Origin of the sequence: Salmonella sp. SG203, assembly GCF_013350575.1 — a bacterium.
Taxonomy (GTDB): domain Bacteria; phylum Pseudomonadota; class Gammaproteobacteria; order Enterobacterales; family Enterobacteriaceae; genus Salmonella; species Salmonella enterica.
In genome coordinates, this window is sequence record NZ_SNMT01000003.1 from 1 (window position 1) to 397,555 (window position 397,555).

347 protein-coding genes, 8 tRNA genes, 12 pseudogenes and 1 other annotated feature are annotated in these 397,555 nt (G+C 51.4%); of the genes and pseudogenes, 201 read left to right on the forward strand and 166 right to left on the reverse strand.

The annotated features are described in order from the left end of the window. The 5 genes and pseudogenes from HV477_RS06095 to yibB form a co-directional block, all read left to right on the forward strand. Positions 1-346 (forward strand): annotated as a pseudogene (locus tag HV477_RS06095) (hypothetical protein); the annotation flags it as partial. Between the two features lies 1 nt (position 347). Next, positions 348-950, forward strand: a complete 603-nt coding sequence (locus HV477_RS06100) for a DUF2612 domain-containing protein (protein ID WP_175064932.1) — start codon at positions 348-350, stop codon at positions 948-950. Positions 951-1,518: 568 nt separating this feature from the next. After that, positions 1,519-2,391: pseudogene (locus tag HV477_RS28380) on the forward strand (phage tail protein); the annotation flags it as partial. Beyond that, positions 2,391-2,960, forward strand: a complete 570-nt coding sequence (locus tag HV477_RS06110) for a tail fiber assembly protein (protein WP_175064934.1) — start codon at positions 2,391-2,393, stop codon at positions 2,958-2,960. The pseudogene HV477_RS28380 and the gene HV477_RS06110, both read left to right, overlap by 1 nt. A 149-nt stretch (positions 2,961-3,109) precedes the next feature. Next, entirely contained in the window at positions 3,110-3,964 is an 855-nt protein-coding gene (yibB, locus tag HV477_RS06115) for a protein YibB (protein ID WP_175064935.1), read from the forward strand. A gap of 71 nt (positions 3,965-4,035) precedes the next feature. Here yibB and HV477_RS06120 read toward each other — a convergent pair whose 3' ends face one another. Together HV477_RS06120 and HV477_RS06125 are read right to left on the reverse strand one after the other, a co-directional pair. Beyond that, positions 4,036-5,580 carry a phosphoethanolamine transferase gene (locus tag HV477_RS06120; protein WP_309224788.1) on the reverse strand — a complete coding sequence of 515 codons (1,545 nt, stop codon included), beginning with the start codon at positions 5,578-5,580 and terminating at the stop codon, positions 4,036-4,038. Between the two features lie 136 nt (positions 5,581-5,716). Beyond that, positions 5,717-6,799 carry a site-specific integrase gene (locus HV477_RS06125; protein ID WP_175064937.1) on the reverse strand — a complete coding sequence of 361 codons (1,083 nt, stop codon included), beginning with the start codon at positions 6,797-6,799 and terminating at the stop codon, positions 5,717-5,719. A gap of 90 nt (positions 6,800-6,889) precedes the next feature. On the opposite strand from HV477_RS06125, the gene dusA reads away from it, so the two are divergent. Both dusA and pspG read left to right on the forward strand, forming a co-directional pair. Beyond that, positions 6,890-7,927, forward strand: a complete 1,038-nt coding sequence (dusA, locus tag HV477_RS06130) for a tRNA dihydrouridine(20/20a) synthase DusA (protein WP_175064938.1) — start codon at positions 6,890-6,892, stop codon at positions 7,925-7,927. Between the two features lie 167 nt (positions 7,928-8,094). Next, positions 8,095-8,337: an envelope stress response protein PspG gene (pspG, locus tag HV477_RS06135; protein WP_000891414.1), complete on the forward strand. Its 243-nt coding sequence runs from the start codon at positions 8,095-8,097 to the stop codon at positions 8,335-8,337. 174 nt (positions 8,338-8,511) lie between these two features. On the opposite strand, the gene HV477_RS06140 is transcribed toward pspG, so the two are convergent. Next, positions 8,512-9,495 (reverse strand): quinone oxidoreductase, encoded by a 984-nt coding sequence (locus tag HV477_RS06140; RefSeq protein WP_000235550.1) that lies wholly within the window; start codon positions 9,493-9,495, stop codon positions 8,512-8,514. 64 nt (positions 9,496-9,559) lie between these two features. On the opposite strand from HV477_RS06140, the gene dnaB reads away from it, so the two are divergent. From dnaB to HV477_RS06170, 6 genes are all read left to right on the forward strand, one after another. After that, a complete protein-coding gene (dnaB, locus tag HV477_RS06145) occupies positions 9,560-10,975 on the forward strand; it encodes a replicative DNA helicase (protein WP_000918353.1) in 1,416 nt (471 codons plus the stop codon). Positions 10,976-11,006: 31 nt separating this feature from the next. Beyond that, a complete protein-coding gene (alr, locus tag HV477_RS06150) occupies positions 11,007-12,086 on the forward strand; it encodes an alanine racemase (RefSeq protein ID WP_001147301.1) in 1,080 nt (359 codons plus the stop codon). 185 nt (positions 12,087-12,271) lie between these two features. Further along, positions 12,272-13,465: an aromatic amino acid transaminase gene (tyrB, locus tag HV477_RS06155; protein ID WP_076741858.1), complete on the forward strand. Its 1,194-nt coding sequence runs from the start codon at positions 12,272-12,274 to the stop codon at positions 13,463-13,465. A 186-nt stretch (positions 13,466-13,651) separates the two neighbouring features. Continuing rightward, positions 13,652-14,365, forward strand: a complete 714-nt coding sequence (gene aphA / locus HV477_RS06160) for an acid phosphatase AphA (protein WP_000724435.1) — start codon at positions 13,652-13,654, stop codon at positions 14,363-14,365. 128 nt (positions 14,366-14,493) lie between these two features. Further along, positions 14,494-14,910 (forward strand): secondary thiamine-phosphate synthase enzyme YjbQ, encoded by a 417-nt coding sequence (locus HV477_RS06165; protein ID WP_000270392.1) that lies wholly within the window; start codon positions 14,494-14,496, stop codon positions 14,908-14,910. Positions 14,911-14,912: 2 nt separating this feature from the next. Continuing rightward, on the forward strand, positions 14,913-15,269 hold the full coding sequence (locus HV477_RS06170) for an MmcQ/YjbR family DNA-binding protein (protein WP_000155665.1): 357 nt from the start codon (positions 14,913-14,915) through the stop codon (positions 15,267-15,269). Here HV477_RS06170 and HV477_RS06175 read toward each other — a convergent pair whose 3' ends face one another. The 3 genes from HV477_RS06175 to uvrA all read right to left on the reverse strand — a co-directional run bounded on the left by HV477_RS06175 (position 15,270) and on the right by uvrA (position 19,007). Continuing rightward, the gene (locus tag HV477_RS06175) at positions 15,270-15,608 is read right to left on the reverse strand and encodes a hypothetical protein (protein WP_000146587.1); all 339 of its coding nucleotides are present in this window, start codon (positions 15,606-15,608) and stop codon (positions 15,270-15,272) included. It abuts the gene before it with no gap. Further along, a complete protein-coding gene (locus HV477_RS06180; RefSeq protein ID WP_000432197.1) occupies positions 15,595-16,050 on the reverse strand; it encodes a hypothetical protein in 456 nt (151 codons plus the stop codon). The genes HV477_RS06175 and HV477_RS06180 overlap by 14 nt, the downstream gene beginning before the upstream one ends. 131 nt (positions 16,051-16,181) lie before the next feature. After that, a complete protein-coding gene (gene uvrA, locus HV477_RS06185; RefSeq protein ID WP_000357724.1) occupies positions 16,182-19,007 on the reverse strand; it encodes an excinuclease ABC subunit UvrA in 2,826 nt (941 codons plus the stop codon). A 247-nt stretch (positions 19,008-19,254) separates the two neighbouring features. Between uvrA and ssb1 the strand changes: the two genes are divergently transcribed. The 7 genes from ssb1 to siiF all read left to right on the forward strand — a co-directional run bounded on the left by ssb1 (position 19,255) and on the right by siiF (position 44,434). Then, the gene (gene ssb1 / locus HV477_RS06190) at positions 19,255-19,785 is read left to right on the forward strand and encodes a single-stranded DNA-binding protein SSB1 (protein ID WP_000168322.1); all 531 of its coding nucleotides are present in this window, start codon (positions 19,255-19,257) and stop codon (positions 19,783-19,785) included. Positions 19,786-21,034: 1,249 nt separating this feature from the next. Beyond that, positions 21,035-21,667, forward strand: a complete 633-nt coding sequence (gene siiA, locus HV477_RS06195) for an SPI-4 type I secretion system auxiliary protein SiiA (protein WP_000389232.1) — start codon at positions 21,035-21,037, stop codon at positions 21,665-21,667. Next, complete coding sequence (locus tag HV477_RS06200; RefSeq protein WP_001749446.1) at positions 21,664-23,052, forward strand: MotA/TolQ/ExbB proton channel family protein; 1,389 nt, start codon at positions 21,664-21,666, stop codon at positions 23,050-23,052. The genes siiA and HV477_RS06200 overlap by 4 nt, the downstream gene beginning before the upstream one ends. Further along, positions 23,042-24,361 (forward strand): SPI-4 type I secretion system protein SiiC, encoded by a 1,320-nt coding sequence (gene siiC, locus HV477_RS06205; protein WP_001670706.1) that lies wholly within the window; start codon positions 23,042-23,044, stop codon positions 24,359-24,361. Before HV477_RS06200 ends, siiC begins: the two co-directional genes overlap by 11 nt. Continuing rightward, a complete protein-coding gene (siiD, locus tag HV477_RS06210; protein WP_001081935.1) occupies positions 24,358-25,635 on the forward strand; it encodes an SPI-4 type I secretion system protein SiiD in 1,278 nt (425 codons plus the stop codon). Before siiC ends, siiD begins: the two co-directional genes overlap by 4 nt. A 16-nt stretch (positions 25,636-25,651) precedes the next feature. Further along, complete coding sequence (siiE, locus tag HV477_RS06215) at positions 25,652-42,328, forward strand: non-fimbrial adhesin SiiE (protein WP_114063879.1); 16,677 nt, start codon at positions 25,652-25,654, stop codon at positions 42,326-42,328. A gap of 39 nt (positions 42,329-42,367) precedes the next feature. Further along, positions 42,368-44,434 (forward strand): SPI-4 type I secretion system protein SiiF, encoded by a 2,067-nt coding sequence (siiF, locus tag HV477_RS06220; protein ID WP_000358566.1) that lies wholly within the window; start codon positions 42,368-42,370, stop codon positions 44,432-44,434. A 277-nt stretch (positions 44,435-44,711) separates the two neighbouring features. On the opposite strand, the gene HV477_RS06225 is transcribed toward siiF, so the two are convergent. Further along, on the reverse strand, positions 44,712-44,993 hold the full coding sequence (locus tag HV477_RS06225) for a YjcB family protein (protein WP_000719058.1): 282 nt from the start codon (positions 44,991-44,993) through the stop codon (positions 44,712-44,714). Between the two features lie 562 nt (positions 44,994-45,555). Between HV477_RS06225 and HV477_RS06230 the strand changes: the two genes are divergently transcribed. After that, the gene (locus tag HV477_RS06230) at positions 45,556-47,157 is read left to right on the forward strand and encodes an EAL domain-containing protein (RefSeq protein WP_023197779.1); all 1,602 of its coding nucleotides are present in this window, start codon (positions 45,556-45,558) and stop codon (positions 47,155-47,157) included. Here the strand turns inward: HV477_RS06230 and soxS are convergent. After that, entirely contained in the window at positions 47,145-47,468 is a 324-nt protein-coding gene (gene soxS / locus HV477_RS06235; protein ID WP_000019483.1) for a superoxide response transcriptional regulator SoxS, read from the reverse strand. The genes HV477_RS06230 and soxS overlap by 13 nt on opposite strands. An 86-nt stretch (positions 47,469-47,554) precedes the next feature. Between soxS and soxR the strand changes: the two genes are divergently transcribed. The 4 genes from soxR to HV477_RS06255 all read left to right on the forward strand — a co-directional run bounded on the left by soxR (position 47,555) and on the right by HV477_RS06255 (position 52,466). After that, positions 47,555-48,013: a redox-sensitive transcriptional activator SoxR gene (soxR, locus tag HV477_RS06240; RefSeq protein WP_000412686.1), complete on the forward strand. Its 459-nt coding sequence runs from the start codon at positions 47,555-47,557 to the stop codon at positions 48,011-48,013. Positions 48,014-48,305: 292 nt separating this feature from the next. Further along, a complete protein-coding gene (locus HV477_RS06245) occupies positions 48,306-48,974 on the forward strand; it encodes a glutathione S-transferase family protein (protein ID WP_000958575.1) in 669 nt (222 codons plus the stop codon). 346 nt (positions 48,975-49,320) lie between these two features. Next, positions 49,321-50,670 (forward strand): guanine/hypoxanthine transporter GhxP, encoded by a 1,350-nt coding sequence (gene ghxP, locus HV477_RS06250; RefSeq protein WP_000106907.1) that lies wholly within the window; start codon positions 49,321-49,323, stop codon positions 50,668-50,670. A gap of 149 nt (positions 50,671-50,819) precedes the next feature. Next, entirely contained in the window at positions 50,820-52,466 is a 1,647-nt protein-coding gene (locus HV477_RS06255; protein ID WP_001536604.1) for a Na+/H+ antiporter, read from the forward strand. Positions 52,467-52,560: 94 nt separating this feature from the next. Here the strand turns inward: HV477_RS06255 and HV477_RS06260 are convergent, their stop codons facing one another. Further along, a complete protein-coding gene (locus HV477_RS06260) occupies positions 52,561-53,448 on the reverse strand; it encodes a LysR family transcriptional regulator (RefSeq protein ID WP_000354962.1) in 888 nt (295 codons plus the stop codon). Between the two features lie 103 nt (positions 53,449-53,551). Between HV477_RS06260 and HV477_RS06265 the strand changes: the two genes are divergently transcribed. Both HV477_RS06265 and HV477_RS06270 read left to right on the forward strand, forming a co-directional pair. After that, a complete protein-coding gene (locus HV477_RS06265; protein ID WP_000257347.1) occupies positions 53,552-53,962 on the forward strand; it encodes a CidA/LrgA family protein in 411 nt (136 codons plus the stop codon). After that, positions 53,955-54,644: an LrgB family protein gene (locus HV477_RS06270; RefSeq protein WP_001067096.1), complete on the forward strand. Its 690-nt coding sequence runs from the start codon at positions 53,955-53,957 to the stop codon at positions 54,642-54,644. The genes HV477_RS06265 and HV477_RS06270 overlap by 8 nt, the downstream gene beginning before the upstream one ends. A 38-nt stretch (positions 54,645-54,682) precedes the next feature. Here the strand turns inward: HV477_RS06270 and actP are convergent, their stop codons facing one another. From actP to acs, 3 genes are all read right to left on the reverse strand, one after another. Continuing rightward, a complete protein-coding gene (gene actP / locus HV477_RS06275; RefSeq protein ID WP_000832536.1) occupies positions 54,683-56,332 on the reverse strand; it encodes a cation/acetate symporter ActP in 1,650 nt (549 codons plus the stop codon). After that, positions 56,329-56,643, reverse strand: a complete 315-nt coding sequence (locus HV477_RS06280) for a DUF485 domain-containing protein (protein WP_000999620.1) — start codon at positions 56,641-56,643, stop codon at positions 56,329-56,331. Before HV477_RS06280 ends, actP begins: the two co-directional genes overlap by 4 nt. A gap of 240 nt (positions 56,644-56,883) precedes the next feature. Then, positions 56,884-58,842: an acetate--CoA ligase gene (gene acs / locus HV477_RS06285; protein WP_079898752.1), complete on the reverse strand. Its 1,959-nt coding sequence runs from the start codon at positions 58,840-58,842 to the stop codon at positions 56,884-56,886. A gap of 431 nt (positions 58,843-59,273) precedes the next feature. Between acs and nrfA the strand changes: the two genes are divergently transcribed. From nrfA to gltP, 7 genes are all read left to right on the forward strand, one after another. Beyond that, the gene (nrfA, locus tag HV477_RS06290; RefSeq protein ID WP_023193496.1) at positions 59,274-60,710 is read left to right on the forward strand and encodes an ammonia-forming nitrite reductase cytochrome c552 subunit; all 1,437 of its coding nucleotides are present in this window, start codon (positions 59,274-59,276) and stop codon (positions 60,708-60,710) included. A 44-nt stretch (positions 60,711-60,754) separates the two neighbouring features. Further along, positions 60,755-61,321 (forward strand): cytochrome c nitrite reductase pentaheme subunit, encoded by a 567-nt coding sequence (gene nrfB, locus HV477_RS06295; protein ID WP_175064939.1) that lies wholly within the window; start codon positions 60,755-60,757, stop codon positions 61,319-61,321. Beyond that, positions 61,318-61,989 carry a cytochrome c nitrite reductase Fe-S protein gene (nrfC, locus tag HV477_RS06300; RefSeq protein ID WP_079898751.1) on the forward strand — a complete coding sequence of 224 codons (672 nt, stop codon included), beginning with the start codon at positions 61,318-61,320 and terminating at the stop codon, positions 61,987-61,989. Before nrfB ends, nrfC begins: the two co-directional genes overlap by 4 nt. Next, complete coding sequence (nrfD, locus tag HV477_RS06305; RefSeq protein ID WP_175064940.1) at positions 61,986-62,942, forward strand: cytochrome c nitrite reductase subunit NrfD; 957 nt, start codon at positions 61,986-61,988, stop codon at positions 62,940-62,942. Before nrfC ends, nrfD begins: the two co-directional genes overlap by 4 nt. Further along, positions 62,935-65,157, forward strand: a complete 2,223-nt coding sequence (nrfEF, locus tag HV477_RS06310) for a heme lyase NrfEFG subunit NrfEF (RefSeq protein ID WP_079898749.1) — start codon at positions 62,935-62,937, stop codon at positions 65,155-65,157. Before nrfD ends, nrfEF begins: the two co-directional genes overlap by 8 nt. Then, the gene (nrfG, locus tag HV477_RS06315; RefSeq protein ID WP_000083245.1) at positions 65,154-65,774 is read left to right on the forward strand and encodes a heme lyase NrfEFG subunit NrfG; all 621 of its coding nucleotides are present in this window, start codon (positions 65,154-65,156) and stop codon (positions 65,772-65,774) included. Before nrfEF ends, nrfG begins: the two co-directional genes overlap by 4 nt. A 344-nt stretch (positions 65,775-66,118) precedes the next feature. Further along, positions 66,119-67,429 (forward strand): glutamate/aspartate:proton symporter GltP, encoded by a 1,311-nt coding sequence (gene gltP / locus HV477_RS06320; RefSeq protein WP_000793278.1) that lies wholly within the window; start codon positions 66,119-66,121, stop codon positions 67,427-67,429. A 156-nt stretch (positions 67,430-67,585) separates the two neighbouring features. On the opposite strand, the gene yjcO is transcribed toward gltP, so the two are convergent. From yjcO to HV477_RS06350, 6 genes are all read right to left on the reverse strand, one after another. After that, positions 67,586-68,275, reverse strand: a complete 690-nt coding sequence (gene yjcO / locus HV477_RS06325; protein ID WP_000771454.1) for a Sel1 family TPR-like repeat protein YjcO — start codon at positions 68,273-68,275, stop codon at positions 67,586-67,588. A 176-nt stretch (positions 68,276-68,451) separates the two neighbouring features. Beyond that, positions 68,452-70,599, reverse strand: coding sequence for a formate dehydrogenase subunit alpha (gene fdhF, locus HV477_RS06330; protein ID WP_077906127.1), 2,148 nt, complete (start codon positions 70,597-70,599; stop codon positions 68,452-68,454). A gap of 354 nt (positions 70,600-70,953) precedes the next feature. After that, the gene (lpxO, locus tag HV477_RS06335) at positions 70,954-71,862 is read right to left on the reverse strand and encodes a lipid A hydroxylase LpxO (RefSeq protein ID WP_000457035.1); all 909 of its coding nucleotides are present in this window, start codon (positions 71,860-71,862) and stop codon (positions 70,954-70,956) included. 257 nt (positions 71,863-72,119) lie between these two features. Beyond that, entirely contained in the window at positions 72,120-72,554 is a 435-nt protein-coding gene (gene phnO / locus HV477_RS06340) for an aminoalkylphosphonate N-acetyltransferase (protein ID WP_205317971.1), read from the reverse strand. A 151-nt stretch (positions 72,555-72,705) separates the two neighbouring features. Further along, entirely contained in the window at positions 72,706-73,149 is a 444-nt protein-coding gene (gene yjdN, locus HV477_RS06345; RefSeq protein WP_001131304.1) for a VOC family metalloprotein YjdN, read from the reverse strand. 119 nt (positions 73,150-73,268) lie between these two features. Beyond that, on the reverse strand, positions 73,269-73,604 hold the full coding sequence (locus tag HV477_RS06350) for a zinc ribbon domain-containing protein YjdM (protein WP_000056482.1): 336 nt from the start codon (positions 73,602-73,604) through the stop codon (positions 73,269-73,271). A gap of 467 nt (positions 73,605-74,071) precedes the next feature. On the opposite strand from HV477_RS06350, the gene proP reads away from it, so the two are divergent. Together proP and pmrR are read left to right on the forward strand one after the other, a co-directional pair. Continuing rightward, positions 74,072-75,574, forward strand: a complete 1,503-nt coding sequence (gene proP / locus HV477_RS06355) for a glycine betaine/L-proline transporter ProP (RefSeq protein WP_000919710.1) — start codon at positions 74,072-74,074, stop codon at positions 75,572-75,574. 69 nt (positions 75,575-75,643) lie between these two features. Continuing rightward, the gene (gene pmrR / locus HV477_RS06360; RefSeq protein ID WP_000844399.1) at positions 75,644-75,733 is read left to right on the forward strand and encodes an LpxT activity modulator PmrR; all 90 of its coding nucleotides are present in this window, start codon (positions 75,644-75,646) and stop codon (positions 75,731-75,733) included. A gap of 7 nt (positions 75,734-75,740) precedes the next feature. Here the strand turns inward: pmrR and pmrB are convergent, their stop codons facing one another. The 7 genes from pmrB to melR form a co-directional block, all read right to left on the reverse strand. Then, positions 75,741-76,811: a two-component system sensor histidine kinase PmrB gene (gene pmrB, locus HV477_RS06365; RefSeq protein WP_001212189.1), complete on the reverse strand. Its 1,071-nt coding sequence runs from the start codon at positions 76,809-76,811 to the stop codon at positions 75,741-75,743. A gap of 9 nt (positions 76,812-76,820) precedes the next feature. After that, positions 76,821-77,489, reverse strand: coding sequence for a two-component system response regulator PmrA (gene pmrA, locus HV477_RS06370; protein WP_000697899.1), 669 nt, complete (start codon positions 77,487-77,489; stop codon positions 76,821-76,823). After that, the gene (gene eptA, locus HV477_RS06375) at positions 77,486-79,129 is read right to left on the reverse strand and encodes a phosphoethanolamine transferase EptA (RefSeq protein WP_000919290.1); all 1,644 of its coding nucleotides are present in this window, start codon (positions 79,127-79,129) and stop codon (positions 77,486-77,488) included. Before eptA ends, pmrA begins: the two co-directional genes overlap by 4 nt. Before the next feature lie 133 nt (positions 79,130-79,262). Then, positions 79,263-80,600, reverse strand: coding sequence for an arginine/agmatine antiporter (adiC, locus tag HV477_RS06380; protein ID WP_000093130.1), 1,338 nt, complete (start codon positions 80,598-80,600; stop codon positions 79,263-79,265). A 139-nt stretch (positions 80,601-80,739) separates the two neighbouring features. After that, on the reverse strand, positions 80,740-81,501 hold the full coding sequence (locus HV477_RS06385) for an AraC family transcriptional regulator (protein WP_001217074.1): 762 nt from the start codon (positions 81,499-81,501) through the stop codon (positions 80,740-80,742). Positions 81,502-81,798: 297 nt separating this feature from the next. Continuing rightward, the gene (gene adiA, locus HV477_RS06390; protein WP_001542850.1) at positions 81,799-84,066 is read right to left on the reverse strand and encodes an arginine decarboxylase; all 2,268 of its coding nucleotides are present in this window, start codon (positions 84,064-84,066) and stop codon (positions 81,799-81,801) included. Positions 84,067-84,298: 232 nt separating this feature from the next. Beyond that, on the reverse strand, positions 84,299-85,231 hold the full coding sequence (gene melR, locus HV477_RS06395; protein ID WP_079898747.1) for a transcriptional regulator MelR: 933 nt from the start codon (positions 85,229-85,231) through the stop codon (positions 84,299-84,301). 268 nt (positions 85,232-85,499) lie between these two features. Here melR and melA point away from each other — a divergent pair, with 268 nt between their 5' ends. Both melA and melB read left to right on the forward strand, forming a co-directional pair. Next, positions 85,500-86,855 (forward strand): alpha-galactosidase, encoded by a 1,356-nt coding sequence (gene melA, locus HV477_RS06400; RefSeq protein WP_020437593.1) that lies wholly within the window; start codon positions 85,500-85,502, stop codon positions 86,853-86,855. An 83-nt stretch (positions 86,856-86,938) separates the two neighbouring features. Further along, complete coding sequence (melB, locus tag HV477_RS06405; RefSeq protein WP_000028070.1) at positions 86,939-88,369, forward strand: melibiose:sodium transporter MelB; 1,431 nt, start codon at positions 86,939-86,941, stop codon at positions 88,367-88,369. A 97-nt stretch (positions 88,370-88,466) separates the two neighbouring features. On the opposite strand, the gene fumA is transcribed toward melB, so the two are convergent. From fumA to HV477_RS06430, 5 genes are all read right to left on the reverse strand, one after another. Continuing rightward, on the reverse strand, positions 88,467-90,113 hold the full coding sequence (fumA, locus tag HV477_RS06410; RefSeq protein ID WP_000037202.1) for a class I fumarate hydratase FumA: 1,647 nt from the start codon (positions 90,111-90,113) through the stop codon (positions 88,467-88,469). 95 nt (positions 90,114-90,208) lie between these two features. Further along, entirely contained in the window at positions 90,209-91,549 is a 1,341-nt protein-coding gene (gene dcuB / locus HV477_RS06415; RefSeq protein ID WP_000899149.1) for an anaerobic C4-dicarboxylate transporter DcuB, read from the reverse strand. A 146-nt stretch (positions 91,550-91,695) separates the two neighbouring features. Continuing rightward, positions 91,696-91,962: a hypothetical protein gene (locus HV477_RS06420; protein WP_001576548.1), complete on the reverse strand. Its 267-nt coding sequence runs from the start codon at positions 91,960-91,962 to the stop codon at positions 91,696-91,698. 316 nt (positions 91,963-92,278) lie between these two features. Continuing rightward, a complete protein-coding gene (dcuR, locus tag HV477_RS06425; RefSeq protein WP_000611307.1) occupies positions 92,279-92,998 on the reverse strand; it encodes a two-component system response regulator DcuR in 720 nt (239 codons plus the stop codon). Next, positions 92,995-94,626, reverse strand: coding sequence for a sensor histidine kinase (locus HV477_RS06430; protein WP_023137205.1), 1,632 nt, complete (start codon positions 94,624-94,626; stop codon positions 92,995-92,997). The genes dcuR and HV477_RS06430 overlap by 4 nt, the downstream gene beginning before the upstream one ends. Before the next feature lie 374 nt (positions 94,627-95,000). On the opposite strand from HV477_RS06430, the gene HV477_RS06435 reads away from it, so the two are divergent. The 4 genes from HV477_RS06435 to HV477_RS06450 all read left to right on the forward strand — a co-directional run bounded on the left by HV477_RS06435 (position 95,001) and on the right by HV477_RS06450 (position 99,505). Beyond that, complete coding sequence (locus tag HV477_RS06435) at positions 95,001-97,430, forward strand: DMSO/selenate family reductase complex A subunit (RefSeq protein WP_000403482.1); 2,430 nt, start codon at positions 95,001-95,003, stop codon at positions 97,428-97,430. A gap of 13 nt (positions 97,431-97,443) precedes the next feature. Further along, positions 97,444-98,070 carry a DMSO/selenate family reductase complex B subunit gene (locus HV477_RS06440; protein ID WP_000816143.1) on the forward strand — a complete coding sequence of 209 codons (627 nt, stop codon included), beginning with the start codon at positions 97,444-97,446 and terminating at the stop codon, positions 98,068-98,070. Further along, a complete protein-coding gene (locus HV477_RS06445; RefSeq protein WP_000544929.1) occupies positions 98,063-98,836 on the forward strand; it encodes a DmsC/YnfH family molybdoenzyme membrane anchor subunit in 774 nt (257 codons plus the stop codon). The genes HV477_RS06440 and HV477_RS06445 overlap by 8 nt, the downstream gene beginning before the upstream one ends. Before the next feature lie 75 nt (positions 98,837-98,911). Further along, on the forward strand, positions 98,912-99,505 hold the full coding sequence (locus HV477_RS06450; RefSeq protein WP_306292733.1) for a molecular chaperone: 594 nt from the start codon (positions 98,912-98,914) through the stop codon (positions 99,503-99,505). An 83-nt stretch (positions 99,506-99,588) separates the two neighbouring features. On the opposite strand, the gene HV477_RS06455 is transcribed toward HV477_RS06450, so the two are convergent. Then, positions 99,589-100,989, reverse strand: coding sequence for a DUF1996 domain-containing protein (locus HV477_RS06455; RefSeq protein ID WP_000773788.1), 1,401 nt, complete (start codon positions 100,987-100,989; stop codon positions 99,589-99,591). Between the two features lie 303 nt (positions 100,990-101,292). Here HV477_RS06455 and HV477_RS06460 point away from each other — a divergent pair, with 303 nt between their 5' ends. Then, on the forward strand, positions 101,293-102,198 hold the full coding sequence (locus HV477_RS06460) for an SdiA-regulated domain-containing protein (protein ID WP_001268195.1): 906 nt from the start codon (positions 101,293-101,295) through the stop codon (positions 102,196-102,198). A gap of 293 nt (positions 102,199-102,491) precedes the next feature. Here the strand turns inward: HV477_RS06460 and HV477_RS06465 are convergent, their stop codons facing one another. The 5 genes from HV477_RS06465 to HV477_RS06485 form a co-directional block, all read right to left on the reverse strand. Next, the gene (locus HV477_RS06465) at positions 102,492-102,761 is read right to left on the reverse strand and encodes a hypothetical protein (protein WP_079898745.1); all 270 of its coding nucleotides are present in this window, start codon (positions 102,759-102,761) and stop codon (positions 102,492-102,494) included. Between the two features lie 7 nt (positions 102,762-102,768). Continuing rightward, complete coding sequence (locus HV477_RS06470; protein WP_001595136.1) at positions 102,769-102,984, reverse strand: hypothetical protein; 216 nt, start codon at positions 102,982-102,984, stop codon at positions 102,769-102,771. Between the two features lie 22 nt (positions 102,985-103,006). Continuing rightward, positions 103,007-103,294, reverse strand: a complete 288-nt coding sequence (rtsB, locus tag HV477_RS06475; protein WP_001269916.1) for a transcriptional regulator RtsB — start codon at positions 103,292-103,294, stop codon at positions 103,007-103,009. Continuing rightward, a complete protein-coding gene (locus tag HV477_RS06480) occupies positions 103,291-104,166 on the reverse strand; it encodes an AraC family transcriptional regulator (protein ID WP_000921674.1) in 876 nt (291 codons plus the stop codon). Before HV477_RS06480 ends, rtsB begins: the two co-directional genes overlap by 4 nt. Before the next feature lie 265 nt (positions 104,167-104,431). Further along, positions 104,432-104,653, reverse strand: a complete 222-nt coding sequence (locus tag HV477_RS06485; RefSeq protein WP_079898744.1) for a hypothetical protein — start codon at positions 104,651-104,653, stop codon at positions 104,432-104,434. A 116-nt stretch (positions 104,654-104,769) separates the two neighbouring features. Here HV477_RS06485 and HV477_RS06490 point away from each other — a divergent pair. Continuing rightward, positions 104,770-105,651: pseudogene (locus HV477_RS06490) on the forward strand (IS3 family transposase). A 337-nt stretch (positions 105,652-105,988) separates the two neighbouring features. After that, positions 105,989-106,990 (forward strand): DUF1202 family protein, encoded by a 1,002-nt coding sequence (locus HV477_RS06495; RefSeq protein ID WP_175064941.1) that lies wholly within the window; start codon positions 105,989-105,991, stop codon positions 106,988-106,990. 88 nt (positions 106,991-107,078) lie between these two features. Here the strand turns inward: HV477_RS06495 and HV477_RS06500 are convergent. After that, positions 107,079-108,126: pseudogene (locus HV477_RS06500) on the reverse strand (IS256 family transposase). 142 nt (positions 108,127-108,268) lie between these two features. Beyond that, positions 108,269-109,021 (reverse strand): non-specific acid phosphatase, encoded by a 753-nt coding sequence (locus HV477_RS06505; RefSeq protein WP_020839679.1) that lies wholly within the window; start codon positions 109,019-109,021, stop codon positions 108,269-108,271. A 553-nt stretch (positions 109,022-109,574) separates the two neighbouring features. On the opposite strand from HV477_RS06505, the pseudogene HV477_RS06510 reads away from it, so the two are divergent. Continuing rightward, positions 109,575-109,652 (forward strand): annotated as a pseudogene (locus tag HV477_RS06510) (helix-turn-helix domain-containing protein); the annotation flags it as partial. A 79-nt stretch (positions 109,653-109,731) separates the two neighbouring features. Here HV477_RS06510 and HV477_RS06515 read toward each other — a convergent pair. The 6 genes from HV477_RS06515 to aspA form a co-directional block, all read right to left on the reverse strand. Beyond that, positions 109,732-109,807 (reverse strand) — tRNA-Phe (locus tag HV477_RS06515). Between the two features lie 116 nt (positions 109,808-109,923). Continuing rightward, positions 109,924-110,499: a transcriptional regulator gene (locus tag HV477_RS06520; protein ID WP_001188509.1), complete on the reverse strand. Its 576-nt coding sequence runs from the start codon at positions 110,497-110,499 to the stop codon at positions 109,924-109,926. A gap of 36 nt (positions 110,500-110,535) precedes the next feature. Further along, positions 110,536-112,239 (reverse strand): protein-disulfide reductase DsbD, encoded by a 1,704-nt coding sequence (locus HV477_RS06525; protein WP_000068888.1) that lies wholly within the window; start codon positions 112,237-112,239, stop codon positions 110,536-110,538. Beyond that, positions 112,215-112,562 (reverse strand): divalent cation tolerance protein CutA, encoded by a 348-nt coding sequence (gene cutA / locus HV477_RS06530; protein ID WP_000887832.1) that lies wholly within the window; start codon positions 112,560-112,562, stop codon positions 112,215-112,217. The genes HV477_RS06525 and cutA overlap by 25 nt, the downstream gene beginning before the upstream one ends. A gap of 120 nt (positions 112,563-112,682) precedes the next feature. Next, on the reverse strand, positions 112,683-113,984 hold the full coding sequence (gene dcuA, locus HV477_RS06535; RefSeq protein ID WP_000637595.1) for an anaerobic C4-dicarboxylate transporter DcuA: 1,302 nt from the start codon (positions 113,982-113,984) through the stop codon (positions 112,683-112,685). Between the two features lie 114 nt (positions 113,985-114,098). Then, positions 114,099-115,535, reverse strand: coding sequence for an aspartate ammonia-lyase (gene aspA / locus HV477_RS06540; protein WP_000069440.1), 1,437 nt, complete (start codon positions 115,533-115,535; stop codon positions 114,099-114,101). 340 nt (positions 115,536-115,875) lie between these two features. On the opposite strand from aspA, the gene HV477_RS06545 reads away from it, so the two are divergent. Next, positions 115,876-116,352, forward strand: coding sequence for an FxsA family protein (locus HV477_RS06545; RefSeq protein WP_001267291.1), 477 nt, complete (start codon positions 115,876-115,878; stop codon positions 116,350-116,352). 58 nt (positions 116,353-116,410) lie between these two features. Here the strand turns inward: HV477_RS06545 and yjeH are convergent, their stop codons facing one another. Beyond that, complete coding sequence (yjeH, locus tag HV477_RS06550; protein ID WP_001670701.1) at positions 116,411-117,652, reverse strand: L-methionine/branched-chain amino acid transporter; 1,242 nt, start codon at positions 117,650-117,652, stop codon at positions 116,411-116,413. A 275-nt stretch (positions 117,653-117,927) separates the two neighbouring features. Between yjeH and HV477_RS06555 the strand changes: the two genes are divergently transcribed. From HV477_RS06555 to HV477_RS06565, 3 genes are all read left to right on the forward strand, one after another. Then, positions 117,928-118,221 (forward strand): co-chaperone GroES, encoded by a 294-nt coding sequence (locus tag HV477_RS06555; RefSeq protein WP_000027827.1) that lies wholly within the window; start codon positions 117,928-117,930, stop codon positions 118,219-118,221. A gap of 43 nt (positions 118,222-118,264) precedes the next feature. Beyond that, on the forward strand, positions 118,265-119,911 hold the full coding sequence (gene groL / locus HV477_RS06560) for a chaperonin GroEL (RefSeq protein WP_000729126.1): 1,647 nt from the start codon (positions 118,265-118,267) through the stop codon (positions 119,909-119,911). Between the two features lie 243 nt (positions 119,912-120,154). Further along, positions 120,155-120,508 carry a DUF4156 domain-containing protein gene (locus tag HV477_RS06565; RefSeq protein WP_000558210.1) on the forward strand — a complete coding sequence of 118 codons (354 nt, stop codon included), beginning with the start codon at positions 120,155-120,157 and terminating at the stop codon, positions 120,506-120,508. A gap of 47 nt (positions 120,509-120,555) precedes the next feature. On the opposite strand, the gene HV477_RS06570 is transcribed toward HV477_RS06565, so the two are convergent. Further along, on the reverse strand, positions 120,556-121,413 hold the full coding sequence (locus HV477_RS06570) for a YjeJ family protein (protein WP_001229227.1): 858 nt from the start codon (positions 121,411-121,413) through the stop codon (positions 120,556-120,558). A gap of 281 nt (positions 121,414-121,694) precedes the next feature. Then, entirely contained in the window at positions 121,695-122,723 is a 1,029-nt protein-coding gene (gene epmB, locus HV477_RS06575) for an EF-P beta-lysylation protein EpmB (RefSeq protein ID WP_000940484.1), read from the reverse strand. Positions 122,724-122,763: 40 nt separating this feature from the next. On the opposite strand from epmB, the gene efp reads away from it, so the two are divergent. The 3 genes from efp to ecnB all read left to right on the forward strand — a co-directional run bounded on the left by efp (position 122,764) and on the right by ecnB (position 123,779). After that, a complete protein-coding gene (gene efp, locus HV477_RS06580; RefSeq protein WP_000257282.1) occupies positions 122,764-123,330 on the forward strand; it encodes an elongation factor P in 567 nt (188 codons plus the stop codon). 60 nt (positions 123,331-123,390) lie between these two features. Then, the gene (locus tag HV477_RS06585) at positions 123,391-123,525 is read left to right on the forward strand and encodes an entericidin A/B family lipoprotein (protein ID WP_001595192.1); all 135 of its coding nucleotides are present in this window, start codon (positions 123,391-123,393) and stop codon (positions 123,523-123,525) included. Between the two features lie 107 nt (positions 123,526-123,632). Continuing rightward, the gene (ecnB, locus tag HV477_RS06590) at positions 123,633-123,779 is read left to right on the forward strand and encodes a lipoprotein toxin entericidin B (protein WP_000239598.1); all 147 of its coding nucleotides are present in this window, start codon (positions 123,633-123,635) and stop codon (positions 123,777-123,779) included. Positions 123,780-123,809: 30 nt separating this feature from the next. On the opposite strand, the gene HV477_RS06595 is transcribed toward ecnB, so the two are convergent. Beyond that, positions 123,810-124,397 carry a LuxR C-terminal-related transcriptional regulator gene (locus HV477_RS06595; protein WP_000912959.1) on the reverse strand — a complete coding sequence of 196 codons (588 nt, stop codon included), beginning with the start codon at positions 124,395-124,397 and terminating at the stop codon, positions 123,810-123,812. Between the two features lie 256 nt (positions 124,398-124,653). Between HV477_RS06595 and sugE the strand changes: the two genes are divergently transcribed. After that, positions 124,654-124,971 carry a quaternary ammonium compound efflux SMR transporter SugE gene (gene sugE / locus HV477_RS06600; protein ID WP_000118469.1) on the forward strand — a complete coding sequence of 106 codons (318 nt, stop codon included), beginning with the start codon at positions 124,654-124,656 and terminating at the stop codon, positions 124,969-124,971. 16 nt (positions 124,972-124,987) lie between these two features. On the opposite strand, the gene HV477_RS06605 is transcribed toward sugE, so the two are convergent. The 5 genes from HV477_RS06605 to frdA all read right to left on the reverse strand — a co-directional run bounded on the left by HV477_RS06605 (position 124,988) and on the right by frdA (position 128,925). Continuing rightward, positions 124,988-125,521: a lipocalin family protein gene (locus tag HV477_RS06605; protein WP_001221670.1), complete on the reverse strand. Its 534-nt coding sequence runs from the start codon at positions 125,519-125,521 to the stop codon at positions 124,988-124,990. A 110-nt stretch (positions 125,522-125,631) separates the two neighbouring features. Next, positions 125,632-125,991 (reverse strand): fumarate reductase subunit FrdD, encoded by a 360-nt coding sequence (gene frdD, locus HV477_RS06610; protein WP_000609650.1) that lies wholly within the window; start codon positions 125,989-125,991, stop codon positions 125,632-125,634. Positions 125,992-126,001: 10 nt separating this feature from the next. Further along, positions 126,002-126,397: a fumarate reductase subunit FrdC gene (gene frdC / locus HV477_RS06615; protein WP_000208749.1), complete on the reverse strand. Its 396-nt coding sequence runs from the start codon at positions 126,395-126,397 to the stop codon at positions 126,002-126,004. A gap of 10 nt (positions 126,398-126,407) precedes the next feature. Beyond that, complete coding sequence (frdB, locus tag HV477_RS06620) at positions 126,408-127,142, reverse strand: fumarate reductase iron-sulfur protein (protein WP_000829509.1); 735 nt, start codon at positions 127,140-127,142, stop codon at positions 126,408-126,410. Next, entirely contained in the window at positions 127,135-128,925 is a 1,791-nt protein-coding gene (gene frdA, locus HV477_RS06625) for a fumarate reductase (quinol) flavoprotein subunit (protein WP_001192954.1), read from the reverse strand. Before frdA ends, frdB begins: the two co-directional genes overlap by 8 nt. Before the next feature lie 322 nt (positions 128,926-129,247). On the opposite strand from frdA, the gene epmA reads away from it, so the two are divergent. The 3 genes from epmA (at position 129,248) to HV477_RS06640 (ending at position 132,338) form a co-directional block, all read left to right on the forward strand. Next, positions 129,248-130,225 (forward strand): elongation factor P--(R)-beta-lysine ligase, encoded by a 978-nt coding sequence (gene epmA / locus HV477_RS06630; RefSeq protein WP_079898742.1) that lies wholly within the window; start codon positions 129,248-129,250, stop codon positions 130,223-130,225. A gap of 225 nt (positions 130,226-130,450) precedes the next feature. Further along, positions 130,451-131,953, forward strand: a complete 1,503-nt coding sequence (gene yjeM, locus HV477_RS06635; protein WP_000149872.1) for a glutamate/gamma-aminobutyrate family transporter YjeM — start codon at positions 130,451-130,453, stop codon at positions 131,951-131,953. Positions 131,954-132,017: 64 nt separating this feature from the next. Then, the gene (locus HV477_RS06640) at positions 132,018-132,338 is read left to right on the forward strand and encodes a hypothetical protein (RefSeq protein WP_001736544.1); all 321 of its coding nucleotides are present in this window, start codon (positions 132,018-132,020) and stop codon (positions 132,336-132,338) included. Between the two features lie 136 nt (positions 132,339-132,474). Here the strand turns inward: HV477_RS06640 and mscM are convergent, their stop codons facing one another. The 3 genes from mscM to rsgA all read right to left on the reverse strand — a co-directional run bounded on the left by mscM (position 132,475) and on the right by rsgA (position 137,932). Then, complete coding sequence (gene mscM / locus HV477_RS06645) at positions 132,475-135,801, reverse strand: miniconductance mechanosensitive channel MscM (protein ID WP_023236896.1); 3,327 nt, start codon at positions 135,799-135,801, stop codon at positions 132,475-132,477. Positions 135,802-135,819: 18 nt separating this feature from the next. Further along, positions 135,820-136,788, reverse strand: a complete 969-nt coding sequence (gene asd / locus HV477_RS06650) for an archaetidylserine decarboxylase (RefSeq protein ID WP_000934949.1) — start codon at positions 136,786-136,788, stop codon at positions 135,820-135,822. Positions 136,789-136,879: 91 nt separating this feature from the next. After that, complete coding sequence (gene rsgA / locus HV477_RS06655; protein WP_000041948.1) at positions 136,880-137,932, reverse strand: small ribosomal subunit biogenesis GTPase RsgA; 1,053 nt, start codon at positions 137,930-137,932, stop codon at positions 136,880-136,882. 106 nt (positions 137,933-138,038) lie between these two features. Here rsgA and orn point away from each other — a divergent pair, with 106 nt between their 5' ends. Beyond that, on the forward strand, positions 138,039-138,584 hold the full coding sequence (gene orn / locus HV477_RS06660) for an oligoribonuclease (protein ID WP_001271546.1): 546 nt from the start codon (positions 138,039-138,041) through the stop codon (positions 138,582-138,584). Positions 138,585-138,645: 61 nt separating this feature from the next. On the opposite strand, the gene HV477_RS06665 is transcribed toward orn, so the two are convergent. Next, on the reverse strand, positions 138,646-139,386 hold the full coding sequence (locus HV477_RS06665) for an arginine ABC transporter substrate-binding protein (protein ID WP_000727897.1): 741 nt from the start codon (positions 139,384-139,386) through the stop codon (positions 138,646-138,648). A 275-nt stretch (positions 139,387-139,661) separates the two neighbouring features. Here HV477_RS06665 and HV477_RS06670 point away from each other — a divergent pair. The 3 genes from HV477_RS06670 to HV477_RS06680 all read left to right on the forward strand — a co-directional run bounded on the left by HV477_RS06670 (position 139,662) and on the right by HV477_RS06680 (position 140,201). Next, a tRNA-Gly gene (locus HV477_RS06670) sits at positions 139,662-139,737 on the forward strand. 156 nt (positions 139,738-139,893) lie between these two features. Then, a tRNA-Gly gene (locus tag HV477_RS06675) sits at positions 139,894-139,969 on the forward strand. A gap of 156 nt (positions 139,970-140,125) precedes the next feature. Further along, positions 140,126-140,201, forward strand: a tRNA-Gly gene (locus HV477_RS06680). A gap of 269 nt (positions 140,202-140,470) precedes the next feature. On the opposite strand, the gene queG is transcribed toward HV477_RS06680, so the two are convergent. Then, positions 140,471-141,610, reverse strand: a complete 1,140-nt coding sequence (gene queG / locus HV477_RS06685; RefSeq protein ID WP_162785458.1) for a tRNA epoxyqueuosine(34) reductase QueG — start codon at positions 141,608-141,610, stop codon at positions 140,471-140,473. Here queG and nnr point away from each other — a divergent pair. The 22 genes from nnr (at position 141,609) to HV477_RS06795 (ending at position 164,480) form a co-directional block, all read left to right on the forward strand. Next, positions 141,609-143,156, forward strand: coding sequence for a bifunctional ADP-dependent NAD(P)H-hydrate dehydratase/NAD(P)H-hydrate epimerase (nnr, locus tag HV477_RS06690; protein ID WP_064043010.1), 1,548 nt, complete (start codon positions 141,609-141,611; stop codon positions 143,154-143,156). The two genes, queG and nnr, sit on opposite strands and share 2 nt — an antisense overlap. Then, a complete protein-coding gene (gene tsaE, locus HV477_RS06695) occupies positions 143,128-143,589 on the forward strand; it encodes a tRNA (adenosine(37)-N6)-threonylcarbamoyltransferase complex ATPase subunit type 1 TsaE (protein ID WP_000981990.1) in 462 nt (153 codons plus the stop codon). The genes nnr and tsaE overlap by 29 nt, the downstream gene beginning before the upstream one ends. Positions 143,590-143,605: 16 nt before the next feature. After that, a complete protein-coding gene (amiB, locus tag HV477_RS06700; protein WP_000640354.1) occupies positions 143,606-144,928 on the forward strand; it encodes an N-acetylmuramoyl-L-alanine amidase AmiB in 1,323 nt (440 codons plus the stop codon). 9 nt (positions 144,929-144,937) lie between these two features. Further along, positions 144,938-146,794, forward strand: a complete 1,857-nt coding sequence (mutL, locus tag HV477_RS06705) for a DNA mismatch repair endonuclease MutL (protein WP_079898741.1) — start codon at positions 144,938-144,940, stop codon at positions 146,792-146,794. Further along, positions 146,787-147,737, forward strand: coding sequence for a tRNA (adenosine(37)-N6)-dimethylallyltransferase MiaA (gene miaA, locus HV477_RS06710; protein WP_001000734.1), 951 nt, complete (start codon positions 146,787-146,789; stop codon positions 147,735-147,737). Before mutL ends, miaA begins: the two co-directional genes overlap by 8 nt. A gap of 82 nt (positions 147,738-147,819) precedes the next feature. Continuing rightward, a complete protein-coding gene (gene hfq, locus HV477_RS06715; RefSeq protein ID WP_001051875.1) occupies positions 147,820-148,128 on the forward strand; it encodes an RNA chaperone Hfq in 309 nt (102 codons plus the stop codon). A gap of 71 nt (positions 148,129-148,199) precedes the next feature. Further along, positions 148,200-149,480: a ribosome rescue GTPase HflX gene (gene hflX / locus HV477_RS06720; protein WP_000460338.1), complete on the forward strand. Its 1,281-nt coding sequence runs from the start codon at positions 148,200-148,202 to the stop codon at positions 149,478-149,480. Between the two features lie 214 nt (positions 149,481-149,694). Then, entirely contained in the window at positions 149,695-150,954 is a 1,260-nt protein-coding gene (gene hflK, locus HV477_RS06725; protein WP_000312505.1) for an FtsH protease activity modulator HflK, read from the forward strand. A gap of 2 nt (positions 150,955-150,956) precedes the next feature. Continuing rightward, the gene (hflC, locus tag HV477_RS06730; protein ID WP_001232417.1) at positions 150,957-151,961 is read left to right on the forward strand and encodes a protease modulator HflC; all 1,005 of its coding nucleotides are present in this window, start codon (positions 150,957-150,959) and stop codon (positions 151,959-151,961) included. Positions 151,962-152,039: 78 nt separating this feature from the next. Then, on the forward strand, positions 152,040-152,237 hold the full coding sequence (locus HV477_RS06735; RefSeq protein WP_001089290.1) for a DUF2065 family protein: 198 nt from the start codon (positions 152,040-152,042) through the stop codon (positions 152,235-152,237). A gap of 102 nt (positions 152,238-152,339) precedes the next feature. Then, the gene (gene purA, locus HV477_RS06740) at positions 152,340-153,638 is read left to right on the forward strand and encodes an adenylosuccinate synthase (RefSeq protein WP_000527976.1); all 1,299 of its coding nucleotides are present in this window, start codon (positions 152,340-152,342) and stop codon (positions 153,636-153,638) included. Between the two features lie 206 nt (positions 153,639-153,844). Next, a complete protein-coding gene (nsrR, locus tag HV477_RS06745; RefSeq protein WP_001177632.1) occupies positions 153,845-154,270 on the forward strand; it encodes a nitric oxide-sensing transcriptional repressor NsrR in 426 nt (141 codons plus the stop codon). 37 nt (positions 154,271-154,307) lie between these two features. Next, a complete protein-coding gene (gene rnr, locus HV477_RS06750; protein WP_000076361.1) occupies positions 154,308-156,746 on the forward strand; it encodes a ribonuclease R in 2,439 nt (812 codons plus the stop codon). A 90-nt stretch (positions 156,747-156,836) separates the two neighbouring features. Next, positions 156,837-157,568 (forward strand): 23S rRNA (guanosine(2251)-2'-O)-methyltransferase RlmB, encoded by a 732-nt coding sequence (rlmB, locus tag HV477_RS06755; RefSeq protein WP_001293274.1) that lies wholly within the window; start codon positions 156,837-156,839, stop codon positions 157,566-157,568. Between the two features lie 131 nt (positions 157,569-157,699). Next, positions 157,700-158,104: a YjfI family protein gene (locus HV477_RS06760; RefSeq protein WP_000312611.1), complete on the forward strand. Its 405-nt coding sequence runs from the start codon at positions 157,700-157,702 to the stop codon at positions 158,102-158,104. A gap of 14 nt (positions 158,105-158,118) precedes the next feature. Next, positions 158,119-158,817 carry a PspA/IM30 family protein gene (locus HV477_RS06765; RefSeq protein WP_000511981.1) on the forward strand — a complete coding sequence of 233 codons (699 nt, stop codon included), beginning with the start codon at positions 158,119-158,121 and terminating at the stop codon, positions 158,815-158,817. Continuing rightward, a complete protein-coding gene (locus HV477_RS06770; protein ID WP_000899675.1) occupies positions 158,817-159,887 on the forward strand; it encodes a potassium channel family protein in 1,071 nt (356 codons plus the stop codon). The genes HV477_RS06765 and HV477_RS06770 overlap by 1 nt, the downstream gene beginning before the upstream one ends. Next, positions 159,860-160,543 (forward strand): YjfK family protein, encoded by a 684-nt coding sequence (locus HV477_RS06775; RefSeq protein ID WP_000090290.1) that lies wholly within the window; start codon positions 159,860-159,862, stop codon positions 160,541-160,543. The genes HV477_RS06770 and HV477_RS06775 overlap by 28 nt, the downstream gene beginning before the upstream one ends. A 17-nt stretch (positions 160,544-160,560) precedes the next feature. Further along, the gene (locus HV477_RS06780) at positions 160,561-160,959 is read left to right on the forward strand and encodes a DUF350 domain-containing protein (RefSeq protein ID WP_000547737.1); all 399 of its coding nucleotides are present in this window, start codon (positions 160,561-160,563) and stop codon (positions 160,957-160,959) included. Between the two features lie 9 nt (positions 160,960-160,968). After that, on the forward strand, positions 160,969-161,607 hold the full coding sequence (locus HV477_RS06785; protein WP_001085605.1) for a DUF1190 domain-containing protein: 639 nt from the start codon (positions 160,969-160,971) through the stop codon (positions 161,605-161,607). A 2-nt stretch (positions 161,608-161,609) separates the two neighbouring features. Continuing rightward, on the forward strand, positions 161,610-162,773 hold the full coding sequence (locus tag HV477_RS06790; protein ID WP_021001066.1) for a glutathionylspermidine synthase family protein: 1,164 nt from the start codon (positions 161,610-161,612) through the stop codon (positions 162,771-162,773). An 84-nt stretch (positions 162,774-162,857) separates the two neighbouring features. Beyond that, positions 162,858-164,480 (forward strand): isovaleryl-CoA dehydrogenase, encoded by a 1,623-nt coding sequence (locus HV477_RS06795; protein WP_000118970.1) that lies wholly within the window; start codon positions 162,858-162,860, stop codon positions 164,478-164,480. Between the two features lie 77 nt (positions 164,481-164,557). On the opposite strand, the gene yjfN is transcribed toward HV477_RS06795, so the two are convergent. Both yjfN and bsmA read right to left on the reverse strand, forming a co-directional pair. Beyond that, a complete protein-coding gene (yjfN, locus tag HV477_RS06800) occupies positions 164,558-164,833 on the reverse strand; it encodes a DUF1471 family protease activator YjfN (protein ID WP_001518964.1) in 276 nt (91 codons plus the stop codon). Between the two features lie 130 nt (positions 164,834-164,963). Then, the gene (gene bsmA / locus HV477_RS06805; protein WP_000586835.1) at positions 164,964-165,293 is read right to left on the reverse strand and encodes a biofilm peroxide resistance protein BsmA; all 330 of its coding nucleotides are present in this window, start codon (positions 165,291-165,293) and stop codon (positions 164,964-164,966) included. A gap of 183 nt (positions 165,294-165,476) precedes the next feature. Between bsmA and yjfP the strand changes: the two genes are divergently transcribed. Beyond that, positions 165,477-166,226, forward strand: a complete 750-nt coding sequence (gene yjfP / locus HV477_RS06810; RefSeq protein WP_000560303.1) for an esterase — start codon at positions 165,477-165,479, stop codon at positions 166,224-166,226. Here yjfP and ulaR read toward each other — a convergent pair. Both ulaR and ulaG read right to left on the reverse strand, forming a co-directional pair. Further along, entirely contained in the window at positions 166,223-166,978 is a 756-nt protein-coding gene (gene ulaR / locus HV477_RS06815; protein WP_000133618.1) for an HTH-type transcriptional regulator UlaR, read from the reverse strand. The genes yjfP and ulaR overlap by 4 nt on opposite strands. A gap of 104 nt (positions 166,979-167,082) precedes the next feature. After that, complete coding sequence (gene ulaG, locus HV477_RS06820) at positions 167,083-168,147, reverse strand: L-ascorbate 6-phosphate lactonase (RefSeq protein WP_000049161.1); 1,065 nt, start codon at positions 168,145-168,147, stop codon at positions 167,083-167,085. Between the two features lie 362 nt (positions 168,148-168,509). Here ulaG and ulaA point away from each other — a divergent pair, with 362 nt between their 5' ends. The 6 genes from ulaA to HV477_RS06850 are packed head-to-tail and all read left to right on the forward strand — an operon-like array spanning position 168,510 to position 172,916. Then, complete coding sequence (gene ulaA / locus HV477_RS06825; RefSeq protein WP_061379926.1) at positions 168,510-169,907, forward strand: PTS ascorbate transporter subunit IIC; 1,398 nt, start codon at positions 168,510-168,512, stop codon at positions 169,905-169,907. A gap of 15 nt (positions 169,908-169,922) precedes the next feature. Further along, entirely contained in the window at positions 169,923-170,228 is a 306-nt protein-coding gene (gene ulaB, locus HV477_RS06830) for a PTS ascorbate transporter subunit IIB (RefSeq protein ID WP_000218358.1), read from the forward strand. 9 nt (positions 170,229-170,237) lie between these two features. Then, on the forward strand, positions 170,238-170,702 hold the full coding sequence (gene ulaC / locus HV477_RS06835) for a PTS ascorbate transporter subunit IIA (protein WP_000776531.1): 465 nt from the start codon (positions 170,238-170,240) through the stop codon (positions 170,700-170,702). A gap of 13 nt (positions 170,703-170,715) precedes the next feature. After that, the gene (ulaD, locus tag HV477_RS06840) at positions 170,716-171,366 is read left to right on the forward strand and encodes a 3-keto-L-gulonate-6-phosphate decarboxylase UlaD (protein WP_000056761.1); all 651 of its coding nucleotides are present in this window, start codon (positions 170,716-170,718) and stop codon (positions 171,364-171,366) included. 9 nt (positions 171,367-171,375) lie between these two features. After that, on the forward strand, positions 171,376-172,230 hold the full coding sequence (gene ulaE, locus HV477_RS06845; protein WP_000949530.1) for an L-ribulose-5-phosphate 3-epimerase UlaE: 855 nt from the start codon (positions 171,376-171,378) through the stop codon (positions 172,228-172,230). Continuing rightward, the gene (locus tag HV477_RS06850; protein WP_001170767.1) at positions 172,230-172,916 is read left to right on the forward strand and encodes an L-ribulose-5-phosphate 4-epimerase; all 687 of its coding nucleotides are present in this window, start codon (positions 172,230-172,232) and stop codon (positions 172,914-172,916) included. The genes ulaE and HV477_RS06850 overlap by 1 nt, the downstream gene beginning before the upstream one ends. A 128-nt stretch (positions 172,917-173,044) precedes the next feature. Here HV477_RS06850 and yjfY read toward each other — a convergent pair whose 3' ends face one another. Further along, complete coding sequence (gene yjfY, locus HV477_RS06855; RefSeq protein ID WP_001529484.1) at positions 173,045-173,320, reverse strand: DUF1471 family protein YjfY; 276 nt, start codon at positions 173,318-173,320, stop codon at positions 173,045-173,047. A gap of 193 nt (positions 173,321-173,513) precedes the next feature. On the opposite strand from yjfY, the gene HV477_RS06860 reads away from it, so the two are divergent. From HV477_RS06860 to HV477_RS06885, 6 genes are all read left to right on the forward strand, one after another. After that, positions 173,514-173,720: a hypothetical protein gene (locus HV477_RS06860; protein WP_001661855.1), complete on the forward strand. Its 207-nt coding sequence runs from the start codon at positions 173,514-173,516 to the stop codon at positions 173,718-173,720. 70 nt (positions 173,721-173,790) lie between these two features. After that, positions 173,791-174,186, forward strand: coding sequence for a 30S ribosomal protein S6 (gene rpsF, locus HV477_RS06865; RefSeq protein ID WP_001216673.1), 396 nt, complete (start codon positions 173,791-173,793; stop codon positions 174,184-174,186). A gap of 6 nt (positions 174,187-174,192) precedes the next feature. Then, a complete protein-coding gene (gene priB / locus HV477_RS06870) occupies positions 174,193-174,507 on the forward strand; it encodes a primosomal replication protein N (RefSeq protein ID WP_001519453.1) in 315 nt (104 codons plus the stop codon). Between the two features lie 4 nt (positions 174,508-174,511). Beyond that, positions 174,512-174,739 (forward strand): 30S ribosomal protein S18, encoded by a 228-nt coding sequence (rpsR, locus tag HV477_RS06875; protein WP_000135199.1) that lies wholly within the window; start codon positions 174,512-174,514, stop codon positions 174,737-174,739. 41 nt (positions 174,740-174,780) lie between these two features. After that, positions 174,781-175,230, forward strand: coding sequence for a 50S ribosomal protein L9 (gene rplI / locus HV477_RS06880; RefSeq protein WP_001196059.1), 450 nt, complete (start codon positions 174,781-174,783; stop codon positions 175,228-175,230). Between the two features lie 147 nt (positions 175,231-175,377). Then, positions 175,378-176,304 carry a DMT family transporter gene (locus HV477_RS06885; RefSeq protein ID WP_000381066.1) on the forward strand — a complete coding sequence of 309 codons (927 nt, stop codon included), beginning with the start codon at positions 175,378-175,380 and terminating at the stop codon, positions 176,302-176,304. Positions 176,305-176,353: 49 nt separating this feature from the next. Here the strand turns inward: HV477_RS06885 and HV477_RS06890 are convergent, their stop codons facing one another. Beyond that, positions 176,354-176,989: an OapA family protein gene (locus HV477_RS06890; protein ID WP_001119448.1), complete on the reverse strand. Its 636-nt coding sequence runs from the start codon at positions 176,987-176,989 to the stop codon at positions 176,354-176,356. Positions 176,990-177,208: 219 nt separating this feature from the next. Here HV477_RS06890 and fklB point away from each other — a divergent pair, with 219 nt between their 5' ends. Together fklB and cycA are read left to right on the forward strand one after the other, a co-directional pair. Next, positions 177,209-177,829, forward strand: coding sequence for an FKBP-type peptidyl-prolyl cis-trans isomerase (fklB, locus tag HV477_RS06895; RefSeq protein ID WP_000235161.1), 621 nt, complete (start codon positions 177,209-177,211; stop codon positions 177,827-177,829). A gap of 295 nt (positions 177,830-178,124) precedes the next feature. After that, on the forward strand, positions 178,125-179,534 hold the full coding sequence (gene cycA, locus HV477_RS06900; protein ID WP_000228322.1) for a D-serine/D-alanine/glycine transporter: 1,410 nt from the start codon (positions 178,125-178,127) through the stop codon (positions 179,532-179,534). Between the two features lie 111 nt (positions 179,535-179,645). On the opposite strand, the gene ytfE is transcribed toward cycA, so the two are convergent. From ytfE to HV477_RS06915, 3 genes are all read right to left on the reverse strand, one after another. Further along, entirely contained in the window at positions 179,646-180,308 is a 663-nt protein-coding gene (ytfE, locus tag HV477_RS06905; protein WP_000331471.1) for an iron-sulfur cluster repair protein YtfE, read from the reverse strand. Positions 180,309-180,410: 102 nt separating this feature from the next. After that, a complete protein-coding gene (locus tag HV477_RS06910) occupies positions 180,411-181,376 on the reverse strand; it encodes a DMT family transporter (RefSeq protein ID WP_000623290.1) in 966 nt (321 codons plus the stop codon). Positions 181,377-181,456: 80 nt separating this feature from the next. After that, positions 181,457-182,305 (reverse strand): SDR family oxidoreductase, encoded by an 849-nt coding sequence (locus HV477_RS06915; protein WP_000560616.1) that lies wholly within the window; start codon positions 182,303-182,305, stop codon positions 181,457-181,459. Positions 182,306-182,392: 87 nt separating this feature from the next. Here HV477_RS06915 and HV477_RS06920 point away from each other — a divergent pair, with 87 nt between their 5' ends. Then, complete coding sequence (locus HV477_RS06920; protein WP_001201297.1) at positions 182,393-182,779, forward strand: helix-turn-helix domain-containing protein; 387 nt, start codon at positions 182,393-182,395, stop codon at positions 182,777-182,779. A gap of 57 nt (positions 182,780-182,836) precedes the next feature. On the opposite strand, the gene HV477_RS06925 is transcribed toward HV477_RS06920, so the two are convergent. After that, on the reverse strand, positions 182,837-184,780 hold the full coding sequence (locus HV477_RS06925; protein ID WP_020839667.1) for a bifunctional 2',3'-cyclic-nucleotide 2'-phosphodiesterase/3'-nucleotidase: 1,944 nt from the start codon (positions 184,778-184,780) through the stop codon (positions 182,837-182,839). A 267-nt stretch (positions 184,781-185,047) separates the two neighbouring features. On the opposite strand from HV477_RS06925, the gene cysQ reads away from it, so the two are divergent. Then, positions 185,048-185,788 (forward strand): 3'(2'),5'-bisphosphate nucleotidase CysQ, encoded by a 741-nt coding sequence (cysQ, locus tag HV477_RS06930; RefSeq protein ID WP_000893398.1) that lies wholly within the window; start codon positions 185,048-185,050, stop codon positions 185,786-185,788. On the opposite strand, the gene HV477_RS06935 is transcribed toward cysQ, so the two are convergent. Continuing rightward, positions 185,778-186,335, reverse strand: a complete 558-nt coding sequence (locus HV477_RS06935; protein WP_000175301.1) for a YtfJ family protein — start codon at positions 186,333-186,335, stop codon at positions 185,778-185,780. The genes cysQ and HV477_RS06935 overlap by 11 nt on opposite strands. A gap of 326 nt (positions 186,336-186,661) precedes the next feature. Between HV477_RS06935 and HV477_RS06940 the strand changes: the two genes are divergently transcribed. Continuing rightward, the gene (locus HV477_RS06940; protein ID WP_000689229.1) at positions 186,662-186,868 is read left to right on the forward strand and encodes a DUF1107 domain-containing protein; all 207 of its coding nucleotides are present in this window, start codon (positions 186,662-186,664) and stop codon (positions 186,866-186,868) included. Positions 186,869-186,952: 84 nt separating this feature from the next. Here the strand turns inward: HV477_RS06940 and HV477_RS06945 are convergent, their stop codons facing one another. Beyond that, complete coding sequence (locus tag HV477_RS06945; protein WP_000934974.1) at positions 186,953-188,296, reverse strand: hemolysin family protein; 1,344 nt, start codon at positions 188,294-188,296, stop codon at positions 186,953-186,955. Between the two features lie 182 nt (positions 188,297-188,478). Continuing rightward, positions 188,479-189,117, reverse strand: coding sequence for a peptide-methionine (S)-S-oxide reductase MsrA (gene msrA / locus HV477_RS06950; RefSeq protein ID WP_000051467.1), 639 nt, complete (start codon positions 189,115-189,117; stop codon positions 188,479-188,481). A gap of 212 nt (positions 189,118-189,329) precedes the next feature. On the opposite strand from msrA, the gene tamA reads away from it, so the two are divergent. The 3 genes from tamA to HV477_RS06965 are packed head-to-tail and all read left to right on the forward strand — an operon-like array spanning position 189,330 to position 195,186. Beyond that, positions 189,330-191,063 (forward strand): autotransporter assembly complex protein TamA, encoded by a 1,734-nt coding sequence (gene tamA / locus HV477_RS06955; protein WP_001120230.1) that lies wholly within the window; start codon positions 189,330-189,332, stop codon positions 191,061-191,063. Next, positions 191,060-194,839: an autotransporter assembly complex protein TamB gene (gene tamB, locus HV477_RS06960; RefSeq protein ID WP_079898739.1), complete on the forward strand. Its 3,780-nt coding sequence runs from the start codon at positions 191,060-191,062 to the stop codon at positions 194,837-194,839. The genes tamA and tamB overlap by 4 nt, the downstream gene beginning before the upstream one ends. A gap of 2 nt (positions 194,840-194,841) precedes the next feature. Next, positions 194,842-195,186 (forward strand): gamma-glutamylcyclotransferase, encoded by a 345-nt coding sequence (locus HV477_RS06965; RefSeq protein WP_001219167.1) that lies wholly within the window; start codon positions 194,842-194,844, stop codon positions 195,184-195,186. 53 nt (positions 195,187-195,239) lie between these two features. Here HV477_RS06965 and HV477_RS06970 read toward each other — a convergent pair whose 3' ends face one another. The 4 genes from HV477_RS06970 to fbp all read right to left on the reverse strand — a co-directional run bounded on the left by HV477_RS06970 (position 195,240) and on the right by fbp (position 199,772). Next, the gene (locus HV477_RS06970; RefSeq protein ID WP_000203132.1) at positions 195,240-196,448 is read right to left on the reverse strand and encodes an MFS transporter; all 1,209 of its coding nucleotides are present in this window, start codon (positions 196,446-196,448) and stop codon (positions 195,240-195,242) included. After that, on the reverse strand, positions 196,445-197,608 hold the full coding sequence (locus HV477_RS06975; protein WP_000977207.1) for a metallo-dependent hydrolase: 1,164 nt from the start codon (positions 197,606-197,608) through the stop codon (positions 196,445-196,447). Before HV477_RS06975 ends, HV477_RS06970 begins: the two co-directional genes overlap by 4 nt. Before the next feature lie 409 nt (positions 197,609-198,017). Next, positions 198,018-198,548: an inorganic diphosphatase gene (ppa, locus tag HV477_RS06980; protein WP_000055079.1), complete on the reverse strand. Its 531-nt coding sequence runs from the start codon at positions 198,546-198,548 to the stop codon at positions 198,018-198,020. A gap of 225 nt (positions 198,549-198,773) precedes the next feature. Beyond that, complete coding sequence (gene fbp / locus HV477_RS06985) at positions 198,774-199,772, reverse strand: class 1 fructose-bisphosphatase (protein ID WP_000853764.1); 999 nt, start codon at positions 199,770-199,772, stop codon at positions 198,774-198,776. A 174-nt stretch (positions 199,773-199,946) separates the two neighbouring features. Between fbp and mpl the strand changes: the two genes are divergently transcribed. Both mpl and iolR read left to right on the forward strand, forming a co-directional pair. Then, complete coding sequence (gene mpl / locus HV477_RS06990; protein ID WP_001219837.1) at positions 199,947-201,326, forward strand: UDP-N-acetylmuramate:L-alanyl-gamma-D-glutamyl-meso-diaminopimelate ligase; 1,380 nt, start codon at positions 199,947-199,949, stop codon at positions 201,324-201,326. A gap of 492 nt (positions 201,327-201,818) precedes the next feature. Further along, positions 201,819-202,652 (forward strand): myo-inositol utilization transcriptional regulator IolR, encoded by an 834-nt coding sequence (gene iolR / locus HV477_RS06995; RefSeq protein WP_001523662.1) that lies wholly within the window; start codon positions 201,819-201,821, stop codon positions 202,650-202,652. A 50-nt stretch (positions 202,653-202,702) separates the two neighbouring features. Here iolR and iolT1 read toward each other — a convergent pair whose 3' ends face one another. Then, positions 202,703-204,136 carry a myo-inositol import MFS transporter IolT1 gene (gene iolT1 / locus HV477_RS07000; RefSeq protein ID WP_000107709.1) on the reverse strand — a complete coding sequence of 478 codons (1,434 nt, stop codon included), beginning with the start codon at positions 204,134-204,136 and terminating at the stop codon, positions 202,703-202,705. Positions 204,137-204,594: 458 nt separating this feature from the next. On the opposite strand from iolT1, the gene iolT2 reads away from it, so the two are divergent. After that, positions 204,595-206,031 carry a myo-inositol import MFS transporter IolT2 gene (iolT2, locus tag HV477_RS07005; protein WP_000083108.1) on the forward strand — a complete coding sequence of 479 codons (1,437 nt, stop codon included), beginning with the start codon at positions 204,595-204,597 and terminating at the stop codon, positions 206,029-206,031. Between the two features lie 352 nt (positions 206,032-206,383). Here iolT2 and iolB read toward each other — a convergent pair whose 3' ends face one another. The 3 genes and pseudogenes from iolB to HV477_RS07020 all read right to left on the reverse strand — a co-directional run bounded on the left by iolB (position 206,384) and on the right by HV477_RS07020 (position 209,041). Further along, positions 206,384-207,193 (reverse strand): 5-deoxy-glucuronate isomerase, encoded by an 810-nt coding sequence (gene iolB, locus HV477_RS07010; protein ID WP_000002010.1) that lies wholly within the window; start codon positions 207,191-207,193, stop codon positions 206,384-206,386. A gap of 24 nt (positions 207,194-207,217) precedes the next feature. Beyond that, positions 207,218-208,723, reverse strand: coding sequence for a malonate-semialdehyde dehydrogenase IolA (gene iolA, locus HV477_RS07015; RefSeq protein ID WP_000450729.1), 1,506 nt, complete (start codon positions 208,721-208,723; stop codon positions 207,218-207,220). 15 nt (positions 208,724-208,738) lie between these two features. After that, a pseudogene (locus tag HV477_RS07020) lies at positions 208,739-209,041 on the reverse strand (hypothetical protein). Between the two features lie 122 nt (positions 209,042-209,163). On the opposite strand from HV477_RS07020, the gene reiD reads away from it, so the two are divergent. From reiD to iolI1, 5 genes are all read left to right on the forward strand, one after another. Next, entirely contained in the window at positions 209,164-209,988 is an 825-nt protein-coding gene (gene reiD / locus HV477_RS07025) for a myo-inositol utilization transcriptional regulator ReiD (RefSeq protein WP_000332219.1), read from the forward strand. Positions 209,989-210,247: 259 nt separating this feature from the next. Next, positions 210,248-211,168 (forward strand): myo-inosose-2 dehydratase, encoded by a 921-nt coding sequence (gene iolE / locus HV477_RS07030; RefSeq protein ID WP_079898736.1) that lies wholly within the window; start codon positions 210,248-210,250, stop codon positions 211,166-211,168. A gap of 18 nt (positions 211,169-211,186) precedes the next feature. Further along, positions 211,187-212,197 carry an inositol 2-dehydrogenase IolG1 gene (gene iolG1, locus HV477_RS07035; protein WP_079898735.1) on the forward strand — a complete coding sequence of 337 codons (1,011 nt, stop codon included), beginning with the start codon at positions 211,187-211,189 and terminating at the stop codon, positions 212,195-212,197. 97 nt (positions 212,198-212,294) lie between these two features. Then, the gene (gene srfJ / locus HV477_RS07040) at positions 212,295-213,638 is read left to right on the forward strand and encodes a lysosomal glucosyl ceramidase-like type III secretion effector SrfJ (RefSeq protein ID WP_000678387.1); all 1,344 of its coding nucleotides are present in this window, start codon (positions 212,295-212,297) and stop codon (positions 213,636-213,638) included. After that, a complete protein-coding gene (gene iolI1 / locus HV477_RS07045) occupies positions 213,639-214,472 on the forward strand; it encodes a 2-keto-myo-inositol isomerase IolI1 (RefSeq protein WP_079898734.1) in 834 nt (277 codons plus the stop codon). Here the strand turns inward: iolI1 and HV477_RS07050 are convergent. Continuing rightward, positions 214,469-215,635 (reverse strand): MFS transporter, encoded by a 1,167-nt coding sequence (locus HV477_RS07050; RefSeq protein WP_001111174.1) that lies wholly within the window; start codon positions 215,633-215,635, stop codon positions 214,469-214,471. The two genes, iolI1 and HV477_RS07050, sit on opposite strands and share 4 nt — an antisense overlap. Positions 215,636-215,695: 60 nt before the next feature. Next, positions 215,696-217,633 carry a 5-dehydro-2-deoxygluconokinase gene (gene iolC / locus HV477_RS07055; protein WP_077905570.1) on the reverse strand — a complete coding sequence of 646 codons (1,938 nt, stop codon included), beginning with the start codon at positions 217,631-217,633 and terminating at the stop codon, positions 215,696-215,698. 416 nt (positions 217,634-218,049) lie between these two features. Between iolC and iolD the strand changes: the two genes are divergently transcribed. The 5 genes from iolD (at position 218,050) to iolH (ending at position 224,405) form a co-directional block, all read left to right on the forward strand. Next, positions 218,050-219,990, forward strand: coding sequence for a 3D-(3,5/4)-trihydroxycyclohexane-1,2-dione acylhydrolase (decyclizing) (iolD, locus tag HV477_RS07060; protein WP_000849477.1), 1,941 nt, complete (start codon positions 218,050-218,052; stop codon positions 219,988-219,990). Between the two features lie 180 nt (positions 219,991-220,170). Then, complete coding sequence (iolG2, locus tag HV477_RS07065) at positions 220,171-221,193, forward strand: D-chiro-inositol-2-dehydrogenase IolG2 (protein ID WP_000736098.1); 1,023 nt, start codon at positions 220,171-220,173, stop codon at positions 221,191-221,193. Between the two features lie 72 nt (positions 221,194-221,265). Continuing rightward, a complete protein-coding gene (locus tag HV477_RS07070; protein WP_000661783.1) occupies positions 221,266-222,492 on the forward strand; it encodes an MFS transporter in 1,227 nt (408 codons plus the stop codon). A 160-nt stretch (positions 222,493-222,652) separates the two neighbouring features. Beyond that, positions 222,653-223,468: a 2-keto-myo-inositol isomerase IolI2 gene (gene iolI2 / locus HV477_RS07075; RefSeq protein ID WP_001019386.1), complete on the forward strand. Its 816-nt coding sequence runs from the start codon at positions 222,653-222,655 to the stop codon at positions 223,466-223,468. 52 nt (positions 223,469-223,520) lie between these two features. Continuing rightward, positions 223,521-224,405 carry a sugar phosphate isomerase/epimerase IolH gene (iolH, locus tag HV477_RS07080; RefSeq protein ID WP_000683955.1) on the forward strand — a complete coding sequence of 295 codons (885 nt, stop codon included), beginning with the start codon at positions 223,521-223,523 and terminating at the stop codon, positions 224,403-224,405. A 55-nt stretch (positions 224,406-224,460) separates the two neighbouring features. Here the strand turns inward: iolH and yjgA are convergent, their stop codons facing one another. Further along, a complete protein-coding gene (yjgA, locus tag HV477_RS07085) occupies positions 224,461-225,012 on the reverse strand; it encodes a ribosome biogenesis factor YjgA (RefSeq protein WP_017441193.1) in 552 nt (183 codons plus the stop codon). Positions 225,013-225,107: 95 nt separating this feature from the next. Between yjgA and pmbA the strand changes: the two genes are divergently transcribed. From pmbA to HV477_RS07150, 13 genes are all read left to right on the forward strand, one after another. Then, positions 225,108-226,460 carry a metalloprotease PmbA gene (gene pmbA, locus HV477_RS07090; RefSeq protein WP_000852994.1) on the forward strand — a complete coding sequence of 451 codons (1,353 nt, stop codon included), beginning with the start codon at positions 225,108-225,110 and terminating at the stop codon, positions 226,458-226,460. A 98-nt stretch (positions 226,461-226,558) separates the two neighbouring features. After that, complete coding sequence (gene cybC, locus HV477_RS07095) at positions 226,559-226,945, forward strand: cytochrome b562 (RefSeq protein WP_001232231.1); 387 nt, start codon at positions 226,559-226,561, stop codon at positions 226,943-226,945. Positions 226,946-227,222: 277 nt separating this feature from the next. Further along, on the forward strand, positions 227,223-227,561 hold the full coding sequence (locus HV477_RS07100) for a glycine dehydrogenase (RefSeq protein WP_072156777.1): 339 nt from the start codon (positions 227,223-227,225) through the stop codon (positions 227,559-227,561). A gap of 10 nt (positions 227,562-227,571) precedes the next feature. Next, positions 227,572-227,934: an SFCGS family glycine-rich protein gene (locus HV477_RS07105; RefSeq protein ID WP_000435389.1), complete on the forward strand. Its 363-nt coding sequence runs from the start codon at positions 227,572-227,574 to the stop codon at positions 227,932-227,934. Further along, entirely contained in the window at positions 227,934-228,236 is a 303-nt protein-coding gene (locus tag HV477_RS07110) for a DUF4312 family protein (RefSeq protein ID WP_000975187.1), read from the forward strand. Before HV477_RS07105 ends, HV477_RS07110 begins: the two co-directional genes overlap by 1 nt. A gap of 22 nt (positions 228,237-228,258) precedes the next feature. Further along, positions 228,259-229,035, forward strand: coding sequence for a DUF4311 domain-containing protein (locus HV477_RS07115; protein ID WP_000478578.1), 777 nt, complete (start codon positions 228,259-228,261; stop codon positions 229,033-229,035). Positions 229,036-229,046: 11 nt separating this feature from the next. Then, the gene (locus HV477_RS07120; protein WP_000392128.1) at positions 229,047-229,691 is read left to right on the forward strand and encodes a DUF4310 family protein; all 645 of its coding nucleotides are present in this window, start codon (positions 229,047-229,049) and stop codon (positions 229,689-229,691) included. A gap of 58 nt (positions 229,692-229,749) precedes the next feature. Beyond that, positions 229,750-230,883: an amidohydrolase/deacetylase family metallohydrolase gene (locus HV477_RS07125; protein ID WP_023257225.1), complete on the forward strand. Its 1,134-nt coding sequence runs from the start codon at positions 229,750-229,752 to the stop codon at positions 230,881-230,883. Beyond that, positions 230,867-231,985: a DgaE family pyridoxal phosphate-dependent ammonia lyase gene (locus HV477_RS07130; RefSeq protein WP_001139177.1), complete on the forward strand. Its 1,119-nt coding sequence runs from the start codon at positions 230,867-230,869 to the stop codon at positions 231,983-231,985. The genes HV477_RS07125 and HV477_RS07130 overlap by 17 nt, the downstream gene beginning before the upstream one ends. After that, positions 231,982-232,722: a KDGP aldolase family protein gene (locus tag HV477_RS07135; protein WP_023193113.1), complete on the forward strand. Its 741-nt coding sequence runs from the start codon at positions 231,982-231,984 to the stop codon at positions 232,720-232,722. Before HV477_RS07130 ends, HV477_RS07135 begins: the two co-directional genes overlap by 4 nt. A gap of 16 nt (positions 232,723-232,738) precedes the next feature. After that, on the forward strand, positions 232,739-234,652 hold the full coding sequence (locus HV477_RS07140) for a BglG family transcription antiterminator (protein WP_139385751.1): 1,914 nt from the start codon (positions 232,739-232,741) through the stop codon (positions 234,650-234,652). Positions 234,653-234,729: 77 nt separating this feature from the next. Next, a complete protein-coding gene (locus HV477_RS07145) occupies positions 234,730-234,972 on the forward strand; it encodes a type II toxin-antitoxin system RelB/DinJ family antitoxin (RefSeq protein ID WP_000212724.1) in 243 nt (80 codons plus the stop codon). Continuing rightward, entirely contained in the window at positions 234,962-235,246 is a 285-nt protein-coding gene (locus tag HV477_RS07150) for a type II toxin-antitoxin system RelE/ParE family toxin (protein WP_000220581.1), read from the forward strand. Before HV477_RS07145 ends, HV477_RS07150 begins: the two co-directional genes overlap by 11 nt. Positions 235,247-235,249: 3 nt before the next feature. Here the strand turns inward: HV477_RS07150 and nrdG are convergent, their stop codons facing one another. The 5 genes from nrdG to treR form a co-directional block, all read right to left on the reverse strand. Then, on the reverse strand, positions 235,250-235,714 hold the full coding sequence (nrdG, locus tag HV477_RS07155) for an anaerobic ribonucleoside-triphosphate reductase-activating protein (protein WP_001009177.1): 465 nt from the start codon (positions 235,712-235,714) through the stop codon (positions 235,250-235,252). A gap of 216 nt (positions 235,715-235,930) precedes the next feature. After that, positions 235,931-238,069: an anaerobic ribonucleoside-triphosphate reductase gene (gene nrdD, locus HV477_RS07160; RefSeq protein ID WP_000187818.1), complete on the reverse strand. Its 2,139-nt coding sequence runs from the start codon at positions 238,067-238,069 to the stop codon at positions 235,931-235,933. Between the two features lie 408 nt (positions 238,070-238,477). Then, positions 238,478-240,130, reverse strand: coding sequence for an alpha,alpha-phosphotrehalase (gene treC / locus HV477_RS07165; protein WP_079898733.1), 1,653 nt, complete (start codon positions 240,128-240,130; stop codon positions 238,478-238,480). Positions 240,131-240,179: 49 nt separating this feature from the next. Continuing rightward, positions 240,180-241,598, reverse strand: a complete 1,419-nt coding sequence (gene treB / locus HV477_RS07170) for a PTS trehalose transporter subunit IIBC (RefSeq protein ID WP_023226982.1) — start codon at positions 241,596-241,598, stop codon at positions 240,180-240,182. A gap of 137 nt (positions 241,599-241,735) precedes the next feature. Then, positions 241,736-242,683 carry a trehalose operon repressor TreR gene (gene treR, locus HV477_RS07175; RefSeq protein WP_001181297.1) on the reverse strand — a complete coding sequence of 316 codons (948 nt, stop codon included), beginning with the start codon at positions 242,681-242,683 and terminating at the stop codon, positions 241,736-241,738. A 189-nt stretch (positions 242,684-242,872) separates the two neighbouring features. On the opposite strand from treR, the gene mgtL reads away from it, so the two are divergent. Together mgtL and mgtA are read left to right on the forward strand one after the other, a co-directional pair. Continuing rightward, positions 242,873-242,926, forward strand: coding sequence for a mgtA regulatory leader peptide MgtL (gene mgtL, locus HV477_RS28975; protein ID WP_099374030.1), 54 nt, complete (start codon positions 242,873-242,875; stop codon positions 242,924-242,926). A 140-nt stretch (positions 242,927-243,066) separates the two neighbouring features. After that, positions 243,067-245,775 carry a magnesium-translocating P-type ATPase gene (gene mgtA, locus HV477_RS07185; RefSeq protein WP_079898732.1) on the forward strand — a complete coding sequence of 903 codons (2,709 nt, stop codon included), beginning with the start codon at positions 243,067-243,069 and terminating at the stop codon, positions 245,773-245,775. Positions 245,776-245,890: 115 nt separating this feature from the next. Here the strand turns inward: mgtA and HV477_RS07190 are convergent, their stop codons facing one another. The 5 genes from HV477_RS07190 to pyrL all read right to left on the reverse strand — a co-directional run bounded on the left by HV477_RS07190 (position 245,891) and on the right by pyrL (position 248,421). Next, entirely contained in the window at positions 245,891-246,337 is a 447-nt protein-coding gene (locus HV477_RS07190; protein WP_079898731.1) for a transposase, read from the reverse strand. Between the two features lie 74 nt (positions 246,338-246,411). Continuing rightward, a complete protein-coding gene (gene ridA, locus HV477_RS07195; RefSeq protein ID WP_000047544.1) occupies positions 246,412-246,798 on the reverse strand; it encodes a 2-iminobutanoate/2-iminopropanoate deaminase in 387 nt (128 codons plus the stop codon). Between the two features lie 76 nt (positions 246,799-246,874). Next, complete coding sequence (gene pyrI / locus HV477_RS07200) at positions 246,875-247,336, reverse strand: aspartate carbamoyltransferase regulatory subunit (RefSeq protein WP_017465841.1); 462 nt, start codon at positions 247,334-247,336, stop codon at positions 246,875-246,877. Positions 247,337-247,348: 12 nt separating this feature from the next. Then, positions 247,349-248,284 (reverse strand): aspartate carbamoyltransferase, encoded by a 936-nt coding sequence (gene pyrB / locus HV477_RS07205; RefSeq protein ID WP_000013055.1) that lies wholly within the window; start codon positions 248,282-248,284, stop codon positions 247,349-247,351. A 35-nt stretch (positions 248,285-248,319) separates the two neighbouring features. Further along, positions 248,320-248,421 carry a pyr operon leader peptide gene (gene pyrL / locus HV477_RS07210; RefSeq protein WP_000249504.1) on the reverse strand — a complete coding sequence of 34 codons (102 nt, stop codon included), beginning with the start codon at positions 248,419-248,421 and terminating at the stop codon, positions 248,320-248,322. On the opposite strand from pyrL, the pseudogene HV477_RS07215 reads away from it, so the two are divergent. After that, positions 248,401-248,542, forward strand: a pseudogene (locus HV477_RS07215) (hypothetical protein). The gene pyrL and the pseudogene HV477_RS07215 overlap by 21 nt on opposite strands. Here the strand turns inward: HV477_RS07215 and HV477_RS07220 are convergent. From HV477_RS07220 to arcA (HV477_RS07240), 5 genes are all read right to left on the reverse strand, one after another. Next, on the reverse strand, positions 248,512-249,000 hold the full coding sequence (locus HV477_RS07220) for an arginine repressor (RefSeq protein ID WP_000666051.1): 489 nt from the start codon (positions 248,998-249,000) through the stop codon (positions 248,512-248,514). The pseudogene HV477_RS07215 and the gene HV477_RS07220 overlap by 31 nt on opposite strands. A gap of 186 nt (positions 249,001-249,186) precedes the next feature. Beyond that, positions 249,187-250,590 carry a YfcC family protein gene (locus HV477_RS07225; RefSeq protein ID WP_079898730.1) on the reverse strand — a complete coding sequence of 468 codons (1,404 nt, stop codon included), beginning with the start codon at positions 250,588-250,590 and terminating at the stop codon, positions 249,187-249,189. A 55-nt stretch (positions 250,591-250,645) separates the two neighbouring features. After that, positions 250,646-251,650 (reverse strand): ornithine carbamoyltransferase, encoded by a 1,005-nt coding sequence (gene argF, locus HV477_RS07230; protein WP_000237031.1) that lies wholly within the window; start codon positions 251,648-251,650, stop codon positions 250,646-250,648. A gap of 111 nt (positions 251,651-251,761) precedes the next feature. After that, complete coding sequence (gene arcC / locus HV477_RS07235; protein ID WP_079898729.1) at positions 251,762-252,694, reverse strand: carbamate kinase; 933 nt, start codon at positions 252,692-252,694, stop codon at positions 251,762-251,764. A gap of 10 nt (positions 252,695-252,704) precedes the next feature. Beyond that, positions 252,705-253,925 carry an arginine deiminase gene (gene arcA / locus HV477_RS07240; protein WP_000410842.1) on the reverse strand — a complete coding sequence of 407 codons (1,221 nt, stop codon included), beginning with the start codon at positions 253,923-253,925 and terminating at the stop codon, positions 252,705-252,707. A 675-nt stretch (positions 253,926-254,600) separates the two neighbouring features. Here arcA (HV477_RS07240) and HV477_RS07245 point away from each other — a divergent pair. Then, complete coding sequence (locus HV477_RS07245; RefSeq protein ID WP_000583455.1) at positions 254,601-255,053, forward strand: YhcH/YjgK/YiaL family protein; 453 nt, start codon at positions 254,601-254,603, stop codon at positions 255,051-255,053. 73 nt (positions 255,054-255,126) lie between these two features. Here HV477_RS07245 and argF (HV477_RS07250) read toward each other — a convergent pair whose 3' ends face one another. Beyond that, positions 255,127-256,131 (reverse strand): ornithine carbamoyltransferase, encoded by a 1,005-nt coding sequence (gene argF / locus HV477_RS07250; RefSeq protein ID WP_000103041.1) that lies wholly within the window; start codon positions 256,129-256,131, stop codon positions 255,127-255,129. After that, complete coding sequence (locus HV477_RS28980) at positions 256,101-256,280, reverse strand: hypothetical protein (RefSeq protein ID WP_371045364.1); 180 nt, start codon at positions 256,278-256,280, stop codon at positions 256,101-256,103. The genes argF (HV477_RS07250) and HV477_RS28980 overlap by 31 nt, the downstream gene beginning before the upstream one ends. Before the next feature lie 16 nt (positions 256,281-256,296). Between HV477_RS28980 and rraB the strand changes: the two genes are divergently transcribed. Both rraB and miaE read left to right on the forward strand, forming a co-directional pair. After that, positions 256,297-256,713, forward strand: a complete 417-nt coding sequence (gene rraB / locus HV477_RS07255) for a ribonuclease E inhibitor RraB (RefSeq protein WP_000002940.1) — start codon at positions 256,297-256,299, stop codon at positions 256,711-256,713. A gap of 11 nt (positions 256,714-256,724) precedes the next feature. Next, positions 256,725-257,536, forward strand: a pseudogene (gene miaE / locus HV477_RS07260) (tRNA isopentenyl-2-thiomethyl-A-37 hydroxylase MiaE). A 233-nt stretch (positions 257,537-257,769) separates the two neighbouring features. Here miaE and HV477_RS07265 read toward each other — a convergent pair. Both HV477_RS07265 and HV477_RS07270 read right to left on the reverse strand, forming a co-directional pair. Then, the gene (locus tag HV477_RS07265) at positions 257,770-258,258 is read right to left on the reverse strand and encodes a DUF3617 domain-containing protein (RefSeq protein ID WP_000826193.1); all 489 of its coding nucleotides are present in this window, start codon (positions 258,256-258,258) and stop codon (positions 257,770-257,772) included. A gap of 106 nt (positions 258,259-258,364) precedes the next feature. Continuing rightward, entirely contained in the window at positions 258,365-258,868 is a 504-nt protein-coding gene (locus HV477_RS07270; RefSeq protein WP_001519079.1) for a GNAT family N-acetyltransferase, read from the reverse strand. Between the two features lie 194 nt (positions 258,869-259,062). On the opposite strand from HV477_RS07270, the gene HV477_RS07275 reads away from it, so the two are divergent. Next, positions 259,063-260,250, forward strand: a complete 1,188-nt coding sequence (locus tag HV477_RS07275; RefSeq protein WP_001066968.1) for a YjgN family protein — start codon at positions 259,063-259,065, stop codon at positions 260,248-260,250. A 141-nt stretch (positions 260,251-260,391) separates the two neighbouring features. Here the strand turns inward: HV477_RS07275 and HV477_RS07280 are convergent, their stop codons facing one another. The 3 genes from HV477_RS07280 to pepA all read right to left on the reverse strand — a co-directional run bounded on the left by HV477_RS07280 (position 260,392) and on the right by pepA (position 265,338). Continuing rightward, complete coding sequence (locus HV477_RS07280) at positions 260,392-263,247, reverse strand: valine--tRNA ligase (protein ID WP_023226989.1); 2,856 nt, start codon at positions 263,245-263,247, stop codon at positions 260,392-260,394. Continuing rightward, positions 263,247-263,690, reverse strand: coding sequence for a DNA polymerase III subunit chi (holC, locus tag HV477_RS07285; RefSeq protein WP_001523689.1), 444 nt, complete (start codon positions 263,688-263,690; stop codon positions 263,247-263,249). Before holC ends, HV477_RS07280 begins: the two co-directional genes overlap by 1 nt. 136 nt (positions 263,691-263,826) lie before the next feature. Next, on the reverse strand, positions 263,827-265,338 hold the full coding sequence (gene pepA, locus HV477_RS07290) for a leucyl aminopeptidase (RefSeq protein WP_000397158.1): 1,512 nt from the start codon (positions 265,336-265,338) through the stop codon (positions 263,827-263,829). A 280-nt stretch (positions 265,339-265,618) separates the two neighbouring features. On the opposite strand from pepA, the gene HV477_RS28210 reads away from it, so the two are divergent. From HV477_RS28210 to lptG, 3 genes are all read left to right on the forward strand, one after another. Then, positions 265,619-265,669 carry a hypothetical protein gene (locus tag HV477_RS28210; RefSeq protein ID WP_212724070.1) on the forward strand — a complete coding sequence of 17 codons (51 nt, stop codon included), beginning with the start codon at positions 265,619-265,621 and terminating at the stop codon, positions 265,667-265,669. Positions 265,670-265,732: 63 nt separating this feature from the next. After that, positions 265,733-266,833 (forward strand): LPS export ABC transporter permease LptF, encoded by a 1,101-nt coding sequence (gene lptF, locus HV477_RS07295; protein WP_000584132.1) that lies wholly within the window; start codon positions 265,733-265,735, stop codon positions 266,831-266,833. Then, complete coding sequence (lptG, locus tag HV477_RS07300) at positions 266,833-267,915, forward strand: LPS export ABC transporter permease LptG (protein ID WP_001182242.1); 1,083 nt, start codon at positions 266,833-266,835, stop codon at positions 267,913-267,915. Before lptF ends, lptG begins: the two co-directional genes overlap by 1 nt. Before the next feature lie 217 nt (positions 267,916-268,132). Here the strand turns inward: lptG and HV477_RS07305 are convergent, their stop codons facing one another. The 4 genes from HV477_RS07305 to idnD all read right to left on the reverse strand — a co-directional run bounded on the left by HV477_RS07305 (position 268,133) and on the right by idnD (position 272,396). After that, positions 268,133-269,131, reverse strand: a complete 999-nt coding sequence (locus HV477_RS07305; protein ID WP_001244065.1) for a LacI family DNA-binding transcriptional regulator — start codon at positions 269,129-269,131, stop codon at positions 268,133-268,135. 63 nt (positions 269,132-269,194) lie between these two features. Further along, entirely contained in the window at positions 269,195-270,514 is a 1,320-nt protein-coding gene (idnT, locus tag HV477_RS07310) for a gnt-II system L-idonate transporter (protein WP_001128356.1), read from the reverse strand. 61 nt (positions 270,515-270,575) lie between these two features. Next, a complete protein-coding gene (gene idnO / locus HV477_RS07315; RefSeq protein ID WP_001627667.1) occupies positions 270,576-271,340 on the reverse strand; it encodes a gluconate 5-dehydrogenase in 765 nt (254 codons plus the stop codon). 24 nt (positions 271,341-271,364) lie between these two features. Beyond that, entirely contained in the window at positions 271,365-272,396 is a 1,032-nt protein-coding gene (gene idnD, locus HV477_RS07320; protein ID WP_023204850.1) for an L-idonate 5-dehydrogenase, read from the reverse strand. Between the two features lie 216 nt (positions 272,397-272,612). Between idnD and idnK the strand changes: the two genes are divergently transcribed. Continuing rightward, positions 272,613-273,143 (forward strand): gluconokinase, encoded by a 531-nt coding sequence (gene idnK / locus HV477_RS07325; protein ID WP_000896756.1) that lies wholly within the window; start codon positions 272,613-272,615, stop codon positions 273,141-273,143. A gap of 27 nt (positions 273,144-273,170) precedes the next feature. On the opposite strand, the gene HV477_RS07330 is transcribed toward idnK, so the two are convergent. Next, positions 273,171-274,190, reverse strand: coding sequence for an NAD(P)-dependent alcohol dehydrogenase (locus HV477_RS07330; protein ID WP_000152563.1), 1,020 nt, complete (start codon positions 274,188-274,190; stop codon positions 273,171-273,173). Between the two features lie 222 nt (positions 274,191-274,412). Between HV477_RS07330 and HV477_RS07335 the strand changes: the two genes are divergently transcribed. The 12 genes and pseudogenes from HV477_RS07335 (at position 274,413) to HV477_RS07390 (ending at position 288,905) form a co-directional block, all read left to right on the forward strand. Continuing rightward, positions 274,413-274,497 (forward strand) — tRNA-Leu (locus HV477_RS07335). A 450-nt stretch (positions 274,498-274,947) separates the two neighbouring features. After that, positions 274,948-275,925, forward strand: a pseudogene (locus HV477_RS07340) (IS630 family transposase). Positions 275,926-275,944: 19 nt separating this feature from the next. Further along, positions 275,945-276,253: pseudogene (locus tag HV477_RS07345) on the forward strand (DUF4942 domain-containing protein); the annotation flags it as partial. A 64-nt stretch (positions 276,254-276,317) separates the two neighbouring features. Further along, positions 276,318-276,566, forward strand: coding sequence for a CopG family ribbon-helix-helix protein (locus tag HV477_RS07350; RefSeq protein WP_023203347.1), 249 nt, complete (start codon positions 276,318-276,320; stop codon positions 276,564-276,566). A 112-nt stretch (positions 276,567-276,678) separates the two neighbouring features. Then, positions 276,679-276,918, forward strand: coding sequence for a type II toxin-antitoxin system CcdA family antitoxin (locus HV477_RS07355; RefSeq protein ID WP_000016244.1), 240 nt, complete (start codon positions 276,679-276,681; stop codon positions 276,916-276,918). A gap of 2 nt (positions 276,919-276,920) precedes the next feature. Then, positions 276,921-277,229, forward strand: coding sequence for a CcdB family protein (locus HV477_RS07360; RefSeq protein ID WP_079898727.1), 309 nt, complete (start codon positions 276,921-276,923; stop codon positions 277,227-277,229). Between the two features lie 402 nt (positions 277,230-277,631). Then, positions 277,632-278,893, forward strand: a pseudogene (locus tag HV477_RS07365) (tyrosine-type recombinase/integrase). A 265-nt stretch (positions 278,894-279,158) separates the two neighbouring features. After that, positions 279,159-280,808, forward strand: a complete 1,650-nt coding sequence (dptF, locus tag HV477_RS07370; protein WP_175064942.1) for a DNA phosphorothioation-dependent restriction protein DptF — start codon at positions 279,159-279,161, stop codon at positions 280,806-280,808. A 4-nt stretch (positions 280,809-280,812) separates the two neighbouring features. Next, positions 280,813-282,138 (forward strand): DNA phosphorothioation-dependent restriction protein DptG, encoded by a 1,326-nt coding sequence (gene dptG, locus HV477_RS07375; RefSeq protein ID WP_023212807.1) that lies wholly within the window; start codon positions 280,813-280,815, stop codon positions 282,136-282,138. Further along, entirely contained in the window at positions 282,119-287,200 is a 5,082-nt protein-coding gene (gene dptH / locus HV477_RS07380) for a DNA phosphorothioation-dependent restriction protein DptH (RefSeq protein WP_079898725.1), read from the forward strand. The genes dptG and dptH overlap by 20 nt, the downstream gene beginning before the upstream one ends. Positions 287,201-287,230: 30 nt before the next feature. Beyond that, a complete protein-coding gene (locus HV477_RS07385; RefSeq protein ID WP_153274493.1) occupies positions 287,231-287,746 on the forward strand; it encodes a hypothetical protein in 516 nt (171 codons plus the stop codon). Between the two features lies 1 nt (position 287,747). After that, positions 287,748-288,905, forward strand: coding sequence for a DGQHR domain-containing protein (locus HV477_RS07390; RefSeq protein ID WP_071786425.1), 1,158 nt, complete (start codon positions 287,748-287,750; stop codon positions 288,903-288,905). A 46-nt stretch (positions 288,906-288,951) separates the two neighbouring features. On the opposite strand, the gene dndE is transcribed toward HV477_RS07390, so the two are convergent. The 5 genes from dndE to HV477_RS07415 form a co-directional block, all read right to left on the reverse strand. Beyond that, the gene (gene dndE / locus HV477_RS07395) at positions 288,952-289,308 is read right to left on the reverse strand and encodes a DNA sulfur modification protein DndE (protein WP_023241006.1); all 357 of its coding nucleotides are present in this window, start codon (positions 289,306-289,308) and stop codon (positions 288,952-288,954) included. Beyond that, positions 289,308-291,317, reverse strand: coding sequence for a DNA sulfur modification protein DndD (gene dndD / locus HV477_RS07400; protein ID WP_079898753.1), 2,010 nt, complete (start codon positions 291,315-291,317; stop codon positions 289,308-289,310). Before dndD ends, dndE begins: the two co-directional genes overlap by 1 nt. Next, complete coding sequence (gene dndC / locus HV477_RS07405) at positions 291,307-292,941, reverse strand: DNA phosphorothioation system sulfurtransferase DndC (protein WP_079898724.1); 1,635 nt, start codon at positions 292,939-292,941, stop codon at positions 291,307-291,309. Before dndC ends, dndD begins: the two co-directional genes overlap by 11 nt. Then, entirely contained in the window at positions 292,938-294,023 is a 1,086-nt protein-coding gene (gene dndB / locus HV477_RS07410; protein ID WP_001520283.1) for a DNA sulfur modification protein DndB, read from the reverse strand. The genes dndC and dndB overlap by 4 nt, the downstream gene beginning before the upstream one ends. Positions 294,024-295,333: 1,310 nt before the next feature. Beyond that, on the reverse strand, positions 295,334-295,873 hold the full coding sequence (locus HV477_RS07415) for a hypothetical protein (protein ID WP_023226996.1): 540 nt from the start codon (positions 295,871-295,873) through the stop codon (positions 295,334-295,336). A gap of 37 nt (positions 295,874-295,910) precedes the next feature. On the opposite strand from HV477_RS07415, the pseudogene HV477_RS07420 reads away from it, so the two are divergent. After that, a pseudogene (locus HV477_RS07420) lies at positions 295,911-296,690 on the forward strand (phosphorothioated DNA-binding restriction endonuclease); the annotation flags it as partial. A gap of 479 nt (positions 296,691-297,169) precedes the next feature. Here the strand turns inward: HV477_RS07420 and HV477_RS07425 are convergent. From HV477_RS07425 to HV477_RS07435, 3 genes are all read right to left on the reverse strand, one after another. Then, positions 297,170-297,886, reverse strand: coding sequence for a YebC/PmpR family DNA-binding transcriptional regulator (locus tag HV477_RS07425; RefSeq protein ID WP_000532939.1), 717 nt, complete (start codon positions 297,884-297,886; stop codon positions 297,170-297,172). Positions 297,887-298,444: 558 nt separating this feature from the next. Next, entirely contained in the window at positions 298,445-300,076 is a 1,632-nt protein-coding gene (locus HV477_RS07430) for a class I SAM-dependent methyltransferase (RefSeq protein WP_000979778.1), read from the reverse strand. 4 nt (positions 300,077-300,080) lie between these two features. Further along, complete coding sequence (locus tag HV477_RS07435; protein WP_001054380.1) at positions 300,081-300,338, reverse strand: YjhX family toxin; 258 nt, start codon at positions 300,336-300,338, stop codon at positions 300,081-300,083. Between the two features lie 486 nt (positions 300,339-300,824). Here HV477_RS07435 and HV477_RS07440 point away from each other — a divergent pair, with 486 nt between their 5' ends. The 4 genes from HV477_RS07440 to HV477_RS07455 all read left to right on the forward strand — a co-directional run bounded on the left by HV477_RS07440 (position 300,825) and on the right by HV477_RS07455 (position 304,506). After that, on the forward strand, positions 300,825-301,433 hold the full coding sequence (locus HV477_RS07440) for a DUF1062 domain-containing protein (RefSeq protein ID WP_000864868.1): 609 nt from the start codon (positions 300,825-300,827) through the stop codon (positions 301,431-301,433). Positions 301,434-301,660: 227 nt separating this feature from the next. Further along, positions 301,661-302,656, forward strand: coding sequence for a hypothetical protein (locus HV477_RS07445; RefSeq protein ID WP_175064943.1), 996 nt, complete (start codon positions 301,661-301,663; stop codon positions 302,654-302,656). 272 nt (positions 302,657-302,928) lie between these two features. Beyond that, on the forward strand, positions 302,929-303,840 hold the full coding sequence (locus tag HV477_RS07450) for an STM4504/CBY_0614 family protein (RefSeq protein WP_000556790.1): 912 nt from the start codon (positions 302,929-302,931) through the stop codon (positions 303,838-303,840). 204 nt (positions 303,841-304,044) lie between these two features. Next, positions 304,045-304,506: a DUF302 domain-containing protein gene (locus tag HV477_RS07455; RefSeq protein WP_023231489.1), complete on the forward strand. Its 462-nt coding sequence runs from the start codon at positions 304,045-304,047 to the stop codon at positions 304,504-304,506. On the opposite strand, the gene HV477_RS07460 is transcribed toward HV477_RS07455, so the two are convergent. Further along, complete coding sequence (locus HV477_RS07460; RefSeq protein WP_175064944.1) at positions 304,503-305,177, reverse strand: dienelactone hydrolase family protein; 675 nt, start codon at positions 305,175-305,177, stop codon at positions 304,503-304,505. The two genes, HV477_RS07455 and HV477_RS07460, sit on opposite strands and share 4 nt — an antisense overlap. 357 nt (positions 305,178-305,534) lie before the next feature. Between HV477_RS07460 and uxuR the strand changes: the two genes are divergently transcribed. Further along, the gene (gene uxuR / locus HV477_RS07465) at positions 305,535-306,308 is read left to right on the forward strand and encodes a Uxu operon transcriptional regulator (protein WP_000841654.1); all 774 of its coding nucleotides are present in this window, start codon (positions 305,535-305,537) and stop codon (positions 306,306-306,308) included. Here uxuR and trpS read toward each other — a convergent pair whose 3' ends face one another. Continuing rightward, a complete protein-coding gene (gene trpS, locus HV477_RS07470) occupies positions 306,309-307,322 on the reverse strand; it encodes a tryptophan--tRNA ligase (protein ID WP_079898721.1) in 1,014 nt (337 codons plus the stop codon). A gap of 716 nt (positions 307,323-308,038) precedes the next feature. Between trpS and HV477_RS07475 the strand changes: the two genes are divergently transcribed. Next, the gene (locus HV477_RS07475; RefSeq protein ID WP_000907671.1) at positions 308,039-308,569 is read left to right on the forward strand and encodes an Hcp family type VI secretion system effector; all 531 of its coding nucleotides are present in this window, start codon (positions 308,039-308,041) and stop codon (positions 308,567-308,569) included. Between the two features lie 238 nt (positions 308,570-308,807). Then, entirely contained in the window at positions 308,808-309,542 is a 735-nt protein-coding gene (locus HV477_RS07480; protein ID WP_000683247.1) for an aspartate/glutamate racemase family protein, read from the forward strand. Here the strand turns inward: HV477_RS07480 and hypT are convergent. The 7 genes from hypT to mdtM all read right to left on the reverse strand — a co-directional run bounded on the left by hypT (position 309,532) and on the right by mdtM (position 317,763). Continuing rightward, complete coding sequence (gene hypT, locus HV477_RS07485; RefSeq protein ID WP_175064945.1) at positions 309,532-310,455, reverse strand: hypochlorite stress DNA-binding transcriptional regulator HypT; 924 nt, start codon at positions 310,453-310,455, stop codon at positions 309,532-309,534. The genes HV477_RS07480 and hypT overlap by 11 nt on opposite strands. 118 nt (positions 310,456-310,573) lie before the next feature. Continuing rightward, positions 310,574-311,746 carry a beta-aspartyl-peptidase gene (iadA, locus tag HV477_RS07490; protein ID WP_001113067.1) on the reverse strand — a complete coding sequence of 391 codons (1,173 nt, stop codon included), beginning with the start codon at positions 311,744-311,746 and terminating at the stop codon, positions 310,574-310,576. Positions 311,747-311,758: 12 nt separating this feature from the next. Next, the gene (locus HV477_RS07495) at positions 311,759-312,220 is read right to left on the reverse strand and encodes a YjiG family protein (RefSeq protein WP_000211979.1); all 462 of its coding nucleotides are present in this window, start codon (positions 312,218-312,220) and stop codon (positions 311,759-311,761) included. Then, positions 312,217-312,888, reverse strand: a complete 672-nt coding sequence (locus HV477_RS07500) for a nucleoside recognition domain-containing protein (protein WP_079898719.1) — start codon at positions 312,886-312,888, stop codon at positions 312,217-312,219. Before HV477_RS07500 ends, HV477_RS07495 begins: the two co-directional genes overlap by 4 nt. Positions 312,889-313,759: 871 nt before the next feature. After that, entirely contained in the window at positions 313,760-314,944 is a 1,185-nt protein-coding gene (locus HV477_RS07505; RefSeq protein WP_079898718.1) for an MFS transporter, read from the reverse strand. Positions 314,945-315,163: 219 nt separating this feature from the next. Then, a complete protein-coding gene (locus tag HV477_RS07510) occupies positions 315,164-316,435 on the reverse strand; it encodes a DUF445 domain-containing protein (RefSeq protein WP_001033033.1) in 1,272 nt (423 codons plus the stop codon). A gap of 86 nt (positions 316,436-316,521) precedes the next feature. Further along, entirely contained in the window at positions 316,522-317,763 is a 1,242-nt protein-coding gene (gene mdtM / locus HV477_RS07515) for a multidrug efflux MFS transporter MdtM (RefSeq protein ID WP_023181337.1), read from the reverse strand. Positions 317,764-318,241: 478 nt separating this feature from the next. Here mdtM and HV477_RS07520 point away from each other — a divergent pair, with 478 nt between their 5' ends. Together HV477_RS07520 and HV477_RS07525 are read left to right on the forward strand one after the other, a co-directional pair. After that, a complete protein-coding gene (locus HV477_RS07520; RefSeq protein WP_175064946.1) occupies positions 318,242-319,207 on the forward strand; it encodes an Rpn family recombination-promoting nuclease/putative transposase in 966 nt (321 codons plus the stop codon). A 180-nt stretch (positions 319,208-319,387) separates the two neighbouring features. Further along, positions 319,388-320,758, forward strand: a complete 1,371-nt coding sequence (locus tag HV477_RS07525; protein WP_023207045.1) for an NAD-dependent succinate-semialdehyde dehydrogenase — start codon at positions 319,388-319,390, stop codon at positions 320,756-320,758. Between the two features lie 95 nt (positions 320,759-320,853). On the opposite strand, the gene HV477_RS07530 is transcribed toward HV477_RS07525, so the two are convergent. Continuing rightward, on the reverse strand, positions 320,854-320,997 hold the full coding sequence (locus HV477_RS07530; protein WP_001541460.1) for a hypothetical protein: 144 nt from the start codon (positions 320,995-320,997) through the stop codon (positions 320,854-320,856). Between HV477_RS07530 and yjiS the strand changes: the two genes are divergently transcribed. Next, a complete protein-coding gene (gene yjiS, locus HV477_RS07535) occupies positions 320,964-321,128 on the forward strand; it encodes a DUF1127 domain-containing protein YjiS (protein WP_000397915.1) in 165 nt (54 codons plus the stop codon). The two genes, HV477_RS07530 and yjiS, sit on opposite strands and share 34 nt — an antisense overlap. A gap of 76 nt (positions 321,129-321,204) precedes the next feature. Here yjiS and HV477_RS07540 read toward each other — a convergent pair whose 3' ends face one another. The 6 genes from HV477_RS07540 to btsT all read right to left on the reverse strand — a co-directional run bounded on the left by HV477_RS07540 (position 321,205) and on the right by btsT (position 327,493). After that, positions 321,205-322,125 (reverse strand): DUF5655 domain-containing protein, encoded by a 921-nt coding sequence (locus tag HV477_RS07540; protein ID WP_079898717.1) that lies wholly within the window; start codon positions 322,123-322,125, stop codon positions 321,205-321,207. 410 nt (positions 322,126-322,535) lie between these two features. After that, a complete protein-coding gene (locus tag HV477_RS07545; RefSeq protein ID WP_000438685.1) occupies positions 322,536-323,177 on the reverse strand; it encodes a LysE family translocator in 642 nt (213 codons plus the stop codon). 47 nt (positions 323,178-323,224) lie between these two features. Continuing rightward, positions 323,225-324,040, reverse strand: a complete 816-nt coding sequence (locus HV477_RS07550) for an AraC family transcriptional regulator (protein WP_001128426.1) — start codon at positions 324,038-324,040, stop codon at positions 323,225-323,227. A gap of 37 nt (positions 324,041-324,077) precedes the next feature. Beyond that, on the reverse strand, positions 324,078-325,034 hold the full coding sequence (gene yjiA / locus HV477_RS07555) for a GTPase (RefSeq protein WP_000187838.1): 957 nt from the start codon (positions 325,032-325,034) through the stop codon (positions 324,078-324,080). A gap of 10 nt (positions 325,035-325,044) precedes the next feature. After that, positions 325,045-325,248 (reverse strand): YbdD/YjiX family protein, encoded by a 204-nt coding sequence (locus HV477_RS07560; RefSeq protein WP_000460616.1) that lies wholly within the window; start codon positions 325,246-325,248, stop codon positions 325,045-325,047. Positions 325,249-325,342: 94 nt separating this feature from the next. After that, on the reverse strand, positions 325,343-327,493 hold the full coding sequence (btsT, locus tag HV477_RS07565; RefSeq protein ID WP_000379929.1) for a pyruvate/proton symporter BtsT: 2,151 nt from the start codon (positions 327,491-327,493) through the stop codon (positions 325,343-325,345). A 366-nt stretch (positions 327,494-327,859) separates the two neighbouring features. Between btsT and tsr the strand changes: the two genes are divergently transcribed. Further along, a complete protein-coding gene (gene tsr / locus HV477_RS07570; protein WP_000919517.1) occupies positions 327,860-329,521 on the forward strand; it encodes a methyl-accepting chemotaxis protein in 1,662 nt (553 codons plus the stop codon). A gap of 168 nt (positions 329,522-329,689) precedes the next feature. Here the strand turns inward: tsr and opgB are convergent, their stop codons facing one another. From opgB to HV477_RS07600, 6 genes are all read right to left on the reverse strand, one after another. Continuing rightward, complete coding sequence (gene opgB / locus HV477_RS07575; RefSeq protein WP_079898716.1) at positions 329,690-331,981, reverse strand: phosphatidylglycerol--membrane-oligosaccharide glycerophosphotransferase; 2,292 nt, start codon at positions 331,979-331,981, stop codon at positions 329,690-329,692. Positions 331,982-332,263: 282 nt separating this feature from the next. Beyond that, positions 332,264-332,725: a DUF2501 domain-containing protein gene (locus HV477_RS07580; protein WP_001090314.1), complete on the reverse strand. Its 462-nt coding sequence runs from the start codon at positions 332,723-332,725 to the stop codon at positions 332,264-332,266. A gap of 57 nt (positions 332,726-332,782) precedes the next feature. Then, complete coding sequence (dnaC, locus tag HV477_RS07585; protein WP_000799924.1) at positions 332,783-333,520, reverse strand: DNA replication protein DnaC; 738 nt, start codon at positions 333,518-333,520, stop codon at positions 332,783-332,785. 2 nt (positions 333,521-333,522) lie between these two features. Continuing rightward, positions 333,523-334,062: a primosomal protein DnaT gene (gene dnaT, locus HV477_RS07590; protein ID WP_000098573.1), complete on the reverse strand. Its 540-nt coding sequence runs from the start codon at positions 334,060-334,062 to the stop codon at positions 333,523-333,525. Between the two features lie 92 nt (positions 334,063-334,154). After that, positions 334,155-334,628, reverse strand: a complete 474-nt coding sequence (locus HV477_RS07595) for a threonine/serine exporter (RefSeq protein WP_000511329.1) — start codon at positions 334,626-334,628, stop codon at positions 334,155-334,157. After that, positions 334,619-335,395 (reverse strand): threonine/serine exporter ThrE family protein, encoded by a 777-nt coding sequence (locus HV477_RS07600; RefSeq protein WP_001747536.1) that lies wholly within the window; start codon positions 335,393-335,395, stop codon positions 334,619-334,621. The genes HV477_RS07595 and HV477_RS07600 overlap by 10 nt, the downstream gene beginning before the upstream one ends. 712 nt (positions 335,396-336,107) lie before the next feature. On the opposite strand from HV477_RS07600, the gene HV477_RS07605 reads away from it, so the two are divergent. Together HV477_RS07605 and bglJ are read left to right on the forward strand one after the other, a co-directional pair. After that, positions 336,108-336,833, forward strand: coding sequence for a response regulator transcription factor (locus HV477_RS07605; RefSeq protein WP_079898715.1), 726 nt, complete (start codon positions 336,108-336,110; stop codon positions 336,831-336,833). Next, positions 336,794-337,468, forward strand: coding sequence for a DNA-binding transcriptional activator BglJ (bglJ, locus tag HV477_RS07610; protein ID WP_000431546.1), 675 nt, complete (start codon positions 336,794-336,796; stop codon positions 337,466-337,468). Before HV477_RS07605 ends, bglJ begins: the two co-directional genes overlap by 40 nt. A gap of 50 nt (positions 337,469-337,518) precedes the next feature. Here the strand turns inward: bglJ and HV477_RS07615 are convergent, their stop codons facing one another. The 3 genes from HV477_RS07615 to HV477_RS07625 all read right to left on the reverse strand — a co-directional run bounded on the left by HV477_RS07615 (position 337,519) and on the right by HV477_RS07625 (position 340,101). After that, complete coding sequence (locus tag HV477_RS07615) at positions 337,519-337,977, reverse strand: YbaK/EbsC family protein (RefSeq protein WP_000058276.1); 459 nt, start codon at positions 337,975-337,977, stop codon at positions 337,519-337,521. Between the two features lie 150 nt (positions 337,978-338,127). Next, entirely contained in the window at positions 338,128-338,916 is a 789-nt protein-coding gene (fhuF, locus tag HV477_RS07620) for a siderophore-iron reductase FhuF (RefSeq protein ID WP_079898714.1), read from the reverse strand. A 120-nt stretch (positions 338,917-339,036) separates the two neighbouring features. Next, the gene (locus HV477_RS07625; RefSeq protein ID WP_023203373.1) at positions 339,037-340,101 is read right to left on the reverse strand and encodes a GGDEF domain-containing protein; all 1,065 of its coding nucleotides are present in this window, start codon (positions 340,099-340,101) and stop codon (positions 339,037-339,039) included. Between the two features lie 250 nt (positions 340,102-340,351). On the opposite strand from HV477_RS07625, the gene HV477_RS07630 reads away from it, so the two are divergent. After that, positions 340,352-340,588, forward strand: a complete 237-nt coding sequence (locus HV477_RS07630; RefSeq protein WP_000941877.1) for a DUF1435 domain-containing protein — start codon at positions 340,352-340,354, stop codon at positions 340,586-340,588. Positions 340,589-340,619: 31 nt separating this feature from the next. Here the strand turns inward: HV477_RS07630 and HV477_RS07635 are convergent. From HV477_RS07635 to rsmC, 4 genes are all read right to left on the reverse strand, one after another. Continuing rightward, positions 340,620-340,706, reverse strand: a tRNA-Leu gene (locus HV477_RS07635). 31 nt (positions 340,707-340,737) lie between these two features. After that, positions 340,738-340,824 (reverse strand) — tRNA-Leu (locus tag HV477_RS07640). Between the two features lie 27 nt (positions 340,825-340,851). Further along, positions 340,852-340,938, reverse strand: a tRNA-Leu gene (locus HV477_RS07645). A gap of 190 nt (positions 340,939-341,128) precedes the next feature. Continuing rightward, positions 341,129-342,157: a 16S rRNA (guanine(1207)-N(2))-methyltransferase RsmC gene (rsmC, locus tag HV477_RS07650; protein WP_023207069.1), complete on the reverse strand. Its 1,029-nt coding sequence runs from the start codon at positions 342,155-342,157 to the stop codon at positions 341,129-341,131. A 102-nt stretch (positions 342,158-342,259) separates the two neighbouring features. Here rsmC and HV477_RS07655 point away from each other — a divergent pair, with 102 nt between their 5' ends. The 8 genes from HV477_RS07655 (at position 342,260) to HV477_RS07690 (ending at position 348,744) form a co-directional block, all read left to right on the forward strand. Next, a complete protein-coding gene (locus HV477_RS07655; RefSeq protein ID WP_000203996.1) occupies positions 342,260-342,697 on the forward strand; it encodes a DNA polymerase III subunit psi in 438 nt (145 codons plus the stop codon). Then, positions 342,642-343,088, forward strand: coding sequence for a ribosomal protein S18-alanine N-acetyltransferase (gene rimI / locus HV477_RS07660; RefSeq protein WP_001092435.1), 447 nt, complete (start codon positions 342,642-342,644; stop codon positions 343,086-343,088). The genes HV477_RS07655 and rimI overlap by 56 nt, the downstream gene beginning before the upstream one ends. Before the next feature lie 21 nt (positions 343,089-343,109). Beyond that, entirely contained in the window at positions 343,110-343,787 is a 678-nt protein-coding gene (gene yjjG / locus HV477_RS07665) for a pyrimidine 5'-nucleotidase (protein ID WP_000870686.1), read from the forward strand. 91 nt (positions 343,788-343,878) lie between these two features. Beyond that, entirely contained in the window at positions 343,879-345,468 is a 1,590-nt protein-coding gene (prfC, locus tag HV477_RS07670; RefSeq protein ID WP_000175965.1) for a peptide chain release factor 3, read from the forward strand. Between the two features lie 401 nt (positions 345,469-345,869). Continuing rightward, positions 345,870-346,487 (forward strand): molecular chaperone OsmY, encoded by a 618-nt coding sequence (gene osmY / locus HV477_RS07675; protein ID WP_000178963.1) that lies wholly within the window; start codon positions 345,870-345,872, stop codon positions 346,485-346,487. Between the two features lie 128 nt (positions 346,488-346,615). Then, on the forward strand, positions 346,616-346,777 hold the full coding sequence (locus HV477_RS07680; protein ID WP_000490276.1) for a DUF1328 domain-containing protein: 162 nt from the start codon (positions 346,616-346,618) through the stop codon (positions 346,775-346,777). 123 nt (positions 346,778-346,900) lie between these two features. After that, positions 346,901-347,974, forward strand: coding sequence for a patatin family protein (locus HV477_RS07685; protein WP_000531540.1), 1,074 nt, complete (start codon positions 346,901-346,903; stop codon positions 347,972-347,974). Next, on the forward strand, positions 347,971-348,744 hold the full coding sequence (locus HV477_RS07690) for a metal-dependent hydrolase (RefSeq protein ID WP_000119008.1): 774 nt from the start codon (positions 347,971-347,973) through the stop codon (positions 348,742-348,744). The genes HV477_RS07685 and HV477_RS07690 overlap by 4 nt, the downstream gene beginning before the upstream one ends. 32 nt (positions 348,745-348,776) lie before the next feature. Here the strand turns inward: HV477_RS07690 and HV477_RS07695 are convergent, their stop codons facing one another. Continuing rightward, positions 348,777-349,640 carry a YjjW family glycine radical enzyme activase gene (locus tag HV477_RS07695; protein ID WP_079898713.1) on the reverse strand — a complete coding sequence of 288 codons (864 nt, stop codon included), beginning with the start codon at positions 349,638-349,640 and terminating at the stop codon, positions 348,777-348,779. Continuing rightward, positions 349,612-351,162 (reverse strand): YjjI family glycine radical enzyme, encoded by a 1,551-nt coding sequence (locus HV477_RS07700; protein WP_001111687.1) that lies wholly within the window; start codon positions 351,160-351,162, stop codon positions 349,612-349,614. Before HV477_RS07700 ends, HV477_RS07695 begins: the two co-directional genes overlap by 29 nt. 259 nt (positions 351,163-351,421) lie before the next feature. On the opposite strand from HV477_RS07700, the gene deoC reads away from it, so the two are divergent. The 5 genes from deoC (at position 351,422) to HV477_RS07725 (ending at position 356,549) form a co-directional block, all read left to right on the forward strand. Beyond that, entirely contained in the window at positions 351,422-352,201 is a 780-nt protein-coding gene (gene deoC / locus HV477_RS07705; protein ID WP_001519713.1) for a deoxyribose-phosphate aldolase, read from the forward strand. Positions 352,202-352,324: 123 nt separating this feature from the next. Further along, complete coding sequence (gene deoA / locus HV477_RS07710) at positions 352,325-353,647, forward strand: thymidine phosphorylase (protein WP_000477838.1); 1,323 nt, start codon at positions 352,325-352,327, stop codon at positions 353,645-353,647. Between the two features lie 51 nt (positions 353,648-353,698). Then, the gene (gene deoB, locus HV477_RS07715; protein ID WP_000816454.1) at positions 353,699-354,922 is read left to right on the forward strand and encodes a phosphopentomutase; all 1,224 of its coding nucleotides are present in this window, start codon (positions 353,699-353,701) and stop codon (positions 354,920-354,922) included. Positions 354,923-355,131: 209 nt separating this feature from the next. Next, on the forward strand, positions 355,132-355,851 hold the full coding sequence (gene deoD / locus HV477_RS07720; RefSeq protein ID WP_000224864.1) for a purine-nucleoside phosphorylase: 720 nt from the start codon (positions 355,132-355,134) through the stop codon (positions 355,849-355,851). A 206-nt stretch (positions 355,852-356,057) separates the two neighbouring features. Beyond that, complete coding sequence (locus HV477_RS07725; protein ID WP_000073956.1) at positions 356,058-356,549, forward strand: transposase; 492 nt, start codon at positions 356,058-356,060, stop codon at positions 356,547-356,549. An 84-nt stretch (positions 356,550-356,633) separates the two neighbouring features. Here the strand turns inward: HV477_RS07725 and lplA are convergent, their stop codons facing one another. After that, entirely contained in the window at positions 356,634-357,650 is a 1,017-nt protein-coding gene (gene lplA / locus HV477_RS07730) for a lipoate--protein ligase LplA (RefSeq protein ID WP_079898712.1), read from the reverse strand. A gap of 33 nt (positions 357,651-357,683) precedes the next feature. Continuing rightward, on the reverse strand, positions 357,684-358,328 hold the full coding sequence (locus tag HV477_RS07735; protein ID WP_000090067.1) for a YtjB family periplasmic protein: 645 nt from the start codon (positions 358,326-358,328) through the stop codon (positions 357,684-357,686). Positions 358,329-358,444: 116 nt separating this feature from the next. Here HV477_RS07735 and serB point away from each other — a divergent pair, with 116 nt between their 5' ends. The 3 genes from serB to nadR all read left to right on the forward strand — a co-directional run bounded on the left by serB (position 358,445) and on the right by nadR (position 362,262). Beyond that, positions 358,445-359,413, forward strand: a complete 969-nt coding sequence (gene serB, locus HV477_RS07740; protein WP_001132983.1) for a phosphoserine phosphatase — start codon at positions 358,445-358,447, stop codon at positions 359,411-359,413. A gap of 83 nt (positions 359,414-359,496) precedes the next feature. Next, positions 359,497-360,879: a DNA repair protein RadA gene (gene radA / locus HV477_RS07745; protein WP_001029710.1), complete on the forward strand. Its 1,383-nt coding sequence runs from the start codon at positions 359,497-359,499 to the stop codon at positions 360,877-360,879. A 150-nt stretch (positions 360,880-361,029) separates the two neighbouring features. After that, complete coding sequence (gene nadR, locus HV477_RS07750; RefSeq protein ID WP_001519486.1) at positions 361,030-362,262, forward strand: multifunctional transcriptional regulator/nicotinamide-nucleotide adenylyltransferase/ribosylnicotinamide kinase NadR; 1,233 nt, start codon at positions 361,030-361,032, stop codon at positions 362,260-362,262. Positions 362,263-362,379: 117 nt separating this feature from the next. On the opposite strand, the gene ettA is transcribed toward nadR, so the two are convergent. After that, complete coding sequence (gene ettA, locus HV477_RS07755) at positions 362,380-364,047, reverse strand: energy-dependent translational throttle protein EttA (RefSeq protein ID WP_000046770.1); 1,668 nt, start codon at positions 364,045-364,047, stop codon at positions 362,380-362,382. 175 nt (positions 364,048-364,222) lie between these two features. On the opposite strand from ettA, the gene sltY reads away from it, so the two are divergent. Together sltY and trpR are read left to right on the forward strand one after the other, a co-directional pair. Then, positions 364,223-366,193, forward strand: a complete 1,971-nt coding sequence (sltY, locus tag HV477_RS07760) for a murein transglycosylase (RefSeq protein WP_217487766.1) — start codon at positions 364,223-364,225, stop codon at positions 366,191-366,193. Between the two features lie 57 nt (positions 366,194-366,250). Next, positions 366,251-366,577 carry a trp operon repressor gene (gene trpR, locus HV477_RS07765; protein WP_000192004.1) on the forward strand — a complete coding sequence of 109 codons (327 nt, stop codon included), beginning with the start codon at positions 366,251-366,253 and terminating at the stop codon, positions 366,575-366,577. Between the two features lie 101 nt (positions 366,578-366,678). Here trpR and yjjX read toward each other — a convergent pair whose 3' ends face one another. Further along, positions 366,679-367,194 (reverse strand): inosine/xanthosine triphosphatase, encoded by a 516-nt coding sequence (gene yjjX, locus HV477_RS07770; protein ID WP_000554305.1) that lies wholly within the window; start codon positions 367,192-367,194, stop codon positions 366,679-366,681. A gap of 48 nt (positions 367,195-367,242) precedes the next feature. On the opposite strand from yjjX, the gene gpmB reads away from it, so the two are divergent. After that, the gene (gpmB, locus tag HV477_RS07775; RefSeq protein ID WP_000942363.1) at positions 367,243-367,890 is read left to right on the forward strand and encodes a 2,3-diphosphoglycerate-dependent phosphoglycerate mutase GpmB; all 648 of its coding nucleotides are present in this window, start codon (positions 367,243-367,245) and stop codon (positions 367,888-367,890) included. Here the strand turns inward: gpmB and robA are convergent. After that, complete coding sequence (robA, locus tag HV477_RS07780; RefSeq protein ID WP_000371685.1) at positions 367,887-368,756, reverse strand: MDR efflux pump AcrAB transcriptional activator RobA; 870 nt, start codon at positions 368,754-368,756, stop codon at positions 367,887-367,889. The two genes, gpmB and robA, sit on opposite strands and share 4 nt — an antisense overlap. A 211-nt stretch (positions 368,757-368,967) precedes the next feature. Between robA and creA the strand changes: the two genes are divergently transcribed. From creA to creD, 4 genes are read left to right on the forward strand one after another with little or no spacing between them, the layout of a single operon-like run. Beyond that, entirely contained in the window at positions 368,968-369,441 is a 474-nt protein-coding gene (gene creA / locus HV477_RS07785; RefSeq protein ID WP_000875811.1) for a protein CreA, read from the forward strand. A 12-nt stretch (positions 369,442-369,453) separates the two neighbouring features. Beyond that, positions 369,454-370,143: a two-component system response regulator CreB gene (creB, locus tag HV477_RS07790; protein WP_001187046.1), complete on the forward strand. Its 690-nt coding sequence runs from the start codon at positions 369,454-369,456 to the stop codon at positions 370,141-370,143. Then, positions 370,143-371,567 carry a two-component system sensor histidine kinase CreC gene (creC, locus tag HV477_RS07795; RefSeq protein ID WP_079898710.1) on the forward strand — a complete coding sequence of 475 codons (1,425 nt, stop codon included), beginning with the start codon at positions 370,143-370,145 and terminating at the stop codon, positions 371,565-371,567. The genes creB and creC overlap by 1 nt, the downstream gene beginning before the upstream one ends. 57 nt (positions 371,568-371,624) lie before the next feature. Then, positions 371,625-372,974, forward strand: coding sequence for a cell envelope integrity protein CreD (gene creD / locus HV477_RS07800; protein WP_000920383.1), 1,350 nt, complete (start codon positions 371,625-371,627; stop codon positions 372,972-372,974). A 57-nt stretch (positions 372,975-373,031) separates the two neighbouring features. On the opposite strand, the gene sthE is transcribed toward creD, so the two are convergent. The 8 genes from sthE to arcA (HV477_RS07840) all read right to left on the reverse strand — a co-directional run bounded on the left by sthE (position 373,032) and on the right by arcA (HV477_RS07840) (position 381,307). Then, positions 373,032-374,117, reverse strand: coding sequence for a fimbrial major subunit SthE (gene sthE / locus HV477_RS07805; protein WP_079898709.1), 1,086 nt, complete (start codon positions 374,115-374,117; stop codon positions 373,032-373,034). A 40-nt stretch (positions 374,118-374,157) separates the two neighbouring features. Further along, the gene (locus tag HV477_RS07810; RefSeq protein WP_001056984.1) at positions 374,158-374,715 is read right to left on the reverse strand and encodes a fimbrial protein; all 558 of its coding nucleotides are present in this window, start codon (positions 374,713-374,715) and stop codon (positions 374,158-374,160) included. Between the two features lie 17 nt (positions 374,716-374,732). Next, a complete protein-coding gene (locus tag HV477_RS07815) occupies positions 374,733-377,270 on the reverse strand; it encodes a fimbrial outer membrane usher protein (RefSeq protein WP_001160707.1) in 2,538 nt (845 codons plus the stop codon). A 45-nt stretch (positions 377,271-377,315) separates the two neighbouring features. After that, positions 377,316-377,999 carry a fimbrial biogenesis chaperone SthA gene (gene sthA / locus HV477_RS07820; RefSeq protein ID WP_000680522.1) on the reverse strand — a complete coding sequence of 228 codons (684 nt, stop codon included), beginning with the start codon at positions 377,997-377,999 and terminating at the stop codon, positions 377,316-377,318. Between the two features lie 70 nt (positions 378,000-378,069). Beyond that, entirely contained in the window at positions 378,070-378,615 is a 546-nt protein-coding gene (locus tag HV477_RS07825; protein ID WP_001628055.1) for a fimbrial protein, read from the reverse strand. A gap of 338 nt (positions 378,616-378,953) precedes the next feature. Beyond that, entirely contained in the window at positions 378,954-379,625 is a 672-nt protein-coding gene (locus HV477_RS07830; protein WP_000811635.1) for a winged helix-turn-helix transcriptional regulator, read from the reverse strand. A 384-nt stretch (positions 379,626-380,009) separates the two neighbouring features. After that, positions 380,010-380,324, reverse strand: coding sequence for a hypothetical protein (locus tag HV477_RS07835; protein WP_175064947.1), 315 nt, complete (start codon positions 380,322-380,324; stop codon positions 380,010-380,012). 266 nt (positions 380,325-380,590) lie between these two features. Then, a complete protein-coding gene (gene arcA, locus HV477_RS07840; RefSeq protein ID WP_001194359.1) occupies positions 380,591-381,307 on the reverse strand; it encodes a two-component system response regulator ArcA in 717 nt (238 codons plus the stop codon). A gap of 95 nt (positions 381,308-381,402) precedes the next feature. Here arcA (HV477_RS07840) and yjjY point away from each other — a divergent pair, with 95 nt between their 5' ends. The 6 genes from yjjY (at position 381,403) to thrC (ending at position 387,673) form a co-directional block, all read left to right on the forward strand. After that, a complete protein-coding gene (yjjY, locus tag HV477_RS07845; protein ID WP_001541509.1) occupies positions 381,403-381,543 on the forward strand; it encodes a protein YjjY in 141 nt (46 codons plus the stop codon). A 399-nt stretch (positions 381,544-381,942) separates the two neighbouring features. Next, complete coding sequence (locus HV477_RS07850; protein WP_079898708.1) at positions 381,943-382,629, forward strand: tRNA/rRNA methyltransferase; 687 nt, start codon at positions 381,943-381,945, stop codon at positions 382,627-382,629. Between the two features lie 213 nt (positions 382,630-382,842). Next, positions 382,843-382,908 carry a thr operon leader peptide gene (gene thrL, locus HV477_RS07855; protein ID WP_001575544.1) on the forward strand — a complete coding sequence of 22 codons (66 nt, stop codon included), beginning with the start codon at positions 382,843-382,845 and terminating at the stop codon, positions 382,906-382,908. Beyond that, positions 382,844-382,964 (forward strand) — a sequence feature (Thr leader region). (Overlaps the previous gene by 65 nt.) A gap of 25 nt (positions 382,965-382,989) precedes the next feature. Continuing rightward, on the forward strand, positions 382,990-385,452 hold the full coding sequence (gene thrA / locus HV477_RS07860; RefSeq protein WP_079898707.1) for a bifunctional aspartate kinase/homoserine dehydrogenase I: 2,463 nt from the start codon (positions 382,990-382,992) through the stop codon (positions 385,450-385,452). A gap of 1 nt (position 385,453) precedes the next feature. After that, positions 385,454-386,383: a homoserine kinase gene (gene thrB, locus HV477_RS07865; RefSeq protein ID WP_000241685.1), complete on the forward strand. Its 930-nt coding sequence runs from the start codon at positions 385,454-385,456 to the stop codon at positions 386,381-386,383. 3 nt (positions 386,384-386,386) lie between these two features. After that, positions 386,387-387,673 carry a threonine synthase gene (thrC, locus tag HV477_RS07870; protein WP_079823029.1) on the forward strand — a complete coding sequence of 429 codons (1,287 nt, stop codon included), beginning with the start codon at positions 386,387-386,389 and terminating at the stop codon, positions 387,671-387,673. Between the two features lie 93 nt (positions 387,674-387,766). On the opposite strand, the gene yaaA is transcribed toward thrC, so the two are convergent. Both yaaA and HV477_RS07880 read right to left on the reverse strand, forming a co-directional pair. Then, entirely contained in the window at positions 387,767-388,540 is a 774-nt protein-coding gene (gene yaaA, locus HV477_RS07875) for a peroxide stress protein YaaA (RefSeq protein ID WP_000906175.1), read from the reverse strand. 78 nt (positions 388,541-388,618) lie between these two features. After that, entirely contained in the window at positions 388,619-390,049 is a 1,431-nt protein-coding gene (locus tag HV477_RS07880; RefSeq protein WP_079898706.1) for a sodium:alanine symporter family protein, read from the reverse strand. 268 nt (positions 390,050-390,317) lie between these two features. Here HV477_RS07880 and tal point away from each other — a divergent pair, with 268 nt between their 5' ends. Both tal and mog read left to right on the forward strand, forming a co-directional pair. Continuing rightward, on the forward strand, positions 390,318-391,271 hold the full coding sequence (tal, locus tag HV477_RS07885; RefSeq protein ID WP_000130175.1) for a transaldolase: 954 nt from the start codon (positions 390,318-390,320) through the stop codon (positions 391,269-391,271). A 110-nt stretch (positions 391,272-391,381) separates the two neighbouring features. Then, positions 391,382-391,972, forward strand: a complete 591-nt coding sequence (gene mog / locus HV477_RS07890) for a molybdopterin adenylyltransferase (protein WP_001094677.1) — start codon at positions 391,382-391,384, stop codon at positions 391,970-391,972. Positions 391,973-392,032: 60 nt separating this feature from the next. On the opposite strand, the gene satP is transcribed toward mog, so the two are convergent. The 3 genes from satP to HV477_RS07905 form a co-directional block, all read right to left on the reverse strand. Next, positions 392,033-392,599 (reverse strand): acetate uptake transporter, encoded by a 567-nt coding sequence (satP, locus tag HV477_RS07895; protein WP_000528525.1) that lies wholly within the window; start codon positions 392,597-392,599, stop codon positions 392,033-392,035. A 149-nt stretch (positions 392,600-392,748) separates the two neighbouring features. Continuing rightward, on the reverse strand, positions 392,749-393,462 hold the full coding sequence (gene msyB, locus HV477_RS07900) for an acidic protein MsyB (RefSeq protein WP_001103477.1): 714 nt from the start codon (positions 393,460-393,462) through the stop codon (positions 392,749-392,751). 35 nt (positions 393,463-393,497) lie between these two features. Next, a complete protein-coding gene (locus HV477_RS07905; RefSeq protein ID WP_001258084.1) occupies positions 393,498-393,902 on the reverse strand; it encodes a DUF2541 family protein in 405 nt (134 codons plus the stop codon). 348 nt (positions 393,903-394,250) lie between these two features. Here HV477_RS07905 and dnaK point away from each other — a divergent pair, with 348 nt between their 5' ends. Both dnaK and dnaJ read left to right on the forward strand, forming a co-directional pair. After that, entirely contained in the window at positions 394,251-396,167 is a 1,917-nt protein-coding gene (gene dnaK, locus HV477_RS07910) for a molecular chaperone DnaK (protein WP_000516126.1), read from the forward strand. Between the two features lie 85 nt (positions 396,168-396,252). Next, positions 396,253-397,392 (forward strand): molecular chaperone DnaJ, encoded by a 1,140-nt coding sequence (gene dnaJ, locus HV477_RS07915; RefSeq protein WP_001119009.1) that lies wholly within the window; start codon positions 396,253-396,255, stop codon positions 397,390-397,392. The last annotated feature ends 163 nt before the right edge of the window (positions 397,393-397,555 follow it).

Sequence of the window (397,555 nt, forward strand, 5' to 3'; positions counted from 1 at the left end):
TGAATACGTGATCACCTGGCAGACACTCAAACCTGTCAGTCTGCATGTCAGTGTGACGCTGAAAAAAAGTGACTATCTGCCCTCAGATATTACCCAACAGGTACAGCAATCCGTGTTGTCCGCGTTTAACGGTACAGATGGTGGTCTGCGGGCCAGGGTCGCTTCTGTTGTCTCCGCCGGGCGCTACTATGCCGGTGTTTACAAAACCGATCCGGAAAATATCGATATTCTGGGCCTTACTGTGAGTCGTGACGGTTCGTCATGGACAACGGCTGTCACTTTCGGGATAGATGAAATTCCGGTTCTGGATGTGTCGAATATCGGTGTGAAACTACAGGAGGCGTAACGTGCAGAATGTGGCAGCAACGGTGCTTGCACAGTATGCCGCCAGTCCCCGACTCAATGCCCTCATTAACAGCTTTAACGCAGCGCTTTCCCCCGACAGTTTTATCAAAGATTTTTATGACCTTATCTGGGACATCGATACCGCAGAAAAGTACGGTCTTGATGTCTGGGGAAAGATTGTGGGCGTCAGTCGTCGGCTGACGGTAAAGGACGATTTTAATTACCTGGGCTTCAGCGAGGCCCGGATGGATAACCCGGTAATGGATGACCCGCGTCCGTTTAATCAGGCACCGTTTTATAGCGGAAAATCGGTTACCCGGACCGTTGACCTGTCTGATGAAGTATACCGGCGGCTGATACTGATGAAAGCCATGTCGAATATTACTGACTGCTCTGTGCCGGATATTAACCGGATGCTGCGGTTTATGTTCGGAAAAAACCGCCGGGCTTATGTTCTGAATAATGGTGGACTGAGGATGAGTTATATTTTTGAGTTTGCTCTCTCGTCGGCAGAACTGGCGATTATCCAGTCGTCGGGCGCACTGCCGTCCCCGCCGGGTGTTTATGTCTCAGTGGTTTTAAAGGAGACCAGTAATGAAGCTTAACGATAAACCCCGTCAACTGGCAGTACCCTTTGCGAGTATCGGGGATAAAAATAATATCCCCGACAAGGCGACGCAGCAGACCAAAGAGAGCGGTAACGCGGCGTACGATTCGGGTTTTCCTCCGGTGACCATGACCCCGATTTCAGCGGGAGGTATACCGCCACACGGCAAGGATTTTAACGGTCTGATGCACGATATTACCGCAGCAATACGGTACGTCCAGGCTGGCGGTTTGTACACGTATAATGCCGGTTTCGCCGGGGCCATTGGTGGATATGCAAAAGATGCCATTCTCGCCGGAGTCGCAACAACAGCGGTCTGGCTGAATACTATTGACGATAACCTGACCGATCCGGAAGGCGCCGACAGCGCAGGCTGGGTAAACCTGCTGGCAGATCCCCTGAAGCTGTTTCTGTGGCAGAAAAACAATCTGTCAGACCTTCAGAATAAAGGAACGGCACGGGATAACCTTCAGGTCTACAGTCAGGACCAGACGGATCTTAAATACCTCGCCAAAGACCAGAACGGTGGCGATATTCCGGAAAAGCCGCTGTTTGTACAAAATATCGGAGCGCTCCCTGCATCAGGTACGGCTGTTGCAGCGAACAGACTGGCATCACATGGCGCGCTTCCGGCACTGACTGGTACGACAAGAGGCAGCGATAGCGGCCTGATAATGGGTGAGGTTTACGACAATGGTTATCCGACGCCATACGGAAATATTTTGCGTCTGACCGGACTCGGTGATGGGGAGATATTAATCGGATGGAGTGGGACTAATGGTGCTCCTGCGCCTGCATATATTCGCAGCCACAGAGATAACGCCGACGCTGAGTGGTCAGAATGGGCGATGTTCTACACTTCCCTGAATCCACCTCCGGATTCGCATCCAGTAGGGGCGGCGATTGCATGGCCGTCTGATGCTACCCCAGCCGGTTACGCCCTGATGCAGGGGCAGTCCTTCGATAAATCTGCTTACCCGTTACTGGCTATAGCGTATCCGTCCGGCATTATCCCTGACATGCGAGGCTGGACAATAAAGGGTAAGCCCATCAGTGGACGTGCTGTACTGTCGCAAGAAATGGACGGCAACAAATCGCACTCGCACACCGCGCGGGCGCAGGATACTGACTTAGGGACAAAATCTACCTCATCCTTTGATTACGGCACGAAATCGACCAATACCACGGGCAATCATACTCACCAGTTCGGCGGTTATATCAATTCATACTGGGGAGATTCCAATCACACCTCATTTCAGCCTGGAGGTGGTGCATGGACACAGGCCGCTGGTGACCATGCGCATACAGTTTATATCGGAGGACACGAGCACACCATGTATATCGGTCCACACGGTCACGTCGTTATTGTGGACGCAGACGGTAATGCGGAAACCACGGTTAAAAATATTGCATTTAACTACATAGTGAGGCTGGCATAATGACTTTTAAAATGAGCGAACAGGCGCAGACAATTAAAATTTTCAATCTGCTTTCTGATACTAACGAATTTATTGGCGCAGGTGATGCGTATATTCCGCCGCACACGGGATTACCGGCAAACTGTACGGATATCGCCCCTCCTGATATTCCCGCCAGTCATATTGCTGTATTTGACACTGAAACCCAGACGTGGAACCTGAAAGAAGACCATCGCGGAGAAACAGTGTACGATACGCAAACCGGAAAACCGATTTATATCTCCGAACCCGGCCCGTTGCCCGAAAATGTCACATCAGTTTCACCAGACGGTGAATACCAGAAATGGGATGGTAAGGCGTGGGTGAAGGATGAAGCTGCGGAAACAGCGGCCAGACTTCGTGAAACTGAAGGGACCAAAAGCCGTCTTTTGCAAATGGCATCGGGGAAAATCGCGCCGCTTCAGGATGCGGTTGATCTTGGACTCGCAACAGATGAAGAGAAAAGCCAGCTCGCCGAGTGGAAAAAATACAGGGTACTGGTAAATCGTGTTGATACCTCAAGCCCCATCTGGCCGGAAATACCATCATGATGAGTTTTGTGCGGGGTGGATGTCCGGTACACTGTTGTGCTCATATTCACACTTAAAATATTCTTATCATTATTATAAATAATTTATATAAATCATTTTGCATGTTAGTATTCCATATTCATTGAAATCTACAGGTTTTTTAAAGAGGTATGACCACTATAACAATTGTTACTGCTTATTTTGATATAGGCAGGAGTCACTGGACATCGCAAAATGGGTTTGCTCCACGCATTGAGCGAACTACTGATGACTATATGGACTGGTTTTCCAATCTTGCTCAACTTGAAAATGATATGGTTATTTTCACTTCACCTGACCTCAAATCCAGAATTGAGGAAATCCGGAGAGGAAAACCCACAACTATTGTTACATTAAATTTCAATAAAAAACTTCGTCATATCAGGAGCCGGATCGCTGCTATACAGTCAGATGTAGCGTTTAAGCTCAGAACTCCCGTAGAGCAGCGGGGTAATCCAGAGTATCTGTCGGCTGATTACGTTTTACTCTGTAATCTGAAAACGTACTTTGTAAATCAGGCTATCAGGCAGGGGTTGATCAAAGACGATATGGCAGCCTGGATTGATTTTGGATATTGTAGAGATTCTGATACCACGAATGGAATAAAAAAGTGGTCCTGGCCCTTCAATAAGGAAAAGATGCATCTTTTTACGATCAGAAGGGGGCTTAAACTTGAAACACTGGAATCAGTGTACAACTGTATGTCAGGTAACCAGGTGTATATCATCGGTGGCGTTCTGATCGGAACGCTGGAAAAGTGGCAAGAATTTTACCGACTGGTGTGGTGTTGCCAAAAGAAGGTGTTGAGAGAGAATATTGTGGATGATGATCAGGGTATATTTCTGATGTGCTATTATTACAGACCTGACATGATAAAGTTAAACTATCTGGGTAAAAACAAGTGGTTTGACTTATTCAAATGCAAGGGAAAGCGAACGATTCGCACCTTTTCTCACAGGATGAGAATATTATGTCTTCACAAATAAAAGTTTTAATTTATAAAAAAAGCCCTGCATGTATATTTCGCAGGGCTTTTAAAATCCGAGGGGTTTATTTTTTACTCTGTATCTTTAAATAAGACGGTTTTTTCATTTGCCGCCTTTACTCTGTCGTTATTCATTTCGCTATTAACAATATTTTTATCGAGCGTATAACCAATAAGACTTGAAAGAATATACTTATTCATAAGACCACTTAGCCATCCATCCTTGTTTCTGAATTGTTCAATGAACGAACAACCAAATTTGTCATTGGTAGATTTATAAAGAAAAGGTATGAACCATTGGTCCTTGCCTTTCATAAGCCCATGACCTTTATTGACTACTTCTCCGTGATCTGAGGTATACAGAAATATATAGTTGTTGCTGTGTTTTGCTACATCATTGAATAATGAGGAAACTATACGATCAGTTTTGTGGATTGTTAAATCATATTCTTCTGCACCCGGTAAGGCATCCTTATCTTCTGTATCGTAGTTCTGGTAAGGCTTATGGTTGCCAAGCAGGTGAACTATTATAAATTTTTTTGGGGCAGACGTATCTTGCAGCGCGTCAGGCAGCATTGGTACCAGATGTTCATCGTGTCCATTCGTCAGTCTGACAACGTCGCTTTTCTTTGCAATAAATCCATATTTTGAGCTGAATAATCCCTCAAGCTCCTGAGAGCCAATCCACCAGGTTTTATACCCGTTAGCTTTTGCCATTTCTATAATGGATTTATTCTTGAAAAGGTTTGTATCGCTTTCTGGCGTACTGAATGAGAATGTCATTGCAAGAGAATCCCTTGTTTCAGGAGCACTTGAATGAACGTTTCTGACAATGCATGATTTGGATTGTGTGAATATTTTTTGTAAGTCTGGACTTGTCAGCTTGGGATACCCGTAAATGCTATACCTTGAAAATAGCGAAGATTCTCCCATTACAATAACAATAGTATTATTACCATTGTCCTCTTTACCTGTTACAACTTCGTTGAAGTCTGGTATTATTGATGTGTTCGAGTAGCGGTCATTCAATATCATCGTGCTGGCAAAATATGCCACATCACCTATAACTGCGGGGAAATAGCTTTTAATAAGTTTGCCTATTGTTGAGCGCGATTCGTTCATGCTCATTTTAATATCGTTTACTTGTGGTCGCACATCATTTACGATCATGAGTGCGGTTAATAAATACAGAAAAATAGCCAGCCAGGGAATCCACTTGAGGCTCTCATGATTTTTATAAAGTTTAATTATTCCATAACTAATCGCTAAGGTTAATAGAATTGCTATTCCTAAAATTTTCACCCCATCACTTAAAAACATTCCTTTCGCTTCGATAAGGTTTGTTTCCACAACAGAACTGATAACATCAAAAGATATTTGTTCATTAAAAATGATGAAGTATGAAATTTCAGATGACAGTAAAAATATAAGAATGCAACCAATAATACGTGGTGTCAGATTTTTACACTTCAATAAATAAAAAGAAATTAATAAAAAAGATAAAGTAGAAAGAAATGGAATGGATGAGTCTCTCCCGAAAATCACTTTATTGATCGAGTATGCTATTATCATAAAGATAGCAATCAATATTACACTATTCTTCTTAACTAATTTCACGATGTTATCCATTATTAGATGTCATTTGTAATGCGATTAATCTATAGGGATGAGGACTTTAGTGTGGTTATCTTTTACGTATGTAGCCCGTAGATGTCAAGTAAAAGAATCTACCAGAAATGGGCTGAGGTTTACGTTATTTCGAGGTTAATTTATTGAATTTTTCATGCAGGGAGTTAGGGTAAAGCTCGGTGTATACCTGCCATAGCGTATTAAGGTTGCGATGCCCTGTTACCTGAGCAACTTCCTCGATACTGAACCCGGCCTCAAACAGCCGGCTTGCTCCTTCCCGGCGCATGTCATGGTAACGCAGGTCTTCGATACCAAGTTCCTTTCTGACGCGCTGAAATCCTGCGGTAACTGACCGTGGATTGTAAGGGAAAATTAACTCGCCGGTTTTTGGCTGGCGTTGCAGTATGTTCCAGGCTTCGCCCAGCAACGGAACTTTCATGTGATTACCCGCTTTTTTGCGCGGGTCTTTTCGGTCCCTGACCAGAACAGCTTTTTGCTGTTCGTCCACATCTTCCCATCGGATTTTGCAAACCTCGCCGATTCTCATACAACTGAGTATCGAAAAATTCAGTATATCCACAAAGGGGATTTTAGCGACCCTGTGAGCGCTTCTGGCTTCGAGAGCTTCAATCAGCTTATCGAGTTCGTCACTTACCGGGCGCCGACTTCTTCGCTTCGATTTTCCGATTAGCCCCATTTTCGTAAGAACGGGGCGTGCTTCATTCGCCGGATTATTCGTATAGTCGATACCATAAACAGGTCTGGCGGAAGCTAATACCGAAGCCAGATAACTTACATCGTGACTGACAGTGGACGGACCCGCGCCAGCACCATTTCTTTGTCGGCAGTGTTCAATAATATGGCTGGTGGAAAGGTCTTTAAGCGGAATTTCGGCGATGTCACAATCCAGAAGCATATTCAGTACGTAGCGTTTTGTCCTGCCTGCCTTTCCGCCAAGATTTGGATCGTTGATGTAGCGCTTTAACAGGTCGCCGACTGACATTTTCCCGGCATCGTTGTTATCCGGTACACCATGCTCTTCCAGTTCAGCAACCCGTTTTGCCCCCCATGTTTTTGCCTGCGAAAGTTTACCAAAGGTTCTCGTTTCGCGATGGATGTGTTTACCCCCTTCCTTCACCCCGGCGGTACAGCGGTACCGTACAGTACCATCCGACCGGGGGCGTTTAACTATGTTATAGTAAGCCATAATTCCGCTTTATCCTCTTTCCGGTACACCATTTTTATGGTGTACCATATGGTGTACCGATAAAGCAAAAATACGATATTAAGAGCTAAAATGCACGAAAATAAAGAATACGTAACCCCCAGTGTAATCAGCGAATTTGGCGGTGTAGCGCCAGAATACAGCGCTAACCGCTTCTCCATTGCGCCTATGCTCGACTGGACGGACAGACATTGCCGCTATTTCCTGCGTTTGCTGTCTCGCCAGACGCTGCTCTACACCGAAATGGTGACCACGGGCGCGATTATTCACGGTAAGGGTGACTATCTGGCTTATAGCGAAGAAGAGCATCCGGTCGCTCTACAGCTTGGTGGAAGCGATCCGGCTCAGCTTGCGCATTGTGCAAAGCTGGCGGAAGCGCGTGGCTACGATGAAATTAACCTCAACGTGGGGTGCCCTTCCGATCGCGTGCAAAATGGTATGTTTGGCGCCTGTTTGATGGGCAATGCGCAACTGGTCGCCGATTGTGTTAAAGCCATGCGTGATGTCGTCTCGATTCCGGTGACGGTAAAAACCCGCATTGGTATTGACGATCAGGACAGTTATGCGTTCCTGTGTGATTTCATTAATACGGTTTCCGGTCAGGGCGAATGCGAGATGTTTATTATCCATGCGCGCAAAGCCTGGCTTTCTGGCTTAAGCCCGAAAGAAAATCGTGAGATCCCGCCGCTGGATTACCCGCGCGTCTATCAGCTAAAGCGGGATTTTCCGCACCTGACCATGTCCATTAACGGCGGCATCAAATCGTTGGAAGAGGCGAAGGAACACCTGCGCCATATGGATGGCGTCATGGTTGGCCGCGAAGCTTATCAGAATCCGGGTATACTGGCCGCGGTGGATCGGGAGATCTTTGGCGCCGATACCACCGATGCCGACCCGGTTGCGGTGGTTCGCGCGATGTATCCCTATATTGAGCGTGAATTGAGCCAGGGAGCGTATCTGGGGCATATCACTCGCCATATGCTGGGGTTGTTCCAGGGTATCCCCGGCGCGCGACAGTGGCGTCGCTATCTGAGCGAAAACGCCCATAAAGCTGGCGCGGATGTTGCTGTACTGGAGCAGGCGCTAAAACTGGTGGCAGACAAGCGTTAAAAGTTCGCCAAAAATTAGTCAATCTCACTAAGCCCTGTGCAGTCTTGCAGGGCGTTTTTCTTATATATCAATAATATAAATATTGGCATGATTTTTGTAAGAGCTTACCTGACCAGACCCGGTAAGCGCCGTGCCGCCGGGCAATGCCATCTTTATGGGGAGCGACTATGCTGGAACTACTTTTTGTGCTTGGCTTTTTTCTGATGTTAATGGTGACGGGCGTCTCCTTGCTGGGCATTCTGGCCGCGCTGGTTGTAGCGACTGCCGTCATGTTCCTGGGTGGAATGTTCGCTCTGATGATCAAGCTGTTACCGTGGTTACTGCTGGCGGTGGCTGTGGTGTGGGTGATCAAAGCAGTAAAAACGCCAAAAATCCCACAGTATCAGCGCAATAACCGTCGGTTTTACTAAGGTATTGAGCGGTTCGTCACAACCTGGAACTTTGCCCTCACAAGCAAATAGGAATCGATTATTAAATCTGTCATGATTGCGCAGGTAACGAATTCATCGCGCTGTACCCTACATACAGCCGAACAAAAAAAGAAAGGGCTTCCCGGGTGGAAGCCCAATTTCTTTGCAGAGCTATTACGGAATCAGCAGGCTTGAGCCCTGTGTGGCCCGGCTTTCCAGTACCTCATGCGCGCGACGGGCATCTTTTAACGCATAGCGTTGATTTTCAGCCACATCAACTTTAATCACGCCGCTGGCGATCAATGAGAACAATTCATTGCTGGCTTCGGTCAGTTCTTCACGTGTCGTAATATACCCCTGTAGTGAAGGTCGCGTGGCATACAGGGAACCTTTCTGATTCAGAATACCTAAATTCACGCCAGTGACGGGGCCGGACGCATTGCCGAAACTGACCATCAGTCCCCGTCGTTGCAGGCAGTCCAGTGAGGCTTCCCAGGTATCTTTCCCCACGGAGTCATAGACCACGCGGACTTTTTTGCCGCCGGTGATCTCTTTTACCCGTTCGACAATGCTCTCCTCACGGTAATTAATTACCTGCCAGGCACCGGCGTCCAGCGCCCGCTGCGCTTTTTGCGCGCTACCGACGGTACCGATAAGCTTCGCGCCCAGCGCTTTCGCCCACTGGCAGGCGATCAGACCGACGCCGCCCGCAGCGGCATGAAACAGGAAGGGTTCGTCGGGTTTCACTTCATAGGTTTTGCGCAACAGGTAAAAAACGGTCAACCCCTTGAGAAAAGAGGCTGCCGCCTGTTCGAAGGAAATGGCGTCAGGTAAAATCGCGGCTTTATCTGCGGGGACGTTATGGACGGAACTGTAAGCGCCGAGCGTTGACTGCGCGTAGACGACGCGATCGCCCACGCGAATGTGCTCCACGCCGTTGCCGACTTTACTGACCACACCCGCAGCTTCGGTTCCCAGGCCCGCAGGCAACGACGGGGGCGGATAGAGTCCGCTACGGATATAGGTGTCGATGAAGTTGATACCAATGGCTTTGTTCTCAACCTGGATTTCGTGTTCCGCCGGTTCCGCTGGCGTAAACTCCACGGTCTGAAGCACTTCCGGACCACCATGCTTGTGAAATTCAATACGCGTTGCCATGCTTCCTCCAAAAGAAATGTGGTAATCTTTCGACCCAATCACTATCTCGGTAACTCCATTCACTATGGCAGGAAATAAACCCTTCAACAAACCACAGACTGATGCCCGCGACCGCGATCCGCAGGTTGCCGGGATAAAAGTGCCGCCGCACTCGATTGAAGCGGAACAGTCGGTGTTGGGCGGTTTAATGCTGGATAACGAGCGCTGGGACGATGTGGCCGAGCGCGTGGTGGCAGAAGATTTCTATACCCGCCCGCATCGCCATATCTTTACGGAGATGGGGCGCTTGCAGGAAAGCGGCAGTCCTATCGACCTGATTACGCTCGCGGAATCGCTGGAGCGGCAGGGCCAACTGGACAGCGTCGGCGGTTTCGCCTATCTGGCGGAGCTGTCTAAAAACACGCCAAGCGCGGCGAATATCAGTGCTTATGCGGACATTGTGCGCGAACGCGCCGTGGTCCGCGATATGATCGCGGTGGCGCATGAAATTGCGGACGCCGGTTACGATCCACAGGGGCGCAATAGCGACGAACTGCTGGATCTGGCGGAGTCGCGCGTCTTCCAGATCGCGGAAAACCGGGCCAACAAAGATGAAGGTCCGAAAAGCATCGACCAGATTCTCGACGCTACCGTGGCGCGTATTGAGCAGTTGTTCCAGCAACCGCACGATGGCGTTACAGGCGTGGATACCGGCTATCAGGATCTCAATAAAAAGACGGCAGGGTTACAGCGTTCGGATTTGATTATCGTCGCGGCGCGTCCCTCCATGGGTAAAACCACTTTTGCGATGAACCTCTGCGAAAATGCGGCGATGTTGCAGGATAAACCGGTACTGATCTTTAGTCTGGAGATGCCCGGCGAACAGATCATGATGCGTATGCTGGCCTCGCTGTCCCGCGTCGATCAGACACGTATTCGTACCGGTCAACTCGATGATGAAGACTGGGCGCGAATCTCCGGCACGATGGGCATTCTGCTGGAGAAACGCAATATGTATATTGACGATTCCTCAGGTCTTACGCCGACAGAAGTCCGTTCGCGCGCGCGGCGTATTTTCCGCGAACATGGCGGGTTAAGTCTGATTATGATCGACTACCTGCAATTGATGCGCGTGCCGTCGCTTTCTGATAACCGTACTCTGGAAATCGCCGAAATTTCCCGCTCGTTGAAAGCGCTGGCAAAGGAACTCCAGGTGCCGGTCGTGGCGCTATCGCAGCTTAACCGCTCCCTGGAACAACGCGCGGATAAACGTCCGGTGAACTCCGACCTGCGTGAATCCGGCTCTATTGAACAGGATGCCGACTTAATTATGTTTATCTACCGTGATGAGGTTTATCACGAGAACAGCGACTTAAAAGGCATTGCTGAAATTATTATTGGTAAGCAACGTAACGGTCCTATCGGTACGGTTCGTCTGACGTTCAATGGTCAGTGGTCGCGCTTCGATAACTATGCGGGACCGCAATACGATGATGAGTAACTCTCCGTCATTCTGTTAACAAGGAATTCAAATGCAAGCGGCAACAGTCGTCATTAACCGCCGCGCTCTGCGACACAACCTGCAACGTCTGCGTGAACTGGCGCCTGCCAGTAAGCTGGTTGCGGTGGTGAAAGCGAACGCTTATGGACACGGTCTTCTGGAGACCGCGCGAACGCTCCCTGATGCTGACGCTTTTGGCGTGGCGCGTCTTGAAGAGGCTCTACGTCTGCGAGCGGGCGGGATCACGCAGCCTATCCTGCTGCTGGAGGGTTTTTTCGACGCCGCCGATTTGCCGACCATTTCCGCGCAATGTCTGCATACCGCCGTACATAATCAGGAGCAGCTTGCCGCCCTGGAGGCGGTGGAGCTGGCGGAGCCGGTAACGGTCTGGATGAAGCTGGATACCGGTATGCATCGTCTCGGCGTGCGCCCCGAAGAGGCGGAGGCGTTCTACCAGCGTCTGACGCACTGTAAAAATGTACGCCAGCCGGTGAATATCGTCAGCCATTTTGCCCGTGCGGATGAGCCGGAATGCGGCGCTACCGAACATCAGCTCGACATTTTTAATGCCTTCTGTCGGGGTAAACCCGGGCAGCGCTCTATTGCCGCGTCTGGCGGTATTCTGCTGTGGCCGCAGTCTCACTTTGACTGGGCGCGTCCGGGCATAATTTTGTATGGCGTATCGCCGCTGGAGCACAAACCCTGGGGGCCGGATTTTGGTTTTCAGCCGGTGATGTCCTTAACCTCCAGTTTGATCGCGGTGCGTGACCACAAAGCGGGCGAACCGGTGGGCTACGGCGGGACATGGGTGAGTGAGCGCGACACGCGCCTGGGCGTGGTGGCGATGGGGTATGGCGATGGCTACCCACGAGCGGCGCCTTCCGGTACGCCAGTACTGGTCAATGGCCGTGAAGTCCCGATTGTCGGGCGGGTGGCGATGGATATGATTTGCGTGGATTTGGGGCCAAACGCGCAGGATAACGCGGGCGATCCGGTGGTCTTATGGGGTGAAGGTCTGCCGGTTGAACGTATCGCTGAAATGACAAAAGTAAGTGCTTACGAACTTATCACGCGCCTGACCTCAAGGGTGGCGATGAAGTATATTGATTAAATACGCGGCAGGCCGGGTGGCGCCTGCGCTTATCCGGCTTGTATCGCGCATTGGCTGTAGGCCGGATAAGACGTTCACGCCGCTATCCGGTAATATGCGCATCCACCACAACATCCTCTCGATCTTCTCGTCCTTCCGGTTTATTGTGTTATTTCCTGCCCTCTGTAAACCTGGAGAACCATCGCGTGTTTCAAAAAGTTGACGCCTATGCCGGCGATCCGATTCTTTCACTGATGGAGCGTTTTAAAGACGACTCCCGTCACGACAAAGTAAATCTGAGCATTGGCCTGTATTACAACGAAGACGGGATTATCCCACAGCTTAAAACGGTGGCCGAAGCCGAAGCCCGGCTTAACGCGCAGCCGCATGGCGCTTCGCTGTACCTGCCGATGGAAGGACTCAATACTTATCGCCATACTATCGCGCCTTTGCTCTTTGGCGCCGATCACCCGGTTCTTCAGCAACAGCGCGTGGCTACTATCCAGACATTAGGCGGTTCCGGCGCGCTGAAAGTGGGCGCGGATTTCCTTAAGCGTTATTTCCCCGACGCAGGCGTATGGGTGAGCGACCCCACCTGGGAAAACCATATTGCGATATTTGCCGGGGCAGGATTCGAAGTGAGTACTTACCCCTGGTATGACGACGCGACTAACGGCATCCGTTTTAACGATCTGCTGGCCACGCTGAATACGTTACCTGCGCGCAGTATCGTGCTGCTGCACCCCTGTTGTCACAACCCGACCGGGGCGGATTTAACGCCTTCGCAATGGGATGCGGTGATTGAAATAGTGAAAGCGCGCGATCTGATTCCGTTCCTTGATATTGCCTATCAGGGGTTTGGCGCAGGCATGGACGAGGATGCTTACGCTATTCGCGCCATTGCCAGCGCTGGGTTACCTGCGTTAGTCAGTAATTCTTTTTCGAAGATTTTCTCGCTGTACGGCGAGCGCGTCGGCGGCCTGTCGGTGGTGTGTGAAGATGCTGAAATTGCCGCGCGGGTTCTGGGACAGCTAAAAGCGACGGTGCGCCGAATTTACTCCAGTCCGCCGTGTTTCGGCGCTCAGGTGGTCGCTACGGTCCTGGGCGATGAGGCGTTAAAAGCGGGCTGGCTGGCGGAAGTCGACGCGATGCGTAACCGCATTATATCGATGCGCCAGACGCTGGTGAAGGAGCTGAAGGCGGAGATGCCTGACCGCAACTTTGATTACTTGTTACAGCAGCGCGGTATGTTCAGCTATACCGGGTTAAGCGCGGAGCAGGTCGAGCGGTTGCGCGATGAGTTTGGCGTTTACCTGATTGCCAGTGGCCGCATGTGTGTCGCCGGGCTTAATACTTCAAATGTACACCGCGTGGCGAAGGCATTTGCCGCTGTTATGTAATATTCAGGCCGGACGGCGATAACAGTGCCTTCCGGCCTGACAATAGCTGTTGTGATCATCCTCTTTTTTCGTAACAAAACCGCAGATAATCCTTCCTTTTGACCGTTACTGGCGTTATGGTCAGATAGTTTTTTGAGCAAAGACTCATCTTAATAATTATAATATTTTGAATTTTAAGGGAAAAGCATGAAAAAAATAACCCTGGCGCTGAGTGCCGTCTGTTTGTTGTTTACGCTAAACCATTCCGCGAATGCGTTAGTATCTTCCCCTTCGACGCTCAATCCGGGCACTAACGTTGCAAAACTCGCGGAACAAGCGCCTGTCCATTGGGTCTCTGTCGCCCAGATTGAAAACAGCCTCACCGGACGCCCGCCGATGGCGGTCGGCTTTGATATTGACGACACCGTGTTATTTTCCAGCCCCGGATTCTGGCGCGGAAAGAAAACCTACTCCCCGGACAGCGACGATTATCTGAAAAATCCGGCCTTTTGGGAAAAAATGAACAACGGCTGGGATGAGTTCAGTATTCCAAAAGAAGTGGCCCGACAGCTCATTGATATGCATGTTCGTCGTGGCGACAGTATTTACTTTGTCACTGGTCGTAGTCAGACGAAAACGGAAACCGTGTCGAAAACGCTGGCGGATAACTTCCATATTCCGGCGGCGAATATGAATCCGGTGATTTTCGCCGGCGATAAACCGGAACAAAATACGAAAGTACAGTGGCTGCAGGAGAAGAACATGCGTATCTTCTACGGCGATTCGGATAACGATATTACCGCGGCTCGTGATTGTGGTATCCGCGGTATTCGCATCCTGCGCGCGGCTAACTCCACCTACAAACCGCTGCCGCAGGCAGGAGCGTTTGGCGAGGAAGTCATTGTCAACTCGGAGTACTAAAAATCAGGAGAGCGTCAGGCTCTCCTTTTTTGCATGATTTTTGCACAAACTTGCCCCGCTGGCTTTTACCTTTTCCAGACTTGCTGCACACTATTCAGGAGACGTTTGTTTTTAGGAAGGAGCAGCCTATGTGGTATCAGCGCACCATTACACTGAGCGAGAAGCCGCGCGGGTTTCATCTGATAACAGATGAAATTATCGATAAATTGTCTGGCTTACCGCCTGTCGAAACGGGTTTGCTGCATCTGTTGTTGCTACATACCTCGGCCTCGCTGACGCTAAACGAAAACTGCGATCCCACCGTGCGCGCTGATATGGAGCGCCATTTCCTGAAAACCGTTCCCGATAATGCGGCGTATGAACATGATTACGAAGGCGCGGATGACATGCCTTCGCATATTAAGTCGTCAGTATTGGGCGTCTCGTTGCTGCTGCCTGTACGCCAGGGGCGTTTACAGTTAGGAACATGGCAAGGTATCTGGTTGGGAGAGCACCGTATTCACGGCGGTCCACGTAAAATTATCGCGACACTACAAGGGGAATGATAATGACCATTTCGGAATTACTGCAATACTGCATGGCAAAACCTGGCGCAGAGCAGAGCGTCCACAGCGACTGGAAAGCGACGCAAATTAAAGTGGAAGATGTACTTTTCGCGATGGTAAAAGAAGTTGAAGGACGCCCGGCAGCCTCTCTCAAAACCAGCCCGGAACTGGCAGAGTTGTTACGTCAGCAGCACAGCGATGTACGACCGAGTCGGCACCTTAATAAAGCGCACTGGAGCACGGTCTATCTGGACGGATCGCTGCCGGATTCACAACTCTATTATCTGGTCGATGCCTCTTATCAACAGGCGGTAAATGCGCTGCCGGAAGATAAACGCAAGCAGTTGCCGCAGTCCTGATTATAGCGCGCCGACCAACAACGCCAGGGCGATATCAATGAGGCGGATGACCGTAGACCGGATACGGCTGCCGAGGGCGATTTGCGCATTATTGGCGCGTAGCCTGGCGAGGTCCCGCTGTCCTTCCAGCAGAATAATCATATCGTCGTCGTCCAGCCAGCCGCGAGCATGTTCCTGAAGCGCGCGGGCGATAAACGCGGCGGACTCGCGGATAGCGTCGTCGCTGTCTTCTCTTGCCTGCTTATACGTCTGGATAAACTCGGCAATCGCCGAGGACGCTACAGGGTGTTCGGCCCGGGCGGTGGTCATCAGGTTATGTATTTCGTTAATAGACGCCATTTTCATCTCCTTGAGTGCAGTGGGCGCCCCAATGCAGACACTCACCCTGTATAGCTAATTTCCAGACCTGATTATTTTGCTGTTGGTATCTCTCTGCCTGGATGTGAGTAAGTGGTTGCTTACGTTGCATAACCCGCGCATAAAGACGCAAATAGTGATTTTTCAGCAGCGCCAGATTATCGAGTCGGTGTTTATCCCCACCTTGACGGGCGACCCGCTCAGCCTGAAAAAATGTCTGGCGGATATCGCGGTCATCCTTGAGCAGTGTCTCTTTTTGCCACGGTATTCGCGCCGCGTCCTGCAGGAAGCGGGTTGAGCGCGTTTGTAATAGCGTCAGTTGTTGAAAAGCTACGGCGCTAAAGCGGTCAGGCAGCGTACAGGCGGCTAAAAACAGGCACAGCAGTAGTGTGATTGCGTAGGGCAACTTCATGGTGTTTTCCATAACAGACCGTTTGCGCTATCACATGTCAGAGCGAGGCGGCACGCAAATCACAAATGCTCAACACGGATACAATGAGGTGGGATGAGGAAAAATGATGCCGCTTCCCGGCGAATCGGAAAGCGGCGTGAAGGTTATTTGAGCATAGGTTTAAGGAAGCGGGCAGTATGCGACGCCTCGCACTCCGCCACAGTTTCCGGCGTACCGGCGACGAGAATTTCGCCGCCGCCGCTGCCGCCTTCCGGGCCGAGGTCGACAATCCAGTCCGCCGTTTTAATGACGTCCAGGTTGTGTTCGATCACCACGATGGTGTTGCCCTGATCGCGCAACTGATGCAGAACGTCAAGCAACTGCTGAATATCGGCAAAGTGCAGGCCGGTGGTTGGCTCGTCGAGAATATACAGCGTCTGCCCGGTGCCGCGCTTCGACAGTTCGCGCGCCAGCTTCACGCGCTGGGCCTCGCCGCCGGAAAGCGTTGTCGCCGACTGACCAAGACGGATATAGGTCAGCCCCACGTCCATCAGCGTCTGCAGCTTACGCGCCAGCGCCGGAACCGCATCAAAGAACTCACGCGCTTCTTCAATGGTCATATCCAGTACTTCGTGGATGGTCTTGCCTTTGTACTTAATCTCCAGCGTTTCCCGGTTATAGCGCTTGCCTTTGCACTGGTCGCACGGCACGTAAATATCCGGCAGAAAGTGCATTTCGACTTTAATGACGCCATCGCCCTGGCACGCTTCGCAGCGACCGCCGCGCACGTTGAAGCTGAATCGCCCTGGCGTGTAGCCGCGCGAGCGAGACTCCGGCACGCCAGCAAAAAGCTCGCGAACCGGGGTAAAGACGCCCGTATAGGTCGCCGGGTTGGAACGCGGGGTGCGCCCGATTGGGCTCTGGTCGATATCGATCACTTTATCGAAATGTTCCAGCCCCTGAATATCCCGATACGGCGCCGGTTCGGCGATAGTCGCCCCGTTTAACTGACGCTGGGCGATGGGGAACAGCGTGTCGTTAATCAGCGTCGATTTACCGGAACCCGAGACGCCGGTGATACAGGTAAACAGCCCTACCGGTAGCGTAAGGGTCACATCTTTCAGGTTGTTGCCGCGCGCGCCGGTGAGTTTGAGCACTTTTTCTGGATTTGCCGGCACGCGTTGTTTCGGCACTTCAATTTTGCGTTTACCGCTCATGTACTGGCCGGTCAGCGATTCCGGTACCGCCATAATGGCTTCCAGCGGGCCTTCCGCCACCACCTCGCCGCCGTGAACGCCCGCGCCGGGGCCAATATCAATCACATGGTCGGCGGCGCGGATGGCGTCTTCATCGTGTTCCACCACAATCACGGTATTGCCAAGATTGCGCAGATGAATCAGCGTACCCAGCAGCCGTTCGTTATCGCGCTGGTGCAGACCGATGGACGGTTCATCCAGCACATACATCACGCCGACTAACCCGGCGCCTATCTGGCTCGCCAGACGAATACGCTGGGCTTCGCCGCCGGAAAGCGTCTCTGCCGAGCGGGAGAGCGTGAGATAGTTCAGGCCGACGTTCACCAGAAACTTGAGGCGATCGCCGATCTCTTTTAGCACTTTTTCGGCGATTTTCGCTCGTTGCCCGGAAAGCTTGAGATTAGTGAAAAAATCCATCGCATGGCCAATGCTCATATCGGAAATAGCAGGCAGCGGCGTATTTTCCACAAATACATGGCGCGCTTCGCGATTCAGTCGCGTTCCTTCACAGCTGGCGCAGGGGCGATTACTGATGAACTTCGCCAGCTCTTCGCGCACCGCGCTGGATTCCGTCTCTTTATAACGGCGCTCCATATTATGCAGCACGCCTTCGAACGGATGGCGGCGCACGGAGGTATCGCCGCGATCGTTCATATATTTAAATTCAATGTTCTCTTTGCCGGAACCGTACAGCACGACTTTATGTACGTTGGCGCTGAGGCTTGCCCACGGCGCATCCACGTCGAACTTATAGTGTTCCGCCAGCGACTTGAGCATTTGAAAGTAATAAAAATTGCGACGATCCCAACCACGAATCGCGCCGCCTGCCAGCGACAGGTCGGGATTCTGGATCACGCGGTCCGGATCGAAATATTGCTGAACGCCGAGCCCGTCACAGGTCGGGCAGGCGCCTGCCGGGTTGTTGAACGAGAACAGACGCGGTTCCAGTTCGCGCATACTGTAGCCGCAAATCGGACAGGCAAAATTGGCGGAGAACAGAAGCTCCTCCGCTTTCTCATCGTCCATATCGGCAACAACCGCCGTGCCGCCGGATAATTCCAGCGCCGTTTCGAACGACTCCGCCAGGCGTTGGGAAAGATCGTTGCGAACTTTGAAGCGATCGATCACCACCTCAATGGTATGTTTCTTTTGCAGCTCCAGCTTCGGCGGATCGGAGAGATCGCAAACTTCGCCGTCAATACGGGCGCGAATGTAACCCTGGCTTGCCAGATTTTCCAGCGTTTTGGTGTGTTCGCCTTTACGCTCTTTAATAATCGGCGCGAGCAGCATCAGACGTTTGCCTTCCGGCTGTGACAGCACGTTATCGACCATCTGGCTAACGGTTTGCGCCGCCAGCGGCACGTCATGATCCGGACAACGCGGCTCGCCCACGCGGGCAAACAGCAGGCGCAGGTAGTCGTGGATCTCGGTAATAGTACCCACCGTAGAGCGCGGGTTGTGCGATGTCGATTTCTGTTCAATTGAGATCGCGGGCGATAGCCCCTCAATATGGTCGACATCCGGTTTTTCCATGAGCGACAAAAACTGCCGCGCGTAAGCGGAGAGCGATTCAACGTAACGACGCTGCCCTTCGGCATACAGAGTGTCGAAAGCCAGTGAGGATTTGCCTGAACCCGAAAGCCCGGTCACGACAATCAGTTTGTCGCGGGGGATGACGAGGTTAATATTTTTGAGATTATGGGTGCGGGCGCCCCGAACTTCGATCTTATCCATTCACCTTTCCCGGTAGAGACTCGGATGCCTGGTTTGTTTGAAGGACAAACGGCAGAAACGGCTAATTATGACACAATTTAACCTGTTTGAATATACAGTATTGGAATGCATCTTCAGCTAAAGTATGCAACAATATGAGGTTCGCGCGAGTGACCTGGAACCTGCATCGCAGCTATTAAAATGCTACGTGGAAATGGTACACTCACGCGTTTACACTATTTATGAAACGTATTCAGGAGACTCAATTATGGCCAGCAGAGGCGTAAACAAGGTGATTCTCGTTGGTAATCTGGGCCAGGACCCGGAAGTACGCTATATGCCGAGTGGCGGCGCTGTCGCCAACTTAACGCTGGCTACTTCTGAATCCTGGCGCGATAAGCAGACCGGCGAAATGAAAGAGCAGACTGAATGGCACCGGGTGGTGATGTTCGGCAAACTGGCGGAAGTGGCCGGCGAATATCTGCGTAAAGGTTCTCAGGTGTATATCGAAGGTCAATTGCGTACCCGCAAGTGGACCGATCAGAGTGGCCAGGAACGCTATACGACTGAAATTAACGTTCCGCAGATCGGCGGCGTGATGCAGATGCTGGGTGGTCGCCAGGGCGGCGGCGCACCGGCAGGCGGTCAGCAGCAGGGGGGTTGGGGTCAGCCACAACAACCTCAGCAGCCGCAGGGCGGCAACCAGTTCAGCGGCGGCGCGCAGTCGCGTCCACAGCAATCCGCGCCAGCGCCGTCTAACGAACCGCCAATGGATTTTGACGACGACATTCCATTCTGATTTTTGGTAAAAAACTCAAAGCGTTATTTGCATTTTCGCTATAGTTCTCGTCTGCTGAAATGCCTGGTGTAAACCAGGCATTTTCTTACCTGGTATTATTGTCTTAGAGCCTATCCCACCAGGCGTTATTGGCGCAGCCAGTTTGGACACGGACAGCGCGCAAAAACCGGAGCGTACACGTAGTACGTGAAGTTTGACTCGCTACGCTCGCCCTTCGGGCCGCCGCAAGCGGCGTTCAAAACGCTAACGCGTTTTGGCGAGCACTGCCCAGGACCAAAATGGCAAGTAAAATAGCCCTAATGGGATAGGCTCTTAGTATCCCTTTCAAAAAAGAGAAGCGCATATCTCACGGAAAAATGTCGCTTATCGCCTCTGGCCGACTCGCCTCGGCACATCATTATCCAGCCGAAGTTCATAAATGTACTGCAATAACCCGGATTGTCTTAAATATGAAAGAGAAAACTCATCTGCAAAATATATAATTTATAGCTATTTTTTGACAACAAAAAGATATTATAAAATAACGTTAGAGAATGGTCGGTATTATCAATGGTTAATTAAATGTTTGCTTTAGCTTGTGATGAGCTCAAATATGATATGTGCATCTTGCTTTATTTTTAATTGCTGAAGATAAAGTTGTTACTTATAGCTGGCTTTATATAAAAAATGGTTTTATTTGTGTGTGTTTTTACGCAATTCTGATTTTTTACTCCCCACTTATTATATTTTTAATGATTTAAGTTATATTGAAGTCCCTATGACCCTATGTTTTAATTGTGAAAATTAATTTTATCCTCTGGAGGCAAATTTATTAAATACGTATGGTTATAACGCGTATTAAAAAGAAATATGTCCTTAAAATGATTTAGAGTTTCAATGATTAGCTAACAAATCTATTTATCGGCGGGTGGTTTTAATTTGCTGATGACTATTTTTTATTTATGAGTTGAGAGCTTATGCGATACCTATTATTGGGGAAGATATAGTTAGTGCAATAATTGATGTCTACCTAATTAAAAAAATGAAGAGTGTTTTTAATTAAAGCACTCATCTTTGTTGTGGGCGCATAAAAATGGCGTCGTTGTTTTTATTTTTCTGATTACGAGATGTAAGAAAACTGAACTCTATAAAGCGTATTGGTAGCAGGAAGCCAAGGGCGGTAGCGTTCACTTTCTGAATAAGTTGAGCATCCTTTATCCTTTCTAATCCACAAAAACATTTTATTCACAATGTAATATCAGGAGACAACATGGAAGACGAAAGTAATCCGTGGCCTAGTTTTGTTGATACATTCTCTACGGTATTGTGCATTTTTATATTTCTTATGTTGGTGTTTGCACTTAATAATATGATTATTATGTATGACAACTCAATTAAAGTTTATAAAGCAAATATAGAGAATAAGACTAAATCTACTGCTCAAAATAGCGGAGCCAATGACGATTCAAATCCTAATGAAATAGTTAATAAGGAAGTGAATACTCAAGATGTGTCGGACGGAATGACTACAATGTCAGGTAAGGAGGTTGGAGTATACGATATCGCCGATGGTCAGAAAACTGATATAACGTCTACAAAAAATGAGCTTGTTATTACGTATCATGGCAGGCTGAGAAGCTTTTCAGAAGAGGATACTCATAAAATAAAGGCTTGGTTAGAAGACAAAACTAATAGTAATTTATTGATAGAAATGGTTATTCCTCAGGCAGACATCTCTTTCTCTGACTCTTTACGACTGGGATATGAACGGGGAATTATTTTAATGAAAGAGATTAAGAAAATATATCCTGATGTAGTTATTGACATGAGTGTTAACTCCGCAGCATCAAGTACAACGAGTAAAGCTATTATCACGACTATTAATAAAAAGGTGTCAGAGTGAAATATATAAATCATTACCGCTATTTGTTTATCTGTTTTTTCCTTGCCATACTCCCTTTTTTCGCTTTATCTTTTCCCGGTATAAGAGAGTATGTTTTTGATAACTTCATGGTTTCTGCAATTTACAATGGAGTCATTATTGCCATTTATATTACAGGTTCTTTGTGTGCATTATTCACTATTCTTAAAAATATTTCAGCAAAAGACATATTAATAGCTCAGGACGCCAGTAGAAAAAATAGCATTCTTTCTAACCTCAATCAGGTTTTGTTTGCCGGGGAACCCAAACAGTGTGATTTCAATTTGCTGATGGAATTAGATGACAATGTGTCTACCGCCCGTAATCAACGATTGTCATTTATTATGAGCTGTAGCAATGTGTCGACGCTTGTTGGCCTGTTGGGGACGTTTGCGGGTCTGTCTATTACGATTGGTTCAATCGGGAACTTATTGAGCTCGCCATCAGATGTTGGCGGTGATAATGCAAGTAATACACTCAATATGATCGTGACAATGGTAGCGTCGCTTTCTGAACCATTGAAAGGGATGAATACCGCATTTGTATCTTCTATCTATGGTGTTGTTTGCGCCATACTCCTGACCTCACAAAGTGTTTTTGTTCGCAGCTCCTATTCCCTTGTTTCTACGGAAATCAAAAAATTAAAAATCATAAGCAACAGATCCAATAATAAACAACGAAGCCTGCGGGTTGAATCAGAGACGCTTGTAGAATTTAAAGAGTTGTTTAAAGCGTTTTTTGATAACTATCTGTCAGTTGAAAATTTACGGACGCAGGATGAAGAAAAGAAACGAGAGATGCTATCAGATAGCTTTGTCACTTTGCAAAACCGACTATTGGATAACTCAGCAAAACTAGAGCAACTTTCTACGCTGATTGATGGTTATCTGGTAAGCAATAACGAAAATACCAAAAAATTAGTTGACGGTGTAATAACAATTACCTCTCGTTTATCTGAAGGTAATACCCTGCTTGCTGATAATAATGCACGACTGGAGGCAATGAGTACAATACAAAATATTATAGACAAAAAGAATGATTCAATAATGGCATCAGTTGATAAATGCTATCAGGAATCTCTTTCACATGGTAAGACCATAAACGATATTGCCGCTGGCAGTGCCGATATTTCTCATACTCTCGATGGGCTGAGAAAAGAAATGGATGAGGATATGAATAATGTTCATTTAGCGCTATCCGATCTATCGGCTACTGATAAAAAGATTATTGCCAATACTAAAGAGATTAGTGCTGAAATGGTTAGCTACCGTGATACCTATATGCCATTAATGGAAAAAATAACATCTATGCATCAGGAAATAGTAAAGCAACGTTTGTTAAACAAGGAGGAAAAAAATGAAGATTAAGATGTTTTTTCTGACGACTGCTTTTATTACACAAAGCACATACGCCAGCGAGCTTCCGGTCATTCCTCTAAGAGATTTAGTTAATGCCGCATTAACGCATCAGCCCTCTGTTGCTGTTTCATATTATGAGACTGAAAAGAAAAACAGTGACTTAGATCTTTCACGGGCAGCACTTTATCCTACCCTGGATCTAACATCTGGCCTTAATAATAACAGGAAAGAGTCATCAGGTACCGAGAGGAACGTTGAAAATAAGGTGTCTTTATCATACCGAATAACGGATTTTGGAGTGAGGGGGGCTAATATCAGGAAATCTGAATATGAAAGAGATAATAGTAAAACTGACTATGAAAAAACAAAGAATATAGTGTCTCAGGAGGTTGTGACAACCTATTACAACATCAGTAAATATCGTGAAATGATTGATGGCGTAAATCTGGAGAAAGAGTTTTATAAAAAGATGCTGGAAACTTTTTCGTTGCTGGTATCTTCCGGTGTAGCGATGCAATCTGATATGCGTAAAGTACAAGTATCTATCGATGCATTAAATACCAGAAGCATTATGTATCAGTCGATGTTGGATGATGAAATGTATAAAATGCAGAATATGACTGGTCTGAATTTATCACCAGATCAGATTCAAAGCGATGAAAAATTCAACCTCTTCAAAAAATATATCTTTGTCGAAAGCCCTGAAAAACTTATGGACATGGTGATGAAATACAACGATGACTATAAGATGCTTGTCAATACCCGAAAAGCCGCGACCGAAGATATTAATGCCGCAAAATCATCCTATTTTCCGACTGTAGATCTTGTTTCCAGCTATGTACAGAATAACCCGAGCGGTAGTGCCAAAAAAAGTGATTATGAAGATGAATTTAAAACGGGTATCAATGTCAGTTTCAACATTTTTAATGGGTTCAGAAATTCAGCCCAGGAAAGAAAAATGGTGGCAAGTTACTCGCAGGCTAAGCTGCAAATTGACGATTTTTTGATTAAAACGCGTTATAACATTGATTCACAACTTTCAAGATACGCCGCTGCAAAAGAGACTTACTCAGTGGCGGAACGTTCACATACAAACGCGTTACAGCTTACTGAATTATATGAGCAGGAGTTTCAGTTAGGGCAAAAAAGTTTGCTTGATTTAATTTCAAGCCGTAATGAAGCATTTCAGGCATATGTAAGCATGATCGACAGCAAATATAGCCTGTATATTTTAAAGCTACAGCAACTCTCATTGATTTTTCATTTAATGGATTATTTAAAAGGAAATACTGAAAGTGAGTTAAATGTAATGAAATGAATAGAAGACAAAGCGATCATCTCATGATGATAATTATTTCTTTGACGATCTTAATTATTATCCTTACCTACTTTATAGAAATTAATTCAGTGGTTCATGGTCAGGGCGTTATCACTACTAAAGATAATGCTCAGTTAATATCTCTTTCTAAAGGAGGGACGATACAAGATATTTATGTAGCCGAGGGTGATACTGTAAAAAAAGGAGAACTCCTTGCAAAGGTCGTTAACCTTGATCTGCAAAAAGAATATCAAAGGTATAGAACTCAAAAAGGGTATCTGGATAAAGATGTTAACGAAATATCTTTCATTCTTGATAAAGAAAATGAGAGTGGGTTGATTACCCTGGATGGCACCCGTTCTTTAAGTAATAAAGAGGTAAAAGCGAATATTGAATTAGTGCATAGTCAGATAAGAGCTAAAGAGTTAAAAAAAACCTCTCTTGATTCTGAGATTAGCGGATTACAAGAGAAGCTGAGTTCGAAAGAAAAAGAACTCGCATTGCTTGCCGAAGAAATAAATATTCTTTCCCCACTGGTAAAAAAAGGAATTAGCCCATATACCAATTTTCTTAACAAGAAACAGGCGTATATAAAAGTTAAGTCTGAAATTAATGATATTGAAAGTAGCATCACTTTAAAAAAAGATGATATTGAGTTGGTTGTTAATGATATTGAGGCGCTTAATAATGAATTGCGACTATCTTTATCTAAAATAATATCTAAAAATCTTCAGGAACTTGAAGTTGTTAACTCTACATTAAAAGTAATAGAGAAGCAGATAAATGAGGAGGATATCTATTCACCGGTTGACGGTGTAATTTATAAAATCAATAAAAGTGCCACTACTCATGGTGGTGTGATTCAGGCGGCGGACTTACTTTTTGAAATAAAACCAAAAGTAAGGACTATGCTGGCCGATGTGAAAATATTACCCAAATACCGTGACCAAATATATGTAGATGAAGCCGTTAAACTGGATGTGCAGTCAATTATCCAACCAAAGATAAAATCGTATAATGCGACTATCGATAATATTAGCCCTGATTCCTATGAGGAAAATACCGGAGGAACAATTCAGCGTTATTATAAAGTAATTATTGCATTCGATGTTAATGAAGATGATTTACGGTGGTTAAAACCAGGTATGACTGTTGACGCCAGTGTAATTACCGGAAAACACAGCATTATGGAATACCTGTTATCTCCCTTGATGAAAGGCGTGGATAAAGCCTTTTCAGAACCAGTTAATACTAAACGATTAGATACACCTTGAGAGTGAATATAATATTATGGGAAATAAAAGCATACAAAAGTTTTTTGCCGATCAAAACTCTGTAATTGATTTATCTTCTTTGGGTAATGCCAAAGGCGCAAAAGTTTCTCTTTCCGGGCCAGACATGAACATTACCACGCCGCGTGGTTCAGTGATCATTGTCAATGGCGCTCTTTATTCAAGTATCAAAGGCAATAACCTCGCTGTTAAATTTAAAGATAAGACTATTACTGGCGCTAAAATTCTGGGCAGTGTAGATTTAAAAGATATTCAACTAGAGAGAATTGACAGCTCATTGGTTGATTCTGCTCAGGTAGAAAAGAAAGGTAATGGCAAACGACGAAATAAGAAGGAAGAAGAGGAATTAAAAAAGCAGCTTGACGATGCTGAAAACGCAAAGAAAGAAGCTGATAAGGCGAAGGAAGAAGCAGAGAAAGCTAAGGAGGCTGCAGAAAAAGCGCTCAATGAAGCGTTTGAAGTACAGAACTCGTCAAAGCAAATGGAAGAAATGCTGCAGGAATTTTTGGCTGACAATGTAGCAAAAGACAATCTGGCTCAGCAAAGCGATGCTTCCCAGCAAAATACACAGGCTAAAGCAACGCAGGCTTCTAAACAGAACGATGCTGAAAAGGTTCTTCCTCAACCTATTAATAAAAATACCAGCACTGGCAAAAGTAATAGCAGTAAAAATGAGGAAAATAAGCTCGATGCCGAGTCTGTTAAAGAGCCACTTAAAGTCACATTAGCGCTTGCGGCCGAGAGTAACAGCGGTAGCAAAGATGATAGTATAACTAATTTTACCAAACCTCAGTTTGTAGGTAGCACTGCTCCCAATGCCACGGTCATTATTAAAATTAATGGTATTGCTGTCGGCCAAGCTGTAGCGGATAGTTTGGGTAACTTCACCTTCACAGCGCCTGAAACATTGACTGATGGAACATACAATCTGGAGGCAGAGGCCAAGACTGCTGATGGAAGCGGTAGCGCCAAACTTGTCATTACTATCGATTCCGTTACCGATAAGCCAACATTTGAACTTTCGCCTGAAAGTAGTGTGTCCGGTCATAAGGGCTTAACGCCGACCTTGACGCCTTCAATTGTTGGTACGGCGGAAGAGAATGCTAAGGTTGACATTTATGTAGATAATAAACTGGTTGCCAGCGTTGATGTCGATAAAGATGGAAACTGGAGTTATGAATTTAAGGATAATGAATTATCTGAGGGCGAAAATAGTATAAAAGTCGTTGCTGTAGATAAAGCAGGTAATAAAAACGAAACGACGGATAGTATCATAACCGACACCATTCCTCCGGAAAAGCCGACGATTGAGCTGGATGATAGTAGTGATTCCGGCATTAAAAATGACAACATTACAAATAGCACCCTGCCAACATTTATTGGTGTGGCGGAACCCGGTTCTACAGTCTCTATTTATCTTGGACTTAAACATCTTGGTGAGGTCATTGTTGCTAAAGATGGGACATGGAGCTATACGCTTACTACGCCGCTCAAGGATGGCGAATACAATATAACAGCAACTGCTACTGATATTGCCGGGCATACCTCAGCGACGGCAAATCTGCCTTTTACTATTGATACACGTATCAGCTATTTCAGCGCTGAGATTGAAACGACTGATGATAGCGGTATTGTCGGAGATAACGTTACTAACAATACTCGCCCAACCTTTACAGGTAAAACTGAGCCAAATGCTATTATCAGTGTCATAAATAGTGAGACTGGCGAAGAGGTTATTTTTAAAGCGAATGACAAGGGCGAATGGACGTTCAATTTCACTTCAGACTCAGTGGAAGGGATTAACAATCTTACGTTCACTGTTGAAGATGTCGCTGGCAACAAAAAGGATTTTTCCTTTAGTTACGTTATTGATACTATTGCCCCTCTACCTCCGACGGTTTCTTTGGAAGATTATGTTGTTTTGCCGAATGGTATAATTTTATCAGGGAATGATTTACCGGCTTTAGTCGGTACGGCAGAGCCAAAGTCTACCATCTTATTGATGCGAGATGGTAAATTATATGACAGCATTGAGGTTGATTCAAACGGGACCTGGAATTATCAGTTTAGTAATAAATTTCTTCAGGGCGCCTATGATATTGAAATCATTTCTCAGGATGCCGCCGGTAATAAATCCTCTACTGTTAAATATTCTTTTACTATTCAAACTGAAGTTGTACCTCCAAAAGCGGAACTCGATGCCAGTGATGACTCCGGTGCAAAAGGCGACTGGATTACCAATAAACATAATGCTCTGACATTACTGGGAACAGCGGATAGGTTTGCTACCGTAAATATCCTTATCGATGGTAAAACGATAGGCGTGACGACTGCGGATGCAGACGGTAACTGGAATTTTGATATTTCCCGAAATCTGTCTGACAATGTTTATAAGATTACGGTTGAATCCATCGATCCTTTAGGAAGAACGTCATCTGTAGATTATCAGCTTACCATTGATAGCTTTACGCCGATCCCTACTGTTATGTTGCATGATAGCGCTGACTCTGGCGTTAAAGGCGATATGATTACTAAAATTAATACGCCGTTGTTTACCGGGATGGCTGAAGCTAATGCTAAGGTTTCCATCTATGTTGACGGTGTGTTAAGTGGTGAGGCTATTGCTGGCGATGATGGTGTATGGAATTTTCAATTTACCACAGCGTTATCCGATGGCTCGCATGACGTAACGGTAAAAGTAGAAGATATTGCCGGTAATACTGCCTCCTCATCAGCGTATAATTTCCAAATCGTAACGCAAACGCAAAAACCAACAATAGAGTTGGTCAACGATACGGGGGTTGATAATACAGACCATATTATTAATGAAAAGAATCCTGCACTGACAGGGACCGCTGCACCCTATTCAACGGTTAAACTCTATGTTGATGGCGCACTGATCGCTGAGGTCAGAACAAATAAAGATGGCAGATGGGAGTATACCCTGAAAGCCGATCAAGGTTTGGTTGATGGCGATCATAGAATAACCGCTTCAGTTGAAGATATCGCTGGCAACATTGCCCATTCGGATCCTTTCTTAATTAGCGTCGATACTGCTATTTCAATACCGATAGTTTCATTGAGCCCGGATTCAGATTCGGGAATTGCAGATGATAATTTAACGAATATCGTTAAACCTACCTTGCACCTAAAAGATATTGATCCGGACATTATCAGTGTTCAGGTATGGGATGCCATGTCTGATACGCAGATCGGTGTTGCCACGCAACAACCTGATGGTTCATGGGCCTATACCTTTACTTCAGATTTAACGGAAGGCTTGCATCAGGTTTATGTCAAGGTTGAGGACATTGCGGGTAATAAAGCGAACAGCGCGGTATTCGATTTTACTATCGATACCACAGTATCAACGCCGGTGATTTCCCTGCTTTCTAAGGATGATACGGGGGTGACAGGCGATAACCTGACCAATATCAATAAGCCAGGTTTTGCTATTTCCGGTGTTGATGCCGATGCGCATCGGGTCGTCGTACAGGTGATGCACAATGGCGTGAGCGAAGAGATCGAACTTTCCCACCTCAATGGTAGTTGGTTATTTACACCAGGGAATACGTGGGCGGATGGCAGCTACACGTTAACGGTGAAAGTAGAAGATAAGGCAGGAAATACCAGCTATTCAGCGCCGCTGACGGTCGTTATCGATACCCAAATCGCCATTGATGGGGTGGAACTGGTCAACGATAGCGGCGTGAAAGGCGATAATATGACCAACGACGACCGTCCCCACTTTCGTGTGACGGTACCTACGGATGTCAATGAAGTCCGTCTGAGCATTGACGGTGGTAATTCGTGGGTTCAGGCAACCCCGGGCGTGGCAGGAAGCTGGGAGTATATCTGGCCGACAGACCTGGCAGATGGTCAATACACGCTAACGGTGGAAGCGACTGATAAAGCAGGCAATACAGTGACGAAGACCATCGATTTCGCGGTGGATACCACGCTGTCAGTGCCGGTCATCGTACTGAATAGCGCGGACGATACCGGTGTCCAGGGCGATAACATGACGAATCGCACCCAGCCGACATTTGCCCTGCAGCATATTGATGATGATGCCGTTCGCGTTACGGTCAGCGTGGAGCATGGCGGCGTCACCACCACATTTGACGCCACGAAAGGCACAGGCGGATGGACCTTTACGCCGACAGCATCCTGGACGGATGGGGATTATACCCTGAGTGTGTCAGTCGAAGATAAAGCGGGGAACACCAGTCATTCTGCATCGCTGACGGTGACGGTGGACACGCAAATCGCCATTAATAACATTGAACTGGTCAATGACAGCGGTATTCCCGACGATAATCTGACGAATAACGTGCGTCCGCACTTCCAGGTGACGGTACCGACGGATGTCAACGTGGTGCGCCTGAGCATTGACGGCGGCAAGACGTGGGTAACAGCGGCGCAGAAGGCAGCCGGGGTTTGGGAATATATCTGGCCGGATGATGTGACCGATGGCTCCCATACCCTGACGGTAGAAGCGACCGATGAGGCGGGAAATAAGGCAACACAGACGCTCGATTTCACCATCGATACCACTCTGTCTGTGCCGACCCTCTCGCTGGACAGCGCAGATGACAGCGGCATCGCGGGCGATAATATCACCAATGTTAAAACGCCGGGCTTTACCCTCAACAATATTGATACCGATGTCAGCCGGGTGATAGTGGAGGTAATGCACAATGGCATTAAACAGGAGGTGCCACTGGTTCAGACCGGCGGACAGTGGCGCTTTGCGCCGACCAGCGACTGGGCGGACGGCGACTATATCCTGACGGTGAAGGTAGAAGATAGGGCCGGAAATGTGAAGCAGTCCGCGCCGTTGACGGTGACAGTAGACACGCATATCGCCATTGACCGTATTGAACTGGTTAACGACAGCGGTATCCCCGACGATAATCTGACCAATGAAGCGCGCCCGCACTTTCAGGTGACAGTACCGGCGGATGTTAACGGTGTAAGACTGAGCATTGATGGCGGCAAAACGTGGTTTGACGCCACGCAGAGCGCGACGTCGGGCGTCTGGGATTACACCTGGCTGACGAATGTGGCTAACGGCCCTCACACCCTGATGGTGGAAGCGTCCGACAAGGCGGGAAACAAAACGACGCAGAAACTGGACTTCACCATCGATACCATTCTGTCAGAACCGACGATTACCCTGGACAGCGCGGATGATAGCGCCGCTGGCGATAACATCACCAACGTTAAGATGCCAGGCTTTACCCTCGGTAATATCGACGCCGACGTGACCAAAGTGGTGGTGACGGTGGCGCATGATGGTAAGAACCAACAGATAGAGTTGATTAAGAACGGCGGTGTGTGGCGCTTTACGCCGGGCGCAGCCTGGACCGATGGCGACTATACGCTGACGGTAAAGGTAGAAGATAAGGCGGGTAATACAAATTATTCTGCGCCGCTGACGGTGACTATCGATACGCAAACGTCTATTGATCGCATTGAGCTTCTTAATGACACGGGTATTGTCGGGGATAACCTGACCAATGAAGCACGTCCACAGTTTCATATTACGGTACCGACGGACGTGAACTCTGTGCAACTGAGTCTTGATGGCGGCATCAACTGGGTTAACGCAACGCTGACGTCTGACGGCGTTTGGGAGTATATATGGCCGACAGATCTGGTCGAAAATACGTATACCCTGACAGTGAAAGCAACCGATGTTGCAGGCAACACGGCGACGGAAACGCTCAATTTTATCATTGATACCACATTGTCGACACCGACCATCACGCTGGATAGCGCAGATGATAGCGGCACCGCCAACGATAATAAGACTAACGTTAAAACGCCGGGTTTTATTATCGGCGGTATTGATTCTGACGTGACTCAGGTCGTCGTGCAGGTGATGCGCGATGGTCACAGCGAGGAGGTGGAGCTGACGCAGACTAACGGGCAGTGGCGTTTTGTACCCGGCAGCGCGTGGACTGATGGCGACTATACGCTGACGGTAACGGTGAAAGATGAGGCGGGTAATATTCGCCACTCAGCGCCGTTGACGGTCACCATCGATACGCAAATCGCCATTGACCATATTGAACTGGTCAATGACAGCGGTATTCCCAACGATAATCTGACTAATAACGTGCGTCCGCACTTCCAGGTGACGGTACCGACGGATGTCAACGTGGTGCGCCTGAGCATTGACGGCGGCAAGACGTGGTTCAACGCTACCCAGAGCGCGACGCCGGGCGTCTGGGATTATACCTGGCTGGCTGATGTGGGAGAGGGGAAGCATACCCTGACAGTGGAGGCGACCGACAAGGCGGGAAACAAAACGACGCAGAAACTGGACTTCATCATCGATACCCTACTGTCAGAACCGACTATCGTGCTGGACAGCACGGACGACAGCGGAACAAAAGGCGATAACCTGACCAACGCGAATAAGCCGACGTTTTTACTGGGCAATATTGACGCAGACGCGCGGTATGTCACGGTTGAGGTACAGCATGGCGGCACGAAAGAGGTGCTGACGGCCACCAAAGACGCGACCGGCAACTGGAGCGTGACACCGACCGGCACATGGGCAGATGGCGACTATACGCTGACAGTGAGGGTGGAAGATGAGGCGGGGAACGAAAAACACTCAGCGTCGCTGACGGTCACTGTTGATACCCAAATCACCATTGATGTTATTGAACTGGTTAATGATAACGGTATTCCCGGCGACAATATGACTAACGACGCCCATCCGCAGTTCCGCGTGACGGTACCGGGGGACGTTAACGAAGTCAGTCTGAGCATTGACGGTGGCGTGACCTGGGTTAAGGCGACACAGAGCGCGACGCCGGGCGTCTGGAATTATACCTGGCCGGGCACCGTGCCGGATGGCGACTATACGCTGAATGTGAAAGCGACTGACAATGCGGGTAATACGGTGACGGAGACACTCCACTTCACTATTGATACCACGCTGTCAGTGCCGGTCATCGTACTGAATAGCGCGGACGATACCGGTGTCCAGGGCGATAACATGACCAATAGCACCCAGCCGACATTTGCCCTGCAGCATATTGATGATGATGCCGTTCGCGTTACGGTCAGCGTAGAGCATGGCGGCGTCACCACCACATTTGACGCCACGAAAGGCACAGGCGGATGGAGCTTTACGCCGACAGGGGCGTGGGCGGATGGTGATTATACCCTGAGTGTGTCAGTCGAAGATAAAGCGGGGAACACCAGCCATTCTGCATCGTTGACGGTGACGGTGGACACGCAAATCGCCATTAATAACATTGAACTGGTCAATGACAGCGGTATTCCCGACGATAATCTGACTAATAACGTGCGTCCGCACTTCCAGGTGACGGTACCGACGGATGTCAACGTGGTGCGCCTGAGCATTGACGGCGGCAAGACGTGGTTCAACGCTACTCAGAGCGCGACGCCGGGCGTCTGGGATTATACCTGGCTGGCTGATGTGGGAGAGGGGAAGCATACCCTGACAGTGGAGGCGACCGACAAGGCGGGAAACCAGACGACGCAGCAACTGGACTTCATCATCGATACCCTACTGTCAGAACCGACTATCGTGCTGGACAGCACGGACGACAGCGGAACAAAAGGCGATAACCTGACCAACGCGAATAAGCCGACGTTTATACTGGGCAATATTGACGCAGACGCGCGGTATGTCACGGTTGAGGTGCAGCATGGCGGCACGAAAGAAGTGCTGACGGCCACCAAAGGCGCGACCGGCATCTGGAGCGTGACACCGACCGGCACATGGGCAGATGGCGACTATACGCTGACGGTGAGGGTGGAGGATGATGCGGGGAACGTAAAATACTCAGCGCCGCTGACGGTCACGGTTGATACCCAAATCACCATCGATGTTATTGAACTGGTTAATGATAACGGTATTCCCGGCGACAACCTGACCAATGACGTTCGTCCACACTTCCGTGTCACGGTGCCAGGGGATGTCAACGAGGTACGTCTGAGTATCGACGGCGGTAATACGTGGGTTCGTGCAACACAGGGCACGGCAGGGACCTGGGATTACACCTGGCCGAAAGATGTGACCGACGGGCTACATACCCTGACGGTAGAAGCGACCGATAAGGCGGGAAATAAGACGACGCAGACGCTCGATTTTACCATTGATACCCGGCTGTCAACGCCTACCATCGCTATGGATAGCAGGGACGATACAGGTGCCATTGGCGATCATATTACGAGCGTCAAAAGACCGGGCTTTACCATTGGCAATATTGACGCCGATGCGCACTCGGTCATTTTGCGGATCACACAGGGCGGCAATAGCCAGGAAGTGACACTAACCCAGGTTGGAGGACAGTGGCGCTTTACGCCAGATGCTGACTGGGCGGACGGTAGCTATACGCTAACGGTAGAAGTCCAGGATAACGCGGGGAATGTTCGCCAGTCCACACCGCTGGTGGTGACGGTGGACACGCAAACCAGCATTACTGATATTACATTGGTCAATGATCATGGCGTGCCTGATGACAATCTAACTAATAGCACCCGTCCGCAGTTTGAGATCACGGTGCCGGCGGATGTGAATTCTGTGCAACTGAGCATTGATGGGGGCGCAAACTGGGTGAGCGCGGCGCAGGGTATCGAAGGCGTCTGGGGCTATACCTGGCCAACGGATATGGGCGATGGAAAACACACCCTAACCGTCATGGTCACCGACAGAGCGGGCAATACGGCGACGCAAACGCTTGAATTTTTCATCGACACCCGGTTGTCGACGCCGACCATTGCGCTGGATAGCACGGATGATACCGGTACGCCTGGCGATGATATGACCAATCGCACCCGACCGACCTTTATTCTGCAGAATATCGATTCGGATGTTATCAACGTTACAGTCAGCGTCACGCATAATGGAACGACAACCTCGTTTACTGCGACACAGGGGGCTGGAGGATGGAGCTTTACACCGCCAGCGCCGTGGGGCGACGGTGATTATACGCTGACGGTGACAGTGGAGGATCGGGCGGGAAATACGCGTCCGTCTACGCCGCTGACGGTGACAGTGGATACGCAAATAGCCATTGATCATATTGAATTAGTCAACGATAGCGGCGTCCCTGGCGATAATGTGACAAAACATGTGCGTCCGCAGTTCCAGATCTCGGTACCGGATGATGTGGAAAAGGTTCTTCTGAGTATTGACGGCGGCACGACCTGGGTTACTGCAATCAAGAGTTCGACGGCTGGCATTTGGGATTACACCTGGCCGACGGATATGCCAGAGGGACAGCATACCCTGATCGTGGAAGTGACTGACGGTGCGGGTAATAAGATGACGGGGACGCTCGATTTCACTATCGACATCACGTTGTTGACGCCAACCATTGAGCTGGCGCCCGATCAGGATACCGGACAGAATAAGAACGATAATCTGACCAGCGTCACTCAGCCGATATTTGTGTTGGGGAGTATCGATAAAGATGTTCGACACGTGGAATTGAGTATTGAGCATAACGGTACGTTTAAAACGGTGGTACTCACCGAATCAGCCGACGGCTGGCGTTATCGACCAGATTCTGCTTTGGCGGACGGTAGCTACACATTCACCGTGACGGTAACAGATGTGGCAGGCAACCAGCAAACATCCGCGCCTTTAAAGGTGACGATAGACGGTACGTTGACTACGCCGGTGATTGAACTGGCAGCTGGCGAAGATAGCGGTACTGTTGGCGATCGCCTCACCAATCACGATCGGCCTGTGTTCGACATACGCCAGGTTGATTCTGACGTTACGCGCGTGATGGTCAAAGTAACTTACAACGGTAAAACGCACGAGGAAGCGGCGGTATTCACCAATGGTCAATGGCGCTTTACGCCTTCTGCGAGCTGGGCTGATGGCTCATATCAGTTAGCCGTTGTGGTGGAAGATCTGGCGGGGAATGTAAAAGAGTCTGCGCCGTTAGAGGTGCGTATTGATACCACGACAACCATTAACAATATCGTATTGCTTAATGATACTGGCGTGCAGAATGATCAATTAACGAATGTTGCCAAACCGTCATTCAGAATTGACGTTCCCGGTGATGTCGTCCAGGTACGCGTAACCCTGGATGGTGGCGCTAACTGGAATGTGATACGTAAAAATGCCGACGGACAGTGGATTTTTGACAGCCCGAATACTCTGGTTGACGGCACATATACCCTTCGCGTAGAGGCCACGGATGAGGCAGGTAATATTGCGAATAAAGATTTAGTATTTAATATCGATACTAATATACAGGTTCCTACTATTGCTTTAGACGCAGGACAAGATACCGGAGCGAATACCGCCGATAATATTACTAATATTTCACGACCCACCTTTACGATTGGTAATGTTGACCCCGATGTTATCAAAGTCGTGGTGACGATTGATGGTCATGATTATAACGCGATTAAGGTTGGGGCTGGTTGGCAATTTACACCAGGCAATGCCATTCCGGATGGTTCTTATAATATTACCGTTACGGTTGAAGATAAGGCCGGAAATACCGCGACATCGAAACCATTACCTGTTGTGATAGATACGACGGCTGAAATTGAAAGCGTCACGTTGGTTACAGATAGCGGTGATAGCGATGTAGATAACATTACCAAAGTCGACAAGCCGCAGTTTAGTATTGTTACCGCTGATGATATTACCCATGTGCGCGTTAAAATCGATAACGCCGCTAATTGGATTGAACTCACAAAAGGAGGGGATGGCCGCTGGATATTTAATGTCGGTTCGGCATTACCTGATGGGCAACACACTCTCTTGGTTGATGTGACTGATATCGCCGGCAACGTTGCGCAAGAAACGCTGCAGTTTACGATTGATACGACTCTGCGAGAGCCGACAATTGTACTCGATCCCACCCATGATACTGGTGATGATACTAATGATAATCTTACCAGGATTAACAAACCGGTGTTTATTATCGGTAATGTCGATAATGATGTATCACACATTGTGGTTCATATTGATGGTCGGGATTACACCATTGAAAACACAGGGGGGAATTTAACCTTTACGCCGGATCAACCGCTGTCTGACGGTCAGCATACGATCTCTGTTACCGTAACGGATATTGCTGGTAATACCAAAACATCGGCCGAACTGCGGATTGAAATCGACACGCAGGTTCAGATTGACAGTGTTACGTTAACAACAGATAGCGGCGTCAACGATCACGATAATGTCACCAATGCTACCCGTCCCTCTTTTGAAATTGCAACGCCTGATGATGTGACATCGGTGCTGGTTTCTTTCGATGGCGTAAACTGGACGCCCATCAGTAAAAATGCGGCCGGGCAGTGGGAATTTACTGCAGGTAGCGCATTGCCTGATGGTCATTATACTCTCCATGTCCAGGCGACGGATCGGGCAGGGAATACGGCAAATTCCACGCTGGGCTTCACCGTGGATACGCAGATTGACGGCCTGAGCGTCGTGATGCTGGACGACGCCGGAAAGGATTCTACGGATGGTATTACGAATATTACCTCTCCACGTTTTGAAATTTCAGCCAGAGAACCGCTGCAGAGCGTGACGGTAATTTTAAACGGGAAATCCAGCACACTGACTCAGGGGGCAGGTAATAAATGGCTGTTTACCCCTGATACACCGTTAGTGGATGGAACTTACAAAATAGAAATAGTGGCTGAAGATATCGCAGGTAATAAAATTAGCAAAGAGGTATCATTCACAATAGACACTATTGTTTCTGATCCCAGTATTGATTTGCTGGATGCGGATGATACTGGCGAAAGCGCTGTTGATAATATTACGAGTGTCACTACACCACGTTTCGTTATTGGCAATGTACCCGCCGATATTGATACTGTTGTAATCAGAATTAACGGCGTTTCTTATCCGGTTACGGCAAATGGCAATAACCTCTGGGAATTTCAGGTTCCCGTTGCGTTAAACGATGGCGTATATGAAGCCGTTGTTGTCTTCAGAGATATTGCCGGAAATACTTCTGAAACTAAGCTGCCCTTTACCATTGATACCACGACAAGCGTCAGTGTCAGAATGGAGCCAGCGTCTGATACCGGAAATTCCAATAGCGATAACCTTACGAATAAGCAAAATCCCAAATTCGAAGGTACTGCAGAGCCCAATGCGAAACTGGTGATTACCATTGTTGACGATAAGTCAGGTCGGGAGGTTTTAAAACAAACGATTACGGTTGGCGCTGATGGCAACTGGAGTGTGACGCCGAATATACTGCCGGATGGCATGTATACCATCAACGTCGTCGCAACAGATGTCGCGGGAAATACTGCGCAAACGCAGGAAAGATTCACTATCGATACGGTTACGATCGATCCCACCATTCGCCTTTCGGATCCATCTATTGATGATCAGCATGAAGCAACCAGCCTGCGTCCTGAGTTCAAAGGGTTTGCCGAAGCGTTCTCGACGATTATGATTCAGTGGGATGGGAAAGTGGTCGGCTCCGCAAACGCCAATGCGAATGGCGAATGGAGTTGGACGCCGCCATCAGTATTAGCGCCAGGCTCCTATGTTGTGAGCATTGTTGCCAAAGATAAAGCGGGTAATGAATCGTCGCAGGTCGACTTTCCTGTCGTAATACCTGTTATTGATGTCACGCCTCCAACCATAAAGCTCAGCGAGGAGAGCGATAGTGGTGCCTTAGGAGACTTTACCACGAATAATAAAACGCCGACCCTGGTTGGGAACACGTTACCTAATGCGATTGTGAGTATTTATGTGGATGGCGTGAAGGTCGGCGAGGCGACAGCGGATACAGCGGGTCGATATACTTTCCAGTTATCGGAAATGAAAGATGGCCATTATGTCGTCCAGGTGGGTATCGTCAACCCTCGCGATAATAGCGAACTGCGTTCCACCGCCGTTGATGTCACTATCGATACCGAGGTTGCTGAACTGGTATGGAATATATCTGGAATGCATGAGGGCGGATATATCAATACGGTGACGCCGGAGATTGGCGGCACCAGTGAGCCAAACAGCAAAATCACTATCTTTGTGAATGGCGTTGAAAAAGCGATTGCTTATACGACAGGCGCAGGACACTGGGGCGTAGTATTACCTGCTTTGGGTAATGACGGTAATTATGTATTAACGTTTAAAGTTGAAGATGTTGCCGGCAATATCAGAGAGTTTGGTCCGCAGAATGTGATACTGGATACGGTAATTTCGCCGTTAACCGTGGTATTACGCGAAGCTGATGACAGTGGCAAAGTTGGCGACTGGATCACCAATAAATCTCATGTCACCATCGATGGTACTGCCGAAGCCGGAAGTACTTTAACCATCAGGAGTCCGCAGGGGGTGGTTATTGCTACCCTGGTGGTAGGCAATGATGGTCGATGGAGCGCAGAATTAGATCTGCGTGAAGGTAGTAATGCCTTTGTCGTGGTATCGGAAGATAAAGCGGGCAACAGCCAACAAAAAGATATCCTGATAGAACATGATACGCAGATTGAAATCAGCGATATTTCATTAAGTCGGGATACTAATAGCGGTGATAAATATGATCTGATTACCAATAATAAGTCTCCGGTACTGGTTGCCATGACCGATCCCGGCGCGACGGTACAGGTTTATATTAATGGTGTGTTACAAGGCACAGTAGAGGCGAGTTCGTCAGGTAATATTAGCTATACCATGCCGGCAAATAGCGCCGACGGCGAGTATCAGGTGCAATTTGTTGCTACGGATACTGCTGGTAACCGGGTTGAGTCTGCGATTACAACCGTGACAATCGATTCTCAAATTGCTGTCTTTGACATTGATGAAGATTCATTACCAGCCCTCTCTAATAACCGGGCGTTGTCAGTCTCAGGTGTCGGGGAGGCTGGTTCTCAGGTCAGCATCTTTGTCGATGGTAAATTAGTCAACGTTGTTATGGTTGAGGCTGATGGCACATGGCGCGCGCCGATACTGCTGCAAGATGATGGTACGTTTAATATTCATTTCAGCATTACTGACGTTGCTGGCAACACTGAAGTGAGCAAGGATTATAGCGTGGATGTCGATTCATCAACCGACTTCCCAACGCTCAACCTTGAAGATGCAAGCAACTCTGGTTCACTTGACGATCTGATTACTAATCACAACAAGCCTGTGTTAGTTGGCACCGCAGAAGCGGGAGCCACAATCCATATTTATGTGGATGAAAAGATCGTGGCAAATGTGCTTGTGCTTGAAGATGGAACCTGGTCCTACCAGTTTGATAATGCGTTAAAAGATGGTGAATATTCTATCCGTGTGGTTGCCGAAGACCCGGCAGGTAATACGGCAGAATCGCCTCGCTTACTCGTCACGATAGATACCAGTACGTTTATCGATAATCCTGCTATGGTGGCAGGTTCTGATAACGGTATTTTCAGTAATGATAGTATAACGAGTCAGACCCGGCCTACGTTTAGTATTTCTGGAGAAATGAACCAGAGTGTTCAGATTTTCATTGATGGGGTGTTAGTCGATACGATCACGGTGACGGACAGAAATCAAGTTTATCGACCTGAGTCACCGTTGGGCGATGGTTCCCATAGCATTTATTATGTTATCACCGATAAAGCAGGCAACACGGCTACCTCGAAAACGCTAAACTTTACTATCGATACCTTTAATACGACGCCTGTCGCCATTGATTCTATCGGTGGACAAACGTTAGCAGAGATGACCGGTAGTGATGGCAAAATATATATAACGGACACGACGCGTAACTTATTGTTTAGTGGCAGTGCCGAGCCCAATAGCAAAATAGAAATCATCATTAATGGCTTAAATGTGGGGGAAGTTTGGGTTAATGAAAAAGGCCACTGGCAGATGCCGGTGAACCCGCTTTATTTCACAGAAGGCCAACTGGATATCACTGTTAAATCTACGGACCGTGCTGGTAACGTAAATCAGGAAAAGTATTCCATTTGGGTCGATACGCATATCCAGGTATTTACCAGCGAGCTTGATGACAATAAATCATCATCGAAAACGGACTGGTGGAGTAATAGCTCCACTATTACCATGAGAGGTATGGGGGAAATTGGCGCTACGGTATCATTAATCGTGGCAGGGGTCACGTTGGCAACCGCTGTCGTTGCGGCTAATGGGCAGTGGGAATTATCGACCGATCAGCTTCCGGAAGGTAAATACGATATCACGTTGAGTATTGAGGATAACGCAGGCAACCGTAAGGAAGAGGTACATGAAATATTTATTGATCGAACGCCACCAAACGCTCCGGTCGTAACTTATTCAGATATTGTCAACGATCTAATTATTATGCAGGGGACGGCGGAAGCCAAATCTCAGCTAATAATAACCGATAGTAATGGGAATACTTATACGTTAACCGTTCCTGATAATGGTAAATGGAGTATGGCTATCCCGTATCCATCGGAAGGGAAGTTTACCATTACGAGTGTGGATGCGATTGGTAACCGGAGTGATGATGTCTCTCTCGATATCATGAAAGAGGTTCCCGTTATTTCATTATCTCCAGACTCAGACAGTGGTACGGTGGGCGATAATATTACGCGAGATAAGCAACCTACCTTTATTATCGGGAATCTGGAAAGCGATGTTGTGGTCGTTCAGGTCGATATCAATGGGACCGTATATAATGCTGAAAAAAATGCCGATGGCGTTTGGTTCTTTACGCCAGGTACACCGTTAGCTGATGGTTCCTATACGATATCGGTAATCGCAAGCGATGCCGCGGGTAATCAGAAAAACTCGTTACCCATTACCGTTACGATCGACAGTACGCTGACGGTGCCGGAGATTGCGTTGGCAGCAGGTGAAGACAATGGCGTTTCAGACAGCGATAACGTGACGAATCACACCCAGCCTAAGTTCACGCTGCAGCATATTGATGCTGATGTGACCGGGGTGACCGTAAACGTGACGCATAACGGCGTGACAGACACCTATCAGGCGACGCAAGGCGCGGATGGCTGGACCTTCACGCCGCCAGCCGCCTGGAATGATGGTACCTACACGCTGAGCGTGACGGTGGTGGATCGCGCGGGGAATTCACAGCAATCTGCTTCGCTAGCGGTGACGGTTGACTCAACGGTGACGGTAACAGCGGATAGCCAGCATGACGATGCGAGCGATGACGCCACGGCAACAGCGGTTACTCCACCGGAGTCTGAAACAGTGAATGCCGAAAGCGCTACGCATCTTCGTACAGTGCCGTCTGCGGCGGAAGAAAGCGTGGTGAAGGAGACAGCCTATAGTATTACATTGTTAAACGCTGACTCTGGGGATGAAATAGATCGTTCAATTAGTCAGACACCTTCTTTTGAAATATCAGTACCTGAGAATATTGTTAATGTCAGTATTATGTTTGAAGGAGAAGAGTTTACTCTGCCGATAACTAACCAGAAAGCAATATTCGAAGTTCCGCTATCTTTGGAAGATGGTGAATATACTATGGACGTGAAATTCATTGATAAAGACAATGATTTCCTGATTAAGGAGAAAACATTCTCAGTCGATCACTCCTCGGCGGATATTGTGAACGCAATGAATGCAAGAGGAAAGACCGAGGATGATATTAATGATTCCCCTTCCACGAGTTCTGTAGGGCACAACAATAACGGCGCTATTGATGTTTTCGCCGTTAATGAAGTTACGCTACCTGTAGATAATCAAGAAGAACACGCATAATAACGGAGGCCCCTCACCTTTGGGTGAGGGGGTTTACTTATGGATAAAAAACTAGAACCTTATTATTTAAGTGCGGAAACGGCATTATCTATAGTGTCTAAAAAATTCAACATAAAAATTGATATCAAAGAGGATGATATAAATTTAAGATTTAAAAAGTACGACAGAAATAACACTGATGACTCTATACAAATGAAGAATTTCTTTTTGTCGTTAGGGCTTTCTCTACAGGATATATTATTTAATAATGGTGAGGATTTACTAAATGAGCCTATGCCGATTTTACTATTAACACCAGAAATGAAGTGGATGGTGTGTGTGAGCGGCGGGCAAAAAATAAAGTTGGTAAACGCGCGCGGTGAACTCTGTTATGTTGAAATTGAAGATGAATATTTAAAAGAGTTATCTGCATTTAGTATACTACCTTTAAATAAAGTTGTTGATAGTATAAGAGTAAAAAATATCATAAAAAACTCTTTATCGATGAACAAGATTTTTTATACTAAATACTTCTTTTCATCTCTTTTTATGGCAATTTTTGCGTTAACTATCCCAGTATTTAGTAATCTGTTCTATGATAAGCTTGTTCCAAGCGCTTCGGTTTCATCTTTATTTGGCGTGGCTATAATTGTTGCTGTATTTATTGTTTTTGAGTTTATCCTTCGTACTTCGAAAGATATTTATCAGTCTATCACAGCAAGGCAGGATGACGTCGATATTGATATCGCATTTCTTGAAGCGGTACTTTATAGTAAAAAGAAAAATGGCAGATCCATGTCATCAGCATTTGTGCTATGGAATGAGTTTCAGAAAATTAAACCCGTTTTATTAAACTCGATCTTTCAACGTATAGCCGATATTCCAATATTTATTATATTTCTCATTGTTATATATGTAAATTTAGGTCTGGTTGTTATTGTACCTATTACCATGTTTATCGTCTCTATTATTATTTCCCTCGTTAACCACCATTATACTAATGAGTTAATGAACAAACAAAAAGAAGGACAGAAGAACAGGAATATTTTTATCTCAGAAGTTTTCTTATCTATTAAAATGATCCATACCTTAAATAATCAAGGTTTACTTTTTGATTGGGTTAATACATCAAATGAACAGTCGTATCTTAACCTGAAGATAAGGAAATTAAATCTTATCTATCAATCTATATTGGGGAGTATGTCATCTATTACCCAAATAACTATTATGGTAATAGCCTTTTTTATGGTAATCAAGGGTGATGTTACTACTGGCGCAATTGTTTCATCTGTCATTGTCTCTGGCCGTATTTCCGGGATCATTTCGAATTTTTCTTCTACATTAATCTCTATTTTATCAGCAGAAAAAACCGGTAAGGATCTGCTTTCTTTTTTTGATGAAGATCAGGCAGAAAAAACACCGGCATTACAGTCAATATCAAAGTGCAATGGCGATATCTCTATCCGGGGCGTGAGTTATCAGTATGATGCTCAATCTCCGATGATTATTAACCGACTGTCTATAGACATACCTGCGGGGCAACGTGTCGCGGTGGTAGGCGAATGCGGAGCAGGAAAAAGCTCATTACTGGGAATGCTATCTGGCTACCTTTCGCCAACAGACGGTGCCATTTTATATGATGGATATAACTTAGGACATTTATCGCAGAACTTTTTTTCTCAGCATTTAAGCGTGGTGACGACACATGATGTTTTATTCACCGGAACCATTGAAAGTAATTTCGCGTTAAAACCGCAAAACGACAGGGGCCGGGTACTCAAGGCGCTTCAGCTGGCGAACTGTGGTTTTATCTTGCAACATCCTATGGGGCTGAAGTTTCCGGTGAATTTTATGGCTAAAAACCTGTCATCCGGACAGCAGCAGCAGTTATTATTAGCACGTAGTCTGAGTAGTGACGCCAGCGTCTTTTTATGGGATGAACCAACATCAAATCTGGATGAGAATACCGAGAAGCAAATTTTTGATAACTTAGATGAGTTTATTCATGGGAAAACGTTGATCATGGTGACGCATCGTCGATATCTGATAAAGTATTTTGACCGGGTCCTGGTAATGAAAGGTGGAAAAATAATCCGTGATTGTTCTCCGGATAAATTATTAATGTAAAATAAGCAGCGCTTGTCGCTGTTATCAGGTGGTACTGCTTAATAAAAAAGACCCGTTGCACAAACGGGTCTTTTTTGTCATTTAACGAGTCGGCAACGTCTTCAATAAGTTTAGCTCGATTCTGTTAGGGCTATTCCACTTGCCATTTTTGGATAACCACACCTGGCGGCCCTCATCAACGGCAATGCGAGGGACGTGATGGTTCGCAAGGCTACCCCTGGCGCGCGATTCCGCGTTGAGATAACCGGTGGGCGACTTCAGCGGCAGCGATAGCCTATCAGGTCAGCACCATCGGCCATTCTGGTGGGGTCTGGCTCATCGTTTCGACCATTACGGCTTCAATGTTATGCCAGATCGCAGCGAGATCCATCATGGTAATACCGAGTAAACCGGTGGCAAACCAGCAGGCGGATACTACGCCCAGACCGCTACTGATCACCGCCAGACCAATATAATCTGATTTACGGAAACGGATATTGAGCGTGCTGGCTAAAAACATGAGCACGGCGCTCAGCAGTTGCCAACGGAGAAGAACGACACCAGTGGTTATGGCAGCCATGAAACATTTCCTCTGAATAGACCTTTGTCCAGGACAGCGCGGCGTTGCTCCCGGGAAGCATGGGATATTCTGGCTATCGACGGACGTCACATCAACATCGAATGAAACATTGTTTCTATTTCATTTTTTTTGTGAACTATATCACAAAAACCAGCTTGTTCGCCAGATCGGCAATGTATTTTTTGTGCGTTTTATAACCGTATTTTTTGTGTGACTTCTACGCGTCCGTAGAGAAACTGCCGGAAAGCAAAGATGTATTATTACTACTCTTTTATTTTTTTTCGTGAAATTCAGACCTGATAAAAATATCAAGTTATTTATCAAAAGAAAGGAGTAAAGATGTATACCCCATCGTTTACTTGAGTATAAATCTGATATTATCAAAAATATTTAGTGTCCTGCCTGGTATGCGAAAGAGATTGCGCGTAGTTATTAATGGTAAATGTTGATCGGTAAAAGTCTGTTGCTAATATTGATAAATTCATGCACCGTAAACCTCCGTTTGGTTCACGTCTTATTTTGCCAACAATAGTCACAAATAATGCAGGGAAATAGGCTGAAAATGAGTCAAAGCACACGACGCAAGGTGTTGAGATTTCTCGGAACGATCATTGTGGTGTTACTTCCTGTATTGCTGGCGATCTGGTTTGCTCATATCCGGGCAGTCTCTGAAACCAGAAATCAGTTACATTCATTTGCGCAGTCGGTATTAGATAAAACGGAGCGGGTTATCCTGCAAGCAGATTTAGCCCGCGATGCCGCTGAACAATATCAGGGGCAAGCCTGTACGCCAGCCCATCAACAGCGAATGCTGAATATTATCCGCGGTCGTTTGTACATTAATGAGTTGATTTATGCTAAGGGCCAGCGTTTTCTATGCTCTACGGTTATGACGCCAACAAGTCCTTATTTTATTCCCCGCGCTGACTATAAACGAAAGCCTGACATCGCTATTTATTACTATCGTGATACGCCTTTTTTCAACGGTTATAAAATGACATATATGCAGCGGGGAAACTATGTCGCGGTTATCAATCCCTTATCTTATAGCGAGGTGATGTCAGACGATCCGGCGTTGGCCTGGGGAATGTATGATACGGTGACCAACACCTTTTTCTCCCTGAGTGAACAGGCGCAGGCTGATCAGCTATTACCTTTGGTACGACGGAGTGAACCTGTGTTCCAACAGGGTGAGCGTTTTTATACTCTGGTTAAATCAGCAAAACGACCGGTTGCCGCGATTGTTTCAACCTCAAAGCAACGCTTTTACCAGAACCTCTTTCATCAGCTTACGTTAACGCTACCGTTAGGGATCATCTGTAGTATTATCGTCTTATTTATGTGGTCACGATCCCGGCAGGCATATTACTCACCGCGTCGATTGCTGCAACGGGCCATTACCAGGCACCAGCTTTGCCTTCATTATCAGCCGATCATTGATATCCGAAACGGGACATGTGTAGGTGCCGAAGCGCTATTGCGTTGGCCGGGCTATCACGGTCCGGTGATGAGCCCGTGCGAATTTATTCCTCTGGCGGAAAAAGAGGGGATGATTGAGCAGATCACCGATTATGTCGTCGAAGAGGTATTTAATGATTTAGGTGGTTTTCTGGCCGCGCACCCGCATCTTTATGTCTCTATCAATCTCTCTGCCGCCGATTTTCTTTCTTCCCGACTAATTGTGATGATTCATGAAAAAACGCGTCAGCATTCAGTGCTTGCGCAACAGATAAAGGTTGAAGTGACCGAGCGCGGATTTATTGATGTGCCTAAAATGACGCCGATTATTCAGGCGTTTCGCCAGGCGGGATACGAGGTGGCAATTGATGACTTTGGTACCGGCTATTCGAACTTGCATAACCTGTACTCATTAAATGTCGACCTTTTAAAAATTGATAAATCTTTTGTCGACACGCTAACCACTAATAGCGCCAGCCATTTGATTGTGGAACATATTATTGAAATGGCGCAAAGTTTGCGGCTAAAAATCATTGCTGAGGGGGTTGAAACGGCTGAACAGGTTAGCTGGTTGCTAAAACGCGGCGTTCAGTATTGTCAGGGATGGCACTTTGCGAAGGCGTTACCACCGCAGGAATTCATCGCCTGGCTACAACAAACGCCCGCGCCTCTGACGATACGCGGGCAGACGCCCTACAGGCGGTGACGGTAATCGCTGGGAGTGCGATCGAACTCGCGGCGGAATACACGCGAGAAGGTTTGCTGCGATACATAGCCCAGGTCCATCGCGATATCAAAAATCGGGCGCTCGGTCGTTCGTAGCTCAACGGCCGCCAACAGGAGACGGCGCTGGCGAATATACTCGCCTAATGTTTGATGCGTTACCGTACGAAACATCCGCTGCAAATACCACTTGGAGTAGCCCGATTTTTTTGCCACCACATCAATGTTTAGCGGTTGGTCGATATGTTCATCAATCCATTCGATAAGGGTCTGAATTATCTGCTGATGCGACATATTGTTGCCTCTTAAACAGTATTCGATTCGTCGTTTTGTCTGCGGGCGAGTATAATTCCTCAAGTTAACTTGAGGTAAAGCGATTTATGGAAAAAAAATCTCCCCGTTTAAAAGCCTTACTGACGCCGGGGGAAGTTGCGAAACGTAGCGGTGTTGCTGTGTCCGCCCTGCACTTCTATGAAAGCAAAGGGTTAATTACCAGTATCCGTAATAGCGGTAACCAACGGCGATACAAGCGTGACGTGTTGCGTTATGTCGCGATTATCAAGATCGCCCAGCGTATCGGCATCCCGCTGGCAACTATCGGCGACGCGTTTGGTATCTTGCCGGAAGGGCATACGTTAAGCGCGAAAGAGTGGAAGCAGCTCTCATCGCAGTGGCGCGAAGAGTTAGACCGACGTATTCATACGCTGGTGGCGTTGCGCGATGAGCTGGACGGTTGTATCGGCTGCGGCTGTTTATCGCGTAGCGACTGTCCGCTGCGAAATCCAGGCGACAGGCTTGGCGAACATGGGACGGGTGCCCGGCTGCTTGAAGATGATTAACATGCACTCGGCCATCGGGCTGAGTTCACCTAAAACTAAAGCGCCGCTAAGGGCGCTTTAGTTTGTTTCCGGTCTTTGTCTTTCGCTCTATCCCGCTGATTACAGGAGGGTTTCCCCCGACGTCAACACCCCTCATATCGAGCACGTGGTGGAGGTTCCGGTTTGTGTTGATACTGTAAGTGTAAGCGACGACGCCCTGTTCGCCAGCGAAATGCTGATTTTTTAGCCGAAATTTTTACGGCAACTGCCATAATTTTCTATAGTTAGTTGGCATACCTTACAGGAGACAGCCATGCTGACGGTGCACCATTTAAATCAGTCTCGTTCGCAGCGCATCCTCTGGGCGCTGGAAGAGCTGGCGTTGCCTTACCAGATTGTGCGTTACCAGCGTGAAAAGACCATGCTGGCGCCGCCGGCATTGAAAAAAGTGCATCCGCTGGGCAAGTCTCCGGTTATCGAAGATCACGGTATGGTTATTGCGGAATCGGGCGCCATCCTGGAATATTTGCAGGACACTTACGACAGTATCGGACGCTTTAAACCTGCGGATGCGCAGGGGAAACAACACTATCGATTCTGGCTACATTACGCTGAAGGTTCGCTCATGCCCTTGCTATTGATGAGACTGCTCTTTACCTCTCTGGGTAAACCGCCGGTACCATTGGGCCTGCGAACGTTGGGCGGCGTTATCGGTAAGGGCGCGCAAAAAGCGTACCTTAATCCGCAACTGGAAACCCATGCGCGCTTTATTGACGGGCATCTGGCAAATCACCCCTGGTTTGCCGGAGAGCAGTTAAGTATGGCGGATATCCAGATGAGCTTCCCGCTATTTGCGCTGCTTGCCCGAGGCGGGATCGCTCATCTCGACCATATCAACGCATGGAAAGCGCGGGTAGAAATGCGTCCAGCCTGGCAGCGAGCGATTCAGCAGGGCGGTCCGTTTACCATTCCCGGCGGATAATGGCGTTTTTGTGAGCAAATTGCGCAACGTATTTGCTAACAGCGATGCGAAAAATTGTTGCTGGATTGCGCAGGGACGATAACGTTTGCGCATCGTCTGGCGATTTATTGAGCATACTAAGCAGAAAAGCATAAAAAGCGGCAAAGTTCAGTTGAAAAAGCGTTGATGATCGCTGGATAATCGTTTGCTTTTTTTTGCCACCCGTTTTGTATACGTGGAGCTAAACGTTTGCTTTTTTGCGGCGCCCCGGTTGTCGTAAATGTAGCACAAGGAGATAACGTTGCGCTGTTAGTGGATTACCTCCCACGTATACCGACGAATAATAAATTCTCAGGGGATGTTTTCTATGTCTACGCCTTCAGCGCGTACCGGCGGTTCACTCGACGCCTGGTTTAAAATTTCACAACGCGGGAGCACCGTTCGCCAGGAAGTCGTTGCTGGCTTAACCACGTTTCTCGCGATGGTTTACTCCGTCATCGTGGTGCCAGGGATGCTGGGTAAAGCCGGGTTCCCGCCTGCCGCCGTCTTTGTAGCGACCTGCCTGGTCGCAGGCGTCGGCTCTATTGTTATGGGGCTTTGGGCGAATCTGCCGCTGGCTATCGGTTGCGCTATCTCGTTGACGGCGTTTACCGCGTTTAGCCTGGTCCTGGGGCAGCATATTAGCGTCCCGGTCGCGCTTGGCGCCGTATTCCTGATGGGCGTACTGTTTACCGTTATCTCCGCCACCGGCATTCGTAGCTGGATTTTGCGTAACTTGCCGCAGGGCGTGGCCCACGGAACCGGTATCGGTATTGGCCTGTTTTTGTTGCTGATTGCCGCCAACGGCGTCGGCCTGGTCATTAAAAACCCGCTGGATGGCCTGCCGGTCGCGCTGGGCGATTTCGACACCTTCCCGGTGATTATGTCGCTTGTGGGGCTGGCTGTTATTCTCGGTCTGGAAAAGCTGAAAGTCCCCGGCGGCATTCTGTTGACCATTATTGGCATTTCTATTGTGGGTTTGCTCTTCGATCCTAACGTCCATTTTTCCGGCATTTTCGCCATGCCTTCGTTGAGCGATGAAAACGGCAACTCGCTGATCGGCAGCCTGGATATTATGGGCGCGTTAAACCCTGTCGTTCTGCCAAGCGTACTGGCGCTGGTGATGACGGCGGTGTTTGATGCGACCGGAACGATCCGTGCGGTCGCAGGGCAGGCTAACCTGCTGGACAAAGACGGACAAATTATCGATGGCGGCAAAGCGCTAACCACCGACTCCCTGAGTAGCGTTTTCTCCGGCCTGGTCGGGGCGGCGCCCGCCGCGGTGTATATCGAGTCTGCGGCCGGTACGGCGGCGGGTGGTAAAACGGGCCTGACGGCGATTACCGTGGGCGTGCTGTTTTTGCTGATCCTGTTTCTTTCGCCGCTCTCTTATCTCGTTCCCGTCTACGCAACTGCCCCGGCGCTCATGTATGTCGGTCTGCTGATGCTGAGTAACGTGGCGAAAATCGATTTTGCTGATTTCGTCGATGCGATGGCGGGGCTGGTAACGGCCGTATTTATTGTACTGACCTGTAACATCGTCACCGGGATTATGATCGGCTTTGCCACGCTGGTCGTCGGGCGTCTGGTTTCCGGCGAATGGCGTAAGCTGAATATCGGAACTGTCGTCATTGCGGTCGCGCTGGTCGCTTTTTATGCCGGCGGCTGGGCTATCTAGTTCTGCCTTCATTCTGAAAAACGGGCGGCGTTGGTCGCCCGTTTTCATTTTCAGGACACATCACGTTACCTTTTGCGTTAATCTGAAGAAGGTGAAACCGAGGCATGATGCCTCTCTCCATCATAAAAAACATCGCAAACAGGGAACGCATGGAAATTTTCTTCACAATACTCATCATGACCCTTGTGGTCTCGCTGTCGGGGGTATTTACGCGTGTATTACCCTTCCAGCTTCCTTTACCCCTTATGCAGATCGCCGTTGGCGCGCTGTTGGCGTGGCCGACGTTTGGTTTGCATGTGGAATTCGACCCGGAACTCTTCCTGGTGCTGTTTATTCCGCCGCTGCTGTTTGCGGATGGCTGGAAGACGCCGACCCGTGAATTTCTTGAGCATGGACGAGAGATTTTCGGGCTGGCGCTGGCGCTGGTCCTGGTAACGGTTGTGGGAATCGGCTTCCTGATTTATTGGCTGGTGCCCGGCATTCCGCTGATCCCCGCCTTTGCGCTGGCCGCCGTGCTGTCGCCGACCGATGCGGTAGCGCTCTCCGGAATTGTGGGCGAGGGGCGTATCCCGAAAAAAATCATGGGCATTCTGCAGGGAGAGGCGTTAATGAACGACGCCTCCGGTCTGGTATCGCTGAAATTCGCCGTCGCGGTGGCGATGGGGACGATGGTCTTTACCGTCGGCGGCGCGACGCTGGAATTTTTTAAGGTCGCTATCGGCGGTATTTTGGCGGGTTTTGTAGTCAGTTGGCTGTATGGTCGCTCGCTGCGTTTTTTGAGCCGCTGGGGCGGCGATGAGCCCGCGACGCAAATCGTCCTGCTGTTTCTGCTGCCCTTCGCGTCTTACCTGATTGCCGAACATATTGGCGTCTCAGGCATCCTGGCCGCGGTTGCCGCCGGGATGACCATCACCCGTTCTGGCGTAATGCGCCGCGCGCCGCTGGCAATGCGTTTGCGCGCGAACAGTACCTGGGCGATGCTGGAATTTGTCTTTAACGGTATGGTCTTTCTGCTGTTGGGACTGCAATTGCCAGGGATTCTGGAATCTTCGCTGGCGGCGGCGGAAGCTGACCCGAATGTCGAAACCTGGATGCTCTTTACCGATATCGTGCTGATTTATGCGGCATTGATGCTGGTTCGCTTCGGCTGGCTGTGGACCATGAAAAAGTTCAGCCTGCGCTTTTTGAAGAAGAAACCGATGGAGTTCGCCAGCTGGACGTCGCGTGAAATTCTGATTGCTTCCTTCGCTGGCGTTCGTGGGGCGATCACCCTGGCTGGTGTGCTCTCTATACCGTTACTTTTGCCGGATGGCAGCGGATTTCCGGCGCGTTATGAACTGGTATTCCTGGCGGCTGGCGTCATTCTGTTCTCGTTGTTTGTCGGCGTGATCATGCTGCCGCTGCTGTTGCAACATCTGGAAGTCGCCGATCATGCGCAACAGTTGAAAGAGGAGCGTATCGCCCGCGCGGCGACGGCGGAAGTGGCGATTGTCGCCATTCAGAAAATGGAAGAGCGTCTGGCGGCGGATACCGAAGAAAACATCGATAATCAGTTGCTTACTGAAGTAAGCTCGCGTGTCATTGGTAACTTGCGTCGCCGTGCCGATGGGCGAAACGATGTCGAAAGCTCCATACAGGAAGAAAACCTGGAGCGACGTTTCCGTCTGGCGGCGCTGCGTTCCGAGCGCGCCGAGTTGTATCATCTGCGCGCCACGCGAGAAATCAGCAATGAAACATTGCAAAAGCTGCTGCACGACCTGGATTTGATGGAAGCGCTACTGATAGAAAATCAGTAGTCCTTGTGGCCCGGTGGCGCCATGCTTACTGGGCCTACAAGTAGGCCGGATAAGGTGCTTGCGCCGCCATCCGGCAAGGGTTTTAACCCATGGCTTACGGTTGTTTCAGCCAAAACCCTTCGCAACAGGTTAACCATGCCCGGGCGCTGTGCGACAGATACACGCCCTCCCGCCAAATCATGCCCAACTGCCAGCGGAGATCGCTTTCCAGCGGTAGCCAGCGCAGCGTGGCCTTATCCAGACGCTGACAAATCGGCTCCGGCAAAATGGCGATGCCGACGCCCGCTTGCACCATGGCGGCGAGAAAATCCCATTGCCCGCTGCGCACGGCAATCCGTGGTTTTACGTCATGCTGGCTAAATAAGGTCATCAACTGGCGGCTCAGGGCAAAGTCTTCGTTATAGATAAGAAGAGGATGCTCCGCCAGAGCTTCAGGCGCGATGGAGTCGCAGGTTGTCCACTGACCGGAACGGGGAACCAGCACGCACAGCGGATGACTGAACAGCGATAACGTCGTCAGCCCGCTCGCTTCTTCCACCGGGAGCGCGGTCATCGCAACATCCAGCTCGCCATTCATTACTGCCTGCTGTACCGTCAGGCCGCCAAACTCCGAAATTTTAAGTTCAACGCCAGGGTAGCGTTGTCGAAACAAACTGATTGGCCCGGCCATCAACATGCCGACCATCGGGGGAATACCCAGCCGCAGCACGCCCTTATTGAGATGGTTAATATCGCTCAACTCAGCCTCTAACTGGCGAAACTCAGCGAGGATCGCCAGACCGCGTTCAAACACCACGCGTCCGGTATCGGTCAGCAATAACTTACGTCCGTCGCGGATCAGTAGCGTACAGTTAAGCTCATCTTCAAGATTTTTCAGCATCTTGCTAATGGTGGGCTGGGTGACAAATAACTTCTCCGCTGCGCGGGTGAAACTTTGCTGGCGCACCACCTCGACAAAATAACGCAGCGTTCTGATATCCATGATTATTCCTTCCGACTATGCCTGCAATGATTTTAATTCATTTCTGCCCGTGACGGAGGTTCTCTATACTGGCGCTCCGTATTATTTTTCAGGACATTCCCTCATGGCTGTGGCGATAAGCCGCGTTACGCCTGCCGTTGTGCAACGACTCCAGGTACCGGTTCAGGTACTGCTCTATGCAGGTTTATTCATTTTTTCCCAATATCTTGTCTCCTGGCTGCACCTGCCGTTGCCCGCGAATCTGGTCGGCATGGTACTTATGTTGGCGCTGATCGTTTGCCGGATTATTCCGCTTAGCTGGGTACGCGCAGGCGCACGCTGGCTGCTGGCGGAGATGCTGTTATTCTTTGTTCCCGCCGTCGTGGCGGTAGTGAACTATGCCCATCTGTTACTGGTGGACGGCTGGCGCATTTTCTCGGTGATAGCGATCAGTACCTTAATGGTACTCGGCGCGACGGCGTGGGTGGTGGATAAAGTGTATCGCTATGAGATGAGTAGGCTAAACCGTGAATAACGTTCAGTTAAGCGTACTGTGCCTGGTGATTACGCTGGGAATTTACTTCGCCAATAAGCGTCTGTATCGCCGTTTTCGCAAACTGCCGTTGATGCCATTAGTGTTGACGCCGGCACTGCTGGTGTTAATGCTGGTGTTCGGTCATATCTCCTGGCAAAACTATATTGGTGAATCGCACTGGCTATTGTGGCTGCTCGGCCCGGCGACCATTGCCTTTGCGGTGCCGGTGTACGATAACCTCGCGATTATCAAACGTCACTGGATGTCGCTCACCGCGGGCGTAGTGACGGCGACGGTGGTGGCGGTCACCAGTTCCGTTTGGTTGGCGCGTCTGTTCACGTTATCGGATGAGATTCAGCGTAGTCTGGCGGTACGTTCCGTTACCACGCCATTTGCGCTGGCGGCGGCAGAACCCCTGGGCGGGCAGCCGGATCTGGTGGCGCTGTTCGTAGTCGTCACTGGCGTGTTTGGCATGGCGGTCGGCGACGCGCTATTTTTGCGTCTCTCTATCCGGGAAGGCATGGCAAAAGGGGCAGGATTCGGCGCGGCGTCACATGGGGCGGGCACAGCGCGTTCCTATGAACTTGGTCAGCAGGAGGGCGTCGTCGCCAGTCTGGTCATGATGCTGTCCGGCGTGGTGATGGTACTGGCTGCCCCGCTGGTGGCGAGGGTGATGTTCTGATTTTCCTCCGACCCACGGGGCCGGAGGAAACGGTAAGATTAATGCGCACGCCCTTGTTGTACGCCGAATCCCGTTTGGGAGCGGATAAACTGAGCGCGGAACTGCTCACGTTCACGGTTGCCTTCTGCCGAGTTATCGGTGGCCGAGAAGAACCAGATCCCCAGGAACGCCACGCTGATAGAGAACAGCGCCGGATACTCATACGGGAAGATCGCTTTTTCGTGGCCGAGGATCTGCACCCAAATGGTAGGGCCAAGAATCATTAGCACCACCGCTGTCAGTAAACCTAACCAGCCGCCCAGCATAGCGCCGCGCGTGGTCAGTTTTGACCAGTACATGGAAAGCAGAATGATGGGGAAGTTGCAGCTCGCGGCGATAGCAAATGCCAGGCCCACCATAAAGGCGATGTTCTGATTTTCAAACAGGACGCCGAGGATAATGGCGATCACGCCCAGCACCAGGACGGTGATTTTCGACACCTTCAGCTCTTCACGTTCGGTTGCGCCTTTGCGGAACACGTTGGCGTACAAGTCATGCGACACCGCCGATGCGCCCGCCAGCGTCAGACCGGCGACCACTGCCAGAATGGTGGCAAACGCCACTGCCGAAATAAAGCCGAGGAACAGGTTGCCGCCTACCGCGTTGGCCAGATGTACCGCCGCCATGTTATTGCCGCCAATCAGCGCGCCCGCGGCATCTTTATAGGCGGGATTCGCCCCCACCAGCATGATAGCGCCGAAGCCGATAATAAAGGTCAGAATGTAGAAATAGCCCATAAAACCGGTGGCATAGAACACGCTCTTGCGCGCTTCGCGGGCATCGCTGACCGTAAAGAAACGCATCAGAATATGCGGCAAGCCGGCGGTGCCGAACATCAGTCCCAGACCCAACGACAATGCCGAAATCGGATCTTGCACCAATCCTCCTGGGCTCATAATCGCCGTGCCTTTCGGGTGTACCGCCATGGCTTCGGTAAACAGATTATTGAAGCTAAAGCCGACGTGTTTCATCACCATAAAGGCCATAAAACTGGCGCCAAACAGCAACAGGACGGCTTTGATAATTTGCACCCACGTTGTCGCCAGCATCCCGCCGAACAGCACGTACATCATCATCAGCACGCCGACCAGCACCACGGCGATGTGATAGTTGAGGCCGAACAGCAGTTCAATCAGTTTACCGGCGCCGACCATTTGGGCGATGAGATAAAGCGCCACCACTACCAGGGAGCCACAGGCCGAAAGAATACGGATTGGCCCCTGTTTCAGGCGATAAGAGGCAACGTCAGCAAAAGTATAACGTCCCAGATTACGCAGGCGCTCGGCAATCAAAAACAGGATGATTGGCCAGCCGACAAGAAAGCCCAGCGAATAGATCAGCCCGTCATAACCGGAGGTAAACACCAGCGCGGAAATGCCGAGAAATGACGCGGCGGACATATAGTCGCCGGCAATCGCCAGGCCGTTCTGGAATCCGGTGATATTGCCGCCAGCGGTGTAGTAGTCGCTACGGGAACGTACGCGTTTAGAGGCCCAGTAGGTAATACCGAGCGTAAACACGACGAAAATCAAAAACATGATAATCGCCTGCCAGTTGGTGGGCTGGCGTTCAACCGCGCCGCTAATGGCATCCGCCGCATGAGCGGCGAAGGGGAGTGCGGCGGCAAGCGCCGTCAGAACTCTCTTCATAATGCTTTCACCTCATGCAGTACGGCGTTATTAAGACGATCGAATTCGCCATTCGCCCGCCAGATATAAATTCCGGTCAACACAAAAGAAATCACAATCACCCCGACGCCAATGGGAATTCCTCGGGTGACGCTGGTTCCCGCATGTAGAGGCGTGCCCAGCCAGCCAGGCGCGAAGGCGATCAGTAAAATAAAGCTGATATAAACCGCCAGCATGATAACCGACAGAATCGTGGCAAACCGTTGCCGTTTTTCAACTAATTCCCTGAAACGCGCACTGTCTTCTATCCGCTGATAAATTTGGTCATTCATCACAGAGCTCTCCAGAGGTCCCCCTGCGTCTTTCGCGCTACAGGCGCGTTGGCCGCACTCGCCCACCCCAGTCACATAGTGAACTATGCTGCTGGGGATGTGCTCGCTTGCCGCCTTCCTGTAACACGAAATCCTTTGGGGGAGGGTTTTTTTATATTTCCCTCTCCCGGTTTGAGAGAGGGCAGGGGTAGGGTCGTAGGCCGGATAAAACGCTTTCGCGTTGCCATCCGGCATTTATGGTTATGACGGCATCGCGATGGCCTGCTTCTCTTCGAGCAGTTTCTCCACCACGCCAGGATCGGCGAGAGTCGAGGTATCGCCCAGATTGCTGGTATCGCCCGTCGCGATTTTGCGCAAAATACGGCGCATAATTTTGCCTGAACGGGTTTTTGGCAGTGAGTCGGTCCAGTGCAGCACGTCCGGCGTCGCCAGCGGGCCAATCTCTTTACGTACCCAGTTACGCACCTCCGCGTACAGTTCTGGCGACGGTTCCTCGCCGTGGTTGAGCGTCACATAAGCGTAAATCGCCTGGCCTTTGATAGCGTGTGGAATACCCACCACCGCCGCTTCGGCGATCTTCGGATGCGCCACCAGCGCTGATTCGATTTCCGCCGTACCCAGACGGTGACCGGAGACGTTTAACACGTCATCCACGCGACCGGTGATCCAGTAATAGCCGTCTTCATCGCGACGCGCGCCGTCGCCGCTGAAATACATATTCTTAAAGGTAGAGAAATAGGTCTGCTCAAAACGTTCATGATCGCCGAACAGAGTGCGCGCCTGGCCCGGCCAGGAATCGGTGATGACCAAGTTGCCTTCCGTCGCGCCTTCTTGCGGATGGCCTTCGTTATCCACCAGCGCAGGCTGTACGCCAAAGAAAGGACGGGTGGCGGAACCGGCTTTCAGTTCGATAGCGCCCGGTAGCGGCGTGATCATAAAACCGCCTGTTTCAGTCTGCCACCAGGTGTCGACGACCGGACATTTTTCCTTGCCGATCTTCTTCCAGTACCATTCCCACGCTTCGGGATTGATCGGCTCGCCGACGGAACCCAGAATGCGCAGTGAAGAACGGTCGGTGCCTTCAATGGCTTTATCGCCTTCCGCCATCAGCGCGCGGATAGCCGTCGGGGCGGTATAGAGAATGTTGACCTGGTGTTTGTCGACCACCTGGCACATGCGAGCGGGCGTTGGCCAATTCGGCACGCCTTCAAACATTAAGGTGGTCGCGCCGCAGGCCAGCGGGCCATACAACAGATAGCTGTGCCCCGTCACCCAACCCACATCGGCGGTACACCAGTAAATATCGCCAGGGTGATAATCAAAGACATACTTAAAGGTGGTCGCGGCGTAGACCAGATAGCCGCCGGTGGTGTGCAGCACGCCTTTCGGCTTGCCGGTGGAGCCGGAGGTATAAAGGATAAACAGCGGATCTTCGGCATTCATCGCTTCAGGCTGGTGCTCAGGGCTGGCTTTTTCAATCAAATCGCGCCACCACAGGTCGCGGTCTTCTTGCCAGTCAATGTCGCTGCCGGTGCGCTTCAGGACGATCACATGCTCAACGCTAGTGACATTCGGGTTTTTCAGCGCGTCATCGACATTCTTTTTCAGCGGGATACTGCGTCCGGCGCGTACACCTTCGTCAGCGGTGATCACCAGCCGCGAGCTGGAGTCGATAATGCGTCCGGCGACGGCTTCCGGCGAGAAGCCCCCGAAGATCACCGAATGCACCGCGCCGATGCGGGCGCAGGCCAACATTGCCACCGCCGCTTCCGGCACCATCGGCATATAAATCGCTACCACATCGCCTTTTTTAATGCCCAGATCCAGCAGCGTATTCGCGAAACGGCAGACATCGCGATGCAGTTCGCGATAAGAGATATGTTTACTCTGCGACGCGTCATCGCCTTCCCAGATAATGGCGGTGCGATCGCCATTTTCCTGCAAATGGCGGTCAAGACAGTTCGCCGCCAGATTCAGCGTGCCGTCCTCGTACCATTTAATCGATACATTGCCTGGCGCAAAGGAGGTGTTTTTCACTTTTTGGTACGGCGTGATCCAATCGAGAATTTTTCCCTGTTCGCCCCAAAACGTATCGGGGTCGTTAATAGACTGTTTATATTTAGTCTCATACTGCTCTGGATTTATCAGGCAACGATCCGCAATGTTGGCGGGAATGGCGTGTTTATGTGTTTGGCTCATGCTGTTGTTCTCCTTGTAGGATGTTAATAATATGTCGCATAAACGTTAAATGTAGGGTCTTAATAAGTTTTGTTTAGTATTTGGGCGACAGATCACGCAAAAAGGGAACTGTGCAAATAAGCAGCAATCTATTTTTTGATTGTGTCCCGCAAAATTAGATAAATTTTCGGGATAACATGACGTTATATGAAATTTTTTAAAAAAGTGATCCGTGTCCGGAAATCAGAAAAGAGAGGGAGTTTTGTCCAGGTTACTAACTCTAAAGTGGTATTTTACATACACTTACAATTGATTAAAGACAACATTTTAAGTGTGGTTATTTGTTACACATAGAGGAGATCAATGTAATAACAGTATTTGTGCGGTTGCTGTTATGGAAAACGATAAAAAATCGCCATTAAAGATAATGGCGCAATCTGGATGAGACCTCTATGGCAAGGAAAACACTACGCGCACGCCGTTTCTTCAGCCTTATATTTCCTTTTTTCTTCATTACCTCTGTTTACGCTGAGCAAACGCCTGAATCCGCAAAAACCGTTACTGTTGAAGCGAAAAATGAAATGTTCGCGCCTCAACACCCCGACCAATATCAGTCATGGAAAGCGACGTCAGAACAGTCTGCCCGTGAAGATGCGCTGGCGGAAGACCCTCGTCTGGTGATCCTGTGGGCGGGCTATCCCTTCTCCCGTGATTACAACAAACCACGCGGCCACGCGTATGCGGTAACTGACGTGCGCGAAACACTGCGTACCGGCGCGCCAAAAACGGCGGAAGACGGCCCGCTGCCGATGGCCTGCTGGAGTTGTAAAAGCCCCGATGTCGCGCGCCTTATCCAACAAGAAGGCGAAGACGGCTACTTCCATGGCAAATGGGCGCGCGGCGGCCCGGAAATTGTCAACGATTTGGGCTGTGCCGACTGTCATAACACCGCGTCGGACGATTTCGCCCAGGGGAAGCCAGCATTAACGTTGTCGCGCCCCTATGCTGAACGGGCGATGGAGGCTATCGGCAAACCGTTTGAGAAAGCCGGTCGCTTTGATCAGCAATCGATGGTCTGCGGTCAGTGCCACGTGGAGTACTACTTTGACGGTAAAAACAAAGCCGTTAAGTTCCCGTGGGATGAGGGCATGAAGGTCGAAAATATGGAGCAATACTACGACGCCATCGCCTTCTCCGACTGGACTAACTCGCTGTCGAAAACCCCGATGCTCAAAGCGCAGCACCCGGAATATGAAACCTGGAGCGCGGGCATTCACGGTAAGAACAACGTGACCTGTATCGACTGTCACATGCCGAAAGTACAGAACGCCGAAGGCAAGCTCTACACCGACCATAAAATCGGCAACCCGTTCGACAATTTCGCGCAAACCTGCGCCAACTGCCACACCCAGGACAAAGCGTCCCTGCAAAAAGTGGTCGCCGAGCGTAAACAGGCGATTCATGACCTGAAAATCAAGGTTGAAGATCAGCTGGTACATGCGCACTTCGAAGCGAAAGCCGCATGGGATGCGGGGGCGACAGACGCGGAAATGAAACCGATTCTGAACGATATTCGCCACGCGCAGTGGCGTTGGGATCTGGCGATTGCGTCACACGGTATTCATATGCATGCCCCGGAAGAAGGTCTACGGATGTTAGGCAGTGCGATGGATAAAGCCGCGGATGCCCGTACTAAACTGGCGCGACTGCTGGCGACCAAAGGCATTACCCATGAAATTCCGCTGCCGGATATTTCGACGAAAGAGAAGGCGCAGAAAGCGATTGGTTTGAATATGCAACAAATCAACGCGGAGAAGCAGGACTTCCTGAAAACGGTCGTACCGCAGTGGGAAGATCAGGCGCGTAAAAACGGTCTGTTAAGCCAATAACCCCATTCCGCCCCGTAAGGGGCGGATAACTCAACGGAGTGAATATGAGCGTATTACGTTCGTTATTAACTGCTGGGGTGCTGGCGTCAGGCCTGTTCTGGAGCCTGAGTGGAATCACTGCCACGCCAACGCCGCAGGAGTCGGATCAACGCTGGACGGTCACCCAGCAGCGTAATCCGGATGCTGCCTGTCTGGACTGTCACAAGCCGGACACCGAAGGTATGCACGGTAAACATACGGGCGCTATCAACCCGAACAATAAATTGCCGATAACCTGTACCAACTGCCACGGTCAACCGTCGCTTCACCACCGTGAAGGGGTGAAAGATGTGATGCGTTTTAACGACCTGATGTATACGGTAGAGCAGCAGAACAGCGTCTGTATGTCCTGCCACTTGCCTGAACAACTGCAAAAAGCGTTCTGGCCGCACGATGTTCATGTTACTAAAGTGACCTGCGCCAGTTGCCATTCCCTGCATCCGCAGCAAGACACGATGCAGACGCTAAACGAGAAAGGGCGGATCAAAATATGCGTGGATTGCCACAGCGATCAGCGTACTAACCCGCACTTTAACCCGGCGTCCGTTCCGTTGCTTAAGGAGCAGCCATGAGTTGCAGCCGACGTCAATTTATTACCCGCGTCGGCGCGCTGGCGGCGGTCAGTGGGATGGCAGGACGCGTTGTAGCGAACACGTTGAATATTAACGGCGTGCGTTATGGCATGGTACACGATGAGTCATTATGCATCGGCTGCACGGCCTGCATGGATGCCTGTCGGGAAGTCAACAACGTGCCGGAAGGCGTATCGCGCCTGACGATTATTCGCAGCGAGCCGCAGGGGACGTTTCCTGATGTGAAATATCGCTTCTTCCGCCACTCGTGCCAGCATTGCGACCATGCCCCCTGCGTTGACGTCTGCCCGACCGGCGCATCATTCCGCGATGCCGCCAGCGGTATTGTCGACGTGAACCCGGACCTTTGCGTCGGCTGCCAGTACTGCATTGCCGCGTGTCCCTACCGCGTGCGCTTTATCCATCCGGTCAGTAAGACGGCGGATAAGTGCGATTTCTGCCGGAAAACCAACCTGAAAGCGGGCAAACAGCCCGCCTGCGTTGAGTCATGTCCGACGAAGGCGCTGACATTTGGTAATCTGGACGATCCCAACAGCGATATCTCCCGTTTGTTGCGGCAGAAAACCACCTACCGCTACAAGCTGGCGCTGGGCACAAAACCGAAGGTCTACCGCGTTCCCTTTAACTATGGGGAGGTGAGCCAATGACATCCGCTTCTGCATTTCATTTTGCATCACTGGTGTGGGACTGGCCCATCGCCATCTATCTGTTCCTGATTGGCATCTCCACCGGACTGGTTACGTTGGCGATTCTGCTGCGTCGCTTCCATCCGGAGGCGGGCGGTTCGGACAGCACGCTGCTGCGCACTACGCTGGTGTTAGGGCCGGGGGCGATTATCTTCGGTCTGCTGATTCTGGTCTTCCACCTGACGCGCCCGTGGACCTTCTGGAAGCTGATGTTCCACTACAGCTTTACCTCGGTGATGTCGATGGGGGTGATGCTGTTCCAGTTGTACATGGTGGTGTTAGTGTTGTGGCTGGCAAAAATCTTTGAAAAAGAGGTGATTGCCCTGCAACAGCGTTGGCTGCCGCGGTCAGGGATCGTGCAGAAAGTGCTGACGCTGATCGCGCCGTTTCATCGCGCGCTGGAGACGTTAATGCTGGTGCTGGCGGTCCTGCTCGGGGCGTACACCGGCTTTCTGCTGTCGGCGCTGAAATCCTATCCGTTCCTGAATAACCCGATCCTGCCGGCGCTGTTTCTGTTCTCCGGCATCTCCTCCGGCGCGGCGGTGGCGCTGATCGCTATGGCGTTACGCCATCGTAGCAACCCGCACAGCACCGAGGCGCGCTTTGTACATCGCATGGAAACCCCAGTGGTATGGCTGGAGATCTTCCTGCTGGCGGCCTTTTTTATCGGGCTGGCGCTGGGCGATGACGGCAAAATGCGCGCGCTGGCGGCGGCGCTGGGCGGCGGATTCTGGAGCTGGTGGTTCTGGCTTGGCGTCGTAGGGCTGGGATTGATTATCCCGATGCTGCTAAAACCCTGGGCCAACCGCAGCATCACGTTTCACGGCGCGCTGGCCGTTTGCGGCGCCAGTTTGACCGGCGTGCTGCTGCTGCGCTTTTTCATTCTTTATGCGGGACAGCTAACGGTTGCATAATCTGGACATCTTCCTTCCTGAAGCCGGATTTCTGGCGCTGTTGTTGAGTCTCGGGGTCAACGTGTTGACCCCGCTGGCGACGTGGTGCGGGATGGCGCAGCATTGGCGTGGCGTCATGCGCCTGACGACCTGCGGCGCGTGGACGGCGTTCACGCTGCTGCTACTGGCGTTTGCGATTCTGGTTAGCTGTTTTCTGACCAGCGATTTTTCGGTCGTTTATGTTGCGCAGCATAGCCATCGTCAGTTGTCATGGGGACTGAAACTGGCGGCGGTATGGGGCGGTCATGAAGGCTCGCTCCTGCTGTGGGCGCTGCTTCTTTCGGGGTGGACGGCGCTATTCGCCTGGCGCTCCCGGCATGAATCTGACGCGCTTTTTCCGCTGACCCTGAGCATCTTGTCCCTCATTATGGCTTCGCTGCTGCTATTTATTGTGCTGTGGTCCGATCCGTTCCTGCGTATTTTCCCTCCCGCCATGGAAGGGCGCGACCTTAATCCCATGCTGCAACATCTGGGGCTGATCTTACATCCGCCGCTGCTCTATCTGGGTTATGGCGGCCTGATGACCGCGGCGAGCGTAGCGCTGGCCTCGCTACTGTGCGGCGGCTTTAACGCGGCAACCGCCTGGGTGTGCTGGCGCTGGGCGTTACCCGGCTGGTGCGCTCTGACGCTGGGTATCATTCTCGGATCGTGGTGGGCGTATTGCGAACTGGGCTGGGGCGGCTGGTGGTTCTGGGACCCGGTGGAAAATGCCTCATTGTTGCCGTGGCTTGCCGCCAGCGCGTTGCTGCACAGTCTGTATGTCAGCCGCCAGCGCGGGAGCTTCCGCCACTGGTCGTTGCTGCTGGCGATACTGACGCTGATCCTCTCGCTGCTGGGAACGCTGATTGTGCGTTCCGGCATTCTTGTTTCGGTACATGCCTTTGCGCTGGATAACGTGCGCGCGGTGCCGCTGTTTACCCTTTTTGCCGCGTTAAGTCTGGCATCGCTTGCTCTGTACGGTTGGCGGGCGCGGGAGCCGTATCCGGCGACGCGTTTGGGCGGCGGAAAGTGCGAAACGCTCATTCTGGTCGCGCTATTACTTTTTTGCGCGGTACTACTGATTGTGCTGATTGGCACGCTCTATCCGATGATTTACGGGTTGTTCGGCTGGGGAAGGCTTTCGGTGGGCGCGCCCTATTTTAATCGCGTCACGCTGCCGTTTGGCCTGCTGATGCTGGTGGTTATCGTGCTTGCGACGGTAAGCCGCTGGACTCGTTCTCTGCATCGTCAGCTCCCGGCGTTGCTGGCGCATACGGGCGTATTTATCTTCGCCGCCGGGATCATGGTTTCCAGCGGCAGTCGGCATGAAATCAGCCTTAACCTCAGCCCCGGTCAGCAGGTGGTGCTGGCGGGCTATACCTTTCGTTTCGAGCGTCTGGATCTGGAGGCCAAAGGCAACTACACCAGTGAAAAAGCGCTGATCACGTTGTGGCGGAATGAAAAACGCATTGGCAGCCTGCAGCCTGAAAGGCGCTTCTATGCCGCGCGTCGTCAACAGATGATGGAGCCGGGGATTCACTGGAACCTGCTACATGACTGGTACGCGGTGATGGGCGAAAAAACCGGACCGGATCGTTACGCCATGCGCTTATACGTGCAGACCGGCGTGCGCTGGATCTGGGGTGGGGGATTGTTGATGGTGTGTGGAGCGCTGCTGAGCGGATGGCGGGGGAGGAAGCATCCTGAGTTATTGCCTGATGGCGCTGCGCTTATCAGGCCTACGAGTGAAAAGCATGGTAGGCCGGATAAGGCGTTTACGCCGCCATCCGGCAAGACGATGTTACTTGTGGCTTTTCTGATTTTTCTGCCTTTTAGCACCCACGCCCAAGTGGTGGATACCTGGCGCTTTGACAATCCGCAACAGCAGGAAAAAGCGCTATCTATTGCCAGTCAACTGCGCTGTCCGCAGTGTCAGAACCAGAATTTGCTGGAATCCAATGCGCCCGTGGCGGTCAGTATGCGCCATCAGGTTTACAGCATGGTGGCCGAAGGTAAAAGCGAAGCGGAAATCACCGCCTGGATGACCGACCGTTATGGTGATTTCGTACGCTACAACCCGCCGTTGAATGAGCAAACGCTGCTGTTGTGGGCGCTGCCGTACCTGCTGTTATTGCTGGTGGGCGTGGTGGCCTGGCGGGTGAGAAAGCGTCAGCACGCAGGAGAGGGGGAACAATGAGCCAGTCTGAACACTCCACTGTGCCGTTACGTCCCATGCCCGTAAAGCGTCTGGCGGCTGCGGCGGTGTTGATGGTGGCTGCCTGTGTCGGCGGCTATCTGTTGACGCCGAAATGGCAGGCTGTGCGTAGCGAGCAACAGCGTCTGGCCGATCCGCTACGTGACTTTACGAACCCGCAAACGCCAGAGGCGCAGCTTTCCAGGCTGCAAGAAAAAATCCGCGCCAATCCGCAGGATAGCGAGCAATGGGCGCGGCTGGGCGAGTATTATCTCTATCGCAATGCGTATGACAATGCGCTGCTGGCATATCGTCAGGCGTTGCGTCTGCGAGGCGATAACGCGCAGCTTTTCGCCGCGCTGGCAACGGTGCTGTATTACCAGGCCGGGCAACATATGACGCCTGCGACGCGTGAAATGATTAATAAAGCGTTAGCGCTGGATGCGACAGAAGTGACCGCGCAGATGCTGCTGGCGGCGGATGCGTTTATGCAGGCGGATTATGCGCAAGCCGTGTCGCTGTGGCAAACCTTACTGGATGCTAACTCGCCGCGAGTGAATCGCACGCAGCTGGTAGAGGCCATTAATTTGGCTAAATTGTTACAAAATCGGCAGAAATAATTTTTTCTTTTTTGTGACTTTTGTCATGTGTGCTGTTTAAAAAAACGGCGAATGAGACACAAGTAAAAATTAATTACCTCAGTGTATTATTCGTTTTTGACGAAGTAAAAAACTTTCCATAACAAATAGTTATTCATCATTAACGCCATAAACTCGCGTTATTATGCATAAAAACAGCCAAAAGCCCTGTTATGAAAGGGTTGCGCAAGACGCTATGCAAATGATACTGATTATGCGCGTTAAAAAACTCTACAAACCAACGCAACACAAATCATACCCTTTCAGTATGTATTGCTCTCATGCTTTCGGCGGAGAGCAACGCTTCATCGAGGAAGTCTGTTGTTATGAAAAATTTGAAAGTCAGCCTGGCCTGGCAAATTTTGCTGGCTATGGTGCTGGGCATTCTGTTGGGCAGCTATCTGCATTATCACAGTGACAGTCGTGAATGGCTGATTGCCAACCTGCTGTCGCCTGCTGGCGATATCTTTATCCACCTGATTAAAATGATCGTCGTGCCGATCGTGATCTCGACTCTGATTGTCGGCATCGCCGGCGTTGGCGATGCAAAACAGCTAGGCCGTATCGGCGCCAAAACCATTCTCTATTTTGAACTGATCACTACGGTGGCGATTATCCTCGGCATTACGCTGGCGAATGTCTTTCAGCCAGGCTCAGGCATTGATATGTCGCAACTGGCGACCGTCGATATTTCGAAATACCAGAACACCACGGCGGAAGTACAAAGTCATGCGCATGGGCTGATGGGGACGATACTGTCGCTGGTGCCGACCAATATCATCGCATCGATGGCCAAAGGGGATATGCTGCCAATTATCTTTTTCTCGGTCCTGTTTGGACTGGGGTTGTCATCCCTGCCGGCAACGCACCGCGAACCGCTGGTGACGGTATTTCGTTCCATCTCTGAAACCATGTTCAAAGTCACCCATATGGTGATGCGCTATGCGCCAGTGGGCGTTTTTGCGCTGATCGCCGTCACGGTGGCGAATTTTGGTTTCGCGTCGCTGTGGCCGCTGGCGAAACTGGTGCTGCTGGTACACTTTGCCATTATCTTCTTTGCGCTGGTGGTGCTGGGCATCGTGGCGCGCCTGTGCGGGTTAAGTATCTGGATTCTGATTCGCATTCTGAAAGATGAATTGATTCTGGCGTACTCGACCGCCAGCTCCGAGAGCGTACTGCCGCGCATTATCGAGAAGATGGAAGCTTACGGCGCGCCAGCCTCTATCACCAGTTTCGTGGTACCGACCGGTTACTCATTTAACCTCGACGGCTCCACGTTATACCAGAGCATCGCCGCCATTTTTATCGCGCAGCTATACGGTATCGACCTGTCGTTGTGGCAGGAAATTGTACTGGTGCTGACGCTGATGGTGACGTCGAAAGGGATTGCCGGCGTGCCTGGCGTTTCCTTCGTGGTGTTACTGGCGACGCTGGGCAGCGTGGGCATTCCGCTGGAAGGGCTGGCGTTTATCGCTGGTGTCGACCGTATCCTCGACATGGCGCGTACTGCGCTAAATGTGGTGGGGAATGCGCTGGCGGTGCTGGTGATCGCCAAGTGGGAACACAAGTTTGACCGCAAAAAAGCGCTGGCCTATGAGCGCGATGTGCTGGGCAAATTTGATAAAACCGCCCAATAACGGATTGCCGGATGGCGCTTTGCTTATCCGGCCTACAAAGAAAGAAAATGTAGGCCGGATAAGGCGTTCACGCTGCCATCCGCAACCTGCTCCGGGTTGCCTGATGGCGCTACGCTTATCAGGCCTACAACGACTACGTTCATCCGGCAATAAACATCAGCCATTTGTTAGCGTTTCGAACTCTTCGCAACCGGTATCAAACCCTTCCAGACAGCTTAGATTCAACCAGTGCAACGCCTTCTGCTTGTTCTTTTCAATAAAGCCCGGTTCACCGTTTAAAAACATCATTCCCGCCCAGTATTCTGAATAGCCGGTACGGGAAATAGCGGAACTGCGTTTGAAATACCAGGCGGCTTTTTCATCATCGGCGGCAATGCCCACGCCGTTGGCGTAAATCAGGCCAAGCAACATTTGCGCATCCACCGCGGAGTCGTTATCCAGATCTTCAGAGGCCTTTTGCAGCAGCGAGATGGCTTTTGGGTAGTCCGGGCGCCCGGCCTGGGTGTTGACCAGGATCCGCGCCAGCGTAATTTCTCCCGCTTTACTGCCCGCGTTAGCCGCCTTTTCAGCCAGCTTTTTCGCGTCGGGATAATCCAGGCTTACCGGATTAGTGATTTTGATTTGCGCCAGCAGCGCGCAGGCGTCGGCGTCGCCACTGTCGGCGGCTTTTTGCGCCCAGTATTCAGCTTTGTTCAAATCGCCATAGCTCAACCAACTGTCGGCCAGAAAATATTGCGCGCGTCTGTCACCTGCCTCTGCTGCCTGCAAATACTGGCTACCCGGCTCAGGATCTGCGGCATGGGCAAAGAATGTCATAAACAACATCAATGCAAGAAGTAGTTTCATTTTGAATTTTATTTAGGGTACGGAAAAGACAGTATAAAGAGATCGTATGGATAAAAAAACAGCCTCCGGGTGGAGGCTGTTATAGGGAAAATGCCTGATGGCGATGCTAATGCATCTTATCAGGCCTACAGTAGACGCAGGCCGAATAAAGCATTCTGATGCCGCCATCCGGCAGATCAACCCATTGCGCTTTCGCGCAGGCGGGTTTTCAGCTTGTTGTACTCATCAATCACATACTGCTCGGCGGCTCGCTGATCGGCGATCGGCTCAACGCGTACGGCGCAGTATTTGTACTCCGGCGTTTTGGTAATCGGGCTGAGGTTTTCAGTCACCAGCTCGTTACAGGCGCCAATCCACCACTGGTAGGTCATGTAAATCGCCCCTTTGTTCGGGCGATCGCTGACCTGCGCGCGGGTGATGATTTTACCTTTGCGCGAATGAACCCACACCAGCGCTTCATCTTCAATGCCCAGACGCGCGGCGTCGGCGGTATTGATTTGCGCATAGCCCGGTTCATCGGCCAGCGCGGCCAGCGCCGCACAGTTACCGGTCATTGAGCGGCAGGAGTAGTGGCCGACTTCGCGCACCGTCGACAGTACCATCGGGTACTCTTCGGTGAGTTTATCGATAGGCGCTACCCAGTCGCAGGTGAAGAACTGCGCCAGACCGTTGGGGGTATCGAACTTCTCTTTAAAGAGGTACGAGGTTCCCTGATCGGCATCCGACGTGTCGCGGCACGGCCACTGGATATAGCCCAGCTCGCCCATTTTCTCGTAAGTGGCGCCGTAGAAATCCGGGCACAGATGACGCAACTCATCCCAGATCTCCTGGGTGTTGTTGTAGTGCATCGGATAGCCCATCCGGGTGGCGATTTCACTGATAATCTGCCAGTCGGTTTTCAGGTCCCACTTCGGCTCAACGGCTTTAAAGAAGCGCTGGAAGCCACGGTCAGCCGCAGAGAAGACGCCTTCATGCTCGCCCCAGGAGGTAGAGGGTAAAATCACATCCGCCGCCGACGCGGTTTTGGTCATGAAGATATCCTGCACGATGACCAGTTCCAGATCCTCAAACGCTTTACGTACTGCAGAGAGTTCCGCATCGGTTTGCAGCGGATCTTCACCCATAATGTACGCCGCGCGCACTTCGCCATGCGCCGCACGGTGCGGCAGCTCGCTGATGCGATAGCCGGTATGCGCAGGCAGACTTTCTACGCCCCAGGCTTTAGCGAACTTCTCGCGGTTTTCCGGGAACTTAACGTACTGGTAGCCCGGATAAGTATCCGGCAGCGCGCCCATATCGCACGCGCCCTGAACGTTGTTCTGGCCGCGAACCGGGTTAACGCCCGCGCTTGGCTTGCCGAGGTTGCCGGTCAGCATCGCGAGGCTGGTCAGTGAACGCACGGTTTCCACACCCTGATAGAACTGGGTGACGCCCATACCCCACAAGATCGCTGCGCTTTTCGCGCTGGCATACATCCGCGCCGCCTGACGAATTTCCTGTGCGCTCACGCCAGTGATCTCTTCGACGGACTCCGGCGTATAGCCTTCGACAATCTTACTGTATTCTTCAAAACCTTCGGTACGGCTGGCGACAAACGCTTTGTCGTACAGGTTTTCTTCAATAATGACATGCCCCATGGCGTTGAGCAGCGCGATATTCGAGCCGTTTTTCAACGCGATATGCATGTCAGCAATGCGCGCGGTTTCAATTTTGCGCGGATCGCAGACGATAATTTTCGCCCCGTTGCGTTTAGCGTTAATTACATGATTCGCCACGATAGGGTGGGAATCCGCCGGGTTATACCCGAAGACGAACACTAAATCAGTGTTATCAATTTCGTTAATCGCATTACTCATTGCGCCGTTACCGACCGATTGGTGCAGACCTGCAACCGATGGGCCGTGTCAGACGCGAGCGCAGCAGTCAACGTTATTGGTACCAATAACGGCGCGTGCGAATTTTTGCATTACATAGTTGGTTTCGTTACCTGTGCCGCGCGAAGAGCCGGTGGTCTGGATAGCGTCCGGACCGTACTTCGCTTTGATCGCGCTCAGGCGATCGGCCACGTAATTCAGCGCTTCATCCCAGGAAACAGATTCCAGTTTGCCGCCACGCTGGCGACGGATCATTGGGGTTTTCAGACGCGGGGTCAGGATCTGGGTATCATTAATAAAATCCCAGCCATAGTAGCCCTTCAGACACAGGGTACCCTGGTTGGTTTTCCCCTGCGCCGCCTCAGCCCGGACGATTTTGCCGTTATCGACCACCAGATTGATTTTGCAACCTGATGCGCAATACGGGCAAACCGTGACGACTTTTTTCATCGGTTTCGCTCCAGTTAATCAAATCGCGCATACGCGCTGTCGCCCTCAGTATGCATGTTTTATGCCACTTTTTTAGTATGGGCTTTCCCTGATATTACGGGCGAATTTTGCTCAAAACCCTGACGAAAAACAGGCTATCGTCAGTTTTGACGTGTCGAAAGAAAATGCCGCATGACATTTATTATGGGGAGAAACGCTGAGCGCAGGCCAGATAAGGCGGAGCCGCCATCCGGCAATCTGCTCTGCCTGAAGTGGAAATTACCCGGATGGATAGACTCAAGGCCAGGGAACGCGTTGAGACTAACGCCAGGATAGAACAGGCCGCGGCAGGCAGTTCCATACCGCGGCCCGGCTTCAGAGGAGGCTGAAAAGGATTATCGCGGCAAAAATAGCGGCAATAACGAGATATTTCAGTGCGTAATAGAGAGTGCGGTTTTTCTTTTTCAGCCGTTGCCCGGCATCGCGTGCTGCGTGAACGTATTTAAAGATGCGATTAATCGCACCGGTGCGATCGTTCTCGTCGTTTGGCGAACTGGCGGCGGACATCAACGATGCGCCGACCCAGTGGTTTACGCTCTGCGCCCAGCGCCATTTCATTGGGCGCTCAATATCGCAAAAGAGGATAATACGCGTCTGCTCAGTTTTATTTTCCGCCCAATGAACGTAGGTTTCGTCGAAGATGACGGCTTCGCCGTCGCGCCAGCTATGGCGCTGTCGATCAACTTCAATAAAACAGCGGTCGTCATTCGGTGTGCTTAATCCAAGATGGTAACGTACTGAACCGGCATAGGGGTCGCGATGTTTTCCCAGATAGGCTCCGGGAGGCAACTCGGCGAACATCGCCGCTTTAATAGAGGGGATGCTGTTGACCAGCTTTGTCGTTATCGGGCATAACGTTTCCGCCGACGGGTGGGCATCGGAATACCATTTAAGGTAAAACCGTTTCCAGCCGCGCTTGAAAAAGGTGTTGAATCCGGCGTCGTTATTGGACTGCGCGGCTTTTATGTGATGCTGAAGCCGTAGCGCCTCTTCACGAATCACCTGCCAGTTTTCCGTCAGCTTCTGCAGCTCTGGAAATGCCGTGGTATCAAAGTACGGCTGCTTTGCCGGTAACGTTGAGAAGCGAGTCATGAACATATTGATCGGCGCCATAAACGTCGAGTGGTCAAAGAGTTGACGGGAAAGTTTTTGTTTTTCCACACCGCGTGAATGCGCATAAATGACGCTGATAATAAAAATACCGATAATGATTGCTGCGAACATAACGTCACTGTCCTTCTAAGAAAACCTCATCCCGGGATTTTCAGGCAACCCTCCCGGTGATGCCAAAGAGAAAAGTGTAGTTCGTTGACAATAAATTTACATTTCTACAACTTAAAAGGGCCATTTTTGCTAAAGAAGCGAGTCAGCCCGTTTAACCTTTATCCAGGCTTGCCGACAGTAGAATTGAGATGGCTCCGCTACTTCACCCGGTGACGGCTGATTACGTTATGCCTTATCTCCTGATGACGGCTGCCCGATCACAATGCTTTGGTAAACCGAAAATGACTTTGCTTGTAACCTTCGCGAAGATAAAAACGGTGTGCATCGCGGCGTTTAATATTTGTGGAAAGCTCCGTTAGCTCGGCACCAGCCTGACGTGCTTCTTCTTCTGCCCAGGCCAGAAGCTGACTGCCAATTTTTTGTCCCCGCATCGGCGGTAATACCACCAGCTCCTGAATTTCGCCAATCCAGTTGGCATGATGGAGATGAAACTGCATATGCAGGCTGATCATGCCGACCACCTCTCCGTTGCGCAGCGCTAAACGATAATGAATGTTGGGGTCCAGTAAATTAGCGGCGAATCCATCCCTGAAAGCCTGATAATCAAGCTCATTTTTAAGTAACTCACAGATAAGCGCGTAAACAGAATCGGTATCCTCTGTTGTCGCGTGGCGTAATTCACAGACTGGCATAACGTCCTCCCGACGCCTCATCAGGATCAACCATCTTTCGCCAGACTGTAGCAAACTACCGTCATGATTTATTCTATGGCAGCTAAACGGCGGATAACGTGCAGCCAAAGATCACTCTGATGTCAAGGGGGAGGGCGAGCCTCCCGGGGAGTTAGGTGGCAGGCTGATGTTTAACCACGTTAATCATCCACGGCACACCGAAACGATCGCTGACCTTGCCGAAACCCTGTGCCCAGAAGGTCTCCTGCCAGTCCATTTCGATTTTCCCTTGTGCGGCAAGGTTATCAAACCAGCGCTTCCCTTCTGCTACATCCTGGGTATCAAGCACCAGCGTAAAGCCGGAATAATGCGCCGTTCCCGACGGGCTGGCATCACTCATCATGATATCGCTGCCGGCAATGCGCATGTTGGCGTGGGCGATAGCTGTATCGGGAAAGCGCATTCCTGACGGGCAACCCTCTTCGTTATCCGCCGCCGAGGGGGGCATTTCACCGAAGCTGAGTTTATAAAGCAGTTCTGCGCCTAACGTTTGTTGATAATACGCGATGGCGTCGGCACAGTTGCCGGCAAAAGAGAGATAGGGACTTAACGGCATGATGGTTACCTCAGGTAAGAGATGCTCGTTAAGTGTAGTTCGAAATTGGCACAATATTGTCGGTGGCAGGGCCGCTCAGGCCCGGTAAGCAAGGCGCTACCGGGCAATGACACGGTAAATCAGTTCTTTTTCACGAACTCGGATTTCAGTTTCATCGGGCCAAAACCATCGATTTTGCAGTCGATGTTATGGTCGCCTTCAACCAGACGAATGTTCTTCACTTTGGTGCCGATTTTCAGCATGGAAGAGCTACCTTTTACTTTCAGATCTTTCACGATGGTGACGCTATCGCCGTCTGCCAGCAGGTTGCCGTTGGCGTCTTTGACAATCAGCTCATCGCTCTCCTGAGCGGGTTCCGCATCGTTCCATTCGTGAGCGCATTCCGGGCAGATGAACATGCCGTTATCTTCGTAGGTATATTCGGAGTTACATTGCGGGCAGTGGGGTAATGACATGTTGATATCCTCAAAAAGTCAGCGGGGGCAAACGCGCCCAAAAATGGCAGATCGCCGAAAAAGGCCGCAATTATACACAAAATCCTTAGCGTTGTCGGGACTATTGCCGCTTTTATAAAAGGGTCTGCGCCACGCCAGTCAGCAATGGTTTACACTCGAATAACCGCTTTTTTACTGTCACCACAGCGCATTAGGGCGTCCTTATTTACACCTTTTGACCGAATTGACATATATGTGTGAAGTTGATCACATATTTAAACCCTGTTAGGGTAAAAAGGTCATTAACTGCCCATTCAGGCGTCAACAGGTTCGGTTGTACAGTCCGTAACCGGACAGTGTAAGTAAACCTGCTACGCTTGTATGAGGGATAGCGTTCGCGCCCCTCCCTCCGCTCGACGGCGACGCTGGCGCGGTATGCCAGTGCCCGCCGTATATAGCGCTACAGGGCTTAGCCTATGAGGACAGCTATGCTGAAAAGGAAAAAAATAAAACCGATTACACTGGGCGATGTGACCATCATTGATGACGGTAAACTTCGCAAAGCGATTACCGCCGCCTCGCTGGGCAACGCGATGGAGTGGTTTGATTTTGGTGTTTATGGATTTGTTGCCTACGCGTTGGGTAAAGTCTTTTTCCCCGGCGCCGATCCCAGCGTTCAAATGATTGCCGCGCTGGCCACGTTTTCCGTTCCCTTCCTGATTCGTCCGCTCGGCGGGTTATTCTTTGGTATGCTCGGCGATAAATACGGGCGCCAGAAGATCCTGGCGATCACGATTGTGATTATGTCGATCAGTACCTTCTGTATCGGGTTAATCCCCTCTTACGCGACGATCGGTATCTGGGCGCCAATACTGTTGTTGCTGTGTAAAATGGCGCAGGGCTTCTCGGTTGGCGGGGAATATACCGGCGCGTCGATCTTTGTCGCGGAATATTCGCCGGATCGTAAACGCGGATTTATGGGAAGCTGGCTGGATTTTGGTTCCATCGCCGGGTTCGTGCTGGGCGCGGGCGTGGTGGTCTTAATCTCGACGATTGTCGGCGAGGAGAATTTCCTGGAGTGGGGCTGGCGTATTCCGTTCTTTATCGCCCTGCCATTGGGAATTATTGGTCTCTACTTACGCCATGCGCTGGAAGAGACGCCAGCGTTTCAGCAGCACGTGGATAAACTGGAGCAAGGCGACCGCGAAGGGTTGCAGGATGGGCCGAAAGTCTCCTTTAAAGAGATTGCCACCAAACACTGGCGTAGCCTGTTGTCATGTATCGGTCTGGTGATTGCCACCAACGTGACCTACTACATGCTGCTCACCTACATGCCGAGCTACCTGTCGCATAACCTGCACTATTCTGAAGATCACGGCGTGTTGATTATCATCGCCATTATGATCGGGATGCTGTTTGTGCAGCCGGTGATGGGGCTGCTGAGCGACCGTTTCGGTCGTCGTCCGTTTGTGATTATGGGCAGCATTGCGCTGTTCGCGCTAGCGATCCCGGCCTTCATCCTGATTAACAGTAACGTTATTGGCCTGATTTTTGCCGGTTTGTTGATGCTGGCGGTGATTCTGAACTGCTTTACCGGGGTGATGGCCTCGACATTGCCGGCGATGTTTCCGACGCATATTCGTTACAGCGCGTTGGCGGCGGCTTTTAATATCTCTGTATTGATTGCCGGTCTGACGCCAACGCTGGCGGCCTGGCTGGTGGAAAGCTCGCAGGATCTGATGATGCCGGCGTATTATTTGATGGTCATCGCGGTGATAGGCTTGATTACCGGTATTTCCATGAAAGAAACGGCCAATCGTCCGTTAAAAGGCGCAACGCCAGCGGCGTCGGACATCCAGGAAGCGAAGGAAATTCTGGGCGAGCATTACGATAATATTGAGCAGAAAATCGACGACATCGATCAGGAAATTGCGGAGCTGCAGGTCAAACGTTCGCGTCTGGTACAGCAACATCCGCGTATCGATGAATAAATTTCGCGCTTAAGGTTCGCTTAATCTCTCGCGGGCATACTCTCCTCCATACCTTTGGAGGAGAGCGTCATGAAAAGCTATATTTATAAAAGTTTGACGACCCTGTGTAGTGTGCTGATTGTCAGCAGTTTTATCTATGTGTGGGTCACGACGTATTAAACGCCTGTTATGCCTTTTTCAACAGCACCCAGGCACGGGTGCCTGTTCTTTCCGTACGGTTTTGCAGGAAAAACTGTCCCTGATGTAGCTGGGTGATGCGGCTGACGATACTCAGCCCCAGGCCAATTCCGCCATAACGGCTGTCCATCCGCACGAACGCTTCGCTTAGCTTCCCGCATTTGCTTTCATCAATACCCGGCCCCTCGTCTTCGACCGCCATAATAGCGTCGGGGTCGGCGCTAATGTGGATAGTGATATGGGTTCCTTCAGGGCTATAGCGATGCGCGTTTTCCACCAGATTTCGCAGCAGCATACGCAGTAACGTCGCGTCACCGCGCACTACCACGTCCGCCGCGCTTTCCGGCAGCAACAGAGTTTGCTGGCGCGTTTCCAGCATGGTGTTCAGCTCATCGTAGGAGGGGAGGATCACATCTTCCAGCAGTTTTACTTCCTGATAATTCCCGGAAGAGAATGACTGGCCCACGCGCGCCAGTTGCAGAAGCTGGGAGACGCTATCCATCATCTGGTCAAGACGGGCGATAAGCGGCGCGACATCAACATTGTGGGTTTTTGACAATAATTCCAGATGCAAACGCACCCCCGACAGTGGCGTGCGTAGCTCATGGGCCACATCGGCGGTAAAAAGGCGTTCATTGTCGAGCGTGGTGGTCAAACGCGTAACCAGTTGATTGATCGCCGAGACGACGGACTCAATCTCAAGCGTGGAGCTGTGAATGGCGATTGGCGCCAGATTATCCGCCGTCCGCGCTTCCAGCTCTTTTTGCAGTTCGGCGAGCGGACGGGTAATACGCCGTACCGCCTGGTAACAAATTAGCAGCGTCAGGCTAACCATAAATACGCCGGGGACGATCAGGCTGGCGACCGCCTCGCGAATTTCGTGCATGATATGGCGATCGTTATTGCGATTATCCCGCAGCGCCTGCTCGAACAATTGGATTTGCTCAGTGCTTTCATGCCATAACCAGAAGGTACTGATTAACTGGAACACCAGCAGAATAAGACCAATTGTCAGCATTAAACGCTGGCGAAGGGTCATCGCTCTTCGCTGAAAACGCATCAGGCTCACTTAGCTTTCCTCAGTGGCAACCAGCATGTAGCCAAACCCGCGAACCGTGCGAATGCGCGACTTGCCGACTTTGTCGCGCAAATTATGTATATGCACTTCCAGAGTGTTGGTCGAGGGTTCGTTATCCCAGTTGTAGATATCGTTATAAAGAATTTCCCGGTGCACCGGACTGCCTGCCTTGAGCATCAACCGTGAGAGCAACGCGTACTCCTTAGGCGTCAGGGTCAGTTCCTGTCCATCCCTCCATGCCTGATGGCGGCCTATATTGAGCGTCAGATTGCCAACCGTCAGTTCACTTTCACCCTGGTTATTATGGCGGCGCAGCAGCGCGCGGATGCGGGCGTGCAACTCCTCCAGGGCGAAGGGTTTAACCAGATAATCATCTGCGCCGACATCCAGCCCGGTAATGCGGTCATTGAGCGTATCGCGGGCGGTCAGAATGAGTACCGGCAGGGTATATTTTTTCTGTCGGATTCGCGTCAGGAAATGCAGGCCATCCTCATCGGGCAGCCCTAAATCCAGCACCATCAGACTGTAATGACCAGACTCCAGACTATGCTCGGCGGCACGCGCTGTCGAAACGCCATCACACGCATAGCCTTCGGTTTGCGCGGCGAGTATTAACCCCTGTAATAATAGCGTGTCGTCTTCAACAATCAGTATCTTCATTCGCTTAGTCTCCTGCACGGTTGCAGAATATCATCTGCGGCCTGGTAATACGTCGTTTGTACGCCGGTTAATCCCAGCATGGTTGAGAAAAGATTGTCCTGTGAATAATCCAGCGTGCTCGCCCGTTTTTGCAGGCAGGCCTGATCCACCTGATAACGCTGTTGATAATCTTTAGAAAGCCAAATGAGCATCGGGACATGTTTTTGCGTATCCGGCGCAATGGAATACGGCAGACCGTGTAAATAAACGCCATTTTCACCCAATGATTCGCCGTGATCGGAAAGATAGACCAGGCTGGTGGTGAATTTATCCTGATGAGATTTCAGCAGGTTAATGGCTTTATCTACAATATAGTCCACGTACAGCACGGTATTATCATAGGTGTTGATCAACTGCTGTTGGGAACAGTTCTGAATTTCGTTAGTGTCACAGGTTGGGGTAAATTTTTTAAACTGCGGTGGATAACGGTTGTAATAGGTTGGGCCGTGGCTGCCGATGGTATGTAATACAATAACGCCATCGCCTTTCAAATGGTCGATATAGTCTTCCAGACCGTGAAATAACACTTCATCGTAGCACTCGCCGTCGATACATTGTCCGGGCAGGTTTAGCTCGGTGACATTTTGATGCGGAACGCGATCGCATGCGCCTTTACAGCCGCCGTCATTATCATTCCACAGTACGTTAATCCCCGCGCGCTGGATAATATCCAGTAGCCCTTCCTGGTGATGCGCCAGCTCTTCGTCATAATGTTTGCGCGGCATATCAGAAAACATGCAGGGAACGGAGATCGCGGTCGCCGTACCGCAAGAGGTGGTATGCGGGAAGTAGATCACATCGTCTTTCGCCAGCCGCGGATTGGTGTCGCGCGGATAGCCGCCAAGAGAGAAATCATCGCCGCGCGAGGTTTCGCCAACGATGAGAATCGTCAGGTTTTTGCGATCGCCTTTCAGCATTAATGGATTGCGATGGGCATCCTCGCCAATGCGTACCAGCGGCAAATTCGCCAGCCGTTGATGCGAATACCATGACCAACTGGCGACAATACTGTTCGATGGGCTTAACGCTTTGATCAACTGTTTATTATTTCGAAATAGCGAGGCGTAATCTTTATAGAAAAAGGCGGCGACCAGAATAACTAATAAAATAGAGATCAGGACGCTGGCCAGGCGGTAAAGCCCGCTCCGTAAGCGCGGCGTCGCCGGACGGATTTTGACCCAGAAGGCAATCACGGCTGCCAGAACGCCGCTTAATCCCAGAGTCAGCACCATTTGCGGCGTCATCAGCGCAAAGGTTTCCGCGGGCGTGGTATCCATCATATTGGCGATCATGGAGCGATCGATGATGATGCCGTAAGTCAAAATAAAATACTGCGCGGCAGCGCCGACCAGAATAAAAACGCAGGCCAGCAGTCGGTTTAGCCAAATAAATGAGGCCAGCGTCAGCACACTATTGACCACGCTAAACGCGACGACCGGCATGGAAATAAACACCAGCACATTGCGCAGCGAGTTTAACGGTAGGTCTTGTAGTACCTGCTTGTAGAACGCAATGTTCAGGCAGACGGCAATATAAAAGGAAAAAAGCAGAAGCCAGGCGATTTGCCCAAGAACAGGTCTTTTAAGAAAGCGCTTTAACATGTTGATGCGTCCATCGATTCGGTGACGCTAATCGTGACAAAGTAAAATTAAGTGAACCTTAAGAACTTAATGTTGGTGGCGGCCGGATAACCTGCGCTATCCGGCCTGTTGCGATAACATTAACTACACGTGGTCAATCCTGTTTAACCGGCGCATCCAGCGGATACGGGTTTTTGTGAATGCGGTTGTAGTTCAACGCATACAGCGCGGTGATCACCATCAACGTGACGAACGACCACATCACTTCTTTGGCGCCGGAACCGATGACCGCCCAGATGCAATACACAAACGCGACGAAGGTGATCAGCAGATACAGCGGGCGCGCTTTACCAAAGTGACCGTGGCCCAATAGCAACAGCGCGGCACAGGTGTAAAGATAAGGCACCAGGGTGAAGATAACCGACACGGAGGAGACCAGACCAAACTCTTTCGCGGCGTTCGGCGACATACTGCTGAACTGGAAGATAGTCATCAGCACGCCGACGATAAGCAACCCAGCCACTGGCGTACCGGCTTTATTAACCCGCGCGAAGATCGGCGGGAAGAGACCATCGTCCGCCGCCGCTTTTGCGGTTTGACCGGCAAGCAGCGTCCAGCCGCCGAGAGAGCCCAGGCAACCTGCTGCCGCACAGAAGGAAACAATAGCCCCTGCGGTATCGCCCAGCGCCATACGCGCCGCGTCACCGAAAGGCGATGCCGATACACGCAGCGCCGCGTTGGGGATCATCCCCATAATCGCCGTTGTGGAGAGCACATAGCAGACGGCGGCGATCAGTACCCCGCCGATGGTGGCGATAGGCACGTTGCGTTTCGGGTTTTTGACCACACCGGCCGCAACGGAGGCGCTTTCTACCCCGATGAATGACCATAGCGTGACGTTCAACGTGCTTTGAATCGCGCCGAAGGTATTCATGCCGCTCACGTTCCAGGCCGCCATATAGGTTTCGCCTTTAAACCAGAACCAGCCGAAGACCGCAATCCCTACGATAGGCACCAGCGCCAGTACGGTGGCGACGGCCTGTACGCGGGTAATCATTTTCGGCCCGACGATGTTCAGCAGCACAAAAATCCACAGCACCGCGACGCAGGTAAGCGTTAATACCAGCGGATCTTTCAGAATTGGGAAGAAATAGCTCAGATAGCCGACGCCGATAACGACCATCGCGATATTACCGATCCAGCATGCCAGCCAGTACAGCACGTTCGTTTGATAGCCCAAAAACGGCCCGAAGCAGCGGCGTGCGTAGGCATAGGAACCGCCGGGACTGGGATCTAAGGACGACATTTTGGCATAAACCATCGACAGCGCCAGGGCGCCGATGATAGTGACCAGCCATCCGTAGATTGCAATCCCGCCAGTGGCCGCCAGGTTGGCAGGGAGTAAGAATACCCCTGAACCCATAATATTCCCCGATACCATTAAGGTGACGGGGATTAGGCCCACTTTGTGAGCATCAGCATCCGAAGACATAATTTGGACTCCTGAAAAGGTGACTTCGTTACGATAAATTACGTCGTATCATACCCCCTCAGAATGCCGCTGAATTATGTCGGAGACGGGTTATCGCCAATGCTGCTATTATCGTGTCTTATCGTTGAGTGTATAAAAATTAGGCAGCCGATCGTTCCCGATGTTGGCTAACATAATGCAGGGGGGTCATACCATAAAACTCTTTAAACACGGAAATAAAATACGATGTGCTGTTATACCCACACAGCTGTGAGACTTGAGAGATATTCTTTCCGTCCATTAATAATTGGTTTACGGCATAACGCATTCGGCAGGTCGTGATTATTTGGCTATAACTGGTATTCTCGTTTTTGAGCTTTTTCTTTAACAAGCTTGGACTCAGGCACAGGCAGCTGGCAACGGCGCTCAGATTCCAGTCTTTATGAATATCGCTCTGAATGATGTGGTAAACGCTGTCACTGATGCGGCTGCGTAGCATGTGCATTAACAAAGAAATAAATTTTTTGTGGTCAAGAAAGCGGGATAAAACGGTGAAAAGGAGCGCACGGGTACGTTCACTAACAATTTCATCCGGTGCTTCCATCGCGCTGTAGCGGGCGGCGACCCTGAAGATATCCGGCGTCAGACAGTTGGCGGTCAATAAGGGATCGGCGTTGCGTTGCCAGACGGGAAGGTGTGAGAGATCTTTATTCAGGAATTGTAAATAGTCTTTAATATTATTGCGACTCACTTGTATTACTAGCACGCTATTTAATGATGAAATGTCAATAACGTTATTTTCACAAGCCAGAATGGCCATATGATTCGCTTTTAAGCTGATTGGCTCCTTACCATTTACTCGTAACCATGTATCTTTTTCGGTTAATAACACTATGCAAGGTTCGTTGCTGCAAATCCTCATACCCGAACTCCTGGAATATGAACATAAAATACCGGATCTCGCCAAACGGGAGAGATAACGGGGACTGAGTCAATTGTGTGATGAATTGAAACTGCACTAAAATAACTTTCCTGAATAATATTACAATATTTGTACGATGAATTAGGGTGTACAAAAAGTTGTACGCGAGTGGAAACTTGTCATTTTTGTATAAAAAAAGCGCGGGATGGGGCCCGCGCAAAAAGGTATGACAGTATTATTGTTTTGCAGCAATACTCAGGGAATACATGCCATCCTCAAAAAAAAGACTCTTTGTGATTAGGCTTTCACGCACATAACGTGATATACGCCATCAATAATTTCCGTGCCTTCGGTTTCATGCTCAAAGCCAGGGAAGTGATGATCCCAGGATTGCAGTGAGCGTAAGTAACCCACCTGCGGACTGTTTTCATCGCCAAAGTTTTCGCCGGAGAGCAGCATCGGGATGCCTGGCGGGTAAGGAATAACGGAGTTCGCCGCAATGCGACCCGGTAGATTTTCAATCGCCACCATTTCAATATTGTTGTTCACAATCGCGTTGTAGGCGTCGCGCGGGGTAATCTCCGCAACCGGCAGGGTGGAATAGGCGGCGTTGAGACGGGCGCCCGGGTTATTTTCACGTAGCCAGGCAAACATTTTATCGCCCAGGTCATGAATACCCATGTTCGCGTAAGTGTCAGGATAATCCTGCACCAGTTCCGGCATCACCTGCGCCAGCGGCGTATTCGCGTCGTAATGATGTTTGAAGGAGCACAGCGTGTTGATCAGCGTTCCCCATTTCCCGCGAGTTACCCCCATAGAGAACAGGAACATAATCTGAAAGTCGGTGGTGCGGGTCGGCACGATACCGTGGCGGCCAAGCCATGCTGTGACCAGCGCAGCAGGTACGCCGGATGCTTCCAGTTCGCCATCGTCGCCCATACCCGGCGCCAGGATACTGACTTTAATCGGGTCCAGCATACTCCAGTTATCCGGCAGGTCTTTAAAGCCGTGCCAGGTTTCCCCGGGGCGCATGACCCAGCAGTTCTGGTCAGTGGCTAGCAGTTTTGCCGGCGCGTCGGCGAAGTCATACGTTTTACCGGTTTGTGGATCGGTGACGACGTCCTTATTCCACGGTTTAAAGAACCAGTCGCCTTCATCGGTAAACTCTTTATAAAGACGCGCCATCGCCTGACGGAAATCAACCGCTTCGTCAATCACCTCTTGAGTCAGGGACAGGCCGCTGTTACCGTCCATCATCGATACCGCCACATCGTTGGATGCGCAGATGGCATATAACGGAGAGGTGGTGGCATGCATCATATAGGCCTGGTTGAAGCGGGAGAAATTCACCGCGCCACGGCCTTCACGGACGTGAATGTAGGAAGCTTGTGAAAGCGCATTCAGTAGTTTGTGCGTGGAGTGGGTGGCAAACACGGTCGGACCGTTATGGTCGCCTGGCTCGCCGCGCATCGCGTAGTGATCGCAATAAATCGGGTTGAAGCGCGCATAGCCGTACCATGCTTCGTCGAAGTGAATGCGATCGCTGGTTTTTGCCAGCAGATCCTGCGCCTCTTTGGCGTTATAGCATACGCCGTCATAGGTACAGTTGGTCACCACGCTGTAAGACGGTTTCTGTCCGGCTTTGGTTTTGGTCAGCGGGCTGGCGCTGATTTTTTTCTGCAAGGTTTCAGGCTGCATTTCCTGCGGGTAGATTGGCCCGATAATGCCGTAACGGTTACGGCTTGGCACCATATATACCGGTTTGGCCCCAGTGAGGATCAGCCCCTGCTCGATGGATTTATGGCAGTTACGATCCAGTACAACGACATCATTATCCGTCATACAGGCCTGCATAATAGTACGGTTAGAACCGGAGGTTCCGACAACCACGGACCAGGAGCGGTCAGCACCGAATACGCGGGCGGCGTTTTTCTCGCTTTCGCCAAACGCGCCGGTATGGTCGAGGAGTGAACCGAGCGTGGTACGCTCAATCCCCATATCGCTGCGGAACAGGTTTTCGCCATAATAATCGTGATAAAAGCGACCGGCAGGCGTTTTAGTGAAACCGACGCCGCCCTGGTGTCCCGGCGCCGCCCATGAATATTCATGAATGTCGCTGTATTTCATCAACGCGTTAAACAGCGGCGGTAACAGTTGCTGGCGATACCGGGTCATGGCGGCAACGGCGCGTCCGGCGATAAAGTCAGCGGTGTCTTCCAGAATCCAGGCGAATTCATCGACAAGCTCCAGCAGGTCGCGGTCCAGCGATGCCGTCGCTTTTTCCCTGTCGCCTAACAGGAAAACGGGCACGTTTTGCTGACGCTCGTGAAGCTTACCGATCAATTGCCTGACGCTCAGGTGCTCATCCGGTTGTTCCATTTGGTAGCTAAACATCAGACAGTCAATGGCTTCGTTCGCGGACAAGATGGCATAGCCGTCATCGAAGGATGTCGATTTAATGACGGTAACATTTTGTTGGCTCAAGGCATCTGCCAGACGCTCAACCGCGTTGCCAACCCAGGTGTCCTGATGCAGAAACTCACTTTCAACAATTAATACTTTCATCATCTTTTACCCGGTTGTGGAGGCCGTGCAATTTACGCCTTGCCGACCCGCCGTATGAATGTGACGTGGGCAAGTATTACCCCGTCAAATAGGGGGTGTAAAGTGATGGAATAATGGTCAGTTATTAGTATTATTGTTTAATAAACAAAGGGTTAATTATTGATGGCGAGCGATTTCACCCGCCGTTTATCGACAGGTGAATTATTTTTTTGGCTGATAGTGGTATCCGGCTTTAGCCGGGCATCGTCTGGCGTCGTTGCTGGCTTAGCTGGCGGTATTGTTGCGGCGACATACCGACAAATTTGCTAAAAGTACTGTAAAAACGGCTGCTGGATCGGAACCCGGCAGTCAGAGCGACATCGAGGATCGTTTTGTCAGTATCACTCAATAAGGCACGTACGTGATTGATGCGCATCGCCGTGATGTACTGCTTCATCGTCAATTGCATAACCCGCTGGAATATCCCCATCGCGTAGTTAGCATTGAGTTTGACATGCTCCGCGACGTCGTTAATGGTTAGCGCCTGATCGTAGTTATCGGCAATAAATCCCAGCATCTGGCTTACGTAAAACTGCGCATGGCGTGAGACGCTATTCTTGTGGGTGCGTGATGTTTTATTGAGCAAAATGGGCTGCCAGCCGGAAAGGCTAAAGCGTTTAAGCATCAGGCCGATTTCATCGATCGCCAACTGGCGAATTTGCTCATTCGGGCTGCTTGTTTCCTGCTGCCAGCGCAACACTTCAAAGGTGCTAAGCTGCTGGGTCGCCAGTGATTTAACCACCATCCCGTGCGTGACGTGGTTGATAAGATCGCGATCCAGCGGCCAGGAGAGAAACAGGTGCATCGGCAAACTGAAAATCGCCATCTGGCGGCAGTTGCCGGGGCGGGTAAGCTGGTGTGGCGTACAGGCCCAAAACAGGGTGATATGCCCCTGCTTTATCTGCACGACTTCATTGTTGATTAAATACTCCACATCGCCGTCAAACGGAACATTCACTTCTACTTGTCCATGCCAGTGACTGCTGGCCATTCTGTGCGGCGGCCTCAGTTCAACGTCCAGTCGTTGATATTCGGAATAGAGCGACAGCGGGCTACGGGTTTGCTTTTCATCGCCGTTGCACATGTGCGGGTCGGGCGGGAGGAGGGATATTGCTTGCGTACTCATCGTCACTCCATTTCCTGAATTATCAGAATTATGCCCCTTTAGCCGGGAGGAAACCGGGAATCCGGACACAGAATCCGTCGATATTGTAGAGCGTAGCCTGACTATCAGGCCGAATACTCTGCTTTTTACGCCATTTTGTCCCAAAAACTCAGATCTCCCGCGCGCCAGCATACGATCTGAGTTTTCGGGAATGCTCATCGGGGAAGACGGAGGTTTTCACCGGGAACGCGTGCCACCATGAAGGTGTTCACTACTGTTCTGGAGAGTCATGATGACGGCACCCAAAATTACCTTTATCGGCGCAGGTTCTACGATTTTCGTCAAAAATATCCTCGGCGATGTGTTTCACCGCGAGGCGCTAAAGTCAGCGCATGTCGCCCTGATGGATATTGACGAAACCCGGCTGGAAGAGTCGCACATTGTGGTACGGAAACTGATGGACTCAGCGGGCGCTTCTGGCCGGATTACCTGCCATACCCACCAGAAAGCGGCGCTACAGGATGCGGATTTCGTGGTGGTCGCCTTTCAGATTGGCGGCTATGAACCCTGCACCGTGACCGATTTTGAGGTTTGTAAGCGTCATGGCCTGGAACAGACGATCGCCGATACGCTGGGGCCGGGCGGCATCATGCGCGCGCTGCGGACCATCCCGCATCTGTGGCGGATTTGCGAAGACATGACGGAAGTCTGTCCGAAGGCCACCATGCTCAATTACGTCAACCCGATGGCGATGAATACCTGGGCGATGTATGCCCGTTATCCGCATATCAAACAGGTCGGCCTGTGCCATTCGGTACAGGGAACGGCGGAAGAACTGGCGCGCGACCTGAATATCGATCCCACCTCGCTGCGCTACCGCTGCGCCGGCATTAACCACATGGCGTTTTACCTCGAACTGGAGCGCAAAACGGCTGACGGGACTTATGTCAATCTCTATCCTGAATTGCTGGCGGCCTATGACGCCGGACAGGCGCCGAAGCCCAATATTCACGGCAATGAACGCTGCCAGAACATTGTGCGCTATGAGATGTTCAAAAAGTTGGGCTACTTCGTCACCGAATCATCAGAGCATTTTGCCGAGTACACGCCGTGGTTTATTAAACCGGGACGCGAAGATCTGATTGCGCGCTACAAGGTGCCGCTGGATGAATATCCGAAACGCTGCGTAGAACAACTGGCGAACTGGCATAAAGAGCTGGAGGAGTATAAAACCGCCGAGCGTATCGACATCAAACCGTCCCGCGAGTACGCCAGCACCATTATGAACGCTCTGTGGACCGGCGAGCCGAGCGTGATTTACGGCAATGTGCGTAACGAGGGGCTGATTGATAACCTGCCGCAGGGAAGCTGCGTGGAAGTGGCTTGTCTGGTGGATGCCAACGGCATTCAACCGACGAAGGTGGGGACGATCCCTTCCCATCTGGCGGCGATGATGCAGACCAACATCAACGTGCAAACGCTGTTGACCGAAGCCATCCTCACGGAAAACCGCGATCGCGTGTATCACGCGGCGATGATGGACCCTCATACCGCAGCGGTGCTGGGTATCGAAGAAATCTATGCGTTGGTTGACGATCTGATCGCCGCGCATGGCGACTGGCTTCCGGCCTGGTTACGCCGTTAATCTCCAGCCGCGCTGGACGGCAGATCCGGCGTTTAACCTCTACTAACAGAAGGCGGGCGCTGGTAACAGCGACCCGGTACCCTATGAGCATCTCTCTGACAACAAAGCTGAGTTACGGGTTCGGTGCGTTTGGTAAGGATTTCGCCATCGGCATTGTGTATATGTACCTGATGTATTACTACACCGATGTGGTGGGACTCTCGGTCGGCCTCGTCGGCACCCTCTTTCTGGTCGCGCGAATCTGGGATGCGATAAACGATCCCATCATGGGCTGGATTGTCAACGCCACGCGTTCGCGGTGGGGGAAATTTAAGCCGTGGATATTGATCGGCACCTTAACCAATTCGCTGGTGCTTTTCCTGCTGTTCAGCGCTCATCTTTTTGAGGGAACCGCGCAGGTTGTGTTTGTCTGCGTAACCTACATCCTGTGGGGCATGACGTATACCATTATGGATATCCCATTTTGGTCGCTGGTGCCGACCATTACGCTTGATAAGCGAGAACGCGAACAACTGGTGCCGTTCCCGCGTTTCTTCGCCAGTCTGGCTGGCTTCGTCACTGCCGGTATAACGCTGCCGTTTGTGAACTACGTTGGCGGAGCGGATCGTGGGTTCGGCTTTCAGATGTTTACGCTGGTGCTAATTGCGTTCTTTATCGCCTCGACTATCGTGACATTACGCAACGTCCATGAGGTGTACTCCTCCGACAACGGTGTAACGGCGGGCCGCCCACATCTGACGTTAAAAACGATCGTTGGATTGATATACAAAAACGATCAGCTCTCTTGCCTGTTGGGAATGGCGCTGGCGTATAACATTGCCTCCAATATTATCAATGGCTTTGCGATCTACTACTTCACCTATGTGATTGGCGATGCCGATCTTTTTCCCTATTACCTTTCTTACGCCGGCGCGGCGAATCTGCTGACGCTGATTGTCTTCCCCCGGCTGGTGAAAATGTTATCGCGGCGGATATTGTGGGCGGGCGCTTCCGTGATGCCCGTTCTGAGTTGCGCAGGGCTCTTCGCGATGGCGTTGGCGGATGTCCATAATGCCGCTTTAATCGTGGCGGCGGGTATTTTCCTGAATATCGGGACCGCGCTCTTTTGGGTGCTTCAGGTGATCATGGTGGCGGATACGGTCGATTATGGGGAATTTAAGCTCAATATTCGCTGCGAGAGTATCGCTTATTCCGTACAGACGATGGTCGTGAAGGGCGGCTCGGCGTTTGCGGCGTTCTTTATCGCTCTGGTGCTGGGGCTGATTGGCTACACGCCGAACGTGGCGCAGTCTGCGCAAACCCTGCAGGGGATGCAGTTTATTATGATTGTCCTGCCGGTACTGTTTTTCATGATGACGTTGGTTCTCTACTTCCGCTACTACCGTTTGAATGGCGACATGCTGCGCAAGATTCAGATCCACCTGCTGGATAAATACCGGAAAACGCCGCCATTCGTCGAACAGCCGGATAGCCCGGCGATTTCTGTGGTAGCGACCAGCGATGTAAAAGCGTGAGCATGTTCTCTCGTGCAGGCCGGATAAGCCGGATAAGCGTAGCGCCATCCGGCAATTAACCGATAACGCGGCCCGGGAGAACGCCGGGCCTGCCAGGTTATTTCGCGCAGTTAGCGCACTGTTTGCTGACAATCTGCTGGAAGAAATCGTTGCCTTTGTCATCCACCAGGATAAAGGCCGGGAAATCTTCTACTTCAATTTTCCAGATAGCTTCCATGCCGAGTTCCGGATACTCGACGCACTCCAGATGCTTAATGCTCTGCTGTGCCAGTACCGCCGCCGGGCCGCCGATACTGCCCAAATAAAAGCCGCCATGTTTTTTACAGGCATCCGTGACCTGCTGACTACGGTTGCCTTTCGCCAGCATGATCATACTGCCGCCGTGGGATTGCAGTAGATCGACATAAGAGTCCATTCGGCCTGCGGTGGTGGGGCCTAATGAGCCAGATGGATAACCTGCCGGGGTTTTTGCCGGACCTGCGTAATAGATGGGATGGTCTTTAATATACTGCGGCAGGTCTTCGCCGGATTCAATACGCTCTTTTAGCTTCGCGTGGGCGATATCGCGACCTACGATAATGGTGCCCGTCAGCGACAGGCGAGTCGAGACCGGGTACTGCGATAGCTGGGCGAGGATCTCTTTCATCGGACGGTTGAGATCGACTTTTACCGCGTCGCCTTCGCCCGCCTGACGCAGTGCTGGCGGAATATACTGGCCCGGATTGTGTTCCAGTTTTTCGATCCAGATGCCTTCGCGGTTGATTTTCGCTTTGATGTTACGGTCTGCCGAGCAGGAGACGCCCATCCCCACCGGACAGGAAGCGCCGTGACGCGGCAGGCGAATTACGCGAATATCGTGGGCGAAATATTTCCCGCCGAACTGGGCGCCGAGGCCAAGTTTTTGCGCTTCTTCCAGCAGTTCCTGTTCCAGGTGGAGATCGCGGAATGCCTGGCCGTGCTCGTTACCTTCCGTCGGCAGCGCGTCGTAATAGTGGGTGCTGGCGAGTTTAACGGTTTTCAGCGTGCTTTCCGCCGAGGTGCCGCCAATGACAAAGGCGATATGGTATGGCGGACAGGCCGCGGTGCCCAGCGTGCGCATTTTCTCAACGAGGAAGTTTTTCAGCTTGCCTGGGGTGAGCAGCGCTTTGGTCTCCTGATAGAGATACGTTTTGTTTGCTGAACCGCCGCCTTTCGCCACGCAAAGGAACTTGTACTCGTCGCCGTCGACGGCATAGAGATCGATTTGCGCTGGCAGGTTGCTGCCGGTATTGACCTCTTTGTACATATCCAGCGGCGCGTTCTGCGAGTAGCGCAGGTTATCTTCGATATAGGTATTAAACACGCCTTTGGAGAGCGCGGCTTCATCGCCGCCGCCCGTCCAGACGCGTTGGCCTTTTTTACCCATGATAATCGCCGTGCCGGTATCCTGGCAGGTCGGCAGAACGCCTTTGGCGGCGATTTCGGAGTTTCTCAGGAATTGCAACGCCACATATTTGTCGTTTTCGCTGGCTTCGGGGTCATGGAGAATGGCGGCGACTTGCTGCTGGTGTTCAGGACGGAGCATAAAAGACGCATCATGGAAGGCTTGCTGAGCCAGCAATGTTAACGCCTGCGGCTCAACGTTGAGGATAGATTCTCCATTGAATTCACTGACGCTGACATAATCGGAGGTGAGCAGATAATACTCTGTTTTGTCCTCTCCCATCGGGAAAGGCGCCTGATAGATAAACTCTTTTTTCGACATGTGCTTCCAGCCTAATAGTAAGAAAATGTATTAAGAGCCTCACGGGCCAGGCTCTAAGTCGCGCGCCGCGCATAACCGGGCGGCGCGCGCGGCCATTACAGGAATCCGTACATTGCGGCAAAGATCCAGCCAAAGACGCAGGAGACGCTCACGCCAATCAAACCCGGCAGAATGAAGCTGTGGTTAATGACGAAGCGGCCAATACGGGTTGTGCCGGAACGGTCAAACTGAATCGCCGCCAGATCGCTTGGGTAGGTCGGCAGGATATAGTAGCCATAACATGCCGGCGCAGAGGCCACGATATACGCCGGATCGACACCGATAGCCAGCGCGACGGGAACAATCGCCGCCAGCGCCGCCGCCTGGGAGTTAACAAACTTGGAGACCAGAAGCAGAACGATGGCATAGGCCCACGGATACTCTTTGACCATTTCGCCCAGCACGCCCTGAATTTCCGACATATGCGCGCCGAACATGGTTTCCGCCATCCAGGCGATCCCGTATACCGCGACAATCGCAATCATACCGGAACGAAAAACTTCGTTTTTTGAGATAGACGCAGGATTGGTTTTGGTCAGGATGATAATGAGCGCCCCGGTCAGCAGCATGAACATCTGAATGACCAGCACCATCGACAACGGTTTGCCGCCGAAGGTTGGACGTAAGTCGGAGTCCGCGCCCAGGAGAGCGACCACGGCAATCGCCGCCAGGAAGATCCACATCGCCAGCCAGTTGCTTTTCGGCAGTTTTTTATCCAGCAGCGTCGCGGTATCGCCGTACACGTACTGACGGTTTTCCGGTACGGAAATAAATTTCTGAAACGCTTCGTCTTTATCCAGATCTTTACCGCGGAACCAACTAAAAATACCGATTGCCAGGATACCGAGCAGGGTAGACGGGATGGTGATCGACAGCAGATCGAGGAACTCCAGATGTTTTCCGTCAAATGTCACGTTGCCCAGCATCGCTACCAGAGAAACCACGGCGACGGAAACCGGACTGGCGATGATGCCCATTTGCGCGCCGATAGAACTGGCCGCCATTGGACGTTCCGGACGGATATTATTCTTGATCGCCACGTCATAGATAATCGGCAAAATGGTGTAGACCACGTGGCCTGTCCCACACAGAATCGTCAGGGTACAGGTGACGAACGGCGCCACAATAGAGACGTATTTGGGGTTGCGGCGCAGCAGCTTTTCGGCAATCTGCAACATCACATCCAGTCCGCCTGACGCCTGCAACGTTGCCGACGCGGCGACTACCGCGATAATGACCAGCATTACGTCAACGGGCGGTTTACCTGGCTGGAGATGGAAAACAAACACCAGAATGACCAGACCGATACCGCCCAACAACCCGAGCGCGATCCCGCCCTTTCGGGCACCATAAAACAGACATATTAATATTATGAGAAGCTGTATACTAAATAACATTTTTATTTATCCTCGCGATAAACCCAGTCAATTTTGATAAATGGATCACAGCCATCTTCTGATTTGTGTGAATGAGCATCAGGAAATGGCGAATATTCAATGCGCCAGTGGCGACGATTAACGATTAAGCTTTTTACAGAGTTGCTTTAAGTAATTATTTTCTTGCGATAGTGATGTTCAGAGGGGCGTACCCTCTGGCGATGGGCAGGTGGAGTCAGCGAGAGCAGTAAATTATGATTTGTCTGTTTTAAAAACAGGCGTTTATTATTTAATTTTTGTGTCTCGCCATCAGGTAAATCACGAGATAAATCGAACAGAATGTGACTTATGTGATCATTGTCACGCCATTTTTTTAAATTATTAGTATGGCGTGTGGAGACGCGTATCTGCTCACCAATATACGTATTGTCCATAGGCGTAGCACAAGCTCCATTGCTACAAACATAATTTTATTTAAGTGTCAGGAAAATTCCGGACAAATCCCTTTTTTAATAAAAATACACACTCTCGGCATGGGATAATACTTAATTAACTTTTGTTAGCGTTTTGAAATTAAAAACAGCGCAGAGCGCTGTAATAATAGAAAATAACGTTAACAGGCCTGGGGTGAGTATATTTGATCTGACACAATTTCCCAGGTTTGTTATTAATGTGATAGCGTTTTTATTGGCATTGTTATAATAAATGTTACCAGGATATAACGCTTCGCGTCGGCTTTATGCGGTATCCTTACTGACAATATTGTTTCAGTAAAGAGTAATGTTCCGGCTGAACGCGGTAGCGGTAAACCGGCCTGCCGGTCACGCCGTAATGAATACTGGTAAACAAGATATGGCAATTCACCAGCCAGATGAGATATTTACGGCAGGAGACGCGCGAGATATTCACTTCGTTGGCCAACTCGTCGGTAGAAAATTCCTGCTCCTGATGCGCATCAATCCACTGACATAAGGTGCGTAGCGTTTGCTGCGTCAGCCCTTTTGGTAGCCGACGAGGCTCCTGCTCGCTGGATGAATTACCGTGAATGAGCAGGTCAAGCTCAGACTGTTCGTAATACTGGCGTTTTTCCATCGCCGTTTTCTTACGTAGCCAGCCGGTCAACGCTTCTTCAAAGCGCGTGGCCTGAAAAGGCTTGATCAGATAATCCACCACGCCGTAGTGAAGCGAATCTTTAATGGTGGCGGCGTCAGCGGCAGAAGAAATGACAATAACGTCGCTTTTGCAGCCTGCGCTGTGCAGGACAGGCAGCAGATCCAATCCGTTTTCCTGCTGCATGTAGATATCCAGCAGGATTAGGTCAATGTGATTTTCACTGTTGAAGATAAACTCTTTCGCTTTTTCCAGCGTCGAAGCGGTTCCACAACAATGAAAACCGGAGATTTGCGCGACATAGCGGCGATTTAACTCCGCGACCATCGCATCGTCATCGACAATTAATACATTGATCATAGGCTGGTCCTTTTTCCATCCCAGGGTAACTGTACAAAAAATTGTGTGAAGATCCCAGGCTCGGACTCCACGGAAATTACGCCGCCAAGCGCTTCAACCTGCTGTTTAACCAGCGCTAAACCGACGCCGCGTTCGGCGCCTTTCGACGAGACGCCTTTTTCAAAAATCGCCTCGATGCGCTCAGGTTCGATACCCGGACCGTCATCGCTCACTTCGCAATGCAGCCAGCCATGACGGTAGTGTAACGAGACGCTGATTTCGCCGCCGGATTCCTGGCTCAACGCTTCCAGCGCGTTTTCAATCAAATTACCCAGCGCCGTAATCAGCACCGTAACCTGATCTTCATTGTTATTATCCGGTAACTGGCTGTCGCTGCTTATCACCAGGCTGTGCCCGAAATCAGAGGCGCGAGTAATTTTACTGAGCAAAAAGCCAGCGATAATCGGCGACTTTATTTTACCCAGCAGCAAACCGATCTCTTCCTGATAGTTATTGGCCGTCTTGATAATATACGCTTCAAGCTGCTTATAACTCTTCAGGTGCAATAATCCCAGAATCACATGTAATTTGTTCATGAATTCGTGGGATCGTTCACGGAGCGCATCCGCGTAGTTCACCATCCCGTCCAACCGCTGCATCAGTTGGCGAACTTCTGTTTTATCCCTGAAGGTGGATATCGCGCCGATAATTTCGCCGTTGCTGCGCACCGGAACGGTATTCACCAGCAGCAGGCGGCCTTTGACGATGATCTCTTCATCGCGGCGCGGCGTACCGTCACGCAACACTTCGCTAATGTCCACCACCTGCGACCAGGCATGACTCAGGGTGGATAATCTGGCGTCATCCTGCGTTTTTCGATAATCGAGCAGCGCCTGCGCCGCATGGTTAATTAACGTGACTTCGCCGCTATCATCCACGGCGATAACGCCCTCTTTGATTGACTGCAGCATTGCCTGGCGTTGTTCAAACAGGGTTGAGATCTCATAGGGTTCGAGGCCAAACAGGATACGTTTTAGCACCTTGACCAGCGCATACGTGCCTAATAACCCCACCAGAGCGCCGAACAGAATGGACCAGATAATACTGCCGCGGCTATTGTTGATCTGCTGCGTAACGTGACTGAGTTCCAGGCCAATCGCTACCACGCCGATCTGCCGGTGATGTTCATCATAAACCGGTGTGAAAACGCGCAGCGCTTTGGCAAGAAAGCCGCGATTAATGGCAACGTTTTCCTTTCCCTGCAGCGCGAGCAGAATATCATCGCCTTTGAACGGTTGACCGATTCGCTGCGTTTCTGGGTGCGAATAACGGATGCCCTGCATGTTGGTCACCACAATAAACAAAAAGCCATTATGCTGGCTCACCGCTTCGGCGAGCGTCTGAATGCCGCTTTCCGCTGGCGGTTTTTTCAGCCCCTCGCGAATTGCCGGAGAGTCCGCCAGCGAGCGAGCCACCGCCAGCGCTTTATCTGCCAGCGCGTCGCGCGTCATGCTGCTGATTTGCGAAAAATAGATCAGATGGACCACAACGAGCACCGAAAACAAAACGGCGCTGACCATCAGAATGACGGTAGTGCCGAGTTTCATGGGGCGTTTGCGTAACGCCCGGCATGGCAGGGAGTGTTTCATAGTGGACCTGAGCGGACGAATCGTAAGGTTATTATCCCTGATGAGGCGTCTAATTCAAAGGCATAGGCGATGTTGCTCCAGTGTTGAAAAGCCAGTCTTACCTTGCCGGGCGCGCTACCTGCTCATGTCGACTGGCAAACGTCATGTCGTTAATTAATATCGCCGTATACCGTGATGGATAATTTATTTTCATCAGAATTGCATAAAATAATTTTCTATTAATTTTTATAATAACGTATGCGGTGTCACATTTTATTTTTACTGACGTTCAGAATGCGTTTGATCACAATCAATCAGCGCTAATGTTTAATCTATTATGATTAGTTTTCATTACATATTATTAATAATTATGGAAGCAATGTGAGAAATAAAAAATGGAAATAAAAAAATGGCTGAACACAACCATAACCCGACGTGATGCTATTGTCGCTACTGCAAAAGTAGGGGCGGCGGTGACGCTAAGTCAGGCGATTACGCTGCCTTTTGCTACCACTGCCCAGGCGCAGGATACCCCAATACCGAAGGATGCCAACGGCGAAACCGTCAGGCACAGCGCCTGTCTGGTCAACTGTGGCAGCCGATGCCCGCTTAAGGTTATCGTGAAAAATGATCGCATTGTGCGTATTGAACCGGAAGACGCGAAAGATGACGCGGTATTCGGCGAGCATCAGATTCGTCCCTGCCTGCGCGGGCGTTCCAGTCGCTGGCGCGTCTATAGCCCGGATCGCATTAAGTATCCGATGAAAAGAGTGGGAAAACGCGGCGAAGGAAAATTTAAACGTATTTCATGGGATGAGGCCACAGCCTTTATTGCGGCGGAATTAACGCGCGTTAGCGAAAAATATGGCCGGGAAGCTATTTATTATAATTATCAATCCGGCGCGTATTATCACACGCAGGGTAGACCCGCCTGGATAAGATTACTAAATCTCACCGGCGGTTATTTAAATTATCACAACACCTATTCCACGGCGCAAATCGCCACCGCCACGCCTTATACCCACGGTGATTATGTCGGTAGCCATTTTACGCAGATCGCGCATTCCGATCTGGTGGTGCTATTTGGCCTGAATCTCTCAGAAACGCGGATGTCCGGCGGCGGTCAGGTTGAAGAGCTGCGCCGGGCGCTGGAGACCTCGAAAGCCCGAGTCATTATTATCGATCCGCGCTATACCGATTCGGTGATTACCGAACACGCCGAATGGCTACCGATTCGCCCAACCACGGACGCCGCGCTAGTCGCCGGCATAGCGCATACGCTGATTACCGAACAGCTTCTCGACGAGGCGCTGGTAAACCGCTATTGCGTCGGTTATGACCGTAGCACCTTGCCGGACACGGCTGCGCCTAACGCCAGCTATAAAGACTATGTTCTTGGCACGGGCGATGACGGTATCGCGAAAACCCCGGAATGGGCGGCGGATATCACCGGTATTCCGGCAACGCGTATTCGCCAACTGGCGCGCGAAATCGCCTCGGCGCGCGCCTGCTATATTTGCCAGGGCTGGGGGCCGCAGCGTCATGCCAACGGCGAACAAACCGTGCGTGCTATTCAGACGCTGCCAGCGTTAACCGGCCACTTCGGGCGGCCCGGCACCAATAATGGCAACTGGCCTTACGGTACGCCGTATGGCGTGCCATTGTTGCCTGTCGGTAAGAATCCGATCACAACCTCTATTCCTTGCTATCTGTGGACGGACGCCATTCAGCATCCGGAGAAAATGACCGCGACGACAATGGGCGTAAAAGGCGCGGACAGGCTAAAAACCGGGATTAAGCTGTTTTTCAACCAGGCCGGTAATACTTTGCTTAATCAGCACGGCGAAACAAACCGCACCCGTCAAATTCTCGCGGATGAATCGCTGTGTGAAACCATTATCGTGATTGAAAACCATATGACGCCCAGCGCGATGTATGCGGATCTGCTGTTGCCGGAGACCAGCTATCTTGAGGCGGAAGACCTGGTGGACAGCTCCTATGCGGCAGGATCGCATAACTATATGATTGCGATTCAGAAAACCGTTAAACCGATGTGGGAAGTGCGCAGCACGTATGACATCTGCGCGGATATCGCCGGGCATCTTGGACTGCGCGAGCAATATACCGAGGGCCGAACTCAGGCGCAGTGGGCGGAGATGCACTATCAGCAGATCCGTGAAAAACGTCCATACCTGCCGGAGTGGAGCGTGGCGAAAGAGATGGGCGTGATTGACCAGCGTATCGCTACCGAGCAGCAGAGCCTTGCGTTTGCCGATTTCCGCGCCGACGCCGAGGCTAATCCACTCTCCACGCCGTCGGGCAAAATTGAAATTTACTCCCAGGCGCTGGCGGATCTGGCGCAAACGTGGACGTTGCCAGAAGGCGAGCGAATTCCCGCATTGCCGGAATTTTGTCCGGCGAAAGAGTCGCACCTTAACAAAGCGCTGACGGCGAAGTATCCGTTGCAGTTAAGCGGCTTCCATACCAAAGGGCATACCCACTCGACCTACAGCAATGTGCTGATGCTGCATGAGGCGGTGCCGGATGAAGTCTGGATTAACCCGATTGACGCCAGCGCCCGCCAACTGAAGTCCGGCGATCGGGTGCATGTATTCAATGACCGCGGCGTGGTGGAGCTTCCCTGTAAAGTGACCCAGCGCATTTTACCCGGCGTGGCGGCGATGCCGCAGGGCGCGTGGACGCGGCTTGACGGCAACGGCGTTGATGTCGGCGGCTGTATCAATACGCTGACCAGCCACCACCCTTCGCCGCTGGCGAAAGGCAATCCGCAGCATACCAATCTGGTTGAAATTAAACGCGCTTAAGGAGTGATGTACGATGAAACAGTATGGCTTTTATGTTGACTCCTCGCGCTGTTCAGGCTGTAAAACCTGCCAGGTAAGCTGCAAGGATAATAAAGATCTGGATGTCGGTCCGAAACTCCGCCGCGTCTATGAATATGGCGGCGGAAGCTGGGTGAAAGAGGGGGAAAGCTGGCATCACGACACCTTTACCTACTACCTCTCTATTGCTTGTAACCATTGCGATGAGCCGGTATGTGTCTCCGGCTGTCCGACCGGGGCGATGCATAAACGCAAAGAAGATGGTCTGGTCGTGGTGGATGACAGCGTATGCGTCGGCTGTCGCTATTGTGAAATGCGCTGCCCCTACGGCGCGCCGCAGTTTGATACGCAAGCAAACGTGATGCGTAAATGCGACGGTTGTCTTGACCGACTGGAGAACAATCTGCGCCCTATCTGTGTGGATTCTTGCCCGCAGCGAGCGCTGGATTTCGGCCCTGTCGATGAATTACGGGCAAAATATGGCACGGAGAATCAAATCGCGCCGCTGCCTTCGGCGTCGTTCACCCATCCTAACCTCATTATTAAACCGCATCCGAAAGCGAGACCCACGGGCGATACGGAAGGCGCAATCATGAACATTCGGGAGGTGCGCCATGCATGAGTTACCGCTGGTCTTTTTTACGGTCTTTACCCAGAGCGCGGTCGGCGCGTTTATTCTGCTGCTGATTGGCGGCGCAATGGGGCTGGTCGCGCCGCGGCGCAAGGCTATTGGTCTGTTCTCGGTGATGTGCCTGTTTGGGCTTGGCGTCATTGTCGGCACCTTCCACGTCGGGCAACCGCTGCGTGCGCTGAATATGCTGCTGCGCGTCGGACATTCGCCGATGAGTAACGAGATTGTCCTGTCGGCGGCTTTTGCGGCGCTCGGCGGGCTGGGGGCGCTCGGTTTGTTGCTGAACCGGGCGACGCCGCTGTGTAACGCGTTGGTCTGGTTGGCGGCGATAGTCGGAGTAGTCTTCTTATACGCCGTTCCGCAGATTTACCAACTGCCGACGGTGGCGACCTGGCGTTCATCTTACACCACGGCAATGATGATATTGACGCCGTTGATTGGCGGCGGCGCGTTGGCGGCATTGTTTGGCGTGCGCCGTCTGGGGCTACTGGTCAGCGTGTTGGCGATTTTGGTGAGCTTTTGTCTGCGCCCGGGCTATATGGCGACGCTGATGAGCGCCGATAGCGCTCTGACCGCCGCGCAGCATAGCTGGTTTACCGCCCAGGCGATATTGCTGGCGGCGGGCGTGGTCGGGGTGGTGGTCTGCGCGCGCCTGAAATCGAGCGCTGCGGTGCTGGCCATGACGGCTGTGGTGGTTATCGCGGCGGAGTTGGCGGGTAGGATTGCGTTTTACAATCTGTGGACGCTGCCAATGTAGTTTTTTGCCCGGTTTATGCCATGTAAGCCTGATCAGCGTAGCGTCATCAGGCGAAATATTTCAGGAGCTATTGCTATGCTTTCCCGTGCTGTTTTGCCGCGTATCCTCGGCGCACTGTTTTACTACTCCCCTGAGAGGCCGGAGGTGAAAGCGTTGTTCGATTGTTTGCCAACGTTGCCTGAGCTTTACCCCTGGCGCGATCGCGGACATATTGAATCACTGTGTGCGTCATGGTCGCAACCGGATGATGATGCGCTTACATGGCAATTTTCTGTGTTGTTTGAAGGCCAGGGAAAGATGCCCGTCCCGCCCTGGGGATCGGTCTATCTGGAAAAAGATAATTTGCTGATGGGGGAAACCACCGCCGATTATCGAACTTTTTTACAGTCGCAGGGCATGGTATTCACTGACCGTGAACGCGAGCCGGAAGATCAGTTTGGCCTGATGCTATTGGCCTGTAGCGATCTGCTGGCACGAGGCGACAACGTGGCGGCCAACCGGTTACTGGAGGCGCATCTGCTGCCCTGGGGATTCCGCTATCTGGAATTGCTGCAACGCAATACCGTTAGCGCCTTCTATGCCCGGCTTGCCGTCGTAGCGACCTGTTATCTGCAGGATGTTCAGCAGCAACAGGGACTACAGCCTGAGAATAAGCGGTTGTTTTTCTGAGGTATTGGTCGGGTTTTGATGGCGTGCCGTAATACTTGTGCCGCCATCGTGCCCGCTGTTGCGTCAGCGGGCACAGTTTACTATTACAGCTCCGGCGTCTTTTTGAAACCGGTCAGCATCAGCACCAGGCTCTGTTTTGAGTCCGCTGGCGTGAAGTCGTAGTGATTTCCCTGACGGTCGCCGCCGATATACCAGGATATTTCCGTTTTCCCTTCCGCCAGCGCTTTGCGCACCGCTTTATCGACATCAACCATGCGATACTCATGTGAATGGTCCAGATATAACACGGCATCGGAACGGTAGTTGATCGCCGGTTTATTGTTCCAGGACACGGTACTGACGTGCCAGTCACTGCTGGTCGGGTAAAAGAAAATTTGATCGGCGCCGTTCGCTTCCGTTTTGCCGCCAAAAAGGCGAATACGGTATTTGAATAGCGAAGCGTCCATATTGGCAGGCAGGGGCGGGATCTTAAATTTCACCAGCGTGAGCGTTTCCGGGTGCTGCGTGCGTCCGCCATTTGTCCAGTCATCCTGTACGTACAAGGTATCGACGCTGGCATGAGGCTTGTCGTCTTCGCTGCTTACCCAGGTATTTTCTTCCGCTTTACTGTAGGCGTAAGGAACCGTAGTGCCGCAATCCAGTCCCTGATTCATACACAGATCCGTCATAAACTGCGCGCCATCTTCCGTCCAGCCATTCATAAAATCGGCATGGGCGGTATAAAGACTTCCCCAGCGCTCTTCCCGGGTTTCGCCATGCATTACCGGGTCCATCGACAATTCCACTTTGGACGTATCCAGCGAGGAGATCTGCGGGAGTACCCAGGCGATGTTCATATTCACCGTTGGGATTTTTACCGGATAGTCTGCGGAACATTTCCCGTGGTCGGCATAGATAGCGTTATTGTGGCTATGGGTTGGTTTCAGGTTGACGCCATCCCAACAGTTGGGGAAAGCGATCCCGATATTAAACTGGACGGCATCGCCCGCTTTACGCAGGCCGCATATTTCGCCTACCTTGTTGGTGTAACCTTTGCCGTTGGCACATAAAAAGGTGATTGCGGTACTGGGGCCAGTACCGTGATGGTCGCCGGCCAGTAACTCCAGCCCGGCCGGGAATGGATGGAGCGGATATTGCGCTACATTTGTGGATTGATAATAGGTCTTTTGGTAGGCCGGATTTACGATTTCACCATCAGGTAATTTCATGGACGGCGCCCAGTAAGCGGAGCTGTCGGCTTTATTATCACAGGTGGTATCGGGTTGCGCGCGCAACGTCTGGTAGGTAGAGACCGCATCGGTGTGGGTGTTGCCAAAAAAGTCATGCCACATCGCCTGATTCGCTTTACCAAACATCATAATCGCGTCATCGCCCAGCGTGTGGTGATAGCCGCACACGACATGCGCCTGAGGACCGGCATGGGCCGGGAATGCGCCAGCGGCAACGAGCGTAGCCAGGCTGACGGTAATAAGGTTGAGTTTCATTTTTTTGCTGCCCGGTTGAATAGAAGTGGGAGCAGCAATAGCAGATCAAATTGCGGTGTTACATCTCATTAATTATCACTTTTTGTCATTTGCCCTGCATACAGGGGCGAATTTGCAGACGTACTATTTAAATAATTAGCCGAAACTACCCTCCTCTTGATTATGTCAATTTACAAAAAGGGTACGTTAGTGATTAAAATCGGGCTTTTTGTGATAACCCTCACTATTTCATTTTGCCTATGCTAATGGCGCTCGCCATAACCGAATAACGATTCTATCGGACATCGGCTTTATTTTTAAGAAATGCGTTACGACATCAGTCGTGACGCGATCTGCTATGGATTTTTTATGAGATTACTAAAACGCGTTATTGTGGTTGTACTCTTGGGCGTGATTTTATTTATGGTCAGGGACGATATACGCTATGTTTATCAACTGATCCTCAAATATGGTGATAAACCCTCGGCGCTGGCACTGAGTAGCTATAAAGCGGTTATTCAGCAAAAACCAGTCGCAGGAGTTAAGAGTAACCTTTCAGGTTTGACCTACTCCGCCGAAGACAGGATGCTTTTCGCCGTTATTAATAATCCCCCTGAACTGGTCTGGTTAACGACAGAAGGGCAGCTGGTAGGGCGGATGCCGCTGCAGGGTATCCACGACCCGGAGTCTATTGCATGGAGTGGGGGCAACCAGTTCCAGATAGGCAGTGAGAAAGATGGCGCGGTCTATAAAACACAGGTGGATATTCAGCGCGGCGCCATGCAGATAATCTCCATGGTGAAGCTTGAGGGCTATGACAAAGCAAAAAATAAAGGGCTGGAAGGTACGGCATGGGATGCGAAAAATGAGAGATTATATGCCGCAAAAGAAAGAAAACCCATTATGATCAAAGAAGTAGAGATGAGCAAAAATGGTATCACCAGAGCGTTGCCTTCTGCCATCACTGCGAGTGTGAGCGATGTCTCTGGACTTGAATACCATGCCCCAACGGATTCGCTGCTGGTGTTGTCGGACGAGTCAAAAATGATTCTGGAGGTCAGTTCCGAGTGGCGGGTGCGCGATCGATTGTTCCTGACGGCGGAGTGGTCAGGGCTCAGAGACGATATCCCCCAACCAGAAGGGATTGCCATGGATAATGAAAATAATTTGTATATTGTGAGTGAACCAAATCTGTTTTATAAATTTTCGTGTGATATACAGAATGACTAAAATCTATTTTTACTGTCATAGTATGCTAAAACAGAACAAGGTTATTAATACCATGATTTGACGATTGCTTGATTCGTTGATTCATTGTTGGGGATATTTATGTTTTACTTACCTCAGTAACGGATTACTTTGTGGTGTAGCGTAACGGTAATTGTCCTCCTCATATTTGCGGCAGCGTAGTCTGCCGCTTTTTTTTATAAATTAACTCTCTCTGTAATAATTAACAGACAATGAATATTATTCTGTTTTTTCAGCAGGCCTCCGAAGAGGCCTCGCAGGGTGATGTTTAGTTATCAGGCATGATTTTCTTCATCAACACTTACCGAATGCCATGTCGCCTCGCTAAGTGAAATCATTTCATCTACGCCGGAACTCTTGTTAACCGGGGTTTCCGTCGGCGATGTACCTGTAAATGTTCCACTGGCGGTATAGTCCGTATCGTTGACCGTGACCTTCACCTGAATATCCTGATGCGCCTCCACGACTCCCTTAAGGGTGACGGTGTTATCCAGACTGTTAACAGTCGATCCCAACGTTGGTTCGGCGGGCGGTTGTGTATCCATAGTCAGCTTAATTGTTGCGTGAGCTTCTAAGCGACCCGATAAAGGTCGGTGTATTGATGTTAGTGATATTATCGCCTCCGGCGCCGATATCACTATTATCCTCCATGGAACGTACTGGCGGTGTAGAGTCTATCGTCAGCCAGCCGATAGACAGCGAAGAATTATCCATAGCGTTTGCGGAACGATCTCTGAAGATGATATCCAGAGTTGCCTTGCCTACCACTCTACCAACATTTTAGGAAAAATTACGTAATATCGACTGATATGTAAAACTCATTCAGCATCAAATGGATTAATTCAACATCAGTAGTAATATCCATTTTTTTATAGGCTGATCTCTTTTGTGTTGAAATCGTTTTTATATTTCGATCTAATAAATTTGAGCAACTTTTAACAGATAATCCTGCTGCCACGTAATAAATAACTTTTTTTTCGCTCAATGTTAGGTCGAATTTTTTAGCGAGCAACAGAATCCCATCTCTTATATTAATATGTTTTGCTTTGTTCTTATACTGCATTGTCAGATATCTCAATTAACATATTGATGACGAGAGGAAGATAAAAACGCTAAAAATTCCGATGGTGTAGTTTTGAAATGTTTTTTAAAAACGCATGTAAAATAAGAAGCACTATCATAACCACACATATAAGCCACTCGAGTAATATTATATTCACTATTGCGTAGAAGTTTTGTCGCTTTATTCATTCGCGCATTAAGGTAAACTTCGCTGAATGAGGTGTGCTCTTGTTTCAATTTCCTTTTTAATGTGGAACAACTCATATAGAGTGAGTCAGAAATATCCTTGAGCGCCCATTTTCGACTTATGTCGCTTATAATAATATTATAGATGTTTTCGGCTAATGTATTTTGCGATAGTTCTCTGAAGAGAGCAAATGCTTCAGGTTCATAGATGAACTCTGAAAGTAGAAATCTTATTAAATATTCCTTTTTATCTTGGGATAATTTCTGGCTTTTATTTGAAGAGTGTAAAAGGTTGAATACTCTTGCTACGCCTGTTTCTATTGGCGCTAACAGATGTTTTGTCGTCGGTTTTGTTAATGGGGCCGAAAAGTCTGCATGTTCATACAGAAAAAAATTATAAGCATTTTTTATTGACGCTGAATCTAATTCAATTAAATTATAATTTAACTGTTCATGAGTCTCTTCCATAGTGATATGAATAGTTTGATCTTTAGCTAAAAATATTAACATTGGCCCTGATGCCGTAATATACTCCCCGGACGATGTCGTAATTGAAATTTTACCCGTGGTGAGCTTGATGAGTACGGACTGCAGTAAATTTAATCCCTGAAGTGATAAGGATTTCCTCTGCCAGTTTTGTGCTGATTGTAAACATTCAATGCTCCCCACCTGGACAGGTGAGGGATTAAATACTTTTAGCATGATAATTTCCTTTTATTAAATGTGCGTGTAAATCAAAAATTATTCTGAAAAATATTTCAAAAGAAAACTAATATATAGCTATATAATTATTTGCGAACTTAAGGTATCAGGTGGCGATCTTTTCATTTTCTATGGGAAATGCTATTTTATATTGCATTTCTACATATTATAGTATCGTTAAAAAACTATGTCGCGTATAAAAAAAAGATGGAAATTTACAAGAATTGGCTCATGTTATTATCAATTTATCTCTTTAAAATTTGAATTAAGTAATAATTGCCTTTAATCTTTTAGAGAATAGCTCTTTAATTTCATGGAGGTAGTTAGCATGAGGTATAAGATCTGATGTTAATTTGTGATAAGGTTTATCCTGGATGTAAATATTAACGCTCTTGGCCAGGAAAGGCATACAACGCGGTAAATATATACTGCGGCGGGTAGACGGTGTAGCGATATCCGGAAGTTTGAGGGGAGGGGAAGCATTCAATCGTATGGTTGGCTTTATGAAAAACGGTGTAACACGTTAGTGAGGTTCTTTGATCTTACCCAGCAATAGTGGTCACGTGACTAAGTGAGTAAACTCTCAAGCAAGAGGTGACTCATATGAAAAAACCAGCATCAACCACCAAAAAGCCACGCAAGCAGCACACGCCTGAATTTCGCAGGAAGCCCTGAAACTGGCTGAACGCATTGGGGGGCCGCTGCCGCCCGCGAGCTTAACCTGTATGAATCACAGCTCTACAACTGGCGAAGCAAACAGCAAAATCAGCTCTCTTCTTCTGACCGCGAACAGGCGATGCCCGCAGAGATCGCCCATCTGAAGCGTCCGCTGGCAGAAGGGGATGAGGAACTGGCCATTCTCCAGAAGGCCGCGGCATACTTCGCGAGGCGCCTGAAATGAAGTATGTCTTCATCGAAAAACATCAGGCTGAATTCAGTACCAAAGCCATGTGCCGTGTACTTCAGGTTGCCCGTAGTGGCTGGTACGTCTGGCATCAGCGTCGTCATCAGATAAACCAGCGTCAGCAGTTCCGCCTTATCTGTGATAACGTCGTCCGGGAGGCATTCAGTGACGCAAACAGCGCTATGGTGCGCCACGCCTGACGGATGTATAACATAAAAACCGTGGCGGCCAGCTTGCGATGCGTTACAGATGGTGCAATGGCGGCGTAAACGACTGGGAAAGTCAGCGTGCATACAGACAGAGGTGGTCAGTACTATTCAACGGATTAGCAGAGCTTACTGAAACGACATAATCTGCGGGGGAGTATGAGCACCAGAGGCTGTTGTTATGACAATGCCTGTGCAGAAAGCTTCTTTCACACGCTGAAGGTGGAATGTATCCACGGAGAGGGCTTTGCCAGCTGGGAAATAATGCAGACAGCAGTGTTTAATGATATCGAGTGTGATTACAATCAACGGCGTCGTCACAGTGCCTGTGGCAGTCTCAGTCCGGAACAATTTGAAAACCAGAACCTTGCTTAGGGTTGTGTCCATATTACGCGGGTAGGATCAGTCCATTTCTGTAGTCTGCCTGTTGTTCTTCATCGTCAGTTGAAGTAACAGCTTTACCTCCGGCTACAGTAAGGATGATTGAAAAAATCATTTTAATGGCTTCAGCCAGCCCATTAAAAAATTACTTTCCAACTATCTGATTTATTAGAGGTATTGTCTTTCATTAAGATAGCGAGTCCTGGTGGTTTAAAAATAAAGACACAGTATTATAATGAAAATAACACATCATTAAATATTGAATTTGCTAACTCGTTGTGTGATGCTGAAATGATTTTATTGCATATTATTAATTTCTGGGATGAATGTTATGAAAGGAAAATTTTTGTGTGGTTTATTGGTTTCGCTATTAATTAGCGGATGCGGTGACGATAACACCCCTACAGAGAAAGTCTTGAAAGAACAATTTAGTAATCAATTTCATGGGCGTCTTATCCTTGATTCAATTGATATCAAGGAAACATCGGTTGATGGAAATAAGAGAACATATGCTGCTGATGGCTTACTTTCTACTGGCTACGATCTGTATACGCCAGTTGCCTCGTTAACTGATTATATTGTTGTTCAAAAATCGTGGGATAAAGGCAAAGATATTAAATTCTCAGCAACTTTGAACAGTCTTGGTAATAAAGATACTGGATGGAAAACAATATTTTCTTCATTACAAATGTCAGAAACACCAAAAGGCAATCCAATTCCTAATGTTGAAACTGACGGTAAATATATCATCATGGATGGAGCAGGTTTTGATGATAAAATAAATGCAATTAAAGATGAATATGCCAGGAAGAAATTAAAACTAAACGAATTAAATAATGATATCGCAAAAGTTAAAACTAATATATTAGTTATTAATAAAGAAATCGATGAGTATTGGGGGAAAGGGGAAGATGGAAAAACACAAAGCCGTTATTTTGTTCAGCGTGATTTGAATAAAGAGCTGGAACTCTTTAATAAAGAAAATGCTCCTTATTATTTTGAGAAGAAGTACAATGCTGAAGTTTTCGACCCAGCAATGAAGGCTCTCCGGGAAAAATTAAAGAATTACAGGTTGAGTGATTTTGATGACATAAGGGCGGAGAAACGTGCTGTATTAGAAAAACATAAAGAAGAATACTCCGTAAAATATAATGAAATTAATGAGAAGATAAAAGCGAAAATGAAGGTGCTCGATGATGGTTTACAAGAGTTGATAGCAAAGAAACGTGGTCTCATACAGCAGCAATCAACCATCTCAGACGAGATTCGCAATCTTGATTATCAATATAAAAATTGGGTAAATTTTATGGAAGAGCTAAATAAAAGAAAATAACTGACTATTATTATGAGTGATAAAAAAGAGACTGAAATCTGGTCTCTTTTTTTGAGCCTGTCAGTAATTCTATGTAACTGCTAATATATTAAAGGTGATTGCTCAGGCGGTCACCGAACTCGATAATAAAGCGACTCATCGCCAGCCGCCAGTTCTGGATCGGCATACTCCATTTTTTTGATGCATCCTTGATTGCCAGATAAATAACCTTTCGTACCGAGTCATCCGTCGGGAACACTTTGCGTTTCTTAATCGCGGCACGGATCACGCTGTTCAGGGATTCGACTGCGTTTGTAGTGTAGATGGTAGATGGTCTTGCGGATATCCGGCGGATAACTGAAGAGCGTATTGAGGTTTTCCCAGTGCGCACGCCAGCTTTTGCTGATTTGCGGATATTTCGGGAAGACGCTGTTTATCGCATCCGGGAAGCTCTTCAGACCGTCCACACAGGCAATCAGGATGTCCTGAAGGCCCCGCTTTTTCAGCTCCGTCAGCACGCTTAGCCAGAACTTTGTGCCTTCATTTTCGGCCAGCCACCTACCCAGTAACTCTTTCTGGCCTTCGGTGTTGATACCCAGTGCCAGGAAGACGGCTTTGTTGATTACGCTGCCATTCTGACGGACTTTGACAACAATGCAGTCCATATAAACAATGGGGTACAGCGTATCCATTTGTCGGTTTTGCCACTCAATGACCTGCTCTTTTACGGCGTCGGTGACTTTATATATCAGCGTGGGCGACACATCGGAGTCGTACATTTCTTTGAAGGTGGCAACGATTTCGCGGATAGTCATGCCTTTGGCGCAGAGGGATAAAATTTGGCTGTCCATCTGCGTAATGCGCGTCTGGTGCTTCTTAATCAGCTGTGGTTCGAAGGTATTTTCACGGTCACGCGGCGTGTTCAGTTCGATCTCGCTGTTATTGCATAACACCGTTTTTGACGAGTAGCCATTGCGGGTGTTTGAGCCTGTTTTGGGCGCATTTTTCTCATACCCGGGGTGGTCAGCCAGCTCCGCATTGAGCGCTGTTTCGACGGTAAGCTTCGTCAACATGCGGGAAAAAGCATGGAGATCGGCTTCGGTTTTAAGGCCTTCAGCCACTTCAGCCGCAAGGGCTTTAAGTTTCTTTTCGTCCATAATTGCCTGTCTCTGTTACTGGAGTGAACATATCAAAAACAGGCACTTACACAATTTTAATTACAGTCTAACGCCCGGTCACCCCTACGCAGTTGCACTTCCTTTCATTTGCTGTGGCCAGTTTGCGGGAAGACTTTCACCTTCAGTAATTAAGTTTGGGGTGATCTTCTTTACTCAATAAATTATTTTTGTCGTTCAGCTCCTCACGGACTTTTGCCAGTGACTTCTGAAAAGCCGGGATTGTTTGCAGTCTTGCAAACTCTACTGCTCCCACATAACGGCCAGCATCAACATCGCTTTGCCAGTGAGCACCGCATATCACTCTGCTTTGCCCGAACTCCCATCCTCGTCTGGCGAGCTCCTGCGCGCGTTCCGGTCTGGCCTCGGATAATACTAATGCCAGAAGTGTACCATAAGCAGTATGCCCGGAAGGGTAAGAGCCATCTTTTCGCAAAGTATTCTCATCTTCAGGACGGCAGGTGGAATGATTAAATAAGACAAAGGGGCGGGTACGCATATAATATTTTTTTGCCGAAGCAGTAGCGTAGTAGCCGCCCATTTTCAGAAGATTCTGTAACATATTCCAGGTTTCAGGCGTATCTTTGGGATTAATTTTAGCACCCACTACTGGCGAGAATATTCTGGCTATATTTTCCACGCTTACATCTGCATCCTCAGCAGCTTGTTTCCATCGTGGGGAACCCTTTATCGCATAGCCCTTGAAATAAGCCTCCTTATCATAGCGGAAAGCCGGATCATCATTACCTGGCGGTGGTGGTAAGTAGAACTGACTGTTCACTGATTCTTCAGGAGAATGAAAGGGTTGCACTGTTTCTGCTGATGTATATTTAGCTACGATCAGTGGTAGAAAAAATACTAAATAACGACTTTTCATAAAGACTCACTCCGGATCAGGCAATAATAAACAGATGTGATTCTATAATGATTTATTGCAATGGTTATTCAACATACAGGTAAAAAAGCAGGACGCTGCACTGGCATTATCGTCTGTCCATACCGGACTGACTGTAGCGGACAACAGAACAATACTGATACTTCCGGCTAACAGCATTTTGTTTAAATTTTCTCCCCGGTTGTTTTTTATCTGCGTGCCTGACTGACACGCATTAGGTTAAAATCTTTCCGTAATAACAAACTATGAATAAGTATTTTAAAGTATGTGCTCTGTTACCCCGGTAACTACCATCAGTCATGATGTGCTGAGTATTAATTTATGATTATGAACAAGAGTCGGAAACAGTATTTAAGAATAAAGAAGCCGACAAAGAAAAAATGCCAAAACTGGCGAAGGGATTATTGTTTTCAGTGATGAAAAAGTTCATGGCGGAGATATTGGACTCACTTGTCGGGGTTAGCGAACCGTCAGATGAAGTGATAGGCGTTATTACTGGTAATAATCTCCCTGTAGCTAAGTAAGCTTTTGACCCTGGCCCAAAGGTGAGCGGCTGATCGACGAAGCGCTGGGCGTTGCGCCAGAGAAAATCTGGCCTTCTCGTTATAGCTAGTCAGGCCAGAGATGGGGGCTACGGATTTCCATTCCCAGAAAAGCAAAAACCCAGCCATAGGCTGGGTTTTCTGAATAAGTGGTGCCCGGACTCGGAATCGAACCAAGGACACGGGGATTTTCAATCCCCTGCTCTACCGACTGAGCTATCCGGGCAACGGGGCGCATTAAACCGTAAAGGGGCGCGGTCGTCAACGGCTTTACACGAAAAAAGTGATAAAAGCGCGCTGACTGCCTGCTTTTCAGGCAAAATGCATAAAATCAGTACCCCGTCAGGTGAGCGCGCCACCCTGACGGCACTGTGCAAAACGCAGAATATCTTCCGCCAACCGCTGAGCGGTATCTACATCAGCCTGACTGCGGTTGACCAGCATTCGGCTGAGACAACCTTCCAGCACCAGCTCCATCTGCCTTGCGACCATCGCCGGATCGTCAATTTCCAGCGTGGTCAGTAGCTCATGGGTAAAATCATGTGCCGCGCGTTTTTGTTGATTAGCCAGTTGGTGAATAGGATGGGTTGGGTCGGGATAAAACGTACAGGCGGCAATGAACAAGCAACCAGGATAACGGTTATTACTGACACATTCCGAAAGCGCGCTGTAGCGTGCCAGTAGCTTTTGTTCAGCAGAAAGCGTCTCATCAAGAAGAAGCTGGCGTCGCCAGATATCTACCTGCTGACTCAGATAACGTAGCGCGTCATATAAAATGGCTTCTTTATCTGGCCAGAAACGCTGTAATGTGTCGAGTGGGCGATTTACGCGCTCCGCCACCATTTCCAGCGTAGTATCGGCTATCCCTTGCGTCTCCAGTAATTTCAGGGCTTCTCCCAGAATATCTTCACGTTGCACGGTATTCTCCTCCGTCTTTGCTTTTGCAAGTGTCGCTCACGGTTGGCGATCGTGCAAATGCGCGCTAAAGGTGGCGGCGTCCATAAAGCCGGTGACTCGCGATTGCGGCTGTTCCTGGCCTTGGGCATTAAAGAACAGAATGGTGGGCAGCCCGAGGACTTGCAGATGCTTTAACAGCGCGGCGTCCTGCGCATTGTTAGCGGTGACGTTAGCCTGCAAGAGCACCGTGTCGCCGAGCGCCTGCTGGACCCTCGGATCGCTGAAGGTATACTTTTCAAACTCTTTACAGGCCACGCACCAGTCGGCGTAGAAATCCAGCATAACGGGTTTGCCTTTGGCCTGCGCCAGCGCCTGATTGAGTTCGTCCACGGTAGAAATAGCTGTGAAATTGAGGTGCGCTGGAGCTTGCGCGGATGGCGATCCGAACGCCCAATCCTGTAGAGGCCGCACGCTAATGAGCGCTGCCGCCAGCAGGATAATCTGTACGATACGCATCCACGCTCGTCTGGCCTGAAGGCTGGTGATAAAGGCCCAACCAAAGAAAGCGACGCCCAGCAGCGACCACAGACGTAAACCCCAAGCCTCGCCAATAATCCGCTCCAGTAAAAAGACCGGTAACGCGAGGATCACGAAACCAAAAGCGGTTTTAACATGCGCCATCCACGGGCCGCTTTTCGGTAACAGGCGGTTGCCAAACACGGTGACCAGCATTAGCGGCAGACCCATACCTAATGCATACAAATACAGCGTGCCGCCGCCCAGCCACATGTTGCCGCTCTGAGCGATATAAAGCAGAATCGCGCTTAACGGCGCTGTAGTGCAGGGCGAGCAAATTAATCCGGCAATCGCCCCCATAACAAAAACACCGCCGGGCGAGCCGCCTTGCTGACGATTACTCATTAATGTCAGCCGGGTTTGCAGTGAGGAGGGGAGCTGTAGTGTGAACAGGCCAAACATCGACAACGCAAGCAGGGTGAACACGATGGCAAGGCCGATTAACACATAAGGGTGCTGCAGCGCCGCCTGAAACTGTAATCCCGCTGCGGCGACGACCAGACCCAGTGCGGTATAGGTCAGCGCCATCCCTTGTACATAGATAAAGGCCAGCAGCAGTGCGCGCCCCGTCGACAAACGTTGCCTTCCCCCCAGGACAATACCGGAAATCAGCGGATACATGGGTAAAACGCAGGGCGTAAAGGCAATGCCGATGCCGATCAGCAGCGCCCAGAGCGCGGAAAAAGGTAGCTGGGCGGCGGGTTTTGATGTCTCACCCGTCTGGGTGACAGCAGGCGTCGGCGTGGCGTCTATTGCCGCGGTGACTTCACTTAGCGGCACCGTTTTCGTTTCCGGCGGATAACAGAATCCCGCATCGGCGCACCCCTGGTACGTTATCGTTAATGTCGCGCCAGCCGCCGCCTGGTTAACCGTTACTGGAACGTTTAGCCGCTTACGGTAGATTTCGCTTTTTCCGTAGAACTCATCTTCATGCCAGACGCCTGCCGGAAGTTGGACTGCGGCGATATCCGCTTTCGTCGGCGTGATACTGATTTGTTTACGGTAAAGGTAGTAACCCTCTTTTACCTGCCAGGAGAGGGTAAGATCGTGTTGATTTTGCTGAAAATCAAAAACAAACGCCCGGTCGGCAGGGACGAACTGCGAGCGACCCGGCGCGTCGAATAATCCGGCGAAGGCGGATGTGCTGCACAGCAGCAGGATCAGCGTAAAGATGCGTTGAGCCATGAGAGGTAATCAGTATCTCCGTGAGTAACAGGTAAAACCAGAAGTTCAGGCGTTTGATACGGGTGATGAGACTTCAGGCAGTCGATAAGCGCTTGCTGATGTGAAACGGTGGTTTTTAAGATCATTTGAACTTCATACTCCTGCTCCAGTTTGCCTTCCCAGTAGTACAGCGATGTCGCGCCGGGGAGGAGGGTGGCGCAGGCGGCCAGTTTTTCCGCCAGCACTTTGGCGGCCAGATCCTGGGCGGTAGCTTCATCCGGGGCGGTACAAAGCACCACAACGGCCTCGGGGATGGAAATATCCTGACTCTTAACATCAAGCATAAACACCTCGAAAGAACAAAAAGACCCGCAAGTGAACGGTCACTATACAACGGACGAGGGCAGGATGTTAGTCAAAGGGCGGGAGAATGCGGGGCGTGATACGCCCCGCGGGTGAAACACTTACAGCATAAAGCTGCCCAGCAGGAAGCCGAAGCAGACAGCCAGAACGACGCCCAGGGTGCCTGGGATGAAGAACGGGTGGTTAAAGACGAATTTACCGATACGGGTTGTACCGGTGTCATCCATCTGTACCGCTGCAACCAGAGTCGGGTAGGTCGGCAAAATGAACAGGCCGGAAACGGCGGCGAAGGAAGCGACTGCCGTCAGCGGAGAGACGTTCAGCGCCAGCGCCATCGGCATCAGCGCTTTCGCCGTTGCCGCCTGAGAGTAGAGCAGCGCGGAAGCAAAGAAGAAGATGACGGCCAGCAGCCACGGATGACCCTGGATGACGCTACCCGCAGTGTCTTTGATCCAGTCGATGTTAGCGGATACGAAAGTATCGCCCAGCCACGCCACGCCCAGAATACAGATACAGGCGCTCATCCCTGCTTTAAAGGTACTGGAGTTGAGGATGGCGTCAGTTTCCACTTTACACAGGATGGTGGTCAGCGTTGCGACGCTCAACATGATGATCAAAATAGCGTTGGTGGTGTTCATCAGCGGTTTCTCAACCAGGCCGAGGCTCGGACTGTTAACAATCGCATAAACAACCACGCAGATAACGCCCAGCAGGAACAGCCAGACGGAATTTTTTGCCATTGGTTTGATTTCAATCTGCTTTTCACCACGCAGTTCAATCAGCCCTTCTTCCAGACGCTTGCGGTAAATCGGGTCGTCCGACAGTTTGGAGTTGAACAGCATCGTGACCAGGAAGGACATCACCAGCACCGCCAGCAGCGTAGAGGGGATAACCACGGACAGCAGGTGAATATAGCTAATGCCATGACCTTCCATAACAGAAGACATATACACCACGGCCGCAGAAATCGGCGAGGCGGTAATCGCAATCTGCGCGGATACCACGGCGGTCGAGAGCGGACGGCAAGGTTTGATTCCCTGCTCCTTCGCGACTTCAGCAATAACCGGCAGCGTTGCCAGGGAAATGTTCCCGGTACCAGCAAAAATAGTCAGGAAATAGGTCACAATCGGTGCGAGGATAGTGATGTATTTCGGGTTCTTACGCAGCAGTTTTTCCGTCTGGTTTACCAAATAATCCAGACCGCCCGCGACCTGCATAGCAGAGATCGCGGCGATAACCGCCATGATGATGGAAATGACATCGAATGGAATTGTCCCTGGCTTCACGCCGATGGCGGCAAGTACCAGAACACCCAGCCCACCTGCGAATCCAATACCGATGCCCCCAAGTCTGGCGCCCAAAAAGATTGCCAGCAAAACAATGATAAGTTCGACAACTATCATATTAGCCTTCCTTGTTGTTTAACAAGTTGATATTAAATTGTTGTTATTTGGTAACTTCTTGTAAGAAAAAAGGCACGTCATCGTGACGTGCCTCTTTGGTACTACCCTGTACGATTACTGTTCGCTTTCATCAGTATAACGTTTAGCTTTATAAGCCGGGTGCATCAAGTTCTGTACGGAGAAAATATCGTCCAGCTCGGCTTCCGTTAACAGGCCGCGCTCCAGCACAACTTCACGTACGCTCTTACCGGTTTCAGCACAGATTTTACCGACGATGTCGCCGTTGTGGTGGCCGATGAACGGGTTGAGGTAAGTGACGATACCGATGGAGTTGTAAACGTACCCTTCGCACACTTCTTTATTCGCGGTAATGCCGTTAACGCATTTTTCCAGCAGGTTGTAGCACGCGTTGCTCAGAATGTGGATGGATTCGAACATCGCCTGACCGATAACCGGCTCCATAACGTTCAACTGCAACTGACCGGCTTCCGCCGCCATCGTAACGGTGGTGTCGTTACCGATGACTTTAAAGCATACCTGGTTTACGACTTCCGGTACAACCGGGTTCACTTTGGCTGGCATGATGGAAGAGCCCGCCTGCAGTTCCGGCAGGTTGATCTCGTTCAGGCCGGCACGAGGACCAGAAGAGAGCAAGCGCAGGTCGTTACAGATTTTGGACATCTTCACTGCCAGACGTTTCAGCGCGCTGTGAACCATAACATATGCGCCACAGTCAGATGTCGCCTCAATCAGATCTTCAGCCGGAACACAGGCGAAACCAGTGACTTCAGCCAGTTTTTTCACCGCCAGCGGAGAGTATTCTTTCGGCGTGTTCAGACCGGTACCGATTGCCGTTGCGCCAAGGTTGACTTCCAGCAGCAGCTCAGCAGTACGCTCGATGCTTTTCACTTCTTCTTTCAGCAGGATGCTAAACGCACGGAATTCTTGACCAAGCGTCATCGGTACGGCGTCCTGCAACTGGGTACGACCCATTTTCAGGATGTCCTGGAATTCAACCGCTTTACGTTCGAAACCTTCACGCAACTGGTTGATGGCATCGATCAGTTTGACGATAGAGGCGTAAACCGCTACACGGAAGCCTGTCGGATAGGCGTCGTTAGTGGATTGACATTTATTCACGTGGTCGTTCGGGTTCAGGTACTGATATTCACCTTTCTGATGACCCATCAGTTCCAGCCCGATGTTGGCCAGCACTTCGTTGGTATTCATGTTGACGGAAGTGCCCGCGCCGCCCTGGTAGACATCTACCGGGAACTGGTCCATGCACTTACCGTTGTTAAGGACTTCATCACATGCGGCAATGATGGCGTTCGCCACACTCTTAGGAATGGTTTGCAGCTCTTTGTTGGCCAGCGCCGCCGCTTTTTTTACCATAACCATGCCACGCACAAATTCAGGGATGTCGCTGATTTTGTTATTGCTAATGTAGAAGTTTTCAATCGCTCTCAGAGTGTGAACACCATAGTAGGCTTCAGCTGGAACTTCCCTGGTACCCAACAGATCTTCTTCGATACGAATGTTGTTTGACATGTGAACCTTCTTTTTCAAGCTGCCAATGATTTTTACTTTAAAACACACAGGATATATGTGATTTCGAATGTTTTCTGACCGACGATTATCCCCTCCATCGGCCTGATAAACGAGATCATATGCTGCTTCAGAATTCCTACCGTAATCTGGATCACTTAAAGTGTGGGAATTTACCCCTTATTTATTATTTTGTGAAATAGGTCACCGCTTTAGTATTACTACCTAAAATAGGTGTACAAACCACTTGAAATTTTGCTACGCACCACCATATCGAATCGATGCGAATCGCAACCCCATTCAAATGGTCGTCGCAGACGGCCATGACTTACAGGAGAGTCCTTTGCGCTGGATACCCTTTTTAGCTGTCTTTCTCTATGTTTACATTGAGATTTCTATCTTTATCCAGGTCGCCCATGTGCTTGGCGTCCTGATGACGCTAATCCTGGTGATTTTTACGTCTGTTATCGGTATGTCGCTGGTACGTAACCAGGGTTTTAAAAACTTTTTGCTGATGCAACAAAAAATGGCGGCCGGTGAGAGCCCGGCGGCAGAAATGATTAAGAGTGTATCGCTGATCATCGCTGGCTTACTGCTCCTGTTGCCGGGATTTTTCACCGATTTTCTCGGCCTTCTCCTTTTGTTACCGCCAGTGCAAAAACATTTGACGCTGAAGTTGCTGCCGCATTTACGTTTTTCCCGGATGCCGGGCGGCGGGTTTAGCGCGGGTACTGGCGGTGGCGAAACATTTGACGGCGAGTATCAGCGTAAAGATGACGATCGCGATCGTATTGAACATAAAGACGATCGTCGGGATTAAAGGTAGAGATGCTGGTCGGATAAGTCGCGTGAGGCGTTATCCGGCCAACAGATACGTCTTACGCCATGCGTTTTCGCTTCGGTAAAAACAGCCATAATGCTGCCAGCATAATAATGGCATATAAGCTTTTCCACCCCAGCATTACCAGCAATAACAGGCACAGTAGACAACCCGTCACCGCCAGTGCATAGCAGCGCCCTTTCAACAGTCGACAGCCCGCCAGCATACAAAGCAGATAGAGCATAATAAAAATACCGTTAGCATAGACGATCAGCGCATTGAGGTTAATCTTCAGGGCGTAGACGACCAGGGAACTCACGCAACAACAGGCCAGAATAACGTTTAACGCGTGCAAGGGAAGGCGTCCGGGAGAGAGTTGAGCCAGATAGTGATCGGGCTGATATTGCATTTGCGTCCATATCAGACGCGCAAAACTCTGAGCATACACATTCAGGCTGGCAAAGCAGGTGAGATAACCAATAATGCAGGCTATCCACAACGCCTGGATACCGAAGAGATGAACAATAATAAGCGGTAGCGATGCTGTTGCCGCTATCTTGTCGCTATAGACGCCAAAATGCAGCACCACGGCGGTACAGGTCCAATAAATGGAGCCGGCCAGCATCAGGCCAATGATCAATGCGCGCGGAAAATCACGTTCAGGATTTTTAAATTCAGACGACAAATGCGTAAAAGCCTCAATTCCCACAAATCCCCAGAACATGATCGCCAGGGCGGTACACAGCCGGGAAAAGGTGATTTCGTTTGCGGCTGGGAAGGTGATATCTGCAGGTTTAATCGCGCCTTTCCACAGAATGGCGGCAATAAGCGCGATAATTAATCCAGCGATAATGGCTTGCAGGTTGGCGCTGGAGCTGGCGCCGCGCGATCCCATAAACCATAGTAAACCTAGAGTACCCAGCTCCCCAAATAAGAGCTGTTCGCTTTGCCAGCCAAACAGCGCCTGGCCGAAACCCACCGCAATATGCAAGGCTGCGGGAAAACTAACAGGAATGACTGATAAAAACAGCCAACTGATCACTCGTTGCAGACGCGGGCCAAATGCCATCCCGACAAAATGCGCTACGCCGCCAGCGTGTGGAAAGTGACGCCCCAGCACAGCAAAGACAATCGCAATAGGGAAAATCAAAATAATGAGCAGCGGCCATGCCCAAAGGCTGATGTCGCCTGCCGCCAGCGCAGCCAGCTCCGGAAGCGCAAAAACGCCAGTCCCTAATAATGATGTGGTTAACAAGATAACGCCCTGAACCAACCCAAGCTCTTTTTTTAGTTCATTCATCAGCTCATTATCCGGCGGCATTGTAACGTCAGGTGACGACAGACATTTTTAAGCGTATCACACACGCCTTTTCTTATAGCAGGATGTTCTAAACCTTGGGTAAACGTGAGATAAGTAGCGTTTTTACCGCTTTTTTCGCTCAGAAGAATTTTTTTTCATCTCCCCCCTTGAAGGGGCAAAACCCCATCCCCATCTCTCTGGTCACCAGCCGGGAAACCGTTTACGGGCCGGCGTCACCCATAACTGATAATGACTTTCTCAAAGGAGAGCTATCAATGAGTATTCGTCCGTTACATGATCGTGTGATCGTCAAACGTAAAGAAGTTGAGTCTAAATCTGCTGGCGGCATCGTACTGACCGGTTCCGCAGCGGGTAAATCAACTCGTGGCGAAATCATCGCTGTCGGTAAGGGTCGCATCCTGGACAACGGTACTGTACAGCCGCTGGACGTGAAAGTTGGCGACATCGTTATTTTTAACGATGGCTACGGTGTGAAATCTGAAAAGATCGACAATGAAGAAGTGTTGATCATGTCTGAAAGCGACATTCTGGCAATTGTTGAAGCGTAATCCGCGAACGACACTGAACATACGAATTTAAGGGAAAGAGAAAATGGCAGCTAAAGACGTAAAATTCGGTAACGACGCTCGTGTGAAAATGCTGCGCGGCGTAAACGTACTGGCAGATGCAGTGAAAGTAACCCTCGGTCCGAAAGGCCGTAACGTGGTTCTGGATAAATCTTTCGGTGCGCCGACTATCACTAAAGATGGTGTTTCCGTAGCGCGTGAAATCGAACTGGAAGACAAGTTTGAAAACATGGGCGCGCAGATGGTGAAAGAAGTTGCCTCTAAAGCGAACGATGCTGCAGGCGACGGCACCACCACCGCGACCGTACTGGCGCAGTCCATCATTACCGAAGGCTTGAAAGCCGTTGCTGCGGGCATGAACCCGATGGACCTGAAACGTGGTATCGACAAAGCGGTTGCTGCGGCGGTTGAAGAGCTGAAAGCCCTGTCCGTACCGTGCTCCGACTCTAAAGCGATTGCTCAGGTAGGTACTATCTCCGCTAACTCCGACGAAACCGTAGGTAAACTGATCGCGGAAGCGATGGATAAAGTCGGTAAAGAAGGCGTCATCACCGTTGAAGACGGTACCGGTCTGCAGGACGAACTGGACGTGGTTGAAGGTATGCAGTTTGACCGCGGCTACCTGTCTCCTTACTTCATCAACAAGCCGGAAACTGGCGCAGTAGAGCTGGAAAGCCCGTTCATCCTGCTGGCTGATAAGAAAATCTCCAACATCCGCGAAATGCTGCCGGTTCTGGAAGCCGTTGCAAAAGCAGGCAAACCGCTGCTGATCATCGCTGAAGATGTTGAAGGCGAAGCGCTGGCTACCCTGGTAGTGAACACCATGCGTGGCATCGTGAAAGTGGCTGCGGTTAAAGCACCGGGCTTCGGCGATCGTCGTAAGGCGATGCTGCAGGATATCGCTACCCTGACCGGCGGTACCGTAATCTCTGAAGAGATCGGTATGGAGCTGGAAAAAGCAACCCTGGAAGACCTGGGTCAGGCGAAACGTGTTGTGATCAACAAAGACACCACCACCATCATCGATGGCGTGGGTGAAGAAGCTGCCATCCAGGGCCGTGTTGCTCAGATCCGTCAGCAGATTGAAGAAGCGACCTCCGACTACGATCGTGAAAAACTGCAGGAGCGCGTAGCGAAACTGGCAGGCGGCGTTGCGGTAATCAAAGTTGGCGCTGCGACCGAAGTTGAAATGAAAGAGAAGAAAGCCCGCGTTGAAGATGCCCTGCACGCGACCCGTGCTGCGGTAGAAGAAGGCGTGGTTGCTGGTGGTGGCGTTGCGCTGATCCGCGTTGCTTCTAAAATTGCTGACCTGAAAGGCCAGAACGAAGACCAGAACGTGGGTATCAAAGTTGCGCTGCGCGCAATGGAAGCTCCGCTGCGTCAGATCGTGCTGAACTGCGGCGAAGAGCCGTCTGTTGTCGCTAACACCGTTAAAGGTGGCGACGGTAACTACGGTTACAACGCAGCAACTGAAGAATACGGCAACATGATCGATATGGGTATCCTGGACCCAACCAAAGTTACCCGTTCTGCGCTGCAGTACGCTGCTTCTGTGGCTGGTCTGATGATCACTACCGAGTGCATGGTGACCGACCTGCCGAAAAGCGATGCTCCTGATTTAGGCGCTGCTGGCGGCATGGGTGGTATGGGTGGTATGGGCGGAATGATGTAATTGCCCACACCCTGCATCCTTCAGGCTGCAGATGCGTTGGCTAACCCCAGTCACTTACTTGAGTAAGTGACTGGGGATTAACAAACTGGCCGCCTTCCTGCAACCAGAATGATTTGGATGTTTATCTCCCAGAATTGAGAAACCCCCGGGCAGAAATGACCGGGGGTTTTTCTTTTAGTCATCTTTTTAGTATAAGATTCAGATACGGACAAAACGTCCAGCTCATTGATTATGGGGAATAACATGCACGTGAAATATTTAGCAGGGATCGTTGGCGCCGCGCTGCTGATGGCGGGTTGTAGCTCCAGCAACGAACTCACCGCTGCCGGCCAAAATGTACGCTTTGTCGAAGATAAGCCAGGCGCGGAATGCCAGCTAATTGGTACGGCAACCGGTAAACAGAGTAACTGGTTTTCAGGCCAGCACGGCGAAGAGGGTGGCTCAATGCGTGGCGCAGCGAACGATCTGCGTAATCAGGCAGCCGCGATGGGTGGAAACGTGCTGTATGGCGTAAGTAGTCCGTCGCAGGGCATGTTGTCCAGTTTTGTCCCGACGGCCAGCGAGATGAACGGCCAGGTTTATAAATGTCCGAATTGATATGTCTGAATCGTAACGCCCTCTGAAAGATTCAGAGGGCGATATGGTTAGCGTTTTTCCTGCGATGATGCCATGCGTAGATTATGCAACGCGCGCATGCATTGATCTTGCGTCAGACGCGCTGCTTTACCGGTTCCAAGCGTTCTGACAAAAACCTTACACGGTTTTCCTTCCAGCTTTTTAAGACGCGGGCTGAAATTCAGCAAGCGGCGTGATATCGCTTCAGCTTCTTTAGAGCCTGACTGACTACGGGTCTTAATGATGGTGCCGCAATCATGCGATTGTCCTGCCTCATCCGTATAACGATAAACGAGCGCTAAATAATGGTTATACAGATTATGTTTCCAGTCAGGCTGGTTATAGGTATCGAATTCGATATTACCGTTTTCCAGGCAGTCAGCATCGTATAATGGTAAAAAGTCCAGCATTGAAGAAATACGCAATGCGAGCTCACGCATTTCGGCATTATTAATGGCGTGAATAATAGCCATCACCAGAACTTCAACCTGCCACTCACCGACCTGTAAATCAAGATGGCTACCATTGTGCAGCTTTAACGTAAAGGTTAATACTTTTTCTGTATTATCGCTCAACGCTAAAGATTCAACACGCTGATTAACATCGGCGTTTTCCAGCTCTTCACGGAGTATTGCCGGAATATTCTCATGCATTTTAAGCACATGACTGCTTTTGGCTTTCTGGCGTTTTTCCTGCTCTTGTTCCGGCAGCGAGTGTTGTAAATAAAGCCGGTGTTCAAGGCCGATCAACAAGTCTCGCAGCGCGAGCACAGGAAAGAAAAGCAGTGTTTCTTTATTTCTCAGTGACTTCACCTTAAGCGCCAGCGCGATAAACTTATCATTGTGACGAATAACGCCGGTATTTAGTCCCTTAATCGTTAAGGCCATGTCAATTCTCCACAAATATAAAATAATTAAATGTTTTACTGCAATGTATTTGATATATAAATTGTTTATGCCGTCCTATAAAAAGGAGAACCAGTATAATTCGAAAATGCAGTACACGCTAAGCGAGTCCTAAAACGGACTTTATTGAAAAGAGAGGACCGGAAAGGTGTATTTAACGAAGGTTAGTTTATCCTCGCCAAAGGGTGAGGAGAATCGCGGGGGAGTCTCCTCGTAATATTGCGCGGTAATATTTTTCGTCGTCCCTGACGCGCCCGCGAGAATTAGCACTGCCGAAGCTGTAAATCCAGCGGTGTTTTGCTCGGTTCGCCGCCGATTTCACGCGCCAGTCTTGGCACCATATAGCCGGATACCAGCGTGAGCAGTTCGCGCATGATTTGCCGGGCTTCGTCATCGGTGACCATAAAATGCGCGGCGCCCTGCACTTTATCCAGCACATGCAGGTAATAGGGCATCACGCCGGCGTCAAATAGCGCGTTGCTCAGATTCGCCAGCGTTCGCGCGTTATCATTCACGCCACGCAGCAGGACGCTCTGGTTGAGAAGCGTGACGCCCACGTGGCGCAGTTTCTTCATCGCCAGGCCGAACGCCTCGTCCACTTCATTAGCGTGGTTGATATGGTTCACCAACAAAATTTGCAGACGTGACTGGTCAAAGCGGGCGACCAGTTCGTCAGTAATGCGTGCCGGGATGACGATAGGCAACCGACTGTGGATGCGTAGCCGCTTGACGTGCTTAATGGCTTCCAGTTGCGTGAGCAGCCAGTCCAGCTCATGATCTTTCGCCATCAGCGGATCGCCGCCGGAAAAGATGATCTCATCCAGTTCCGGGTGTGCGGCGATATACTCCAGCGCGACTGTCCAGTTGCGCTTATTGCCTTGATTCTCTGCATACGGGAAGTGACGACGGAAACAGTAGCGGCAATTTACCGCACATCCGCCTTTTACCAGCAATAGCGCCCGGTTTTGGTATTTATGCAATAATCCTGGCACCACGCTGTGTTGCTCTTCCAGCGGGTCGGTGGAGAAACCGGGGGCGACAATAAATTCATCCCGGGACGTCAGCACTTGACGTAAAAGAGGATCGTCAGGGTTGCCCTTCTCCATGCGCGCAATAAAAGCGCGCGGCACGCGGAGGGCAAACAAGCGCCTGGCGTCCTGTCCTGCCCGGAGGTTTTCATCAGCTTCAATCTGTAAAAGATGCAGCAGTTCGTCGGGATTGGTCACAACATCGGCAAGTTGCGCTAACCAATCTTCTCGCAATGGGGTATTTAGGGTTACAATATGCGCCATTTTGTGGCTTAGCTACCAGTTAACAATTTCAGAGGGCCTTATGGCGACTTACTATAGCAACGATTTTCGTTCCGGTCTTAAAATCATGTTGGATGGCGAACCTTATGCGGTTGAATCCAGTGAATTCGTGAAACCGGGTAAAGGCCAGGCGTTTGCCCGCGTTAAGCTGCGCCGTCTGCTGACCGGCACGCGCGTTGAGAAAACCTTCAAATCGACCGATTCCGCTGAAGGCGCGGATGTAGTCGATATGAACCTGACTTACCTGTACAACGACGGTGAGTTCTGGCATTTCATGAACAACGAAACCTTCGAGCAGCTGTCTGCAGATGCCAAGGCTATCGGCGACAACGCAAAATGGCTGTTGGATCAGGCGGAATGCATCGTAACCCTGTGGAACGGTCAGCCTATCTCTGTCACTCCGCCGAACTTTGTTGAACTGGAAATTGTTGATACCGACCCAGGTCTGAAGGGCGATACCGCAGGTACTGGCGGCAAACCAGCCACGCTGTCTACTGGCGCAGTGGTTAAAGTTCCGCTGTTCGTGCAGATTGGCGAAGTGATCAAAGTCGATACCCGTTCCGGCGAATACGTATCCCGCGTAAAATAATTTACGTTATCGGGAAAAATGGTGCAGCGTATGCTGCGCCATCCTTTTTTTCGCGCCTCAATGATGAAACGCTTTATCAGCCTTGTCGCGCTGGTTCTTCTTACCAGCACATTATTAACGGCATGTAATACCGCCCGCGGCTTCGGCGAAGATATTCAGCATCTTGGCCACGCCATCTCCCGCGCAGCCAGCTAATCGCTTCTCGTCTTCCTAAAATTAGTCGATCGCCCGTCATTTTCTGGGATGTTGTCTATTATTAAGTTGCTATACACAAACAACATTGGCTAGAAAAGGAAGACATTATGGTTAAAAAGACAATTGCAGCGATCTTTTCTGTTTTGGTACTTTCCACTGTATTAACTGCTTGTAATACCACGCGCGGCGTGGGCGAGGACATCTCGGACGGTGGTAGTGCGATCTCTGGCGCTGCAACCAGAGCTCAGCAGTAATCATCAACGGTACGGCATGGCGTCGTACCGTTAATCGATTTTCTCCGGAAGCATAAGAAAGGGAGAATACCGATTATCCATATGAAGTTTCATACGGATATTACGCTTATAGGTGTAAACCGTTTTCCCGTGAATGCCAAGCGCATACGCAATCTCTTTATTGCTGGTGCCTTCCGTCCACATCGCGAGCACTTTTTCCTCCTGCGGAGAGAGCAATGGCGTGGCGCTTTCCGGCGCTTCCTGCAGTGGATGAGTATATAGCGCTCCTTTAATTCGTTGTGCAAGCTCATGTAAAGGCGTGTGTTTAGATAACACCGCATGACTGGCATATTGCGGTCTGTACGGCATATTCCCTGACTGTAATAATACCAACGGCGTCATCCTGCAGGCGGCAAAAAATGCATTGATAGGCTGTTCGGGTAAGGCATCGTTGAGAAAACCATATAAATCAGCGATAACCAGATGGGGCTTCCATTGCAGAATATGTTCTTTCGCCAGTATAAGGTTATTCATCCCGGATACCAGCAGTGAAGAACTGAGCACATCAGTGTGATTAAGCCAGGCCTCCATGCCCGTACGGGTAAAGTGGCATCGGTCTATCACTAAAATTTTCAACATAGTTTTTTGCACCCGGAAGTAGATAAAGCACTTTCTTTCCCAGAAGGCGTTCCATCATAGAGAACTCCTGTGGGCGCTAAATGCGAAAACTACGCGGCTTAAAAGGGCCAATTCCCGCCTTTAGACGGAAAAAAATAAAAAGGTTGAAATTCATTTTCTCTCAGGCAAGAATGGCTTTTCATCCGTATACGTTACAGGACGACCTGTAAACGCTATTCTCACCGGGGACGGCCCCATTAATTATCTGGAGCCTGCTATGTCCTGGATCATTCTATTAATCGCTGGTTTACTTGAAGTGGTATGGGCTGTCGGCCTGAAGTATACCCACGGTTTTTCTCGTCTGACCCCCAGTATCATCACCATTACGGCCATGGTTATCAGTATGGCGTTACTTTCCTGGGCAATGAAAACGCTGCCCGTTGGAACGGCGTACGCCATCTGGACCGGCATCGGTGCCGTCGGGGCGGCAATCACCGGTATCCTTCTGCTGGGCGAGTCTGCCTCACCGGCGCGTTTGCTCAGTCTTGGCTTGATCGTCGCGGGTATCATTGGGCTAAAACTCAGTGCGCATTAATTTGTCGCTGACATTGCTACGAACCTGATTGTTTTACCCAAATTAATTTATTGACGTCAAACCCCTCCCGGGTCGCGACGGCCAGCATTTGCTGTTTTATTTCCTCAGAAAGCGTTGGCGTGCGAGAGAGTATCCACAGATAGTCGCGATCCGGGCCGCACACCAGCGCATGACGGTATTCCCGGTCAAGCGCAATCACGTTATAGCCGCCGTAGAACGGGCCGAAAAAAGAGACCTTGAGCGCGGCGCGGTTTGGACTACCGGTAAAATACGCTTTGCCTTCTGTTTTTTGCCACATTCCTCGATCCGGGTTATAGCCTTTATTGATGACATTAATCCCGCCATCGTCACGCAGACTATAGGTGGCCGTGACTTGTTCCAGTCCACGTTCAAATCGATGATCGAGGCGTGCGATCTCATACCAGGTGCCGAGGTAACGTTTGGCATCAAAGTTATTTACCACGGTAACGCCTTTAGGCGGAGTAGGCGAACTACAGGCGACAACCAGAAATGCAGCCGTAACCGCAGCAACGACGGGCAGAATGCGCATAAAATTTTCCTTCCAGTGTTTTTTCTAAGTGTAGAACCTGGCGGGAAAATGAGAGGCAGGAAAAGAAAAAACGCCCTCTTATCGGGTAGATAAGAGGGCGTCGTGGCAACTTAGAGAGTGATAACGCCAATCGCTGTCACAACGGTCAGGATTGCCGCCAGACCGTAGAAGACCCATTTGCCCGCGGGCACGTGGATTTTCAGGTCATGCATCGCGTGGTGCATACGGTGTAGGCCACACCATAGCGGCAGCACGATCATCAGGAACAGAAAAACGCGACCAATAAAGCTTTGGGCGAACGTCAGTACGCGCTCAAAACTCAGGGCATCGCCCGGAAATAGCCCCAGCGGCAGCATGATGCCAACCAGTAGCACGATCACCGGCGCGATGATCGCGCCCCACATACCGCCTGCGCCAAACAGTCCCCAGAATACGGGTTCATCAGAACGTTTTGGGTTTGGATTAATCATCCGGGACTCCTTACCAGAACAGGGCAACATACAGAATGACTACGGTGACTACCGCAGTGACCACCCAAAGCCCTTTGATGATTGGCTCTGGCCCCATTTTTTCGTCTTTTACAATGATATTGGCCGCCTTCGGCGCCAGTTCAAACCAGGTTTTGGTGTGCAGCAGCGCGGCCGCCAGGGTGATCAGGTTTAAGATCACTACCACCGGGTTTTGTAAAAAGCCGACGAATCCCATCCAGGATTCCGCGCCGTGTTTGAGCGCAAACAGACCGAAAATCAGTTCAATACTGAACCAGACTGCCGGCACCGCTGTGCCTTCGCGCAGCATATAAAAGCGATAAAACGGCAGTTTTTTCCACCAGGTGGACGTCATCGGCCGCACATAGGGTTTGCGTTTAGTCGTCATGTTGCACTCCTTAGCGTGGTTTCAGGGTGGCGATAAGAAAGTCTTTCGAGCTTTCCACTTTACCCTGCTGAATGGCCGCAGCCGGATCGACATGTTTTGGACAGACTTCGGAGCAGTAGCCCACGAAAGTACAGGTCCATACGCCGTTCGGACTGTTCAACTGCGCCATACGCTCCTTCTTACCGTGATCGCGGCTATCTTCGTTATAGCGATGCGCCAACGTAATCGCAGCCGGTCCGATAAATTCAGGATTCAGACCGAACTGCGGGCACGCGGCGTAGCACAGACCACAGTTGATGCAACCGGAGAACTGGTGATACTTCGCCATTTGCGCCGGGGTCTGGACATTCGGCCCCTGATCTGGCGTGCGAGAGTTGCCAATAATGTACGGTTTGATCGCTTCCAGGCTTTCGATAAAGTGCGTCATATCGACAACCAGATCGCGCTCAATCGGGAAGTTCGCCAGCGCTTCCACCTTCATACCGTTGGTGTAATCGCGCAGGAAGGTTTTACACGCCAGTTTAGGGACGTTGTTGACCATCATGCCGCAGGAGCCGCAGATCGCCATACGGCAGGACCAGCGGTAGCTCAGGTCTGGCGACAGGTTATCTTTGATGTAGCCCAACGCGTCCAGTAGCGATGTTGTTTCATCATAAGGAACTTCATAGAAAGCACTGTGCGGCGCGGTATCGGTTTCCGGGTTATAGCGCACCACCTCAACTTTCAGGTTTTTCATCTCAGCCATTCGCCTTCTCCTTCTTATCGGCTGCTTCCGCTTCACCGCCGTAAACACGTTTGGCTGGCGGCAGGGTGGTGATTTTCACGTCGCTGTATTCCAGACGGGTCGTGCCATCAGCATCGCGGAAGGCGAGGGTGTGCTTGAGGAAGTTCACATCGTCGCGCTCGGTACAGCCTTCATCCAGACGCTGATGCGCGCCGCGGGACTCTTTACGCGCCAGCGCAGAGTGCGCCATACATTCCGCCACGTTCAGACCATGACCCAGTTCGATGGTATACAGCAGGTCAGTGTTGAACACGCTGGAGGTATCGGAGATACGTACGCGTTTGAAACGTTCCTGAAGCTCGGCCAGTTTATCAACGGTTTTCTGCATCAGTTCCGGGGTACGGTAAATACCGCAACCTTCTTCCATAGACAGACCCATCTCATCGCGGATCTTCGACCAGTTTTCGTTGCCTTCCTGGTTCACCAGATTTTTCAGACGTTGTTCAATATCGGCAACCTGGGCGTCGAGCGCGGCGCTATTTGCGGCGCCTGCCGTAGCAGCGCGTTCCATTGCTTGTTCGCCAGCCAGACGACCAAACACCACCAGTTCCGCCAGTGAGTTGGAACCGAGGCGGTTCGCGCCATGCAGGCCAACAGAGGAGCATTCGCCAACGGCAAACAGCCCTTTGACACGGCTTTCACAGTTCTGGTCGGTTTCAATGCCGCCCATGGTGTAGTGCGCGGTCGGACGTACTGGAATCGGTTCTTTAACCGGATCGACGCCGACATAGGCTTTCGCCAGTTCGCAAATGAACGGCAGACGTTCATGCAGTTTCTTCTCGCCGAGATGACGCAGGTCGAGGTGAACCACATCGCCGCGCGGCGTGGAGATGGTGTTGCCTTTACGCCATTCGTGCCAGAAAGCCTGGGATACTTTGTCGCGCGGCCCCAGTTCCATATATTTGTTTTTCGGCTCGCCCAGCGGCGTTTCGGGGCCCATGCCGTAGTCTTGCAGGTAACGGTAGCCATTTTTATTGACCAGAATACCGCCTTCGCCGCGGCAACCTTCAGTCATCAGGATACCGGAACCTGGCAGGCCGGTCGGGTGATACTGAACGAATTCCATATCACGCAGCGGAACGCCGTGGCTCAGCGCCATGCCCATCCCGTCGCCGGTGACGATGCCGCCGTTGGTGTTATAGCGGTATACGCGGCCTGCGCCGCCTGTCGCCATGACCACGGCATTGGCGCGGATTTGCACCAGCGTGCCTTCCATCATGTTCATTGCCACCAGGCCGCGCGCATGGTTGTCATCAACCAGAATATCCAGCACGAAATGTTCGTCAAAGCGCTGGATTTGTGGGAACTGCAGGGAAGTCTGGAACAGGGTATGCAGCATATGGAAGCCGGTTTTATCCGCGGCGAACCAGGTACGCTCGATTTTCATACCACCGAAGCGACGCACGTTAACGCTACCGTCCGGACGGCGGCTCCACGGGCAGCCCCATTGCTCCAGCTGCGTCATCTCAGTGGGACAATGGTGGACAAAGTAATCCACGACATCCTGCTCACACAGCCAGTCTCCGCCTGCTACCGTATCGTGAAAATGGTAGTCAAAGCTGTCATGATCCTGGGCGACAGCGGCTGAACCCCCTTCGGCAGCGACGGTGTGGCTGCGCATCGGGTACACTTTTGAGATCAGTGCGATTTTAGCATTGGGATTCGCCTGTGCGGCAGCAATTGCAGCACGTAATCCCGCGCCACCGGCGCCTATAATGGCAAGATCGGCTTGAAAGGTTTGCACGACATTCCTCCAGATTATTGTAATTTCACCCTCGCGCAGCCAGATAAAGCCTCTGGGTTCTGCGAAGTATGAATGCGTTTCCACTGCTCCTTTATGGGTACAACAGTATAGTCTCAGGGATGTCAGGGAAATTTGACGTGTTCGATTTTTTTAGCGTATCAGAGGGATGAATTATCATTGATTTTGATTAATTTAATTACTAAACCATCTGAAATCACTTTTTTTACCCTCCAGAAGGCGCCCGATACGCCTGCGCAAAATTTGTTTCGCCCGCGCGTTGCGAGTAGACTTCGTGACCTTGTCTTAAACTGGAGAAAGAATCATGAGCGAAACGGCAACCTGGCAGCCGAGCGCGTCCATCCCCAATTTATTAAAACGTGCGGCGATTATGGCGGAAATCCGTCGTTTCTTTGCCGATCGTGGAGTGCTTGAGGTTGAGACGCCCTGCATGAGTCAGGCGACGGTCACAGACATTCATCTGTTCCCGTTCGAAACGCGTTTCGTCGGACCTGGCCATTCCCAGGGGATCAACCTCTATTTAATGACCAGTCCGGAATACCATATGAAACGCCTGCTGGCGGCAGGGTGCGGCCCGGTTTTCCAGCTATGCCGCAGTTTCCGTAATGAAGAGATGGGACGACATCATAATCCGGAATTCACCATGCTGGAGTGGTATCGCCCGCATTACGATATGTACCGCCTGATGAATGAAGTGGATGATTTGCTTCAGCAAGTGCTGGATTGTCAACCTGCGGAAAGTCTCTCCTATCAACAGGCGTTTCAGCGCCATCTGGAGATTGACCCGTTATCAGCAGATAAAACGCAACTGCGTGAGGCGGCGGCAAAGCTTGATTTAAGCAATATCGCCGATACGGAAGAAGACCGTGATATGTTGCTGCAACTGTTGTTCACGATGGGGGTTGAGCCGCATATAGGTAAAGAAAAGCCGACCTTTATTTATCACTTTCCGGCAAGTCAGGCATCGCTGGCACAAATCAGTACCGAGGATCATCGCGTCGCCGAGCGCTTTGAGGTGTACTACAAAGGTATTGAGCTGGCGAATGGTTTCCACGAACTGACGGACGCACGTGAGCAACAACAGCGCTTTGAACAGGACAATCGTAAGCGCGCCGCGCGCGGTCTGCCGCAGCAGCCGATTGACCAAAATCTACTGGATGCGCTGGCCGCCGGTCTACCGGATTGTTCCGGCGTGGCGCTGGGTGTTGATCGTCTGGTGATGCTGGCGCTGGGAGCAGAAAGCCTGGCGGACGTGATTGCTTTTACGGTCGATCGGGCGTAAATCTGAAATTCACTCTTTCGCGAGATAAAATGGCGCAATAAGCGCCATTTTGTAGCATATTTTTTCAATTATCCTCTGTTTGCCACAACATAAGGCTGGAACTTTGATGCCATTTAGGTATCAATCCTGTGTTGATTTTTTTATCGCTGACCTTCGTAAAAAAGAAGGCGGCGTCAATCGGTGAGCGGCGTCTGGCAAACGCGCTCGAGCGTAAGGGATGGTTGAATGACCCACACGATAAAAAAGATGAGCCTTATTGGGCTTATCCTGATGATTTTTACTTCTGTTTTTGGTTTTGCGAATAGCCCGTCGGCGTTTTATTTAATGGGGTATAGCGCAATCCCGTGGTATATATTTTCTGCCTTGCTGTTTTTTATTCCATTCGCCTTAATGATGGCTGAAATGGGTTCCGCTTATCGCAAAGAAGAGGGCGGGATCTATTCGTGGATGAATAATAGCGTGGGGCCACGTTACGCGTTTATCGGCACGTTTATGTGGTTTTCATCGTATGTCATATGGATGGTAAGTACGGCGGCAAAAATTTGGGTACCGTTTTCTACTTTTGTTTTTGGTGCCGATATGACGCAGCACTGGCGTATTGCGGGGCTTGAGCCTACGCAGGTTGTCGGGCTGCTCGCCGTTGGCTGGATGATTCTGGTGACGTGTGTCGCCGCCAGAGGGATCAATAAAATTGCGCGAATTACGGCGGTCGGAGGTATTGCCGTAATGTGTCTTAATTTAGTTTTATTGTTAGTGAGTGTCGCTATTTTGTTATTAAATGGTGGGCATTTTGCACAAGAGATTAATTTTACCTCGTCACCGAATCCGGGTTATCACTCCGGCCTGGCAATGTTGTCATTTGTGGTATTTGCTATTTTTGCTTACGGCGGTATTGAGGCTGTCGGCGGACTGGTGGATAAAACCGAGAAACCGGAAAAGAATTTTGCGAAAGGTATTGTTTTCGCGGCCATTGTGATTTCAATTGGTTATTCTTTGGCGATCTTTTTATGGGGCGTCAGCACTAACTGGCAACAGATATTAAGTAATAGCGCCGTTAACTTAGGGAATATTACCTACATTTTGATGTCGAGTTTAGGCACGACATTAGGTAACGCGTTAAACCTTTCTCCGGACGCAGCGATGACGGTGGGCGTCTGGTTTGCGCGTATCACCGGCCTTTCTATGTTTCTGGCTTATACCGGCGCGTTTTTTACGTTGAGCTATTCACCGCTGAAAGCCATTATTCAGGGGACGCCAAAAGCGTTGTGGCCCGCGCCGATGACAACACTGAACGCTAATGGTATGCCGGCGACCGCTATGTGGCTACAGTGCGTGCTGGTGAGTCTGTTTATTTTGCTGGTCTCTTTTGGCGGTGACACCGCATCGGCGTTTTATAACAAACTCACGCTGATGGCGAACGTCTCAATGACCTTGCCATACCTGTTCCTTGCGCTGGCATTTCCCTTCTTTAAAGCGCGTCAGGATCTGGAGCGGCCATTTGTTCTCTTTAAAACCAAAGCCTCTACCCTGGTCGCGACGGGTGTTGTGGTGCTGGTGGTGACGTTTGCCAACGTCTTTACCATCATCCAGCCGGTGATTGAAGCTGGGGACTGGGACAGCGCCTTGTGGATGATCGGCGGCCCGATCTTCTTCTCGCTGCTGGCGATGGCAATTTATCAGAATTACAGCAGCCGCATGAGCGCCGATCCGGAGTGGGCGGCGGAGTAAAGGCCGTATGCCGGATAAGACCCCACGGGTCGCATCCGGCGTTTATTGCCCGATGGAGAACGTTATGAATGATAGTTCGAGAGACCCGATTATCACGGAAGATGAGGTTAGGGCACTCAATTTTACTCCGGAAGATATCCTTGAAATAGAAAAGGTTATTCTTTCTTCCGTTCATGTTGCACGTCGAAAGGTTGCGATGGTAGTAGGAATGACTATTGGCACGTTAAGGGATCGCGATGAGGATAAGTGGAAACATGTGTCGGATATTTATTGCGCGTATGTTATAAGATGCCTCGTATTTCGCGGAGAACTGGTGGGTTACGGCGATTTATTCCGAATGCGCTATAGCGAAATTAACCTGCCTGTTGCCGATCTGGACGCATAATAAGTCCGAAAATATCTGTGAGCTGCGATGAAATGCCCGATGGCGCAAGCTTATCGGGCCTACAGGTTAATTGCCGGCCCGTAGGCCGGATAAGACCCGACGGGTCGCATCCGGCATTTCTTGCCTGGATCATGCGCTACAAACTCCCCGCCGGGCGGCTGGTTTTACCCGCTGACGTTAACGTTCTCCCCGTTTGTTTACCGCCGAGGCTCTCCAGACGCATCTGGAACGGCGGGAACGGCATATCAATACCGTGTTCGCGGAAGCCAGCCAGAATCAATTGGTGGATCTCATGGCGTAATGGCATACGGTGTCCCATTTCCGCGGCATAGATACGCAGTTCGAAAATCTGAATACCCTGCTGGAGATCCACCAGAAAGATTTCAGGCGGCGGGTTATCAAGCACCAAAGAACAGCGCTGCGCCGCCGTCAGCAGAATTTGCGTCACCTCTTCGCTATTGGCATCCGCTGGCGCCGGGATGGTTAACACCACGCGCGTAACGGAGTCAGACAGCGACCAGTTGATAAACTGTTCGGTGATAAAGGCTTTATTCGGCACGATAATCTCTTTACGATCCCAGTCGCTGATGGTGGTGGCGCGGGTATTGATTTTGGTCACGCTGCCGGTGAGATCGCGAATGGTCACCGTATCGCCGATACGAATCGGCTTTTCAAACAAAATAATCAGGCCGGAGATAAAGTTAGCGAAAATTTCTTGCAGGCCAAAACCAAGCCCAACGCCGAGCGCGGCAACCAGCCATTGTAGCTTCGACCACTCAATGCCGATCATCGAGAAACCGACCAGCCCGCCAATCAGCATTAACAGATATTTGGTGATGGTCGTGATGGCGTAACCGGTACCTGGCGTTAAATCGAGATGCTGTAATAACGCCAGCTCCAGCAGCGCAGGCAGATTACGCACCAACTGCGTGGTGATGATAAAGACCAGAATCGCAATGAGCACCGCCCCCAGGGTAATCGGCTCCAGGCTTTCCACGCCTTGCACCGTAGAGGTGACATCCCACAGCGAAATATTCTCCAGGAAGCCGAATGCCGAGTGGATTTCCGACCACAGTACAATTACCGATAGCAGGGCGATAAGCATCAGAATTGAGCGGACCAGACGCAGCGACTGAGCGCTAATAGCGTCAAGATCGATTTCACTTTCATCGATGTCGACCGCGCCTTCCAGGCTGGAGGAGTGCGCCGGTTCTTCTTCGCCGCGCGCGCGCTGCGCCAGCATTTCCGCCCGACGATGTTTGGCGCGGTCAAAAGCCAGTCGGCGTCGTTGGATCAGCATCCAGCGGCGAATGACGTGATAAATGACCAGCAACAGGAACCAGATGGCGACCGAGGTTTCCAGTCTCGCCAGTAGCGCCTGCGCCGTGGCCAGATAACCCACCGCCGCCGCCAGAATCGCGATAAGCGGCGCGCCCATCAGCATATTCCACAGCAGGCTGTTGACCATGTTGTCGCCGTTGCCTTCTTTATCAAGATAGAGCGGGATGCCCGCTTTTTTCAGACTCAGCGTGACCAGCGCCAGCGCGCCGCATATCAGGATGAAGCAAAGGCGGCCCAACGAGCCGGAAAACTCCCGATCGTTAAGATTATCAAACATGATCACTGCCATAATGAGCGGCACGATCAGCCCAATGCTCATCAGGTAGTAGCGCATCGCTTTCGCTACCCGGTTTCGCGGCCAGCCGAAATGCGCCACAAACAGACCATTAGGGCGGGCAAACGCGGCGCAAATCATGACTACCCACAACAGCGGTACTGTCGCCGTCACGCCATCGCCGATGGCGACGGCCAGCGGATACGGCCAGGCTTCCTGTAGACCATAGCCGAGCGTCGCCCACAAGACGGGCAGCGGCGAGGCGACCAGAATCGACCAGAACACCGTTCGCAGCGTCAGCGAGAAGTGATCCTGGGTGACTTTCCCGACGCGCGAGGCCGAGCGCTCAAGGAACCGGTTGAAGTGTTGGCGCGAATAGAGGCTAAACCCGACCAGCGCCAGCGCGCCGAATAACGGCAGTAGCGTCTCTTTGCTGGTCAGCATCATGATGCTGGCTTTACCTAACTGATTAAACGTATCTAATGAGATAAGCCGACGTAAATCCTGAACCAAATCAACAGGCCAGGAGAGCGATAGCGGGCTAACGTCAGCGGTCCAGAACAGATAACGGTGGGTCGCTTCATTAACCTCTTTAAGCGCATCCTCCAGTTGGCTGTTGGAGACTTTCAGTTTGGTCAGCTCCAGGATCAGCGTGTCGCCGCCCTGTAACAAAGAGTTGAGCAGCTCGCGCTGAGTGCGAAGCTGGGCGTCAAGAATCTGGTTTTGCTCGGCGGTCAGCGGCTGTCCATTGGCCTGACGTATTTGCCGTAGCTGCGGCTGCTTATTGAGTAACTCTTCATAGCGCATACGGTGGACGCGTAGCTGCGCCATTTCCGTATCAAGCTGCTGCGGCTTAGGCATCTCTGGCAGACGGGCGACCTGCGCGCGCAGCGCTTCGCCAAGCATGTTGGACACGCCAAGCCATTGCGACTGCTCCCGCAGCGTATTGAGCGCCTGGCGCACCTGTAACGTTTGGCTGGTGGCTTGTCGCTGCTGCGAGGCGACCAGATCCATCCGCTGCGCTTGTTGATTAAGCGCCTGTGACAGCTCGCGGTTGACTTTAAATTGTTCGACGATGCCTTCCGGCAAACCGGCGCTGTTTTCCGCCAGCAGCTCAGTGCTTTCCAGCGCGCGTTCCGCTTCACGTTGGCGCAGGCTATTGAGCTGATTGCGCAGCGCCTGAAGATACGCATCCAATTGCTGACTCTGTTTTTCCGCCAGCTCGGAACGCAGACGAGCCAGTTCCTGCCGGTTGTTGGCGGACAGTTGCGCCAACTCCAGTTCGTCGACTAACGCTTTTAGTTTGGCGGACTCCGCCTGCATACTGAGACTTTGCGCCTGGCTAAGCGCGGCATTTCCGCCTGCGGCGCCGAGCCGTCGCTCAATCTCATTAAGCTGGCGGCGGGCGTCGTTTTGCTGTTGGGGAAGCTGGCTGAGCGAGTCGGCGATCTCCCTGACGCGCTCCTGCTCCTGTTGCGCCTCGCGGGTTTTATCCAGTAGCTGGCTGCTAACCTGCAAGATCTCCTGATTTAACGCTTCGGTGGACATCTCTGGCGGTACGCTGCGAGGTTCATCGCGCAGATTATTCAACTGGGCGCGCAAGGTGGCGGATAGCTTAGGGAAATTATCAATAACGTGTTGATATTGTTTCGCGCGCTCAAGCGAGCCTTTTCGCTCTTCAAGCGCGTTTAACGCAGTCTGGAGCGCCTCAACGGCTTCCGGCTGAGCGGGCTTCGCCGCTTTTGCCTGCTCCAGTTCCTGCGTGATTTGTTTGGCGTCGGGGGCCGTTGCGGCGAACGCCCCCGTGCTGAGGCACCAGGCCATCAGAAAAGCGATAATCAGGCGCACGTCAGCATTCTCTCTTGATTAGGTGTCGTCTTTTTTATTGTCAACCAGCGGGCTGGCGTCGTGTTCGGCTTTAATTTCTTCTGCCGGCAGCGGAGCAGGTTCTACCTCCGGCGCGACGAATGTTTCGGTCGACGTCGCCAGCGGTTGGCCAATTTTGGTAACGGACAGGCTTGCCAGCGACGCGATCAGATTCACTTTCCCCGGCGCAAATAAGTTGATGACCGTGGAACCCAGTTTAAAGCGTCCCATCTCTTGGCCTTTCAACAAGGCGACAGACCCTTCATGTTCGCCTTCTGGCCAGGTCCAGCGCTTGATGATGCCTTCGCGAGGCGGGGTAATGGTCCCCGCCCAGACGGTTTCGATACTGCCGACAATAGTTGCGCCGACCAGAATCTGCGCCATAGGCCCGAACTCGGTATCAAACAGACAGATAACGCGCTCGTTGCGGGCAAATAGGTTGGGGACGTTTTGCGCGGTCAGATGGTTAACGGAGAACAGATCGCCCGGTACGTAGATCATTTCACGCAGGATGCCGTTGCATGGCATATGCACGCGATGGTAGTCGCGAGGGGAGAGGTAAGTGGTCACAAACGTGCCGTTGCGGAACTTATCCGCCATCAGGTAGTTACCCGCCAGCAACGCTTCAAGGCTGTAATTATGGCCTTTGGCCTGCAAAATTTTATCTTCTTCGATACGACCTAACTGGCTTATCACGCCGTCGGCAGGCATCACCAGGATGTTAGGATCGGTATTGAGCGGACGCACGTCATCACGCAGCGGACGAACAAAGAAATCATTGAACGTACGATAGCTGGCGGTATCCGGTTTTTGCGCCTCGGTCATATCGACTTTGTAATACTTTACGAAGAGATCGATAACCAGTTTTGTCAGCCATCCTGCTCGTTTGCTTGCGCCCCAGCCCGCCAGGCGAGTGAGCCATAGTTTCGGCAGAATGTATTGTAGCGAAAGTTTAAATGAGTTTAACAAGGTAGCCTCCAGGCCATTGTTGTTCCTGAACCGGCAGTTATACCGGTATCCTGAAAAAAGGGGACGATTCTAACGACGCCTAGCGTATCTGTCAGTCGTCCGTATCAGAAAAGTTTTTACGCGTTTTTACCTGCGCCATACTTTCAAGAATTCGGTGATAATTTTCGAAACGGGTTTCCGCAATAGCGCCGTTCTCTACCGCTTCGCGAATGGCGCAGCCTGGATCGGCGTCATGCTTGCAGTCCCGGTATTTGCAATGTCCCAAATAGTCATGAAATTCGACAAAGCCCTGGGTGATTTGTTCCGGCTCCAGATGCCATAAGCCGAACTCGCGCACGCCGGGGGAATCAATGACATCGCCGCCATGCGGGAAATGATACAGACGAGCAGCGGTAGTGGTATGTTGACCCAGACCGGAGACATTCGACACATCGTTCGTCAGAATCTCGTTCTGTAAGCCGAGCAGAGCGTTTAGCAGACTGGATTTTCCGACGCCGGACTGCCCGGCAAAAATACTGATGCGACCGGTTAACGCTTCTTCCAGCGGTTTCAGACCATCCTGCGTATGGCTGGAGACCATCAGCACGCGATAGCCGATATTGCGGTAGATATTCATCTGCTCATTAACGAAGTCCATACCTTCGTCGTCCAGCAGATCAATTTTATTGAGTACGATAAGCGGCTCAACCTGTAGGGTTTCACAGCCGACCAGATAGCGATCGATGATATTCAGCGACAGCTCCGGCAAAATCGCGGAGACAATAACGATTTGGTCAATGTTGGCGGCAATAGGCTTCACGCCGTCGTAGAAGTCCGGGCGCGTCAATACCGAGGTGCGCTCATGCACCGCTTCAACGATGCCTTTTACGTTGACGCCCTCTGCGGCGGCTTTGCCCGGACGCCAGACGACGCGATCGCCCGTCACCAGCGAACGGATAGTGCGGCGGATATTGCAGCGGTGAACCTCGCCGTCAGCAGACTCCACATCGGCATGCATACCAAAACGGCTAATGACGATACCTTCTGCAGGCTCGCCAAACAGGTTGTCATCGTAGTCGGCTTTCTCCGCGGACGTTTTTAAACGACGCTGGTGATTGGCGTTCACACGGCGCTGCTGGCCTTTGGAGAGTTTATTTTTGCTCAATCGTACTGGCTCCTGGTCGCCCATAGTGGGCAAAACATCTATGATACACGCAATTGTAGATGAATATAGTCACAGTGAATGTGACCTCTGAAGGGTGGAAAATAGCATGAGTGCCGATGAAAACAACCTGATTTGGATCGATCTGGAGATGACAGGTCTGGACCCCGAGCGCGATCGCATTATTGAGATAGCCACGCTGGTGACGGATGCCAGCCTGAACATTCTGGCGGAAGGGCCGACGATTGCGGTACATCAATCCGATGCGCAACTGGCGTTAATGGATGACTGGAACGTGCGCACCCATACCGGTAGCGGCCTGGTAGATCGCGTTAAGGCAAGTACGATGGGCGAACGAGACGCTGAACTGGCGACGATTGAATTTCTGAAAACGTGGGTGCCTGCGGGTAAGTCGCCGATTTGCGGTAACAGCATCGGTCAGGATCGTCGTTTTCTGTTTAAATATATGCCGGAACTGGAGGCCTACTTCCACTATCGCTATCTGGATGTCAGTACGCTCAAGGAACTGGCGCGCCGCTGGAAGCCGGAGATTCTGGCCGGCTTTACCAAGCAGGGCACGCACCAGGCGATGGATGATATTCGCGAGTCGGTGGCGGAGCTGGCTTACTACCGCGAGCATTTCATTAAGCTGTGAGGCGTAACATGCCGGATGGCAACGCCAGAGCGTCTCATCCGGCAGCTCTCCCGCCACTGAATTACTGCGTAAACCATTTCTCCTGCATTTGCGCATATTCCGGCGATGCTTTCACCTTGTCGAGCGCGGCATTAATTTCTTGCAATAGCGCGTCGTTGCCTTTGCGTACCGCAATGCCTAACCCTTTTCCGTAGTAGTCAGGATCGCTGGCGCGTTCATCCATGATGGCGTAATCCGGATTGTTTTTTAGCCACTTACCAATCGCGGCGACATCGCCAAACACGCCCTCAAGACGGTTGTTTTTCAGATCGGTAAAGGCGTTTAGATAGCTGTCATAGGCGACAGGCGTGATGGCTTGTTGTTTATCCTGCAAATAGCGCTGATGCGTTGTACCGTTTTCCAGACCGACTTTTTTGCCTTTCAGATCGGCAAAAGTGTGATAAGCCCCTTTACGCGTGACGACTACCGCCGATAGACCTTCGTAATAGGGTTGGCTAAAGGAGACCTGCTGCTCACGTTTGGGCGTCATATCCATACCGGCGATCACCGCATCAAACTTTTTGAAGCGTAGGCTGGGGATCAGACTATCAAAGCTCTGGTTAGTGAATGAGCACTCCGCTTGCATCTCTTTGCAGACCGCGTTGGCGACATCAATATCGAAACCAACAATTTTATTATCGGCATCGACAAACTCATAGGGCGCATAGGTGGCGGAGGTGCCAAAATGTAATGTTCTGGCGGAAACGGAAGCGGCGTGAACGGAGAGGCTGGCTAACAGCATGACAATAAGTTTTTTTTTCATCTTGATCCCTGATATCAATTGGATGTTGTGGTCACCGTGCTATTCTTTTTTTGGCGCAGGGTGCTATTCTGATTCTGTGCCTTTAGGCGTGGCGTGAAAAGTTTTTTGTTGCATAGCGCACGCTTTGCTCGTTTTTTGTCTTGTTTGGTGATTTAATCAGCATTCAAACAAAAATCGCGAAAAAATGCGTTCAGGGGCTTGCAGCTAAATGGATTTCTCGTATAATGCGCCTCCCGTAACGACGCAGAAATGCGAATTACGACAGCAACAAATTTGCGGGAATAGCTCAGTTGGTAGAGCACGACCTTGCCAAGGTCGGGGTCGCGAGTTCGAGTCTCGTTTCCCGCTCCAAAATTTGAAAGTACTTGTTAAGTACAGATCACCAATCGCAGGATTTCGAATTGCGACAAGGCGGCAACTGAATGAGTCCTCAGGAGCTTACTGAAGTAAGTGATTGAGGCGAGTGAAGGCAGCCAACGTAGTAGCGGTTCGAAAGACGAAGATTATGCGGGAATAGCTCAGTTGGTAGAGCACGACCTTGCCAAGGTCGGGGTCGCGAGTTCGAGTCTCGTTTCCCGCTCCAAAATTTGAAAGTGCTTGTTAAGCACAGACCACCAATCGCAGGATTTCGAATTGCGACAAGGCGGCAACTGAATGAGTTCTCAGGAGCTTACTGAAGTAAGTGACTCAGGCGAGTGAAGGCAGCCAACGCAGTAGCGGTTCGAAAGACGAAGATTATGCGGGAATAGCTCAGTTGGTAGAGCACGACCTTGCCAAGGTCGGGGTCGCGAGTTCGAGTCTCGTTTCCCGCTCCAATTCTTATCTACAGTAAAATTATCCACAACGAATATCGCGTTGGGGCACGTTTTGTTCCGCTTTCGTCAGATCCTTGTAAACAGACTTATCCACAGGTTGGCCCATTACTCCTGGAATGCAAAAAATCATACCTGACGCGTAGAATTTCTATAATTTACTGAAAAATATAGAAAAAATAAGATTTCAAAACGTTAGCGTTATTGACGGTTCCTTTTTTCCCTCTTGAATCGCAATGTGTTTTTATTTTTATACACAGCCTGTGAATAATTCAGGCATCGCGCACCAGCCCTTTTTCAATCACCCTGACCAGACGCTGTTTTTTCGGTAGCTGCACTTCAATGATGCAGGCGTTGCGCTTTTCAATTTGTTGCGCAATCGCCCATTCGATATGCTCATCGAGAAGTGGATGCTCACCCTTGCGGCTTTCCAACGCCGTAATGACGGCATTACTCCACGGCGCATTCCCCAGCGCGACGGCAACATTGCGCAGCCAGCGTAAATGGCCAATGCGCCGAATCGCAGAACCTTCAGTGACTTTCAGAAACTGCGCTTCGCTCCAGCTAAACAACTCAAGCAAATCTGGGTTATGCAGCGCCTTGCGTGGGCTAAAATCTGCTTCGTCGGTCAACTGAGAGTAACGATTCCATGGACAGATAAGCTGGCAGTCATCGCAGCCGTAAATACGGTTGCCTATCAGTGGGCGAAATGCTTCCGGAATAGCGCCTTCCAGCTCAATGGTGAGATAAGAAATACAGCGCCGCGCGTCCACCGTATACGGTTCGACGATCGCCCCGGTCGGGCAAATGGTCATACAGGCGACGCATTTGCCGCAACCATCCTCGACCGGCTGGTCGACCGGCAGCGGTAAATCAATCAGCAATTCCCCCAGGAAAAAGAATGAGCCCGCCTCCCGATTAAGGATAAGTGAGTGCTTACCCGTCCAGCCAAGTCCGGCTTTTTCCGCTAATGGGCGTTCAAGAATAGGCGCAGAGTCGACAAACGGTCTAAAATTCAGCGAACCGCAGTACTGCTGGATCTGCTCGCCCAGTTTTTTAAGGCGGCTGCGTAATAGCTTGTGATAATCACGCCCCAGCGCATATCGGCTAACGTAGCCCAGCGTGGGATCCTTCAACGTACTGGCAAACGCGGCGTTGGCGGGCAGATAGTTCATGCGCACGCTGATGACACGTAGCGTACCGGGTAAGAGTTCATGAGGCCGGGCGCGCATCATACCGTGGCGCGCCATCCATGCCATCTCGCCGTGGTATTGTTTGTCCAGCCACGCCTGCAGCGCAGGTTCGGATGCGCGCAGATCGGTATCAGTAATACCGACCTGCTGAAAGCCCAGCTCCAGCCCCCACTGCTTAATATTTTGCGCTAACTGATTGAGATCGAGGGGCTTTGACATGATGGACCATAACATGAAGAAAAACCCTGTAAGTATACCACACTCCATTTGGCCCGCCGATGACATCAAACGGCTGGAACGCGATGCGGCGGATGCCTTCGGACTCACACTCTATGAATTGATGCTGCGCGCTGGCGACGCGGCATTTCGGGTAGCCCGTGACAGTTATCCTGACACCCGACACTGGCTGGTGTTGTGTGGTCATGGCAACAACGGCGGCGATGGTTACGTCGTGGCGCGACTAGCGCAAGCGGCGGGCATTAGCGTAACGTTGCTGGCGCAGGAGAGCGACAAACCGTTACCTGAAGAAGCGGCGCAGGCGCGCGATGCCTGGCTGAATGCCGGCGGCATTATCCATGCTGCCGATATTATCTGGCCGGAAGCGACGGATCTGATTATCGACGCGCTGCTTGGCACCGGCATAGCCCAGGCGCCGCGCGCCCCGGTAGCCCGTCTGATTGAACAGGCGAACGCCCATCCTGCGCCGGTTGTCGCCGTCGATATCCCGTCAGGCCTGTTGGCGCAAACGGGCGCCACGCCTGGCGCGGTGATAAGCGCCGCGCATACGGTCACGTTTATCGCCCTGAAACCAGGCCTGCTGACCGGCAAAGCGCGTGACGTTATCGGCATACTGCATTATGACGCGTTGGGACTGGAAGGCTGGCTGGCGAGCCAGACGCCGCCGCTCCGGCGTTTTGACGCGACGCAGTTGGGGCAATGGTTAACGCCGCGTCGACCGACCTCGCATAAGGGCGATCATGGTCGTCTGGCGATTATCGGCGGCGACCAGGGAACAGCGGGCGCAATTCGGATGGCTGGCGAGGCGGCGCTGCGTACGGGAGCTGGGTTGGTCAGAGTACTGACCCGCGGTGAAAACATCGCGCCGTTGCTGACGGCCCGCCCGGAACTGATGGTACATGAACTCACGCCTCAGTCGCTGGAAGAGAGCCTGACCTGGGCTGACGTTGTGGTGATCGGCCCGGGGCTTGGGCAGCAGGAATGGGGCAAAAAAGCCTTACAGAAAGTAGAAAACGTCCGTAAACCTATGCTGTGGGATGCGGATGCGTTGAACCTACTGGCAATCAATCCTGATAAACGTCACAATCGCGTGATTACGCCGCATCCGGGAGAGGCAGCCCGCCTGTTAGGATGTTCTGTGGCAGAAATTGAAAGTGATCGCTTACTTTCAGCGCAGCGTCTGGTAAAACGGTACGGAGGCGTGGTCGTGTTAAAAGGCGCAGGAACGATTATCGCCGCTGAACACCACCCTCTGGCTATCATTGACGCTGGTAATGCGGGGATGGCGAGCGGCGGGATGGGCGATGTCCTGTCCGGCATCATCGGCGCATTGCTCGGACAGAAGTTTACCCCGTATGATGCGGCATGTGTGGGATGTGTGGCTCACGGCGCGGCGGCGGACTTACTGGCAGCGCGTTATGGCGCTCGCGGCATGTTGGCGACCGATCTTTTTACTACGCTGCGGCGTATTGTTAACCCTGATGTGATTGACGTAAACCATGATGAATCGAGTAATTCCGCTACCTGACGAACAGGCGACGCTAGACCTGGGGCAACGGGTAGCCAACGCCTGCGATGGCGCGACCGTTATTTATCTGTATGGCGATTTAGGTGCCGGTAAAACGACGTTTAGCCGGGGATTTTTACAGGCGTTAGGCCATAACGGTAATGTAAAAAGCCCCACCTATACGCTGGTAGAGCCTTATACGCTTGATAACATGATGGTATATCACTTCGACTTATACCGTCTTGCGGATCCGGAGGAGCTGGAGTTTATGGGCATTCGCGATTATTTCGCCAACGACGCCATTTGTCTGGTGGAGTGGCCGCAACAAGGTAAAGGCGTTCTCCCCGACCCGGACGTCGAAATCCATATTGATTACCAGGCGCAGGGGCGTGAGGCTCGCGTAAGCGCGGTATCCTCATCGGGTCATTCGTTACTGGCGCGTTTAGCCGATTAGCTATAAAGGTGGCGGGATGATTTATCGCATCAAAAATGCCGTAATAGCAGCCTTAATCCTGCTGTGCGCGCAGGCGGGCGCCGCCAGTCTCTCTGATATTCAGGTGTCCAACGGCGAGCAGCAGGCGCGCATTACGCTGAGTTTTATCGGCGAGCCGGAATATGCTTACTCACAGGACGGTAAACGTACCGTGGCGCTGGATATCAGGCAGACCGGCGTGATTCAGGGGCTGCCGCTTCAGTTTAGCGGTAACAATCTGGTGAAAACGATCCGTGCCGGAACGCCGAAAGATGCGCAATCTTTACGGTTGCTTGTCGATCTGACGGAAAATGGTAAAACCGAGGCTGTGAAGCGGCAAAACGGCGGCAACTATACGGTCATTTTCACCATTAATGCCGATGTTCCGCCGCCACCACCACCGCCTGTCGTCGCGAAACGGGTTGAAAGCGCGCCCCGCCCGACGGAGCCTGCCCGTAATCCGTTTAAATCTTCTGATGATCGCCTGACCGGCGTAACCAGCAGCAATACCGTTACGCGGCCTGCGGCGCGCGCGTCAGCAGGCGCTGGCGATAAAGTGGTGATTGCTATTGATGCCGGGCATGGAGGTCAGGACCCCGGCGCAATAGGTCCGGGCGGTACGCGCGAGAAAAATGTCACCATCGCCATCGCGCGTAAGTTACGCACATTACTGAATAACGATCCGATGTTTAAAGGCGTGCTGACGCGTGACGGCGACTATTTTATTTCGGTGATGGGGCGGTCTGACGTGGCGCGTAAGCAAAACGCCAACTTCCTTGTCTCTATTCATGCGGATGCCGCGCCAAATCGCGACGCCACCGGCGCCTCCGTCTGGGTATTGTCCAATCGTCGCGCGAACAGCGAAATGGCAAACTGGCTTGAGCAGCATGAGAAGCAATCCGAACTGTTAGGCGGCGCTGGCGATGTGCTGGCGAACAGTCAGTCAGACCCTTACCTGAGCCAGGCGGTACTGGATTTGCAATTCGGTCATTCGCAGCGGGTAGGGTATGATGTGGCGACGAACGTGCTAAGCCAACTGGATGGTGTGGGGTCGTTGCATAAACGTCGCCCGGAACACGCGAGCCTGGGCGTGTTGCGTTCGCCGGATATCCCGTCCATTTTGGTGGAGACGGGCTTTATCAGTAATCACGGCGAAGAGCGATTGCTGGCGAGCGACCGCTATCAGCAGCAGATTGCTGACGCTATATACCGGGGGTTGCGTAAGTACTTTGCAGCGCATCCGATCCAGTCTGCGCCGCAGGGCGGCCCAGGCCAGACGGCCAGTACCAACCAGCCTGGCGCCATAACCGCCGCGAATTAAGGAGATTTCATGCCGATTCAGGTTCTGCCGCCGCAGCTCGCGAACCAAATCGCCGCTGGCGAAGTGGTGGAACGCCCTGCGTCGGTTGTTAAAGAGCTGGTAGAGAATAGTCTGGATGCAGGCGCTACCCGCGTTGATATTGATATCGAGCGTGGCGGCGCGAAGCTTATTCGTATTCGCGACAATGGCTGCGGCATTAAAAAAGAGGAGCTGGCGCTGGCGCTGGCCCGTCATGCCACCAGTAAAATCGCCTCGCTTGACGATCTGGAAGCGATTATCAGTCTGGGATTTCGCGGCGAAGCGCTGGCCAGTATCAGTTCGGTCTCGCGTTTGACGCTAACGTCGCGCACGGCGGAGCAGGCGGAAGCCTGGCAGGCGTATGCGGAAGGGCGTGACATGGACGTGACGGTAAAACCCGCCGCGCACCCGGTCGGCACCACCCTGGAAGTTCTGGATCTCTTTTACAATACGCCCGCCCGGCGCAAGTTCATGCGTACCGAAAAAACGGAATTTAATCATATCGATGAGATCATCCGTCGTATTGCATTGGCCCGTTTTGACGTCACGCTTAACCTGTCGCACAACGGCAAATTGGTACGGCAGTATCGCGCTGTCGCAAAGGACGGGCAAAAAGAGCGCCGGTTAGGCGCCATCTGCGGCACGCCGTTTCTCGAACATGCACTGGCGATCGAGTGGCAGCATGGCGATCTGACCCTGCGCGGCTGGGTCGCCGATCCGAATCACACCACCACGGCGTTAACGGAGATCCAGTACTGTTATGTGAATGGCCGCATGATGCGCGACCGCTTGATCAACCATGCCATTCGCCAGGCCTGTGAAGATAAACTGGGCGCGGACCAACAGCCTGCGTTTGTGTTGTATCTGGAGATTGACCCGCATCAGGTGGATGTCAATGTTCATCCCGCCAAGCACGAAGTGCGTTTTCATCAATCGCGGCTGGTGCACGACTTCATCTATCAAGGGGTGCTGAGCGTTCTACAACAGCAGACGGAAACGACGCTGCCGCTGGAGGAGATTGCGCCAGCGCCGCGGCATGTCCCGGAAAACCGTATCGCCGCCGGGCGCAACCATTTTGCTGTACCCGCCGAGCCAACTGCGGCGCGCGAGCCCGCGACACCGCGTTATTCCGGCGGCGCATCGGGCGGTAACGGCGGGCGTCAGACCGCTGGTGGTTGGCCGCCCGCGCAGCCAGGTTATCAGAAGCAGCAGGGCGAGGTTTATCGCGCGCTTTTACAGACGCCGACGACGAGCCCTGCGCCGGAGCCGGTTGCGCCCGCGCTTGACGGACATAGCCAGAGTTTCGGTCGCGTACTGACAATAGTCGGCGGTGACTGCGCGTTGCTGGAACACGCGGGGACTATCCAGCTCTTGTCGCTGCCGGTTGCGGAGCGTTGGCTGCGTCAGGCGCAGCTTACTCCGGGTCAAAGTCCGGTTTGCGCGCAGCCGTTGCTGATTCCGCTGCGTTTAAAAGTGAGCGCCGATGAAAAAGCCGCGCTGCAACAAGCCCAATCTTTGTTGGGAGAATTGGGTATTGAATTTCAGTCAGATGCGCAGCATGTGACCATTCGGGCGGTGCCTTTACCCTTACGACAACAAAATTTACAAATCTTGATTCCTGAACTGATAGGCTACCTGGCGCAGCAGACCACATTTGCAACGGTCAATATTGCACAATGGATAGCGCGTAATGTGCAGAGCGAACATCCGCAGTGGTCGATGGCGCAGGCCATATCGCTGCTGGCGGATGTTGAGCGGCTATGTCCGCAGCTGGTAAAAGCGCCGCCGGGTGGCCTGTTACAACCTGTTGATTTACATTCGGCGATGAACGCCCTGAAGCATGAATGATGTAAGCAAGGCGAGCCTGCCTAAGGCGATATTTTTGATGGGGCCGACGGCCTCCGGCAAAACGGCGCTGGCGATAGAACTGCGTAAAGTTTTGCCAGTAGAGTTGATAAGCGTTGATTCCGCCCTCATTTATCGGGGAATGGATATTGGCACGGCTAAGCCGAATGCCGATGAGCTGAAAGCGGCGCCGCATCGACTGTTAGATATACGCGACCCGTCGCAGGCGTATTCGGCGGCGGATTTTCGCCGCGACGCGTTAGCGCAAATGGCGGAGATCACCGCTGCGGGGCGTATCCCGCTGTTAGTGGGCGGTACCATGCTGTATTTTAAGGCATTGCTGGAAGGGTTATCGCCGCTGCCTTCAGCAGATCCGGAAGTCAGATCCCGGATAGAGCAGCAAGCAGCGGAGCTTGGATGGGAGGCGTTGCATCAGCAACTTCAGGAGATAGATCCGGTTGCCGCCGCGCGAATTCATCCAAATGATCCGCAAAGACTTTCCCGGGCACTGGAAGTTTTTTTCATTTCGGGTAAAACTTTAACGGAGCTAACGCAAACGTCAGGAGACGCGCTACCGTACCAGGTGCATCAGTTCGCTATCGCCCCGGCGAGCCGTGAACTGCTCCATCAGCGCATTGAACTGCGTTTTCATCAGATGTTGGCTTCAGGTTTTGAAGCAGAAGTCCGGGCGCTTTTTGCCCGAGGAGATTTGCATACGGACTTGCCTTCCATCCGTTGTGTGGGATACCGCCAGATGTGGTCATACATTGAGGGCGAAATCTCATATGATGAAATGGTTTATAGAGGTGTTTGCGCCACGAGACAGTTGGCGAAGCGCCAGATGACCTGGTTGCGCGGTTGGGAAGGGGTGCGCTGGCTTGACAGTGAGAATCCCGATCGGGCGCGAAAAGAAGTATTACAGGTTGTTGGTGCTATCGCAGACTGAATGTGTACAATTGAGACGTATCGTGCGCAATTTTTCAGAATCGAAAGGTTCAAAGTACAAATAAGCATATAAGGAAAAGAGAATGGCTAAGGGGCAATCTTTACAAGATCCGTTCCTGAACGCATTGCGTCGGGAACGTGTTCCAGTTTCTATTTATTTGGTGAATGGTATTAAGCTGCAAGGTCAAATCGAGTCCTTTGATCAGTTCGTGATCCTGTTGAAGAACACGGTCAGCCAGATGGTTTATAAGCACGCGATTTCTACTGTTGTCCCGTCTCGCCCGGTTTCCCATCACAGCAACAATGCCGGTGGCGGCGCCAGCAATAACTACCATCACGGTAGCAACGCGCAGGGTTCTACTGCGCAACAGGACAGCGAAGAGACTGAATAAGTTCACGCGCTGTTTATCCATGTCGGGGGCGTCGGATAATCGCCCCCGCTGGTTATTAAGAGGGTTTACGCTTGTTTGACCGTTATGATGCCGGTGAGCAGGCGGTACTGGTACACATCTATTTTTCGCAAGACAAAGATATGGAAGACCTCCAGGAGTTTGAATCTCTGGTCTCTTCCGCCGGTGTCGAAGCAATGCAGGTGATTACCGGTAGCCGTAAAGCACCGCACCCGAAGTACTTTGTAGGTGAAGGTAAGGCAGTTGAAATTGCGGAAGCCGTGAAAGCGACTGGCGCAGCGGTCGTATTGTTTGATCATGCATTGAGTCCAGCCCAGGAGCGAAACCTGGAGCGTTTGTGCGAGTGCCGGGTTATCGATCGCACCGGTCTTATCTTAGATATTTTTGCCCAACGTGCGCGTACCCATGAAGGTAAGTTGCAGGTTGAGCTGGCGCAGCTACGCCATCTGGCTACGCGTCTGGTGCGTGGCTGGACCCACCTTGAACGTCAGAAAGGCGGGATTGGTTTGCGCGGTCCGGGTGAAACCCAGCTCGAAACCGACCGTCGTTTACTGCGTAATCGCATTGTGCAGATTCAGTCGCGCCTGGAGAAAGTTGAGAAGCAACGTGAGCAGGGGCGGCAGTCGCGCATCAAGGCCGACGTTCCGACGGTATCGCTGGTGGGCTATACCAACGCCGGAAAATCCACCCTTTTTAATCAGATCACTGAAGCGCGGGTCTATGCGGCAGATCAGCTATTTGCGACGCTGGACCCCACGTTACGTCGTATTGATGTAGCGGATGTCGGTGAAACCGTTCTGGCGGATACGGTAGGCTTTATCCGCCATTTACCGCACGATCTGGTGGCTGCCTTTAAAGCTACCCTGCAGGAGACGCGTCAGGCGACGCTGCTGCTGCATGTGGTCGATGCGGCGGATGTTCGTGTGCAGGAAAACATCGAGGCGGTAAACACCGTTCTCGAAGAGATTGACGCTCACGAAATCCCCACCTTAATGGTGATGAACAAAATCGATATGCTGGACGACTTTGAACCGCGTATCGACAGAGATGAAGAGAATAAACCCATCCGCGTTTGGCTTTCAGCGCAAAGCGGCGTGGGGATACCACAGCTTTTTCAGGCTTTGACGGAGCGTCTTTCCGGCGAGGTGGCGCAGCATACGCTGCGTTTGCCGCCGCAGGAAGGGCGTCTGAGAAGCCGGTTTTATCAGCTTCAGGCAATAGAAAAAGAGTGGATGGAGGAAGACGGTAGCGTCAGTCTGCAGGTACGAATGCCGATTGTCGACTGGCGTCGCCTCTGTAAACAAGAACCGGCGTTGATCGAATACGTGATCTAGACGCGAAGTCATTCAGGTCGTATTGAAGCGGTAGCTGAGAGAATCTCAGGAGCTCACAACGAAGTGACCTGGGGTAAAAAAGCCGCCACTCAGGACGTAGCCTGAAAGATGATGTCTGTAACGGCGGTTCGTCTGAAGCATGGAGTAATTTCGCCTTATCCTCTGAGGTCGAAAGACAACGGGGATCACCGCATAACAAATATGGAGCACAAACATGGCGTGGAATCAGCCCGGTAATAACGGACAGGACCGCGACCCGTGGGGAAGCAGCAAACCTGGCAGCAACTCTGGGGGAAATGGAAACAAAGGTGGCCGCGATCAGGGACCTCCCGATCTGGATGATATCTTCCGTAAGCTGAGTAAAAAACTCGGTGGTTTTGGGGGCGGTAAAGGCACCGGTTCCGGCGGCGGTAGCTCATCGCAAGGCCCGCGTCCGCAACTGGGAGGCCGTATTGTCGCCATCGCCGCGGCGGCAGTAGTCATTATCTGGGCGGCCAGCGGTTTTTATACCATTAAAGAAGCCGAGCGCGGCGTTGTGACGCGTTTTGGTAAATTCAGCCATCTGGTAGAGCCAGGTCTGAACTGGAAGCCGACATTTATTGACGACGTTACGCCGGTGAACGTCGAAGCGGTGCGCGAACTGGCGGCGTCAGGCGTGATGCTGACGTCTGATGAAAACGTCGTGCGCGTTGAAATGAACGTGCAATACCGCGTCACCGATCCGCAGAAATATCTGTTTAGCGTGACCAGCCCGGACGATAGCCTGCGTCAGGCCACCGACAGCGCGCTGCGTGGCGTTATTGGTAAATACACGATGGATCGCATCCTGACCGAAGGCCGTACCGTTATTCGTAGCGATACCCAACGCGAGCTGGAAGAGACTATCAAACCGTACAACATGGGGATTACCCTGCTGGACGTGAACTTCCAGGCTGCGCGTCCGCCGGAAGAGGTGAAAGCCGCCTTTGACGACGCGATTGCCGCACGTGAAAACGAGCAGCAGTACATTCGTGAAGCGGAAGCGTATACCAACGAAGTTCAGCCGCGCGCCAACGGTCAGGCGCAGCGTATTCTGGAAGAGGCACGCGCCTATAAAACCCAGACTATCCTGGAAGCGCAGGGTGAAGTCGCCCGGTTTGCGAAGATTTTGCCGGAATATAAAGCCGCGCCGCAGATTACACGCGAGCGTCTGTATATTGAAACGATGGAAAAAGTGCTGAGCCATACCCGTAAAGTACTGGTTAACGACAAGAGCGGTAATTTAATGGTGCTGCCGTTAGATCAGATGCTGAAAGGCGGGAATGCGCCGGCGGCAAAGAGCGACAATAGCGCCAGCAACCTGCTGCGCCTGCCGCCGTCCACAAAGTCTAACGCCAGCGGAGCAAGCAACACGTCGTCCTCAAATCAGGGCGATATTATGGACCAACGCCGCGCGAATGCGCAGCGTAACGACTACCAGCGTCAGGGGGAATAACGATGCGTAAGTCAGTTATTGCGATTATCATCATCGTGCTGGTAGTGCTCTACATGTCCGTCTTTGTGGTCAAAGAGGGCGAGCGCGGCATTACGCTGCGTTTTGGTAAAGTTCTGCGTGACGATGAGAACAAACCATTGGTTTACGCGCCGGGTCTGCACTTTAAGATCCCGTTTATTGAATCAGTGAAAATGCTTGATGCGCGTATCCAGACGATGGATAACCAGGCCGATCGCTTTGTGACTAAAGAGAAGAAAGACCTGATTGTCGACTCCTACATCAAATGGCGTATCAGCGACTTTAGCCGTTACTATCTGGCGACCGGCGGCGGCGATATTTCGCAAGCCGAAGTGCTGTTAAAGCGTAAGTTCTCGGACCGTTTGCGTTCTGAGATTGGTCGCCTGGACGTAAAAGACATCGTGACCGATTCTCGTGGTCGCCTGACTCTGGAAGTGCGCGACGCGCTGAACTCCGGTTCAGCCGGTACCGATGATGAAGTAGCGACCCCGGCGGCGGATGACGCGATTGCCGAAGCGGCGGAACGCGTCACGGCGGAAACCAAAGGTAAAGTACCGGTCATCAACCCGAACAGTATGGCGGCGTTGGGTATCGAAGTGGTCGATGTGCGTATTAAGCAGATCAACCTGCCGACCGAGGTTTCTGAGGCGATTTACAACCGTATGCGCGCCGAGCGTGAAGCGGTCGCGCGTCGTCATCGCTCACAAGGTCAGGAAGAAGCGGAAAAACTGCGTGCGGCTGCTGACTATGAGGTGACGAAAACTCTGGCGGAAGCCGAGCGTCAGGGGCGTATCATGCGTGGTGAAGGTGATGCTGAAGCCGCGAAGCTGTTTGCCGACGCGTTCAGTCAGGACCCTGATTTCTACGCGTTCATTCGTAGTCTGCGCGCTTACGAGAAGAGCTTCGAAGGTAATCAGGACGTGATGGTACTGAGCCCGGACAGCGATTTCTTCCGCTACATGAAGACACCGAGTTCGACGACACGCTAAAATAGCGTCAGCGGTTTTAGACCAGCAAAACCACCGCATCCAAAGGATGCCGGTGGTTTTCTTTTATAAGGGCGATAAATGAATTCAACAATCTGGTTGGCGCTTGCTCTGGTATTAGTCCTCGAAGGGCTGGGACCGATGCTGTATCCCGGCGCATGGAAAAAAATGGTTTCGGCACTGGCGCAACTGCCGGAAAATGTTTTACGTCGTTTTGGCGGCGGACTTGTGGTCGCGGGAGTTGTGGTCTACTACATGTTGAGGAAAACGATTGGCTGAGCAAAAAGTGGTCGGATTTGCCGCAGATTGAGTGCAAAAAGTGCTGTATATCTGAAAAAGCGATGGTAGAATCCATTTTTAAGCAAACGGTGATTTTGAAAAATGGGTAACAACGTCGTCGTACTGGGCACCCAATGGGGTGACGAAGGTAAAGGAAAGATCGTCGATCTTCTGACTGAACGGGCTAAATATGTTGTACGCTACCAGGGCGGTCACAACGCAGGCCATACTCTCGTAATCAACGGTGAAAAAACCGTTCTCCATCTTATTCCATCAGGTATTCTTCGCGAGAATGTAACCAGCATCATCGGTAACGGTGTTGTGCTGTCTCCGAGCGCGCTGATGAAAGAGATGAAAGAACTGGAAGACCGTGGCATCCCCGTTCGTGAGCGTCTGCTGCTGTCTGAAGCCTGTCCGCTGATCCTTGATTATCACGTTGCGCTGGATAACGCGCGTGAGAAAGCGCGTGGCGCGAAAGCGATCGGCACCACCGGTCGTGGAATCGGGCCTGCTTATGAAGATAAAGTGGCACGTCGCGGTCTGCGTGTTGGTGACCTTTTCGACAAAGAAACCTTCGCTGAAAAACTGAAAGAAGTGATGGAATATCACAACTTCCAGTTGGTTAACTACTACAAAGTTGAAGCGGTTGATTACCAGAAAGTTCTGGATGATACGATGGCTGTTGCCGACATCCTGACTTCTATGGTTGTTGACGTTTCGGACCTGCTCGACCAGGCGCGTCAGCGTGGCGATTTCGTCATGTTTGAAGGTGCGCAGGGTACCCTGCTGGATATCGACCACGGTACTTATCCGTACGTAACTTCTTCTAACACCACAGCAGGTGGCGTGGCGACCGGTTCCGGCCTGGGCCCGCGTTATGTTGATTACGTTCTGGGTATCCTCAAAGCTTACTCCACTCGTGTAGGTGCAGGTCCGTTCCCGACCGAACTGTTTGATGAAACCGGCGAGTTCCTCTGCAAGCAGGGTAACGAATACGGCGCCACTACCGGCCGTCGTCGTCGTACCGGCTGGCTGGACACCGTTGCCGTTCGTCGTGCGGTACAGCTGAACTCCCTGTCTGGCTTCTGCCTGACCAAACTGGACGTGCTGGATGGCCTGAAAGAGGTGAAACTCTGCGTGGCTTATCGTATGCCGGATGGCCGCGAAGTGACTACCACTCCGCTGGCAGCTGACGACTGGAAAGGTGTAGAGCCGATTTACGAAACCATGCCGGGCTGGTCTGAATCCACCTTCGGCGTGAAAGATCGTAGCGGTCTGCCGCAGGCGGCACTGAACTACATCAAGCGTATTGAAGAACTGACCGGCGTGCCGATTGATATTATTTCTACCGGCCCCGATCGTACTGAGACGATGATTCTGCGCGACCCGTTCGACGCGTAAATCTGGTACGCCTGGCAGATATTTTGCTTGCCGGGCTAACAGTGTGATACATTGCTGTGTCGGGTAAGCCATTACGCTATCCGACACAGTGTTAAATCCTCGCTTTTTTCCTTCCCCGAACTGAAATAAATTAGCGACACAGCTTGTGGCTGGTTTATCATCAATATAAATGTATTTTTCCCGTTTTCCCTTTTCCTGAGGTTGATGTGCAGTTAACGAGTTTCACCGATTACGGCTTACGTGCGCTAATCTATATGGCGTCGTTACCAGATGGACGAATGACCAGCATTTCTGAGGTGACAGAAGTCTACGGCGTGTCCCGTAATCATATGGTCAAAATTATCAATCAGCTTAGCCGGGCGGGCTTTGTCACCGCCGTTCGGGGAAAAAATGGCGGTATCCGCCTGGGTAAACCGGCTAATACTATTTGTATTGGCGATGTGGTGCGTGAGCTGGAACCCTTATCACTGGTCAACTGTAGCAGCGAATTTTGCCACATCACCCCTGCCTGTCGTCTGAAACAGGCGCTTTCTAAGGCCGTGCAGAGTTTTCTCAAGGAGCTGGATAACTACACGCTTGCCGATTTGGTTGAAGAGAATCAACCGCTTTATAAATTATTACTGGTGGAGTGAAGTAAACTTCATTAGAGATGACAATGGAGGAACCTCAATGTCACAAGATCCTTTCCAGGAACGCGAAGCAGAAAAATACGCGAATCCTATCCCGAGCCGGGAATTTATCCTCGAACATTTAACGAAACGTGAAAAACCGGCCAGTCGCGAAGAACTGGCCGTAGAACTGAATATTGAAGGCGAAGAGCAGCTTGAAGCCTTGCGTCGTCGCCTGCGCGCGATGGAGCGCGACGGACAACTGGTCTTTACCCGCCGCCAGTGCTATGCGCTGCCGGAACGCCTCGACCTGCTGAAAGGCACCGTGATCGGTCATCGTGATGGTTACGGTTTCTTACGTGTCGAAGGCCGCAAAGACGATCTGTATCTTTCCAGCGAGCAGATGAAAACCTGTATTCATGGCGATCAGGTGCTGGCGCAGCCGCTGGGCGCCGATCGTAAAGGTCGCCGCGAAGCGCGTATCGTCCGTGTACTGGTACCGAAAACCAGTCAGATAGTCGGGCGTTATTTCACCGATGCGGGCGTCGGCTTTGTGGTGCCGGACGACAGCCGTCTCAGCTTCGACATTCTTATCCCGCCAGAAGACGTCATGGGCGCGCGGATGGGGTTCGTGGTCGTGGTTGAACTGACCCAACGTCCAACTCGCCGTACTAAAGCGGTAGGGAAAATCGTCGAAGTGCTGGGCGACAATATGGGCACCGGTATGGCGGTTGATATGGCGCTGCGTACCCATGAAATACCCTACATCTGGCCGCAGGCGGTAGAGCAGCAGGTCACCGGGCTGAAAGAAGAGGTGCCGGAAGAGGCGAAAGTCGGTCGTGTCGATCTGCGCGATTTGCCGCTGGTCACGATTGATGGCGAAGATGCCCGTGACTTTGACGACGCGGTTTACTGTGAGAAAAAACGCGGCGGCGGCTGGCGTTTGTGGGTCGCTATTGCTGACGTGAGCTATTATGTACGGCCGCCAACGCCGTTGGATCGCGAGGCGCGCAATCGCGGCACGTCGGTTTACTTCCCGTCACAGGTTGTCCCAATGTTGCCGGAGGTGCTCTCCAACGGCCTGTGTTCGCTAAACCCGCAGGTTGACAGGCTGTGTATGGTCTGTGAAATGACCATCTCGGCGAAAGGTCGGCTGACCGGCTACAAATTCTATGAAGCGGTGATGAGCTCCCATGCGCGTCTGACCTATACCAAAGTCTGGCATATGCTGCAGGGCGATCAGGATCTGCGTGAACAATATGCGCCGCTGGTGAAGCATATTGAAGAGCTGCACAACCTCTACAAAGTGCTGGATAAAGCGCGTGAAGAGCGCGGGGGGATCTCGTTTGAGAGCGAAGAGGCGAAGTTTATCTTTAACGCCGATCGTCGCATTGAGCGTATCGAACAGACCCAGCGTAATGACGCGCATAAGCTTATCGAAGAGTGCATGATCATGGCGAATATCTCGGCGGCGCGCTTTGTCGAAAAAGCTAAAGAGCCGGCGTTATTCCGTATTCATGATAAGCCCACCACCGAAGCGATCACCTCATTCCGCTCCGTACTGGCGGAGCTGGGGTTGGAGCTGCCGGGCGGAAACAAACCGGAACCGCGCGATTATGCCGAACTGCTTGAATCGATTGCCGACCGGCCGGACGCCGAAATGCTGCAAACTATGCTGCTGCGTTCAATGAAGCAGGCGATTTACGATCCGGAAAACCGCGGGCACTTTGGCCTGGCGTTGCAGTCTTATGCGCACTTTACCTCGCCGATTCGCCGCTATCCGGATCTTTCTTTGCACCGCGCCATTAAGTACCTGCTGGCGAAAGAGCAAGGGAACAAGGGCAACACCACAGAAACGGGCGGTTATCACTACTCGATGGAAGAGATGTTGCAGCTCGGCCAGCACTGTTCGATGGCGGAACGCCGCGCTGATGAAGCGACGCGTGATGTCTCCGACTGGCTGAAATGTGACTTTATGCTGGATCAGGTAGGCAACGTCTTTAAGGGCGTGATTGCCAGCGTCACCGGTTTCGGCTTCTTTGTCCGTCTTGATGAACTGTTTATCGATGGGCTGGTACACGTTTCCTCACTGGATAACGATTACTATCGCTTCGATCAGGTAGGGCAACGTCTGATTGGCGAGTCCGGCGGGCAGACATATCGCCTGGGCGACCGGGTCGAGGTACGCGTCGAAGCGGTGAATATGGACGAACGGAAAATTGACTTTAGCCTGATCTCCAGCGAGCGCGCACCGCGTAACGTCGGCAAAACGGCGCGTGAAAAAGCGAAAAAAGGTGAAAGTAAAAACGCCGGTAAACGTCGTCAGGTAGGTAAAAAAGTTAACTTCGAGCCTGATAGCGCCTTCCGCGGCGAGAAAAAAGCGAAGCCGAAAGCAGCGAAGAAAGACGCGAGAAAAGCAAAAAAGCCATCGGCTAAAACGCAGAAAATAGCCGCAGCGACCAAAGCGAAGCGTGCGGCGAAGAAAAAAGCGGCAGAGTGAGCAATACCCTCTTCAAACAGAAGAGGGTGAATTATCTGTAGGCCGGGCAAGCGTAGCGCCCCCGGCAAAACGTAAACAATGAGTACATTAATGAGCGAAATGATTTACGGCATCCACGCAGTGCAGGCCCTGCTGGAGCGCGCCCCTGAACGTTTTCAGGAAGTCTTTATTTTAAAAGGCCGTGAAGATAAACGTCTGTTGCCGCTGATTCACGCCCTTGAGTCCCAGGGCGTGGTTATCCAGCTGGCAAACCGCCAATATCTCGACGAGAAAAGCGACGGTGCCGTGCATCAGGGCATTATCGCTCGTGTGAAACCAGGCCGGCAGTATCAGGAAAACGATCTGCCGGATCTGATCGCATTACACGATCGCCCCTTTTTGTTGATCCTCGATGGCGTCACCGATCCGCATAATCTTGGCGCCTGTCTGCGCAGCGCCGATGCCGCTGGCGTACATGCGGTAATCGTGCCGAAAGACCGCTCCGCGCAACTTAACGCGACGGCGAAGAAAGTCGCCTGCGGCGCAGCGGAAAGCGTGCCGTTGATCCGCGTCACCAACCTGGCGCGCACGATGCGCATGTTGCAGGAAGAGAATATCTGGATTGTCGGGACGGCGGGCGAGGCTGACCATACGCTGTATCAGAGCAAAATGCCTGGCCGCATGGCGCTGGTCATGGGCGCAGAAGGTGAAGGTATGCGTCGTCTGACCCGTGAGCACTGCGATGAGCTGATCAGCATTCCTATGGCCGGTAGCGTGTCGTCGCTGAATGTCTCTGTTGCGACCGGGATTTGTCTGTTTGAAGCCGTTCGCCAGCGCACCTGATGCTGATAGTATTTTTTAAGAAAAAACCATCCATAATCGGATGGTTTTTTTTTATCTTTGACTGGTAATATAAAAAGCAAAACCTACCCTGTAATTTCTTTTATTTATAAAAATGAGATAGAGATAAAAATATGGCATGGACTCCACGGACGCTGGCGGATGCATTAAACAACATCGCCGAATTAAATATTGATATAGAAAATAATGAATCTTCATTAATAATAAAAATGAATGATTATGGCGATTTACCACTGGCGGTTTTATTTACCTCGCAACAAATAGTTATCGAGACTTATATCTGTCCGGTAAATACGATTAGAGATACCGCGGAATTTAATCTTTTCTTACTGAGAAATCAGAAGGTTTTACCGCTGTCTTCGGTCGGTATTACCCAGGTAAAACAGGAGGAATATTATGTCGCTTTTGGCGCGCTGTCGTTAAATTCGTCGCTTGCCGACGTGATGCTGGAAATCACCACGCTTGTAGAAAATGCGTTGGATATCGCTGAAATAACACAAGTCTATTCACAGGAATAATACAGGCGGCTTACATGGGAATTTTAAAAAGTTTGTTCACGTTAGGTAAATCATTCGTTGCTCAGGCAGAGGAAGCCATTGATGAAGCACAGGGTGTACGTATGCTGGAGCAGCATATTCGCGACGCAAAAGCCGAGCTGGATAAAGCGGGTAAATCCAGAGTGGATTTATTGGCGCGGGTGAAGCTAAGCCATGACAAGCTGAATGATTTACGTGAGCGTAAAGCCAGCCTTGAAACACGGGCGTTGGCGGCAATGAGTAAGAATGTCGACGCCGCTTTACTCAACGAAGTGGCGGAAGAAATAGCCCGTCTGGAAAATGCCATTCTTGCCGAAGAACAGGTGCTGACTAATCTGGAAGCCTCTCGCGATGCGGTGGAGAAGGCCGTAACGGCGACAGGCCAGCGGATTGCGCAGTTTGAGCAGCAACTTGAAGTGGTTAAGGCGACAGAAGCCATGCAGCGCGCGCAGCAGGCGGTGACGACCTCGACCGTCGGAGCCGCGTCGAATGTGTCTACGGCGGCGGAGTCGCTTAAACGTTTACAAACGCGTCAGGCTGAACGCCAGGCCCGGCTGGATGCCGCCGCGCAGCTGGAAAAAGTCGCCGATGGACGCGACCTGGATGAAAAACTGGCGCAGGCCGGTATTGGCGCAACCAATAAAAGCAATGCTCAGGATGTGTTGGCGCGTTTACAGCGTCAACAAGGCGAATAATGCTCTTTACGTGGATTGTCAAAACCTGCCAGCGTCATTTGTCCAGACTGACCTGGCCCGCTTTGCTGGGCCTGTTTATCGGGCAGTATCTGCTTTGCTATCTGGTGCTGCGCCTGTTGCGCGAAAGCGCGTTGGTGAGCCAGTTAAGCGATTTTATCTATTACTGCTCGGTGGTGGGTTCCACATTAGGTTTTGGCGATCTTAGCCCGCAGACGGCGCCAGGACGTCTGTTCACCGCGCTGTGGCAAATTCCGGTTAGCGTCGGGTTGTTCGGCGCGTTAATGGGAAAAGTGATTGCGCAGGTGCAGGGAATGTTAGCGAAAGGAATAACGGGCATGGGCGATTATCGCCATTTACACCATCATATGCTGGTGATTGGCTGGCGGGGTCATCAAACCGAAAAGATGATCTCATTGCTGCTATATGACAAGCGGCGTGCCTTTGAACGGGTTCTGCTGTGCGAACTGGAAGATATTCAGCATCCGCTGCCGGGTAATAACTGGGTGGATTTTATCCGCATCAGCAACTTTAACGATCCGCAGGAACACCAGCGCATGGGGCTGGAGCAGTGCCAGAGCGTGATTATTTTCGCTCGTACCGATGAGCAGACCTTCACGGCGGCGCTCTCGCTGGCAGACTATGTACCCGCGCAGTGCCATATTGTGGTTTATCTGGAAGACGAGCGTTATGCCGGATTACTGGAAACCCACTGCCCGCGCATGGAGATAGTCCGTAACCTTTCCGCTGAACAACTTTCCCGTTCCATTCAGGACCCAGGATCATCGCAATCTGTCGCTTCCATTATGAATCCGATGCTGGGCGATACCGGATTCGCGCTGCCTGTCCCGGCTTCTGTCGCGCCTATGCGATACGGCGCGCTAATGCGTTATATGAAGCTTCATCATGACGCGACGGTGCTGGGGATCAGTCACTGCAAGAATGGTCGTGGTATGGAATTGAATCCGGTGATTTCAACTGAAGTCAGAGGCGGTATGTGGCTACATCTGGTCGGTAATAATCGCATTCTGGCTGAAGAGGTCGCATGGCAAGAGATAGAGGTTCCCCTATGATGCAATTTTTTCAGCGTTTGCTCGGTAAAACAAGCGCGCCAGCGCCGATTCGCGGACCATTAGGATTACATCTTAACGCCGGTTTCACGCTGGATACGCTGGCATTTCGGCTACTGGAGTCGTCGTTGCTGGTGGCGCTACCGGGTGAAAAATACACTGTCGCGGCAGCGAGTCGTATAGATTTAGGCGGCGGCAGTCAGATTTTTCGCTACTACACCTCTGGCGATGAGTTTCTACAAATTAACACCACTGGCGGCACGGATGTTGACGACATTGATGACATCAAACTCTTTGTATATGAGGAAAGTTTCGGTATTAACGAGGAACGTCACTGGCGTTCAGCCATTGCGCCAGCGGCAATAGGGCCGATGACGCTCAACTGGCAAGAACGGCGCTGGCAGCGTTTTTTTAACCATGAAGAGCCGGGCAATATTGAACCTGTCTACATGCTGGAAAAGGTTGAAAATCAGCAGGCAGAGAAATGGGACGTTCACAATTTTACGATGGGCTTCCAGCGCCAGGTGACGGATGACGCCTGGGAGTATCTTCTATTGAACGGGGAAGAATCATTTAATGAGCGCGGTGAGCCTGAATGGGTGTTTTCACGCGCCCTCGGCGTGGATATCCCGCTCACTTCACTGACGGTTATTGGTTAAGCACATACAGGGAAATTATGCATATACTGGACGCATTACTGGCTTTCTGCGCCTATTTTTTTATTGGCGCGGCAATGGTCATTGTATTTCTTTTTATTTACTCAAAGATAACGCCGCATAATGAATGGCAGCTGATAAAAAATAACAATACTGCGGCATCGCTGGCCTTTAGTGGTACGTTGCTGGGCTATGTCATCCCCTTATCCAGCGCGGCGATAAACTCGGTCAGTATCCCGGACTATTTTGCCTGGGGCGGCATTGCGCTGGTGATTCAACTGCTGATTTATGGTTGCGTAAGGTTATACATGCCTACGCTGAGCGAAAAAATTATTCATCACAACGTGGCGGCGGGGCTATTTATGGGAACCGCAGCGCTGGCTGGCGGTATTTTTAACGCTGCCTGTATGACATGGTAACGGAAGATCATGGCAAAAAAACGAAAATCCAGAAGCACATCCGGCGTAGGCCATTCGGCAATAAGACGAATAGCCGAACCGGTCAATCCCTTTGAGCGGCAACGAAATCGCTACACGCCAAAATACCTGACGCTGGCGATTATGGGCGGAGCGGCCTTTTTTCTCCTGAAAGGGTACGGTGACGGCAGCAATAGTGACAACGACGGCGATGGGACGTTTTACGCCACGGTGAACGACTGTATTGACGATGGCAATAGCGCCAGCGTTTGCGCTGACGGCTGGAATAATGCGAAAACAGAATTTTACGCTAATGTGCCTAAGCAATTGACGCAGGAGCGCTGTCAGTCGCAGTTTGGCGATTGCTACTTTGATATCACCGAGCGGAGCTGGGTTCCGGTATTAAGCGGCTTTTTACTCAGCCGCGCGATTCGTCAGAACCGTGATGAACAATACATCTATAGCAGCGGCGGTTCATCTTATGTCTCCCGTCCCGTCTGGCGCACCACATCCGGCGACTATGCGTGGCGCAGCGGCACAGGGAAAAGCGATACCGCGACCAGCCCTGGTTATATCACACGGAAAGCGTCCACCGTCTCCCGCGGCGGCTATGGCCGTTCTTCCAGCGCCCGCGGACACTGGGGAGGCTAACCATGCTACGACATAACGTACCGGTACGCCGGGATCTGGATAAGATCGCCTGCGATCACGGTTTTGACTTTCATGTTATCGATAACGAAATTTACTGGGATGAAAGCCGGGCCTACCGTTTTACATTACGGCAAATTGAAGAACAGATCGAAAAACCGACCGCAGAGCTTCATCAGATGTGTCTGGAGGTTGTCGAGCGGGCCGTCCGGGATGAGCAGATCATGCAGCAGCTGGCGATCCCGCCATTGTACTGGGATGTCATCGCCGAAAGTTGGCGCAGCCGCGATCCTTCGCTTTACGGGCGGATGGATTTCGTCTGGTGCGGCAAAGATCCGGTTAAATTGCTGGAATACAACGCGGATACGCCGACGTCGCTCTATGAGTCCTCCTACTTTCAATGGCTATGGCTGGAGGATGCTCGTCGTAGCGGCGCCATCCCGCGTGATGCCGATCAATACAACGCGATACAGGAGCGGCTGATCGCCCGCTTCAGCGAGCTGTACAGTCGGGAACCACTCTACTTTTGCTGTTGTGAAGATACCGACGAAGATCGTACGACGGTGCTGTACCTTCAGGATTGCGCGCAGCAGGCGGGGCAGGAAACGCGATTTATCTATATTGAAGAACTGGGGCTTGGCGTAGGCGGCGTGCTGACCGATCTGGACGATAACGTGATTCGCCGCGCCTTTAAGCTCTACCCGCTGGAGTGGATGATGCGCGACGACAACGGCCCGCTGTTGCGAAAACGTCGTGAGCAATGGATTGAGCCATTGTGGAAAAGTATTCTGAGTAACAAAGGGCTGTTGCCGTTATTGTGGCGCTTTTTCCCTGGCCATCCGAATCTGCTGCCGGCCTGGTTTGAGGGCGAAAAATCGCTCGCAGTGCCAGGTGAAAGCAGCGTGCGGAAGCCGATTTATTCACGTGAAGGCGGCAACGTCACGATTTTTGACGAGCGGCAAAATGTTATCGATCATGCCGACGGCGACTACGCTGACGAGCCGATGATTTACCAGGCGTTTCAGCCTTTGCCGCGCTTTGGCGATAGCTATACGCTGATTGGCAGTTGGATCATTGACGATGAAGCCTCCGGGATGGGGATTCGCGAGGACAATACGCTAATTACCAAAGACACTTCCCGTTTCGTCCCACATTATATTGCCGGTTAATCATACTTTTGTGATCTTGCTCCGGCGTCAATGGCGCAGTCATGACCATACTTGACTTCAGCGCCATTGAAGGAGGGAGACACCATGTCCTGGCAAACACATACCGTCTTTAATCAACCTGCTCCGCTCAATAACAGTAACTTATTCCTGTCTGATGGCGCGCTGTGTGAAGCGGTTTCCCGGGAAGGCGCGGGATGGGATAGCGATCTTCTCGCCAGCATTGGCCAACAACTGGGAACGGCAGAATCACTGGAACTGGGGCGTCTGGCGAACGCGCATCCTCCTGAGTTGCTACGTTACGATCCCCAGGGACAGCGTCTGGATGACGTTCGCTTTCATCCCGCCTGGCACCTGTTGATGCAGGGGCTTTGCGCTAATCGGGTACATAACCTGGCCTGGGAGGAGGAGGCAAGGGCGGGAAGTTTTGTCGCCCGGGCGGCGCGTTTTGTATTACATGCTCAGGTAGAAGCGGGAACACTCTGTCCTGTCACGATGACCTTTGCCGCGACACCGTTGCTATTGCAGATGCTTCCCGCCACTTTCCATGACTGGCTGGTGCCGCTGCGCAGCGATCGCTACGATTCGCATTTGCTGCCGGGCGGGCAAAAACGGGGCCTGCTTATCGGCATGGGAATGACGGAAAAGCAGGGCGGATCGGACGTACTCAGTAATACGACCCACGCGGAGCGGCTGGCGGATGATTCATATCGGCTGGTGGGACATAAATGGTTTTTCTCTGTGCCGCAAAGTGATGCGCACCTCGTGCTGGCGCAGGCAAAAGGAGGATTATCCTGTTTCTTTGTGCCGCGTTTCCTGCCAGACGGGCAACGGAACTCTGTTCGTCTTGAACGCCTGAAAGATAAACTCGGTAATCGATCTAATGCCAGCGCCGAAGTCGAGTTTCAGGATGCCGTCGGCTGGCGGCTGGGAGAAGAGGGCGACGGGATTCGGCATATCTTAAAGATGGGCGGTATGACGCGTCTTGACTGCGCGCTCGGGAGTCATGGCTTAATGCGGCGTGCGTTTTCAGTCGCGATTTACCATGCTCATCAGCGTCAGGCTTTTGGTAAGCCGCTGATCGAACAACCGTTGATGCGACAAACCTTAAGTCGTATGGCGCTATGCCTGGAGGGGCAGACGGCGCTTTTGTTTCGGCTGGCGCGCGCCTGGGAGCAACGTCGCGAGGCGAAAGAGGCATTATGGGCGCGATTATTCACGCCAGCGGCGAAATTCGCCATCTGTAAGCAGGGAATCCCTTTTGTGGCTGAGGCGATGGAGGTTCTCGGCGGGATGGGGTATTGCGAAGAGAGCGAACTCCCGCGCCTGTACCGTGAAATGCCGGTGAACAGTATCTGGGAAGGGTCCGGCAATATCATGTGTCTGGATGTACTTCGGGTGCTGACAAAACAACACGGCGTCTATGACGTATTGAGTGAGGCTTTTGCGGAAGTCAAAGGCCAGGATCGCCATTACGACCGCGCGGTACGTCAGCTACAGCAACGTTTACGCAAACCGGACGAAGCAATGGGCAGAGAGATTACGCAGCAGCTTTTCTTGCTGGGATGCGGAGCGGAAATGCTGCGTCATGCCTCGCCGCCGCTGGCGCAAGCGTGGTGTCAGATGATGCTGGATACACGCGGCGAAATGCCGCTGTCTGCCCAGGTGCAAAATGATTTACTGTTAAGGGCGACCGGGGGACTGCGGTAACGTTTGGCCTGTAGTACATGCCATCCTTCAGGCCGGATAAGACGCTGGCGTCGCCATCCGGCGCGAGCCACGCGGCATCAGGCATAGAGTATCGCCTGTACGCGCCAGTTATCCGACTGTTGTTCTTCATACATTTGAATAATTCTGTACCAGGACGCACCCTGTTCATCGGCTTTGAGGGCGATAATCCGCTCTACATCCTGTGGGTTTCCTGCAACATTACTGACCGAGATCAGGCCGATTTCATTCAGACCCGTTACGCAGTCAGCACTGGCGAATTCGGCAGACTGTGCCGTCGTACTCACCAGTCCGGCAGAAAGCAGCAGTGAGGATAAGGCAAGTTCTTGTTTCATCGTCAGCTCCTTATTACATACCCCGCATTTAACAGGACGCTCCATCACGGTAAACCTGTTTGTTTATTGTGCACAGGTAAACGCATAGGGACGCAAAGCAATGTAAAACTGACTAAAAATCAATCTACTGTTATTGACGATACAAAATGGCTTGTGAATACCACTGGCCGGTTACAACCGTTTCATCAACCATTAAGATAACGTAATAATCGGCTTTCGCAGCGGCGGCTTTCGCTCTGATTTCATCTATTGCATCATCCGGGGAGCCCCGAACCAGCGCGCTTACGGTCCCCATCCGCTGTAGTCCTTGCGTTTGATCGCGACGGATTTCCTGCGGGTGATCGGCGACAGGCGGCGCAGGTTGCGGCGTACCCTGCAGCACGCTACACGCGCTTAATAACAGCGCTGCTATCAATGAAGCAAACCGACGCATAACTCTATCTCGTTTCCTGATAATCATAGTGTAATGCCTTATTGATTTCCCTTTAGGGGGAATGTTCCCGAAGTGTTACCTGTCACGCGATTTTCGAATGAAAACGTTGCGAAAGCGTAACCCAGTTCTCAAACATTATGAATTATTGCGCTATCCATAAACTTGCGTTAAGTATTTCTCCGTGGCATACCGGATAAAAAGGAGAGAATAATGATAGCGATTGAAACACGACAATTAGCCGGAGGCGTCGTACTACATGCCTTCCCGGAAGGGAAACGCGCCGTGCCGCTTCCCTGTGTGGTGTTCTATCATGGCTTCACCTCCTCCAGCCTGGTTTATAGTTATTTTGCCGTTGCCCTGGCACAGGCAGGATTCCGGGTAGTCATGCCGGATGCGCCGGAGCATGGCGCTCGCTTCGGCGGCGACTCACAGGGACGGATACACCGATTCTGGCAGATTCTGCACCAAAACATGCAGGAGTTTACGACGTTACGTGCGGCGATTCAGGCGGAAAACTGGCTACTTGACGGGCGGTTGGCGGTGGGCGGCGCATCCATGGGCGGTATGACGGCGCTGGGCATTATGACGCGTCACCGAGAGGTAAAATGCGGGGCCAGTTTAATGGGGTCGGGCTATTTTACCGGGCTCGCCCGGACGCTTTTCCCGCCGTTATCCCCGCAGAACCCGGCGCAGCAGGCGGAATTCGACAATATCATCGCGCCGCTACGTGAATGGGAAGTCACACATCAGTTAGAGCGACTGGCCGACAGGCCGCTTCTGTTGTGGCATGGTCAGGAGGATGACGTGGTGCCTGCTATCGAAACCTTCCGGCTCCAGCAGGCACTCGCCGCGGCGAAGCTGGATAAGCATGTGACCTGTTTATGGGCCGCAGGCGTGCGGCATCGCATTACGCCAGAAGCGTTGTCGGCGACGGTAGCGTTTTTCCGACAGCATCTTTAAACGCGGAGTATGCTTACACCCTGGGCTTCAAGCTGTTGCAAAACCTGCGGATTGGCATTTTTGCCGGTAATCAGCATAGCGATCTGATCGGCGCGGCTGAACAGCATCCCCGCGCGCTCGCCAATTTTACTGCTATCGACCAGCGCGACCAGTTTCCCGACGACGCTGAGCATTTTTTGTTCCGCCATGGCGGTTAGCATATCGGTCTTGTACAGGCCATCCGCGGTTAAGCCCTTTCCGCTGGTAAACATCCAGTGGCCAGCATAGAGACTGTTTTCACTTCCCTGCGGGCTCAGGGTAATCGACTGGCTTTTATTATACTGACCACCCATGATAATCACGCTGTCATGCTCTTGATCGATCAGATAATTCGCCAGCGGCAGATAGTTGGTAATGATCTGTACCGGCTTCCCGCACATTTCGCGCCCCAGCAGGAAAGCGGTGGAGCCGCAGTTAATCACTACGCTTTCACCCGGGTTTACCAGCTGCGACGCCGCTTTCGCGATGCGTACTTTTTCATCGTGGTTTTGCGCCTGGTGCAGATTCATCGGCGTCCAGCGGGGCCGCTGTTGGGTAATGGCCTCTGCGCCGTTGCGCACTTTTTTAAGTTTCCCGCTTTCGTCGAGCTTGTTGATGTCGCGGCGCGCTGTCGCCGGGGAGATCCCCAGACGCTCAATCACGTTTTCGACGGTAACAAAGCCCAACTGTGCCAGCATATCCAGCAGTATTTGATGTCTTTGTGCTTCAGTCATGAGCTATTCCGATACAAATTGATTTGAAAAGATGATATTTGAAATAGCCTGGAAATACTAAAGTAAATGGAAAAAATGCCGGGTAATCCCGGCATGATATCGACTCACAGGAAGGATTTGAACGGTAGATCGGGTTCAATGGTAAAGCAATCGTCAAAACCACGCGGATAGTGGTATTCGAAATTGTCTTTATCCAACGGCCAGGTAAACTTGCCGCCAACCTGCCAGATAAACGGTTTAAAACCATACTTCAGGCGATCTTTCTTCATTTCCCATAACACGCGGATCTCTTGCGGATCGGCCTGGAAGTTCGACCAGATATCGTGATGGAACGGGATCACCACTTTGGTATTCAGCGATTCCGCCATGCGTAGAATATCCGCGCTGGTCATTTTGTCCGTAATACCGCGCGGGTTTTCACCGTAAGAACCAAGCGCGACATCAATTTGATGTTCGTTGCCGTGTTTCGCGTAGTAGTTGGAATAGTGAGAATCGCCGCTGTGATAGAGATTGCCGCCCGGCGTTTTAAACAGATAGTTAACCGCGCGTACATCCATGCCGTCCGGCAGTACGCCAGCGGCTTTCTGATCTGCGGGCAGGGTGATTAATGCGGTGCGGTCAAAGGCATCAAGCGCGTGAATTTCAATATCTTTCACTTTCACGACATCGCCCGGTTTTACCACGATGCAGCGTTCTTTCGGCACGCCCCAGCCAACCCATAAATCCACGCAGGTCTGCGGGCCGATAAACGGAACATCATCGGCGCAATTCTGCATTACGGCAGCCGCGACATTGACGTCAATGTGATCGTTATGGTCGTGGGTCGCCAGTACGGCGTCAATCTGACGGATAGCGAAAGGATCGAGAACAAACGGCGTGGTGCGCAGGTTAGGCTGTAATTTTTTGACGCCAGCCATACGCTGCATCTGATGGCCAGTTTTCATCAACGGATTACCGTGGCTCTGTTTACCGGTACCGCACCAGAAATCGACGCATACGTTAGTGCCGCCTTCAGATTTTAGCCAGATCCCGGTACAGCCCAGCCACCACATAGCGAACGTACCCGGCGCGACCTGCTCTTGTTCAATCTCTTCGTTCAGCCAGCTTCCCCACTCCGGAAACGTGCTCAGAATCCATGATTCACGCGTGATGCTTTGTACTTTACTCATCGCATTTACCTTCATGTTTGTTCAAAATGGTTCAAAACGTGATTTGTTTTGATTAATCCTGACACTATTTTCTCAAGAAGGCAATGGGCTATTTTTTGACTTTTTGGCAGGAGAGAACGCAGTCAGGAGAAGATTTAATCTTGTCTGGCGTCATGTGAATGTTTTCATCTTTATGATTTTACTTATTTTAATGAAAAAATGAGTTACCTATAAGTAAACCATGTATTAAGTGTGCTAATTATTTGCGCGCTACGTCACAGTTAATCAAATTTAATCTTGTTGTGATTACTTTTGAAAATTAAAGTGAAGGGACATTATCCTGAGCGCCTGTGACTCAGCAACCTCGTCTACCGGAGATCGTTATGGAGATCCTCTACAACATCTTTACCATTTTCTTTAATCAGGTAATGACCAATGCCCCGCTATTACTGGGTATTGTGACCTGCCTGGGCTATATCCTGTTGCGCAAAAGCGTCAGCGTGATCATCAAAGGGACGATCAAAACCATCATTGGCTTCATGCTGCTACAGGCCGGGTCCGGCATTCTGACCAGCACCTTTAAACCGGTGGTGGCGAAAATGTCTGAGGTCTACGGCATCAACGGCGCGATTTCCGATACCTATGCTTCGATGATGGCAACGATCGAACGGATGGGTGATGCGTATAGTTGGGTAGGCTACGCGGTGTTGCTCGCGCTGGCGCTGAATATTTGTTACGTCTTATTGCGACGCATTACCGGTATTCGCACCATCATGTTGACCGGGCACATCATGTTCCAGCAGGCGGGGCTGATTGCGGTCTCTTTCTATATCTTCGGCTATTCCATGTGGACCACCATTATCTGCACGGCGATACTGGTTTCCCTGTACTGGGGTATTACCTCCAACATGATGTACAAGCCGACTCAGGAAGTGACGGACGGCTGCGGTTTCTCCATCGGTCACCAGCAGCAGTTTGCTTCCTGGATTGCCTATAAAGTCGCGCCGTTCCTGGGCAAAAAAGAGGAAAGCGTTGAAGACCTCAAACTGCCGGGCTGGCTGAACATTTTCCATGACAACATCGTCTCCACGGCGATTGTAATGACCATCTTCTTTGGTGCCATTCTGCTCTCTTTTGGTATCGATACCGTACAGGCGATGGCGGGTAAAACCCACTGGACAATCTATATCCTGCAAACCGGTTTCTCCTTTGCGGTGGCGATCTTCATCATCACCCAGGGCGTGCGTATGTTTGTCGCCGAGCTCTCTGAGGCCTTTAACGGTATCTCCCAGCGTCTGATTCCGGGCGCAGTACTGGCGATTGACTGCGCCGCTATTTATAGCTTCGCGCCTAACGCGGTGGTCTGGGGCTTTATGTGGGGCACCATCGGCCAGCTGATTGCGGTTGGCATCCTGGTTGCCTGCGGCTCCTCGATCCTGATTATTCCTGGCTTTATCCCGATGTTCTTCTCTAACGCCACTATCGGCGTGTTCGCTAACCACTTCGGCGGCTGGCGTGCGGCGCTGAAAATTTGTCTGGTGATGGGGATGATTGAAATCTTTGGTTGCGTCTGGGCGGTGAAACTCACCGGTATGAGTGCCTGGATGGGTATGGCGGACTGGTCGATTCTGGCGCCGCCGATGATGCAGGGCTTCTTCTCCCTCGGTATCGCCTTTATGACCGTCATCATTGTAATTGCACTGGCTTATATGTTCTTCGCTGGCCGCGCACTGCGCGCAGAAGAAGATGCAGAAAAACAACTGGCAGAACAGTCTGCTTAATAAGGAGTTTTGATTATGACCGTACGTATTCTGGCTGTGTGTGGCAACGGACAGGGCAGTTCCATGATCATGAAAATGAAAGTGGACCAGTTTTTAACCCAATCAAACATTGACCACACGGTAAATAGCTGCGCGGTTGGCGAGTACAAAAGCGAGTTGAGCGGCGCGGATATCATCATCGCTTCTACCCATATTGCAGGCGAAATCAGCGTGACCGGCAACAAATATGTGGTTGGCGTGCGCAACATGCTGTCGCCTGCGGATTTTGGCCCGAAACTGCTGGAAGTGATCAAAGAACATTTCCCGCAAGACGTGAAGTAAGGATGCAACATGAAATTACGTGATTCACTGGCGGAGAATAATTCTATCCGCCTGCAGGCTGAAGCGAATACCTGGCAGGAAGCCGTCAAGATCGGCGTCGATTTACTGGTGGCTGCAGACGTGGTAGAGCCGCGCTATTACCAGGCGATTCTGGATGGCGTTGAGCAGTTTGGCCCCTATTTTGTGATTGCCCCCGGCCTGGCGATGCCGCATGGCCGCCCGGAAGAAGGGGTGAAGAAAACCGGTTTTTCGCTGGTGACCCTGAAAAAGCCGCTGGAGTTCAACCACGAAGATAACGACCCGGTCGATATTCTGATCACCATGGCGGCGGTTGATGCCAACACTCACCAGGAAGTGGGCATCATGCAGATCGTCAACCTGTTTGAAGACGAAGCTAATTTTGACCGTTTACGCGCCTGCCGCACCGCGCAGGAAGTCCTGGATCTCATTGACCGCACCAACGCGGCAGCTTAAGAAGGAATTGAAAATGTCATTACCAATGTTGCAGGTCGCGCTGGACAACCAGACTATGGATAGCGCCTATGAAACCACTCGCCTGATTGCCGAAGAAGTCGACATTATCGAAGTGGGCACCATTCTGTGCGTGGGCGAAGGCGTGCGTGCCGTTCGCGACCTGAAAGCACTCTATCCGCACAAAATCGTGCTGGCGGACGCCAAAATTGCCGATGCCGGTAAAATCCTCTCCCGTATGTGTTTCGAAGCCAACGCGGACTGGGTGACGGTCATTTGCTGCGCCGACATCAACACCGCGAAAGGCGCGCTGGATGTGGCGAAAGAGTTCAACGGCGACGTGCAGATCGAACTGACCGGTTACTGGACCTGGGAACAGGCGCAGCAGTGGCGCGATGCGGGCATTCAGCAAGTGGTTTATCACCGCAGCCGCGATGCGCAGGCGGCAGGCGTGGCGTGGGGCGAGGCGGATATTACCGCGATTAAGCGACTCTCCGATATGGGCTTTAAAGTGACCGTGACCGGCGGACTGGCGCTGGAAGACCTGCCGCTGTTCAAAGGCATTCCGATCCATGTCTTTATCGCGGGGCGTAGCATTCGCGATGCCGAATCGCCGGTAGAAGCCGCACGGCAGTTCAAACGCTCCATTGCCCAACTGTGGGGCTAAGGAGCGGCTATGCTGTCGAAACAAATTCCGCTCGGCATCTATGAAAAAGCGCTCCCTGCCGGGGAGTGCTGGCTGGAACGCCTGCGGCTGGCGAAAACGCTGGGTTTTGACTTTGTTGAAATGTCGGTGGACGAGACCGACGCCCGACTGGCGCGGCTCGACTGGAGTCGCGAGCAGCGCCTGGCGCTGGTGAGCGCGGTTGCTGAAACCGGCGTGCGCGTGCCGTCCATGTGTCTGAGCGCGCATCGTCGTTTTCCGCTCGGTAGCGAAGATGACGCGGTACGGGCGCAGGGGCTGGAGATTATGCGTAAAGCGATTCAGTTTGCGCAGGACGTCGGGATTCGCGTCATTCAACTGGCGGGGTACGACGTTTACTATCAGCAGGCCAACGACGAAACGCGTTGCCGCTTTCGCGATGGGTTAAAAGAGAGCGTTGATATGGCCAGCCGCGCCCAGGTGACGCTGGCGATGGAGATCATGGACTATCCGCTGATGAACTCCATCAGTAAAGCGCTGGGCTATGCTCACTACCTCAATAACCCGTGGTTCCAGCTCTATCCGGATATCGGCAATCTGTCTGCCTGGGATAACGACGTACAGATGGAGCTACAGGCGGGAATCGGGCATATCGTCGCGGTACACGTCAAAGATACTAAACCCGGCGTGTTCAAAAATGTGCCGTTTGGCGAAGGCGTTGTCGATTTCGAACGCTGCTTCGAAACGCTCAAACAGAGTGGCTATTGCGGGCCCTATCTGATTGAGATGTGGAGCGAAACAGCAGAGAACCCGGCGGCAGAGGTAGCGAAAGCGCGTGACTGGGTGAAAGCGCGCATGGCCAGCGCCGGTCTGGTGGAGGCAGCCTAATGCAAAAGCTCAAGCAGCAGGTATTTGACGCTAACATGGATTTGCCCCGTTATGGACTGGTGACGTTTACCTGGGGCAACGTCAGCGCTATCGATCGCGAACGCGGGCTGGTGGTGATTAAGCCAAGCGGTGTCGCCTATGAAACCATGAAGGTAGATGACATGGTGGTGGTGGATATGGATGGCAAAGTGGTGGAGGGAGGTTATCGTCCTTCTTCCGATACCGCTACCCATCTGGCGCTGTATCAACGCTATCCGTCGCTTGGCGGCGTCGTTCATACCCACTCCACCCACGCCACGGCATGGGCGCAGGCGGGGATGGCTATTCCGGCGCTCGGTACCACGCACGCGGACTATTTCTTTGGCGATATTCCTTGTACCAGGGCGTTAAGCGAAGAAGAAGTGCAGGGCGAGTACGAGCTGAACACCGGTAAGGTGATCATCGAAACGCTGGGCGAGGTGGAACCGCTGCATACGCCAGGCATTGTCGTGTATCAACACGGGCCGTTCGCCTGGGGGAAAGATGCGCACGATGCGGTACATAACGCGGTGGTCATGGAGGAAGTGGCAAAAATGGCGTGGATTGCGCGCGGCATTAACCCGGCGCTGAATCCCATCGACGATTATCTGATGAATAAACACTTCATGCGTAAGCATGGCCCGAATGCGTATTACGGGCAGAAGTGAAGTATGAGCTCCGGAATGTGAATATTATCGGGATGTCACAGGTCTAATTCCGGAGCCATCTTTCCGCGAAAAAAGCCCCCTGCTCAGGGGGCAAATCAACTATGGCTTTTTCGTTGGTTTTCCTGATGCTAGCGATAAATATTCGCGCTGGCGTGTATATTGCCGTTGCTACCCGGTTCCCGGATAAGTATGACGTGATAATACATTGCGTTTCGCACGTCGGCCTCTTCATTCAGCGCCAGATTGGCTTCACTTTCCGTGGCGAAGTTGTGGTTGATGTAGATCACGCCTAAGCTGCGCACATCATCCATATTTCTGGCCTGATGATTATTTAACTCGATGGCTGCCGTTGCCGTTATGCCAGGCAAAAGCGCAGCCAGAAATAACATTATCCGGGCTCGCATAGAGTACCTCCTCAGCAGCGCGGTCTGGTTGGCGATATCCCCCTTTAGTGAATCGCTTCTGGTTTAATTTTAACCATAACCCGCCGCAGAGATGGCGACCTTTTCTGATGCTGTTGTTCAAAAAATTATCGCATTGTCGTTTTTTACCTGATTAACAACCCGTTGATGTATGCCGCTATGTTTAAGAAACCCTGTGTGGCAAAAAAGCGCGCTGACCACAGTGTCAATTTCTCTGCCGGAACAGGCCGTTTATAGTGGCGCGCGATATAACGTTAATATCTCAGCAGCAAAATGCGACGGGACAGGCGTTACGTTCGGCACGATAAATAATTGTACAATCACCTTGAGTTTGCCCGCAGGCGCCAGTATTATAACGCGTCATTTTTCAGCCGACCTTTAACACGTTCCTTGCCTCCATGGGCCGCGGCTGACCCAGACAGGAGGCTGAATAATCCGTAAGGAGCAATTCGATGCGTCATTACGAAATCGTTTTTATGGTCCATCCTGACCAGAGCGAACAGGTTCCGGGCATGATCGAGCGTTACTCTGCTGCCATCACTGGCGCAGAAGGCAAGATCCACCGTCTGGAAGACTGGGGCCGCCGTCAGCTGGCTTACCCGATCAACAAACTGCACAAAGCGCACTACGTTCTGATGAACGTTGAAGCGCCGCAGGAAGTGATCGATGAGCTGGAAACTACCTTCCGCTTCAACGATGCCGTTATCCGCAGCATGGTTATGCGTACTAAGCACGCTGTTACCGAAGCCTCTCCGATGGTTAAAGCGAAAGACGAGCGCCGTGAGCGTCGCGATGATTTCGCTAACGAAACCGCAGATGATGCTGAAGCTGGGGATTCTGAAGAGTAATTTCTGATGACCAACCGTCTGGCGTTGTCCGGCACCGTGTGCAGGGCCCCCCTTCGAAAGGTCAGTCCATCAGGAATTCCGCATTGCCAGTTCGTGCTTGAGCATCGTTCTGTGCAAGAGGAAGCCGGCTTTCACCGGCAGGCGTGGTGCCAAATGCCCGTTATTGTTAGCGGACACGAAAACCAGGCCATTACTCACAGTATAACGGTCGGCAGCCGCATAACCGTTCAGGGGTTTATTTCTTGCCACAAGGCAAAGAACGGTCTGAGCAAAATGGTTCTGCATGCCGAGCAGATTGAATTGATAGATTCTGGAGACTAGCCATATGGCACGTTATTTCCGTCGTCGCAAGTTCTGCCGTTTCACCGCGGAAGGCGTTCAAGAGATCGACTATAAAGATATCGCTACGCTGAAAAACTACATCACCGAAAGCGGTAAGATTGTCCCAAGCCGTATCACCGGTACCCGTGCAAAATACCAGCGTCAGCTGGCTCGCGCTATCAAACGCGCTCGCTACCTGTCTCTGCTGCCGTACACTGATCGCCATCAGTAATCGGTCACGGTCCATTAATACGACTTTGAGAGGATAAGGTAATGCAAGTTATTCTGCTTGATAAAGTAGCAAACCTGGGTAGCCTGGGTGATCAGGTTAACGTTAAAGCGGGCTATGCTCGTAACTTCCTGGTACCAAAGGGTAAAGCTGTTCCGGCTACCAAGAAAAACGTTGAATACTTCGAAGCACGTCGCGCTGAACTGGAAGCTAAACTGGCTGACGTTCTGGCTGCTGCAAATGCACGCGCAGAGAAAATCAACGCCCTGGAAACCGTTACTATCGCGTCTAAAGCAGGCGACGAAGGTAAACTGTTCGGTTCCATCGGTACTCGCGACATCGCTGACGCTGTGACTGCGGCTGGCGTTGACGTGGCTAAGAGCGAAGTTCGTCTGCCGAACGGCGTTCTGCGTACCACTGGCGAACACGAAGTGAACTTCCAGGTTCACAGCGAAGTATTCGCAAAAGTTATCATCAACGTGGTTGCTGAGTAATCAGGCATTCTCGTTTTTGCTAGCAACGAAACGTCGGCCCAGCGCCGACGTTTTGCTTTTTTAACCCCATCGCTTTTCGACTGGCTATCTCCCCCTCTTTTCGCGATAATCAAAAATAAAACATTATTTTAATTTCTTGGTGAAAGAATGGATACCCAACGCCAGGCCTCCCCGTTTGCCCGCAAAAACGTCGTTTATGTGTGTGCCGCATTTTGTTGCCTGCTATGGGGCAGCGCTTATCCAGCCATCAAAAGCGGTTATGACCTCTTTCAGATAGCCACCGACGATATCCCTTCTAAAATTGTTTTTGCTGGTTATCGTTTTTTGTTTGCGGGTGGGTTGCTGCTACTGTTCGCGCTGCTTCAGCGTAAACCGATTGGTCGGTTTCGTCCGCGCCAGTTTGCTCAGTTAACGTTACTGGGGCTGACTCAGACGTCGCTGCAATATCTCTTTTTCTATATCGGCCTTGCGTTCACCTCCGGCGTGAAAGGCTCAATCATGAACGCGACAGGCACATTCTTCAGCGTATTGCTGGCGCACTTTATTTATCAGAACGACCGATTGAGCTACAACAAAACGCTCGGCTGTATTCTGGGCTTTGCGGGCGTCATGGCGGTGAACGTCAGCAACGGCCTGGATTTCAGCTTTAATCTGCCGGGAGAAGGCTCCGTGGTGCTGGCGGCGTTTATTCTTTCTGCGGCCACATTGTATGGCAAACGTCTCTCGCAGACGGTCGATCCGATGGTCATGACTGGCTATCAATTGGGGATTGGCGGTCTGGTACTGGTCATTGGCGGTTACGCTTTTGGCGGTACGCTGACGATACATGGCTTCTCGTCGGTGGCGATTTTAGTCTACCTGACGTTACTCTCGTCGGTCGCTTTTGCGCTATGGAGCATTTTACTCAAATATAACCGCGTGGGGATGATTGCGCCGTTTAACTTTCTGATCCCGGTTTCCGGCGCGGCCCTTTCGGCTATTTTTCTCGGCGAGAATATTCTGGAGTGGAAATACATGATTGCGCTGGTGCTGGTATGTTCGGGGATTTGGTGGGTGAATAAGGTGAAGCGGTAATGCTTCACCTGAACGAATAGGGTACAGGCGGGGTAAGGCGCAGCCGACGTTACTGTGCGCGAATAAAACTGCCGTCAGGCTGACGCGTAAACAGCACCTGTTGACCGTTATCGCCATCTATCGTTAAACCTGTCACCACCCCGCTGGCATTCTGGCGAATTTTAATCATTTGACCATTTTTGAGGTTACTCAGCGGTTTGCCAGCGCCTTCTACCTGCGCCATTGCATAAACGTCTGTCGGGGGCAGCCCGTGGTCACGGAACAGTTGCGCCAGAGTTTTACCAGACTCTACCCGGTACGAGCGCCACTGTTGACCGATGCCGCTATCCTGCTGGAAAGGCTGCGTTTGCGGCTGGTTTTGTTCTTCCGGCTGGCCTTCCTGGATAGGTTCCGGCGCAACGGGCGCCACCTGATCCGGATCGTTTTGCGGCGCGACCAGCTGCGCCTGAAGCTGGGCCTCCGTCGGCGGCTGTGATTGCGATTGCAGATCCAATTGCGCTTCCCGCGTGACGACAGGTGAGTCGCTGGTCTCGCTGGCGGGCAGCAGGAAACCGATCACCAGCACGATAGCGGCAATGATAATGCCACGACGATGCATAGGCGGCAGCGGCTCCATGATGCGAAAATTATCCGGCGCGTGCCAGATTTTCGCCAGGGTTGGTTTTAATTCAAAGCGCCCGGGCATGGTTTACCTCCTGCTCCGCATCTCGTTCCTTAATCATAGAGTATAGATGGCTAACGCTATGATACTGGTAGTGCTATCCGCTTTCGTGACATCAATACGGATAATCTATTGTTTCTTTTTCCCTGCGATTTGTCATCCTCCCTGAGACAAAGTTTTACCAGAAGAAGCGTGGCTGTTATGCTGCCCGCTACTTTTTTGATATCCGATGAAGGAAAAATAATGGCCACCCCGACTTTTGACACTATTGAAGCGCAAGCGAGCTACGGCATTGGTTTGCAGGTAGGGCAGCAGCTCAGCGAATCCGGTCTTGAAGGGCTGTTGCCTGAAGCGCTGGTTGCAGGTATTGCTGATGCGCTGGAAGGTAAACACCCGGCGGTTCCTGTTGATGTGGTGCATCGTGCGCTGCGTGAAATTCATGAGCGTGCGGACGCGGTGCGTCGTGAGCGTTTCAAAGCGATGGCGGCCGAAGGCGTGAAATACCTGGAAGAAAACCGCGAAAAAGACGGTGTGAACAGTACTGAATCTGGTTTACAGTTCCGCGTTCTGACGCAGGGCGAAGGCGCGATTCCGGCGCGTACCGACCGCGTACGCGTGCATTACACCGGTAAGCTTATTGATGGCACCGTATTTGACAGCTCCGTCGCGCGCGGCGAACCGGCTGAATTCCCGGTAAATGGCGTGATCGCCGGCTGGATTGAAGCTCTGACTCTGATGCCGGTAGGTTCCAAATGGGAACTGACTATCCCACAGGAGCTGGCCTATGGCGAGCGTGGGGCCGGGGCCTCTATTCCGCCATTCAGCACCCTGGTGTTTGAAGTGGAACTGCTGGAAATTCTCTAAGCGCCCCGGGTTTGCCGGATGACGGCGTAAACGCCTTATCCGGCAATCCTGACTTCAGCAGATGCCAATATTTTATTTTGCAAATGGCGTCGTTACGTGTATTTTTGTGAGCTAATTCGCATTATCAAAGTGATATAACACTCATTTTAAACATAAAATTAACATTGTATTTGAATCTGAGTATTCATCCCGCCGATTCTTACCTAATATCGATGAGTCCTGATAACAGGATCGTCGTATCATAGACCAAAGGCCGTAGAGCCCGCACAACACAGACAGGTACAGGAAGAAAAACATGGTAGATCAGGTAAAAGTCGCAGCCGACGAACAGGCTCCGGCTGAACAGTCGCTACGGCGCAATCTTACAAACCGTCATATACAGCTTATCGCTATTGGCGGCGCTATTGGTACCGGTCTGTTTATGGGATCGGGTAAAACGATCAGTCTCGCCGGACCGTCGATCATTTTTGTGTATATGATCATCGGTTTTATGCTTTTTTTCGTGATGCGCGCCATGGGGGAATTGCTGCTCTCGAATCTGGAATATAAATCGTTTAGCGATTTTGCGTCCGACCTGCTTGGCCCCTGGGCGGGATATTTCACCGGCTGGACGTACTGGTTTTGCTGGGTGGTGACCGGTATGGCTGACGTGGTGGCGATTACCGCCTACGCGCAGTTCTGGTTTCCCGGCCTTTCCGATTGGGTCGCCTCGCTGGCGGTAGTGATCCTGCTGCTAAGCCTCAACCTCGCCACCGTTAAAATGTTTGGTGAAATGGAATTTTGGTTTGCTATGGTCAAAATCGTCGCCATTGTGGCGTTGATTGTGGTCGGGCTGGTGATGATTGCGATGCACTTTAAATCGCCGACAGGCGTTGAAGCGTCTTTCGCGCATCTGTGGAATGACGGCGGCTGGTTCCCGAAAGGTATTAGCGGGTTCTTTGCCGGTTTCCAGATTGCGGTATTCGCCTTCGTGGGCATTGAGCTGGTTGGTACTACCGCCGCAGAAACTAAAGATCCGGAAAAATCGCTGCCGCGTGCGATTAACTCAATACCGATCCGTATCATCATGTTCTACGTCTTTGCGCTGATTGTCATTATGTCGGTGACGCCGTGGAGTTCCGTGGTGCCGGATAAGAGCCCGTTTGTTGAGCTGTTTGTACTGGTGGGTCTGCCTGCCGCCGCGAGCGTGATCAACTTTGTCGTGTTGACCTCGGCGGCGTCTTCCGCCAACAGCGGCGTCTTCTCGACCAGCCGTATGCTGTTTGGCCTGGCGCAAGAAGGTGTGGCGCCAAAAGCGTTCGCTAAGCTATCGAAACGCGCGGTACCGGCGAAAGGCCTGACCTTCTCCTGTATCTGCCTGCTGGGCGGGGTGGTTATGCTGATGGTCAACCCGAGCGTGATTGGCGCATTCACCATGATCACTACGGTTTCGGCCATCCTGTTTATGTTTGTCTGGACCATCATTCTGTGTTCATACCTGGTGTACCGCAAAAAGCGTCCCCACCTGCATGAAAAATCCATCTATAAGATGCCGCTCGGTAAGCTGATGTGCTGGGTCTGTATGGCGTTCTTTGCGTTCGTGCTGGTATTACTGACGCTGGAAGACGATACGCGCCAGGCGCTGATCGTGACGCCGCTGTGGTTTATCGCGTTGGGTCTGGGCTGGCTGTTGATAGGTAAGAAACGGATGGCGGGGATGCGTTAATTGTTTTGCCCGGTGGCGCTGGCGCTTACCGGGCTTACAGCGTAGCGTTGATTTGGAGGCTGGATAAGGCGCCGTTTACAGCCGCCATCCGGCAAAATGCCCGGCTGGCGATTATTCTCCGGCCAGCGCGCGTGGGAACAGCACGTTATTCTCCAGGCTGATGTGCTCCATCAGATCATCAATCATCTCATTAATGCCGTTATACATCGCTTTCCAGGTGGTGCAGGCTTCTGGCGGCGGCGTTACATTTTGGGTGACGTGTTTGATGACGTCTACCAGCTCTCCCGCCTCGTCATGCTCGCTTTCCATTACGCTTATCGGGCCCGTTGCCTGGCGACCCATACCCTGTTTGATCATTGGGAACAGGATCTGTTCTTCTTTCATCATATGGCTGGAAAGCTCTTCATGCAGCGCGGTGAGATATTTTGTCAGGCCGCGTGGGACGTTTGGCTTATCCGCGTGGACGCGTTCCACTTTGGTTGCCTGCAGAATAAGCTCCGGCAGTTGTTCGCGATGTCGGTCATGATAGCGAACAACGATATGGTCAATAATGTCCGCCAGCGGAACGGCGCGCCAGTCTTTTTCGATGGGCTGTTCAGCCAATTGCGCCAGTTGCGCTTCTATGATGTCAATATCGACGTCGTGACGCGCGGCGGCGCGCGCCAGCGTCTGTTTTCCGCCGCAGCAGTAATCCATATCGTACTGGCGAAACAGCGCCGATGCGCGGGGAATAGAGAGCGCCAGTTCGCCTAAAGGTTGATCGCGATAAGCCATAGCCGTTACCTCATTTGCAATAATATAAGTTGTATTTTAAATGCATCTTTAAGGCGAGGCTATAACTCTTTCGGGGTGCGTATAATTTAAGCGAGTATGAAATTAGCGTTCCGTGACCGGAACGACGGTCGCTTTTTCCGGTTTCGCTCTCACGGCAATGACCACGCCCGCCACCAGGAGCGCAATGCCGCTTAACGTCAGGAATGGCGGGATTTCCTGGCGCAGAATGAAGGTATAGAGCAGTCCCGCCAACGTCTCAAAAACAATCAGCGGCCCTAAAATAACGGTTGGTAATTTTTGGCTGGCGATATTCCAGCACAGCGCGCCCACCCAGGAACACAGCACCGCGATGGCGATCATCAGACCAATAAACAGCGCGGGATGCGGGCCAAAGGGCAGGGTAAACAACGGTTTCTGGATACTCAGCCACAGACAGACCGCCGCATAGCCGATTAACGAGACCGGCAGCGTAACCAGCGCCTGCGCCGTTGCCCACATCATGGGATGTTTGTCGGGATTTTCCCGCAGCCAGCGGGCGTTGCGCAGCGCATACCATGCCCAGCACGCTACGGAAATCAGCGCCAGCACAATGCCTGAACCATAGCGCCAGCCGCTAACATCGGATAATCCCTGACTAAGTTCAGCAATATTGACGCACAGCAGGCCAAAACCGATAAGCGCCAGCGCGGGCGCTAAACGCCGCCAGGATAATCTGCCGTCTCGTTGGCTATAGAGAACGTTAGCGAAAAGCGGAATGACGACCGGCAATGTCCCGATGATCATCGTCGACACCGGCGCGCCGGTTCGCTGAATGGCGCTGGCGAGGCAGGCGTAATAGATTACATTGCCCATCAGGGTCAGCGACAGGGCGGTGGACCAGTCTTTGCGCGTTAACTGGCGTAACCGCGTGCGGCCTAACCAGGCAATCGGCAGGGCAATCAGCCCCAGCGCCAGATAGCGTCCCATTGACTGTAAGAGGGCCGGGTAATCCGGCACGATTAACGGGCCGACGAAAATCAATCCCCACATTAGCCCTGCCAGCAGGGCGTATAGCACGCCGCTAATCATCAGATTCTCCTCATAAACCGTTCCGTCATTATCAGAGAAGGTCTATGAGGATGCCACATAAATTAACTAAATTTTAACACTTACAGTACGGAGCGAAGGCTTTCTGTGAGCGTCGTCGTCGGGCGACCGATGAGTTTACGCAGCGTATGGCTGTCATCAAACAGACCGCCTTTCGCCGCGCCAGCGTCAGAATTGGCCAACATATCCGCCAGTCCGTCAGGCAGTCCTGCGCCTTTCAGCGCGGCGGCAAAATCGACTTCGCTCAGGTTCTGGTAGACGATTTTTTTTCCGCTCTGATGAGTAAGTTCATCCGCCAACTGGCTTAATGTCCAGGCGTCATCACCCGCCAGCTCGTAGACATTCCCGGCGTGACCCTCTTCACGGATGACGCGCGCGGCGGCGGCGGCATAGTCAGCGCGCATTGCGGAGGCGATTTTCCCTTCTCCTGCTGCGCCAATAAAGACGCCATGCTTCAGCGCGGCAGGGACGCTCGCCAGGTAGTTTTCCGTATACCAGCCGTTACGTAATAGCGTGTGAGGAATACCTGACTCAGCCAGCATTTTTTCCGTTTCAATATGTTCATCGGCGAGCGCCAGCGGCGATTTATCCGCATGTAGCAGGCTGGTATAGGCGATGAATTTCACCTTCGCGGCAATGGCGGCCTGAATGACGTTGCGGTGCTGCGCGGTGCGTTGTCCCACTTCGCTGGATGATATAAGCAGCAGTTTATCAACGCCCTGTAAGGCGGTGGTCAGCGCGGCTTCGTTAGCGTAATCCGCCTGGCGAACGGCGATCCCGCGCTGACTGAGCGGGGCGGCTTTTTTCGGGTTACGGACGATCGCGACGAGGTGGCTGGCGGGCGTCGTTTTTAGCAGGTTTTCAATAACGTGTTGGCCCAGTTGGCCTGTTGCGCCAGTGATAGCAATCATGGTGAACTCCTCAGTGTTGGTCTTGTGTTTTATTACGCTACCACCTAAACTTACTTTTAGTAAGTACGTACAAAAAGGTAAGTACCAATGCGCGCTCATACTCTTTCCCGGCAGTTGCGTGAAGGCAATCTCTTTGCTGAACAGTGCCCGTCCCGTGAGGTGTTAAAACATGTCACCAGTCGCTGGGGCGTACTGATTCTGGTCGCGTTACGCGACGGTACACACCGTTTTAGCGACCTGCGCCGCAAGATGGGAGGCGTGAGTGAAAAGATGCTGGCGCAGTCGTTACAGGCGCTTGAACAGGACGGATTTCTCAACCGGGTGTCATATCCAGTTGTTCCGCCGCATGTGGAGTACAGCCTGACGCCGCTTGGCGAGCAGGTGAGTGATAAAGTCGCCGCGCTGGCGGACTGGATAGAACTGAATTTGCCGCAGGTATTGGCGCAGCGGGAGCGTTTATCAGATGGCGGCTAGCGCTTTATTCGGCCTGCCAGTCAGGCCGAATAAACGCAGCGCCATACGGGACACACGTTACTTGCTTAAATCCACCTGATAAATGGCAAAACCGATATCATCGACGGCAACCTTCTTCATCGGATACTGCCCTTTCGCTTTAATGAAGGCCGCTGCTTTATCGCCTGGCGATGTTTCAAAGCGGATATCCAGCGCCGTATCGCTGTGGATTGGCGCCAGACGCCAGTTATTATCCGCCGCCGGATGGATTTCGCCCGCGCGTTTTGACTCTGCGCCAATCCATGCCGCCAGCACGGCGCGATTTTCATCGGGAGACGCAAAGGCGATATGGCTGTCGCCCGTGCCGGCAAACTTGCCGCCGTAAGCGCGATAGTTATTCGTGGCGACCAGGAACGTAGCGTTCGGGTCGACAGGCTTACCGTTAAAGGTCAGGTTTTTAATACGTTCCGCCTGCGGATTCACCATCTGGCATTCGCCATCATAGCGGGCGGGCTGTGACACATCGATTTGATAATTCACGCCGTCAATGACATCGAAATTATAGGTGCGAAAGCCATCCCAATTGATCAACGATTGCGGTTTGTTGCTGTGAATATCAATCTGATTAAACTGTCCGGCAGAACATTCCAGCCACTCTTTTACCTCTTTGCCGCTGGCTTTCACCACCACCAGCGTATTCGGATAGAGATAAAGATCGGCGGCGTTACGGAAGGTCAACTGGCCTTTTTCCACTTCGACAAAACTGGCAGGATCGTTCTTACGCCCGCCAACTTTAAACGGCGCGGCGGCGGACAGCACCGGCAGTTTCGCCAGATCCGGATCGCCCTGAATAAAGTGTTCCACATACGCTTTTTGCGCGTTATTCACCACCTGTACGGTAGGATCGTCCTGCACCAGAGCAAGATAACTGTACATATTATCGGCGGACTTGCCGATGGGCTTGCTGACAAACTCGCGGGTGGCATCGTGATCGGCTTTCAGAATATCGACCAGCTTACTGTCTTCCGCCGCCAGCGACTTTTTAGCGGCGGCGTCGTAAATAGGCCGCGCTTCCGCTTTCGCCTGCGTAACCTGCCATTTGCCGCTGTCGTTATTGAGCACCAGATCGACCACTCCCAGATGGTCGCCCCACATGCCAGGCATTACCGCAGGAATGCCGTTAAGCGTACCTTTGGCGATATCCGCGCCTTTGATGTCGGCAAAATCTTTACCGGGGAAGACGGCATGGGCGTGGCCAAACATAATCGCGTCGACGCCGGGAACTTCACTGAGGTAATAAACCGAGTTTTCCGCCATGCTGTGGTACGGATCGGCAGAAAGGCCTGAATGAGCAATGACTACCACGATATCAGCGCCTTTCTCGCGCATTTCGGGCACATATTTCCGGGCGGTTTCCGTAATGTCATTGACGGTAACTTTGCCGCTCAGGTTCGCTTTATCCCAAATCATGATTTGCGGCGGAACAAAGCCGATATAGCCGATTTTCAGAGTTTGCGGGTTGCCGTCTTTATCAATAACGCTCGTCTCTTTAATCAGATAAGGCGTAAAGAGCGGCTTTTGGGTTTTAACGTCGATAATATTGGCGTTAACATAAGGGAATTTCGCGCCGGCCAGCGCGTTATGCAGATAGTCCAGACCATAATTAAACTCATGGTTGCCGAGGTTTCCAACCGCGTAATCCAGAGTGTTGAGCGCTTTATAGACCGGGTGAACATCACCGTCTTTGAGCCCTTTTGCCGCCATATAATCGCCCAGAGGGCTCCCCTGAATCAGGTCGCCGTTATCCACCAGCACGCTGTTTTTGACTTCATTTCGGGCGGCATGAATCAAACTTGCGGTACGTACCAATCCGAATTTTTCGGTTGCGGTATCCTTGTAATAATCGAAATCCATCATGTTGCTATGTAAATCAGTAGTTTCCATGATACGGAGATCGACGGTAGCCGCATTCACGCTGGCGGCGATCAGCGTAGCCAGAAGCGTTGCACTAAACTTAATCATCAGAGGCACCTTTTAAGAACGCAATAGAAAAGCCGGATAGTGAAAAATAGCGATGATAAACAGTGAAACCCGATATCGTTCCGACCGTCGCCAGAAGAAGGCGAAACTGCCCCATCCGGCCGATTTTTTGCGAGTGTTCACAGAAGGGTGAATCATGCCATGAAAGGTATTATCAAAACCGCAGACGGTATCACAGTTGGCGGAACCCTTAACGATCGGGTATAAGTAAAACAACGAGTTAACGCCCCTGTCATAAAGAGGTGGAGAATGTTAGAACAAGTATGCCAGCTTGCACGGAACGCGGGCGATGCCATTATGCAGGTTTATGATGGAGCCAAACCGATGGAGTACGCCCGCAAGCAGGACGATTCTCCAGTCACTGCGGCGGATATCGCCGCACATACCGTGATTCTCGAAGGGTTACGCACGCTCACGCCGGATATTCCGGTGCTTTCAGAAGAGGATCCACCCGCCTGGGAAGTGCGCCAGCACTGGCAGCGTTACTGGCTGGTCGATCCGCTCGACGGCACCAAGGAGTTCATCAAGCGCAATGGCGAATTCACGGTCAATATTGCGCTGATTGAGCAGGGCAAGCCGGTGTTGGGCGTGGTCTATGCGCCGGTGCTGAAAGTGATGTACTACGCGGCGGAAGGTAAGGCCTGGAAAGAGGAGTGCGGGGTGCGTAAGCAGATTCAGGTGCGGGATGCCCGCCCGCCGCTGGTGGTGATTAGCCGTTCGCATACGGATGATGAACTCACCGAATATCTCCAACAGCTCGGCGAACATCAGACCACCTCTATTGGTTCCTCGCTGAAATTCTGTCTTGTGGCGGAAGGACAGGCGCAGCTTTACCCCAGATTTGGGCCGACCAGCGTCTGGGATACTGCCGCAGGTCATGCCATTGCCGTTGCAGCCGGGGCGCACGTTCACGACTGGCAGGGAAAAACGCTGGACTATACCCCTCGTGAATCGTTCCTTAACCCCGGCTTCCGGGTGACTATTTACTGAGGAGCTTATGCAGCAGGTCGACCACCTGCTGTACCTCTTGCTGGGTTAACGCGCCATCTTTCACCCATTGAACCCGACCGTCTTTGTCAAGCACGATGACGGCGGACCCCTCTTCTTTTAATTGCCAGGCGTTACGCGCCACGCCATTGCTGTCGACAATAAATTGCGACCACGGGTAGAGCTTTTTATTACTTTCTATACTGCTACGCACGAACATACCAGAGCCTGGGATCGCATCATCGGTGTTCACAATTGTGGTCGTCTGGTATCTGTCATGCGGGAGCTTGGCTGATTTAATCGCTTCAATCAGCGTGGCGTTTTTTTCCTTCGCTGACGTTCGACCCGCAATGTGCAGCAGGACGCGCACTTTTCCCGCCAGCTGCGCGCTATTCCAGTTTTTATAACTAAACTCATCTTTATTCAACGTCAGTTCGCCACGGTCGGCAATGCCTACCGGCGGCACCCGTTGGTTATCTTCAAGGTTATGCGCACAAGCCATTATGGGGAGTAGCAGACACGACATCGCCAGAATTTTACGTAGGGTCATGGTCATTCCTTCTTTATTTTTTTGCAGGTGATCCGACCACTTTGGGCCGACAGTTAATCATATGTGCGATTGATGCTTTTTCCCGCAAAGGGGATGCCAGTTTGCGGGCGGGCGCACACTTCCTGTGAAAAATGAAGGCATATACTGAGAAAAATGAGCTGATGTTTAGATAATTCTGAATAACTGTAATCAAAAGGTAAATATACTTATGCACACTGGAAACGACGTAGATATGGTCTATAGTCATATGGCATTAAAATTTGCGCCTTAAAACTGTTGGGCCGATTGTGGCACCGCAAGGGCGTAATACTCTGCAGGAGACAACAATGAAAATTTTCCAACGCTACAACCCGCTACAGGTGGCGAAGTACGTGAAGATCCTGTTCCGTGGACGGTTATATATCAAGGATGTTGGCGCTTTTGAGTTCGATAAGGGTAAGATTCTTATCCCAAAAGTGAGAGACAAGCAGCACTTGTCTGTGATGTCTGAAGTTAACCGTCAGGTTATGCGTCTGCAAACTGAGATGGCGTAACCAAAAGTGCTATGCAGTAGGTTAAAAAAGTAAAAAAAAACGGCTCCTGAATCAGGAGCCGTTGATGTTTCTGGCAAACGGATTTCAGGCCGCGCTGTCTTCTTTACCTTGCGCATCGGGCAGTTTCGGCGCCGGTACGTTGCTTTTATTGTCGAGACGCGTCACCAGCAACTGATCGATACGGTAGTTGTCGATATCCACCACTTCAAATTTGTAGCCGGAAAACTTCACCGAATCAGTACGTTTTGGGATCTTGCGCAGCATAAACATCATAAAGCCGCCAATGGTTTCATAGTTGCCGGATTGCGGAAACTCATCGATATCCAGCACGCGCATGACGTCGTCAATCGGCGTGCCGCCGTCAACCAGCCAGGAATTTTCATCGCGCGCCACAATTTGCTCTTCCAGTCCCTGGCCGACCAGGTCACCCATTAGCGTGGTCATCACATCGTTCAGCGTAATGATACCGACGACCAGAGCGTATTCATTCATAATGACCGCGAAATCTTCGCCCGCCGTTTTGAAACTTTCCAGCGCCTCAGAAAGGGTCAGCGTATCCGGCACAATCAAGGTATTGCGAATTTGCACGCCGCTATTCAGCGCCATACTTTGGTTAGCCAGCACGCGATTCAGCAGATCTTTGGAGTCTACATAGCCGATGATGTGGTCGATATCTTCATTACACACCAAAAATTTTGAGTGCGGATGTTCGGCGACCTTTTTCTTCAGGCTTTGTTCGTCTTCGTGCAGATCAAACCAGATGATACTTTCGCGCGACGTCATAGAAGACGGTACGGTGCGAGATTCAAGTTCAAACACATTTTCAATTAGTTCGTGCTCTTGCTTGCGCAAGACGCCCGCCAGCGCGCCGGCTTCCACCACTGCGTAAATATCATCAGAAGTAATGTCGTCTTTCCGCACCATTGGAATTTTGAACAGGCGGAAGATGTTGTTTGCCATGCCGTTAAACAGCCACACCAGCGGGCGAAAAACGAACAGGCAGAAGCGCATCGGGTTGATGATACGCAAAGCCACAGCTTCTGGCGCAATCATACCGATGCGTTTCGGGGTTAAATCCGCGAACAGGATAAACAGCCCCGTCACCAGCGAGAAAGAGAGAATAAAGCTCAGCTGCTCGGAGAGTTCTGGCGACATATAGTGCGAGAAGAGGGCGGAAAAGGCGGGCGAAAATGCCGCATCGCCGACGATACCGCCAAGAATAGCGACGGCGTTCAGGCCAATTTGCACAACGGTGAAAAACATGCCGGGATTTTCCTGCATTTTCAATACGCGTTGTGCGTTGATACTGCCTTCATCAGCTAATAACTTAAGTTTAATCTTACGTGATGCGGCAAGCGAGATCTCGGAGATGGAGAAGAACGCACTTACAGCGATCAGGCAGAATATAATGAATATACTGTTTAACATATCTTATCCGGCGAAACGCCAGATCCTCGGAAGGGAAGTTTATAAATCCGTGTGGTAACGTTTAATGAAAACCGGCTCGTAGCAGTGAGCCGATAAGTTCAGGGCTAGTATAGCGTAAGCTACTGTAAAGTCGCCAGAGGGTTCATTTTCAACTCCGACAAGTTCCCCCTACGCCAGCGTCGTCACGCGTCAGGCGGCAGGCAAACGCCGATCCCGCCAATCCCGCAGTAACCATATGGATTTTTGTGCAGATACTGTTGGTGTTCATCTTCGGCGTAGTAAAACGGCGTCGCATGGGCGATTTCCGTGGTAATCGGGCGATGGTCTCCGGCGGCGGCCATTGCCGACTGAAAGCGCTCGCGACTGGCGTGAGCGGCGGCATTCTGTTCCGGCGTTAAGGGATAAATCGCAGAACGGTATTGCGTACCGTGATCGTTACCCTGTTGCATCCCCTGCGTCGGATCGTGATTTTCCCAGAAGGTCTGTAAAAGCTGCTCATAACGGATAACGGCAGGATCGTACACTATCCGTACCGCTTCGGCATGACCGGTCTGCCCGGAACAGACTTCCCGGTAGGTTGGATTAGGCGTGTAACCGCCTGCATACCCTGCCGCGGTGCTATATACGCCGGGCAATTGCCAGAATAAACGTTCTACGCCCCAGAAACAGCCCATAGCGAAGTAGGCGATCTCCATCCCGGCAGGGACATTGGTCATAGAGTGTTCATTTACCGCATGCAGAGTGGCGATCGGCATCGGGGTGTTGCGTCCTGGTAACGCATCTGCTTGAGTAACCAGATGTTTTTTATCAAATAAACTCATGAGCTATTCTCCCGAAAGCGTTAATTGGCGTTAAGGTTGTAACGAGACGCATCTTTGCACACAATAACAACATTAATGTATCTGGATTTAACCATAAGAAATATTTGGGCAGTCGTCTGCTTTTCAATCGAAATTGTTGATTTTATGTTAAGCCGCGGAGCGGTAGTGTGATTTTTTCCAGGGGTGGGAATAGGGGATATTCAGGAGAAAATGTGCCACATATCCGTCAGTTATGTTGGGTTAGCTTACTGTGCCTGAGCAGTTCTGCGGTAGCCGCAAATGTTCGTCTGAAAGTCGAAGGGCTATCCGGAGAGCTGGAAAAAAACGTTCGCGCACAGCTCTCTACGATTCAGAGCGATGAGGTGACGCCGGATCGGCGCTTTCGCGCCCGAGTTGATGATGCGATTCGCGAAGGGCTTAAAGCGTTAGGCTATTACGAACCCACTATCAAATTCGACTTGCTTCCACCGCCTGCGAAAGGACGGCAGGTATTAATCGCCAGGGTTACGCCCGGCCAGCCGGTGTTGATTGGCGGTACAGAAGTCATTTTACGCGGCGGCGCGCGTACGGACAAAGATTATCTGGCCTTACTGAAAACGCGTCCGGCAATCGGCACGGTGCTCAACCAGGGGGACTATGACAATTTTAAAAAGTCGTTAACCAGCGTGTCGCTACGCAAAGGCTATTTCGACAGCGAATTCATTAAAAGTCAGTTGGGAATTGCTCTGGGCCGTCATCAGGCGTTTTGGGATATTGATTATGATAGCGGTGAGCGCTATCGCTTCGGGCCTGTCACCTTCGAAGGTTCGCAGATTCGTGATGAATATTTACAAAATCTGTTGCCGTTTAAAGAGGGTGATGAGTACGAATCGAAAGATTTGGCGGAACTAAACCGCCGACTTTCCGCTACCGGATGGTTTAATTCTGTCGTGGTGGCGCCGGAATTTGAGAAATCGCGTAAAACAAAAATTCTGCCGTTAAAAGGCGTGGTATCGCCGCGAACCGAAAACACGATTGAAACCGGGGTGGGGTACTCCACCGACGTCGGGCCGCGCGTGAAAGCGTCGTGGAAAAAACCGTGGATGAACTCTTACGGTCATAGTCTGACCACCAGCACCAGTATTTCTGCGCCGGAACAGGTGCTGGATTTTAGTTATAAAATGCCGCTGCTGAAAAACCCGCTGGAGCAATACTATCTGGTACAGGGCGGCTTTAAACGTACCGATTTGAATGATACGGAGCAGGACTCGACCACGCTTGCCGTGTCGCGTTACTGGGACCTTTCCAGTGGTTGGCAGCGGGCGATTAACCTGCGCTGGAGTTTCGACCACTTTACCCAGGGGAACGTCACCAATACCACCATGCTGTTCTACCCGGGCGTGATGATCAGCCGAACCCGCTCGCGAGGGGGACTGATGCCAACCTGGGGCGATTCGCAGCGCTACTCGGTAGACTATTCGAATACGGCCTGGGGCTCCGATGTGGATTTCTCCGTGCTGCAGGCGCAAAACGTCTGGATTCGGACTTTGTACGATCGCCACCGTTTTGTGATGCGCGCCAATTTGGGCTGGATAGAAACCGGTGATTTCGACAAAGTTCCGCCGGATTTACGTTTCTTCGCCGGGGGCGACCGCAGTATTCGCGGCTATAAATACAAATCTATTTCGCCTAAAGATAGCGACGGCAATCTTAAAGGCGCCTCAAAACTGGCAACCGGATCGCTGGAGTACCAGTATAACGTCACCGGCAAATGGTGGGGGGCAGTGTTTGTCGATAGCGGCGAGGCGGTGAGTGATATTCGCCGTAGCGATTTCAAAACCGGGACCGGGGTCGGCGTGCGCTGGGCGTCGCCGGTTGGGCCTATCAAACTCGATTTTGCCGTACCGGTCGGCGACAAAGACGAACACGGTTTACAGTTTTATATCGGTCTGGGGCCTGAATTATGAGTTTATGGAAGAAAATAAGCCTCGGCGTGTTGATTTTCATTGTGGTGTTACTGGCGAGCGTTGCGTTTCTGGTCGGGACGACGACGGGGCTGCATCTGGTATTCAGTGCGGCGAACCGCTGGGTGCCGGGGCTGGAGATTGGGCAGGTCACCGGCGGCTGGCGGGACTTATCGTTAAAAAATATCCGCTATGAGCAGCCGGGCGTTGCGGTGAATGCGGGCGAAATTCATCTGGCCGTCGGGCTTGATTGCCTATGGCGCAGTAGCCTGTGCGTCAATGATCTGGCGTTAAAAGACATTAATGTCGCTATCGACAGCAAAAAAATGCCGCCTTCCGAACCGGCGCAAGAAGAGGAAGAAAGCGGACCGCTGAACCTCTCCACGCCCTGGCCCATCACGCTGTCGCGCGTGGCGTTGAATAACATCAATATCAAGATTGATGACACTACCGTTTCGGTGTTGGATTTTACCTCCGGGCTAGCATGGCAGGAGAAAAACCTGACCCTGAAACCGACGCGGCTTCAGGGATTGCTGATCGCGCTGCCGAAGGTCGCTGACGTGGCGCAGGAAGAGGTGGTTGAACCCAAAATCGAGAAACCTCAACCGGATGAAAAGCCGCTTGGCGAAACGCTAAAAGATCTGTTTGCAAAACCAGTAATGCCGGAGATGACCGATGTTCACCTGCCGCTCAATCTGAATATCGAGTCATTTCGCGGCGAGCAGCTACGCATCACCGGCGATACCGATCTGACGGTGCGCACGATGCTGCTTAAAGTCAGCAGTATCGACGGTAATATGAAGCTGGATACTCTGGATATCGACGCCAACCAGGGCACGGTGAAAGCCTCCGGTACGGCGCAGCTCGCCAATAACTGGCCGGTTGATATTACGCTCAACAGTACGCTGAATATCGATCCGCTAAAGGGTGAAAAGATAAAACTCAAGGTCGGCGGCGCGCTACGCGAACAACTGGAGGTCGGGGTGAACCTTTCCGGGCCGATGGATGTCGTGCTTCGTGCCCAGACGCGGCTGGCGGAGGCCGGTTTACCGCTCAATCTTGAAGTCGTCAGCCAACGCATTGCCTGGCCATTGACGGGTGATACCCAGTTTCAGGCTGACGATCTGAAGCTCAAACTGAGCGGTAAGATGACCGACTATACGTTGTCGATGCGAACCGCCGTGAAAGGACAAGATATTCCGCCGGCGACCATCACGCTGGATGCCAAAGGGAATGAGCGGCAGATTAATCTCGATAAACTTACCATCGCCGCTCTGGAGGGAAAAACCGAACTGAAAGCGCTGGTGGACTGGCAGCAGGCGATTAGCTGGCGTGGCGAACTGACGCTAAATGGCATCAATACCGCTAAAGAGATCCCGGACTGGCCCGCGAAGCTTAACGGCGTCATGAAAACCAAAGGCAGCCTCTACGGCGGCACCTGGCAGATGGATGTCCCGGAGCTCAAGCTGACCGGCAATGTGAAGCAGAACAGCGTTAACGTCAACGGGACGCTAAAGGGCAACAGCTACATGCAGTGGACGATCCCGGGGCTGCACCTTGCGCTGGGCCCAAACAGCGCCGATATAAAAGGCGAGCTTGGCGTTAAGGAGCTGAATCTTGACGCCGCCATCGATGCGCCGGGGCTGGATAATGCGCTGCCAGGACTGGGCGGCATGGCAAAAGGAATCGTTAAAGTCCGCGGTACGGTAGAAGCGCCGCAGCTGTTGGCGGATATCACCGCCCGCGGTCTGCGCTGGCAGGATCTGTCTGTCGCCCAGGCGCGCATTGAGGGCGATATTAAATCCACCGATCAAATAGCGGGCCATCTCAACGTTCGCGTAGAGCGGATTTCGCAGCCCGACGTTAACATCAATCTGGTGACGCTTGACGCCAAAGGCAGCGAGAAGCAGCATCAGCTACAGCTCCGTGTTCAGGGAGAACCGGTATCCGGTCAACTTTCCCTGACAGGCAGTTTTGATCGCGAGGCGGCGCGCTGGAAAGGGACGTTAAGCGACACCCGTTTCCAGACGCCAGTGGGGCCATGGTCGTTGACCCGCGCGATTGCGCTGGACTACCGTAATAAAGAACAGAAAATCAGTATCGGGCCGCATTGTTGGCTGAACCCGAACGCCGAGCTGTGCGTACCGCAAACCATTGATGCGGGCGCCGCAGGACGGGCGGTGGTCAATCTCAACCGCTTTGATCTGGCGATGCTGAAGCCATTTATGCCTGATACCACTCAGGCCAGCGGGATCTTTAGCGGGAAAGCGGACGTGTCGTGGGACACCACCCAGGAGGGATTGCCGCAGGGGAAGGTCACGCTTTCCGGTCGTAATGTGAAGGTCACGCAGACCGTCAATGACGCGCCGTTACCGGTCGCGTTTGAGACGCTGAACCTCAGCGCCGATCTGCACAATAATCGCGCCGAGCTGGGATGGCTGATTCGCCTGACGAACAATGGTCAATTCGATGGCCAGGTGCAGGTAACCGATCCTCAGGGGCGGCGCAATCTCGGCGGTAACGTCAACATGCGCAATCTCAATCTGGCGATGGTCAACCCTGTCTTTTCGCGCGGCGAAAAAGCGGCGGGAATGTTAAACGCCAGACTACGCCTGGGCGGCGATGTACAAAGCCCGCAGTTGTTTGGTCAGTTGCAGCTTAGCGCGCTGGATATTGACGGTAATTTTATGCCGTTTGAGATGCAGCCGAGCCAGCTCACCATGAACTTTAGCGGTACGCGTTCGACGCTCGCCGGTATCGTGCGAACACAACAAGGGCAAATTAACCTGAACGGTAACGCCGACTGGAGCCAGATTGACAACTGGCGCGCGCGGGTGACGGCGAAAGGCAGCCGGGTGCGGATTACCGTTCCGCCGATGGTGCGCCTGGATGTCTCGCCGGATGTGGTCTTTGACGCGACGCCTTCGCTGTTCACGTTGGATGGGCGTGTGGACGTTCCGTGGGCGCGAATTGTGGTGCACGACCTGCCAGAGAGTGCGGTTGGCGTCTCCAGCGATGTGGTTATGCTCAATAATGACCTGCAACCAGAAACGCCGCAGACCGCGTCTATTCCCATCAACAGTAATCTGACGGTTCACGTCGGCAACAACGTGCGTATCGACGCCTTCGGGCTTAAAGCGCGTTTGACCGGCGATTTGAAAGTCGCGCAGGATAAGCAGGGGCTGGGGCTGAATGGTCAAATCAATATTCCTGACGGCCGATTCCGCGCCTACGGCCAGGACCTGCTTGTTCGTAAAGGCGAGCTGCTGTTCTCCGGCCCGCCGGATCAGCCACTGCTCAATATCGAAGCGATCCGTAACCCTGACGCCACCGAAGACGATGTCATTGCGGGCGTGCGCGTCACAGGCACTGCTGATGAACCCAAAGCGGAAATCTTCTCCGATCCGGCGATGCCGCAGGCTGAAGCGCTTTCTTATCTGCTGCGTGGGCAGGGGTTGGACAGCAATCAGAGTGATAGCGCAGCAATGACTTCCATGCTTATTGGCCTGGGGGTTGCGCAAAGTGGTCAGGTTGTGGGTAAAATCGGAGAGACATTCGGTGTAAGTAATCTGGCGCTGGACACGCAAGGGGTGGGCGATTCGTCCCAGGTTGTGGTCAGCGGCTATGTACTGCCGGGTCTACAGGTGAAGTATGGTGTAGGGATATTTGACTCTCTGGCGACGCTCACGTTACGTTATCGCCTGATGCCTAAGCTATATCTGGAAGCAGTGTCTGGCGTAGATCAGGCACTTGATTTGCTCTATCAGTTTGAGTTTTAGCAATGCGAATATTTGTCTATGGCAGTTTACGACAGAAACAAGGCAACAGTCACTGGATGACCAATGCCCAATTGCTTGGCGATTACCGTATCGATAACTACCAGTTGTATAGTCTGGGCCACTATCCAGGCGCAGTTCCGGGAAACGGAGCGGTATACGGTGAAGTTTATCGAATTGATAACGCCACGCTGGCCGAACTTGATGCTTTGCGCACCAGGGGCGGTGAATACGCACGCCAGTTAATCCAGACGCCTTACGGCAGCGCATGGATGTATGTATATCAACGTCCTGTTGATGGGTTAACTCTGATTGAAAGCGGTGACTGGTTAGACAGAAACCAGCCCTGAACTGAACACGCCACCCTCGGGTGGCGTTGTTTTTTACATTCTGGCTGATGGCGCTAGCGCCGGGCACGATGAGCTCTTATTCTGCCGTAGATCAATAATGACGCGCCGCCCAGGATAACAATGCATCCGAGAACCATAAATCCCTGCATATAGCTGCCGGTTGTCCGGTAAAAATAGCCGACCATAAGGCCTGCCAACGTACCGCCGCCGCCGGCGCCGATGCCATTAATAATACCGGAGGCTGGGCCAATCGCATGGGGTTTAACGTTCGACTGGATAATCGACCAGATATTGGGGGTAAAGCTGGCGGCATAATAACCCATCGCCAGGGTAATGAGCGTGATTTTAAAGCCCGGCGCATCGACAAATGGCAGGAGAAATAACATCACGCCGGGGATTAGTAGGCCCAGTGAAGCAATAAGTACACGCTTTTGTGTTTTATCACTGATCCATGAGATAGGGATTGCCAGTATAACCGCAGTCAGATAAGGCAGAGAACTGACCAATGCTTTACTGAATCCGGTATAGCCGAGAGAATTGACAACCATGGGTATCCATAACGTAATTCCCCAGAACAACATCCCTTGAGTGATGTAGGTAAAAATAAGAAGTAGGAAGGGGGTTCCGCCCAGCGATTCCAGGGTAAGTTTAGTTTTCTCTGTTGGCGCCGGCGCACGATAATAAGGCGCTTCTTCCTGTTTTTTCAGCATTGTTATATAAAGTGGAACCACAACAACAATGCCGATCACACCAGTGATAATAAAAACATTTCGCCAACCGAAGGCAGCATCCAGCGGGGACAAAATCATAAATCCCAGGCCTAATGCCAGGAACTGTCCATAATACTGGATAATACTGTTCGCCTGCGTCCGTTCTTTGTCTGAAAACCAGTCGCTGGCGAAGCGGGACTGCTGCGGCCAATAAATGCCTTCGGTAATGCCAAGCACCAGCCGACAAATCAAAATAACGTACACTGACGAGGTAAATCCGACAAAAACGGTCGCAATCGACCAGATTAGCACCATCAGAATGACTATTTTTTTCGGATCGTATCGCTGGGTAAATACGCCGCCAAAAATATTTGAAAAGGCATAGCCAATAAGAAATATGGTTAATACAATGCTGGCCGTTGCGCCATCAATATTCAGGTCGTGTGTAATCGTAGGTAACGTAACGGAAAGATTAGAACGGTCAAGATAAGCAACAAAAAGGCCGAACATTAATGTCGCGCCGATCCGTAGCCATTTTTGCATTGAGGTCATTTTTCAACTCCGTTTGGCCGCGCGCCAAAATCAATTTGACGAAATAATATCTCACCGGATTTTATGGTCATTTGTGGTACCAGCACATGCGTCCCCGTGAGCGTTTCACCATGAATATCGGCAAATTCAACATGCCTGTTTTTTAATTTAAAGATGGCGATATCGGCAAATGCCCCAGGGGCCAGCGTACCAATTTCTGCTGCCATGCCCAATAAAACTGCTGGGGTATGGGTACAGGCGTTAATGACATCGGTAAGCGCGACGCCGAGTGCTAAGTATTTCGATAAAATCCATGGTAAGGCGTAAACAGGCCAGGCGAGTTTAGTGATGGTTGAGAGATCGCTACTGATGATATCCGGAAGAAAGCCATTGGCGATGGCCCGGCGTGCCGTGTTCATTGAAAAATGGCTGCGACCATTGGCGGCATCAAATATAACGCCTCTTTCCCTTGCCTGACGGACTTCGGCTAAGACAGCGCCTTCATCAGTAAGAATGGTGCTACCTTTGCCGTGAAACGCATGAGCGATAATATCGCCGCGGCGTAGCAAGGAGACAAGTTCTTTCATGGGAACGACGGGATGAGTCGAGTGTATTGCCACGGGGCACCTTAAATCGTTGGCAATACGAAGGGATTCAGTCAGCGGTTTTAAGCCATATTCAGCAATGTCCTCAGTCTGAACCTTGAGTTTTAATCCCTGAAGAACGTTGCGATACTGACGAAACAGCGCGTGGATCTTATTTTCATCAATATTGTCAGGATCATAATTTTCTTGTGACCAGGTTTGGCCCGGCGGCGACACGGTCAGAAACGCTTTGATTCGAACTTTGCTGGCGCAAATCACCGTTCGGTAGAAGGCATCAAAGTTTGCCGTACCGGCAGAACCTGCATCCACGACGGTGGTGACGCCATTCGGCGGCATGTACATATCAGGCCTGACGCCGCCTTCCGTCGCGTCATAAAAAACATGCGCGTGATAATCGATAAGACCGGGAGTGACGATCATGCCGTCGGCATGGATAATCCGGGTCTCCGAAGTTACAGGATATTTATCGGCATCAACGATAATATCGTTAATGATGCGTAAATTGTTAATCTCATTAATATTACGAGCGGGATCGATGATATGTCCACCGGTAATTAATATATCATTTTTCATCATAATCTCTTAAAATAGTAAATAATTATGGCAGCCCTTAAAAATATATTAAAAAGTGTGTTTTGAGCGGATATTATGTTGGATTAAAAATACGGTTATTGGTATGGAAAGCTTAGGATACCTTATTAAAAAGGTAATCGGGCTTATGCACTAAATAAGAATTTAACGCTTGCTAATATTTAGGGCGTAAGTCCAGAGGAGTCTGCGGGCATTCACAAAACAATTATTATCTTAAGCTTTTTAGAGAAACCGTGAGCGTATTCAACCCTTTTTAATAAAAAATAAGGTAAAGTATTATTCATTCCGTGAATGTTAAACTAATAATGATAAAAATTGTGCTCTATTCATTAGCCAATAAAAAGGCCCTCATTACTATGAGAGCCTTTATCTTGACGCTTATGTAAAAGCGAACTTATTTCTTCGCTGCGCGCTCGAAGGAGGCAACGATTTCCGCTTTAGCCGCTTCGGCGTTGTCCCAACCGTCAACTTTCACCCATTTGCCTTTTTCGAGATCTTTATAATGCTCGAAGAAATGAGTGATCTGCGCTTTCAGCAGTTCCGGCAGATCGTTCACATCTTTAATGTGATCGTACTCTTTGCTCAGTTTGGTGTGCGGTACGGCAACCAGTTTCGCATCTTCACCGGATTCGTCGGTCATTTTCAGTACGCCAACCGGACGGCAACGGATGACGGCGCCTGGCTGCAGCGGGTACGGCGTCGGGACCAGAACGTCTACCGGGTCGCCGTCCAGAGACAGGGTATGGTTGATGTAACCGTAGTTGCACGGATAGAACATCGCGGTGGACATGAAGCGGTCAACGAACAGCGCGCCGCTCTCTTTGTCAACTTCGTATTTGATCGGATCTGCGTTAGCCGGGATCTCGATAACGACGTAGATATCTTCCGGCAGTTCTTTACCCGCCGGGACGTTGAGTAAGCTCATGTCTGTTTCCTTTGAATTTATGACAAACAAGTGGCGAGTATTATAGCCAACTCACGCCGAAAGTCTTCGCTTGTTTTCGTTTCCGCCTCATCTGGCGCGTCGTTGCGGAGCATGAACGCCAAAGGTTAAGAACCGGAAAATCACGGGCCTGATAAGGCAACGCCGCCATCGGACATGTTATTGCCCAATGGCGGCTTCATGCGTTATTCCGCATGGTGGTAAAGATTACGCGTCCGGGTATTCGCGGATAAAGCGTTCCACATCGTCAACCATATGGCGGTTGCCGACGAAGAACGAGCGGCGCTGGTGAAGGCTTTCCGGAATGATATCCAGAATACGCTCTTTACCATCGCTTGCTTTGCCGCCGGCCTGTTCCGCGAGGAACGCCATCGGGTTGCACTCATACAGCAGACGCAGTTTTCCCTGCGGATGGCTGGCGGTGCTGGGGTAGAGATAGATGCCGCCTTTCAGCAGGTTGCGGTGGAAATCGGCCACCAGAGAGCCAATGTAACGTGAGGTATAAGGGCGACTTGTTGAACTATCCTCTTCCTGGCAGAATTTGATGTACTTCTTCACGCCATTCGGGAACTTAATGTAGTTGCCTTCGTTAATGGAGTAGGTTTTACCCTTTTCCGGGAAACGCATACGTTCCTGGCACAGACAGAACACGCCCAACGACGGATCGTAGGTGAAAGCGTGTACGCCGCAGCCGGTGGTGTAAACCAGCATGGTGGACGAGCCATACACGACATATCCCGCAGCGACCTGTTTGTTGCCGGGTTGCAGGAAATCTTCTTCGGTGACCGGCGTGCCGACGGGCGTCACGCGGCGATAAATCGAGAAAATCGTACCGACAGAGACGTTAACGTCGATGTTAGAAGAGCCATCCAGAGGGTCCATCAGCACCACATATTTCGCGTGTTCGCAGCCTTCAAAGACGACAATTTCGTCCTCTTCTTCCGATGCGATGCCCGCTACAATATCGCGCGCTTTTAGTGCAGCTTTCAGTTTCTCGTTCGCGAACAGATCGAGTTTCTGCTGAACCTCGCCCTGTACGTTCTCAGCACCGCTGGCACCCAGGATATCGACCAGACCGGCCTTGTTGATATCGCGGTGGATGATCTTGGCGCCCAATTTTATTGCCGACAGCAAAGCAGTGAGCTCACCGGTAGCCTGAGAGAACTCGTGCTGCTTTTCGACAATAAATTCACCTAACGTTTTCATAACACTTTCCCTGCAATTGATTGGAGTAAAGCGACCGTAACAATCTTAACAAACATTTCAGATGATGCGCTCAGGTGAATCGCGCCAGCAAAGTACAGATTTACCTGAAATGCGTTTCTCACTTGCCAGACATGTGCGTAAAATGGCTCGCAGATAAAAAAAGGATAGTGACGTATGCGCATTCATATTTTGGGAATTTGTGGCACTTTCATGGGGGGGCTGGCGATGCTGGCTCGCTCGCTTGGTCATGAAGTAACGGGTTCGGACGCCAATGTGTATCCGCCGATGAGTACCTTACTTGAGAAGCAAGGCATTGATCTGATCCAGGGTTATGACGCCAGCCAGCTCGATCCGCAGCCGGATCTGGTGATTATCGGCAATGCGATGACGCGCGGGAATCCGTGCGTGGAAGCTGTGCTGGAAAAAAACATTCCCTTTATGTCTGGTCCACAGTGGCTGCACGACTTTGTGTTGCGCGACCGCTGGGTACTGGCGGTCGCCGGTACCCACGGCAAAACCACGACCGCAGGCATGGCGACCTGGATACTGGAAGCGTGCGGGTACAAACCGGGCTTTGTGATTGGCGGCGTACCGGGCAACTTTGAGGTTTCCGCGCGCCTGGGCGAGAGCCCGTTCTTTGTTATCGAAGCGGATGAGTACGACTGCGCGTTCTTTGATAAACGTTCTAAATTTGTGCATTACTGCCCGCGGACGCTGATCCTCAACAACCTTGAGTTTGATCATGCCGACATCTTCGACGATCTGAAAGCGATCCAGAAGCAGTTCCACCATCTGGTGCGCATCGTGCCGGGGCAGGGGCGCATCATCTGGCCGGAAAACGACATCAACCTGAAACAGACCATGGCGCTGGGCTGCTGGAGCGAGCAAGAGCTGGTGGGCGAGCAGGGACACTGGCAGGCGAAGAAGCTGACTACGGATGCTTCCGAGTGGGAAGTGTGGCTGGACGGCGAAAAAGTCGGCGATGTGAAATGGGGCCTGGTCGGCGAACATAACATGCACAACGGGCTGATGGCGATTGCCGCCGCGCGCCACGTGGGCGTCGCGCCCGCTGAAGCGGCCAGCGCGCTGGGGTCATTTATTAACGCCCGCCGCCGTCTGGAGCTACGCGGCGAAGCGAACGGCGTGACGGTGTATGACGATTTTGCTCACCATCCGACGGCAATTCTGGCCACGCTGGCGGCGCTGCGCGGTAAAGTGGGCGGCACCGCGCGCATTATCGCGGTACTGGAGCCGCGTTCTAACACGATGAAGATGGGGTTATGCAAGGATGACCTGGCGCCGTCGTTAGGGCGTGCGGATGAAGTGTTCCTGCTGCAGCCGCCGCATATTCCGTGGCAGGTTTCAGAAGTGGCGGACGCCTGCGTACAGCCTGCTCACTGGAGTGGAGATGTCGATACGCTGGCGGAAATGGTGGTGAAAACCGCACAGCCTGGCGATCACATCCTGGTGATGAGCAACGGCGGTTTCGGCGGCATCCATCAGAAATTGCTGGATGGGCTGGCGAAAAAAGCTCAGAACGTAACAGCGTATTAAATGACTATGCGGTCAGCCAGCTTTGTGGCTGGCTGTTTTATATGGGGGCATCTTGCCATCGAAAGCGCATTCCGCTCGCCGGGAGACGTTAAAGCAATACTGAAAAAATCATTTGCCGCTCAGTATTGAAAAAGAGTAGACGCATATCCTTAAAGTAATCAGTGTAATACACTAAGAGTGTTCCGCCAGTTGCCGTATGCGGGACGAAAAGAGCCAGTTCGCAATAACAGATGAAGGTTTCGTGATTTATAAACGTCATCTTCTGCCTTTCAACGTTTGCGATGCCGCCTGGCTGCGGGCATCGTCCAGTCATAACAATGCTGATCCTGTCGCATTTATGCGGTCAGATTCAGATTGCTCAGAACCCAGCCCGCCAGCAAATTCTGTACTGAAGGTAACCACAGCGCAATTTGAATGTTGTTAACTGTATGTTCAGTTCATTTGTGCTAATATGGTTATTTACGAAATTTTCGTTCTATTAGAGTATCATGCATGTCTAAACATCAAACTCAACTTTCCTTACTGCAGGATGATATCCGCAGTCGCTATGACAGCCTTAGCAAACGTCTTAAACAAGTTGCTCAGTATATTCTGGATAACAGTAATAGCGTTGCTTTTGACACGGTCGCTTCCATCGCGCAACATGCCGATGTTCCCCCTTCGACACTGATTCGTTTTGCTAATGCGTTTGGTTTTAGCGGATTTAATGAAATGAAACAGGTATTTCGCCAGCACCTGATGGAGGAAACAGTAAGCTATACCGAGCGGGCGCGTCTGTTCAGACAGAAAAATGCGGATGAAGGGGAACCTACCCCGGAAAAGCCGGGTGAAATTCTGAAGCTATTTTCAATGGTGAATTCACAGGTATTACAACAATTACCGGTGCAGATTAAAAATGAGCAGTTGGATGCGGCGGTAAATCTGTTAGCGAAAGCCGACAATATTTATGTGATTGGATTACGTCGTTCGTTTAGCGTGGCCAGTTATTTAACCTACGCATTGCGTCATCTGGAGAGACGGGCATTTTTAATTGACGGTATTGGCGGAATGTTCTCTGAACAGCTAAGTATGGTCAGCCCCGACGATGTTGTTATTGCCATCAGCTACTCGCCTTACGCGCAGGAAGTGGTGGAATTAGTCGAGCTTGGCGCGAAACGCGGTGCGCACCATATTGCGATAACCGATAGCCAGGTCAGCCCGCTGGCAGCGTTCAGTGAAGTCTGTTTTGTGGTACGTGAAGCGCAGGTCGATGGTTTCCGTTCTCAGGTCGCGTCCATGTGTCTGGCGCAAACGTTAGCGGTTTCACTGGCGCTGGCGACGGAGTAAAAAAACAAGCCGATGATCGTATTTAGCGATCATCGGCATTGTGGTGAAACTTAATCAGAATAACGTTCGGTTTGAATTGGCTGCAGTTTTTTTCTGCGTTTTGCTAACACTACGCTCTCCATTTTCTCCAGCGAAATGCCTTTTGTTTCCGGCAGGTAACGGCAGATAAAGAAGTAACTGAAGATGCAGCAGATGGCGAATATCCACATTGGAAATGCGCCGTGGAAATGCGAAAGTAAATACGGGTTTTCATTAATCATCGGGAAGAATTGCGAAACTAAAAAGTTTGCCATCCACATAAATCCGACCGAAATACTCATTCCCTGCGACCTCATCCGGTTAGGGAATATTTCAGAAATAAGCACCCATGCGCCCACGCCCCAGGAAAGCGCGTAGAAAATCATAAAGAACAGCATACCGAATAGCGCAAAATAACCGGTTGCCTGGCTGTACAGCGCCCATGAGGTGAGCAACAAGCCGATGATGCTGCCAATAGTGCCTTTACGCATCAGCGACAAACGCCCCATCTTATCCATAATCATTGCGCCAATAATGGAACCGATAAGCTGAATCACGCCGATCCAGATTGTCTGGAACAGGGCCTCCTGGGCGCTACCGGTCACATCCTTCAGGACGATTGGCGCGTAATACATCATGACGTTAACCCCTGTTACCTGTTGCAGCATAGCGATCATGCAGCCCAGGATCAGGATGAAACGCACGTTCCCGTCGCGGTAATTGAGTTTTTGATGGGCGTTTAGTTGGTCGTTTTGCAGTGAGGTTTTTATATCGGCAAGAAGATGTCTGGCATGTTCTTCGTTGGATATTTTGGTCAGTATTTTTAGCGTCTCCTCCTCGCGACCAATCATCATCATCCAGCGGGGAGATTCCGGGATTAAAAAGACTAAAATACAGAACAAAATGCAGGGAATAATACCCGCAGCAAACATATAGCGCCAGCCAAGTTCAATGAGCCAGGTATCCGCTGCAATCGATGCTATTTTGTAGTTAACGTAGAAGATCAGAATCTGACCGAAAACGATAGCGAACTGCTGCATACTTAATGCTCTGCCGCGCATGTTTTTCGGTGAGACTTCAGACATATACATCGGTGATACTGTTGCCGCCAGGCCGACTGCCAGTCCACCGATAATGCGATAAATCACAAAATGGGTGAACGTGTAGGAGAGGGAGGTGCCCACTGCGGAAATAGTGAATAACAGCGCTGAAACCATCAATGATTTCTTGCGTCCAAAACGTTTGGATAAATATCCGGCGCTAAACGAACCAATAACGCACCCCACCACAACGCAGGAAACCGCCCAGCCGGTCTCAGCAGGAGATAGATGAAAGTAGCTGGTCAGTGAACCAATCGCACCTGAAATAACAGCAGTATCGTAGCCAAATAATATTCCGCCCAGTGCGGCAATCGCGCAGATGCGTAATATGTAACCCGTATTATAACAACTATCTGATGTGGACATAGGTAGATTATCTCCAGAATAAACTTCATCTATCTGTTTGAATTTAGTGAACAAATAGACAAATTCATCTTATGTCGGTCATTGCCGTAGCGCTGCCGACGATCTTATAGCTATTGAGAACTCTCGTTTCACAACCTATGTTTTAATTTCAAAACGATCAATAATGAAACTTATGTTTTGTTATGGGTATCACATTTCGAATTTCATAATCCTGGCGTTTTTTATCGTTAAGATGCTGCGTTTTACGCAGTGCTCTCCTCTATCTTGATGAAGTTACTTGATTTTATTGATTTCGCGACAGTACCTGAACTCAATTCGTCAGGGGCCGTACTTTTTGTTCTTTCCTGGAATATCTCCATTCCGTGATCTTTTGCATGGAATTTTTCTTCTAATGAATGCAAAAATAAAATGAAAAATTTCATTGGTGTGTTGTTTCCTCAACAGGCAAGGGAGGGATTATGTCTCAGAGAAGTAAGTACAATTCGGCCTATGTGTACGTCCTGTGTTGTATTGCGGCGCTGGCTGGATTGATGTTTGGTTATTCAACGGCGGTGATTACCGGGGTGGTATTGCCTTTACAGCAGTATTACCAACTGACGCCAACCGAGACCGGATGGGCCGTTTCCAGTATCGTGATTGGTTGTATCATCGGCGCGCTGGTCGGTGGAAAAATTGCCGATAAACTGGGGCGTAAACCTGCGCTTCTGATCATTGCGATCATTTTTATCGCTTCTTCCTTAGGGGCGGCGATGAGTGAATCGTTCATGATCTTCTCCCTTTCCCGCATTGTGTGTGGTTTTGCGGTTGGGATGGCCGGAACGGCATCCACCATGTATATGTCTGAACTGGCGCCTGCTGAAATTCGCGGCAAAGCGCTGGGCATTTACAATATCTCCGTGGTATCTGGCCAGGTTATCGTGTTTATAGTCAACTATCTGATAGCAAAAGGAATGCCTGCTGATGTGCTGGTTTCCCAGGGCTGGAAGACTATGCTTTTTGCCCAAGTGGTACCCTCCATTGCGATGTTAGCGATTACGCTTTTCCTACCCGAATCACCGGCATGGTGCGCCCGTAACAACCGCAGCGAAGCTCGTTCGATAAAGGTGCTTACCCGGATCTACAGTGGATTAACGGCCACAGATGTGGCCGCTATTTTTGACAGCATGAAAGAAACCGTACGTCCACAGGACAACGTCGCCGGGGGAGAACGCACCAACCTGAAAAGCTCGCCGGTGCTCCGCTATATTCTGTTGGTTGGATGCTGTATCGCCGTTTTGCAACAGTTCACAGGCGTTAACGTAATGAACTATTATGCGCCGCTGGTGTTGCAGAACAGCAGTACCGAAGTGGTTATGTTCCAGACCATTTTTATCGCGGTATGTAATGTGGTGGGCAGTTTTATCGGCATGATCCTGTTCGACCGCTATGGCCGTATACCGATTATGAAAATTGGTACCATCGGCTCAATTGTCGGCCTGTTGATCGCGTCATACGGTTTGTACACCCACGATACAGGCTACATTACCATCTTTGGCATCCTGTTTTTTATGCTGCTGTTTGCCGTCAGCTGGAGCGTTGGCGCATGGGTACTGATTTCTGAGGTTTTCCCTGAAAAGATAAAAGGTTTTGGGATGGGGCTGGCGGTGAGCCTGATGTGGATAGCCAACTTCCTCATCTCACTGTTGTTCCCGGTCATAAATGATAACGCCTGGCTGCAGGAGACCTTCGGCGGCGCTTTCTCGATGTGGATTTTTGTCGTCTTTAATTTGGTCTGCTATGTCTTTATTTCTCGTTATGTGCCGGAAACAAAAGGGGTGCCGCTAACAGAAATTGAACGGCTGGCCGAGAACAAGCTGCGTGAAATTCAGGGGAAACGTCGCGATGTAATAGCCTGATACCTCTCCAATATTAGCGGAGAATATCCAGAGATATTCTCCGCTGGTTACACAACCTTTACTCCCTCCAGCGAGTGCGCACAGGATATACCCTGTTGAAATCTCCCCAGTGTTTACCACCTCTACGTAACTAATTGATCCATAATAATATTGGCAAATAGGGTAAGTCTTCTTCTGCATCATTATTTTATTGCGTATTCTTGGTGGGGGCCGTGCCGTAAATACGCTATATACAAAACAGGGAAATAATTTAAGAGAAGGCGGATAGCGATCTTATGAGCGTGTGTGGCGCAGAGTTGAATAAAAAAGCCAGCCGCAGAGGACGGCTGGCAAAGTACCACTCAACGAAGTGTTATCGCGGGTAGTCTGGTGAGTTAATCCACGCGTGGTTCTCTTCCCAGGTGAAACGCCATTTTCGTAGCGGGCCGGCCATCACGTTCAGATAGTAGTTATCGTAACCCGCGATGGTGGCAACCGGGTGGTAGCCCTTAGGTACTTTCACTACATCCCGGTTATAGACCGCCATACATTCATCCAGGCTGCGATCGTCGGTGTAGACGCGCTGTAAGCAGAATCCCTGAGGTGGATTGAAACGGTGATAGTACGTCTCTTCCAGATAGGTCTCCTGGCCTTCAACTGCCGTATCGTGCTTGTGCGCGGGCCAGGAGCTGGTATCGCCTTCATTAGTGTACACTTCAACGACTAGCAGGCTGTCGGCGAGCTGGCTATCAGGAAGGATGTTATGCACCAGGCGCTGATTGCGCCCTTTTCCCCGATGCTCTACCCCGACCTCTTGTGGCGAGATCAGACGTACCGGAAGCTCTCCGAATCCCGGCGCGCTGCATACGGCCAGCTCAAGGTCGGTTTCGGCTGTCACTTTCGCCTCCGTATGATGGGGGAGGTAAACCGAATAAGCCGGAATGCGTTCAAACGGACTCATGCGCTGACCAATCCGATAGAAAAAACTGTCGGCGGCCTTAACGCTGGCCAGCCCGGCAACCAGCACCAGACAGCGTTCACGCTCATCGGACGGCAGGGTTATCGACTCTCCAGCCTTCAACTGCCAGACATCAAAACCGACATACTCCCAGCCTGCATTTTGAGGGGAAATGTGTTGGATATTTCCCGACTCAGAGGTACAGGTACTCAGCAAGTTGGCCATAATCTTCTCCTTCCTGAAAGCGTATTAACCGAGAGTCGGCATACTGAACTCCGATACGATCTGCTGTCCGTTCGGCCAACGCGAGGTAACGGTTTTCATCCGGGTATAGAAGCGCACGCCATCCGGCCCATGGACGTTCAGGGCGCCAAACACCGAGCGCTTCCAGCCGCCAAAAGAGTGAAATGCCATCGGAACCGGAACTGGAATATTAATACCGACCATCCCGGCTTCAACCGACTGGGCGAATTCGCGCGCATAGTGACCGTTGGTGGTGAAAATCACGCTGCCGTTGCCGAATTCATGGGAGTTTACCGTGCTAATGGCGGTGGCATAATCCGGGACGCGCACAATTCCGAGAACCGGGCCAAAAATTTCTTCACGCCAGATGGTCATCTCAGGCGTGACGTTATCAAACAGAGTGCCGCCGACATAAAAGCCTTCAGGATATCCCGCCACGCTATAGTTGCGGCCATCCATGACCAGAGTTGCTCCCTCGCTAACCCCTTTGTCGATGTAACCCAACACTTTCTGTTGGTGAGCACGTGAAACAACCGGGCCCATTTCATTTTCATCTTTGCCGCGCAGCTCTCCCGGGCCGATACGTAGCGCCGCAATCAGCGGTTTCAGGCGTTCGATCAGACGGTCCGCCGTTTCATCGCCCACCGCGACCACTACCGGCAGCGCCATACAGCGTTCGCCCGCGGAACCAAATGCTCCGCCCATAATGGCGTTGACGGTGGCGTCCAGGTCTGCATCCGGCATGACGATTGCGTGATTTTTGGCGGCCCCGAAGGCCTGTACGCGTTTGCCATGGGCGCTGGCGGTGGTATAGATATGTTCCGCGACGGCGGAGGAACCGACAAAGCTGACGGCCTGTACACGAGGGTCGCTGGTCAACAGGCTAGCCGCCTCATTGCCACAGTGAACAACGTTAAACACGCCGTCCGGCAGGCCAGCCTCCTGCAGAAGCTGCGCCATACGTAACGATGCGGACGGCACCAGTGCGGGCGGCTTCAGGACGAAGGTATTGCCGCAAGCCAGAGCAACCGGGAACATCCACATAGGCACCATTGCCGGGAAGTTAAACGGTGTGATGCCTGCCACAACCCCAAGCGGCTGCATTAATGAAAAGCTGTCAACGCCTGAGCCGACGTTAAAGGAGTACTCTCCTTTGCTGAGGTGCGGGATCCCGCAGGCAAATTCGACAACCTCTATGCCGCGCGTCAGCTCGCCAAGCGCATCTGACCAGACCTTGCCATGCTCGCTGACGATCAGCGCCGCCAGTTCGTCCCGATGCTTTTCCAGTAATACTTTGAATTCAAAAAGGATACGTGCCCGGCGTAGCGGAGTCATTTTACTCCATGCCGGAAAAGCCTCATGTGCGCTTTGAATTGCCGCCAGCATCTCCTCTCGGGTGCTCTGGGTGACCTGACGAATTACTTTACCGGTGGCCGGATTAGTCACCGGTAGCGTCTCGCCGCTGCTGCTCAGTGTCGTTTTACCATGAATAAAATTGCCGACTGTTTCCATCTCTTTTTTATCCTCTTAAACCGATGTTGACGACGTTCTGACTGAGCGGTCACAGGAAAGCCTGGTTATCTTCAGCCTAAAACGCATACCGTATTCAATGTAAATTTTAGGATTAAAAATTTCAAATTTATTTTTATGAAATTTTATTTTGAAAATTTGACGACTGGTTTTTATACGAGGTTATGTGCAGTAAGAAATCAAAAATCTAATTAACTTATTGATTTTTATTGTTTTTATTTGTTGTGGTATCAATGGTTGTCTGTTGTGACGAGGAAAGATTTGGAAAAAATTATGATCTATATAGCATTTTTGTTTCATTTGGTGTGGTATAAAAATTCAAATTTCAGGGGTGTTTCGGCACCACAGTTTCGGATATTGGAGGGTAAATCATGCGCTTGTGCTTCTGTCCTTCAGAACGAGAGAATAAGGCTCAGCCCCAGTTGGCGTATGTGAGTCAGGTCAGTGAGAGCAATGGTCCGTTTGTCCGGTTCATGCATATGCACCCACAGACCGTTGAACTGATTCTTATCACCGAAGGAGACGGGGAGTATTTCATTGGCGATCGCATCTACCCGGTTCGTAAAGGCGACCTGGTCATTTATAACAGCCAGGTGGTGCATGATGAGTATCTGGAAAGCGGGCGGCCAATTGGCACTATTTGTTGTGGGATTAACAATATTTCGTGTCCGGGTCTACGTGAGAATGCGCTAATACCGGATGATATTGTGCCGGTTATTCCACTGTATCACCATTATGCGACGGTGGAAAAACTGATGAGCTCCGTGTTTACCGTTATTAATCAGCATGCGGTAGAAGGGCCAGCAATGGCGCAGCTATTGACCCAGGTAGTACTCAAATACATTGAGGGAAATGTCTTATTGCGCACAGGTAACGATGCCATACAGCGCCATGAAAATTTACTTGATTCAATAAAATCCTATATTGATCGCAATTTCTATGAGCCAATTCGGCTGGATACGCTGGCGACGAAATTTAATGTCAGTCCTTATTATGTTTCCCATGAATTTAAACGCCGCTATGGTTATTCACCGATGGATTACCTGATAAAACGTAGGCTGGGGGAGGCGCAATCGTTACTAACCACGGATGAAGGCGGGCGCGAAAAGATCACCTCTATTGCTTATCGTGTTGGCTTTAGCAACCTTAGTCATTTTCAGAATTACTTCAAAAATAAAGTAGGGAAAACGCCCGGTCAATATCGCAAGGACTATCGTAAAGCTAATTATTTATTATTTGAATATTAATGCTTGCTAAAATTTAATCGTCATGAGAATGGTCGCAATACTGCGGCCATTTTTTATTTGTCGGTATATTTTATGCGTTTATCTATAGCGCGAAAAGTCTGGCAATATCATTAAAGAGTGATGATTTTTTTGTGATACCTGACGCATTTATCCCACTTCTTCAACCAGGATAGATAAAGTTTTTCAGGCTACAAAAAGTAATATGTTGTCCATCAAAGGTTAATTTGCATCGCGGTATGCAGTAAAAGCGTTTCATTAAGTGGGAGCCAGCAATATGTACAATGTAAAAAAGAGCATTAAGTTGGGGATTGCGCCTATCGGTTGGCGCAATGATGATATTCCTGAGATTGGTAAAGAAAATACATATAAACAAATACTTAGTGATGCCGCGCTCACCGGTTTTTCCGGGACGGAAGTTGGCGGTTGTTATCCGCAGGATCCTGCTGAGTTAAATAAAGAGTTAATGCTTCGCGGACTGGAAATACCAGGCCAGTGGTTTTCTTCCTTTATTATTCGCGATGGTATTGCATCTGCGATGAATGCTTTTGAACAGCATTGTGCTTATTTGCAGGCAATACATGCATATGTCGCCGTTGTTTCTGAACAAACTTATAGTATTCAAGGCATTATCGATAAGTGCGTTTATACAGAGAAGCCTAACTTCAGCGACAGCGAATGGCAGCTTTTATGCGAAGGACTTAATGCGCTTGGGAAAATTGCCAATGCGCACGGGCTGAAGCTCGCTTTCCATCATCATATGGGTACCGGTGTGCAGACTCTGCCGGAAGTGGATCGACTCATGGAGAATACCGATCCGCAATTTGTACATCTGCTGTTTGATACCGGGCATATATATGTTTCTGACGGCGATGTCATGCCGCTACTGAGTAAACATTTTGATCGTATTAAACACGTTCATTTTAAAGATGTGCGTAATGAAAAACTCAAAGCATGTCGCCTCGCGAAGAAATCATTCCTCAATTCTTTCCTTGATGGTGTGTTTACCGTCCCCGGCGATGGAAATATTGATTTTAAATCCGTATTAGCTTATCTGGTCGGGCATCAATATGCTGGCTGGATTGTTGTTGAGGCCGAGCAGGATCCTAAGAAATATAACCCATTGGAATATGCGCAAAAAGGTAAAAAGCATATTGATGAGTTACTGAAAAATTATCTTTAATTGAAAAGGAAACAGAAAATGACTTTAAAAGCAGGTATTGTAGGTATCGGCATGATCGGCTCCGATCACTTAAGACGTCTGGCCAACACCGTGTCGGGTGTAGAGGTTGTTGCCGTATGTGATATCGTCGCGGGTAGGGCGCAGGCGGCGCTGGATAAGTATGCGATCGAAGCCAAAGATTATAATGACTATCACGATCTGATTAATGATAAAGACGTTGAAGTGGTCATCATTACCGCATCAAATGAGGCGCATGCCGATGTGGCCGTTGCCGCGCTAAATGCTAACAAATATGTTTTCTGCGAAAAACCGTTAGCGGTGACGGCTGCGGATTGTCAGCGTGTGATTGAAGCAGAGCAGAAAAATGGTAAGCGCATGGTGCAGATTGGTTTTATGCGCCGCTACGACAAAGGTTACGTTCAGCTGAAAAATATTATCGACAGCGGCGAAATCGGTCAGCCATTAATGGTTCATGGACGTCATTACAATGCCAGCACGGTGCCAGAATACAAAACGCCACAGGCTATTTATGAAACATTGATTCATGAAATTGACGTTATGCACTGGCTGCTTAACGAAGATTATAAAACCGTTAAGGTTTACTTCCCGCGTCAGTCCAGCCTGGTGACCACTCTGCGTGATCCGCAGCTGGTTGTAATGGAAACCACCTCCGGCATCAATATTGTGGTTGAAGTGTTTGTGAACTGCCAGTATGGCTATGACATTCACTGCGATGTTACCGGCGAGAAAGGAATGGCGGAGCTGCCAACCGTCGCCAGCGCCGCGGTACGGAAAGCGGCGAAGTATAGCACCGACATCCTGGTTGACTGGAAACAGCGCTTTATTGATGCCTACGACATTGAGTTCCAGGATTTCTTCGATCGCCTGAACGCAGGATTGCCGCCGGCAGGCCCAACGTCATGGGATGGTTATCTGGCTGCGGTTACCGCTGATGCCTGCGTGAAGTCTCAGGAAACAGGGAGTACCGAGATTGTTGAATTACCCTCAAAACCTGATTTCTACAAATAAACCTTCCGCGTATTAAAACCTTCTGCCGGATAGCGATGCTTAAGCGTCCTATCCGGCATATCACAATTTATTATCTTCTTTTATCCGGAACTTCCCTATGAAAGGCAGACTCATCTCTTCCGATCCGTATCGTCAGCAATTCCTTGTTGAGCGTGCGGTCTCTTTTTCGCATCGTCAGCGTGATTGCAGTGAATTAATCAGCGTCTTACCGCGCCACACGTTACAGCAGATTGACGGATTCGGCGGCAGCTTTACCGAAGGTGCGGGCGTGGTATTCAACAGCATGAGCGAAAAGACGAAGGCGCAATTTCTTTCCCTTTATTTTTCTGCTCAGGAACATAATTACACTCTGGCGCGAATGCCAATTCAGAGCTGTGATTTTTCCCTGGGCAATTACGCGTATGTCGATTCCAGCGCTGACCTGCTGCAGGGACGGCTCTCCTTTTCCCGCGATGAAGCGCATTTAATACCGCTGATTTCCGGGGCGTTGCGGTTAAATCCACACATGAAGCTGATGGCTTCGCCGTGGAGTCCGCCGGCGTTTATGAAAACTAATAACGATATGAACGGTGGCGGCAAGCTGCGGCGCGAATGCTACGCCGACTGGGCCGATATCATTATCAACTACCTGCTGGAATACCGCCGCCACGGCATTAATGTGCAGGCGCTCTCCGTGCAGAATGAGCCGGTGGCGGTAAAAACCTGGGACTCCTGTCTGTATAGCGTGGAAGAGGAGACAGCCTTTGCCGTGCAGTATCTGCGTCCGCGCCTCGCCCGGCAGGGTATGGATGAGATGGAGATCTATATCTGGGATCACGATAAAGATGGCCTGGTAGACTGGGCTGAACTCGCCTTTGCTGACGAAGCTAATTATAAGGGAATTAACGGGCTGGCATTCCACTGGTATACCGGCGACCATTTTTCGCAAATACAGTATCTGGCCCAGTGCCTGCCGGATAAAAAACTCCTGTTTTCCGAAGGCTGTGTGCCAATGGAGAGCGATGCCGGTAGCCAGATTCGCCACTGGCATACCTATCTCCATGACATGATTGGTAATTTCAAATCGGGTTGTAGCGGGTTTATCGACTGGAATCTGCTGTTGAACAGTGAGGGTGGGCCGAATCATCAGGGTAATCTGTGTGAAGCGCCCATTCAATACGATGCGCAAAACGACGTGCTGCGGCGTAACCACTCCTGGTATGGTATTGGCCACTTCTGCCGCTATGTGCGTCCGGGGGCGAGGGTCATGCTTTCTTCAAGTTACGATAATCTTCTGGAAGAGGTGGGATTTGTGAATCCCGACGGCGAGCGTGTGCTGGTGGTGTATAACCGCGATGTCCAGGAAAGGCGTTGTCGGGTGCTGGATGGCGATAAAGAGATCGCGTTAACGCTGCCGCCGTCAGGCGCCAGTACGTTGCTATGGCGGCAGGAGTCGATCTGAATGATGAAGCTGGGATTTAATGAAGCGACCTGTATGCGAAACTCCACGCTGGCACAGGATGTTGTGTTGGCGGAACGTTTTGGCTATGACTACATCGAAATCCGTCTGGATATGTTGCAGGAGTGGTTACAGAAACATACGTTAAGCGAGCTGGCAGACATTTTTGCCGTCGGCCACCTTAAGCCCTGGGGCTACAATTCGCTGGAAGACATTACGTTTTGTGATAGCGAAAGCTGGGCGGAGAAACGGCGGCAGTTGGCTTTCGCCTGCCATGCTGGCTCAGTGGTGGGGGGGGATTGTCTGGTTGTGGTGCCCACCATTCGTCAGGGGGGAAATTTTCCGCCAGGGGAAACGGTGAAAGATTCAGTGAAGCGTCTGCGCGAGATGGCGGCAGTGGCGGAAGAAAGCCAGATGCGGCTGGCCTTTGAGCCGATCGGTTCCGCAGGATGCTGTGTGCGCAGTCTTGCCATGGCGATGGAGATCGTAGATGCGGTCGATCGCAGTAACGTCGGGCTGGTCATCGATGCCTTTAATCTTTACCTGCACGATCAATGGCGGGATCTGACCACGCTTCGCCAGATCCCTGTGGAAAAGATCTTCGTTTACCATATTGATGACGCCGATAATTTGCCGCTGGCAACGCTGGAGCATTGCCATCGTCTGTTTCCTGGCAACGGCGTGATCCCACTGCATGAGATCACGCATGAGCTAGTGCAGAAGGGCTATGAGGGGATCTGTTCGCTGGAACTGTTTAACCTTGGCTACTGGCAGATGGCGGCCAGCGAAGTCTTTGCGATAGGGGCGGAAAAGACTCGCCCCTTCTTAACAGCTTAATGTTGCCGCAGCAGGAGATGGACAACCGCCGCGCCCAGCAGCGCGCAGGCCGCGGCCAGAAGAAAGACCTGCTGATAGCCGATAAACGGCGTCAGCAGGCCCGCTATTGGTCCGGTAAATCCGTAGGCCAGATCCTGAAACGCTGACCAGACGCCGAGGGCCGTACCACGAATCTCCGGTGGCACTCTGCGCACAACCTCTACGCCCAGCGATGGGAACATCAGCGAACAGCCGCAGCCGGTAATCGCCGCGCCAATCAGCGCAGCGCCTGCTGACGGAGCGGCCCACATTACCGCCAGTCCGGTCCCCTCTACCAGTAGTGAAAAGGTTGCGACCGTGGCGCCGCCGTAACGGTCGGGAAATTTGGCGCAGAAAAAGCGGACAGCGATAAACGCAATGCCAAACAGCGTCATCGCAAAACCGGTGTTATCCCAGTGACGCTCGTTGAACCAGAGGGCGGTAAATGCGCTAAGGGTGGCAAAACCAATACCCTGGAGCACAAGCCCTGTTCCGGGCCGCCACACCAGGCCGACGACCCGTAGCACTGGCACGCGGGGACGGGCTGTTGGGATATTCCCCGGAATGCCATAGATGACTCCGCTGGCGATGATCGGCAACAGCACGACGAGGAGCGCCGGAAGCGCCAGGCCGGCCCTGGCGTAAAGCGACAGCCCCAGCGGCGCGCCGATAGCCAGCGCACCGTAGGTCGCCATGCCGTTCCAGGAAATAACCTGACCCGCGTGGGTCGAGCCCGCCAGCCACATCCCCCAGGTTAAATTACCGGTCAAAATGAAACTTTCACCGATGCCCAGCAGCACACGACCAACAATCAGTATGGCCCATGCGAGCAGCGGAACCGGGTGAGCGATTAGACTGACCAGCATCAGCAGACCTGATGCGGCGCAGTAGAACTGACCGGTGATAACCGTCCGACGTCCGCCTGACGTGTCGGCTTTTCGACCCGCGGCGCCCCGGGTAAGCAAGGTGGCGATAAATTGGCTGCCTACCGCGATACCGATCAACAGATCGCTCAGATGCAACTGCTGCTGAACGTACAGCGGCAGCATGACTAACGGGATGCCAATAGTCAGATAGTTGAGAAACATCGCGGCGCTGATGCGAAACAGCGTGATCGATGTGGAATGTTGTGTGAGAGCTGGCATGGAATCGTCCTTGAACACGCCCCTTGCCCGATGCAGACACGGGGCGTGATGAGGCAGGCATTAACGTGCCGGGCGGTATTCGCGCCAGTAGTCGATAAGCATGCGGTATTTTTGTTTCACCGTTGCGATGAGCTGTTCATCGTTAAGCTGGCCGCCTAACCACTGGCGTGACGGTTCGCCAAAGATGGTCCGGCCGACGGCGAAACCTTTCACCCAGGGCATATCCGCTGCTGCGGCGAATCCTGACTTCAACTCGCTTTCCGGTGCGTCCAGGCCAAGTATCAATATACCGCGACATTCAGGGTCATAATGCTCAATATGCTGGCTGATTTCTCGCCAACGATCTGGGCTTAACGGCGGCAGTTTCCACCAGTCCGGGAGGATCCCCAGTTGATAAAAACGTTCCACAATCTGAGGATAGTATTGCTCATTTTGGTCTGCCGCATCGCGCGGCAAGATGACTTCCAGCAGCAGATCGTGACCAGACTGGCAGCAGGCGCGGTAAACCTCGTCAATGAGCGCCTCTTGTTCAAGACGTACCGACTCTGCATCGAGTGGATGATAGAAGACCAGACATTTCACGACGTGCTCTTGCGGCCAGCTGACAAGCTGAGAGCCAATATCGCCATGTTCCAGCTTCAGCGGATACGAACCGGGCATCTCAACCGGTCGGCCAATCCACCATCCCTGGCCGGTCACGTCGTTAAGCGCCTGCTGACCAAAGGTGGTATCGGCAAGGATGCCGCTATTATTCTGTAAACCGGCCTCAAGCGCCGCCTGACGTGCCCCTTCCAGCAGTAGCATCTTCAGGGGAGGGATCGCGGATTCACTGGCGCCGACTTCATTTGCGATATCCACCAGTTGCTTGCGATGGTCAAAGGCGAATACGCACAGCTCCGGCCAGTGCTGTTTACGGGTTGTGACCCGATGAAGGTGATTCAGCCGCGGGTCTTTGTCTGGCCGGGTGATGGATTGTTCACGCGCGAGGTAGTTGTCCAGCTCTTTTTTGGTTGGCATGGCGGGGGCACAACCGTGGCGCGATACCACTAACGCGCCGCAGGCGTTTGCATAACGGCAGGCTTGCTCCCAGCTTTCATCGTTCAGGTATCCCCGCAGCAGTCCTGACATAAAGGCATCGCCCGCGCCCAGCACGTTCAGAACGTCTACACGAACGCCGCTATGTATCTTCACCTGCGACCAGTCATCGGCGATGTTGCCTTCAAAGACTGAGCAGCCCAGCGCGCCGCGTTTGCACACCAGTACGGCCTGGGTCAACTGACGGACGCGCCGCAGGGCGGTCAGCGTGTCGGTACTGCCGCCGGCGATATGGAATTCTTCTTCGGTCCCAACGATCAGATCGAAATGGCGCAATACCTGCTGGAGCTGTTCGGTAACCTGTGATGAGGCGATGAAACGTGTTTCACCGTCTCCTAGCGACGTCAGACCCCACAGCACGGGGCGATAGTCGATATCCAGTGCCCGCCGCAGCCCGTGTTTTTGCGCATACTCCAGCGCTTTAAGAACGGCGGCGCGCGTATTGGGGTGAGAAAGATGGGTACCGGTGACGGCTAATGCGCGTGAAGAAGCGATGTAATCTTCGCGGATATCCTCGGGTGTTAGCGCCATGTCCGCGCAGTTATCGCGGTAGAAGATCAGAGGAAAGGTGTCCTGATCTTTAATGCCGAGGATCACCAGCGCGGTCAGACGATCGCGATCCGACAGCAGGCACTGCGTATCCACACCAACGCGGTTTAATTCTTCACGAACGAAACGTCCCATATGCTCATCGCCGACGCGGGCCAGCATAGCGGAACGTAATCCCTGAATGGCCGTGCCGTAGGCAACATTGCCTGACGATCCCCCTAAATATTTAGCGAAAGTCGTCATATCCTCCAGCCGCGACCCGATTTGTTGACCATACAAATCAACGGCGACTCGTCCCAGACAGATAACGTCCAGCGGCTTTTGCTCACTACTGACTGCTTTATTCATTGACATATCCCCTAACAGAAGACGGTGTTATTTTTGCCCATACTAAGGTTTGGTGATTTCATTTTCAATAAAAATGGAAATAATGTTTTCATTTATTGTTTGAACAAGATCACAGAAATGGTATTTCCGGGCAACGCGTATGATCGTTTTTTGTTGTGTTTTTTGTTTTAATTGATTGATTATTAATGTGTTATTTCTTTTAAAAGCACATGGAAGATAAATTTCATTTTCATGAAAAATACGCCTAAATGGCGAAATTTTTTAACCGTTTTTTGATCTCCTTCCCATAAATGAAATATAAATTCCATATAATTGTGAGAACGGAAATTTTGATCCTATGATAAGTCTCTGTGTTTTTGGGGCTGAAGCGATGCATAAGCAGGCAACGACAGCCGAACGGTTGATAAAAGCAGGTGGGGTACATGAAAACAATCAGGTTGACCATGGCGCAGGCTTTGGTGCGCTTTCTTGATAATCAGTACATCGACGTAGACGGCAGCGAAATCAAATTTGTAAAAGGGATTTTCGCCATTTTTGGCCACGGGAACGTCGTCGGATTGGGGCAAGCGCTGGAAGAGGACTGTGGCCAACTTAGCGTTCATCAAGGGCGTAACGAACAGGGAATGGCGCATATCGCGACGGGGTTTGCCCGCCAGATGCGTCGCCATCAGATTTATGCCTGCACCTCCTCAGTGGGGCCAGGGGCCGCCAATATGATCACCGCAGCGGCGACCGCGACGGCTAACCGTATTCCACTGCTTTTGCTGCCGGGCGATGTGTACGCATCGCGTCAACCCGACCCGGTTTTGCAACAGGTTGAACAAGAACACGATCTGACGCTGAGCACCAATGACGCTTTCCGTGCAGTTAGCCGCTACTGGGATCGCATTACGCGTCCGGAACAGCTAATGAGCGCCTGTATCAGCGCGATGCGGGTGTTAACCGATCCGGCGGATACGGGGGCCGTGACGCTTTGCCTGCCACAGGATGTGCAGGGTGAAGCCTGGGATTATCCGGATTATTTTTTCGCTCGCCGGGTCTATCGTCTTGAGCGTCACGCGCCGACGGAGCCGATGCTGAACGAGGCGGTTGCGCTGATTCGCCGCCACCAGCGGCCGCTGATCGTTTGCGGCGGGGGCGTGAAGTACTCGCAGGCTGAAGAGGCGCTGCTGAGATTTGCCGAACGCTGTCATCTGCCGATTGCTGAAACCCAGGCTGGCAAGGGAGCGCTCAGTTCTGCACACCCGCTGAACGTCGGCGGGATTGGCGAAACCGGTTCACTGGCGGCGAATCTGCTGGCGCAGGAGGCCGATCTGATTATCGGTGTAGGGACGCGCTATACCGATTTCACCACCTCCTCAAAGTGGATCTTCCAGAATCCCGACGTGCGCTACTTAAATATCAACGTTAGCCGCTTTGATGTCTTCAAGCTGGATGGCGTACAGATGCAGGGTGACGCTCGCGTCGCCCTGACGCAGCTTAGCGAACGGCTGGCCCAGGAGCATTATGCTTCGCAATGGGGTGAGACTATTCACCGCGTCCGCTCGCAATATATGGCGGAAGTTGAGCGCGTCTATGCTGTGGAATATAGCGGAGAGGGCTTCAAACCTGAAATTGAGGATCATATGGATACTCAAAAGGTGTTTGAAGAGTTTAATGAGATTACGCGGTCGTGGCTGACCCAGACGCGCGTGTTGGGTGTGCTTAACCGGATGTTGCCGGAAAACGCGCTGGTGGTGGCGGCGGCGGGCAGCCTGCCGGGCGACCTCCAGCGTGTCTGGCAAAGCCGCGGCGAGAATGATTACCACGTCGAGTACGGCTACTCCTGTATGGGCTACGAAGTCAATGCCGCATTGGGGGCCAAACTGGCGCAGCCGGAGCGCGAGGTGTACAGCTTCGTGGGCGACGGTTCGTTCATGATGCTGCACTCTGAGTTGGTCACTTCCGTCCAGATGGGGAAAAAGATTACCGTCATTTTGCTCGATAACATGACCAACGGCTGTATCAATAATCTGCAAATGGAACACGGTATGGACAGTTACTTCACCGAGTTTCGTTTCCATCAGCAGGAGAGCGGTCGTCAGGAAGGCGGGTTTATCCCGGTCGATTTCGCTCGCATCGCTGAAGGATATGGTTGTAAAAGCTATCGCGTCACCACCATTGAACAACTGCATGAAGCGTTGGAAGATGCTCGTAAACAGACCGTGAGCACGCTGATAGACATAAAAGTGCTTCCCAAAACGATGGTGCATAAGTACCTGAGCTGGTGGCGCGTTGGTGGGGCGCAGGTATCCCGTAGCGAACGTATCCAGGCGGTAGCGCGTATGCTTGAAGAACATATCGGACAGGCCCGGCAGTACTGATTAATTTGCCGTCGTTCAGGTTGCAGAAGTGTGGTTATTGTTCTGCAACCTGAACGATACAGCGTCAACGCATTGTTTGCTTTTCAGAACGGCAAAATAAAACGATCCGTTTTTCGCAGAACTACGGATGCTTTTCTTTTGCGGTTTTAAATTTACTATTCATGAGATTAAGAGGTACGAATGAAAAAGCTTCGATGTGGTGTTATTGGCCTCGGTCGGGTAGGTAAAATGCATGTTGAGAATATGTATTTACTGCCTCAATTAGATATTATCTGCGCCGCCGATTATTTTATTGAGGAGATGAGCGATTGGCTTTATTCGGTAAATATAACTTCAGGGTATAAAAATTATCAGGAACTTTTACAGCGTGATGATATAGAGGCAGTTTTTATTTTCACCTCAACGGATATGCACGAAGAGATCGTCACGGCGGCAGCGCAGGCGGGGAAGCACATTTTTTGTGAAAAACCGCTCAGCATGAATGAGGATGAGCAGGCCTCAATGGCGGTGCTGAGAAAAGTGAAAGAGAAGGGGGTGACGCTGCAGGTTGCCTTTAATCGCCGTTTTGATCCTCAGTTTCACGAGGTCTTTGAGCTGGTGCGCAGCGGCAAGATTGGTCGGCCCCAGATGATAAAAATCACCTCCCGCGATCCGGACCTGCTACCCCATGATCTGATCAAACGTATTGGCGGTCTGATTTTTGACTTCACCATGCATGACTTTGATATGGCTCGTTTTATGATGCAGGATGAAGTCAGCGAAGTCTATGTTAAGGGCAATACGCTGATTGATCCCAGCCTGAAAAATATTGATGATGTTGATACGCTTGCGGTGATGCTGACTTTCAGAAACGGCGGCTACGCGCTCATTGATAACAGCCGTCGGGCGGTATATGGCTATGACCAACGGGTGGAGGTTTTTGGCTCAGAAGGGATGGCGTATGCGGATAACGTTAGTGAGTCGACGGTGAAAGTTTTCAACAGCCAGCACTGCATAATGAAAAATCCCCTTCCTGATTTCACGGTCCGTTATCGCGAAGCTTACCGAACGGAAATATTACACTTTATTGATTCAGTCCTGCATCATACGCCGGTTGTCTGTACCGGCGAAGACGCATTATTGGCCCAGCGTATCGCTATTGCCGCGCAGCAATCATTAAAAAGCGGGCTGCCGGTGAAAATAACAAGCGATATTTATCTTTAACTGCATCTATTAATAATGAAGAAACTCTCGCACTGAAAAGTGTGAGAGCTTTTCTATACCGAGGGTAATAAAATGAAAGAAATGCAGGCAACGCTGCCCCAGACATTTTATATAAAACCAGGTAAGTTTATCTGGAGCTACCTGGGAACATTTTTATTTATGTTGGGCGGCTGTATTGAGAACAGCTGGTTATCTGCCTGGTTAAATACGCAGGGGTTTGATCAGGCGCATATCGGGCAGATTTTTGCCGGGTATGGGATTGTGGTCGCGATTACCTCCTGGCTATCCGGCGTCTGTGTGGACGTTTTTGGTCCTAAAAAGGTGATGGTTACCGGTTTTATCGTCTATCTTCTGGCTTCCGTCGCGTTTCTGAACTTTGCGCTACCCAGCCATGATTTTGGCGCAATTCTTGTTACCTATATGCTGCGTGGCGTGGGGTATCCGCTGGTCTGTTACTCCTTCCTGGTACGCCTGACCATCCAGTTGGATAATCACCAGCAAGGGATCGGCACCTCGCTATTTTGGGTGGTCTATAACCTTGGTTTTACCATCATTGGGCCGGTGGTGGCGGCGTCGTTAATTCCTGAGTTGGGGCATATCAACGTGATGTGGGCCGGGATGGGCGTTGCGCTGCTGGGGGTTCTCTTCATGCTGGTGCTGGAACGCAATGAATTCATTCTGAAACCGCGAACGACGCCGGTCTTCAAAGAGTTATCTGCGGGTATCTCCATTATGTATGAACGGCCACGGATCGGTCTGGCGGTGATTGTCAAAACTATTAACGGTCTTGGCACCTATGGTTTTGTTGTCGTATTACCTCTGTTTCTGCTGGATAAGCACTTTACGCTTGAGGAATGGGCGAGTATTTGGGGGATTACCTTTATCTCTAACCAGGTCTTCAACATTATCTTTGGCTGGATGGGCGATAAAATTGGTTTTCGCCGAACCATCCAGATTTTTGGCAGCATCCTGACCGGTGTCGCTACGCTGATTGTTTACTGGGTGCCGATGATATGGGGGCATAACTATGTCGCCTTTATGCTGGCGATGTGTTTGTGGGGAGCCGGGCTGGCTGGCTTTGTGCCAATGACGCCGCTGGTGCCGATGATGGCGCCGGATAAGAAGGGGGCGGCGAACTCGGCCGTGAACTTTGGCTCCGGCCTGGGGAATTTCGTTGGGCCAGCGCTGGTCTCCGTTCTGGCAGGGTTCGGCACCGGCGTGGTGATGTATACTATGGCGGGGCTCTATTTATTCAGCGGCATCCTGGTGCAGTTTCTTAAAGTGCCTGGCGAGAAATAGCTTCAAATATTCTTCAAAAATCCCTTATAGCCTGTGATGTTCATCACTAAATTAAACCGGTTTTTATCAAGATTGATAAAGCCGGTTTTTTCACCCTACGTTAAATTGTACTAACGGATTACGGTTATTTACCCACTCATATACGTTCAGGGAGAAAATAATGAATATCGAAAAAACACGGTTTTGTATTAACCGGAAAATTGCACCGGGTCTAAGTATAGAAGCATTCTTTCGACTGGTTAAACGTCTTGAGTTTAATAAAGTGGAATTGCGTAATGATATGCCAAGCGGCAGCGTTACTGATGACTTGAATTATAATCAGGTGCGTAACCTGGCAGAAAAGTATGGACTTGAAATTGTCACAATTAATGCGGTCTATCCCTTCAACCAACTGACCGAGGAGGTAGTAAAAAAAACGGAAGGATTATTACGAGACGCGCAGGGAGTCGGCGCGCGGGCATTAGTTCTTTGTCCGCTGAATGATGGAACGATTGTGCCGCCGGAGGTTACGGTTGAGGCAATAAAACGACTGAGCGATCTCTTTGCCCGGTATGATATTCAGGGGCTGGTTGAACCTTTGGGATTCCGCGTAAGTTCGCTGCGTTCTGCCGTCTGGGCTCAGCAACTGATCCGGGAAGCAGGTTCCCCCTTTAAGGTTTTGCTGGATACCTTCCATCATCATCTGTACGAAGAGGCCGAAAAGGAGTTTGCGTCGCGCATTGATATTTCTGCTATCGGGCTGGTGCATTTGTCCGGTGTGGAAGACACCCGACCAACGGAAGCATTGGCTGATGAGCAGCGTATTATGCTGAGTGAAAAGGATGTAATGCAGAATTACCAGCAGGTGCAGCGTCTGGAAAATATGGGATATCGCGGTATTTACGCTTTTGAACCTTTTTCTTCCCAGTTGGCTTCCTGGAGTGAGGCGGAAATAGAGGAACAAATTAATCGCAGCGTGTCATTGCTGTTGCAATGATACAGCTAATTTCCAGGTGACCGTTTTCAGTTTCCGCAGCGTGGTATTTACAATGAAAATTGCTTTTGATGTCGATGTTATTAAACATTTACCCATTACCCAAATGGTACGGCAGGTTTCCGAGTGGGGGTATAAATATATTGAGCAGTCGCCGCACCCGCGTATTAATCCGTTTTATAAACACCCTAAAGCTGGTCGCGACACCATGCAGGAATATAAACGCGCCTTGCAGAACTACGGCGTGGAAATCTCGTCATTTATTGTGGTTTATCGTTGGTCCGGCCCCGATGAAGAGCGTCGGCGCGCCGCGGTAACCAACTGGAAGCGGATGATTGAGATTGCCGTTGATATGGGCGTACAGGTGATTAATACCGAGCTTTCCGGGACGCCGGATGAGCCGGAGATTTGTGAAGAGATGTGGTATCGCTCCATGGAGGAACTGCTGCCGATCGTGGAACGAGAGGGAATTCGAATCGAAATTCAGTCTCACCCCTGGGATTTCTGCGAACTGAACGATGAGACGGTCGACATGGTGCAGTCTTTGCGTAGTGATAACGTGACCTATCTGTACAGTGCACCGCATGGCTTCTTTTACGATAAAGGGCAGGGCGACGTCGCAAGGATGCTGAACTATGCCGGGGCCGATCTTTCGCATGTTCTGCTGGCCGATACGCACAACCACACGCTTCCCTGCCGCTATATCATGAACCCGCCTGGCGTGAATGCGACGATTCATCAGCACATCGGGCTGGGAGAAGGTGAGGTTGATTTTGACGCGCTATTCCAGGCGCTGCGTGAAATGGATTTTGCAAACCGCACGTTTAAGGTGGGCGGTGAGGCAATTATCACCACGTCGCTGTTTGGTTATCCTGAAAAAATGAGTGTTCAGGCGGTGGAAACGCGCGAGCGGATCGAGCGGGAGCTACTCGGACGTTAAAAACGGGTGGATTTGCCTGTACCGCGCCACAGGCTGGCGCGGTCATTTGCGGCAATTACCCTTCGTTTTCCGCCAGCTCGCGCAGATACTGGAAGATCTGACGCGCTGATTTCGGCGGTTTGTTGCCTTCTTTCTCTTTCTTCGCATTGCGGATCAATGAACGAAGCTGTTGACGATCGGCGTGCGGCCACAGGGCCAGTACTTCGGCTACCGCGTCATCGCCTTCGACGATCAGACGATCGCGCAGATGCTCAAGCTTGTGAAACAGCACCACCTGCTGATTATGGCGGTTCTTCAGCTTGTCCAGCGCCTGGCGAATAGGTTCAACGTCGCGTTGGCGCAGCATTTTTCCGATAAGCTGCAACTGGCGGCGGCGTCCTTCCATTTTGATTCGCTGGGCCAGTTCAATGGCGTCGCGCAGATCGGCGTCCAGCGGGATCTTATCCAGCGCGTTTTTCCCCAGATCCACCAGTTCCGCGCCCAGGCGTTTTAATTCCTCGGCATCGCGTTTAATTTCACTTTTACTGACCCAGATAATTTCATCGTCTTCGTCTTCGATGTCATCACCGGGAACGTCGTCGAGCCAGTCTTCGGGCTGCTTTGTCATGTCAGGCTCCTTAAAAAAAGAGGCTAATGTTACCAGTTAAGATGCGCACTGAAAAACGGTTCTCTGTTAGACTTCAGAGAAACTCTCTCTACATTATGGCATTTGCAATGAAAGTAATCTCACAAGTTGAAGCGCAGCGTAAGATTCTGGAAGAAGCAGTTTCGACAGCGCTGGAGTTAGCCTCAGGCAAATCGGATGGGGCGGAAGTCGCCGTCAGCAAGACTACCGGCATTAGCGTCAGCACCCGTTATGGTGAAGTAGAGAATGTCGAATTTAATAGCGACGGCGCGCTGGGCATTACGGTGTATCACCAGAACCGCAAAGGCAGCGCCTCTTCGACGGATTTAAGCCCGCAGGCGATTGCCCGTACCGTGCAGGCCGCGCTGGATATCGCGCGTTACACGTCGCCGGACCCGTGCGCAGGCGTGGCGGACAAAGAACTGCTGGCGTTTGACGCGCCGGATCTGGACTTGTTCCACCCGGCAGAGGTTACGCCAGACGAAGCCATTGAACTGGCCGCGCGTGCGGAACAGGCTTCTCTAAAGGCGGATAAACGCATCACCAATACCGAAGGCGGTAGCTTTAACAGCCATTACGGCATTAAAGTGTTCGGCAACAGCCACGGTATGTTGCAGGGATATTGCTCCACGCGCCATTCGCTCTCAAGCTGCGTCATCGCCGAAGAGAACGGCGATATGGAGCGTGATTACGCTTACACCATCGGTCGGGCAATGGCGGATCTGCAAGCGCCGGAATGGGTTGGGGCCGAGTGCGCGCGCCGCACCTTATCCCGCCTGTCGCCGCGCAAGCTCTCCACTATGAAAGCGCCGGTCATTTTCGCCAATGAAGTGGCGACAGGGCTATTTGGTCATCTGGTCGGGGCGATTGCCGGCGGCGCGGTATACCGTAAATCCACTTTTCTGCTCGACTCGCTGGGCAAACAAATTCTGCCGGAATGGTTAACCATCGAAGAACACCCGCATCTGCTAAAAGGGCTGGCGTCTTCACCGTTCGACAGCGAAGGCGTGCGTACGGAGCGCCGGGACATTGTGAAGGATGGCGTACTGACGCAATGGTTGCTGACCAACTATTCCGCCCGCAAACTGGGGCTGAAAAGTACCGGTCATGCCGGCGGCATTCATAACTGGCGTATCGCCGGGCAGGGGCTGAACTTTGAGCAGTTGCTAAAAGAGATGGGCACCGGCCTGGTGGTGACGGAACTGATGGGCCAGGGCGTCAGCGGTATTACCGGCGACTACTCCCGCGGCGCTGCGGGATTCTGGGTTGAAAATGGTGAAATCCAGTACCCGGTAAGTGAAATTACCATTGCCGGTAATTTAAAAGAGATGTGGCGTAATATTGTCACCGTAGGCGATGATATTGAAACGCGCAGTAATATACAATGTGGTTCGGTATTGTTACCGGAGATGAAAATCGCCGGACAATAATACCCGTCATACTTCAGGCTGCAGGCGCGTTGGCTGCCTGCAACTCGAATTATTCAGGGTATTACACTTATCGTTAATAATAAAAAAGGAAGTGAGCAATGCGTAAAAGCCTGTTAGCTATTCTTGCTGTGTCATCGCTGGTATTCGGTTCGGCTGTTTTTGCTGCCGATCTTGAAGATAATATGGATATTCTCAATGATAACCTGAAAGTTGTTGAGAAAACGGATAGTGCCCCTGAGCTGAAAGCGGCATTAACCAAAATGCGCGCGGCCGCGCTGGATGCTCAAAAAGCTACGCCGCCAAAGCTGGAAGATAAAGCGCCGGATAGCCCGGAAATGAAGGATTTTCGTCACGGTTTTGACATTCTGGTCGGCCAAATTGATGGCGCGCTGAAGCTGGCGAACGAAGGTAACGTTAAAGAAGCGAAAGCGGCGGCGGAAGCGCTAAAAACCACCCGCAATACGTATCATAAAAAGTATCGTTAATTTTTGTGGGATGGCGGCTTCGCTTTATCCGCAGGTCGCCATCCGGCAAAATGTAATACCCATCACACTTTCTCACTTTATACGACAACGTCATTGTTTCGCCATTTCCTCTTTATGCCGCGATAGATCTCACACTTTCCCGGCGATAATTCATCAATGCCGCTTTTTCTGTGGCGCAGATCACCTATCCCACTCGCGTTTCCACTTCGAGGTGGAAAATAACTCGCTACAAACTTTTAACCCTTACCGCTAGTTTTATCTCATTGCCATTAATGGGGTGAGACGCGTGGATAACGGAGCAGTAAAACACGATGCCGGTGAGCGAATTAACGAACTGGCTGAACAGGTGTTAACGCAGGTGGATGGCCTGCTGGGGCGACATCACATTGTCCCCAATGCGGTACAGACGCAAATGCTGACCTCGCACGTTCGCGCGATGGCGCACCGGTCAATTACCGGCGAGCCTTTACCGGAAGTCGATGCCAGCTTGTTTGATGAAATCTCAGCCGAATCAATGGCGCTCGCCCGCGAAATCGTGGCGGTGTTTGGCAACCTTCCTGACGAAGAAGCCTGGCTATTATCGGTGCATTTTGAAGTCGCGAAAGACAACCTCTAAGGAGCAAAAAATGGAACAGATTACCGTCGTGATTGGCGATCGCCTGGGTAAAGGCCAGAAAGTGGCGGCAGGCGTGGAAAAAGCGGGCGGTCGCGCGGTCGTCGTACCGGGCGTCGCGGCAGACATGAAGCTGGGCGATGTGATGAAAGCGGAAAACGCCACCTTCGGCATTTCATTTTGCGGCAGCGGCGGCGCGGGCGCTATCACCGCGCAAAACAAGCATGGCTACAAAGCCAAATATGGAATGCGGTCAGTGGATGAAGGCGTCACCGCTATCAATGAAGGCTGCAACGTGTTGGGTTTCGGCTTTATGGATAAAGAAGAGCTCGGCGAGCGCCTGGTGCAGGCGTGGCAAAAGAAATACGGCGCCTGATGATGAAAGAGCAATTCACCACCACGGTGAGAGTAAAAGGCAAGGGCGACGCCAAAGCACGCGCCTTTGCCGATGCGCTGAACCATGTTCAGTCGGCGGTGATGAGAGAGTCGCCGTATATCTTACTGCGTATTGAGCCACAGGATGTGCGGATTGTTCAGGCGCATGAGTCGGTGCGTAAAGAGGCCTTTCTGTTTTTCTTTTTGCGCCGGGAACGACGCACTTACAGCGTGGAGCTGGATGTGACCGTCAACGTGACCGCCATCAATCTCGACAGGGTGGATTTCGTCGCGAAACGCTGATTTTTATTAAAAAGGCATAGTTATGTTCCTGATAATACTAATTAAATCGCTCATTATCGGCGCGCTGGTCGGCGTAGGGGTGGGCGCTGGGGCTGCACGCATGTTTCACGCGCCAACCACGCAGGGGATGGGCGCGTTCCGTACGTTGGGCGAACTCAACTCTTGTGAAGGCGACCCGGCATCTCACTTCTCCTTTGGGCTGGGTTTCTTCTTTAACGCCTGGGCGTCGTCTGTGGCGGCCGGATCGTTCACCCAGGATGTCGATCACCGCATCATCCCTAACTGGGGCGCGGCGGCGCTAATGATCAAAAACCGTAACGTCGGCGAGACGCTGCACGACCCGAAAAAAATGGCGATCGCCTGCGCCGTCATCGGCATGATCGTCGTGACGTTCCTTAACCTGACCGCCTCATCCGTGCCAGAAGCGCTACAGGTGACGGCGGTTAAGGTGCTGGTACCGGCGGCAAACCTGCTGGTCAACATCGTCATGCCTGTGATCTTCTGGTTAGCGGCGATCGACGCTGGTAAAAAATCGGGCTTCTGGGCCACCGTTTTCGGCGGCGCGGCGCAGCTCATCATGGGGAACGCCGTACCGGGGTTGGTACTGGGTATTTTGATCGGTAAAGGCGTAGAAGAGAGCGGCTGGAACCATGTCACCAAAGTGATGATGGTCGCCATCGTTTTGCTGTTTGTGTTGAGCGGCTTCTTCCGCGGCTTCGACATGAAAATGATCGAGTCTTTCAACATGACGGTACCGAACTGGCTTGAACTGATCCACAACTCGCTCAGCGGCAAATAACGGAGGCCACAATGGAAGAGAATAAAGGTTTTTGGTATGCCGACTGGTCGTTCCCGATCTTTGTTGGCCTGCTCTCCTCCGGCGTTTTCGCCGGGACGCATATGTACTATCTGTACGGCATCGGCGCATTTAACGAAGTCGCTTTTGTGGCGATGTTGAAAGCGGGGATGGATACCGGCGTCTACGGCGCGGTCGCCGCTTTCGGCGCCAGCTTTTTATTTGCCCGCATTATCGAAGGTTCGCTGGTCGGAATTCTGGATATCGGCGGGGCAATTCAGACTGGCGTGGGCTTAGGGGTTCCGGCGTTACTGCTGGGGGCTGGCTTTGTCTTCCCGGTGGCGAACTTTATCGCTTCGCTGATAACCGGTCTGGTGATTGGCCTGGCGATTGGCTACATCATTATTCTGGCGCGTAAGTTCACCATTAATCAGAGCGACTCCACGTACGGGGCGGACGTCATGATGGGGGCCGGTAACACTTCAGGCCGTTTTCTGGGGCCGTTGATTATCCTCAGCGCCATGACGGCATCGATTCCCATTGGTCTGGGCTCTCTGGTGGGCGCGCTGCTGTTTTATATCTGGCAGAAGCCGATTACCGGCGGCGCGATTTTAGGCGCGATGATCCTCGGTTCCATCTTCCCGGTTGCGATTAGCTAATTGTTGATTTGTAGGCCGGATAAGGCGGTTGCGCCGCCATCCGGCAAAGGAGAGAGCGATGTTTGATTTACTCCTGCGCCATGCGCGTCTGGTCGATGACACGCTGACTAATATTGCCCTGCAAGATGGCAAAATCGCGGCGTTGGGTGACGTTGATGGTCCGGCGTTGAAAACCATTGACCTGCGCGGTGAGTGTTTTGTCAGCGCGGGTTGGATTGATTCTCACGTTCACTGCTACCCGACATCGCCGATTTACCACGACGAACCGGACAGCGTGGGTATTGCCACTGGCGTTACCACAGTGGTGGATGCAGGCAGCACTGGCGCAGATGATATTGACGATTTTTACACCCTGACCCGTGACGCGACCACCGACGTTTATGCGCTGCTGAATGTTTCACGCGTCGGGCTTATTGCCCAAAACGAGCTGGCTAACATGGCCAATATTGACGCCGATGCGGTCCGGCAGGCGGTAAAACGCCATCCGGATTTTATCGTCGGCCTCAAGGCGCGGATGAGCAGCAGCGTGGTAGGCGTTAACGGCATCACGCCGCTGGAACGCGCTAAAGCCATGCAGCAAGAAAACGGCAACCTGCCGCTGATGGTACATATTGGCAATAACCCGCCGGATCTGGACGAAATCGCGGAGCGTCTGACGGCGGGCGATATCATTACCCACTGTTACAACGGTAAGCCGAACCGTATTCTTCGGCCTGACGGCGAGCTGCGCGCCTCGGTGACACGAGCGCTGGCGCGCGGCGTGCGTCTGGATGTCGGGCATGGTACCGCCAGCCTGAGCTTTGCGGTGGCTAAACGCGCTATTAGCCTGGGGATTTTACCGCATACCATCAGTTCCGATATCTACTGCCGTAACCGCATCAACGGCCCGGTACATTCGCTGGCTAATGTGATGTCGAAATTCCTCGCCATCGGCATGTCGCTGCCGCAGGTCATTGCGTGCGTGACGGCCAATGCCGCCGATAGCCTGAATCTGAAAACCAAAGGGCGTCTTCAGCCAGGTCTGGATGCCGACCTGACCCTCTTTACGCTTAAACGCCAGCCCACCGTGTTGGTAGACGCGGAACACGACAGCTTACAGGCTGAAGAATTGCTGACGCCGCTTGCCGCGATACGCGCAGGCAAGGGCTATATGACCGAACAAGGGAGCGCGGAACATGCCTTCGATTTTTGAGAAGTATCAATTAAAACAGGTGATTAACGCCTCCGGACGTATGACGGCGCTCGGCGTCTCTACGCCGCGCCCGGAAGTGATAGACGCGGCGATGGCCGGAATGAATCAGTATTTCGAGATGAAAGATCTGGTGAATAAAACCGGCGAGTACATTGCGAAATTGCTGGAGGTGGAAGGGGCGACGGTAGTCTCCTGCGCCAGTGCGGGTCTTGCCCAGTCGGTTGCCGCGGTACTGGTTCAGGACAGCGACTGGCTGCTGGAAAACCTGCACGTTACACCGATTGAAAATAACGAAATCGTCCTGCCAAAGGGCCACAACGTCAACTTTGGCGCGCCGGTGGGAACGATGGTGGCGCTGGGCGGCGGCAAACTGGTGGAAGCCGGTTACGCCAACGAATGTTCCGCCGCGCAGTTGGCGGCGGCCATTACGCCGCGCACGGCGGCTATTCTCTATATCAAATCTCACCACTGCGTGCAGAAAAGTATGCTCAGCGTGGAGCAGGCTGCGGTGGTGGCGCGCACGCATAATCTGCCGCTGATTGTGGACGCGGCGGCGGAAGAAGATTTGCAGTGCTACTACCGCGTGGGCGCAGATCTCGTTATCTATAGCGGCGCGAAAGCGATTGAAGGGCCGACCAGCGGGCTGGTGATTGGTAAAACGCAGTATGTTGAGTGGGTAAAACGTCAGTCAGCGGGCATAGGCCGGGCGATGAAGGTCGGCAAAGAGGGAATTGTTGGCCTGACCTGTGCCATTGAATTGTACCTGCGGGCGCAAAAAGAGAGCGGCGCGGAGATGGTAGAAAAAATGGCGCCCTTTATCGACACGTTGAACACGTTTAACGGCGTCAGCGCCCGCGTGGTGTGGGACAGCGCCGGACGCGACATCGCGCGCACGGAAATTAAGTTTGATGAAGCCGTTACCGGCATCGCCACTGGCGACCTGGTCGACGCGCTGAAGCAAGGGGAATACGCGATTTACTTTCGCGGATACAAAGCCAACGAAGGGATTATTGAAGCGGATGTCCGCAGCGTCGATCGCGCGCAGTTAGCGATTGTGGCGCGTCGTATTGGCGAGGTGATTAATCAGGAGAAAAAAGCATGAAACTGACCCCTAACTTTTACCGCGATCGCGTTTGCCTGAACGTACTGGCCGGTTCGAAAGATAACGCCCGGGAAATCTACGCGGCGGCGGAAGGTCATGTGCTGGTTGGCGTGCTCTCCAAAAACTATCCGGATGTGGTAAGCGCAGTCGCGGATATGCGTGAATATGCGGCGCTTATCGACAATGCGCTCTCCGTCGGACTGGGGGCAGGCGATCCTAACCAGTCGGCGATGGTGAGCGAAATCTCGCGTCAGGTACAGCCGCAGCATGTCAACCAGGTGTTTACCGGCGTAGGGACCAGTCGGGCGCTGCTGGGGCAAAATGAGACGGTGGTGAACGGTCTTGTCTCGCCGACCGGCACGCCGGGACTGGTGAAAATTTCCACCGGCCCGCTAAGCAGCCGCGCGCCGGACGGCATCGTACCCATAGAAACGGCGATTGCGCTACTCAAAGACATGGGCGGCAGCTCCGTTAAATACTTTCCGATGGGAGGACTCACCTGTCGCGACGAGTATAAAGCGGTGGCTGACGCCTGCGCCCGCCATGATTTCTGGCTGGAACCGACGGGCGGTATCGATCTGGAAAACTTCGCCGAGATTCTGCACATCGCCCTTGATGCAGGTGTAAGCAAAATCATTCCTCACATTTATAGTTCGATTATTGATAAGGTGAGCGGCAACACCCGTGCGGACGATGTGCGTCAGTTACTCGCTATCGTCCGGTCGCGTGTCGGCTAATCATGAGGAGAGAGACGTGCGATTCCCCAACCAACGTTTAGCGCAGCTATTTGCGATGCTGCAAAACGAGACGCTGCCGCAGGACGAGCTGGCGCAGCGGTTGTCGGTCTCCACGCGTACCGTTCGGGCGGATATCGCCGCGCTGAACATGTTGCTGACGCCGCATGGCGCGCAATTTACTCTCAGCCGCGGCAACGGGTATCAGCTCAAAATTGATGATCCGGCACGTTATCAATCCCTGCAAACGCAGCAATCTCCCGCCCTGGCGCGCGGTCCGCGCACCAGCCAGGAGCGGATACACTATTTGCTGGCGCGTTTTTTAACCTCCGCCTTCTCGCTGAAGCTGGAGGATTTAGCAGATGAATGGTTTGTCAGCCGTGCGACGTTGCAGAACGACATGGCGGACGTGCGCGAGCATTTGCTGCGTTATCATCTGACGCTGGAAACGCGTCCGCGTCATGGCATGAAATTGTTTGGCGGAGAGATGGCGATTCGCGCCTGTCTGACCGACCTTTTATGGACGCTGGCGCAGCAGGAGCCCTCTCATCCGTTAATTGTTAGTACCACGCTGAACACCGAGGTGTCTCAACGGCTGCGGTCTCTTTTGCCGGATATTTTCTCTCATTGTCAAATCCGCCTGACCGATGAGGGCGAGCTGTTTCTGCGTTTATACTGCGCGGTGGCGGTACGGCGTATTCGCGAGGGGTATCCGTTATCGGAATGCGTGGCAGAGGAGGTCGATGAAAAGGTGCGCCATGCGGCGCATGAGATTGCGGAGCTACTACAACAGCTGGCTGACAAGCCGCTGTCGGAGCCGGAAGTAAGCTGGCTGAAGGTGCATATTGCCGCCCGCCAGGTACAGGAGATTGCCCCCAGCGCCATTAATGCCGATGATGAAGAGGCGCTGGTGCACTATATCCTCAATTTTATTAATACCCAGTACAACTATAACCTGTTGAATGATAAACAGCTTCACGCGGACTTGCTGACCCACATCAAAACGATGATCACCCGCGTGCGCTACCAGATCATGATCCCCAACCCACTACTGGAAAATATTAAGCAGCACTATCCGATGGCGTGGGATATGACGTTGGCGGCGATATCGAGTTGGGGAAAATACACGCCGTATACCATTAGCGAAAACGAAATCGGTTTTCTGGTGCTGCATATTGGCGTTGGGCTGGAACGTAGTTACAACATTGGCTACCAGCGGCAGCCGCAGGTACTGCTGGTGTGCGATGCTGGTAATGCGATGGTGCGGATGATTGAAGCGGTACTGGCGCGGAAATACCCGCAGATTGAGATTGCCCGCACTCTGACACTACGCGACTATGAGGCGCGGGACAGTATTGTGGAGGATTTTGTGATTTCCACGGCGCGGATCGGCGAAAAAGATAAACCGGTCATCATGATCGCCCCCTTTCCTACCGACTATCAATTGGAGCAGATCGGTAAGCTGGTGCTGGTGGACAGAACCCGTCCGTGGATGCTGGATAAATATTTCGATGCCTCGCATTTTCGCATCGTGGAGGGGGAAATAGATCAACAGACGCTGTTTAAAACGCTGTGCGATCAGTTGCATGAGGAAGGCTTTGTTGATGCGGCGTTTCTCGATTCGGTTATTGAACGTGAAGCTATTGTCAGTACGTTATTAGGCGACGGGATTGCCTTGCCACACGCGCTGGGGCTGCTGGCGAAGAAAACGGTGGTTTATACGGTGCTCGCGCCGCAGGGGATTGCCTGGGGTGATGAAACGGCGCACGTTATTTTTTTACTCGCCATCAGCAAAAGTGAATATGAAGAGGCGATGGCCATCTACGATATTTTCGTCACTTTCCTGCGCGAACGCGCCATGACGCGCCTCTGCGCATGTCAGAATTTTACGCAATTTAAAACGGTCGCGATGGAGTGCGTGAGTCGTTTTTGAGAGGCGTTATCCAGAATTCGATGTAATGCGAATGTAATGCTAAACTGCATTACACATTCGATTCTCCTGGAGGCATAATGGCCACGCTGAACGTCCGTCTGGATGACAAACTCAAAAATGAGGCTTATGCCGTGCTGGAAAAACTGAACATTACTCCAACGGAAGCCGTGCGATTACTGTTCCAGTACGTCGCGGAAACGGGGCGCATGCCAGTGAAAACCGTCACTCTTAGCGACAGTGAAGATGCATTGATTCAGACAGTTCGGGAGAGGCTGTCTAGTCCGCAAAAGGGAATCAAGGTTAGTCTGGATGACTTATGAACTGGAATTCGACCCGAGGGCCTTAAAAGAGTGGCATAAGCTGGGCGATACGGTGAAGGCTCAGCTTAAGAAAAAGTTGGCTGATGTGCTATTGAACCCCAGAATCGACTCTGCCCGTTTAAACGGTCTTCCTGACTGCTATAAAATTAAGCTTAAATCGTCCGGTTATCGTCTGGTGTACCAGGTTCGGGATGAAGTTGTGATTGTGTTTGTTGTTGCGGTCGGCAAGCGAGAACATTCAGCCGTCTATCACGATGCAAACAAACGGCTTTAGCGATCAACGCAAATGATGCACTACCTGGTTGCTGCTACCGCGCCAGATAAGCGCCGGGTCTTTCAGATCCTGCACAAATTTGCCATCGACCAGCACGTTAATGAGATCGACTACCTGCATTTGCGCGGCGTTGAGTTCATCGAGCTTGTAGCCGGTCCACACCCAGATATCTTTCCCCGGGCACTCTGCGCGGATGCGTTGTACCAGTGCCAGGATATCCGGTACGTTTTGCGGATGCAGCGGATCGCCGCCCGACAGCGAGATCCCCTGACGGTGAATGCGCGTGTCGTTCAGATCGGCAATGATCTTATCTTCCATCTCTTTGGTAAACGGCTGGCCGGAATTGAGCCGCCAGGTGCTTTTGTTGTAGCAGCCAGGGCATTCATGCACGCACCCTGACACAAACAGGGTGCAGCGGGTGCCGGGGCCGTTAACGATGTCTACGGGGTAGTATTGGTGAAAGTTCATGTTTCCTCGTTGCATTTGGCGCTGTAGCGGCGTTGGCCGCTCTCACTTACCCAGGTCACTTACTTATGTAAGCTCCCTGGGATTCGTTCGTTTGCCGCCTTGCTACAACACCAACTGCTTAGAGGAAACTCATGAAATTGGAACTATAGCCAGCGGTTGTAGGCCGGATAAGGTGTTTACACCGCCATCCGGCATTTACACATTGCAAACGGAGGATTAACCGATCTGCCCATTGCCTAAATGCTTCACGCGGCGCTTCACTTCTTCCTGCTTACCGGCGTTAAACGGGCGCGCGTCCGGGCTGCCTAAATAACCGCACACGCGACGGGTAACCGAGACGCGCGCGGCGTCGTGGTTGCCGCATTTCGGGCAGGTGAAACCTTTACTGGTACATTCGAACTCGCCGGTAAAGCCGCACTCGTAGCATTCATCGATCGGCGTGTTGGTGCCGTAATACGGTACATGCTGATAGCTGTAATCCCAGACATCTTCCAGCGCTTTCAGGTTGTGCTGAATGTTCGGGTATTCGCCGTAGCAAATGAAACCCCCGTTCGCCAGCGGCGGATACGGCGCTTCGAAATCGATTTTGTCGTACGGGTTGACCTTCTTCTCCACGTCGAGGTGGAAGCTGTTGGTGTAGTAACCTTTATCGGTTACGCCCGGCACCACGCCGAACTCGGCGGTATCCAGACGGCAGAAGCGGTCACAGAGGTTTTCACTTGGCGTGCTGTACAGACTAAAGCCGTAGCCGGTCTCGTCTTTCCACTGATCCACGGCCTGGCGCAGACGCTCCACAATCGCGATGCCTTTAGCGCGAAGCTGCTCGCTGTCGTACAGGTGTTCGCCGCCGAACAGCGCGTTAATGGTTTCATGGATACCAATGTAGCCCAGAGAGATGGACGCACGACCATTTTTAAAGATTTCAGACACGTCGTCATCCGCTTTCAGCCGCACGCCGCAGGCGCCTTCCATATACAGGATAGGCGCGACACGGGCTTTCACGCCTTCAAGGCGGGCGATACGGGTCATCAGCGCCTTCCGCGCCAGCGCCAGACGTTCATCCAGCAGTTTCCAGAATGCGGTTTCGTCGCCTTTTGCTTCCAGCGCGATGCGCGGCAGGTTAAGGCTAATCACGCCCAGGTTGTTACGCCCGTCGTGGATCTGCTCGCCGTTTTCGTTCTCCCACACGCCGAGGAAGCTGCGGCAGCCCATTGGCGTTTTGAACGAACCGGTGACTTTGACCACCTGATCGTAGTTGAGGATGTCCGGATACATGCGCTTGCTCGCGCACTCCAGCGCCAGTTGTTTAATGTCGTAGTTCGGATCGCCAAACTTGTGGTTCAAACCATCGCGGATAGCGAAGACCAGTTTCGGGAACACGGCGGTTTTGCGATTTTTACCCAGACCGGCGATACGGTTACGCAAAATAGACGCCTGGATCAGACGCGACTCCCAACTGGTGCCGAGGCCAAAACCAAAGGTCACGAAAGGCGTCTGGCCGTTAGCGGTGTGCAGCGTGTTAACTTCGTATTCCAGCGACTGGAAGGCGTCGTAGCACTCTTTTTCGGTGCGAGAACGCGCATACCCTTCGGCATCCGGGATCTGCCACTCATCGGCGGTTTTGCGGTGCTTGTTATAGCTTTCGGTGACAAACGGCGCCAGCACTTCGTCGATACGGTTAATGGTGGTGCCGCCATAAATATGGCTGGCGACCTGCGCGATAATCTGCGCGGTAACGGCAGTGGCGGTAGAGATAGATTTTGGCGGTTCGATCTCGGCGTTACCCATCTTGAAGCCTTGGGTCAACATGCCTTTCAGGTCGATCAACATACAGTTGAACATCGGGAAGAACGGCGAATAGTCGAGATCGTGATAGTGGATATCGCCGCGCTCATGCGCTTGTACTACGTCACGCGGCAACAGGTGCTGGCGGGCATAGTGTTTGGCGACAATCCCGGCCAGCAAATCGCGCTGGGTGGGAATGACTTTACTGTCTTTGTTGGCGTTTTCATTGAGCAACGCGGAGTTAGTTTGCTCTACCAGGCCGCGAATTTCCTGGTTCAGACGACCACGCTTTTCACGCTGAATGTCACGATCGTGACGGTATTCGATGTAGGCGCGGGCAAGCTGTTTGTACGGGCCGGACATCAGTTGGTTTTCAACCGCAGTTTGGATCTCGTTAATATCCACCTGACTGCGTGCGTTCATTTGGCTGCTAACGACTTCTGCGACGGTGGCACAGTAATCTGCGTCATCGACTCCCGCTGCTTTAGCTGCACGTAGAATGGCTTCCTTAATGCGCTCTGATTTGAATGGCACTTTACAGCCATCTCGTTTCATCACATGCGGTGTCATGATCACTCCATATTTGTAAGAACAGGTTATCCACAGAGGCCGGGGAAGCCATAACAGGTTTATTCATCTCTTTTCCAACGACTTCCCGCAATCCTGACCCAGGTTATCCACAATTCACCTTGTGTCGAGTGAACGGATGTTGTAGCAATTGTAGTCAATTAATACAACATATTGGGTCGGCGTGCATTTTAAAGTCTATATGTAGTGATTTGCATCAAGGATGTTTGCAATTTTATTGATGTAGAACAAGGTAAAAATCAGAGCGTACAGATGGCGGGCGCTGTAGCGTTTGTAAAAGATAGCAAGAAAAATCTGATTAATTATTCAACAAAAACAGACAGTAACCTGGAGCAACGCCACAGCCCGTGTCAATAGGTTTGTGGCGTTTATCCGTATAAGGACGTCGCGCTAGCGTTGTAACCACCAGATGGCTTCAAATGGGCGGAGCGTCATCGCGGCTGGCTGGCTGGCGACCTCGCCATAATTGTGCAGTAGCGCCTGCCACTGTCCTTTGATATGCGGCGGATGCCACTCCTGACACTGGTCGCTCAGATTGGCGACGACCAGCAGGGTTTGCCCCTGCCACTGGCGGCGATAACACCATACTGATGGGCTATCCGGGAGGAGATCCTGATAATCGCCCCAGATCAGTACAGGCTGGGTTTTACGCAGCGCAATCAGCTTTTGATAGGTGTAAAACACCGAGTTTTCATCGCGTAATGCTGCCGCGACGTTAACCTCCGCATAGTTATCGCACAGGCTTATCCACGGCTCGCCCTGGGTGAAACCGGCGTTTTTACCGTTGTCCCACTGCATCGGCGTGCGGCTGTTGTCGCGGGATTTACTGGCCAGAATAGCCAGCAGTTCGTCGGGGTCGCGCCCGGCGGCGCGTAGCGCGGCAAACATATTATGACTTTCCACGTCGCGATAATCGGTGATGCGGGTAAAGTGTGGGTTGGTCATGCCGATTTCTTCGCCCTGATAGATATAAGGCGTCCCTTGCATACCGTGCAGCGCCATCGCCAGCATTTTCGCGGCTGGAATCCGGTATTCACCCTCGTCGCCAAAGCGGGAAACGATGCGCGGCTGATCGTGATTACACCAGAATAACGCGTTCCAGGCGACGTTATGCATCCCCTGTTGCCAGTGGCGGAACAACGCTTTCAGCGCCACATAATCAGGTTTTGCCAGCGTCCACTTTTCGCCATTGGGGTAATCCACCTTCAGATGATGAAAATTGAAGGTCATCGAGAGTTCGTCGCCGCTAAGCGCGGCATATTGCTGGCAGTTTTCCAGCGTGGTAGAGGACATTTCGCCTACCGTCATCAGATTACGCGGCGTAAAAACGTCACGGTTCATTTCGCGTAAAAACGTATGCGCGCGCGGCCCGTCGGTATAAAAGCGGCGTCCGTCGCCCGTCGGATCGTCAGGAAAATCCTGATCTTTGGCGATCAGGTTCACCACGTCCAGACGCAGGCCATCCACGCCGCGATCGGCCCAGAATTCGCAGACCTTTTTCAGCTCGGCGCGCACGGCGGGGTTTTCCCAGTTCAGGTCGGCCTGTTCAGGCGCGAAAAGGTGTAAATAGTATTGTTCGCTTTGGCTATGCCAGCGCCAGGCGCTGCCGCCAAATTTGGATTGCCAGTTATTCGGGCAGACATCCGGCGTGCCGTCGCGCCAGATGTAAAACTGACGGTATGGGCTCTCTTTGTTCAGCGCTTCGCGAAACCAGGCGTGCTGGGTAGAAGTATGGTTAAACACCATATCCAGGATGATACGAATACCGCGTGCTTTCGCCTGCGCGACCAGCTCGTCAAAATCATCCAGCGTGCCGTAGGTCGGGTCGATGGCCGTATAATTTGCGACGTCATAACCGTTATCCACCTGCGGCGAGATATAAAACGGCGTGAGCCAGATGGCATCTACGCCGAGTCGCTGTAGATAGCCAAGGTGCTGCGTGACGCCGCGTAAATCGCCGGTGCCGCTGCCGGTCGTGTCCTGAAAACTTTTCGGGTAGATCTGATAGATAACGCCGTTTTGCCACCAGTGGGGAATAGTCATTGTTGTTTCCTGCAAGTGCGTTGGGACGCAACTGCGCCCCGAAGAAGTATTAGACAATTTGTAATGTGCCCTGACGATGCTTACGCTGATAGATAAAGGTGGTCAGAATCACCGGGATAACGATCGCGATAACCATCGCCATCGCAAACACCTGCCAGTAAGTCGGCTGGATAGAGAGAATGCCCGGCAGGCCGCCAACGCCGATGCCGTTTGCCATTACGCCATTCAGACCACAGAGCAGACCGGCAAGGCCAGAGCCGATCATCGCGCACAGCATCGGGAAGCGATATTTGATGTTGATGCCGTACATTGCCGGTTCGGTCACCCCCAGATAGGCGGAGATCGCCGCCGGAACGGAAATTTCACGTTCATTGTGTTTACGGCTGGAGATGATAATGCCCACCACGGCGGAGGCTTGCGCGATATTCGACAGCGCAATCAGCGGCCAGACTGGCGTACCGCCCATGCTCTGAACCATCTGCATATCGATAGCGAGCGTGGTCTGGTGGACGCCGGTAATGACCAACGGGGCATACAGGAAGCCGAACAGCGCCGCGCCTATCGGGGCGAAACTGCCGGTCATCAGATAACGTACCGCAAAGGCTACGCCGTCGCCGATCATGCGACCAAAGGGGCCGATAAAGGCGTGGGCGAGAAAGACGGCCAGTATCAACGAACACACCGGGACGACGACCAGGTAGAGATAATCCGGCACGATGCGTTTCAACCGCGTTTCAATAAATCCAAGCGCCAGTCCTGCCAGTAGCGCCGGGATAACCTGCGCCTGGTAGCCTATTTTCTCAATACTAAATACGCCGAAGTTCCAGACGTCCGGCGTTTGCTGGCCCAGCAGATACGCATTCATCAACTGCGGCGACACCAGCGTCACGCCGAGCACGATACCAAGAATCGGCGTGCCGCCCATTTTTTTCACCGCCGACCAGCAGATTCCCACCGGCAGATAGAAAAAGATCGCTTCGCCGATCAACCATAAAAAATCATAAAGCGTTTTTAGCGCCGGATGCATCTGCGCCAGCGTTTGACCGTGGCTCATCGGCACATCGCCGATCACGTTACGAAAGCCTAAGATCAAACCGCCGCTGATCAATGCCGGTAGTAGCGGAAAGAAGATCTCCGCGAAGTGGGAAATTAGCTGCTCATGCCATTTCATGTTCTGGCGAGCGGCTTTTTTTGCCTGCTCTTTATCAGCATACGCTTTGCCGGTGGTCTCCAGCAGCGCGTTATAGTAATCGCCAACGTCGGTGCCGATCACCACCTGAAACTGCCCGGCGTTGGTGAAACAGCCTTTAACCATCGGCAATTGTTCGATCTCTTTTGGTCGGGCGTTCGCGGGCTGGTGGAGCACAAAGCGCAGGCGAGTAATGCAGTGGCTCACCGTGGCGATGTTGTCGCGCCCGCCAACCAGGTCAATCAGCCGGTCGATATCGGCTTGTTTTACTTTGCTCATTGTAAAGCCTCATGGCAGAGGAGGTAAGTTATGGGTTGGCGCAAGAGTAGCTCTTCAACGTTGGTTTAAAAATGGGAACGTTCCCGAAACACGGCGAAGATCACAAATTACTCGTGGTATTCCGTTTAATCAGTCACTCAGGCGAGGGTAGAAGGAATGACGATCCGGCGCGGATCGCAGCGGCCATTGATCTGTTCGATCAGCTGCGAAGCCGCCTGCCGTCCGGCTTCAGCATAGCCAGGATCGACAGTGACGATCTCCGGGTGCAGGAATTTTATCAGCGGCGTGTTCCCGACGCTTGCCAGTTGCAGCGTTTCAATACGTTGCTCCTGTAAATACTTGCTGGCGCCCAACGCCAGCGTATCGGTAGCGCAGACTAACGCGGTGGTATCCGGCATGATGACGCTTGCCGTATGCTCATAACCCTGCTTCATGGCAAGACCGGGCAGGGCGGCGACGGGATGAAGTTTATGTTTTTTGCAAAACGCCAGGTATGCGTCATGCCGACGTTTGCCGGTGGTAATATCGCTATGGGGAACGCCCAGAAAGCTAATGTTGCGGTGTCCTTGCTCATACAGCCGCTGCATAAGGATATGAATCGCGCCCTCGTCGTCGTAACAGACGGAGGCAAAACCTTGCGCATCTCTTGCCAGCAGCACCAGCGAGGCTTTCCAGGGGGCGATCAACTCTTCTGTGATGCCGGTAAAGCCAAACAGCACCACGCCATCAATGTTACGTCGTCTGAGCATGCCCAGATGTTCCATTACCAGCGTCGGCGAGAACTGACTTTCCATCATAATAGGGTCGTAGCCCTGTTCGTAAAACGCAGGCAGCATGGTCTGAACCGCGAGGTTTTCAGACAACGAATCAAGGCGAGTGACGATAATAGCGACCACTTTATCACTTTGTCCCCGCATCGCGCGGGCGGAGCGGGACGGAGAGAAACCGTGTTGATTCATCACCGCTTCGACACGCTCGCGGGTACGTTCGCTTACGCCGCTTTCATTGTTAAGCACGCGGGAAACGGTTGATTTCCCTACGCCGCTCAGGCGGGCGATGTCTTTGATAGTGAGCCGGTTTTGCATCCTGTTTTCCCGTGGCGTGACGCTGATGGTGATAAAAAGAGTAACTTTACTCAAGCGAAGGGCAATGGGCAAAGTCTGGTTTATCGTTGGTTTAATTACGTAACGGTATGATACCGCCATAATTGCCACAAAACTTATGGATTTATGCGTATAATCCGCGGCGCAAATTATTTACTTACCGGAGGCGACATGGACCCTGAACCCACCCCTCTCCCGCGATGGAGAATTTTCCTTTTCCGGTAAGCCTGCCTCTGCTGTCTTACCGGTGTGTAAGACAGTGACACAATAACGTCCCTGTTTTTATTTAAACATTGCTCATCGGGCAAGGCTTTGCCGCGCCTGAAGAATTTTCTGCGCCTGACTTCGGCGCGGAGGGATTACCTATGCTAAAAACCATTACCCGCCAGCTTTTTGCCCGGCTTAATCGTCATTTGCCTTATCGTCTGGTTCACCGCGATCCGCTGCCCGGCGCGCAGACCGCGGTAAATGCGACTATCCCGCCTTCGCTGAGCGAGCGCTGTCTGAAAGTCGCGGCAATGGAGCAGGAGACGCTCTGGCGCGTTTTTGATACGCACCCGGAGGGATTAAACGTCGCCGAGGTGACGCGCGCGCGTGAAAAGCATGGCGAAAACCGCCTTCCGGCACAGAAACCCTCGCCATGGTGGGTGCATCTGTGGGTATGTTATCGCAATCCTTTCAACATCTTACTTACGATTCTTGGCGGCATTTCTTATGCCACGGAGGATCTGTTTGCCGCAGGCGTTATCGCCCTGATGGTCGGTATCTCAACGCTGCTGAATTTTGTGCAGGAAGCGCGCTCGACGAAAGCGGCGGACGCGCTAAAAGCGATGGTGAGCAATACCGCTACCGTACTGCGGGTTATTAATGAAAATGGCGAAAACGCCTGGCTGGAGTTACCCATCGATCAACTGGTGCCCGGCGATATTATTAAACTGGCGGCGGGGGATATGATCCCGGCGGATTTACGGATTATCCAGGCGCGCGATCTGTTTGTCGCCCAGGCGTCGCTGACCGGCGAATCTCTGCCGGTCGAGAAAGTCGCCACGACGCGTGAGCCCCGGCAAAATAACCCGCTTGAGTGCGACACGCTGTGCTTTATGGGGACAAATGTCGTGAGCGGAACGGCGCAGGCCGTGGTGATGGCGACCGGCGCCGACACCTGGTTTGGTCAATTGGCGGGGCGCGTGTCGGAACAAGATAACGAGCAGAACGCTTTCCAGAAAGGAATTAGCCGCGTCAGTATGTTGCTGATCCGCTTTATGCTGGTCATGGCGCCGGTAGTACTGATTATTAATGGTTATACGAAAGGTGACTGGTGGGAAGCGGCGCTATTTGCGCTCTCGGTCGCGGTAGGACTCACCCCGGAAATGTTGCCGATGATCGTCACCTCTACCCTCGCGCGCGGGGCGGTGAAGCTCTCGAAACAGAAAGTTATCGTGAAGCACCTTGACGCGATTCAGAACTTCGGCGCGATGGATATTCTGTGTACCGATAAAACCGGCACTCTGACGCAGGACAAAATTGTGCTGGAAAATCATACGGATATTTCTGGTAAGCCCAGCGAGCATGTACTGCATTGCGCCTGGCTGAACAGCCATTATCAGACCGGTCTAAAAAATTTACTGGATACGGCAGTCCTGGAGGGAGTAGACGAAACCGCCGCGCGTCAGCTCTCCGGACGCTGGCAGAAAATCGATGAGATTCCGTTTGATTTTGAGCGTCGCCGGATGTCAGTGGTGGTCGCCGAAGATTCGAACGTGCATCAACTGGTTTGCAAAGGCGCGCTACAGGAGATCCTGAACGTGTGTACTCAGGTGCGCCACAACGGCGATATTGTGCCGCTGGACGACAATATGCTGCGCCGGGTGAAACGCGTTACCGACACGCTGAACCGTCAGGGGCTACGCGTGGTCGCCGTCGCGACCAAATACCTGCCTGCGCGTGAGGGCGATTACCAACGTATCGATGAGTCTGACCTGATCCTGGAAGGGTATATTGCTTTTCTCGATCCGCCGAAAGAGACCACCGCGCCGGCGCTGAAAGCGCTGAAGGCGAGCGGAATTACGGTGAAAATTCTCACCGGCGACAGCGAGCTGGTAGCGGCGAAAGTTTGCCATGAAGTTGGGCTGGATGCGGGCGATGTCATTATTGGCAGTGATATTGAAGGGTTAAGCGACGACGCGCTGGCGGCGCTGGCCGCCCGTACGACGTTGTTTGCGCGTCTGACGCCGATGCATAAAGAGCGCATCGTCACTTTGCTCAAACGCGAGGGGCATGTGGTCGGTTTTATGGGCGACGGGATTAACGATGCCCCGGCATTGCGGGCAGCGGATATTGGTATCTCGGTAGATGGCGCGGTGGACATCGCCCGTGAAGCGGCCGATATTATCCTGCTGGAAAAGAGCCTGATGGTGCTGGAAGAAGGCGTCATTGAAGGTCGTCGTACTTTTTCTAATATGTTGAAATATATCAAGATGACGGCCAGCTCAAATTTCGGTAACGTGTTTAGCGTGCTGGTAGCGAGCGCCTTTTTGCCGTTCCTGCCAATGCTGCCGCTGCACTTGCTGATTCAAAACCTGCTGTACGATGTATCCCAGGTGGCGATTCCGTTTGATAATGTCGATGAAGAACAAATTCAAAAGCCGCAGCGCTGGAATCCGGCGGATTTGGGGCGCTTTATGGTCTTTTTCGGTCCGATCAGCTCGATTTTCGACATTTTGACCTTTTGTCTGATGTGGTGGGTATTTCATGCGAATACGCCAGAAACGCAAACCTTGTTCCAGTCCGGCTGGTTTGTGGTGGGATTACTATCGCAAACGCTGATTGTGCATATGATCCGTACCCGTCGTCTGCCGTTTATTCAAAGTCGCGCCGCCTGGCCGCTGATGGCGATGACGTTGTTGGTGATGGTCGTGGGAGTTTCGTTGCCGTTTTCGCCGCTGGCGTCTTACCTGCAGTTGCAGGCGCTGCCGTTAAGCTATTTCCCGTGGCTGATTGCTATTCTGGCGGGCTATATGACGTTAACCCAGTTGGTGAAAGGTTTTTACAGCCGACGTTATGGCTGGCAGTAAACACTTTCGTCGGGGATTCGCCAGCGTGCTTAATCCCCGATATCGCTAACCAAACCAGATGCCCGTAAAGCTCGACAAGTTTTACGCGATCGGCTTTATCTTTAAATTTCAGGGCTTATTCAAGCAACTGTAGAATGCTATATGCAGGCATAAAAAAGAGGAATGTCCAGCTAAGTTTGTAAAATACATTCTCTGCTCCCGAGCCAGAACGAGAGGAGGAGATGTCCCACCGCCGGATATGTTTTGCAGATATGCGACGAAAGCGGCGAATATAGCTAACGCAATAAACTAAGTAAGGAGGAATCGCTAAGGCGCCAGTGGGTTTAGGAAACATAAGGGTAAGCAATATGGCTGCGACAATGAAGCATAAAAAGACTATCTTCGCGGTAGATTCTATCTGTTTTAATTCCTGGCGTATGCTTTCAGCATGTTTCTCCTGCCAGCGACGGAGCGTGCTGTTGCTAAATCCATATTCTTCGCACAACGCCTTATTCGGTACGCCGTTTTTCGACTGTTGCAGAAAATCGGCTATTTGTTCCTCGGTAAAACGCGATCTTACCATTGCCGCCTCTCCATGGCTGTTGGTGCCCCGAACCGGGCAAACTTGCGCCGCCCGGCGGGGATAACGTCCGGCGCTTAGCGACGAACAGCGATCGCTTCAATCTCAATTTTCACGTCTTTCGGCAGACGGGCAACTTCCACGCAGGAACGCGCCGGGAAGGTGGCGTTGTGCTCGGTGAAGAAGGCTTCGTAGGTGGCGTTGACGGTCGCGAAATCGTTCAGGTCTTTCACGAAGACGGTCGTTTTCACAATGTCGCCTACTTTCAGGCCAGCGGCTTCCACGATAGCTTTAACATTTTCCAGCGACTGACGTGCCTGAGCGGATACGTCTTCCGCTACGGCACCGGTTTTCGGATCGACCGGGATCTGACCGGAAGTGATTACCATGCTACCCAGGTCAACGCCCTGTACGTATGGGCCGATTGCTGCTGGTGCATTTTCCGTCGCAATAGTTTTGCTCATGATTTCTCCTGAATTACAGCGGTAATAGAATGTCCCCGCTCATTATAGGGAGCCGGGATCTCATAACCAACCCCCATTAGTTGGCCAGCACCACATTATGCGAAAACTCTTTTTCACAGTATTTGCATTTGAGGGCGATATCATTGGCGCGTTTTTTCACTGCAAAGCTGGAGGATACCGGTTCCGCGTGGCTGATGCAGTTGCTGTTCGGGCAAACCAGCACATTATTAATACGCTCTGGCAGGCTGGGGCGTGATTTCCCGACTACGTCGTAGTTGTCGATGCGGTTAACGGTGGCCTGCGGCGCGTACAGAGCAAGTTGGTTAACCTGCTCTTCGGTGAGAAAGGTGTTTTCTATTTTGATTAAGTCTTTACGCCCCATCTCGCCAGACGGGAGATTCAGACCGATAGTGATTCGCTGATCGGTCTCGGTCAATTTAAACAGACTCAGCAGTTTAAAGCCTACCTGCGCAGGGATATGGTCAATCACGGTGCCGCATTTAATGGCTTCAACCTGCAGTTTGTTATCGTGTGTCATCGTTTTTCTCCCTTACAGACTCAGTTCGCTATTCAGTACTAACGCCAGTAACGCCTGGCGAGCGAAAATACCGTTGCCCGCCTGTTGGAAGTACCAGGCGTGTGGCGTTTTATCCACATCCGTGGTGATTTCATCAATCCGCGGCAGCGGGTGCAGCACTTTCATATTTTCACGCGCGCCGTTCAGGTCGCTGGCGCGCAGAACAAACTGCGCCTTCACATTGGCGTACTCCGACGGGTCGAGACGCTCTTTCTGTACGCGAGTCATATAGAGGATGTCGACGTCGGCCATGACCTCTTCAATAGAACCATGCAGGCTCCAGGCCATCCCTTTTTCATCAAGCATATCCAGAATGTACTGCGGCATCGCCAGCGCGTCCGGCGCGATAAAATAAAAACGGTTGCCGCTAAATTTCGCCAGCGCCTGGGTTAGCGAATGCACGGTGCGGCCATATTTCAGATCGCCGACCATCGCGATATGCAGGTTATCCAGACGGCCCTGCGTTTCCTGGATGGTGAACAGATCCAACAGGGTCTGCGTCGGATGCTGGTTCGAACCGTCGCCCGCATTGAGCACCGGCACCTGACCGGAAAACTCCGTCGCCAGACGTGCCGCGCCTTCTTGCGGATGGCGCATCACAATCGCGTCCACGTAAGTGCTAATCACTGAGATCGTGTCGGCTAACGTTTCTCCTTTTTTCCCCAGCGACGTGTTGGCGCTGTCGGAGAAGCCCACTACGCTGGCGCCCAGGCGATGCATTGAGGTTTCAAACGACAGGCGGGTACGCGTGGAGGCTTCGAAAAAGCAGCTGGCGATCACTTTATGTTTCAATAGCTCCGGCTGCGGGTTGGCTTTTAATTTCGCCGCCGTGGCCAGTACCAGATTAAGATCGTCGCGGCTGAGGTCGTTTATGGAAATGATATGTTTTTGATATAGCGGGTTAGCCATGTTTATCTCCTGACGCCTGGGCAAAAAAAAGCCCCTCAATTGAGGGGCTTGGTATTGGTTTTCAACGGAAAGAAAAACGGCAGGCCTGCGTCCTTTTTCAGACGCGGTAAGACAGAATGTCGTACACACTGAACCATGCTTCCTCCCGGCAAATTGTCCGCGATTATACTCAGCTCTGTTTGGGGATCAAGCGAATTAATGCATGATTTACTCATCGCAAACGGTTCTTATGAATTTAAATTCATTTTAAGCAAATAATTAATTTGTTTGTGTACCAGCGCCGTACGCTGAACGACCCGTGGTGCGACCCAGACAATACTGCTACCGGCAACGACGCCGAGAATTTCCGGCAATGCGTGGTAATCCAGAATTCTCGCGACGGCGCGACCATAACCTGCCGCCGTATGGATAAGGATAAATTCGCTATTATGTTCAACGCTGACGACCATTTCAGCTATTGAACGTCCGGCATCCGGCGAAGGACGCCGCTGGGGATTTACGGAATAAATCTTTTGTCCCTTCGTATTTCTGATTTTTATTGCGCCCAGCAGCTTGAGCAGGCGCGAAACCGTAGACTGGCTGATACCTTCAAATCCCTCATTTTGTAAATCGCGGCGAATCTCCTCCTGGGACAGGTAACTTTTTTCACTAATCAGGCGCTGACAAACCGCCAGTTGCTGTTGTTCTTTGGCGGAGTAATCATCGTATTCCTTCATAAATGCACCTTATCTTTATTATTAATATCAACGGACTGGCGAAATTCATCACATTTGTCACATCGATTGCGGATCAATCGGGCGGTTTTGCAGGAAAATGAGAAGCCGATCAAAAAAGGTGACGGCGTGCCTGATGGCGCTGTGCTTATCAGTCCTGTCGGATAAGACGCGTCGCCATCTGGCTCGTTACATCATCGCTCCGATGCTCAGTACCGCCATATTCAGCAATGTCAGGATCAGCAACAGCGGCGCGACCCATTTCAGATAGCGGATATAGGGAACCCGCGCGATTGCCAGACCGCCCATGACCACGGCGGAGGTGGGAGTAACCAGGTTCACAATCCCGGAGGCCGACTGGTAGGCGGTTACGACCAAATCCCGCTGTACGTGGGCAAAATCCGCTAACGGCGCCATAATGGGCATCGTCAATACGGCAAGACCGGAAGAGGAGGGCACCAGGAAGGAGAGCAATACTTCCAGCCAGTAGGTTACGTTTATGAAAATAGTGGTAGAGAGGCCGGAAACCAGACTTTCCGCGCTGTGCAAAATGGTGTGGGTAATCATACCGTTATCCATGACCACCACAATGCCGCGCGCGATACCAATAATTAGCGCCACGCCGAGCAAATCCCGCGCGCCGTCGATAAAGGTACTGGTAAACGCTTCCTCACCCATCCGCGTTATCACGCCAACGATAATCGCCGCCGCCAGAAAGACGCCGGAGATTTCCGCCATCCACCAGCCGAGAACCGCCACGCCGTAAATCATCACCGCGAAAGAGGCGGCGAAGATCAGCAGCACCCATTTCCGGGTAGCCGTAAACTCCAGCAGTGTATTGGCGCGATTGCCGAGAAAATGAGCGCGATTTTCCTCCATTTTATCCGCCACGATAGAAAGCTCAGGATGGGCGCGGACTTTGCGCGCATAGCGCATTACCCAAAACACGCACAGTACGTAGCCGACAATTAACAGCAGTACGCGCATCAGCATTCCCTGAGTAAAAGGGATGCCGGCGGCGTTGGCGGCAATGACCGTGGCGAAAGGGTTAATGGTCGAACCGAGCGTGCCTATCCCTGCGCCGAGCAGTACGGTTGCCGCCGCCACTAACGGATCGAAGCGGGCCGCCATCATGACCGGTACCAGCAGCGTGTAGAAGGGCAACGACTCCTCCGCCATGCCATAAATAGTGCCGCCTGCGGCGAACAGCGCCATCAGAATGGGGATCATCCACTCATCTTTGCCGTTGAGTTTGATAGTTACCCGTTCAATACCGGCATCAATCGCCCCCGTTTTATTCACCACCCCCAGAAAGCCGCCGATAATCAAGACAAACAGCGCGACGTCAATGGCGCCGGCGGTGTAGGTTTCGTGGTTATAGAGGCCGTCAATCGGCGCCAGTAAAACAGCGGTAATCCCTTGCGGATGCGCGTCCACGGGGGCATACGTTCCCGCCACCGGCACCTCTTTTCCCAGCGTGGCGTTCATCGCCATTTGGTATTTTCCCGCCGGCACAATCCAGGTCATCACCGCGACCAGGGCAATAAGAATAAACAGGATGGTATAAGCGGTGGGAAATTTAAATTTACCCATGATGTTCTCTCCTGATATCACGGATATGCGCCGCGAGGGCGCATATCCTGTGGGATTAGTCGCCGAGCGTCGCCACCATGACTGCTTTGATGGTGTGCATCCGGTTTTCCGCTTCATCGAAGACTATCGAGCCTGCGGACTCGAACACCTCTTCCGTGACCTCCAGTCCTTTCAGGCCGTAAGCCATTTCGATTTCGCGTCCCACTTTGGTGTGCTCGTTATGGAAGGCGGGTAGGCAGTGCATAAACTTCACATCTGGATTACCGGTAGCGTTTACCACCTGCTGGTTGACCTGATATGGCGTCATCAGACTGACGCGCTCCGCCCAGGCTTCTTTGGGTTCTCCCATCGAGACCCAGACGTCGGTATAGAGGAAATCCACACCGTGAACGCCGTCTTCAACGCTCTCCGTTAAGGTGATACGAGCGCCGGTAACGCTGGCGATTTCCCGGCACTGCGCGACCAGCGCGGCATCAGGCCAGAAGGACTTTGGCGCTATCAGACGGATATCCATGCCCATCTTCGCCGCGCCCACCATCAGCGAATTGCCCATGTTGTTGCGCGCGTCGCCCAGGTAGGCGAAGCTCAGTTCCGGCAGCGTTTTGCCCGGCGCATGTTCCAGCATGGTCATCAGATCGGCCAGGATCTGTGTGGGGTGAAATTCATCGGTCAGGCCGTTCCAGACGGGAACGCCCGCGTATTCCCCCAGCTCTTCCACAATGTGTTGACCAAATCCGCGATATTCGATGCCGTCATACATCCGCCCCAGGACGCGAGCAGTATCTTTCATGGACTCTTTATGGCCGATCTGCGAGCCGCTTGGGCCGAGATAAGTCACCTGCGCGCCCTGGTCGAACGCGGCGACTTCAAACGCGCATCGGGTGCGGGTAGAGGTTTTTTCAAAAATCAGCGCGATGTTTTTGCCGATCAGCGTTTGCTTTTCGCATCCGGCTTTTTTTGCGGCTTTCAGCTCAATAGCCAGATCGATGAGGTGTTGGATTTCCGCCGGGGTGTAGTCAAGCAGCTTCAAAAAGTTACGATTTTTCAGTGAAATAACCATTACAATATCCTTGTTAAAATGAATTGCCTGATGGCGCTGCGCTTATCCGGCCCACGGTTATGCGCGCTCTGTAGGCCGAATAAGGCGGAAGCCGCCATCCGGTAAAAAGCCTTATGCGTCAACGTCGGCGGTTTCACACCGAATCAAAGTGCCTTTCTCGCCCGCGAGAATGGCTTGCCCATCCGCCAGCGAGCCGATTCCGGCAATGCCGCGGCAATGGCTGACAAACTCAGCGCAGGCGGTCACTTTCGGGCCCATCGAACCGGCGTCGAACTGCATTTCACGAAGCAGCTCCGGCGTAACCTGCGCCAGCGGGCGTTGGGTGGGCTTGCCCCAGTCGAGATACACCGCGTCGGCATCGGTCAGAATGAGCAGCGCGTCGGCGTGAATTTGGCTGGCAAGTAGGGCGGCGGACAGATCTTTGTCGATCACCGCCTCGATACCGTGGTAGCCATCGGCTTTTTCCACGACCGGCACGCCGCCGCCGCCGTTACAGATAACCAGGTGATCGCGGTTAATCAGCGCGCGGATGGCATCGTTTTCCACAATGCGTTTCGGCTGCGGGGAGGGCACAACGCGGCGGAAGGCGTTACCGTCGGCTTTGAATACCCAGCCCTTTTCTGCCTGTAACGCACGGGCCTGCGCTTCGTCGTAAATCGGTCCGATATATTTGGTTGGATTGAGGAATGCCGGGTCGTTGGCATCGACTTCGACCTGGGTGAGCAGGACGCTGATTTCGCGCTCCGGCAGATGATTCTTCAGCGCCTGTTGCAGCATGTAGCCAATCATGCCCTGGCTTTCCGCACCGAGAATATCGAGCGGGTAGGGCGTAACGTTAGCGTAGGCGCTATTTTGTAGCGCCAGCAGTCCTACCTGTGGGCCGTTGCCGTGCACTAACACCACGCGCCATTGCCGCGTAAGCTGGGCGATGGTTCTGGCCGCCAGTTCGATATTTTTACGCTGAATATCAGCCTCCAGCGGTTCGCCGCGTTTGAGCAGCGCATTGCCGCCCAGCGCGACGACCAGTGTGCGTTTGTTTTCCATAACGTCTCCTTTAAATACCATCGCGTTCCAGTGGACAGCTCATGCAGCGTGCGCCTCCGCGCCCGCGACCCAGTTCATCGCCGGGAATGGGAAGGACGGTAATGCCGGCTTTGTCGTATTTTTCGTTGGTCCAGATGTTGCGCTCATAGCCCACCACCACGCCGGGACGCAGGGTGAGCACGTTATTGGCGTCATTCCACTGTTCGCGCTCAGCTTCAAATGCGTCGCCGCCAGTGGTGATTAAGCGCACCTGATCGATGCCAAGCGCTTTTTCAAGAGCATGAACCAGCGTGCTCTCCTGGGTTCGTTTCAGACCGCCGCGTCCGTCTGGCGTCAGCGTCCAGCACTGAACGTCCGGGCGAACGACCTCCGGATAGACGGAGAAGGTGTCGATATCAATGTGGGTCATGACGGTGTCAAGGTGCATGCAGGAGCGATGTTTTGGCAGTTCAACGGCAATGACGTGTTCCGCCTGACGATGTTTAAACAATGCCTGCGCCAGGAACTCGACGCCCTGCGGCGTAGTACGTTCAGACATACCGATCAACACCGCGCCGCGGCCAATCACCAGCACATCGCCGCCCTCTAAAGTGGCGTGGTCGTAATTAATGTCCTCGTCGCCGAAATATTTAATGAAATCACCGCCTGCGAATTGAGGATGCCAGCGATAAATAGCACGTAAATTATTCGTTTCACGTTGGCGTGCAGGTTTCGCCATGGGGTTAATTGAGACGCCGTTATATATCCAGCAGGACGTGTCACGGGTAAATAGGTGATTCGGTAATGGCTTCATAATAAAGTCATTAATATCGTGAGTATCGACCACCATATTTTTTATGGAGGCGGGAATTTCGCCGTAAGTTAAACCGCCGCTTAAATGGCGAGCCAGTTCACGGTGCGGCATATCCGCCAGCCAGGCGCGAATATCTGCGGCAAAGGTGGGCCCAAGGCGATAATCGGAAATTTGCGTATCCAGTAGCCAGGCTTTAGCGTCAGCCACATCCAGCGTTTGGGTGAGCAGGTCGGTTAACAGCAACACTTCTATCCCTTGCTGGCGCAGCGTGTTGGCAAAAATGTCATGCTCTTCGCCAGCGCGCTCTACGGATAATACATCGTCAAAAAGTAATTCCTGACAATTTGAAGGGGTAAGTCTTTTTAGGCTGAGATTGGGCCGATGCAACATTACGCTGCGTAATTGACCGATTTCAGAACCGACAAAATGCTTTTCCATCATTATACCTTTTACATAATTTCAAGAATAAAGAAGGAGTGGCTGCAAATATTTAGCGTGCTTGCAGTCGCGGCGTTTCAGTTAAATTCGGGAGCAATGATTGAATTTTATTTGGGTTGTTAATGTGATGAGATTCACATCAATCAAGGAGTGCTATTTTTCTTACTTAATATATGAGCCGGGTCAGAGAAATTCAAAAAACAATAAGGCATTAAATGAATTACTACGCAGCTATATGGTTTGTTATTTTTTTATTGTTAATTATTTGTTTGTTGTATTGAATGATATTTAAATCTTAACTCATTGAAAATAAAATGATTATTTTTAATGGTTGCATAACTATGCGTGAGGGGGATTTTATTATCGGGGATATTTAAATAATTTAAAAATAACTATGGATATAGAAGTCATTTATGCAGGGAGAGCGAATTGTGATCGCTAAAACGTTTTTATGTTAACGCCTTTAATATCAAAGCGTTGTTAGTGATGGCAATTTGGCGCCGCTGGGGTTTATGCATAGGTACTGCATAAAGTTGGGCGAACTATTAACAATATATAAACACCGCTGGCGATAAACATGCGCTGGCGCAAAATCGATGAGAGTAAGGGTAGTATGGCAGCCATTTTTCTCGTATAAAGAGAAAAATAAAACGCTGTTTTAACTAAGGGGATGCGATGATTATTGGCAATATTGAACATCTGGAGGCCTGGCTGCCGACGGCGTTACGGCAGGCGATTGAGCACGTCAATGCGCATGTCACGGCAACGACCGCGCCAGGTAAGTATGACATTGACGGCGACAGGCTGTTTTATATGATTTCTGAAAATATGACGGAGCCGGGCGAATCGCGCAGCGCAGAGTATCACGCCCGTTATCTTGATATTCAGATTGTGCTACAAGGTCAGGAAGGGATGGCATTCAGTACCCGGCCTGCGGGAACGCCGCACACGGACTGGCTGGCGGATAAAGACATTGCATTTTTACCGACGAGCGTCGACGAGAAAACCGTCGTCCTGAACGAAGGCGACTTTGTGGTGTTTTATCCCGGCGAAGTGCATAAGCCCCTGTGCGCGGTGGGAGAACCGGCGCGGGTACGTAAAGCGGTTGTGAAAATGCTGATGGCGTAATATTTTGTGCCGGATGGCGGCGCCTGCACGTTGCGATCTTGTAGGCCAACCGCCATCCGGCATCATCACGACATTATTTAGACAGCGTCGCTACCATTACTGCTTTGATGGTATGCATTCGGTTTTCCGCTTCATCAAAGACAATGCTGGCCGCAGACTCAAAAACCTCGTCGGTCACTTCCATCCCGCCATGTAAACCGTACTCTTCGGCCATTTTTTTGCCGAGCGTGGTTTCGTCATCATGGAACGCAGGCAGACAATGCAGGAACTTAACCTGCGGATTGCCGGTTAACGCCATCATCTGGCTGTTGACCTGATAATCACGCAGCAGGGCAATACGCTCCGCCCATTTCTCTTTGGGTTCGCCCATAGAGACCCAAACATCGGTATAGATAAAATCCGCGCCTTTTACGCCTGAGGCGATATCTTCGGTCAGGGTGATGGCGCCGCCGTTCTTTTTCGCCATGGCGCTGCACTCCGCCACTAACGCGGCTTGCGGCCAGCAGGCTTTTGGCGCGACCAGACGGAGATCCAATCCTGTTAACGCGGCGGCTTCCAGCATGGAGTTACCCATGTTATTACGCGCGTCTCCGGCATAGACCAACGTCATCTCGTTAAAGGCTTTACCCGGCAGATGTTCCTGCATGGTGAGCAGATCCGCCAGTAATTGCGTTGGGTGATACTCATCGGTTAAACCGTTCCATACCGGCACACCGGAATATTCAGCCAGCGTTTCGACGATCTCCTGGCCATATCCTCGATACTGAATACCGTCAAACATCCGGCCCAGGACGCGGGCAGTATCTTTGATGGACTCTTTATGGCCGATCTGGCTCCCGCTGGAACCCAGGTACGTCACGCGCGCCCCCTGATCGTATGCGGCAACTTCGAAAGAGCATCGTGTCCGGGTCGAGTCTTTTTCGAAGATGAGCGCAATATTCTTACCCACCAGCTTTTGTTCTTCTTTACCGTTTTTCTTATCGGCTTTCAGTTTGGCGGCAAGCTGCAACAGAGCAGTGAGCTCGCTGGCGGTGAAATCAAGTAACTTTAAAAAAGGTTTTTGGTAAAACGTAGACATACTTCCCTCACATGGCTTAGGCCTCTCATTGAATTAAAATTCACTTTATATGGATGATTATTCATTTGCAACCCTGTTTGATAAAACTTTTCTCGATAAGGTGGAGGCAACGTCGGCGGTATGTGACAATAAGAGTATCGGCAGGACATCTATGAGGAACGAGCTATGGCAAACCCGGAATTACTGGAAGAGCAGCGTGAAGAAACGCGGTTAATTATTGAAGAGTTACTTGAGGATGGCAGCGATCCGGATGCGCTGTACACTATCGAGCATCACCTTTCCGCTGACGATTTCGAAACGTTGGAAAAAGCCGCGGTAGAAGCCTTTAAACTCGGCTATGAAGTGACGGAGCCGGAAGAGCTGGAAGTGGAAGAGGGCGATACGGTTATTTGTTGCGACATCCTCAGCGAGTGCGCGTTGAACGCCGAACTCATCGACGCTCAGGTTGAGCAACTGATGAACCTGGCGGAAAAATATGATGTCGAATACGACGGCTGGGGAACCTATTTCGAAGACCCTAATGGCGAAGAGGGTGACGACGACGATTATGTCGATGAAGATGACGACGGCGTGCGTCACTAAAGCTGCATAGTATGACGGTACGGCAGCGTCTGCTGTCGTATTTTTTTACAGGTTACGTATGAATTACCCGCAAATACTCTCTCCGGTGCTTAATTTCCTGCATTGCCCGACGCCGCAGGCGTGGATTGTCCAGGCCCGCGATCCGCAAAATCTTCCTCTTCTGCTTACCGATCACTTGATCTGCGAACTGAAGGCTGCGCAAACCGCGTTGCTGTTGGTGCGTAAATATGTCGCCGATAAATCGGGCGCTGACGCGCTGCTCGCCTGGCTGCAACCTTACGAGGCGTTCGCGTTTCGTCAGGGGCCGGAGCCGGATTTTGTTGCCCTGCATAAACAGATTAGCAAAAGCGCCATGCCGCAAACTGATGACCCTTGGGGTCGTCAGCTTATCGACCGTATGGTGTTATTGATTAAAGAGGAGTTGCACCATTTTTGGCAGGTACGCGAGGTCATGCAGGCCAGAAACATTCCTTATGTGAAAATCACCGCCAGCCGCTACGCGAAAGGAATGTTGAAAGCGGTACGCACGCACGAACCGCTCACCTTAATTGATAAGCTGATTTGCGGGGCGTATATCGAAGCCCGCTCCTGCGAACGTTTTGCCGCTCTGGCGCCCTGGCTGGATGAGGATTTACAGACGTTTTATCTCTCGCTTCTGCGCTCCGAAGCGCGGCATTATCAGGATTACCTGGCGCTGGCGCAGCAGATTTCCGCCGAGGACATTTCTGCGCGCGTGCGCTATTTTGGCGAGGTGGAAGCTGACCTTATCTTGTCGCCAGACCGCGAGTTTCGTTTTCATAGCGGCGTGCCAGTCGCCGGATAAAGGGTAAAATTAAAGATTAGCGTTTTTATCTTTTACGCTGTCGCCACCTGCGTGGTCATCCGCCCGGCATCAAACTGCTGGCGAGCAGGAAAAGTCATTTTCATGATATTCTGTCCTGAGTAAAGCCTGCCCTGCGGCAGGCAAAAAGAACTCACTCAGTGTTATATTCCCGAAAGGTGACCGTGAACAATGCCCTTTTTGCATCATCACTACGGGTTCTTGTGTTGAAATACTTACTGTTTCACGCCTTTTGACGCTTCAGAGCAGGTCTTGCCAACAAAGGTTTGTTTAATTTTGTTGATGGAGGTTGTTTTATTACCTCCTGCATCGACATCCGATTTCATGGTCATCGCAAATTCTGTATCGCTTATTTTCGTCGTTTCTACAATAGAGTGCGATTTGACATCAGGATTATTACAGACAGTCTCATTGATCAGTTTGGTATCCGTACTTTCTACAAATGTTGTCGTGCAACCGCCTGCACTGGTAGAAAAACCCTTCACCATTTTTTTAGAATCTTCAGACATTTTAGGGGTATAACACATAAGCGTCGCTATGCCCGAATTTTTTTCATCCATTAATACTTCTTTTGTATCTGGATTGATGGTGCGCATTTCTATATTTTCCATTTTCCATTCGCCGGGCTGTATATCTAATGCATATACATTAGATATACTAATAAACATAGCGGGGAAAACAATTGCTGATAATAGGCGTTTCATTTATAACTTCCTTGAATAATAAGTGATTCCCGGATAACAGGATGTTTCCGGGATTACTTATATCAGCAAAAATAATACCTGGCGAGGATAAATAAACGCCTGGCTTTCAGAGATCCTTTAACATCCTCACTTCGCAATCGACATGTCCGGTGCAGCCGAGCGGTTCGCTAATATGTTCAAATCCTAAACGTTCGTATAGCGCAATCGCCTCGCGTAAAAAAGCCGTTGTTTCCAGATAGCAGCGTTTAAAACCCTGTTCACGGGCATGATCCAGCGCCATCAGCGCCAGCTTTTTCGCCAGCCCCTGGCCACGAATCACCGGTAAAAAATACATTTTTTGCAGTTCACAAATGTCTGGTTCGCTACAGGATAACGGCGCCACGCCGCCGCCGCCCACCACACAACCGTTTTGCTCTACCACCCAGTAGGCCGCGCCCGGTTGGCTATAAACCTGATACAGTTCATCCAGATTGGGGTCGGCAACGGTATAACCTTTATCGGCGGTAAGTCCGTATTCCGCTGAAACCTGACGGATGACACGGGCAATAGCGGCATTGTCGGCGGTAGTGATTCGGCGCACCGTGAGCGTTGGCGAGGCGACATTATTCATAATATGGCTCAATTTTTAAAATTTATTTATAGATTACTTTAATACCACCGTCTTGAGTTACGCGCAAGGAGATCCTGAATCAGACAAAATAAAAGGCGGAAAAATTAAACAAAAATAGTATCGTAGTCAAATCAGTAACAATTTACTGGTTTTTATTATTAATTCTAATAGATTGTAATTCAGGGATATGATTCATGAATAACGTTATCAGTAGTAAAGATAACCATAATCACACGTTGGTGTTTACAGGCAAGGGCGGAAAGTATTTTGTTATTTGCCTTGTGAATTTCTTGTTGACGTGTATCACGTTTGGAATCTATGCGCCGTGGGCGATGGTGAAATGTCGACGTTATATTTATACTAATATGACGCTAAACAATCAGCCTTTTGCTTACAAAGCCACGGGCGGCGCATTATTTATTAGTGTGTTGTTAGTTTTTATTATTTATATTGTTAGCCTCTCTCTTATTGAACACGGTCATCCCGGTCTCGGTTTTACGCTATTCGGCTTATTAATTGCGATTATTCCTTTTATGGCGGTGAAAGGATTACAGTATCAGGCGATGATGACTTCGCTTAATGGCGTACATTTTGGATTCCAGTGTTCCATGCGGCGCGCCTGGTGGTACATGTTCGCTCTCCCGGTACTCCTGATGGTGGCGCTTTATATTGTTCTTTATATTATCTCACTGGTAACCATCGCCGTCGGCGGTTTAGTGTTCAATATCGTTTTTCTCGGTTTGCTGGCTATTATTGGGATAGGGGTCATTAACGGTATTACCTACAGCAAATGGATGACCTTGTTTGGCAATGGCGCAAACTTTGGCATTCATCGTTTCTCGATTCAGGTTAATGTTAAAACGTGCATCAGAGGGTGCGTGTTGGCAATGTTGACCCTTTTCCCTTTTGCTGTCGTGATTGGTTATCTAATCGCGCCGGTGTTCACCGACATGATTCTTTTGAGTATGATGGGGAATGCGCAGGCAGGAGGGGCGCTTATTCTGCAATATTATGGCCAGATAATGGCATGTTATTTCCTCTATTTTCTCGCGATTATTGTGGTAACCAGTTACTTATATGTGGCGTTACGCAACCTGTTTTTAAACAATTTGTCACTGGCGAACGATTCGATTCGTTTTCATTCCTCTGTCACTGCACACGGTATGCTGTGGCGGTTACTGGTGGTGTTTGTGATTTCCGGCGTGACCTTAGGGCTGGCTTATCCGTGGTTGAAAATTTGGCTGGTGAGCTGGCTGGCGCAGAATACACAGGTCCAGGGCGATCTGGATTCGCTTGAGTTAACCAATGATGAGAAGCCGCTGGAAAACAGCCCGCTAATGTGGATTTCTCGTGGCATTATGCCTTACTTCCCGTTTATCTGATGTAAAAAGGCCGACGTTTACGTCGGCCCATAATTCATGTTGTCGGATGGCGGCGTGAATGCCTTATCCGGCCTACCGATCGCGCCATGTCAATAAGCGAACGTGTAGGCCTGGTAAGCGAAGCGCCATCAGGCTTTCAGATTACAGCGCGCTAATAACCGCCTGCTGCTCAATCAGCTTCGCTTTGGCTTCTGCATAACCTTCCAGCTTCTCACGCTCTTTGGCAATCACCGCTTCCGGCGCACGGGCGACGAAACCTTCGTTGGACAGTTTGCCTTCGATACGGGCAATCTCGCCTTCGATTTTCGCCACTTCTTTCGCCAGACGCGCCAGCTCATCGTCTTTGTTGATGAGGCCTGCCATCGGGATCAGCAGTTCGGCGCCGTCGATGATTTTGGTCACGGAAACCGGGCCTTTGTCATCGGCTGGCAGCACGGTGATGCTTTCCAGACGCGCCAGGGTTTGCAGGAAGCTACGGTTGTCGTTAACACGACGAACGGCTTCTTCACTACAGCCGCGCAGCAGCAGTTCCAGCGGTTTGCCCGGGGCGATGTTCATTTCCGCACGAATGTTACGTACTGCGACGATCGCCTGCTTCAGCCACTCGGTATCGGCCAACGCGGCTTCATCCACCTGTGCGGCGTTATATTCCGGGAACGGCTGCAGCATGATGGTGTCGGCGGTAATACCGCAAATGACCTTCACGCGCTGCCAGATGGTTTCGGTGATGAACGGGATGATCGGGTGCGCCAGGCGCAGCAGACCTTCCAGTACGGTGACCAGCGTATGGCGGGTGCCGCGCAGTTCAGACTCGGAACCCCCGGTCATTACCGGCTTGGTCAGCTCCAGATACCAGTCGCAGAACTGGTTCCAGGTGAATTCATACAGAATGCCCGCGGCGATATCGAAGCGGAAGCTGTCCAGCGCGTCGCGGTAGGCTTTAACGGTCTGGTTGAATTCCGCCAGGATCCAGCGGTCCGCCAGCGACAGCGTCATTTCGCCGCCGTTGAAGCCGCAATCCTGCTCTTCGGTGTTCATCAGCACAAAGCGGCTGGCGTTCCACAGCTTGTTACAGAAGTTACGATAACCTTCCAGACGCTTCATATCCCAGTTGATATCGCGGCCGGTCGAGGCTAGCGCCGCCAGGGTAAAGCGCAGGGCGTCGGTGCCGTGCGGCTCGATGCCATTCGGGAACTGCTTCTCGGTACGCTTGCGAATTTTCTCCGCCATCTGCGGCTGCATCATGTTGCCGGTGCGTTTTTCCAGCAGTTCCGGCAGGGAGATGCCGTCCACCATATCCAGCGGGTCGATAACGTTACCCTTGGATTTGGACATCTTCTGGCCTTCGTCGTCGCGAATCAGACCGGTCATGTAGACAGTATGGAACGGCACCTGCGGCTTGCCGTTTTCATCTTTGATGAAGTGCATGGTCATCATGATCATGCGGGCAATCCAGAAGAAGATGATGTCGAAGCCGGACACCATCACGCTGGTCGGGTGGAACTGACGCAGGGCGTCGGTGTTTTCCGGCCAGCCGAGGGTAGAGAAAGTCCACAGCGCGGAGGAGAACCAGGTATCAAGAACGTCTTCGTCCTGACGAAGCGCAACGTCGGCGCCGAGGTTATTTTCCTGACGCACTTCGTCTTCGGTACGGCCAACGTAGACGTTGCCGTCGTTGTCATACCATGCCGGGATACGGTGACCCCACCACAACTGACGAGAGATACACCAGTCCTGGATATCACGCATCCAGGAGAAGTACATGTTTTCGTACTGCTTCGGCACGAACTGAATGTCGCCGTTCTCAACCGCTTCCACCGCCGGTTTCGCCAGCACGTCGGCACGGACGTACCACTGGTCGGTCAGCATCGGTTCGATAACCACGCCGCCACGGTCGCCGTAAGGGACGGTCAGATCGTGCGGTTTAATTTCTTCCAACAGGCCCAGCGCGTCAACGGCAGCAACGATGGCCTTACGGGCAGCAAAGCGTTCCAGCTTCTGGAACTCAGCCGGAATCTCGCTGGAATAAACGTCAGATTCTTCACCTTTGGTATCGAACACTTCCGCGCTTTCGCGAATGTCGCCGTCAAAGGTCAGGATGTTGATCATCGGCAGGGCGTGACGTTTCCCGACTTCATAGTCGTTAAAGTCGTGCGCCGGGGTGATCTTCACGCAGCCGGTGCCTTTTTCCATATCGGCATGTTCGTCGCCAACAATCGGAATGCGGCGGTTAACCAGCGGCAGAATAACGAATTTACCGATAAGACTCTGGTAGCGCGGATCTTCCGGGTTCACGGCCACGCCGGTATCGCCGAGAATAGTTTCCGGGCGGGTGGTGGCGACGACCAGGTAATCTTTACCGTCTGCGGTTTTCGCGCCGTCGGCAAGCGGATAGCGGATGTGCCACATCGAGCCTTTGGACTCGCGGTTTTCCACTTCCAGGTCAGAGATGGCGGTGCGCAGCTTCGGGTCCCAGTTCACCAGGCGTTTGCCACGGTAAATCAGGTCTTCTTTGTACAGGCGAACAAAGACTTCTTTCACGGCATTGGAAAGACCTTCGTCCATGGTGAAGCGCTCGCGCTCCCAGTCAACGGAGTTGCCGAGACGGCGCATCTGACGGGTAATGGTGCCGCCGGATTCCGCTTTCCACTGCCAGATTTTGTCGATAAACGCATCGCGGCCGTAGTCGTGACGGGTTTTACCTTCTTCAGCGGCAATCTTACGCTCAACCACCATCTGGGTCGCGATCCCGGCGTGGTCGGTGCCGACCTGCCACAGGGTGTTTTTACCCTGCATACGCTGGTAACGGATCATGGTATCCATGATGGTTTGCTGGAAAGCATGTCCCATATGCAAACTGCCGGTGACGTTCGGCGGCGGGATCATGATGCAGAAGGACTCTTTGCTTTCGTCGCCGTTAGGCTTGAAATAGCCCTGCTTTTCCCAGTGCTCGTAAAGCGGCTGTTCGATATCTTGGGGGTTATATGTCTTTTCCATTATTTCCAGGTTGCCGTATTCAGGTTAAAACCAGCCACGCGGTAGGCTTTGTAGCGTTCGCGCGCCAGTTGTTTCAAAGTTTCTTCGTAAGGGACGAAGTCTACCACTTCTGTGAAAGCGGTGGCAAAATCTGCAAAGCTTGTACGCAGGCTGATTAAAATATCGCGCGGGCTGCTGTTGCGTTTTTGCGGCCAGGCGATTTCAACCGGCGCGCCGCCGCGTGGGCCTTCGCCTGCCAGATTGTGCGGGACAAAACTTTCCGCCGGTCTTGCCCACAGCGCTTCATCCAGCCGAATGGCCTGCTTCTCATCTTCGCAGGCGATCAGCACGCGCTTGCCAGCGCGCCAACGTTCTGCGGCAATTTCACACACCAGTTGTTCAACGGCGCTTAAACCGTTGACGGTGGTGTCATTGTCCAGAAGATAGAACGTCGCATTCTTCATATATGAGGCTTCTTGTGGTGGATTTAAATGCGTTGCCATGATGCCTCCCGTAGGCCGGATAAGCGCAGCGCCATCCGGCAAAACGCCTGATGACGGCGCTAATGCGCCTTATCAGGCCTACGGGGTAATCTCAAACTTACTCTTCGCCGTTAAAGCCCGCACGATTGAGCAGGAACTGCGACAGCAGCGCTACCGGACGACCCGTCGCGCCTTTCGCTTTGCCGGATCGCCAGGCGGTGCCGGCGATATCCAGGTGCGCCCAGTTATACTTACGGGTAAAGCGCGACAGGAAGCAGCCCGCGGTGATAGCGCCGCCAGGACGACCACCAATGTTCGCCATATCCGCAAAGTTGGACTCCAGTTGTTCCTGGAACTCATCGCCCAGCGGCAGACGCCACGCGCGGTCGCCCGCTTGTTCGGACGCGCCGATCAGTTCATGTGCCAGCGGGTTATGGTTCGACATCAGACCGGTAATGTGATGGCCCAGCGCAATCACGCAGGCCCCGGTTAGCGTCGCGACGTCAATGACGGCCTCCGGTTCGAAGCGCTCAACGTAGGTCAGCACGTCGCACAAAACCAGACGGCCTTCAGCATCGGTATTCAGCACTTCAACGGTTTGACCAGACATGGTCGTCAGCACATCGCCTGGGCGATACGCGCGACCACCCGGCATGTTTTCACAGCCCGCCAGTACGCCGATAACGTTAATCGGTAGCTGAAGCTCGGCGACCATACGCATCACGCCGTAAACCGCCGCCGCGCCGCACATGTCGTACTTCATCTCGTCCATCCCTTCAGATGGCTTGATGGAGATGCCGCCGGAGTCGAAGGTCAGGCCTTTACCCACCAGCACGATCGGGCGCGCGTCTTCGGATGGATTGCCCTTGTACTCAATCACCGACATCAGCGATTCATTCTGCGAACCGTGGCCGACCGCCAGATAAGCGTTCATACCCAGTTCGCGCATTTGCTGTTCGCCGATGACGCGGGTGATGACATTTTTGCTGTAGCTGTCGGCCAACTGGCGCGCCTGTGACGCCAGGTAGGCGGCGTTACAGATATTGGGCGGCATGTTGCCGAGATCTTTCGCAGCCTTAATCCCGGCGGCGATGGCCAGACCGTGCTGAATGGCGCGTTCGCCGCTGGTGAGCTCACGGCGGGTCGGCACATTAAAGACCATCTTACGTAGCGGGCGGCGCGGCTCGCTCTTGTTGGTCTTGAGTTGATCAAAGCTATAAAGCGTCTCTTTGGCCGTTTCGACGGCCTGACGCACTTTCCAGTAGTTGTTGCGGCCTTTAACGTGCAGTTCGGTCAGGAAACAGACGGCTTCCATTGAACCGGTATCATTCAGAGTATTTATCGTTTTCTGAATAACCTGCTTATACTGACGTTCATCAAGCTCGCGCTCTTTGCCGCAACCAATGAGGAGGATTCGCTCGGAAAGAACGTTAGGAACATGGTGCAGCAACAGAGTCTGCCCCGGTTTTCCTTCCAGTTCGCCGCGACGCAGCAATGCGCTGATGTATCCGTCGCTAATTTTGTCGAGCTGTTCTGCAATCGGAGAAAGGCGACGCGGTTCAAAGACGCCCACGACAATGCAGGCACTCCGCTGTTTCTCCGGGCTACCGCTTTTTACACTGAACTCCATGCACTATGCTCCTGAATCTTAAAGACAACAGTGGTGGCTACAGCTATACTCGTCGTCTTTCAAGTTGCAGATGCGTTGGCTGCGCCTGCTCACCCCTGTCACTTACCTGATGTAAGCTCCGGGGCTTCACAGTCTTGCCGCCTGCCTGCAACTCGAAATCCATTAGAGTATAGAAATTGAAAGCTTTCGTAACTCATGTCCGCTGTTGCGGTGACTTCGTGTTAATCTTAACGTTATTACGGCATTGGCACGTCAGAACAAGTTCTGAGAGGTGAATCCGCTGAGTATAATGATCTTAGCGATGATTTCGACGACTCAAGAGAATAAATGACGTTTAAGCCATGAAACAAGCTAAATTCCAGCAAAAAAATGGGTTTTTACGGGCGTATTTAAAGTGATAATCATAAGATATCTGGTGCGGGAGACGCTCAAAAGCCAGCTGGCGATACTCTTCATCTTACTTTTGATCTTCTTTTGTCAAAAGTTAGTGAGGATTCTCGGCGCGGCGGTTGACGGCGATATTCCCGCAAATCTGGTGCTCTCGCTTCTGGGGCTGGGCGTACCGGAAATGGCGCAGCTCATCCTGCCTTTAAGCCTGTTCCTGGGTCTGCTGATGACGCTGGGCAAACTGTATACCGAAAGTGAAATTACGGTCATGCACGCCTGTGGGTTGAGCAAAGCCGTGCTGGTAAAGGCCGCCATGGTACTGGCGTTATTTACCGGTATCCTTGCGGCGGTTAACGTGATGTGGGCCGGCCCCTGGTCGTCAAAACACCAGGATGAAGTGCTGGCGGAGGCGAAAGCGAACCCCGGTATGGCGGCGTTGGCGCAGGGGCAATTCCAGCAGGCGACCAACGGCAGCTCGGTGCTGTTTATCGAAAGCGTTGATGGCAGCGACTTCCACGATGTTTTCCTGGCGCAGATTCGCCCTAAGGGCAATGCTCGTCCTTCTGTAGTCGTGGCCGATTCCGGACACCTTACTCAGTTGCGCGATGGTTCCCAGGTTGTCACCTTAAACAAAGGGACGCGTTTTGAAGGGACGGCGTTGCTACGCGATTTTCGCATCACCGACTTCCAGAACTATCAGGCAATTATTGGCCATCAGGCCGTGGCGCTGGACCCGAACGATACTGACCAGATGGACATGCGCACGCTGTGGAATACCGACAACGATCGCGCTCGCGCCGAGCTGCACTGGCGTATCACGTTAGTCTTTACCGTATTTATGATGGCGCTGATGGTCGTGCCGCTCAGCGTGGTGAATCCACGTCAGGGGCGCGTCTTGTCTATGTTGCCCGCCATGCTGCTTTATCTGCTGTTCTTCCTGATCCAGACCTCCATTAAATCGAATGGCGGTAAAGGCAAACTGGACCCGGTTATCTGGATGTGGGCGGTCAACCTGATCTATCTGGCGTTGGCGATTGGTTTAAACCTGTGGGATACGGTGCCGGTCCGCCGCCTGCGTGCCCGTTTTCTGCGTAAAGGAGCGGTATAATGCAGCCATTTGGTGTACTTGACCGCTATATCGGTAAAACCATTTTTACCACCATCATGATGACGTTGTTCATGCTGGTGTCGCTCTCCGGGATCATCAAGTTTGTCGATCAGCTGAAAAAAGCGGGGCAGGGTAACTACGACGCGCTGGGCGCGGGTATGTACACCCTGCTCAGCGTACCTAAGGATATCCAGATCTTCTTTCCTATGGCGGCGCTGCTTGGCGCGCTGCTGGGACTGGGGATGCTGGCGCAGCGTAGCGAACTGGTGGTGATGCAGGCATCGGGTTTCACCCGTATGCAGGTGGCGCTGTCGGTGATGAAAACGGCTATCCCCCTGGTGCTGTTAACCATGGCGATCGGCGAATGGGTCGCCCCGCAGGGCGAGCAGATGGCGCGTAACTATCGTGCGCAGGCGATGTATGGCGGCTCGCTGCTTTCCACCCAGCAAGGTCTGTGGGCGAAAGACGGGAATAACTTTGTCTATATTGAACGGGTGAAGGGCGACGAGGAGCTGGCCGGCATTAGCATTTACGCTTTCAACGATCAGCGTCGTTTGCAGTCGGTGCGTTACGCCGCTTCGGCAAAATTCGACCCGGAGCATAAGGTCTGGCGTTTGTCGCAGGTGGATGAGTCCGATCTGCAAAACCCGAAACAGATCACCGGTTCGCAGACGGTGAGCGGCACCTGGAAAACGAATCTGACGCCGGATAAGTTAGGCGTGGTGGCGCTGGACCCGGATGCGCTTTCCATCAGCGGTCTGCATAACTACGTTAAATATCTGAAGTCGAGCGGACAGGACGCCGGACGTTATCAGCTCAATATGTGGAGTAAAATCTTCCAGCCGCTCTCCGTGGCGGTGATGATGCTGATGGCGCTGTCGTTTATCTTTGGACCGCTGCGTAGTGTGCCGATGGGCGTGCGCGTGGTGACGGGGATTAGCTTCGGCTTCGTCTTCTACGTCCTCGACCAGATTTTTGGCCCGCTGACGCTGGTATACGGCATTCCGCCGATTGTCGGCGCGCTGCTGCCGAGCGCGTCTTTCTTCCTGATTAGCCTGTGGCTAATGCTGCGTAAGTCGTAATCACAGGCCGCCATCCGGCAATGCAGTAAAGCGCAGTGCCTGATGGCGCTGTGCTTTTCAGGCCTACTCCGGACCCGTAGGCCTGATAAGTCCTTTCCGCCGCCATCCGGCAGACCGCCTGGTATTCCTCGAATGATGTAGTGCGTAACCTGACGCGTGGCGCTTTTGGCTACCCGTTAAGCTCAGGCAAGCTGCGGGAAAAAGTAGATCAAAAAATTTATAACGTGCTGCCGTGATAAATCTGATAACCCAAATCAATCGTATTATGGTTGAGATCATTATTTTTAATTTTGTTGAGCAACATCTGCGCGGCTCTGCGCCCGATCTCAAAACGAGGGGTAATTACGCTGGCGAGGCTCGGTATCATTTGCCTGCCCATCTCCAGACCGTGGAAGCCGGCGATGGAGATCTGCTCCGGTACGGCCAGTTGACGCTCGCGGCACCACAGTAGAGCGCCCATTGCGATATCGTCATTTGTACAAAAGACGCCATCCACGTCCGGGTGCGCAGTAAGCGCATCACGCATTAGCTGTATCCCCAGATGGATAGAGGAGATAGCGCGGGGATTGATGCGCAACGGCGCCAGCCCCCGGCGCGTCATCGCATCGCAGTAGCCATGATAACGCTGCTCATCACGGATATCGTCTTTTGAACCCAGATAGAGGATTTTTCGCCGCTGGCGTTTATCCAGCATGGTGCTGACCATATCGAAGGCGGCCTGACGGTTATCAAACCCCACCTCCATATCTAAGCGATCGCCCTGGATATCCATGAGTTCTACAATCGGGAGGGTAGCTGAGCGCAGGAATTTGACGGTTCTGAGGGTATGATATTTTTCTGAAAGAATAATGCCGTCGATATTGTAAGACAGTAAATTGATAACGGACTCTTCTTCCGAATCGCGATTGTAATTGTAATTCGCAATGAGAGTTTGGTAGTTATGACCCGACGTTACGGATTCAATCCCGGCAAGAATGTCGGCAAACAACTGGTTCTGAAAAGAGGGGATCAGCACGCCCAGAGTGTAACTTTGCGCGTTTAACAGCATAGCTGGCGCGCGATTTGGTATGTAGTTAATTTCCTCCATGATCTGCGCAATACGCTCGCCGGTTTCCCTGGCGACTTTTTTCGGCGAGCGGATGTAACGGCTCACCGTCATTTTTGTCACGCCAGCAAGCGTAGCGATATCCTGCAAAGAAATTCTGTGATTCCTCATGTTTTCTCCAGTACCGGGGGCGGGAACGTCGCCCCCATGGTTAATTGGGCTGCGGATGATGAATTAATGCAGAACCGCATTCAGCGCCAGTACGCCCAGCAACCCCATGACAGAAATCAATGTTTCCATAACGGTCCAGGTGCGTAGGGTTTCCCCGACGCTAAGATTAAAATACCCTTTAAACAGCCAAAAACCGGGATCGTTAACATGTGATGCAATAACGCTTCCCGCGCCTGTCGCCAGTACCATTAACGCCGGATCGGCGTGGGTTACGTTAATAATCGGCAATACGACGCCCGCTGTGGTTATCGCAGCCACGGTCGCGGAACCTAACGCAATACGCAGCACGGCGGCTACCGTCCAGCACATTAATAACGGAGATAGCGAGGTGCCGGTCATTAATTGCGAGATATATTGACCCACGCCGCTATCCACCAGCACTTGCTTAAACGCGCCGCCGCCCGCGATGATAAAAACAATCATCGCAATAGCGCCAATGGACTCGCCGACGATATCCATCACCTGCTCAACCGTACGTCCGTTGCGTCGGCCCAGCGTAAAAATGGCGATGATAATGGCAATAAACAACGCCACTGCTGGATTACCGATAAATTCGAAGAAAACCCGCACGGCATTCGTTTTTGGCAGCGTGATTTCACATACCGCTGCGATGGCCATCAGAATGACCGGGATCACGGCGGCAAAAATACTGTTCCAGAATGACGGCATCTCTTCTTCACTGAATAGATGAGGATTAAATAATCCTTCAGGCGGCGCTTTCTCAAAGCGCGCCAGCAATTTTGAAAACAGAGGGCCGGCAACAATCACGGTCGGTATGGTAATGATTAACCCATACAGCAGGGTCGTACCGAGATTTGCCTCAAAAATTGTCGCAATAGCGGTAGGGCCGGGATGCGGCGGCAGGAAGCAGTGCGTAACGGATAAGGCGGCGACCATTGGAACCCCGACATACAGCAAGGGCAGTCCCGATGAGGCCACAATCGTAAAAACGAGCGGCAACAGCAGTACGAATCCGACTTCAAAAAACATTGCCAGGCCGACGATAAGCCCGGTGATCACCAGCGCCCATTGCACGCGTTTTTTGCCGAACGTATTAATGAGCGTCGTCGCAATGCGCTGCGCGGCGCCGGTATCGGAAATTAATCTTCCCAGCATCGCGCCAAAACCGAGGATCATGGCGAGTCCGCCCAGAGTACCGCCAATTCCGTTTTGTATGGAGTGCAGGACGTCTTGCGCGCCCATCCCTTCGGCAAATCCCACCACGGCGGCAACCAGAACAAGGGCGATAAAGCCGTTAACTTTAAAGCCAATCATTAAAACCAACAGCAGCGCAACGCCTGCCGCAATAATTATTAATGGCATATTCGTCTCTCTTATTAGCGCCAAAATAGCAGCGCTTACGCGCTGCGTCGTATTTCCCTGGTCAGACGGCAACCAGCATACCGCCATCGACAAACAGCAGATGTCCGTTAACAAAGTCGGAGGCTTTTGACGAGAGAAACACCGCTGCGCCAATAAGCTCCTGGGGATCGCCCCAGCGTGCGGCAGGCGTACGTTTGCATAGCCAGGAGGTGAAGGCTTCATCTTCAACCAGCGCTTTGGTCATCTCCGTTTTGAAGTACCCCGGCGCAATACCGTTGACCTGGATATTATGACGCGCCAGCTCCACGCACATGCCGCGAGTCAGCATCTTCACGGCACCCTTCGACGCGGCGTATGGCGTAATCGTGTCGCGGCCCAGCTCGCTTTGCATCGAACAGATGTTGATCACTTTTCCTGCCTGCCGCGCCACCATACGGCGCGTAACGGCCTGAGAGACGAGAAAAACCGCGGTCTGATTTACGGCGATGACGTCATTCCACTCCTGCTCGGGAAACTCAGTAAACGGATGACGGCGCTGGATACCGGCGTTATTTATCAGGACGTCAATGACGCCGATATCTTTTTCGATATGTTCAACCGCAGCTTCAATATCCTGTTTATGGGTGACATTAAAAGGAGCGGCAATAGCCTTTATCCCTTCCTGCTGAAGTTTCGTCACGGCTGTGTCGGCGCGCTCCGGAGTAATATCGTTAACAATAATGCGCGCGCCATAGCGACCAAGACCGGTCGCCAGCAAATAACCAATTCCCTGAGCGGCTCCGGTGATAAGGATATTTTTACCTGCCAGTGAAAAAAGATCGTTCATGATAGTGTCCCTTATTTTACTTTCTCAGAAAACGAGCTGAACTTTTGCCGCCTGTGTTTTGTCTCCGGCAAAGATCAGCGCCGCTTCCAGGTCGGTAAATGGATATTCCGCGCTCAGTAACGGCAGCGGATTGATAACGCGGTTGGCAAGCCAGGAAACCGCAGTATTAAATTCGGTAGTAAAGCGGAAAGAGCCTTTCAGGGAGATCTCTTTGCTTATTACCATCATCATCGGGAAGTTGGGGACTGCGCCGCCCATGCCAACCTGCACCATCACGCCTTTGGCCCGTGTGACTTCCAGACACGTTGAGATAGAGGAAGGATGCCCAGAGACTTCAAAACTGATATCGAAATACCCTTTTTCTGCTTTCCAGTCATCGAGAGAATCATGCTGTGGGTTCACCAGCGTATCCGCGCCCATCTGCCGGGCCAGCGAGAGAGAACGGGCGCTGATATCGGCACATACTACTTCCGCCGCGCCCAGCGTTTTTACCGCGCTAACAATCAGGCAGCCGATAGGGCCAACGCCGGAGATAAAGACGCGTTTGCCTTGCAGATCGCCCGCCTCATGAGCCGCATGAATGGCAACCGCCAGCGGTTCGGCAAAGGCCATGGCTTTTTCGTCTGCCTGTTCCGGCCAGGGAATGCACTGAACGGTATCGACAGCTTTAAATCGGGTAAAACCGCCATCGACATGCGGAAAATACATGGCGCTGCCAAAGAAACGCATTTCAGTACAGTGGTTTTCTTCATGCTGCAGACAGTATTTGCAATGACCGCAAGGCTTCGATGGATTAATCGCTACCGGTTGTCCTTCACGTAATAAATCTGAGTCGCTATGAACGATTTTGCCAATCACTTCATGACCTAAAATCATTGGCGCTTTTACTGTAAAATTGCCGACTTTGCCTTCCTGATAATAATGTAAGTCAGACCCACAAATGCCGCCTCGGGTAATTTGTACGAGTGTTCCTTTATTATTCCATTCAATATTTTGTTCCGTAACGGCAACAGCACGCTTACCCGCAACAACGCAGGATTGAGTTTTTACTTCCATAAATTCCTCACTGGTCAGGTAGTTACCCTGAACGCATTTAAGCGGTTTTATTTGTCATTATTTGTGACTTATGTCACGCTGGAAAATTGTTACACTACAATGTTACGCATAACGTGATGTGCCTTAGAGTTCTTCTCTATGGAAATTAAAAAACGTGAAATTGTCGAACGTAGAGGCGTAATATTGTGTTGTGGAATATGACTCAGAGGTATTTAAATGGCCGGGGAAAGCTATATTTTAATGGGTGTTTCAGGTAGTGGTAAGTCTTTAATAGGCAGCAAAATTGCAACATTATTTTCTGCGAAGTTTATTGACGGCGATGATCTCCATCCGGCGAAAAACATTGATAAAATGTCTCAGGGAATACCGTTAACTGATGAAGACCGTTTACCCTGGCTGGAACGATTAAATGACGCTTCATACAGTCTTTATAAAAAAAATGAGACGGGATTTATTGTCTGCTCGTCATTAAAAAAACAGTACCGCGATATTTTACGTAAGAGTAGCCCTAACGTACATTTCCTGTGGCTGGACGGCGATTACGCTACCATTCTGCAGCGAATGCAGCGTCGTGCCGGGCATTTTATGCCGCCAGACCTGCTGCAAAGTCAGTTTGACGCGCTGGAGCGACCCTGTGCCGATGAACATGATATTGCGCGTATCGATGTTAATCATGACATCGAGCACGTGACGGAGCAGTGCCGACTGGCTGTACAGGCTTTTCGTCAGGCACTCAGCGCTTCCTGATCATTGTCAAAGCGCTGAGTCAGGCGGTCAGAAGTCAGCTTTTAGCACTACACGATAGCGGGCTTTGCCGTCGCGAACGTGCTGAATAGCCTCGTTGATTTGTGACATTGCGAACAGTTCCGTGGTGGGCGCGACTTTGCTGCGTCCGGCGAATTTCATCAGTTTGCGAAGTTCATATGGCGTTCCGGTTGCCGAGCCTGAGATACTGCGATCGCCGGCAATCAATGTAAACGCCGGTACGGGCAGCGGCTTCAATACGGCCCCAACGGTATGGAAGTTGCCGCCATAGGTCAGCGCTTCGAAGTAGGGCTGCCAGTCGAGATCGACGTTGACCGTGTTAATAATGAGATCGAACTGGCCCGCCAGTGCTTTTAACGCTTCCGGATCGCGGCTGTTCACCACGTTATTGGCCCCCATTGCCAGCACTTCCTGCTCTTTCGATGGATTTGAGCTGAACGCGGTGACTTCGCAGCCCATTGCATGTAACAGCTTTATGGCGATATGCCCCAGCCCGCCGATACCGATGACGCCAACGCGGCTGGTAGCAGTAATATGGTGCATCAGTAGCGGTTTAAAGACCGTAATGCCGCCACATAACAGCGGACCTGCGGACGCCATATCTATATTCTCCGGAAGAGGAATTACCCACTGCCAGCCTGCGCGAAGCTTCTCGGCAAAACCGCCACGATTGAGGATAGTGGGCACTGCGCCTTCCTGGCAGTTAATTTGATTGCCGCTGATACAGGCATCGCAGTGTCCGCAGCTGCGCGCCGTCCAGCCGATTCCAACGCGCTGGCCGACTTTTAGTCCCTTATCCTGTGCCGCGCTACCGAGTGCGGCTACCCGACCGATGACCTCATGTCCGGCAACCAGAGGGTATTGAGAGAACCCCCATTCATTGTCGATCATCGACAGATCGGAATGGCAGATCCCGCAGTAGTCGACCCGTACCTCGACATCTTCCGGTTGGAGTTCTCCCGCATCATATTCATAGAGTTCGAGCTCGCCGCCCGCCTCTTTGGCGGCATAGCTTTTTATTATCGTCATTGTGTTTCCCTTAATGTGGTGTTGAACTGAAAAGTGTAGAGCATGGAGGCAAGGGACGCCCGGCGTTAATCTGCTGGAGAAGGCGGGAAGTAGCCTGATTATTCTATTTAATACTCAACGCTGCTGAAATTTTCAGCACTTAGCGAAACAGGTGTATGCTCGTGCTTGCATGGCGGCGTATGACAGGTATAATCCACAACGTTTTCCGCATACCTCTTCAGTGCCGAAGTGGCGAAATCGGTAGACGCAGTTGATTCAAAATCAACCGTAGAAATACGTGCCGGTTCGAGTCCGGCCTTCGGCACCAAAAGCATGTAAATGGACCTCAACTGAGGTCTTTTTTTATGTCTAAAATCCGCGCCACACAAGGCTTTTCACGATTTTCCCCTTAATTGAAGTCAATCTAACTCAACCCACATCAACAAGCTTGTGAGTATACTAATGAGTATATTTTCCGATTCTATATTGCTTGTATACTCACGAGATACCAATCGAAGGAGGTCCATCATGACCTAACGGATACTAAAGTTCGTTCTGCGAAACCTGAGGATAAAGAGTATTCACTTGTTGACGGTGACGGCATGTCCTTACTTGTAAAACCTAAATAGCTGCGCCAAATAGTAGATCACTTTGAGGGAACTCAGCCCGGATTGTGCGATCTGATCAATCGCCAAAAATCACAAATCACCAACCGGACTGAGCGATGCCGATCATAGCACCAATTCCCCGTGACGAACGACGCCTGATGTAGAAAGCTATCCATAAAACGCACGATAAAAATTATGCCCGCAGGCTGACTGCCATGCTGATGCTGCACCGGGGCGATCGCGTCAGCGACGTTGCCAGAACGCTCTGCTGTGCCCGTTCCTCCGTCGGTCGCTGGATTAACTGGTTCACGTTGTCGGGTATTGAAGGTCTGAAATCATTACCTGCCGGGCGTACCCGTCGCTGGCCGTTTGAGCATATCTGCACGCTGTTACGTGAGCTGGTAAAACACTCTTCCGGTGATTTTGGCTACCAGCGTTCCCGCTGGAGTACAGAACTTCTGGCAATAAAAATCAATGAGATAACCGGTTGCCAGTTACATGCCGGAACCGTTCGCCGCTGGTTGCCGTCTGCGGGGCTTGTGTGGCGAAGGGCCGCGCCAATCCTGCGTATCCGTGACCCGCATAAAGATGAAAAGATGGCGGCAATCCACAAAGCGCTGGACGAATGCAGCGCAGAGCATCCGGTATTTTATGAAGATGAGGTGGATATCCATCTTAATCCCAAAATCGGTGCGGACTGGCAGCCACGCGGGCAGCAAAAACGCGTGGTGACGCCGGGACAGAATGAAAAATATTATCTGTCTAGCGCACTGCACAGCGGAACAGGTAAGGTCAGCTACGTGGGTGAAAACAGTAAAAGTTGAGTGTTGTTTATCAGTCTGTTAAAGCATCTGAAGGCGACGTACCGACGGGCAAAAACAATAACGCTCATCGTGGACAACTATATTATCCACAAAAGCCGGGAAACACAGCGCTGGCTGAAGCAGAATCCGAAGTTCAGGGTGATTTATTAGCCGGTTTACTCGCCATGGGTAAATCATGTTGAACGGCTATGGCAGGCGCTTCACGACACGATAACCCGCAATCATCAGTGCCGTTCGATGTGGAAACTGTTAAGAAAAGCTCATCATTTTATGGAAACGGCCAGCCCATTTCCCGGAGGTAAACATGGGCTGGCGAAAGTGTAGCGGTATTCGGCGCAGCTTTTTAGTGAAATATGACCGATGGGGCTACAGCCTGAACTGAGGCTGGCGGCGTGACCAGCTCGCCGATCTGGAGCGGATGCTGTACCTGCTTGACGGGAAGACTATTCCCGATAACCGGCATGATGTCTCCATCCGGTTTATGGACTTCGTGCGTGATAATCCGCATCAGCAGGTTTTCGAAGACGAACTTTTCACTATTCGTTACTTTCAGAAGGGGAGCGGGCACATTACGTTCAAACGGTTGGATCTGGTAGAGAAGATGAATGATATCGTGGCAAAACACTATCCAGGGATGTTAGCCGCAAAATGAGGTTGATGTTTTTATAAGCATTGTTTTATCAAACTCCCCTAGGGCTTTTAGCGAGGTAATCTTAATGAATTCGCTTGCAATACAAACCATTAATGTACAAATTCCCGTGGAGTTGACCGCAGCTATTGAACATCTTGCAATTGAATTAGGCTGTTCCAGGAACTGTATTATTAATGAAGCGCTGACCCGTTTTCTGGCAGAAAGAGAACGGCGTCATCAGAGTATCCAGGCCGGTCTTGCCGATGTGGATGCTGGTCGTGTGGTGAGTCATTCGGATATGGTAGATTTTGCCAACCGTTTAAAGGAAACCTGACAGGCAAAGATGTTGCTATCCGAGCGAGATAGTCGCCTCTCATTGCCATTTGCTTAAATACTCCCCATACTAGATACATGTGTTTATTACACGTGTAATTTCAGGAGGCTCTATGTCGGGTATGAGTGTACGACATAAAAAAACGGTCAGTGTCACGCTGGAACCTGCATTGCTTCAGCAAGCCCGTGATGCAGGTATTAATCTGTCAGCGGTGCTTACCGCCGCGCTGAAAGAGGAAATCAGTGCCACAGGCGTTGAACGCTGGAAAGCAGAAAATAGAGCGGGTTTGCAGGAGCTCAATCGTATTACTGATGAGCACGGCCTTTTATCGGACGATTACAGGACGTTTTAATCATGCAATACATGGTTTATCGCAATAAAGGAAACAGCAAGGCTTATCCTTATTTACTTGATGTGCAAAGCGATATTATTGATGAACTGCATACTCGCATGGTTATCCCATTGTTTCCTGTGAGCAGATTGGTAAATAACCCAGTTAAGCGCCTCACGCCCACTCTGAATGTGGAAGGTAATGACTATCTGGTGATGACTCACGAAATGGCGAGTATCAGGCTTTCGCAGATTGGTGATGAGGTGATGGATGTTCGTTCCCACAGGCAAGCCATCAAAAATGCTCTCGATTTTATCTTTGACGGGTTCTGAATGGCTTGCAGGTTAAATGGAGAGTTGTTCACCGTTCTGGAGGGGACTTGACGCGCTTGAACCTGTGGAAGAAGATGAGGCGTGATTTTAAGTTAACTGCGTTTTCAGAGAATCGCGCATGAGTATACATGTGAGTATATATAGCGGTTCTCTTGTTTTGTAATCTTATTTACTTCAATAGGTTACGTCGAGAATCGCGGTGCGGCCTTCGCACCAAAAGCATGTAAATGGACCTCAACTGAGGTCTTTTTTTATGTCTGAAATCCAGTATTTACCCACTTTTCCCGCTATATTAACCCTCTCAAGGTCAACCGACATCAATGTACATCAACTAACACATGTTGGTACAGATGATGGTATTTCCGGTTCGATAATGCTTGTACCAACAGGGAGGGGATAAGCATGGCGTTAACAGATATCAAGGTCAGAACAGCCAAGCCAACGATAAGCAATACAAACTGACCGATGGCAGCGGTATGCACCTTCTTGTCCATCCTAATGGTTCTAAATACTGGCGTTTGCAGTATCGTTTTGACGGCAAGCAAAAGATGCTGGCACTTGGGGTTTATCCTGAAATCACACTGGCGGATGCCAGAGCGCGTCGTGACGAAGCGCGTAAGCTGCTAGCGAATGGCGTCGATCCGGGAGACAAAAAGAAAAATGATAAGGTTGAACAGAGTAAAGCGCGGACCTTCAAAGAGGTGGCGATCGAGTGGCATGGCACCAATCAAAAGTGGTCTGAAGATCATGCCCATCGAGTGCTAAAAAGTCTGGAAGATAATCTCTTTGCAGCGCTTGGTGAACGTAATATCGCTGAATTAAAAACTCGCGATTTATTAGCGCCCATTAAAGCCGTAGAGACGTCTGGACGTCTTGAGGTGGCTTCCCGTCTCCAACAACGTACTACGGCCATCATGCGTTATGCAGTACAAAGCGGTTTAATTGATTACAATCCGGCTCAGGAGATGGCAGGAGCGGTTGCTTCTGGCAATCGAAAGCATCGTCCTGCGCTGGCCTTAAAGCGTATTCCAGAACTGCTTCAGAAAATAGATGGCTATACCGGAAGACCATTAACCCGTTGGGCAACCGAACTCACCCTGCTTATCTTTATTCGTTCCAGTGAACTGCGTTTTGCACGCTGGTCGGAGATAGATTTTGAAACCTTGATGTGGACGATCCCTCCTGAGAGAGAACCCATACCTGGCGTTAAGCATTCTCATCGCGGCTCAAAGATGCATACACCGCATCTGGTGCCTTTGTCTAAGCAAGCACTGGCGATCCTGAAACAGATAAAGCAGTTCTGTGGCAAGCATGAACTGATTTTTATTGGCGATCACGATCCGCGTAAGCCGATGAGTGAAAACACGGTGAACAGTGCGCTACGGGTGATGGGGTATGACACTAAAGTTGAGGTTTGTGGTCACGGCTTCCGCACGATGGCTTGTAGCTCATTGATTGAGTCAGGGTTATGGTCAAAGGATGCGGTAGAACGACAGATGAGCCATATGGAACGTAACTCAGTGCGGGCAGCGTATATCCATAAGGCGGAGTTTATCGACGAACGCAAACTGATGCTGCAATGGTGGGCTGATTTCCTGGATGCGAACCTCTTTTATATGTCTCGGAAAGAAAGGTCGGTATTCCGAAAAAAGAAAGAGGCTTAAATACAATGAAATTCATATTTATTGAAAATTCGTAAATTGCCATGTAGTGGCAGGCTCGATTTTTGATTTCATGAAAGTTACGTAAATGTAATGGCATGTGTGTTTTGAAGGCAGAGCATCACACAGATTACATACATAGACAAGAAGAAATGGCTTTTAATGTGAATATGAACATAACTATGCCATAAGATGGCGAAAGGCCTATAGAGATCAAAGGGTAGCTTGTATAAAATAGGCGAATTCTTACTTTAGAGAACATGAAGTTATGAGCGCAATCACATTACGTAAAGCGTTGGGTGTACTTGCGAAGTCATCTTCGTTTTCCGTCACCACCGTGACACACCGTCAGAAGGATGAGTTCGATCAGTTAAAGGAACAACTCTTTGTTAAACAAGAGATGGAAACTGAATTACAACGCTATCTGGATGTTGCTAAACCCGGTGAAATCATTTTTTTGTGCGGTAGTAGCGGGGATGGAAAGTCCGAAATTTTAACCCGCTGTCAGTCCGATCCGCGTTATCAGCGGCGATTTAGTTTCCACCTGGATGCTACGCATAGCTTTGCCCCTCGACAATCAGCTATTGATGCTTTGAATGATTTATTTACTAATCATCACCAACAATCATCTCCGTTGCTCATTGGTATCAACACAGGGATGCTAGCCAATTTTGCCAGAGAAGGTGCTGAATGCCACCTGGCGATCCGGTCTGCAATTGACTCATTTTTATCAGCGCAGCAGGATGAAAGCCGTCCTTATCGTAAGGATAATTGTTCTTTTTTTGATTTTGAACACTACCCTAAATTCCAGTTTAACGAAAATAAAAACTATTCATCATTCATTAAAGCCTTATTAGATAACTTAACTCGTGATGATGATAATAATTTATTTCAGTTTATCTTTCGGCGCGATGAGTCAGTTAATCCGGACCTAAAAGAGGTCGCAAACTTTAAATTGCTTTGTATACCTGGTGTGCAGAATGTATTAATTACGCAGCTTTTTAAAGCGCGATTAATTAAAGACCAGTTTGTAACGACCCGAACGCTGCTGGATTTTTTGCATCATCTGCTGATGGGGCCTGGCTACTTGTTTGATAACCTCTTCACCGGTGCAGAAAATGATCTGATTAAAAAAGTTTCCGATTTTGATCCCGCCAGATTGCACACTTATGAACTTGATCAGTTTGTTTTGCGCTATGAATTGGGATTGGTTGATGCTGAGCTCGATGATTTTTTAGCCGCACTTGAGCCGTTACACATTAAGTTTGATCGCCAGTGCGTTAAGCCCGGTGACGCAACCTCCTTGATCCGGCTTTTCTGGCTATTGCAGCACGAGTCGTTGGGTAATGATTATCATCGGAGATTTTCCGCGTTCTTTAACGAATCGTTGTTTGAACGTTACTCAGAAATCTGGCATTTGCATAGAAATTACACAGCAGATCCGGAGCAAAAAAGATCACTGAATCGCTTTTATGCTTTTGAGCTTATCGCGGGTATCCAGCGCTATGCTAACCGCAAAGCACCTGAATTAAGTATGCAAAAAGAAGAGTTCTTTTTGGGTGAGTTTGGTGGGGTTAAAATAACCGCACCGGTGGAGGTAAAGCCTGATTGGGATGCTATCCGTAATAAACATACGGCTCATCCAACTGGCTTCGATGTCTATTTAAAGGTGGGGCAAAATCCACTACCGCATATCCATATCGGGCTTAATTTGTTCGAATTATTGGACAAGTTGAATAATGGCTATCGTCCGAATAAATACGATAAAAATGCCATCGTGTTACTGGATGAAATTGTTGAGTTGATCGCGGAGCAGGCTAAATCCAGCAGCGAAATCAAATTTTATGATGGCAGACAACGGGTTTATCGTGCAAAGGCGGATGACGATATGATCACTATTAGCGGTATGGAGGGTTAGCAGAATGTATCCTATCGCAACCGAGTTAAAAGTGGGTAACAATCAACTGGATAGTTACCTGCCTGTACGCAATAAAAACAACGATATTAGCTGGCAATTCGTCACCGGACTGGCCCTTAGCTACGCGCTGAAACGTAAAATTGAAGCCTACGATCCTGACCAATTCCGTGAAGATTGTAAAACACATATGCAGGAGCTGCTTGATGAGCCTGCATTCTGGTCGGTGCTGGAACGGATGTATTTTTCCAGTCAGGATATTTTCCGTGTATCCCCTCTTTTTTTACTGTTTCACGCTCAGTTTGTGGGCGAAAAAATAAGTGCGGGATCTACGGCAGATAAACGTCTTGGTACGCTGTTTGCCAATTTGATGGGCGATTTCAGCCTTCGTTACCCCATACAGGACAGACTGAACTTCATTGAGCAGCAAATGCTGAATAAGCTCAATGAAAAAATAAAATTGCTGGGGAAAGGACCTTTTGCCGAAGAGCAACCCTATCTTCCGTATATGGTCACGTGTTTTCAGTCCGATCTGGCGTTTTTGGCGGAGCACCCACAATACCTTTTACAAGAATTGACCAACACCCTACGTTTGTACGCCTTTAGCTGGTGCGCTCAACTGGCGCTCAATCTGGACAACTGGCAGGACGGTGAACCACAAAGCAAATCACTGTTTTTTATTCTTGATAGCGAAAAAGCCAGCTCCGAACGGGAAAAGGTGAAACGTTATGGCTATAAGCTGTTCGCCAGCCAGAGCGAAAAACTGTTCCCGATACTTTCCGCGCTGGAGGTGTTGCAGGTAAAAGGGGAGAAAAAACGCCCTCTCTGGCAGGTATATCAGGATTGTTTGAATTATTCGGGTCCCCCAAATCAAGTGTTAGATGAGATTAATGATTACATACAGAAATTTATTAGTAAGGAAGAACGAGATCTTCCTGCTCGTGACCGCGCAACAAACCTGGAAAGTGCTTTCAAACAGCTATTATCCGTTGCCGTAGAGCAATTCCAGGATAAAAAAACTAACCGCGCGGATATAAATAAGAACTACATTAAGGAGCTGGAAAACCAGATTTGCACTGACTTCATTCAAGTGCGCGGTCGGGCAGGGAAAGTGCTGGTGCTGAATCAGGATCGTCTTCTGTTGCTGACCAACCTCACCGTGGGCAAAAATGACAAACTCCGCCTGCACGAACTGTTGCGTGGTTTTGAACAGCGCGGTTTTTATCTGGATAATCAATCGGCGCAAACGCTGGTGGCGTTTTATGAACGCATGGGAAATGTAGAGCGAATGAGTGATAGTGGAGACGCCGTGTATGTCCGTAAAACAGTATGAAACCTATCTGGCAGAAACCTTTATTGAATGGGTAGGTGGCATCATTCAGCCCGGCGAGCGCTACCAGTTCAAATCTCCCGATCCCGATAATGCCCTAAAACTCTGGGAAGCATTCGTCTCTCTGGCGAACGGCAATCAGTTGGAAATTGCGCCAGGGCAATATATTGATTGCCTCCTCTGCAATGGTGTTCAGCTTATTCCTGTACTGCACGGTGCCGAGGCTCCAGCATTCACAGAAAACTACATTTCTCATTTGCGCGATGAAGTTGCAGGGCGCAGCGGCGTTTTTGCCCAAACAGCACTGTTGATTATTCACAACAGTATGCTCGATACCCTGATTAACAGCACGAAAGACGTGGCAGCGCCGGATGCTATCTGGTACCCACAAACTTTCAGTCATCAACTGGAAAAGCTCATTACCACTGGCAGTAACCGTTCAGAATTGTCCCGCTGTTTGCTGGAGGATCAACTGGCGACGGTACTGGATGAAGGCGCTACTGTCTTTGGTTTCTCGTCGCTGTATCGCTTGCTGGATGATGGCAATCTGGATTTCTCCGAGCTTCATTTGTTTAAAGATGATGAACTACTGAACTATAGCCAGAAGCAGCTACGCACCCGACTGAATGAAAACCGGAAATTATATCGCCAGATAGAAGACTGCGTTGAACGCTACAGCGGACAGCTGGAGAATGTGTTGCCTGAGTTTAGTACAAAATTCATTCAGGAGCATTTTTACGATAAAGATGACTGGCGTGAGCTCGATTTCTCCGACTATAGGAAAGAGAAAGAGCAGAACAGTGAACAAAAACTGGTGCTGGAGAACGTCTCCGTCGAAAACGGCGAGGTTTGGCAACGGGCGAAAAGCGCCAGTAAGGCAGGCAAACGTGACATCAGCCTGCTGGTCCAGGTGCAGCCAGGGCAATCAAAGGCTGAGCTGGAGTTCTGTTTTCAGGGTAATGATCTTCAGGATAACCAGATAAAGATTGCTCATAATCGCCAATTAAAGAATGCACCTTTCTGGCGTACCAGCCGGGCGGGCGGCAAGACTTCCCGCATTATGGCGTCGGTGCCTTTTGACGGGCATCCCTGCTTCTTTAGTCTTGAGCTGACCAACCGCAATAATTCAGCCGAAGAGTATAAATTTCGCCTGTTGTTGGTCGAGCAGGGGCAATTCTGGCTAAACGATATTCAGCACTGCTACCGTGTTGAGCCAGGTAAAGATCAAATAACCCTGCAACTGGAAGATAACACGCTGCGTATTGCCGAGTCTGGCAACCTGACCTGTACGTTGGATGATGAGAGCGAAGACATCGACTGCCAGCATTATGCTCAGGTGAATTTTGAGACGCTGGCGAATCAAAGTGATCTGGTTCAGTTTGCGCTCGTTTCCGGTGATTCCCGTCTGTCGTTTAACATCGAGGGACCGGGAGCAGAAGAAGGGCTAACGCTACCGTTGCTTTTTGACCAAAGTCGTTTCAATAAGTTGTTCAAAGAAGAGGGCAATGCAACCTGGAACCGACTAAAAGGGCGCATCATACTCGATAATACTGAACACAAGGTTGTCGGTGTACGCCAGCAGTTGTTGATACTGGAAGCCTCATTAATTGAGCAACGTCTGCTGGGTACGGGAAGTGACGATAGCGTGTTTGCGCTGGATGAACTTCTTGCCAGCTACCCCGATCTCCATAACGCTTATGAGCAGCTATTTGCCTACTATCATCGTCGTAACACCCTGCCGAGTCTGGTGTCGTGGTCAGCGGAATATCGCACACTGGTCAGCTACATTGTTACTACGTTTGAACAGTCACTCCAGCAAATCGGCCTGAGCAGAGCGCTGACAGCGCAGGAGAAACGTCTTCTCCATCTGGGGATCTGCCGCAATGATAGCCATGAGCGTCTCTCACCACTGCACCCATTAGTGCTGGCCTACCATCTACAACTGGCAGAAGCTATCGTTGCGGAGTCGGAACAGAACGATTCGGCTTCATTTGCCACACTACCGCCGATCACTCTTGATCGCCTGATGGTTTCCGGATTAATGCCGTTTGTTTACCACAATGAGCATGAATACGCGCAACTACAGCCGGTGGAAGAAAACCGCTTCTGGATTGACGCGGTTCCCCAGCGGCAGGTCAGCCATGACTACGTTAAACGTCTGGTAAAAGACAAACTCAATGAGTTCACGGACGCTTACGCCCGGTTGTTCCAGAGCGCTGAAAACAGTGCGTTGATTATCAATGCCATTAATCAAGGGAATGCCAAAGAACTGTTTCTGGGATTAGTAGAATATTTTAAGCAAGAAAAAGAGCACGCTATTTCGGTGCATGTGAACTGCTACGATGAACGTTTGCTACCCAATATGTTCGATCATTTTGCCGAAAGTGGTAGCTATGAGCAGCTTAAAAACGATCTCGATCTGAACAGCGGCGTATGGCGGGCAGAAGCCGATATGCTGATTGACCTGCTGCGTAGCCGGTTAACGTTCAGCAAGTTTGTCCTGCCGTCAGAAAGCGACAAGCTGGCCTATGCGCATCTGGCATTTTTCACCAATATAGCACCTGTGGATTGCCGCCAGATCCGCATTGAAGATGCATCCAGCGGGGTATTGTGTCATGGGTTGATCGCTGGGGAAGGTGCCGAAACGCAGGGGGATGCTTACTTTACCGCCTTTGGACTGCGAGATGTGGATACTGAGTCTTATTGCGCCCTGCGTCTTGCCAGACTAATCGGCTGCCTGTGGCAACCCGCACGTCAAAGCAACAGCCAGTATCATGGACAAGGGATCGGCCTGGCCGTGAGTGGCAATTTTAAACAGCTGCTCAATTACTCTTACAATAGTGCGCTCTGGACCACCATCATTGATCCTAAAGTCACCCTCGACTTTTTCACCAGTCAGAAAGATGTGGTGCTTATCCACTATTCTGACCAGTACACCAGTTGCGCAGGCTACGATGCCGTCACCGTCACGAAGCAGGTTGATTTGTTCCTGCGGTTGCTCCAGACCGGAAGCCAGTCAGGGCAACCTGCTGTTGATAGTCAGCATTTGCTGGCTGAATTTAATGCCTTTAACGGTGAATGGCTGCTGAAAATGCTGCGCTCCAGTGAAAGGGAGCGTAAAGAGAAACACGGCATTATAGGCGCGTATAAGTTTGTGCAATCCATGTTGCACCAGTCCGATATTTGCTGGATTCCGCTATCGGTGGCCGAAATGATCCGCGTGTCCGGCAATGTCGGGCTGAAAATGAAAGAGACTGATTTATCGAGAAATTTACAGGGTTATCGTAAAGGTGCGATCTCTGATGATGTACTCTTTGTGGGATTCAAAGAAGACCGCCTCTATCTGTTGCCGCTGGAAGTTAAAACTGGGGCGCGACCGGACTACAGCTATGCAGGCCAACAGGCTCGTGAGTTGAAACGCTACTTACAGCAGGACATTCTGGAACCACAGACGCTGGCATCACAGCTGTACCGGGCGCTCTTTATTCGTCAGGTGCTGATGCAGGTGGAGAAACTGCGTCTGTATGGTGTGCTGGACAGCGACAAACTGGCTCCCTTGCTGGATCGACGTGAATGGTGGTTAACGGGAGACTATCAGTTAGGTGAATTGGCCGACTATGTGGACGGCATCGTCGTGGCGCATGTGGACAGCGCAACCTGCTTTGCTCCCTCTTATAAAGAGACGGTGGAGAATATCTTACAGATCGAAATCCCTTATTCACTGCTACCGTCGCTGATCGCTGCGCAGGGGGATGAACCACCGCTGGCGGAACGTCATCGGGTGCCGGAAAAATATCGGCTTAAGCCAGTGTGTGATGCCACTCCGTCACAACCCGAAGCCGTGGTAGGAGTCACAACGCCGACTACTGCACAGTCCATTTCGGAACCGGGGTCGTTACAGCCCGCTGTATCAGTGGTGACTCCTGATATTAGCGATACACCATTACAGATCCTGTTTGGTCATGACGTTGCGCGCCAGAGCCCATTGTATTGGGAGCCAACCAACACCGCGAAGTTCATGAATACCAATACCGGTATTATTGGAACAATGGGCACCGGGAAAACCCAGTTTACTAAATCGCTGGTCACACAGTTGATGCGTAATCAGTCCTGTAACGTTGATGGCAAGCCTATTGGTTTGCTGATCTTCGACTACAAATCAGACTATGTGGATGAGGCTTTCCTGGATGCTACAGGGGCTAAAAAGTATCAGCTATCTTTGTTGCCTTACAACCCCTTATCGTTATTTGGTGATATGCCGATGTTACCCAGGCATACGGCTATGGCATTTGCTGAAACGATGGGTAAAGCCTACAACCTTGGCGTAAAACAACGCATGAAGCTGGTTACACTAATAATGGAGTGCTATGACTTAGCAGGAATAGTGCCTCATGATCGAGCAACATGGAATCGTGTGGCACCGACCATTGAAGATGTGTGGCAACAGTATCTGGCTCAAGATAAAGTAGACGAAGATTCATTGTACGCTGCACTTTATAACCTGGCAGGTTTCCAGATATTTGAAACAAATCCCGAGAAAATGACCAGTTTGTATGATCTGGTTGATGGCGTCACTGTTATTGAGTTAGCTGGTTATTCACAAGAAATTCAAAATCTGGTGGTAGCCCTGACACTGGATCTGTTTTACGCGCAGATGCAAAAGCGCGGTAAACCGGTGGTGCGGGGGGATTATCGTCAGCTCACTAAAATGATTCTGGTGGACGAAGCCGATAACTTTATGCGTCAGGATTTTTCCAGTCTACGTAAGATCCTTAAAGAAGGCCGTGAGTATGGCGTTGGTGCGATCCTGTCAACGCAAGAGATCACTCACTTTAAGACCGGGGAAAATAATTATGCCTCCTATATTTTAACTTGGGTGATCCATCGTGTTTCTGAGATTAGGAATGCAGATATCAAGGCGGTGTTTAACGTTGATGATAAAGGTGATCAGGAGTCTTTGATGGGGCAGATTCGGCAGCTTGAGAAGCATTTTAGTCTGTATGTTGATGGGGACAAGCAGGTTAAGAAGATGCGTGACCGGGCGTTTTGGGAATTAAGTTTTTGAGATTGATTTTTATTAAACTTTAAGGGGGGGATGATGTTAAAAGATGACACTATTCACTGGCGGAATCTAGGAGCAGATATTAAAGATCTATATCCTAGGATTATACAACCGAAGTTTGTTTTTATATCGATAGTTACGCTTTCTGTGTCTACATGCGGCATATGGATCGGCCCACTTTTTTTGGGGGATTCGAGCCAAGTAGGTTTTTCTATTTTCTCTTTTATTATTGCCACACTAGGTGTTCTTGCTGCTGAAAATCTATCAAGAGAAGACGAGTTAGCTCCAACATTAGTTGATAAATATCGTAAACAGGTAAGAATATCATTTTCAGTATTGTTATGGTTTATATCATTCGTTTTTTCATTTTATGGGTTGAAAAATAATGTTAATTTTGCACTAATAGTATCATTTTTGATAACATTGCTTCTGTGGTTTTCTATTACTGTTGCAAAATCAGATTTTGATGCCCCAACTAAACCTGATGATACGGTGAAAAAAGAATTAGAAATAAGAAAGAATGATGATGAACCTGGTGCGGGGTTATAAAATGTCAGAAGAAATCGAAATTTATGCTTTTAAAGTTTCCCAACCATATGGTGATTTTTTCCAGGCTGCTATTTCGGCCGAAAATCTGTTGAAGTGTACCTACGTTAACCAGGCTCAAATGGAAGACGGTGAAATAACAGGTGTTCAGCGAAAGGAATCGACACCAAGAGCTTTAGATATAGCTAAATTCATTGATTCTGATGAGGCTGCATTCCCTAACTCAATAATATTGTCAGTGAATTATGAGGCGGATGATACTCCTACTGTAGAGGAGAATAAATGGCGCTTTGAGCGTATTGATGATGTCTTATATAAAATAATAATACCAAACATAAATTTAAAATTATGTTCTATTATCGATGGGCAACACAGATTGCTTGGTTTTCGTTATTCAAATAATAAAAGCATCCAGTTACCTTGTTCAATCTATGATGCTTTACCACCATCAGGACAGGCATCAATATTTTCAACAATTAATTTTAATCAGCAAAAAGTACCTAAAAGTTTAGCATATAGACTTTTTGGTTATTCACTTGATGATATATCTCGGGAATATTGGCCTCCGGATTTACTTGCTGTATATTTCAGTGAAAAATTCAACAACGCAGAGGATTCTCCATTTTTTAATAGGTTAAAGAATAGAGTCCTGCATGAAGAGATCGAAAGAGATTGGTCTGTTTCCTCATCTGTCTTCATTGATGGTGTATTGTCTTTAATATCTAAAAACCCACGTTCAGATCGTTATACGATTAATGCCACAAACTCAAAAAATAGTGAAAAAGGACGGAAGCGGCTGTTGAATGAGAATGTTAATGATATTAGCCCATTGCGGGCAATTTATATCGAGGGTAATGATAGAGCTATAGAACAGGTGTTGAATATATTTTTTAAATCTGTCAATGATATTTTTTGGACTGAGGATTGCATAGCGGAAAAAACTGTTCTTATTAGGGCTATAGGTATATCTGCTTTATTCCAATTCCTGCGAAAAAAACTGTTGGATATGGATGCGATAACAATTATTAATTTAAACTCTTTATGTCAGTCTTTAAATGGAATAGACCCTAAAGAATTTACAAAAAAGGAAGTATATCAATCAACAAGCGTTGGCAAGAAGAAAATATATGATTTTTTAATCGAAAGTACAATGGGTAAATAAATAGGCCCCAGTCATCTAATCACCATTAGAAGACTGGGGGCCATTTTTAATTTATTGCTTGTATAAAACTTAGTAAGCTACGGTGATTTCTAAGTACCGCAATCCCATCCTCAACATGCGCCGCCCACGCCTTAATCATCGCCCTCTGATCCAATTGCGGATAAAGCATCTTTAACACCAGTTCCGTAGCTTGCAGTGTTTCCCCCAGCCACGTAATTTTATCCAGTACCAGCGAGCCATCCAGCTTCTTATTATCCCGCTCAAGCGAATAGCGAAATTCACTCTCCACCGAGCGGAAAAATGCCAGTCGAGCCGCGACATTGGGCGTAATCCCAGTATATCCTTTTAACTTCTTGAGCTGGTCTTCAGTCTGACGACTAAGCGCCATTCGATTCGGGAGCATCAGATAGCCTCCTTGGTTAGTTCCCAGAAATAACCGGGTTTCAGCGCAGATGATTTGGTATGTGCATTAAACACAATCTCATAAGCATGAGAAATATCATCACGCAGTCGATCGACGAAATAACGCTCGTCCACTTCAGTATCGGTGGATAGCAGCACTACCTGATGGCTGGCCTCCGGGAAATAATGATTAATCAACTTATCCCGGTGCTGAGAATCCAGACGCCCCAGCGGTGTATCAATAATCACCGGGAAATCACGCCCAGAAGTTTTTGCTAGCGCCTCAAGAATGGCAATCGCATAAATCTGCTTTTCACCCGCAGAAAGCAACTTACGATTAATCACCGAACCCTTTTCATCCACCAGTTCAACATCAAATGTCTGTGGATTTATGTGCGCATTAAGCTGTAAATCCTCTTTACGAGCAAGTTTGTGGTAGGCAATTTCAAAGTTTGCAGATAACTTTTTCACTCGCGCCTGCGTTAACACATCACTGTAGTAATCGAGCAGGTTAATGGTCTCCTGCGCATTTTTAAATGCGCTGCTCAAACCATGTTGGCTACGGGTGATGTCATGTGCTTTCTGCACCTGACGAACACAGTCCAGTTGTTGCTGTTTCGTTCGTTTAGCCTCTTCCAGCAATGAGCGATATTTTTGCCGCAGTTTTTCACGCTTATGATCGAGATCGCGTAATGCTGCAAAGAGATCCATTAACTGCTCGTCTTCCGGGGCGCGAGCAATATTAGCTGCGGCTTGCTCCAGCTGTTGTTCAATATCCGCTAATTGATGGCGGTAAATATCAAAACGCTGCCATGCTTTTTTGCTGTCCTGCTCAATGGACTGCTGGAGCATACCGGCTTCACGTTCAGAAATATCAAACAGCAAATCACCTTTTGGTTTGGTTGCCATATATGCGTCCAAATTATTGGTAATCGCTTCGGTAGCAATGGCTCTGGTACTACTCTCACTGCTGGAACGGAACGCGATATCATTTTTGAGTTGAGTTAAAAATTGATTTAACTCTGTCTCAAAAATTTTCGCCTGCTTGATCTGCGCTTCATTGGCAATTTTTTCCAGCAACCGCGACAACGTATTAGGCGCTAGCGCATAGGGCAACGATCCATCGCATTCCTGTCGTAACGCTTTTTCCAGACGCTCTTTTTCTTTTAACAGCGTTTCAACTTTCTGTTTTTCCTGTGCTTTGGTCTGGGCAAATGCGCCGCCCTGCGCATTTAACAATCCCTCATGGCGAATAATGTCCTGGGATAAAAATTCGATCCGCGAGTTGACGAAATCGGCTTCTTCCAACAATTTCTCTGCCTGACCGGCAAGCGTTTTAATCTTTGCCTCAAGCGCTTCAACCTGCTGTTGCTGGGAGCCACCCAACTGGGCGGTTTGCTGGCGTTTGACAAAAATCATCAGATCATTTTGCAGTCTGGCGATCAGATCCAGTCCCAACAAACGACGCACCGCTGTACGCAGAATATTGCCGGATTCATCTTCCGCTAGCTCTGCAATCTTCTCTCCATCAAAAAAGAAAAGATCGGCGACACCGTGAGGAATTAATTCATTCAAAAATCCCTGGCACTGGTCATAACTGAGTTCACTACGCGGTTGTCCATCCTGCTGCAAAGAGAGACGATCTTTCTTTCCTTTCTTCCAGCTACGCGTGACGGTGAATTCAGTCTCATGGCCGTTTTGGTTGTAGGTAAAGGTCAGTTCTACTGCGGCCTCATCCGGGCGCTCTGCTGTATACGTCCCGTTGTGCACCAGTGCCCCGAGTTGTTCAACATACTCCTGTTGCTGCATTGCCGGGCCAAACGCTAAACGCCCATACAGTGCCAGCCGAATTGCCGACAAAATAGATGTTTTCCCTGCACCATTTAAACCACCAAATAGCACTATCGGGCGAGGGTTGACTTCATGCGGGCGCTTTCTGGGAGCCAGATCGATGGTGTGTGTGCCGCAAAATACGCGAAAATTATGTAATACCAGTTGCTTAATGAGCACGTTCATTTTCCTCATCGATAAGCACAGACGATTCGCCCGCATCGATAATTCTGCGCTGTAAAGTCTGAAGTTCAGCTTCCAGCTTTTCAACTTCGTCCTGATGAATATCCCGATCGTTGCGTTTTTGCAGCGTTGCTTGTTGCTGCTGGATCTCTTCCAGGCTGCCCCAGTCCTGCTTCAAAATTGTGCCGAGCTTGTCAAAAATCCCCTGACGACGACTTAACCCTTCCATCGAAGTTTCCAGTTCAATCAGTTTCATCACCATTTCAGGTACTACGTCGAACCCTTGCGTTATCTGCGCCAGCAAATCAGCATCGCTGGCATCAAAGCGCGACTGATCGTCAACCACCCAATTCAGATTCTGCTGATATACCTCACGGTAAATCTCCGGCAATGTGTCGTGCCAGTCTGGCTCGTTAGGATCTTTCAACCACTCCTGACGGATAGCGTGCAGCTCCGGCTGGGTAATTAACGTAATCGTGTGGCCCTGGGCGTTTAAATCACGCTCAATTTCCAGTAAGTCTTTTAACCACTGCTGGCGGTATTTGAGCCAGTAGGGGCCAGGAACATGCTTACGCTCTGCACTGCGATCTTCGCCGTCTTTAGCGTACTGATAGCTCACCTTACCGGTGCGGCGTTTATAGTTGCGATAGGTGTCTTTATTCGCCGGATCGGTGGTAAACGCCAGCAGATCACGATATTTCAGCAATGGCGACATCCACTCTTCGCCGTTTTTGATCAGGCTTTCCATCGCTTTATCTTTGGTGACTACGGTACAGGTCCAGCAGCCAAAGCGAGAGTTCCCGCAAGAGGGGGTACTTTCGTCGATCACCAGGGGACACTCACCCTGTGCGGAAGAATCCATATACAACGTCCACAGAGGACGATTGTTTCCACCCCACGGGCTTTCCCATTCGTCGATATCTTCAGGAGCATAGCGGAACGCGCCGCGCAGCAGTTTCCAGACGTCTTCTACATCCCAGGTATCAATAGGGGTATAGATAAACGCATTTGCCAGCGTGGTATGCCGAGCCAGGCGTGAGCCATCAATTTTGTGCTTTGCGATGACCTGCGCACGGGAGGCGCTCTCGCTACTACGTGAACCGAGGACAACAATCACTTCATCAAACTGGCTGACCTTATCTTTAATAAAGTCGCTCACCGGATTGATTTTCATACGCTCGGTACACCAGCGAAAACTACGGGTTGGGGCCGGATAACCTTTTCCCAGTAAATTGACCCAGAAGGTTTCATTCGTTTTAGGCGTTACCGCATGTTGAGTGATCGGCAGGCCATTACGCTTTGCGCCTGCCTCAATCTGCAACATCGTTTTCTTAATTAAATCTACTACCACAGGTGTTTCCACCAGCGTATCGGATGACACTACAAAAACATCTTTGCTGCGCATTTCCGGGGGCAGGCCAAGCAGGGCCAGATACACCAGCGTGATCACGGCAGAAGAATCTTTCCCGCCGCTATAGCCAATTACCCACGGACGCTTATCCGCACAATAAATTCTTTGAACCTCAGCAACATATTCGGCCAGAGGGCGTCCAGCGAACTGCTCCTGATTAATAAAATCTTCGTATTCGGCCAAATCGTAGGCCTGAACTAATTTACTCATGAGGCAACCATTTGAGCTTCAAGTTCCTGTTCTTCAGGAGTGAGGGGAATTGAGAGCGCGGTTTTTAGCGCATTACAGGTGAGCTGGATCGCCGTATTGGTTTTACTCAGTTTGCCGTGCTGCATCGCACGTTTGATGAGATCCGGGTTGTTTCTGCGCCAGTTAAAAGTTTTAAGTGCAGCTATTTTCTCCGGCCATTGCTCAGGATAATCCTTTAGCAGGGTATATCCCAGTTGCCCAAGTGCCTGCAATCCGATGCCATGAGCGTGAACATAATCTTGTCGTAACTGAACCGGTGAAACCTCTTTTTTAGCCGCTAGCTGCCAATCCGGCATCACGTTAAAAATAGCTTGCCAATATTGGGTAGCTATTTGGGTGCATTCCTCAAAGTTGTTCTCTTTGGGATCTTTACCCAACAATGCGCGGGTAGCCTGCTTGATGCTGCTCAACGTAAATAACTTATTCGACCGCTGACTGATGCCTGATTTTTCCAGTTCTGTCATCCCAACAAACGGCTCTATGGACATCGCCAGATAACGTGCCAGATTTGAACTGGCATCGCGATGATCGTATAGAGACGCCAGCGACGGGCTGGGGCGAATGGCGTATTTATTCAGATCGGCGAACATCTGCTGGCTACGTTTTAAGCCTTCATCAACAAAGAACAACACCGGAATATTATCCTGGCCCAGCTCCGGGCGAGCATCCAAAGCGTCTTCAATCGCTTTACGGCGATGCTGACCGTCGTTGATCAGAATTTGTGCATCCATTGGCACGCATAACGTCCCCAGGTTGTTGGAGTTAGGGAACTCATCAAACTGAACGTCAACGGCAATAGACGCTGTCAGTGCTGAAAACACATAATCTTTTGGATTTTCCAGCAGATAACGCACCATTTCGGGGATGCGTGATTTATTCAGCGTGCGTTGTGCTCGTAGCTCAGGAGGGACGTCATTTTCATCAAAGCTGAATATTTTGGGTATGATGCGCATCGGGCATGTGGCAATATAGAAAGGGCGACCTGCCTGAATGCCACGTATAGCCGGAAACGAGTAGCAGTAGTCTGCATCAACACTAGCCATGCTGTAATCCGTGTAAAAATCGAATGAATTGAGTTACGTGATATTTTACGTAATGCTTAATAAAATTTATAGTTTTTTTTATGTTTTACGTGATTTTTTGCGTGCAGGGTTCCATATCTGAGAGTGCTCGTGGCTGCTGTGTTATTATTTTAACCTCCGGGGGGGAATGACGCTGATACCTCCTGTCGTTAACGGTAGGGGGATGTTCGATATGGTGATTATCTCAACATCACCCGAGCGTGTAATAAACTGAATCCAAATTAACTCCAGGCATCTGAGCCGTTTGGTGGAGGCATGAATGCGAAACTCACGTTCACTGGTTATGCGGTTGTTGCGCTGGACAGATTGGTGAGGCCAGGCAGCTGTTTGAAGGTTTTGGTTCTATGTCTCTATTGACTAAATGGTATTGCAGGTGCTTTTCGGTCTGAAGAAAAAGCATAAACCTATTGTGTTCGAATTGGCGTTGCTGCGTGGTTACCCTGTTATGGATAGCATTGATGCGGTTATGTGCATATTAATGAAGAGGCTAAGGATGAAATTGCGCTATACCGATTGGTCGGAACTCATAAGCAAGGGCATTGTGCCCCTGTTATTGATGGAGTTTCGAGAATGGCACGTACACGCGCCCAGCGCCGCCACCATGAGTGGCGTTTGAAAGCAATGCGCAGGCATTATAATAATGCTAGAAGTTGTTCGTCGACGCATGTTGGCATGGTTTACCACACTCCCTGTTCGTGTAGTTGTTGGATGTGTGGGCATCAGCGTAAAAATCATGGGATGAACCGGCAGGAGGTTAGAGCCCGCCTGCGTTACACCGATTGAGAGGGTATATGCGTTATATACAGGAGCATTGGTAACAACCTTTAACGGGAGTTACCTATGTCCAATTTTAATACCAGAAAAGATCGCGATCGGAATGGAAATCCGCTACCACATTATCGAATCAACTATCTCAGCAGTGAAGGGATTACTTATATCCATTACCGTGACCGCAACACTTCGAGTCTACCTCGCTGGGATGCAACAAAATCGCCAGGCTGGTGGAGGCGGCTAATGACTACACGCCCACGTCGTGCTGCAAACCGTATTAACGTGGTTCGCGTGTTGCGTGGAGCTGACCCTGATGGCCTGTTATGGCGCACAGGGAACCGGCCGCAGATCTATTTTTATTGAAAACCAACCCGCCGTCCTGGCGGGTTTATTCATATCAGAAGTCTGTATGCCGCGTGGAACGGAGTCAATTTATCCGATGCGCTATCGGTGTGAATGGGCGTAGCTCATTTGGTACGACACCCAGCCAATACTCGCTATCAGATTAAAGCAATGTAATCTTCAATTTGTGGCTGTAACACCCAGAATTCCTGTAGCTTTTGATCTGTCCACGATATCAGCGATTCCGTGGATAACCGGTGCAACTCCTTCCATTCGTTGTGATCGATGCCTGTTGCCAATTCAGACCAGCACAACAGCGTTAACCGCTCTCTGAGCCCTGGCCCCCTGAATTGTTGAAACAATGACTGTAGCTTGTTGCTGAGGCGACGCATCCCCAGTCGCTTGCATTCACTGAGCAGCACACCCGGCAGTAGTAACGGCATCAGGTTTTTGTTGATGTCCTGCGCCACTGTTATTGGTGCTGTTGTCGGGATATTGAGAACGCGCTGGAGGCCTTCAGGGAGCAGCAGCTCGGCAAGCTCACTACAGGGCAGTGTGCAGATCACCATCGTCAGCGTATGCCAGCGGATAATCTCGGGCTGGCACTGACCATGAAGGATAGCCGGGCGAGTATAATCATCCAGACAGGCCTGATAGTGGTTGAGCAGTACATCATGACAGGCCGTGGTTTCTTTCATCGATCGATACCTTGTAAAGCCGACAGTAATAAATATCGGTGTCCTCTCGCACTATCGGCAGGGTCACGATCGCCTGTTTGATTATGCTTCTGAAATTCATGAGCAATTGCTGGATTTGCTGGAACGCTATGGGCCACAGCGCCGTGAACAGCGCCCGGATATGCCGTTCTGGCGTCTGAAGGGCGATGGTTTCTGGGAATTGCAAAACGCGGAATTCTGCTCAACCAGCGGTAGCCGCCAGCCGCCCAAGCGCGAACTCATTGAATATAATGTCGCTGGTGGGTTTGATGTCGACAATTTCGCGCTGGTAACAAAAAAACGTAAGCTAATCGACACGCTGGCGCAGCAGATCCTTGAGGCGCATTTCCCGACCAGTATTCAGGAAGACATCGCTGACGAGATGGGTTTTGATATTCGCACCTCTCTCCGTCAACGCGATCCGAAGTTCCGCCAGGCGGTGCTACGAGCTTACAATTATCAATGTGCGGTCTGCGGCTTCAATATGCGCCACGACAACGCCCCTATAGCCCTTGAAGCAGCCCATATCAGATGGAAGCAGCATCATGGTCCTTGTGAAGTGCCTAATGGCCTGGCGTTGTGCGCAATTCATCATAAAGCGTTCGATCGCGGTTCGATTGGCCTGGATGAAAATATGCGCGTGGTGGTTTCCGACGCGGTGAATGGTGGCGGAGTGGTACAGCGGTTGTTCTGGGATTTTGCGGGGAAAGAGATCGCGTTGCCCCCGGTTAAAGAAAATTATCCGGGCGAGCGGTTTGTGGAATGGCATAGGAAAGAGGTGTTCAGAGGAGGGCATTGATCTGGGGGAGTATTTTGAGTGTGGTATACGTTATCTGTTAAAAATAGCTCCACATCAAAGGCATCAAAGTAATCGGCCACGGTTCTCGCACTATGGTCTGTAGCGCGCTGGTGGAGTCACACCTGTGGTCAATCGACGCGTAGAGCGCCAGATGAGCCATCATGAGCGCAAGCGGAATTTATAAGGCGCGGCGCCTTAAAGAGCACAGGGAGATTGTAAGTAGCCCGATATTGCTGGCTTTTGCTTAGCTTGCTGACGGGATTCGTCGTATGAAACATGAAAATTACCTCATGTTTTATATAAGGATTCGACACTATATCAAAACCGGTAACTCTCAATCTTTCAAAGCTATGTGTCAGATCAGGTCGTGATAAGACACGTAAATTTAAAAATCTATATATCTGGCCAGATAGACTTTTTTATAACAGCTTTATAAATTAAACAAATCTGCCATAGAGACAGATTTGTTTAATTTATAATTAGAGGTTTGCAACGTTATGATATACTTTTTGCACATCATCATCATCTTCAAGGGCATCAACAAGTCCTTCAAAGATTTCTAAATCTTCTGGTGAAAGTTCAACTTCTGATTGAGCAATCATTTCTAATTCTGTTGTTGAAAATTCAGTAATTCCAGCTGCTTTTAGCGCTGCGATTCCTTTATGCAGGTCTGTAGCTTCAGTATAAATAACGATGTTCCCTTCTTCTTCGGTTACATCACGAACATCAACTTCAGCATCAAGCAAAATTTCAAAAATATGGTCAGGGTCTGTTCCTTTAAATACAATCACTCCAGTATTGTCAAACATATAGCTGACAGCACCTGCCGCTCCGATATTCCCGCCTTTTTTATTAAAAATTGTGCGGATATTAGCAATCGTACGGTTAACATTAGACGTCAACGTTTCAGCGATAACCATTGAACCATTGGGTCCAAAGCCTTCATAACGCCCTTGCACGAACGTTTCATCTCCGCCACCTTTGGCTTTATCAATGGCTTTATCAATAACATGTTTTGGAACCTGTGCTTGTTTCGCACGTTCAATAACGAATTTTAAAGCTGAGTTTGATTCCGGGTCTGGTTCACCTTGTTTAGCCGCAGCATAGATTTCTACACCAAATTTTGCATATACTTTAGACGTTGCACCGTCTTTAGCCGTTTTTTTAGCAACAATATTTGCCCATTTACGTCCCACTGGAAACATCTCCTCAAAGAATTATTTACATTAATGGCAGATTAATAACCTGCATGTTTTTCTGCCGTATTATATCATAATATATAAATTCTCGTCTATGAGAAATAAAAAGTTCCAGCTTTTACGGGGGATTACTTTGATTTTAACAATGGCCAATATGGTGGGTAAGTCATTTTTTAATTTTCTTCTGGTTCTTTTTTATTTTTAATAATTGAATCGCAGCAATAACGTCTTATTGATGGTGATTTCGCTCATCAGGTGAGGTGGAATGCTTGCACGTCTTGCGACATATTGTGGCAGAAACTTAATGGCGAAATTAAGAGCCTATCCCATTAGGGCTATTTTACTTGCCATTTTGGACCTGGGCAGTGCTCAAAATCCTCACGTACTACGTGTACGCTCCGGTTTTTGCGCGCTGTCCGTGTCCAAACTGGCTGCGCCAATAACGCCTGGTGGGATAGGCTCTAAGACGATATATTCCCGCCTTGAGCCGTGTTAATTTGTTGCATACTTTTAAACGGAGGTATACCTCTTGTAGGCTATACCTCCTGCTTCACGTTATCGCGCGATTAACGCAAATACGCCCCAGCCAAAGTATTCTCGCGTCCAGGTGACGTGACGTTTGGGGGCTACCGTCAGTTCTGTTCGAACCTCTTGCGCAAACTCATCGTCAGGGTTTTCCTCCAGCCAGCGACGCATGGTCATCCACTTCGCGGCTTCATATCTGTCCCAGCCTTGCGGGTCCGCCAGCACCATTTCCACTACGTCATAGCCGAGTTGGTCGAAAAAGGCGACCAGCTCGGGCAGGGGACGAAAATCGGCGACGGATGAGACGCCACAGGCGTGGGCGATCTCTTCCGTTGCGGGGATCCGACGCCAGTACGGTTCACCGATGAGAATGATCCCGCCAGGTTTGAGGCTTTTGGCCAGCAGATCTATTGTCCCCGCGACACCGCCCGCAATCCAGGTCGCGCCTACGCAGGCCGCCACGTCATATTTTTCCTCGTCGATATAACCGGCCGCGTCGTTATGAATAAAATGTACATATTCACTGACGCCGAGCTCTTCTGCACGTTGTTTTGCCTGTGTGGTGAAGAGCGGGCTTATGTCAATGCCAGTACCTGTAACACCGTAATCGCGAGCCCAGGTGCAGAGCATCTCACCCGAACCGCTACCGAGATCGAGAATCCGCGTGCCTGGCTTCATGCGTAACGCATGGCCCAGTGTGGCGTACTTTTCCGCTGTAAACGGATTATGGATACGGTGTTCGCTTTCGCTAATGGTAAAAATACGTGGGATATCCATTGGGTTATTCCTTTTACTGAGGGTGATTCCCTCAGCGGGAGGGGCTTTTTCAGCCAGTAGCGCAAACAGCTTGCCTGCAAAAGTCTCGCCGACCGGCCAGGTGTGACTGTCCGGGCGCTGCAACACAGTGAAGCCAGCATCACCAAGCAGGCTGATATATTCATCATCGCGCCAGGCCTTCATTTGACTGCCGAAACGGGTGGTACAGCCGTTTTCCGCTATCGCCCAGAACTGCGTTGAGCTGGTTTGAGCCTCTTCATCCCAGGCATTTTCCGTTAACAGCAGATGAGGCTTGGCAAGAAACAGGCCGTGCGGACAACGCTGCCAGCATGGCTGCGCCATGCCCTGGCGTTTAACTTCATCGAAGGTATGCACTTCAACAAGCAGTTTGCCGTCCGGTTTCAACCACTGCGCGCAATGACTGATGAGGCTTTGCGCATCCGCAGCGCTAAAGACATTCAGTTCCCCAAACGTCATCATAATGAAATCAAAAGGTTCCGTGGGGTGGTATGTACGAATATCCTGCTGAATGTAGTCAATATTCAGGTTTGCGGCTTGCGCCTGCTGGCGAGCCCATGTGATGGATGCCGGAGAGAAATCTACGCCTGTGCAGTGAAACCCACGCTCCGCTAACAGGCGGGTATAAAAACCGGGTCCACAGCCGAGATCCAGAATGCAGGCGCCAGCGGGTAACTGACGGGTAATCCATGTTACCTGTTGCTCAATCACGGTTAGCCGGCGGCTGGCCCAGTCGTGGTCCTGTGACAGATGATTTTCCAGAATGCGTTGGCTGAAGGCTGGCTCGTCCCAGGGGATTTTGCCTTCATCGGGTAATAGCCGAATGCGATGCGTTGCAAAAATAACGGCGCTGATATCCATCATCATCTCCTTAGCGATTATCAGGCTGGGCGCGAACGTTGTTCAGCCCGGTTGTATTAATGCGGTAGGGCTGACCGTTAACGGATTTGATCAGCTTTTTGGTTTTGAGTTTTTTGAATACAGCGAGCGTGCAATCGGCGAGCAACAGCCCTTCGCGGCTATAGCACTCAACGGCGGTGACGCGGCCTGACGCATCGCGGATGTGCGTAATGCGTCCGCCTTTGGCGAGAACGTGTAAGGTACGTTGTTCCTGACGGGATAAATTCATACTGAAGAACCTGTTTAATCATCATAGGCAAAACGTGCAAACACACTGCGGTGTCCGCATTCGATTTCGGCGCATTGATAATCAGTCCGGCCTGAAAAGGTCGGGGAACTGATTATCAGATGATGACATTCTCCAGCATCAAAGCCTCGAGTTGAGTTGAAAGGTATTTACGTCGTGAATGATAACACCTGATTTCTGTAAGTGAATAACCGGGAGTGAAAAGTGTGATCTCAAAGGGAGGATCATGCGTTTAGTAAGTCAGTTGAATAGATCCCGCCGCTACCATAATGAATATTGATTAAACTCATATACCCGATAATGACCGCTTTGATAGTCTCGACGTATCTTTTGGCCATTGACAGGGTTGTAGCGTTGGAAATCTTTTTTTAACCCGCTGAAAAATATGACTTAAATATTTTTCATACACAAACATTTATGGTCCGCTGAGTTCGGATCCGGTTTTGTATGGGTTAAAAAAGGTACGTTATGAAAGTCATATGGACTGTCACTCCTGTGGGGTATCAGCGCATAGCGAAACGTTGCCCTTCATGCAGCGTAAAACGGGACTTCACGCCTTCTGGGGCATTTCGGGTTAATTCGCAAAAGAAGGTACTTGATGTCTGGAGTATCTATAAATGCACACACTGCGATTACACCTGGAATATCTCCTTGTTCTCACGCCTGCCAGTCAGCAAAATTAACCGCGATCTTTATGGTCGACTGATGGCGAATGATGCCACCACGGTGCAATATTTTGCTTATGACAACGCGATCCTGAAGCGAAACAATGCTGAATTATCGGGGCCGCCTGATTTTCACATTCAGGAACGGTGGCTGGTCAGTATCGCCTCCCACAAGCAGGTCAGTGTTAGCGTCAGGATTTCCCGTTCTTTTCAGGTCAGCCTGCTGTCGATTTTGAAGAAGCAACTCCTGCTAAGCGCAGCCGAAATCAAGAGACGGATTGAAACAGGGCAAATAAGTGGCGTCACGATGAAAATGCTTAAATCACGAAAACTGAAGAATGCGAAATATGATTTGCAGTTCTCTGTTGAAACACTGTATGACCGGCGAAGGATTGTTCTGACCCGTCGATAAAAACAATAAGCTCACCTTACGTTTAAGTGTGCTGGTATGGCAACGACGCAACGGAATGAAAGAAGGACTAAGGGACAGGTGAGCTTTAGTTGAATAACGCTTGTCTGTGGCATTCAGTGAAGACTGAATGCCATGGATAATCCAGATTTTCGCACCAGTGATGATCAGCAGAATGACAAAGGGCGATGGGTTATAATTATCTGTAGAGTAAACAAAAGGAATATAATGTGGCGCTATACAATATCTCTGAGAAAATACTGACTACCCTTGAAAAAACATCTTTCACCATCGAAAGGCTGCAGGAACGCTATGATCTTCAGGAGGCTATCAAGAAGAATATTGATATTGTTGCGCCGGGCTGCCTTGTCATATCCGAAGAATTCTCTGATTGGGAGGATAGTCGGCGGAGGATTGATTTATTAGCGATTGACAAGCAGGCCAATTTGGTTGTCATTGAACTGAAACGTGATGAAATCGGCGCGCATATGGAACTGCAGGCGCTAAGGTATGCGGCAATGATTTCAACGATGAGTTTTGCGAAAGCATGCGAATATTATCAGGCATATCTTTGGAAGCATGGGATCGATGAGAATGCAAAAGAGAAGTTACTGGATTTTGTAGAGTTAGAAGAAAACGAACTCGCTGATTTTGGTAAAGATATTCGCATCGTTCTGGCATCAGCGGATTTCAGTAAAGAATTAACGACAACCGCAATATGGCTAAGAGATAAAGGTGTCGATATTCGCTGTGTTCGCTTAACGCATTACAACTTTAAGGGTGAAGTGCTGATTAATGCTGAACAAATAATACCAGTCCCTGAACTGGAAGAATATCAGGTCAGATTCAGAGAGAAACGCACGGAACAAATTATTAGCAGTCAAAAGTCGGAGAGGGATTATTCCTTATATAAATATAAAGGAAAAACCTTCAATAAACGGAAGCTTGCACTTGAACTTTTCACTGACTGGATTAATAAACATAATCCTGCGAATATAGATGATCTCAAGAATAAATTGAGTGAAGACTTACAGAAAAGAACAGTAGCACTGGTTGAGCAGATCCCTGAAAAAAGGAAAAACAGATATCATATGCAAGAAGATGCGTTGATTGAGTTGCCGTCCGGTGAGCGTATTGCTATATCGAATCAATGGGGGTTAGGGACTATAGAACTGCTTATTGATTTTGTTCGTCAGGATAATTTTGTAGTTGAAAAAGTGGGTTGACAGGAAGTAATAATAAAACAGATCCCATTCATTAATGGGATCTCACGTTTCATCCGATACGAAGACCCTGGTCTCTTTGACAGTAGCGTCATAATTACGCAAGCCTCTTTACTTTGCTTATCATTTATATTTAATGTAAATATTCACTCAACACCATTAAAAAATAAGAAAAAATGACTCACTGTTGAGCTGATATTAATACCTGAACCACTGAATTAGAGTAGTGTGGCGCTATCCATAGCGTAAGTTCTGTTGCGGTTACAGGGGGAGGAATGCACACCTTTAGACCATACTCACTAAGGCATAGCGATCTGTTATATGAAGATATTCCGTTAGAAATACGCGAGCAAATACTCTTATTGATTATTAATACGCTAGGAAATTGCTCCTCTTTTTATGATATGACATTATACTGCTATCATAATAGTCATTCTGACGAAGTTTATCGAAGAATATGTAAAACGTTGCGCAAAGAGTATGGCTTATTCACCTTATATGCGCATTCAACGTCATATCTGGATGAAATGAGTAATCTGTTATTAAAAACAGATGATAAAAGAAAGCATATTGATACCATTGAGCTTGCTTTTAACTATATAGATACCTACCTTCGAACCTATGAAGTTACGCTTGGGTTAGAACCGGATAAGGCGATTAGTGAATTAAACAATATATTTCATGAGCATAGTTTAAAATATCGCTATGAAAATGGTAGAATTGTAAGGTTGCGCAGAATAAAACGGCTTAAAAACATATGTTATTATTTGTACTCCCCTGGAGAGTATGGCTTTGTCGAATATGATCTTATGGAAGCGTATAATCGCCTGATACTTAATGATTTTGCCTGTGTCGTAAGGGAATGTCATGCAGCCTTCAGAAGCGTTATTCTCAGAATTCATGAGAGAAAAGGTATCGTGTATCATGAACAAGATAGTTTAAATACACTAATGGCTAATCTGATGGCGAGAGGCGTTATATCTGCTGAATATGTACATAAATTTCATTTTTTAAGTGACGTGCTGGAGTCAGAAATATTTCTGCCGATGGCGCAAGAAAAATCGCATCATCACTACGCAATGATGCTCCGTATCTCTGAAGAGTTGGCCTGTAGTATCTATTATCTTACTGAGCGGAGTATATTTTTTCTTACCCAGCGGGCTGAAGAAGACAGTGTCGCGCCATAATAATGATCGCGCTGTCGCTCAGTCAGACTGGATCATCGTTATTTAAATTTGTTCAGACGTCGGAATTTTTTGTTCTGCCGTCTGTTTTTTTAGTGATGAGCTGTTCAGTGCAATAATAAGGGGTACAGTACGATGACTGATTTTTAAACTGCATATCATCTGTGTCGCATTTACTCATGGGTATTGGGTCAGGGAGAGAGAAGAATGAGCGCTATTTTAAAGCCTTTTTTATTGGCAATAACCCTGATGTTAATCTTAATAAGGCCTGGCTTTGCAACGGAGGATGGAGCGATAACCATGGTTAAAACCTACAGCGCTTATGACTATTTGCAGACCCGAGCGCGGTTGATGCACGCTGTCGCCGATCACGGTCTGGTGTTATTTGGGGAATTTGATCATGCCAGAGCGGCACAGAATGTTAACCTGAAAATGCCGCCGACAACGGTTCTGGTCTTTGGCAATCCTAAAGGCGGAACGCCTCTCATGCTGGCGCATCCCGAACTGGCGCTGGATTTACCGTTTCGGGTGCTCATTAGCCAGCAAGCCGATGGGCGAACGTTGGTCAGTTATCATCCCGCCGAAACGCTGCAACGTTATGGTCTTGATGCCGCAGACATACAGGCTTTGAAAAAACTGGAACAGCTCGTTGAAAAAAGTCTCCACTAAAGCTGAAAATCGGGCGATGTGTTTGCACAAGTGATGTCGCGAATAAATGCGCTCACATCGTCCATTACCTGATGCGATAAGGCGGCATCGAAGGTGGCGCTATCAGCATCACAGAACCCGTGCCGCGCATCGTACATTTTACACTGCACCCGGGGGCGCTTTTCCAGCGACTGTCGCATGGCGAGGGGATCAAATGCCGGCTCATAACGCGCGATAATAACCAGTGCCGGACAGAGAGGCGCAAGATGAAGGTACTGGCGTATACGGGAACCGTAATAGCAAATGACGCCATCGCATAACCCACTGGCTGCACTTAGCCATGCGAGCGTTGCGCCGACGCTATATCCTACGACGATTAGCGTCTCGTACTGCGTTCTGAGCTCGTGGAGTAATGTGGTAACGACGGCGGGATCAAAGCCGACATTTGCTGAAAAGTGACGGTAAGCCTCCTCCTGCTGTTCATAGCGAAAGGGGGTATGGTGAGGAAACAGCGCGGGAATATAGATGTCGAATCCGCGCGTCATCCATTCATGGCCTGCGCGTTGGATATGAGCGTTAATACCATAAATTTCATGCAGAATAATCGCTGCCCGGCGATGGCGGCTCGACAAACTGGAGGCGTTGCTTCCCCCGGATACGCCTGGGGCGAAAAACACGGTGTCTTTTATCATAACGCGTTCTTGATACAAAGAGAGCGGCTGGATTTTCGCCGATCACGCTATGTCAGAGGCATTATTCCTGTCAATGTACAGACACATTTTATGGCCTGATTTTTGGTTGATAAATTTTATATTGGTAAACCAATATGCTGTTCATATTCAGGCATCAGGGCTAAAGGTGGAACATCAGTTGTGTATTGTCTACTGCCTTTCCTTTTATCTGGTTATCTGGCTTCACTAGCGAAACGGGGCGCATTATTGTTTTGTTGGTTGACCAGTTTCGCGTTTTTGGTGTGCTACGCGTGCTATCCCTCTTTACAAATGCTATAGTCTGATACCGGGAAATCGCATCGGACGGGCACGACCAATATGAAATCAAACACTTCTCAGCAAAGACCTTACCAGGAAGTGGGCGCAATGATACGGGATCTGATTGTTCAGACGCCGTACCGCCCCGGGGAGCGCTTGCCGCCGGAAAGAGAGATCGCTGAGAGGCTCAATGTGACGCGTACCGTCGTGCGTGAAGCGCTGATCATGCTGGAAATTAAAGGTCTGGTTGAAGTCCGCCGCGGCGCCGGGATCTACGTGCTCGACAGCGCGGATAATAACGAGATGGAAGGCGCTGACGTCAATCACTGTAATGACGCCGGGCCGTTTGAACTGTTACAGGCGCGTCAGTTGCTGGAAAGCAATATCGCTGAATTTGCCGCTCTGCAAGCCACCCGCGAAGACATCATTAAAATGCGCCAGGCGTTACAACTGGAAGAGCGAGAGCTCGCCTCCAGCGCGCCGGGCGGCTCAGAAAGCGGCGATATGCAGTTTCATCTGGCCATTGCCGAAGCGACCCATAACAGTATGTTGGTAGAGCTCTTCCGTCAGTCCTGGCAATGGCGTGAAAATAATCCGATGTGGCTCCAGCTTCATAGCCATCTGGGCGATACGCTTTACCGTAAGGAGTGGCTGGTCGATCATAAGCAGATCCTCGCGGCGTTAATTAAGAAAGACGCCCGCGCAGCGAAGCTGGCGATGTGGCAGCACCTGGAAAACGTGAAGCAGCGTCTGCTGGAGTTTTCCAATGTTGATGACATCTACTTTGATGGCTATCTGTTTGAGTCATGGCCGCTGGACAACGTTGATGCCTGATTATACCTGGAATAGCGTGGGCAGACCCAGTCCACGTTTTACTTCCTGTAGCGTCTTTTGAGTGACCTCATGGGCCCGCTCGCTACCTTTTTTCAGTAATTCCATTAGCATTCCCTTATCTGCAATAAAGGTTGCCCGTCGTTCGCGTATTGGCGCGATCAGTTCTTGCAGGCAGGTCTCCAGCTCATTTTTACAGACACGATCGCCTAGCCCGCCTTGTTGATAATGTACTTTCATCGCCGCGACTTTGGCTTTATCCGGATGGAACGCATCCAGCCACGTAAAGACGACGTTACCTTCTATTTTTCCCGGATCGCTAATTTTTAAATGACCGGGATCGGTGTACATCGCGCTGACCGCACGGTGGATGGTCTCTTCGCTGGCGGAAAGAAGCAGGGTATTGCCGAGCGATTTCGACATCTTGGCGCTGCCGTCAATGCCGGGCAGACGACCCGTATCGCTCAGGAGCGCCTGACAGGGTCGCAATACCGGCGAGGAGAAAAGACTATTCATCTTATGAACGATCTCATTCGTTTGCTCAATCATGGGCAATTGGTCGTCGCCAACCGGTACCATTTCGGCCTTAAAGGCGGTGATATCTGCCGCCTGGCTAATGGGATACGCCATGAACCCGACCGGCAGGGAACGGGTAAAGCCTTTTTGGGCAATCTCATTTTTTACCGTAGGATTACGCTCCACTCGGGCGACGGTAACAATATTCATATACAGCACCGTTAATTCAGCAAGGGCGGGTAACGCGGATTGCAGGCAGATCGTCGTCAGCGTGGGATCGATGCCGACGGCCAGATAGTCAGCTAACACTTGCGGAATATTATCGCGGATTTTTTGCGGATTACTGCCGTTATCGGTGAGTCCCTGCAGGTCGGCAATCAGGACATACTGTTGGTGATCCTGCTGTAGCGCGACGCGCTGGCGCAGTGAACCGACATAATGGCCGAGGTGCAACGAGCCGGTGGGGCGATCGCCAGTCAGAATGATGGGAAGGGTGTTCATTAAGGACTCCTTTATGCTTACTGTAAAGCCGAAAGACGTCCCGAAACGCAGTAGCCGCCTTTCGGCGGCTACTTAAAGAGGGATAGTGATCCGTGCCGCCTTCAGGAAGGCAGCCACCAGCGGAGATGACGTTGCGTAGCGTTGGATCGTTTCGTGTTCATGTGATCTAACGTATCACGACTAAACGTAAGGGTAAAGCGGCTGACGTGTCGTCCGGGCATAAAGTCATATCGCCTGAACAGAGAACATGTTACTGACTTTGAAACGCGATTTTATAATTTGCTGCCCAAAATACGTGGCGCTGAAAGGCGCATTTTTGATGCAAATCATTTATTACTGTGATAACACTGCGCGCGATAAAAACATTAAATATATTCACATAGTAAATATGTTCTATTGGAATGGTTGTTTTCGATATGACAAAAGTCTAAAAAACCCATTGATGTGAAAAGGAATAAGAATTGTCTATATTCCGATTCGGTGTAATTAAGTAATTTCTCGGATAAAAATAAGAAATGATATTGATATTTCTTTTTTGATATGGTTCTTATAGCGGCTATGGTTATTCAGGAAACGATGCTTGAATGCCTGGCGTAATAGATTTCAGGTCAGTAGCGCTATTGTAAAATGGATTGTTGATGGCAGAAGGTATTTAGCAAGAATCCAGTTATAGCAGATTGTCGGTATTTAATCTGGTATACAGAGACACCAACGAAATGGCTGGAAAATGGAACGTTCTTTCATTGTTGGCGTTCCGTCCTTGTCAGCCTGCTTTGCCGCATGATAATCACGGAGGGGGGATGGACGCCATCTATTTAAAACTGGACGGTATTGAAGGCGAAAGCCGGATCAAAGGTTTTGAAAACCAAATAAAACTTATTGCTTACAACCACAACCCGACGAAACGGGAGTCCGGCGAAGCGAGAGGGACATATATTGGAGGGTTGACGCTGACAAAGCCAGTCGATCTTGCTACGCCTGGCCTCTATGAGCACTATTGTAACGGGAAAACGGTGAAAGAAGGCGTGCTGACATTATGCCGTCGTGATAAGGGCGCAATGCTGCCATTTATTATTTATACGCTCACCAATGTGCGAATTTCACGCATGAGCAATCATGGCGACGCCGAAGGCAGCGCCACGGAGACCGTGGATTTGGTTTATAGCCATATTCGCTGGGATATTCCCGCATTAGCGTCGAAAAGCAAAACACGGCGGCCCCTTCACCGACAGGCGCTGTGGCGATGAGGACAAAACAAGCTTGCGGACTCGCAGTGGGCGATGCTGTATAGCGAAATGGCATTTAGCGGCTTGCGAAGGTCGATGAGCGCTCATGTAACCAATCGATTGCCTGAAAAGGCGATAACGCGTGGCCATTACACCCGTTATGATTTTTACGCATAGCCGCTAATAAAACGGCATTTTTTATATACACATCAAGTTGATAGTGTGTTTCTGACCTTGACGTAAATAAGCGGGAAAAGCGATGAAACACACCATTGGGATACTGGGGGGGATGGGACCTGCGGCAACGGCGGATATGTTGGAAAAATTTGTTGAATTGCGACATGCCAGTTGTGATCAACAACACATCCCGCTCATTGTCAGCTCTATCCCTGATATTCCCGATCGTACAGCATGTCTGTTATCCGGCGGGCCTTCGCCATACCGTTATCTGGAGCGTTATCTGCATATGCTGGAAGACGCCGGGGCGGAGTGTATCGTTATCCCATGCAACACTGCACATTATTGGTTTGATGATTTACAGAACGTCGCGAAAGCGCGAATGATCAGCATCCTGGACGCCACCCTGGGGGATATTCCGCCATCGGCGCGGCACGTTGGTCTGCTGGCGACCAATGCGACGCTGGCAACCGGGTTATATCAAAAGAAAGCGCTGGCGCGGGGGCTGACGTTAATTCAGCCAGAAGACGCGGGGCAGGCGTTGGTAATGCAGGCTATTTATACGCTTAAACGTGGCGATAAAACTGCGGCGCAAGCGCTGCTGCTGCCGCAAATCGATAGCCTTATTGCCCGTGGCGCCCAGGCAATTATTATGGGGTGTACCGAAATTCCGCTTATTGTGGCCGGACATGAACGCGCGATAGCGTGCCCGATGATTGATTCCACAGCGTCGCTGGTGCGCGCGGCGATTCGTTGGTATGAGTCCTGGCCAGACACCCGCGCCTCTTTGACCGGGGAACAACGCCTTACCGCCTGAGGTGTTTACAGCGCGGCCTGAGCCCACGCAGGTCGCGCCAAAATGTTTCGGCTACCTGACTCATGCGGGTATTCATGCGATAAGCATAAGCCTGGATCGGGATAACCAGTTCGTCGGCATCAAGCACTATCAGGCGTCCGTCTGTAATCTCCTGACGGATAGCATACTCGGGCAACCAGGCGATTCCGCAGCCGTCCATCGCAACCTGTTTTAACAATTCACTCATCGAAGAGACGAAAAATGTACTGAAACTCAGTTCAGCATGGCGAGTCAGAGTACGATTTATCAGCCGGCCCATATAGGAGTTCTGACTGTAATTAAGCAGGGGAAAGTGCGGCTGCTCAAGCGTATAGCGCGGCTCGCCCCGGCCATTGTTGGCGCAAACCGGAAACAGTCTCGACTCAAACAGGCGGATGTTATCAAACGGCGCTTGTTGCAGATTTTCATCGTGATAAGAAAAGATAAAATCGCTTTGCCCCTCACGTAACATATCCACCGCCTGGTCGACATCTATCGCCTCAACGGCGTAGGTAAACTGCGTCGGCATCTGCTTAACGATGGTCGGCAACAGGCCGAGGGAGAGCGAGTGGGCGGCGGCAATCTTGATTTTACGCAGCGTATAATCGCTGCCGCCGCGCAGTTCGGTCAGATTACTTTCCAGCTGCTGTAACAGGTGGCGAACCTGGGAGTGAAAGATTTTACCCTGTTCGGAAAGCTGTAGCGGCGAGACCTGTCGGTTAAACAGTTCAACGCCCACGGCATGTTCCAGGGCGCGAATCCGCCGGCTAAAAGCGGGTTGCGATACGTTGCGGATAATGGCGGCCTGAGAGAAATTGCGGCACTTTTCCAGCGTCAGAAAATCATATAGCCATTTTGTCTCAATATTGTGCAAACCTGCTCCAGTTACATCCATTTACCGTTATCCTGTCAGTCGCCCGAAGGGGCATTCTACGTCCATTCGGGCGGCTGACAACCGCTTATCCCGTCCTCTTTCAGGATGCCGCGATGGGGCAGCCTGAAACTAGCGGGAATTACGCCGGTTCAAAGGTACCTTTTACGCAGGCTTTCCCCTCATTGACCATGCGTTTGCCGCGCGCATACACCTGCTCAATGCGTAAATCTGCGCTAAAGACAAGCAGATCCGCATCGTTACCGGGACGGATTTCGCCTTTGCCGTCCAGACTGAGGAAGGCGGCTACGCTGGTCGTCAGCGGGCGCAGAGCATCGGTCAGGCTGAATCCGTAGTGATTAACCAGCGTCTGCAACGTCTCCAGCAAACTTTCGAAGCCCGCGACGCCGATGCCCGTCAGATTTCCGGCAGCGTCAAATAGCGGCTGGCTGCCGTTACCGTCTGAACTGAGCGTCACCCGGGAAAGCGGGACGCCGGCTTTTACCGCTCTGGCAATGCCCTCCGCCGGCGCGACGGGATCCGGGATACTGGTGGTAATGTCGATTACGCCGCCTTTAAGCGCAAACGCCAGCGCCTGCTCGAAAAGCGATTCGCTACGGTTGACGTGGGTAGGCAGCAGTTTACCGATCGGCACGTCGCTGTTTTCCAGGATGTCATACAGCGGCTGTAACCCTTTTTTGCTGCTGCCCATATGAAAAACGCTGACACCGGGTTTACCGCCCAGCAGGCCGCCAACGCGTGATTCAGCGGCCATGCTGGCGAGTTGATTCCCGCTGGGCGCGGCGGAACGGTGGTCGGAGACTGCGCATTTCACGCCAATGACGCGATCGATCAGCGCGACGTCTTTTTCTACCGAGCCAGTAATGGTCGGCGACGGAACGTGATAAGCGCCCGTGAGCATCCAGGCGGTGATCCCCTCCTCATTTAGCGCTCGCGTTTTGGCTAACAGCGACGCGGGATGACGGCTGACGGAGTCGGTGCCAAGCAGGCCGACGACCGTTGTTATCCCGGCTTCCGTCAGGCGGCTCAGGGAGACTTCCGGCGTCCGCGTCGTCGGCCCCGCTTCGCCGCCGCCGCCGATCAGATGAACGTGTTGGTCGATAAAGCCCGGGCACAGCATACGACCGCTAAGATTAATCACCGCACAGTCCGGTACGATATCGCTGGGGATGTCAGCGCCGACGGCAATAATTTTGCCATTCGCGAGCAGAACATCGCAGATGCCCCGGTCTTCTGGCGCAAACAGGTGCGCACCCTGTAATAAGGTAAACTCCGCGGCGGATAAATCAGGCATGATAACTCCTTATTAAACAATAAGCTGCATGACCCAGATCGACAGCAGCGCATTGATGGCGCAGACTGCGATAATATGCGGGTAATATTTGGCGTTGACTTCGGCAGTACCGAGACAGCGGCCGACATTCTGTACCGGGTTTCCCATCAGGTAAATGGCTGGCAGTAGTACGGTAACATCGTGGCCGCTTAGCGCGCCGGCGGTAGCCAGACTGGCCGCCACGCCAACGGCGCCGCCCATACTCATCAGCGAAGCCAGAAGCACCGTAGCCGCTTCGCCGGGAAGCCCCCACAACGCCATCACGGGCTGGCAGATATGGCCTACCCAGTCGAGCAGACCGGTAATTTTCAGCGCCTGAATAATGACAAATGCCATGACCACATTGGGTAACAGGTTGGTCGTGGCGATGGTAAAACCGCGGCGTGCGCCATCGATAAACATATCCATGACATTCTTACGTACCTGAGTCGTCATGATTGGGCTCCTTGCGCAGGGTGACGGCGTTCTTCGATGTTAATCCAGATGCGCAAAAGGTTTGCGCCGATAAATTTGAATAGCAGAATGACCACCAGCGGAATGATGACTGACGTCCCCAGAAAGGCGAATACCGCAACGCCGGAGGAGAAATAGTTGGTGATAATAGCGCTGCCGCTGGTCTGCCAGGCGGCAAAAATCACTTTATCGCGTTCGGTGATTTCACCTTCCTGCGCCAGCTCTTTAGTCATACCCGCCGCGGCGTCGGTATTTTGCAGGTTGGCGATCAGCGCCAGTGAGCAAATGCCGGGAATGCCAAGCAATGGTTTCAGGATAGGCGTCATCAATTGCTGCGCCGCCCGCAGACCGCCCAGTCCATCCGTAATCGCGATGATACCCAGAGAAAGGATAACCGACGGTGCCAGCTCCAGCGCAAAAAGGAAGCCATCTTTCGCGCCCGTTCCGCCCGCGCCGCGAAAGGTCTGCGTACTGGTCACATGACCGAATGACCCGTTGAGTACGGTAAAATCAAAAACGCGCCACCAGCCTTCGCTTCCGGAAAATACGCCGGAAAAGAAAATAATGGTGAGAAAAAACGCCAGATATCCCTTTATCCCGACCTTTTCTGTATCAAGCGGCATGGCCGCCCCGTCCACTTGTTGCGCCATAGCGATCCCCGAATTTTTTTGATGATGTGTTGGTTGTAGCCACAGGCCAAAAAGCCCGAAACAGAAAGACCTTATCAGCCATAAGGGTAAGGACAAAATGCAAGTATGTATCGTGCTATGCGTTTCTTGCATAGCAGCGCGAAAAATCACCATCTTCGCTACTGCCGGAGGCGCGGGGAACCGTGGACGGTACAACGCGCGGTAAAAAAGCAAAGAAACAGGTGTTGACGCAGGCCAGAGCCGGGAGCAGGAAAAAGGGGAAATAAATTTGACGTTAGTCAATTTCACGCCACTTAATTATCGTTGTTAAAAAATAGGATTTTTTAACCTAAATTTTACTTTTTTACTGTAATTTTTCACGCCTTAAGAGGAATTGTCACGGTCAGGTCAGTAGCCGCTGATGGGTCAGCTTGCGCCCTAAGAATCCTGCGGGCAGGTAATAAAAAACGAATAATCGAATTAATTTCATAATGTGATTTATTTATAATTGTGATGATTTGAGAGGGAACGATAATCATCATAATGGAATATATAGCCAAAATAATTCGAGTTGCGTAAAGGCGGCAAGGGAGTGAGTCCCCGGGAGCATAGATAACGATGTGACTGGGGTGAGCAACGGCCCGTCAGGGCGAGGCCCATGGATGGGCCGAGTAATCCGTAGCCAACACATAAGCCACTTGAAGTATGAAGGGTATATAAAATAATAGGCAGATTGATAGCACTAAAAACCATAGAATAAGTATAGTTTTTAGTGGCATCTTTACCTTGAAATAACGTGTTGAGGATGTGCTATTAAAAACAGATCCGCATTGCGCCGCGAATAGCCTTAAAGATACAACCCGGTGCGGATAGAGCGGGTTTACTCTACCGCTTATTCACGTATCACAAACCGTTTTTGTTTTATCTGCTGCGCGGCGCTGATCAGCGCGGCAAAAAAGAGCGCCGCGGCGCCGCAAAGCGTGGCGTTGATAATTGCCGACGCGCCATTGCCTGACAGACTGGCGGCGAGCGGACCGAGAATTTGCCCAATACCATACGTTAGCGTCACCAGGCCTAACAAATTAATATTACCCGGCGCGCTGAGTTGTCGGGCAAGCGGCATCACCAGCGAGGTTGTGCCCATAAACGTGGCGCCAAAACCAATACTGCTCAGTATTAACAGCAACAATGAGTCGCTGGCGAGAGACAGCAGCACGCAGGCGCTCTGGATCAACAGGTTCGCGGTCAGGCATGGCAGGACGCCCCAATGTTTTGCCGCCCACAGCCAGCCGAAGCAGCCGGGAATGATCGCCAGGCCGACCAACGACCAAAGGTGCGCCGTGAGTAGTGGAGAGCCCGCGCTTTTCGCCATCAGCGGCAAATAGGTAGCGACAATGATGTAGCCGAATCCGGCGAAACCGTACAACAGCGCCAGTTGCCACCAGGGCATAGGCTGATTTTCGATTCTTGCTAAGGGCGCAGGCGGCAGCGCATGAGCGCGGGGGGGAATCAATATTGCCACGATTAATAGCAATATACCGGCGAGCGCCCCGGCCCCCAGCCATAGCGAATGGGCCGAAAGCGCATAATGTAAACCGCCAATGACATATTCGTTGCCCAGTGCAATCCCGGCCCCGACGCCGGAAAAGAGCGCGGCGATCACAAACGGATGGCGGGTATGATGCAACACAATCATTGATCCAAAAATCATCATTCCCGCGCTCGCGACGCCTGCCAGGAAGCGCACCAACATGACGACCGCGGGTTGGGTAAATATCGCCATGGCCAGAATAAGAATACCGGTGGCGACCGCCGAAGCCAGCAGCATGGGGCGTAGACGAGAGGGGAGATGAAAAAGGCCAAAGGAAAACAGTAAGCTTCCCGCCAGGTACCCTGCATAATTGGCGCTGGCAATCCAGGCGAGTTGGTTAAACGTTAGCTGCTTTTCCGCCAGCATTACCGGCAGCATGGGCGTATACAGAAAGCGGCCAACTCCCATCCCCAGCGTCAATACCATCATACCGAAAAGCGCCGTAAAAATGGGATGGCGAGGTGAAGCGCTCTGAGCATGAACCATGGTTTTTCTCTTTGCTAAAGTAAGGCAGGAATGCCGGATTGTTGTTGTAAATGATAATAAAAAGTAAAATTAATGTTTCAAATTTGCAAGAAAAGAAAGTGAAGCGCAGGCGAATAACGGATTGAGAAGAGGGGCATCGGTGGGAAATGGCATTAAATTAATGCCTCCCACGTGCGGGGTTTGGCAGTTAATCTGAACGAGAATTGCGCCTTCCCCTTCTTAGATACTGAGCAGTGCCGGTATTTGCGACAGTAAATATAACACCAGACCAATAGCGCCGCCGACCAGCGTGCCGTTCACGCGGATAAACTGCAAATCTTTACCGATATTAAGCTCAATCTGCTGCGACATATCGCGCGCATCCCAGCCTTTTACGGTATCGCTGATGTGGCGCGTCAGGAAGGCGGCGAATTCCGGCGCGACGCGGTGCGCGGCCTGTTCCAGATGACCGTTAAGCGAGGCGCGTAATGCGTCGTCGGCGATCAGCGTCTCGCCAAACCATTGTCCGGCATGAGCGATGCGCTGCTTCACCTTTGAGTCTTCGGCGTTGATATCTGTTTTTAACCACTGGCGTAGATCCGCCCAGATTTCGCCGAGATAACGGTTAAACGCCTCATCTTCCTTCAGGTAACTTTTAATGTTTTCTGCCCGGGCAGCCATTTCCGGATCATGTTTAAGTTTATCGATCAGCTTATACGTCGCACGATCGAAGGCATGACGAATCTGATGCGCGCGGTCGTGACTGATATCATCCAGCAGAGAATTCACCGCGTCGGAGACCAGTTCAGCGCTGTGTTCTCCCAGCCATTCGGTCGGCAGAATCTTCGCTTTTAACGGATGCTCGGTCTCCAGCCAGCGTATGATCTGTCTGGCGATAAATGTTCGGGAGCTGTCACGCTGTAACAGGGCGATAAGCTGGGCGATCAGCGTATCGAGTAACACCTGGTGACGATCGTTTTTGGTCATGCTTTCCAGCATCAGGGCGCTGGTGCCGGAAAGATCCACTTTATCAATCGCCTTATGTACCGCTCGCTTGAGCAGCCGCTGAATACGGGCGTCATCGGTTAGTTCCAGAAAACCGCTCATAATTTGCAGCAGATGCTGCCCGACCCGGCTGGCGTTGTCCGGCTGGCTGAACCAGTTTCCGATAAGCAGCGCGGGTTCATGGCGGCGGATTAGCGCGATCAGCGACTGCGTATCAAGGAATTTCTCCTGCACAAATTGCCCAAGGTTTTCGCCGATTCGGTCTTTGTTACGGGGAATAATCGCCGTATGTCGTGAAATAAACGGAATGGGAATGCGGCGAAACAGCGCTACCACGGCAAACCAGTCCGCCAGCGCGCCAACCATCGCCGCTTCGGCAATAGCTTTTACGCCCAGCACCCAAAAACTGGGCGGCAGGAAAAGCGTGGTTACAAACGTCGCGGCGGCTATCAGCAACAGTGAGAGCGCCAGGCGTTTGGCGCGTTTGAGTTCGGCGATTTTATTCATAGGGTTAAGGATAGAGCCAGACGGCAGGAACGTGCAAAAAACATCAGATTATCCTGTGCCGGATAAGCCTCTATCCGGCAGAGTGTTTACTTCTCAGCGGCTAGTTCTGCTGCCTCATGCTGGCGCACGCGCTGTAATAATGTCGCCAGGGTGAAGACCACGATCACCCCGGCCACCGCTGCCAGCAGGTGAAACGGCAGTCTCCCGCCGTGAAACCACAGCCAGCGGCCAACTTCGACCGACACCGCCATCACCGTCAGAATCACCATGTTCAGCGAGGCTGAAACGGTCCCTTTTGGCAAGTTGTTGGAGAAAAGCGTGAAGCGAAACAGCGTCGGGAAAATCATGCCAATGCCGAACGCGTACAGGCTGGTGCCCAGCACAGACCAAAGCCAGACGTGCGGCAGAAGAAGATTACCGAGGAGCAATGTCGCCAGCCCGCTTAACTGGATTGGTACGGCGCGCCAGATAAAACGCGGTCGGGTCGGATCTTTCACCAGGCGTACAACGATCATATTGGCCACGATCACCGCGCCGAATACGGGCACCTGCGCCCAGGCGAATTGCGAAGTACTCATCCCGCCAGCATCGATCAGGATCACCGGCGACACCGCCACCCAGCTCATCATCGGGATGTAGCTCAACGACAGCGTAGCCGCCCCGGTGAGAAAAATCGGGTTGCGAAACACATTACGAAAATCGCGCAGTACGCTCACCGCGCTGAACGGCACCGCGCCGCGTTGCACCGTTTCTGGCATCGCCAGCAGCAGGCCGCACAACGCTAACAGTCCCATCACCGCAATAATACCGAACAGCACCTTCCAGTGAACGAAGTGCATCAGCGCGGCGCCGGAGAGCGGGCCGATAACCGGAGCGACCAGCACAATGGAGGTAATAATCGCCATCAGCTTAATGGCTTTGGTTTGACCGAAGGCCTCCTGTACCGTGACGTAGCCGACCGTTGCGATAAAGCAAATGCTGGTGCCCTGCACAAAACGGGCAACCAGAAACTGCGTCATTGAGGTCGTCAACAGCGTTGCCGCGCAGGCGAGAGTAAAAATTAATGCGCCTGCAATCAGCACTGGCCGGCGACCAATCCTGTCGGATAGCGGCCCCAGAAGCCATTGCAACGCCATTCCGCCTGCCAGATAGAGACTGACCGAGGCCGGCGCAAGACTGACGTCAGCGTTAAAATCGCGCACGACGTAAATGATGCCAGGCTGAATCAGATCCGTCGTCAGATAGGCGGCAAAATCGTACAAAATCAGCGCCATCGGGAAAAATAACGTTGTGGCGCGTTGGGAGAAAAACTGAATAATCCGTTGCATAAAAAATGCGCTCCATGTCGGAGAACCCCATGATGGGACAGCGAAACTCAATACCGTCATCGTGACGTCAGGCAGGCGATAGAAACAGCGGCTGCGGATGTACTGAATTTCATGTAATCAAAAACGCTGCCGGTGAAAACACAGACAGGAAGAGACGCGTTCTGAATCTTGTCAGAACGTGTGGCGATTACAGATAACAATCAGCACATCACACCTCGGGAAATTTACGTTGCACGGAAAATATACACATTAAGTGTAATTAAATTTTGATGTTAATCAAAAGAGTTTGTCTGGTTAATAAAGATAAAGGCAGGGCGCGCAGGCTGGTATTTTGCGTGTTCAGTTCCGAAAATGCATGTGCATTACAGATAACAGGATTTATCTTCCGTCGCGCCTCGCAATGCTGAAAAGGTACGGATGAGAAAGGAATTTTCAGGAGGTAGAGTCGCAGCATCCTGGTTTGGGATGACGGAGCGCCATGAAAAAATCGACGACCTCAACACCGCATGATGCGGTGTTTAAAACCTTTTTGCGCCACCCGGAAACCGCCCGCGATTTTATGGAGATTCATCTGCCGGTGTCGTTACGCCAGCTTTGCGATCTGCGGACGCTAAAGCTGGAGCCCGGCAGTTTTATTGAAAAAAATCTGCGAGCCTATTATTCCGATGTGCTTTGGTCGCTGAAAACGCGCGAGGGCGACGGTTATATCTATGTCGTGATTGAACATCAGAGCACGCCGGATGCGCATATGGCGTTTCGGCTGATGCGGTATGCGATGGCGGCAATGCAACAGCATCTGGATGCGGGGCATAAGCATCTTCCGCTGGTGGTGCCGATGCTGTTTTATCACAGTGTTGATAGCCCGTATCCTTTTTCGCTGTGCTGGCTGGATGAGTTTGCGAACCCGGAAGTGGCAAGAAGACTCTATGCCGCTGCCTTTCCGCTGGTCGACATTACGGTGGTATCGGATGATGACATTATGCAGCACCGCCGCATTGCGCTGCTGGAGCTCATCCAAAAACATATCCGCCAGCGCGACCTGCTGGGACTGGTTGAACGAATTGCTTCGCTGTTAGTTACTGGTTGCGCTAATGACAGGCAGCTTAAAGCGCTGTTTAATTATCTTATGATTCAGCACGGACATACGCCTCGTTTCACCACGTTTATTCGTGATGTGGTAGGGCATGTCCCGCACACTAAGGAGAGACTGATGACGCTGATAGAGAGGATCCGCGCAGCGGATCGCAGAAAAGGGGAACGGCAAGGAAGACAGGTCGGTCTGGAGGAAGGATTAGCAGAAGGATTAGAAAAAGGGCTGGAAAAAGGTCAGCATGTTGCCGCATTGCGTATCGCCAGACAGATGCTGGCGGACGGACTTGACCGCGAGACTGTCCAGCGGTTCACCGGCCTTACGGCTGAAGAGCTTCAGGATGTTAGTCACTAACGCGGCTCCAGTCTGAATGTTGCAGGCCCGGTGCCCGCCGGGCAACGCTCTCTATAATTATCGTTGATAACCTCACGAATATACCGAACTTTACCGATAGCGCCAGCCATCTCTACTACCCTTATTGTTCTGAGCGGCATTTACGGCTGCCTTAATGACGATAACAAGGAGACATGTGATATGGCTTACCAGACAGTGAATCCTGCCAATAATCAGCTCATTAAAGAGTACCCCCCGCACACGGACGCGGATATTGAAGCCGCGCTGCAAAAAGCTGACGCGCTCTATCACTCCGACTGGTCCAAGGGAGAGATTGACCAACGTCTGCCGGTACTGCATAAGCTGGCTGACTTGATCGACAGCCGTGTTGAAGAACTGGCAAAAATCGCCAGCCAGGAGATGGGCAAGCTCATCGAGCAAAGCCGTGGCGAAGTCAAACTATGCGCGCAGATCGCTCGCTATTATGCGGATAACGCGAAGCAGTTTCTTGCCCCGGTGCCTTATAAAACCGAGTTTGGCGACGCGTGGGTAGAACATCATCCGATTGGCGTCATCATGGCCGTTGAGCCGTGGAACTTCCCGTACTATCAGTTGATGCGTGTGCTGGCGCCGAACCTGGCCGCAGGTAACCCGGTGCTGGCGAAACATGCCAGCATCGTACCGCACTGCGCCGAGACGTTTGCCCATCTGGTGCGTGAAGCCGGCGCGCCGGAAGGCGCATGGACCAACCTGTTTATTTCCTCCGATCAGGTGGCGAACATCATCGCTGACCCGCGCGTGCAGGGCGCGGCGCTGACCGGATCTGAAAAAGCGGGGAGCGCCGTGGCGGCACAGGCGGCGAAGCACATTAAAAAATCGACGCTGGAACTGGGCGGGAACGATGTGTTCGTCGTGCTGGACGATGCCGATCTTGAGAAAGCGGTGAAAATTGGCGTGCAGGCACGGCTCACTAATGCGGGGCAGGTATGTACGGCGGCGAAGCGCTTTATCCTGCATGAGAAAATCGCCGATCAATTCCTCAGCCAGTTCACCGAGGCGTTCAGGAAGGTGAAGGTGGGGGATCAGATGGACGCTTCTACCGAACTGGGGCCGCTGTCGTCGAAAGATGCTCTGGATACACTGACCAGACAGGTCGAGGAAGCGGTGAAAAATGGCGCGACGCTGCACGTTGGCGGCAAGCCGCTGGAAAGCAAAGGCAACTTCTTTGAGCCGACCATTCTGACCAATATTACGCGTGACAACCCGGCGTACTTTGAAGAGTTCTTCGGCCCGGTGGCGCAGATGTATGTGGTGAAAGACGATGATGAGGCGGTAAAACTCGCCAACGATTCCCACTACGGCCTGGGCGGCGCGGTGTTTAGTCAGGATATTGAGCGTGCTAAACGCATGGCCTCCCGGATTGAAACCGGGATGGTTTATATCAACTGGCTGACCGACACCGCAGCGGAGCTGCCGTTCGGCGGCGTTAAGCGTTCGGGCTTTGGACGCGAGCTATCGGATCTGGGGATTAAGGAGTTTGTGAACCAGAAGCTGGTAGTGGTGCGCTGCTAATCCCTGTTGCCCCTCTGAAAACGGGAGGGGCCTGGCTTTTTTGCAGCGAAGGACGCGGATCTTAAATCAGAACGAAATAAGCGAACAAAACACCTTCAATCGCCCTCCTTATTTATCCACGTTGCACTAACCGTGCTTTTTATCCCGATATTGTTTGTACAGACATTCATGATGCCCGCATTTTCTGTTCTATGCGGAGGCCGGTATGGAATTTTACGAGAACCGCCCCAGACAACCATTCATTGGCTTTGTGCAGCTCAGACGGGCGCTAAAAAGGTGGTGGCTGCGTAAGCGGGCCTGTCAGGCACTGCGACGAATGAGTGACGAGCAGTTAAAGGATATTGGGTTGGAAAGGAAGGATGTGGAATAACAGATAAGAGCCAGTAAAACTGGAAAGGCTGGATAATCTTATCTTAACCTCTCCAGTAGGCGGGTATCCTGGAACGCTAATTTTCTTGCCAGGCTTTCTCGATCAGCAGCCTGGCTTTATCCAGATCGTGTTCGTTACGCACAATCAATTCGACGTCGCCGGTTCCCCAGTGGCCAATGTTTGTGACGTCCCGGCTAAATCCTTCTTCAAGCTGGATATGCTGTGGATTAATTTTCAGCCACAGGCGTAGGTGTGGGTCGGTCACGGGATAAACAGCCACGCACAGAAAGTTACGAATGAGATGGAAGGCGTCATAGAGCTTAAGCTCTTTAAACTGAACCTCATCACTGAGTGAGAGCACATAGCTTTTTAGCTGTTCATATAATGAAAGCAGCGCGGGAGAAGCCAAAGAGAGCTGTTCGCGCTGCGTGCGGGTATGGCGTTTACCGCTGCTGACGGAACCGTTCGCGATGATGTGCTGAGGGCTATTTTCGACCACGGCGTTAACCAGTTCCAGCATTAACAGGTCGTCGGCAAAAAGCTTGTAGCGAATCAGGTTGATATTGCGGTTGATTTGCTGAACGGCATGTTCGTCGTATTTATTAAAATCGGCGGCAATACAGATTAACCGTGTGCCGGACCAGTCAATGGCTTTAGCCGCGGTTTTACTTATTTTTTCCATCACCAGCAACTGAAATTCCGCTTTATGATCGAGCAGCCAGTCGAGATAAAACAGCCCCTGGTTAATGACGTTTTCATTGCTGTGGCGCTTATATTCAATAATCACCGGGCAGTTATTTTCATCGAGGCCGAGGGAATCAATTCGCCCACGATGGGTTTTACCCGTGCGGTATTCGGTCTCGAGAAAGCGGACGCCAAGGAACGTTTCCATATGGGATTCGATCAGCATTTGCAGATCTTTTTCAATGGCTGCGGCTTTGCCCGGCAGTTCTTGTACTTTCCCGCCACCGAGGCGGAAAAGCTGGATATCGCTCATGGATCCCTCCTGAATTTTCTGCGCACTATCATACGTTATGTGAAAAGAGATAAAAGCGGAAATCGGGCTTTTGGAGGTGAGATATGTTATAAGCCCGACAGCAGGTGGTTACCGGGCAGCGGGCCGTAGGTCGGATAAGCGTTAGCGCCATCCGACGCTGTTACAGCAGTTTGCGCATCTTACAGAAGGAAAGTCCAGCTGAAAATCAATGAAAATAAGCCGCTGGATGAGAGGTGATATTATATTTGGTGATGAGAATAAAGCGGCTATTTAGTCGCTTTATTGGTTTCTGGGGGCAAGTTAATTTATGGCGGCGTCGGCATTATAAGAAGGAAAGGGTTCGAATGATGCAGACCCTGTTCATCTGCCCGGGCAACGTTGACTACCGTATAAAGCTGCCCCTCATTGATTTAACTTGTAATGAACTGCCACACAATCCAGCAGCCAAAGGCGATCAGAATGCCGCCGGCGGCGCGTTCAATTTTCCAGACAAGATTACCCAGACGACCTTGAATTTGCGGCAGGGCGATAAGCGTTATCAGCAGCAGATCCCAGAGTAACACTACGCTGGTCATCCAGATTCCACATATGGCCTGCTGTGTAACGGTCACGTTTGGGCCCAGCAGGGCGGTCATTAGCGCCAGATAAAACAGAGCATTTTTCGGATTCAACAGCGATGAACCTAGCCCCAGTAATAGTTGTTTTGCCAGTGACGGACATGCCGATGCGGCGTACCGCCACTCCAGCGGCCCGGCGCGGCTTTTCAACAGTTGACGGCCCACCCATAGCAGGTAGGCGGCACCCAATAGTTCGATGATGGTAAAGAGCAGCGGCGTCTGACGTAGCAGCCCTGACCCAATCACCACCAGCAGAATATAGAGCCCATTTCCCGCCGCAATGCCGAGGCACAGCCCGACGCTGCCGCGCAGCCGATAGCGTACGGCGTAACCGACCAGCAAAAAGAAGTCCGGACCCGGGCTGAGCAGCGCCATAAAATGCGCCAGCGCCAGTGCGGGAAACGCCGGGGGAAATAACGTTGTAACCTGTTCCATAATAACCTCAGTGATGATACTGAGGCCAGCCTATACCTGCGGATGCGCTATTTATTGTCGGATATTGATCTGTTCTGCGCGTACTGACGCGGCGTTGCCGCCGTGTAGCTGACGAAGGTTTTGTGGAAATGACTTTGATCGGCGAAACCGGTCTGATAGGCAACATCGGCAATATCGTCCCCGGCGCGCAATCGGTGCCGGGCATATTCAATGCGGGCCATATTGGTAAAGCTGACAGGAGTCAGGCCTGTATCCTGCTTAAAAGTGCGAATCAGAGTCTCCTTACGGAGCGCAAACTCCTGCGCTAGTGTGTCCAGCGTCGGCGGTTCCTGAAGGTTGCTGACTAAGCGGGCAACCAACTGGCGGCTGATGGCACATGGCGGTTCGGCGTCGGCACTTTGTAGCGGCAGGGCGCGCAACAGGTGGATAATAAGCGCCGGAAGTCCGGCGGTTTGCTGCTGAGTAATAGACGTCACAATTTGCTGATAAAGCTGGAAAAGCTGCGGGTCCTGCAACTGTGGCTGCGTGGTATGCAGGCGGCTATCCGCCGGCAAATGGGGAAGTTGCGTCAGGCACCAGTCCGCATCGAGATACAGCATATGATAGCTGCGTGGTCGCTCGTGGAGCGGGTTACAACTGTGTGGAGATTGCGGGGGGATCAGGATCAGCTCGCCGGGGCGTAACAGATACTCTTGCCCGTTACTGATGCAGCGGGTTTCTCCGGCGATGATCGCGCCCAGCGACAGTTGCGGGTGGCTGTGGCGCTTATAGGCCTGACGGCTTTCACTGGTGGTACGTAGCTCCAGCCACGGCAGTTGTGGCAGACGCCAGAAGCGTTGGTGAATATCTCGGATAAGGGGCATACAATCTCCTGTGCGGTCCTGGCTTTTCTGCGCCCGTTTACTTCCTTAACCCCGCAAACGCCGCTCTGATCTCGTCTTCCGGCAACTGGATCCCGATAAACACTAGCGTGCTGTGAGGCGTTTCGTCGCCCCACGGTCTGTCCCAGTCGGCGCTGTAGAGGCGCTGCACGCCCTGGAACAGCAGGCGGTTGGGTTCGCCGTCGATCCACAGCATCCCTTTGTAACGCAGCAGTTTATCCGCTGATTCCAGCAGCAGGTTTTCCATCACCCGCGAAACCTCGCTGATATCCACCGGGTAATCCAGTTCCACCACAATTGACGACACATCGTTCTGTTTATCGGCAATAAAGTGGAAACGCGGTTGGCTTGCCAGCACGTTCTCTTCCAGCATAAAGCCGCTGGTATTAAACAACTGACTCAGGTCAATATCGCCGTGTACCACGGTGTAAACCGGGGCGCGGGCGTTGATACGCGCCAGCCGCTCGCGCAGTTTCTCGCTGTCGCCTGCCACGTCGGTTTTGGTCAGCAGGATACGGTCGGCGTAGCCTATCTGCGACTGGGCGATGGTGAACTGGTTCATCTGCTCGTTAGCGTGCACCGCGTCGACCAGCGCAATCACGCCGTCTAACAGGTAGCGTTCGCATAATACGTCATGGGAGAAAAAGGTCTGAATAATCGGGCCGGGGTCAGCCATGCCGGTGCATTCAATCACCAGGCGGTCGAAAGCAATATCGCCGCGGTCGCGGCTGTCGAGCAGGTCTAATAGCGCATCTTCCAGCTCGTTGGAGCGGGTACAGCAGATGCAGCCGTTAGTCAGGGTTTTGATCTGTGTGGCGCGATCGCCAATCAGTTGATCGTCAACGGAGACTTCGCCAAATTCGTTTTCGATAACGGCGATTTTAAAACCATGTTGTTCGTTGAGGATATGGCGTAGTAGGGTGGTTTTGCCGGCACCAAGAAAACCGGTAAGTAGGGTAACTGCAATCGGGGTCATAGTCTCTCCATTAACAACAGCGCATGCCGCCTTTGCCATCGCCGCCGTAACGTGCTTGCTGACGTTCGCGGAAGAACTCTTCATAGGTCATGTACGGCTTGTCGGGATGGTTGGTTTTCATGTGCTCGACATAGTTGTCGTAGTCCGGAATACCAATCAACATTTTTGCCGCCTGGCCGAGATATTTTTTTGCCTGACCTAAAGTATCAAACATTCTGCCGTCCTGTTAATGAATAAAGCCGGATGGCGGCTTGCGCCTTATCCGGCCTACACTAGCCGGGATCGCTGTGCGCTACCCGGCATCAGTTTTAGTGGTGTGAAGAGATCTTCACGCCGCCTTCCGGCACGGGCACATACGGGGTTTCTTTGTCGGTACGTTTATCGCTGTTGCGTACCTTCATCCAGGTGGTGAAACCGTAGAAGATAATACTGTACACCACCACCAGGAACAGAATACTCAAACCAGCGTTAGTGTAGTTGTTCACCACGATATGGTTCATGTTGGCAATCTGCTGCTCGGTCAGGTTGGTGCCGTTGGCAATCTTCTCTTTATACAGGTTTGCCATGTAGAAGAAACCTTCCATCTGTGGGTTGGCGCTGAACAGTTTCAGGCCCAGTGCCCAGGTGGTGCAGATCAGCAGCCATACCGCCGGGATCACCGTCACCCAGATGTACTTGGTGCGCTGCATTTTGATCAGTACCACGGTGCTCAACACCAGCGCCACGGCGGCCAGCATCTGGTTAGAGATACCGAACAGCGGCCACAGGCTCTTCACGCCGCCCAGCGGGTCGACCACGCCCTGATACAGCAGATAGCCCCACAAACCGACGCAGCCTGCGGTACCGATGATACCCGCGACCAGAGAATCGGTTTTTTTCAGGAACGGGACGAAGTTACCCAGCAAATCCTGCAACATAAAGCGGCCGGAACGGGTACCCGCATCCAGTGCGGTCAGGATAAACAGCGCTTCAAACAGAATACCGAAGTGATACCAGAAGCCCATATCCGCCATCGGCAGGACTTTGTGGAACACGTGCGCGATACCTACTGCCAGCGTTGGCGCGCCGCCTGCGCGGTTCAATACTGACGGTTCACCGATATCTTTCGCAGTTTGCAGGATTTGTTCCGGGGAAATCACAAAGCCCCAGGAGCTGACGGTCGCCGCTGCATGTGCGGTAACGTCTTTCAACTGCGCCATAATCAGCGGCGCGTTCTCGCCGCCCATCTCGTGCAGGTTTGGCATGGTAATGCCCAGACCTGCCGGCGGGGTGTTCATCGCGAAGTAGAGACCCGGTTCAATGATCGAGGCCGCCACCAGCGCCATCACCGCAACAAAGGACTCCATCAGCATCGCGCCGTAGCCGATAAAACGCGCATCGGTCTCACAGGCCAGCAGTTTCGGCGTGGTGCCGGAGGAGATGAGCGCGTGGAAGCCAGAGACGGCGCCACAGGCGATGGTGATGAACAGGAACGGGAACAGAGCGCCTTTCCACAGCGGGCCGGTACCGTCGACATACTGCGTCAATGCCGGCATTTTTAGTTCCGGGTTGAGGATCACAATCCCCAGCGCCAGACCGACGATCACGCCGATTTTCAGGAAGGTAGCGAGATAGTCGCGCGGGGCGAGAATCAGCCATACCGGCAGCAGCGCGGAAACAAAGGCGTAGCCGATCAGCGCGAAGGTAATGGTGGTGTCTTTAAAGGTCAGCGCCGGGCCCCAGTACGGGTCGTGGGCAATCACGCCGCCGAAGTAAATAGACGCCACCAGCAGCACGATACCAATAACGGAGACTTCGCCTACGCGTCCCGGACGCAGGAAGCGCATGTAGATGCCCATAAACAGCGCAATCGGCACCGTTGAGCAGACGGTGAAGACGCCCCACGGGCTTTCGGCCAGCGCTTTAACCACGATTAATGCCAGCACCGCGAGGATGATGATCATAATTAAGAAGCAGCCGAACAGCGCGATGGTGCCTGGAACGGTACCCATCTCTTCTTTGATCATCTCGCCAAGAGAGGCGCCGTTACGGCGGGAAGAGATGAACAGCACCATAAAGTCCTGCACTGCGCCCGCGAGCACCACGCCCGCCAGTAACCACAGTGTCCCCGGCAGATAGCCCATCTGCGCGGCCAATACCGGCCCGACCAGCGGACCTGCGCCAGCGATGGCGGCGAAGTGGTGACCAAACAGCACGTAGCGGTTAGTCGGCACGTAGTTCAGGCCGTCGTTATTGATAACCGCCGGCGTCGCGCGCGTCGGGTCGAGTTTCATGACCTTCTGGGCGATGTACAGGCTGTAGTAGCGGTAAGCCACCAGATAGACGGAAACGGAAGCGACCACGATCCACAGGGCGCTCACGTGTTCACCCCGACGTAGGGCAACGACCGAGAGGCAGAAAGCACCGATGATTCCGAGAATCACCCAGGGTATGTGCTTGAATATCTTTTTCGTATCCATAGTAAAACCTGGTTGTAAGTTTAATTATCAGCCGAAGCTGGGTGGATATTGAGTTCGTGTTTGAGGAGGTAGATTGACTGCTATGCTGAGAGGATCTTGCCAGATCATCGCGCGCGTAAAGTTAGGTAAATCAGTGAGTGGTTGTATGGCGGTTTAAGCGGTCGGACGTACCGGTAAGCGGTTTCGCGGAGGAGGGCGTGGGCTATTTTATGTGATTGAGATCACGATATAAAATGGGACGATCCTTGTTGCGCGGGGCGTCATAACGACTTAACTGAGCTAATCGTGATATTAATGGCGCGCATCCCATAAAGTTTTCCCTTTCCAGGCCGAAAATTCTGTATCTGTCTAGCGGAAAGAGAAAACATGTTAAAGCGAATTAAAATTGTTACCAGCTTACTGCTGGTATTGGCGCTATTTGGCCTTTTACAACTGACATCCGGCGGGCTGTTCTTCAACTCGCTGAAGAATGACAAAGAAAACTTCACCGTATTGCAAACCATTCGTCAGCAGCAGTCTGCCCTGAATGCAACCTGGGTGGAACTGTTGCAAACGCGTAATACCCTGAATCGCGCGGGTATCCGCTGGATGATGGACCAGAGCAATATTGGCAGCGGCGCAACTGTCGCTGAACTGATGCAGGGGGCGACCAATACGCTGAAGCTGACCGAAAAAAACTGGGAGCAGTATGAGGCGTTACCGCGCGATCCACGTCAGAGTGAGGCGGCTTTCCTTGAGATCAAACGAACCTATGATATCTACCACGGCGCGTTGGCGGAGCTTATTCAGCTTCTTGGCGCGGGTAAGATTAACGAGTTTTTTGATCAACCGACTCAAAGCTATCAGGACGCTTTTGAGAAGCAGTACATGGCCTATATGCAGCAAAACGATCGTCTGTACGATATTGCTGTTGAGGATAACAACAGTTCCTACAACCAGGCGATGTGGGTACTGGTCAGTGTGCTAATTGCCGTTCTGGTGGTGATTATCGCCGTCTGGTTCGGCATCAAACTGTCGCTTATCGCCCCGATGAATCGTCTGATTGAAAGCATTCGCCATATCGCCAGCGGCGATCTGGTGAAACGTATTGATGTGGAAGGCTCTAACGAAATGGGGCAACTGGCGGACAACTTACGTCATATGCAGAGCGAACTGGTGCGTACCGTGGGCGATGTGCGCAATGGCGCCAACGCCATTTACAGCGGCGCCAGCGAGATTGCGATGGGCAACAACGATCTCTCTTCCCGTACTGAGCAGCAGGCAGCGTCTCTGGAAGAGACCGCCGCCAGTATGGAACAACTGACCGCGACTGTGAAACAGAACGCCGAAAACGCCCGTCAGGCCAGTCACCTGGCGTTGAGCGCCTCTGAAACAGCGCAAAAAGGCGGCAAAGTGGTGGATAACGTCGTACAAACAATGCGCGATATCGCCTCCAGTTCGCAGAAAATCGCCGATATTATCAGCGTAATCGACGGTATTGCTTTCCAGACCAATATCCTGGCGCTGAATGCGGCGGTAGAAGCGGCGCGCGCAGGCGAGCAGGGACGCGGGTTCGCGGTGGTGGCCGGTGAAGTCCGTAATCTGGCCCAGCGTAGCGCGCAGGCGGCACGAGAGATCAAGAGTCTGATTGAGGATTCCGTGAGCCGTGTTGATGTGGGGTCGACGCTGGTCGAAAGCGCCGGTGAAACCATGGATGAGATCGTCAATGCAGTGACCCGCGTGACCGATATCATGGGCGAGATTGCCTCGGCGTCCGACGAGCAAAGCCGTGGTATCGACCAGGTGGGCCTGGCGGTAGCGGAGATGGATCGCGTAACGCAGCAGAACGCCTCGCTGGTGGAAGAGTCCGCCGCCGCGGCTGCGGCGCTGGAAGAGCAAGCCAGCCGTCTGACCCAGGCCGTCGCGGTGTTCCGTATTCACCAGCAACAGCAGCGTGCGCGTGAAGTGGCTGCGGTAAAAACCCCGGCAGCCGTGTCGTCACCAAAGGCCGCAGTGGCCGACGGCAGCGATAATTGGGAAACGTTTTAAGGGCGTATGGTGAACAGTCGGCCTACAGACGACCGTAGGCCGGATGAGATGTTCACACTTTTGCCTGATGGCGTAGCGTTTATCAGGCCTGTGCGCCAGTTTATGGATAAAGATGATGTGTAGGCCGGGTAAGGCGCAGCCGCCACCCGGCATATATGACCTTCTCTTTTAACCCTCAACATTCACCACTTTGATCTCCACCATGCCAATCCCCAATTTGCGCGGCGAATGGCCCAAAATATTACCTTCGTTGGTGGAGACGGGAGCGGGCGGCGCAATGACTAAGGTATTCGCGTCCGTCGGGTTGTTGAAATGCAGCGTGATAGTGGACACATCGTGACCCAGCACCAGCGTCTGTTCTTCGTTGCCTACGCGTACCGGAATCGGCCGATTCGCGTTGTCGCCGAAGGCTTTGGCGGTGATCACCAGATCAAACTTTTTCGGCAGCGGCGCTTTATATTCGATTTTAACCTCATCGCCCAACTGCGCATTTGACCAGCGCCCCCAGGACTCCGGCCGGGAAATGCCGCTAAACTGCTTCACCTCCTCCGGGGCGCCCGCCACGTTAAAGATAAAGCTATCGGCTTTATAACGAATATCGTTATCGACAATCTTTAAGGTATCGACGTTGCCTTTGTAGCGCTCCATATCGATCATCGTGTCTTTAAACGCCGTCTTACCCTGCCACTGCGCTTTATCAACATGCTGTACGGTTTGCTGCCCGCCAAGCTGCCCCTGCGAGACGCACCAGTCGGTAGAGAGCGCCAGCGCCGGCGCCCATAGCTGCGCCATTTTGTAGCAGCGATCGATCCAAACGAAATTATCGCGCGGGGCGAAGTCGGCCAACTGGAACCGTAGCGGAGCGGAGTATTCACTTTCCGGTAACGGCTCGACGCGCTTATCCGATACGCGCAGTAGTAACGGCAGGCGGAAGTGGCTGCCGGAAAAAGCGATCATGTTTTTGTCCCGAGCGACGGTAAAATCTTTTATCTCTTTCGGGAAATTCCACAGGCGAATGATATCCGGCTTCATCGCCAGCACTTTCTCTTTTACATTCAGGAACACTTCCGACAGCGACTGCCCGGAAAGGCTGCTACGTCCCAGACCGATAAAATTATCGCCGCCGAGAATATCCAGCACCGTTGCGCCGTTGTCCATCGTGTTGCGTTTGACCGCCAGCGTCTCCTGCTGTGGTTTATCGCCGCGCAGAATGAAAAACAGATTGTTGCGATCTTGCTTATTCAGGTATTTCCAGGCCGTATTATTCATCGCCAGATGGTCGGAAGAGACGACGATAACGGTATCTTTAAACCACGGTGACGCTTTGATTTTGTTGATAAACTCGGCGATGTTTTCCTGGCTGCAACTTACGGCGCTAAAGGACTGGTTGGGCTTGCCGTCGTAATCGTAGCGTTTGCGGTTGCAGGTGCGTGAGATAAACCCGTCCGGGTGGTGAGTATCTACGGTCAGCGTAAACAGCGAAAACCGCTGGCCTGAGCGGGAAAGCGCTTCAAATTTCTTCCATGCCTCATCAAGCACCGTATCGTCGTAGAAGCCCCAGTCGTTACGATAAGACGGGTCCGCCACCACCGTTTTTAGCTCTTCAGCGCCGTACAGATGATCAAATCCGTGTGATTTCAGGAACACGTCTTTCCCGGCAAAACGCAGGTTAGCGCCCTGCACGAAATAGTTCTGGTAGCCGGAGTTTTTCAGAATATCGCCGAGGCAGATATTCTGCGGGAAGAAGCTGGAAACCGACGCGGACGCATTGCCCTCAAACGGCGCAAACAGCGGAATACCACACTGGGAAGCCACCATCCCGGCGATGGTGTAATCCGTTCCCGGCAGTTGCATGGTATGGCTGAAATCCAGCCCCTCATTTTTCAGCGCGCCCAACTCTGGCGTGAGATTGGGGAACGCGTCATTATCAAAATAGGTCCGTTCCAGGCTCTCGCCGTAGATATAGACCAGATTGAGCTTCGGATTAGGAATGGTTTTTGCTGGTTCTTTATAATAAACGGCAAAATCCGGATCGCCATCGCGCATTTGTGATTTTACCAGTTCGGTAATCTGGCGAAACGCCGGGCTGGCGTCGACCGAACCCAACGCCAGCAGTAACGCCAGCAGGCTGTAACCGACGTGATGAGGATGGTGACGGCGGCGGCGTAGTACCCATCCCAGCGCGCCAAATACCGCCACTAACGCCAGGGCAATACCGATTCCCGGCAGAATATATTTGCCGACTCCCGCTCCCGTCAGACTATTCGTGAGCGTATAAAGCACTGCGTCATTGATCCCGTCGCCGGTAAAATAGTCGCTGGCATACAGGGTAATATTCAGAATGACAAAAAGTCCCAGCACCGTGAGAGTGGCGGCAAACCACCAGGTGTTACGGCCCGCCTTCCAGGCATATATCAGCACAGAGGCGAGAAACAGAGCGACAGAGAGCAACTCGGACAACTGACGATCCTCAATAAACCAGGCTTATCGCTGGCAGGAAAAAATTTCTAACAATGTAATAGCGATGTCACATTGCTGCAATTCTAATAACTTTACACGGCGCTGTTATTTAGAATGAGTTTAGAAAGTTGGTTTTTTGATCGGCATCACTTCCTGCCATAGCGGTTAATAACAGGAAAAGACGAAGAGAAAAATCGGGTTAATGCCGTGTTGGCGGGTAAAGGGCCAAAACACGGCTTTTATCAGGGCGTCCCGGCGTGGCGCACGGTCAGAAAAACGCAGTCAGGAGAGGAAATTCAGCCCTTGCTGCAACACCAGATCGCAAGCTTTGGTTTTCACCTTTTCCGCCAGCGGCGTACTGCCGATATTATTGAGGTTCAACTGCTGGCCGTCCTTCGTCTTGAGTAACCCTTGCAGGCCGTTCAGGTAGTTAGTGTCCTGCTCCTGCTGTGTGGTATCCAACCCCAACTTGTTCAGAATCTGATTTTTAACGTTTTCCACGTTGGTAGCGGACGCCAGCTTCTGTTTGGCGCAGTACTGCAAAATACCGGCGGCATTATTCATATTATCGGCGCTGAGCGACTGGGCACCTCTGCTGAGCAGACCGGTTAGCGCAGAAAGCGACATCCCGCCCTGCTGTGCGTTCGCGCCCTGAGCGCTTAACTGACTGGCGGCAATACCGCTGGTGGAAATCAGTACGCTGGCGATCGCCGCGCAGCACAGAACATGTTTCGCTGTATTCATGGTAATCACCTGTGTTATGCCAGCCAGGCGTCGTATCGCCCTGGAGCACGTTGCAATTTAATACTCTTTACCCGTCACCCGGCTGCGGTAACTGTCCCAGGTAAAATTAACCCATAAACTGTTGCCGAGACGCATACGGTCCATGACGCGTTCGCCAAGCATTTTCGTCATCTCTTCCATATTGCTGTTCGTCAACATGCCGGTGGGACGTTTTGACGAGGAACGACGATCGACAATTTGATTGATGATCACTTTTTCATAGCGGGATTCTGTCTGCACGCCGATCTCGTCGATCACCAGCAGATCAACGTTACTCAGATCGTTAAGCAACTGCTCTTCGCTGGTTTCCCGATTGCTGAACGTGTCTTTCATCGCTGACATAATATCCGCTACGGTGATAATCAGTACTGACTTTCCGCGCAGCAGCAGCTCGTTACAAATAGCCGCGGCGAGATGATTTTTACCGGTTCCCGGCTTGCCGGAAAAGACAAAGCTGGCGATATTGCCGTCAAATTCATCAACGTACTGTCGGGCTTTGCTTAACGCGTTCATTTGTCCGTCGCACTCAACCCGATAGTTATCAAACGAACAGTTTTGATGCAGCGGTCGAATGCCGGAACGGTTAAAGGTGCGCTGCATTTTCATCGCCCGATTTTCCCGCGCCAGCGCCGCCGCCCGGATCTCACCTTGCTCTTTCTGCCAGGCCAGCAGTTCTTCGCCCGTTTTAAACGCCGGCGTAATATGCGCAGGCATCATTTTTTGTAGACGCTGCATCAGGTCGCCAACATTTTTCATCGTTACCCCCTAAAACCTGGTGGAATATGATTGTCAGGTTCGCTGACGCTATTGATGTCGCGCTGCGGCATTCCGCCATTGCTGGAACGGCTGATTTGCACGCTGCGCGCCAGCTTTTGCTGCCACTGGATATGGTGAAAAACCTTACCTTCCGCCTGCCAGTAGGCGATAAACGCCGCCAGCTCTTCTGCGGTGACCGGCTCCCGAAGCGCCACGCCCCAAAGGGCGGCCTGACGCTGAAAATCCGCATCCGGTTGCCAGGCGGGATACATGGCGAATTTTCCGCAGGGAATCGCAACGGGGGCGGCTTCGGGTTCTTCGTAAAATTGCGCGTCTAACGCCACATCGCTTCCCGGACGTGATAACTTTTCTTCAAGCGCCAGCAGTTCAGCCATGCGTGCAGGCGTCACGGCATAAAAGGCAGGCGCATTATTAGCGAATACCGCCACTGCGCCGCCCGTTGACTTCGCCAGCACAGCATGATGATCGTGTAAAAGGGCGTCAATACCGATGACGTCCGACGTTAAAATTCTGGAAGACATAATGTTTCTCAATATGGAACAACAACCGAGAAGGGCGACTGTTTTTATAGTACCACACAGACCTGTAAGAACAGCAGGAGGCGTTCCACCATTCACACGCGGGGGCGTTTGCGGTACAGCCATAATCCCGGTACAGAGAGGCCAATTGAGAGCGCGCCAACAATGGAAGAGGCTTTCAGAAAATTGGTCAGCAGCGTAATCATCATCGGTTCGCTATAGCCCAGATGGCTAATTTTTACTGCGGAAATCATCGCGGTATAGGCGGAAATCCCCGGAAACATCGGGATCACGGCCGCGACGGTAAACACTTTAGGGTGAGCGAGATACCAGCGTGACCACTGAATACCAATACTGCCGACCAGCAGCGAAGCCATAAACGTCGACCATTCGATATTAAAGCCTGCGCTCATCATCAGCATACGCGAGCCATGACCCAGCGCCCCCAGTAGCGCGCACCACGGAAGCGCCCGGTGGGGAACATTAAAGACCATCGCAAACCCGACGGCGGGGATCGCAGACAAGATCATGTCCTGCATTAGCGCCAGTAAAAAGTCGATTATACCCATCCTCGTAGCCCCCATATTGTCATTGACATCACTACGCCCACACAGGTGGCCAGTGTCAACAGGCTGGCGATAGCCCAGCGCGCCAGCCCGGTATTAATATGTCCTTTAAACATATCTGCGACGGAATTAATCAGCGGAAAGCCCGGCACCAGTAGCAGTACGCTCGCCGCCATGGCGATAGTGGGCGTCTGGCTAAAGGCGGGAAGGGTGAGCATCAGCCCGGAAATCGTGGTAGCGACAAAGGCGGTAATGCAAAAATTGATCTGCGGATGTAAATGCCGCTGCGCCAGCATCTGGCGGATATACATGGCTATCATACTGGCGAAAAAGGTGATAACCGCGCCATCCCAGCCGCCATTATTCAGCTTACAAAAGCAGGAGCAGGAAAGACCGACCATAAACGCCACCAGCCAGCGCGGATAACGCAGCGGGCGGAGCTGGCTAAAGCGTTTTTCCACGCCTTTGTAATCCAGCAGACGATGTTCCGCGAGGATAACGATATGCTGAACCTCCGTGACGACGTGCATATTAATGCCGCGATCCTGGTTTTTACGTGTCGATGTCAGACATTGTCCGTCTTTAATGGTCGTCAGGACAATGGCGTTAGAGGAGATCGCGCTTTCGACGCTATCCATACCGAGCGCCAAACCGAGTCGGGTGGAAAGCTCATCAACCAGTGCGCTTTCCGCCCCGTGCTGCAATAAAAGCAGCCCGCATTGAATACATAACCGTGTTACTGCTCGTTGAATTGATTGCTCTTCTTGCATGACTCGTCCTGTCCGAAAAGACATTCTATGCGCCGCCACTATGACAGAGGCTTTCTTTTTAACACGAAGCGCAGGCATGATGGCGTTGGTTAAGATCAATTTCTTGTTGATAAAAACGTCAACCGCCAGACGCAACGCATAAGCTTCCTGAGACGTGCGCTTCGTCACAAGCAGGATATCCTTATGGGCGACGGTTCTCGTATGTCCGTTTCCAGAATAGAGGCATTATGCCAGCCTGGCCGCTCATTTTTGAATCAATGATATGGTGAATTTTATCAACGATATGCATTAATGGTTTAACCACAATGGCGTGAGCAGCGGGCGTAAAAATAGGCATGACTTAGTGTAATTCGTAGATATTACATGGGTTTTATGGATGGTGGACAGTATTGTTGGGCTTTTGTTTTAGGACTCAGCAATATGAATGAAGGGCGAACTCATATTTTAAATTTATTAATATGATGCGTTTTCGTTAGAATTGCTAATGTGCAAATTTAGTTAATTTAATTGTCTTGCTTCTGGTTTTATGAGTAACTATGCGATAGTGATTTCATGTTTTTGTGCTATGTGGATTGTAGCGCAATCAATGTTAGATATTTAAAAATAAAACAAGGATAATTAATCCACTCGGCCTATATTTCTTTGCGATCATTGTTAATAGTGTTTTTATTAATGGGGCAATGAAAAGTGGCGGCGTGGGTGCGGAGGAATTATGCTGCCAGGATGCTGCAAAAATGGACTTATTATCAGTAAAACCCCTCTTATACAGGAAGGCCTTAAAGGGGCTATAACAGGTAATTTCCCCGATTATAAACTGGCGTATTGTCGTACGATAGAAGAGCTAACGCTGCTACAGCTACGCCGAAGTAATTTAGTTATTGCTGATTTAGCAGTTAACAATGCCTCTCCCCGCGCTATCTGCGAATATTTTTATAGCTTAATCTCGCAATATCGCGACATACATTGGGTATTTCTGGTTCCTAAATCCTGCTATCCACATGCGGTTGATCTCCTGATGGGCCCCGTCAGCACCTTGCTTTCAGACGAAGAGCCAATCGAGAATCTTATTAGCGTTATCCATGCGGGAAACGCTCGCTCAGAAAGAATAAGCAAAACATTATTATCGCCTCAGGCACCGTCTGAAATTCAGCAGTCCCACGACAGGCCGATTGTCCTTACGCTGTCTGAACGAAAAGTATTACGCCTTTTAGGAAAAGGGTGGGGCATTAACCAAATTGCGGCGTTACTTAAAAAAAGTAATAAAACAATTAGCGCCCAAAAAAATAGCGCCATGCGACGCTTATCAATACACAGTAATGCAGAGATGTATGCATGGATAAACAGTTCTCAGGGAGCCAGAGAATTGAACCTACCTTCGGTATATGGAGAAACCATGGAATGGAAAACAGAATCAGCAAGAGAAATGTTGCGCTCGTAGAAAAATGCGTGATGAGCACTATTGGTATTAAAGGGCTATTTGATGCAATGCCGGATTGCCGACATACGCTTCATATTTTTTCAAAACCATCCGCGTTTTATAAGGCTGCGCTAAAGACGCCGTTTTCTGCCGTTATTTTTTCTCTTTCTGCGTTAAGAACTGAACGCCGGACAGGATTATCCAGCCTGACGGAACTGGCGATAAATTATCCCCATATGCGGCGTCTGGTGATTGCCGATGATGATGCTGAAGCCCGCTTAATCAGCGCATTATCCCCGCTGCCGCTGGATGGGGTCATCAGCAAAGCGTCGCCGTTGGATGTTTTACAGGATGCCTTATTTACATCGCTTAATAGCGCCCGGCGGACAACGGAGCGTACAGATAATCTTTGGGAACTTCACCAGAATTGTATGCTTAGTCCAACCGAGCGGGAGATTCTGCGTTTTATGTCGAACGGCTACTCAATGCCGCAAATTGCCGTCCAGTTAGAACGTAACATTAAGACTATCCGGGCGCATAAGTTTAATGTGATGTCCAAGCTGGGCGTGAGTTCTGATGCCGGGTTACTCGATGCGGCGGATATTCTGTTATATCTGCGCGCCGGCGATGCTACCGCGCTCCAGCATCGGGTATAGCCCGCGCCGGATGCGCCGTGCTTGTTCGGGGAATCCGGGGGCCAGGCGCGTTATTGGCACACGTCTACCCAGGTCGCCGATGTCAGTTCAGCCATTCTTTCCGGCGTGATGCGTACTGCGCTGTGCGTGGCGCCTGCGGCAGGCAATACTTCGTTATACCCCTTCAGAGAGATGTCGCAATAAACGGGCAGCGGGTGCTCCAGCCCGAAAGGACATACGCCGCCGACAGGATGTCCGGTTGCATTGACCACTTCATCGCTGCTCAACATACGGGCTTTTGCGCCGAAAGTGGTTTTAAGCTTCTTATTATCCAGGCGGGCATCGCCTTTCGCGACCACCAGGATAATGGTGTCTTTTACTTTAAGCGAGAGCGTCTTAGCTATTTGCCCTGGCTCTACGTTGTGCGCTTTGGCTGCCAGTTCGACAGTCGCTGTACTTTGATTTAATTCGATAATTTCTATATCGGGAGCATGATCGGCCAGAAATTGCCGTACAGATTGCAGACTCATTCTTCTCTCCTGAGACCTTACCAATAGCCACGGTAGACCCAAAAATGGCAAAACGTAATTTGGCATACGGAGAGCGCCGCTGTAAATATAATAATGTGACAGGCCAGCAGCAGTAAGCCGTGACGATAACTGAAGGCAACGTAAAGCGGTTTACTTTAGCGTGCAGTCGCCGCACTGCTGTACGTCAGGTAAGCGGTAACGTTGGCAGCAGGTTCTGCGTACCAGAAGACCGTCGCGCATTACGACGGTCCGCCACAGCGGGTTATCCTGGCCGTCGGATAGCTGCTTTTCAAAAAAACAGCGCTGGCGTAGCGTTGCCAGCAGGGCTTCGCCAAGCAGCGGTTTCATCTCAGTCAGATACCAGTTGATTAAATAACCGGTATTGCTCCAGATAAGTTTCGCGTTGATGTCGCCAGTCGCCTCCAGCGCCTGAATGACCGGCTGTAGTGCGGAGACTACCAGCGTTTCCATTCGTTCTTCCGGGGAACGCCCCGTTGCCAGGTTATCCTGATGCACGTCAAGCCAGAAACACGCGGCGCGCCCGGTTTCATGAAATTCAACGTGAATATGTTCTGCCGAGACATTGATAGCGCGCGCTTGCGTCAGTAATGCCAGCATCAGCGGCGGCGTCATCAGCCCGATATACCATTGCGCCCATAGGGAGAGTAACGGCTTATTTTCACGTGGCAGGCCTGGCGTGTGCCGATAGATGTGATCGGAATAGGCGGCCAGCAATGAACGAAACGTCGCGGGGCGCGTCCACTGGGCAAGAGTCATCGCCGCTGGCGGCGGCGTTTCATCCAGCCGGATGAAGTCCAACAGGTGCTTACGGGTAGAGGCGATCGTCTCGCGTACTGCGTCCGCCAGCGAGGCGTCTTCCGGCTGGGGAGTGGCTCGCCAGATAATATCGTCAGCAATCGGTGCGGAACGGTAGGCCATAGCGCAGTTTAATGATGTTAATCTAAATGATAATGATTGCTAATCCTATCGATAGCGATAAACGATGGCAAGCGGTTTATGGTTAACGCTGTTGGCGTAGCACGATTACGCCAACAGGATTCATAGGGCGCGCATGTCGTCGCTGACCAGAATGTGGTTACGTCCAAGATGCTTGGCTTCATAGAGCGCTTTATCCGCTTTTTCGATAGCGTCTCCGATATTGCGATCCGTCAGGGGCGCAATGCCGATACTGACAGTGACATTGGTGGCGACGCTTTCGTTAAACATATGCGGGATTTTAAGATCGTATACTTCCTGTCGGATACGTTCTGCGGTAGCGCGGGCTTGCTGTGGTTCGGCGGTGGTCAGCAACACCAGAAATTCTTCCCCGCCAAAACGGCAGACGACATCGCGCGATCGCACGGCGTCCCGAATTGCCGCTGAGACGCGGATTAACGCCTGATCGCCCATCATATGACCGTAGTGATCGTTATACGCTTTGAAATGATCGATATCCAGTAGCAGAACGTAGTGTTCATGGCTGCCCGGCGCCTGTAACGTATCCAGCCGATTTTGCAGGCCACGGCGGTTATATAAGCCGGTTAATGGATCAAGCATACTCAGGCCATTGAGGGTTTCCCGCTCGGCCAGCAGCTTAAACATGAGCTGTTGGGCAAAGTTATCGTAGCGTTTCTGGATAACATGTTGAATAGCGATTCCCACCATTGGCAGGGCCAGCAAATAGAGAATTCGCAAACCTTGTTCATTACCGTTCAGCCACAGGCAGACCGCGACTGGCGGTAGCGAATAGAGCGTAAACGCGACGATATTCGCGGCAAAGGCTATCGAGCCGATAAACAGAACGCTAAGCAGGGAAATCAGTAAAAAAGAGAAATCATAATGGCCTAACGCCGGATACTTTAGCGCAATATGCGCCGCCCATATTCCCCCAAAGAGTAGGGAGATAAAGGGGAGATTAATTCTTTTTTGTCCATATTTCCCATGCCATATCAACAGTAATACGCTCAGGACCACTATCCCGATCATTGGCGTGCAAAATACATTGATCTGATAAAGGGGGAAAATGAGAGTAAATAGCGCCGACACGGCGTTGAGAAACAAGAAAAGACGTAAAGAAAACTGATACTTCTTAATACGAAGCGACCGCCAGGATGGTGTTGTCATGGGTAATTGTCGTTATTTATCGGTGATATACACGGAATCGGGCGCCAACATGAAAATAACGTATGAGAAAAGGTCGCCTAAAGCGAGGTGTTGTTGTTTTTACGTTAACAGTCGGACAATTTATCACCTTACTGAATACGTGTCATCAACCGTTAAGTAAAACTCACCTCTTTAGCTTTCTCCCTGGCTGACAAATGAGAAAATATATCATATGATATTGGTTATCATTATCAATTCCAGAGGTGAAACCATGTTGCAGCGGACGTTAGGCAGCGGATGGGGCGTATTATTGCCTGGAGTGATTATCGTTGGACTGGCGTTTATCGGCCTGTCAGCTGATGCGCTGAAGCTGTTGATTGTATCAGGATTGCTACTGTCTGCGCTGATGTTGTATCACAAACAATTACGGCATTTTGTACTGCTGCCATCGTGTATGGCGCTTATTGGCGGCATGATGTTGGCAATGATGAACTGGAATCAGGGATGAAAATGAAGAGACAAAGGAAGGATAAGATAATTGGTGCGAGGGGGGGGACTTGAACCCCCACGTCCGTAAGGACACTAACACCTGAAGCTAGCGCGTCTACCAATTCCGCCACCTTCGCACAGTTATCTTACTTTTTGATATCGCCTCGTTGGTGCGAGGGGGGGGACTTGAACCCCCACGTCCGTAAGAACACTAACACCTGAAGCTAGCGCGTCTACCAATTCCGCCACCTTCGCCCAGTGCGAGCAATATCAACGTGGTTTTGGTGCGAGGGGGGGGACTTGAACCCCCACGTCCGTAAGGACACTAACACCTGAAGCTAGCGCGTCTACCAATTCCGCCACCTTCGCATACCATCGATTCTTGAAAAGAATCACTACCACGGAGGCGCATTCTAGTGGTTTTCAGCTATTCGTCAATAGTTAATTGCATGGGATAGATTGATTGCTGCAAAAATGGGCGCGAGACGTAGGTTGGATAAGACGCTTTGCGTCGCCATCCGGCACATGCAACCAGATGGCGCTGCGCTTATCAGGCCAACTATTTCTTCGCCTGACGGGTCATCACGGTACGATAAACCTTAAAGCGCCCGGTTTGCGCGATGACTTCATGGAAGCCAAAAGTCTCATCCAGAATCTTAGGATAGGGCAGAAAGGCGTTCGCCACGATGCGTAACTCTCCGCCGCTGTTCAGATGGCGCACTGCGCCGCGAATGAGCGTTTGCGCCGCATCGAGGCTGGTTTGCATTCCATCGTGGAACGGCGGGTTGGAGATGATCATGTCAAAACGTCCTTTGACTTCCGAAAAGACGTTGCTGGCGAATACCTCGCCTTCAAGACCATTCGCGGCAAGCGTGGCGCGGCTGGCTTCCACCGCCGGCGCGCTGACGTCACACAGCGTCAGGCGTACTTTCGGCGAATGGCTGGCCAGCGCGGCGGAAAGCACGCCAGCGCCGCAGCCGACATCCAGCACTTTACCTTTGGTGTGCGGCGTCAGCGTAGACAGCAGCAGTTGGCTACCAACATCCAGTCCGTCGCGGCTGAATACGCCCGGCAACGTTTTGATGGTCAGCCCGTCGATGTTGTACTCGGCCCACCAGGATTCGAGACTAAACTGCGGCTGCTTTTCCAGACGACCATGGTAAAGGCCGCAACGTCGCGCGCTATCTACTTTGTTCAGCGGCGCATAGTCCGCCAGCATCGGTTCGGCGCTACGCACGCCGCTACGGTTTTCTCCCACGACGAAAACATCGACGCCCACCGGCATCAGCGACAAAATATTCATCAACTGGAACTGCGCTTCGGGTTTATTTTTCGGCCAGTAGTAGATCAGCGTATCGCAGTCAGCGACATCGCTGGCTTGCGCGACCAGGCTAAAACGGACGTTATCGCCCATCTGGCGGCTTAACGCCTGCCAGTGGTGAAACTGTTGCGTATGCGCGCGGCTGGCGGCGCATTCAAAGCGCGCGGGCAGGTCATCCTGCAAATCTCCGGCAAAAAGAATACGGCTTTGTTCGAAATCATCACTGTGGCGCAGCAAGACTTCACTTGCCGGGGTAAAAGCAGACATGGAATGCTCCTTAATTCAGACTGGCGGCGATTATAGTAGTTTGATGGCGCAGATTCGACAGATTTGCTATATTTGCGCCCCTGATTACAGGAGCGTTTCGCTATGACATCCCGACGAGACTGGCAGTTACAGCAACTGGGTATTACGCAGTGGGCGCTGCGACGTCCTGGCGCGCTACAGGGCGAGATTGCGATTTCCCTTCCCGCGCACGTTCGTCTGATCGTGGTTGCAGAGGAATTACCCGCGCTGAACGAGCCGCTAATGCGCGATATTTTACGCGCGTTGACCGTGAGTCCCGATCAGGTTTTACCCCTGGCGCCTGAGCGCGTCGCCATGCTGCCGCAGGGCAGCCGTTGTAATAGCTGGCGGTTAGGAACTGACGCGCCGCTCCAACTCGAAGGCGCTCAGGTCACGACGCCGGCGTTTAATGAACTCCGGGCAAACCCGGCGGCACGCGCCGCACTATGGCAACAAATCTGCGAACATGAACACGATTTCTATCCTCAGCACGACCGATCTCCCCGCAGCCTGGCAGATTGAGCAACGCGCTCATGCGTTTCCGTGGAGCGAAAAAACGTTTTTCGGCAACCAGGGCGAACGGTATCTCAACCTTAAGCTGACCGCTGATGACAGAATGGCCGCGTTTGCCATTACACAGGTGGTGCTGGACGAAGCGACGCTGTTCAATATTGCCGTCGATCCGGATTTTCAGCGTCGGGGGCTGGGGCGTATGCTGCTTGAGCATCTGATTGATGAACTGGAAAAACGTGGGGTTGTAACGCTATGGCTGGAGGTACGCGCCTCTAACGCTGCCGCCATCGCGCTGTATGAAAGTCTGGGGTTTAACGAGGCGACGATTCGCCGCAATTACTATCCCACGGCACAAGGGCATGAGGACGCCATCATCATGGCGTTACCGATAAGCATGTAATAAAAGAGGCAAGGTGTAATGATGAAGTGGGACTGGATTTTCTTTGATGCCGATGAAACGCTGTTTACGTTTGATTCTTTCACCGGCTTACAGCGGATGTTCCTTGACTATAGCGTCACCTTTACCGCTGAGGATTTCCAGGATTACCAGGCCGTGAATAAGCCGCTATGGGTGGATTATCAGAACGGCGCGATTACTTCATTACAATTGCAGCACGCGCGCTTTCAAAGTTGGGCTGAACGGCTAAACGTTGCGCCGGGGCTGCTGAATGACGCTTTTATTAGTGCGATGGCGGAGATCTGTTCTCCTTTGCCGGGCGCCGTTTCGCTACTTAATGCGATTCGCGGGCAGGCTAAAATCGGTATTATTACTAACGGTTTTACCGCGCTACAACAAACTCGTCTGGAGCGCACCGGGCTGCGCGAGTATTTCGATCTGCTGGTGATTTCCGAGCAGGTTGGCGTCGCGAAGCCCGATCCGAAAATCTTTAACTACGCCCTGGAGCAGGCGGGGAATCCTGACCGCTCGCGCGTATTAATGGTTGGCGATACCGCGGAGTCCGATATTCTTGGCGGCATTAACGCCGGATTGTCGACCTGCTGGCTTAACGCGCATCATCGCGAGCAGCCTGCGGGTATTCATCCAACCTGGACTGTGGCGTCATTAAGCGAACTGGAGCAGCTCCTGTGTAAACACTGATTGCCTCCCCCAGGTTGATGGGTAAAATAGCCGCATTTTTCGTATTCAACATGCGTGGTCAAACGCCGCGCTTACTCAAGAAGATTTGACTATGACGTTGTCTCCTTATTTGCAAGAGGTGGCCAAACGCCGCACTTTTGCCATTATTTCTCACCCGGACGCCGGTAAAACCACCATTACCGAAAAAGTGTTGCTGTTCGGACAGGCGATTCAGACCGCCGGTACGGTAAAAGGCCGTGGCTCCAGCCAACATGCAAAATCTGACTGGATGGAGATGGAAAAACAGCGTGGTATCTCCATCACCACTTCGGTGATGCAGTTCCCGTATCACGACTGTCTGGTGAACTTGCTGGACACCCCGGGGCACGAAGACTTCTCCGAAGATACCTACCGTACCCTGACGGCGGTGGACTGTTGCCTGATGGTGATCGACGCCGCAAAAGGCGTTGAAGACAGGACCCGTAAGCTGATGGAAGTTACCCGTCTGCGCGATACGCCGATCCTGACCTTTATGAACAAACTCGACCGTGACATCCGCGACCCGATGGAGCTGCTGGATGAAGTCGAGAACGAGCTGAAAATCGGCTGCGCGCCGATCACCTGGCCGATTGGCTGCGGCAAGCTGTTTAAGGGCGTTTATCACCTTTATAAAGATGAAACTTATCTGTATCAGACCGGTAAGGGCCACACCATTCAGGAAGTGCGCATCGTTAAAGGGCTGAATAACCCGGATCTGGACGCTGCCGTCGGTGAAGATCTGGCGCAGCAGCTGCGCGACGAGCTGGAACTGGTGCAGGGCGCGTCTAACGAGTTTGATGAAGAGCTGTTCCTGGCAGGGGAAATTACCCCGGTATTTTTCGGTACCGCGCTGGGTAACTTTGGCGTTGACCATATGCTGGATGGTTTAGTGGCGTGGGCGCCCGCGCCGATGCCGCGTCAAACCGATACCCGCACAGTGGAAGCCTCGGAAGAGAAGTTCACCGGTTTTGTCTTTAAAATTCAGGCCAATATGGACCCGAAACACCGCGACCGCGTGGCGTTTATGCGCGTGGTTTCCGGTAAGTATGAGAAGGGTATGAAGTTACGCCAGGTCCGTACCGGCAAAGATGTGGTGATTTCCGACGCGTTAACTTTTATGGCGGGCGACCGTTCGCACGTTGAAGAAGCGTACCCGGGCGATATTTTGGGTCTGCATAACCACGGCACCATTCAGATCGGCGATACCTTCACCCAGGGCGAGATGATGAAGTTTACCGGTATCCCGAACTTTGCGCCGGAACTGTTCCGTCGTATTCGCCTGAAAGATCCGCTCAAGCAAAAGCAGCTACTGAAAGGGCTGGTGCAGCTTTCTGAAGAGGGGGCGGTGCAGGTATTCCGTCCCATCTCCAACAACGATCTGATTGTCGGCGCCGTGGGCGTTTTGCAGTTTGACGTTGTTGTCGCGCGCCTGAAAAGCGAATACAACGTTGAGGCGATTTATGAATCCGTCAACGTGGCGACGGCGCGCTGGGTGGAAAGCGCCGATGCGAAGAAATTCGAAGAGTTTAAGCGTAAGAATGAAACGCAGCTGGCGCTGGATGGCGGCGACAACCTTACCTATATCGCCCCCACGATGGTTAACCTGAACCTGACCCAGGAACGTTACCCTGACGTTCAGTTCCGTAAAACGCGTGAACACTGATCCCTTTCCGGGCGCGGCATCCGCCGCGCCTTCGTACTTTCCCTGCCTTTTTAACCGCTTACGGAATGTTCTTAAATCCCGCGTTTTTTCTCCGATCTGCCTGTTTTTTATACGCACCGACAAGCGATTTTAAAATTGTGATCTATATTTAACAAAGTGATGACATAAATGTCGGCTTTAATGCCTGTTCAATGCGTGAATATGAGAGCTTAAAGCTGAGATTTGTTTCAGTCACGATATTAATAACTGAAACGGAAGGGTGGCAGGCGACGCGTCGTTACAAATTCACGAATGTGATGCCAGTCATTGACTTCAGAAACCGGTGAGTTTCACCGCATTCAGCAATGCAACCTCGTGTTGCCTGAGCTCAAATTACGAGCAAACTATACAGGACAAAATCGATGACTATGACAAGACTGAAGATTTCTAAAACTCTGCTGGCCGTAATGTTGACCTCTGCTGTTGCGACAGGTTCTGCCTTTGCAGAAAACGCAACAACGGACAAGGCGCAAAGCGGAACCGAAACCGCAGGGCAAAAAGTCGATAGCTCTATGAATAAAGTCGGTAACTTCATGGATGACAGCGCCATCACTGCGAAAGTCAAAGCTGCGCTGGTAGACCATGACAATATTAAAAGCACCGATATTTCTGTCGAAACCAATCAGAAAGTCGTCACCCTGAGCGGCTTTGTAGAAAGCCAGGCGCAGGCTGAAGCCGCCGTGAAAGTGGCGAAAGGCGTAGAAGGCGTGACCTCCGTTAGCGACAAACTTCACGTTCGCGACAATAAAGAAGGTTCCGTGAAAGGCTATGCCGGCGATACGGCCACGACCAGTGAAGTCAAAGCCAAGTTGCTGGCGGACGATCTCGTCCCTTCCCGTAAAGTGAAAGTGGAAACGACCGATGGCGTCGTACAGCTCTCCGGTACTGTTGAAACTCAGGAACAAAGCGACCGCGCTGAAAGCATCGCGAAAGCCGTTGATGGCGTAAAAAGTGTTAAAAACGATCTGAAAGTTCAGTAATTCGTCGTAATTCGTCCTCCCGACGTTTGTCGGGAGGCGTAATGTGCACCACACTAAAAATATCGCGAATGAGTAGCCTGAGCGCTCATATTTAGCGGTCGACATTAACTATGGTAAAGGAGAGGCTTATGTTTCGTTGGGGCATTATATTTCTGGTTATCGCGTTAATTGCCGCCGCATTGGGTTTTGGTGGACTGGCTGGTACGGCTGCCGGCGCGGCGAAAATCGTCTTCGTCGTCGGGATCGTGCTCTTCCTGGTCAGCCTGTTCATGGGCCGTAAACGACCCTAGCAGGCATCTGTAAAGATATATTGCTATCAAGCCAGTCCAGCGGACTGGCTTTTACGGTTTTAGCCGTTAACGTTTTGCGTTACCTTGTCAGCCTGGAAAAAAATGAAAAACAGGAAGGCAGAGGTGGGCCAGCGAATACCGGTTACGCTCGGCAATATTGCGCCGTTATCATTAACACCGTTCCGGCCAGGCCGTATGGCGCTGGTCTGTGAGGGCGGGGGGCAGCGGGGCATCTTTACCGCAGGCGTGCTGGATGAGTTTATGCGTGCGCAGTTTAATCCTTTCCATCTCTACTTCGGCACATCAGCCGGTGCGCAAAATCTCTCGGCGTATCTCTGCAACCAGCCCGGCTACGGGCGTAAAGTCATTATGCGCTATACCACCAGGCGCGAATTTTTTGATCCGCTGCGATTTGTACGCGGAGGAAACCTTATTGACCTCGACTGGCTGGTGGAATCCACCGCCGCCCGAATGCCGCTGCAGATGGATACCGCAGCGCGCCTGTTCGACAGCGGAAAATCCTTTTATATGTGCGCCTGCCGGGGGGATGATTACACGCCGGGCTATTTCTCGCCGACAAAACAAAACTGGCTTGATATCATTCGCGCCTCCAGCGCCATACCGGGTTTCTACCGTACCGGCGTTACGTTAGAGGGCATCAACTATCTGGACGGTGGCATTAGCGACGCCATTCCGGTTCAGGAGGCGGCAAAGCGGGGGGCGAAAACCATTGTGGTGATCCGCACCGTACCCTCGCAAATGTATTACACGCCGCAGTGGTTTAAGCGTATGGAGCGCTGGCTGGGAGAGAGCAGTCTACAGCCGTTGGTCAACCTGGTGCAGCATCATGAAACGTCCTACAGCGCGATCCAACAATTTATTGAAAAGCCGCCGGGTAAGCTGCGGATCATTGAAATTTATCCACCGAAACCTCTGCACAGCATGGCGCTGGGCAGCCGTATCCCGGCGCTGCGTGAGGATTACAAAACCGGGCAATTATGCGGGCGTTATTTCCTTGCCACCGTTGGTAAATTGCTCGCCGCAACGCCGCCTCTCCTGCGCCATACGTCGCGGATTGCCGTGCCGGAAACGGTGGTCGTGCCTCCGGCGCCGGTGGCCAATGATACGCATGTGGCGGAGGTCATTAGCGCGCCGCAGGCAAACGACACCACATTTACCGACGAGGATCTGGCGTGAGCTGGCGCTTTATTGATACGCATTGCCATTTTGATTTCCCGCCCTTTACGGGCGATGAGCGCGCCAGTATTCAGCGTGCCTGTGAGGCGGGCGTTGAAAAAATCATCGTGCCGGCGACCGAGGCGGCTCACTTTCCCCGCGTGCTGGCGCTGGCGGCGCGTTTCCCGTCGCTTTATGCTGCGCTGGGATTGCACCCCATTGTGATTGAGCGTCATGCCGATGACGATCCTGATAAGCTGCAACAGGCGCTGGCGCAGCAACAGAACGTCGTGGCGGTAGGCGAGATCGGGCTCGATCTTTATCGCGACGACCCGCAGTTCGCCAGGCAAGAGCGATTTTTAGACGCGCAACTGCAACTGGCAAAACGCTACGATCTGCCGGTGATCCTGCACTCGCGGCGCACGCATGACAAACTGGCGATGCGCTTAAAGCGCCAGGATCTGCCGCGAACCGGCGTGGTGCATGGTTTTGCCGGCAGTCTGCAACAGGCCGAACGCTTTGTGCGACTGGGCTATAAAATCGGCGTCGGCGGCACCATCACCTACCCGCGCGCCAGTAAAACCCGTGATGTTATGGCGCGGTTGCCGCTGGACGCGCTGTTGCTGGAGACCGATGCGCCGGATATGCCGCTAAAGGGGTTTCAGGGGCAGCCGAACCGCCCGGAGCAGGCGGCGCGCGTATTTGATGCGCTCTGCGAATTACGTCCGGAGCCCGCAGAGGTGATAGCCGATACGCTGTATCGCAATACCATTACCTTGTTTCGGCTCTGATGGCATCGCAGCCGCCGTCCGGCAGGCGACGCTTACAAATATAGCGCCGGCAAAATCAGCTTCGCCACCCCACGCGCGCGCAATCCGTCAGCCAGCTGTTCCACCTCTTGCGGCGTCGCGCCTGGCCAGGCCTTCGCTTCGCCATAGACGCCGTGCGCATGAAAGGCATTCAAACGCACCGGAACCTCGCCCAGCGAAGTAATAAACGCCGCCAGTGAATCGATATGCGCCGCATAGTCCACCTGACCCGGGATAACCAGTAACCGCAGCTCCGCCAGTTTTCCCCGCGCAGCAAGAAAGCGGATACTGTGCTTAATATGCGTGTTATCACGTCCGGTCAGACGGTGATGACACTCGCTCTTCCAAGCTTTCAGATCGAGCATTACGCCGTCGCAAACCGGCAGTAGTTTTTGCCAGCCGGTCTCGCTTAACTGACCATTACTGTCCACCAGACAGGTCAGCCGTTGTAACTGCGGATCGGCTTTGATCGCCGTAAATAGCGCCACAATAAACGGTAATTGCGTGGTCGCCTCTCCGCCGCTGACGGTAATACCTTCAATAAACAGCGATGCTTTACGAATATGACGCAGCACATCGTCAACGCTCATGGTCTGCGCCATTGGCGTTGCCTGCTGTGGGCACATTTTCAGGCAGGTATCGCACTGCTCGCAGACGTCCGACCGCCATACCACTTTCCCGCCATCAACGCTGAGGGCGTGATGCGGACACTGCGATACGCATTCCCCGCAGTCGTTACAGCGTCCCATCGTCCACGGGTTATGGCAATTCTTGCAGCGCAAATTGCAGCCCTGTAAGAATAATGCCAGGCGGCTGCCTGGCCCATCGACGCAGGAAAACGCAATGATCTTACTGACTAAAGCGCATCTGTTGTTCATGGCTGACTACGCGTGGCTGTCGTTCCAGGATGCGGGTATTACGTGCGGCTTCTTCTCCCAGCCAGGTGGTATTCGTGCGCGAGCCTTCGGCGCGAAATTTCGCCAGATCCGACAGGCGCACCATATAACCGGTGACGCGCACCAGATCGTTGCCGCTGACATTGGCGGTAAATTCCCGCATCCCGGCTTTGAACGCGCCAAGACAAAGCTGAACCAGCGCCTGCGGATTACGCTTGATGGTTTCGTCCAGCGTCAGAATGTCGCTGATCCCGGCATGATAAAAGGCATGGTGCGGCGCGACGGTTTGCAAATGGGTGATAGGGTCCGGTTCATCGCCATACGGCAGACGCGCGCCCGGCGTAGTGCCAATATCGGAACTGATGCCAGACTGGGCATGGAGCAGCGCCCGTTGCTTCCAGCCATACTTCACTGGCGTATTTTCGACGAAATCCGCCAGTTGGGCGCTGATACGGTAGCCCAGCTCGTTCGCCGTATCATTCTTGCCGTAACGGGCGGTCAGGCCCGCGTTTTCGCACAGCAGATTCACGGCTTCCGCCAGCCCGTACATACCGAACATCGGCGCAAAACGTTCGGGATCGATCAAACCTTCCTGTACAAGAAAGCTATTCTCAAAGAAATGTGACTTTTCATAGAGGAATTCACATCGTGAATTAATGATGGCGATCTGCTGTCGGCAGTAGTGCGGTAGCGTGCGTGAAAAGAAGTCATCGACAGACGTACTGCGTTCTGCCACGGCTTTCAGGTTGAGACGTACCAGCGTACTGCCGCCGCCGCCAAGCGGTAGCGAGTTATAACAACTGACGATGCCATAATGACCTTTTGTGAAAATTTTATCATTTACAGGGCCATTGGAAATGTGTGGCTTACTACATTCACAAATGTTTTTGGCGACCTCCAGCAGCAGATCGTCCGGCGTAATTTCCGCATCGTAGATAAACGTCAGGTTAGGCGCCACCTGCTTTAGCTCGGCATCAGCGCGCAAAATCGCTCGTGTGACAGGCGTATCGGCAGGGCCAATATTGGCATGCATAAAGGCGTCTGGCAGCGTTCTGTCGAGATAACGCCAGAAACGTTTTATTCGAATATCGATCGCATCTTGTGTTAGAATTCTAACATACGGTTGCAGCAACGCATCAAGCTGGCCGAGATAAACCGGCATGGACGTCACGGAAGGAACGTGATGATACAGAATGGTGAGTAGGGATAACGCATCATCCAGATCTTTCGCGCCTTCCAGTTCCAGCCACTGTGAACCGTTAGCCAGAAATCGGGCGTAATCGGGCAACACGTAGCGTGGTTTGAAGGGGGCGTGCCCCTCAAACATATCGCAAATGACGCCTTCATCCAGCGCCTGGCGGGCATCTTCCGGCAGGGTGGGATAAGGCAGGGCGTTTTCAGCTTCCAGCGCCAGAAAATGGCGTTTTTGTTCAGGCGTGAGCACCGGGCTGGTCACAATTTGCTGGCAACGCTGCTGGAGCGCAGTTTCGCATGAGGCAGGCATCTTCGTTTCCTCTTTATGCCGGGACGATGCGCTATTGTAGAAAATGGCGGCAAACCGACTTTGATCCTGATGCGCTTATCGCTCGAAGAACAGGCGGTGACGGCGGGATAATTTGATTCAGATCTCATTACAGTAATGCAAATTTGTACGTAGTTTTCATTAACTGTGATGTATATCGAAGTGTAATCGCGAGTGAATGTTAGAATATTAACAGACTCGCAAGGTGAAATTTTATACGGCAATGCCGTTGGAGAATGTCATGACTGATTTAAAAGCAAGCAGCCTGCGTGCGCTCAAACTGATGGATCTGACCACTCTGAACGATGACGACACCAATGAAAAAGTGATCGCGTTGTGTCATCAGGCAAAAACTCCGGTCGGGAATACGGCGGCGATTTGTATTTACCCGCGTTTTATCCCGATTGCGCGTAAAACCCTCAAAGAACAAGGTACGCCGGACATCCGCATTGCAACGGTGACTAACTTCCCGCATGGCAATGATGACATCGATATTGCGCTGGCGGAAACCCGTGCGGCGATCGCCTACGGCGCTGACGAAGTGGACGTGGTATTCCCGTACCGCGCGTTGATCGCCGGTAACGAGCAGGTGGGTTTTGACCTGGTAAAAGCCTGTAAAGACGCTTGTGCCGCAGCGAACGTATTGCTGAAAGTGATCATCGAAACCGGCGAGCTGAAAGAAGAGGCGCTGATTCGTAAAGCCTCTGAAATCTCCATTAAAGCCGGTGCGGATTTCATCAAAACCTCTACCGGTAAAGTGCCGGTAAACGCTACGCCGGAAAGCGCGCGCATCATGATGGAAGTGATCCGCGACATGGGCGTTTCCAAAACCGTTGGCTTCAAACCGGCGGGCGGCGTACGTACGGCGGAAGACGCGCAGAAATTCCTCGCGATTGCAGACGAACTGTTTGGCGCTGACTGGGCAGATTCTCGTCACTACCGCTTTGGCGCATCCAGCCTGCTGGCAAGCCTGCTGAAAGCGCTGGGTCACGGCGACGGTAAGAGCGCCAGCAGCTACTAAGCTCTGATTTGCCGGATGGCGCTGCGCTTATCCGGCCTACAAATCCAGGCCTGTAGGCCGGATAAGGCGTTAACCGCCATCCGGCGATGTAAGCCTTCTACTCTTTTCCCTCAGGAGGGTACCGTGTTTCTCGCACAAGAAATTATTCGTAAAAAGCGTGATGGTCATGCGTTGAGTGACGAAGAAATTCGTTTCTTTATTAATGGTATTCGTGACAATACTATCTCTGAAGGGCAGATTGCCGCCCTGGCGATGACCATCTTCTTCCACGATATGACCATGCCGGAGCGTGTTTCGCTGACCATGGCGATGCGGGATTCCGGTACTGTCCTTGACTGGAAAAGCCTGAATCTCAATGGCCCGATTGTCGATAAGCATTCGACCGGCGGCGTAGGAGACGTGACGTCTTTGATGCTGGGGCCAATGGTAGCGGCCTGCGGCGGTTATGTGCCGATGATCTCCGGTCGCGGCCTTGGACATACCGGCGGTACGCTCGATAAACTGGAAGCGATCCCGGGCTTCGATATCTTCCCGGACGACAACCGTTTCCGCGAAATTATTCAAGACGTGGGTGTGGCGATTATTGGGCAAACCAGCTCGCTTGCACCGGCGGACAAACGTTTTTACGCCACCCGCGATATTACCGCGACGGTGGACTCTATTCCGCTGATCACCGGTTCCATCCTCGCCAAGAAACTGGCCGAAGGGCTGGATGCGCTGGTAATGGACGTCAAAGTCGGCAGCGGCGCGTTTATGCCAACCTATGAACTTTCTGAAGCCCTTGCTGAAGCGATTGTCGGCGTGGCAAACGGCGCGGGAGTTCGCACTACGGCGTTGTTAACCGATATGAACCAGGTGCTGGCTTCAAGCGCCGGTAACGCGGTGGAAGTGCGTGAAGCCGTGCAGTTCCTGACCGGTGAATACCGCAATCCGCGCTTGTTTGACGTTACCATGGCGCTATGCGTGGAGATGCTGATCTCCGGTCAGCTGGCGAAAGACGACGCCGAAGCGCGTGCCAAACTGCAGGCGGTGCTGGATAACGGTAAAGCGGCAGAAGTCTTTGGTCGTATGGTGGCCGCGCAGAAAGGGCCGAGCGATTTCGTTGAGAACTACGATAAATACCTGCCGACCGCCATGTTGAGCAAAGCGGTATATGCTGATACCGAAGGGTTTATCAGCGCAATGGATACGCGTGCGCTGGGGATGGCGGTCGTCTCGATGGGCGGCGGCCGTCGTCAGGCGTCTGATACCATTGATTACAGCGTTGGCTTTACCGACATGGCCCGTCTGGGCGACAGCATCGACGGGCAGCGCCCGCTGGCGGTGATTCATGCCAAAGACGAAGCCAGTTGGCAGGAAGCGGCGAAGGCCGTCAAAGCGGCAATTATCCTTGACGATAAAGCGCCAGCAAGCACACCTTCGGTCTATCGTCGAATTACTGAATAGTTGTATACTGATCTGATCAATTATTTTTGAAGCACTAAGTACGGAGAAGATATGAAACGTGCATTTATTATGGTGCTGGACTCATTCGGCATCGGCGCTACTGAAGACGCGGATCGTTTTGGCGACGTAGGTTCCGACACTCTGGGCCACATCGCAGAAGCTTGCGCCAAAGGCGAAGCTGACAATGGCCGTAAGGGCCCGTTGAATCTGCCTAACCTGACTCGTCTGGGGCTGGTGAAAGCGCATGAAGGCTCTACCGGTAAAATTGCCGCCGGCATGGACGGCAACGCGGACGTTATTGGCGCATACGCATGGGCGCACGAACTGTCCTCCGGCAAAGATACGCCGTCAGGCCACTGGGAAATCGCCGGCGTGCCGGTACTGTTCGACTGGGGCTATTTCAGCGACCACGAAAACAGCTTCCCGCAGGAACTGCTGGATAAGCTGGTGAAACGCGCCAACCTGCCGGGCTATCTCGGTAACTGCCACTCTTCCGGCACCGTTATTCTGGACCAGCTCGGCGAAGAGCACATGAAAACCGGCAAGCCGATTTTCTACACCTCCGCTGACTCCGTGTTCCAGATTGCCTGCCACGAAGAGACCTTTGGCCTGGATAAACTCTACGAGCTGTGCGAAATCGCCCGTGAAGAGCTGACCGAAGGCGGCTACAACATTGGCCGCGTGATCGCGCGTCCGTTTATCGGCGACAAGGCCGGTAACTTCCAGCGTACCGGCAACCGTCACGACCTGGCCGTAGAACCGCCAGCGCCGACCGTGCTGCAGAAACTGGTCGATGAAAAACAGGGCCACGTGGTGTCCGTCGGTAAGATTGCCGACATCTACGCCAACTGCGGCATCACTAAGAAAGTGAAAGCGACCGGTCTGGACGCGCTGTTCGACGCGACCCTCAAAGAGATGAAAGAAGCGGGCGATAAAACCATCGTCTTCACTAACTTCGTCGACTTCGACTCTTCCTGGGGCCACCGTCGCGACATCGCGGGCTACGCCGCAGGCCTGGAGCTGTTTGACCGCCGTCTGCCGGAGCTGATGGAGCTGGTGGGTGAAGATGACATTCTGATCCTGACCGCTGACCACGGCTGTGACCCGAGCTGGACCGGTACTGACCATACCCGTGAGCACATTCCGGTGCTGATCTACGGTCCGAAAGTCAAACCGGGCTCTTTAGGTCACCGTGAAACCTTCGCGGATATCGGCCAGACGCTGGCGACCTACTTTGGCACATCGCCGATGGACTACGGTAAAAACATGCTGTGATACCCATTGTCTTTCGCGCTGTAGATGCGTTGACTTCATTCGCTCACCCCGGTCACATAGTTAATCTATGCTCCCGGGGATTCACGAATTCGTCGCCTTCCTGCAACGCGAAATCCTTAGGGTATTTCACTGTTTTGACACACGTTTTGTAGGCCTGATAAGGCGTAGCCGCCATCAGGCAATAACAACAAATTTAAAGGGAACTGAAGATGGCAACTCCACATATTAATGCAGAAATGGGTGATTTCGCTGACGTCGTATTGATGCCGGGCGACCCGCTGCGTGCGAAGCACATTGCTGAAACTTTCCTCGAAGATGTTCGCGAAGTGAACAACGTTCGCGGCATGTTAGGTTTCACCGGGACTTACAAAGGCCGTAAGATCTCCGTGATGGGCCACGGTATGGGTATCCCGTCCTGCTCCATCTACACCAAAGAGCTGATCACCGATTTCGGCGTGAAGAAAATCATTCGCGTCGGCTCCTGCGGCGCTGTGCGCATGGACGTCAAACTGCGCGACGTGGTGATCGGTATGGGTGCCTGCACCGACTCCAAAGTGAACCGTATCCGTTTTAAAGATCATGACTTCGCGGCTATCGCTGACTTCGACATGGTGCGTAACGCAGTTGATGCGGCAAAAGCGCTGGGCGTTGACGCGCGCGTAGGCAACCTGTTCTCCGCGGACCTGTTCTATTCTCCGGACGGCGAAATGTTCGACGTGATGGAAAAATACGGCGTACTGGGCGTAGAGATGGAAGCGGCGGGTATCTACGGCGTTGCGGCTGAGTTTGGCGCGAAAGCGCTGACTATCTGCACCGTGTCCGACCATATCCGTACCCACGAGCAGACCACTGCCGCTGAGCGACAGACGACCTTCAACGACATGATCAAAATCGCGCTGGAATCTGTGCTGCTGGGCGATAAAGAGTAAGATTGTGCTGTGCCCGGTGGCGCTTCGCTTACCGGGCCTACAACGGCCTGCGGTTGTTACCGGATCGACTTGTAGGCTGGATAAGGCGTAGCCGCCATCCGGCAATCTGCTGTTTATACTGCGAGCCTCATTCCCGAATTACCCTCTCCGCATTGCCTTTTGCTATTAACCCGTTACGTTTGGATTTTGTTTAAGGAATGAACAAAATGTCGAACTATCGTCGTTATTACATTAACGGTGGCACCTGGTTTTTCACGGTTAATCTGAAAAACCGGAAAAGTGATTTACTTGTCCGCCAGATTGCGGAATTACGCTCTGCTATTCGCCGAGTGAAAAATACGAAGCCTTTTCAAATTGATGCTTTTGTCGTGTTGCCTGAGCATCTGCATTGCATCTGGACGCTTCCTGAGAACGATTGTGACTTTTCATCTCGCTGGCGGGAGCTTAAAAAGTTATTTACCAAATCGATAATGCGCCATGACGTGTGGCAGCCACGATTCTGGGAGCACGCGATTCGCGACGAAAAGGATTTTCGCCGACATGCCGATTACCTCTACTTCAACCCCGTGAAGCACGGTTGGGTAAGGCGGGTGCAGGACTGGCCGTTTTCGACCTTTCATCGTGATGTTCGCAATGGCGTTTACCCGGTTGATTGGGCGGGGGAGGTAAGGGATCTTGACGCTGGTGAGTGGCGGTAATGCCGGATGGCGAGTTGCTTATCCGGCCTACAGAAAGCACTCATTTGTAGGCCGGATAAGGCGTAGCTGCCATCCGGCAATTCTTTAACGCACGGCCCCTGCGACCCAATTCGCCAGTTCCCGCAACTCACTCTCCTGCTCCGGAAACGTCGCTATCAGCGCTTCGCACGTTTTCTGTAGTTTATCCGCCCGATACTGACACCCTTGCAGTCGCCCCGCCAGCGCTTCCAGCGGTGCCGGGTTCAGGCTATCGGTAAACGCCTGTGCGCGGGTAATCACACCTTTCTCGACGTCAAAATGCAGCTCGACGCCGCCCCAGGTGAAACGTTCGTCCAGTAGATGGCTGAACGCCGGTGCCTGGCCGAAATTCCACTCCCAACTGCTCTGGCGCGCAAAGGTTTCGGCAAAATTCGGTAGATCCGGCGTTTTATCCGGTGAGATCACTTCCGCGTCGACGCGTTCGCCGTAATGGGCGAAAAAGGCTTCCGTCACCGCCTGGCAGACCTGTTCATGGGTGATACCCGGTAATAGCTCGGTAAGATTAGCCACGCGGGAGCGAACGGAGGTGATTCCTTTCGCCGCAAGCTTCTTTTTATCCGGATTCAGATAGTTCGCCAGACGGCTGAGGTCGGCGTTCAGCAGCAGCGTACCGTGATGGAAGCCGCGATCTTTGGTTTCGCGATAGGCTGAACCGGAGACTTTGCGATCGCCGTCCGGCGTTTTTACGACCAGATCGTTGCGTCCCGAAGCATCGGCCATGACCCCCAGCGAATTCAGCGCCGCGAGCACAATATGGGTGGAGATGGTTTTATCGTATTCCGGTTTACCAGCCATAAAGGTAAAGCAGGTATTACCGAGGTCATGGAATACCGCGCCGCCGCCGCTGCTACGGCGGGCCAGACGGACATTATCTTCTTCCATACGCCGCGTATTACACTCTTTCCACGGGTTTTGCGCGCGTCCAATGACCACCGTATCCGCGTTGCGCCACAGGAACAGCACGCGCTGGGTGGCGGGCATCTGGCGGAAAATGCACTCCTCGACCGCCAGGTTAAACCAGGGATCGTAAGAGTCAGAAATAAGCAGGCGTAATGTTGTCATGGTGGTTTTCCTTACCTTTATTAAGCCGTCATTTTACTCTTTTTCCTCACGCTCTTCCTCTTCCGGAACAGGCTTGCTGGCCGTTAGCAGGAAGGGCGACTGCTGCCAGCGGGTGCGTTTACCTTGTAGCAAGGTGCGCGTCAGCACCACGCCTATCGCCAGCGAGAGTAGCAGCATCAGGCGTAGAATGTTGGTGGTGTTATCGACCTGCTTTGCTTCGGTGGCCAGCGTGTGGGTATCCAGCGTTAGACGCAGGTAGCCCAATGGGCCGTTTTTCCCCTGGATAGGCTCGACAATTTGTTGGTTAAAATAGCTGCCCGCTTTTTTGCCATCCAGCGCCAGCCTGTCGCGCACATTGACGCTTTCGCCAGCGCGAGTAATAAGATCGCCCTGTTCATCATAGACGCCGGCATCCAGAATACGGCTCTCTTGCGTGAGCTGACGCAGCACGGCGTTGATGCGATTTTCATCCGGTGTTTCGCTGCGCATCAGCGGGGCGATGTTGAGCGTCACCTGGCGCGCCAGCGTGCGGGCCAGCTCTTCCAGCTGCGGGTTGCGCTGTCGCTGGTGGTTTTGACTAAACCAGGACGCGCCCTGCATGAGCGCGACGAGCAGTGTGAGACAGAACAATACAATGACTGCACGATGCAGCCGAAATTTCAGTTTTGCGCGAGCCATATTCCACCTGCTGAAAATTTGAGGCTTAATGTTGCCAGAAGCGATGGTTACAAGGTAGCCTCATGCGTTATTTTCCGCGGGGCGGTTACCGGCCTGAACGATTTACAGGAGCTTTAATGCCTAACATTACCTGGTGCGATCTGCCTGAAGATGTCTCTTTATGGCCTGGTTTGCCTCTTTCTTTAAGCGGCGACGAGGTGATGCCTCTGGATTACCATGCAGGCCGCAGCGGTTGGCTGCTGTATGGGCGCGGGCTGGATAAGCAGCGTTTAACTCAATATCAGACCAAACTGGGCGCCGCAATGGTGATTGTCGCCGCCTGGTGCGTGGAGGATTATCAGGTCATTCGTCTGGCGGGGTCGCTGACGCCGCGTGCGACGCGGCTGGCGCATGAGGCGCAGCTGGATGTTGCGCCGCTGGGTAAAATTCCGCATCTGCGCACGCCGGGGCTGCTGGTCATGGATATGGATTCCACGGCGATCCAGATTGAGTGTATCGATGAAATCGCGAAGCTGGCCGGTACCGGTGAGAAGGTGGCTGAAGTGACGGAGCGCGCGATGCGCGGCGAGCTTGATTTTACCGCCAGCCTGCGTAGCCGCGTGGCGACGCTGAAAGGCGCGGATGCCGATATTTTGCGCCAGGTGCGCGGGAATCTGCCGCTAATGCCAGGATTAACGCAGTTGGTGCTAAAACTGGAAGCGCTTGGCTGGAAAATCGCTATCGCCTCCGGCGGCTTCACTTTCTTCGCCGACTATCTGCGTGACCAGCTACGCCTGACGGCGGCAGTCGCCAATGAGCTGGAGATCATGGACGGTAAATTTACCGGCCACGTTATCGGTGATATTGTGGATGCTGAGTATAAAGCCAATACCTTGCTTCGTCTGGCGCAAGAGCATGACATCCCGCTGGCGCAGACGGTGGCGATTGGCGACGGCGCTAACGATCTGCCAATGATCAAAGCGGCAGGGTTAGGTATTGCCTTCCATGCCAAGCCGAAAGTAAACGAAAAGACGGAGATTACGATCCGCCACGCTGACCTGATGGGCGTGTTTTGCATTCTCTCCGGCAGCATGAACCAGAAATGATTAACCTGCCCAATGGCAAGGCGACCGTAGGCCGGATAAGCGCCAGCGCCATCCGGCAACAGCGTTAACGAAAGAGGTAAAACGTGGCAAAAGCTCCCAAACGCGCCTTTGTTTGTAATGAATGCGGGGCCGATTACCCGCGCTGGCAGGGGCAATGCAGCGCCTGCCATGCCTGGAACACCATTACCGAGGTGCGCCTTGCCGCGTCGCCGACGGTGGCGCGTAACGAACGTCTGAGCGGATACGCCGGCAGTGCGGGCGTATCAAAAGTGCAGAAACTGTCTGACATCAGTCTTGAGGAACTGCCGCGCTTTTCTACCGGTTTTAAAGAGTTTGACCGCGTGCTGGGCGGCGGGGTGGTACCCGGCAGCGCCATTTTGATTGGCGGTAACCCCGGCGCGGGCAAATCAACGTTGCTGCTGCAAACGCTGTGCAAGCTCGCCGAGCAGATGAAAACGCTGTACGTCACCGGCGAAGAGTCGCTACAGCAGGTGGCGATGCGCGCGCATCGGCTTGGCCTGCCGACGGCGAATCTGAATATGCTGTCGGAAACCAGCATCGAGCAGATCTGCCTGATAGCGGAAGAAGAACAGCCGAAACTGATGGTGATCGACTCCATACAGGTGATGCATATGGCGGACATCCAGTCGTCGCCGGGCAGTGTCGCCCAGGTCCGCGAAACGGCAGCCTACCTGACGCGCTTCGCCAAAACGCGCGGCGTGGCGATCGTGATGGTCGGCCACGTCACCAAAGACGGGTCGCTGGCGGGGCCGAAAGTGCTGGAACACTGTATCGATTGCTCAGTATTGCTCGACGGCGACGCCGATTCTCGTTTCCGCACGCTGCGCAGCCACAAAAACCGCTTTGGCGCAGTCAATGAGCTGGGCGTCTTCGCCATGACCGAACAGGGGTTGCGCGAAGTGAGCAATCCGTCCGCCATCTTTTTAAGCCGCGGCGATGAGGTCACTTCCGGCAGTTCAGTGATGGTCGTCTGGGAAGGTACGCGACCGTTGCTGGTGGAGATTCAGGCACTGGTCGATCACTCGATGATGGCGAACCCCAGACGCGTGGCGGTCGGTCTGGAACAAAACCGTCTGGCTATCCTGCTGGCGGTGCTGCACCGACACGGCGGTCTGCAAATGTCGGATCAGGACGTCTTCGTCAACGTGGTCGGCGGCGTGAAAGTCACCGAAACCAGCGCGGATCTGGCTTTACTGCTGGCGATGGTCTCCAGCCTGCGTGACAGGCCGTTGCCGCAGGATCTGGTGGTGTTTGGCGAAGTGGGGCTGGCAGGCGAGATTCGTCCTGTGCCGAGCGGGCAGGAGCGTATTTCCGAGGCGGCGAAACACGGTTTTCGTCGGGCGATTGTGCCTGCCGCCAACGTACCGAAAAAGCCGCCGGAAGGAATGCAGGTGTTCGGTGTTAAAAAGCTCGCAGATGCGTTAAGCGTGTTTGACGACTTATAATTCTCTGTATGTAGTGATGTTGTATAATTTACCGGATGGCGATGCAATGCGTCTTATCCGGCCTACGGATTGATACGGATTGATGTTGTAGGCCTGATAAGCGAAGCGCCGTCAGGCAGTGTTATGCGATTTTTCCAGCAGGAGGCTCTTGTGTCATCGTTCGACTATCTCAAAACCGCGATTAAGCAGCAAGGTTGCACTCTGCAACAGGTGGCTGACGCCAGCGGTATGACCAAGGGGTATCTGAGTCAGTTACTTAACGCCAAAATCAAAAGCCCCAGCGCGCAAAAACTGGAGGCGCTACACCGTTTTCTCGGGCTGGAGTTTCCCCGCCGACAGAAAAACATTGGCGTGGTGTTCGGTAAATTTTATCCATTGCATACCGGACACATCTACTTGATCCAGCGCGCCTGTAGCCAGGTGGATGAGTTGCACATCATTATGGGATATGACGATACGCGCGACCGCGGGCTGTTTGAGGATAGCGCCATGTCGCAGCAGCCCACCGTGTCGGATCGCCTGCGCTGGTTATTGCAAACCTTCAAATACCAAAAAAATATTCGCATCCACGCCTTTAATGAAGAGGGGATGGAGCCTTATCCGCATGGCTGGGACGTCTGGAGCAACGGCATTAAAGCGTTTATGGCAGAGAAGGGAATACAGCCGAGCTGGATCTACACTTCCGAAGAGGCTGATGCGCCGCAGTACCTTGAGCATTTAGGGATTGAGACGGTGCTGGTCGATCCTGAACGCACGTTTATGAATATCAGCGGGGCGCAAATCCGCGAAAATCCGTTTCGTTACTGGGAATATATTCCTACCGAAGTGAAGCCGTTTTTCGTGCGTACCGTCGCGATTCTGGGCGGGGAATCAAGCGGCAAGTCTACGCTGGTCAATAAGCTCGCCAATATTTTTAATACCACCAGCGCCTGGGAATATGGCCGCGACTATGTCTTTTCGCATCTGGGCGGCGATGAGATGGCGTTACAGTATTCCGACTACGATAAAATTGCGCTGGGCCATGCACAATATATTGATTTTGCAGTGAAATATGCGAATAAAGTGGCGTTTATCGATACCGATTTCGTCACCACCCAGGCATTTTGCAAAAAATACGAAGGGCGCGAGCATCCGTTTGTCCAGGCGCTGATCGACGAGTATCGCTTCGACCTGGTGATTTTGCTGGAGAATAATACGCCGTGGGTAGCTGACGGACTGCGAAGCCTGGGCAGTTCAGTGGATCGCAAAGCGTTCCAGAGCCTGTTGGTCGAGATGCTGAAAGAAAACAACATTGAGTTCGTTCACGTTAAAGAGGCTGATTACGATGGCCGCTTTTTGCGCTGTGTGGAACTGGTGAAAGAGATGATGGGCGAGCAGGGATAAGAACCAATGCCTGATGCGACGCTTACCGCGTCTTATCAGGCCTACAGTTTCACAACGTATTGGAATCGCTGGTTTTGTAGGCCGGGTAAGCGCAAGCGCCACCCGGCATTCAGACGTTTATTTGGCAATACGCTTGTACTTGATACGCTTCGGCTCCAGCGCCTCGGCACCCAGCGTGCGTTTCTTGTACTCTTCGTATTCGGTAAAGTTACCTTCGAAGAATTCCACCTTACCTTCATCCTGATAATCCAGAATGTGGGTGGCGATACGGTCAAGGAACCAACGGTCGTGCGAGATAACCATCGCGCAGCCAGGGAACTCCAGCAGGGCGTTTTCCAGCGCGCGCAGGGTTTCGATATCCAGGTCGTTCGTCGGTTCGTCGAGCAGCAGGACGTTGCCGCCCACCTGCAGCAGCTTCGCCAGATGCAAACGACCGCGCTCACCGCCGGACAGTTCGCCAACGCGTTTGCCCTGATCGACGCCTTTGAAGTTGAAGCGGCCTACATAGGCGCGGCTTGGCATTTCAGTGTTGCCGATCTTCATGATATCCAGCCCGCCGGACACTTCTTCCCAGACGGTTTTGCTGTTGTCCATCGCGTCGCGGAACTGATCGACCGAGGCCAGCTTGACGGTTTCACCCAGCGTAATGGTGCCGCTATCAGGCTGCTCCTGACCGGACATCATGCGGAACAGGGTCGATTTACCCGCGCCGTTTGGCCCGATGATCCCGACGATAGCGCCTTTCGGTACCGAGAAGCTCAGGTCGTCGATCAGTACGCGGTCGCCGTAGGATTTACGCAGGTTGCTGACTTCAATGACTTTGTCGCCCAGGCGCGGTCCTGGTGGAATAAACAGTTCGTTGGTTTCGTTACGTTTCTGATACTCAACGCTGTTCAGTTCTTCAAAGCGAGCCAGACGCGCCTTACCTTTCGACTGACGGCCTTTCGCGCCCTGACGCACCCACTCCAGCTCTTTCTCAATGGATTTACGGCGCGCCGCTTCGGCAGACGCTTCCTGCGCCAGACGCTGATCTTTCTGCTCCAGCCAGGAGGAGTAGTTGCCTTCCCACGGAATACCTTCGCCGCGGTCAAGTTCCAGAATCCAGCCGGCGACGTTATCGAGGAAGTAACGGTCGTGGGTAATCGCCACGACGGTACCTTCGAAGTCGTGCAGGAAACGTTCCAGCCACGCAACAGATTCGGCATCTAGGTGGTTGGTGGGTTCGTCGAGCAGCAGCATGTCCGGCTTTTCCAGCAACAGACGGCACAGCGCCACGCGACGGCGCTCGCCGCCGGACAGTTTTTCGACTTTGGCATCCCAGTCCGGCAGACGCAGAGCGTCAGCAGCGCGCTCAAGCTGCACGTTCAGATTATGACCGTCGTGCGCCTGGATAATCTCTTCAAGCCGGCCTTGCTCTGCCGCCAGCTTGTCGAAGTCGGCATCCGGATCGGCATACAGCGCGTACACTTCATCCAGACGTTTGAGGGCGTTAACCACTTCCGAAACAGCCTCTTCAATCGACTCGCGTACCGTGTGTTCCGGGTTTAGCTGAGGTTCCTGCGGCAGGTAGCCAATCTTAATACCGGGCTGTGGGCGCGCTTCGCCCTCGATATCTTTATCGAGACCCGCCATGATGCGCAGCAGGGTAGACTTACCGGCGCCGTTAAGGCCCAGCACGCCGATTTTGGCGCCAGGGAAGAAGCTCAGCGAGATGTTTTTCAGAATATGACGTTTCGGCGGAACCACTTTGCCGACACGATGCATGGTATAAACGAATTGAGCCACGTTGGACTTCGCCTCTATGTTTATCGTGATGGTGAATAGATTTCAAAGGCGAAGTGTAGCCTTTTTCCCTGCCTAAGCCCAGCCAGCAGATCGCACTCGCAATAAAAGTAAAAAAGTGTCCGTAACGTGGCGCAAATGGCTATGACTGGTTAGCATAAATTCATTACGCGGCATGATGCTGCATTGGATAACAATTGAGGAAGAGCTTGTGGATAGAGCCAAACCATTTGTCTGGCGTCTCGTCGCCGCCAGCGTATGCCTGCTGACCTTTTGTCACCTCGCGCGGGCCGACTCACTGGAAGAGCAGCGTAACCGCTATGCGCAGATTAAGCAGGCCTGGGACAACCGCCAGATGGATGTGGTAGAGCAGATGATGCCGGGTCTGAAAGATTATCCGCTCTACCCGTATCTGGAATACCGTAAGATCACCGACGATTTGATGAACCAACCGGCGATTGCCGTCACGCAGTTTGTGCGCGCCAATCCTACGCTTCCGCCTGCGCGTACGCTGCAATCACGCTTCGTCAATGAGCTGGCGCGTCGTGAAGACTGGCGCGGCTTGCTGGCGTTTAGCCCGGAGAAACCCGGCACCACGGAAGCGCAATGTAACTATTACTACGCGAAATGGAGCACCGGGCAAACGGAAGCGGCCTGGCAGGGCGCGAAAGACCTTTGGCTGACCGGCAAAAGTCAGCCGAATGCCTGCGATAAACTGTTCAGCGTCTGGCGGGCCTCCGGCAAGCAAGACCCGCTGGCGTACCTGGAACGTATTCGGCTGGCGATGAAAGCCGGAAATACGGGTCTGGTTACGGTGCTGGCCGGACAGATGCCGGCGGAATATCAAACGATCGCCTCAGCGATCATTACCCTCGCTAATGACCCTAATAACGTGTTGACCTTCGCACGCACCACCGGCGCCACCGATTTTACCCGCCAGATGGCGGAAGTCGCGTTTGCCAGCGTCGCCCGCCAGGACGCGGAAAATGCGCGTCTGATGATCCCCTCGCTGGTACAGGCGCAGAAACTTAATGAGGAACAAACGCAGGCGCTGCGCGATATCGTTGCCTGGCGACTGATGGGCAACGATGTGACCGATGCGCAGGCGAAATGGCGCGATGACGCGATTATGCGCTCGCAATCGACGTCGCTTATCGAGCGGCGCGTGCGTATGGCGCTGGGGATGGGCGATCGTCGCGGTCTCAATACCTGGCTTGCCCGACTGCCAATGGAGGCGAAAGAGAAAGACGAGTGGCGTTACTGGCAGGCGGATTTATTGCTGGAGCGCGGTCGTGACGCCGAAGCGAAAGAGATCCTTCATGCTTTAATGCAGAAGCGCGGTTTTTATCCGATGGTCGCGGCGCAGCGTTTAGGCGAAGAGTACACGCTTAAAATCGATAAAGCGCCCGCCAACGTAAACAGCGCGTTGACGCAGGGGCCGGAGATGGCGCGTGTACGGGAGCTGATGTACTGGAACCTGGATAACACGGCGCGCAGCGAATGGGCGAATCTGGTAAAAAGCCGTAGTAAATCTGAACAGGCGCAGCTGGCGCGCTATGCGTTTAACCAGCACTGGTGGGATCTGAGCGTACAGGCGACGATCGCCGGAAAACTGTGGGATCATCTGGAGGAGCGTTTCCCGCTGGCGTATAACGATCTTTTTACCCGCTATACCCGCGGAAAAGATATCTCACAAAGCTATGCCATGGCGATTGCCCGCCAGGAGAGCGCCTGGAACCCGAAAGTAAAATCGCCGGTAGGGGCCAGCGGCTTAATGCAGATTATGCCGGGAACGGCCACCCATACGGTGAAAATGTTTTCGATTCCGGACTACCGCGGCCCCGGTCAAATGCTGGAGCCGGAGACCAACATCAACATTGGCACCAGCTATTTGCAGTATGTCTATCAGCAGTTTGGCAATAACCGTATTTTCGCCTCGGCGGCGTATAACGCCGGACCGGGGCGCGTGCGCACCTGGCTTGGCAATAGCGCTGGGCGTATCGATGCCGTAGCGTTTGTCGAAAGCATTCCCTTTTCGGAAACGCGCGGCTACGTGAAAAACGTTCTGGCCTATGACGCTTACTATCGCCACTTTATGGGACAGAAAGAGGCCTTAATGAGCGACTCTGAGTGGCAGCGACGGTATTAATGCAGACGGGTTATGTTATCATTTGTACTCGTGTAACAGTACAAACGGCGGTATAACATGACCCAGCATTCCCCTTATTCATCGGCTATCGCCGAACAACGTAATCAGGAGTGGCTTCGTTTTGTGGAGTTACTCCGTCAGGCATATGCAGAGGATCTGCATCTGCCTTTATTACAACTGATGCTTACGCCGGACGAGCGTGAAGCGCTGGGAACGCGCGTGCGCATTATTGAGGAGTTGCTGCGTGGCGAAATGAGCCAGCGCGAGTTGAAAACCGAGCTGGGGGCGGGCATCGCCACCATCACGCGCGGGTCAAACAGCCTGAAATCCGCGCCGGTTGAACTGCGTCATTGGCTTGAGAACGTACTGCTGAAAAGCGCCTGATTTGCTCGTAGGCCGGATAAGGCGAAGCGGCCATCCGGCAACATCGCCGCGAAATGCCTGATGGCGCTGTGCTTATCAGGCCTACAACATAGCGCAAATAATTATCGATACACCGCGTTATGAAACGGGCTGAGCGCCAGAATCACCGCCTGGTAGTAAACGCTGGAGCGCGTTAATTTTCCGGCGGTAAATACGCCAATGGCGCCCTCTTTGCGACCAATCTCGTCAATACCGGTATAGTGGGACATCACCGGGCCAAGCGCTTCTCCCTGGCGGACTCTGTCGAGAATGACGGCGGGCAGCGGTAGCGTGGCCGATCGCGCTTCACCGCGCTGAACGCCGTTATCAATCACCACCCAACTGAAGGTGGCGTCATCGTCAATTCCGGCTTCAATGGCTACCCAGAAATCAGCTTGTGGGTGCAGGCGTTGCGCATTATCCACGCGATTTCGTGCGCCAGCACGCGTTTCCTCGCTTCCGAAGGGCTGCTCCGGTACGCCGCTCTCGACGGCGACGGGCGTAATATGGCACGATCCTTCGCCGAAAATCTCTTCAAATGCCTGTAGAATTGCCTGAATTTTGGCAGGATTGGTGGTCGCAGAGATAACCTGGTGCATAATTAAGCTCAGTTTTAAAAATTTATCGCAGTATAACGGAAAAAAAACATGTTACAGGTATACCTTGTTCGCCACGGTGAAACGCAGTGGAACGCCGAGCGACGTATTCAGGGCCAATCGGACAGTCCCCTGACAGCAAAAGGCGAGCAGCAGGCCATGCAGGTAGGAGAACGCGCCCGTAGCCTCGGCATCACCCATATCATCAGCAGCGATTTAGGCCGCACAAAACGCACGGCGGAGATTATCGCCCAGGCGTGCGGGTGTGATATCACCTTTGACTCCCGCCTGCGCGAGCTGGATATGGGCGTGCTGGAAAAGCGCCAGATCGATTCGCTGACGGAAGAAGAAGAGGGCTGGCGTCGTCAGCTGGTCAACGGCACGCAGGATGGCCGCATTCCCGGCGGGGAATCGATGCAGGAGTTGAGCGATCGCGTTCATGCCGCGCTGGCGTCCTGTCTGGAGCTACCGCAGGGCAGCCGACCTTTATTGGTCAGTCACGGTATCGCGTTGGGCTGTCTGGTCAGTACTATACTGGGACTACCCGCCTGGGCGGAACGCCGGTTACGTTTGCGCAACTGCTCTATTTCCCGCATCGATTACCAGGAAAGTCAGTGGCTGGCGTCTGGGTGGGTGGTAGAAACCGCAGGGGACGTTTCGCATCTGGACGCCCCTGCATTGGATGAGCTACAGCGTTAACGGCGAATCGGGATCAGAAATTCGCAGCGCAGGTTGATAGGGCGATCGCCGGTTTTGGTATCTTCTGACGGATAGTATCGCTCTATATCCTGCCCTTTACGACGGGTCAGATTCAGCATTGGCATACAGGTGCCGTAAACGGTCAGGATAAAATCCTGCACGCCGGTTCCTAACCCTTCATAGGTGAACATGACGTATTCACCGCCCTGCAACAGCACAGGATGCGCCGACTGAACATAGCCATCGGCCTGCTCTTGCGGCAGTGCGGTGGTATAGAATACTTCCTGCTCATCGTCTTTCTCCATGCTGGGGCGCGTTTCATTAAGCCCATAAAGCACTGGCGGAATAGTTGGCGAATGACCGAGGAAATCATGCCAGAATTGCACGCGCATTTCGTGGCGGAAGTCGGAAATCTGTTCCAGCGAGCAGGAATAGCTCTGCGTGACGCCAAGGAGCGGCGTATCTTCCAGCGTAACGAACTGATGTTCCGGCACGGTAAACTCGCCCAGCCGTAATGGCGGGCGAATGCCAAAGGCGCTCCATTCCGAGGAGCGACGATACAGCGCTGGCGTCTGGGAAAACTGTTTCTTAAAGGCGCGCGTAAAGGTTTGCTGAGAATCGAAGCGGTACTGAAGAGCAATATCCAAAATTGGACGCGCGGTCAAACGCAGCGCCACTGCTGATTTCGATAAACGACGGGCGCGGATGTAAGCGCCAATGGCGTGGCCCGTCACGTCCTTAAACATTCTCTGCAGGTGCCACTTGGAATAGCCTGCTTTTGCCGCCACATTGTCAAGTGACAGCGGCTGATCCAGATGACCTTCCAGCCAGATTAACAGGTCGCGAATTATGCCAGCCTGATCCATAAAATATCCCCATCCTTTCAACAACGAGCACCCGATATCAGGTAAGAGGATAATAGCATTTTTTGTTCTTTTAGCATTCAGTGTTTTTTTTGAGCTTAAATGCTTTTTTTAGGCAACGTGACAGGTAATTATTCTAATCCTGTGATCTATAACCATTTTATTTTAGAATGTCTAATAATTACGCAACGTAACTTTTATGAATGGTAACAATATGAAATACAAGAGCTTAGTACTTTTCTCAATTTTGTTGCTGCTGGGGCAGAGCGCCCGCGCGGAACAAATTGGTTCAGTCGATACGGTATTTAAAATGTTCGGTCCTGACCATAAAATCGTGGTGGAAGCTTTTGACGATCCTGATGTCAAAAACGTGACGTGCTATGTTAGCCGGGCGAAAACGGGCGGCATAAAAGGCGGATTGGGGCTGGCGGAAGATACGTCTGACGCCGCCATCTCTTGTCAGCAGGTCGGGCCTATTGAACTGAGCGACAAAATTAAGAACGGCAAGGCGCAGGGAGAGGTGGTGTTCAAAAAACGCACCTCATTGATATTTAAGTCATTGCAGGTCGTGCGTTTCTATGATGAGAAACGCAACACGCTGGCGTATCTGGCCTACTCCGACAAAGTAGTCGACGGGTCGCCGAAGAATGCCATCAGCGCGGTGCCGGTCATGCCGTGGCGACAATAACAGGGAAAGAGTATGCAGCAACCGCAGGTCTGGTTAGTCGAGGATGAACAGGGAATCGCCGATACGCTCATCTACACCCTGCAACTGGAAGGGTTTACCGTTGAGCTATTCGCTCGCGGGCTGCCCGCGCTGGAAAAAGCGCGTCAGCAACGGCCAGATGCGGTGATTCTCGATGTGGGACTACCGGATATCAGCGGCTTTGAGCTGTGTCGGCAGTTGCTGGAACGCCATCCTGCGCTGCCGATTCTTTTCCTGACTGCCCGTAGCGATGAAGTGGATCGATTGCTTGGTCTGGAGATCGGTGCAGATGATTATGTCGCCAAGCCGTTCTCGCCGCGCGAAGTGAGCGCCCGCGTGCGCACGCTGCTGCGCCGGGTGAAAAAGTTTGCTGCGCCGTCGCCGGTGGTGCGTACCGGACATTTTGAACTCAATGAACCGGCGGCGCAGATCGCCTGGTTTGGTACGCCGCTCTCGCTGACGCGTTATGAGTTTCTGCTTCTTAAAACCCTGCTGCTGTCGCCGGAGCGCGTGTACTCGCGTCAGCAATTGATGGATATTGTCTGGTCTGATGCCCAGGAGACCTTCGATCGGACGGTCGATACACACATCAAAACCCTGCGCGCTAAGCTACGCGCGATCAACCCGGATCTCTCGCCAATTAACACGCATCGTGGAATGGGATACAGCCTGAGGAGCGTCTGATGCGCATCGGAATGCGTTTGCTGCTGGGCTACTTTCTTATTGTCGCCGTCGCCGCCGTGTTTGTGCTGTCTATCTTTGTTCAGGAGATAAAGCCGGGCGTCCGCCGCGCGACGGAAGGGACGCTGATTGACACCGCGACGCTGCTGGCGGCGCTGGCCCGCGACGATCTCCTTTCCGGCAACCCGACTGACGGCCAGTTGGCGAAGGCATTCGCCCAGCTGCAACATCGCCCGTTTCGCGCCAATATCAGCGGGATCGTCAAAGTGCGCAATGAATACCATGTCTACATGACGGATGCGCAGGGGAAGGTGTTGTTTGATTCGGAAAACAAAGCGGTGGGGCAGGATTATTCTCGCTGGAATGACGTCTGGCTTACGCTGCGCGGACAGTATGGCGCCCGCAGCACGGCAAAAGATGCTGCCGATCCCAATAGCACCGTGATGTACGTAGCCGCGCCGATAATCAGCGATGGACGGATTATCGGCGTCCTGACTGTCGGTAAACCGAATGCGGCAATGGCGCCGGTGATTAAGCGCAGCGAACGGCGCATTCTGTGGGCCAGCGCCGTTTTACTGGGAATTGCGCTGGTGATTGGCGCGGGGATGGTCTGGTGGATTAACCGCTCCATCGCCCGGTTGACGCGCTATGCGGATTCCGTCACCGAAAACCGCCCGCTTGCGTTACCTGCATTAGGCAGCAGCGAGCTGCGTAAACTGGCGCAGGCGCTGGAGAGTATGCGCATTAAGCTGGAAGGCAAGAATGAGATTGAGCAGTACGTGTATGCGTTGACTCATGAGCTGAAAAGTCCGCTGGCGGCGATACGCGGCGCGGCGGAGATTCTGCGTGAAGGACCGCCCGCGGATGTGGTTACCCGCTTTACAGAGAATATACTGGCGCAAAATACGCGAATGCAGGCGCTGGTAGAGACCCTGCTGCGCCAGGCGCGGCTGGAAAACCGGCAGGATATCCCTCTCGCGCCGGTTGCTGTTGATGAACTATTTACGCAGCTTAGCGAGGCGCGCAGCATTCAGTTGGCGGCAAAAAATATCACCCTTACTCTACGGCCTTCCTCGCTGGTTGTCGTCGCCGACGCGGAGCTTCTGGCGCAGGCGCTGGGCAATGTGTTGGACAATGCTATCGACTTTACGCCTGAAAATGGCGTTATCACATTAAGCGCTCAGCCGATGGGGGAGAAAGCGATCCTGCAGGTGACGGATTCCGGCTGTGGTATTCCTGATTTTGCGCTGCCGCGCATTTTCGACCGATTCTATTCGTTGCCCCGTGAAAACGGACGTAAAAGCAGCGGGCTTGGGCTGGCGTTTGTCAGCGAGGCGGCGCGACTCCTCAACGGTGAGGTGACGTTGTGCAACCGTCCCGAAGGCGGCGTGCTGGCCTCGTTGACACTTCACCGTCACTTCACATAACTTCAAATTCTCCCCACATCGCGTTCTTACACTGCTGTTATTGCAAAGGAGAACGCTATGTTGAAATCCCCCCTGTTGTGGAAAATGATTACGTTAGGCGGCGCCATGATCCTGCTGTTAATTCCCCTGATGATGGTACGGCACACCATCGTGGAACGTGCTGATTATCGAAGCCATGTAGAAGCCGCTATTCGTCAGAGTACCAGCGGCCCACAAAAGGTTGTCGGCCCGCTGGTGGCGGTTCCGGTGACAGAGCTCTATACCGTGCTGGAAGAGGAGAAAGAGGTCCAGTATAAGCGCAGCTATCTCTATTTTTGGCTGCCGGAGTCGCTATTGGTCGAAGGCAATCAAAACGTTGAAGCGCGAAAAATAGGTATTTATCAGGGGCAGGTGTGGCATACCGATATGGCGATAAAGGCGGAGTTTGATGTGGCCCGTCTGCATGAGCTGAACAGACCGAACATTACCCTTGGAAAGCCCTTTATCGTCGTGGGCGTCGGCGATGCGCGCGGTATCAGCGCAGTAAAAGCGCCGCAGGTGAATGGTGAAACGCTCACTGTAGAACCGGGGACCGGCTTACCGGAAAGTAGAGAGGGCATTCATATCCCGCTGCCGGACAGTCAGTGGGCGACGCGCAACCTGACGTTGGCGATGTCGTTAAATTTAAGCGGAACCGGCAGCTTTTCACTGGTTCCCGTCGGGCGTAGCAGTGAAATGACCCTGACCAGTAACTGGCCGCACCCAAATTTTGTGGGGGATTTTCTTCCCGGTAAACGCGAAATCAGCGGTTCAGGATTTCAGGCCCAGTGGCAAACCAGCCGGTTTGCCACGAATCTCGGCGAACAGTTTGCTGATGCGCAAAAGGTGGATTGGGACAACTTACCGGCGTTTAGCGTCGCTGTATCGACGCCAGCCGATCAGTATCAACTGACGGACAGAGCGACGAAATATGCCATTTTGTTGATTACGCTAACGTTTATGGCTTTCTTTGTCTTCGAAACCCTGACGGGGCAGCGGTTACACCCGATGCAGTATCTGCTGGTGGGGTTATCGCTGGTGATGTTCTACCTGCTGTTGCTGGCACTGTCGGAACATATCGGTTTCACGCCAGCCTGGATCGCCGCAAGCCTGGTGGGCGCGTTGATGAATAGCGTTTATTTGCAGGCGGTGCTGAAAGGATGGCGCAATAGCGTACTGTTTACGTTAGCGTTATTGGCGCTGGATGGCGTGATGTGGGGATTGCTGCGTTCGGAAGATAGCTCGTTGCTTCTGGGGACCGGCGTTCTGCTACTGGCGCTTGGCGGCGTGATGTTCCTGACGCGCCATCTGGACTGGTATTCGCTCTCTTGTCAGCAACGTAAGTCATTACCGCCAGTAAAAGATGACGAATTACGTTTGTGGAAATAAATTTTACGGGCGCGCGCGTTAACGTTTTCCCGCGCAGCGCCAGAAAACGTGATGTCATTAGTTATAGGTCAGGTTTAATGTTGCTGTGGCATTCGCCTGGCCGGCCGTTACCGTGGCGGCGGTTTTATAGTAGCGCGCGCTAATTTTCAGGGTGGTGGACATATTCATGGTTCCGCCGCTAACCGTCTGGCTGCCATCGGCATTGGTGGTAATCGTGTGAGTAAAGAGATCAATTTTTTGATTGATTGGCAAACTGTCGGTAAAGAAACCGGCGTCCGGCGCCTGAATACCCAACTGTACGCCAACGCCGGTTGCGCTGGTTGGCGCGCTCGCATTGCTCAACTGGATGACTGAATTATCAGGGTTATTTCCGCTGGCAGGCTGGGCGCTTAACGATGCGGAAATAGAGGTGCCTTGTTCGCAGGTCAATAAGATATCCTGCTCGCCTGTGCCCGCCGTTTGACTGTTAGCGAAACTGCCTAAATTGACGCTGCCTAAATCCACGGTGATGGCAGGTGTTTCTACCCGACATCCCATCGCTTTCATAATCAATTGCGTATTACCCAAATACAGATGGGTCAGGATATCGCCGCCGGAGTCTTCCGTTGCGCTATCGCGAAAAGATACGCGCGCCAGTGGGCTTTGGAATGTCGCGGTACCGGAGGTGATCGGACCGCCTAAGGCGACCAGTTCAACATTGTAGGCGGGAGCCATCGCATGGTGTGTTTTATTGCCATCGCCATTATGGTAGGTATTATCGATTGGCATGACATTATCGTAAGGGCCAGCATTCGTTTGGGTTTTAATCGCAATGCCCACGCCGGAAATGCCGGTGCTAAATACCGGTGTGTTGTTCCCGTCATTCGCATTGATTGTCGCTGATGTATTTGACTGCGCGCTACCGGGTTCATATAAAAAACCGACCTTATAATCGCGACTACAGCCATCCATTGTGACTTCGGAGGTGGAAACCCAGCCCGATTGCCACAACACTTCGCCTGCGGTATAGGCGTGGCTATCCACCACAAGCTGCGACGGCGGGGTGATAGTGATCGCGCCTTCATTTCCGGAACGTTTACAGGAGGCGTAACCATGACCGGAATACGCGAACAGCAGAATAAGCGCCAGATATAACCTTCTCATGAAAAATTCCTGCTTTTATACCAGGTGAAATAGAAAGATGTTATTGCCATGCGATAGTGATCGTCACAACGGACGTGAAATCCCCTGCCGTGACTTTTCCATACGGGGTATACATCCTTGCGGCGACAGGCAAATTGGCTTCATGGGTATTACTGTTGATATCCACCGTGTAAGTGACGTTGTTGGCCAGATTGACCAGACTTTTACCGTCCAGGTTAAAAAGCTGTAATCCTAAATCCTGCGCCGGATTGGCCGCGCTGTTTGCATAAATCGCAGAAGCATAATTTGGATCGGGATAAGGTACGCCGTTAAATGAAATCGCGGCTTTTGTGGTCGTTGCCGGGCAATTCGTCATTTTTATGGTGAAAGGAATGGTGGCGGTATTGCCGCCGGCCACGGCGATATCCGCCCGGGCATATTGTCCAAGAGAGAGCGTGTCGGGGACCGTCACGGTACACGGATCGGCATAAATTAATCCCGTAACGTTAATGTCTACGGCATCTGCGGTATTGTATGCCGCGCTGATCGATGGCGACCATAATGCCAGACCCGTGAACGTTAACAGGGCGGCTAATGCAGCAAATCTGTTCATATTCATCTTTTATCCCACCAGAATCACTGGCATTGCTCGTGTAAGATTTCTACGCCAGAAGCGGAGGGGGAGCTCGGTATACGATAAGAGACCTGACACCGGTCTGCTGCTGTTGGTCCCCACTTCACTAATAACCGCCCTTGTTTTTCCAGTCCGGTTAACCAGGCCTGCCCCGCATCACCAACAAAACTGCTGTGATTGTCTGGTTTTGTTAAAGACGAGACGGTCGCGCCAAAAGGAACAGGCAGATTGTTTATGCGGGTTAATACCATCAATGCCTTGTAACCAATATTGGTTTTATATTCAGCCCTGACCACCGCGCCACGGGTAGGCACCAGCGTTTTACTGGTATCAATGAGCTCAATATTTTTTCTAATGCCAGTCGTATCTAAAGACACTTCATTACGATGGTAAGGCGAAGCATAAGGTACGACGGCATACCCCCGAAAATCGGTGTCCACGCCCGTTTCGTTATTCACGGGGACACCCGCTGCGCCAGGGGCTTTAACCAATATGATGGTGTCGTCCATTGGCTGGGATAGTGTCAGGCCATTTCGATGTAACAGTACGCCGCCCTGAACGCCATAATTCAGACGGCGCATATGATTATCGTAGCTATATCCGCCGTTAATATCCGCATACGTCCCGTTATAGGTTGCGCTCACATTACCGCTGGTGGCTTTCTCTTGAGAGGAATAACCTTCCTGAACGCTCCATGAGAGATTTTTCTGTGCCAGCGCTGTTCCGTTTAAACCGACAGTATGCGTGGTATCGCCGTCTTTCGCGGAGTTCATATTGTAGGTGGCATACGTTGACGGCATAAAGGCATCTAACGGAATACTAATATTGATTGAAATTTGCTGGTCATTACTGTCTTCCGTATCGTCGTCTTCATCCTGAGAATTATCGGCGTTCAGCGTATAAGAATAGTTAATGCCATAGCTTACGTTATGCCATGTGTTGTTATAGCCAATACCTAATGATGTGGTATGAGTGTCATTCCAGTAATCTTCATTATATAAAGTGAGTGAAATGGAACCGTAGATAATGTCTTGCGATAACGACAGGTCGGTGCGATTACGTACATGATCATAGTGACTATTATCGCTATAGGTATCCAGCACATCCTCAAGAGCGTAGTAATCTTTGGTCGAATAACGGTAGCCGGCGACAGTGAAATTGGTGCCTGTTGACTGAATATCTTTGCTGTAACGAATACGCCAGGATTGTCCGGTAAGCGTATCGCTAACCACATCGCCTGCTTTAATTTTTGACCATGAGTTGGTGACGTCTAAAGACAATGCGCCCAGATCGCCAAGGTTTAAGCCTGTCCCGATGAGCGCCGCATGATAAACATCATTGCTCAGCGTACTCTCTATTCCGCCATAGGCGGTTATGCCGCCTGCTAATCCGTATAAGGCCGTCAGTTCAGCGAAGTTCTGTTGCGCGGAATGCGTATCTGATGAACGCGTGCGGCCTACCGTCAGGTCGTATTTCAGGTGGCCTTCACGCTGTAATACCGGAACGCTGGCGTAGGGCACAATGAAATGCTGTTCAGAACCATCGGATTCTTTGATGGTGACGTACAGGTCGCCCGAACCGCCGGTTGGATAAAGATCGTTGATGGCGAATGGGCCCGCCGGAACGTTAGTTTTGTAGATGGTATAACCGTTTTGTTCAACGGTTACCTGCGCGCTGCTTTTGGCCACCCCGCGAATGACCGGGGCGAACCCTTTCATACTGTCCGGCAACATATCGTCATCAGAAGAGATCTGTACGCCCTTAAATGAAATACTGTCAAAGACGTCCGCGGGCGTGTTATTTTCCCCGGCGATCAGCTGTCCTTTTAAAAATTCGATATCGCGAGAAACATAGGTGTAGGCAGAATCCCAGCTATTTTGCCCATCGCTATCATGATTCCAGGTTGAGTAGTTACGAAAACGCCATGCGCCAATGTTAATACCAGGGCGCAGGTTAGCGTATTCGCTATTTTCCGTCCGGTTTTCATCAATATCGTGATCCTGCGATCCGGTAAAACTGTAGTTCAGCAAAAAAGCATTAATGCCTTCATCCCATTCGCTGGTAGGGACGAATTCTCGCGGGTCGGCGATCAACGCGATTTGAGGGATCGCTAAATCCAGCCGGTTACCGATGACATTAAACTTTGCTACAGCGCCAGCCAGCAGACTAAGATCGGTACACCCGTTTGGGTCATTTTTAAGCTCGGGGAAGTTTTCTGTTTTTACGCCCCACTGCTTGAGTTGTTCAACGCTAAGACACGGCTGTAGGGAGAGCTTATTATCTGCTGATTTTTTATTTTTAAAGGCAATATTTTTTGTTTCAACACTGGTGTTATTAATATAAATATCAACATTATAGGTGCCTTCTGCCTGCCCCCCCTTTTCGAAAACCGATAGATCGACATTCTCCACGCCCGGTTCATCATTTTCCAACGATAATGGATTAAAATGATCATGTGCTAACGCTGGTTTTATGGAACAGCATATAAAGAGAAACGATAACGCTAATTGAGAACGGGGCTCTACTCTGGAGAATTGCACAGTAAAAGTCCTGAAAGGGTAAAAGTAAAGTGAAGTCGTTAATGGCTAGAATGAACCGGAATGCGGCTCTAAACTCATCCCATAATCGCTGATTAATCGCCACGTTACCGTGCCATGAGGGGCGGCAGTAGAACCCAATTTAAATGACGCTGATGATTTTGGCGGAACGAAGGTCGCTGATTTCACTTCATGGCTGTTAAGCGTCACACTGGCAAAGTTCATATAATAGGGAGTGGGGTTATTTACGGTAATAACATCACCTGCCGTCTGCCATTTTAATTGTTGGCTCTGGCTATCAGGCGTTGATTTTGTTAATGCTGGCGGTCGATATATAAGCTTTATTTGGGTATTAATGGAGATTTCCACGCGGTTCGCGGAGGCATTATCATCAATAGAAGGAATACCCTTAATATTGAGCCAGTACATAGACTCCCGATCTGCAGGTAGAGGGGCGCCAGAGCGAATAACCCGAATACTGTTCTTTTGCCCGGCATCAAGGCGAAAAAGAGGCGGGGTGATAATAAACGCCTGCTTATTTGTGACCTGGGGATCGGCAACCGATAACCATGACTGAACAAGATTCGCTTTGCTGTCTTTATTCTCTACATTGATTGACGACTCATCATTATTGCCGTCGAAAACCAGTCGGGTTCCGCCAACAACAATGCTGGCATGGGCAACATGGCTTGTCAGTAATACGACCAACACGGATTTCTTTATGTGTTTCATTTTTTACTCTGTAAAGATGTTTTACGCTATGGACTGGCATCCTGCCTGTCCACATCAGGATGAGAATGCCTTACTGATACGAAACGGTATACGTAACCTGAGTGCTAACATCTCCACCGGTTACGGTTGCGGAACCATCGTTTGCCATGGCGGCGTAATAGGTAAAGTCTGCTTTCGAGCCGTCGGTTGGCAGGTTCACTGCGGCATCATCCGTGTTATCTGTCACATCGCTATGTGAAGCGTTCTGAATAGAAATACCGACACCCGCGGCGCCCGTTTCCGATCCTTCGTCCGCGTTTTTGAAGTACGTTGGGTTGGAATCATCTGTTGCGCCGTGGAAGCGGAACATGGCCTGGGTCGGTACGCCAGTCCCTGCTTCCGGGCAGCTAACCAGGCTTACGATAAACGGCACGTAATCGGTTGTGGCGCCTTTTTCCGCGATGCGTTCTTTGCTGTAATTGCCTAAATCAATGGTGGTATCCGTGGAGCCATTAACCTGAACCGTACACGCCTGATCGTAAATTTTGCCATTGAACGTAATCGTATTCTGGGCAAATACCGGTGTGGATGCTACGGCAGTTAACATTGCCAGGATGATAATTTTCTTATTAAACATATTAATTGTTGCCTGATTCTATTCGCTGAAAAATAAAGATAGCTATATAAAATAAAATATTATATTTTACTCTGTATGCGCTTCTTTCTGTTCTGTAGATAAGCAGGCGGCTATTCTACGTATATCAACTATGAACTCAATAAAAATTCTGATGCAATATTGAACGGCAGTCCAGTTTCGGACCCGGTAACAAAGTTTAATAAAATACCACTAAAGAAGTATAGTTGATGACTGAATTTATAGAGCAAGATCTCTTTTTTGATAATAGTTATTATTTCCTGGGGGATTTATTTAACTCTATATTGCTTTATTTTTAAGAATATACGACGCTTGTCCGTTTAAAATGAAACCGGCAGGTTTCGAAGCTCTAACAGTCTTCCATGCAGTATTTTTATATAGTCCCCCGCTTTTAGTTCTGAAAGTACCTGCATGATACGGCTGCGTGAAAGCCCGGTTCTCTGCTGTATGAAGTTCTGTGCGTTGATCTCAAATCGTGAGCTTTCAGGATACGACCACAGTTCAAGTAACAGCGCTTTTATCTGGCTATAGGCGTCCTGCCCGATAAGGTTTCTGTCACGGTTAGTCATGAAAGCAATGCGGTACATCAGGATGTTCGAAATGTCACGCCAGAGATGCTTTTCATCAGCTATTTCCACAAAATCTTTTACTGGGACAGGATAATATTCACAGGTGGTTTCGGCGATAAAAAAGACGTCTGAATTCTCTTCTAACTGGTATAAGTCAGCATAGGCATCTACAAGGCCTAAAATCATTGGTGAGACACCGCAGCCCATTACAATGCTGTCGATACGCCGACATACTTTAATAGCGCCTTTAGTGATTAACAGGATGTGGGATTGATTATCAATCTTGATATCCAGTGTTTTACCGGCCGTAATAGTGACAGGGGAGATGTTTTGAATAACGTGCCGATGAATATTTAAAATGGCTTGCAGGTTTTTTTCTTTCCCTGTGGGACGATACACATTCCCGCCGTTTAACTGCTTCATATCTTCCCCATTATTATGGCTGATAAAGTGGTTGACTATTAAAAGGTAAACATAAATTTAATATTCACTTAAAATTATAATTAAGTAAATTAAAATAGCCAACAAGAATATTTAAGTCAATGTATTCACCTTATCAATGCATGAGCGACAACGCTGTTTGTAAGGTTAACCATAGTAAATGTGATGATTTTATTTGCAATCATTTTATGACAGCTATCATAGGTACCGTGCTTAACGAGCGCGTAGAGCGTACAGGATAGCGAAGCGATGAACATCGCTATTGGAGGATACGAATGAGAGAAAAGTACAAAATGCAGGCGGGCGGCGTTTTACTGAGCGAAATCGCCGCCTGCCGGAACTCCTCCCGGCGGGAGCCATAAGCGGTTAGCGGTACTGGACGATCAGGCTTTGAATCTCCGGATGATCTTTTAACGACACGTGCCGTACCGTGGCGATTCCATTCATCAACGAAATAGCGTTTCCAGACGGTGTGGCGACTGTCTGCAAATGGGGGATATTATTCCGCAAACATAATACCTCGATATTGCGATCGTGAGGCGCAAGATTACAACCATATTCGACAATCTGGCCTTTGAAATGAATAACGCCTGCGGAGACCGGCGCGGTAGCAGCCAGCGCGGCTGATGAAGCTGACATCGCTGCACAAAACAGGTAGCAGCATAATGGTGATTTTTTCATCCTGTGAAACCTCACGTCCTGTGAGCATCCCCTTATTTTTTGGGGACCAACAAATCCCGTATATTACTCTTTAATGTAAATACACAAACTACCTTAACTTTCGCAAGCTGAGATAAACAGCGCTATACGACAATTTTTATGTAAAAGAGTACGTCATAACGGCAGGTCAGGAGGGAAAGCGAGGCCGCTTAGCGGAAGGGGAGCATAAGAAACAGCCAGTAAGAATAACTTACCGGCTGTTTTTACGGTTCGGCGCCTGGGCCGAATTAATCCTGCAGGTCGCCGCAGAAGCGATAACCTTCGCCGTGAATGGTGGCGATGATTTCCGGCGTATCCGGCGTGGATTCGAAATGCTTACGAATACGACGAATGGTAACGTCAACAGTACGGTCATGCGGCTTCAGCTCGCGGCCGGTCATTTTCTTCAACAGCTCTGCGCGTGACTGAATTTTGCCAGGGTTTTCGCAGAAGTGCAGCATCGCGCGGAACTCGCTGCGCGGTAGTTTATACTGCTCGCCGTCCGGGCCGATCAGTGAACGACTGTTGATATCTAGTTCCCAACCGTTGAACTTGTAGCTTTCAACGCTACGACGCTCTTCGCTGACGGTACCCAGGTTCATGGTACGGGACAGCAGGTTGCGGGCACGGATGGTCAATTCGCGTGGGTTAAACGGTTTGGTGATGTAATCATCCGCGCCGATTTCGAGGCCGAGAATTTTGTCGACTTCGTTATCGCGGCCCGTCAGGAACATCAGCGCAACGTTAGCCTGTTCACGCAGTTCACGCGCTAACAGGAGACCGTTTTTCCCTGGCAGATTGATATCCATGATCACCAGGTTGATGTCATATTCAGAGAGGATCTGATGCATTTCCGCGCCATCTGTCGCTTCGAATACATCATAGCCTTCCGCTTCGAAAATACTTTTCAACGTGTTGCGTGTTACCAACTCGTCTTCAACGATAAGAATGTGCGGGGTCTGCATGTTTGCTACCTAAATTGCCAACTAAATCGAAACAGGAAGTACAAAAGTCCCTGACCTGCCTGATGCATGTCGCAAATTAACATGATCGGCGTAACATGACTAAAGTACGTAATTGCGTTCTTGATGCACTTTCCATCAACGTCAACAACATCATTAGCTTGGTCGTGGGTACTTTCCCTCTGGACCCGACAGTGTCAAAAACGGCTGTCATCCTAACCATTTTAACAGCAACATAACAGGCTAAGACGTACCGGACACCTAATAAAACTACGCTTCGTTGACATATATCAAGTTCAATTGTAGCACGTTAACAGTTTGATGAAATCATCGTAGCTAAATGCTAGCTTTCATCACAAATTTGCAATATTCCAACTAGTTACGTAAGCCAACTAATAAATGTGATGAATCCAAAGAACAGGATCTATTTTAAATTAAATTATCCTAAATAAACAGCAGGATAACGATGTTCTGTTAACATAAACAGCAATAGTACAGATACGCAATAGTGTAGCGTCTTTTACGAAATCAAAAATGCTTTTTCAGTGATATCCGTTAAAATTTTGTAAATTTGCGAAGCGTAATATGCTTACAAACGCCAGCTAATTTCCTGTAAATTAGTCAAAAAGAGTAATGAAATGCGTGTAACAATCGTTCTTGTCGCTCCCGCCAGAGCGGAAAATATCGGCGCAGCCGCCCGGGCTATGAAGACCATGGGATTTACTGACCTGCGTATTGTCGACAGCCAGGCGCACCTGGAGCCCGCCACCCGTTGGGTCGCACATGGATCTGGAGATATTATTGATAATATTGAGGTTTTTCGCACCCTTGCCGACGCGCTCCACGATGTGGATTTTACCGTCGCGACGACAGCCCGCAGCCGGGCAAAATTTCATTACTACACTTCGCCCGCTGAACTGGTTCCCTTATTACAGGAAAAATCACGCTGGATGCGTCATGCCGCGCTGGTTTTTGGCCGTGAGGATTCCGGTTTGACCAATGACGAGCTGGCGCTGGCGGATGTATTGACCGGCGTGCCGATGGCGGCGGATTACCCTTCGCTCAATCTGGGTCAGGCGGTCATGGTGTATTGCTATCAATTAGCAGGTTTAATGCAACAGACCACAGAATCCGTTGATATTGCTGATGAATCGCAGTTACAGGCGTTACGCGCGCGCCTTTTACGCCTGCTAACGACTCTGGAGGCGGCCGATGACCACAAATTAACCGACTGGCTACAACAGCGAATCGGCCTGCTGGGACAGCGAGATACGGTAATGTTGCACCGTTTGGTCCATGATATTGAAAAAAAACTAACAAAATAACGTGCTGTAATTTTTAAAATAATAAGAGATTACGTCTGGTTGCAAGAGACCGTGACAGGGGGAATTGGTTGAAAATAAATATATCGCCAGCAGCACATGAACAAATTTCGGAATGTGATCAATTTAAAAATTTATTGACTTAGGCGGGCAGATACTTTAACCAATATAGGAATACAAGACAGACAAATAAAAATGACAGAGTACACAACATCCATGAACCGCATCAGCACCACCACCATTACCACCATCACCATTACCACAGGTAACGGTGCGGGCTGACGCGTACAGGAAACACAGAAAAAAGCCCGCACCTGAACAGTGCGGGCTTTTTTTTCGACCAGAGATCACGAGGTAACAACCATGCGAGTGTTGAAGTTCGGCGGTACATCAGTGGCAAATGCAGAACGTTTTCTGCGTGTTGCCGATATTCTGGAAAGCAATGCCAGGCAAGGGCAGGTAGCGACCGTACTTTCCGCCCCCGCGAAAATTACCAACCATCTGGTGGCGATGATTGAAAAAACTATCGGCGGTCAGGATGCTTTGCCGAATATCAGCGATGCCGAACGTATTTTTTCTGACCTGCTCGCAGGACTTGCCAGCGCGCAGCCGGGATTCCCGCTTGCACGGTTGAAAATGGTTGTCGAACAAGAATTCGCTCAGATCAAACATGTTTTGCATGGTATCAGCCTGCTGGGTCAGTGCCCGGATAGCATCAACGCCGCGCTGATTTGCCGTGGCGAAAAAATGTCGATCGCGATTATGGCGGGACTTCTGGAGGCGCGTGGGCATCGCGTCACGGTGATCGATCCGGTAGAAAAATTGCTGGCGGTGGGCCATTACCTTGAATCTACCGTCGATATCGCGGAATCGACTCGCCGTATCGCCGCCAGCCAGATCCCGGCCGATCACATGATCCTGATGGCGGGCTTTACCGCCGGTAATGAAAAGGGTGAACTGGTGGTGCTGGGCCGTAATGGTTCCGACTATTCCGCCGCCGTGCTGGCCGCCTGTTTACGCGCTGACTGCTGTGAAGTCTGGACTGACGTCGATGGCGTGTATACCTGTGACCCGCGCCAGGTGCCGGACGCCAGGCTGCTGAAATCGATGTCCTACCAGGAAGCGATGGAACTCTCTTACTTCGGCGCCAAAGTCCTTCACCCTCGCACCATTACGCCCATCGCCCAGTTCCAGATCCCCTGTCTGATTAAAAATACCGGTAATCCGCAGGCGCCAGGAACGCTGATCGGCGCGTCCAGCGACGATGATAACCTGCCGGTTAAAGGGATCTCTAACCTTAACAACATGGCGATGTTTAGCGTCTCCGGCCCGGGAATGAAAGGGATGATTGGGATGGCGGCGCGTGTTTTCGCCGCCATGTCTCGCGCCGGGATCTCGGTGGTGCTCATTACCCAGTCCTCCTCTGAGTACAGCATCAGTTTCTGTGTGCCGCAGAGTGACTGCGCGCGTGCCCGCCGTGCGATGCAGGATGAGTTCTATCTGGAGCTGAAAGAGGGGCTGCTGGAGCCGCTGGCGGTTACGGAGCGGTTGGCGATTATCTCTGTTGTCGGCGACGGTATGCGCACGCTACGCGGCATTTCAGCGAAATTCTTCGCCGCGCTGGCGCGGGCTAATATCAATATCGTGGCGATCGCTCAGGGATCTTCTGAGCGTTCCATTTCTGTGGTGGTGAATAACGACGATGCCACCACCGGCGTGCGGGTAACGCACCAGATGCTGTTCAATACCGATCAGGTGATTGAAGTGTTTGTCATTGGCGTCGGCGGCGTCGGCGGCGCGCTACTGGAACAGCTTAAACGTCAGCAAACCTGGCTGAAGAACAAGCACATCGATCTACGCGTGTGCGGCGTGGCGAACTCAAAGGCGTTGCTAACCAATGTGCATGGCCTGAATCTGGACAACTGGCAGGCGGAACTGGCGCAAGCGAACGCGCCGTTCAATCTGGGACGCTTAATTCGCCTGGTGAAAGAATATCATCTACTCAATCCGGTGATTGTTGATTGTACCTCCAGTCAGGCGGTGGCCGACCAATATGCCGACTTCCTGCGTGAAGGGTTCCATGTGGTGACGCCGAACAAGAAAGCGAACACCTCGTCGATGGACTACTACCATCAGCTACGTTTCGCCGCCGCGCAATCACGGCGCAAATTCTTGTATGACACCAACGTCGGCGCCGGTTTGCCGGTAATCGAAAACCTGCAAAACCTGCTGAATGCCGGTGATGAACTGCAAAAATTTTCCGGCATTCTTTCCGGGTCGCTCTCTTTTATTTTCGGTAAACTGGAAGAGGGGATGAGTCTCTCACAGGCGACCGCGCTGGCGCGCGAGATGGGCTATACCGAACCCGATCCGCGCGACGATCTTTCCGGTATGGATGTGGCGCGGAAACTGTTGATCCTCGCCCGCGAGACGGGTCGCGAGCTGGAGCTTTCCGATATTGTGATTGAACCGGTGTTGCCGAACGAGTTTGACGCCTCCGGCGATGTGACCGCTTTTATGGCGCATCTGCCGCAGCTTGACGACGCGTTTGCCGCCCGTGTGGCGAAAGCTCGTGATGAAGGTAAGGTATTGCGCTATGTGGGCAATATCGAAGAGGATGGCGTGTGCCGCGTGAAGATTGCCGAAGTTGATGGTAACGATCCGCTCTTCAAAGTGAAAAACGGTGAAAACGCGCTGGCGTTCTACAGCCACTATTATCAGCCCTTGCCGTTGGTGCTGCGCGGCTACGGCGCAGGCAATGATGTGACGGCGGCGGGCGTGTTTGCCGATCTGTTACGGACCCTCTCATGGAAGTTAGGAGTTTAACATGGTGAAAGTGTATGCCCCGGCTTCCAGCGCGAACATGAGCGTCGGTTTCGACGTGTTGGGCGCGGCCGTCACACCCGTTGACGGCACGTTGCTGGGCGATGTGGTATCCGTTGAAGCAGCGGATCATTTCCGTCTGCATAACCTGGGGCGATTTGCCGATAAACTGCCGCCGGAGCCGCGTGAAAATATTGTTTATCAGTGCTGGGAACGTTTTTGCCAGGCATTGGGGAAAACCATCCCGGTGGCGATGACGCTGGAAAAAAATATGCCGATTGGTTCCGGGTTAGGGTCCAGCGCCTGTTCCGTCGTCGCCGCGCTGGTCGCGATGAATGAGCACTGCGGCAAACCGTTAAACGACACGCGTCTGTTGGCGCTGATGGGCGAGCTGGAAGGCCGTATCTCCGGCAGCATCCATTACGATAACGTCGCGCCGTGCTTTCTTGGCGGTATGCAGTTGATGATTGAAGAAAACGGCATTATTAGTCAGCAGGTGCCGGGCTTTGATGAGTGGCTATGGGTACTGGCTTATCCGGGCATTAAAGTTTCTACCGCAGAAGCACGGGCCATTTTGCCTGCGCAGTATCGCCGTCAGGATTGCATTGCGCATGGACGGCATCTGGCCGGTTTTATTCACGCCTGTTACTCGCGGCAGCCGCAGCTTGCCGCCGCGCTGATGAAAGATGTTATTGCCGAACCATACCGCGCGCGTTTACTGCCGGGCTTTAGCCAGGCGCGGCAGGCGGTGTCGGAGATCGGCGCGCTGGCGAGCGGGATTTCCGGATCGGGGCCGACGCTGTTTGCGCTATGCGATAAACCGGAGACGGCGCAACGCGTCGCGGACTGGCTGAGCAAACATTATCTGCAAAATCAGGAAGGCTTCGTTCATATTTGCCGGCTGGATACGGCGGGCGCACGAGTAGTGGGATAATCAATGAAACTCTATAATCTGAAAGACCATAATGAGCAGGTCAGCTTTGCGCAGGCCGTCACGCAAGGGCTGGGCAAACAGCAGGGACTTTTTTTTCCGCACGATCTGCCGGAGTTTAGCCTGACGGAAATTGATGAGATGCTCAACCAGGACTTTGTCAGCCGTAGCGCAAAGATCCTCTCGGCATTTATTGGCGATGAAATACCGCAGCAAATTCTGGAGGAGCGCGTCCGCGCGGCGTTTGCGTTCCCGGCGCCGGTAGCGCAGGTAGAAAGCGATGTCGGCTGCCTGGAGCTGTTCCATGGTCCGACGCTGGCCTTTAAAGACTTCGGCGGGCGTTTTATGGCGCAAATGCTGACGCATATCAGCGGCGACAAACCGGTGACGATTCTGACCGCAACGTCAGGCGATACCGGCGCGGCGGTGGCTCACGCGTTCTATGGCCTGGAAAATGTGCGGGTCGTCATTCTCTACCCGCGCGGTAAAATCAGTCCGTTGCAGGAAAAACTGTTCTGTACGCTGGGCGGCAACATTGAAACCGTGGCGATCGACGGCGATTTCGACGCTTGCCAGGCGCTGGTGAAACAGGCATTTGATGACGAAGATCTGAAAACGGCGCTGGGGCTGAATTCGGCTAATTCGATTAATATCAGCCGCCTGTTGGCGCAAATTTGCTACTACTTTGAAGCCGTGGCGCAACTGCCGCAGGGGGCGCGTAACCAACTGGTGATCTCCGTCCCCAGCGGCAACTTTGGCGATTTGACGGCAGGGCTGCTGGCGAAGTCGTTAGGCCTACCGGTGAAACGTTTTATCGCCGCCACCAACGTCAACGACACGGTGCCGCGTTTTCTGCATGACGGGAAGTGGGCGCCGAAAGCGACGCAGGCGACCCTGTCGAATGCGATGGATGTCAGCCAGCCGAATAACTGGCCGCGTGTGGAGGAGCTATTCCGCCGTAAAATCTGGCGTCTGACTGAGCTGGGCTATGCGGCGGTGGATGACACTACGACACAACAGACGATGCGCGAGCTGAAAGCGAAAGGTTATATCTCGGAACCTCATGCGGCGGTAGCGTATCGGGCATTACGCGACCAGTTAAACCCTGGCGAGTATGGCTTGTTTCTCGGAACGGCGCATCCGGCGAAGTTTAAAGAAAGCGTGGAGTCCATTCTGGGAGAAACGCTGGCCTTGCCTGAAGCGCTCGCCGAACGCGCCGATCTGCCGCTGCTTTCACATCATCTGCCTGCGGATTTTGCCGCCCTGCGTAAGCTGATGATGACCCGCCAGTAACCATTGCGCCCGGTGGCGCTGTCGCTTACCGGGCCTATGGGGTGGTGTCGATTTGTAGGCCGGATAAGGCGTAACCGCCATCCGGCGATGCCGTTACTGCTCGTAGCGTTTAAAGACCAGCTCGTCTTGTGTGGAGGTTTCTTCATCAAAGAAATACCCTTCACGGTCAAACGCGGTAAGCTGTTCCGGCTTCGTTAAGCGGTTTTCAATAATAAAACGGCTCATCAGTCCGCGCGCTTTTTTGGCGTAGAAGCTTACCACCTTAAACTTGCCGTTTTTCTCATCAAGGAACACGGGCTTAATCAGTTCGGCATTCAGTTTCTTCGGCTTCACCGATTTAAAATATTCCTCGGAGGCCAGATTCACTACCACCCGATCGCCCTGCGCCTCAAGCGCTTCGTTGAGCTTATCGGTAATGATATCGCCCCAGAATTGATAAAGATCTTTGCCGCGCGGATTCTCCAGGCGAATCCCCATCTCCAGACGATAAGGCTGCATTAAATCCAGCGGGCGCAATACGCCATACAAGCCAGAGAGCATACGCAGATGTTGTTGAGCAAAATCAAAATCCGCGTCGTTGAACGTTTCCGCCTGTAGGCCGGTATAAACATCGCCTTTGAACGCCAGAATCGCCTGGCGTGCATTATCCGGCGTAAAATGAGGCTGCCAGTCATGAAAACGCGTGGCGTTGAGATCCGCCAGTTTGTCGCTAATTCCCATCAGCCTGGAAATTTGCGGCGCCGAAAGCTGGCGGGCCTGTTGAATAAGCTGCTGGCTGTGATCCAACAGCTCCGGCTGGGTATAGCGGGTCGTGGCCAGCGGGCTTTGATAATCAAGCGTTTTTGCAGGTGAAATCAGAATCAGCATATTCAGTCCTTGCAGGGAATTTTCTGCGACTTTAGCAAAAAAACGCCGCAGAGTTGACCGATGGTTGCGATTGTCGGCTTAATCGCGCGATGCCGCCTCCCAGGTATCTGGCGCCAGTTGTGGTTCGATATCCGGGAAGCGCCGCGGATCGAACTGCGGTCTTACGCCCAGTTTCCGTTGTCGCAGATAATCGCCGGCAAGGGTATACACCACCGGTGAGAGCAACAAAATCGCCGTCAGATTGGTAATGGCCATACAGGCCATGATCATGTCAGCGAGCTGCCATATCAGCGGAAAACTGATAAGCGTACCGGCGATAACCATGCCAAGCGTCGCAAGGCGTAATAGCCAGATAGCCTTTGCGTTATGTAACCGCAGAAAAAACAGATTGTTTTCAGCGTAAATATAGTTGGCGACGATAGAACTGAACGCGAACAGAATGACGATAAGCGCGACAAAACTGGCGCCCCATTCACCGGTCAACGAAACCATTGCATGTTGGAGAAGCTGAATGCCTTCTGTTGACGAATGGGACGCGTGATTCCCCGCCAGCAGGATAATCATCGCGCTGGCGGTACAGATGATAATGGTGTCGCTGAATACGCCAATCATTTGCACAATCCCCTGCGCGACAGGGTGAGGGGGATACGACGTTGCCGCCGCGGCCGCATTAGGCGTTGACCCCATACCCGCTTCATTAGAGAACATCCCACGCTGAAAACCGCTGGTAATAGCCTGAGTGAGCGTATATCCGGCTGCGCCTGCCGCGGCTTCCTGCCAACCAAATGCGCTTTTGACTATCGAGGCGATAACGCCAGGCATTTGCTCAATATGCCAGAGGCAAATGAATACGCTGCCGGCGACCCACAATAACGCGATGATGGGAATCAGCCATTGCATCAGACGGGCGACGCCTTTGATGCCGCGAATGATAATTAACAGGGCACAGAGCGCCAGAGCAATGCCGGAGATAAGCGGCGGAATGTTGAAGGCGAAATGGAGCGCGCGTGAGACGGCATTCGCCTGCACGCTATTAAAAATCAACCCGTAGGCGACGAGCAGAAAGAGGGCGAAAACCACGCCCATCCAGCGCATTCCCAGCCCACGCGCCATATACCACGCCGGGCCGCCGCGGAACTGGCCTGTCGGGTCACGTTCTTTATAAAGCTGGGCAAGCGAACACTCGGCGAAGGAGGTCGCCATGCCAATGATGGCCGAGACCCACATCCAGAATACCGCGCCGGGACCGCCTGCGGCGATAGCCAGCGCCACGCCGGCCAGATTACCGCTGCCAATCCGCGCCGCGAGGCTGGTACACAGTGCCTGAAATGACGTCAGGCCGCCTGGCTGCGGGCTAAGGCTGCCTTTCAGACTGCGGCTAAATTGGCGAATATAACGAAATTGAATGAATCCGGTACGCCAGGTAAACCAACATCCTGCGCCGAGCAGCAGGTAAATCATTACCGAGCCCCAGAGTATTTCGTTAATAAAACTGAAAAACTCAGGCATTAACGTCCCTCTTGTTGATGCCGGCACGCTTTGATAATCCTGTATAAGCGTGACCCATGATGTAGATGACCTTGTCAGACTAATATTAACGGCAGTTTACCATAAATACGGCGGTATCCTTTAATTGCGCATCAACCGTCGTCAGATACGCAAACAGTGCACAAGGGCAGCCAGGTGCATGTAGGCGGTTGCGCTGTGAGTGCGTCGTGTTATCATCAGGGTAGACCGGTTACATCCCCTAACAAGCTGTTTAAAGAGAAACTCTATCATGACGGACAAATTGACCTCCCTTCGTCAGTTCACCACCGTAGTGGCTGATACCGGAGATATCGCGGCAATGAAGCTGTACCAGCCGCAGGATGCTACAACTAACCCTTCTCTCATTCTTAACGCAGCGCAAATCCCGGAATATCGTAAGCTGATTGACGATGCTGTCGCCTGGGCGAAACAGCAGAGCAGCGACCGCGCGCAGCAGGTTGTTGACGCGACCGATAAGCTGGCGGTGAATATTGGCCTGGAAATCCTGAAGCTGGTGCCGGGGCGTATTTCTACCGAAGTTGACGCGCGTCTGTCTTATGACACTGAAGCGTCTATCGCCAAAGCAAAACGTATCATTAAACTCTACAATGATGCGGGTATCAGCAACGATCGTATCCTGATCAAGCTGGCGTCCACCTGGCAGGGCATTCGTGCAGCCGAACAGCTGGAAAAAGAAGGCATCAACTGTAACCTGACGCTGCTGTTCTCCTTCGCGCAGGCGCGTGCGTGCGCCGAAGCGGGCGTCTACCTGATCTCGCCGTTCGTAGGTCGTATTCTTGACTGGTATAAAGCCAATACCGACAAGAAAGACTATGCGCCAGCTGAAGATCCGGGCGTGGTTTCCGTAACGGAAATCTACGAGTACTACAAACAGCATGGTTACGAAACCGTCGTTATGGGCGCAAGCTTCCGTAACGTAGGCGAAATTCTGGAACTGGCGGGCTGCGACCGTCTGACTATCGCGCCGGCATTGCTGAAAGAACTGGCGGAAAGCGAAGGGGCGATTGAGCGTAAGCTCTCTTTCTCCGGCGAAGTCAAAGCGCGCCCGGAACGCATTACCGAAGCCGAGTTCCTGTGGCAGCATCACCAGGACCCCATGGCGGTTGACAAACTGGCGGATGGTATCCGTAAGTTTGCGGTAGACCAGGAAAAACTGGAAAAAATGATCGGCGATCTGCTGTAATCATTAACGCGTGGCCCTGATATGGGTCACGCTACCTCTTCTGAAACCTGTCTGTCCTTCCTTTCGCAGTGTATCATTCTGTTTAACGAGACTGTTTAAACGGAATAATCATGAATACTTTACGCATTGGCCTGGTTTCCATTTCTGACCGTGCTTCCAGCGGCGTTTACCAGGATAAAGGTATCCCGGCCCTTGAAGAGTGGCTGGCATCTGCCCTTACCACCCCTTTTGAGCTGCAAACGCGACTGATCCCGGATGAACAGGCGATCATCGAACAGACCTTATGTGAACTGGTTGATGAGATGAGTTGTCATCTGGTGCTGACCACTGGCGGTACCGGTCCGGCGCGTCGCGACGTCACGCCGGACGCAACCCTTGCCATCGCCGACCGTGAAATGCCAGGTTTTGGCGAACAGATGCGCCAGATCAGCCTGCGCTTTGTGCCGACCGCCATTCTTTCCCGCCAGGTGGGCGTTATCCGTAAACAGGCGTTAATTCTTAATCTGCCTGGACAGCCAAAATCGATCAAAGAAACGCTGGAAGGCGTAAAAGCGGACGATGGCAGCGTTAGCGTGCCGGGCATTTTTGCGAGCGTGCCGTATTGTATACAGCTGCTTGACGGGCCGTATGTCGAAACCGCGCCGGAAGTGGTTGCCGCTTTCCGTCCGAAGAGCGCCAGACGTGAGAATATGTCGTCCTGACCGGAGGGAGGATACTGATAGTAGGGTTATTCCTCCCGGTGCGGGAGGAATAAAAGAGATTTAGTGCGCCTCGCCGATTGGCAGAATAGTGCGGCCAAATTGCTCGTTTAGCACTTCACCCATCGCCAGATAAATAGCGCTGGCGCCGCAAACCAGACCAACCCAGCCTGCGATATGGATAATGGCTTCGTTACCGGTGATATTGCCGACCGCCAGCAGAGCGAACAGTACGGTCAGGCTCAGGAAAACAAATTGCAGCGCGCGGGCGGCTTTCAGCGTACCGAAGAACATAAACAGCGTGAACACGCCCCACAGACCTAAATAAGCGCCGAGTAGCTGAGCGTCAGGCGCATCCGTCAGGCCCATTTTCGGCATCAGCAGGATAGCGACCAGCGTCAGCCAGAACGAACCGTAAGAGGTAAAGGCCGTTAAACCAAAGGTATTGCCTTTTTTGTATTCCAGCAGACCGGCAAAAATTTGCGCGATACCGCCGTAGAAAATCCCCATCGCCAGAATAATACCGTCCAGGGCGAAAAAACCGGCATTGTGCAGGTTAAGCAGAATGGTGGTCATGCCGAAGCCCATCAGGCCCAGCGGTGCCGGATTAGCCAACTTAGTGTTGCCCATAATTCCTCAAAATCATCATAATTGAATGGTGAAATAGTTTCCCAGAATAACGAGTTCCGTATTCGGGGCGCGGCATAATAATCAGGGGGAAGAGGACTGTCTATGATCTAATAAGGGGGAAAAGAAAATATTTCCCCCTGTGAGGGCATTCACGCCTGAACGGCTGCCATCATTCGTCGCAGGCAGGCTATTTGCAACACCGCCGGAATAGTCACGCGATACGCGCTGCCGCTCATCGCTTTGACGCCGTTTAACGCCGCGCCGACCGGGCCGCCAAGACCTGCGCCGCGCAGCAATCCGTGGCCCAGGATGCTCATTGCGGCATGGGTACGTAAAATGCGGGTAAGCTGGGTGGAAAGCAGGTGGGAGACCCCTTTTGCCAGACTGCGATCTTTCATGAGCAGCGGCAGCAGTTCTTCCAGTTCAGAAACTTTGGCGTCTACGGCTTGCAGAAATTCCTGCTTATGCGCCGCGTCCATCTTCTGCCAGGTATGACGTAAAAAATGCTCCAGCAGTTGCTGTTCTATTTCAAACGTCGACATGCTTTTATCTGCTTTAAGTTTTAGCCGTTTTGCGACATCCAGCAGAATCGCGCGGTACTGTTTTCCGTGTCCGCGCAATTTGTTGGCGATACTGTCGCCGCCGTAATGCTGAAACTCGCCGGCAATGAGCTGCCAGTTACGGCGGTGTTGCTCCGGGTGACCTTCCATCGCTTTGAACAGCTCGTTATGACTAAGGACGCTTGACAAGCGAGCCTTGCCCTTTTCGTTATGCGTCAGCAAACGGGCGAAATCGGCGAGTTGTTCTTCGCTACAATGCTGAAGAAAGTCTAAATCCTCGTCGTGTAAATAAGTGACGTTCATTTTCAGTCTGGCTTTTGGAATAGAAATAACAGCGATTAATCGTCGCCAATGACTTTAAGTCTCGCCATATCGGAAGAATTTACCGTATGGCCTGAGAAGGTAATCTTTGATACGCAGCGTTTGTTGTCGTTATCGCTATTAATATTGATCCAGCCTGTCGTCTGGCCTTCTTTGATTGAGGAAGGGACGTTCAGGCTTTGGCTGGCGCTACGCGCAGTTTTAAAATAGACGGATGCGCCGCTAAGTTCGATGTCGCCGTGATCCGCCGTGAGTTGAATGCGCTTCACGATGCGGCAGACGGGAATTTTCAGCGCGAGATCGTTCGTTTCATTTCTGGGCATGGCAATAACACCCAGTATTTTATGGTCGTTCGCGTGCGCGACGCTACTTAACGCCAGGCCGAAAAGCAGACCGGCGGAAATCGTTAACACAGATCGCATGGAATTTCTCTTTGACGGGTTCAATAAGCAATTACCGTCTATCATACTCTGCTCATGACAACGATTCAGTTTTGTAATCTTTTCTTTTTATTACAATTTTTCTGTGAATAGTATTCGTTGTTTAATTTATTTCATGAATATTTATCTGTCTGGTTTTCCATCGCGCCCTCTCGTCACTAAAAAATTTTTTCATCTCCCCCTTGATGACGTGGGTTACGACCCCATCTTGTAGTCAACCGCAGTGGTGAGTCTGAAAAAAAACGATTCAGGGTAGTTGAAACCGCACGTTTCGCCCTTATTACAGATTCACAACCACATGATGACCGAATTTTTAGTGGAGACGTTTAGATGGGTAAAATTATTGGTATCGACCTGGGTACTACCAACTCTTGTGTAGCGATTATGGATGGAACGCAGGCACGCGTGCTGGAGAACGCCGAGGGCGATCGCACTACGCCTTCTATCATTGCTTATACCCAGGATGGTGAAACTCTGGTTGGTCAGCCGGCTAAACGTCAGGCAGTGACAAACCCGCAAAACACCCTGTTTGCGATTAAACGCCTGATTGGCCGCCGCTTCCAGGACGAAGAAGTTCAACGTGACGTTTCTATCATGCCGTACAAAATCATCGGCGCCGACAACGGCGACGCATGGCTTGATGTGAAAGGTCAGAAAATGGCGCCGCCGCAGATTTCTGCCGAAGTGCTGAAGAAAATGAAGAAAACGGCTGAAGATTATCTGGGCGAACCGGTAACTGAAGCGGTTATCACCGTACCGGCTTACTTTAACGATGCGCAGCGTCAGGCTACCAAAGATGCGGGTCGTATCGCGGGGCTGGAAGTTAAACGTATCATCAACGAACCGACTGCCGCAGCGCTGGCTTACGGTCTGGATAAAGAAGTCGGCAACCGTACTATCGCGGTTTACGACCTCGGTGGTGGTACTTTCGATATCTCTATTATCGAAATCGACGAAGTTGATGGCGAAAAAACCTTTGAAGTTCTGGCAACCAACGGTGATACCCACCTGGGTGGTGAAGACTTCGATACCCGCCTGATCAACTACCTCGTTGACGAGTTTAAGAAAGATCAGGGCATTGACCTGCGTAACGATCCGCTGGCCATGCAGCGCCTGAAAGAAGCCGCAGAAAAAGCCAAAATCGAGCTGTCTTCTGCGCAGCAGACCGACGTGAACCTGCCGTACATTACCGCAGATGCCACCGGTCCGAAACACATGAACATCAAAGTGACTCGTGCAAAACTGGAAAGCCTGGTTGAAGATCTGGTGAACCGTTCTATCGAGCCGCTGAAAGTCGCACTGCAGGACGCTGGCCTGTCCGTGTCTGATATCAACGACGTGATCCTCGTCGGCGGTCAGACCCGTATGCCAATGGTGCAGAAAAAAGTGGCTGAATTCTTTGGTAAAGAGCCGCGTAAAGACGTTAACCCGGACGAAGCTGTGGCTATCGGCGCAGCGGTACAGGGCGGCGTGTTGACCGGTGATGTGAAAGACGTACTGCTGCTGGACGTTACCCCGCTGTCTCTGGGTATCGAAACGATGGGTGGCGTGATGACTCCGCTTATCACCAAAAACACCACCATCCCGACCAAGCACAGCCAGGTGTTCTCTACTGCGGAAGACAACCAGTCTGCGGTAACCATCCATGTGCTGCAGGGTGAGCGTAAGCGTGCGTCTGATAACAAATCTCTGGGTCAGTTCAACCTGGATGGCATCAACCCGGCGCCGCGCGGTATGCCGCAGATCGAAGTCACCTTCGATATCGATGCTGACGGTATCCTGCACGTCTCCGCGAAAGATAAAAATAGCGGTAAAGAGCAGAAGATCACTATCAAGGCGTCTTCTGGTCTGAACGAGGAAGAAATTCAGAAAATGGTTCGCGATGCAGAAGCGAACGCTGAATCCGACCGTAAGTTCGAAGAGCTGGTTCAGACCCGTAACCAGGGCGACCATCTGCTGCACAGCACCCGTAAGCAGGTTGAAGAAGCAGGCGATAAACTGCCGGCTGATGACAAAACCGCTATCGAGTCTGCCCTGAGCGCGCTGGAAACTGCCCTGAAAGGCGAAGATAAAGCCGCTATCGAAGCGAAAATGCAGGAACTGGCGCAGGTTTCCCAGAAACTGATGGAAATCGCTCAGCAGCAACATGCGCAGCAGCAGGCTGGCTCCGCTGACGCTTCTGCAAACAACGCGAAAGATGACGACGTTGTCGACGCTGAGTTTGAAGAAGTAAAAGATAAAAAATAATCGCCCTTTGAACGGGTAATTACTGGCACGGGCGAAGAGGTTTCCTCTCCGCCCGTGTATGCATGTTAAGGGCAGATAAAAAGAGATGGCGAAAAGAGATTACTACGAGATTTTAGGCGTTTCCAAAACAGCGGAAGAGCGTGAAATCAAAAAGGCGTATAAGCGCCTGGCCATGAAATATCATCCGGACCGCAATCAGGGTGATAAAGAGGCCGAAGCTAAGTTTAAAGAGATTAAAGAAGCCTACGAAGTGCTGACCGATGCGCAAAAACGCGCAGCCTACGATCAGTATGGTCACGCCGCGTTTGAACAAGGCGGTATGGGCGGCGGATTTGGCGGCGGCTTTAATGGCGGCGCTGATTTCAGTGATATCTTTGGTGACGTTTTTGGCGATATCTTTGGCGGCGGGCGTGGTCGCCAACGTGCGGCGCGTGGGGCTGATTTACGTTATAACATGGATCTCACCCTGGAAGAAGCGGTGCGTGGCGTGACCAAAGAGATCCGTATTCCGACGCTGGAGGAGTGCGACGTTTGCCACGGCAGCGGCGCGAAAGCTGGTACGCAACCGCAAACCTGTCCGACCTGTCATGGTTCTGGTCAGGTACAGATGCGCCAGGGATTCTTTGCTGTACAGCAGACCTGCCCACACTGTCAGGGACGCGGTACGCTGATCAAAGATCCGTGCCATAAATGTCACGGTCATGGGCGTGTTGAAAAGAGTAAAACTCTGTCCGTTAAAATCCCGGCGGGCGTGGATACCGGCGATCGTATTCGTCTGGCAGGCGAGGGCGAAGCGGGCGAGCATGGCGCACCGGCAGGCGACTTGTATGTTCAGGTCCAGGTGAAACAACACCCTATTTTCGAGCGTGAAGGCAATAATCTTTATTGCGAAGTGCCGATTAACTTTGCGATGGCGGCGCTCGGCGGTGAAATTGAAGTGCCGACGTTAGATGGTCGCGTGATGCTGAAAGTACCGAGCGAAACACAAACGGGCAAGCTGTTCCGTATGCGCGGCAAAGGCGTGAAGTCCGTACGCGGTGGCGCGCAGGGCGATTTGCTGTGCCGTGTGGTGGTTGAAACGCCGGTCGGTCTGAGCGAAAAACAGAAGCAATTGCTAAAAGATCTTCAGGAAAGTTTTGGCGGCCCGACGGGAGAGAAAAACAGCCCGCGTTCAAAAAGCTTCTTTGACGGCGTGAAAAAATTCTTTGACGATTTGACTCGCTAATCTTTTTCCCGTTGTATTTTTCTTCAGCCCGGGTGTATATCCGGGCTTTTTTTTGTCTATGGAAAACCCCCAGCTAGGCTGGGGGTTCCGGAAAGCTTTCAGCTTTAAGTCAGTTATTAAAACCCCTTTTGATTTGTTAAAACATCTTGCGGTCTGGCAACTG

What these genes read in the sequence shown, in the direction of transcription:
- deoD (WP_000224864.1), top strand. Translation starts at nt 355,132, where the DNA reads ATGGCAACTCCACATATTAATGCAGAAATGGGTGATTTCGCTGACGTC.
- iolD (WP_000849477.1), top strand. Translation starts at nt 218,050, where the DNA reads ATGAAAACAATCAGGTTGACCATGGCGCAGGCTTTGGTGCGCTTTCTT.
- ulaD (WP_000056761.1), top strand. Translation starts at nt 170,716, where the DNA reads ATGTCATTACCAATGTTGCAGGTCGCGCTGGACAACCAGACTATGGAT.
- bglJ (WP_000431546.1), top strand. Translation starts at nt 336,794, where the DNA reads ATGGAAAACAGAATCAGCAAGAGAAATGTTGCGCTCGTAGAAAAATGC.
- HV477_RS07430 (WP_000979778.1), bottom strand. Translation starts at nt 300,076, where the DNA reads ATGATGATGGATATCAGCGCCGTTATTTTTGCAACGCATCGCATTCGG.
- yjgA (WP_017441193.1), bottom strand. Translation starts at nt 225,012, where the DNA reads ATGACAAAGCAGCCCGAAGACTGGCTCGACGACGTTCCCGGTGATGAC.
- HV477_RS07460 (WP_175064944.1), bottom strand. Translation starts at nt 305,177, where the DNA reads ATGATAAAAGACACCGTGTTTTTCGCCCCAGGCGTATCCGGGGGAAGC.
- HV477_RS07510 (WP_001033033.1), bottom strand. Translation starts at nt 316,435, where the DNA reads ATGAATAAAATCGCCGAACTCAAACGCGCCAAACGCCTGGCGCTCTCA.
- idnD (WP_023204850.1), bottom strand. Translation starts at nt 272,396, where the DNA reads ATGGAAGTAAAAACTCAATCCTGCGTTGTTGCGGGTAAGCGTGCTGTT.
- epmA (WP_079898742.1), top strand. Translation starts at nt 129,248, where the DNA reads ATGAGCGAAACGGCAACCTGGCAGCCGAGCGCGTCCATCCCCAATTTA.
- HV477_RS06565 (WP_000558210.1), top strand. Translation starts at nt 120,155, where the DNA reads ATGCACGTGAAATATTTAGCAGGGATCGTTGGCGCCGCGCTGCTGATG.
- fhuF (WP_079898714.1), bottom strand. Translation starts at nt 338,916, where the DNA reads ATGGCCTACCGTTCCGCACCGATTGCTGACGATATTATCTGGCGAGCC.
- creD (WP_000920383.1), top strand. Translation starts at nt 371,625, where the DNA reads ATGTTGAAATCCCCCCTGTTGTGGAAAATGATTACGTTAGGCGGCGCC.
- robA (WP_000371685.1), bottom strand. Translation starts at nt 368,756, where the DNA reads ATGGATCAGGCTGGCATAATTCGCGACCTGTTAATCTGGCTGGAAGGT.
- yjfN (WP_001518964.1), bottom strand. Translation starts at nt 164,833, where the DNA reads ATGAAACAAGAACTTGCCTTATCCTCACTGCTGCTTTCTGCCGGACTG.
- ghxP (WP_000106907.1), top strand. Translation starts at nt 49,321, where the DNA reads ATGTCTACGCCTTCAGCGCGTACCGGCGGTTCACTCGACGCCTGGTTT.
- thrA (WP_079898707.1), top strand. Translation starts at nt 382,990, where the DNA reads ATGCGAGTGTTGAAGTTCGGCGGTACATCAGTGGCAAATGCAGAACGT.
- nnr (WP_064043010.1), top strand. Translation starts at nt 141,609, where the DNA reads ATGATGGACCATAACATGAAGAAAAACCCTGTAAGTATACCACACTCC.
- fbp (WP_000853764.1), bottom strand. Translation starts at nt 199,772, where the DNA reads ATGAAAACGTTAGGTGAATTTATTGTCGAAAAGCAGCACGAGTTCTCT.
- dnaB (WP_000918353.1), top strand. Translation starts at nt 9,560, where the DNA reads ATGGCAGGAAATAAACCCTTCAACAAACCACAGACTGATGCCCGCGAC.
- HV477_RS06925 (WP_020839667.1), bottom strand. Translation starts at nt 184,780, where the DNA reads ATGATTAAGTTTAGTGCAACGCTTCTGGCTACGCTGATCGCCGCCAGC.
- msrA (WP_000051467.1), bottom strand. Translation starts at nt 189,117, where the DNA reads ATGAGTTTATTTGATAAAAAACATCTGGTTACTCAAGCAGATGCGTTA.
- pmrB (WP_001212189.1), bottom strand. Translation starts at nt 76,811, where the DNA reads ATGCGTTTTCAGCGAAGAGCGATGACCCTTCGCCAGCGTTTAATGCTG.
- HV477_RS06465 (WP_079898745.1), bottom strand. Translation starts at nt 102,761, where the DNA reads ATGGATACACAACCGCCCGCCGAACCAACGTTGGGATCGACTGTTAAC.
- HV477_RS06665 (WP_000727897.1), bottom strand. Translation starts at nt 139,386, where the DNA reads ATGAAAAAAAAACTTATTGTCATGCTGTTAGCCAGCCTCTCCGTTCAC.
- HV477_RS07385 (WP_153274493.1), top strand. Translation starts at nt 287,231, where the DNA reads ATGATGTTAAAAGATGACACTATTCACTGGCGGAATCTAGGAGCAGAT.
- dnaJ (WP_001119009.1), top strand. Translation starts at nt 396,253, where the DNA reads ATGGCGAAAAGAGATTACTACGAGATTTTAGGCGTTTCCAAAACAGCG.
- rlmB (WP_001293274.1), top strand. Translation starts at nt 156,837, where the DNA reads ATGAGCGAAATGATTTACGGCATCCACGCAGTGCAGGCCCTGCTGGAG.
- aspA (WP_000069440.1), bottom strand. Translation starts at nt 115,535, where the DNA reads ATGTCAAACAACATTCGTATCGAAGAAGATCTGTTGGGTACCAGGGAA.
- HV477_RS07390 (WP_071786425.1), top strand. Translation starts at nt 287,748, where the DNA reads ATGTCAGAAGAAATCGAAATTTATGCTTTTAAAGTTTCCCAACCATAT.
- HV477_RS06495 (WP_175064941.1), top strand. Translation starts at nt 105,989, where the DNA reads ATGAAAGGAAAATTTTTGTGTGGTTTATTGGTTTCGCTATTAATTAGC.
- HV477_RS06525 (WP_000068888.1), bottom strand. Translation starts at nt 112,239, where the DNA reads ATGGCTCAACGCATCTTTACGCTGATCCTGCTGCTGTGCAGCACATCC.
- dndC (WP_079898724.1), bottom strand. Translation starts at nt 292,941, where the DNA reads ATGAGTAAATTAGTTCAGGCCTACGATTTGGCCGAATACGAAGATTTT.
- HV477_RS07455 (WP_023231489.1), top strand. Translation starts at nt 304,045, where the DNA reads ATGAGCGCTATTTTAAAGCCTTTTTTATTGGCAATAACCCTGATGTTA.
- HV477_RS06920 (WP_001201297.1), top strand. Translation starts at nt 182,393, where the DNA reads ATGCGCGCTCATACTCTTTCCCGGCAGTTGCGTGAAGGCAATCTCTTT.
- HV477_RS06350 (WP_000056482.1), bottom strand. Translation starts at nt 73,604, where the DNA reads ATGTCATTACCCCACTGCCCGCAATGTAACTCCGAATATACCTACGAA.
- pmrA (WP_000697899.1), bottom strand. Translation starts at nt 77,489, where the DNA reads ATGAAGATACTGATTGTTGAAGACGACACGCTATTATTACAGGGGTTA.
- HV477_RS07305 (WP_001244065.1), bottom strand. Translation starts at nt 269,131, where the DNA reads ATGAGGAATCACAGAATTTCTTTGCAGGATATCGCTACGCTTGCTGGC.
- HV477_RS07520 (WP_175064946.1), top strand. Translation starts at nt 318,242, where the DNA reads ATGAAAAAATCGACGACCTCAACACCGCATGATGCGGTGTTTAAAACC.
- efp (WP_000257282.1), top strand. Translation starts at nt 122,764, where the DNA reads ATGGCGACTTACTATAGCAACGATTTTCGTTCCGGTCTTAAAATCATG.
- HV477_RS06570 (WP_001229227.1), bottom strand. Translation starts at nt 121,413, where the DNA reads ATGGCCTTAACGATTAAGGGACTAAATACCGGCGTTATTCGTCACAAT.
- HV477_RS07810 (WP_001056984.1), bottom strand. Translation starts at nt 374,715, where the DNA reads ATGAATATGAACAGATTTGCTGCATTAGCCGCCCTGTTAACGTTCACG.
- HV477_RS06245 (WP_000958575.1), top strand. Translation starts at nt 48,306, where the DNA reads ATGCTGACGGTGCACCATTTAAATCAGTCTCGTTCGCAGCGCATCCTC.
- purA (WP_000527976.1), top strand. Translation starts at nt 152,340, where the DNA reads ATGGGTAACAACGTCGTCGTACTGGGCACCCAATGGGGTGACGAAGGT.
- HV477_RS07220 (WP_000666051.1), bottom strand. Translation starts at nt 249,000, where the DNA reads ATGAAGGAATACGATGATTACTCCGCCAAAGAACAACAGCAACTGGCG.
- HV477_RS07825 (WP_001628055.1), bottom strand. Translation starts at nt 378,615, where the DNA reads ATGTTTAATAAGAAAATTATCATCCTGGCAATGTTAACTGCCGTAGCA.
- treR (WP_001181297.1), bottom strand. Translation starts at nt 242,683, where the DNA reads ATGCAAAACCGGCTCACTATCAAAGACATCGCCCGCCTGAGCGGCGTA.
- HV477_RS07440 (WP_000864868.1), top strand. Translation starts at nt 300,825, where the DNA reads ATGAAAGTCATATGGACTGTCACTCCTGTGGGGTATCAGCGCATAGCG.
- argF (WP_000237031.1), bottom strand. Translation starts at nt 251,650, where the DNA reads ATGGTTATTTCACTGAAAAATCGTAACTTTTTGAAGCTGCTTGACTAC.
- phnO (WP_205317971.1), bottom strand. Translation starts at nt 72,554, where the DNA reads ATGCCAGTCTGTGAATTACGCCACGCGACAACAGAGGATACCGATTCT.
- iolH (WP_000683955.1), top strand. Translation starts at nt 223,521, where the DNA reads ATGAAAATTGCTTTTGATGTCGATGTTATTAAACATTTACCCATTACC.
- dnaT (WP_000098573.1), bottom strand. Translation starts at nt 334,062, where the DNA reads ATGTCTTCCAGAATTTTAACGTCGGACGTCATCGGTATTGACGCCCTT.
- HV477_RS07625 (WP_023203373.1), bottom strand. Translation starts at nt 340,101, where the DNA reads ATGACAACACCATCCTGGCGGTCGCTTCGTATTAAGAAGTATCAGTTT.
- yjjX (WP_000554305.1), bottom strand. Translation starts at nt 367,194, where the DNA reads ATGCACCAGGTTATCTCTGCGACCACCAATCCTGCCAAAATTCAGGCA.
- yjfP (WP_000560303.1), top strand. Translation starts at nt 165,477, where the DNA reads ATGATAGCGATTGAAACACGACAATTAGCCGGAGGCGTCGTACTACAT.
- HV477_RS07480 (WP_000683247.1), top strand. Translation starts at nt 308,808, where the DNA reads ATGAAACACACCATTGGGATACTGGGGGGGATGGGACCTGCGGCAACG.
- pepA (WP_000397158.1), bottom strand. Translation starts at nt 265,338, where the DNA reads ATGGAGTTCAGTGTAAAAAGCGGTAGCCCGGAGAAACAGCGGAGTGCC.
- alr (WP_001147301.1), top strand. Translation starts at nt 11,007, where the DNA reads ATGCAAGCGGCAACAGTCGTCATTAACCGCCGCGCTCTGCGACACAAC.
- HV477_RS07110 (WP_000975187.1), top strand. Translation starts at nt 227,934, where the DNA reads ATGATGAAAGAGCAATTCACCACCACGGTGAGAGTAAAAGGCAAGGGC.
- argF (WP_000103041.1), bottom strand. Translation starts at nt 256,131, where the DNA reads ATGTCTACGTTTTACCAAAAACCTTTTTTAAAGTTACTTGATTTCACC.
- srfJ (WP_000678387.1), top strand. Translation starts at nt 212,295, where the DNA reads ATGAAAGGCAGACTCATCTCTTCCGATCCGTATCGTCAGCAATTCCTT.
- sthA (WP_000680522.1), bottom strand. Translation starts at nt 377,999, where the DNA reads ATGAAACACATAAAGAAATCCGTGTTGGTCGTATTACTGACAAGCCAT.
- trpS (WP_079898721.1), bottom strand. Translation starts at nt 307,322, where the DNA reads ATGAACACCCTTCCCATCATTCTGACTGGCGATCGCCCCACCGGCTCG.
- uvrA (WP_000357724.1), bottom strand. Translation starts at nt 19,007, where the DNA reads ATGGATAAGATCGAAGTTCGGGGCGCCCGCACCCATAATCTCAAAAAT.
- frdC (WP_000208749.1), bottom strand. Translation starts at nt 126,397, where the DNA reads ATGACGACTAAACGCAAACCCTATGTGCGGCCGATGACGTCCACCTGG.
- nrdG (WP_001009177.1), bottom strand. Translation starts at nt 235,714, where the DNA reads ATGAACTTTCACCAATACTACCCCGTAGACATCGTTAACGGCCCCGGC.
- adiC (WP_000093130.1), bottom strand. Translation starts at nt 80,600, where the DNA reads ATGTCTTCGGATGCTGATGCTCACAAAGTGGGCCTAATCCCCGTCACC.
- HV477_RS07830 (WP_000811635.1), bottom strand. Translation starts at nt 379,625, where the DNA reads ATGAAGCAGTTAAACGGCGGGAATGTGTATCGTCCCACAGGGAAAGAA.
- siiD (WP_001081935.1), top strand. Translation starts at nt 24,358, where the DNA reads ATGAATAGAAGACAAAGCGATCATCTCATGATGATAATTATTTCTTTG.
- HV477_RS06770 (WP_000899675.1), top strand. Translation starts at nt 158,817, where the DNA reads ATGCTCTTTACGTGGATTGTCAAAACCTGCCAGCGTCATTTGTCCAGA.
- HV477_RS06850 (WP_001170767.1), top strand. Translation starts at nt 172,230, where the DNA reads ATGCAAAAGCTCAAGCAGCAGGTATTTGACGCTAACATGGATTTGCCC.
- fklB (WP_000235161.1), top strand. Translation starts at nt 177,209, where the DNA reads ATGGCCACCCCGACTTTTGACACTATTGAAGCGCAAGCGAGCTACGGC.
- mutL (WP_079898741.1), top strand. Translation starts at nt 144,938, where the DNA reads ATGCCGATTCAGGTTCTGCCGCCGCAGCTCGCGAACCAAATCGCCGCT.
- HV477_RS07615 (WP_000058276.1), bottom strand. Translation starts at nt 337,977, where the DNA reads ATGAGTCTGCAATCTGTACGGCAATTTCTGGCCGATCATGCTCCCGAT.
- ssb1 (WP_000168322.1), top strand. Translation starts at nt 19,255, where the DNA reads ATGGCCAGCAGAGGCGTAAACAAGGTGATTCTCGTTGGTAATCTGGGC.
- iolG2 (WP_000736098.1), top strand. Translation starts at nt 220,171, where the DNA reads ATGAAAAAGCTTCGATGTGGTGTTATTGGCCTCGGTCGGGTAGGTAAA.
- HV477_RS28980 (WP_371045364.1), bottom strand. Translation starts at nt 256,280, where the DNA reads ATGTCCTGCCGATACTCTTATTGTCACATACCGCCGACGTTGCCTCCA.
- HV477_RS07495 (WP_000211979.1), bottom strand. Translation starts at nt 312,220, where the DNA reads ATGACGACTCAGGTACGTAAGAATGTCATGGATATGTTTATCGATGGC.
- HV477_RS06445 (WP_000544929.1), top strand. Translation starts at nt 98,063, where the DNA reads ATGCATGAGTTACCGCTGGTCTTTTTTACGGTCTTTACCCAGAGCGCG.
- HV477_RS07530 (WP_001541460.1), bottom strand. Translation starts at nt 320,997, where the DNA reads ATGGTTGTCTGGGGCGGTTCTCGTAAAATTCCATACCGGCCTCCGCAT.
- HV477_RS06165 (WP_000270392.1), top strand. Translation starts at nt 14,494, where the DNA reads ATGTGGTATCAGCGCACCATTACACTGAGCGAGAAGCCGCGCGGGTTT.
- iolT1 (WP_000107709.1), bottom strand. Translation starts at nt 204,136, where the DNA reads ATGTCCACATCAGATAGTTGTTATAATACGGGTTACATATTACGCATC.
- deoB (WP_000816454.1), top strand. Translation starts at nt 353,699, where the DNA reads ATGAAACGTGCATTTATTATGGTGCTGGACTCATTCGGCATCGGCGCT.
- HV477_RS06460 (WP_001268195.1), top strand. Translation starts at nt 101,293, where the DNA reads ATGCGTTACGACATCAGTCGTGACGCGATCTGCTATGGATTTTTTATG.
- HV477_RS06225 (WP_000719058.1), bottom strand. Translation starts at nt 44,993, where the DNA reads ATGGCTGCCATAACCACTGGTGTCGTTCTTCTCCGTTGGCAACTGCTG.
- HV477_RS06555 (WP_000027827.1), top strand. Translation starts at nt 117,928, where the DNA reads ATGAGTATTCGTCCGTTACATGATCGTGTGATCGTCAAACGTAAAGAA.
- yjdN (WP_001131304.1), bottom strand. Translation starts at nt 73,149, where the DNA reads ATGCCGTTAAGTCCCTATCTCTCTTTTGCCGGCAACTGTGCCGACGCC.
- HV477_RS07550 (WP_001128426.1), bottom strand. Translation starts at nt 324,040, where the DNA reads ATGCCCCTTATCCGAGATATTCACCAACGCTTCTGGCGTCTGCCACAA.
- ulaA (WP_061379926.1), top strand. Translation starts at nt 168,510, where the DNA reads ATGGAGATCCTCTACAACATCTTTACCATTTTCTTTAATCAGGTAATG.
- HV477_RS06280 (WP_000999620.1), bottom strand. Translation starts at nt 56,643, where the DNA reads ATGAATGACCAAATTTATCAGCGGATAGAAGACAGTGCGCGTTTCAGG.
- HV477_RS07525 (WP_023207045.1), top strand. Translation starts at nt 319,388, where the DNA reads ATGGCTTACCAGACAGTGAATCCTGCCAATAATCAGCTCATTAAAGAG.
- HV477_RS07435 (WP_001054380.1), bottom strand. Translation starts at nt 300,338, where the DNA reads ATGAATTTATCCCGTCAGGAACAACGTACCTTACACGTTCTCGCCAAA.
- pyrL (WP_000249504.1), bottom strand. Translation starts at nt 248,421, where the DNA reads ATGGTTCAGTGTGTACGACATTCTGTCTTACCGCGTCTGAAAAAGGAC.
- HV477_RS07105 (WP_000435389.1), top strand. Translation starts at nt 227,572, where the DNA reads ATGGAACAGATTACCGTCGTGATTGGCGATCGCCTGGGTAAAGGCCAG.
- HV477_RS07600 (WP_001747536.1), bottom strand. Translation starts at nt 335,395, where the DNA reads ATGCAAGAAGAGCAATCAATTCAACGAGCAGTAACACGGTTATGTATT.
- HV477_RS06765 (WP_000511981.1), top strand. Translation starts at nt 158,119, where the DNA reads ATGGGAATTTTAAAAAGTTTGTTCACGTTAGGTAAATCATTCGTTGCT.
- HV477_RS06915 (WP_000560616.1), bottom strand. Translation starts at nt 182,305, where the DNA reads ATGATTGCTATCACTGGCGCAACAGGCCAACTGGGCCAACACGTTATT.
- HV477_RS07545 (WP_000438685.1), bottom strand. Translation starts at nt 323,177, where the DNA reads ATGGAACAGGTTACAACGTTATTTCCCCCGGCGTTTCCCGCACTGGCG.
- HV477_RS07245 (WP_000583455.1), top strand. Translation starts at nt 254,601, where the DNA reads ATGATTATTGGCAATATTGAACATCTGGAGGCCTGGCTGCCGACGGCG.
- HV477_RS07850 (WP_079898708.1), top strand. Translation starts at nt 381,943, where the DNA reads ATGCGTGTAACAATCGTTCTTGTCGCTCCCGCCAGAGCGGAAAATATC.
- dnaC (WP_000799924.1), bottom strand. Translation starts at nt 333,520, where the DNA reads ATGAAAAATGTTGGCGACCTGATGCAGCGTCTACAAAAAATGATGCCT.
- nrfC (WP_079898751.1), top strand. Translation starts at nt 61,318, where the DNA reads ATGAGTTGCAGCCGACGTCAATTTATTACCCGCGTCGGCGCGCTGGCG.
- ecnB (WP_000239598.1), top strand. Translation starts at nt 123,633, where the DNA reads ATGGTTAAAAAGACAATTGCAGCGATCTTTTCTGTTTTGGTACTTTCC.
- HV477_RS07190 (WP_079898731.1), bottom strand. Translation starts at nt 246,337, where the DNA reads ATGGTAAGATCGCGTTTTACCGAGGAACAAATAGCCGATTTTCTGCAA.
- mgtA (WP_079898732.1), top strand. Translation starts at nt 243,067, where the DNA reads ATGCTAAAAACCATTACCCGCCAGCTTTTTGCCCGGCTTAATCGTCAT.
- ulaC (WP_000776531.1), top strand. Translation starts at nt 170,238, where the DNA reads ATGAAATTACGTGATTCACTGGCGGAGAATAATTCTATCCGCCTGCAG.
- iolG1 (WP_079898735.1), top strand. Translation starts at nt 211,187, where the DNA reads ATGACTTTAAAAGCAGGTATTGTAGGTATCGGCATGATCGGCTCCGAT.
- HV477_RS07115 (WP_000478578.1), top strand. Translation starts at nt 228,259, where the DNA reads ATGTTCCTGATAATACTAATTAAATCGCTCATTATCGGCGCGCTGGTC.
- lptG (WP_001182242.1), top strand. Translation starts at nt 266,833, where the DNA reads ATGCAGCCATTTGGTGTACTTGACCGCTATATCGGTAAAACCATTTTT.
- mpl (WP_001219837.1), top strand. Translation starts at nt 199,947, where the DNA reads ATGCGCATTCATATTTTGGGAATTTGTGGCACTTTCATGGGGGGGCTG.
- HV477_RS06255 (WP_001536604.1), top strand. Translation starts at nt 50,820, where the DNA reads ATGGAAATTTTCTTCACAATACTCATCATGACCCTTGTGGTCTCGCTG.
- melA (WP_020437593.1), top strand. Translation starts at nt 85,500, where the DNA reads ATGATGACGGCACCCAAAATTACCTTTATCGGCGCAGGTTCTACGATT.
- prfC (WP_000175965.1), top strand. Translation starts at nt 343,879, where the DNA reads ATGACGTTGTCTCCTTATTTGCAAGAGGTGGCCAAACGCCGCACTTTT.
- yjiS (WP_000397915.1), top strand. Translation starts at nt 320,964, where the DNA reads ATGGAATTTTACGAGAACCGCCCCAGACAACCATTCATTGGCTTTGTG.
- tamB (WP_079898739.1), top strand. Translation starts at nt 191,060, where the DNA reads ATGAGTTTATGGAAGAAAATAAGCCTCGGCGTGTTGATTTTCATTGTG.
- sugE (WP_000118469.1), top strand. Translation starts at nt 124,654, where the DNA reads ATGTCCTGGATCATTCTATTAATCGCTGGTTTACTTGAAGTGGTATGG.
- iolR (WP_001523662.1), top strand. Translation starts at nt 201,819, where the DNA reads ATGTCTAAACATCAAACTCAACTTTCCTTACTGCAGGATGATATCCGC.
- treB (WP_023226982.1), bottom strand. Translation starts at nt 241,598, where the DNA reads ATGAGCAAAGTAAAACAAGCCGATATCGACCGGCTGATTGACCTGGTT.
- acs (WP_079898752.1), bottom strand. Translation starts at nt 58,842, where the DNA reads ATGAGCCAAACACATAAACACGCCATTCCCGCCAACATTGCGGATCGT.
- HV477_RS06125 (WP_175064937.1), bottom strand. Translation starts at nt 6,799, where the DNA reads ATGGCTTACTATAACATAGTTAAACGCCCCCGGTCGGATGGTACTGTA.
- arcC (WP_079898729.1), bottom strand. Translation starts at nt 252,694, where the DNA reads ATGGAAAACAAACGCACACTGGTCGTCGCGCTGGGCGGCAATGCGCTG.
- mog (WP_001094677.1), top strand. Translation starts at nt 391,382, where the DNA reads ATGAATACTTTACGCATTGGCCTGGTTTCCATTTCTGACCGTGCTTCC.
- HV477_RS07700 (WP_001111687.1), bottom strand. Translation starts at nt 351,162, where the DNA reads ATGCCTGCCTCATGCGAAACTGCGCTCCAGCAGCGTTGCCAGCAAATT.
- HV477_RS06385 (WP_001217074.1), bottom strand. Translation starts at nt 81,501, where the DNA reads ATGAGGATTTGCAGCAACGAACCTTGCATAGTGTTATTAACCGAAAAA.
- HV477_RS07695 (WP_079898713.1), bottom strand. Translation starts at nt 349,640, where the DNA reads ATGAACAACAGATGCGCTTTAGTCAGTAAGATCATTGCGTTTTCCTGC.
- HV477_RS07050 (WP_001111174.1), bottom strand. Translation starts at nt 215,635, where the DNA reads ATGCCAGCTCTCACACAACATTCCACATCGATCACGCTGTTTCGCATC.
- yjeH (WP_001670701.1), bottom strand. Translation starts at nt 117,652, where the DNA reads ATGAATGAACTAAAAAAAGAGCTTGGGTTGGTTCAGGGCGTTATCTTG.
- HV477_RS07680 (WP_000490276.1), top strand. Translation starts at nt 346,616, where the DNA reads ATGTTTCGTTGGGGCATTATATTTCTGGTTATCGCGTTAATTGCCGCC.
- tal (WP_000130175.1), top strand. Translation starts at nt 390,318, where the DNA reads ATGACGGACAAATTGACCTCCCTTCGTCAGTTCACCACCGTAGTGGCT.
- satP (WP_000528525.1), bottom strand. Translation starts at nt 392,599, where the DNA reads ATGGGCAACACTAAGTTGGCTAATCCGGCACCGCTGGGCCTGATGGGC.
- ridA (WP_000047544.1), bottom strand. Translation starts at nt 246,798, where the DNA reads ATGAGCAAAACTATTGCGACGGAAAATGCACCAGCAGCAATCGGCCCA.
- HV477_RS07360 (WP_079898727.1), top strand. Translation starts at nt 276,921, where the DNA reads ATGCAATACATGGTTTATCGCAATAAAGGAAACAGCAAGGCTTATCCT.
- HV477_RS06640 (WP_001736544.1), top strand. Translation starts at nt 132,018, where the DNA reads ATGAATGATAGTTCGAGAGACCCGATTATCACGGAAGATGAGGTTAGG.
- yjjG (WP_000870686.1), top strand. Translation starts at nt 343,110, where the DNA reads ATGAAGTGGGACTGGATTTTCTTTGATGCCGATGAAACGCTGTTTACG.
- HV477_RS06585 (WP_001595192.1), top strand. Translation starts at nt 123,391, where the DNA reads ATGATGAAACGCTTTATCAGCCTTGTCGCGCTGGTTCTTCTTACCAGC.
- HV477_RS07275 (WP_001066968.1), top strand. Translation starts at nt 259,063, where the DNA reads ATGAATAACGTTATCAGTAGTAAAGATAACCATAATCACACGTTGGTG.
- idnK (WP_000896756.1), top strand. Translation starts at nt 272,613, where the DNA reads ATGGCCGGGGAAAGCTATATTTTAATGGGTGTTTCAGGTAGTGGTAAG.
- cybC (WP_001232231.1), top strand. Translation starts at nt 226,559, where the DNA reads ATGCGTAAAAGCCTGTTAGCTATTCTTGCTGTGTCATCGCTGGTATTC.
- pyrI (WP_017465841.1), bottom strand. Translation starts at nt 247,336, where the DNA reads ATGACACACGATAACAAACTGCAGGTTGAAGCCATTAAATGCGGCACC.
- siiC (WP_001670706.1), top strand. Translation starts at nt 23,042, where the DNA reads ATGAAGATTAAGATGTTTTTTCTGACGACTGCTTTTATTACACAAAGC.
- HV477_RS07070 (WP_000661783.1), top strand. Translation starts at nt 221,266, where the DNA reads ATGAAAGAAATGCAGGCAACGCTGCCCCAGACATTTTATATAAAACCA.
- gpmB (WP_000942363.1), top strand. Translation starts at nt 367,243, where the DNA reads ATGTTACAGGTATACCTTGTTCGCCACGGTGAAACGCAGTGGAACGCC.
- yibB (WP_175064935.1), top strand. Translation starts at nt 3,110, where the DNA reads ATGACCACTATAACAATTGTTACTGCTTATTTTGATATAGGCAGGAGT.
- serB (WP_001132983.1), top strand. Translation starts at nt 358,445, where the DNA reads ATGCCTAACATTACCTGGTGCGATCTGCCTGAAGATGTCTCTTTATGG.
- amiB (WP_000640354.1), top strand. Translation starts at nt 143,606, where the DNA reads ATGATTTATCGCATCAAAAATGCCGTAATAGCAGCCTTAATCCTGCTG.
- iolA (WP_000450729.1), bottom strand. Translation starts at nt 208,723, where the DNA reads ATGGAAACAGTCGGCAATTTTATTCATGGTAAAACGACACTGAGCAGC.
- dcuB (WP_000899149.1), bottom strand. Translation starts at nt 91,549, where the DNA reads ATGTTATTTAGTATACAGCTTCTCATAATATTAATATGTCTGTTTTAT.
- osmY (WP_000178963.1), top strand. Translation starts at nt 345,870, where the DNA reads ATGACTATGACAAGACTGAAGATTTCTAAAACTCTGCTGGCCGTAATG.
- HV477_RS07595 (WP_000511329.1), bottom strand. Translation starts at nt 334,628, where the DNA reads ATGGGTATAATCGACTTTTTACTGGCGCTAATGCAGGACATGATCTTG.
- groL (WP_000729126.1), top strand. Translation starts at nt 118,265, where the DNA reads ATGGCAGCTAAAGACGTAAAATTCGGTAACGACGCTCGTGTGAAAATG.
- rplI (WP_001196059.1), top strand. Translation starts at nt 174,781, where the DNA reads ATGCAAGTTATTCTGCTTGATAAAGTAGCAAACCTGGGTAGCCTGGGT.
- HV477_RS06940 (WP_000689229.1), top strand. Translation starts at nt 186,662, where the DNA reads ATGAAAATTTTCCAACGCTACAACCCGCTACAGGTGGCGAAGTACGTG.
- HV477_RS07130 (WP_001139177.1), top strand. Translation starts at nt 230,867, where the DNA reads ATGCCTTCGATTTTTGAGAAGTATCAATTAAAACAGGTGATTAACGCC.
- HV477_RS07580 (WP_001090314.1), bottom strand. Translation starts at nt 332,725, where the DNA reads ATGAATACAGCGAAACATGTTCTGTGCTGCGCGGCGATCGCCAGCGTA.
- arcA (WP_000410842.1), bottom strand. Translation starts at nt 253,925, where the DNA reads ATGGAAAAGCATTTTGTCGGTTCTGAAATCGGTCAATTACGCAGCGTA.
- HV477_RS07655 (WP_000203996.1), top strand. Translation starts at nt 342,260, where the DNA reads ATGACATCCCGACGAGACTGGCAGTTACAGCAACTGGGTATTACGCAG.
- dptG (WP_023212807.1), top strand. Translation starts at nt 280,813, where the DNA reads ATGTATCCTATCGCAACCGAGTTAAAAGTGGGTAACAATCAACTGGAT.
- HV477_RS06945 (WP_000934974.1), bottom strand. Translation starts at nt 188,296, where the DNA reads ATGTTAAACAGTATATTCATTATATTCTGCCTGATCGCTGTAAGTGCG.
- HV477_RS07880 (WP_079898706.1), bottom strand. Translation starts at nt 390,049, where the DNA reads ATGCCTGAGTTTTTCAGTTTTATTAACGAAATACTCTGGGGCTCGGTA.
- yjjY (WP_001541509.1), top strand. Translation starts at nt 381,403, where the DNA reads ATGACTAAAGTACGTAATTGCGTTCTTGATGCACTTTCCATCAACGTC.
- ulaE (WP_000949530.1), top strand. Translation starts at nt 171,376, where the DNA reads ATGCTGTCGAAACAAATTCCGCTCGGCATCTATGAAAAAGCGCTCCCT.
- dptH (WP_079898725.1), top strand. Translation starts at nt 282,119, where the DNA reads ATGTCCGTAAAACAGTATGAAACCTATCTGGCAGAAACCTTTATTGAA.
- HV477_RS06965 (WP_001219167.1), top strand. Translation starts at nt 194,842, where the DNA reads ATGCGAATATTTGTCTATGGCAGTTTACGACAGAAACAAGGCAACAGT.
- pyrB (WP_000013055.1), bottom strand. Translation starts at nt 248,284, where the DNA reads ATGGCTAACCCGCTATATCAAAAACATATCATTTCCATAAACGACCTC.
- HV477_RS07475 (WP_000907671.1), top strand. Translation starts at nt 308,039, where the DNA reads ATGGCTGGAAAATGGAACGTTCTTTCATTGTTGGCGTTCCGTCCTTGT.
- dcuA (WP_000637595.1), bottom strand. Translation starts at nt 113,984, where the DNA reads ATGATAGTTGTCGAACTTATCATTGTTTTGCTGGCAATCTTTTTGGGC.
- hypT (WP_175064945.1), bottom strand. Translation starts at nt 310,455, where the DNA reads ATGGATGTAACTGGAGCAGGTTTGCACAATATTGAGACAAAATGGCTA.
- HV477_RS06265 (WP_000257347.1), top strand. Translation starts at nt 53,552, where the DNA reads ATGGCTGTGGCGATAAGCCGCGTTACGCCTGCCGTTGTGCAACGACTC.
- HV477_RS06910 (WP_000623290.1), bottom strand. Translation starts at nt 181,376, where the DNA reads ATGATTAGCGGCGTGCTATACGCCCTGCTGGCAGGGCTAATGTGGGGA.
- HV477_RS07835 (WP_175064947.1), bottom strand. Translation starts at nt 380,324, where the DNA reads ATGAAAAAATCACCATTATGCTGCTACCTGTTTTGTGCAGCGATGTCA.
- HV477_RS06430 (WP_023137205.1), bottom strand. Translation starts at nt 94,626, where the DNA reads ATGAAACACTCCCTGCCATGCCGGGCGTTACGCAAACGCCCCATGAAA.
- creB (WP_001187046.1), top strand. Translation starts at nt 369,454, where the DNA reads ATGCAGCAACCGCAGGTCTGGTTAGTCGAGGATGAACAGGGAATCGCC.
- HV477_RS06975 (WP_000977207.1), bottom strand. Translation starts at nt 197,608, where the DNA reads ATGATGAAAAATGATATATTAATTACCGGTGGACATATCATCGATCCC.
- HV477_RS06735 (WP_001089290.1), top strand. Translation starts at nt 152,040, where the DNA reads ATGAATTCAACAATCTGGTTGGCGCTTGCTCTGGTATTAGTCCTCGAA.
- tsr (WP_000919517.1), top strand. Translation starts at nt 327,860, where the DNA reads ATGTTAAAGCGAATTAAAATTGTTACCAGCTTACTGCTGGTATTGGCG.
- HV477_RS07120 (WP_000392128.1), top strand. Translation starts at nt 229,047, where the DNA reads ATGGAAGAGAATAAAGGTTTTTGGTATGCCGACTGGTCGTTCCCGATC.
- HV477_RS07630 (WP_000941877.1), top strand. Translation starts at nt 340,352, where the DNA reads ATGTTGCAGCGGACGTTAGGCAGCGGATGGGGCGTATTATTGCCTGGA.
- nrdD (WP_000187818.1), bottom strand. Translation starts at nt 238,069, where the DNA reads ATGACACCGCATGTGATGAAACGAGATGGCTGTAAAGTGCCATTCAAA.
- HV477_RS06795 (WP_000118970.1), top strand. Translation starts at nt 162,858, where the DNA reads ATGTCCTGGCAAACACATACCGTCTTTAATCAACCTGCTCCGCTCAAT.
- HV477_RS06480 (WP_000921674.1), bottom strand. Translation starts at nt 104,166, where the DNA reads ATGCTAAAAGTATTTAATCCCTCACCTGTCCAGGTGGGGAGCATTGAA.
- HV477_RS07450 (WP_000556790.1), top strand. Translation starts at nt 302,929, where the DNA reads ATGCACACCTTTAGACCATACTCACTAAGGCATAGCGATCTGTTATAT.
- siiF (WP_000358566.1), top strand. Translation starts at nt 42,368, where the DNA reads ATGGATAAAAAACTAGAACCTTATTATTTAAGTGCGGAAACGGCATTA.
- HV477_RS06890 (WP_001119448.1), bottom strand. Translation starts at nt 176,989, where the DNA reads ATGCCCGGGCGCTTTGAATTAAAACCAACCCTGGCGAAAATCTGGCAC.
- frdD (WP_000609650.1), bottom strand. Translation starts at nt 125,991, where the DNA reads ATGATTAATCCAAACCCAAAACGTTCTGATGAACCCGTATTCTGGGGA.
- ulaR (WP_000133618.1), bottom strand. Translation starts at nt 166,978, where the DNA reads ATGACTGAAGCACAAAGACATCAAATACTGCTGGATATGCTGGCACAG.
- HV477_RS06595 (WP_000912959.1), bottom strand. Translation starts at nt 124,397, where the DNA reads ATGTTGAAAATTTTAGTGATAGACCGATGCCACTTTACCCGTACGGGC.
- HV477_RS07135 (WP_023193113.1), top strand. Translation starts at nt 231,982, where the DNA reads ATGAAACTGACCCCTAACTTTTACCGCGATCGCGTTTGCCTGAACGTA.
- HV477_RS06110 (WP_175064934.1), top strand. Translation starts at nt 2,391, where the DNA reads ATGACTTTTAAAATGAGCGAACAGGCGCAGACAATTAAAATTTTCAAT.
- HV477_RS07500 (WP_079898719.1), bottom strand. Translation starts at nt 312,888, where the DNA reads ATGGCGCAACAAGTGGACGGGGCGGCCATGCCGCTTGATACAGAAAAG.
- ulaB (WP_000218358.1), top strand. Translation starts at nt 169,923, where the DNA reads ATGACCGTACGTATTCTGGCTGTGTGTGGCAACGGACAGGGCAGTTCC.
- HV477_RS06505 (WP_020839679.1), bottom strand. Translation starts at nt 109,021, where the DNA reads ATGAAAAGTCGTTATTTAGTATTTTTTCTACCACTGATCGTAGCTAAA.
- HV477_RS07725 (WP_000073956.1), top strand. Translation starts at nt 356,058, where the DNA reads ATGTCGAACTATCGTCGTTATTACATTAACGGTGGCACCTGGTTTTTC.
- idnT (WP_001128356.1), bottom strand. Translation starts at nt 270,514, where the DNA reads ATGCCATTAATAATTATTGCGGCAGGCGTTGCGCTGCTGTTGGTTTTA.
- miaA (WP_001000734.1), top strand. Translation starts at nt 146,787, where the DNA reads ATGAATGATGTAAGCAAGGCGAGCCTGCCTAAGGCGATATTTTTGATG.
- HV477_RS06455 (WP_000773788.1), bottom strand. Translation starts at nt 100,989, where the DNA reads ATGAAACTCAACCTTATTACCGTCAGCCTGGCTACGCTCGTTGCCGCT.
- HV477_RS06760 (WP_000312611.1), top strand. Translation starts at nt 157,700, where the DNA reads ATGGCATGGACTCCACGGACGCTGGCGGATGCATTAAACAACATCGCC.
- msyB (WP_001103477.1), bottom strand. Translation starts at nt 393,462, where the DNA reads ATGAACGTCACTTATTTACACGACGAGGATTTAGACTTTCTTCAGCAT.
- yjiA (WP_000187838.1), bottom strand. Translation starts at nt 325,034, where the DNA reads ATGACCCCGATTGCAGTTACCCTACTTACCGGTTTTCTTGGTGCCGGC.
- HV477_RS06935 (WP_000175301.1), bottom strand. Translation starts at nt 186,335, where the DNA reads ATGACCCTACGTAAAATTCTGGCGATGTCGTGTCTGCTACTCCCCATA.
- queG (WP_162785458.1), bottom strand. Translation starts at nt 141,610, where the DNA reads ATGTCAAAGCCCCTCGATCTCAATCAGTTAGCGCAAAATATTAAGCAG.
- melB (WP_000028070.1), top strand. Translation starts at nt 86,939, where the DNA reads ATGAGCATCTCTCTGACAACAAAGCTGAGTTACGGGTTCGGTGCGTTT.
- HV477_RS06780 (WP_000547737.1), top strand. Translation starts at nt 160,561, where the DNA reads ATGCATATACTGGACGCATTACTGGCTTTCTGCGCCTATTTTTTTATT.
- priB (WP_001519453.1), top strand. Translation starts at nt 174,193, where the DNA reads ATGACCAACCGTCTGGCGTTGTCCGGCACCGTGTGCAGGGCCCCCCTT.
- proP (WP_000919710.1), top strand. Translation starts at nt 74,072, where the DNA reads ATGCTGAAAAGGAAAAAAATAAAACCGATTACACTGGGCGATGTGACC.
- HV477_RS07330 (WP_000152563.1), bottom strand. Translation starts at nt 274,190, where the DNA reads ATGACGATAATAAAAAGCTATGCCGCCAAAGAGGCGGGCGGCGAGCTC.
- HV477_RS06775 (WP_000090290.1), top strand. Translation starts at nt 159,860, where the DNA reads ATGGCAAGAGATAGAGGTTCCCCTATGATGCAATTTTTTCAGCGTTTG.
- soxR (WP_000412686.1), top strand. Translation starts at nt 47,555, where the DNA reads ATGGAAAAAAAATCTCCCCGTTTAAAAGCCTTACTGACGCCGGGGGAA.
- lplA (WP_079898712.1), bottom strand. Translation starts at nt 357,650, where the DNA reads ATGACAACATTACGCCTGCTTATTTCTGACTCTTACGATCCCTGGTTT.
- gltP (WP_000793278.1), top strand. Translation starts at nt 66,119, where the DNA reads ATGAAAAATTTGAAAGTCAGCCTGGCCTGGCAAATTTTGCTGGCTATG.
- hflC (WP_001232417.1), top strand. Translation starts at nt 150,957, where the DNA reads ATGCGTAAGTCAGTTATTGCGATTATCATCATCGTGCTGGTAGTGCTC.
- HV477_RS07280 (WP_023226989.1), bottom strand. Translation starts at nt 263,247, where the DNA reads ATGGAAAAGACATATAACCCCCAAGATATCGAACAGCCGCTTTACGAG.
- cysQ (WP_000893398.1), top strand. Translation starts at nt 185,048, where the DNA reads ATGTTAGAACAAGTATGCCAGCTTGCACGGAACGCGGGCGATGCCATT.
- sltY (WP_217487766.1), top strand. Translation starts at nt 364,223, where the DNA reads ATGCTGCATTGGATAACAATTGAGGAAGAGCTTGTGGATAGAGCCAAA.
- HV477_RS06140 (WP_000235550.1), bottom strand. Translation starts at nt 9,495, where the DNA reads ATGGCAACGCGTATTGAATTTCACAAGCATGGTGGTCCGGAAGTGCTT.
- lpxO (WP_000457035.1), bottom strand. Translation starts at nt 71,862, where the DNA reads ATGTTCGCAGCAATCATTATCGGTATTTTTATTATCAGCGTCATTTAT.
- mdtM (WP_023181337.1), bottom strand. Translation starts at nt 317,763, where the DNA reads ATGCAACGGATTATTCAGTTTTTCTCCCAACGCGCCACAACGTTATTT.
- HV477_RS06180 (WP_000432197.1), bottom strand. Translation starts at nt 16,050, where the DNA reads ATGGAAAACACCATGAAGTTGCCCTACGCAATCACACTACTGCTGTGC.
- dcuR (WP_000611307.1), bottom strand. Translation starts at nt 92,998, where the DNA reads ATGATCAATGTATTAATTGTCGATGACGATGCGATGGTCGCGGAGTTA.
- adiA (WP_001542850.1), bottom strand. Translation starts at nt 84,066, where the DNA reads ATGAAAGTATTAATTGTTGAAAGTGAGTTTCTGCATCAGGACACCTGG.
- fumA (WP_000037202.1), bottom strand. Translation starts at nt 90,113, where the DNA reads ATGTCGAAAAAAGAGTTTATCTATCAGGCGCCTTTCCCGATGGGAGAG.
- pspG (WP_000891414.1), top strand. Translation starts at nt 8,095, where the DNA reads ATGCTGGAACTACTTTTTGTGCTTGGCTTTTTTCTGATGTTAATGGTG.
- HV477_RS06260 (WP_000354962.1), bottom strand. Translation starts at nt 53,448, where the DNA reads ATGGATATCAGAACGCTGCGTTATTTTGTCGAGGTGGTGCGCCAGCAA.
- ppa (WP_000055079.1), bottom strand. Translation starts at nt 198,548, where the DNA reads ATGAGCTTACTCAACGTCCCGGCGGGTAAAGAACTGCCGGAAGATATC.
- holC (WP_001523689.1), bottom strand. Translation starts at nt 263,690, where the DNA reads ATGAAGAATGCGACGTTCTATCTTCTGGACAATGACACCACCGTCAAC.
- dptF (WP_175064942.1), top strand. Translation starts at nt 279,159, where the DNA reads ATGAGCGCAATCACATTACGTAAAGCGTTGGGTGTACTTGCGAAGTCA.
- thrC (WP_079823029.1), top strand. Translation starts at nt 386,387, where the DNA reads ATGAAACTCTATAATCTGAAAGACCATAATGAGCAGGTCAGCTTTGCG.
- HV477_RS07125 (WP_023257225.1), top strand. Translation starts at nt 229,750, where the DNA reads ATGTTTGATTTACTCCTGCGCCATGCGCGTCTGGTCGATGACACGCTG.
- treC (WP_079898733.1), bottom strand. Translation starts at nt 240,130, where the DNA reads ATGACTATTCCCCACTGGTGGCAAAACGGCGTTATCTATCAGATCTAC.
- yjfY (WP_001529484.1), bottom strand. Translation starts at nt 173,320, where the DNA reads ATGCGAGCCCGGATAATGTTATTTCTGGCTGCGCTTTTGCCTGGCATA.
- iolB (WP_000002010.1), bottom strand. Translation starts at nt 207,193, where the DNA reads ATGGCCAACTTGCTGAGTACCTGTACCTCTGAGTCGGGAAATATCCAA.
- HV477_RS06435 (WP_000403482.1), top strand. Translation starts at nt 95,001, where the DNA reads ATGGAAATAAAAAAATGGCTGAACACAACCATAACCCGACGTGATGCT.
- eptA (WP_000919290.1), bottom strand. Translation starts at nt 79,129, where the DNA reads ATGTTAAAGCGCTTTCTTAAAAGACCTGTTCTTGGGCAAATCGCCTGG.
- yjeM (WP_000149872.1), top strand. Translation starts at nt 130,451, where the DNA reads ATGACCCACACGATAAAAAAGATGAGCCTTATTGGGCTTATCCTGATG.
- HV477_RS06175 (WP_000146587.1), bottom strand. Translation starts at nt 15,608, where the DNA reads ATGGCGTCTATTAACGAAATACATAACCTGATGACCACCGCCCGGGCC.
- HV477_RS06605 (WP_001221670.1), bottom strand. Translation starts at nt 125,521, where the DNA reads ATGCGCATTCTGCCCGTCGTTGCTGCGGTTACGGCTGCATTTCTGGTT.
- HV477_RS07225 (WP_079898730.1), bottom strand. Translation starts at nt 250,590, where the DNA reads ATGGGTAAATTTAAATTTCCCACCGCTTATACCATCCTGTTTATTCTT.
- HV477_RS06885 (WP_000381066.1), top strand. Translation starts at nt 175,378, where the DNA reads ATGGATACCCAACGCCAGGCCTCCCCGTTTGCCCGCAAAAACGTCGTT.
- tsaE (WP_000981990.1), top strand. Translation starts at nt 143,128, where the DNA reads ATGATGAATCGAGTAATTCCGCTACCTGACGAACAGGCGACGCTAGAC.
- siiE (WP_114063879.1), top strand. Translation starts at nt 25,652, where the DNA reads ATGGGAAATAAAAGCATACAAAAGTTTTTTGCCGATCAAAACTCTGTA.
- iadA (WP_001113067.1), bottom strand. Translation starts at nt 311,746, where the DNA reads ATGCCTGATTTATCCGCCGCGGAGTTTACCTTATTACAGGGTGCGCAC.
- HV477_RS06170 (WP_000155665.1), top strand. Translation starts at nt 14,913, where the DNA reads ATGACCATTTCGGAATTACTGCAATACTGCATGGCAAAACCTGGCGCA.
- nrfB (WP_175064939.1), top strand. Translation starts at nt 60,755, where the DNA reads ATGAGCGTATTACGTTCGTTATTAACTGCTGGGGTGCTGGCGTCAGGC.
- dndB (WP_001520283.1), bottom strand. Translation starts at nt 294,023, where the DNA reads ATGGCTAGTGTTGATGCAGACTACTGCTACTCGTTTCCGGCTATACGT.
- HV477_RS07735 (WP_000090067.1), bottom strand. Translation starts at nt 358,328, where the DNA reads ATGGCTCGCGCAAAACTGAAATTTCGGCTGCATCGTGCAGTCATTGTA.
- HV477_RS07415 (WP_023226996.1), bottom strand. Translation starts at nt 295,873, where the DNA reads ATGAAAGAAACCACGGCCTGTCATGATGTACTGCTCAACCACTATCAG.
- epmB (WP_000940484.1), bottom strand. Translation starts at nt 122,723, where the DNA reads ATGGCGCATATTGTAACCCTAAATACCCCATTGCGAGAAGATTGGTTA.
- thrB (WP_000241685.1), top strand. Translation starts at nt 385,454, where the DNA reads ATGGTGAAAGTGTATGCCCCGGCTTCCAGCGCGAACATGAGCGTCGGT.
- hfq (WP_001051875.1), top strand. Translation starts at nt 147,820, where the DNA reads ATGGCTAAGGGGCAATCTTTACAAGATCCGTTCCTGAACGCATTGCGT.
- uxuR (WP_000841654.1), top strand. Translation starts at nt 305,535, where the DNA reads ATGAAATCAAACACTTCTCAGCAAAGACCTTACCAGGAAGTGGGCGCA.
- orn (WP_001271546.1), top strand. Translation starts at nt 138,039, where the DNA reads ATGAGTGCCGATGAAAACAACCTGATTTGGATCGATCTGGAGATGACA.
- deoC (WP_001519713.1), top strand. Translation starts at nt 351,422, where the DNA reads ATGACTGATTTAAAAGCAAGCAGCCTGCGTGCGCTCAAACTGATGGAT.
- cutA (WP_000887832.1), bottom strand. Translation starts at nt 112,562, where the DNA reads ATGCTTGATGTTAAGAGTCAGGATATTTCCATCCCCGAGGCCGTTGTG.
- iolT2 (WP_000083108.1), top strand. Translation starts at nt 204,595, where the DNA reads ATGTCTCAGAGAAGTAAGTACAATTCGGCCTATGTGTACGTCCTGTGT.
- btsT (WP_000379929.1), bottom strand. Translation starts at nt 327,493, where the DNA reads ATGGATACGAAAAAGATATTCAAGCACATACCCTGGGTGATTCTCGGA.
- iolI1 (WP_079898734.1), top strand. Translation starts at nt 213,639, where the DNA reads ATGATGAAGCTGGGATTTAATGAAGCGACCTGTATGCGAAACTCCACG.
- HV477_RS07145 (WP_000212724.1), top strand. Translation starts at nt 234,730, where the DNA reads ATGGCCACGCTGAACGTCCGTCTGGATGACAAACTCAAAAATGAGGCT.
- nrfG (WP_000083245.1), top strand. Translation starts at nt 65,154, where the DNA reads ATGAGCCAGTCTGAACACTCCACTGTGCCGTTACGTCCCATGCCCGTA.
- HV477_RS07270 (WP_001519079.1), bottom strand. Translation starts at nt 258,868, where the DNA reads ATGAATAATGTCGCCTCGCCAACGCTCACGGTGCGCCGAATCACTACC.
- rsmC (WP_023207069.1), bottom strand. Translation starts at nt 342,157, where the DNA reads ATGTCTGCTTTTACCCCGGCAAGTGAAGTCTTGCTGCGCCACAGTGAT.
- idnO (WP_001627667.1), bottom strand. Translation starts at nt 271,340, where the DNA reads ATGAACGATCTTTTTTCACTGGCAGGTAAAAATATCCTTATCACCGGA.
- dndE (WP_023241006.1), bottom strand. Translation starts at nt 289,308, where the DNA reads ATGCTCCCGAATCGAATGGCGCTTAGTCGTCAGACTGAAGACCAGCTC.
- yaaA (WP_000906175.1), bottom strand. Translation starts at nt 388,540, where the DNA reads ATGCTGATTCTGATTTCACCTGCAAAAACGCTTGATTATCAAAGCCCG.
- ulaG (WP_000049161.1), bottom strand. Translation starts at nt 168,147, where the DNA reads ATGAGTAAAGTACAAAGCATCACGCGTGAATCATGGATTCTGAGCACG.
- rraB (WP_000002940.1), top strand. Translation starts at nt 256,297, where the DNA reads ATGGCAAACCCGGAATTACTGGAAGAGCAGCGTGAAGAAACGCGGTTA.
- HV477_RS06420 (WP_001576548.1), bottom strand. Translation starts at nt 91,962, where the DNA reads ATGGACAATACGTATATTGGTGAGCAGATACGCGTCTCCACACGCCAT.
- cycA (WP_000228322.1), top strand. Translation starts at nt 178,125, where the DNA reads ATGGTAGATCAGGTAAAAGTCGCAGCCGACGAACAGGCTCCGGCTGAA.
- ytfE (WP_000331471.1), bottom strand. Translation starts at nt 180,308, where the DNA reads ATGGCTTATCGCGATCAACCTTTAGGCGAACTGGCGCTCTCTATTCCC.
- frdB (WP_000829509.1), bottom strand. Translation starts at nt 127,142, where the DNA reads ATGGCTGAGATGAAAAACCTGAAAGTTGAGGTGGTGCGCTATAACCCG.
- HV477_RS06230 (WP_023197779.1), top strand. Translation starts at nt 45,556, where the DNA reads ATGAGTCAAAGCACACGACGCAAGGTGTTGAGATTTCTCGGAACGATC.
- trpR (WP_000192004.1), top strand. Translation starts at nt 366,251, where the DNA reads ATGACCCAGCATTCCCCTTATTCATCGGCTATCGCCGAACAACGTAAT.
- HV477_RS07540 (WP_079898717.1), bottom strand. Translation starts at nt 322,125, where the DNA reads ATGAGCGATATCCAGCTTTTCCGCCTCGGTGGCGGGAAAGTACAAGAA.
- HV477_RS06790 (WP_021001066.1), top strand. Translation starts at nt 161,610, where the DNA reads ATGCTACGACATAACGTACCGGTACGCCGGGATCTGGATAAGATCGCC.
- HV477_RS07355 (WP_000016244.1), top strand. Translation starts at nt 276,679, where the DNA reads ATGTCGGGTATGAGTGTACGACATAAAAAAACGGTCAGTGTCACGCTG.
- iolI2 (WP_001019386.1), top strand. Translation starts at nt 222,653, where the DNA reads ATGAATATCGAAAAAACACGGTTTTGTATTAACCGGAAAATTGCACCG.
- HV477_RS06450 (WP_306292733.1), top strand. Translation starts at nt 98,912, where the DNA reads ATGCTTTCCCGTGCTGTTTTGCCGCGTATCCTCGGCGCACTGTTTTAC.
- rpsF (WP_001216673.1), top strand. Translation starts at nt 173,791, where the DNA reads ATGCGTCATTACGAAATCGTTTTTATGGTCCATCCTGACCAGAGCGAA.
- bsmA (WP_000586835.1), bottom strand. Translation starts at nt 165,293, where the DNA reads ATGATTATCAGGAAACGAGATAGAGTTATGCGTCGGTTTGCTTCATTG.
- yjcO (WP_000771454.1), bottom strand. Translation starts at nt 68,275, where the DNA reads ATGAAACTACTTCTTGCATTGATGTTGTTTATGACATTCTTTGCCCAT.
- pmrR (WP_000844399.1), top strand. Translation starts at nt 75,644, where the DNA reads ATGAAAAGCTATATTTATAAAAGTTTGACGACCCTGTGTAGTGTGCTG.
- actP (WP_000832536.1), bottom strand. Translation starts at nt 56,332, where the DNA reads ATGAAGAGAGTTCTGACGGCGCTTGCCGCCGCACTCCCCTTCGCCGCT.
- HV477_RS07350 (WP_023203347.1), top strand. Translation starts at nt 276,318, where the DNA reads ATGAATTCGCTTGCAATACAAACCATTAATGTACAAATTCCCGTGGAG.
- creA (WP_000875811.1), top strand. Translation starts at nt 368,968, where the DNA reads ATGAAATACAAGAGCTTAGTACTTTTCTCAATTTTGTTGCTGCTGGGG.
- dnaK (WP_000516126.1), top strand. Translation starts at nt 394,251, where the DNA reads ATGGGTAAAATTATTGGTATCGACCTGGGTACTACCAACTCTTGTGTA.
- dusA (WP_175064938.1), top strand. Translation starts at nt 6,890, where the DNA reads ATGCACGAAAATAAAGAATACGTAACCCCCAGTGTAATCAGCGAATTT.
- melR (WP_079898747.1), bottom strand. Translation starts at nt 85,231, where the DNA reads ATGAGTACGCAAGCAATATCCCTCCTCCCGCCCGACCCGCACATGTGC.
- siiA (WP_000389232.1), top strand. Translation starts at nt 21,035, where the DNA reads ATGGAAGACGAAAGTAATCCGTGGCCTAGTTTTGTTGATACATTCTCT.
- HV477_RS07905 (WP_001258084.1), bottom strand. Translation starts at nt 393,902, where the DNA reads ATGCGATCTGTGTTAACGATTTCCGCCGGTCTGCTTTTCGGCCTGGCG.
- creC (WP_079898710.1), top strand. Translation starts at nt 370,143, where the DNA reads ATGCGCATCGGAATGCGTTTGCTGCTGGGCTACTTTCTTATTGTCGCC.
- rimI (WP_001092435.1), top strand. Translation starts at nt 342,642, where the DNA reads ATGAACACGATTTCTATCCTCAGCACGACCGATCTCCCCGCAGCCTGG.
- HV477_RS06970 (WP_000203132.1), bottom strand. Translation starts at nt 196,448, where the DNA reads ATGACCTCAATGCAAAAATGGCTACGGATCGGCGCGACATTAATGTTC.
- HV477_RS06440 (WP_000816143.1), top strand. Translation starts at nt 97,444, where the DNA reads ATGAAACAGTATGGCTTTTATGTTGACTCCTCGCGCTGTTCAGGCTGT.
- rnr (WP_000076361.1), top strand. Translation starts at nt 154,308, where the DNA reads ATGTCACAAGATCCTTTCCAGGAACGCGAAGCAGAAAAATACGCGAAT.
- sthE (WP_079898709.1), bottom strand. Translation starts at nt 374,117, where the DNA reads ATGAGAAGGTTATATCTGGCGCTTATTCTGCTGTTCGCGTATTCCGGT.
- aphA (WP_000724435.1), top strand. Translation starts at nt 13,652, where the DNA reads ATGAAAAAAATAACCCTGGCGCTGAGTGCCGTCTGTTTGTTGTTTACG.
- arcA (WP_001194359.1), bottom strand. Translation starts at nt 381,307, where the DNA reads ATGCAGACCCCGCACATTCTTATCGTTGAAGACGAGTTGGTAACACGC.
- HV477_RS07560 (WP_000460616.1), bottom strand. Translation starts at nt 325,248, where the DNA reads ATGTTTGATACTTTAGGTCAGGCAAAAAAATATCTCGGCCAGGCGGCA.
- HV477_RS07505 (WP_079898718.1), bottom strand. Translation starts at nt 314,944, where the DNA reads ATGGTTCATGCTCAGAGCGCTTCACCTCGCCATCCCATTTTTACGGCG.
- pmbA (WP_000852994.1), top strand. Translation starts at nt 225,108, where the DNA reads ATGGCATTTGCAATGAAAGTAATCTCACAAGTTGAAGCGCAGCGTAAG.
- HV477_RS07605 (WP_079898715.1), top strand. Translation starts at nt 336,108, where the DNA reads ATGCTGCCAGGATGCTGCAAAAATGGACTTATTATCAGTAAAACCCCT.
- HV477_RS07265 (WP_000826193.1), bottom strand. Translation starts at nt 258,258, where the DNA reads ATGAAACGCCTATTATCAGCAATTGTTTTCCCCGCTATGTTTATTAGT.
- hflK (WP_000312505.1), top strand. Translation starts at nt 149,695, where the DNA reads ATGGCGTGGAATCAGCCCGGTAATAACGGACAGGACCGCGACCCGTGG.
- soxS (WP_000019483.1), bottom strand. Translation starts at nt 47,468, where the DNA reads ATGTCGCATCAGCAGATAATTCAGACCCTTATCGAATGGATTGATGAA.
- HV477_RS06785 (WP_001085605.1), top strand. Translation starts at nt 160,969, where the DNA reads ATGGCAAAAAAACGAAAATCCAGAAGCACATCCGGCGTAGGCCATTCG.
- nrfA (WP_023193496.1), top strand. Translation starts at nt 59,274, where the DNA reads ATGGCAAGGAAAACACTACGCGCACGCCGTTTCTTCAGCCTTATATTT.
- rpsR (WP_000135199.1), top strand. Translation starts at nt 174,512, where the DNA reads ATGGCACGTTATTTCCGTCGTCGCAAGTTCTGCCGTTTCACCGCGGAA.
- HV477_RS07150 (WP_000220581.1), top strand. Translation starts at nt 234,962, where the DNA reads ATGACTTATGAACTGGAATTCGACCCGAGGGCCTTAAAAGAGTGGCAT.
- nrfD (WP_175064940.1), top strand. Translation starts at nt 61,986, where the DNA reads ATGACATCCGCTTCTGCATTTCATTTTGCATCACTGGTGTGGGACTGG.
- iolC (WP_077905570.1), bottom strand. Translation starts at nt 217,633, where the DNA reads ATGTCAATGAATAAAGCAGTCAGTAGTGAGCAAAAGCCGCTGGACGTT.